Consider the following 461373-nt stretch of genomic DNA (forward strand, 5'->3'; position numbering starts at 1 on the left):
TAACGGAGTATTCTTGTATTGAGCAGTGAGAACATGAGTAAGTGAATTGCCTAAGGCGTCCAACCCTGACTTTTTGATTTGGCACATAACATCAGATCCGCAAGGCGTATGGCGCGGTCTAAGAAATACCGTGTTGAGATGCAGATCCAGCCCCGTCCACTCCACCTCTGCCGTAAAGGCGTCCGGATATTCTCTCAAACCGAGCAAGGAGGTCGCCCGATATCTATCCCGACTTCCAGTGATACTTGGATTCTTGACGGTCAAGGTAGGAGCAGACTGTGTTAAATGGATCGCATAGGTTTCTCCTGCCAGGTACTGGGCAAAAATGGTATTGGCGACAGTGTGAGGAATGGCAATAATGGCATTCGTTCCGGTCGGCTGCTTGTCGGTAATATTTCCCAAAAACTTTGGAACATATTGTACAGGTGGCGTCTCCACGACCAATCCGTTTAAGACGAATGCGTTGCTGGTCGCTGCAAGGGCGACATGCACCGGCACTGCCTTCCCATCGCCTACTGCTATGTTCATTGGAGATGTCTGGTAGAGCCGGCTAGCGCCGCGGGGCAGATCAAAACTGATTTTGGGATGCTGAGACTTGGAGAGGCCATGAAGCTTGATGGGAGTGAATTCCACTTGCCAGGGAGTCCACCGTACTTTTAAGTCGACTAATCCGACCCACTGCGGCGACCGATCATTCGCGATGACTCGCTTCAGAATCGTTAAAGGCACACCGTTGCAATCATCCTCTGCTAATCCTCGCGTGACTCTATCGTTCCTGACCTCGCCTGGATAGAGAATGCCGATGAACTTCGCAGTGCCGTCTGCCTCCTTGCCCCCACAGTACATGGTATCGACCAATGAGAGGGATGCTGCCTGACTCCCTTCAGAGCTCATTCCTGTAAACACGATAGGGAGCATATGAGAGACGAGGTCCTGTGCGAACGTATGAAACATCACCGCTTCTATTGCAAGACGTTCTCGCGCTTCTACATCCCGACATGGAGTAAGAAGCGCCAGAGTGATTGTCAGGACCATGCAGAAGAGTCTCAGGTTATCAAACAGGTGTTTCATCGATTCTCATGCAGGCCACGGCCTGATTTCCTCTGACAGAATGGCATGTTCACCTGACCCCGGGAGACCGCGCTTAACTTTGACGTTCTCCTGTCTGCAGCATATCCCAATCTCTGAATGAGCTGTGAAAGGTAACCAAGATGACGACGTTGGTCAATGTGCACATTGATCTAGGGGATGGCTAAACCGGACCCGGTTTCTTTGGACAGTCATTTGGATCACAATACTGTCCAAGGAGGCTGGGAATGGATCGATCGAAATCTTCAAAAGAGCCAGTACCGTTTCGCGAGGACTCTGAGCCGCCTGAACGGTGGAGTGCCCAACGGAAGACGGAACTGGTCCTTCGGCTCCTGCGGGGCGAACCGCTAGACAGCGTGTCGCGAGAGAGCCAAGTCCCGGCCCATGAGCTCGAGAGCTGGAAACGGGCATTCCTGGAAGCGGGGGCCCGGGGGTTGAAACGCCACACCGATCCGGAAGACCGGGAGCTGATCCGGACACGCGCCAAGTTAGGGGAAGTGATGATGCGCCTGGAGCTCGCCGAAGATCTGCTCGAAAAAAAAGGGTACGGGGAGGAATTGAAGAAGCGCAGGCCATGAGGACTCACATCAGTCCCAGTACCGGTCGCCGATATCCCCTCGCCCTGATCTGCCGGGTGTATGGCTTGGCGCGGTCGACCGTCTATGCTGACCGGCCGGCGCCGACCCCGGCCGCGACACGCAAGCGCGGACCGAAAACGCCGGTCAGTGATCAGAAGCTGGTCACCGCTATTCGGCAGGTCCTGACGACAAGTCCGTTCCATGGGGAGGGCTATCGCAAGGTGCGCGCCCGCCTAAGCCACGCGGGCATCCGCGTCGGCGGCAAGCGCGTCTTGCGCCTGATGCGGCAGCATCAGCTCTTGGCCCCGCGCCGGCTTGGACCGCCCAATGGCAATCCCGCGCACGATGGCCGCATCATCACAGATCGGCCCAACGTGATGTGGGGGACCGATGCCACGCGCTTCTATACCAAGCAGGAGGGCTGGTGCTGGTTCTTTGGCGCTGTGGATCACCATACCGATGAGGTGGTCGGCTGGCATGTGGCCAAGCGCGGCGATCGCTGGGCCGCCCTCCAACCGCTGCGCGATGGGGTGCAGACGATGTTTGGCCTCTTCGCCAAAGAGGTTGCCCGCGGCCTGCAGATTCGCTGTGACTGGGGCCCGCAATATATCGCCGCGGCCTGGATCCAGGAAGTCCACTGGCTCGGGATGACCATCTGCCCCAGTTTTGTTGGCGAGCCACAATGCAATGGCGTGGCCGAACGGTTTATGCGCACGCTCAAAGAACACTGTCTCTACCTGCATCAGTTTGAGAGCCTCGAGCAGGCCAGGCAGATCATCGGAGAATTCATCCACCGGTATAACCACCAGTGGCTGATCGAGCGCCTGGGCCACCGTACCCCAGTACAAGCACGCTTGGATGCTCAGCAGCCAGAGGCCGCCTAATGCGAGGCAGCCAGTTCATGGCGGGATCCACCTGAAAAATGACGCACACAGTTGACTCAGGATCCAGGATCGCCGGTCGACCCAATACTCACCATAGGGGCAAAATCGGTCCAATGAACGCTCAGACCGCGATCATTGAAAATGGGACCACCCTATTTAAGAGGAACACTGTCCAGAAAACCGGGTGCGGTACATGGCTGCCCAGCGATACACGCCTCGAAACAGCTGCACTGCTATGCGAGACTCGTGTATCTCGGCATGGGTATAGCCGCCATGCCGCGACTACAATAACAGTACGTTACGGAGCCGAAAAATTGATCGGTGAGGACTTCTTGCTCACAGGCAGCTATGGTGACCGGCAAAGTGCCTTGAGGAGCACGGTCTATTTTGGCCTTTATTGCGACTGGGATTGTTCTCCGCCATGATAGACAGAGTCCCGCACAGATGAGCTTCGCGCGCGTCCGCAGAGCTAGACCGCCTGTACTGTATCCTGGAAGTACGCGAGTGAGTGGAAACCTGCGCACGGGATGGTATTGAATCTACTGAGTGCTAACTCTCTGCTTTGCCACCTTGAGTGTATGCCTGCCGCGTGGCAACGAGTCATTCATAATCTGCGGATTGAGAAGTCTTAGTTCCAGGTAGTACGTGCCGAGGTCATTGGCAATCGCGGCCAGATGCCGCTTTGGTTCCGTCACCAGTACAGTGACGGTTTCGGTCTCCACCGGTGCATAAAGATCTTCTTTGTTCAGACCCAAATAGCGATCGGGGTGAGAGTAAATCTCTTTCGCAGCAATCAGACGCGGCACGTACCGCATGACATCGCGGTTATCAGACAGTTTCCAATACTCCCGGACTTTCTGCTCGGATAATGCCCTCTCTACATGATCCTCGCCGGCTAGGTAGGCCGCCATTGCCAGAAACCAGTCTCCCGTTTTGGTCTTCGCGGCGCTCAACCGTGCCATCGTGGCGCCAATAGATAGTTCCAGTTGCCTTCGATTCACGGGCGGGGAACTCCCCCGACTCCGCTTTCGTTGACTCGTCCCTTGTTGGCGTTGATAGGGAACCGACACCGTATGGGGACATTGACTATCGAGCAGCAGGAGGTACTTCAAATCGTCCGGCAGCCCTGCGGCGGCCAATTGCTGTTCAAATTGCGGGAAACATCGCCCGCTTCGCTTGGCTAAAATGACGCTCTGTCCCTCATCGGCAAGAAATTGGTAGAACTCATATTCAATACGCTCGCGCACTTGCCAATTGTCCAGCGGCACCGATTGGCCCGCAAACGTTAAGCGTTCGGGCAACTGAAACGCACTCAAGAACCGCGTGCGCGGCTCGCGTTGAACCTCTGGAATCACAATTAACTGTTGTCCCTCCCCTGTCTCGGGGACGCCAAGAGATGGAGCGGCTTTTGCGACACTATGACCAAAGAAAGATCGTCCGCCGGCGAATGCCATAAGCTCCACACCAAGCAATAGGCCGAGTATGACCAGCAATGCGGAACGAACAGCCGGGTACTGAAGAATTCGACGGAAAGGTAGTAAGGTATAGTGCATCGGTACTAAATACTAGCAGGTGTCACCTGGCTCAGCAAGGTCGCTCGTTCGCGAACGGCTACTCACCGAATGTCGCATACAAGACGACTCACAGAAGGAGTGTGAGGGGTGCTGCTATCGCAGCTGCCATAGCGTATAGTAATGGGATGCAACACGTGATCCTGTCCGATTACCGTGAAGAACAACTCCGTCTTCTGCGAGCAGAACGGGAGCAGCGCTATCAGCAAGCTCGGGTCAACTACCAACAAGAATTGCGCGCCTATGATGAAGAGGTCTCGGCGCTCGCCGAGACCTCTCACACCGCATTCCGACGCCTGCGTCTTGTCCATGGGATCGGGGCATGGTGGCGCCACCGGACACTCTTCAAACGTGGTGACCCGCCTCCGCCCCTACTTGAAGGGCCGTCCGTCGAAGAGCAACGTCTGCAAACTGAAGCAGAGGCAGACCAGCGGCTGGCCGCGGATCTGCTCGCCGCACTGCCGGGTCGAGCATGGATGCTTTTGAAGGGGTATCAGAATCAAAAGGGAAACATCGACTATCTGTTAATCGGACCGGTGGGTGTTGTCGCCCTAGAGTGTCAACATCTCTCCGGAACGATCATTTGTGCTAAGGACCGCTGGATGCGACAGAAATACGATCCGAAGGGGGCACCCGCGACACAGGTGCCGATTCTTGATCGGAACGGAAGAACTCCGTCGCAGCAACTCAACGAACCCGTCGCAGAGCTCATAGAGCGGCTTTCACAAAAAGATGTGACCTGTGAGATCTCAAGAGCGATCATCCTCACACATCAGGATGTCCGTCTCAGCACCGCGGAACCTTCGACGGTACAGATTGTTTTACTCGCGAATGTACAGCCGTTCTTGTGGGAACTATGTCGTTCTGCCTCGTCTTTCGTTCCGACAGAACGTATCGTTGAATTCGTCAAAGAAGATCACCACTATTGGCATCAACGAAAAGGTCCGACACTTCAAGAGCAGCGCGGATGATGACGTATCGTAGATCGATGTGCAGGTCGATGTCATCCTCCATTGTGTTCCGTCGTGTCGCCCAGTGTCACACCATCCATCCAGCGGTCCAGCGCCGCAATTGCACACAGCCGTCCACAGAGGTACTGCACGCCTGCCGGAGCCCCCGCCTGCAGCAGCGCTGAAGGGGTAAATCCCATGGGCCGAACACAGGCTTCGTGGTCGTGACCGACCACCAGCGTGTACCAATGATTCGTTTCTTTCTTCACGGCTTGGCACCCATCACAGACGATTTGCGACATAATAGGCATGTCAGTCTCCCGTATTCGTGATTCACTATCCGGCATAGTACTCGCACCTCCTCCCTGAACCAATCCGGCAGGAGGCGTACGACTTTTGTCGAAGTCGTGATGGGAGCCGCCTGGACCATCGACGTAGAACCACAGAGCAATTGTTTCACCGATTCAATCTTGACATGCTGCAGGCATGAGAAATCTACGTGTACTGTTGATTGATGACCAGCCGACAATCTTGATGCTCGTACAAGCATTGCTTGAGCGAACGCTCCCGGGGGTTCACGTGATCACCGCCGACTCGGCAGCCAAGGCGCTTCACGTATTGCAGAAGGAGCCATGTGATGTCGTGCTCAGCGATGTCAGTATGCCGGGCGAGGATGGCTTCTTCGTTCTCAAACAGGTGAGACGGCAGTGGCCGGACCTTCCTGTCGTATTGATGTCCGGAGTCCCGCTCGCTCAGGAGGCGCGCACCGCTGGAGCGAACGGGTTTCTTCTCAAGCCGTTTAATCTCGATGAGTTCCATGCCACCCTCTCGGCCGTGGCGGCATTGCACCGTGACGCCATTGGCACCTATTGTAATTACCTCGCCTAAATCGACACTCTAATGAGTAGTCGTGGCCTTCTGAATTATCTCGGATCGAGAATATTTGGGCAGGCATGACCGGAATCCCATCTACCGGATGGTTGGTCCGCTAAATCTTCGGATCGTGCTGCTTCGCATTCCTCCTCAATCCCATACAAGGCCGTCCTTTGAACGGTGTCCCCTTCATGACTGGAGCCTTGCCGCCGGCCGAGTCCAGAGCATTTGGTGACTTAAGCGTTCACCCTCGAGGACACTTTGTTCACTTGACAGATATGCGGGGCAGCACGAATCAGCGGCAGTTCAAAACTTTTGCCGCCTTACGTTGAGGAACTTGGTGGCGCGGCACTTGCTATGCCTTCATCGGGACAGATGAAATGTGAGGTAGGCGTATGACAACCAAGGAAGTCGGCATCTCATGCTCACTGCTCGACACGATCTTTATATGGGAATGTGAAGACTGCCATCGCCGGTGGACCGACGATGTACGAGTCGACTGTCCATTCTGTACACCCCTTGATCAATCTGTACGCTGGGACGACTGGACGATCTGGGATAGCTGAAACAAGTTACGATCATCGCCAGTCGTTGATCGAGGTCCTGCCCCCCAAAAAAAGGAGAGGATGACGTTCCAATGCTGGAAGCCATGCTCTCCTTATCTGAAACACCTGCTTTCACCCCAGCATCATAGAATGCCGCCAGAATGTATGAAATCGTTACCTTACTTCTCTAATCGTTGCAACGTCGTGGCGTGCCCTTTTTCCGTAATGTACGCCTTCACCCGATCCCCTTTAACGACTTTGTCCATCTTCGTACTCGTATCAACATGAACGCGTACCTCTTTCCCATCATCGTCTTTGATCACATACTGTTCGCCATTGATTTGCATCAACGTGCCTTTGACCGCGTCCTTCATCAAGCGCTCTTTCAGATCAGGCTTGGCTTCCTTCTGCGACATTGGATCTTCGGCCCACGCTCCCGTCACACCGATGCACGTGGTCAACGCCACGAACAGAACTAATGCCACAATTTTATACATAACCTGGCCCCCTTGGTGAATGATTGTGAGAGTTGAGAGTTGCTGTAAGGCGACGTTTCGCCATTGAGCCCCTCCTGTCTTGCCAAGCCGCATGTTCATATAGTGAAAGAGCCTGCCCCAAGAGGTCGCGCATGCAGGCCGGCGTCATAGTTCGTCCTACCGGGAATGTACTGACTGAACTGCTACGAAACTTGGATCGAGAGCAAGGTGCTGCGGTTTAGAGGCTGTAGAGTAGAACCTAGGGACTGCGGGAAGGACGTGGCATCCGCGATAGAAGGTAATAGCGGGCCTGCTCGCACAAGACCCGAGGCTATGTCATTGAAGAACGAGTGACGTAATACTTGCACGGCATGGTTTTCCTCCCTTATCCGGCCGGATCCAGACACGTAAATTGGTAATGCCTTCTGCTCCCAGGCGCCATTTTTCGTGTTCGAATGTGGCCCCTGATGGACTAAAGTTAAATTCCTGGCGAAGCACTTCCTGGTATGTCTGCCCTCCATCGCGCGAAACGGCTAGGGTGAGTTCTTGCGTCCGACTGACTTCCCTTTCCTCGATCTCAAGACTGACGGTCTCAATGGTCCGCGCCGTATCGAAAGCCAGGACGATGGTTTGGTCGCCCGATTGCTCGGCGATCCATCGGGTGCTGCCGGGTCCCCGTTGGCCGTCACACATGTGGTCGATAGGATGATCGGACAGTTCAGATGTCACGAGAACCGTGGCTACATCTGCAATAGAAATTTCCTGGCCTGACGGATAGGATTCCACTGGCTGGAGGACTTGCTTTCTTAACATACCATCCTCCTCACTTCTCGTTCACGATGATGGCTTCTGCTCTCTCGTGCTTACTTATCAGCGAGGACCGGACATGCCTTCTTTGGTCAGCATCTGTTTGCCGGTTTCGACTGCGCCGCTCAATCCTTTCGCCACATCCCCCATTAGATGATCGACAACATTTCGTAGGCGCCCGCGCATTCCACTACCGGCGCCTGAACCCAGCAGCATTCCCGTCCCAATCCCCAGGAAAAATCCGGCTGCGAAGATAATAGTCGCAACCGCCACTGCTTCGCTTTCTTCTTCGGGTACTTGGTGGTTGATGACTTCTAGAGCCATAATCGTCCCGCTCCTTTCTTCACGTCGACAGGTGTTAATTAAAACTCATGCACGCGTCTTCACACCTATCCTGGTAGGATAACAGATATCTTGAGGATCGGCTGTAAGCATATAGATAGCCTCCCCTTCATGTTGTCATGGACGATAATTACACGTTTACTGACACCACATTACCGACTCGCATGATAATGGTTATTCATAAGCCCACGCGGTGAAGGACTTCAACTACCGACTCTCTCGCGTGTTGTTCTCACACGCTGGCGCACAGACACGGGCATACATGGCTCATGCACTTGTTTCACTCCTCCCATTTCCTCGACTCCTTCGCTTGCTATCAGTGTCCGCATTCCTTATGGGTGTCTTTTGGATCGATCTATCCATGCCCCTTGGCGTAGCCGTGCCCGTCCTTTATGTCATTCCAGTGGGCTGGATTGCCCTTTGGTCGGGGAGAAGAGAGACCATCGCCTTGATCATGACAGGCCTCTGTGCGACGGTCCTAATCGTACTTCGATATGCGTTAGCCACGACGGGACAGAGTGACCTAGCAGCCGTGAACCGGCTCCTTCCATCATGTGTCATATGGGCGACTATCTTATTTGCGCTCTTCAGAAAAGTGCAGGAAGAAGACCGGCAGATGCGAGAGACGTTCTCCCAGGTGTTACACAAACTGACCAGACGAGCGTGGCGAAATAACCGCCGATTGTGATGATCCCTTATTGATCCACAGTATTGTGCTTGTTGTATAGCCGTTCCCCTGCAACTTGTCACAGGCTTGTTCAAGGTGCGTTATAATAAACCTAGAAGGGTCTAAGTGAGGCGCACCATGAAACATTGCGGCATCACCCGTGTGAATCGAGTCCGACCAGTCTGGTGGGCAGCGCCCGTCAGTCTGTGCTTGTACCTACTAACAAGCGGCATCTCCCAGGCAGGAGGATTCACGTCGCCGCAGGAATGTCAGGCCTTTACGGGAGACGATCATCTCAATTGTCTCTACAGCTATATCGCGCGACAACAGACGCACAACGATGCGGTCAACGCGCAGAGGAAAGCTCACGAAGACACGCTCCAACAGTTCGATACACCGAACGCAGTCGAGGAACACGCTGCTGTCCTGGGTGAACGTCAAGGCGAGACGACCGACCGCAAGGATATGCCGCACAGTGCACCTGCTCCGCCGTCTTCAGCTGGAAGAGTGACGCCCGCGATGGGTTCGCCGGCGGAATGTCGGGCCTATTCAGGCGCCGCGCATTTGAATTGTCTGTACGCCTACATCGAAATACAGAACAGTAAGGCGGGGCATGTAGAAGAGGAATTGCAAGCACAGAAACAGATGTTGGGACAGCTTCGGGATCAGATGGACCGGCAGGCAGCGGCGAATCAAGATCTTCAGAGAAGACTGGCCGAACGGGACACCCCATCTTCTTCACCATCTCCAGGATATGTCGCGCCGCCGATCTTTTCGGGATATCCGTATCCCTACGGTTATCCTTGGTATGGGTATCCGGCACCCGGTCTGTCTTTGTACCTCGGAGTTCCTGGATATTACTGGGGCCGTCCATTTTACGGTCCCAGGTTTTTTGGCCCACGATTTTACGGTCACCATCATCGTCGATGATGGCCAAGCCAACATCATCACTACTCAAGACGCCGTATCTCGATTCTCCTTCGTTCAAATTTAAACTGGTCATACGGCAAACCCATCCTGTTTATACTTCATTTTTATACTTCCTTCCGGCCTAACCCAATACTGCCTACGCGAGTTCTCTTGTTTCACTGACAGAGGTCATCACCGAAGGGAATACAATTGGAATAGTTTCGCGCGCTTTTGCCAGGAGGTATGTCCATGCGTTGGGAAACACCATCCTTTGTCGAAATTAAGATGGATGCTGAAATTGGCGGCTATCAAGATGACTTCGGAGACCCACCGGACGTCGCACCTTTTCAGGATGCTCTCATACCGCTTGATCCCAAGGTTACAGACCCAGAAGCGATCCGCGGGACGTGATGCTGCTTCGAATACTCGGGTCGGCAGCGGGAGGTGGATTTCCGCAATGGAACTGTGCCTGCGGCAACTGCCATGGGGTTCGGACTGGCTCGATTCGGGCGATTCCCCGTTCACAGGAATCGGCATGTCTCACTGCAAATGGAACGGACTATGTCCTCATTAACGTCTCGCCCGATATTCGGACACAGATTGAGGCGTATTCCGCGCTCCATCCCCGTACGCGCCGCGATAGTCCGATTGCCGCCATTGTCCTGACCAATGGTGATGCGGATCATTGCGCCGGGCTGTTGTCGCTACGCGAATGGCAGCCATTAGTTGTCTACGCTACGGCATCGGTATGGCACGGGCTCATTGAGCGCAATGTCTTATTTCGCACCCTCGATCGTTTTGCCGGCCATCTCACATGGCGCGAGATCGTGGTGGAATCAGAACAGGAATTGCGATCGGCATCAGGCATACCATTGGGCCTCAGAATGCAGGCTATTGCGGCACTCGGAAAAGTGCCCCTTCACCTAGAGGGGATCGCTCCACCAGCGGCCAGTCAAAACATCGGACTCGTGCTGCGTGCCGATTCTTCGACCGCTAGGGTGGCCTATTTCCCGTCGGTCGGACAGATCACGAAAACCATTCATCAGACTCTGTCGCGGGCTGATGTCATCGTATGGGACGGAACCTTTTGGTCGAACGATGAATTGATGCGCCAGGGTCTCGCCGAGCGATCGGCGCGGCAGATGGCACATGTACCAATCAGCGGCGAGAACGGCACGCTTGCGCAGCTCTCGAACCTCACCGCGCGGCGTATGTTCACCCACATCAATAATACCAATCCCATCTTGCGCGACGATTCGCGTGAACATGACAGCGTCACGGCAGCCGGATGGGACGTCGCGTATGATGGCATGGAGGTCAAGCTATGACGGATACAGCACTCGATGCCCCTCGGACCGCTACGGCCTTTATCGCCCGCCTCCGTGCAGCCGGCGAGTCCCGCTATCACCATCGCCATCCCTTTCACCTCTTGATGCACCGCGGACAGTTGACCCCACATCAACTCCGACAATGGGTCGTCAACCGCTATTACTATCAGACCAGAATTCCCATCAAAGACGCGCTGATCCTGGCTAAATCAAATGACAGCGAGTTTCGTCGAGCGTGGATCCATCGACTCATGGAACAAGATGGGAGCGCCGCTGATCCCGGTGGCCTCGCGCTGTGGCTGAGGCTCGCCGAAGGAGTGGGACTGGATCCACAGACCGTCCGCGAGTGCCGGGATGTCCTGCCTGCGGTCCGGGAGGCGTGCGATCGGTATGTTGAACGTGTCCGCGAGTGGTCTCTCCTCGAAGCCGTCGCCTCCTCACTGACTGAATTGTTTGCGCCACCACTTATGTCTCAGCGCATTGTAGCGTGGGAGCACCATTATTCCTGGATCGCGCCAGGGAGCCTCGAGTATTTTCGGCGTCGAGTTCGTCAAGCCGATGCCGATGCCAATATGGCGCTCACGTATGTCTTGACGCACGCGGTCACTCCTCAAGACCAAGATAGGTGCCTGGAAGCCTGGACGGAAAAGGCCACTATTCTGTGGGACCTTCTCGATGCGGTGTACGCGGACTGCGTCTAGGCACACAACAGATATGATCCAACAAGCGCAGTTTTTAGGGATCCGGCCCAGACTCACCTCCAAGGTGATCGTCCGGGCCGACCGAAGGTCCGGCCGATGCCTGCTCATCTATCCAGAGCGTGGGTTGGAACTCAGTGATACCGCCGAAACGATTGTGCAGTATTGTACCGGCGCCTATGAGGTTCAGGAAATCATCGCACATCTCGTTGTTCGATACGGGCCCGAGCACGGCAATGTGATCGAGCAGGACGTGTGTAACTTTCTCCAGACCTTGATGGACCGAGGACTAATACATGTCGGCTGATTGCCGTCCCTACACCATGATCGCGGAACTGACGTACCGGTGCCCGCTGCAATGCCTGTACTGTTCCAACCCGGTTGACTACCGGGATTCTCACGATGAACTCGAGACGACTCAGTGGCTGACCGTCTTTCGCCAGGCCGAAGCATTGGGCATCGTGCACCTCAATCTCACGGGCGGAGAGCCGCTGTTGCGCGAGGATCTCGAATCGCTGATCGCTGAAGCGCACAGGCTCGAGTTGTATACGCATTTGGTGACGAGCGGCATTCCGCTGACTCACGATCGTCTCATACGTTTGGCGGCCGCCGGCCTTCGCAGTATTCAATTGTCCATTCAAAGCCTTCAAGCCGATGGCATGACACGGATGACCGGGGGACCTTGGCTTGAACACAAGTCCCAGGTGGCCGCATGGATCAAAGAGATCAACCTGCCGTTGACCATCAATATGGTGCTGCACCGAGACAATCTCTCCGAGATCGCCGACATGATTGTCTTCGCAGAGCGGCTGGGAGCCCACCGGCTCGAACTGGCCAATGTTCAATACCTTGGCTGGGCGCTCCGCAATCGGGATGTCCTCTTGCCTACAAAGTCACAGTTAGAGGCGGCACGCGTCGTCGCGCTCGACGCACGCGATCGTTTGCGAGGGTGCATGGACGTTGTGTTTGTATGGCCGGATTACTACCGCGAGTTTCCCAAGTCTTGCATGGATGGCTGGGGGCGCCGCTCCATCGTCATCGCGGCGGACGGTGTAGCACTTCCCTGCCATATGGCGAGAAGCCTCGATGGTGCTTACGGTCTTTCATTTCCCAATGTGAAGAACACCCGCCTCGATACGATTTGGCATGCCTCATCAGGGTTCAATCGCTTTCGCGGCGACGAATGGATGGGCGACCCCTGCCGAAGTTGCTCTAGGCGCTCCCTCGACCATGGTGGTTGCCGTTGTCAAGCGTTCCATCTGGCTGGCAATCCAGCCGACACAGACCCCGCCTGTCATCTGGCTCCATCGCATCATCTTATCGAGGCAGCTCGTGTGCGCGCGGAAACAATGGATCTGAAGCCAGTGACCTTGCACTATCGACGAGTCACGGCATGACCACATGAATCGCGTTCATGTCAGGCGGTCTGCAGAACAGATATGAGAAAGGCTAAGGAGACGATGATGATGCATTCTGTTGTGACGACACTTTGCTCACTGCTTGGCATGCTGGCTCTGCCTATTGTGTGCCCTGCATCGTGGCTGCCGCTGGATCAGATCAAATTGCCTCCCGGTTTCAGCATCGCGGTATACGCAGACAATGTTCCGAATGCGCGCGGGATGGCCCTCAGTGCAAAGGGCACTCTGTTTGTCGGAACGCGAAAAGCAGGGACGGTGTATGCCGTGATTGATCAAGATGGCGATCAACGCGCCGACCGCGTCCTCACCATCGCGCGCGGTCTCGACATGCCCATCGGAGTGGGTTTTTCTGAGGGGTCCTTATATGTCTCTGCGTTGAATCGCATTCTTCGCTTCGATGACATTGAACAACGGCTCCATGACCCGTCGGCACCGGTCGTGATTACTGACCGCCTTCCCAGCGACAAAGCCCATGGCTGGAAATACCTGGCGTTCGGCCCCGATCAGAAGCTGTATGTTTCCGTTGGAGCCCCCTGCAATATCTGTGCACCCGATCCCGACCGTTATGCCTTGCTGGCGCGGATGAATCGCGATGGCAGTGAATATGAGATCGTGGCACGGGGGATCCGCAATACCGTCGGATTCGATTGGGATCCGATCAGCCACGATCTATGGTTTACCGATAACGGTCGAGATTGGCTGGGGGATAATCAACCGCCGGATGAATTGAACCACGCGCCTTCCGCTGGACTTCACTTCGGATTTCCATATTGCCATGCCGGAACGATCCTCGACCCCGAGTACGGCCATACGCGCCAGTGTGACGAATTCCAGGCGCCGGCTATCAATCTCGCACCGCATGTGGCTGCCCTGGGCATGCGGTTCTATACCGGGCGCATGTTTCCACAGCCTTACCGCAACCAAATTTTTATTGCTGAGCATGGCTCGTGGAATCGGACTGAAAAAATCGGATACCGGGTCTCCCTCGTGACGCGAGATGGGAATGGTCCACCGAAATATACCGTCTTCAGTGAAGGGTGGCTGCAAGGCGACACGGCATGGGGACGGCCTGTCGACGTCCTGGTAATGCCCGACGGCGCCCTATTGGTATCGGATGATCTGGCCGGTGTCATCTATCGGATCACATATCAGGGGCCGTAGCTCTATGCGTGGGACACACCTTATTCCGCTGTAGGCGTCCGTCCTGCATACCGAAGTCGTAATATCTGCTACATAAGACCTAATAGTCCTCTTTACCTCGACGGGAGGCATGATGATACGAACGCTCGTGGCGGATGACCATGCAATCGTCCGACAAGGCCTCAAACAGATTTTGATGGACACACCTGACATTATCGTCTCGAGTGAGGCGGCGCATGGGGAGGAAGTCCTCGACCAGCTTGCCAAGCAGCCTGTGGACGTCGTGCTGCTTGATATTACGATGCCGGGACGAAGTGGTTTTGAAGTGTTGCAGGATATTCGACGCCGGCATAAGACTATGCCTGTGTTGATTCTTAGTGCGCATCCTGAGGAATTGTATGGAATACGGGCTCTGAAGGCAGGCGCGTCCGGTTACCTAATGAAGGAACGGGCCCCTGAAGAAATTGTATCGGCTGTCCGAAAAGTGGCGACAGGCGGCAAATATATCAACGCCTCGCTGGCAGAAACCCTGGTGGGACGGCTCGACGGCGGATATGACGCACCCATTCACCATTCCCTCTCCACCCGCGAATATGAAGTGATGTGCCATATTGCCCAGGGCTCCAGCATGAAGGAGATCGCAGAAAAGATCGGTCTCAGCATTAAAACGATCAGCACGTATCGATCCCGCATTTTGGAAAAGTTGAAGATGAAAACGAATGCGCAATTGGTGCATTACGCCATTCATGAAAACTTATTGGGCTAACCGCGGGTCGACTCCTGCCTCAGTTCACAATCATCCATTTCCGGCCTGCCTACAGAAAACGGCTTTTTATTTGGTCGCCGATCCTTTCAATCCATGGTAGACGGCGTAACGAAGTAAATCCGAGCTCGATTTAAGCTGCAGCTTTTCAAGTATGCGGGCGCGATGCGTGGCGACGGTTTTAGGACTCAAGGCCAAAGATTCGGCAATATCTCGCATCGGTTTGCCGGCTCCGATCAGGTGCATGATCTGCTCTTCGCGTGGCGACAAGCGCTTGATCGCCGGTCGAGGCTCGCTGATCTCGTGTTCGTCAAAAGGCCGGCTGAGATAGCTGTGTCCGGCCAGGACTTGCCGAATCGCATCACGCAACTCTTGCATAGACGCGGTTTTGAGCACATAACCGGCCGCCCCCGCCTCCAATGCATGCCGCGCATATTCCGGTTCGCTGAACATGGAGAAGACAATAATCCGCACACGCGGATAGAGTGCTTTAATCTTGGGAATGAGACGAACACCGCTCTCACCAGGTAACGCCAAGTCGAGGAGGAGCACGTCACAAAGATGCTTAGGCAAGCCTTTGAGCAACTCTTCCGCCGTACTGGCTTCGCCGACCACCGTCATATCTGTCAGCGCCCGTTTAATACCTTGACGAATAATGGCGTGGTCGTCAGCAAGAAACAGCCTAAACATACGACTCCTCCAAATGTTACGTCCATTCTCGACAAGCGGGACGAACGCGGCGTCAGTACCGGATTCTCATCGCACTGAGCTCGGCGTCATCCCCGTCAAACACAATATCGACCGGACAGTCAATGCCGACCTTTTTCCCAGTTTGTTCGACCAAGAGTTCGCACGCTTCGTCAAGCGTATCCAGATGTAGGGAACACTCCTCTTGTCCCCCGACCGTCGCGCATTGCAAATGCTTAATCTGGACGTCACACCGCAATTGCCAGGTGCAGTTCACGCTCGCCGTGGCCATGGGTAACTCTGGACCGAAGCTGACACGCCAGCCTTCATACGTGAGCGTCTGTTGTCTGCTTAGAACATTCCGATGCCCCGTCACCAGTGCATTGACTTGAAGTGGAAGCGTCGCCTCGTCTAATTTCTTCCAGATCGGATTTGGGTCGGCGCAACCGGACACGAACAGCGCGGCTACACAGAGAGCCAGTGCCGCTATTCTGAAACGTGCCCATGCTACTGCAGGACTCGCTACCGGGATATGTACAACACGAGGAGTTAGACGAAGCACAATGTCCTCCTTTGTGGGGACGCCTACCAGGGGATCGCAGGAGACAATCTATATAGTTTCACCTAATACAAAAATAGGTCATCGACGCACCGCCTCGTAGGACGGCGTTACCATGGGGACGACGGAGCATGGTGAGTTCGGATCAGCGAAAAAAGATCAGCAATGGTAAGGTGGAGGCTATCGTGCTTTTGCCTCTCTTTCAAAACCCGGCAGGATGGCCTTAAAGAAGGCGTTTTGGATCAGCTTGGTCACCACTTGCCATGTGCTCATCGTAGGACTTGTGACCGGCCCTGAGAGTTCCCCTGTCGTTGCCACTTCACTGCGTAGCCTATTTTCAAGCACCGTCATGGTACCGCCGACGACGCCCTCATAAAGTTGTTGAACAAGGGCTTTATCCTGATCCTGCTCGGTGTCATACACATCGACCTCTTTAAACAAAGGCTTGGCGTACCCATGGATCGTTCCATTTTTGACGCTCAACTCCGTGAAGAACGAGAATACGCCCTCGACGACGTCGAAGTTTCCATATGCCCGAAAGACATCGTTGAGGGATCGCATCTTGGTCTTCACCATGCGGATCTTCAGATTGAAATCCGGGAAGTCTCTCTCCGGCCTGAATGTGCCACTCATTTGGGTGAGGCCTGATCCCATGAACTTTCCGGTTACTTTGACGTACGCCGTTCCCTGCGTAAGTTGATTGCTGAAGTTCTCCAAACCGATATTGGCCTCAGTCAAGTACACGCGATAGTGCGGGGTGACGGCTTCATTGACGAAGCCCAGCTCGCTATCGAGGATTTTCGCCTGATCAACACGAAGCAGCCATTCCGAGTGATTGCTCAGCTTTTGTGCCGTTTCGGCAGTGGTCTTCGCCATATTCTTTTCCGCTTCCTTGGTTTGAGCGGAATGAACATAATCCACGCGGACGCCCTCTAATAGGAGATTGCTCAGTATCGCCTGCTTGATCATGGCTGAATATTCGACATGCCCTTTAGTTGAAAGCACACCTTGTCTTAATTGGACATTCACGCGACCGGTAATCGGCAGGACATCTTCCAGTCGAATTTGGTCAAGGGCGAGATCCACGTTCAATCCAAGATGCGGCTCAGCCAAAAAATTCGCCGCCCCGTCCATCGTGATACGACCCGAATCGAAGAGTCGGCCATCAAGATGAATCGTCGAAGGATAGGTGCGATCATTGAATTGAACATTACGAATGTTTTCCGCTTGCACGTTCAGTTTGTCGAGATGCAATGGTTTAGATCGAGGATTGTCCCAATAGGTGATATCGGCGTCACTCATCGTGAAGATGTTCAGTTTGAACGGGTAGACTGCCAGCACGGCCTCCTGCCAGCCGCGATTCTCCAAACGCATCTCATCCTCTGCCTCGGTTTTCATCTGTGGACGAGTGATCTTCATCACCGGGTGCTCGAATCGATGATCGCTGACCAGATGCCCATGGAGCAATGCGCCCCAATGAATACTGGCATGCCATCGTGGTAGGTCGACCACGGGCTGGTCGGGATGCTCGTTCTGAATTAACCGGACATTCTTGAAATCAACCGAGAGCCCAAGAGGGTGAAAATCTAACTCTCCGATGGTTAGCGTATACCCGTTCACGCGTTGATTGAACGCACGTTCGGCGTAGATGCGGAGGGGTTCATCGAGAAATGCGACGACGACACCGAGGACCACACCAAAGACGATCAGGATGCCGATCGTCCTCCGTAAGGTCGTGTACATGCCGATACTCTTCTTTCATCCGCCGAGGGAGAGAAGCACGGGCGCTCAACGGCGGCCCCTATAACATTCTACAGCAGAGCGAGAGATTGTCGTCCGGACGGAAATTCAAATGTAGGATTATGCGGCAAAACGCCCCTTACTAGGATCCCCGGACGATTAAGACTTATGACGAGAAGTCCACTCAGCTCTATCCTTCTTCAAGCACCGGTGCGATCCTGTCGCGCCCGTCCGACATCAAAAAAAAGAAAATGAGCTACACTGTGGCAAGCTGAACGCGTTACTCACGGCAGGTTTGCAGTATGGCACACGGTCCAACGGATCCCGTTATCTTGATTGTCGAAAATGATGAGGAGACACGTGAATTGTATGTCGATGCACTGTCGCCTGTCGGTGCCGTTCTTATTGTGGCCGGGAATCCTTACGAAGCGTTCGAGGAATTGGGCAAACGCTCATTTTCTCTCATTCTCACCGATCTCCACATGCCGGGGGGTGGCATTGAGTTTGTGGCCAATCTTCGCGGGGCAGACGTGCTCTGTCCTATTATTGTTATCACCGGTCTAGGCGGGCACTCTGTCCGCGACGCTACGATCGCGGCAGGCGCGACGCTCTTCCTTGAAAAACCTATCCGAACTAAACAGCTCCGCGAGGTCGTCAATCGATTCCTCAGTTCAACACCAACCATCGCCTAAATCGCCTACCCTACTCACTTGCTGACGACCCCGATATCATTATAATTCTTAGTGATAACTCTACCTTCGTCTCATTGCATTTGAACTGGTAATTTTCTACACTGTCGGCTGTTTACGTACTGATAGGCACGAGGTGTCGCGACATGAAAGCCGCGGTAATCCGCTGGATCAAAGGCCTGCGTCGGCCCAGCTTGCTGAGTGCACTCATTCTGTGCTTTGGTCTTGTTCCTCTGTTCTACGAAGAAGCGCTCCTTGGCCGGAAACTACCTGCCTCATTTGAAATGCTGTACACGCTGGTCATCATTCACATCAGTTTATTTCTGATCCGCGCCAAATAGAATCTGCGGGACGAGAATTTCCGTCCAGCCTGATCCACGGTACACACTTCACTGGCGGAGAGGGGACGATTCGAACGTCCGGTCCGGTTTCCCGGACAGCGGAGATGACTCCCCACTCGATTCAGCCACTCTCGCACCTCTCCACAGTGTTCGGACACTTACCCTATGAATGAGCCGGCGTCATCGTTCGTTGTGGGTACGACTTAGGGAGATATTTGAGGACCAGGGCCTGGCGGATTAGTTGAGCGACATTGCGCACTTCAAGCCGTCGCATGAGATTAAAGCGATGGACTTCCACCGTTTGAACGCTAATCTTCAACTGCTTGCCGATTTCGCGGCTGGTATATCCGTCAGTGATCAATTTCAAGATTTGTTGCTGCCTTGGTGTCAGCGCCGGACCGGAACGCTGATTCCCGACTTTTCCTTTGACGATCCGACTCATACGATCCTCCTCCTTGAGTGTGATAGCGGTACTTAGGTTTAGTAACGTAGCGAATGCGCGTTGGGTTGCCTGTCCGCAAGACACTGAATCTGATGTAGGACCAACGGGGTATGACGACAAACCATGAGGCGGGACAGAACCGGCAGGCGGGCAATGAAGCCCGGACTGCTTCGCCGCTGATGCCATTACTTCTTTCGAGCGGCTTTTGTGCTCCTATTTCGCGGACTCTTCGGCGCCGTGTAATGGACTAAGGACGCGCGTTCCGCTTCCGAATAGACTCGGACTCCATACGATGCCATCAGCTCGGCTTGGGCTTTCCCATCGCCGTTCCGCGCTTTCTTCAACAACTTGCGCCGGAGTTCTTCTTCTTCTTCCTGCGTTAAATCCACATGCCCCTTCGCATGGCGCTTGAGCTGCTTCATGCCATCCTCCTTCATCGAAATAGTCGTGCATCCTACCGAATGGACGCCCGTAACACAAGCATATTCATCGGGGCAAGCCGCTACCTGCCTGATAAAGAACCGGACCGACAGGTAGGAATCCAATTGGCTGATGCCGTGTCCCTCAACTGACGGCCAGGATAAGAAACTGGAAGAACCCGAGCCAACAAGATGTCTCTCAGAGTTCTTTGCCGCCGACCGGGACACCGAAGCCGATTCTGCGATGATCCCTGAGGATGGAAGAAGGCCCTTCCCAACCCCGAGCACTCGACCCAGTCGATAGTATGAACGCCGAGGGCGACGGCTGTCACCGATTCTGCCTGTGGCATGAAGATTAATTCTCCTATGCAACTGATCAAGCGTGGAATACCCGTACCATGTTTGTGCCCCGATCTGCAGACTTCCGTTCGATTAAGCCCGTGAGTAATAGTCGATCAGACTGTCGGAAACCGCGGATCTGAAGGTTTGCCGATCTCCTGCTGCCCCCATCGGCAAGTCACAAGCCGACGGATGACAAACAGATCGGACGAGAGGGTATGGCACAGTCGTCACTTATCTAGCGTACCGAATCCGGCAAACAACTGACCAGTCAAATATCCCGTCGACAGCGGATCTGCGAGTTTCTTTCGGCGCAAGTAATCGTTCAGCAGCCGGCCATCGGAGGCGCGCGTCACATTCGGCGCTCGCAGATTCATCCGGTAGCGTTCAATCGCATTCGATACACGACTAATAAACACAACCGTGCCATCCTGTTCCACGGCTTCCACGATGCCGACATGGGTTAGAGGATCATTCAGGATACCGTCACCATTGAAGTCCCACGTATTATCGAAAAACACCAGATCGCCTGGACGAACAGTCGGACCATGATGGATCCGTCCATACGCTCGTACGCGCTCATAGATTAACCGGACGCCGTTAGCATATGCCTTCAGGTTGCCCCCCTCGTAGAGGTCGATCCCCTGAGTGAGGTAGATGGCTCGGGTCACTCCCGCACAGTCATAAGAAATGAACCGGTTTCCTGCTTGAATCGTTCGGGCCCCCACCAGCCGGGACGCCGTGTGCGCGATGGCCTGTTGTTTCTCAGTGCCTGGCTGCAGGCGGCAACAATTGAATGAGACAGTGTGGTCTCGTGGGGTAATTCCATAATCGCGTCCCGCACACCCGGCCATCAGAGCGACTACCAGCGCCATCGAGAGCGAGAGAACGTTGCGTGCCTTCATCCCAGTCTATTATAGACGAACAATGGTAAAGCAAAAGGGGATCATTTCAGTAGAGACAGGGCTTTGAACCCTCGCCCACGCTGGCAAGTCCTGCTGAGTTCAAGCGCATTGTCCACCAGATGTAAAGACCCGTCTCTCAATGAAACAGACCGAGTTGGGCCATATCCTGCGGATCTTTCCCGACCCGGATCTTCAGGTACCCCAAAAAGGCCCACTCTGTTGTCTTCCGACGATCTGCTTGCGAATTTTATTAAACGACATCGCGTTCAGCACAGAGAGCAACTCATTCCATCTCCTTGTCGAGCCTGCACGCCAATTTTGAAGATCTGTTGAAAGTTTGACCTCTGGTTCATCCCGACGATCTGAAGCCATACGTCCAGGCGCCTTCAAGGCTCTATACGTAAGCGCAAGCCATTCCGCGTCTCACCCGAAAGGGTTATAGAAGTTCCTCCGTTCGGGGAGTTTCCGTTTCAGCACGACTTGCCTTACTTTGTCGGAGCCGAGATCACTGGCTCACTTCCCTTGTGCGACGGCAGGAACAATCACGGCAGCACGAATAAGAGGTGCCTTATGCGTCATCAGTGGTACTCCAGCACGTTGTCGGCATGCGCGAGCGTTCTTTTCCTAGTGGTCGGGGCTGGCGCACATGAGCCGGATCAGGCCGGGCCTACCACGCATAAAGAGCTGACGACGGTTGTGTCGAGAATCCAGTCCGGTCTGATATTTTTACAGCCCGCTGCCGGGTTGCAGCATCGAGCCATAAGCCTCCAGAAGGCTGAACGGATGGGACTAGAGGATCCACACGTAGGGGATAAGGTCACGGTAACAGTCGATGAAAGCAACATCCTGTTGGATATCCACAAAACAGGCATGATGCCGGCAGGACATAGTCTCATGACCGGTAATCTGAGCTATGCGGACCCCTTTTGGGGCGTGATTGAGCTGTCGACTAATGAAGGGACGAAGAGTTTCGCCGTAGATAGTCTGGCGGGAAGCAAATTGTCGGTCCTCAAAGAAGGCAAGCCGGTCCGGGTAGAGCTCGATGAAGACAACATGGTTATCGATATCCATCCATACCACTGACGTAGCTCTCGGCACTTCATTCGCCCATCTGAAAGCCAGCGCAACCTGTGACGCCAAGCCTGCGGTTAAGACAATGCTTACTGCGTAGGCGGGCTCAATCCCACGCCTTCCGTGATGGAATATTTACTCCGGGATCCGACGAACAGCAGCGGGTGCTGTTGGTATGTGAGGACCTGTTGGCAATGGTAAGTGAGGTCAGTGGGCATTCCTCACCTTAAGCCTGGGCGGGTTCCCTCTTCGAGGCATTCCTCAATGCGAGCTCCCTCTCATTGACGTAAGTTGAGACAGGAAAGTGCAGGATAAACGTCGTGCCGGCATCTTCAGAACTTCTCACATCAATCGTGCCTCGATGCTCTTTCACAATGCCGTATGTGATGGAGAGCCCCAGACCCGTCCCGTACCCGACTGGTTTCGTCGTAAAGAATGGATCAAAAATACGCGGCAATACTGATGGAGCAATGCCCGAACCTGTATCGCTGATTTCTACGCGTACCGTCCGGTCGTCAACCATGCGAGTAGCGATCGTGACAACTCTCTTGTCGCGCGATTGCATCGCATCACGCGCATTGGCCAACAGATTCACGAAGATCTGCTCCAGTTGGATCTTATTTCCCTGCACGAGCGGCTGCCTCTCGTCAAAGTGGAACACGACGCTAACATTGTGCAGCCGTAACTGCTCCATCATTAGCGATACAGATTGATGGAGCACGTCATTAATAGAGAGGTCTTCATGGCTGAGGGGAGCCGTCCGGGCAAAGGTTCGGATATGGTTTATAATGCCGGCCGCCCGGCGCACCTGGTCTTGAATGTGGACAAGGCTATCCCTCAGCCGTGTGGGGTTGACTTGTCCGCTGGTCAGAGACTCTTCTGCATTCCCGGCAAATAATCCGATATTGTTCAGTGGATTATTGAGCTCATGCGCAATGCCGGAGGCCAGCTCACCCAAACTGGCCAATTTGGCACTTTGGACCAGTTGCGCTTGTTTCGCTTCAAGTTCGACCGTGCGCTCCTGGACTCGTTGTTCCAACTCCGACTGCGCCCGACGAAGCGCTTCATCGCTTTCACGCAGCTTCATGTGTTCTCTTTGAAGCCTCAGGGTCGTCCAAAATAAAAATGTCAATGCCGGTAGCACGATAGCGAGGCCTGCGAGGGCTATCTTGCCGGTGATCTTGGTGATGGGCGCGAGGACATCTTCCTTATTGACTCGAACCAACACTCCCCATGAGAGTCCGGTGAACGAGCCGTAGCCTTTCGTTGGGGCATATCCTGTAATCACCTCTCGATGCCGCGGCAGGGTCCGTTCTTCAACGTAACCCGAATTCTCCGTCTCCCTGAGCCGCACGACGGAAACCAATGCGGATAGGTCCCTCATGTTGCCTTCACGTAAGGAGGGATCAATGAGTGCCTCTCCCTCCTGTGTCACAACGAGGTATTCCGGCTGCGTGAACGGTCCGACCTGCATCTGGAACACCTGTTGCGCTTGTTGAAACAGGTCGGCCAGCACAGGCAGCCTGACTAATGAGGTTACGACGCCCTGAAATTTTTCATCGGCATCTATGAGGGGCGCCGAAAAAGAAACGGCTTGAAGGCCACCCGTTTCCGCATACGATTGTGCCCCTTGAACTATAATACTGCGCTGAGCGCGGACAGTCTCGAACCACTTGCTGGAGGCTTGGGATCGGCCGACCCACCTGGAGTCGGTGGAAGCAATGATATTGCCTTCAGCATCTGTCACCGCAAGCCAGATATAGAGTGGATAGACTTGCCGCATACGAGTCAGGTACGTGGAGACATATGTGCGATTCTGTGTTTCCGATGCCATGGCATGCGCCATCATTTGGATATCGCCATACCGCTCGAACATGAGCCGATCCAATTTATCGGCCGCGTCTGCGGCCGCCAATTCGAGCGTATGGCCTGCCCTCTCGATGAAGGCGCCTTTAACGAATTGCAAGACCAGCATTCCAATCACGCCGGCGCTGATCACGAGCCCAATTAAAAGAAGGGAGATGCGGCGAAAGGGATCAGCGAAGAGACTGATAAAGGGGCGATGCACAATGAACGTGCAGCACCGGCGCGCCAAGGAAACCAAGTGAAGCTTCTCCATACGAATCACCACTGTCATGTAGGAAAACAAAGTGTAAGACAGTTGGTTGAAGCAATCCAGCAATAAAATGGCCCCATCGCCGTTGTAGTCCTACGCTATGCGGTCTATTCGCGTAGGATTAGAGCGGATTGGGACGGCAACCCCGGAATGCTGAACGGTCGCCTTTCACTATCATTCAGGCAGGTCATGTGGCAGTGCGCTCAAATAAAATGTGGCAATGGCAGCCGCTGCTGCGACATTTAACGATTCCGTCTCCTGACATATCGGGATATGGAATCTGAGCCAGGCATGTTGAAGCGTGGAGGTCGAGAGGCCACGACCTTCATTGCCGAATGCGACCACTGTGCGACGCGGGAGCGTTGAAATGTCTTGGACGCGACACGATCGCCGACTTGGAACTTCAGCCGCGAGGATCGCACAATCGACCGACCCGAATAGCGCCACGTCCGAAATATAAAAGATCGGCAACTTAAGCAGCGCTCCAGCGCTTGCCCTTACAACTTTTGGATTGAAGACATCGACGGAGTCGGATGAAAGCCAGACGGCGTTGAGCCCGAAGGCGACCGCCGTGCGAATGATAGGACCCACATTGGCAGGATCCTGCAAGCACTCGCCATACAATCCGAGGAGCTGCGAGTGCCGAAAGACCGCCTGCGGATCCCAAACTGGTTGTCGGACAACCGCAAGCATTCCCGACGGCGTCGTGAGATCCGACAGCGTGGCTAAAACCCGTTCCTGACACACATAGACCGGACAGCCACTTTGCTGGATAGCGTCTACCAATGACCGATCCGCCGTGGCCAAACTCGTCTCAGTCACCACGAGAGCCTGAAAATAAGCAGCGTGAGTTGTAAGCAGCTCTTCAATAGGCTTGGGGCCTTCTACAATAAAGAGGCGCTCTGCATCTCTGCTTTTCTTGTGCCGGACAAGATCGCGGATCAAGGCCGCCTTCGCGGCCACTAATTTATGCATAATCCACCGTTATCCACAGCTTAACCTCTACTGACATAATGTTGACGTTATATTCATCGAAATGACATTACCGTCGCAATCAACAGATATCCACAAGGAGTATTGCCCGCCTGGGATCTTAAAAACCGTAGCCACACTGGGCGACGGTGCATTTTTCGGCCGTGCCGCTATTTTGTGTGGTATTGCCAAGGTCGGTTATTTTACGGCATAGTTGCGTCAGGATGAGCAAACCTCAAGGGACCTTCAAGCTTAGGGTGAAGATTGACGGACAAGAATTTGAGGCCGAGGGTCAGTCGGACCTTGTGAGCCGACAGTTTGAGGCGTTTCGCCTCATGATACAAGGGGCTGGTCCGGCATCTGAGCGACACGTCGATCACCCGGACCCCGAGCGTCATCTTCGCCAGGTTGCGCCGCAAGCCATGCATACTGAAGCTGGTGGCCACAGAGAGGATCTGGCCAAGCTATTTGAGGTTTCTCCTCACACTCAACTTCTATCGCTACGCCAACCTCCCCGCGGCGAGTATCCGGAAGCTGACGCGGTGCTCCTCCTGCTCCTCGGGCATAAACGATTGCGGAATGAGGAGGATGTTCCCGTCACAGTATTAACGGAAGCACTGAAGCAGTCCGGATGCCCGGTGAAGCGGTTGGACAGAATCCTGACGATCTATACCAAGGATTACTCCGTCCTTCGATCCGGGAGGGGCAAGGGTGGTAGATATCGGCTTACGAACCTCGGTTTGAAAAAAGTCGATGCGATTGCCGGTAGGCTTTGCTCGGGAGCATACCCCTCCTCCTAGACAACGCACCGTGTCTACGTTTCCCGCTTGTCACTCCGCCTGACAGGATTGCCTCTGATACCCGGATTCGCTATCATCGGTTCATGCCGATTGGTTCGAATATCCAGGCTTGGCGCATATCCCGCGGGCACTCCATCACAGCATTAGCGACAAAGGCCGGACTGGCAGTTGACTCGCTGGAAGCCATTGAAACAGGGCAATTGGACATTACGCTTTCGACGATGGAAGCGGTGGCATCCGCACTCGGCGTGCCGTCCTCATGGTTGCACGGCGATCCGAAACAGCTGGAATTACTGGCTGCCGATCCTGACGGAGAGGCATCCGACCCCCCCTCGCTCGAAAGCATCGATCCTGTCATTGAGCGTATTCTGGTCTCGGCTCATCATGATCGTGAACTCTACGTGCTGTTAACCAGACTTCTACAAGCCGGTGATCCCAAACTCATTCGAGCCGCGGAAGTCAGTCTTCGAAGCTTGGTCAAGCAAGCTAGACAGGCCACGGTGCCATGGCAGAGTCGGCCGCCGGGTCATTTCGAACCACCCAGCGACTGACGCGCTGTTGAAAAACGTCGCCACCTCGTTCTCACCTCGAACAAATCATCAACGTAGCCCAGAGGCTACGCCTTCAGTTTTCTCTCGGCTGCGGCCTCGCTGGAAGACCTTTTGAACAGTCGTGGCCCTTAGGCGCGAGATGAGTTGGAGGATGCGGTTCGATAAAGCATCGCAGCAACAATCGCAACGACAATCAGGCCCGGCCAGCCTGCGACCGGTGGAGTCTCGAACACCTTGAATGGGTCTGCCTTCATTGAAGGCCACAGGCCGCTGAGCGCGATGGGGAGGGCAAGGAGAATTCCCATAAGCGCCTCCCCCGTGATCAATCCCGCTGCACATAAGAGTCCACGGCGTGGAAGCTGATCCCCTTGCAACCTCTTTCGTTGAACCAGGGCGGCGATGAGTCCGCCGATAAATATCGCAGCAGACAGTTTCAGTGGCAAATAGATGCCGAGCGCGACGCCGAGCACTGGCACACGAAATGCGGCGCCTCGCGCCTCCTGCCGGCGGTCCAGGAGAATCACGACGATGCCAATCACGACACCAAGCGCGACTAACGTCCACGGCAATCCAGCCCCGAACACGCTTTGCGTGAGACTCGCCATGAGCGTCGCTTGCGGGGCGCTCATCGGGTGAGGATGCGCAGCCGACACCTCTCCGATACCATACTTCGCTTGTAAGAGGGTCAGGACCGGTACAATGACGACCGCGCCGGTCAGTACACCAATGACCTGCATGACTTGCTGCTTCCATGGAGTGGAGCCTACGAGATGGCCCGTCTTCAAGTCCTGTAAGTTATCCCCGCCCATTGCGGCGGCACAACAGACGACGGCGCCGATGATAAGTGCCGCAGCCGGTCCCCTCGGATGCCCTTGGCCGACAAGCAGTACCAGCAGCAACGAGGCGAGCATGATCGTCGCAATCGTGACGCCCGAGATGGGATTGCTGGAACTCCCGACGAGTCCTGCCATATAGGCGGCAACGGACGAGAAGAGAAAGGCCGCGACGACCATAATGCCCGTCATGATCAGGCCGACACTCAAGCTCTGCACAACGGTCACATAGATCCATGCCATAGGCACAAGCGAGACAACGAAGGGCACCACCAGCCACACGATCGACGCATCGCGTTCCGTGCGCACTGCATGATCGACCCCGGAAGCCGATGAGGCTCGGTAACTGTGTTTCAACGCGAGCACACTGTCTACCACGGGCCGGCTGAGTTTGGTCAAGGTCCACAGCCCTCCGGTCAGCATGGCTCCAATACCGATATACCGAATTTGGTTGCTCCAGATACTTTTGGCGGCGGCAAGGGCCGTCACACTGTCCGGGACGCTATTGATCATGGCGTAGATCGGCAAAAGGACGATCCAGCCCAACACGCCACCCAGGAAGACGACCATGGAGGTAGGCAGTCCAATAATGCATCCGACCGCGAGAAGCGCCGGTGAGAGATTGAGACCGCCGTAGATAATGGATCGTCCTATCTGGCCTGCGCCTTCTATGGATTCGGACCAGAGCCGCATCCCGCTCTCGCCGAACTTCACCGCTGCTCCCACGAAGGCTCCCAGGATCAATGTCCGAAAATCGCCCGTTGTGTCGGCACCATGGGATCCTGCCTGGGTCCCCCATTGTCCGCTTTCTGACCCTACTTTCAACACCTCCGCAGTCGCCACACCTTCGGGAAATCGCAATGCGGCCGTCACAATCAAGGCGCGCCGCAATGGGATTGTGAAGAGCACGCCGAGCAGTCCGCCGATGGCGGCAATGACAGTCGTCTGCCAATAATGAAACTCAGACCAATATCCGACGAGGAGAAGCGCTGGAATGGTGAAGATGACTCCGGCCGCCAGCGCTTCCCCCGAGGAGGCCGCCGTCTGGACGATATTATTTTCCAGAATATTGGAGCGTCGAAAGAGGCGTAGAATCGCCATCGAGGCGACCGCTGCTGGAATAGAAGCAGACACGGTCATGCCGGCAAAGAGGCCAAGATAGGCGTTCGCTGCGGCGAGGATTCCGGCCAGAACGATGGACAGGATGACGGCTTTGACGGTGATTTCCGGCAGGGTCACGCCGGCGGGGACAACAGGACCACGGTTATCCTTCATCGACGCCGATCACAATGTTGAACCAGTCGGTGACCATGCCGGATTCTCATCTCGCGTGGCGCGCATACTATGCATGGATAGTGCACCAAAATCATCCCTTTTCTCTCACCTGGACTTTCACCCAGGCTCAGGATACAGTTTTTCTCGAGGAGGGGCGAAGCGGTATGGAGACAATCGGATCAACGTTACTGGACAGGTTGTATAAACTCGGCCTGCGCCACATTTTCGGCATCCCCGGTGATTACGTCCTCAGCCTGTACCAACTCATCGAGCAGTCGCCCATTCAACACGTCGGCACGACCAGAGAAGATTGTGCCGGCTATGCGGCGGACGCCTACGCGCGGATCAACGGAATCGGCGGCGCGTGCGTGACCTATTGTGTCGGCGGCCTGAATGTCGTCAATGCAGTGGCGTGCGCCTATGCCGAGCGCTCCCCCGTAGTGCTCCTGTCGGGCTCGCCCGGCCTTTCTGAACGCGTACGCAATCCCCTCCTGCACCATATGGTCCGCGACTTCACGACACAACAGGAAGTCTTTGAAAAGGTCACGGTGGCCTCCGTTATCTTGGACGATCCATTGACGGCCGAACGGGAGATGGATCGTGCCTTAGCGGCGCTGCTCCACTACAAGCGTCCCATCTATCTGGAAATCCCTCGCGATCTTGTCCATGCGCCCATTCATAGGGCAGCGTCACGGCCTTTGTTGACGCCGGACAAAAGCGACCCGGCCGCCCTATCTGAAGCAGTGGCCGAAGTGCGCGAAATGCTCGCGACTGTGGAACGGCCCGTTCTTTTGGTAGGTGCTGAAGTGCATCGTTTCCAGATGCAGGAGGATCTCGGACAATTCATTGAGCGTATGAACATCCCCGTCGCCTCGACGCTCCTGGGGAAATCGGTGATTCGGGAGGATCACCCGTTGTTTGTCGGCGTCTATGGCGGATTGATCGGACACGATGAGGTTCAGCACTTCGTCAACGAGGCCGATTGTCTCGTCATGCTGGGCTCGATCCTCACCGATCTCGAAGATCTCGATCCGCGGTCACCCGTGATGCGCGCCGGTCGGACCGTCCATGCTACAGCGGATGCCGTGACGATTAAACACCATCGGTATGAGGGGGTTTATTTCGAGGATTTTGTACGCGCATTGATCGCCGCACCGATGCCGCGCTTTCCTTCACGACCACTGCCGATGTTCGACACCGCCTTGCCGGAAGTCCCGGCAGCTCATGCCCCGGCCACCCTTCGTGGACTATTCAGTCAGCTCGAAATAATGTTGGACGAGAAGACCCTGGTTATCGCTGATATCGGCGAGTCCTTGTTCGCAGGCGCCGATTTACGCGTGCGCCGACGGAGCGAATTCATGTCGCCTGCGTACTATACCTCGATGGGATTTGCCGTGCCGGCTGCGGTCGGAGCCGGATTTGCGGATCCTGCCGTACGCCCGGTCGTTCTCGTCGGAGACGGCGCGTTCCAAATGACCGGTTCGGAATTGAGCACCTGCGTGCGCTACAGCCAAATCCCAATCGTGATTATTTTGAATAACCGCGGTTATTCAACCGAGCGTGAGATTCTCGACGGGCCATTTAATGATGTGCACGAATGGCACTATGAAAGGATCTGCGATCTGGTTGGAGGCGGCGTGCCTCATCGGGTCACGACGCATGAAGATTTAATCCACGCTCTGAAGACTGCGTTTTCAGACCAGACGCGGATGCATGTGCTGAATGTTATGTTGGATCCTGCCGACCGGTCCGCTGCCATGATGCGTCTGGCCCATCGTCTCGCTAAACGAGTCGCTACTCAGGGTCCGTAAGGTCGCTGCTGAAGTTGTGCTCGCAGCCAGCCTTGAAATATTTCAACCTATTCGCCTGCTTTCAGAATTTGGTTCTCAGTTCTGTCCGCCGCTCCTTGTAGCGTTCCTTCCACGGCTTTCGCCTTCCCAATGGCAGTATGAATAGTTCCTTCGATAGCTGCGGCGGCTTTATCGGTCGGCCGTTCAACTTTCTCGCTCGGAGTTTCTCGCTGGCAGCCCATGGCAACACAGCAAGAGAAAGCAAAGCCGATGAAGATCCTCTCGGCAGCATGCCGCATCTATCACCCATACATTGGTTGAAAAGTTCGCGCGGTCGAACCAAGTATACCTGAAGTGTGAACGACTTCGGGTCCGATGGCAGTGCGCGGGCGGCCGCGGTCATACCGCCGGCCGCCGCATCTTTTGGAGGGGGGATTGAGAAAGGAACGGACGTTGGCTAGGCTTCCATGCCCGGCCCAAGTCCCATCGTTGCCCGAAGCAAATCGTGCCGGGTAATGGAATAGCTCACCTGTCCCGCTTGCTGGACAGGAAGATTCAGCAGATGACAGCTATCCATCACGTCAATGGCATCGGCAATGGATGCACTTTCATCGACCGAAATGGGGCATCGTGTCATGATATCTTCCGCGCGCAGCTTCCGCAGATCATGACCGCCTCGCACGGCTCTCAGCAGGTCGATCTCGCTGATGAAGCCGACGATCCGTCCGGCCCCATCGACAACCGGAGCGCCGGTCGTATGGTCTCTCACCAGGTCAGCTCCGATGGCGGCTGCATCTTGATCGAACCGGAACCGGACGCCATTGGTCGGGGTAATCTGACCGATTCTTTTCAGTCCCTCTGCGGGGACCCCTGGCATTCCCATAGTGCCTCCTCCACTGGTTAAAAACTAAACAACCAAACAAAAGAAATGTGACACTCACGGTACCTTGCCGCAGCCATATTTGCCATCAGCGTGCCACAGCACCTCATGTCGTCATCCGGAGGACGTGAGCATCCTTGAAGCCAAAGCATTACTAAAGGCGTCCGAAGGGAAGGGGGCGTTAAGTATAAGAAAAGCTCGACGTCGTTTCAATAATGATGGAGTAGTTGAGTCCCGTAGGAAAGGAGCCTACAATCACCGGTTTCGTATGGCAAATGTCTTGGCAGTCAAGGAAGAGGCGGTCGAACGACCTGGAATGCAAAAATGGCAACAAGCGAAGCTGTGGGCCGTGGTGCTGCTAAGTCTGCTCGTCAGCGGATGCTCCTCGGCGATGCGATGGGCCCAGGATCCTCCGAATGTGCCGAGCTGTGTGCCGGATCGCCTTCTGACATGGGAAGACTTCCGTCCCAAAGCCGAGGTAGGACGTCGCGCAGCGGAAACCGCGGTTCGGTTTCACCTGGAGGCGCATTCCCCGCCCCGCATTCTCGCCGTGTTCGATCCGAAGTTGTCCTGGGTCCGCGCTGATTTTGCCTATACGTTGAATCCATTGAAGGTGCGCTCCTCGCAGCAACTGCTCCGTCATGAGCAACTGCATTACACCATTAGTTGCATGCTGGCTCGTGAAGCCAATCTTTCCCTCATGAACGGAGGCGATCCGAAAGCGATGTTGATCCTGTTGAACGCCGTGGCCACACGCATGAACGTACAATACGATGCCGAGAGCAATCACGGGCTTAATCGTGAGAAGCAGCAAGAATGGGAAGACGCGATTCAGGAAAGCTTACTGGCTGGCCCGTTAACGAAGCCGTTGACCAAAACGCTCAGCGAGGACCTTCGCTCGAATTCGAATTAACCGTTGTGCTGGTTTCTGCACTCGCCCTTGTCCAAAATATAAAATTTCCCGGCAATCCCGAGCGACCGCCCGACAGTTCGAACCGCACTATTGCCTTCGCAGTAATCGAACTCCGTTGAATAAACGGAGAACATCCCGTAGTTCGCCCGTCTGGTACGGTCCGTCAGGACCGTCAAGACGCTGGGTGCCGGGTCACTTGTACCGCCAGAAGAGCTGGGAATCGAAATTGATTGCAGAATGGAGGTCAACATGGCATCGGACGCGCTTGGCCGTTCTTCTGCGACAGGCGCCAGCACCTGCTTTTGATAATCCTGAAGTTCCGGGTTTGATGCCACGAGGCCAATGAATGCCCCGGCGGAGATCACAAGCCCAGCGGTGCTCCACGTGCTCCACCGGCTTCTCATGGTCGCCCTCCATACGTAGAACTCACCAATAGGGGGAGCAACTTACATGCCTGGCGGCTTTTACACCTTGAATCGGGAAGTAATGGGAATAAGAAGGAAAGACGACCGGCAGGAAATTCTTAGCGACCAAGCACAGCGTACAGAATTGCACGTCCCGGCCGAAGAACGGCTAACGGGCGGTCTGCTCTAACCTTTTCAGTGCACGCATCATGAGGGGGTCATTGAGCGCGACCTCGCTGAGCGCGTCCATCAAATGGAGTTGCTTCGTCGCAACAAGATCCTTCGCCTTGGCATAGTGTGACCGGCTGAATCGTGCCACCGATGGCTGGCCATTGACAATTTGACATGCCAGGATTTCCCCACCGTTCACTTCTAAGGTGCCGCCCTGTTCAATCAGGCTTCGGGCTTGTGCGACGGTAATGCCGTGAACACTGGCGAAATCCGCCGGTCCACCGGTTTCGACCAGTCGTCCGTCCGGCATAATGCACAGGCGTTTGAAATGCGGTGACCAATCCTTTCGGAAGTCGATGTATCGAATGTCTCCGCGTCGTACACTCCCCCGACCCGGCTTCTGATCGTCCATGCCCAGCTTGTTGTGAGTGAGTTTCTCCTGAAGTTCGGAAGCCAACGTGCGGTAAAAGACTCTCGCACTCGCCTCTTCCAGCGAGATCCCATACGACCGGACGAGCTGTTCCGCCTCCGTATATTGCATGACGTCCAGGACCCACGTTTGTTTAGGGCTCACGCCGGCAGGGTCCACCTTGCACGTGAACAAGCCTTGCGTCACCAGGAGACCTGTCTGAGGATAGATATAGATCCCCCCGTCCGTGAGGAGCCGGGTCATCACATCCAAGGGAATCTCATAGCTCTCGGAGAGGATTCGCGCGTGTGCGGAGATATCCTCTGGCTCCGTCATGGCGCACACCGTGACATTCCCCGGAGGATCGGACTCGGTATAGTCTTCGATCACGTTGTACAGAACCGGAGACTTCTCAGTCTTTGTAGGCTTCTTTTTGATTTTATACATGGTGCAAAATGTATCCTAAGTGTATAGCGCTCAGCAATCACCTATCACGGTTCAGCTTTGCTCGGATCAAGCTGAGCGCTGAAACTGATGACTGACGCTATTCCCCATATGCCGGCAACGTCGTTAGTCGAGGATCATCCACAGGGCCGCCGACCGTGAAATGATAGATGGATTGAAACCGCATATCCTGAAGGCCAAATACCTGGTGCACCGGATCATCGAAAAAACATCCGATGCCGGTCGCCCGTACCCCGGCCGCCTCGGCTTCAATGTAAAGCACCTGGCCAATAAGGCCCGTCTCCCAAAAAAGGCGACGGTAAAACCAGGAGCCATATTGTTCGATCGTCGGTTCAAATTCGGCAATCATACCCATCGAAAAAGCCCCGGCGCCGGCAATCTCTTGATGGCAGCTCACCTGACTTGCCAGTTGTCGGGCATCGCCCTCCTCTAAGAGATAGAGAGGAAGATCGTCAGGACACCCCGGCGGCCGCGTCCATACGAAATGTTGATGCATCGCTTCTCGCACCTCGGCTAGTTTGGCGGGATCCCGAACCAGGACGTAGAGGCCTTGAGGCAAGCCATCGACGCGATGCACGAACAGCGCGATATGGACCGCCGCCTCCCAGGGAACAACATCCCAGGGCATGGGACGATGTGCGAGCGCACGTTCTCGGCGAGGCATTACGCGAGACAACATTAGAAAAAACCGAGCCGCGTCGATCGATGTCTGACCATCGAACGCGAGTGCGCTGCGACGCTGTCGAATCATACGACCGGCCGACAGTCGCTCCGCACTTGGCGCATCAGGTTCAAGCAATGCTCGATCGGAAGACGCCTTAGTGATCTTGTCGAGCTCAATCGTACGAGGGTCGGTTCGCGGCTTCCAGGACGCTGCGGCCACGACGTCGATAATCTCCCATGGATCGGGTTTGTCCCGGCTCAGGCGATTCGCGGTGCCATGCCACGTCACGCGATCGATTCGTGGAATGGCGTCGGATTCAATCACAAGTGGCAGCTTCCCTGTGGCATCAACATCCCCTGGCCAGACGACAGCCAGGCAATCGGGATGTTCGCGTTCCGCCTGTCCATAGTCCCCGTCCCGCCCAATTCCTAATAAGGCGACGATATCATCATCGCCGACATCCTCAAGCAGCACCATCTTCCATCCTAAGGTGGCCGCGGCAATGCGCGCCGAGCCGATCGCATGACCCACATCATGTTGGCAGTACCGAAAGGCGCGCTCACCGTATTTCCACGACTCGCGCCAATGTACGGATGTCAGTCCCAGGAGAAACGCTCCTGGTGGAAATGGCCGCATCAGTGCCGCGAACAAATCGGAGGGCCAATCGGCTCGTCGTTCAAGCCCGTGCTCCTTGGGGGCGTAATGATACAGACCAGGTCCCAGACTTAGGCCGGAGATACCATTGAGCAGGAGATAGCCCTCGGTGGGATGCAAGTTACCGCTAGAGGGATTCGTGCGAAGCGCCCACCGTGTATCGCCGGCCTGCTTCCAGGCAGAGAGAGCAAGGGCATATTCCAAAAAGCGGGATAGCGTGACGACCGTCACAGGCTGTACCGGCACGCTGTTCGGGCGGTAGAGAGCATCATAGGCCGGCGAGACGGGCTGCTCATCAGACTCTAAGAGAGGCAACCGAATGAGCATCGCCTCCTCATACCGCCGGAACGGATTCGGTTGATTCGCCCAGTCCATGTACCCGAGGGCGCGCGCATAGCGATAGAAATGATGCTTCGTCGTCTGGTGATAGCCCAACACTTGCAACATGAGCTCATTTGCTTGCCGGTCTGTGGTGGTCTGCTCCTGCGTCATACGTGGAGTCTACCCGTCGATTGAGCGCGAAGTAAACCGCGTGCCGGATTGACCCATCGGGTTCGATATCGTTATGCTCATGGCATTATGACTTTTGATGCATCCATTGCCGCACAACAGGCATTGCAACGCGTGGCGAGTTCCGGTGAGTTGGGCGAGGATCTCGACGCCGTCCTCGAGGCCGAAAGCATCTTTTCCGCGAGCGTCGGTGACGAGGCGCTCGCAGCTTATGAGACGCTCCAAGCTCTGAGCGAGCCGTACGCCCACGTCAAATCCTTCCAGGCGTTTCTGATTTTCATCACGTGGCAACAGTTCGTCGAAGAAACGTCGGCAACGCACGTTCACACCGGCCTCACTCTGTGCGATCGATATCTGGCGCAATGGGATGATGGGAGCCCGGAGGCCAAACAAATTGTCGAGCTGTGCACCTCATATAAAGCGGCACTTGGCGAGAGTGAAGAGGAAGAGGACGAGTGCGACCAAGATGTGTTTAAAGGTGGAGATTGACGGGCAAGCATGCTTTCGTGATCCCTTAAGCCTAACGTGAGACTCGCGCTTCAAGAGCTGGATCTTCCGATTCTTTCGATGTCTGAGAACGATAAACACCGCGGCCGCATTTTGTTACATCGTGGCGATGTCGCTCAGGCGAAGATATGCTACGAACAGGCCGTGCACGATGACCGACTCACAGCAGACGCGCCAGCTCTTGCCGACTCGCTCGGAAATCTCGGGAATGTCTGCTCGATGATGGGAGACTATGAAACGGCCAACCGGTGTTATCGTGAAGTGTTGGCGATACAGCGCGAGCAGCACAATCTGCAGGGCGTCGGTCAGACCCTCGTGAATCTCGGCAATGTGCATGGGGAAGCCGGCCATCCTGAACAGGCACGCGCCTATTACCTCGAGGCACTGGATCTACTGGAATCGTTGAACGATCACCGCGCCCTGGGGAGTCTCTATGCCAACTTAGCCCTCCAGCATGCCGCAGACGGCCAGACCGAGCCCGCGATCTCCAGGTTTCAGCAAGCACTGGCGTCGCACCGGCGCGTGGGGAATGAAGAAGGTTTGGCGACCACCTATGGTCAGCTGGGGAAAACATTTTTGCTGGCCGGCCAAACCTCTCAGGCTGAAAAATGTTTGAACAATGCCTCCGAGCATTTCATTAAGCTCGGCAATGAACCGGCCGAAGCGGCTGCACTGCGGTTGCTGGCCGATATGTATGAACAGCGGGGCGATGCGATATCGGCTATCCGATGTCTGGAGCGTATCGTCCTCATCGGCCAACACTACGGGTTGGCTCAATGGCAGGAAGATGCGCTACGCTTGAATCGCGTGCAGGCCGAATGGCAGCATCGAGGATGACCGGGATGTCAGCATCCGGTTGCTATGCCTTGACAGGACAGTCACCGCTCACGGAGGAACCATGACAGAAGACGATGCCCGCCAACGCATCCAAAGCGCGATCGATCAGTATGGGCAGCACGCCGGTATGGCGATCGACTTGGTGATCAACGAAACGCGATCCGATCTGGGAGTCAAGACCGCCAATGATTTGATCGAAGAGTTTGACCTGGAATTGCTTTACAACATCGCCCCCAGCGAATCGTATGGATCAGGCGACTGAGTGACCTTGCCAAACGTACAAGGTAACGTCAAAAAGACGAGGGGGATAAGCTTTGGCCGGAACACCTAAAGTTTTACTTTACATCTTGTCCCTGACTTCAGCATGCCGCTGATCTGGTGTTCCGTCTCGGGACATGGGTTCGGCCATGCTGCGCAAGTCGTTCCAGTCCTCAATGAACTGGGACGCCGCATCCCCTCTTTAAAGGTCCTTCTCAGAACAACCGTCCCCTCCTGGTTTTTTCAAGACCAGTTACAAGTCCCCTGGGACATCAGTGCCTGCGAACAAGACATCGGATGTGTTCAGCAGGGGCCGCTCCATATTGACGTAAAGGAAACCTGGTCGGCCTATGATCGATTTCACTCGAGCTGGACCGACCGTTTCGCTCAAGAAGCAGACGCCATCAACCGCCATTCGCCGAATTTGCTGCTCTCCGATATTTCTTACCTCGCCATCGAAGCGGGGGCGCGTGCCAATATCCCTGTCGTTGGCTTGAGCTCACTGTGCTGGGACCAAGTGCTGAGTCATCTTCAAAATGAGACGCCGTCAGCTTCTGCACCCTTGATCGAAGAAATTCAACACGCCTACTCCCTCGCAAACGTGATCATTCGGGTAGCACCTTCGATAGCCATGCCGGCATTTCACCGGATAGTTGATGTCGGACCCATTGCCACGCGACTCACGCCCGACCGTGAAGGGCTTCGTCAGGTTATAGGAGCGTCCCCGGATGAGCGGTTGGTCGCGATCGCCTTCGGAGGGATCCCACTCACGTCACTGCCCTGGGATCAGATCGAAGCCATGACCGGCTATCGCTTTATTATGCCGGGGCCGGTGCCACCTCGCACGCAGCGCATCGTCTCATCTGACGGACTTCCCTTGAGCTTTCGGACGATCATGGCCTCCTGTGACATGTTACTGACGAAGCCAGGCTATGGAACCATCGTCGAGGCGGTGGCAACGGGAATCCCCGTGATCTATGTCCGGCGATATAATTTCGTCGATGAAGAGAGTTTGGTCTCTTATCTGCACCACTATGGTCGCGGACTTGAACTATCGGTTGAGGATTTCCTGCAGGGTCGATGGGAGCCAACGATGGAAGCCGCCATGGTGATTCCCGCTCCTGTGGCGTCGCCTCCGCCTGCTACGGGAGTGGCGGAAGCGGCGGGTATTCTGAAAACCTATCTGTAGCGGGAGGGAGGCGACTGCTCCCTCCACGCCGCTCCGTTACATTGTTGTGACAACATCTTTGCGGACCGGCCCTAGGGCGCCCAACAGCTCCTTCTTTTCCCGCTCAGGCACGTGAAATTTGTTCAGCGTAGTTACCAAGTCGCCGACCAGCGCATCAAACTGCTCATTGGTGATCGCCATGCCGGCATGCGTTGTTTTCATATCGCGGCCGGTATAGGTGCAAGGCCCACCCGACGCAGCGCAGATCTGCTCGACCAACATCGCTTTGAGCCGCGGAATATTGGCATTGGCAAACTTCCCGTTGATTCGGCCATCACTGGCGACCCGTCCGACAAAATCGTCGACCACCGCAGTGATCGCCTCCTTCTTGCCTAACCGTTCATAGAGCGAGGGCTGCATCGGCTGTTTCATCTCACTCTCTGGTTTCATCGCCGTGCCGGAGATCTCGCTTGCGCATCCGGCCCCCATCATAAGCAACCCGACCACCGCGAATCCCGTCATATAATCACTGCGTCCTCATACAACCCCCCTTATGTTGTTGTAGCTCCCTATGGCTACGGGTGATAGATAGCAACGACTGACAGCAAATCCGCGCTATAAAAGCCATCCCCGTCATTGCCTTCACATCGCACTACGAAGCGAACGACGATTTGGATGTTCAAGTCAGACAGTTTTGTCTTTTTCGCTTTCCCTCTAAACTTGGCGCGCTGGTCCTCTGACAGTGCACACTATTTCTACCTGCTCTCCCCGGGCGTCATCTCAGTGGCCCTCTCCGCGTCTGTGTAGAACAAGTCTTTCCCGGCATCACGTTCCAGGTGTGCGTGGTGCCCGAGTAGACCATCTTCTCTTCTCCACCTCCGAGGGGCGGCCTGGGTATCTCCGTCACTGCGCATCCATTCTCCACCCGCCCGGCCCGACGCCAAGACGCGCCCATTCCCGAGGCGCACGTTCCGAAGTACGCGACCACCATCCTTTCCTCCACCCAAGAGGGCGACCTGGCTCTTCCCGTCACTGCGCGCGTTCACCAAGGACCTTCAGAGTGTGCGCGGTGCACGAGCACCAAGGGGAGAGCCAGGCCGCCCTCTCCCTCATACATCCTTTTGCCTTCATTTTCCGTAGTGTATGGTATGATGCGCGGCCGGCGAAGCGGACTGCTCTATTCAGGATAAGACAACGCGCATGGACTCCCGGAACTCGACCTCCATCGATGCTGACCTGTTGACATTGATCGCGAAGGGGGATCGGCGGGCCTTCGGGCAATTATACGATCGTTCCTCACCGGTGCTCTTCACCCTGTCGCTCAAGATGCTGGGCGACCGGGAAGAGGCCGAAGACCTGCTGCAGGAGGTCTATACCGAGGTCTGGCGCAAAAGTGTGCGGTACGATGAGCGTCGCGGGTCACCCATGGCCTGGCTCATCACACTGACCAGAAGTCGCGGCATCGATCGTATCCGCGCGCGAGCGTCACGCGGACACAGGATGACCGAATCCATCGAGGATGCGCCAATTGCCGACACTCAAGGGCACAATCCGACGCCGTTCGATCAGCAAGCCGATGCGGAGGTGCGGGCTTTCGTGATGAGAGCATTGGTCGAATTACCGGCAGCCCAACGTCAGGCGCTCGAACTCGCCTATTATCAAGGCTTGTCACATTCGGAGATCGCGGAACGACTCAAGGAACCTGTGGGCACGATCAAAACACGCATCAAGCTGGGCATGAGCAAACTTAAAACCGCCCTGCAACCCTGTTGGAATATCGAGTAGCCATGACGCATGAGGAAATTGAAGACGCAATCGCCCTCTATGCGATAGGTGCGTTGGATCGCGCGGAGCGGACGGCCGTGGAATCCCATCTCCTAACGGGATGCGACACATGCCACGTTCTCGCAAAGGAGTACCAGGCAGCCGCCGGACTTATGCCGTTTGCCCTGCAACCGGTACAGCCACCAGCGAAGTCGACCATGTTAGCGGCGGTCTTTCAGGGCGCCACCAAAGACGAACGCACCGGGTCGAGCTTCGTTGCATGGATCAATAACCTGATGTCCTCGTTCATGAGACCGTCCCTGCAACCGGTCGTGTCGATGGCTTTGCTGCTTCTGCTTGCCGGAACGGGATGGTACGCCTGGACGATACACAGGCAGGTCGCCGGCGAGGCAGCTCAGCGCGAGCAGATCGAAGCGGCCCTGCATGACGCTACAACGCGAACGGCGGCCCTTCAAAAGGACCTCACACAACAGGAGCAGGCCCTTGCGTCGCTCAAGGAAGAAATCGAGCACCGCATCGGGACCGTCAGCGACACGCGTAGCAAACTCATCGAGAAGGAGGCCGAACTCGATGTCGTGCGTGAGGAGCTGTCAAAACGCGAACAGGAAACATCAGCACTGCGCAAGACTCTGGCCCAGCGCGACGACATGCTTACGTTTCTTCGATCGGCACACGTGAAGGTCGTGTCATTGACCGGAGTCGAATCCGCCAGGTCGGCCGGCGCCTTTCTCTTATATGACAAGGAGACCCAAAAGGCTTTCTTCTATGCCTTTAACATGCCGCCATTACCGGCAGGCAAAACCTATCAGCTGTGGGCGATTGTCGATAAGCCGATGAGCGCCGGAACATTTAGAACCGACAGCGGTCAGAAAAGCCGGGTCGTTCTCAAAGACCTGCCGGATCTCTCCCGCATTTCTAAATTCGCCGTCAGCCTGGAACCCGAGGGCGGACGCCCCCAACCAACGGGTGCCATATATCTCGCCGGGCAAACATAATAGCCGGCAGGCAGCTATCAGGCGTCAGCGCTCAGCCTTAGAACCTCTACCCGAGCCCGAAAGCTGATAGCTGATTGCTGAAACCGACTGTGGTAAGATACCGCCCGTTTGCGTAAGGTCCGCGTCGATTACTTAGAGGAGCTATGTCGTTCATCACAGACCGAGACTTAGAATTCATGCAGATGGCATTGGACCAGGCGAGACTCGCTCCCGCGTTAGGCGAAGTACCCATTGCTGCCGTGATCGTGATGGACGGGCAACTGCTCTCCCAGGTACACAATTTTCGCGAAGTCTGGCAGGACCCGACCGCGCATGCAGAAGTAGTCGCCATCCGGGAAGCCGCGACCCGACTCAAGACCTGGCGCCTCACCGGAACCACCATGTACGTCACCATCGAACCGTGTTCCATGTGTGCCGGCGCGATTATCCAGGCACGCATATCGCGTCTTGTATTTGGGGCTCGAGATCCGAAGGCCGGCGCCTGCGGCTCGGTATTCAATCTGCCGAGTGAACGTCGATTGAATCATCGCGTCGAAGTTTGCGGCGGCGTGTTGGAGCTGGAGAGCCAGGAACTGATGCAAACCTTCTTTCGGCGTCTGCGACAAGATGTGAGCGAGCGTATTCCGCTAGAGAACGTCTAACCAACCAGCGAAGTCGTGCGGAGAGGTGCGAGAGTGGCCGAATCGGGCAGTCTCGAAAACTGCTGTCTGGGCAACTGGACCGTGGGTTCGAATCCCACCCTCTCCGCCACGTAAAACAATTTATTATCCCTCGCCGCTGGTGCCGTACCGCTCACTCTAACAACACATGAAGCGTGGGATTCGAACGGAAGTGTCATGCTCTCATCCCTTCTGTACCTGAGCCGATGTCTGCCGTTCTGAGCGAGAGATAGTCTCAACTTATCGGGCGCCAAGTCGGCCTCGAATACAGGTATGCCTATGCGTTACTAACATTCGGTGGTCTCAACTGGGGTTCGGCAGCTAGATTTCCGACGAGCTGACGAGAGAGCGCCTGTAGCAAAGTGGTACTTACAATCTGGTGCGAGGCATGTTTTGTACATTCGGATGATGGCGTGCAAGCAGCCGAATACCTACAGACTTCGCGCAAACGTCCAGTGGCACACTGATTGAACAATGCCGAACGGAGGCGGCCTGTCTCCTTGCAGGGAAGCGGACGCGATTATTCATGCTCAAAGGTGAGAGGTTCACCGTACGCGGCGCTCGTGAAGGCCTCGATTGCCTGACGCAAGTTTAGGCCCGGGAAACTCATGTGTTTCGTGTCCAATTCGCCCAGCCCGAGCTGTGCCGCTTCCCATAAATGCCGCACCGCCTGGGGCTCAAATCCCAACAACCGTGCACCGACCACATCGGCGGCCACGGCATCCGTGCTTGCAATGACGAGGCCGGTCTCGACGGCATGGCCTCCAAGCGGTCCTGTCGCGATCATGGCTGGATGCCCCACCGTGACGGCGAGATCGATCGGAAAGCGCTTCGCCATGGCCGCGATAAAGGAATGCATGTCGGCAAAGAAGTCGTTCTTATGACGTTGCGTGGAGCGAGGGTGTCCGTAATAGTCAGCCGCTGGAAAGGACATGGCGATGTTCTTGAGCGCGAGTGTAACCGTTGCCGTCTCATGCAATTTGAGCTGGTTGATGGCGATCAATGTCTCGTATTCTAAGACGCGGGGATTGACCATGACCGATCGTTGCGGCCCTTGTACATCGTGGTTGGGCGCATAGGACAACGGCACCGAGACGAATGGAGGACGGTTATGATCGAAGAATGCCGCTCCTTCCTCCGTCACGACGTCCATCAGGCCCGCAATGCGAAACACCTGATCTGTTTCTGCCGCTCCGGCTCCTCCCGTGACTATAAGTTCCCCTGGCTGATGTCGTTTGATGACGCGCAAGACGCCACGTAACGTATCGGGCTGGGTCACTCCCGTCTTGTCGGATGGCGATGCCCACGTATCGTTTGGCTTGACGGCGACACGCTTGCCTCGGACCAACGAATCCAAGCTTAGGCGATTGAGTGCACCAGTAATCGCCAGTTCAATCTCGGCATCTTGTGCAATAGCTACGGCAACCATGTCGCTGATTCCTTGCTGGACGACGCTCGTTGCCAAAAAGAGCGTTCAGGTGATTCGAGCCATATGGCTTAGGAAGCATGTTCTGCTTTTTGCTCATAATAGCCACCGATGTGTTCATACACCTCAGGTGGGAACTTCAGATCTTTGTACACGTTACAGGCATCCGGGTTTTCAGGATTGGGACAGATCGGAAATTCCTGCTCTCGCTGCCACTCTATGATCCGTTCGCGCCGTGGAGGACTATAATCTTTGCCCTGCACTTGCAGATGGAGTGCCCGAGCGTCCTGTTCCGTCACACCCGGGTTCTTCATCAGATAGGCAACGACCTCCTCGGACTGGAGAAAATGGCGCGCAACCATGGCAAATACCAGTCGCCCATAGTGGCCAATATCTTTCCCCGAGGCTAGCGCGTCCAGTAGATGCGCCATCATGCCATTGCGCCGTAGCTCTTCAACAGCCATAACCTTCCCTCCTGATCTACTGGTTGCTGTGTTGCAGGTTTCCTGGCAGGCGTACGGCTCGGTAAGGCTGGTGTGGCCTTTCGACGAGGCGGATCGCGCAGAACCTCGCGCTCCGTACACGAAATAATCTCTGAAGATCATCATGAGCTCCCACCACCGGCCGATACCGATACGTCATCAGAATACGAACCATCCTCAGATGAGGTCATCGCATAGAAAGTGCCGCACCGTTACGTCACAGATCCTTTGTCGGCATAGTACTCCGTCGCTGATGCGACAGGATTCACGGTAGTCGCCTGTGGTCCATTCTCCCCGGCTTCCACATTCAATCTCACTTCCATCCCGTCCTCGAGGTCCGCAAATGACATGTCGTGGACCGCGTTCCGATGAAAATAGACGTCTGTGCCATCTTCGATCGTAATGAATCCATACCCGTCGTCACGGAACAGCTTACTAATCACACCTTTTTCCGGCGGTGCCGTCATGCGGACTTCAGCCGAGCCGCGCTTCTCCCGTATCTTCTCCAGCTCTGTCTCCATGGCGGCAAAGGCATCCCGAATCGCTTCTTCAAAGCTGTTCTGCTGCTTTCGTGCCGTGATCGTATGCCCAGGAATCTGTACGACGATCACGGCCTCGTAGGAGTCCTCGGCTTTTCGATGCTCGTGTTTAGTCAACGTGACACGGGTATGTTTGATATCATGCCCGGGATGCAGATCGACCACCCGTGATTGAATGTCGGCTGTCCATTCAGGCCTCACATCGGTGTGCCGCCCTTCAATTTGTAGATCCATGAGTGGCCTCCTCGTAGCTAATCCATGACTGGTAGGCGGTGGACTGGGAACACATCGTGAGCCCGGAAAATCGCCAAGCCGTCGGCCTGGTGTCTCCAAAAGGCCGCATCATCGATGAGAGCCGACACAGGTTCTAGCAGTTCTCGCGCGTCCGTAGGTCGAGTCTCTTCCTTTACTAATTGCGTTTCTGCTTGTTTCAGGAGATTCTTGAGACGAATGCGATCTTGCTGTGTTTCAGGCCCTGCCCGATGGGTAGGAAGAAAAATCGACACCGCCGGGCTATGTGACTCTGCAATGACCATTTTCAGGTCTTCTTGTGACAACAATGGCATCTGCTCTCCCCAACGATGAAGTCGGCTACTGAATTCATTTAGATCATCGGAGACCGGAGTTCTTGAGAGAAAGTCGCTAATCAAGAAGTACGGCGTCAGCTGAATTCACCTATCGAGTACGGCTTTACCGCCCGCTTGAGCACATTCGAACGTTAGCCATATAGAGCGAGACAAGCGGTTCCACGCTATGGAAGACCCGAATGCGTGCCGTGTACCGCGCCGTCTACAGTTGCTCCATGTCACTTGAATAAACGAACTGGTCAAAATCGATAGCGAGCGGGCCCAATTGCCATATCCGAGGACCGCACGGCGTAAACCTTCAAGGGAGCCGATGCGACGTTTCAATTCATAGGCGTCAGTTGGCCTACACTACCTTGACGAAGTCCACAACGATGATTACTACAAAGAAGGAAGGAGGTGACCCTCATGCTTGTCGTAGAAATGATGCTGGCATTGATGCTCTTCACTTGGGGGGCGGCGATTTGGGCCTCGTTCCCTGACGAGGAGATAGAAGAGCACGCTCCGCAAGGACAACATCGGCGAAGAGCCGCTTAGTGCAGCTAACTTTCGGATGCCCAACCGGCTGAGAGCTCATGAAGGTTATTCCCCCTGTGCCTGCTATGACGGGTAGCGTTTCGGGCCAGGTTCAACGGACGGTCCCGCGGAACGGCTCAGATGATTGCGACATAAAGCCTGACCCGTTTAAAGCGTCCTCATTTTGAACGGATCATGGTAGTAATGGGTTAGGAGATCCGTGCTTCTGCTGGCCACGCAAGGCGGACGAGGTTGAACCAATCTGGCTCCGGCAGTCCGGAGAAACAACGGAAAACTCGAGTAGTATTTGAGAACAGCATAGGTACCCGAATCAACGAAAGGAGGACACAATGGCGACCGAGAAGCAGCAACAGGCGAACTCCCAGCAGCAGTCTCGCGATGTCAGCGTACAACGGTCGGGAGGGGCGGCGGCAACAGGGACTCGAACGCCGAGTCTCTGGTCAGTTAGCCCCCGCGAACTCTTGATGTCGAGTCCCTTCGAACTCATGCGCCGGATGTCAGAGGACATGGAGCGGCTGTTCGGGTCCATGAGTCCCTGGCCGATGTCGTCGCCGAGTCAAGGCAGCCTGTGGTCCCCCGCCGTGGAAGTGGCGGAGAAAGACGGATCGGTAGTCGTGCGTGCGGAGTTACCCGGCATGAGCAAAGACGATGTCAAAGTAGAACTGACACCTGAAGGACTGCTCATCGAAGGAGAACGGAAACAGACGCACGAAGAGCGCGGCGAGAGAGGCATGGTACGGTCGGAATGGCGGTATGGACGATTCTCTCGCCTCATACCGCTGCCCGATGAGGCGAACGTTGAGCAAGCGAAAGCACAATTCCGAGATGGGATCCTTGAGGTCACCGTGCCAATTCCTGAAGAGAAACGGCGCCGCCGCGAGATTCCGATTGAGTCTGGAGGAGGGCAGAGTTCACAGGCGGCGTGAACCGCCATCGTAAAGAACACGAGAAGGTCTGTTCCTGATGCTCGCAATCCAGACCAGCAGGGGGTCAATAAACAGCCATAACGGCCGATCGCGACATTGAGGTGCGGGTGAAGCCAGTGGCATATGCCTCGAGGATATAGACAATGCGGGCTGCCGCATTGCCCCGCACCTCCCCTGCCGTTAAGAGAGCGATGGAAGAGACAGTAAAGGGTGTTCACCCGTCGGAATCGGCAGGTTGACGTCTCGGCAAGTCAGGAGAAAGCGATACGACGATCACCCCCGTTCTGCACATCTCCACAAAGCAGCATGGTCGAAATAAAGTAAACCCATTCAATGCCGGAACGGCTTCACGTCGGTTAATGCCCGCCCATAAGTTGCTCATGAAGGGACTAGGATTTTAGTCCGCTGGCCAGCATTTTGCTCGTCCTAGCTGAGAAAGCAGTCACCCCGGATAGATCCGGTTCAATGCTCATATGCTTTCCCCTTCTTCGTCCTGATGCAGCCCTATATGCACGTAACGGGGCCTTTCGCGCCATTCATGCCCTCATGTCGGTCTGCCCTCTCTTGTGCCATCTTTGGCACCGCGGTCCTTGAGATTTACTGCAGTTCAGCCATGAGTTGCTGGGCAGCCTTGAGGTGGGCCTTTAGAATGGGCCGCCCACCTGCAATCATTTGCGTGAGCTGCGGATCTCGGGTTTGCCCGGCAAGTGAGTCGACCGTTTTCAAAACCTGCTTGTGCATCTCAATCTCATGTGACAAATACGATTGGTCAAAATCTGTGCCGGATGCTCTCTGCAACTTTTGCAAGACCTTCTCATGTTCCTGAACGAGGGCCTGTGTCTCGGGCGCCATGGCCGGCAGCACGCCGAGGCGTAGCGCCGCACCTCTGCATGTGGTCCACTTCCATCTGCCGACCATAGGTCTTGACCGCTATACTTTCTCGCCGCTCCTGTGCCGGACGACCGCCCTCCAAATCAGCCTTATTGGCGAAATTGAGAAATCCCAGCAGCCGGACCTCTGGCGATCCTTGTTGTGCCTTCATCTGACTGCCGCTATGGCTCTCCTCGCTGGTTCCCGATTTCTGCTACGACATCCCGTCAGTCGATGCCCCCGTCATGGCACACGCTCCGAGAGCCACAGCTCCTAGCATCATGATAGTATCTCGATATGTCTTTATCATGTTTGCCTCCTTTGTCCGTTCATCCTGGCCACCCGTTGCTAGACGCGCAAATCCGCGAGCTTGGGTCTGATCGAAGGCTCATGGCCGAGGCGAGCGTCGGCGAACATCATGATGATGAGAATCAATGCGCGCTCGCTGATTCATTGGAGTATGCCGTCGATGCGAACATAGCAGGCAGTCGGAGCTATATTGCGATGGGAAGGACCGACCCACGACTGTGTCGGAGTAGATCCTAGGTACCAGCAGTACGGATCCTTTGGATGATTGATGTTATGTTATCCCGGGTACCATGCAGTTCAGTCGTTCATCAGCTCGGCCTGCTTTTAGAGCACAAATGCTCGCGCTTGGATTAGCGCCGGCGCTGAACCGCAATTGAGGTGTCAATGCCGTCCGTTATGCCGACTTCTCTATTCGATTTCAGCGAGCACCTTGTACGCATCTTTGACGGCTTGCACACCGGCGTCGGAGCGACCATACCGGGCGTGATGGATACCTTCTTTCAACAGACGTATCGCGTCTTGTAGACGACCATCGTTCTTCTTATTCCGTTCTGCAAGCCGTACGTAACGAAGTGCGACGGTGGCTTGTTCCGCAAGCGCATTGTTATCCCTTCGCTGACCGTTGGAGACGGCCTGATCTGCATGCTCCAGCGCTTCAGCGATGTACCGATCATCTTGGGCACACCCGGCAAGAAGAATTCCCAAGGTCATGAGGACTCTCATCGCATGGTGAAAGAACCGCGTATAGCAGTGCGTCAGTGGAATATGCGGAAACATTGGACGATCCCGGGCCCTCACGAATGAATTTTGACCTTGGAGCGGCTCTGACCATGACGCCCTGCGCCATTGTCGTTCCGACCACCCCGGCTGACAGCTTAAAGAATTGTCGTCGCGATGGACCCATGGCGGCCGTTCCCTGCCTGGTCTCGTGTGTGTTGACCCACGACTAAATAGTGACACACGTTACGCTGTGCTGGGATCAGCGCAGCAATGGAAGGACTGTCGAGTTTCTTGTTGAACTGGTGTCCGGTAAGTTCGTACGCGGTCCACGAGACTTCTTGGACGCCCCACTCGGATGGGCCTGCTCAGGGAACCTCAGTAAGGCCACCAATAAGTCAGAAGCGCCGTTCCGTTCGTCACCTCGCATGGCTCCGTGAGGTGGATGTTTGCACGGTAACGTCGGACACGCCGCTTTTTTAGCACGTGGCTCACTTGCAGCGGGAGCCGTCGATGCCATGCCACCGGTCTACGAACCGCAACCGCAACATGCTCGCACAGACGATCCTCGGATTAGTAATCCGTGGCGGAAGATGTCGGATACAGTCTGACATTCTTCAATGCGCAGTATCGCATGGCGCAATTATAGGCGTCGGACCGCGGTACCCCCGCATTGATCTGTGAGCATTGCTATCAGGTTGGACGACAATCCACCTTGCATAATCGCATCGAAGAACCATGATTCTCCTGTATGAGTAGAGAATGACCCCACAGCTATGGACAAACACGCCTGTATTGCACGGCTCGGTACTCAGAATTTCAATATGACTCTTGCCATGTATCTATACTTCCGCCTTTTAAATGAATCTGGAGCCGTGCTAAATTGAGGCCGACGTCATGAAACATCGCGCTATCAGTCATAACTATTATTTTACGGGAGGCATCATACTGCTTTGCATCTCTATAGGGATGGTGGCGTTGGGTGCACCGGTTACGCTATGGAATCTTGAAACCGAGGGCGATACGTTTACAGAGTCCCTCATCGAAGGCTTTTCCATCGTCCCGAGCGCCTTCACGCTCACCGATCCACTGCGCTTTACGGTACAAGGCAACTCATCCGATCCTCTTCCGTCTCTCACACTCACTGAGTCATTATTTCGCCCTCCTCGCTTTTCCTAATCGTCAAGCTAAAAGCCTGAGAGTACCCTAGGGTCGGCCGCTCATGTACGTTCAGACCCATGGCGCTCAGCATTTGGCTTGAGTCATCACGGGTGAAATAAACACATCCACGGGTGGCGAAAAGCCTGCTGTCTTCCCGACCATGTGACGTAGGGCTCTGGTTACGAGCCCTTTACTCTTATGGATAGGACCTGATGCATGAGTAATCCTGCTTCCCAGCGAGAAGATCATCGTATCCTCATCATTGATGATGATCCGGACACGCTGCTCGCCCTTCCTGCTCTCCTTAAATCCCAGTTTCCTCATGCCGTCGTCCAAACCGCTATCAATGGTGATGCGGCCAGGACCTGGATTCGTAATTATCGCTATGATCTGATCCTTCTTGATATCCGGATGCCGCGAATTGATGGACTGACACTGTTGAAGCAATTACGCCATGAATTAGGAGGAGCTCGGGTCTTGGTGATGACCGCAAGCCGTGAAGATCTCAAAATACAAGCCCTGGAGGCCGGGGCCTATGCGTTCCATCAGAAGCCCATTCTGCCGGATGTTCTCATTGCTACGATTAGAGCAGCCCTCAGGGACAGAGCCTCATAAACGTGGGATATGCTGACTGACGCCTATCGCAGTGTGGCCATAAGAAAAGCTTCTCGGACGACTATGGTAATCTCGGTTCAAAAGATTTTATAACCGTTACTTGCGCGATCAACCTTCACCAATCAGCCGCGAAGAATGTGTGGCAGAGGATACAATACCAGCATTACGTTTCGACCCCTTTGCGGATCGCGATCAGAAGGAGTAATTTAACAACACGTCGGCTGGCCCCCTCCTTCTCGCTCTCCGAATTCTCCTGAGAGATCAGACAATGAGGGGGTAGTCGCCCTGTCACCTCATCTGGATTGACCATGTCTCCTGGAGAGACGAAGGTCGACGACTATGCCGCCTGGCGAGATCGGTTTGCCAGGGAACGGCTGCGCACGTTGTATTACCTCGGGCTTGTCGCTAATCCGGTCTTTTTCCTTTCAGATTTCCTTTTTTATCGCCCGCACCTTTCCGTCCTATTAAGCCTCCGAGTCGTCCTCGAAGCCGGATTTCTTCTCGCGTTTGTGCAATATGTTTATCGACCATCGCGCGTGAACCCGAAGATCCCACTCATTCTCTGGATCGTCATTGGTAATCTGTGCATCGCCCAGATGACGGTGTTTCTGGGGGGATTCACGTCGCCGTACTATAATGGGCTAAATCTCGTCTTTCTGGCCGCCGCCGTCATTGTACCGATTTCTTGGCGTGCGCATCTTACCGCACAACTGATATCGCTCGCGTACTACTATGGCCTCAACCTCCTGTCCCCCCTGGGGCCGGGGGCACAGGAAGCCGCCATTCAAAATTCCTTTTTTCTGCTGTGGACCTGTGTGGCGTGCCTCTTCTCAGTCAATCTTTATGAAGAGCTCCAAACCGCAGAATTCCAATCACGCGAGAGAGAACGGTGCGCCCGTGAAGAATTGGAAGTCTCGCATCGAAAACTACTCGAATTAGATCGTCTCAAGGATCAGTTTTTTGCCAACATCAGCCATGAATTGCGCACACCGTTGACCCTCAGTCTTGGGGCGTTCAAGACGCTGCTAAAACAACCGTTGTCGCCGGGCAGCTACGGCGTCGTGCAGTCAGGACTGCGCAATACGGCTCGTCTACTGTTTCTGATTAACGAACTATTAGAGTTAGCCCGGTTTGAGAGTGGACGAGTCGACATGCGGAAGGTTTGCGTGGATCTGGTCGCGCTCGTGAAAAATGTCGCGGCTAATTTTCAATCATCGGGACGACAACGGATTTTCCTCGAAGGGACAGACGAACCGCTTCCCCTTGAAGTGGATGTACGGAAGATGATGAAGGTGATCTACAACCTTCTCGCCAACGCGTTTAAATTTAGTGACTCCGATCAAGCAACCGTCTGGATTCGACTACGGAGCGAAAGCAACCATGTTGCCATCGAGATTGAGGATACTGGAATCGGGATTCCCGAAGACCAGTGGGGTCGCATCTTCGAGCGCTTCACGCAAGTCGAAGGCGACACGATGCGGCGGTTTGAGGGAAGCGGCATTGGATTAGCCCTCGCGAAGGAAATCGTGACGCTTCACGACGGCCACATCACGGTGCAAAGCGTCCCGGGGAAAGGATCGACCTTTACCGTGACGCTGCCACGCGGCACTTCGCGGGATATAGTCCCTCTTGAAGACGATGAGACATTCGTGCTGCCGTCCGTCCGTTCAGAGGAAGGATCGGCTGGATCGGAACAAGGCGCAGTGGAGTCACAGAATATGAAGTCCGATCGACCTCTGGTATTGATAGTGGACGACAATGCGGACATGCGGGCCTATTTGGCTCGTCTACTCACGGATGAATACGGTGTAATGACCGCATCGAATGGTATCGAGGGCCTCGCATACGCCCGGCAACATGGACCTGCACTGGTCGTAACGGACATCATGATGCCTGTGATGAGTGGATATGATTTGTTGTGCGCCATGCGAAACAATGAGGCGCTGTCCAAAATTCCGGTGATTCTCCTGACGGCCAGAGCGGGCACGGAAGCGCCGGTCGAAAGTTTGGAAGCGGGGGCCGATGATTATGTGAGCAAACCGTTTCATGAAGAGGAACTCCTTGCCCGGATCAAGAATCAATTGCGCATTCATCGCCAGGAGCGTGAGTTAGAATCCAGAGCCAAGGAATTGGAAGACCTCTACGCCAAGCTGGAACTGGCCAATGCGGAACTGCGGGACCTCAACCTGCGAAAGTCGGAATTTGTGTCCATAGTATCCCATGATTTGCGCACCCCGTTGACTGCGATCGACGGCTTTGTTGATAACCTCCTGTCCGAGCTCGGCGGTCCCCTGAGTCCAAAACAACGGCAGTACCTCGAGCGCATTCAGGTAAACATAGGACGTTTGGTGCGCATGATTAACGATCTCTTAGACCTGACGAAAATTGAAGCCGGTACGATAGAGTTTCGCCCAAAGCCGATCAGAATTAGCACGGTGCTCGACTCGCTCATGGAGACGCTGGGACCGGTGGCCCGGCAGAAGGACATTCACTTGCGATCTGAAGCAAGTCCTACGGAGTGGCTCGTGCATGCCGATCCAGACAAGCTTACGCAGATCCTCACGAACCTTATCCACAATGCGTGCAAATTTACGCCCGCGGGTGGGGAGGTGCGGATCCAGTTGAGTAGGGATGCTGACGGCTGTGTCCAGATCTGCGTTGTGGATACAGGGTGCGGGATTGCTGCCGAAGAAATTGGCCAGGTCTTTGAAAAATTCTACAGCGGCCGATCTTTGGGTTCGGAGCGGCGGGGTACTGGATTAGGCTTGGCCATCGCAAAGCATTTTGTCGACCTGCATCACGGTCGGATCTGGGTGGAGAGCACACCTCAGCACGGAAGCCGATTTTATTTCACGATCCCGGTCCACCCAGAGACAAGCACAAGACCTTCCGTGTCGGAAGGCATTTCGAGCGACTCTCAATCCGCCTCCCTCAGCTGAACGAATAACGATTCTTGGAGAAGTCGCGATCGAGAGAGCTTTAAAAGAGACGAAGAGGGACCAGTTCAGCCTAATCCATCCGATAACGCGAAGCGAGTCACACTCAATTCGGACGGGAGGATGAAATCTCCCGTCCGAATCATCCCTTACCGTTCCGAGCTGGACTGCTGTCTGCGTATGTCCTCGGCGGTGGTGTCCGGTACCGAAGCAGTCGGTCGCTTTGGAAGGTCATCCATCTTGACCACCGCTTCGGCTTCTCCGGTAGAAGTCACTTGGGCCGCGATCTTATCGCCCTTCTTGAGAGGTGCGTTCATTTTGGTATCATCCGTCACCTTCAGTCTGGTTTCCAAGCCAGTCGGGGTCTTGATCCAATAGGCCTCTTCAACCTTGATGACTTCACCCGTCACATTTTGGCAAGGTGAGGATTTGGTACAGGCTCGCGAAGGCGGAAAAGCCGGAGCCGGTGCCTGTGGGTTACTGATCACCGGATCCTGTTCCTCAGCGGCACCGAACGAAGGAGCTGCACCGAACATGACGGTAGTGATCAGTAATGCTGAAAAGATGCCTCGCTGTGCCATGAGTTCCTCCTTAACAGTTTGTGATTCCAAACTGTATAGACTGTATAGATTGGATCGCCATTGGCTCAATCAGTGACGATGCGCTACTAATGTAGTTCATTCGACTTACCGGTGTCGGACCGCTTCTGGACCATCGGTCGGTGCAACATTTCACTGAGCGAAGGACTAACGGCAATCGGCAGCTCATCACCGTGCGCTTGAAAACTGCCCCCCGCGTCTATGCCTGCCTGCAGAAGGCTTTCGATTTCGAAATATTTGTGGGCACCGTGCGGTCTGCCTTTGCAAGTCCCTCGTATTCGCGTCCCTCACGCTGCTTTGACCTTCGTCACCGCGTCCAAATAATCGTTCTTCGTTCTGATTCCCGTCGCGTTTCACGTTTTGCCCGTTGCCTTGTCCGCCTGCCTCGACTAAAGTCTCGTTGCAGTCTCCGGCATGAAGGTGTAGACATACATCATGAATTCAACGCGTCGAATCGGGATGGGCAAGAGTACAATCCGTCTTCCTCTACCTCTACTTGGAATGGCTTGCCTTATGCTGACGGCCTGCACGCATCCTCCTGTGCCGTCATCTCTTCCAGTCGGTACTTCGCCCGACCTCTCCTCCCCTGTCGTCCTGGACATGCGGGCCATGGTCGTCGGCCGCCATCCTGCCGCCGTGGCTCAGGCGAGCAATGATTTACAGCAGTTGGGATTTACATTGGTTCAACGAGATCGAGTACTGCAGATTCTCGATGAGCAGGACCCTCACTTGAACTCTCCCCAGGCGGCGGAGGCCTATTTCGTTCGCAATGGCTTCTTGCAGGCGCAGAAGTGCTCGTGCTGGTCGACGTGGATGGTGCTAAAGACGCGCCGAGTGTCATCGTGAAAGGCATCGACGTGGAGACCGGGAACATCCTGTGGAGCGGAGGAATTGTGTCTACAAGCGGGCTGATGGAAGAAGACTATAATCGAGTCGTCATCAATCTCACTCACCGTGCCGTCATGGACGGCTTCACGAAGCCTCAAGGTGGCAGTACGGCCGTGCTCTTTTCCCACCCCTGACCCTGTGGCGTTGAATCTCGATTTGCCCGGCGCCTCCCAAAACGCAGAGCCATTCACGCTCTATCCCGTTTAGGATCAAGCCGCAGGGGCTATGCAGGATATTCAAAAAGGTCGTCTATTCCACCCGCTCACCTCAGGCGAGCCAAGACGCTCTCCCTTTCCGGAGCAAGGCGGCAGGTGAAGCGAACACCACAGACGTACCCTAAGCCGAGAACGGCAGCTAGGGAACGGGCGCGTCTTGGCGCGACTCAGGCAGGGTGGTGTAACCCGGTCTTTTTCAACATCCCCCTACGGCTTTGCGGTAGAGCGCTCGCCGCAGTTCGAGCATAGCCAATGTATCCCGCTTGCAGTAATGCAGAAGGGCTTCCTTGAGGCGGACTTTTTCTATCAAGTCCATCTCATCGAACACCATCTGATAATAGATCTGCGCGGCCATCCCGCCTTCTTGAATGTCGAGATCACCATAGCCTAATGACGGCACGACCGCCGGTAGCACCGCTTTGATCGAATACGAACCTTCGAAGGCCGGATGATAATAGTGGTCACGGATCACAGGGAATAAATCCCAAAGGCGGGCCATGACACGTTGCAGATCCGCTCGCAGCGTGGGAAGCCAATCGGCCAGCCGTTCGAGAATGGCACGTTCGTAGCCCGAGTAGACGCAGATACTTCCCTCCTGCCCCAATGACGCTAACAGCTCCACGACGAGTTCCTCGCGCGGATCTTTGGGATCCAGGCACAAGTATTCCGCGTGCGTGATGTTCCCATTGTCCCATTCGATATGATTGGACCATTGGGTCGGGATCGTTTGGTAGGGTCGTGTCTGTTGAAATTTTGGGATGGCCGGCATGAAGGTCTCGAAATCTAAATGATGGACGGGATAGCGCACCGTTTCCAGAACGGCCTTCAACCGGGAGCTGACCCATTCGACATTGTCCCGCATGCGGCGTTGATTGATGGAGAGATGAAATCCAGCCGGAATATCGTCGATCGTTGTGACGCCGAGCTTAGCAAGTGATTGAAATGTCTGGCTGCCGCCCGGTAGATGGAAAATCCATCTGGACGGTTTCTCCTTCGTGCAAAAATCCCAGAACGGGCACTCATAAGGGGTCTGGCAATGGCCGCTCGGCTCAACCATCGGAGGCACAGGCAGGGCGAGCATCGCTTTCATCTCGGTGAGACGGGTCACAACCTTGGTCCGGTGGGATGCGACATGTTCACTGAGGTCGTGTACCGCAAAAAGGTGATCGAGATCGAGCCTCTTCCCGTCGTAGACGTACTGAGTATTGATATGCATCAGACACGTCCCGACCAATTTGAGCCCTGCCCCGCCCAGCACATAGGCCTGCACGGCAAGGTCATCGATATGAACCTCTTTGACACGCGTCGATGATTTCACTTCAATCAGCCGCCATGACACCGAGCCGTCTTGAACCGAACAGACTCGTTCGAGGACGTCGACGCGGATAAACACCTGTTCGTGGACAAAAGCCGCCTCAAAAATAGCGGGGACGGTGGGATCGTTCAGAAGCTCTTGTGTGCGTTTCAACGCTTCAGCTCCATGCCGATGATCGACGTCGACCAGGATACCGCCGGGGAAGCGTTGCCGGGCCAGCTCGCCGATCTCCGTTCCCATGTCGAGGATCGCCTGCGTCACCCCATCCGGCTGAGTTGCCAACGTGGGATCATGGATTTCCAGATACAGTCGCTTATGACATTGCAGTCCGGAAAGGAACTTCGACTTCGAAAGGCGGATGGCAGTCGTCAGGGACGGAGCAGGGCGTTCAGAAGAAATCAGCATGTGGCCGAAGGCTACACAAGCGTGGCGGAAATGTCCAGGATTAAAGAGGCCTTAAATGATCGGCCCTCGACTGACCGCGCAATGCAGATAAAGGTAACGGACGGATTGTTGTTGATGGTTGACCGCTGAAAGCTGACGGCTTGTCGGGTTAGGAGGGAGAGGACTCGGTCACACGAATGATCTCCATGATCGAATGCATCAGATCTTTGGTAATCAAAGGCGTGACATAGTTCCGACCTTCGAGGACTTCCTGAATCGCACAGAGCAGCTCGGACGTCGCTGATCGCTTGAGCAGATACCCAGAGGCGCCGGCTTTGAAGGCTTCCGTAACATACGTCGGGTCGGTATGCATCGTAAGGAAAATAAATTTGACGGTCGGGAGGACCTTTCGAATCTGGCGTGCCGCCTCAATCCCATTGAGCAGCGGCATGGAGATGTCCAGGAGAATGAGATCAGGTTTTGTTTGCTGCGCCGCCTTGACGAGTGCCTCGCCGTCTTCGACTGCGCCGACCAGTTCATAGTCCGGTTCCAGTAGTCGACGAAATCCTTCGAGGACCATGGTGTGATCGTCGGCCAAGAGCAGTCGAGGCTTCCTCATAACGCATCCCCGGTGAGCGGCACGCGTATAAACAGATAGGTTCCCTGATTTGGACGAGAGCGGATCGACATTCGGCCCCCGACCAGGCGGACGCGCTCTTGCATGCTGACGAAGCCAAGACCTTGGAGTTCCTTTCCTTTCGGAGGCGTGAACCCCACGCCGGCATCAAAAATCGACATGTGCAAGGAGTGATCGCATTGGGCCAGTCTGACAACGACGCGGGATGCCTTGGCATGTTTCGCCACATTTCGAAGGGCCTCTTGCGCCACTCGATACAAACACGTCGCCACGGGTTGCGGCATGGTCTCAGGGAGATTCCGTTGCGTGAAGATCGCCTCGATTTCCTCTCGTTTGCCGAATTCCTCGACATGGGATTGTAAGGCAATGGCCAGACCTAAATGATCCAGGATGGAGGGATGGAGTCTGTAGGCTAATTTACGGACATCATCGGAGAGTTCCGCGATCTCATTGCGGATGGCACGCAACCGCTCTCGATTCACCTCGTCTTGCGGCGACCAGCGCCGTTCCGCCGCTTCTGCGTTCATCACCGATACCGCCAGCTTCTGGTTCAGATCGTCATGCAACTCGCAAGAAATGCGGCGACGTTCCTCTTCCTGCACGGTCATGAGGCGGGCCGCGAGCGCCCGGAGCTCTTCCCGATTCTTGTGCAGTTCCACCTCGGCTTGCTTCCGCTCGGCAATCTCACGCACTAATTCAGCATTCAACTTGGTGAGTTCACGTGTCCGTTCGATGACCCGTTGCTCCAGCTGCTCATTCAGTCGATGCAACGCCTCTTCGGCTTGGGTTCGCTGGAGAATTTCTCCCTGGGCGCGGGACAGAGCCGCATCTTTTGCGGCATTGGCTTCGAGCAATTCACGCGTGCGCATTTGGACTTCATGTTCGAGATCCTCGGCGTGCCGAGCAAGTGTGCGGCGTTGCTCCTCCACTTGGCGTCTGAGCTGATAGACCTGTACCGCGCGGCTGAGCGACGCGAGGAAATAGTCCCGATCGATGGGTTTTTGAATGAAATCGTAGGCACCGCCACGCAGAGCTTGCACGGCCAGATCATGTTCTCCATGACCCGTAATCAGTAACGTCGGTGTGTACGGCCGAAGCGACCGGATTTCGTTGAGGAGCGCCAAGCCGTCCATGCCCGGCATTTTGAGATCGGTGATGATGGCATCATAGTCCGTTTCGGCGATGCGCTTGAGCGCATCTCGGGCCGTGTCCGTCGTTTCGACAAGCACGTCCCGCATGCGGGTCCGGACCGCTTCCGGCAAGGCGTGGAGCAAGGCGGGATCATCATCAACGATCAACACCTGCATGCTCATATGTTCACACTTCTGATCATTTCCAAGGACTACAGTCAGCGCCGCCTCCCCCCGTCAGCATAGCGGGAGCTGCCTAGGATCGCCTGTCACCTTCCGGATGGTCCTCCTCGCCGGCAAGCGGCAACTCCAGGACAAATCTGGCGCCCTGACCGTTGGGGCTCTGGACGGAAATGGATCCATGATGATCTTTCAGAATTCCATAGGTAATCGATAAGCCGAGCCCCGTCCCGGCCCCGACGTCCTTGGTGCTGAAGAATGGATCGAAGATACGTTGCTCAAGCCCCGGCGGGATGCCCGGACCGCTATCCTGCACCATCATGGTCACGTGATGATTTTCCACGGTCGATTGCACAAAAATCTGCTTCGCCGGCGCTTTAGAGACGGCGTCGCGGGCATTCGTGAGGAGATTGATAAAGACCTGCTCGAGCTGGATGGCGCTGCCGCACACCATGGGATTGGACGGCGCCAGCTTGAGCTGTACCTCAATCTGATGGAGACGCAATTGTTCCTGAACCAGCGAAACCGCCTGCCTGATGACATCGTTGATCGAGAGCGGTTCACGGCTGACGGGCGCAGCGCGCCCGAATGTTCGAAGATGACTGATAATCGTCGTCGCTTTACGAACTTGCTGCATGGCATTGCGCAGGTCGCGAAGAATCCGCTCAGGCTCGACCTGATTCGCTTCCACGTGGTCCATGATATTTCCGAGGAACAAGCCGATGTTGTTCAACGGGTTATTCAATTCGTGAGCAACCCCCGTCGTGAGTTCGCCGAGCGTGGCCAGCTTGCCGGCATGGACTAACTGCTCCTGTTTTTCACGCAGTTCGTGCTCACGGCGTTGAACCTGTTCCGTAGTGTCACGCAAACTTCCCATAATATGGATCATCGCCTTGCGGCTTTTCTCTAACCGCTCATTGGAATGATGCACATCCTGGAGAATATGAAGGAGGGCACGGCGGGAGTTGTCGAGTCGCACCGCTTGACGGGCTAGCCGACTTCGGTCTTGTTCATGGTCGGCGAGGATATGCAGCATTGCCGCCCGCTGGTCATTCATGCGGCGAGCCACGCCCTGCATGTCATTCAAAATACGAATAAGGGCGCGGCGGCGTTTCTCGCTCTTTTGGAGCCGAGTCTCCAGAGTCTTGACGAGGCATGCGAGTCGACGGTTCTCTTCTTCCAACTCGGAAGTCGCTACTTGCGGGCACTCCATTTACCGCCTCGCATCCTTCCTGAGAGCAGCGCCGCCTTCGAATAAGACCAGGACCATAGGTTACCGCAATCAAGGACGACAATGTGCTGAAAGGTCAATATCTTGGCAGTTTAGACCAAGTGAATTTCACGCTCAATCAGTCGGACACCTACGTATTGTTGGACTACAGCCCTGGAATACTATGTTTCCCTTAACGCTTACGTGCTCGCCGAAGAAGGCCGTGTATCTTTTCCCGGGCCGCATCCCAATTCTATCCGCGACACGCCTTTGACATTGGCACACAAATCTCCAAGCCCCGGGGTTATCAAACGAAAAGGACCGCCTTTACTTGCCGGCACGGGGTCCCCGTCTAGTTGATACACGAGAATGCCGTGCTCTCTGGCCTGTGACAAGGTTAGACATGCGGCAAAGCGGCCATCATGCGCGTGGAATGTAACATGGTCGGCGCCGATGGCGAGTGCGGGAATATCCAAGAGACCGTGCACCCGAATTCCCTGCCCTTTCATGCCGGGATGAAAGGCTCCGACATCGGGAATTTGATAGTCAGCCGGCAATTGCGCGAGAGCATGTCGGTCAAGCATGACGGGTTGAATGACCGCCCCATCGATACGCAATGTTTCCGGTCCACTCTCAACACGCACGGTGATAGCCTTGATGAATCCTGTTAACGCCGAGTTGACCGGCGTCGGAATTCCTAGCTCACGGCCCTTCCGAACGATATAGCCGTTCAGTGAATCGATTTCAGTGGGTCGACCGGCCTTCCAATCATCATACATCGACGTATGGATATCCCGGATTTCTTGCGTCCAGCGCAACACTCTATCCGCGATGTCAGGCGGTAATGGCACATTAAGTCCTGCCGACACGGCGGCGACCTCTTCAACAATCTGATGGATCGTGTCCAAGAGCTCAGGATGCGCGAGTGCAGCCGACACGCGGTCATTGATCACGACCGTCAGCGGATTGAATACACAATTCCAGCACATTTTCTCCCATTTGGTGCGCCGGATATTCTCGGAAAGCTGGCATGGGATCCCTGCTTGCTTGAAGAGATCGGCAATCAGCGGCACGCGGGAACCTGGGTCTCTGTTGAGTTCTCCCACGGCAATGGACCCACGCTTGTAGTGCTCGATGATGCCCGGTTCGAGTATTTTCGAATAGATGTATGCCACGCCGCCTACAATCGACTCAGACTTGAATCGAGCGGCGATACGATCTTCGATATCGATCCCGTTTTGCAGGGTGAGGAGCACGGTCTCTTCGGCCACCACGGGCGCAAGCTGATCCAAAGCGCCATCGAGGTCGTAGGCTTTCATCGTGAGAATAATGAGATCGGGCTTCGGGAGGTCGCCAGGGTCCGATGCTGCGAGAGGATGCACCGTGAAGGTCTCCTTCGCGCTTCGGATCGTCAGGCCACGTGCCTGTACCGCCTTAAGCGTTTTTGGCCTGAGGAGAAATGACACGCGAGAAGGATACTGCTTCGCCAGATGCGCTCCAAAAAACCCGCCGACCGAACCCGCTCCCACCATCATGATCTGCTGCATGCGTTGCTCCTTCGATAGAAACCGAGTATAGCGTGATGGAAATGGTGGCGACAACCTGGCGTATAATGCTCCAATGCGTGGGAATCAGCCGCTCGATGACGTGAAGGATCGGTTAGCGCAGGCCCGCACAGTGACGGTCCTGACCGGATCGGGCATTTCTGCGGATAGCGGCGTTCCCACATTCCGTGGATCCGATGGTCTATGGAAAACCTTCCGAGCAGAAGATCTCGCCACTCCCGAGGCTTTCGATCGCGATCCTCGCCTCGTGTGGGAATGGTACAACTGGCGACGTGAGTTGATTGCCACGAAGCATCCGAATGCGGCTCACGACGCGCTCGTCGAGTTGGAAGGACGGCTTGAGTCACGCTCCGGCCGGTTCCACCTCATTACTCAAAATGTCGACGGCCTGCATCGGGCGGCCGGTTCCCGACGTGTGACAGAGATCCACGGCAACATTTGGCGCGTGCGCTGCACGGGGTGCGGACGCGTGGACGACAATCGTGAGGTCCCCATTCCCATCCTTCCCGCGTGCAATCAATGCCATGCGGTGCTTCGCCCGCACATTGTCTGGTTTGGAGAGGCCTTAGCGGAAGAGGATCTTCGAGAGGCGTCTGAAGCGCTGGAGTCCTGCGACGTCTTCCTGGTCATCGGCACGTCGGGAATGGTCTATCCGGCCGCCTCGTTCGCCCCCGTGGCGAAAGCCGCCGGTGCTTATGTCGTCGAACTGAATCTTGAAACGACTCCGTACAGGAATGTCGTGGATTGCTCATTTCAAGGCCGTGCAAAAGATCTCGTCCCCGCCCTGCTTACATAGCCTCTAACGACGGCGGAGGACTTCTGAGGGTCGGTGATCGCTTTACAAACCAGCGAGCCGGTGAGGGAGGTCTTCCAGGCTGCAGAGGATCAGTGCCTGTTCAGCTTTGGGCGTCTGCAAGAGGGCATGCTCCTCTTCTCGATGGATGAGCGCGGCATGTAGACCGGCCCGGCGGGCGCCTTCCAGGTCGTCCCTCACACTGTCCCCTACATGAATCGCCTCCTGTGGATCGACTGCATGCTTTTCCAGGGCCAGTTGAAAGATTCGCGACGAGGGCTTCGCCACATGTGACAGCGTGGAGATCGTGACGGTATCAAACAATTCAGCCAAGCCGAGTCCGCGCAAGACGGTAAAGAGACGCGAGTCGAAATTCGAGATGACGCCGAGTTCCATGCCCTGCTCTTTCAATCTCTTCAGGACGGACAGGGTTTCCGGATAGAGGGCCCAGTACGCCGGACCTTCGAAGGCGTGAAAGACCTCATCAAAGTATTCATCGAATCCTTCAAACATCCCGACTCGGTAAAAGACATTATGGACGATATCGAACCACCAAAGCCGTTCGCAGCGTTTGATGTCCGTTGGATTGGTGACCGCAAACGCCGGAGGGGGCGCTTCATGGAACGCCCGCTTAAACGCGGCACTCACGGCATTCAGCATGGCGGGAGAAGATGCCACACCGTATTTTTCGGCGTGTCGAAGGTAAATCTCGGCGACCGTGCCCTTCACATGGAAGAGCGTGCCGGCGGCATCAAAGAACACGACTTGAATTCGGCTCATATCAGTTATTTTCTTTCGGTCCGTTCACTGGAGTTGTCTGGACACTCCCCTGAAGTACGCAGACGTTCAATGCCGTCGTGGCAATATCCGAGCGAAAGCCATCGACATTGCCCACAAATATGAGTCAGACTTGCTCCTGTGAGGGATGCCCGGATGCGGTAGAGAATGTCCCCCCATGGCACGCGGTCGCCGACACGTAACCCTAATCGCTCAAGGACGTCGTGATCTTGCGCCTGCATATGTTCCTCTGACTCTTTCCCGTGTAATGAGCAGCCCGTCGGCAACAGATGGGGACAGTCGCCACAGATGGCATCAGGCGCATCCATGATTTCCACCCATTGCAAAGGATCATCATCCAGTCGCTGATGGATGGCCGCCATGTTCTCTACAAACCCCCGACTATATCCCTCCCCGCGAAACCCTTGCAGGCACAGCAGAGTGTGCGCCCTAATTCGAATGGGATCGTTGTGGCGGGGCGACGAGTGCCTCTGGACGACCGGCAGGCTCTTCATATGAACAGAATTGTGGCACTATGACGGGAGCGGGAGCAAGCCTTCAACATTCAGCAGGACAGCATGAAAGATCAGGGGATGAAGCGAGGGAAGGAGCAGACGGCGTTTGGGTTATTTTCGCTTGGTCTTTGTGGCCGCGGCGCGTCGCGTTTTGATGCGGGCCTTCAAGCGCTTAATGTTCTTTGTGTGTTTCCGACGGATCTTCCTGTCTTTCTCACGTCCTCGAGGCATCACATTCCTCCGATCTGAAGATTTCTACACATGAGCCGCGCCTATATAGCACACCTACCTTGCACACACAAGCATGAGGTGCTACACGTCTTTAAGAAACCTTCTGAGAAAGTTAAGTATTAAGGTGAGCAACCGTAAGTACGCACCCACTGTCTAGGATGTTCAAAACGTCCTCGCGGCGCGGCCGCAGCCGAAAGCAACACCGAAGGCGTACCCTTTGGGTACGTTGAGGATGTTGACGAGCCGAGAACAAAGCCGGAGGGGTTTTCAACATCCTGAGCGAATGGTTGAGATGTTCCCCCAATGTCTGGCATATTCACCGCATGGCACTCCGTCAGTTAGAGAAAACATATGATCCCAAGCAGGTGGAAGAGCGATGGTACCAGTTTTGGATCGACAAGAAGTACTTCCACGCCCCGCTTGATCACCCCGGCGAACCGTACACCATTGTTATTCCGCCACCGAATATTACCGGGTCGCTCCATATCGGCCATGCGCTCAACAATACGCTCCAGGATATTCTGATTCGCTGGAGACGCATGCAAGGGAGGAACGCCCTGTGGGTTCCTGGCACGGATCACGCCGGCATCGCCACGCAAAATGTCGTGGAGCGCCAACTCATGGCGGAAGGATCATCCCGTGAAGCCCTGGGTCGCGAGGCGTTCATTACCCGCGTCTGGGATTGGAAAGCGCAATCAGGCGGGACAATCTTACAGCAGCTCAAGCGGCTCGGGGCATCCTGCGACTGGGATCGTTTACGCTTCACCATGGATGAAGGCCTGTCCAAGGCGGTACGCGAGGTCTTCGTTCGTCTCTATGAAGAAGGCCTGATCTATCGTGGAGAACGACTGATCAATTGGTGCCCGCGTTGCCTGACGGCGCTCTCCGATATCGAGGTGGAGCATGACGAGACAAAAGGGAAGCTCTATCACATTCGCTATCCCCTGGCCGACGATCCATCGACATCCTTGACCGTGGCGACCACGCGCCCGGAGACGATCCTCGGTGACACGGCTGTCGCAGTCCATCCTGAAGATCCTCGCTATCACCACTTGATCGGCAAGCGTGTTCGCGTGCCCTTGACGACCCGCGAGATCCCGATTGTCGGTGATTCCCTATTGGTCGATCGCGAATTCGGGACCGGCGCGGTGAAGATCACACCGGCACACGACTTCAACGACTTTCTGGCTGGAGAGCGACATCACTTGCCTCGATTGGCCATTCTAGACGCCCATGCCCGGCTTGATCCGGAGGGTCTGCAGAAGGCGTTGGTTGAGCCGGCCGTTCGTGAGAGCGTGCAAGGATTGCCGGTCAGTAAAGCGCGACCCAAGATCGAGGAGCAACTCCAAACACGGGGGTTTCTCATCAAGGTCGAGGATCACAAGATGGCGTTGGGCAAATGCTATCGGTGCAAAACCGTCGTGGAACCGTATTTGTCCCCGCAATGGTTCGTCAAGATTCAGCCTTTGGCCGATCCGGCCATCAAAGCCGTGGAAGACGGGCGCATTCGGATTATTCCGGAAGGCTGGATGAACAACTATCTTGGCTGGATGCGGGACATCAAGGATTGGTGCATTTCGCGTCAAATCTGGTGGGGCCATCGGATCCCGGCCTGGTACTGCCGTCAGTGCAACGAGGACAGTACCATTCAGACCGCCTCGTCCAGTGGCGGCAAACGATCGTACACTTTCTCCGCCAAGGCCCAACCGATTGTCGCGTTGCGAGCCCCGACGCACTGCCCCGATTGCGGCCAGCATGATTTTATTCAAGAGTCCGACGTGCTGGACACCTGGTTTTCCTCCGCGCTCTGGCCGTTCTCAACGCTTGGGTGGCCGGATCACACTCCTGAGCTCAAGAAGTTTTACCCGACCTCGGCACTGGTCACCGGACTCGACATTCTGTTCTTTTGGGTCGCCCGCATGATCATGATGGGGTTGAAATTCATGGGCGATGTGCCATTCCGAGACGTGTATATTCACGCGCTCGTCCGCGATGCGGAAGGCCAGAAGATGAGCAAGTCGAAGGGTAACGTGATCGACCCGCTCAGCATCATGGGTACATATGGCACCGATGCGTTGCGCTTTACGCTGGCCTCCATGGCGTCGCCGGGACGGGATATCAAGCTGGCGGAAGAGCGCATCGAAGGCTACCGAAATTTTGCCAACAAAATCTGGAACGCGGCGCGTTTCATTCTGATGCATGCCGAGGGAACCCGGGAACCCGGGAGACTGAACGATCGATCGTTTGCGGATCGATGGATCCTCAGTCGTCTGAATCGGACGATACAGGACACCACGGCATCGTTGGAGCAATATCGCTTCGATCACGCTGCCGGCCATCTCTACCAATTCATTTGGCACGAGTACTGTGACTGGTATCTTGAATTGGCGAAACCCGCGCTGCAGGACACAGAGTCTGCCGAGGCACGTCGCACGCGTGCGACACTGATTGAGTCATTCGAAGTCATGCTGCGACTGCTGCACCCATTTATGCCCTTTTTGACTGAAGAGATCTGGCAGGCTCTGCCGCATCAGTCCGGTTCGGACAGCATTATGATTTGCCCCTATCCCTCATCGCAATCCGGGTGGAATGCGAAAGAGATCGAAGAGCAGTTTGCGACTTTTGAACGATTTGTGACCGTGGCGCGAGCCGGGCGCGCCCTCCTCGCCTATCCGCCAGGCGCACGCCTGACGCTATTCGGAACGGCAAAAAATCCACACGAACGCACAAGCCTGGCAGCCTTACTGCCGCATCTCGAGCAGTTGACCCGTGCCACTGTGCAGATCATTCCCCAAGAGAGATGGCCTTCTGAAAAGGTCCTGCGTCTGGTGACCGAAGGATTGACGATTGGAATAGGTGTGGAAGGCGATGTGGACTTGCAGAAAGTGCTCGATCGAATCGTGAAGCAGTCCGCCGAGGCCCTCAAAGAAGTCACGCGACTCGAGGGCAAACTTGCGAATGTTGAATTTGTCGCGAAAGCCCCAGCCGAGGTTGTTGCCGAGCATCGACAACGGATCATCACCCTGACCCACGAGCAATCCATGCTCGCAAGCAGCGAGCAACAGCTTCGAAGTATGCTCTAACCGGCTATGCCCCTGCCACCGATTCAGGAGATTCGCGCCGCCGTTCGTCTTGCGATTGCGGAAGACCTCGCCTTGGGCGATGCGACGACGACCGCCCTCTTTTCCAAATCGATCCGCGGGAAGGGCACGATCGTCGCGCACCAACCTCTAGTGGTCGCCGGTATCGCGGTGGCCCGTGAAGTATTTGCTGCTCTTGATCCAGTGATCAGAATGATCCGAGCCGTTGATGACGGCAATCACGTCGAGACCAATGGCATTGTGCTCGTGGTTGATGGCGATGCACGCAGCCTCTTGATGGCAGAACGGGTTACCCTGAATTTCCTTCAGCGCCTGTCCGGCATCGCAACCTTGACGGCTCGGTTCTGTCAGGCCACCAAAGGATATCCCACTTGCATACTGGACACACGAAAAACGACCCCCGGCCTTCGCGCGCTGGAAAAATGGGCGGTCCGGCTGGGTGGAGGGATGAATCATCGGCATTCGCTTGGCGATGGAATGTTAATCAAAGATAATCATCTGGCACTGTTACGCGCTCGCGGCCAGAGTGTCACGGATGCCTGTCGGCTGGCACGTGAGCGTGGTCGACACGGGCTTCGCATCATTGTGGAGGCGCAATCGCTCGCCGAGGTCCGCGAAGCGCTCAAAGGCACTGCCGACGTCATCCTACTGGACAATATGACTCCGGCTCAGGTCCGCGAAGCGGTCGCCGTGATCAAAGGTCGTGCGCTGATCGAAGTGTCGGGAGGAATTACGCTCGATGTCGCGGGCGAAATGGCGGCGTCCGGTGCCGATTATCTCTCCATCGGTGCCTTAACGCACTCAGCCCCTGCAGCCAATTTGAGTATGGACATTGTGGCCGCCGGCCGATCCCGCAAGGCCGCGAGGCGCTAGATGTCATCGGTCAACGCCTTCGAGCCCGTAACGTCCCATGCTCTCACAAAGGCGCTCTGCACCAACACACTGGGGCGTTCCCTACATATTCTCGAGCACACGTCGTCGACGAACAGTACCGCCTTGACCCTGGCTCAGGACGGTGCACCGGATGGAACGGTGGTCGTCGCAGAAACCCAAACGTTAGGAAGAGGCCGCCTGGGACGTCCATGGTATTCACCACCGGGCAAGAATCTCTATTGCTCTATTGTGCTCAAGCGTTCGATGTCGCCGAAGCTCATCTCACAATGGCTGTCCTGGGTCCCGCTTCTGTCGGCTGTCGCGGTGGCGCGCGCAATTCAAGTCATCTCGGCGTTACGGCCTTCATTGAAATGGCCGAATGACATTCTGTTGGAGCACCGCAAAGTGGGAGGACTGCTCTGTGAGAGCAGCGGGACAGGAACGGCAAACGCCTGTGTCATCGTGGGAATCGGCCTGAACGTCAATATGTGGCGCGACACCTTTCCAGAAGATTTGCGCGATCTCGCCACCTCGCTTGCGGCGGAAGCCGGACGACCATTCGATCGCGCAGTCCTCTTGGCGACGCTGCTTTCTGAACTTGAGCTCCGTTATGATGCCTTTTCGTCGGGCGCCGGTTTGGATATTAAGCGCGAATATGAACTGCGGTGTGCGAGCATCGGACAGCGTGTGCGCGTCGACATGGCGAATGGAGAATGTCTCGAGGGACAGGCTGATTCGATCGGCGACGACGGTTCCCTTCGAGTGCTGGTCGAACGTTCCCGAGACGAATCGCAATGCGGGACCCTCGTCGCCATTCGGGCCGGCGACGTGACGCATCTTCGGCCGATCCGGGAGTCCGCCTAGGGGGACCGATCATGCTCATTGCGGTCGATATCGGAAATTCAAATATTGTCTGGGGTCTCTACGAGCACCAGGTGCTGAAAGGGCACTGGCGTCTTGCGACGGACGCCTTCAAAACGTCTGACGAATATGGCCTGCTGTTTCGCGGGCTGCTGGAAACGGAAGGCCTCCAAACCTCTCATATCACCGGAGCGATTGTATCGAGCGTCGTGCCTTCGCTGACGCATACCTTCGAAGAAATGATCGAAGCCTATTTTCATCACTTGCCCTTGGTTGTGTCGACCGAACTCGATCTTGGGCTAAAAGTCCTGTATCCCAATCCCCATGAAATCGGCAGCGACCGGCTCGTGAACGCGGTGGCGGCTTATGCGCATTATCGCACCAGCCTCATCATCGTTGATTTCGGTACCGCCACCACCTTTTGTGCCGTCACACAGGGAGGAGAGTATTTGGGTGGTGCGATCGCACCAGGACTCGGGATTGCCGCCGATGCTCTCTTCTCTCGGACAGCGAAGCTCCCTAAGATTGAACTGGCTCGTCCCAAGACTGTTATTGGAAAAGATACAGTGGGGAGCATGCAATCGGGCCTCATCTTCGGTTATGCAGGCCTTGTCGACGAGGTCGTGTCGCGTATGCAGACAGAACTGGCCCAAAAAGCCAAAGTCATAGCGACCGGTGGTCTCGTTGGCCTTATTGCGCCGGAATCACGAACAATTCAGGAAGTCCGACCCTATCTGACGCTGGAAGGGCTTGAACTGCTCTATCGCCGCACTCGGGGCGAGGCCTGAGGATAGCGCACCATAACTAATATTGTGGATTTTCCAAACAAAAAACAATGATGCGGGTTGACTTTAGTATGCCGGTGGCTATCTGCGGTCGGTAGGAAGGGAGTCCCGTGAACGAAGAAGATAAAAACATGCAATCAAACAGCGACTTAGAAGACGGCACGGCCGGACTGTCGGACTGCAGCGACCTCGAGAAGACATTAGCAGCGAAGGACGAGGAAGTGAAGAGTCTCAATGAGCGGTACTTGCGTCTCGCCGCTGAATTTGAAAATTATAAGCGTCTGGCCCAGCGTGATCAACGTGACCAAGCGAAGTTTGCCAACGAGACCCTGCTGAAAGACCTAATTCCTATTTTGGACAACCTTCAACGCGCGGTCGATTTTTCAAAGTCATCGGCAGGCTCTGATCAGCTCACCCAAGGCGTTCAACTGACACTGAAACAATTTCTCGAAACCCTGTCAAAATTCGGTGTCAAGCAGGTTACCAGTGTAGGGCAACCATTCGATCCCGCTCGGCATGAAGCTGTCGCGACAATAGAGTCCGGCGAACAACCGGAAAACACTGTGATACAAGAACATCAACCAGGCTACCTGCTGCACGACCGCATCGTGCGACCAGCAATGGTCACCGTTGCTGCTGCCCCGAGAGAGGAAGGAGAGCACCATGGGTAAAGTGATCGGAATCGATTTAGGAACCACCAATTCGTGCGTCGCAGTCATGAGCGGAGGAGAGCCCGTCGTCATTGCCAATGCCGAAGGGAGCCGGACGACACCGTCCGTCGTCGCTATTACCGATAAGGGAGAGCGCCTCGTCGGTCAAATTGCCAAACGGCAGGCCATTACCAATCCTGAAAATACGATTTTTTCCGTGAAGCGGCTGATGGGCCGGAAGTTTAACAGCAAACAGGTCCAAGACGCGATCAAGCGCCTCCCATACAAGATTGTCGAGGCCCCGAACGGTGATGCGCACGTCGAGATCCGCGGCAAGCACTATAGTCCTCCCGAAGTCTCGGCGATGATTTTGCAAAAAATGAGGCAAACAGCCGAGGATTATCTCGGCGAAAAAGTCACGGAAGCTGTCATCACCGTCCCGGCATATTTCGACGACAGCCAACGGCAAGCCACGAAGGATGCCGGGCAAATTGCCGGCCTGAACGTTTTGCGCATTATCAATGAACCCACAGCCGCGTCACTGGCGTATGGGTTGGATAAGAAAAAAGACGAGCGGATCGCCGTGTATGACCTTGGCGGAGGAACGTTCGACGTGTCGGTCCTCGAAATCGGCGAAGGCGTCTTCGAAGTCAAATCAACCAACGGAGATACGTTCCTGGGCGGCGATGACTTCGACCAGCGTGTGATGGATTGGTTGGTGGACGAATTTAAGAAGGATCAGGGCATCGATCTGCGCAAGGATCGTATGGCCCTGCAGCGGTTGAAGGAAGCGGCCGAGCGGGCAAAAATTGAATTGTCTTCCGCACAGGAAAGCGAAATTAACCTGCCCTTTATCACGGCCGATGCCAGCGGCCCCAAGCACTTGGTCATCAAGCTCACCCGAGCGAAGCTGGAACAGTTGGTCGACGACCTGGTGCAGCGCACCATCGACCCATGCAAAAAAGCCCTGTCCGATGCCAGCGTCAATGCGCGCGACATCCATGAAGTCGTGCTGGTCGGCGGGATGACTCGGATGCCCAAAGTCATTCAGGCGGTCCGCGACTTCTTCGGAAAGGACCCCCATAAGGGCGTGAATCCCGATGAAGTAGTGGCGATCGGCGCGGCCGTTCAAGGCGGCGTTCTGAAGGGCGACGTGAAGGACGTCCTGCTCTTGGACGTCACGCCCCTGACACTCGGCATCGAGACCTTAGGCGGAGTGTTCACTCATCTCATCGAACGCAACACAACGGTCCCCACGAAGAAGAGCCAGATCTTCTCGACCGCCGCCGACAATCAAACCGCGGTCACGATCCGGGTCTTTCAAGGCGAGCGAGAGATGGCCAATGATAATAAACTACTCGGCCAGTTTGATCTGGTTGGCATTCCACCGGCGCCCCGCGGCATGCCTCAGGTCGAGGTCACCTTCGACATCGATGCCAACGGGATCGTGCACGTGTCGGCAAAGGATCTCGGAACGCAGAAAGAGCAATCGATCAAGATCACGGCATCCAGCGGGCTCAGCAAAGATGAAATCGACAAGATGGTGAAGGATGCACAGGCCCACACCGACGAAGATAAAAAGCGACGTCGGTTGGCTGAAGCTCGCAATCAGGCCGACACCATGATTTATACGACCGAGAAAAACCTTGGTGAGCATGGCGACAAGATCGGAGAGGACGAGAAGGCGAAAATCACCGAAGCGATCGCCGCGACCCGCAAGGCGATGGAAGGTGACGACCCCGCGGCCGTCGAATCCGCCGTGCAAGCCCTCACCACGGCATCGCATAAATTGGCTGAAGAAATGTACAAGAAGGCGTCAGGTGCAGGCGGCGCCGAGGCTTCAGCGGGACCTGGCGCGGGCTCGGATAGCGGTCAGGGCAATGGCGGAGGAAAATCAGACGACAAAGTCGTCGATGCGGAATTTGAAGAAGTAGACAAAGACAAAAAGTAATGTACAATAGCGGACACAACGCCGGGTCATGTCAACGCATGATCCGGCGTTTGTGCACCTTCACTTCACTATGGCTCACGTGACAAAACGAGATTACTACGAAACACTCGGAGTAGAACGGAACGCCTCCGAGGACGAGATCAAGAAGGCGTTTCGCAAGTTGGCGCGCCAACACCACCCTGACTTGCACACCGGAGATCAGCAGAAGAAAGTCTCCGAAGAAAAGTTCAAGGAGATCAACGAAGCGTATGAAGTCCTGAGCGATCAGGACAAGCGCCGACGCTACGATACGTTCGGCCATGCCGGCGGTGGGCAAGGGTTCGGTGGCGAAGGCTTCGACCCACGGGGCGGATTTGGAGATATTTTCAACGACATTTTCGATGATTTCTTCGGTCAAGGCACCCGCGGCGGTCAGCGGCCGGAGCGCGGATCCGATCTCCAATACAACCTAGAATTGTCCTTCGAAGAGGCGGTCTACGGTAAAGAGGCGAAGCTCAAGATCCCGCGATGGGAAGTCTGTGACGACTGTCATGGCACGGGAGCGAAGACCGCGTCGGCGCTCAAGGTGTGCCCGACATGCAAGGGGGCCGGGCAACTGCGTTTCCAGCAGGGCTTTTTCAGCATCAGCCGTCCGTGTAGTCAATGTGAAGGCGCGGGTCAGATTATTTCGGATCCGTGCCCGACATGCCGCGGCCGCAAGCGGGTCTATCGCGAACGAACCCTGTCCGTGAACATTCCTGCCGGGATCGAAACCGGCATGCGCCTTCGGCTGTCCAACGAAGGTGAACATGGTCTTAACGGCGGCCCTCCCGGAGATCTGTTCGTGGCGGTCACAACAAAGCCCCATCCCATCTTCACGCGAAAAAATACAGACCTGTTGTGCGAAATACAGGTGCCATTCGTGACCGCGACGCTTGGTGGAAAAGTCGAGATTCCGACGTTGCAAGGCAACACCATCATCAAGATTCCCGCGGGAACGCAGCCGGATAAGAGTCTTCGACTGAAAGGGCTTGGTGTGCCGAGTCTCAAGGGGCAGCAAACGGGCGATCAAGTCATCAAAGTTAAAATCCAGATCCCCACCAAGCTGTCGGCCAAACAAAAAGAGCTTCTCACCGAATTTGCCAAGGAGAGCGGTGTCTCACTCGACACCGAGGGGGACGGGTTTTTTGATAAGATGAAGACATTTTTCGAGTAGTCCCCTGCCCTTCACTTCCCACTCCTTATGCCGGTCTTCTTTATTGCCGAACCCCATATCGTCCAAGACACACTGACGATCACCGGCCCGCTCCTGGACCATTTACGAAAAAGCCTTCGTGTCACTGTCGGGGAAAAGCTCTGGGTCGGCGATCATCATCGAAGGCGCTATTTCATTCAAGTCACGACGATGACCCCACGAGAATTGCAGGGGCACGTCCTCGAAGAGCGAGAAGGCCCCCCGCTTCGGCATCCAAAGATCATACTCGCGCAGGCGATTTTGAAGGGCGACCGAATGGATTGGGCGATTCAAAAGGCGACAGAGTTGGGTGTCGCGTCGCTTGTGCCCATCATCTCGGAACGTGTGATCGCCCGTCCTCGTACCGAGCGACTTGGTCCGCAACGGGAGCGATGGCAACGAATCGCCTTTGAGGCCGCTCAACAGGCGGAGCGGTGGGAAGTGCCGGAGGTACAGGCACCCACTGAGTTAATACCGTGGCTACGTTCGGCGTCTGGAGCGGTGAAAGTGATCTTAAGCGAACGTTCGGAAGGCGGCAGTCTCGATTCGGTCAATTGGCCTAAAGATGCGGACAGCCTTATTCTCTTGTTGATCGGGCCGGAAGGCGGCTGGAGTGCCGCTGAGCGGGAGGTGGCATATGGGTCTGGGTTTACATCGGCCAGCTTAGGCGTACGGATTCTTCGGGCCGAGACGGCAGCGCTGGCTGCAGTGGCGATCATTCAAAGTCGGCTCGGGGAATTGGGGTAAGGGTAAAAAGCCTTCAGCGGTCAGCCATCAGCTGAACAATCAAGGCAAGAAGGGGTTATTTTCTCCAAGCTTGAAAAGGCTGAGAGCTGAATGCCGGTGGCTGATCGCTTCCTTTATGGCGTCGCGATATGCATGATCGTTCCGCGTTCCCCGCTTGCCCATCCATGAGCGGGATCCGGAAACGTAAGCCCGTAGAGGGATTGTGTGGTCTTCTTGTCTTCCGCAAACCAGGAAAATCCTGCATCCGTCGTCCGATAAATCGCCCCATGTTCGCCCACGACCCATCCTGATTTTGGATCGGTAAAGCGCACACGAAGCAAATCCGTCAATCGTGAACATGTACGAAGACACGGCAGTGTTCGGTCGATCCATCGACCGCCCCCGTCCTGAGTCTGAAACATGGCACCGGCGTTCCCAACGGCCCACGCATCAGATGGGCTCGTAAAGACAATGTCGAAAAACGTGCCTGAGCTGCGGATGTCCTGGGGCGTCCACGCTTTGCCACCGTCCTCCGTCAGTAAAATTGTACCGAGCGCTCCAGCCACTCCTCCATGGTCCTGGTCGACGAAGTGGACGGCATAGAGAATGGCATTCGTTCCGCTTGGCTGATCGTTCCAATGTGCGCCGCCATCCTCGGTGTGCAGGATCGTGCCACCGCCGCCCACGACCCAGCCGACGGATCCATTCAAGAAATAGACGCCATAGAGGGGTGATTGAGTCCCACTGACTTGCGGGACCCACTTCTCGCCTCCATCTTTGGAATGCAGAATTGTCCCATTCGATCCCACGACCCAGCCGTGCTTCGCGTCGGCAAAAAATACGCTCGTCATCAGCATGCGTGTGCCACTTTGCACGGGTTTCCATCGTTTGCCGCCATCGGTTGTTTTCAAAATGGCCCCGCCGGAACCCACTGCCCAACCTAGGTGAACGTCCTTAAAGTGTATGCCCATCAGAGTGACTTCGGTGCCGCTCTTCTGAACTACTTGCGTGAGGTGAGGTTCAGCGGCATGGACTGTAGATGATATCGCGAAGACCACCGCCAACAGAAAGATCGATTTCTTCAGGGCTGTCATCATAATTGCCACATAGCCTATTGCGACCCGCCTGCTTCCTGGCGCATATCCTTGAAAAATCGCTGATCCGGCAATCCTGTCTGCTGAACCGTGAAGGTCCCAGCTTCGGCCGTCACCCACCGCTTCGGCGTACAGCAAGATCCGTCGGCCAGGAGATCCCATGATCCACGGCGAACGATCAATGGGCCGGTCGAAACGTCCGTATTGAATTCCCCGGCTCTGCCGATCCCGAACGCGAGGCGATGCGGCACTTGGACTTTGATTTCCGTATCGGACCACGAGACGACAATCGCAGCTACACTATTAAAGAGCACTTCGGTCCGCGAGACATTCTCACCGAGTTCATATGGCAGATAATCGTGGCCCTTTTCGTTCAATCCAGGCTGGGTCGCTTCCGTCGTTTTTAGGAAATTCCCGAACCCCGATCCTTTAATCGTCACAATGTCATCCAGCCCGGCGGCAGTCGGGCTATACGACTCGACTTTGGGGGTGACAAGCGTGAAAGTTCCCGCCTCCGTCGTGACCAGTCCCTTTTCGGCACAACAGGATCCGTCAGGCTTCGGGGTGTTTCCTCCCCGCTTCACCACCACCGGTCCATCTTTCGCGCTGAAGGGCACCCACACGTCAATCTTGTCGTGATGCCATCGGTAAATGATTCCCGGCACGCCACCGAATTCCACGGCATTGTCGCCTTTGTTGAAGTCGGAAAAGGCAAACGGGGTTGAGCCGCTCTCTGAATAGAAACCAAAATTCTCGCCGGTTATCCGCACGAGGCTGCCGATAGGCGCGCTCACGGGTGTGAGTCCGGTGGCTTTCGGAACCGTGACGGTGAAATTGCCCAGTTCCCGAGCTTTATCTTTGAGTTTCAAGGTCAGGGGACCGGTTGTCGCATGCAGCGGCACGTGCGTCACGATCATGCCATCGGTCCACTGCGCGATCGTCCCAGGCTGGCCGTTAAATTCTACGGCACTCTCCGGGGTCTTCGTAGCGCCAAACCCCTTACCGAATAGGACGACTTTCGTTCCTACCGGTCCGATGGGTGGATCGACGCGAATGGAGGGGATGACGTTCAGGGCGATGGTATTACTAGTGCTATATTCGACTGGAGCACAGCAGGACCCGTCAGGCAACGGATCGGAAGAGGCCAGTCTGACAACGACGTCGCCGGACGATGCATTACCGGGCACTTCGACCTCGATCTTGTCGTTGCGCCACTTGCGCACTTTTGCCGGGACTCCGCTGATGAGGACATCATTCACCCCAAACATTGTATTAGGATCTTTCGAGCCCGCTGTATTGGTAAAGTTAGTGCCTGTGATCTGTAGAAGCGCGCCGGGTTCCACCTCTGTCGGCGCAACGGCTTGAACAGTCGGCTTCTGAACGGTGAAGGTCCCAACGGTCGTTTTTTTCTTGCCCCGAACAACTTCAACGGGACCGTTCGACGCTCGTAGTGGTACCTTCACCACAATAAGATCAGGATCCCATCGTTGGATCAACGCGGGGGTGCCGCGGAACAGCACCCGGTTCTCCTGCGCGGAACGGAACTGCCCGAATCCCTTTCCCGCAATGCTGACAACGGCACCTGGCGGGGCAGCATCAGGGACGACACTGCTCTCAGCCCAAGCGGACGTCGTAACGCCGGTGAGCGGAGCAAGAACTGCACAGAACAATATGAACCACATGAAGCCACTCCTCAGATCGCGTTGTGCACCACTATTCATGATGACCAGGCGTGAAAATCCTTTGCCCGGCGGAGGCGCAATAGAGCGGGCAATCAGCAGATTGTAGGACGCCGTGCACTATAACAAGCAGGTTTTTTGGCTGTCAAGGCGAAGTCGCCGGAGGATTCAGGAGTCACGTATATTGAAGTGATCAAATTCACGGCCCGAGTAGCCTGTCCGACGGCGGTGGCATCCTTCGATTAGGGCCCACGGTCTGGGCGACGTGTCGCCAAAGCGCCTTGATCTGATGTGAGCGAAGTCGTTTCCATACACACACAATCCGATCTCACGACCACAAAAAGCACCTTCGGCATTCCATGCACGATGAGGTTTGTGTTTCGCATAAAGATATCGAAGCCATGCATGTACTCGAGCCCAGGCCAACATAGGGGACAATGTGCAGTCCTGGTCGATCTCCTCCTCGCCGATACGGCTCGGACACGGAGGGCGCCTCGTCCACTGCGCCTAATCAATACCGCCATGAACACGCCGGTTTTGGGAACCATTCGGGCGGCAACAAACTCTTTTGTCACGTCGTCGACGTATAACGACGCGTACAGCCTTCAGATGTATGAGGATCATGGCATTGCGACCATACGTGCGGAGGGATCCAAATCAGAGGACGGAAATCAGGGCAGGAATGTCCTCTGGATAAACACGCTGTTCGCAAACCCGTATGGGCAAGAATGACACTGCGATGGACCTGCGCCGCCTGACACACCCATACACATGTATGGGCCGACCAGATGATGTTTTAAGGTGCAAGAGCAGTACTGAGGGGGCGGCTGTCACCCCGCTCTTCGGCTTGAACTCAATACAGCGGACGCCTGATGCATACCACTCGCATTGGTAGATACAATCGCCTCGGAATCTCTCGTCAAACAAGAGAGCAACGGCCGAAATTGACTAGCAAAGTTCGGATGGATGAAACGATAGGACACACGTGAAGTATAAGCCGCGCCATTCCTCCGGGCCCATGCGTCCCATTGATTGAGTCACCAACACCATCATTCTCTGCTCATCCACCACTGGCTTGGCGAGGCTCCGGCTCCCGTTCTAATGCCAATTGGCGGCAACAATCGTTTGGACATCCTGTGGCCGCTGCGTAAGACCTTGCTCCCACGTCAAGCCCGTCTGCGTGGTAAACGCTGCCATGGCTTGAATCAGTTGCTGTACCTGGTTGTTCAAGAGATGCTGGTCGTTGCCGGCTTGAATGGTCTCAACCTGATTGGCGGTCCCGAGATACCAGTTCTGAACCGTGACCTGATCTGTCGTCCCGTGGACCGAGAGGCGCAAATCGTTCGCTTGCCGGCTGAGCACGAGATCAATAGGATTAATACCGGAGCCATAGAGCAGCGTATCGGCATTGCCCGGTGTCGCATCATTCTCAGAAATCTTGTCTTGGCCATCGCCGTGGTTGATCACATAGGTATCGTTGCCCGTGCCGCCTTTCAGCGTGTCGTTGCCGAGGCCGCCGATGAGCGTATCGTTGCCGGCTCCGGCATCCAAAACATTATTGCCGTTATTGCCGGTCAGGATATTATTCTGAGCATTGCCCGTGCCGGTGAGGCCGCCGTTCCCCGTCAGCGTAAGGTTCTCCAGATTGGCCCCGAGGGTGTAGCTAATGGAGCTTTGCACGACGTCGGTGCCTTCGTTGGCGTTCTCAACGACCACATCGCCCGCATTGTCGACAACGTAGGTGTCATTGCCGCTGCCGCCGATTAACCTATCGGCTCCCGCTCCGCCATTGAGCGTGTCGTTGCCGGCGTTGCCGGTCAAAAGATTCGCGACCGCATTGCCGGTTAAGACATTGTCCAACCCATTGCCGACCCCATTGACCGCCACACTGCCCGTCAGCGTGAGATTTTCCACGTTGTCGCCTAAGGTCAAGTCGACCGAACTCTGGACCGTATCGATCCCTTCATTCGCTTGCTCAATCACGCTGTCGCCCGTGCCTACGATATACGTGTCATCGCCCGCGCCACCGGTCAGCACATTGCTCGCGCTGTTGCCGATCAAGACATTGTTCAAACTATTGCCGGTGCCATTGATGGCGTCGCTACCGGTCAGCGTCAGGTTCTCGACATTGGCGCTCAACATCCAATTAACGGCGCTTTTGACCGTATCCATACCCTCATTGGCAAGCTCGATGACGGTATCGCCGGCGCCGATAATATAGGTGTCGTCACCTGTACCACCGATGAGCACATTGGCCGCGCTGTTGCCGGTCAGCACATTGTTCAACTCATTCCCTGTGCCGTTGATCGTAGCGCTGCCCGTCAAGGTCAGATTCTCGAGATTCGCGACCAAGACCCAGCTTACCGCACTCTGCACGGTATCCGTCCCTTCGTTGGCATGCTCGATCACCGTATCGGCTTCGCCGACAACATACGTGTCATTGCCCAAACCGCCGGCCAACACATTTGCGGCGCTGTTGCCGGTCAAAGTGTTATTCAGCGCATTACCCGTGCCGTTGATGGCCGCATTTCCGGTTAGAGTAAGATTTTCGACATTGAGGCCTAACGTATAACTGATGCTGCTTTTGACGGTGTCCGTACCCTCATTGGGATTTTCAATCACGACATCGCCGCTATCATCTACCAGATATGTGTCATGACCTGCACCGCCAATCAGTTGATCCGCTCCCTCGCCGCCATCCAACGTATCGTTGCCATCATTCCCGAAAAGTTGATCGTTCCCTACTCCGCCATACAGGTTGTCGTTTCCGGCGCCGCCCAGCAGCAAATCGTTGCCGGCGTTCGCCCACAGCACATCATCGCCATTGCCGCCATCGAGCGTGACATCTCCGTAGGAATAGACAGCGCTGGTCAGATCGACCGTGTCATTTCCATCGCCCACTTGGATATATTCAATGCCGGTTAAGCGCGGCATCGATGTGCCGGGAAAGACACTCAATGGATCATCGAGGGCGATCGCATCATCACCGGCGGTCCCGATCAGCGTATCGCTCCCTGCGCCGCCGTCGAAAACATCGAAGGACCGATTTTTCCCGTTCAACGCCACGGTCTGTGCGGTGCCGACATGGCCGGGGCTGCCGACATTCTTATTCACGAAGCCGCTCGTCCAGACGCCATCGATTGACAAGTACAGTCTGTCGTCGCCCGTGCCGCCCTGTAAGAGATCCGCATCGAGACCGCCATCAAGAGTGTCATTCCCAGACCCGCCGATCAGCGCATCGCTACCCGCGCCGCCATTGATCGTGTCGTTGCCGTCGGCGCCATCGAGCCGATTAGCCGCGCTGTTACCACTTAAGAGGTTATCCAATCCATTGCCTGATCCGTTTAGGGCAGCGGTTTCCGCGAGGATAAGGTTTTCCACATTCGCTGCGAGCGTATAGCTAACTGCGCTTTGCACCGTGTCCACACCTTCATCGGCCTGCTCGATCACGACATCGCCGATATTGTCGACCGTGTACATATCATCCCCAGCACCGCCCGCCAGCGTGTCGGCTCCCGATCCGCCATCCAACACATTGGCGCGACTGTTCCCCGTAAGCACGTTGTTGAGGACATTGCCATTGCCGTTGATTGCATTGGTTCCTGTCAGCGTGAGATTTTCGACATGAGCCGGCAAAGCGTAGCTGATGCTGCTCTGTACGGTATCGACGCCTTCATTGGCCGCTTCGATGACCACATCACTGGCATCGTCCACTATGTACGTATCGTTCACTGTTCCACCGGCCATCGTATCGGCGCCGGTCCCGCCGTCGAGCAGATCGTCGCCTGCGCCGGCTTGCAACAGATCGTTCCCAGCAAATTTGGTCATCCGATCGATAGCATTCGTGGCGACAATTGTATCGCCGCCCGATGTCCCGGTGAGATCAAAGCCGCGATCGATCAGCTGGGCATAAGTAAGCGTCGTGCCATCGGCGAAACGGTATGTGTCGATGGCATGCGGGCCGTACGGATCGACCGGATCGAAATTGGAGAGATGAATTGCATCGCCGGCTGTGCCGACCCGAAGCAGGAGCCCAGTCGGATCGAATCCAAGACTCAGCAAGGCCGGCGTAATCCCTGGCCCAAACGAAAGGACATTGCCTTCGCCGGACGCCGCCGTATCCTGGATCGTATCGCTTCCATCGCCGAGTCTATAAATGTACGTGTCATCGCCCGAGCCGCCGATTAGCGTATCGTTCCCGGTTCCGCCTGTGATGGTGTCGTTCCCTGCATTGGTCGAGGCCCAATCATTGCCGCCTTTGGCATCGATGACATCATCAGCCGCGCCGGTCGTAATTGCATCATCGCCATCAGTAATGACGGGCCCCAGTAAACTGCTCAAACTCATCGTGCTGCCGTCTGCAAACGCCAGCGTCTCGACCACAAGGGAACCATTGATACCGTTCAGTGCGAAGCCATGTAAGTGCAGCGCATCGCCTCCCGACCCTACATGGATCGTCACCGTACTACCGGCCTGCGTAAAGGTCAGGTCTTCACGCCGAATCCCGGTCCCGAATTGTAATCGGTTGCCTTCCCCTGTCGCTGCAACTTCTTCAATCGTATCGATCCCATCGCCGATGTTGAAGACATAAGTATCGTCACCGCTCCCGCCGATGAGCAGATCGTTGCCCGCGCCACCATTCAATACATCGTTGCCGGCTCCACTGTTCAACGTGTCATTCCCAGCGAAGCCGTTGAGTCGATCTGTCGCGCTCGTGCCGAGCACCACATCATCCTCGAAAGTGCCGGCAAGGTCGAATCCGAGGTTAACAAAGTCCGTATAGGTAAACGTCCGGTCGGTGAATGTAAAGGTATCGATCCCGGGATTATGATAGGCGTCGTTCGGATCGAAATTCTCGATGTGGACCTGATCACCGGCATCGCCATACTGGATCAAAAGCGATCCAAGACCGAGAGTCGGTCGATAGGTACTATACCCTCCTCCGAACACAACTGAATTAGAGCCCGATACGTTGGCAACCGGAAGGCTGATCCGGTCAATGCCGCCCCCTACCGTAAACATAAATGTGTTGCCGCCGTTGCCTCCGACCAACAGATCATTGCCGAACCCGCCATAAAAGGTCGTGTGGCCGCCACCACCGATCAGCATATCGTTCCCACGGCCCCCGACGAGAATCCCGGCACCGCTACCGGCAACTAAGGTATCGTCTCCGACGGCCCCTACTAGAACCATGGCGCCTGAACTGTCGATATAGGTTTGAGCCGTTTCGCTTATGAAGGTATCGATCAACGAGTTCAATGGCACGCTGAACCCGTCTGAGAATTCCAATGTCTGCACGCTAGGAGTAAAGCCGGACCAGCCCAAATCAATGCCGTCTCCATCAGCGCCGACACGGAGAAAGAAATCGCCGGATGTTCGTATCGTTAACTCAATATCACCGATCGTCAGACCAGGACCGAACACAATCCGATCTTCATTGCTCTGAGATTGATTGACAATGGTATCGACGCCGTCCCCCTGATTAAAGATGAAGGTATTGGCTCCGTTTCCTCCCATCAGTGTATCGTCGCCTAGACCGCCCTCTAACGTGTCGTCGCCCGATCGCCCATCGAGAATATCGTTTCCACTCCCACCGATAATATGGTCATTCAAAAAAGTCCCCTGAAGATCATCCTCGCTTGCGGTTCCCCGTATCTCTGGTTGAAAATCATCCAACGCTTTGACAACCCCATCGGCAAACTCAAATCTCCTGACGGGAAAGAAGCTCTCAGCGCCGGCCATAGACACCACGCCAAAGTCGATGGCATCGCCTCCCGTATTGATCTGAAGCTGCAAATCACCACGGCTCGGCGCGCCGCTATAGAACAATTTCACTGAATCGAAAATAATTCCGGAACCGAACACAACTCTGTTTTCCTCGCCTGGAGTATCCAGGTCAATAATTCGATCCAAGCCGTCGCCAAGTTCAAAGAAATAGGTGTCGCTGCCGCGTCCCCCGGTCAGCACGTCATCTCCAATTCCGCCAATCAGAGAGTCATCTCCCTCCGCACCGTTGAGTACATCGTTGCCGGCACCACCGCTCAGCACATCTGTGCCAAGGCCACCGTACAGACGGTCATCGCCCGCTTCCCCGTTCAACGTGTCGTCACCCGAGGCGCCGATCAGTGTGTCATTGCCGCTATCGCCGGACACCACGTCATTTCCATCTTTGGCATTGATCAAATCGTTCCCAGGACCGCCGATGATGACATCGTTCCCTTCAGTCCCTAGCGATTGACCCCACTGCTGAAGCAGGGTTCGCAGAGAGTCCTGTGTTCCATCAGCATACCGTAGATTCTCCACCACCATCGAGCCGAAGGCTCCACTAGAGTCAAAATCCGTGAGTGAGACCGTGTCACCTTGATTCCCCACCGAGATGAGCAACGTGGACGCACCCGTGAGAAAATCGAGCTCGCCCAAGGTAATGTCCGGACCGAACTGGACCACGTTTCCCGCCTCTGGCACAGCAGTATCTTCAATCGTATCGGCGCCATCACCTAAATTAAAGAAATACGTGTCGTTCCCACCGCCACCTTGTAACGTATCGTTGCCCCGGCCGCCGGATATTCGATCGACAAGGTTTGTTCCGTTAAGAACGTCATTCTGATCGGTCCCCACGATATCGAATCCGCGGTCGATCAATTGTTGGATCGTGAAGACTTTCCCGTCTGCGAATTCCATCGTGTCGATCCCAAGCGGATTAGCGGCGTTGTTGCGATCAAACCCGCCAAGGGTAATCATATCGCGATAGATGGTGTGATCGTAGAGACTCATCTCCATGTGGTAGGTGATATTCAAATTACTTTGATAGGGAGCGAGCGTCACATCTTCCGGTGAAATGCCATCGCCGAACTGAATCCGATTCTCTTCCCCTGGCATATCTTCGATTGTATCTTGCTCATCGCCGAGGCGAAAAATGTACGTATCGGCGCCGGCGCCGCCCCGCAAATAATCCACGCCCTTTCCGCCTTCAAGCGTATCGTGACCGTCCTTCCCGTCCAGTACCTCATCCTGATAAAAGAATGTGTAACCGCTTAGGAAATCGTTTCCGTCCGTGCCCGTGATCGTCCGTGACTTATCCCGAAGCGTCGACGCATCCCAAATCGTGCCGTCTGCAAATGTCATCTGCATATTTAACAGTCGTTCGCTGCCGAAAAAATAGAAGTATGGAAGATTCATCGTCTCCCCGGTGCTATTGAGGCTCAGAATCAGATCGATGTAACCGCGGCTGACTGCCACATCGCTCGGGGAAACGTCATCCTTCATTTCGATGGTATCAAGCTCATCCTCATAAAACCCAATATCCCACAGCCTGTCATGACCTGAGCCATAGCCAAAGAGAAACGTGTCATTGTCCGATAGGGTGGTATCGCTGGTCCCTCTTCCGTACAAATCATCATTTCCGGGTCCGCCATCGATCACATCATCGCCGCCGCCACCAATCAGATAATCATCGCCCTTGCCTCCATCGATAATATCGTTCCCCGCTAAGGGGTAACGGTTATCGTCCCCATTGATATAATCATCGCCATCTCCACCCGCGAGGATATCATTGCCGCCGTCGCCGTAAATTTCATCATCCCCGCCGAATCCATTGAGCTGCTCGTCTCGAGCGGAGCCTTGCAGGTAATCGTTCCGTTCCGTACCTGTAATGAGGCGCACGTTCTCTGCCATCATTGCTGCGTCCCATACCGTGCCATCCGCAAATTGCAACCGGTTGAGCTGATTCAGTGAATTCTGAAAGAACGACTGCACCGTTATGCGGTCGGCGGTGCCGTTCATGTGCAGAATCAAATTGTTCGCGTTGCGCTCGAGCATCACATCGCTGGAAAGGCCATCACTCAATTGAAGGATATCTTCCGTACCGGCATCTTCGATCGTATCTTCCCCATCGCCCTTTCTAAACTGAAAGATATCGCGGCCGGCGCCGCCGTTCAGCGTATCGTTGCCGAGGCCGCCATCGAGAAGATCGTCGTCCTCATCGCCAATCAGCAGATCGTCGCCGTCCCCGCCAAGGAGGGTATCCATCCCTGCTCCACCTCGAAGTGTGTCGTTGCCCTCCTCCCCATTCAAAAAGTCATTGCCTCCCGACAAACTTCCTTGCGAAGGACTATTCATATAATCGCCGTACAGGGCGTCATCGCCACTGCCGCCGAGGAGAATATCGTCGCCATCGCCGCCATAGAGTGCATCGTTCTCACTTTCACCATCTAAGATATCGTTGCCTTGGTCGCCATAAAGCCTGTCCAGGCCAGCTCCGCCAAGCAGCATGTCATTTCCCGTGTAGGCGAGAATTAAATCATCGCCCGTGCCGCCATCTTCGATATCATCGCCCTCTTCGCCCGATAAAAAGTCATTACCGGCCCCGCCATACAGCACATCATTTCCAACGAGCCCATGAAGCTCATCGTCCCCCTCGCCGCCATCGAGCACATCATCGGCCGAAGAACCGCCCTGCGCCTTGCCCATCGTATCGCCGTAGAGCACATCGCGGCCGGCCCCGCCATAGAGCAGGTCGTTCCCCCAGCCCCCGACTAGCGAATCGTCCCCGTCGCCGCCCTCCAGCAGATCGTTGCCGTCGATAACCGCCGCATCGTCATTGTCGCCTACCAACACATCGTTCCCGCCTCCGCCATACAGCCGATCGTCGGCGCTATTGCCGAATAGCGTGTCGTTGCCTGCCTCCCCGAAGAGTTGATCGTTGTGACGGCCCGCGAGCACGTAGTCGTCACCCCCGCCCATGTGCACGATGAGATTCCCTGCTCCTCCACCGGAGGCAAACGTGTCAGGATTGTCACCAAAGGTGAACGGCAGGTCCGTCAATCCATTCGCATACGAAGTCTCATCGATCAGTCGAATCCCGAACTGCCCGCTTTGAAAGTTCTCATTGAGTGTCAGTAGACCATCGTTCACAAGCAGATCGCCATTGAAAAGCCGGTAGGTCACCCGCCCATCGAGACTGGTATACGTATTCGACAGATCCCCGTCCCGATGCACACCGGTCTGCAGCGCCGAACCGTTAAAGAGAATGACATTCTGCCCATACGCATCCTCAATCCGATCGTTCCCATCGCCACTGTTATAGATATAGGTGTCGAACCCCGCCCCGCCTTTCAGCACATCATCGCCTATCCCACCGATTAGAATATCGTTCCCTTGATCGCCTTCTAGATAGTCATCGCCGGCATTACCGGTGAGAACATCGTGTCCGGCTCCGCCATAGACACGATCGTCGCCATTGTTTCCCTCAATCGCCTCACTGGCGTCGCCGCCAAAGATATACTCGGAACCGCTGAATGTTGGAGCGATCTCATATCCACTGGCAAGGTCTTGGTAATGAATCCCAATTGTCCCGGCATCGGTATCGGCTAGATTCAGTTCTGTCTTCTTCGCCAGAAAAAGCGATCGGTCCAACAGATATTCATGCGTGAGGGAGCCGGTACCATCAACAACATTGAATTTGTCGAGCTCTCCCTGGCCATTATGACGTGTATAGTCGACGCCGAGCACGGCGAACGGATTCAACTCCTTCAAGGCATATCGGTAGGCAATGTCGCTCTCCGCCTGATTCGCCACATCCAGCAACGGCATCTCGACCAAGCTGATGACTTGTCCACTGTTCGATACCACTTGCGCATTCAACTGCTTAAGATGGTCGTAGAATTCGTTCCGGAACGTGAGCTGCCCAAAATCGCCCGTCTGGCGTCCGAAGTTCGTCGGTGTGTAGGTCGGAATATAGAACTTGCCCAAGGCATCGAGCGCGTTTTCTAACGAATTACCTTCGGCGATGCCGGATGTGCCCACAAAGCCTGACGCCGATTGATTGGAGGAAGCCGCAAGGACCTGGTCGAGATCGAATGTAGTCAGACTCGGATCAATGGTTTGAAATGCCTCCTGCAACGCGAGGGAGTCGACAATGAGCGTGATGCTGTGCGTCGTTCCAAAATCGCCGTTGAGTGCAAAGAAGCCGCCGAAGCCGTCAAGATTCGGTTGATCTTCAATGAAGACCCGAGTCTCTGCGGCGTGATTGCCCGTATTGGCCACGAGCTCTTGATCGCCATGTGAGGCATGGCCCACCAGTTGGGTGATCAAACTAAAGGCACCATCCGTGCGTGGAATATTTGATAACGCGCGGGAGACGGGTGAAAACTCGTCTTGGACCACTTGCTTGGCCCACTGGTACCGCGTATCACTGTACACATTTCCCAACGAGCCACTTTGAAATGGATTCCACGTCGGATCTAGATCATGGGCGATCTGCGCGGATCGGTACGCGGCCGGCTGGTTCTCCTCAGGAATCCCGGGAACGAGCCCCACGCTTGGGTCGCGGAGGACTTGACCGAGGCGTATGAGCATGGCACGGATTCGTTCGGCTTCCTGGCCTTCAGCTTGCGCTCCCTCTGCAAATTCCCCACGTCCTGTGCCATTAAATGTATAGGTGTGCTGAATCTCTGTGGCATGCAGTTCAGTAAAAACGGTGGCCAAATGGGCGCCTAACGAATACCCAGTGATATTCAGTCTGTGTCCCGGGGTTGCCAGGAAGGCTTGCAAGCCGGGATCGACAGCTCCGTTCGTCAATTTGCCTTGCTTTAAATTGTTGAAGTAGTCCTCCATCGCAGCCAACTGCCCAAATGCAAATCCCTTGGTGAGAATCTCTCCATCCGCGCCGGCAAAGAACGGCGCATTCGCCCCGTCCCGCTCATAGTCCCCGCCATCAGATTGATCACGATATTCGGTACTACGGAAAGACAACGTATATTCTCTGGTCGTCCTATCACGCATCAACGTGGCGCTAAACCCAGTGGCGTCGCTGGCGTGATGATCAATGATGTCATAACGTGCAAGAAATCGATCGGCGAGAACATTTGTGAAGCGGGTCTTGCCGGGAAGCTCGCCGGTAGCCGGATCAGGGTGAACTAGTCGGGTATCGTTATTGCCATCACTTAAGCGGAGACGGACCTGATCTTCATTCTGCAAGTTGATCCCATCAAGGTAAGATTCTGCCGCCATCTGTTGTAAAGCAAACTTCAGCCAGGTTGTGATGTTAGTTGGCATTGGTTAGCTCCTTGAAGCTCTGTTCATAGTTGATTGGTTTCAGCACCTTGCCTACAAACCAATAGGAAAAATCAAAATCCTTGTTTCGATGACGATAGTTATATTGAGGGCAAGTCCTTCCCGTGAGCCACCCGATGCCTGTTAAGTTTTTCACGTCCCCACTGCGAATATATCCTCGACGCACTCCCAAAACCTCGTTGGTTTGCAGATCCATGACAATGAGTTCACCACCAGCAATCCCCAATTCCCTGTCATGAGGTCTAATGATGCCACGCCACGTGAAGCCAAAACGACTTCGGAGACTCGTATCGAACTCTTTGATCATCGTCTGTGTTTTGCGGGCGTTGTAGCCGAAATACCTTTCGTATCTTGCTTTAGCTTCAGGCATCTTGAGATATGACGAATCGAGAAACTGGTTCCCCATGCGAAGCTTTCTGTCCTTCATTACGGCCATCTCGAAAAATTGATACCGATTCGGCTCAACGAAGAGAAACTCGCTTCCGGTTGCCTCACCATTCGTGTACCCATACGGGTCTTCAAGTGCATAGAGGTGCTGCAACTGGTCGTCTGTGGCCTCTTTGCGCGGCCGCATCATGTAGAGCCCGTCAACATTCTCCACCGCCTTGAAGATGAACTCCCCTGCTTCGGTCTTGCACAGATGATCAAAATACTCCTGTGGCGTCATCCCAGGCTTATAGCCGCTGTCCTCTGGCACCGGATTCGGAATCTTAATTGAATGCGCAAAGCGCCCCTCTTCCGTGGCCAACGGATCCGCGGGCTTGAGCTTCGTCACTTTCCCGCAGACTTCATTCTTTTCAAGCTTGTGCTTTGCACAATTGCCTTCGATTTCTTTGAGCGCGTTCCGAAATCGTTCACCGGGCGTCTGGGCCAAAGAGGTTACGCATCCGGCTAAAATGATGAGGCACGCCATCAGAGCAGTACGTTGAATCCACATAATAGGCATACTACGTATACAAGACCGCGCAGGGTAGTCCCCGTGCTACAGCTCATGTCAACAGGCCTCTTTTGCCTTAGACCGGTGTCAAAAAAATGGGTTGCGTGTGGAAGCATCATTGCCTGCACCGCCATACAAGTTCATCAGCGTCGTCTCCTCCATCGAGCACATCATCGGCCGAATAACGTATCGCCATAGATTACATCTCGCCCCGATGCCCCCATGTTGGAAGTGCTCCACTGTCCTTCGGCGACTGATAATAATTTTCCAGCTGCCAACTGCCCGAAGGCGAACCCATCCAAAGCGATCTCGCCGCCGGCGCCGGCGAGACCATCTCTTTCCCAATCTCCTCCATCAATTTGATCATGAAACTCCGTGCTGCGAAAGGAGAGTGTAAAATTATTGGTACCTTTCTCCTGGATCAGCGTGGCACTGAATCCAGTTGCGTCATCGGCGTGATGGTCAATAATATCTCATGTGGCAAGGAAGCGGTCCGCGAGAATATTAGTGAAGCGCGTCTTGCCACTTAGGTTAGGATCAGTAGGGCTGGCCCCAGGAACATTATTATTACCCAGAAGCAACACCTCACCAAGCGTTAATTCTCCCGAAATGGCTTTGTGAATATATGATTCCGCGGCCATCTGCTGAATGGCAAAATCAAGCCATGTACTAATAAGCGAGTTCTGAGGCATCTTATTTTCCCCTTGCGACAGAATGTTCAGACATCGGTTTGAGCACTTCCTTTATGAAGAGATGATCTCTTTTGCTTCCAGTTCCAGAGCACACTTGTCCCGTTAACCACCAGACTCCAGTCAAATTGTTCCGGACGCTTCCACTGCGAATGAAGCCCCGTCGCACCGCAAGAACCTCGTTTGTGTTCATATCGAGAATAATGAGTTCTCCTCCAGCTATGCCTAGCTGCCGTTCGTGAGGCCGAGTAAGTCCCCGCCAGGTAAACCCATAGCGGCTAATGAGACTATCAGTACTCCCACTAGCGACTATGTATGGAACTCGGACAAAACGACCATCGATAGCAGTCTGATAATCTTTCCCTGGATGAGCATTAGGATCTCGATAGAACCGGTGATACTTTCTGCTAGCGGCTGGTATCGTGCTTGACACAGTTGATAACTCCAGGAAGTCATACTTACCTATAGACGGCTGAACAAAATACTCCTCAGGATGGTTCCATACGCCTAGAACCTGCCCATATGGATCTTCCAGCGCATAGAGATGCTCCAGCTCATAGTCCGTCGCTTCTTTCCTCGGACGCATCATGTACAAGCCCTGGACATTTTCTACCGTCTTGTAGATGAACTCACCCGCTTCAGTTCTGCAGAGATGATCAAAGTACTCCTGCGGCGTCATCCCGGGCCTATAGCCGCTGTCTTCCGGAACCGGATTGGGAATCTTGATGGAATGCGCAAACCGGCCTTCTTCCGTCGCGAGAGGATCAGCCGGCTTCAGTTTGAGAATGTCGCAGGCCGTGTCATTTGGCTTGAGCTGCGCTTTGGCACAGTTCTCAGCAAGCTCCTTCATCACCCGGTCAAAACGGTGCCCAGGCGTCTCCTCTGTTGCCATGATGGAGTCTGTACAGCCGGCACTAAGTAGCACCACTATCCCCATGAGAGCGGATCGAAAACCGCTTTCAGGCCGCTTCATCATCCACTCTCCATCTCTTGTTCACAGTCACCACCAAACTGCCTTCCTCGATGAGCAGCATACCGAAATACCTGTATTATTAGGTATGCTACATATAAATGGTCGCGCACTATACATCTTCGAAGGTCCGTTCACGATACTGGCGACGGACCAAGTTTGCATGGCCAAGCAACCGGAGGCGTAGTGCGGTCGAGTGGCGGCGCCAGTCGGGAGCCTGGGCTCTCCGTCTCAAGCCATGCTTCAACGAATGAGACTGGGCCGCCATAGGCGGCAACGGCTGTGGGCGAAGTCTTAGTGAGGGATCAAGAGCTTACGTCTTTCATCGAATATCCGTCTGCCGGATCACTTCCGCAACTGTCATTGAATATGATTCTTATATGTGCAGAGCTGTGGGAAAAAGTGTCGCCTGAGGATCGGGCACGGAGAGAAGTCTTGAACTCGGCAGCTTTAGACCATTTAAAACAAGAAAGATGGGCAGTAGGCGCTGGGTTAAGTTATTTTGTCTGAATGACCAAAAACTCCCCGAGCGCGATCAATTGGTCGCCCAATTAAACTATTGGCAGGGCATGAAATGGCAGGAAGTCTCAGATCTTATGCCGGCTCCGCCGACAATAGAATCTCGGAACACGACTTTACCGCCTGGCTTCAGAAACACCTAAAGTGAAGAAGTACATGTTGATAGATCGAGGAGGAACGGAAAACGTGTGACGTGTAGTGGCATGTCGCCACAAGATTGGAAGGGTTAAGCGTCTGATACCTGCACGATTAGTTCGATTTCAACCGGCGCATTGAGAGGCAGTGCGGCCGCCCCGACGGCCACTCGCGCATGTCGACCGGCATCACCGAAAATCTTCACTAAGAGATCGGACGCGCCATTGATGACGGCCGGCTGTTGAACGAATCCCTCCGCCGACGCGACATATCCCACCAGTTTCACGACCTGCTTCACGTGGTCAAGCGTTCCGAGGTGTTGCCGAATGACCGCCACCGCGTTCAGCAAGCAGATTCTCGCCGCTTCATAGCCTTGCTCGACGGAGATGTCTTTGCCTAGTTTGCCAGTCATCGTTAACGTGCCGTCCCGAAGAGGAATCATGCCGCTGAGAAATAGCAAATTACCAGTTCGCACAACGGGGATATACGTGGCGACCGGCTTGGGTGGTGCCGGCAAGACAAGTCCCAATGCAGTCACTTGTGCCTCAAATGATGTCGTCATGATTCTATCCTGTTCTCACGGCCGCCAAAAAACTTTGTCCGGCGGTCAGCATGGGCGTCCTCAACGCCTCGGCGATGGTTTGCCCGAGGTCGGCAAAAGTATGCCTCGTTCCGACGTTGACACCCCGCGCGAGACGCCGGCCATACAGCAGAACCGGCACATATTCGCGCGAATGATCGGTACTCGGCGTCGTCGGATCGTTTCCATGGTCGCCGGTCAGGCATAACATGTCATCAACACGGAGCGCCTGAAGCAGTTTAGGCAACTTCCCATCCAATGTCTCTAACGCCTTGGCCCACCCGACTGCGTCGTTTCGATGGCCGTATACAGTATCAAACTCCACGAGATTTATGAAAATGAGCCCGCGTGGCACAGTATGGAGTAGCTTGACCGCTTCATCGAAATTGTCGGCATCGGAGGTCATGTGGATCGACCGAGTCAGCCCCTGACCGGCGAACAGGTCTTCGATCTTTCCAATGCCGACCACCGGCTGTCCGGCGGCTTTCACTCGATCCAATAACGTCTGGTCGATTGGTGCCACCGAAAAATCACGCCGTCCGGCGGTGCGTACGAACCTTCCGAGTTCTCCCGCAAACGGTCGAGCGATGACGCGGCCGACGAGGTGTGGCGCTCTCAGCATCCTTCTTGCGATACGACACCATTCGTAGAGTTCCTCCAGGGACACGACCCGCTCGTGTGCCGCAATTTGAAACACACTGTCTGCACTGGTGTAGACAATGGGGAACTTCGTCCTCAAATGCTCGTCGCCAAGCTCGTTGATGATCTCTGTTCCGGACGCTGCGCGATTGCCCAGCACCTTTCGTCCGATGGCTTGCTCGAAGTTCTTGATCACGTCAATCGGAAAACCATTGGGATATGTGGGAAAGGGTTGCTCGACGACCACACCCGCGATCTCCCAATGTCCCGTAATCGAATCTTTGCCTTTGGAGGCCGAAGCCATTTTGCCAAAGCATCCATCGGGATCGCCCGATCGCCGCACACCACGGAACTCTCCGATGCACCCTAGCCCGAGCGACTCAAGGATGGGAAGATTCAATCCACCGACGGCGTCGGCGACGTGCGCCAGGGTATTCGCACCCTCATCCCCATACTCGGCCGCATCAGGAAGGGCGCCTACGCCGCACCCGTCCACGATGATTAAGATGACCCGATTGATCACGGCGGCATGATAACAGATGCCACGGGATCCATCTAGCTAAGGGCACAGATGCGGATCCCGGAGCGGCAGGCGTCGCCCCCCTTCGAATCTACAGGGCACCTGCTAACGAGAGCGCGGGGAAGAGGATTGCATCATCCATTCTTCGATGATCTTGATGCTGGCACTGGTGCCGATCCGGTCGGCGCCGGCTTCCAGCATCGCCATGGTCGTCGCCCAATTTCTGATTCCACCTGATGCCTTCACCTTCGCCCGGCCGGCGACCGCCTGTTTGAGCAATGCGACATCTTCTAGTGTCGCCCCGGCGGCACCAAAACCTGTCGAGGTCTTCACATAGTCCGCCCCCGCCTCGACAATTAATCTGCAGGCCGTCAGCTTTTCCTGTTGTGTCAAATAGCACGTCTCTAGAATGACCTTGTGTTCAGCCTTCGGGGTTGCCTGCACCACTTCGGCAATGTCGATTCTCACGGCGTCATGATCGCCGGATTTCAGTCGACTGACATTGATGACCATGTCGACGATCGCCGCCCCGTTCCGGATGCCATCGATTGCCTCGTGGACCTTCATGGACGTTGTATGGCCACCCAACGGAAACCCCACAGGAATCCCAACCAGGATGGCTGTCCCCGCCAGTACCTCCACCGCTTCGGCGGCATAACAAGGCGGTACGAACACGACATGGAAGTCATGGCGCTTCGCCTCCTGGCATAAGCGTTGGACGTCGGCCCTGGTGGCCTCTGGTCGGAGAATTGTATGATCAATGCGTGCGGGTAGATCGGACCAGGGTTGCAGCATGTCGTCCCTTCCTTAGGATGCGCGTTTCGACGGCCGCCGCTGATACCGGTCGACGGCAAGATTGTGCTCGGTCAACGTTGATGAGAATTGGTGTGTGCCGTTATTTTTCGACACAAAATATAAATAGGTTGTCGACGCCGGATAGAGCGCCGCGCGGATAGCATGAGTCCCTGGATTGGCAATCGGGCCTGGAGGGAGGCCGATCATGCGATAGGTATTATACGGTGTGGTCTTCTCCAAATCGCGTCGTCGTAGATTTCCATCAAATGACGTCATGCCGTAGATGACGGTGGGATCGCTTTGCAGGGGAATACGTTTCTGCAGACGATTGTGAAAGACGGACGCAATCAGCTCGCGCTCCCCATCGGCTCCCGTTTCCTTCTCAATGATCGAGGCCAGCGTAACCACTTGATGCACGGTCATATGGATGTCCTGTGCACGTCCTCGCCAATCCGGCGTAAAGGTTTGCCAGAATCGGTCGATCATGGTCGTAATCATCTCTTTCGCCTTGGCATGCCGCGAGAAGTGATAGGTATCGGGAAACAGGTATCCTTCGAGGTTCGGTAGATCGAGATCGAGCGTACTCAGGATAAACTCGCGGTCCTGCGCACGCGTGAGAAACTCCTTGGCATTCGTCAATCCCTTCTCTTCCAGCATCGCCGCGATTTGAGCGACCGTATACCCTTCAGGGATTGTGACGGGGTGGAGGACCACTTGGCCGGCGAGCAGTTTAGCCAGGATTTCACGTGGCGCCATGCCGCCATGCAAGGCATACTCGCCCGGAATAATACGGCGATCAGCCAGCGTCAGGCGGCCTAACAGCAGAAAACCCACTCGGCTTGGAATCAGACGCTCTCTTTCCAGGAGCGCCGCGACTTGGCGAAAGGTCGACCCGTCGGGAATCTCAACGAGATGGATAGCGGGGACAGTTGCGGAACGGTCAACGGGACTCGTCATCCACAACATGACGAGGAATCCTGACAAGATGACGACGGTGAGCGACGCGATGATGATCCATGGCCACGGGGGTCGCGTCACGGGCCGTCCCACTCTGCCTCGTCTTGCGAATGTTCTCCATCGGATGAGCCCGACTGTCGTTCGACAGAAAGTGATTCCAGGTAGCTCTGCAAAAGAATGGCGGCCGCCACTCGATCCACCGCGCCCTTTCGCTTCTTTCGGCTCACATTCGCCTCGATGAGCATCGCCTCGGCTGACTTCGAGGTCAGCCGTTCGTCCCATGGGATCACCGGAACCGTCAACGCGCCTTCCAGCATCGTCTTAAACTGTTCGACCTGTTGAGCAGCCGGCCCGACGCTGCCATCCAATCGAAACGGCATACCCATAATGACGCGGTCCACTTCATGGTCCTGAACGAGTTGCTGAATGTGCTGAAGATCCGCGGTCATCGATCGTCGTTCAAATGTCTCAAGCGGTTGTGCAATCCATCCCATCTCGTCGCTTAAGGCCACACCAATGCGCTTCGTACCGGGATCAAGGGCCAGGATTCGCTTCGTGACTTTCACGACACTACTCACAGACAATGGTCGAGTCGGGCATAGGCGCGTTCTTATTTCGACAGTGCGCGCTCGACTAACTCAAAGACCTTTGTCACCGCGGCATCGAGCCGTTCCGGATTTTTGCCTCCGGCCTGCGCCAACTCGGGTCGCCCCCCACCCGTTCCGCCAATTTCCATGGCCATATCCTTAATAAGGTCGCCTGCACGCACCCGACCTACTAAATCCTTCGTCACGGCCACCAGTAAAGCTACTTTCCCATCCTGTACCGCCCCCAAGGCAATGACACCACTCTGCAGCTTATCACGCAGTTGATCGATAAGGGTGCGAAGCTCTGTCATCGCCAGTCCATCTGCCCGCTGCGCATGAACCCGAATGCCCTGTATCGTTCGAACATCGGCTTCATCCTTCGCGCCGCTGGCCAGTTTCAATTTCACTTGCTCCAGCTCGCGCTCTTTGTCCTTTAATTGCGTGATCAGCTTGCGCGTTTTTGCCACCAGTTCGGATGGACCCACTTTCAGCAAATCCGTCAACTCGCGCACTTCAGCCTCAAGTTGTTTCACGTGCGCCATCGCCCCACTCCCCGTCAGCGCTTCCATCCGACGGACGCCGGCCGCCACGCCCGTTTCCGAAATAATCCGGAAGGATCCAATTTCTCCCGTCTGAAGGCAATGGGTGCCGCCGCACAATTCCTTGCTGAAGGTATCAATGGCCACCACTCGCACCTTGTCGCCATACTTATCACCGAAGAAGGCCAATGCGCCCCCGGACACGGCTTCTTGAATGCCCATCACATTGGTCTGCACCTGCGCGTTCCGGCGCACCTGCTCATTGACCAGGGCCTCCGCTTCATCGATATCGCGGGAGGACAACGGTTTAAAATGGGCAAAGTCAAACCGCAGCCGGTTCGGGGCGACCAATGAGCCGTATTGCTTGACGTGCGGACCGAGAATTTCGCGCAGTGCGGCATGCACGAGGTGGGTCGCCGTATGATTTCTGGCAGCATCCATCCGCGTCGTGGAATTGACCGATGCGTGAACGCGCTCCCATTCGCGCAGGCGCCCGGCACGGACCACTCCCTTATGCAGAACCAGACCGGGGGCCGCGCGTGTCGTTTCCCGAATCTCCACGCGACCCTCGGGCCCGTTGATCAATCCCTGATCGCCTACCTGGCCTCCACCTTCAGGGTAAAAGGGCGTGACATCCAACACCAACTCGATTTCGTCGCCTTCCACCGCTTCCTTCACCAGCTGGTCGTTCTTCAGGATGGCTTGGACCAGCCCGTCGGCCTCTCGATGCTCATAGCCGACAAACTCGGTGGCGACGTACTTGAGGATACGAGGCTTGTCCTCCTGCAGATGGACCGAAATCGCCTCCGCAGATTTTATCTTGCCGATCAAATCTTCGATCACCGGCTTGGCAGCGACAACTTCAAAACCGGCCGATTTCCTGGCACGCTCACGCTGCTCCTCGAGCGCACGCTGGAAACCCGCCTCGTCCAACACAAGGCCGTGCTCGCGCGCCGCTTCAGTAATGAGATCGATGGGAAAGCCATAGGTGTCGTAGAGTTTGAAGACCTCCTCGCCGGCGAGAGCGGTCCGCGCCGCAGCCTTCGCTTTAGAGACGAGATCATTCAAAATCGGCAACCCTTGGTCCAGCGTCGCAATGAAGCGCTCTTCCTCGCCCTGGGTTACTTCGGCAATCGTCGCGGCAGCGCCCCGTAGCTCGGGATAGGGTTCCCCCATCATGTCGACGACGGGCCGCGTCAATTCATACAGAAACGGCTCGGCGACTCCTAACAACCGTCCGTGTCGAGCCGCCCGCCGAAGAATGCGGCGCAGCACATATCCACGGCCTTCATTCGACGGGAGCACCCCGTCTGCGATCAAGAAGGATGTTGCGCGCAAGTGATCGGCGATGACGCGCATCGAACGATCCGCCGACGCCTCATGCCCGTAGCGGTGGCCCGTTCGTGTGGCAATCGCCTCAAGAATCGGCGTGAATAGGTCCGTGTCGTAGTTACTGGTGACGCCCTGCACCACCGCGGCGAGGCGCTCGAGGCCCATACCGGTATCGATGCTGGGCTTCGGCAACGGTGTCAGCGTGCCGTTCCCGTCACGGTTGTATTGCATGAACACCAAATTCCAGATTTCCATGACCCGATCGCCGGCACCGTTCGGAATATCGTCTCCCGGCACGCCCGGTCCTTGATCGTAATGAATCTCCGAACACGGCCCACAGGGGCCCGTCTCTCCCATCTGCCAGAAATTATCCTTCTCATTGCAGCGCATAATGCGGGACGGCGAGACACCAATCTCGTGCTCCCAGATTCGAGCGGCTTCGTCGTCGTCGCGAAAAATGGTGACCCACAATTTCTCCTTCGGCAGGCCGACGATCTGCGTCAGAAATTCCCAGCCAAACTGAATCGCCTCCTTCTTGAAATAGTCCCCAAAGGAGAAATTGCCGAGCATTTCGAAGAATGTATGATGGCGGCCCGTGTAGCCGACATTTTCCAAATCATTATGCTTGCCGCCGGCTCGCATGCATTTCTGCACGGTCACGGCGCGCTTGTACGGGCGGCTGTCCTCGCCGAGAAAGACTCCTTTGAACTGATTCATGCCGGCATTCGTGAAGAGGATGGTCGGATCGGCCTGCGGGATCAGTGGAGAGCTGGGAACAGCTTGGTGTCCCCGTTCAGCGAAATACCGGATAAAGGCGTGTCGAAGCTGTTGTGCAGTCTGCTTCATAAGGCTCCTGATTATGCTTTCAGCTTTCAGCTTTCAGTTTCCCTTTTCCGATTGAAGACTGACCACGGAAAGCTGATGGCTCACTAGTCATCTCGCTACATACCGCTTCAATCGTGTCTTCGCTGAAGCCGCGACGTCGTAAGAATGCAGGCGTCACGGATCGGCCATGCATTAAGAGCAATGCGAGCTGTCGCTCGCTAGTCCCCGCATAGATCTCTTCAACGGTGTCGGCGATGGTTCGCTCGTCCAACCCTTGCGCCTGGAGCTCAGCCTCCAGTCGTAGACGCCCCATCGGTTTCCGCGTCATCCGGTCGCGAGCCCATCGTTGGGCAAATGCCTGATCGTCGACATATCCTAAGGCTCGAAGCCTGGCGAGGACTGTCCGTATCCGGGCCGGCGATGCGCCAAGTTTGCCGAGATACGCTTTCATGTGGGCCACCGATCGATCGCGGCGGGCCAGATACCGAAGCGCGGCTTGCGCGACGGCATCAGAACCAGACAAAAGCGACCGGCGTGTTAGGTGCGACGGCACGGTGCGTTAAGACAGCTCTCCGCATCTGCTGCACCGCCTGCTGAAGCCGAGAGCTGACGATTGATGGCTATTTTCCCACGCTGCGCGCCACATCACGTCGCGGCGGCTCTGGGAGATGGCGTTTGCTCTCCGCGGCCTTTTCTTCGGGGCGAGTCTCTTTCGGTTCGATGGCCTTATCACCCTGCCGCATCGGCACGCCGGCGGCTTCCCGCACGCGCCCTTCAATTTCCTTTGCCAGCGACACATTCGTTTTAAGAAAATCCCGCACGGCCTCACGACCTTGCCCCAACCGGTCCCCTTTATACGAGTACCACGCTCCGGATTTGTCGATTACTTTCTTGTCGACTCCCAGATCGACCAACTCCCCCGGCTTCGAAATGCCCTCGGCAAACATGATGTCGAACTCCGCCTGTTTGAACGGGGGCGCCATTTTATTTTTTACCACTTTGACGCGGGCGCGGCTGCCGGTCACGTCCTGGCCTTCTTTAATCGATTCGATGCGGCGAATGTCTAGGCGGACCGAGGCATAAAACTTCAAGGCATTCCCGCCGGTCGTCGTTTCCGGATTGCCGAACATCACGCCGAGTTTCATCCGAATCTGATTGATAAAGATGACGGTTGTTTGGCTCTTTGCAATCGCCGCCGTCAGTTTGCGGAGGGCTTGGGACATGAGCCGTGCCTGCAGGCCCATGTGCGCATCGCCCATTTCGCCTTCGATCTCCGCGCGGGGTACCAGGGCAGCCACCGAATCCACCACAATGATGTCAATAGCGCCGCTGCGCACCAACGTCTCTGCAATTTCCAACGCCTGTTCGCCGGTATCCGGTTGCGAGACCAGCAAATCGTCCGTCTGTACGCCGAGTTTTTTAGCGTATCCGAGATCCAAGGCATGCTCAGCATCGATAAATGCTGCAATGCCGCCCATCTTTTGGGCCTCGGCGATGACATGTAAAGTCAACGTTGTTTTGCCCGACGCCTCCGGCCCAAAAATCTCGATGACACGCCCACGCGGCAGCCCCCCGACGCCGAGGGCGATGTCCAAACCTAGGGAGCCGGTTGGAATGGCAGGAACATCGGCCGCAGCTTCCGCCGTCCCGAGTTTCATGATCGCCCCTTTCCCATACTGCTTTTCAATTTGGGAAAGCGCCAAATCAAGCGCACGTTTCTTTTCTGTCGTTTCGGCGGATCGGTCGGCCATGCGCCCTCCTTCGGCTTCAGCGGTTGCAGAGTTCGCCAATTATACTCAATTGATCACCGTAAACCTAGGCTAGACTTTGTCGTGCCCAAGCGGAACCAGACCCAGGCGGGAGTAAATCGAACCGGATGGAGTCGGCTCACTTCTCATCAATGTGACGGCCTGGACCGACAACGTTCCAAAAGCCGAAGGGTCTCGCATGACGCCACTGTCGACTAAGGCTTTTCCTATAGTGTGAGACTGTTCTTTGACGCGAGCGAGTGTGAGATGCGGGGTGTAGGGCTTCTGTTCAACGGGAAATCCTAGCTGCGTCAGCGCCGCATCAATGGATCCAGCCAAGCGAATCAGCCGATCGGTATGATCCGACAGCCCCAGCCACAAAACACGTGGTCCCCGAAGGTCTGGAAACACTCCGAATCCTTTCGCGTCCACCGAGAACGGCGCCTGGTCGCGTTCGGCGTTTCCCAGTGCCTGTAGAATGCCCCCGACTTGGCTCTCATCGATATCTCCCAGGAATTTGAGCGTCAGGTGAATGGACTCTGGTCGCGTCCATTGCACACGAACTCCCCGCGTGAGGTGGTGCAATTCGCGCTTTAAGGTATCTTGAACAGCGGCAATGGCTCGCTTAAGAATGGGATCGAGTTCCACCGCGATAAAGGTTCTGATCATTTGCGTGCGCGTGAGTCCATATCCGCCACCCACAGCCGCACCATATTGAGAGCGGCTTGGGACGCTCGGATCTTAATCGTCTGGCGGTCGCCATGAAAACGGAACTCCTCGGTGATTGTCGATTGACGGGATCGCCGGGCACTCCCGGCATTCAACCCTATATAGACGAGGCCGACGGGCTTGTGCTCCGTCCCGCCACCGGGACCTGCAATGCCGGTCACGCTGAGTCCAATGTCCGCACCGCTTTTCAGCCGGACGCCTTTGGCCATCGCCGCTGCGACGTGATGGCTGACGGCTCCATACTGCTTGAGCAGCGAGAGCGGTACATTGAGGATATCCCGTTTCGCTTGATTGCTGTAGCTGATGATCCCTCGCTCGAAATAGGTCGAACTGCCCGGCACCTGGGTGAGACGATGACCGATCAGACCGCCCGTGCAGGACTCCGCGACAGACAGTCTCAAGCCGTGTTTCGATAATTGTCGGCCGACTACCTCCTCCATCGTCTCGTCACCCTCGGCATAGATATGGTGATGCAGCCGTCGCTTCACGACAGCGACCATGCGATTCAACAGCGGTGTGGTGCGAAAGAGAATGCCGCGTGCGGTCAACGAGATAGTGACGCCAAGCGCAGAGGCCAGAAGACCGAGTTGAATCGATCGCTGCGCCTTCACCAGATCGCGGAGCCGTTGATCGATGTCGGATTCCAACAACCCAAAAGTCTGTAAGACTCGCCGGTCAACCCTGGCCGCAGACCCCTTCAATTGCGGGACGACCGCTGCGTCGAACATGGCTTGCGCTTCTCGTGGAACTCCAGGCAAGGCCGCAATGAACGATCCGTTCCATTGGAGCGCAAACCCGGGGGCAGATCCTACGGGATTCGCCAAGACGGCTGCACCGGAGGGAATCAAGGTTTGTTTGAGTTGGGCTGTCGTGACTGTTCGGCCCCACTCTGCGAGTCGGGAGGACATGCCGGCGAAAGCTTCGGCTCGTGGCCGCAAGGGACGGCCCACGGTTCGGGCCACCGCCTGCCGAGTACAGTCATCGCTGGTTGATCCTAATCCGCCGGTCAGCACTACGACGTCGGCACGGGACGTGGCGGTCTTAAGAACGGCCACGATATCGTTTTCCGTATCGCCGACAACGGACTTGAATCTGACATCGATTCCCATGGCGCCGAGTCGATCGGCCAGGAACACCGAATTCGAGTCCAGTCGCCCGCCAATGAGCAACTCCGATCCGACCGCGATAATTTCTCCCCGCTTCATCGCGCGGATGCTAGCATCGGCTGTGGAGACGGTCAATTGTTGAGTGAATTACTCAATCGTGGAAAAATCGACCTCGAACGTCACCTCACCACCGGCAGATGGAAACACGGAAATGCGGGTTTTGGCGCGGGGGTCGATCTCGGCATAAGGAAATGAAGCGACGATTTTTGCCCGGTAGCGCGGGGCAGTGGGCCACATCCGAGTGCGGGCCGCCCTGCCATCGAAACGCACCTTACTCGGTTTGATCATTCGGTCCTGCTGTTTCAACAGCATGTAGCTATCCACGGCAAACGTCGGGTTATCTCCAAAAAGCGTCACGCTGAGTAACAAGGATGGCTCATCCAAAATGCTCTGGATCTCCGATTCAGAGGGGTGCTCGCCTCGCAGGGCAAAATGGGCGGCCATGACGCGGAGTCCCACGACCTTGGTCATGAGGAAGCCGCGGGGCTCAAGATCATCGACTGGACCGAACCATGCATACAGGCGATCAGGGGGGATGCGTTGAAGGGCGGCCGTCTTACCCTGTTCCAACGCCGTCTCGATGTGCACGCGGCTCGGATCGATCTCAATGGCAAAGCCCTGGCCGAAAGGCATGAGACCCATAAAGATGGCGGGACAAACCCATCGCCGCCATCGCCTCGTGCTTAAATGTACGCGCACGTCACTCATCCTCAACGGGTACCAAAGAGCGCGGGGACCTGTCAACGCCGATGGAGATTTCAATTTCAGATGGCAAGGACCCAAGAGGTGCTGATCCGGTGAGATAGAGAAGAAGGCCGGCAGCGCACTCAGTTCATTTTCCACTGCATGAGCAAGAGTGCCGCGCCCACAGTCAGGAGAACTACCGAGATGAAGCTGAGCATCGATAAGCTGGTACTTAAGGCCAAGAGGATCATGACAACCACCGTATCTTCGATTTCACTTGCACGTCAGTATCCTGAATTCGGCGCACTGAATCCATCAGCCTGAAGTCCTAATCCTTTGGCCTTCTGCACGCGGCGAGGTATTTTCCGGCACAGACATCCTGGATGTCACCACGTTTGTTTGATTGACAAAGCGGACAGTGAAGTGCTAAGTACCTCAATCCTTTCAACGAGTCGTAAGGAGGACGCGTCGATGGCCAGCGGTGAGCAACAACCTGTCAAGCGCCAGTTTGTCAATTTTGCCTTCTATAAAATCGATCCTGCCTGGCGCAGACTCCCGGAGGACGAACGGAGTCGTGGCAAGCAAGAGTTCGTTCGGGTGGTGGAAGAGTATACGTCTCGTGTGATTGTGATCCCTTATACAATGGTCGGCATTCGTGGCGATTCAGATATCATGCTGTGGCGCATCAGCTATGAGCTGGAACTGTTCCAGGAAATGACATCCAAACTCCTGGCAACCAGCCTTGGAAAATATCTTTCCACGCCCTATTCCTATCTCGCGATGACGAAGCGATCCATTTATGTGGATCATCATGTGCACGAAAATCAGGAAAGTAAGCGACTCACGATCGTTCCGGGCAAGAGCAAGTACATCTTCGTCTACCCGTTCGTGAAGACCCGCGAATGGTTTTTGCTGACGAAGGCAGCCCGTCAGGGCATGATGGACGAGCACATCGAAGTCGGGCATCGGTTCCCGTCCGTTAAGCTCAACACGACCTATTCCTTCGGGTTGGACGACCAAGAATGGGTTGTTGCATTTGAAACCGATAAGCCGGAAGATTTCCTCGATCTGGTCATGGCCCTGCGCGAAACCGAAGGCAGTCGGTACACCTTGCGGGATACGCCCATCTTCACCTGCATTCATAAGAGTCTAAAGGAAGCACTCGACACACTCGGTGGATGAGTGCACGCACGAGAGTCACCTTGGCGGCCTTCCGAATCGATTCGGAAGGCCGCCGTTGTTTGAGCGCCGGCAGTAGTTGTGTCTGGCGCTTTGGACACGGATGACGCCAGCCTTGCACAGTGCCCCCTCTTTGCCGCTCGCAGCCTTCTTATCGACGGTCTTTCCGGGATTGGGCCAAGCGCTCAAGCATCAATTCAAGCGAGCGGCTGCACTGGCTTTTGTCGCGTGTTGTCTTTTAGGCGCGCTGTGGGCCACATGGCGAGCAGCCGGCCCCGGCGCGGCGATCTTCATGTTCCTTCTAATCGTCCTGCCGTGGTGGGTTATTCAAGCCTATGATGCCTTCCTGCCTTCAAGCGGCTCCGCCCCGTCGCTCCGGAACACAATTCGGATTGTGCTGGAACGGGCCCACGATATCCGCTTTCTCGGGTGCCTCTTCTTGCTCACAGCCGCCATGGATTTGTACATCATTGTAGTCAATCCAGAGTATGCCCTTATGGTCTTTTGCGCCAAGCCCGGAGGCGTCCTAGGCCTTGTGGCAAAAGCCCAATCTCCCACATTGCACGTCCTCATCGGATCTGGATTCCTCCGCATCCGGCGTTGGTCGCTTTTGCTGTATCTGGCCTATGCCGCCTTTGGCCTTCTCAATGCCACCGCCAATTTTGCCTGTTTTGGCTACGGCCGCGTGAGAACGGTTTTTCTGCTCTCGCTGCTGGCATTTACCGGTTATGTCTGGTGGCGCCGGACAGCGTTCCATGACGACCACGGTGCAGGGTCATCGCTTTGACACTACGGGGCACCGTGTGTTAATTGATTCGGATACAGTCGACGATGTAGATGATTGGAGATCAGGGGCGAGGTCATGGAAGAATCGCATGCACTGTACGCCATCAGGCACCCTGACGGATCGGTAAGTTTATACGTGGATGAGGCGTACGCGATAGAGCGAGGCGTCGACCCTGCTCAACTGCACTGCGTGGAGGTCCCGCGGGCGCTCTACGCCACCGGCACGGTTCAACAAATCCGAGAATACGTGGCTTCCTACCTCGAAGCTCAAGCAACAGGAACCGCTTAGTCTCATGGCTGCCGTTCTCACAAAACAGCATATCGATTCTGCCGTCCAGTCCCTGCCGATCCAAGGCCGGATCATGCTGCATCTGTTGATGCTCGGGTATTTCGAGGTGCCGCAGGAGGAAATTGAATACATGGCGGCCGACAGGCCTGACCCCCGTATGGCCGCCGGTATGAAACGAATTGTCTCGGTCATTTCTCGCGAAGCGCTCCAAGGTATTGCCGATCGTGTGGCGCAATACCAATCGCAGGCGCGGCTGAAGCGCGAGCGCCTGTGGCTGCAAAGCGAATGTCTGGGACGCCAGATTGCCCGTTTTGAGGCATTTATCGTCGCCGCCGAACGTCTTCTGACCACGCGGTTCGGAATGACGACCGACACGTTGAAGGATATTCGGACCCATGCCCGTAGCGCCATTTTGAAACCGGTCGTTCGCGATCTGAATGCTCAGTGGGAACGGAATGAGGTTTCGGAAGACGACTATCGCGAGCGCCGCTTGGTGGCGGAGTATCAGACGCTGCTTCGCAAGATTGATCGCGACCGAAAGCGATATGACGTCGCGAAGCGCGAGTTCCAGCGCGCCAGTGCCCTCCCGCTTCAGGATCACGAAGTTGCGCATATCTGGGGGATCCCGGCGGGAAGCCTTGCCGCGCGAAAAGTAAAATATCTCAAGCAATATGTGGACAACCTGCAGGCCGAGGTCCTTCGCGGCTCATCGGCGGCCGAATCGGAATCCGTTGCGAGAGATCTGTGGAAAGAGTCCTTCATCGTTCTTGCGCAGGGACCCGTGGAGCGGTCGGTGGCGCCGTATGATGGATTGGAACATACCGAGCAAGCCTTATTGGAAAAATTGTCGATACTCGCCTCCGGCACGTTGCCCGAAGAACTGGAAGGTCGCTTCTGGCTTCCTGTATCCCTTTCCCTCTTCACGCTGCAGCGGTTGACTGCCATCCAGAGCGAGTGGGATCTTTCGCCCGCTGCCGTGGAACAGGAACTACTTGACCGCATCGCACCGACACCGAAAGTGCCGGAGCTTTCCGAGGAAGAGAAAGCTCAGGTACAATTGGGCGAAATGGGTGCGCACGTCCTTCGAAGCATGTTAGGTGAAGAAAAGCGATAATACCAACGCCGAGAGGATGCCACGATGCTGATACCGACCATGCCTCGCCGCCTGTCCTTCCTGATGATCGTAGGTCTGCTGTCCTTGATACCGCTCGCTCCATGTCCCGCCGGTGCCGGCATGGTGGAAGTCGCCGATCTTGTCACGCACCCGGATCAGTATGACAAGCAGATGGTGATCGTGGTCGGTCGGGTGACGAGCATTCAAACCGCCGAGAATCGACAGGGCCAATCCGCGTATGGCTTTCTCTTGAAAGACGCAAACGGGACCGTCAAGGTGATCGGGTTAGGCAAAACGGATATTCACGAGGGGGAGCAGGTCATTGTCGAGGGCGTATTCACTCGGTTGCGCCAAGCCGGCCGAGCCATCGTCTACAACGAAATCAAAGCTAATACGATCCGGCCCATTGATCGGCTCCATCCCGACTTCGTCGGTTAACGCCGCTGATGATTAGAGCGGATGATCGGAGTCGTTCATCAGCACCAATATTTCCACCCGCCTGTTCTTTGCCCGAGCTTCCGGCGTCAGATTGTCCGTCAGCGGCTGAAACTCCGCATGGCCCACCGCAGAGACCTGTTCCGGGTGAATACGATAGAGTTCGGTGAGCACCCGCGTAACCATCACTGCACGCACGGCCGATAGTTCCCAATTGGAGGGAAACAAGGCGGAGCGAATGGGCACGTTATCCGTGTGTCCCTGCACTCGAATTTCCTTCACCGACGTGTTCACCGTCAGGACCTCCGCGAGTCCTTCCAGAAGCGGCAGCGCTTCCTTGCGAATATCCGCTTGGCCGCTTTCGAAGACCAGGCTATCTGCAATAGTAATGAGCACGCCTTGATCGGTGTCCCGTACCGTCACTTTATCCTGAATCTTCACGTCCGTATTGTTCATCTTGTTCAGGATGTCTACGATTTGCCTGACAAATTGTATTTTTTGCCCGATCGTCGGAACGAGCGAGGATTTATAATCGCCTAGATCGAAACGAATGCGTGCCGCAGGCGGGCTAGTGACCGGCCGTAGCGCCGCCTGGATGGATTCGCTGACGGTGCGAAATTTTCCCTCATTCACCGACGAGATGGAATACATCACGACAAAGAAGGCGAAGAGGAGCGTGATGAAATCGGCATAGGAGACCAGCCACCGTTCATGGTTTTCATGCTCTTCATGCTTCTGTTTTTTGGCCATTACCGACCATCCGGCTTGGACCGTTGCGATTCAGGAAGATAGCTTTCCAGTTTTTCCTGCAAGATGCGAGGATTATCTCCCTGAGCGACTCCCACAAGCCCGGCGATGACCACGGCACGAGCCGCTGATTCATGCTTGAGCTTCAATTTGATCTTGTTGCCAAGCGGCAAAAAGAACAGATTCGCCGCCCCGACGCCATACACCGTTGCCACGAAAGCTACGGCAATTCCGCTTCCTAACTTCGAGGGATCAGCCAGATTCTCCATGACATGAATCAACCCGAGCACCGCCCCGAGAATACCCACGGTCGGTGAATAGCCGCCGGCGGCGTCCCATATCTTCGCTGCGGTAATCCCCTCTTCCTCATGCCGCTCAACCTCAGTTTCCAAAATCTCTTGCATCATCTTTGGGTCAGTGCCGTCAACGATAAATTGGACACCCTTTTTAAAAAACGGGTCAGAAATATCCTTCAACGTGCCCTCGAGCGCAAGGAGGCCCTGTTTACGTGAAAGATTAGCCAAATCGATAATCCTCGTAATATCCCGTTTGACGTCGATCTTCGGATCAAACAGCGCCAACGACAGCAACGAAACTCCCTTCAGCACCACCGAAAGGGGAGTTTGAATGCAGACTGCGCCAAGAGTCCCGCCCAACACGATCACGAAGGCGGTCAGCTGAAGAATAGACCCGACATGGCCGCCTTCCAAGACTTGGCCGCCGAGAATTGAGCCGACCGCGACAATGGCTCCGAAAATGGTCAGAAAATCCATGGATTGTTCCCCGTTGAGCGCATGATCCAACAAGAACGATGCACAACGAAGCCGATCAGATCCTTCCTCCAGCCCATCTTGAACCACGCCACAGACTCTGCTAGCGTGGCGCCACTATGCCTGAGAACGGATATACGCTGATGAGCGCAAATAACCTGATCTTGGATGCCAAAAAAGCGATTCTTGAAGAACAACATCGCCGCCTGCAGGTTCTCCGTGAAGAAGGACGGTGGGAAGAAGTGTTGCAGCAGGTCCCAGCTACGCTGAGCTGCGCTGCCGATGTGCTTCAACACTCATTAGGCATGCTCCAAGCAATAGCCGGCGAGCAGCCAGAGCGCCGTCATTCCGACCAATCTGAGCCGCCCGTATGATTCTCTCTTAAGGCAACGCGGACTGTCCGGCCGGCGTCAACAGCCGATCCAGATCCAAGACCGTCAGCAATCGGTCCTTGATCCGACCCACCCCCTGAATAAATTCAGCTCCTATTGCCGTCTCGAGTGACGGCGGCGGCTCGATCGCTTGCTTGGGAAGGCGGAGTACCTCGGAAACGGAGTCGACGATCAGGCCGACGACGCGGGTCCGCACATTCACGACTACAATGCGAGATCTCGCCGTTCGCTGACCCTCGCCCGATATTCCGAACCGACAGCGCAAGTTCAAGACCGGGATGATCCGTCCCCGCAGATTGATCACTCCTTCGACAAAGACAGGCGCTTTCGGAACACGAGTGATATCGACCATGCGGTTGATCTCTTGGACACTAAGAATATCGACCGCGAACTCCTCATGGCCGACACAACATGTCACCAGCTGACAGCTTTCATCAGCCCCATCGCTGTCCCGATGGCCGTCAGCCGGTGATGCATCGACGACGTTGCCTTCCCGCCCTTGTATCATCATGACCTGCCTTTTTAGCGTCGTTTGTCGGTGGTAACTCGAAAACTCCCCACGATGGCCTGTAGTTCGCTGGCCAACAGACTCAGGTCGTGGCTGGCTTTAGCCGATTCGCTCGCGCCCCCCGCCGACTCTTTGCTGACCTTGGCGACATTCTCTAGATCGCCCGCAATGTGCTGCGTCGCCACCGATTGCTCCTCAGCTGCGACGGCAATCTGTCGAATCATGTCCGAAGTCTGCGTGACCATCTCGGCAATTTTGCCGAGGGTTTCGCCGGTCTTGTTCACCAGCGTCACGCCGCTGGAGACCTTTTGAGTCCCGTCCTCCATCGATGTCACGGCGCCCTTGGTGTCATGTTGTATTTGGCGAATCATATCGCCGATTTCCTTGGTCGCCTTGGTGGTACGTTCGGCCAACTTTCGAACTTCGTCTGCGACCACTGCAAACCCGCGGCCCTGTTCTCCCGCTCGGGCTGCTTCAATTGCGGCATTGAGGGCCAGCAAATTGGTCTGATCGGCAATGTCTTCGATGACGCGGACAATCTCGCCGATCTGATCCGAGGATTTTCCGAGTGCGGCGATGATCGAGGCCGATTGCGTGACGGCGTCCGAGATCTGTTGCATACCGTCGATCGTTTCGGTGACGACCTGGCGCCCGCTCTTAGCCGTTTGCACCGTTTCTTGTGCCATCCCGGCGGCTTTTCCGGAATTCTGTGCCACTTCGGCGACTGTGGCATTCATTTCCTCAACCGCCGTGGCGGTCTGGGCAGTTCGAGAGGTCAAGCCCTCCGAGCCCCTCGACATTTCTTCGGCGGTGGCTGACAATTGAACGGATGCCGACGCCACTTTATCGGTCACGTGGGCCACTTTCCCAATCATCCCCTGCAATTTCTCGATAAAGACGTTGAACCACTGTCCAAGCTCGGCGATTTCGTCTTTCCCGTTGACCGGTACACGCTTGGTCAGATCGCCCTCGCCTTCGGCAATATCCCGCGAAATGTGGGTCATCGCGACTAAGGGACGAATGACCACGATACGCAGCAGAAAATACATGGTCATCACAATGGCCAACGTCATGACGACAAGTGTCGCGGCGCTTCGCTGCATGGACTCATTCGAGGCCACTTTGATTTGCTCCATTGGAATGCTGACGGAGAGTATGCCCAGCAGGTCCCCGACCTGCTTTCCCGCGTGGCATCCGATACAGGCTGTGGTCGTGGCTTTATCTGCGCTGGCCCTCCGAAACGTCGTTGTTGTCCCTGTCTCCTCCACTCGCGAATAGGTTTCCGCGCCGCCCATAATGGCTTTCAATGCCTCTTCCTCGAATCGATCCTTCGTCCCGTTGGCCGGATTGAGGGGCTGCCCGCTGATGAGCCGTGCGTTGAACAAGCCGGTCTTGGATAACTCCTCGCTCATTTCCCGAGTGGCGGTCGCCGGCAAGGGAATCGCCTGCGGATTTTCCACATGGTCTTTGGAAACCTGCACGCCTTCAGCGCCCTTCATGCCCTTCACCTTGGACACATAGTTCTTCGCAATATACGCGCGTGTCACCTGCGTCTGCGTCTCAATGATCTTGCCGCGGCCCTCGAGCATCCACATCATTTTGCTCTGCTCTTGCTGGTATACGAAATAGAGGCCGATCCCGGTCACCACGATTGCGACAACGGCGATCAGTAGTACGAATTTTTGAGCGATATGCATTTGACTGAACCGATTCATCTGACCCTCCTCCTCTCAGGCGCCTTCCCGGTCGCCATACGAGCCATGGGTTATCTATCCTTGGGATGCCGTGCCGTCAGATCATGTTCATGATTTCACCCGCAATCTGGGACAGCGGTACCACCTTGTCCGCACAGCCGTTTTCAACTACGGCGCGCGGCATCCCGTAAACGGTACAGCTGGCCTCGTTCTGTGCCACCGTCCGTCCCTTTCCGGCTTTAATGGCTCGCATGCCTTCCAAGCCATCCTGCCCCATGCCGGTGAGAATGACTCCCACTGCGCGTTCAGCGTAGAGTTGCGCGACCGACTGCATCATCACATCCACGGAGGGCGCATGCAGAAAGTTTTCTGTGTTGGGTTTCAATTCGATCCCGATTCGTGTGGTCTTCTTGCGCGCGAGCCGCAATTGCAGACCGCCTGGCGCCAGCAAGGCGACTCCCGGTGTTACTTCATCGGATTCACCCGCTTCCCGCACATCGATCTCGCATTGAGCATTCATACGATCGGCGAAAGGCTTGGTAAAACATTTGGGCATGTGCTGCACGATGACGATGCCGGCCGGGAAATCCTTCGGGAACATCGGCAAGAGCTCGGACAGCGCCTGTGGCCCTCCCGTGGAACACCCAATGGCGACAATCTTGCTGCCCCGTGTCGCGCTCGTCGACTGAGAACTCAGGTTGACGGACGGACGGCTGAGAACTGATTGAGACCCTGCCTGGCGCCGGGGTCTCATCCTACCGCCCGTCCCTGCTGCCGCGATCACCTTTGCAACCAGTTCATGATGGACGCTCGCAATGTTCGTCACCACTCCATCCAACTGTTTCGGAATGAAATCTACGGCGCCCAGTTCCAGCGCCTGCAGCGTCTGTTCTGCACCCTTCGTCGTCAAGGAACTGACCATCAACACCGGCAGAGGATGGGATTCCATGATTTTGCGCAAGGCATCCAATCCATTCATCACCGGCATTTCGATGTCCAGGGTGACCACATCGGGCTTCCATGCGGAGATCTTCTGCAACGCCTCTTCGCCATTGCGCGCCGTCTCCACCTCGCCAATATGCGCGTCCCCCGCAAGCATCCCGCATAAGGCTTTTCGCATGAACGACGAGTCGTCCACGACAAGGACCCGAATCGGAGCAGTACCCATGGCCTGTCTCACCCTTCCAGTGTGCATCGGACGATTATGATCGTTTCAACGGTCAAGGCCGCTAACAGTGACGCGCGATAATCTCCCCTAATACTTTCGGGTCGAACTTGGTCACATAATCCGTAGCCCCCACGGCTTTTCCCTTTTCCTTGTTGCAATTCCCGGTCAAACTGGAATGCAAAATCACGGGGATATCCATAAAACGAGGGTCTTCCCGAATGTGCTTGGTCAACGCGAAGCCGTCCATGTCTGGCATTTCAATATCGCTCAGCACGATCTGGATCTCATCACGGACCGTTTGGCCTGCTGCGGCAGCTTTCTCCGCAATCTCCAGTAAACGTTCCCAGGCTTCCTGTCCGGTGGTCGTCTGAACATAGGAGATCCCGAGGCGTTCCAACGTCTTTCGGATTTGTGTGCGGGCTACGGCGGAATCGTCTGCATAGAGCACGCGTTTAGCCTTGGTCTGCGGCCTGACTTCGAGTCCCGCAAATACTTCTTCATCGGATTTCGGTGACATTTCCGCAAGAATCTTTTCGACATCAAGAATTAAGACCATGCGGCCGTCATCGAGCATGGCAACCGCCGTCACTGCTCCTTTGGTATTGTTCCGGACAAGCGGCGGAGGCGATTTGATTTGGGTCCATGAAAGCCGGAGGATACGGTCGACCCCGGCCACATGGAATGCCTGCAGGCTTCCGTTGTATTCGGTGACGATGAGTTTGCCATCGGATAATTGGCTGCCCTGCTCCTCTGCCAGCCCCACAATGATTTTCGTCAGGCCGATGACCGGAACGGTCGTGCCACGAATATTGGCCATTCCCTCAACTCGCGGATCCGCTTCCGGAAGACGGGTCAGCGCGGGAAACTTCATGACCTCTCGAACTTTGAAGACATTGATTCCGAAGACTTCCCGCGTCCCCACGTGGAACAACAGCAATTCCATTTGATTGGTACCGGCAAGACCGGTGCGGGCATCGACTTCTTTAATTAACGACGACATGGCCTTCTCCCTCTCCCGTGTCACTGAACGATGGGTTAGGACAGGGCCAATGCCTGCCGACCACCGCGGAGACTTTGTACCAATTCGGGAATATCCAAGATCAACACGACTTTGCCTTCACCGGTAATCGTGGCGCCGGCCACGCCCTTGATTTCGGACAGGTAATCGCCCATCGATTTAATGACGACTTCTTCCTGGGACCGGAGCCGATCGACAATCACGCCGACGTGCCGTTCACCCATTCCGACCACGACGACATAGAACTTTTCGCAGGTGGTATCTCGCGGAATTTCGAACTCCTCCGACAGCCTGAGCAATGGCAAGACCCGCTCCCGCAAGGTCAGCACTTCCCGTCCATTGATCGTCTTGACGTCGTCCTTGGTAATCTTGACCGCTTCAATGACCGATCCCAAGGGAATGGCAAAGGTGGCCTGTTCGACTTCCACCAATAGCGCTTGGATAATCGCGATCGTCAGCGGTAGCTTGATCGTGATCACACTGCCTTTCCCGACCTGTGAATCGATCTCGACACTCCCGTTGATCCGGCGGATGTTGGTCCGCACGACATCCATGCCGACGCCACGGCCTGACACATCGGTCACCTTCTCAGCCGTGCTGAATCCCGGCAAAAACACCATATTGAGCACATCCCGCGGATCCATGCTCGCAAGTTCCGCTTCACTGACAATGCCACGCGATAAGGCTTTGGCTTTAATACGGTCGACTTGTAACCCTTTCCCATCGTCCTGAATGCGAATGACGATGCTGTTGCCCTCTTGGGACGCCGCGATGCGCACCAAGCCTTCCAATGCCTTTCCGGATGCCTGGCGTTCGGCCGGTAGTTCGATCCCATGGTCGATGGCATTGCGGACGATATGTACGAGTGGATCGCCCACTTCATCGGCGACAGACTTGTCAAGTTCGGTTTCCTCCCCGTGCAGTTCCAGCCGTACTTGTTTGCCCAGCTTCTGAGAGAGATCGCGGACCATGCGGGGGAATTTGGCTAAGACTTTCCGGATGGGCAGCATGCGTGTTTTCATGACCGCCAGTTGCAGATCGGTGGTGACGAGATTCAATTGTGCAAGCGTTTCGGTGAGGCCCCGAACCAAGGGTTCATTCTCATAGGACTGCTCTAATCCGCCGCCCAGCTTCATCAGCCGATTGCGGCCCAGCACCAGTTCGCCCACGAGGTTCATCACACTATCCAGCCGACTGGTTTCCACGCGAATCGTTTGATCGTCTTCTCCGCCCTTACTCGGCTTGGCCTGTTTCTGTAAGGCCGTTTCCAAAGTTTTTTCGGTGATGACTCCGGATTGGACAAGGATTTCACCTAATGGTAGCTTTCGATCCTGCTGCTCGAGCGCTTCCAATACCTGTTCCTTTGAGGCCGATCCCTCCTGAATGAGAATTTCGCCAAGCTTCGTGGGTGCGGTTGCGTCATTCGTCGGCTCGGTCGAAACAGCGGGATCCGCAGCGGAGATGGATGGTGTCACGGAAGTCTCGACCTGTCCGGGCTGTTGGCCGGCAAGTATATTGTCCAGCTTTGCGGAGATGGCGACGACCTCCACATGCGTATCGGTGCCCGACTCTCGAATATCGGCCATCAGCAGTTTGACGACATCCACCGCCTCCAAGACCACGTTGATGACCGCGGGGGTGACCGCCATGTCGCCTTGCCTGAGCTTATTCAGAATGTTTTCTGCACGGTGGGCTACGTCGACGAGTCGTGTAAATCCGAGAAAACCTCCGGATCCCTTCATGCTATGCATGGCCCTGAAAATTTCATCCAGCATCGCGCGATTGGTGGGATCGGCCTCAAGGCTGATGAACCGTTGATCCAACAGTTCGATCATCTCTTCCGCTTCCACGAGAAACTCGCTGAGGATTTCCTTCAGTTCATCGTCCATACTGCCTCCACCATCGTCTGTCTGGCGCCTCGCGTGCCACGATCGATTTAATTGAACCCGAATTGCCCCAAGATATCGTCCACCAGATCCTGCTTCAGTGCCGTACTTCGTGAAGCTTCCAGCTCCTTGAGCATTTGATCGGCTTTTCCATTCGCGTCCGGTGCCCCGTTTTGCTTCGCTCCGAACACCACCACCATTTGCAGCAGTTTATGCTCGACATCATCCAAGATCGTGATGATCTTCTTAATCCGTTGTGCGACCAGATCTTGAAAGGACAGGGCCGTCATAATGTCCATAAGCCGCTTGTCATCGGAGAACAACAGATCTGTAATGGCGGCGATGCGTTGATCCTGTGTGCCACATGCCCTGCTTGCCAGAGACGCCGACAATTCACCGACTAAATTCACGATCCGTGCGCGGTTGTCTTGTAGTTCCTCGGTGAGCTCCATCACCCGATGGGTCCCCTCTTCCGTCAGCTTGGCGAGATCGGACAGGTGCGCAGAGGCTTGAGGAAGTTGTGCCGTCGTTTCCTCAACCGGCGCTTCCACGCACCGAAGCTGACGCATCGTATTCTCGATATATCGAGTCAGCTCGCCTAATTCGCCGTACAGCTTTCGATTTGGATCGTTCACGTTGCCTCCCCGCATCGAGAACCCTCAGCCATCAGCTTCCAGCAGTCAGCTCCGGGCTGACTGCTGACGGTTGAGCACTGACAGCTATTTAAAGATTTTTGCCATCTTTTCTTGCAGAGTTTCAGCCGTAAAGGGTTTGACGACGTAATTGCTGACGCCGGCTTGCACCGCCTCAATAATATTTTCCTTCTGCGCTTCCGCCGTCACCATCAGGACAGGAATCGCCTTCAACCCCTCATCGGCTCGGATCGCTCTAAGCAACTCGATACCGCTCATCACAGGCATGTTCCAATCCGAGACGACAAACCCGAACTTGTCGCTCCGCAATTTGATCAGGGCCTCCTGGCCATTTTCGGCCTCGTCCACGTTCGCAAACCCCAACTGTTTGAGGAGATTCTTGACGATCCGGCGCATCGTGGACATGTCATCTACGACCATGATTTTCATGCTGGGATCCGCGGGCATCTCCGTAACCTCCTTGATGAAACGATTCGTACGCGCTAGAGCTTCTGATACACGACCGTCCGATTCGCGTGCAGGGGCTTAAAGCCATCCGTGATTCCATGCAGCGATTCGGAAAATCCGATGACCAAATATCCCTGCGGGCGCAGGCATTCGGCCAGATTATTGACGATTTTCTGCTTCGCCTTGTCATCAAAATAGATGAGACAATTTCGGCAAAAAATCACGTCCATCCCCCTGATGATTTTTAACCGACTCCCGTCATAGAGATTCATATGCGCAAACTTGACGAGTTGCTTCACCTTGTCGGACAGCACGTATTGACCCGATTCACGTTGAAAATATTTATTCATCACTGCCGGGGGGACGTTGCGTACCGCATACGATCCGTACACGGCCGTACGCGCGGCGGCCAAGGCGGTCTCGCTGATGTCGGTGCCGAGGATATCGATCGCCCAATTCGCAAGAGCAGGATGTTCCAGCAGCATCATCGCTAAGGTATAGGGTTCATCGCCGCTGGAACAGGCGGCGCTCCAGACCCGGATGCGCGATGTGGACGCGTTCGCTTTGACCACGGCTGGCACAATCGTGTTCCCGAACTCTTGCAACTGAGGAAGGTCACGATAAAAAAACGTTTCATTCGTTGTCACGAGGTTGTAGACGGCATTCAGCTCTTGATCGCGCCAGGCATCGTACTTCAACAATTGAAAGTATTCTTCGTACGATCGACATTTTCTTTCTTTGAGCCTGGCCTGAAGCCGGCTTTCCAAGACGTATTTTTTGTTGTCCGGAAAAAAGATTCCTGTACGCTCGTAAATTAGGTTGCGCAGATCTGTAAAAGTCGACGGACTCAACTGCATCGATAGTGTCCTTCCACGGCGATCGGCGTCGTTGAACCGACTCTTGCAGAGGGCACAGCCAACCGAGGACGGCTATTGACCGTTCGATCGGTGTTGCATCCAAGCTTGAAGATCCTTGCGGAGAAAGCGCCAGTGCTTGCCGATCTTCGACGCTGGAATTTGTCCCAGCCTTGCAAGCTTGTACACCGTCGATTTCGGGACCCGCAAAAAATGAGCCACTTCTCCTACGGTGAGAATCTGGCCATCCAAGCCGGTTTCGGCATCTGCTGATTTGTTCGTTGCTGCCAAGAAAGCATGGTTCATATCGAATGCCGTATCGGCCCTATTTCGAAAAAACTTAAGCTCATGGTCTCCTGATCGCAGCCGGCGGGGCTTACGCGATCTTCCAGTCGATGGGGAGCATGGGCACGAAAGCTGCTTTACTGTTGAGGCTGCACAAGGAAACCGCCAATGCTGATCGGCTCATTGGAGGCCTCGCAATGGTGGATAGGGATTATGGCGACCATTATTTCCATCGCATCCGGCAAAGGTGGCGTCGGCAAAAGCATCGTGGCAGGCAATCTTGGCCTAGTGCTGGCGGGCATGGGGAAACGTGTCGTCCTCGTCGATCTGGATGTCGGCGGAGCCGATTTGCACATCATGTTCGGCCTCCTCCATCCTGCCGCCACGCTCAGCGATTTCCTCAGCCGACGCGTGAATTCCCTCGACGCCATTGCCTACCCTGTGTCCACACAGCGAGGGCTTCGTCTGATCGCAGGAACCGGCGACACACTCGCCACTGCCAACATGCCGTATGCCAAGAAGAAACGGTTAATTCGTCATCTGCGCCAGATGGAAGCCGACATCATGATTGTCGATGTCGGCGCCGGCACCGGGTATCATGCCTTGGATTTCTTCCTCTTGGCGGATCTGCATCTGGTAGTCGCCACGCCTGATCCCACGTCGGTCCTGGATCTCTATCGATTCATGAAGCTGGCAGCGATTCGACGCGTGCTCTCGAACTTTCTGAGCAATGATCCCATCAATACAGCACTGGCGGAACGTGATTTTGGGAGTGTGGAGGAGATCGTCCTGGCATCGGGACAGAGCGATCATGCCGCACAAGCCGTCGCTAGACAGGCCTTGGAGTCCTTTCGTCCTCTGTTGGTCCTCAATCGTACGACCGCCCGGTCGAAGGTCAATACACTGCAACTTCAAAAACTTTTGCGAGACTATGTGGGCGGTGACCTGGTCTTATTAGGCGAGATTCCCGACGACCGGGCTGTCGAGCGTTCCGTGCGGACGTATCTCCCTGTCGTCGAGTCGGCCCCGGACTCCCCCGCCGGGCAAGCGTTTCTGAGAATCGCGAGACAGTTGATGCCGGCTTGTGTGATTGAGACGGCCCAACAAGGGGTGAGTGGAGGAGAGCTAGCCCGCTTATTCCAATGAGTAGCTACTCCAGCGGCCGATCGTGTCGCCCCGCTCGGCTTTTCTTGTTCGGTCTCCTCGACCGAACGCAAGTCCGCCTGTGTCGATCTCACATGCGAGAAGCCTACCGGAAGGGAAGCGTCTTGGCGCGTCTCGGGTGGGCGGGTGAAATGACGGGCGTCGGTCTCGGCCGCTTCGCGACACATCCATGAATAATCCGAGCTAATCAGTCCTCATGCTGAGTCGCATGACGGGCACGTAACCGCTCCGCTTGGAGGTGAAGAATGTGGCGGATCAAGCATTCGTGGTCGTCTTGACCGATCTGTACATATCGGGTTCCCGTACGCCAACCCACTCTTTCAGCTTCTCCTTCGATTGGGGCGACACGCGTAATCACGACTCTCGTCTGAATCGGCGTAAAAGGAGGCAGAATGAGGCGTAGATCGAGCTGATCTCCCTCCTGAAATTGTCGAGAGGAGACGAAGCTGATCCCGCCCCCGCTGATATTCACTGCCGTGAGCCTGGGAAGGGCGATCCCTTCCTTGCTGATATGGATTAGCCGTTGAAGAATGGCTTCCAGCACCCAGTCGATTTTCTTGAGCCACGGAACCATGAGGGATCCTGCGGCATCAAGATGCGCGGCAGCCAACAAGTCCTCCGTCGGTTTGCTGATAAACGTCGTAATTAATTCTTCAGCGGCACGATCGGCGGGAATGGCGACCGGACAACTCATTTCGCCAACCAGCTGGTATTCCAAGAACAGGCAATCATCGATACGAAGCCACTCCCTTCGATCGTCGATCACGGCCGCCCTCTTAGGCTCCTGCATACCGCCTCCAATACTTATTCGTTTACAGTTCCGCTTACGCGCGTATGGGCAGATCGGCCGGGGCGGCCAGCCCGTGGATTTCCACGCGATTGCGACCGCCTGATTTCGCCAGGTACAACGCTTGATCGACCGCATGGATCATATCTTCTCTTGTCCTCACCGAGGGTGGGGAAAAGCCAGCTACACCCAAGCTGAGCGTCAGACGAATCGTGAATCGCTCGATGATGAATACATGCCGTTCGATTCGCTCCCGGATGCGATTGGCCAGAATCGACCCTGATGCCACATCAGTCCGTGGCAGAATAATAGCGAACTCCTCTCCTCCGTATCGCGCCACAATATCGACTTCACGCAATGATTCCGTCAGCAATGTCGCCACTTCTTTCAGCAGGGCATCTCCGACGGGATGCCCGAAACGATCGTTCACGGCTTTAAAATGATCGACATCGCCCAATAAGAGACAGAGAGGAGATTGATATCGTTCGGCTGCCTTGATTTCCTGTCCGAGAAGTTGGTCAAACGCTCGTCGGTTAAACAGATCCGTCAATCCATCTTTCATGGCCATCTGTTCCAACGAGCGATGCGCATGCGCATTTGTCAGCGAAAGCGCTAAGGATGTGGCCACCGTCATCACCAACTCGCGGTCGGCTGGTCCAAATAGGCTTCCTTGCCTACGTTCCAAACGAAAGCTGCCGACATCCTCATTCCTCGACAGAAGTGGGACTTCGATGGCGTCCACGGCTGCCCCTATGGCGTGAGACTTCCCGGCCCGGCTTGGGCCGTCGAGATGCGTAACAGGCGTCCGGGGGACAGGCTGACTATCGTTCTTCTGTTTGGCCGGGCGTGAGGTCATTTCATCGGCGCGATACACCCAGGTGCGCTTCGGTTCCCGCCATGTCACCGTGAGGACATCATAGGGCATGATGGCCGGCACATGTTGAGCCATGATGCGGACAATCTCGTCTGCCTCATGGCTTGCCGACATGGCCTGTCCAAGTTGATTCAAGAGGACAAGACTCCGGTTCAAGCGCTTCAACCGGTCTCTCTCACGGCCCAATGCTTCATTGACGGTGCTCAATTGCCCGGAGAGGCCTTGGACCTTGCGAAACGACTGACGAATATCCAATCCTTGCCGAAGTGATTCCTCCAGGCGCCCAGGCGGAACCGGCTCCGCGAGATAATCGAAGGCGCCATTTCGCAGACACTCGGAAACGCATTCGGCCCCCAGTTCCGGTCCTATCAAAATGACGCAGAGATCGCTTTCACGATTCCGAAGTTGATCGAGGAGTTGTATCGCATCATTCTTCGGCTCCTCAATCGCCCAGACAAGGGCTTCGACAGGCGGCTGTTCATCGAGACATTCAAGAACCTCCATCGGTGTACTTACCCGTCTAGCCTTGTAGCCAATCTTACTCAATCGCTGGTGCAACACCTCTTGCATCGACACTCCGTAAGCCTTGATTAAGACTGTTGGGCAAACTACGCGTCTATGCGCCACGTGCTAGTCCTCTCCCCACTTGGCCCGATCCATTTGACCCGTCAGCATACAAAGCAACAACGATGCCACTTCAGTTAATACGTAAGTTACCGTATGTACAGTTGTCCACGGTCGTGTCGCAATGAATGGGTAATTTTTGCCGGGTGCCGGTTGGCCTCTGCCGATGAATCGTTAGGCGCCGGCTGAACCCGATGAATCGGCCTCGGGATCAGCGCCAGGATGCAGTTCCCATTGCCGACGCTCATCTCGTGCCTCGTCCGAGATGGACACGCGATCGTCTAATTCGTCGTGGGGCGGCTCGGTCGAAGCCTTACTCAATTCACTCAGATGCAATGATCGTTGATACGTCCTGACAAGATTATGAAGGTGGGTAAATTCAATGGGCATGGCCTAATCCGTGTAGGGTCGCCCACTACATCCGACGGCTGATGCGTCGAAAGCGGTCCTGCGAGGTAGTCGATTGAGGCTCTACATCAAATCGTCCAAGCAATCGTCGCTTTAAGGACACGGCCGTCAATAGATGTTGGATTGACATCGTGGCCATGCGCAGTCTCCCGAGTATGAAACCATCCAGAAGATGCAACCGCCGGGCGAACGACCGACAGACGTCATTCGCTAGAAGGAGCTCACCCCGTCGCTGATAACACAGAGTGACCGTATTCCATCGACCTTCTTCCGCTGCCTGCACAGCTTCTAATGTCAGTTTCTCAGCCGTGTCTTCCCATGAAGAATGCATCGGCTTCAACCCGCCAGTGCCGCACTAGCCATCGCGCCCTGCTGTGCAATGGTGTGCCAGCCCTCTCGAAGCGTGCTCAGACAGCGGATAGGGCCGTCGAGATGACGGACATTGTGCCGAAGATTGGCCTGGGTAAACTCGTCCAACATATAATCGTACAGTCGACGAAGTGACAGCGAGATCTCTTTCCCCTTCTCCATATCAAGCACATTTGATAACTCACTGACAATCGCCACTGCACGCCCTAAGAAACGTGCCTTATCGGCATAATTGTTGTTTAGGATGCCTTCGCGTGCCAACTCTAATGACTGTAAGGCCCCGTCGTAAAGGAGCACAATGACTTGAATCTCTGATGCCGTCAGAACCTCCGTCCGGCGATATTGGTGAATCCCGTCATGCATATCCCCATCCTTGGTTACAGTCGCGATTTGAGAAAGTCCATCTGACTCTGCATTTGTCGAAGCAATCCGTCCAATTGCGCATATTGCAGCCGGAGTTGTTCTTCATAGAGGTCCAGGCTGTTTTGCTTCTGGGTGATACGATCCGATAAGCTGTCGATGTCCTTTGTCAGCCCATTCTGCCGTAATGTCAACGTGCCGGAATCCACGGCATCGAGCCCGTCAATCACATCGGAAAGTCGCTGTGCCACCCCGGTCGAGGATGCTTGGCCAATGAACAGATTTTTCACCCCGGAATAATTGGTGCTGAGCGCAGTATCAAGCGTACTTTCGTTGATGGTAATGGTGCCGTCTCGTTCTGTTTTAAATCCCAGTTCTCCAACCGCCGTCAGTCCCGTCAGCCCACCGACATCGTCCGACAAGGCCTGCCGAAGTCGGCTCAAAACCGTTCTGGTAGCTCCCTCGGCGTAAAATACCCCGCCCTGCTTCTTCTCTGTGTCATAGGTATTTCGGTCATTGATGAACTTCACAATGTCGTTGTAGGCACTAACAATAGCTTTCACATCCGTTTTGACGGCTGTGGCATCCCGGCTCACGGCCACATTCACCGTGGCAGCGGGGGCGGTTATCGATTTGAGAGTCAAGGTCACTCCGGCAATCGCATCGGTGACTGTGTTCGTGCTGCGATCAATGCTGACGGGATTCCCGGTGGGATCCCCAAGGACAATCGTAGCGTTCTGCGCCGCCTGAAGCGTGTCGATCCCCCCGGTCCCTGATGCGTTGAGAAGATCAAGACTCGTGTCATCGGCGGTAATGGTCACGGCGTTGGCAGAACCCGTTGCCGTAGCGGTGAGGACCAGTCGATACGACGGGGTTGCTTCTGTTCCCGTATTGAGCAGGGACGCCGTCACGCCGGCGCTCAAATCGTTAATCGCTGTTTTCAAATCATCCAGACTAGCCCCCGTGCCTAACGTAATCGTTTGTGCGGCTCCTCCGGCCACTGTGAAGCTGAAGGTAGCGGATGCGCCAGCCACTATACTGGTCGACGTGGTTGCGACAGCCTTGGTTGCCTTATTCGTAATCTGATGCGCGGCGGCTAACTGTGTGACGCTGAGCGTGTAATTCCCCGGCGTGGCGCCGCTTGAAGCGCTGACACTCAGCACATCGGCATCACCGGACGATGCGGTGAAGCGATCAAACCCGCTGGATAATTTCAAGGCCGCCGCACTGCTTTGCAACTTCAGGAGGTTCGATCCCAAGGTTCCATAATCTGTCAGCTTGCTCCGGAGCGCCAATTGGTCCGATGTCAGTTGATCGATAGGGGCGCGCTGAAGCGATACGAGTTGCGTGACGACCTGCTGGAAATCAAATCCATTCCCGAGTCCGCCGAAGCTGATTCCTGTGGCCATAATTATGTCCGTTTGGTGACGAAAATGCCTTGCATGGCGTCCAACCGCTTCGCGATCTCGATCATTTCCTGTGAGGGGATTTGACGGATAACTTCGCCGGACTTATCGTCCAAGATTTTGACGATGATCCGGTCGGTGTCCCCGTCGATCTCAATCTTCAAACTGGAATTCACCGGTCCTATAGACTCTCGAATCTTTGCGATGGAGTCCTCAACGGCCTTTCGATCCGCCGGTGACGACTCGGGTGTCGCATCGCTCGGTGTACCGTGCATGGGACGCTGAGACACCTGCGCCTCCCCGCTTTTAACGGCTTCCCCTCTCACAAGCGCGGCGGGAATCGCATCTCGTCCTGCTATTTCGTCGATCATGGCCGCCTCCATGAAATATGGCCTTCACCCGGACCCTCCCCTTTTCGGGGAGGGTGGGTGAACACCGCACGTTACCTGAGCAGCGTCAGCGCTTGCTGTGGAAGTGCGTTGGCCTGTGCCAGAATCGCGATGCCCGACTGCACCAGAATTTGGTTTTTCGTGAATACCGACGTCTCATAGGCCACGTCCGCATCCCGAATGCGAGACTCGGCAGCCGAGAAGTTCTGACTCGTGACCTGCAGGCTCGCAATCGTCGCTTCGAACCGATTCTGGTAGGAACCGTAATCGGCTCGGGCCGTTGCCACGGCACTGATTGCGCTGTCGATATTGGCCAGCGCGCTCTGCGCGTTCGCAGACGTCGACACATTGACTGATGTGAGGCCCACTGACGAGACGTCCAAATCTCTCAAGGTCAAGGTCAAACTATTGTTCGCTCCGCTCTTGTATCCCACTTGAATGGTGAAGGAATTTGCGGATCCACTCAGCAACGCAGTGCCGTTAAATTCGGTGACCGAAGCGATTCGATCTATTTCCGACCGTAATGCGACAAATTCCTGGTCCAGATAGGAACGCTCGGTGGAGCCTACCGTTCCGTTGGCGGATTGGGACGCCAATTCACGGAGCCGGGACAGGAGATTTCCGATCGTTTGGGCGGCACCGTCCGCAATCTGCGTCAAACTGATGCCGTCGTTCGAGTTACGAACGGCCTGATTGATGCTGCGGATATGTGCACGCAACGTTTCAGACACACCGAGGCCGGCCGCATCATCTGCAGCGCGGGTGATACGAAGACCGGACGACAACCGTTCCACCGACCGCTCCAACTGATTGGTGCTGGCGGTGAGATTGTTCTGGGCGGCCAGTGATGCAACGTTGGTATTGACTACGAGCGACATGATCTATTCCTCCATGAACCTGAATGACTACGTTCACCCCCTCAGCATCCATGCCGAAGAGTTCAGCGAGTCGGCATCTTCCTTTCTCCACCCCCTTTTCGACCCCGAGTCACTGTGACGGTATCTTTATCGGCATCCTGCCGTAGAGACTTGAGGAAAGGCCAAGTACTGAAACGAGTTAGGGAGACACGACTGAATCGGACGCAACCGAGAACAAGGAGCATCGACGGCTATCCCGGCAGACGAGTGACAATTTCGTACTCCACCAGATCAGCCAATGCCACCCAATCTTCCGCGATTCGTGCCTCCAGTAGACGAGACACCCAGGGCACCAGCGCCTCAGCCGAATCGCTTACACGTTGACTCCGCTTCGTTTCCACGCATTCAAGGTAGTCCGCAAGGCGTCCCAACCATGCGTCCAACGCAGCTGCTGTGATTTCGCCGGTGCGGAACGCATGCACGAGACCGACTCCGTCCGCTTTGAGGAGACCGGCGAAGCGCGCCATAGTTCCGTCAGCGCCCTTCATCACTTGGTCTACCGAGAGCGTGCAGGCACGAACAGGTCCCATGCCGGCTCCGGCTTGAGCGAGCATGGCCGCTGTGAGATCCCGGTCCGTCAACGGTCGAGACCCGAGTTGCAACGACGTGACAACGCGATGCTTCGCATGCGCCTTATCACTGACCTGTGCCAAGATTTCCATCAGAGACATGTCGTCCTTCACGGTCCATTGTTCATCATCCAACATGACTTGCATGATCGACTCCCGGTTAAGGCCGTTAAGGCATGAGAAGCGCTCTGCGCATTGAAGTTGGCGGCACTCTCCTGCGAGAAGAGATTGATTGATGCGCGTCGAGTTGTTCCATGACAGCGCGGAGTCGACTGCCCCAAATACGGAAGGCCGTGGCTTGTTGCTCAGCCATAACCGGTAATTCCATCCCGTCGCCATTTTGCAATTCTCGAAGCAGGGCCACGGTGATCGGGCCGAAGGCGGGTGACGGCACGGCCATTTCAAGAACGCATCGTCTCGCACCAGCCACCTCGGTCTGCGCAGACTGGAGGGTTTGCACCGGTAAGGGACGGCGCTTGCACAGGTGGACGAGGTCGGCCGTCCGCTTGATCAGCCGCGTGACCAGAGGATTGAGTTTTGTAAACAGTACTTTCTGAACGGCTAAATCGGGCGGTGGCTCATCGATGCGCACCTTGCTAAGATGCCCAGCAAATGTGTCATACCAATACTTTCGCCAGAACTTTCCGTACCAATCCGATGTGGGATCCATTTGGCCCGCGCGCAACCGGTAACACGCGAGGCCATCCTCATCGATGTCGGATTCGTAAAGCCGAACCCCCGTCACCGGATGCGGAAACGCTGCGGCTCCCAAGGCATGCAGGCAGAGCGCCGCAACCTGGTCGGGAATGAGACGGTCCTGACAGGCATGGTGCGCACACACCTGCTCGAACCCGCATGGCGCGCATCCGAGATCCGGTTGCACAGCCCAATGTCCCCTCCCATACGGTCCCGTCTCGTTGAAGTTGACATGGCCTACGGAGAGGTCGATCACCGGTGTCCCCACGCCGACCGCAACATGCATCGGTCCGGTATCGTTGGTCAGCAGCAGACGGCATTGCGCCAAGAGTGCAGCCAGCTTCGGCAAGTCTGTTTGCCCCGCTGCATCGTGGATCGTTGCGACACCGCCCGCGCCGCGATAGGCCGTCACCGCCTGCTGCACAGCGTCCGCTTCACTTTTCGATCCGATCAGAACGAACCTTGTCTTCACCTGCCGGCTGAGGGTCGCCATCGTGCGACCGAAATATTCCGGTCGCCATGCTTTCATGGCGTCGCTCGCTCCGATTTGTACGGCGATAGCAAGTGCCCGAGTGCCGGTCGGAAGGAGAAAGCGCTCGGCCCACTCTCTTGCATCCGGCGTGATGGAGAGGGTCAGTGGAGCATGCGGTCCTGGACCGCTCCCGCCAAGTGCATACAGATCGACCAAATTGAACCGATTGAAGCGGCGGTGCCGGTGCATGTCGGCAAAATATTTCATCCAAGGATTGTGAACGATCGACACGCCGTCAGGTGTGGTCGTGACACCCCGTATATCGGAAGCACCGATATGGGCTGCGAACAGGCCGCTGCGCCGAGTGAACGTTAGATTGATCACGCGGTCATACTTGGTACCAATCAGAGGCCGTGTCCACTCAGAGACTTCCCGGACAAGGGCCACCACATCCTTGGCCATGGTACGGCATTGATCCATCAGCCTTTGAAAATCGTACGCCAGCACATGGCGAATGCCTGGGAGTAAGGCTGCCATCGGGGCGAAGGTCGTATCGACGATCAGATCGATCGCGACTCCGGGCCATTCGTGATGAAGGCGCCCCAGCAATGGAATCGTCTGAACCAGATCCCCCATCCGTGTCACGTTAATGATCAGCACTTGCTTGCTCATAGCAAATCTCGGGTTTCCATCCGATACTCATCCAGCATCAGGATGAGCAGCTCTTCTCGCGCGAGCACGGCGGACGTGCCGCGTGCACGAATGCGGGCTGCGACGTCCTTGAGTTCGACTCGCTCTTGCCTCGCAAATTGAGCAAGGACCGGAATCAGCTCAGGGACCGACTGACTCCTGTCCATGAGGGCGCCGGCCTGGCGCTCGCCTTGCAGGATCGCGCCGATTCGATCAGGCTGACTGACGCCGATATGGGCTAAGAGTTGTCGCATGCGATGGACATAGGTATGGTGGGCCAGCACACGCTCTCGGGCCGCGTCAGCCATCTGTTTCCGCCCTGCCGCATCATGCAGCCAGTGACGGACATGCGGCACGAGATCATCGGGACGACCGACAGTCACGAGTTGCTCGCTCGTGAAGAGCTCCGGGAGCAGCGTGCGCTGATCGACAATCTGAAAGGCGCCGCATGCGGCGAGTTCGAACGTGCGCGGATTAACAAAATCACCATCGGGGTCCAATCCCTCACCGCTCCACGAGTGCAGATTAATATTGACCGTTGTCCCATTGAAGACCTTCACGCATGTGTCGGTATCGATCCGCGCTCCGGCTCGTTGCAAGACATTGGTGAGTGACGGGACCCCGTCCCACTCGTTCCCCCACAGCTTGAACGTCCATTCCTTTGTAACGAGGCGAGGAAGCATCTGGCGGCGATTCGCATAGCCGGCCCCTACAAATGACACGTCGGCGCCAAGCGCGGTGTGTTCTTCAGCGGTCAATGTGAAGGGGCGATGGATGGAGGGCTCCGCCGCCATCGGCAAATAGCTGACCTGCTTGGCGCCGGCATAACGCAAGGCCTCGTGGCATGCCTGCTTCTGAATGACGAACCAATGATCATAGCCGGCTGCCACCTGCTGCCAATAGCTGAGGTGGCGATAATTTTCTACGAACCACATCGCCGTGAGAAAGTTCTTTTTCCGCAAATGCTCGAGCAGCGGCAAGGTCATCGGTGCTTGGGCCAGAGCGAGGACCACGTCAGGTGGATCTTCAGCAAGACGCGCAATGGTCAATTGGCCCAACACATCGGCCAATCGGCTTTGCAACATCAGGCGATGGCGCCGCTCTTTCAACCCGCTCATCATGTCATAACTGGCTTGGTGCAGGCTGTGATCGATCCACGTCACCCGGTGCCCCAATTGCTCAAGGGCCGAGGCCGTATACCTCGCAATGGGAAGCGAGCCTCCATAGATTGGACCGACGACCGCCACATGAACTTGCCCTCCGGCCCGTGCCGCGACCTGTTGACGAATGATCCGTTCGAGATCGGCGTGGACGCTCGCATGAAGCGCCGCCGCAGGCGCATAGGTCACGATGCGCAACGGACGGGCAGCGCTGCTCAACTGCGTCGCCATGCGCTCGACTGAGCCCCATAGCCACTCGACCCCATTCATCCATTGATCGAACCGCCGCACCTGACAGGCATCGCGTACCTCGTTCACATCGGGGACGATAATGCCGATGGTGGTGTCTGGCGATATGGACGCTCGCAAAGCTTCGGCGTGATACAGGAGGCCCACACCAAGGACGAGAACGATGTCGCCAGGGCGACAGGCTTTTGCGTGCGCCTTGGCCCACGCCTCGGCTTGACGGAAGGGGTCGTAGGCACTATGGATTGAGCGCCCGCATGCCGTGGCCGTCGGCAGACCGGTTTTGGCAGATGTGACCTGTAGCACGCCGCCCGGCGCATCCCGAATGGCTGCCGCAAGCGCGGCATCCTTCACTGCTATGGCTGCGAGATTCGCCTCAAACGTATTCATGAGAGTGTGCCTTCGATGGCATCGGCCGATGTAACCGGCGCCACACATCTTCCCGCCGCTCTCCGAAATCTGTGGCGTTTCCTTCCGCCACATGGCGAACGCCCCATTCATCTAGCCGACTAGACCACAGGGTCCATCCCTCGCATGCCTTCAACGGTTCATTCAAAATGAGTTGTATGCTCTGGGCGATCGGCCACTGATGTATCTCTTCCACCCGTATTTCTTGCGCGTACGCTTTGCTTCGTATCTCTGACTCAATCGGAGGTTCTGCTTGCCATGTCCAATGCCCTTGGCCATAGGGACCTGTCTCGTGGACTCGCGCACGCGCAAAGTAGAACCCCATGGCACGGGCTCCGACTGCCGTGCCTACATGGAGCGGACCGGTATCGCTGCCGACGACCCATTGGCAACGCGCAAGGATCGCCGCCGTCTGAACAATCGTTGTCCGTCCACTACTATCCCAGACACGCCCAAGATGAAGGGACGACAAACCATCTTGAATTGCATTTGCCCGCTCACGATCCACCCCGCTCCCGATCAATACAACCTGCCCCGCCGGACTTGCGGCGAGGAAGACGCGAATCCAGTCACGCCAGACCACCGGCGGGATGCATCGAGCTGCATCGCCGGCGCCGACGACGATGGCGATCCAAGGACCATCACTCTCCCCCACTGAGGCTAAATCCTCCGGCAGATCAATGGCTGGAATCTCAAGTTTGGGCGCTTCCCCGGGCGGGGTCACCCCGCACATGCCGCAGAACATGTCAGCCAAATGGACCCGATTGTGCTCGCGCGCCCGCGCGACGCCCCGTAGATAGTCCGCCCATGGGGGAAGCTCTGTGCTCAGTGGGCCCTGTTCTCCCGGGCCAACGACCCGTTCGCCAAACAGGCTGGCGGCGAGTATAGCTCGGCTGTGCTGGTTGAGATTGAATGCCTTCCCATAGGGTTTCGACATGATCATCTTCAGATACGCCTCGATGTCGGTCAGTGTCGCCTGCTGAGCTGTGGACCAGCCATCCGCCCAGGCCCGCCACCGCTCAACTTCCCAGGGAAGGACTCGAGCAATGCCCGGCACGCACGAACCGATTGCTGCCAATGAGGCCGCACACAACAGATCCATCTCGGCACTCGGTCGACGTCTGCGCAAAGCTGTGATCGCAGGCAACGACTGGACCAGATCGCCAAGACGCGCCAACTGAACGACGAGCGCCCGGTTCGGTCGATCCTCAGCGGTCATGCGGGACCACGCAGGCATTACGGTCGTCCAGCGCTTGGGCCAGCTCCGGCAATCCCTCATAGGACGAGTCGAGCAATCTCACGGTGTCATACTGGGCGCGGGCAAGATCGTAACGCCCCAAGCGCAGAGAAACACCGGCCAGCGCATAGCGTACCGCGAGATCGGCGGGATTGCGCTGCACAAAGGCGTGAAGGACCTCGGCGAGATCATGCCATCGCTGGAGAGCGGTGCCGGCTTGAAGCAGCCAATTCATCGCCTCGGCGTCGTCCGGATCGGTTTCTAATACTTGAGTGAAGCATTTCCAGGCATAATCAAGACGACGATCGCCGATCGCCGCCATGCCGCACCCCATGCGGGCTTTGCGTTGATCCCCACCGAACTGCAGGGCCGTTTCGAATGCTGTGATTGCTTGTCGATAGGCCACCCGCTGGATTTCCAATACACCCCGTAACAGCCATCCTTCCCCGCGATCGCCTGCCGAATTCATTAACATGGCAATGTGAGATTCTGCCTCTGAGAGATTCCCCTGTTCGATGGTGCGACGAGCAAGGGCAGCACGTACGTCGGGAGCGTCCTCACGATTCAGTAAGCGCCGCCAGAACATCTCCTCATGCCGAGGCACACCGATATGCCGGCAGACATATGCCCCCCAGCGGAGGGCCTGTCCATCATTTGGCCATGCCTCCACCTGAGCGAGTCTCTGTATCAACTCTGCCATTGCCACAGGGTCTCGCTGGTGCGTCAGGCGCTGAACCGCTGCAACATATTCCCATTGAGCCCGTTCCACCTCGTTGACGAAGGGTGCCACCCGGTATGTCCACGTTCCGTTCTCGTTGAGGGCGTGGCATGCCAGGCCGTCCTCCGCGTAGACGGCGTATTCGTCCGGCAGCCACCAGCGGGAACTCCACCGAGTCAGGAAGCGCTTGGCGTTCTCACGTTCATGGGCCTTCCGGCCGGGCGTTTGGCTCTCAAGGTGGTAGAGCATGCTCTTCGGCTGATAGACAATGCGGCTTCCCTGCTCGCGAATCTTCAGGCACAGATCCACATCTTCAAATCCGTTCTGAAAGCCTTCATCGAGCCCACTCACACGTTCAAATGCTTCCCGCCGAATCAACATGCACGCTGCCGTCACCGCTTGCAGCTCTCGCCGACGATTCACCACCGGCGCATCAGCCGGCATGCGCGCATAAAGGTGATACCCCGTTCCATACAACCATGAAAACGCCACTCCGCCATGTTGTATGGTCCCGTCTTGATACAGTAATTTGCTGCCGACTACCGCAACTTCAGGAGAGCCCTCCGCTTCCTGAACCAGTGCCGTCAGCCACCCTTCTAGGGGAATGGTATCGTTGTTGAGAAAGAGCAGATACCGACCCTGCGCGAGCTTCGCCCCTTGATTACAGGCCACTGCGAAGCCGAGATTCTCTTCGTTGCGAATGATCCGGACATCGCCTGACAATGTCGCTAGAAATTTGGGAGTGCTATCAGTAGACCCATTATCGACGATGATCACTTCGTACTCACACCCGTGCGTGCTCTCGGCTAACTTCACGAGGCACTGCTGCGTCAAATCGACCCGATTCCAGACAGGAATAATGATCGAACAGACAACGGGCTTGCGACGCAATTCGCGTTGACGAATAGCCATCTCCCCGCGCTGTGCCTCCAGGACTCCGGGCAAGCGCTCGGCATGCGGGCGATATTTCCTGTAAATAATCTCGGTTGTCCGTAGATACGTCTCCCTCGTGCCGCTCGTCATGGAAGACCCATCGGTCCGCCAGGAGAACTCGGCCGTCGTGCGCGGGATATGTAGGAACGGATATTTGGTTGCCATGCGAATCCAGAGGTCCCAGTCTTCGTGCGCAAACAGGGTTTCGTCGAAGAGACCAATATCGTCGAGGCACCCGCGCTCGTGCATCATGCATAAGACCGGAAAGTAATTCGTGACAAGCAAGCGCGCGGGGTTGAAATCGTACGAATATGGGAGATCGCGCTGCGTCACTCTTCTCTCGGGGCCGTCACAGACTTCACTCGCACGGTAGGCATCGGTATACGCGGCCTTGAACGGACCTTGTTTGAGGGCCTGCACGAGGACTTCCAGATGGTCCGGGTAATACCGGTCGTCATCGTCGAGATACGCGATATAGGTTCCGCGCGAGAGTCGCACCCCCGTATTGCGGGATGCGGCGAGGCCCTTGTTGACGGGATGCTTCACGTAGATAATGCGCCCGCCATGTGGGAGCGCATCAATAACGGGAGACATGTCCGTGTCGCCGTCATTCACCACGATAATTTCGAAATCTTGAAACGTCTGCGCCAGGACACTCTGCAGGGCCTCGCGCAGCCGCTCAGGACGGTTGTATGTCGGCACGATGACCGAGACGGTCGGCGGTATATTGAATCGGGACACCATGACCTCGGATCGATCCCCCGGCCACTGACAGGCCCAGATCTGATAGATCGGCAGCAAATTCAGCGTGCGGTGCTCATCGGGCGTGGGCGCCGGGACAAACCGTAAGGTCGGCACTTCCACATGGACGCGTTCCAGACCCACGCACTGCAGCCCCTCGGCTTCCCACAACGTGCGCAATTGGTGTTCGCTCAGCCAGTCTTCAATCGGCTGATTCGGTGGGGCGATGCGCTGCCACTGCTCCCGGACGTCGCCCCGCGGCGTCGTCAGTACGATATAGCCCCCTGGCTTAAGCAGAGCGCGCAGGCTGTGTACGAACTCGGCTTGTTCGCCGTGCGGCACATGCTCGATCACTTCAGAGGAAATCACGACATCATAGGGTTGGAAATCCGGTTGCTCGAGCAGTGTGGCGGCCGTGCCCGCCGTAAAGCGAAGGGATGGGAACAGCGCCTTCGCTCTGGCGATAACCCCGGCCACCGGTTCCACGCCTTCGCAAGTTCCGTAATAGGACGAAGCCAGATTCGTGAGCCAACCTCGACCGCAGCCGACTTCCGCCATGCGAAGCGGGGCGTTGCCGTTGCGCCTGCGAATCACCTCCAGGAAACCGGCAATTTTCGACCACCGAGCCGCTTCATCCGGATTGGGCTGAGGCGCCGACCAGTGCGGGGTATGAATAAACAGTTGCTCATAGAACTGATCGGTATGCGCGGCGCCAGTCGGTCTTTCCGGTGACACATTGGTCAGAGCCCGTGTCGCAGATCGGCTTGGAGACATACCGGCCGTTTCGGATGCTACCGTATACGCCAACGGGTGCAGTCCATAATTCGGTTCTACTCCGGTGCCGATCCATTGCAGCGTCTCATGAAGACGCCGTTCGGCCGTGTGGAAACGTCTCAGCCGGTCTTGGGCACGCGACACAATCGAGTGGCGAAGGCCTTCATCAGCAAGAAGCCGCTCGAGGTGGCGAGCCAGGCTCTCGGGATGATCCTTGTCGAACAGGGTGATCTCCAGACCTTCTTCAAACAGCGCACGATTTTTCGGACGGTCGGGAATGGCCCAGGAGACGACCGGGCGGCCTGCGGCCATGCCTTCAAAGACACGCCCTCCGTAAAATTTCGCCAGGCTTGGAAGATTCACGATTGCGGCCCACTGAGAAAGTCCCGTCATCCATTCGGCAAATTCGCCGGCACGAATACCCTGCAACGCCGTGACGTATTCCTGAAGCCTTTCCTCCGTCACGTCTTGTCCGTTGCGGAGAAACCGAGTGGCAGCATCCTGCAACCGATCAAATAAAGTCTGGTAGTACGTCGGCGGATCGACGGGACCTTGAAACGCCATGACATCACGAAGGGACGGATCGCTGAGCCATTGTTGCCGAGCCCCATAGGGAGTCCCGTGAAAGACACCCCGCTGGGAGGCGGGCATCGCCGGCGTGGTGATGGTCCTGACCGGCACCATGCACGGCCACCAAAGGGCGCGCGCGATCCGGCCAGTATTGAGCAATTCCGCATCCAGCTCATCCGGTGCGAGCACATGGGTCATGTAGCGGATCTGGCGTTCGACCAGGGCTTGCCGTCCCTTCAGTTGAGGCACATGCCGGTAATCCTCGTCATCGTATTGCAGAGATTCCATCAACACGCCGACTCTGATCGGCGCCAGCGTCGAGATCCAGTCCAGGCAGGCCTCATCCAGAGGCGAATGCACGAGCCACACCCACACCTGGTCGAACCGCCGTCCGTCAAGCAGCTTCCTCGCTTGATACAGCCAGGACTGCGGCGACGAACTGGGTGTGTTCGCGATGGCCGGGACCGTGACACACTCGATTCCGTTCGCCGTGAGCCCTTCTTGGACGGCGTAGCCGGCCGAATAGGTCCAGGCACGGGCCGCCGCCCATGTCTGAAATTCCAGTTGAATCAAGAGAGCAGTGGGCTTGGCGTTGGTCATCGTGGTCGCCTCATCCTCGCTGCAGACACTCGCACACCTCCCCGGCCTAGAGATTCGGGCTTGCCGGGCTCCCATAGTGGCCCGCCGGCATTTTTGCGGTTTTTATGGATCCGATGCCGATCAATCCGCCGCCTTGAATGGCGCTGGTCATAGCTGGGGCGCCGCCCGCCGTGGGCAGCATTGGGCCATGAACGCTATCGAATCCTCCATCACCCAGGCTTACAAAATTGTCGGCTGTCTTCCGTTGTGCGTTGAACAGCTTGTTCATGAGAAGACGGGCGAGTCTGAACAGCATCAAACTGCCCCCCAGCATGCCATGCTTCTGCAACATGGGAATCCAACGCCACGGTGCAGAGTAAATGCTGACGAACCCCTCGTTCTGCAGTTCGATCAGGTCGTGTGGCGTCAACTCCCCGACTGTGGTGACGGCCGATCCATACCGTCGATATTCCGAAAAGTCATCGGTCATGAGCTGAACGTGATTCTCCCCTTTGATCGCCATCTCATGGAATTCAGTCCCCGGATAGGGAACGGCGATTGCGAAGTTCGCCTGTTTCACTTCCCGGGCCTTGCCGAGGAACGTGAGCGTGGCACGGACCGTTTCGCGGGTTTCACCCGGAAGGCCGATCATGACCGAATTCATCGCCTCCACCCCGTGCTCATTGCAGATCCGGTTGGCCCGCGTATAGTGATCGAGCGGTACCTGCTTCTTCATGGTCTTGCGCATCTCGGGGTCCACCGTCTCGAGGCCGAACGACAGGCGGATGAGTCCACTGCGTACCAGGCGCGCGATCACCTCTACCTCAACGAGGTTTGCCCGCGTACTTCCTTCAAACGTAATGTCCAATCCCTCCTGGTCGATCAAGTCGCAGATTTCGATAATGTGCTCTTTCCACAACGTCATGACGTCGTCGACAATGTAAAAGTGGCGCGTGCCGAACGTCGATACGACTGCTTTCATCTCATCGACGACGCCCCGCGGCGAGCGCACCCGCATGTTGGTCGTCTTCAGGGCTTCGGAGGCGCAAAAGATACATTTCCATGGGCAGCCGCGCATGGTCTGGATGGAGGTGAACGGCAACCGTCCCCGCAGTGTGCCCAGCTTATAAAGCGGCATCTTCAAGAGGTGCCTCGCCGGAATAGGAAGCGGATTCAGGTCCGTGATATCGACCGCCGGTCCGGTCGATACCACTTGGCCGTTGCGGCGGTAGATCAGGCCGGCCACGTGTGATACAGACTTTCCCTGCTCGCATGCATTGAGAAACTGCGGCCAAGACTCTTCCGCTTCCCCGATGAACGCGTAATCGAAGGCCGGCAGGAGCGCCTTCTCCTTCATGATCGTGATATGCGGGCCTCCGACGGCAATGGGAATATGTGGAGCGTGTTGCTTGATCCCTTCCGCGACCGCTTTTGAGAGATGAAAAAATGGGCTCGTGGCGGTAAATCCAATGACATCCGGATTGGAGGCGACGGCCGCTTTGACCATCTCATCAAGCGACATCCGTTGCGCCTCTCCGTCCAGGATGGTCACCTCATGCCCGTGCTGTTCAGCTATGGCGCCCAGAAGAGCGAGGTTCAGAGGGGGCCACGTTGAATTGCGGCGGGCAAAATGACCGAAGAGCCCGTAGGCACCCGTCCAGGTTGGGTAAAGCAACAGGACTTTCATCGTTCATCCTTTCTTGATCGTACGGCCGCCTCATTCTCGGACGATGTGGGGACCTGACCGGATGGCGGTCGAACCACGTCCGGATATTCGGGATTCATCCATCCCTCAGTCGGTTCAATGAGCATGTTGGACCGGAACTCCTTCCGCGGCAGGTAGGGATACATATCCTCGATCGGCGTCTTCCATCCAAAGATGCGTGGTTCATAGGTATGGTACTCGTGCATGTTCACATCGCAGACGACAGGGCCCTCATGGTTCAGAACGTTCTCAATCGTGGCATCCATCTCCGACTGCTTCTCGAGCAGGACCGCTTTCATGCCAAAGGCCTGCACCACCTTGATGAAATCGGGAGGGCGGTATCCTTTCGGTCCGCAGGCTTCCGCACGGCCTTGGAAATTCGTTTCTTGATAGGCCTTCGTGATGCCATAGATATGGTTGTTCAGGATGAAGGTCTTCACGTTGACGCCATAATTCATAAAGGTCTGGAGTTCTTGCGGGTTCATGTTGAACCCCCCATCGCCGATCGTGCAGACGACGCGGCGGCTCGGATCGGCAAACCAGGCTCCCATGGCCCCGGCGAAGGAAAACCCCATCGGTGAGTTCCCGTTATTCGTGAGATTGCGTTGCCCATACTTGGTTTCGAAGGCATGATTGCTCACGACAATGTTGCCCCCACAGTCACCGACCAAAATATCGCGGTCCGACATCTTTTCTGAGAGGCGGCGCATGAACGCGTACGGATGCACATGATTCCGGTTGGCAAAGAATTCCGGTAGGACGGGGTCATATTGCCGCTTCCATTCCATGACACGATTCGTCCACGGCGCATAATTCGGCAGGCAAGGCGGCTCTCGATCGAGCAGTGCGAGGAATCGATTCAAGAAGAGTTTTGCATCGCTCAAAATATTGACATCGAACGGCACCTGCTGCAGCTTGCGCTGCACCATGGCAGGATCGACCTCGACCAGATATTTCCTGGCTCCGCGGGCAAAGCTCCCAACGTTGCCGCCCGTGATCCGGCCCGATATCCGGCTGCCGATGGCCAAAAGAAGATCGCTATTCTGAATGCCGAAGTTGCGCCCGGCGCCGCCATACGTGCCGATACGCCCGCCATAGTACGGATAGTCCGAGGTGATCACGTCGAGGGCGTTCCAGGTGGGAAAACAGGGAATCTGTAACCGCCGGCCCAATGCGAGCATCTCGTCGTGCGCGCCCGCGAGGCGAACGCCGCCGCCCACCATGATGACCGGCCGCTCCGCACACATGAGATCGCGGACATAGGCCCGAATCTGTTGATCGATGACATCGATGTTGTACGGCATGCTAGAAGGGGGGTCGAACCCGATGAGCGCTTTCTCGTCGATCTTGGCTTTCTGGATATCGAGAGGGAGGTCGAGAAGCACCGGACCCGGCCGGCCGTTCTGACAGAGCCATAACGCCTTTTCGAGCTCGTACTTGATGTCTTCCGGCCTGGTGACCATCTTGGCGTATTTTGTGACAGGCGCAGCCATGGCCACGATGTCGGTTTCTTGAAAACCGACCTGGCGAATCGAAGGATCCGGACGGAGAAATCGCGAGTTGATCTGTCCGGTCAAAAATATGCAGGGTACGGAATCGTAAAAACAGTTACCCATCGAGGTCAGAAGATTCATCCCGCCCGGTCCACTCGTCGCAATCGCGACACCGGGCTTCCCTTTGATCTTGGCGTATCCTTCCGCCGCGAACCCCCCGGCTTGTTCATGCATGACGGCGACATACTCGGTCGATGGCACACGCGTAAACGCATCGATCAAATCACCGTTCGCGGCGCCGTACACGACGAACATTTTGTCGATGCCCTGCTCAGCCAGCGTTCGAATGACGAAATCGGCGACTTTGATCATCGGTGTTCCTCTCGGCGATCATCCGGTCTCATTGTTAGCTCACGACGTGGGAGGGGACCGGCTGTCCCTCATGGTGCCGCCTTTTCACGGTGTGTTTGCACATTGTCTGCACATGCTCGACAATATGCTGGCCAAACTTCCCTTTTATCATAGATAGATACGATGGATTCATGAAGTACTCATTGAAGGCACGATCGCGAAAATCGAGGACCTCAGTGGCCGCCAAGACGTCAGTTGGCAACGGCGACGTCTCATAGGCATGCTGCGAGTAACCAATCCAGCCGGGCCCACCTTCTTCATCCGGCAGCGGCCATTGTTTCTGTTTCGCCAGTCCGTACAGAGAAGAGCCGGGATAGGCCATCGCACAGTAAAAATTTGCCCATTCGGTGTTGAGGTCCATTGCAAGATCTAACGTGGCTTGCATACTTGGCAGCGTGTCGTCAGGCAGGCCGAAGATATAGTTGGCCGCGACATGAATGCCGTGCGACCGCACTTTGTTCACCGCCGATATGATCTCCCGTTCGCCGAATCGGCCCTTCTCCACGCCATCGCGCACATGCTGACTCCCCGATTCAATCCCGACCCCAAGCCAGTTGAACCCCGCTAGTTTGAGCTTGGCGAGGACTTCGTCCTGCACCGTGTCGATTCTCGCGTAGGCCCACATGTTGAGGTCATAGCCTCGCTGGATAATCCGATCGCAAATTCCGATGACGTGTCGCCGATTCAGGACGAACATCTCGTCCGGGACCTTGATGTTCTTCACGCCATACTCGCCGACAAGGCGATCAATCTGCGTAATCACGTGATCGGCGCTCCAAAGGCGCAGTGCCGGGGTCCCGAACGGAGCGTTGATGCAGCAGAACGTGCACGCGAACGGACATCCAAGGCTGGTTTGCAACGACGCATAGCCGGACCGACCGTCCAAGTTATGAAAGCAATGCCAGTTGTGAGCTCGATACCGAGTCATGTCGAGCAGATCCCAGGCTTGCCCCGGGAGTTCGCCATCCAGATCGGCGATCACAGGAGCGCGAGCGTTCGACTGCGGCTGTCCGTTCGCTACATACCAGAGGCCGGGAACGTCACGAACACTTCCCCCCTTGCCCTTCAACAGTTCGACGAGCCGCAGCACTGTGTAAGGACCTTCGCCTTGACAGACATACCGATAGGGCTCTTCAAGCAACGTGCGTCTCGGCAGCGCGGAGGGATGCGTGCCCATGACTAGCGATGGCACAGTGGCCATTGCATTGAGCCGCGTACAAACCTCCCGGCCTCCCGGCATGCATTGCGTCGAGGCCGACGGTTGCTGTCCATACATGACGAAGACCGCAAGCACCGGGTCGGCGGCCACAATGGCTTCTGCGGTCTGCTGGTGGTTCAGGCCGCTTGCTTCGGCATCGAGAATCTGCACCGAGTACCCGTGCCGGCGCATGAAGGTGGCGATCAGCCCGCTCCACACCGGCGGCTCAATCGCCGCCAAGTTGTGGCTCAAGGCCTGATACACATGAGCACGGCTCGGCGGCGTCACGAATAAGACATCAACCTGCGCCATGAGCTCCTTTCAGTTCTACGGCTAGATCTAGGACCCGGTGAAGCCCTTCGAGCACATCGGCTTCCTCACCACACATGGCCACCCTCACGAACGAGCGGCATGTTTCTCCAAAACTTCGGCCGGGCGTGACCGCGGTGTGACGTTCCTCAAGCAGATATTTGCAAAAGCTTAGGTCGTCGACCCCGGTCTGACTAATATCAAGAAACAGATAGAATCCCGATTCCGGTGTCCCGCAGTGGACGGCCCCCGACGCATTGACGAGATCGACGCATTGCCGCGCCATGTGCACGCAGTGTCGCCGCACACGTCCGACATACTCCTCCAGCACGGACAGGCCTGCCACGCAGCCGAGTTGGGTAAAGGCCGGGAGGCACGAAATCAGGGTCGAGCAGGAAAGGGCCAACTTCTCGGATACGGATGGATGTGCGACCGCATAGCCGACTCGGAACCCGGGGATCGAGAAAATTTTGGAGAACGATGACATCGTCACGATCTGCCTAGAATCGACGGCCGCGAGGCTGAAAAAGGGCCAGCCAAAGGACAGATCACCGTACGTTTCATCACTCAGTAGCCATATCCGCTCTTGCTCGCACCGGTGGGCAAGCAATTCGAGCATCGGCTGCGTGTAGACGGCCCCCGTAGGATTATTCGCCGAGTTGACAATAATGGCTTTCGGACGTGCCGATATGGCGGCATCGATGTGACGCTCTGTCAGGTGAAATCCGGTCTGCTGATTCAAGGGAATGGCCGTGACGTGAAGGCCGATATGCTCGATCGCCGCCCAATATGATGGAAAGGCGGGCGTAAAGACCGCCACCGTATCACCGGGGTCGCACGTCAGATCGAGGAATTGGCTGATGAGGAGATTGGCCGGGCTGATGACGACATGGTCCTGTCCCACCTGCTGCCCTGTGACCCCGACATACCGTTTGGCCACCGCTTCCCGTAGTTCTGGAAGTCCGGCCATCGGTGTATAGCCGAGCTGCTTCTCATGGATGGCGGCGATGGTGGCATCGATGATGGCACCGGGCGGCGGCATACGCGGGTTTCCGAGCTCCAGGTGGTAGACGTAGTGCCCTTGTCGCTCGAGAGACTGCGCGCGCTCCATCACCTTGAACATTTCTTGTCCCATTAGGTGTTCACCGCGTGTTGAGAACGGCAATGTCGCCAGGGGATGAGTAGACGTGGACGGCATAGCTCTCCTATCCTCGCGTCTCGTGGAGCGGCCTGATGTCACGCCGAAGATCCGATACTCGCGGCATCGATCCGACACGCGCCGGCCAAACATCAGGTTGACTCGGTGGTTTGGATCGGCCGTAGAAATCGGTAAAGGTGCGCAACCCATCCGGTGTGCCGATGTCGTAAAGCGGCGCCTCCATGTGAAAGCCATACAGATGCGGTTTCAGTGACGGCAGCACATCCATTTCGAGCGAACAGGCTTTGGCCTCCGGGATCGCGTCGAATGCCCGCCTCTCAAAGACATAGATGCCGGCATTAAAATGCCCGCTGACGTCCGGCGCAGGCTTTTCGACAAACTCCGTCACCCGATCATGCTCGTCGACCGTCACGACACCTCCCGCACGTCGCTCTGGAGAGGGTACTAGGGCGAGTGTTCCTATGGCCTTCTTCCGGCGGTGAAAATCGATCAGTGCGGCAAGGTCGATCGGACAATACGAATCGCCATTCAACACGAGCACCGTCGCTGTCTTAAGAAGGGGTATGGACAGCCTCAGCGCGCCAGCCGTTCCCAATGGCGTCGGCTCTTCCGACAAGAGAATCCGGCAGTCGGTTCGCGAAGCAAAGTGAGCCTTGATGGAATCCGCACGATAGCCCACACAGAGAATCACTCGCCGGAAGCCATCGGCAACGATCTGATCAACGAGCAGCTCGAGAAATGGACGACCGTGGATCAGCGCCATTGGCTTCGGTCGATCGCTGACGAGGGGGCGCAATCGTGTGCCGAGTCCGCCACACAAAATCACGACATCGGAAGCCGGCACCGTCGTCATAAAAGATTCTTTCCTGCGTGAATGCCCACAAGCGCCTCTGCCTCTTTGGTTTTCGCCCAGCCTCTGTCATTGTTGAGCGGCGATTCCCGTTCGTAGAAGACGATTTGGCTCCCCATTGTTTCGAACCGGAAGGGGACTTGAAGTAGGCCCGGCAGCGAGGCTTTAATGCCCGCGTGGCGTTCCGGTGGCGCAAAGAGTAACATGAACCCGCCGCCACCGGCCCCAAGCAGCTTGCCGCCCGTCGCGCCCGCCTGTCGTGCCGCTTCGTAAATCTGATCAATTACCGGCGTCGAAATCTTTGACGTGAGTCCTCGCTTAATCATCCACGCCTCGTGCAATAACTCGCCGAACTCGCTGAGGTCCCGCTCGCCGGTCAAGATGGAAAGCCCTTCCTGAACCATCTGAAGCATCGCAAACAGTTCGACACGGCGCTCACGCGTCCGATCGATCTGTTCTTTGGCGATCTCGGAAGCCATCCGCGAGAATCCGGTAAAGTACAGCAAGAGTTGGTTTTGAAACTCCTCCAACCGCTCGGGCCTCATGACAACGGGCGTGTACCCGATCTCGCCATTTTGAAAAAAATTAATGCGGCACAGACCGCCATGGGCGGCGAGCACCTGGTCCTGACATCCCACGGATTCTTGAAGGAGATGTTGCTCGACATGGATGGCCGCATGAGCCAGCTCGGCCTTGCTCGGCATGATGTGCTGAAGCGTATAGAGCGTGTGAAGCAGCCCGACCGTAAAGGCCGAACTGGAGCCCAATCCCGTGCGCGCCGGCAGATCGCCATCGTGGTGAATCTCCAGGCCTTCGCTCATGTTGAGGTACTGGAGCACACCGCGTACGGCCGGATGCTGCACCTCATCATTGGCTTTGGCGAGTTCGATCTTGGAATAGGCCACGCGTGTACGATGTTCGAAGAATGGCGGTAGATAACGGCAGGTGATATAGCTGTACTTATCGATGGTCGTGGCAAGGACCGCGCCGCCATGATCGCGGAACCAGGCCGGATAGTCGGTGCCGCCGCCCAGAAACGACACCCGAAAGGGAGTCCGGCTGATAATCATCTGTGGGCTCCTGCCAACATGGCTTGCATGATGTCACACGTTCGCATACTGTCCCGCCCTGAGGATCGTGTAGGTCTTCATCAGTTCATAAATCCCTCGCTCCACGGACCAATCGGGTCGATAGCCGGTGCCGAGAATCCGTGCATTGGAGACGATGTAGTTCCGCTTGTCGGGATCTTCCCCGATCGGCGATTCAAAATAGACAAACCCGGGGATACTCCGCTGAATCAGCTGACACAACTCGATTTTCGTCAGATTGGCGTCATCCAATCCCACGTTGTAGGGTCGCCCCTTCATCTTCTCGAAGTGCGCCATGGCGTGTACAAAGGCTTTCGCCACATCTCGAACATGGATGAAATTCCGCTTAAACCGTCCCTCAAAAACCACGACGGCACGATCCCTGATTGCTCGCCAGACAAAGTCGTTCACTAACAGATCCATCCGCATTCGTGGCGAAGAGCCGAACACCGTCGCCAGCCGAAGCGTGAGACCGTTCCCGCGATCCAACACGACCTTCTCTGCTTCGACCTTGCTTTCGCCGTACAGACTGATAGGCCTGAGCGGAGATTCTTCGGTACACGGCACGCCCGGCTGCCCGATGCCGTATCCGCTGTTTGTGACCGGAAAGATCACGGCTTGATGAGGAGACGCCAGCGCGCACAGCATCCGAACGGCGTCTACATTGGTAGTCACGGCGCCGGTTTTGTCACGGTCACACAGGGGTGCGCCGACAAGGGCGGCCAGCGGGATGACGATGTCCGGCGTCTTGAGCAGATCCTTCATGACGGCTTCATCACGGCAATCCCCGCGCACAACGTTGAAATGGTCGTGCGCGCAACAATCCAGCAGGCTATTTTGCCGGTAGAGAAAATTGTCGAGCACGGTGACGTGATAGCCTTCCTCCAGCAAGCACCGCGAGAGGACGGACCCAATGTAGCCGGCCCCGCCGGTCATCAGCACGCGAAGACCTCGACCAGTCATCACTATCGCCTCTTCTTAAATTAGGCCCCAGCCGACGTCTGGGCCACCAGACTCGTCCTATCAGCCTTGCACTGCATTGACATGAACCAGCGGGCCGTCTCCTGCAAACCGTGCTCGAGCCTCGTGAAGGCAAAGGTCGGAAAGGCTTTCTGGAAGCGCTCGCTTTGAAGCCGCTTGACCCGTACTCCCTCAGGTTGGCTGGCGTCGTAATGAATCGGTCCTTCATACTGCATGGCCCGAGCAACGGCTTCGGCAAGCGCTCGGATCGTCATGCCCCTATCGGGCGCCACAATGACCGTGTCGGAGATCGACTCGTGAGCCAGCATCACGACGAGCAATCGAGCGATGTCGTTCACAAATACAAATTGCCGGACGGCATCTCCACTGCCCCACACCGTCAACGCCCGGCCGGTCTGTTTCGCTTGCCAGCATCGCTGAAACAGCGCGCCAACGACGTGGCCTGCCTCGGGATCGAAATGATCGTGTGGTCCATACATTGTGACCGGCGCAATCGAGGTCCACAGCAGACCCTTGTCCTGGGCCACCAGGCGGATATGAACATCCAACAGCCGCTTTGCAAATCCATACCCGAGGTTGCCTCGATACGGTAGTTCAGCGTGGAGATCCGGTTCGGTCGATGGTCGCCGGTCATACAGGGGAAATGCGCAACTGGAAAGAACGGCAATCAGCCGACGCACGCGACATTCGCGTGCGACGCTGAGCACGGCGGCATTGATCGCCGCATTTGACTCAAGCAGCTCGACATTCCGCTCCGCATTGGCTTTGACGCCTCCCAGGCGAGCCGCCAGATGAACGACCTGTGACGGTCGAACGTCTCGAAAGAGCTTGACGACTTCGCCACGTTCGCGAAGATCGCACTCGTGACTGGACACGAACACGGCATCAGGGCACAGCGGGCGAAGCGCGTGTCCCAGTAGCCCCGTGCCTCCTGTCACGAGCAACGGACCGTCGGTCATGTTGCCTCTCGAACAACCCGTGCAATGAAGGTGAGATCGTCATCGCTCAGCGCCGGATGATTGGGGAGAAAGAATCCGCAATGATGGATGCGATCCGCCATCGGAAAGCTGGCCCTCCCGTAGCGCTTCATCCAAAATGGGTGCAGCCCCAGGTTACCGGCCGAGAACAGGCGTGTTTCGATGCCGTGTTCTGCCAAGGCCTTCACGATCGCCCGTCGATGTTCGACATCGTCGGCCAGTAAGCCGAATGAGATACTCGAGACACGGACGTCCTGAGTGACCCGCTGAACAGAGAAACGATCGGCTAAGAGCTGCAGATAGCGGCGATGATTGATGTGACGGCGCTCCGCCATCCGGTCGAGCTTTTGCAATTGCCCGAGTCCGATGAACGCATTCAGATCGGTCGAGCGCAAATTGAATCCAGGTTCGTAGAAGACAAACGGCGTGTGAAAATCATCTATCTCGTGTGCCCCCACCAATCCAGCGTGCGTCGATTGATCGAGATCGCGGCTCCAGCCATGCGAACGAAGCATGAACAGGAGATCGGCAAATTCCTTGTCGTTGGTCGACACCATGCCGCCTTCGATCGTCGACATTTGATGGCCGAAATAGAATGAAAAACTCGCCATGTCGCCGTACGTCCCTACATTCCGCGGCCCCAGCTTCGAACCGAACGCCGCGCAGGCGTCCTCGAGAAGGACGAATCCGTACCGCTCTTTCAGCTTCAGGAGCGCATCCATCTTGTGCGGAACGCCCAAGACCTGGACGAGCAGGACCGCACTCGGCTGATGGCGTACGAGAATCTCTTCAAGATGATTCAGATCGAGGCCAAACGTGTCCGGGTCCGCCTCGCACATGATGGGCTCAAATCCAAATTGGATCGCTGGGGCAATGGAGGTGACCCATCCGACACTCGGCACCACCACTTTCTTGTTCTTTAAACGGCCTGAGAGCAACAGGGCATAGAACATCAAGAGATTCGCGGAAGAACCGGAATTGCAAAACACCGAGTGCAATGACCCGAGCCACTCGCTCCAGCCGCGTTCAAACTCAAGAGTGAGGGCGCCTTTCGTGAGCCGGGGGTAGGTCTGCAGCCATTGGACCAGACGATCGATGTCGCCATGATCGATTGTGTCGTAAGCCAGACACCAGCGTGGCTCAAGTGGCCGTGGCTTTGTCAGCAATGTCATCCATCTCTCCTTTACACAAGAGCGTGCCGGAGGGGTTTCAATCAAGAACGATGCCAGTGCCGACTAAAGGCTAACTCTGTACAGAATTAGACGAATAGCAAAAACTCTGGATGGACATGGGCAAGATCTGCCGCGTGGAGAGGCAAAGGCTGCCCTCGTAAAAAGCGGCTTTCTTGCAGTGAAAAACTCTATGCCGGTCAGGATCGAGCAGATTTGAAGTGCATGAAGGATGTGGTAGGCACTCTTCTGGTTCAACACCCATTTAAGGTTACGTCAACATAGTCAAAAGTGCGCTCGGAATGTGATGGAGAGGAACGATCTTGTCGACGGCTCCTGCCTTGATGGCTTCTTTCGGCATCCCGAATACCACGCACGTCGCTTCGTCTTGTGCTACTGTCACGGCGCCGGCCTGTCTCATAGCCAACAGCCCCTGCGCTCCATCGGCACCCATACCGGTCAAGATCACGCCAAGGGCATTTGAGCCGGCGGTCTTGGCGATGGAATGAAACATGATGTCCACCGACGGCCTGTGTCGGTTGACAGGAGGTCCCTGCGTGATGTGGACCTGATATCGGGCGCCGCTTCGTATCAGCTCCATGTGATAGTTCCCCGGCGCCACAAGCGCTTGTCCCGGCAGGACGCTATCCCCATCGCACGCTTCCTTCACCAGGATCTCGCACAGCGAATTGAGGCGATCGGCAAACGCCTTGGTGAACCGTTCAGGCATGTGCTGCGTAATGAGAATAGGCGGCGCATCGGCAGGCATGTGCTGGAGTACTGAACGAATGGCTTCGGTTCCCCCGGTCGACGCTCCAATGGCGAGGATTTTATCCGTCGTCTTGAGCATCGCGGTCCGCGATATTGGATTGGCGCCCTTCGCGTCTTCTACCCGGCTCTGCCCCAACGGCCTGACGCGAGCGTGCATCGCCATTTTGATCTTGGCGACCAATTCCGTCGCGCGTTCCGTAATCTCGTCCCGCAAATCGATCTTCGGTTTTGTAAAGAAATCGACGGCGCCCAGTTCGAGCGCTTTTAACGTCGTTTGACACCCCGCCTCCGTCAAGGAACTGACCATGACCACCGGCATCGGATGGCCGGTCATGAGTTTTTCCAAAAACGTCAAGCCGTCCATTTTCGGCATTTCTACATCCAACGTCAGGACGTCGGGGTGCAACTCTTTGATACGCTGGCGCGCGGCGTACGGATCGGAGGCCGTGCCGACGACCTCAATATCAGCGTCGGTGCTGAGCAGTTCTGTCAGCAATTGGCGAATGAGGGCGGAATCGTCGACAATGAGCACACGAATCTTACGCATACGATTTTCCGCCTCCTTATGGCAGGCTCCCCGTCTGACCTTCCGGTCGCACCCGCCGAAGCAATACCCGTCCGCTCCGCGTGAAATAGTAAATGCCGCGAGCATGGGTACGCCCTAGATCGGATATTAGCGGCTTCAAATGAGACCGCTCACAAAATTCCAGGATCCACTCGATGTTTCGCCGGCCCACATCGCTCATCCTTTCGTGCAGGCGCGCTCCGCCAAAGAGCTTGACCTCCAAGCGGTCACGTGATCCACCATGCCGAATCAGCCACTCGATCAGCTGCTCCATGGCATAGCATCCATACCGAGAAGGCGAGCCTACATCCGTCTCACACGGGGGATGCCCGGGCTCTGGAAGCAAAAAGTGATTCATTCCGCCAATACCGGCGAGCGGATCGCGAATGCACGCCGAAACACAGGAGCCGAGCATTGTATACATCACCATCGGCTCTCGGCTGGCACAATAATCTCCGGGTAGCAGGATGGCCACATCATGCCCAAAGCGATCATCGCGCTTGCGTTGAATATGGGCAAACTCATCGCCCTCTCCCACCATCAGCCTTTTCGATAGATAGTAGGCGCCACATAGGTAAAGGGATTCGGCACCCATTGGAGAGATTCAGAATGCCCGACAAAGAGATGCCCACCAACCTTCAGATAGCGAAAAAACTTTTTTAGGAGGGACTCTTGTGTCGGCCGATCAAAATAAATCATCACATTGCGACAGAAGATGACGTCAAGCTGCGTCTTGATGGGGTACACCTCATCCATCAGGTTAATCCGTCGAAACGCGATGTGATCGGTCAGCGCAGGTTTCACTTTGACGGTTCCCTTCGCACAGCCGGTTCCCTTCAGGAAATGGCGATGCAGGGCCTCCGGCGGCAATCGCTCAACGCGCTCCATCTCATACTTGCCGGTCTTGGCCTGCGCCAGCACACGGGTGGAGATATCGGATGCGAGAATCCGCCAATCCCATCGATCGACCTGATCAATCGTTTCCGTAATCGTCATGGCGATAGAATACGGTTCTTCGCCGGAGGAACAGGCCGCCGACCAGACGTTCAGCCGTCGTTCGGTTCGGACGGAAGGGAGCACAACGTCGCGCAGAAAGGTGAAATGAACAGGTTCCCGGAAGAAATCCGTTTTGTTGGTCGTCATGCAATCAAGCATCTGCAGGAATTCTTCTCCTCCTCCCGTCTGGGTGACGACGTCGTAATATTCTTGAAAATTCTGGCAGCCGCGCTCTTTCGCGCGTTTGGCGAGGCGAGAGACCAGCAGAGACTTCTTCGATGAACCCAGCGCAATACCGGCCTTCGTATAGACAAGGGCTCGAAAACGGTCGAAGACCGGTCCCGTCAGTGTATCTTCAAGTGCCATGGCGGGCCTTATCTTTCGATGTCAGATCATGAGGCGCACCGAAATGGTCGGCGCTCCGGCGGTGAAAGCACCCGCCGGAGCGCGGCCTCAGGTTTTAAAACTCCTCGAATTGCTCGGCACTGGGCGTCAGTTTGCCATGCCCATTGCGCTCCGCGCCTTTTCCGGCTCCCACAGTCGCGAGCGAGTCAGGGTTGCTGTCCGAAGTTTTAGCCGCTGCATGAACGGATGGCGACGAGGCAGCTGTCGCCGTCTTGACAGAAGGCGCGGTGGCAGCAGCCTTCGACGTTTGGTTACCCAAACTTTTCGGGGCCTCCAACTGGAAAAACTGCACTTGCTCCAGAAGGTATTCGGACTGTTTCTTCATCGATTCGCTGGCAGCCGTCGCTTCTTCCACCAGCGCAGCGTTCTGTTGCGTGGTCTTGTCCATCTCGAGAATGGCTTTGTTGACCTGATCGATTCCCGTCGCCTGCTCTTGGCTGGCCGCGGTAATTTCCCCGACAATATCGGAGACACGCTTGACCGACGTGACGATCTCGTCCAGAACTTTTCCGGATTGATTCACGAGCTCCGTCCCGTCCTGCACGCGCTGAACGCTTTCCTGGATCAGCGTCTTGATCTCCTTGGCCGCAGTGGCCGACCGTTGGGCGAGATTACGCACTTCCCCGGCAACTACAGCAAACCCGCGGCCCTGCTCCCCTGCACGCGCGGCTTCTACTGCGGCATTGAGGGCCAACAAATTCGTCTGAAAGGCTATCTCATCTATTACATTAATAATATCTGATATCTTCTTACTGCTACGGTTAATTTCACCCATCGCAGTCACGGCTTCGGTCGTAACCTTGCTGCCTTTTTCGGCCGTCTGCCGCGCCGAGATGGCCAGCTGGTTCGCCTGCTTCGAATTGTCGGCGTTCTGCTTCACCGTGGAGGTCATTTCCTCCATGGCCGAGCTGGTTTCTTGTAGGGCCGACGCTTGCTGCGATGTGCGCTGGGACAGGTCGGCATTGCCCATACTAATCTGGGCCGCGCCCGTGCTCACCGTCGAGGCACCGGCCTTGACTTGATTGAGGACTTCGGCCACACGCGTGAACATTTGGTTGAACGCATCGCCCGTCTTCCCGATCTCGTCCTGACTATGGATATCGACGCGCACCGATAAGTCGCCTTCCTTCGCACGTTCCGCCACCGCGCGTAACGCCTCAGCCGGCGCAATGACCTGCTTGCGAACAAGGACAAACAGGACGCCGAGGAGCACCGCCGCCACTCCTCCGATACCCGCGTAGAGCATGCGAACATTGCCGTTCACCCGCTCCATGGGCTTCTCCATGGGAATGGTGAGCATGAGTGCGCCGACCATTTGATTGAGTTGCGTGCCTGCATGGCAGCCAACGCACGCCTGAGTCGATGCGCGATCGACGGTGGCGCGGCGGAACATGAGCTTGCCGCCGACAGGTTCCACGCGAACCAGTTCATCCTTGCCCGCCTCCAAAGCTTTCAGCGCTTCTTCTTCAAATGAATCCTTCGCGCTGTTATTGGGATTGAGCGGCTTGCGACTAATCATTCGCGCGCTATAAATCCCGTCCTTGGCGAGTTCTTCCGAAATTTCCCGGATGGCGGTTGCCGGCAACGGGACCGATTTGGGCGTCGAATGATCGGTGGTAATTTGGAAGCCATTCTCTTTGGCCTTGGCGACGTACTGGCTGGAAATATAGGCTCGCGTCACCTCGACCTGCTTCTGAATGACTTGGGCTCGACCGGTGAGTAATTCGACAAGGTCTTCCTGCATCTTTTGGCCCAGGAAGTAGGCCCCGGCCCCGAGCAGCACGCCCACCGTCAGCACGGTTACGCCCATGACTTTCGTGCCGATTGTTAAGTTCCGCCAATTCACCATGACACCCATCCTCCTTTATAAAGTAAGCATGCGAAGCGCTTTCAGGCCTGCACGGTTTCGATTTCTTCGGAGGTCGATCCGACGTGCAGCAATTCTTCCAGAGAGAGTACGTGATCAATATTGAGAATCGTAATGAGTCGTTCGCCGCATCGACCCAGGCCGCTGATAAAGCTCACGTCGACATTGGTGCCCAACATGGGAGGCGGTTGAATATCTGCGCTGGCGATGTCCATCACCTCGGAAACGGCGTCGACAATCAGTCCCATGATACGGTCCTTGACCACGACGACGATCACGACGGTGAACATCGTCGCCTCGACGGGAGGCAGGTTGAATTTGGCGCGAAGATCGACGATCGGAACGATGGTGCCGCGCAAGTTGAGCACCCCTTTGATGAAGACCGGCGTATTGGGAATGGGCGTGCATTTTTGATAGCCCTTGATTTCTTGCACGCGGAGGATGTCGACGCCATACAATTCATCCCCCAACATGAACGTCAGGTATTGATTGGCTTCCGACAGTGTTTTCGACACGTTTCTCGAGCTGCCGCCGTCATCTACTTTCATCCGCTGTTTCCTTTCTCTTAGGCCGCGACCGGCACACCGCGTGACAGAGCGAGCATGCCGCGGACATCCACAATGAAGCCGACGGTACCATCGCCTAGAATCGTCGCCCCGGCAATCCCATCGACTTTATGAAAATTCTGCTCAAGATTTTTAATGACCACCTGCTGCTGTCCCAATAATTCATCCACCATGAGGGCGACCCGCTCGCTCTCGGTTTCGACAATAATGAGAATCGCATCCATGGGATCGGAATGGTCGGCCTCAAGATGGAACGCCTCGTACAATCGCACGATGGGGATGTACACCCCTCGCACGTTGATCACCTGTCCTTTGCCGACTATCGTTTTGACGGCCCCGGCCGGTGGTTGAAGCGATTCAATAATCGAGAGGAGCGGCACCAGATACGTCTCCGACCCGACCCGCACCGCCATGCCTTCAACGATCGCGAGGGTCAATGGCAGCTTGAGAAGAAAGGTTGTTCCCTGTCCCGCCGCCGTTTTGATGGCGATGGTCCCTCCCAGCGCTTCGATGTTCCGCCGCACGACGTCCATTCCAACGCCGCGTCCTGAGACTTCCGTGACCTGGTCCGCGGTGCTAAAGCCCGCGCGAAAAATGAGCAGCCAGACCTGGTCATCGGAAAGCTGTTCGTCGGGCCCGATGATTCCACCGGCCCGCGCCTTGGCCACAATCTTGTCTCGATTCAGTCCCCGGCCGTCGTCTTGTACGCTGATGTAGATGTTGCCGCCTTCTTGATAGGCGCTCAATCGAACCGTGCCTTGGGCGGGCTTTCCCAACGCGATCCGTTCGTCCGGGGGCTCCAGCGCATGATCCGCGGCATTGCGAATCAAGTGCGTCAACGGATCCCCGATCGATTCGATGACCGTCTTATCGAGTTCGGTTTCTTCCCCTGTCAACACCAGTTGGATGTCTTTGCCGCTCTTGGCCGCAAGATCCCGTACGACGCGTGGGAATTTGTTGAACACCATGGCGACGGGCAACATACGAATCGACATGACGCGTTCTTGGATCTCGCGAGTGTTGCGCTCCAGTTGGGCCAGGCGTTCCTGGAGCACCGGCAAGTCCTGGCTTTCGAAATGATTGCCCAGTTGGGAGAGCATCGATTGCGTGATCACCAGTTCCCCGACCAAATTGATCAACTTGTCGATTTTCTCGGTGTCGACACGAATTGACCCGGCATCACTTTTTTTCGGCACCGTGCTCGTCGCGCCGACGCCTGTGGCGCCCGGAGGGTCGCTCGTTGCATGGGATAGAGCCGGAGAATCTTTTGAGTCGGGAAGAGACACATCGAAAGAGCCGCAAGAAGCAGATGAACAAGGACTAGAGGGACGGGTCTCTATCGTCATCTGACTGTCCTCGCGCACGAATTCGAACACATCGGCGATCGCCTGATCGGATGCCGCCGTGTCCAGAATGAACGTCCAGGCGAGATAGCAGCGCTCAGGGTCCAGATCGACAAGAGAAGGGAGGCCCTGGAGCCCGCGCAGGATCGTCTGCACGCGACCCAGCGGCTCAAGTTCCTTGACGATCTGCACCGGGTCCAGTCCGCGTTGAAACAACGTCGGGCCCGGAGTCCACTCGATGGTGACGCGACGAAGCGGCGCCTGATCGATGTGAACGGGAACCGCATGGGCCACCTCGTGGTGTTCGGCCCCGCCTGTCAGTCGTTGCTGAAGAGCCGCGATACGGTTCTGGTCATGCGCCTCGCCCGTTTTAGCTGTCTCGATCAAATGCTTCAGGCCGTCGGTTGATTCGAGGAGCAGATCGATGACGGGCTTTGTGAGATATCGCTTGCCGGTGCGGAGTTGATCGAGCAGATTCTCCAGAAGATGCGTGAACTCGGTGATGGCGGTGAGTTGAAACATGCCGCTATTGCCTTTGATCGAATGCGCGGCGCGAAAGATGCGATTGATCAGGTCGAGATCGTCAGGCCGACGCTCCAGTTGGAGGAGACCTTCTTCCATCGTCGTCAGATGTTCCGCGGACTCTTCGAAAAAGGCCGCTTGAAATCGCGAGAGATCGATTTTCATGGTTACCCCTTGGCTGGACCTGCTAGCTTGGGAGTACTTTTGCAATGACCTTCAGCATCTGCTCCGGATTAAACGGCTTGACGATCCAGCCGGTCGCGCCAGCAGCTTGACCTTCTTTTTTCTTATCATCCGTCGATTCGGTGGTGAGCATGAGAATCGGCGTGAATTTCAAGGTTCCCATTTTTCTGATTTCTTTAATCAAAGAGATCCCGTCCATATTCGGCATATTCAGATCTGTAATGACCAGATGAGGCTTGGTTCCCGCGGTGAGTTTCTTTACGGCGTCCGCTCCGTCCCCGGCCTCGACCACCGTGAAGCCGGCTCCCGTTAACGTAAAATTCACCATCTGACGCATCGTGGCACTGTCGTCCACTATCAAGACTGTTTTCGACATCCTGACCCTCCTCCACCTGATCCTGTCGAGCTAAAAGAGCGTGACGTTGTCTTCGGCATCGGCTGTGCCGGTTCCCACGAGCACAGCCCCCACCTCTCCCGTGAGGACGGACCTGGCCAATTCTCGTTCGCTTTCCATCGTATAACTTGTTTCCAGCTTTTGAAGTTCCTTGACGATCTCCTCGCTGACGCCTCCATTCAGCAGGTCGTTGAAGGCGCCCCCCATCAACTCTAGGGGATTCGCGACGTGCTGAAGCTTTTGCCTGGTGATATCTTGAAACTGCATCGTCATCACCACTTGCCCGATCGTCTTCGACAATTCACTGCCCCTCGACTGTGCTTGCCCAATGAGCGCATGAAGGTTTTGGTTGGATGCCGCCAGCCCATGCGTCATACTGCTGACCCGGGAGCGGGCCGCTTCGCTATTGGGCACATCTACGCGCGCGAGTTGTGCAACATGCCCCATGGCTCGCGTCATTGCGGTTTGGACCGCATTGACCAGTTCTTGGATGCTTACCGCCGCACGGCTTGACCGGCCGGCCAGTTTGGAAACTTCTTCTGCCACGACGGCAAATCCGCGGCCATGCTCGCCGACACGAGCCGCCTCGATCGCGGCGTTCAAGGCGAGTAACTGCGTTTGATCGGCGATAAAATCGATTTCAGTAATGCTTTCTGCAATCGATTTCGTCGCCGTGGATGCCTGTTCCATTGCCGTACTGACGTCCTGTGCGATTCTCGCCGCCGAGATCACCTCCTGGACAAATGCCGCCAACATCGTATCCACATCCTTGAGCGCGGCCTCGCTCTGCACCGAGTCACGACCGAAGAGGGACGTCGTCTCCTCCACCTGCTCTTTCGCTTGATTCGAAATAAACTGGAACCGCTCCGATAGTTGGATAACGGCCTGATCGGTCTCGGTAATCACGGATTGCACCTGAGCCACCAAGACGGGCAGCGTTTTGTGCACGCATTCTGTGACCTGACGCCAATGTTCGAGTTTCTCGCAAGTCGCCTGCTGCTCCATCTCGTGCGCCATTCGTTCCTGTCGCCACTGTTCGCATGCCGGCCGGTAGAGGAGGACGTACATACCTCCTCCCGAGAGGATGGCTCCCAGAATCATTCCCCACCAAAACATAACAAGCTCCCTTGTCGTCGATTGGGCATACTACGAGACTGTGGCGAGTCCTCTCGTTCTCAAGAGAGAACGCAATTTAATCGGGCGAGGTGCCGGTCTACCTCCGGTGTCACGCCGGTGACTTCAAATGACTTCCCGGCATCGCTCTGCAGCCGCGCTGCCAGCAGGAGTTGCAGACAGCTCGTATCGATGTAGTCGACATCGCTCAAATCGACCCGCCAGGGAGGCGGTGTCCGCAACAATTCGATGAGACGACGGTGTAGCTCCGCCGCCTCAAAGACGGTTTGCGATCCTTCCAGCTTGAGACACTGGCCTTCGGACTTTCGTCGTGTCATCGGTTCCCTCCGTCTGGACTATATCGGACGAGAGGTGTTGTATCTTGAGTCGCACATCGACGTCGTTCATCGTTAGCACAGCGTATGGTCATGGGAGGAAGCAGAAGTACATGCGGATGACAGGAGCGTCGTCTCGACATTTATGTGTTCACCGCGCCCCTAAATACATTTCGACGTCGATGGACAGTTTCTTGGAATCCAGGACGGCAATGATCTTGCGAGCCGGCGTTGGGGTCTGCTCCTTGAGGTCAATGGCCTTGGGTGCAATCGTGCAGAGATTTGCGTCTCTGACCAGAATGAGTTTCGGCGAGACGGGTTGGTCCTGGTGCAATTCGCTGACGATGCCTGCCTCGCCGGTATTCAATAAGACGCATGACCCCACGGGATACACGCCGACACACTGGATAAACTGCTGCACAAATTTGGAATCGAGATGGCCGTCTTGACCAAGGCTATAGAGGTGCTGGAGCACCCGATGAGCCGGCATGCCCTTGTGATAACAGCGGTCGCTTGTCATCGCATCGTAAATATCCACGACGCTTGCGATGAGCCCGAAGGGCGTCAACTCGGATCGGTTGCGCCCAAATGGATACCCGGTTCCATCAACCCGTTCATGGTGCTCTAATGCGGGTCGGACGACTTCCTCTTGGAACCCGGTGGTCGCAGAGAGTACCTCCACTCCGCGTAAGGCGTGCTGCTTCATAATTTCGAACTCATGAGGCTCGAAACGTCCCGGCTTGTTCAAAATATCCAACGGGATCTTCGTCTTGCCGATATCGTGCAATAAGGTTCCTGACCCGAGGAGATGCAGCGCCTCAGGCGAGAACCCAAGTCTTCGTCCAAGGGCGAGAGCCAAAATCGATGTATTGACGGAATGAAAGAAGGTGTATTCGTCGAAGCTCTTCAGTCTGGACAAACTGACCAAGGCATCAGCGTTGCGAAGGATGCTGTCGACCATGGCGGCGACGAGGCGACTGACACCTTCGCTGTTGATGGCGCGACCAAGACGGACGTCATGCATCGCCGTTTCGACGAGCCCCTTGGCATTCCGGTAGACTTCATGCGCAATCGGTAGTTCTTCCTCGAATGTCGTCGTCCGCTCGATGTGCCGGCCGTCTGAAGGCTCATCCATCAGGCTGGAGACAGCAGGGTCAGGAGTGTCACCAATCGGAGGAGGAACAACCGGTGGGTCGGGACATGGCTCGCACTCGACTTCAACGAACCGTACCCCCGCTTTCTTCAATTTGTCGATCTGATCCGTTCGCGTGATCAGCACTCGATGGCGCAAAAACGGCGTATCGAGCCAGGACCGGTCCATCCCGACAACCGACATGCCGATCATCACTTGATCAAGAGGGATAGTTTTACGCATGGCAAGGCATAGGCGATGAGATATCGGCGGTCATACGGCTACGTCGAAGTCTGATAGTACTGTTCGTATCCATCATGAGACGGCGCCAAAGCCTTCGCACGGCAGGATGCGTGGTGAGCTGTCAGTGCTCCCCATGACCTGTCCGCCTATAGGTCCTTATCGGAAAAGTTCGGCACGCACTTAAAACACATTTGCTAGCCAAGCCCGTTGATCCATTAAAGAAGAGGCGCATCCGCACCGATAAGAGGTCATGCCGATACTGACCGGCTTGGGAGCCTTTATGCTTGCCGCACATGTCTCATCCGACGGAACGACCTTAACGATTACGCCCCGTGGTCGCTTTGACTTCACCATCCAACGTGAATTTCGTCTTGCATACGCCACAACAACCGGTACCCGATATTACGTCATCGATCTCGGCCAGACCGACTATCTGGACAGCTCGGCGTTGGGCATGCTGCTCCTGTTGCGCGAGTATGCAGGTGGCGACAAGGCTGATATCCGCATTCTCAATTGCAAACCCGAAGTGCGGACCATCTTCGCGATCGCGAATTTCCAAAAGTTGTTTACCCTTACATGAACATCCTCGTCGTCGACGATACGGAGACGAACCGCATGGTCTTGTCCGCCATGCTGCGCAATGACGGCCATTGCGTCTCGGAGGCCACTACCGGGGAGGAAAGCCTCAGCGTCTTCGACCGTGAACAGCCGGAGCTCGTCATTATGGATATCATGATGCCGCTCATGAGCGGCTATGAAGCAACGGCGTTGATCAAGCAGCGCGCCGGCGATCGCTTCGTACCGGTCATCTTTCTAACCGGCATTAGCGACGAGGCGGGCCTCGCGAAATGCATTGCTCATGGGGGCGACGACTTTCTGACGAAGCCGTATAGCCAGGTCCTCTTGCGCGCGAAACTTCAAGCCCTCTCGCGCATCCGAGAATTGCATGCGGTGGTCAAAATGCAAAACGACGCCTTACTGGCGGCCCGGAAGAAGGATGAAGGCGAACAGGATGTCGCGCGGGCCATCTTTCAAAAGATCTTTCGTGAAGGCTGCCTTCATCATCCGAATCTCGCGTGGCGGCTCTCACCCGCCGAACTCTTAAGCGGCGATGTGTTGCTCGCCGCGCCGACTCCGCATGGGTTCCTGCACGTGATGATCGGTGATTTTACCGGTCACGGCCTCGCGGCGGCCGTCGGTGCCGTGCCGGTCGCCGAGGCCTTTTACAGCATGACCCAAAGCGGGTATGCCATCGGCCGCATTGCCGCGGAAATTAATCATAAGCTCCGCCAGATCCTGCCGACACACCTGTTTTGCGCAGCGTGTCTGCTCGAATGGGATCCGTCAGGACGCCGCATTACGATCTGGAACGGCGGGATGCCCGATGGGCTCGTCATTCGAACGGGGATGGGAATTATCCGCCGGTTCCACTCACGACACCTTCCGTTAAGCCTGTTGACCGATGAACAATTCGACGCGAGCACCGACACGATTGAAGTGCAGACCGGCGATCGGATTTTTCTGTACTCCGACGGTCTGCTCGATGCCAGAAGCGCCCACGGAGACATGTTTGGACAAACACGGCTGGAACAGGAGGTTCTGCATGCGGAGCGGAGCGGCGCCCGCCTGTGCGACCGGATTCAAGAGGCAGTAACCCGATTTCGCGACGGGCAAGCGGCGCACGACGATATCGCACTGGTCCAATTAACATGCGATCCGGCTCTCTCGCCTCCGGGCACCGATCTACACGCGCCAGAGCCCCACTGCGAGACCGCCTCCGGAAATTGGCATATTCAACTCGCTCTCGAAGCCGATGCCTTGCAGCGCGTGGACCCTTTGCCGACTCTCATGCGAACGCTTACCGATATTCAGGACCTTGCGCAGCATAAGCAGACGATCTTCACCATTTTGGCCGAACTCGTCGCGAACGCCATCGACCATGGATTATTAGGCCTCCACTCATCACTGAAGAAGACGCCGCGTGGGTTCTCCGACTACTACGAACGGCGTGAACGACTATTGGCTAAACTACGCCATGGTCACTTGCGGATTCGGCTTGAACATGACCGGAAAGATACGGGAGGACGACTGGTCATTCAGATACATGACAGCGGGCCGGGATTCGATGTTCATGGACTCCTTCCAGCCGTCTGCACGAATCAAGGGCATAGCGGACGCGGCATTGCTCTCGTTCGTGCACTGTGTGACACACTGACGTATCAAGGCAACGGCAATACGGTTGAAGCCGTGTACGTGTGGTCATGACGCGGTGAGCCGCAGTCCGAATAGCAAATGGCAGCAAACACCATTTGAAATGAATTTGAAACCAAAGGGCAGGATGCGGTGATGTCACAGATGGTGCGCAATGAGTGACACGACAAGAACTATTCCGATTGAAGCGCTGAAGCTCGGCATGTTCGTCGAACGGCTGGACCGATCCTGGTTAACGACGCCTTTTTTCAGGCACCGGTTTATCCTCCGCAATGCGGAGGATATTGCCCTCATGAAGCGATACGGCATTAAGCAAGTCGTCATTGACCCTACGAAGGGCGTTGATCTTGAGGACGGCACGCCCGGCGGTCATCCACACACACCGGAAACCAGTCAGCGGCAGGCTACCGCATTGCCATCGGGAATGCCCGTGCCGCTTCAGGCGGCGGTTAGTTCGACGAATCGTCCCAAATCCATTCCGTCCCGGGAGGAACTCGCCGTCGCCCGGCTTGTGCATACCGAATCCGTGGCGGCGATTCAGCGCATTTTGGAGGGAATTACCTCGGCCGTCCGCCTCGACAGTCCGGCATTGCAGACGATGGTGGCGCGTATTCACGGTCGGCTGATAGAAAACCGGTCCGCTATGATGACGATCACCCGTCTGCAACAATTGCAGCACTTCAACGCGCATATTTTCTCCCATGCGGTGAATGTCAGTGTCTTGACCATGGCCATTGGCATCGAACAAGGTGTGGATGCGCAGACTCTCGAAGAGCTCGCCTTCGGGGCACTTTTGCATGATGTTGGAGAAATGCGCCTCCCTCTCAATCTGTTCCGAAAAGGAGATGCCTTGTCGGCTCCTGAGCGAGCACTGCTTCATCAGCACCCAGCGCTTGGCCTGAGCATGTTGGGCGACTCACGTGAGATCACGGAGACGATACGCCGGATCATTCACGAACACCATGAACGGTATGACGGATCGGGCTATCCGTCCCGCTTGCGCGGCGAGGCGATTGCTCCGTTGAGCCAACTCGTCGGACTCGTGGATGTCTACGATGCATTGGTGACCAGCCGGTATGGAAAGCCCGCGATGACGCCTGCGCAGGCAATCCGCCAGATCTACAAGCTTGGCCTCGCGGGGCAATTCCACAAAACCCAGGTGGAGCACATGATCCAATGCTTGGGCGTCTATCCGATCGGGAGCCTCGTCGAACTGAGTACCGGCGAGCGCGCCGTCGTCGTCTCGACCAGGCCGGAACTTTCGGTGAAGCCTTCTCTGAAGATTATCTCCGATGCGAAGGGGCGGCACTATGCTGACCCCTTACTTATAGACCTGTCCGAATCGGATGAGGGCGGCCCCGCGCGCTCCATTCTTCGCGATCTCGACCCTCAGCAGGAGGCATGCCGGATCGAAACCTTTCTCGAAGCATCGTAGACGCATAGATATGGACATCGTAGGACGCGGCATCACCGACCCACAGGATGACTTCAACGGCACGACCTTCAACAAAGCACTGTTCGATGCCCTTGCCATCGGCATCTTTGTGCTCGACGCCAAGGGACGTATTCTATCGGTGAATCACGAGGCCGCCCGCCTGCTGGGATGGAGTGACGCCTCGTGTGATGGCCTCTTTCTGCACGATTTGATCGACTGTACCTATGTCGAACCCTCCACCGATGAGACGTTGTGTCCGATCAGCTACGTGCTGGAAACCAGCAGACCGGCGTGGACCTCACAAGCCATCCTCCAAGATCGTAGCGGCCGGTTAAAATCAGTCGAATACAAATGCATCCGCTTCGATTTGCCGTCGCAGACCGGCCTGCTGTTTAGTTTCCGAGATCTCACTCATGAATTACAGCTCGAGCGCGATCACGATCGTCTCGCATCGATACCCGAGGAAAGCCCGTTCCCGATTGTCGAATTGGACGGTCAAGGCAATCTCCTGTATGCCAACCCGGTCCTGATGAACCTTCTGGCCTCATCCGGCTTCCTCTCGTCAGGGTTCCCTGCCGTGTTACCGGCAAACGTGCTCGAAATCGCATCTCAGTGCATCGGAGCTCACAGCGCGATAAAAGACCGTGAAGTGCTGGTCAATGGACAATGGTATTCCTGGACATTCTGCCCTATTCCCAACTCAGGGCACATCCGAGGCTATGGGGTCGACATTACGGCTATCAAAAATGCGGAGAGCGCCATCCACGAATTCGCGAGGACACTAGAACACAAGAACGAGGAGTTGAATCAGGCCGTGAGAAGAGCTGAGGAAGCTAACCGCGCCAAATCATCTTTTCTCGCAACCGTCAGCCATGAGGTACGGACGCCGATGAACGGCGTGATCGGCATGGCCGGGCTGCTGCTCGACACGGACTTATCGCAAGAACAACGAGAATACGCGGAGGCCGTGCGCCATTCCGGAGAAAACCTACTTCAGATCATCAACGATATTCTTGACTTCTCCAAAACAGAGGCCGGGAAGCTGCGCCTCGAGATTATCGACTTCGACCTGCGTGCAGCGGTCGAGGATGCGGTCGGTCTTCTCGCTGAACAGGTTCAGGCTAAGAACTTGGAACTGACGGCCTTCATTCACCCGGACGTGCCTACGGCACTTCGTGGGGATCCGGGTCGACTACGCCAAGTGCTCATTAATCTCATTGGTAACGCGGTTAAGTTTACAGAGCACGGCGAGGTGGCGGTTGAAGTCGTTCCGGAGCCCTCATCAGCTGGCAGCGTGACCATTCGTTTCAACATCTCGGACACCGGAATCGGAATCTTGCCCGAGGCCTGCACCCGGCTCTTCCAGCCCTTCTCTCAAGCTGATGACTCGACGACGAGAAAGTATGGCGGGACCGGATTGGGTTTAGCCATTTGCAGACTCCTGGCCGATATGATGGGCGGACAGATCGGTGTGGAATCTCATCCCGGACAGGGAAGTACGTTCTGGTTCACAGCCCGTTTTCCTAAACAGGCCTCACCGCCCGGTTGCCTGTCACCGCCTCCGCAGCTTTGCAACCGGAGGGTCTTGATCGTCAATGGGCATGCTAGGCAGCGGACGCTCCTGGCGCGCCAGATGACGGCATGGGGCGCCGTGGTGGCGGAAGCGGCGACGGCACAGCTCGCCATGGAACTACTCCACTCAGCGGCCGCAGGCGGCGAGGGATTCTATCTCGCCCTTCTGAACTCGGTCTTGCCGGATGTCGATAGCAACGATTTGATTGCTCGTATCAAAGCCGATCAGACCATCGCCGGCACACAGCTGATCCTGTGTACGCCGTTTGGAAAGTGGGGCGCGGCAGAACACCGCCAACTGGCGGGACGAGCCGAATGCGTCAGCAAGCCTCTTCGACCATCATACTTGTCGGAGTGCGTCCAGAACATCTTGGCAAGTGGTGATCGTGGGCAATCGAACGGCCCTTCACAATCGGGCGTCCGTATCATTCGTCATTCGTCTCAGAACCTGGGCCGTATTCTTGTCGTTGAAGACAATTCGGTGAATCAGCGAGTGGCGATTCGCATGCTCGAACGACTGGGCTACCGGGCGGATGCCGTCGGGAACGGATTCGAAGCCGTAGACGCGATCACACACATTCCCTATGCGGCCATTTTTATGGATTGTCAGATGCCTGAAATGGACGGTTTTGAAGCGACTCGCCGCATTAGACAGCTGGAAGCCGGCTCAGGACCAAGAAATGAGGAGTCCGGCCTCAATCCTCAACCGTCAGCATCTCATCCCCGGCTTCGCCATATCCCGATCATTGCCATGACGGCGAACGCGTTGGAGGGCGATCGAGAACGATGTCTTGCCGCGGGGATGAACGACTATCTCGCTAAGCCTGTCAAGAGTGAAGATCTGCGAGCAGTCCTGCAACGGGTTTTTCAGCGCAGCCGTCCTTAATACCATCCAAGGTAGTAAGGCCGTGAGCTGTTACCGATCTTGCTTCGCTGGGCCTCAGCGATGGCACTCTACTAAAGAGATTGGACGACGTACCGGTGGCGCAATTGTACGTAGTTCCTGGTGTAGCACGGCCGCGCGAGTGGGATACTCGTCGCGAAGAATTAATTGTTTGGCCGTGCGAGTTGCGGCATTCACGACGACGGGACCCCGCAAATTGGCGGTCATGCTGCTGGGATCGTCGGCGGGTATCGTCAGAATGACGAACATCACCAGATCGCCTTCATTCACGCGTCCCAATTCACTGATTTCATCAACGGCAATCGTCACACGATAATCCGGCTTAAACCAGACAGGATCCATAATGACAAAGGCCAATTCTGATTGATCCAGCGATTGCATCCACTTAAAGGGCATATCACGATCGTGATCAAGAATGAGATAGCGCGTGGAAGCGGGAAACCCGATAATGCCGGACGGAATCTTCAGAACTTTGTCTTCCGGACAATCGAGCTCACCGAAGCGGGTGGTGTGGATCATCATGCCTTTTTCTTCACCAAGTCTTTTAATTGCGTCAAGGGCGGGAGCCTGGTGGCGTCGGTGAGAGCGGCCTGCTTATTCTCCTCCAGAATTCTCGCGTAGACTTCGTCGCGATGGACCTGCACCGTATGAGGCGCTTCGATGCCGAGACGGACCTGTCCCCCCTTTATCTCCAATACGATGACCCGTATATTCGGGCCAATCGTAATCCCTTCCGTGGTTTTTCGAGTCAGGACCAGCATGCCGTCCCTGGCGAGGCCCTCGCTCTATTCCGGACCCATAACGTTCACTCTAGCGAAACTTACACTTCCACTGGCTTGATGCGACTCTTATTTGAGGAAGTTCAGCAAGGAATTGTTGAAAATCGCATTAGCACTGCGGGCGGCCGCTTCCAGCGCAGTCTGTTGACGGGTCAAATTCGTAATGGCTTCCGCAAGATCGATATCTTGATTGTGGGAGAGTGCCGTCTGGACAAGATCGACGGTTCCCTGAAGCGCAGACTTCGTGGTGGTCAACCGGTTATCCAGAGCACCAACTTGTCCTCTGGCGTCAGATACCTGGGTAATGGCCCGATCGAGCTCGCCGATGCCTGTCTCAATCCCGGTCCCATTGTTCGTTTCCAAGGCGGCCAACAGATCCTTGACCGACGTGAAGACATTGGTCGTTGCACCGGTAAAGACCTGGCTCCCGGCCAGGGTCACCTGAATCGTTTGGTTCTGGCCGACGGCGATCGATTGGGTTTCATCGTTGCCGACATATGTCACCGTATCGCCGGCTCCAAGGACGAACGGATCGACATCGGTCTTCGTACCGGAGAAAATCCGCTGGCCATTGATTTCGGTATTCGAGAGCTGTAAGAGTTCCCGATGCAGTGATCGCACCTCTTTGGCAATCACATTCCGATCATTAGCGGTGTTCGTATCGCTCCTTGCATCGACGGCCAGTTCTTTGAGCCGACTCAAGATTGTGCCAACCTGTCCTAACGCCCCGTCGGCGGCCGCCAGCCGTGTCGAACCGCTATCGATATTTCGAAGCCATTGACCGTATTGGGCCAAGTCCGCCTTCCCAAGGACAATGCGCCCGAAGGCAACGGGGTCATCGGAGGGTTTCGAGACTCGCTTCCCGGAAGAGACCTGCTGTTGCGCCTCGAGGGTCTTTTGGCTGATGGACTGAAACTGATTGAGGACCAGCCCGAATATCTGTTGGTCAGTAACACGCATATTAATAGCGCTCACCTTTCAGCGATCAGCCTAGATGACTGCACCCTTTGCTACGGCTGAACGCAGATGACTGAACGGTACGCCTTTTCTATCGTTTCAGGTTCAAAATGGTCTGCATCAATTCATCCGCCATCACCACGATCCGAGACGAGGCTTCAAAAGCTCGTTGGTAGGTCATCATGTTGACCAATTCCTCATCCAACGAGACCCCTGAGACCTCAGACCAATGCGCCTCCAGTTGATTCTGCAGCATCTGTTGCGAAGTGAGGTCTTGTGAGGCTTGTTGAGCCTGGGATCCGACGCCGGACGCGGTCGCTTGGTAATACCCGTTCAGCGTGGCATTGCCCAGCGCTGTAATCGATTTATGCTCAAGATTAGCCAATGCCAAGGCGTTCACATTGTTGCCTGGAAGACCGGCAGCAGTGTCCGAAGCGGAGATCTGACGGCCATCAGTTAAGGCGACGGAGATGGTTCTGGCGGTCACGCCGGTAGAGGCAAAGAAGTTTAAGCCGGTGGACCCATCGAGCCCGACTCCCAGCTGGTGCTGTGTATTGACCTCTGTGACCAGATTAGAAGTTAAGGTGTCCAGCTTTGTCCGAACGTCAGGAATGGTGACATCCCGAGCATCCAACAATCCCTTCAGGCGACCGTTAGAAATAACGGATGTCAGAGTCACGGACGCGCTGGCAGTGATTTGATAGTCAACGTCGAGTAAGCCGCTATTTGCGGCATTCGCCCTGCCTGTTAACTGGTGCGTGACGTTTTTGTCCACGAGTACTTGGCCTTGACCGACAAAGAGCGTTACTTGACCACTGTCATCTTCCAGAGACGTCACGTTGATCTGCTCACCGATATCATGGATGAGCCTCTGGCGCTGATCCCGCAGGTCATTGGCATGTTGCCCCGATAGCTCTGCCTGACCAATCTTGTCATTGAGGTCGGCTACTTGTTGCGCGAGGTTGTTAATTGTGCTGATAGTCTGGCCAATTTCCTGATCCAGCGACTGCCGTTGGATGCTGAGGGTATTATCAGCCTGGTTCAAGCGATCGGCCACCGTTTTGGCTTTAGACAAGAGGACCATACGGGCCGTGACATTGGAAGGATCTGTCGCGACATCTTGGAAGGCCTTGAAGAGATTGTTGAGGTCCGTTCCCAGACTCTGATCATTCGAATCACCAAAGAGCCGTTCGATATCGGACAAGGCGCTGTTGGAGGCATCATGCTGACCTAATTGCTGACGAGAGGCCAGCAATTGGCTGTTAATAAACGCATCGACATTGCGTTGGACGGCAGTGACTTGGACGCCCGTGCCGATTTGACCGGGTCGACCGTTTATCGGTAAGGCCTCGGCAAGAACAGCGTCCTGCTTGGAATACCCCTTCGTGTTCACATTGGCCATATTATGGCCCGTCACCGACAGCGCTTGCTGAAATGCAAAGAGACCCGATGATCCAATATTGAACAGATTCGAAATTCCTGACATGCTTATCCCCTTCGCTCCAGCATCCCACCTGCCGGGGCCGAGGCTTGCATCGATCCTGACTCTGAATAGAGCGCAAGGTGAACGTGAAATGAAGCCTGCATCATGCCGACGGCTTCATGGAGAAATGCCAGCGATTTCTGGAGCAAGGAGCCGGTGACCTGATTGCTGCCTCTTGCGGCAAGGATCAGATGATTGAGCTGTGCTTGTTGCTCCTTCAACTGGCTGGCAAACGGGCCGCCGACATACTCAGCGATCCGTCCGATCGTCATCGCCTCCGCCGGAATGCTCCAGATAATCGCCAACTGTCCAATGAGGTCTTTTCGCACGTCCTCGTACGTGGCCAACTCTTTGAGCACTTGAAGCTTCGCCTGGTTGACAGAGGTCAATTGATCCATCGCCAACACCGTAATGGCTTGCCGTTCACGCGCCAGCAGATCGACAAGCGATTGCATTCGCTGCCGAAGTGCCCCTAGCGTCTCTGCGAGCCGAGCAATAAGATCGCGGCCCGGCAAGTCAGTTTGGCGCATCGTTTTCGCCATTTCAGTTCACCTTGGTCAGGCCCGGTGTGTTACAACACCGCGTCGGTTAAGACATGTCGAATCAACGCATCGGCTGCTGTTCGACCGCTGACGTTGTAGGTGCCTCCATCGACGGCCTGTCGAATCTTCTCCACCCGTTCGGCTTGGGCAGGATCTGATTCTTTGGCGAGCGCTTTAATCCGCGCCATTTCCTTCGCATGTTCTGAAATATCGACTTGATCCTGTCGCGATCCAGGAGCCTTGGCTTGAGATGGAGACGGGCGCTCGACGTCCTTCACTCCGAGCAGGAGACTCGCCAATTCATGAGCGCGCCCATGTCCTGAGATCTGCATCATTTACCTCTCTTTGCCGGCCAAACCGAGATGGTGTTTTCCCACTCGTGCGTCTTATCGGCGAAATGGAGGAGAAACTTGAGTGGGCACCGACTCGTGCGCCTGAACGGATGGCTGAGGCCCTCGCACAAGTGACTGCTCCAACATACGGCTGAGGCCGATGCCTCCGTTCTGAGCCGCTAACCTCCCAATTTCTTGGTCATAAAAGGAATAGAACTGCTGACCTTCCTTGTTTTTGACCAGGCCGGGGTGAACTGTATTGCGCATCTCCTTCAAAAGATAAGCAATAAAATACCCCTCAAATTCTTTGGCTGCCTTCTTAACCTCGGCCGGATCGCGTTTGACTTCTGCGTGATTCGACAATGCGAGGGCCGCGTTTTCAGCATCTTGCGCCTTGGAATCCGGTATCCCCGCTATCGGGCTATATAATGGTAGCGACTTGATGTCCATTTAGACGACACTCAGATTAGTTAAAGTGAGCTGTTTCAATTAATTGCCTAAATAATCTCAAGGTTAGCTTGAAGCGCTCCGGCGGCCTTCAATGCCGAAAGAATCGCCACGAGATCACGAGGGGTCACTCCCACTGCGTTGAGCGCCTGAACCACTTCTCCCAGGGTCACCGTCTCATCCACGACCAGTAAACGTGAGGGCTCTTCTTTGATTTCGGTCTGAACATCCGGCGTCACGACGGTTTGTCCGGCACTCGACCCAATAACCGGTGCGGTCGGCTGGGACACGTTTAAGGTCGACTTGACCGAAATACTCAGATTGCCATGGGAAATGGCACAGGTGGATAAGCGCACATGCTCGCCGAGCACAACCGTTCCCGTCCGTTCATTGACCACGACCTTTGCCGGCACATCGACAGACACGTCCAGGGCTTCCAATGTGGCCAGATATTGCACGACCTTCCCTTGAAAATTGGCCGGAATTGCCGAGCGAATCTGTCCGGAGTTCACCGGAACGGCAGTCCCCGCCCCAAATACACCATCAATCGCTTCGCTCACGCGCAGTGAAGTGGTAAAGTCGGCCTGCCGCAACATCACGTTCACGGATTCCCAGGCATCAATGTTCACCGCAATTTCTTTTTCCACGATAGCCCCACCCGGCACGATTCCAGCCGCTTGATGATTCTTCGTAACCGTGCTCCCCCCGGCTCCTCCGGTGCCACCCAAAAAACCTCCGATCGAGATGGGTCCCTGAGCTACCGCGAAAACCTGTTGATTGGGGGCTTTTAACGGGGTCAGCAAAAGCGTGCCGCCTTGCAGACTTTTGGCATTGGCCATCGACGACACAACCGCGTCCAACGTCATACCCGGCTTGGCGAAGGGCGGCAACTTTGCCGTGACCATCACGGATGCGATATTTCTCGTCAGCAACTGGATCGGATCGATGACGAGATTGATACCCATCTTGTTCAACATGGACATCATCGCCTGAACCGTGAACTGACCACCGATGACCTGATCGCCCGTGCGATCCAACCCCACGACCAAGCCATACCCGATCAATTGGTTCTCACGAACTCCTTCGATCATCGCGACATCTTTGATCCGTGCCGCATCGGCAGTGCCTGACGCTATCAGCCCAATTGCAAGTACAGTCGCAATCAGAGGATGGCGTTTCAGCAGGCGCTCGCGAAGAGTGAGTTCGCTTTCCTTCTGCACTTGGCTCGCCGACCCATTTGTAGACTTTTCATGGTTCATTGGTTTCATCATTCCCGTTCACTCAGAAGGGATTCACCCAATCCAAAATCCGAACAAGCCAACCAGGCCGCTGCACGTCGTCCACGACACCGAGGCCGGCATATTCGATCTTCGCATCCGCGATCACGGTTGAAAGCACGGTATTGCGAGTATCGACATCGACGCGGCGCACCACGCCGGTTAATGTCATCACCTGTTTTTCACTATTCACCACCACTTCCCGCCGCCCTTCTACTCGAAGGTCCCCGTTCGGCAGCACTTCAGTGACCATAGCGGAGAGGGTTCCTGTCAAGGTATCCGCGCGACTGGTCGCGCCTTTTCCCGTAAACTTGTTTTTCGAACTCGCGTCAACGCCAAGACTACGTTGCAAACCGGCGCCTAGGCGAAATCCGGGGATCCCGATCGTCCCGGTGGCACCGCCATCTACGCTATTCGTCAGCGTCGACTCACGCTGTGCGGTCGTATCCGCGCTCTTGGACCCTTTGTGTTGTTCCTGAATCTTAATAGTGATGATGTCGCCGACACGCATGGCGCGCATGTCCTCGTACAAATAGGCCCGACCGTTTTCTTCTTGCCAGAGGGACCCGACGGTTTTCGGCGGTGGAAGCGACGGCACGACCAGCTTTGAACTGATCGGTGCATGACTGCAGCCAAGAGCTAGTTCGGCAACGATCATATATGCGGCGATTCCTTTCAGCACGCAGCCCTCAGAAGTCTACCCTCACCAATCCCGGTCCAATGACTTTCGCCCGAAGATCTTTTCCGGAATCTTGATTGGTGACTGTGACCGTCTGCCCCACCTTCCCCACGACCTTCATGATCCCGATGGTCTGGATCTGCAATCCGCCACGTTTCGCTTCGATGGTGACGCGGTCGCCTTTGCGGACTAGATAGGGTTGGGCCAACGTTGAAACGTGAATGGGAACATGCGGCGCGATCGGTCTGACTGCCCGCTTCCCGATGACCTCATCAAGATTCATCGCATACTGTTGCGGCGCCGTCGTCATAGGAGTCCGCGCGATCGCCACATCATCGACCTCGATGGTTTGGTCGATCTTGATGAGTCTTGTCGCCACGGCCACGTCGACGAGCGCGATAATGTCCGCCGATGCCCTCGCCGTGTGGATGACTTTCCCATTGGTGGACAGCGCCACATCAAACTCCCGCCGACCATACCGTTCCGCTGAGGGGATTGGGAGCACTCGGATGTCGACGGCTGCGCCAGGAAGCGACAGGGGCTGCTCCGGCTCGAGGAGCCGCACCTGAACGTCGGCCACCGTCTCCTCTTTTTGCGACCGCACATAATCCAAAACAGCGTTCTGCACGTGTTGCGGCGTGACGTGTTGCATCCGGATACGCCCCTCGCTCTTGACCAGGGAATGCGCGTGTACCGCGGTTATCATGAAGAACGTCAGCGCGGCAGCGAGATACAAACAACGGGTGTAACTCATCGACGATTCATCCTCTCCATGTCGTTATCGTCGGAGGTTATTTGCCATGGCCATCATCTCATCGGCGGCCTGGATGGCCTTGGAGTTAATTTCGTAACTCCGTTGCGCGATGATCATATTAACCATTTCCTCGGCGAGGTTGACATTGGAACTTTCCAAGAAGCCTTGCTGAATTGAGCCGAACCCCGTTGAGAATCCCGGGATGCCCTGAGTCGGCGGCCCCGACGCAAAGCTATCCAAGAATAGATTATTTCCCATGGCGACCAACCCCGAGGGATTATCGAAGCGGGTGAGCTGAATTTGCCCGATCTGAGAGGCTTGCGTGACACCGGGTAACAGGACCGAGACGGTTCCGTCTTGGCCGATGTCGATTTTGAGCGCGCCCGATGGAACCGTAATCACGGGATTCAGCACATCGCCATCGCCGGTGACCAAATTGCCGACATTGTCCCGTTTAAAAGAGCCGTTGCGCGTGTACATGATTGTGCCGTCTGGGCGTGCCACTTGGAAGAATCCGGGCCCGTCAATCGACACATCCAATTCATTACCGGTTTGGCGAAGATTACCTTGTACCCATTCCTTGGCGACGGTCACGGGCCGTACCCCTGCGCCGACCTGGACGCCGACCGGAAAGACGCCGATATTGGATGCATTCGATCCCGGCATGCGCTGAATCTGATAGAGCAGGTCCGCAAACTCTGCGCGGCTGCGTTTAAAGGCATTGGTGTTAACGTTCGCCAGATTATGCGCAATCGTATCGACGTTGAGCTGCTGCGCCGTCATGCCTGTCGCTGCCGTCCACATCGCTCGAACCATCGTGACCTCCTAAGCCTTACGCGCTGAACAGTCTCTTACCCTAACTTTCCGACGTCTTGCACGGCCATTTCCGTCATCCGATCGAACGTCTGGATGAGTTTCTGAGCCGACTCATACATACGCATGCCTTGGATGAGTTTCACCATTTCAGTCAAGGCATTCACGTTCGATTCTTCGACATAGCCGGCTTCGATGACGGCATCTTTGGAACTCTTTGCATTGTCTCCTGAAAAGAGGCCATTTTCGCTCTTTTGCGGCGGCTTATTGTCCGGAAATTCCATGACCTTCATCTTGGCCGCTTCTTGCCCATTCACTTGGATGGCGCCTCCCGGACTTATGTGAACGTCTCCCGGCGCCAATTTAATTTCGCCCCGCTGCCCCATCACCGGATCGCCTGCTTCAGTCACAAGCCTCCGGTGGCCATCTAAATGAAAGACTCCATTGCGGGTATAACGGATACCCTGAGCCGTTTTAACTTCAAAAAACCCGGGGCCTCGGATGGCCATGTCATACGGATTCCCGGTTTTGCGGAGGCGTCCGCTTTCCAAAACCGTTTTGAGGCCTTGGGAGGATACGAAGACCCGCTCCGATGAACCGGCAGGAATGCCATTCCCTAAAGATCGTGACACGAGCGAGCGAAATAACGATTCGTCCTGCTTGAAGCCCGCCGTATTCACATTGGCCACGTTATTCGAGAACACCTGCATCTGGCGCTCCTGAGCCAGAGCTCCCGACAAAATGGGATAGATTCCCCTGTTCATCGTCTTGCCTCACATCCATATGGGTGCGTCATGATCAGCAACATAAGCAACGCGGATGCCACGCGGCATGTCACATATGATGAGTAAAACCGCTGAGACATCAACGCCCCACGACTCTCGTTGTGTGTCATGTCTGTACGCACTTCAACGACGACAGGCAGCTTCTTCTCGGCAGGCACAATTTACCTAGGCGCCTATTCCGATTCGTGCAGCATGGATTTCAAGGACAGAATGGCTTTCGTATGCAATTGGCAGACGCGTGATTCGGTGACAGTAAGAATCTTTCCGATCTCCTTCATGGTGAGTTCTTCGCAGTAGTACAGAATCAGCACCAGACGTTCCTTCTTGGGCAATCGATCGATGGCTTTCGTCAATTGCGCGCGACGATGTTCGGTCACGACGGTTGCCAGCGGATCCGGATGATTCGTGTCGACGAGCAGACGGAGGATTTTCCGCCCGTCCGTCTCTTGTACTCCCAGATCATCCAAACTGATCAACACCGCCCCTTGCGCCCGTGATAGATAGTCGGAGAGTTCGGATACCGAGACGTTCAAAGCGCGCGCCATCTCCTCGTCGGTTGGGGGCCGTCCGAGTTTACTGAGGAGGTCCGCATTGGCTTTTTCATACGCCGAGAGACGGTCGTGTACGGACCGGGGAATCCAATCCATCGAGCGCATCTCATCCAGCATCGCGCCGCGGATACGAAACTCGGCGTACGTCTTGAACTTCGCCTCGCGCGTCGGATCATAGCGGGTCATGGCATCCATCAATCCGATGATTCCGACCGACATCAGATCATCGGCATCCAAGTGTGCCGGCAGCCGAAAGGCCAGGCGATGAGCAATCGTCTTGATCACCGGAGCAAATTCCCGAATCACCCGCTCTCGATCCGCCTCGTGTAGCTTGACGCGGTCCGCACTCACATCAACCGCCTGATTCATTATGCGCTCCTTCTGAATCCGAACCTGACTCGTCTTCATGACAGGACCGACCGCTGCCATAAGAATTGAACGCCGCCTTTTGGAGCTCGTGTAACGGGCCATCGTTCCACGATGCCGGCCAATCGTTGAAACTCGAGACTCGCGGGCGCCTGAGGATACAGGTCGATCACCGGGCGTTGTCGACAGACCGAGAGGGACACATAGTCGTCGTCGGGAATAAAACCGACATAGTCAATGGAGATGTTCAGAAAGCGATCGGCCACGAGACCGATTTTTCGGAAGACGTCGAGCCCTTCACGCTGATTTCGCGCCATATTGACCAATAGCCGAAAATGGGTTTCGTGGTATCGATGAGACAAGACTTTCATCAAGGCGTAAGCGTCCGTGATCGACGTCGGTTCCGGGGACGCCACCACGAGAATCTCGTGTGCGGCGGCGGCAAAGAACAGGACATTGGAGGAAATGCCCGCCCCAGTGTCGATCAATAAAAGATCGATTGATGATGCGAGATGATCCAACTCTTGCTGGAGAAGAATCTGCTGCGGCTGAGTTAGGTGGGTCAGATCCTGCACGCCCGAACTCGCCGGCAGAATACGAATGCCACTCGGACCGGTGATCGCGATGTCCGACAGGCGTTTCTCTCCCGCCAACACATGTTCCAGCGTATACCGTGGGATCAATCCGAGCAGCACGTCGAGATTGCCGAGTCCAAGATCGGCATCCAGGACCAGGACGCGCTTTCCGAGTCGCGCCAATGCGACGGCTAAATTGGCCACCACATTGGTCTTGCCCACGCCGCCTTTTCCGCTGGTCACCGCAATCACGGGGATTCCCCGCGAACGTCGTTCCGGCTCGATGCATGCGGCTTGTCGCAAAGTCATTGCCTGATCCATAACTCGTCCTATCCCTTCTCTATGGCATCATTCCGTTCGGGTCGATGTTTCCAGCATACGTCTTGATCCCCCGAGCAAGAGGTCGGCGAATCGCTCGGGGCGGACGAGTTCGAGATCTTCCGGCACGCGCTGTCCTACGGTGAAATACGAGAGCGGCACGCCCGTCATTCTCATCAGATCAAAGGCCCCACCGATACCGGTCGTCTCATCTAATTTCGTAAACAGTAACCGGTTGAACGGAATCCCCCGATAGTGGGTCGTATACTGCTTGAGGTCCCGCTCCCGTGTAGTCGCCGAGAGCACAAGATGCACGTCCACCGGATGGTCCAGCGAAAGAATATCGCGCACCTCCGTCATCCCGACACCGTCCCCGGGACTTCGTCCAGCCGTGTCGACCAAGATGAGATCCGCATCATTCCGCCTCGCGATGCACCGCAGGGCATCGCCCCGCGTCAGCGCGACATCCAACGTCACGCCGATCAAGTCCGCGTACATCCGAAGTTGATCCACGGCAGCGATGCGATAGGTATCGAGCGTGACCAGCGCAACAGACCGCCGTTCCTGCTGGCGATAGTAGGCCGCCAACTTCGCAATCGAGGTGGTTTTGCCGACGCCCGTAGGGCCAATCAGAATGACGGTCTTTTTGCGATCCTCCTTGTTCATCAAGGGGCCGCTTGTCTTGACCTGACCGGCAATCGCAGTCTGCAATGCCTGGTGAATATGATATGCGGAGGGCCCAGCGGGGAGCCCGAGGCGCACGTCATGGAGAAGCGCCTGTACGGTCTTCGCCTCAAGACCGCGCTCAATCAAACCCTCATAATACGGCATGCATTCGGGTGGACATGGCCTGTGCTCACTCGGCCCGCTCTCACGAGCGTCGAGTCTTGCTTGGACCCGTTTTAGTTCCTCGTGCAAGGATTGCCAATCCGGATCGCGCCGATTGATCTCTGTACCGGAGAGCTGAGTGCCTTGCCGGGGCGGCACTGCGTGAGGGCCGCCGCTCAAAGAGGCGCGCAAGAAGTCACCAAATGGCATCGTGACGCCGGTCTTGGGCTCATCGTGCCACGTCCGATCCGGCATGATGGGCGATTGCTGTGAAACATGGCGATTGGAACGAACATGGACACGCGGCGCCTCGATATCGATGGCAGCCGTCACTTCGACGAGTTTGTATCCCAGTCGTGTCTTGCCTTGCGGATGTTGCTTGGTGGAGAGGATGACGGCGTCGGCTCCTAGCTCGGCTTTAATCGCCTGCAATGCGTCCTGCATCGTTGCGGCTTGATAGGTTTTGATTTTCATGTCGCCTCGTTATGCCGCCTCGTCCCCAATACGAATGGTTTCCGCCGACTTAATCGTGGCGATGCCATCAATTTCATGCGGCGCCAGCACGGGAACGGTTGAAAGCACGCGGTCGGTCAATCGCCGGATATGGCGCCGCAACACCGGCGAGCACAGAATGATGGGTTGCTGCCCGCGCGCCGCCACACGCTCAGCCGCCAGCTTCAATGCCCCGATCAAACGATGAGACACATTCGGATCGACCGCCCAATAGCTGCCTTGCCCGCTCGCCGTCACCTGTTCCACCAAGGCACGGTCCAATCGAGGGTCCAAGCTGATCACGGGGAGGATGCCGTCCGGTGAAAGATATTGTTTGGTGATGGTGCGGGCGAGGGCTTGGCGGGCCGCTTCGGTAAGGCTATCGGGATCCTTACTGACTGTGGCATGGTCGGCCACCGCTTCTAAAATAGTTCTGAGATCGCGAATCGGCACCCCTTCTCGGAGGAGGTTGGAAAGAATCCGCACGATCGCCCCCAAAGGCAGAAGAGCCGGAACCAATTCCTCTACCAATTTCGGATGGGCCTTCCCGAGTTCTTCAAGAAGGACCTGCACTTCTTGGCGGCCCAATAATTCATACGCATGCCGTTTGATAATTTCAGACAGATGCGTGGCAATGGCCGAACTTCCATCAACGACGGTATAGCCCCCGATTTGGGCCTGCTCCCGGCCCGCTTCTGGGATCCACAGCGCCGGCAATCCGAACGCCGGTTCTTTTGTCGGAATGCCCTGCACGGTACCTTTCCGTGCGGTTCCCGGATCGATCGCCAACACGTGGCCGGGCAGTATCTCTCCCCGAACCAATTCGACCCCCTTCAGCACAACCGCATAGTCGTTCGGCCTCAGTTGCAGGTTGTCACGGATATGAATGGGCGGGACGACGAACCCCATGTCTGCCGCAATCTGACGCCGGAGCCCCTTGATGCGATCCAAGAGTGCGCCGCCACGGTCTCCATCGACGAGGCCGATCAGCCCATATCCCACTTGCACCTCCATCAGATCCAACGGGGCGACCGAGGGCGTCGGCTCGATGGGCTTGGCTACAGCCGCCTGCTGACTCTCAACCGTTGGCTGCAACGCCTGCTGGTTGAGCTCATACGCCAACCAGCCGGACAGGCCGCCCAGCAACAGAAACGCGACATGAGGAAGGCCAGGAACCACACCTAAGCCGAGCAGGATGGCAGAGGCCGTACCCAGCACCTTGGGGGAGAAAAACACCTGACTCGCGATCTCGTGTCCTAAGTTCCCGTCCGATGCCGCCCGGGTCACCACGATACCGGCCGCGGTCGAGATGATCAGCGCAGGCACTTGGGCAACCAAACCTTCTCCCACCGTGAGTAGGGTGTAATTCTGGGCTGCGGCCGCGAGACTCATGCCCTGTTGCAAAATCCCGATCGTCAGGCCCCCAATAATATTCACCAGAATGATGATGACCGCGGCGACCGCATCGCCTCGCACGAACTTGCTGGCGCCATCCATGGCCCCGTAAAAATCGGCTTCTTCCGAGACCTCTTTCCGACGCCGTCGGGCGTCCGTTTCATTGATGAGCCCGGCATTCAGGTCCGCATCGATGCTCATTTGCTTACCCGGCATCGCATCCAGGGTAAATCGCGCGGCGACCTCCGCAATGCGGCCCGCGCCTTTGGTCACCACGACAAAGTTAATGACGACCAAAATAACGAAGATGACGAGCCCGACGGTGTAACTTCCGCCAACGACGAAGTTCCCGAATGCCCGGATGACCTCGCCCGCGGCCGCCGGTCCTTCATTGCCATGGAGCAGGATCAGGCGGGTCGACGCAATGTTGAGTGACAGGCGAAACAGTGTGACCATCAAGAGCACGGACGGAAACACCGAAAACTCGAGCGGCTTGCGCACCTGCATGCCGACCAGCAGAACGACGATCGCAAGCGTGATGTTGAAGGCAAGGAGTATATCCAGCGCGAATCGTGGTAACGGCAGCAGCATGATCATCAAGACGCCGACGACTCCCAACGACATGAGAATATCCGGCTGTCGGAACACATTTATCTGCATGCCCGATAGGCCTTCCCGACCCGGCACGGTCTCTTCAGATCTCTGGCGCTGAGCCACTATGAAGTCCTTCCGTTACGTCGCTAGATCAGCGTGTGCCACGGGCACGAAAGACCAATGCCAGGATTTCCGCCACAGCACGGTACAGTTCTTCGGGGACCGCCCGGCCGATGTCGACTAACTGATACAGCGTGCGCGCCACGATCTTATTTTCAACGATCATGACGCCATGCTCGGCCGCCACTTCCTTAATCCGTTCGGCAATGAACCCCGCTCCCTTGGCGACCACGATGGGCGCCGCCATGCGATGCTGGTCATAGCGGAGAGCGACAGCCAAGTGGGTCGGATTCGTGATCACGACATCGGCCTTCGGCACGTCCGCAATCATCCGATTTCGCGCCATTTCCTTTTGCAAGCTGCGCACACGCGACCGCAGCACCGGATCACCTTCCGCATCGCGGTGCTCCTGCTTGAGCTCTTGCCGGGACATTCTGAGACTTCGTTCCCATTCGAATCGCTGATACCCATAGTCGGCCAGTGCGATCAGGCCAATGGTAAACGCGATGATCATGGTGAGCCGAAACGCCAGCAGGCCCATGACCTGGAGCATCACCGGCAGTTCTTGATGCACCAACTCGGGAAGGAGCGAGACATTGTTCCGCACGGCGAAGGCGACCACGCTTCCGATGACGCTGAGCTTGATCACCGCCTTGAACAATTCTCCTGCGGATCGAAACGACAGGAGTTTTCCGAGTCCTGCAACCGGGTTAATGCGAGATCCCTCCATGCGCAGGCCTTCGCTGCTCCAGAGTGCCCCGGTCTGGACTAGGTAGGCGACAGTCCCCACGACACCGACAGTCAGCGCGAAGGGCAGGACCAATTCCAGTGTTTCCCACCCAAACCGACCGATGATGTCGTGCACCCCATCGATATGAAGCCCTATCAGCGCCTTCGTATCGGTTGCTCGCGTGAACCATTCCCGCATGAGGCTCACGATCCTGGCTACGGCGGTTCCCGACAGCAGATATAAACATCCGACCGCGCCAAAGAGCATGGCCGCCGTTGGCACGTCCCGACTCAGGGCGACCTGCCCTTGGCGGCGCGCGTCCGCTTTTCTCCGCGCACTTGCCTGCTCTGTGCGATTTTCGTTTTGCTCAGCCATGGCGCAGGAGCCTCATCAGGTCGTAGACGGTCTCATACAGGCGACCGTATTCGAATTCCAACAAGCCGGCTCCATACGGTAGCGCGGCGCCCATCACCAAGAATCCGGCTGCAATGGTGACGGGAAAACTGGTGACAAACACATTGAGCTGCGGAACGCTGCGACCCATGATCGCAAGCCCCACGTTGACTAACAAGACAACGGCGAGAATAGGAGCGGCCAGTTTCATCGCAATGACAAAGAGGCCTTGCGAGAGGCGAAGCACATCCTCTACCAGAGCGGTAGACAAATGCGCACCAAAGGGCGGTATGAGATCAAAACTGTCGGCAATCACGCGTACCACGGTGGCCTGGACGTTCAACGCCAGAAAAATCAATGAGGCCAAGACGGTTTGAAACTGGCTGACCAGCGGCACCTGATGTGCACTCATCGGATCGAACAGTTGAATCATGCTCAATCCCATTTGACTTCCGATCAGGTCTCCAGCCAGTTCAATACCGGCAAAGACAAATCGAACCGCGAGACCGATGACCAAGCCCACAAGAAATTCGCTCGTCATGCCGGCGCTCAGTTGGAGCGGGTCCGACGGCAGTGCCGGCAGATGAATGATGGGAAACAAGACCATGGTGAGCGTCACCACCAGGCCGGTCTTGATGTGCAGTGGGATCACCCGGCTGCCGAGAATCGGCCATGCCGCCAGGATGCCGCCGACCCGAATGAGGATCACCATAAACACCTGAAAGTGGGGCAAGGCGATTTGGAGCGTGTGACTCATGGATCCCGCCATGTTAACGCGCGTATTCCGGAATACTGAGCAAGAGAGTGGTCATGAAACTCACCAGAGTTCCCATCATCCAGGGGAAGAACAGGAGCGTGGCGACGAAGATTGCGATCAGCTTGGGCACAAAGCTTAAGGTGGCCTCATGTATCTGGGTCATGGCTTGGAAGGCGCTGACCGCGAGCCCAATCAGCAAGCTGAGCGCCAGCATTGGCGCTGAGACGAACAGCATGGTCTCAATAGCCCGCCGGCCGATTTCCATGACTGCATCCGTGTTCATCTCATTCCTCCCCATCGATCAGTCATCTCTTCAAGTCTTGCCCCTTCCCCGCCTCTTCGCCCGTGTTAGAAACTATGCAGAACGTTCACAACAGTCGTGAGCGAGGCCGCAGGAAGTACGGAGCCGAGGCGTATGCATTTCACCCTCCCTACCCGGGGGCGTGTCGAGACAGACTCCTTTCCCGGAGCGGTAAGTTGAGGCGTTGTATGAACGAGAACGAGGCTGACGGCCATTTTTCAACATCCTGCTAATGAAAGCTCTTCACCATCGATCCCACGACCAGATACCATCCGTCGGCCAAGACGAAGAGAATCAGTTTGAACGGCAGCGAGATCACCACCGGAGGCAGTAACATCATGCCCATCGACATCAAAATGCTGGCGACCACCATATCTACGATTAGAAAGGGGATATAAATCAGGAATCCAATCTGGAAGGCGATTCGCAACTCGCTCAAAATGAATGCGGGGATGACCACATGGATGGGAAGATCCGCTGGGGACGACGGTTTCCCCATCTTCGCCAGATCCACGAACAGTTCCAGGTCTTTCTCCCTGACTTGCTTGAGCATAAACGCTCGGATCGGCACGATGCCTTTTGCCCACGCTTGCTCATAGCTGATCTGCTCATTGAGCACGGGCTGGATTGCATCCGCGTACACGGTTTGTCCGACCGGAGCCATGACGAACAGCGTCAAGAACAACGCCAAGCTGATAAGAACCTGATTCGGAGGGACTTGCTGCGTCCCTAATGCCTGACGGAGAAATGACAGCACGATCACAATACGGGTGAAGGAAGTCACCATGATGAACAAGGCCGGTGCCAACGAAAGCACCGTGAGCAGCGCGAGGATCTGGATGACGACCGCCGTCTGCCCTCGGCCGCTGTTTCCCAGGTCGATCGTGATCGACGCGCCTTCCGCCCACGCATTACTTCCCACGCCCAGCAGTATGGCTAACGTGACAGCCGCCATCATGCTGACATGCGGCCGGATCACGGCATCCATATTCCGGCCTCCGCTGTACTTACCGATTCGCCGGAGGCGATGGAGGGAGGCACGGGATGACCAAGGCGTTCCGAGTGGCGGACACGTCCTAGCGGGATGAGGTCCGTCGCTGTCGCGCCGATGATCAGCAATTCGCCTGCGACGGAAACGACAGAAATCGTTTTTCGAGGACCGAGATAGCCGGTACTGAGGACTCGCACGAACGGCGCATCGGCGGGGGCGCAGAAACGAGCGCCCATGATCCGGCGAGCGATGGCGACGACGATCATCATGAGCGCCAGCACCACGGCCAATGCAGAGAGCATGCGGAAGACGCTATCCCAAAAGTCCATGTGCCCACTCATGACAGGGATGAATGCTGAGTGATGAGGAAATGAAAAAGCCGTCAGCTACGTGTCGTTCTTCGCTCATCATCGTGCTATGTCAGGTGCTGGATCCGCTCGACGGCGCTGACCACATCAGTGAGGCGGATGCCGAACTTCTCATTAACCACGACGACTTCCCCGCGAGCTACCAGTTGATGATTGACCAGGACTTCCAGCGGCTCGCCGGCCAGCTTCTCTAGTTCGACGACGGACCCTTGTCCTAATTGCAGCAGATCACGAATGAGCATCTTGGTCGATCCGAGTTGCACTGACACCTGCATCGGAATGTCTAAGATAAAATCGAGATTCTTGATTGACCCCTCGCCATTCTTTGTTTCCAGTGGTGGAAAGGTGGCCGGCTTCGGATCGGTCACCACTCCGGTCGGGGCTTCCCCTACCTGAGGCTGGGCTGCATCGTCATTGGCCATACGCCTTCTCCTTCGTGCGAAAGCTAGTTCGTGGGCAGCACCTTCGTAATGCGATAGGCGCGATTGCCCTTGAGGACACCTGCGTGCCCATGGAATTTTGGAAGACCTTCGACTGACGCGAGCATCGCGTCGCCGGGACTCTGGTCGAGTACCAAGACGTCACCGGGCCGGAAGTTCAAGACATCTTTCACCCGGATTGTCGTCGTGCCCAGCTGGACAGACATATCGATCGGACACTCTTGAAGACTGTCCCGGAATCGATTGGCCCATCCGGAATCTTGATCCATATGATCGGCAAAAAATCCGGCATAGAGCTTTTCCTTGATCGGCTCGATCATGGCGTACGGGTAGACAATGAACAAATCATGCCCCGACTCGCCGACATCCACACGCAACAGGACGGTCATGACGATTTCGGGAATCGATACGATCATCGCGAACTGCGGGTTGCTTTCGGAACGGAGATACTGCACCTTCACCGGGATGACGGCCTGCCAGGCCTTCTGCAAATCAACCATCGCCTGGTCCACGATGGTCTTGATGATGCGCTGCTGAATCGAAGTGAAATCCCGCCCCTCAGGCTTCACATGCGTCTGACAGTTGCCGCCAAAGAAATGATCCACGAGCAGGTACACCAGCACTGCGTTCATCGTGATCAAGCCATGCCCTCTAAGCGGGTCGATGCGAAAGACGCTTAAAGAAGATGGGATGGGAATCTTTTTCAGAAAATCGCCGAACTTGATGACCTGCGTCGACACAATGCTGACTTCAACTTGCTTGCGAAGAGCGGCAGACCAGGAGACGGATTGGAGACGGCTGAATCGATCGTTGATCATGTCGAAGGTCGGCATGCGACCACGAATGATGCGCTCCTGCGATCCAAGGTCGAACGGCCTGGTCCCGCCCGTGTCCTCCTCTTTCGGTTCGGTGTCGACTTCACCGGACACCACGCCACGAAGGAGTGCGTCAACTTCTTCTTGTGAAAGAATATTTTCAGCCATCGGTTCCTCAGTTTCGACTTTCAGGCGTCAGTTTTCAGCTCAGAGCTGATTGCTGAGCGCCGATCGCCGGCCGCTCGTGATCACTGCACCACAAATTCGGTGAAGTACGCAGATCGGATACCGCCTTTCGGTAGGAGCGCGTTCACTCGCTGGGTTAGTTCGTCACGGAGTTGAAATTTGCCCTGAGGGGTTCGGAGACTGGCGGCATCCTTGCTGGACAGCAAAATCAAGATCGTATCTCGCAGTTGCGGCACACGGGCACCCAAATCTGCTGAGACGTCGGCCCGATCCAGTTCCAGTTTCACGGTCAGCTTGAGATATCGCGCTTCCGGCACATCGGCCAGATTGACGATGAAGGGATCGACATCGTAAATCGCTCCAGGCGTATTCGCGCTCTGGATTTTCGCCACCGACTCTTCCTGCTTGCCCGAGGCCGGCTCTTGAGGCGATTGAGACGCATCGGTACGGACCTCTTCTTTGTGCCCTGCGAACTTCATAAAAGCGATAGTCCCGCCCAATCCCAGCAACAACGTGCCGCCTACGATGAGAATGACAAGTTTGATGGGGATGCCGGCGCCACGTGCGGGCGCTTTATCCTCTTCCGCTGTGACGACTGCTTCGGCCATGATTCACCTTTGAAGATGGTTGTGCATGGCAGTTGTGCAATGGGTGTGCCACTTATACTTAGAGAACGACGAGGGGTAACTGCGCAGGAAACCGTATAGTTACGAATTACGGCCGACACGGTTTTGGAAATATGACAGTAAGGCGGTTGACGGCGTCAGAATCGTGACGGGGTCAACACGATGAGTGTCAGTGCCCACTTTAGGTAGTGTTGAGATGAATAAGAGACGGGCCTATCTCTACCGGCTTTTCGAGCCTAGCCACTGCAGTGACATTTGAATTTGAACCACAGTTCTTACCATACGGGGGCAAGTGAACTGAAAACGGTTAAACTCATCTCCTCTTCTAGGATTAGTACACAGACAGGTCTGTCTCGTGATGCAGTGTTCAGGTGATCCCTGACGCTTGTAGGACTACTTCACTGATGTCCTGGTCGTACTTAGGTGTCCCTCCCCGCTACGGCCGCCATGCCTTTGTGAGGTAATGTCACACCGTGGGAATCAGCTCTGCTGGACGAAACAAACTGGAACATCACATTTAAGGACATCATGGTGAACTTGTTGGCGGCTCTCGGCGCTGCTGCAGGTTGGTGAACAAATCGCCCAACGGGCCATACTGGCGTGCATATCACTGTGAGACACAGATCAACGCTGGGCGAGGTCGTCCGATGACCGACACAGCCGGCACTCTTTATTGAACATGTGACGTACTGAAAGAGTCAGAGAGCAAAGAATCCATATCCGTCCGCCATGCCGATCTTTGTGATGATGTCCGGAGGGTTTGATGAAACAGAGGACGAAGCGCATTGAACGTCGCCGCGATGGCTGAGCCATTGCTGATGAGTGTTGCCCCAACCGGTCCGATGATCCCGAGCACAGATAAGGCAATGGCCGTGGAATTCGGATAGGCGATGACCCGCCAATTCTGCTCGATCAATCGGACCGCCTGACGAGCAATGTCGATCGCTTCCGGAATTTTGCAGAGATTGCCTTCTAGTAAGGTAATACCAGCCGTTTCTCTGGCCACATCCGCTCCACCCCGAACGGCGATGCCGGCATCGGCCTGTGCCAGGGCCGGTGAATCATTGATGCCGTCACCAATTACGGCCACCGTGTGGCCTTTGGCTTGAAGCGATTTGACATAATCCAGTTTCTGATGGAGCCATCGATACCCTGTACACGCAATCGGACACGACCCCGAATTGCGTGCACTACTTCATACTGTAGAGACATTGTCGTAAAGGCGTCGTCGGCATTGTTGAGTGCCGCGATCTACTCTGCGGCTGGTCGCACTCGTGTTCTTTCAAATGGTGAGATGGGGAAAAGCTTCATCATACTACTGCAACCACTGGACCCTCCAAATAGGATGAATCGAGATGGCGTGACGGTTGCAGGCTTACATGTTTGTTCCGTCTCGACTTTTGCCTTCGCAGCCTTCATCATAAGCACACAACATAAGTACACAACACCTAGCTTATCATCCAGGGAGGCCGCGATGAGTCTCTTTGAAGACCTGCCCAAATCCTGGTTCTCGTCGAGCATTGTTGCCGTCGGCGCTATCCTCATGGCTCCCACGGTCATTCCCGCCCTGGGCTCTGCGTTGCGACCACTGGCCAAAGTCTTGGTCAAAAACGGTATCACGGTCTACGATTCTGCTAAAGAATTGATCGCGGAAGCAGGGGAAGAATTGAATGATATGGTGGCTGAAGCCCGTGCAGAAATGGAGCAGGAGTCACAACTTGAGACAAGCAGGGCCACCGAAACACCCACGTCCGGGCGTGCTGAAGAGGCGAGCCGAGAAAGTGGCGGCCGTGCCTCAACCGGGCGTCGTGAAGGACAGAAGGCATGAATGCCGTGCCTATGCGGGGACTTCGCCTTGTCCACACAGTGCCGGGGCGCACTCGTCTAAGATTTTCCGAACTAAAGACCCATCCGCATCGACATCCTCATCTTCGGCAGAAGCTCGCGTCAATTCACGGCGTCCATCACGTGGAGACGAATCCAAACACAGGCAGTGTAGTGCTCTACCATGATCGAGCGATCACACGCTCCACGGCCTTCCTCACGGCCATAGCTGCCGCCTTTGGGTTGGCGGCGTTCACACCTACTGACATCGACGAATGGCTTGAACTATTGGATGATGGCTCAGCAAATGAAGCGGCTGACTTGCGCACAGCGATTGAAGGGATCGCCTCGACCATTGACCGAACAGTCGTGGACCTGACGCATGGGCGCTTGGATGGCAAAATGCTTTTGCCTGCGGTCCTGGTAGTCCTTGGTCTGCGAGGGCTTTTGGCAGGCGAGACCCTCGTGGCGCCAAAATGGTATGAGTTTTTTTGGTTTGCGTTTAGTGCATACGTCGCCCTGAATACCGCGAATAAACCGACAAGTCAAGATGAGACGGTATCGTAACGACAGCGGTACTCAATCGGCGTGACATGAAGGCCCGTGGAGCCTCAACGCCTTACGCCATACGCCTGTTGAGAGCCTCAAAGCAACTCCCCCACTCACCACAGGGGGGTGCCCCTTCTCTTGAGGCTGGGCATATGGGTATTACCCCTACTACCGGCGGCCCTACTATCCCTTAATCTTTGCCATCCCACACCGACTCCTTCGAGACCACCGCCGCCATCCATTCCCCCACAATTTAGGAAACACCCCCTAGGTTTATGGATGGCCCTGCAGGCATGGATCACTCCAGATCATTCCTCCGGAAGTACCAGTTAGCTTGGCTGAATTAACAAAGATGACGCCGAAGCTACTCGCTTAAAGTCAAGGTCTAATGCCTGGGACGCCGGGCAGCGAACTGGGCTGTGAAAGATCGCAACAAGGTAAGGACCTTCCTTCGGTCCTCAGAATCTGGCGCCAAGGACTCGGCGAGCGTGATAGGACTAGCAAGGTACCAATGATTTGGCTGGTCCATCTGTGCGCCCCGCTCCAGCAACAATTGAACGACCTCGGCATGTCCCCCGTATATCGCCGCATGAAGTGGCGTCCAGCCTGTATGATCCGTCGCATTGATGTGGGCACCATGGTCCAAGAGCAAACGGACAACCTCCGAGTGACCTTTAGCCGAGGCGAGAATCAATGGACTGCTACCGAGAATCGGAAATTGTGTATTGGCATCTATTGCCTGATCGAGGAGCGATGACACGCCGGACGAGTCGCCACTGTCCGCGGCATGCATCAACCCAAGACTACAACCCTGTAGCAGTATTGGAATGAGCGCGATGAAGAACACTTGAAAGCGGGGGCAGCACATGAGCCAGGACCTATAGCACAACCATTCATCAAGTTCCACACGTGAGTGCGTCAGCGTACAACCACCAGGAGAATCATGACAGAAACGAAGTCCGCGTGTATTGGTCTCCGGTCAACCCAGGGAAGTGTCGCTCTCCTCGACATGGTCACAAGAACACGCCTAGATGTTGGCTCCCATTCACAGGTTGCTGCCGAGTTTGGTCCATGACCACATTTGATTGTGTTCGATGAGCAGATTGGTCGTGAGATAGAGCGCCACCATCTCATGATAGTGCAGTGCCGCCTGGCTTTCATCGAGTGATATGTGATCGCGGTGATGTAATCCTAGATCGGCCCGACTGATCATTTGGTCGCGAAATGAGAATAGCCACAGGCCCGAAGGATCGGCGATCCCAATGAGATCATCATAGACGCTCGAAACATAGGCACGATTGTCATAAAGACATTGAGTAATCAAAAGACAACTGAGGTCCTGCCCCATGAATGGAGCGAGACGAGGAGTCAGCCCGTTCATCGCAAGGATAGTGGGGGCCACATCGACCTGGCTGGCGATTCGATCCACTGTATGAGGGCGGTAGATATCATCCCTGCGAAGTGAAGGATCAAGCCAAATAAACAGGGGCGCGAGAAAGTGGCCGGCCTGCCGTTCTATATCGGTACTTCCGATCGGTTCGTGTCGACCGTGGTCGCCGAGTACCAGGATCATTGTGTTGTTGAGCAGGCCTTGTTGTTGAAGACCGGTAAAGAATCGTTCGAACTCCAGGTCAAAATAGCGAAGTGCGGCCAGATATGGGTCCCGCTCTTCCCGGAGGGCGCGAACGTCGGCATGTTGTAATGGAACGGTAAAAGGATGATGGGTGCCAGAGGTCATCGTAGCAAGGAAGAACGGGGCCTTGCCGGCCTGCAGGCTCTCGATCCGCCCGCGGAGAAAATCAAACAACGCGCCATCGGTCAAGCCGACCCCAAGCCGCCGGGCGTTGGGAGGAAAATCCCGTTCGCTGTAAAAACGCTCCATCCCGTTGCGTTCCAAGAATGGCCGAAGCCCGGGCAGGTCACTGTCCAAGCTCACCACCATTTCGGTTTGAAACCCAGCCTGACGCAGAAGGGAAGGTAAACAGAGATAGTCCTGGCCGTTCCGTGTTTTGATCACAGCCGTCCCTTGGCGTGGAAAGGCCGAGCACAACGTCGCATAAAGGCCTCGTGTCGTCTGCACGCCATTGCTAAAGAAATGCTCAAAGTAGACACTGTCCTCTTTGAAGCGATCGAGAAAGGGGGTGAGGCGAACCGTCGGGGACAGATCCGGTCGATCAGGCTCCGCATGGCTCACATGAATCTCTTGCCCCACATATCTTCTGTCCAAGCCTTCGACAAAGATCAAGACGATATTAGCGGGCCGGTTAAATGCAACCCCGTTATATCGATGGTGTTCTTTCACCAGAGGATATTGGTCGACGGGAAACGATGTTCCTCCCATGTACGCTTGGGTGATCTGAACCGCCTGGTTTAAGTCCATAGCGACGGGAAGCATGGCCGGAGTCCAACCCCATTGGGAGAGGAAGACATCTCGAACCGGTTGCCGGGCAAAGAGAATGGGATTTTGTGAAAGACTGCGGTAGGGTTCACTTTCAATCTGGAGAACATGGGCGAAAGACGGTCCAAGAGGACCGATCCCATAGGCGCTTCCTCCAAGCATGATTGCGAGTACCAACGTCGTGATATATGGAGATCGTCCTTCCCACTGTGGAACACGACGCGCATGACACCGCCAGAATCCCCCGCTCCAAATCAAGATGAGGAGCATTTCCAACACTACAAATCCCCCGACATAGAACATCCATTGCCGAGCATCGTCGAGTTCGGCGGTCGTCTGCTGGCCGGCTTGGGACGGCGCCTCTTCTTGAACGGAATGTAACAGTTCATCGACATATTCAAAAAAGACAAAGTCAAGGTGTTGATGATTGTATCGGTAATACCCAATATCTGCCGTTGATACGACGAAGAGACTCAGCGCCATGAGGATAAACGCGAACACGAGCCCCCGGTCATATCGAAAGGCGAATCGTCCCTTCCCATTTCGTTTGAATAGGGCGAATGGAAGACTAAATAGCACGGCCAGAACGAACGCCAGCGCTAATGCCCAGAAAGTCGTCACGGCATCTGCCAGCAGTCCAATCACCAACGTCTTTGCAAGCAAACCGGCCGATGGAGGATCCCGCAAGACGACGTTCCCTAAAAGAAAAAGACGCTCACCCTGCTGAATAAGCAGGAACACAACGCCCCAAAACAACAGGAGTCGTAGAGTGGAGCCAACATGGCTAGGCGATGGAGTGATTTCAGGACCTCTGAGACAAGAACATTTCAGCCAGGCTTACACAGTGGAGCAACCTCCTGATTGTCTTCTGCGTAGCGTAGGTATTCAATGGGCTGCGAAATCACCAACCGGCTGGCACGTCTATCCGGCTCAACTCATCCGGAAAGAGTTTCTCATGCCCATTTTTGACGAAACCACTCGACGGTCCGTTTCAGCCCGTCCTCGAAGGAGACCGTCGGATACCAGTTCAGCTCAAGACGAGCTTTGGTGGCGGTGACTTCTTTGCCGCCGAAGTCACCTGGCCGAGCCGGAACGAAATCAAGTTTGACATCGTCTCCGAGAATTTTCTTGATGCCTTCGGCGACCTCCAGGACCGTGACCTTCCTCGTCCCTTCTAAATTGTAAGTCTGGTTCGCGGCGTTCTCCTGCATGGCCAGCACGTGCGCTTCAGCCATATCCCTCACGTACACGAAATTTCGGTATTGTTCACCTTTGCCGGAGATCGTGAGAGGTTCACCATTTAAGGCCTTTTTGATGAAGATGGGGATGAGCAGTTCTTCGCGCATCCTGGGACCGTACGGAATTCCATACCGCAAGATTGTAAAGGGCACTTTATACAGCTGCGAATAGTTATGACAGACCATTTCCGCGGCCATCTTCGTAGATGTGTAGATGTGCCCGGCTCCCTCCAGATAGAAAGGCACCGTCTCGTCAGCGGGTTTACCGTTCGGCGCGCCATTGTAAACCCACACGGTGGAGGCCAGATGAACGCGCTGTGCCCCATTGATCCGTGCCGCTTCGAGAATGTGGGCTGTGCCCATGATGTTCAGCGCGGTGCAATACACGGGATACTTGTACGCATAATTCACATTGCTGACGGCGCCCAAATGAAAAATGTGCTCAGCCCCCTTCGTGGCCACGAGAACGGAGGAGAGATCCATGAGATCCACGTCCTCAAAGGCCACATCGTCCCGATGCGGGCGGACGCGATGATCGACCACGGTTACCTGATGTCCCGCATCAGCTAAGGCGTCCACGACGTGCGACCCGATAAACCCACTTCCTCCCGTGACAACAACCTTTGCCATGATCCTGACTCCTTTCGTTATCCGATGACGGCTTTCAACGCGCTCAACACGTGATGCGCCTCGGTTTCTTCCATGCCGGAGAATATGGGGAGGCAGAGGTGTCGCGCACAATAGTCCTCAGACACGGGAAGCGGCCCTGTCACATACGATTCAAAAACAGGCTGTGTATGGAGCGGCTCTTCGTAGACTTCACCGGCCAGCGAGACCCCATACTTCTCGCGGAGCAATGTTTTTAATGCTTTCCGGTCCTGTTGCTGTTTCAGCACGACGAGATACTTGTAATAGTTGCACGTCCCTCCCGGTGGGATCACCACAGGCGCCGGCCCTCGGAACTCGGTGAGCCCGCGGTCATACACCGTCGCAATCTTTTGCCGATCGGCAATCATGGAGGGCAGACGTTCGAGATGTTTCAAGCCGATGATGGCGTGCGGTTCCGACATGCGCCAGTTGTGTCCCATCCGGATATGGGAATTCTGCGTGAAGCTGGCCTTGCCTTGATCGCGATAGATGCGCGCTTCCACCGCAAGACGGCTATCATTGGTCACGATCATGCCGCCCTCGCCGCTTGTCATAACCTTGGTGGGATAAAAACTAAACGAGCTCGCGATGCCGAATGCGCCAGCCCTCATCCCGTTATAGGACGACCCATGCGCATGAGAGGCATCCTCCACCAACCACAGCCCCTTCTTACGTGACCATTCCAGAAGCTCAGGCATACGGCGCGACACAACGCCACCGATATGGACAACGATCAGTCCAACCGTCTTCGTGGTCACCTTCTTCTCGAGATCTTCTGGCCGCACGGCAAACGACTCCGGATCCATGTCGACGAATATGGGACGACCTCCCGCATGGACCACCGCCGCAGCCGTCGCGAAAAACGTGTTAGTCGGAACGAGCACGTCTTTGCCTTCGACGCCCAACCCACGAAGAATGATCTCGAGGGAACTGGTGCCGCTGTTCACGGCGATGGCATGGTCGGTACCACAAAACTTGGCGAACTTCTGTTCGAACTCCATGCCATATTTACCCAGCGTCAACTGGCCCGTACTCAGAACTTCCTGGATGCGCTCCGCAATCCAGGCCCGGTCTTCCGGTAAGAATTGAATCTTGGCCGCCGGGACTTTTCGGATAGGTTCTTGCCCTACGGCCTGTACATGCCCAGTCCACATGGGTGGCTCCTCTCGTCAGAATTCACACAGTTTCCCGTTAGACGGTTTCGTGTCCTGCCATGGTGATTAACACCACACCCACAATGACCAATATGATCCCAGCCCAGCGCAACGTGGGCACCGCCTCTTTGAGGATCATCACAGCCAAGATGGCGGCCATCCCGAATTCAAGGGCTGTCATCGGGAGAACGACGGTCACATCTGTCCATGACAAGGCCGCCAGGAAGAGAAAATAAAATATTCCATTCAATGCCGTGCCGATGAGCACCCAAGGGTTGCTCAAGGCCTGACTGAAATAGGTCAGGAGCGCCAGAGGTCCGTACTCGTCCAGGGACCCCACCTGTTGCATGCCGTGTCGGACAAAAATCTGACCGACCGCGGCGGCGGCGGTGGCGATCGTCATGGCGACTAACACTCGTAACATCATTCTTCTCCTTGGCTGATCTTTGACAGATAGTCCACACAACATGGAGCGTCGCTGCTTCACAATTCGCTGAAGGACAGCGGACGGATGCCGTGCGTTCCCAGCGCCTCTTTGACGCGAGGATTAATGAGTGCCTCGAACTCTCGCTCATGCTCGTAGTCGGGCATCGTATGGTCAATTTCTGGACAGCGCCGCGTCGCAGGATGAAAATAGATTTCAGTCACGCCCTCCGGCAGATGGGCAAGGAACCGCAGGACCAGACGGCTGTCCACATGGCCGCTGTCGTGCAATCCAAAGACACAATCGTTCGAACGAATACGAGCGAGCTTCAGCCGTAGTTTTAGAAGCTTCATCCAGGGGAATAACAGGGCCCATGATGCGAACTTGGACACAAAGCCCGTGCGCGAAGCACGCCAAGACGGCAAAAATGGTTCATACGGCAGACGCATCGCAGACAGTCCATGTTCTTTCCCTATTTTCAGAATTAAGCCTAGGATTGTTGGATGCAGATGCATGTGGTTGTGGGCATTCACATGATCGAGCGTAAGGCCGGTTTTGCGGAACGCCAGAAACTGCGCGGTAATTTCCGATTCAAGTTGTCGTCTGATGCCGGGCTTAAAAAAAAACTTGACACCGGATGCCACAAGACGTGATGAGAATTCACCGTGCTCATTCACAAGATCGGGAATGAGCGCTGAGGAAAGAATGGAGACCCCTTCAACGAGCACCAGGTGGAGGCCGACCTTGAGTGAGGGGAGCCGTTGCGCGCGAGCCACCGCATCTTCTGTAGCATCGGCGCCGACCATCAGGCTGGCGGTAGTGAGAATGCCCCTACGGTGCGCGGCTTCAATGGCTTCGTTCACCGGGACGGCGAGGCCGAAGTCGTCCCCTGTGATAATGAGTTGTCGCATGCTGTGGTGTTCTGTCTGACCAGTTTTCCGTCTCGCGTGAGAATGAATGCCTCTCCCCGCCAGATCGTGGTCCGTTTCGTAAACGCCAGGAACCACGACGCTAAGGCCGCGAGATCTCGAAAAGGGAGGAGTGCCACACTTCTCAGGCCGTCTGCATCTTTCAAACCCCATCCCATCACTGCTGTAGCGGTCACAAGCCGGATGGAAAGCGCCGCGCCTAAGATCGCCAACCCAAGAGTCGATCCAAGCGTGGAGAGGGCGAAGAGACACGCAAACGGTACGGGTCGGATGATAAGGGTAGAAAACAGGGCTCCGGGTCTGGCCGCGCGATTGTTCTGATCCCAATAGACCAAATGGTTCCACCATTGTGACGGCGTCTTGAGGTCCACGACTGTATCGACCAGGTATGGCAGAATGACTGGCTTCTGCCCCATGGACCATATGCGTTGTCCCATCTCGAAATCCTCGACGAGATAATCCGCCAAACTCTCGAGTCCCCCAATCTGCTGAAGCGTGGTCCGTCGCACAGCGGTGGACGCCCCGAGACAGAACTGTGCCGCTCCTGTCACAAGGGCAAATGCCATATTCGGGGTCAACTCAGCATTGATGGTCAGGAGTTCCATTTTTTCGAACCAGGTCTCGGCTCCAATTGCTTTGTACAGTGTGCACACATACCCGACTTGAGGGTCAGCAAGAGGCGCGACGATGGTCTTCAAATAGTCCGGTCTCAATTGAACATCGCTGTCGCTGATCACCAAGATCTCGTGCCGCGCGTGCTTGAATCCTCCAATGAGATTGTTGATTTTCCCATTGGGGCCAGCATCGTACGCTTCGATCGCTACCGTAACCCGCTCGCACCCAAACTCTTGCTGAATCTCTCTCAGCAAAGGAATTGCGGGGTCATCAGGACGCTGGACGGAGAACACGACTTGAAAGGCGGGATACTCCTGAATACAGGTACTTCTCAGATTCGTCCGCAAATCCTTTTCGAGTCCGCATACGGGTTTCAGAATGGTCACGGGAGGCCATTCACTAAATGGAGCGATAGCCATAGCGCGTGTCGCCGAACGGAATTGAAACACAGTCCACATGCACAACAGCGCATAGACAGAGCCACAGACGACCGGAATCAATAAGATGACTTGGATGACTGACACGAGTTCTCCCAAGAGAGCAACAAAGCTAAGGCGACAAAAGCATGAATCAGACCAGAACGCGTTGAGCCAGGCTCGCGTGGACTCCCAAGCAGTTAGCGGATGGTCACAGGAATCGGCAGATGAGAAGCTTGCGCGGGACGTTAAAGAATTTGAATCATAATCAAATTTTTTTGACGACGAAACAGCTGACTACCCTATCCCATTGCCCGGCCTGCGCGACAAGCCTGAATAGCCGATCTTCAGAGTCTCGATGTGTCAGCGGTGAGATCATTTCGTCTATAGAGGACCAGGCAGAGAACCGGAAGCACGACCAAAATAAGAACGGGGGATGTCAGCATGCCGCCGACCACGACCCGCGCCAGCGGTTGTTGGGACTGTGCGCCGATTCCCGTGGCAATGGCGGCCGGCAGGAGCCCAATGGCTGCTGCGAGCGACGTCATCATCACGGGCCGCATGCGGGCCTCGGCGCCTTTGATAACGGCGGTCCGGACATCATGCCCTTCATTGATCAGCGTACGGATTCGACTAATGAGAAGCAGGCCGCCTTGAATGGCCACACCGAACAGAGAAATAAACCCGACGGCGGCCGAAATGCTAAACGGTGTCCCCGTGACTGCCAAGGCCAAGATGCCGCCGACAAGGGCAAAGGGGACCGAGCATAACACTAAGAGTGCCTCCCGCAGGCTATTTAACGCCATGTATAGAAGCAGGAGAATAATGAGCAGAGTGACGGGAAGGATCCGATTCAGTCGCTCTTTCTCATCTTGCAATTGATCAAATTCCCCATGCCATTCCATCCGGTAGCCTTCCGGCAACACGACCTCTTTCTGGAGACGCGCTTGGGCCTCTTTGACGGTCCCCTCTAAGTCGCGTCCCCGGACGCTGAACTTGATGGGGATATACCGTTCGTTGTTCTCTCGGTAAATGATAAAGGCGCCGGTTTGCATCGACAGGGAGGCCAATTGTTTCAATGGGATTCTCGCTCCATCCGGCGTGCTGACTAAAATTCTCCCAATGCTCTCAAGATCCTGTCGATACTCGGGGAGAAACCGCACCACTAAATCAAACCATCGTTCCCCTTCATACACTTGCGTCAGAGCTTGTCCTCCAATGGCCGCCTGGACCACCGCGTTCACATCGGCAACCTGCAACCCGTAACGGGCACAGGCCTGTCGGTCCACTTCAACGATGAGGCTTGGCTGGCCCAGCAGTCGCAAGACGCCCAGATCCTTGACCCCTGGGACTTGTTTCATCACGTGTTCGATCTCGAGCGCCTTGGCTTCTAGGGTATGTAGATCTTTCCCAAACAGCTTGATCGCATTCTCCCCTTTCACGCCGGACATGGCCTCTTGCACGTTATCTTGGATGGCTTGAGAAAAGTTGAAGGTCACTCCCGGAAACTCCCGTAACTCCCGTTCGATCGCCTCGACTAAATCGGCCTTTTTCCGCAACTGTGGACGCCACTCTTTTTGACTTTTGAGATTGACGAGAAATTCTGCGTTGAAGAAGCTGGTGGGATCCGTCCCATCATCTGGACGGCCGAGTTGGGATGCAACGGTCGTCACTTCCGGATAGTGTCGAAACACATTGCGGATGTCCGTGGCGAGTCGGCTCGCTTGCTCAAATGAAATGTCCACCGGCATAGTCGCCCGCACCCATAGATTCCCCTCTTCCAAGGCGGGCATGAACTCACCTCCCAACAATGGCACGACCGCCAGCGCGACAGCGAATAGAGCAAGAGCAAACCCGATGACGAGAACAGGGCGTGTGAGGGCCCAAGCGAGAACTCTGCTATGGAAATACTTGATGGTACGAACAATGACAGTCTCTTTTTCTTTGAGAGGACCGGTTAGTAAAAACGAACACAGCACCGGGGCCAGCGTGAAGGCCATGAGCAAGGCACCACTCAGAGCAAACCCATAGGTCAATGACATAGGGGCAAAAATCTTCCCCGGCACGCCTGTCATGGTAAACAGCGGGATGAAGGCCACGACAATAATTGTGGTGGCGAAGAAGATGGAACTCCCTACTTCTCGGCCTGCGCGCGCAATATACATCGGCACCGTCACCCCCTGCTGATCCTTCCGGTTCAGGTGCGTAAAAATGCTTTCCACCATAATGAGCGTCGAATCAACAATAATGCCGAAATCGACCGCGCCCAGAGAAATCAAATTGGCGGATTCCCCGACGAGCACCATCATGCAGAACGTGAAGAGCAAGGCGAAGGGGACGGTGAGCGCCACGATCATAGCGGTCCGAAAATGACCTAAAAAGATGAACAAAATGATGAGGACCAGGACTACCCCCGTGATCACAATGTCCATTACGGTTTCAATCGTCGTGTGAATTAAGGTAGTTCGATCATAGAACGTCTTGATCTTAACCCCGCCGGTAAGCGTGCGTGTGTTGAGGTCCTCGGCCTTTTTAAGGACCTCTTTGAGGACCGGGAGCGCCTGTGCTCCACGCTGCAGTAAGACCACCCCTTCCACGACATCATCTCGATCGTCGATTCCGACTTTCCCGAGACGCACCCGATGCCCGATGCTCACCTGTCCCATGTTTTTCGTAAAGATGGGCGTCCCATCCTTCTCAGCCACGACGGCATTCTCGATATCATCCAAATCACGAATGAGGCCCAAGCCCCGAACGTTAAAACTCTGCGAGCCAATCGTGAGGTAATTGCCCCCGACATCCGTATTGCTTTTGGTGAGCGCGTTCATCACTTGATCGAGACCCACGTTGTAATTCAGCAGTGCGATGGGATTAAGATCCACGTGATATTCTTTCGTGGTTCCACCAAACGTGGTGACATCGATGACGCCCGGCACGCGTTTGAATTCTCGTCGGATTTGCCAGTCCTCAATGGTCTTGAGCTCGGTCAAGCTTTTCTCCGGTCCCACCACTTCGTATCGATAGATCTCGGCAATGGCGGACCAGGGCGAGATGGCCGGCTGCACGTTCTGAGGCAGCGTGATCAGTTGTAAACGATTAAGCACTTCTTGCCGGTCCCGGAAGTACTCGGTACCAAAGTTGAAATAGACCTTGATGTCACTCAGCCCAAAAATCGAGAGGGACCTGATATCAGCCAGCCCGGGCATGGCTTGCAAGGCGATTTCGATCGGGATGCCAATGGCGCGCTCAATCTGCTCCGCGGACCACCCCGGATACTGCGTAATGACTTCAATCATGGGTGGAGAGGGATCGGGGTAGGCCACGATGTCAAGGCGATGAAACGCATAGAGTCCGCCGAACATCAGCAACACGCCGAGTACGCACACCAAGACCCGCTGGCGCAATGCCGCGTCAACAATTGTACCGATCATGTCGCGGTCGCTCCGTGTAATGAACTTATTATTGACCCGTGCGCCACTGTCAGAACGGTACCTGCGCCTAAGTCATGTCTATTGACACGCTCGACGCTGACAGCGCGCTTATCATTTGCGCTTGTAAAAGACTAGAGGATTGGCGGAGGTCGCACCGTGAGGGAGATTAGAGTGAAACACTGGGGGGAACACGCCTCTTCAGCGAGAGATAGAAAACGGACGACCTCAATAGGAACGCACGCCGTGGTGAACGCCACTTGCTGATGCGAGAGAATGGGACCGTCCAGGGAATCGGAGGCATCGTCCTCTTCGACGTCGAGTGCATTGTGAGGATCCAAGATGATGAACGACGCTCCTGCAGAAGAGACGTCATAGAACGTGGGCAAAAGAACGAGCAGAATGGCAAAGAATAAAGACAGGCTTGGGGAGATCTGTCGTGGCTGAGTCAGCAGATCCAGCTTCATTGAAGCCCACATGAAGTAGGAAGAACCCTACCTTTCTGCCGAGTTTTTGTCAATGAGGACTGTCGGCCTAAGGACTATATATGTGAGTTGAACCACAATAAAGACTTAGTGGTAAGGCTTGACGCGCCCACCTCGCCCCTTTAGACTGTGCCGCCCGGTTACAGCCGTTTCCTTTTCCGATTCCTCTGCCCTTCGTAAGCATGCTCTTACTCGTGAGATGCTCTCTCGTCCTTGGCCTGCTGCTCGGTGCGTGGGCAGGTCCACTGAGTGCCCAGCCGAGTGGAACCCGGGAAGACGATGAGCAACCAATTGCTCCATTAATGCCAAAGACTGAGCCGGGCCCTTTGAAACCGGAAGAGAAGAAAGCCATTGAAGGCTTCTTCCAGAAAGGCTCTTACACCTTCATTCCCCTCCCCGCGTTTAGCTATGCGCGCAATGAGCGCTATTGGATCGGTGCCTTCATGCCTATTGTCAAGGAGGACCAGAAGGGCGAATTAAGCACGATCATCGCCCCGCAGTACCTCTTTAATCCCTTGGTTGGACAAACCGGCACGCTCAATGTGATCCGCTATCCATCCGATACGGCGCAATATGAAATCACGGCGTCCTTATCCGAGCGGATCGCTCGTGATATCGACTTCCGGTACAAGGATGTGGGCGCAGGCGGAGGCCGCTATATCCTTGGCGTCCAGGCCACCTGGTTTAAAAATCCTTTTGAACGGTTTTTTGGGTTCGGCAATAAAGCTCACGAGTCGAACGAAACAAACTACACATTGCGGGAAGGGCGGGTGCATCTCACGGCCGGCATCAATTTCAATGCCGACCTCGCACTTACGCTGACCGAACGGTACCGGGAGGTACGTATCGAGGACGGTGTCGTCACCAGCCTCCCGCAAACCAAAGACGTGTTTGGCCACGTCGCAGGCATCGAGGGAGCGAAGATCGTCGGGCATCGATTGGCACTGATCTATGACACCCGTGACCATCAACGCACGCCGACGAAAGGAAGCTATGTGACGCTGTCCGGCGAATTCAATCAGAACCTCTCGCATGAAGAAGAGAACCAATGGTTTCGCTATACATTGGACGCCCGTACCCTGCTGCCCCATGGCGACGGTCGATATGTGTTTGTTTCTCGGCTGTTGTTGGACGGGGTCGTCGGAAACCAGTTGCAGAGCCTGCCGTCGGGGACGAGTCAGAATCGCGGCATCCCGTTCTATGAGCGGCCTACGTTAGGCGGTGAGAATACGCTCCGGGCGTTTGGTCAAAATCGGTATATCAGTAATACGGCGATGTTGGTCAATCTGGAAGAGCGCATCCGGTTAAAAGAAGTGCATATCATGGATTATGCACTCGACGTTCAGGTGGCGCCGTTTCTTGATGTAGGCCGCGTCCAACAGCAATCACCGGGCGACAAATTCAACCTGAAAAATTGGCAAATCAATCCAGGGGCGGGGCTGCGCGTGATCGCCAAACCCCACATTGTCGGCCGGGCGGACCTTGCCGTTGGCCGGGACGGGTTCAATGTCTTTGTAGGCATCGATTACCCATTCTGACCCTGTCTGTTGATCATGGATTGGAATGGCGGCTTAGGTAGGTTCTATGACAGCGTAAAAGGAGAGCGGAACTAGATGCCGATAGATCGAGGATGCGAGGCGTACTCCCGGACCGGTGGCGAATCGGTCTCTTCGGAAGACACCTCGCGCGATGCATGAATGGCAAAAAACTCGGCCAGGGCATTGACCACTCTGTGCTTTTGCTTGTCCACGGTCATTACGTGATAGCAGTCATCCAATAATATGAGCCGTTTTTGCTTCGAGGCAATAGTTTCGTAAACTAACGTCGCATTGCGGGGGCTGGTCATATCATCTTCTTCCGCCTGGAGAATCACCGTGGGGGCCGTGACCGTACTCAAACGTGACCGGACTCGGCTGATGAGTCGGTCGAGCTCGGTGAGGGTCCTCAACGGAAACATCGGATAGCCGTTGGAAGCCGCGCAGCGCACAGCCGCGCCATGCGCAGCGTCGAGGCGTCCACTCCCCCTTGCACTTCGGAGCCATGCTCGGAGAATGGCAACAGGGCTATATGCGGCGCGAACTCGAGCTTGCAGTATGGGATCTTTAATTCCAAACGGAGGACCATCGATGTGAAAAAGCAAATGCTGCATGGAAAGCGGGATAAATTTCATGGTGAACGGGAGGAGGGCATGGGACCAGGGCGTGTTCCACCCATCGTACACAAAGGTCGGTGAGATGACGCCGACCCCATCTACGTCCACGACTGTGGACGCCTCCAAAGCCAGCAAAGCCCCTGCACTAAGACCTGCGACAAAAACCGATCTGTACTGTTCCCCGGCATAGGCAAGCTGAGCCTGTACGTGCGCACGCCAGTCCACTTCGGTGGTGCGCACGAGATCCCGGAGGCTGGTGCAATGTCCCGGAAGGGTCGTGACATAGACATCCCATCCGTGCCGGGCCAGGCCTTTCGCCAGATACCGCATTTCTATGGGAGCGCCGGTGACCCCATGGATCAGATAGACGAGCACATCGGACCCTGTGTGCAACGCATAATCCGTCCCATGTCGGGCGACCATGTAATCCAACACGCCGGCCCGTTTTGGTCGTCGAGAGATCATCAGCCTTGAGCGCACGTCGTAAATAATTGGTCCAGCAATTCGATGCCGAGGTCAATGTCCGCTTTGGAGATATCCAAGGCAGGGGCTAGGGTGAAGACATTCTTGTAGTGGCCGCCGATGTCCAACACTAACCCCATGGCACCTCGAGATGAGGGAATGCCGCCGGCAAGTCCGGCTTCAAAAATGCGGTCGGCTAATACTTTATCCGGAGTGAAGCGATCCGGCTTCGTGACTTCGATGCGAAGGGCAAGGCCTAACCCGGAGACATCTCCGATCGTAGCATGACGTGCCTTGAGGTCCCGAAGTTGCTCCAGAAAATAGGCACCCGATGAGGCGACCTTCTCCTCATAGTTCTGTTGGGCAATCCACTGCAGTGTCGCCAACGCGGCAGTGGTCCCCAGTGGATTGGAGGCAAAGGTGGAATGGGTGGACCCCGGTGGGAACTTCGTGGGTGAAATGAGTGACTCCTGCGCCCACAAGCCTGAGATAGGATTCATGCCATTCGTCATCGCCTTGCCGAAGACAATAATATGAGGTCTGACGCCAAAGTGTTCGATAGCCCAAAAGGTCCCGGTTCGGAAGAATCCCATCTGGATTTCGTCATCGACCAGAAGAATATTGCGATCATTTAGGATCTTTTGGAGGCGGGAAAAGTACTCAGGCGGAGGAATGATATACCCGCCGGTCGCCTGAACGGGCTCCACATAGAAGGCAACAAATTCCGGCTCATTCGCCCTCGAATCCCAGAAGGAATTGTATTCCGTTTCAAAGAGCCGCTCGACCTGCTTGACGCAGTAATAGTCACAGCTATCCAGGTTCTTGCCGTAAGGGCAGCGGTAACAATAGGGGAAGGGCACAAAGTGTGCGCGATTCGAGAAATGTCCGAATCGGCGCCGGTACCGATAGCTCGAGGTGATCTCGGACGCGGCGAGTGTTCTGCCATGGTAGCCTCCCATGAAGGCCATGAAGAGACTCTTCCCCGTCTCGTTGCGAACGAGTTTCATAGAGTCCTCGATCGCCTGCGCCCCGCCGACGTTGAACTGTACGCGCCCCTCTACGCCAAAGGCACGCACACATTCCATGGCAAGTTTCTCTGCGACTAAGACCTTTTCTTCATGGAGATATTGGCAGGCCAGTTGAGGTAACCGATCGAGCTGTGCCTTGAGGGCATTGATGATGGCTTCGTTCCGGTAGCCAAAGTTGACTGCCGAATACCACATCTGTAAGTCAAGGTAGGGTTTGTCCTCCCGATCGTACAGAAAGCTCCCTTCACAGCCTTGAAAGAATTTAGGCATGGGAGAATAGTGCACGGTATCGCCGTGCGAGCAAAACTTCGCCTCCTTCTCGCGGAGCGCCTCTTCGCTGAGCTGAATCATCGATAACGCTTTCATAGGCTATGAATCTCCTGGGGGAACAGATGTTCCGCCACCTCGGTCAGGGTTTGAAACGGTTTGTACGGGATGTTCTGGCGGGCACACCATCCTTGGAGAGCACCCTTGGCAAATACCGTGTGGACCTTCGGGGACACGCAGTGATCAGACCTGCCGTCCCCGATATATATCGTTTCACTCGAGCGCCGGTCCTGAGGGAGAGCGATTGCGCATTTGCATGTCCCCGCCCGACTTTCACACCCTTCGGCCGCAAACGGAAAGCTGAGCGATGGTATGCCGGTCTCATCCCAGCGGAGATGGTTCGAAAAAACGGGCAGGTGCAACAGGCCATGACGACGCAAGACCCCTTCAATGAGCAGATCAATCCCGTCACTCACGATAGTAAGCGGGATGTCGCATTCGGCACACCGGCGAGCGAGAGTGACAATCCCCGTGTCGACCGGCAAATCAGCCGCAAAGCTGACAAGCCTTTCCCGGTCGACTTGAATCAAGGCCACCTGGCGAGCAAGACATTCCTGGCTCGAAATTTCGCCGCGGACCCAGCGGTTCTCCCACTCTCGCCATGCAGGACACGCGAATGCCTCCAACATGGCGTCGGTGCCGTCCACGCCGGTAATCGTTCCATCGAAATCGCAAAAAATCTCCGTCGCTCTTACGCGCCGTAAGAGACGACCCTCACGTTCCTGCGCAGCGTGTTTCTTTGGAAGCGTCTCATTCAAACGTAAGGACAGGCTGAAACCTCCGAGACAGATGCGTCGCTTGGGCTCCGTCACGACGACTTAATCCCCAGCAACCTTTCGAGACGGACTGATGCCGCTTCCCATCCCGATTTATCATCAGATTCAAGACCGTCAGTCGAAGGGCTCCGCCATCGCCCCTGATAACATAGCTCCTGAGAACTGGCCGTATACACTCGATAAGGATGTGTTTGAGGCCCAGGTGCAATGGATCGCTGCGCAGCGGATGTGCACGGTGACCATTGAAGACCTGGTCGTTGGACTGAGCAGAGACCTGTCGATGGCAGCAACGCCCGCGCGCCCCATCTGCCTCACATTCGATGATGGATCGATCAGTGACTATGAAATCGTCTATCCAATCCTCTGCTCCTATGGAATGCGAGGGACATTTTTTGTGATTACAGATCTCATTGGCGAGCGGGGGTACGTCAACTGGTCACATTTACGTGAGATGGTTGCACATAACATGTCGATCCAATCACATAGCTGCTCTCATGCCTCTCTCGGGGACCTACCGTTGCGCCAGGTGCGGGACGAGCTGCGGCGGTCAAAGGAGCGCGTAGAGCAAGCCCTCGGGCGCCGCGCCGTCGCATTTGCCGCGCCGGGAGGCAGTTGGCGCGTACAGCTATCTGGCTTAGCACAGGAATGCGGCTATCAGATCGTCTGCACGTCCCAACAGGGTGTGAATTCTGAACCGTTTGACTTGCTAGCCCTCAAACGTCTCTCTATCCGACGGGCATACTTACCGGACCGGTTTCAATCCCTGGTGATGGGGCAAGGTTCGGGACTGCTCAAGCAGCGGATTGAAGGATTTTGCTTTGACACCGCGAAAAGGCTGTTGGGATTGGATCGCTACAATAAGATTCGTCACCATCTTCTCGAGCGAGCCAGCAGCCGCGCGAGGCGAGTGTCCGGTAGTTAGCTGTTCCCAAAACGGGCATGTGGTTGTGGGCCATCCGCAAGGGATCAGGGTGCCGAGAGTCGAAATCAGATGAAAGACAAATGCGGGGTGATCACGGAACGTGTACAACTCGAAGAGGTACTTCAAGAGGCGGGGCTGACCGCAACTACGAGGCCGTTCCGCTTCAACACCCGATGGTGATCGAAGAGTCTGCTCTTCACTATCCGCAAGATCTAAATCATCTACTTCTTTTAAACAGCGCCACGGGCTGCGACTGTGGTGAGAAGCTTTTCGCGAATGCCCTCTGCCGCGCGCCAGCAAAAACATTTCCATTCCAGCCCCACGATCTTGAACGACGTGGTCATTTCCCCTATCTTGAAGAACCAGAGACGTTTCCGCGGACGGTACGAGATTGGGTCATGGAACGACCATTACAAAATCGGCTTGGCCTGATGACGCGTTGAGGCCGGAACTCGGCCGACTCCGACGATTCGCATGATCAGGGCGCTCTGAAAATCGCCCATCAGTATCGTGTCCGTACGGCCCCCGGAATTTGGCGATCACCGAAGCCTTCAGCAGGAAAGGAAAAGCCGGCAGAGGCTTTCTGCCGGCTTCCCACGCTCAATACCGGGGCTGATAGCTGACGGCTATTCGCTACCTCTTCAGGTTCACCAGTTCCTGCAACATTTCGTCGCTGGTGGTAATGGCGCGTGAATTGGCTTGGAAGGCTCGTTGCGTCACGATCATATCGACAAATTCTTTGCCGAGATCTACATTCGACTGCTCGAGTGCCCCCGATACCACGCGGCCCAACCCGTTATTACCCGGCGCGCCGACCACAGGGGAACCGGACCCATTCGACTGGATAAAGAGGTTATCGCCGCTCCGCACTAACCCTTGTGGGTTGGCAAATCGATTGAGCACGACTTGCGCTAACGTCCGGGTCTGCCCGTTGGTGAATTGCGCGACGACTTCCCCTTGCGTGTCGACGGTGACCCGTTGCAGCGATCCCGACGCGTATCCATCTTGGGTTTGATCCAAGACAGCAGATCTCGCCCCGTACTGCGTCATATTCGTAAAATCCACAGTGACCGTCTGAGGAGTCGCCGCTCCGCCCCCAATCGTAAGCGACAACGCTTGGCTTCCACCCGTACTCAGCGCCCCGGCTGTCGTAAAGACCAGATCCGTGGCCGCCGTCGCCGCTCCTCCGTCGATCTGTCTGTACAGATTCCATGTATTCGCAGTGGAGGTTTTCACAAAATAAAAGGTCAAATCATGAGCGGTGCCGAGGGAGTCGTATATCGTCTGGCTGGTCGAAAAGTTATAGGACGTGGGATCCGTAATACTAAACGCCGGCGTGGGAGCGGTTGCGGAGGCGTCCAGATTCGCTTTGATCATGGAGACCGTTGTAGCTTGCGGCGCACTATTTGTGCTCGCGAGCGTGATGTTGCCGATGGCGCCCGTAATCACTCCACTGGCCGTAGCTTGGTAGCCCTGCAACAATGCCCCGTTTGGATCGGTCACCTGTCCGAGTCGATCGACTTGGAATTGCCCGGCCCTGGAATAAAACGTGGCGCCGCTCGTGTTGGCAAGTTGGAAAAATCCGTCCCCATCCACCGCAAGATCCAGCGTATTCCCGGTCGTATTGAGGGAGCCCTGCGTGAAGTTGCCTTGCACGGCGTTCAGGTGAACGCCCAGCCCTACTTGTAGGTTCGCGCTCGAGAGACTAGCCGAGACGAGTTCCGCAAACGCCGCGCGGCTCGATTTGAATCCAACCGTGCCCACATTGGCGACATTGTTTCCGATGACCGCAAGCGCATTTCCATAGGCATTTAATCCACTGACGGCAGTGAACATGGAACTCAGGATTCCCATCGTTTCTCCTCCTTTATCTCATGATATGAACAGGCTGTGTCGGCGCTATGCGCTCGTGGTGCCCTTTGTTCCATCAGTGGGAACAGCTGAAGGTGTAGTCTGTTTATCCAGCAACTGTTGCACCAACGAGACCAACTTTGTCAGTTGCTCCACCTGGCTAAAGGCGGCCGACTGCATAATAAAGGCGTCATTGTCCGTCGGCTTCAGTGGATCCTGATTTTGCAATTGTGTAACCAGCAGTTTCAGAAAATCATCCTTGCCGAGTGCGGCATTCTCAATCGGCGTCGAGGCCTCTGACGTCGTTCGACTTGCCGCCAGCACATTGGCAATCGTTGACATGGCTCGCTCCTCCTCTTCTAACCGTCTCCGTCCCTATGCGAAGACGTTGATCATTCGATGCATCGAATCCGACTCTCTATTGCCGGCATGCCGCTGAACCACCGCCGGCTCCGATGATTGGGGATTGCGGCGAGGAAAATCATCGTGAGACCACCCCGTTCCGCCACGATCGGCATGCTGCCTGGCTTGGCCCTGCACATCGACCTGAAATCGCCCGACATCCAGGCCGTGCGCGGCGAGTCCAGCCTCAAATCGTTCCGTACCTCTGACAAGAAAATCGTGCGCCTCTACCCGTTCCGTCATCACATTCGTGTACACCGTATGATCCACGACAGATAGATGGACGCGAATGCGGCCCATATCGCCCGGCTGTACTTCAAATCGGACAGACGCCGGCAATGGTGATTCCGACGGCGCCGTCACCCTTGGGGTCTCAACGACGGCGGGGGCTGCTGCCGCTCGGCCTGGAGCCGATGGCCCTTGTGCACTGAACGAAGACGCCACCGATGACGACGTGGATTGGGTTCCATGTGTCTCAACCGACGTGAATCGCTCTTTCCCCCCCTCGTGCTCTGACCAGGCAGATTGGTTATCTGCACCGCCTTGCTGATGATCAGAGGATTCCATGACGACGCTCGATACCAGGGACGATGGTGCCGCTGTCGTTTGTTTAGCGGGCGTGTCCGGACTATTCGTCGGTTGGATTGCGACAGTGGGTCGGTACCCGCTCGATTCCGGTGATACGGCCGACGCCGGCTCAGGAGGCGCCTGTGCTGCATGAGAAACAGTGGGATCCATCAATCTCGTCGTTGGAACTGCCTGTGCCTGATCCATCGTAGTCCTGGCCTGAGCGAGGCTTTCAGGTGGTCCTTTGGCATCCGGCAGCGCCGTCACCGGCAAGGGAGGTTTGCCATGAGCCGCCATGGGCTGATCCTTGGCCGACACATCCTTCTCGCTTGTTGCCAAGGCCTCCGATACAGTCCCGGCAGGATCACTCGCATTGTTCCCGGGCGACGCGATGATGCGCGTCGCCGCTGCTTGCACCTGTGTTCCAAGCGGCACTGCCTCGGTATTTGCCTTCCCAGCCGTCGTCATCTGTTCCTGGGCCGCGGTCAGAGTCGATACACAGGCCAAGCCACTTCGTACAACATCCGGCGAGTCTCCTTGAGCCACTATTTCATCATTCGACGTTGCACTTGCCTGGGCATCGACAGGAAGAGGCGGCGTGAGATTGAGACTGGCTAAGAGCTGTAAAAAAGCCGACTCAGATGCCGGTAAGGTGCTTAGGTGCGCCTTACCTTCAGTTGGTTCAACGGACGGTTTGATTGTCGAAATATCCATGCAGCACTCCACCAGTAGGAGACGTCACTCAAGTCTCGTGCCACATGGCGGTCAACTTATTCTTTAAAGAATTAACGCTTTACAAGCAGGGCCGATCCACGCGATTCGGACGAGATGGTAATTGTTGCCGAGTCGCTGGGTAAAAGGAGGAAATCTCAACAAGCGAGTGGCGAGAAGGGAATCAAGCTGTTTAGCGAACGGGCTTTGGTTTTTTCACCGGCGTGCCGGCCAAAAACAGTTCGGTTAATTTCGCGGCCTTATCCGGCCTGACCGACGCTAAAATCGTTCCGGCGGCTTTCCCCTTCAACAAACGAAGCACTTCCAACGCCATGTCGGTGGGCAATTTTTCCAGACGGACTGCCGCTTCTTCCGGCGGCATCGTTTCATACATTTTGACCACCTGATCCACGGTCGCCTTCGCAGCCGATTCAGCATCGGGCTTCTTGGAGCTCGGTCCGGTCTTGGACAGCAGTTGCTGACGCGCCAGCAACTGCTCGATGTCCTTCTTTAACGACAGCAATCGTGTTTCTTCGGTCCGCATGGCCTCCTCCCGACGCTCGACCGCGCGTTGCCGTTGGTTGAGCATGTCGAGTATTTCCTGGGGCAGGTCGAGTGCCGGCCCTTGAAGCCTGAGAGGATTGTCCTGCCGTTCTAGGGATCCTTGAGCGTCTGAAGCCTCGAGCGTCTCAGTTTTCGGCGTAGCCTTGGAGGAGTCTGATGGAGCCGCGCCGGCTGGCGCGAACGCGACATTGATCGACAACATCAGCATGAGCCCCGCCCAGATCCCAATGAGCGTCCTAGGAGACATGATGAGCTCCCTCACGCGCGTTCCTGAGGAACCGAATATGAGCCGCCTCATCAAGACTCTGTTGCTCCAGCCGCCTGAGCCGTATTACCCGTTGATGCCGTCGACGTTCCTCAAGAACATCCAACGTCTTACGCGCACGCGCCGCTTCCAGAACGTCGGCACGCTTTTGTTCCCAGCGGGCTCGCGCTTCCCCGACCATCGCCAGAGCGTGCCGTGCCGCTACGGTCGCACGTTCGATTTCGAGGGTCCAGTCGATCATCTCGTCACCGGAAAGACCGCGGCACAGTGCGTCTTGAAATGCGTCGGCGGTTTGATCGACAGCCTGATCTAGGGCACGACCGTGCGCAGCTGCCATTTCGAGTGCTCGTTCCAACACGGACAGCTCGGCACGCAGCATGTCCTCAAGCTGGCGGCGGTAGTGCCTGAGGGCAGCCAGATTCATGATTGGGCATCCGCTACATGGACAAGTGCCTCGACGGAGGCGGACAGCGGCGCGGCCTCCGAAGGTGCTTGCTGTAGATACGTATTAATCGCGTCAATGCTTTTCATGGCGCGATCGACACGTGTGTTGCTTCCGGGTTTGTACGCGCCAAGTGTGATGACATCTTCCGCACGCTGGTAGGTTGAAAGCGATTCAATGATGGCCCGCGCCGCGGCACGGTGACGTGGCGTCGTGATGTCCATCATGACCCGGCTCGTGCTCTGCAAAATATCGATGGCCGGGAAATGATGCCGTGCCACGAGGTCACGCGACAGCACGATATGCCCATCCAAGATGGCCCGCGCAGAATCTGCGATCGGGTCAGAGAGATCGTCTCCTTCAACGAGAATCGTATAGATACCGGTGATCGAGCCGGCCCCCTCGCATGTCCCCACCCGCTCGAGCAGCTTCGGCAGCAGCGCAAACACGGACGGTGTGTACCCCTTGGTCGTCGGCGGTTCACCAACCGCCAGACCGACTTCACGCTGCCCATGAGCGAAGCGCGTCAAAGAATCCATCAGAAGAAGAACTTGTTTACCACAATCTCGAAAATATTCGGCAATGGCCGTAGCAACAAAGGCGCCTCGAATGCGAACCAGTGGCGGCTGATCCGAAGTCGCGGCGACCACCACCGAATTCGCCCGCGCCTCAGGTGTGAGATCCCGTTCCAAAAATTCCTGTACCTCTCGGCCTCGTTCTCCAATGAGTGCAATCACTTTGATATCAGCGACGGTATTCCGGCTGATCATGCCGAGGAGAATGCTCTTCCCAACTCCCGAGCCCGCAAAGACGCCGACTTTCTGCCCTACGCCACACGTCAGTAAGCCATTAATGGCGCGAATGCCCACATCGAACGGCTCCTGAATCCGGCGCCGCCGTAGCGGATTGATTGGGTCGGCATACAGAGGATACTGACTGTCGGATTGAATCGGACCACCGCCGTCGATCGGTCGACCGAGGCCGTCCAGCACACGACCTAAGAGCCCCGCTCCAACGGGCACAGATGCCTGGCGGCCGGTCATCATCAACCGACTCGTGGGCCCAATCCCACGCATGTCTCCCAGCGGCATTAACAACAGGCGCTCGCCCCGAAAGCCCACCACCTCCGCGAGGACGCGACCATCTCCATCCTCACGGATGACCTCACCCATTTCGCCGATCGACGTGACCGGACCATAACCTTCGATCACGGTGCCGACCGCCTGGGCGACACGGCCATACACGGCAAGGGAATCGACGTTGTCCAGGACATCAAGACGTTTCATAGGTCGCGCTTCAGCGCCTCCCCAAGGCGAGCGAGCTGCGCGTCGATCGTCGCATCAATCAATCTCGTCTGGGTTTCGAGCAGACATCCGCCCCTGGCCACGTCGAGATCACCCTCGATTTTCATCGTGACTGGACCTTCGAACAACGAGACGAGTGTCGCGCGTAAAGCCTCGATGAAGGTACGGTCGTCGGGGTGCACGCGAATCAACACCTCACGGCTGTCTCGAACCCTCGCAATGGCCTCGCGGACCTGCCGTTGCACGAAGTCGCGTTTCTCATCGATGCACTCGCGCACGATCTTCGACGCGATCGCCAATGCCAGATCAGTCACCTCTTCCTCGGCCTTTTTGATCGTCGTGGCGCGCGCCCGTTCAAACTCTGTGACGGCTGATGCCAGCAGGGCCCGTTGACGTTCATGTACCGGTCCGGCCTGTTCACGGGCACGCCGCTCGCCCTCCACGATCCCACGCTGATAGGCCGCCGCATCCTCCGACGCTCCTGTCACGCCGCTAGACAATCCGGACGTGGCGCCATTCCCATTTGAGCCCATCTCTTCCAGTTGAAAACTATGGAGACGGACATTCGCGCCGCGCACCACGGCCTGCTTCAGTAAGCCGTTCTCATGCCGCAGTCGCTGTATTTCTCGCACTCTCTTCAGGAGCAGAACAACCTGATCCGGCTCAAACGGCTTCACAAGAATATCGGTCGCGCCAAGCTTCATGGCTTTTACTGCCAGATCGATCGTGCCGAATCCCGTCATGATAATCCCGATGATGTTCGCATCGTCTCGCATCACAAGCTCGAGGAGCGAGAGACCGTCCCGATCGGGCAGTTTAAAATCGGTGAGAAGAATGTCCGCCGAACGTTGCTTGAGGGCATCCAGGGCAGCCAGGGCACACGGAACAGCGGACACTTGAAAGCCTTCCACCTTCACGAGCTCGACCAAGAGCCGGCTGATCGCCGGATCGTCCTCGACGATCATGACGTGCGGGGGCGGCATCGAGGTCACATCGAGCCAGCCTTCCGCCATGTCTACCTCGCCGGTGCTCCAGTCGGGACGCGCTGTATCGACGCGGCTCATACCATGGTCTCCCCTGCACCACCGATGACGACTCGCCCTTCCTCTTCCAGCTTTCGGCAGATTTTCAGGATATTCTGTTGGGCCTTTTCGGCTTCGCTCAATTTCACGGGCCCACGCGCTTCCATATCTTCCCTTAGCATCGTCGCCGCTCGGCTGGACATGTTGCGCAAGACTTTCTCCACGACATCCGGTGCAGCCGCTTTGAGCGCCAGCGGCAATTCCTCTTTGCTGACCTCTTTGAGCAATTCCTGCATGCCCCGGTCGTCGATTTTGACCAGATCATCGAAGACAAACATCAGCGAGCGGATCGTCTCAGCGAGTGTGGCGTCCCGCTCCGTGAGTTTCGACATAATCGTGCCTTCCGTGGTCTTATCGAGACGGGTCATGATTTCGGCCATCATTTTGGCACCCCCGATGGTCAGCGCCCGCGGCCCGCTACTCCCTTTCAATGCTTCCTGTAAAGAATCGCTGAGATGCTGCAAGATGTCCGGCTGCACTTCTTCCATGGTCGCCAGGCGCTGGGCCACATCGGCTCGTAAATGATCAGGCAATGACGACAACACCTGCCCCGCTTGCTCCGGATCTAAATGCGCCAAGACCACGGCAATTGTTTGCGGGTGTTCCACCTTGACCAACTGAGACACCATACGAGCATCCAGCCATTTGAGTGTTTCCAAGCCCGGGTAACTCGCGGAGGTGAACGAATCCATAATATGGGCGGCCTTCTCGTTTCCCAGGGCTTTGCTTAAAATGGTTTTAATGTACTCTCTCCCCTCGAATCCAATCGTACCCTGACCGGCGGTCGTCTGAAAATCCTGAAGCACTTCATTCTCTTGCTCTTGTGAAATATTCGACAATTCCGCCATGTAGATCCCGACCTTCCGAATATCCTTTGGCTCTAAATGTCGCATCACCTGCGCCGCCGCATCTTCTCCAATCGCGCGCAGCAAGATTGCCGCCTTTTCTTCGCCGCTTAATTTACTCACCATCACGAGCCGCCCTTAGGTCCCCGCCTTCAACCACTGCTTCACGACCACCGCCGTGGTTTCGGGATTATTTCTGGCATGATCAAGCGCGTGCGTCTGAGTAATCCCGGGCGCCTCGCCTGATGGGAGTACCGTTGCGGTCCCTGCCGTCCGCTCTTGACCTAGTGAGACCGGCGACGACGAGGTCAACGCTGTGACCAGCGGCCGGACGACAAACACGAGAATTAGGAGGAATAGAGCCGCACCGACCCCGTATCGAATGTAAGGTGCGTACGTCTTGAGAAGATTTGGCGCGTCTTCGGCCATCGTTCCCGACACGCCTGTGGCGTCTGCCTCCAATCCGAACTGGACATTGACGACTTCTACCTGGTCCTGCCGCTCGGCCGAATATCCCATCGCCTTTTTGACGATTTCCTCGATCTGCTTCATCTCGGGTTCGGAGCGCGGCACATACTTGCGTCCGTCCTCTCCCTGCCCGCCTTTCACGGATTCATAATTGCCATCGACCAGCACGGCAACGGAGAGTTGCTTGATCGTTCCGGTCGGTTCGATGATCTTGGCCACGGTCCGGCTGATCTCATAATTGATGACTTCATTCTTATTGGCCGTGTTAGTGCTGCTCGTCTGGGCCGCCTCTTGCACTTGACCCGGCGGCACATTCGACGCTACACCAGGCACTCCGCCGGTCACACCGTTGGTTCCGTTGGCCTTCTCTTGCGTCCGCTGTTCGCTTCTCGCCACTTGTCCATTCGGATCGTATCGCTCCTCCGTCATCTCGACTTGCCGGAGATCCAACACGCTGGAGACCCGCACCACCGCTTTATTGTGTCCGACAATGCGCTCCAACATCGTTTGAATCCGTGTTTCGATATCTTTTTCAAGCGTCCGCTGATAATCCAGTTGTGAGCCGGTCAGACGGGTGGGCCCGTCCCCGCCGCCATTTCCCTCCGATAAGAGACGGCCGTTGCCGTCTACGACGGTCACATCACGCGTTTGCAATCCCTCCACACTACTGGCGACCAAATGAACGATGCCCTGGATCTGTGCGCGGCTCAGGCCGTTGCTGCCGCGGAGCGACAAGACCACCGACGCGCGGGGGCGATCGTGGTCTCCGCTGAAGAGCCGGCGTTCGGGAACGGCGAGGTGAACGCGCGCCCGTCCGACGTCGGGCATTTGTGCGATCGTACGCGCTAACTCGCCCTGCAAGGCACGGCGGTAATTCAACTTTTGCACGAATTCAGACATTCCCAGTGTCGATCGGTCAAAAATCTCGAATCCTACGCCGCCGCCATGTGGCAGCCCCTGGCCGGCCATCTGCAGACGCAAATCGTGCACTTGCACGCTCGGCACGAGAATTGAGGCGCCGCCCGCACCGATTTCATAGGGCACTTTAGCCTCTTTCAATTTTTCCACGATGGCCCCGGCGTCTTCCGGCGCCAGATTGGCAAACAGCACCTGCATGTCCGGCTGCTGTGTCCACAGCGTTACCGACACCAACGCCGCCACTCCTGCGGCCAAGGCTACGAGAATGCCCAATCGTTTCGCAATCGGCAGACTATTGAATTTCATGAGCATGGGTAGGTGTACCGCCCTCTTTCATTATTTGATACATTCATTCCTAGACGTCGTCTTTGCAGGCTGCTCAAAAAGCCCATCCAACAAGGCCGCAGGGAGTTCGCACGCCGAGGCGTACTGTTCAGTACGTTGAGGCGTTCGAACGATTGAGAACACAGTTGGCGGGCTTTTTCAGCAGCCTGCTACATCTGCATCCGTTGGATGTCTTCGTACGCCGACACCAGTTTGTTGCGCACCTGCATCATCAATTGAAACGAGACGTCCGCCTTTTGAAGCGCCATCATCATCTGATGGACATTGTCACTTTCGCCGCTGACAAACTTGTCGACGGCCTGGCTGGCATCCAATTGCACTTCGTTGACCTGCGCAATCGCGTCCTTCAGCGACCCGAGAAACCCGCCGCCGGCATGGTGTCCTTCCGCAGGGCTCACCCCTGAGAATGCTTCCGTGGGGCCACCGATGCTCGACAGTCCCGCGGCTTTAATCGTCATATCATCCATGGCATCACCCCTATGATCGTCCGATCTCCAACGCACGATTCCACATGGCACGCGTCGCGCCAATCGCCTGCACGTTCGCTTCGTACGCCCGCGATGCCGAAATCATATTCACCATTTCCTCCATGACGTTGACATTCGGCATCACTACATAACCCTTGGCATCAGCATCCGGATGTTTCGGGTCATACACGGCTTGCCCGGGTTTGTGGTCCATCACCACGCGCGCCACTTTCACGCCTTCAAGATTGGGACCGTCCATTCTCATCGACGATACGCGAAGCGCGCGCTGAAAGGGCGTCTGCACGGGAGCCGACTGAAACACCACATCGCGCCGGCGGTACGGGCCCCCTTCCGGTGAATGCGTGGATTGCGCATTGGCCAGATTACTGGCAATCACATTCAGCCGGCGGCGCTGCGCATCCAAGGCCGAGACGGAAATCGCCAAACTATCGGTTATATCCATGTGCCTGTTCTCCTTTCATGGCCGCCGAGAAACCCGTTGCTCTCGACGTGGCGTCATACTCCTATCGGATGTCGCGTATCGCGCTGAGCAATTGCCGAATCCTCATGGAGGTCACGGTGGCGGCGGTGTTATAGTGCATGGCGTTATCGCTCAGCTTGGCCATTTCCGTATCCAGACTCACTGAATTGGCATCAAGCGGAAGGTCGGCCGCAGGCACTTCAGTAATTCGACCCCCTGCGTGTCCACGTGTTCCACCGATCACGATATGCCCAGGATGCGTGCTCCGCAGGTGAACGATGGTGGCGCCTTTTGCGGCTTGCGCCAAAGCATCTTTAAACTGAAGATCTTTGGCCCGATATCCCGGGGTCTCTTCATTCGCCACGTTCGACGCAATGACGCGTTGCCGAGCGCCTCTGAGATCCATCGCGCGTTCCAAGAGCCCTATGGTCCGGTCAAATATCGTCATCGCATCAGACCTCCCTTGCATGGACAACGACCCTACGCGGCAAATCTTGCCGATCCCTTTTCGACCCCCGTTGCCCGGGGTCTGTAGTTCAGCATTCGGCTTGAGGCCCCGGCGAGAATACGGCGGGCTGATGTGCCAACTGCCTGTATTCGCGTAGTTTGTTGCGCAGGGTCCGTATACTGATCCCCAGAACCTTGGCGGCATGCGTCCGATTGCCCTTGACCCGATCCAGCGTGTGCATAATCAAGTCCCGTTCCATCTCCCACAGTGAGCCGTTGGCGGGCAAACTCGGAGTGTGCGTCGGCGCCGACGGCGCAAGCCCCCTCGACGGCTCTTCCACGGTCACGTGCTCCGGACCGATACCGCCATCGCCCGCGAGTAACACGGCCCGCTCGACGGCATTTTCGAGTTCGCGGACATTCCCCTTCCAGAGGCGTCCGAGCATGACCGTGAGTGCCGCCTCCGAAATGCGCGGCACCGCGAGCCCGTTTCGTGACGCAGTCGCTCGAACAAAGTGACGCGCCAGCACCGGAATATCACTGGGGCGTTCCCGCAGAGGAGGCAGGGTGATGGGAAATACATTGAGACGGTAGTACAAATCTTCTCGAAAGCGGCCTTGCTCGACTTCCTGCCGTAACGAGCGATTCGTTGTGGCGATGACGCGAATGTTGACCTGCACCGGCTCTCGCCCGCCGATGCGATCCACCTCGCGTTCCTGCAGCACGCGCAATAACTTGGCCTGCAGTCCGAGATTCATTTCGCTGATCTCGTCCAGTAGGATTGTCCCTTGATGAGCCATCTCGAACTTCCCGATTTTTCTCATGAGCGCTCCGGTAAAAGCGCCGCGTTCGTGCCCGAACAGTTCGCTCTCCAGCAATCCATCGGGAAGCGCCGCGCAATTCACGGCGATGAAGGGTCGATGACCCCGGGGACTCCGGCTGTGAATAAAGCGCGCCAGCAACTCTTTCCCGGTCCCGCTCTCCCCCTGGATAAGCACGGTAGCCTGGCTTATCGCGACACCTTCCGCCAACGACAAGACCTTCGCCATGGCCGGATCTTCTCCCAGCATGGGACGATTCAAAGGGGATATGCCACTGCCGTCCGACCCTGCACTTAACCCCGCTTCAAGCTGGACGAGGACCTGCTCAAGTTGCTCCGTCGCAAATGGTTTAAGCAGATAGTCGACTGCGCCACATTTCATGGCTTCCACGGCGGTTTCCACCGTTCCATACGCAGTCATGACGACCACGTGTGTATTGGGACACCGCCGTTTGACTTCCTTGACGACCTCGAGGCCTCCGGACCGAGGCATCTTCAGATCGGTCAAGACGAGCCATGGCTTGGAAGTGGCGATCCGGTCCATCGCCTCCTGGCCATTGGCGGCCTGGGCGACGGTATACCCATTGCGCCGAAGAGATTCAGTCACAGCCAATCGCATGGACGGCTCATCATCCACAACGAGCACGCAACGCGCTTCGGAGACGGTGCTGTCAGCAGATCCAGTGGACAAGGCGGCATTCATAGTTCCTCCTCAGCGGCTCAATGACCCTTTGTGACGAACGTGGGCGCCTGATGCGATGGCTCAACGCTTTCTCCCGCAGGTAACACGAACGTAAATGTGCTGCCTCGACCCGCCTGCGTCTCGATTTCGACACGGCCGTGGTGTGCCTCGACAATGGCATGCACAATGGCAAGGCCCAAGCCGGTCCCTTCGTCGCGCGTCGTGAAAAACGGATCGAACACCCGCGACACATGTGCCGAATCGATGCCTGAACCCGTATCCGATACGGAAATTCTAAGTGGACACGGCTCACCCATTCCTGACTCGCCATTACACTCGCGACGGGCGTCAAGGGTGAGCCGGCCGCCGGTCGGCATGGCTTGAGCTGCATTGACACAGACATTCAACAGCGCCTGCTTCAATTGGCCTGCATCACACCAGACGGAGTCGGCAGAGGTGGCGATGTCCAAGGTCGTATCGATCCCGCGTCTTGAAATTTCGTGCGCCGCCAGCATCAGAACTTCTTCGAGCAAAGGACGTAAGGCGTGCCGGCCGGCCTGAGAGCAATCGGGCTTCGTATAGGTCAGCAGATTGGCCAGAAGCCGGTCCATGGCTTTCACCGCTACCGAGATATGTTCGGCGTATTGGCGTCTCGCCGGATCGTCGGCCAAATCCTTTCGCAGCATGGAGGCAAAGAGTTCGACACTCCCGAGCGGATTGCGTATTTCATGCGCGATCCGGCCCACCATTTCTCCCATGGCCGCTAAACGATCGCGGCGCTGCACCCGCTCCTCCAAGCGGCGCACGTCGGAAATATCCTGGAGCAGGATCAGGTTGCCAGCCGGAAGACCGTTCGCATCGCGAAGCACGGTTCGGAGAATCGCGAGGAGCGCACCGGTGGGCGAGACGATGGGATAACATCCGGTCGTCAAATGTTTCTCATCGAGGAATTGCTTCAGGAAGTACCCGAGCATCTGGTCGCGCGAAACACCGAGCAGGCTTTCTGCGGCCTGGTTGCATCGAATGATGATGCCATCGACTCCCGCCACAATGACGCCCGTGGTGAGGGATTCCAAAATCGCAGTCAGATGCGCCTTGATATCCTCGTTATCTTTTAAATTGACGCGCAACGCTTCATTGCTGGCGGCCAGCTCGAGGTCCAACCGTTCCACGCGGGCCATCAGCATCCGGTAGGCTTCCTGCAACGACCCGGCCGCCTGATCGAAACTGCGAAACGCATCATGGAGTATCTCAAAGTTGTGCCCGTCTGCGATGGACTGTCCCATGTTCATCATCCTGCCGGCCGCGTCTGGGGAAGATCGGCCAACAAGGCGGCCGAGATGCGCGTGAGAAGTTCGTCGATCGTCGTCGACTGCACTTCTTCGAGTAATGTCCGGGCATCCCCGTACCGCTTCTGCGCACGTCTGATTTTGGCGAGTTGCAAGCGAGCCCAATCGGCATCTGCCGGCGAGGGCGGAGTCTGAATGACTTGTCGATAGCGCACCGCGGCCTCCTCATACCGTCCCGCGTCCAACAGTTGATCCGCATAGGGAAGCGATGTCCTATGTGCGTTCGCACTCGCAGGCCCGATCGTACGTGCGAGCGTGCTGAGCGCCTCGAGAGGATGCCCGATTTTCACCTGCGCATCGGCCATGAGGTGCAGCATCCGACGCCCCTCGGAGGACTGATCGTTCGCATGGCGCAACCAGAGGCGGCACACTCGAATCAGACCGTTCCAATCCCCCTGCCGATGAAGCGTGTCGGCAAGATGAGCCAAGACCATGGACCGGCTCTGCCCCGATGGGTACTGAAGCAGCGTGCGTTCAAAGACCCGTTTGGCCGCCGGCAGATCTTGCTGGTCAAGATAGGCAAGGCCCAATCCAATGAACGCCTTTTCACGAATGGCGTCGGACACCGTCTCACGCACCAGCGTCCGATACAGCTTTATGGCCTGCGGTGTGAATCCAAGTCGGTAGTGTGCTTCGGCCAACAGCAGCAAGATGACATGGCCGGCATACACATCCTCTCCGAACGCGCCATGCCGATAAAAGAAGTTCACTGCGGTTAAATCATCGTGGGATTGTAAGGCTGCGAGCATCCACGGGCCTAAGATTTCAACCAAGCGCCACCCCGCCGCTTCAGGCCACGGGTCGCCTTCAATGAGTCCCTTCCGGTCACTCAACCTGCGGTAGACGTCGACCGACTCCAGCCGGCGATCCCGCGCCTCCAAATGCTCGCCCAGATGGAACAAGGCCTCGCTTCCGAGTTCAACGCTCGCATACACTTCGGCGATCTGCTCAAACATCTCTTCTTGTTCTCGTGAATCATTATCCCCTGCTGGTCGGCCTTCCAGGATGGTATCGATCCCCAACTCCGGCCCAGACTTCCTGGCTTGCAGAAACGTGTCACGGGCGAGTTCTGCCAAGCGCATCCGGGCGATTGATTCCTGATACGTCCCTGAATGCTTCTGAATCACTGCGGCATACAACGTCTTCGCGTGGTCGATGCGGGCGCTCTGCCGCCAGCTGTCGCCGATCCTGATGAGCGCTGTCGGCGCCTCGACATGGGTGGGATACAAATTATAAAACTGCTCCAGCAGGGCACGGGCTTCCGCCTGTTTCTGTAAGCGTAGTTTGACATCGGCGAACAACAGGATGGATTCGGCGCGCCATTTGAATGCGTGCGGCCATCGTCGGATTCCGGTTTCGTACGCGGACTGCGCCCTGTCCCATTGTTTGGCCCTGGCCAGCGCCTCGGCTAACGCAAACGTCGCGGGCACGATCAGCCGTTCATCATCGGTTCGCTTCTTCACCTGTTGAAACGCATGTTCGGCATCTTTCCATTGGCCGGCCTCCAAAAAGACCAAGCCCAAACCGAATAAGGCTCGAGGCGCTTCCAGCGGTGATTCTGCCAGAGACTGCTCATACGAGGCCTTCGCCTCTATCAGCCATCGACCTTGCGCATACAAATCGCCGATGCGCCACCGGGCTCGTGACGCATTGGCCGAGGAGGGCTCTTCGCGAATCAGCGCTCGATAGGCCTCGATGGCCTGACGTCGTTGATGATCTGTTCCTCTTTTGGCGATCAGATCCGCCACGAAGGCCAGAGAAGTGCCCTTCAGCGGGCTGGTTGGATAATCGTTCACCAAACTTATGAAGGCGTGCTCTGCGTCCTCATAGCGCTCTTGGGCAATTGCGGTGATACCTTCAGAGAGGCGTGCGCCATCCGGGCCGGTCAGAGGCCTCACATACCGGGGACCATCATCGGGAAGAGAGAAACTATGCAGTTGATCGGCACATGCAGGCGCAGAAAGTTGTGAGGAGAGGATAAGAACAACGATTGCCGATATAGGCACTCTCTTATGCATGAAGAGAGGACACAGCAAGTCTTATGCCTTTATTAAATCGACTCCCTTGCCCGAGAAACTGTTAGATTTTACGAGAGTTGAAGGCAGAGTTCGCGGCACGAACGGCGTCAATGGAACGACGATGCATCCGGTTACAGTCAATTCCTTGACGATACTGAAAAGGATCCCGAGCAATTCAAGAGGTGATCACCAGCGGAATTCCAGGCCCGATCAAGAGGAATACAACTCCCCTTGAACTTTTGGATCCATGCCCTTCCGCTTTAATTTTTCGACAAGCGTGGTTCGATTCACATGCAGCAGTTGCGCCGCCTTGCTCGTCACGCCATTCGCCCGACGCATCGCTTCGATAATGAGGCGGTTCTCATGCCGCTCCAACTCCCTCACCAGATCAATGCCGGCCCCGTTCAAGGACAGTGGCTCTTCAAGGCGTGCGGCTGGAGGTGGAAGCGATCGCAGCACCTTGTCGGGAAGATCCCCCGGCATGATCATGCCGGTTTTCTTCAAGACAATAAGGCGCTCGATCAGATTTTCAAGTTCACGAATGTTGCCGGGCCACTGGTAGTGCAACATATATTCCATGGCTTCTGGATCGACACCCCGAACCGAGGCCTGTTTCATCTCATTAAATCGTGCCATGAAATGTTCAATGAGTAAGGGAATATCGGTGAGTCGATCACGAAGCGGCGGGATCGTGACAGGGATCACACTCAAGCGATAGAACAAGTCCTTACGAAAACGCTTTTCCTGGACAGCGACCTCGAGATCCTGATTGGTGGCTGCCAGAATGCGCACATCGACACCAATAGTTTTTGTGCCGCCGACACGTTCGAAACACCGTTCCTGAATAACGCGCAACAGCTTGACCTGAACGGCCAAACTCATCTCCCCCACTTCATCGAGAAACAGGGTGCCGCCATGCGCCAGTTCGAACCGTCCCATGCGCGCATTCACGGCGCCTGTGAACGCCCCCTTTTCATGCCCAAACAGCTCCGACTCCAAGAGGTTCTCGGGGATGGCGCCACAATTCACCGGCACGAGCGGTTGATCGCGACGTGCGCTATTGTAGTGAATGGTCCTGGCGATCAGTTCTTTGCCGGTTCCACTTTCGCCTAAAATAAGGATGGTGCTGTCGCTGTCGGCGACCTTGTCGATAAAGTCCAACAGCCGGCGCATCGCATCGCTCGTCCCGATCAAATGTTCCGTGCGATACTGGTCCCGAACCGTTTTCCGCAACAGGACATTTTCCTGACGTAGCCGCTGAAACTCCAGCGCCTTATTGACGACGATAGAGACGGCGTCGGCATCGAATGGCTTCGTGATGAAATCAAAGGCGCCGGCCTTCATCGCTTTGACTGCGGCATCAATCGTGCCATACCCGGTCATCACGATGCCTACAATCTTCGCATCCAGTTGAGTCACTTGCTCCAGCACCCGGAGGCCGTCCATGCCGGGCAGCCGCAAATCGGCGATGACGACTTGGACGACCGTGTCCTTCACCGTTTGGATAGCGGACGGTCCATCAGCGACGACCGTGACTTGATAGCCATCTTGGGTCAATAGGTCATGGAGAACCTCTCGAACGCCATGATCGTCATCGACGACCACAATGTGAGCCTGTCCCATTTCTCACCCATGGTTTGATGTAACCGAATGGTCCAGATAATACCCTATTTGGACAAAATAGCTAGACCTATTGTCTTATGAAGTTCAACTTTTTGGCCTTATTCAGCTCAAGTCCGATAGGAGTATTGGTGAGACGCGACGCTCATGAAATGGTACACATGGAATGATGGAGTTTGGTCTGCAGCGTCGTGATGTGGCTCTGCAGGGTATACGGTTTCTGGAGGTGACGGCAGGCGAACCTGTTCACCGATGGAAGGAAGTACGACTCACTGTATGAATGTTAGCCGCGCTTTTTAGGCCGGCGAAAGACCAGTACTCACGATCTCAACACGAGCCAGGTACAGCGACAAGGCGTTAACGCAGGTACGAATCGCCACCGCATCGCCGTGCTTCGCGGCTGCTTCGATTTCACCGCCGATGTCCGTAATCCCATTAAAACCGTACCCGCCTCCTGAGCCCTTCATACTGTGACCGAGAATGCGGGCGGTCTCGAAGTCACCTCTATGAAGCGCGTCCAATAACGACTTCACATCTCGCCGCCGATTCTCTAAAAATCCTGGAATAAGAGATGCAAGGTCGGGGTCGACACGAATACGAATCGGTTTGTGAATATCGTCGTTGGAGTCACTCATTGTGTGACCTCATGGTCGGCATACTCGGCCAATGCCGAGAGCAAGGTTGGCTTCTTAATCGGTTTCGTGAGGTGAGCCGTGCACCCCGCCGCCTGACTATTTTCGACATCCTCGCGACGTGCATGTGCGGTTAATGCAATGATCGGGACCGGCGGGCAGCCGCGTGTGCGCTCCGTTTCTCGAATGGCTCGCGTCGCAGCATAGCCATCCATGACCGGCATTTGGACATCCATAAGCACGAGATCAAATCGCTCGGCTTTCCATTTCTCCACGGCAATGGACCCGTTTTCGGCCACCTCCACGCTGTGCGGCGTCTCCTTCAGATAAGCCAGGATCAGCGTTCGGTTGTCAGGCGAATCCTCGGCCAAGAGGATACGCAAAGATGGGTGGAGAGCCGAGGACCAACCAAGAAGCTTCCCTATCGGCTTGTCGGTGGAAGAGATGTCCGCCAGCGCAGATCGGATCGCATGTAACAAATCTTTATACTGAGGCGGTTTACATAGATATCCTCCCAGACCGAGGTCGTGACATCTGGCAATATCCCCGCTACGACCATTGCTCTGGAGCAGCATAATGATCTGTTGTGGTCTTAGAGGGACCTTCACTAACGCCTCTGCAACTGAAAATCCTCCGGTCCCTGACAGACGTGCGCTGAGCAATACCACATCATAGGGCCGCCCGGTTTGATGAGCCCGGGTCATATGATCCAGTGCTGCGTCGCCGGTTGTAAGCAGCTCGACCATCGCTCCCCATCCCGTTAACAGACTTCCCAGTGCGCGGGAAGCGGACGGATCATCATCGATCACGATGATACGCTTCCCCTGCAACGCAATGGTCGGTGAGAGTTCACCGCCCGGGGCCTGCCGAGGCAAATCCACTCGAGCGGTAAAAGAGAAGACGCTCCCTTGATTGAGTTCACTCTGCAGCCACATCGAGCCCCCCATCAGATCGGCCAGGCGCTTCGCAATGGCCAATCCCAGCCCGCTGCCTCCATATTTCCGCGTCGTCGAAGAGTCCGCTTGTGCAAAGCTCTCAAACACCAAGTCGTGCTTCTCAGCAGGAATCCCGATCCCTGTGTCACGCACTGAAAACCGCAACAGACACTCTGAGGCCTTCCTGCCGTTCGCGGCTTCCGTCACCTTATCTGTCGCGTGACTGTCTCTGTCGACCTCCACCAGAACATCGATCTCTCCGCGCTCCGTAAACTTGATCGCATTGCCGACCAAATTGATAAGAATCTGCCGAAGACGGTGGGGATCACCGACGACGTTCATCGGCACATCCGGAGTCATCCGATACCGAAGGTCAATGCCTTTATCGCGAGCGCGTTTGGCAAAGAGATCGATCGAAGTCGAGAGGAATTCATGCATATTAAACGGAATCGCCTCCAGCGTGAATTGGCCCGCTTCCACTTTGGATAGATCCAAGATATCGTTAATCAATATAAGCAGTGCCGCGCCGGCCCGTCGTATGGTGTCCAGATAGTCAGACTGCGTCGGCTCCAGAGGGGTTTCCGCAAGAAGGTCCGCCATCCCCAGGATGGAGTTCATAGGCGTGCGAATTTCGTGGCTCATATTGGCTAAGAACTCGGTTTTGGCGCGATTGGCAGCCTCTGCCGACTCCTTGGCCAACCGCAAATCTCCCAGAGCCAGGCTGGCGCGCAACATGTACCGCACACGATGGCTTAATACCACGGCATTGATCGGTTTGGTGACAAAATCGGTGGCGCCGACTTCATAGGCACGCGTAATAGAATCTAAATCATCCAGGCCGGTCACCATAATGATCGGCGTGCGATCCCCTTCCGGCATTCCGCGAAGATGCTTACAGGCTTCAAAGCCGTCCATCAGAGGCATCATGACGTCCATGAGTACGATATCCGGCCTGGCCTTCTCATAAGCCCACAGGGCTTCCTTTCCATCTTCCGCCTCATCGACAAGGAGACCGCATTGCTCTAATGCCTCTTTTACGAGCATGCGCATAACGGGATCATCGTCGACCAACAGTGCACGTGCCTGAGCCGAATCTTTGATCCCATCCGTGGCGTTCACGTTCTCACCTGGTTAAGTTCGGCCGTCAAGGCTTCTTGCACCACTGTATATTCGGCCTCCAGTAGCTCCCACAGCGATGTCATGCCTTCGAACGTGTTCGTGCGCCCCATCGCCTCCGCTTCCTTACACAGTGCTGCCAGCCGCAGCGCCCCTAAGGTGGCGCTGCTTGACTTCAGACTGTGCGCCGTTCTGTGCAAGGCCGCCGCATCCTGCCGCGGCACGGCGCCCCGCATGGTCTTGATCAACTCCCGGCTCGAAGCCAGATATTTTTCGATCACTCTCCTGAGCATGTCGGGATGCCCCGGTCGTTGAAGCGATCGAATGCTTTCCCACGCCCGACGATCGATCGACGGTACTTCGACGTATGGCCCGGCCAAATAGTCGGCGCTCCAGACATTTGAATAGCCTGTCGATACGGCCTCATGGCTGGCTAGAAGAGCACCGGACTCATGGGATGACATCACGTCCCGCACTGCAGTTGCATTCGAAGCCGTCTGCACCACCTGGTTCGCCCCATTCACCCCCGCCTCGGCCACCGACGATGGCATCCACCGTCGCAGCAAAACCTGCAGTTGATGTTGCATAAAGGGCTTGCTGAGATAATCGTCCATGCCGGCCGCTAGGCAGCGTTCACGATCCCCTGTAATGGCATGAGCGGTGACGGCCACGATCGGGATTCGGCGAACGCGTCCGGAAGTGAGTGCAGAGGCCTCAGAGGACTCAGTGGCGGATCTCACACTCACATCACCTGTCCTAAGTCCAGAGCCGGCTTCAATCTCCCTGATACGTCTTGTGGCTTCAAACCCATCCATCTCGGGCATCTGGCAATCCATCAGAACGACGTCATACGTCTTCCGCTTGAGCGCGTCGAGAACCTCCCGTCCATTCGAGGCCAAGTCGGCACGGCAGCCGAGCGCTTCGAGCATGCCCAGCGCAACTTCCTGGTTCACGGGGTTATCTTCCGCCAACAGTATCCGGCCATGGCTGAATGTCGGGACTTCTAGTTGTTGAGGATCGAAACGACACAACGCGGCTTGCTCTTCCGGTGACCCTCCCATGAGGGTGGCCAGGCAATCGTAAAGTCGAGACTGACGAAACGGCTTCGTGAGAACAGCTTGGATGCCTACTTGTTGAAGAACCTCGACATCCTCACTCCGCGTTATCGCCGTCAGCGTCAGAAGACGTAATCCACTGGAATGTGCTTGACCCTTCATAGCGCGAGCCAGCGCCACGGCATCCATATCCGGCAAGTGCGCATCCAGAATGGCGAGATCATAAGGTGTGCCGCGGCCCGTTTTATATTGCAAGAACGACAGCGCCTCCGCCCCCGACTCGGCTGAGCCATAGTGCATGCGCCAAGCTTTAAGCTGATTCTCCAAAATTGTTCGGGTCGTCGGATTGCTGTCCACGATCAATACGCGAAGGCCTTCGAGGTCATACTTCCGGCGGCCTTCCGATGAGGACTCCGTCGACATGTCGAACTGAGCGGTAAACGAAAAGGTCGATCCGCGGCCAGGGATGCTTTCCACGGCCACAGTGCCGTTCATCATTTCAGCCAGTTGTTTGACAATGGCAAGGCCGAGCCCGGTGCCACCATATTTCCGGGTGGTGGAACCGTCACCCTGAGCGAACGGCTCGAAAATGTTCGCTAGCGCATGTGTTGGGATACCGATTCCTGTATCCGTGACTGAGACACGCAGACAACACAGCGGAACCGCCGGAAGCGGATCGGGTGCCATCTCGTCCTCGCTCGGAGAAAACTCGCGATCGAAAGACTGTGCTGTTTTCTGGGGGTCGGCTTTGACCTGGACGACGACTTCACCGTGTTCCGTAAATTTGATGGCATTCCCGATCAGATTAATGAGAATTTGCCGGAGCCGGCCGGGATCCCCCTTCAGCATGACGGGCACACGCTCATCGATCTCGCAGGCCAATGTCAGCCCCTTAATCTGGGCCCGTTCTGCCACCAAATCGATGACCTCCTCGATGGTTTCATACACATCGAAGTCAACGCGCTCGAGTGACAGTCGTCCGGCCTCCACTTTGGCAAAATCGAGAATCTCATTGACGATTCGTAAGAGGTTCTGTCCGGATTGACGCACGGTCTCGGCAAAGCGTTTCTGCTTCGCGTTTAAGGTGGTCGCCAGCATCAGTTCAATCATGCCCAAGACCCCGTTCATCGGTGTGCGGATCTCGTGACTCATGTTGGCAAGGAATTGCGACTTGGCCCGATTGGCTGCTTCCGCTGACTCTTTGGCACTCCTGAGTTCTTCTTCGGCCTGCTTGCGTTCGCTGATGTCCTGCACAAACGCATTGAACTCATAACCCGTTGCTGTCTTCAGGGGACTGATCGCGAGCTCAATAGGGAATTCCATTCCATCTCGGCGCAGGCCGGTGATCTCGATCCGTCTATTGAGGACGGGCCCTTCCCCTGATCGTAAGAACTGTTGAAGCCCCCGTCGGTGCGCCTCTCGATGGTGCGGCGGGATAATCGTGTCTGCCAGGTCACGCCCGATCGCTTCTTCACGCGTCCATTGAAAAATGGTTTCAGCGCGGCGATTCCAATCGAGAATGTATCCACGGTGATCCATACCGATCACGGCATCCAGCGCGGTGTCGATAATACTGCGTACGCGCTCTTCGCTCTTCCGTAAGGCGATTTCCGCCTGAAGGCGGTCGGTGGACTCTAATGCCAAGGAGACCAGGTTCGCCATAGAATTGGCAAATTGTTGCTCTTCCAGGCTCCATTCATGGGGGATACCGACATGGGCATGGCTCATGACTCCAACCATCCGGCCTCCACTCTGGATGGGAGCATGCAATAACGCGGTAATCCCTAAGGGGATGAGATAGTCGCGGGAAAATTCATTTGTCCGAGGATCGTTTTTTGCGTCGCTCGCAGCAATCACGCGTTCCGAACTCAGCTCGTCAAAATACACAGGGAATTTCATCGCACTCAGCTCAAGGCCGGCTGAATGGCGATTCGCACTTCGTTCAAACAGGTCTTGGCATCGCAAGCATGATTTATCGTCGCTGAACAACCATACGCTGGCCCGCTCGACCTCCAGGGTATGCGCAGCTGCCTCCGTCACCTCCCGTACGGCCTCTTCAAAGACGCCGCTATGGATGTACGTACTCTTGGTTAAACGCCAGAGCGCCGCTTGTTGCTTGCGGAGAAACGATTCGCTTTCTGTCAATCCACGGTGTCTCGACGCTACTGGGAATATCTTTGTGAAGTGCGTAACGGCCACACCGCCGACAAGGATTCCACAGAAGAGAAGGAAGGGCAGGCGCAAACCAAATCCGACTTCAGGCTGGGGATCGTGAATGATGGAGGCAGCAGAAAGACACATCACGGCGAGCATCGCCGCAATGATCGTCAGTCTCACTCGACTCGCCCCTACGGAACGTGGCGAGGCCGCACCCGATTCGGGAGTCTGTTTTAACCTCGATCTGTGCATGGTCCCACACGAGAACTATCGGCAGTTATTGACCTATTCTTTAGAATGACAGATCCGAAGGCTTAGCTGATGCTGGACAGAACTAGGGGGAAGAAAGGATGATTTAGCCACGTCTGCAGTATGTGAGGTGTGATGCACTGCTTGGCACTATCGCCCTAACAACTCTGAGGCGAATGGCCGAAGGCAAAAGACTCTATCGTAGAGTCTATCGTAATGTATTCCAGTTAGTCGGTAGAGTGAGACATGCAGTCAGAAGGGGCTCAACTGGCGGGAAGCAAAATGTCGCGGACCTTCTGCTCTAAAGATTCGGGCGTAAACGGCTTGGCAAGAAAGGCCATCCCATCTCGGGACAGCACCTCACGCAGACTCGCATCATCAATATACCCCGACATAAAAAGGACTTTCATCTTGGGATAGCGTCCACGGAGTTGTTCGGCTAACTGACGCCCACCAAGGTGAGGCATCACGACATCCGTCAACAACAGATCGATCGGCCCGTCGTGCTGGTGACAGCATGCCATTGCCTCTTCACCATGGGTCGCTTCCAACACCCGATATCCTCCGAGGTTGAGTACTTCGTAAATAATCCCTCGCACGACCCGATCGTCTTCAACAACGAGAATGGTCTGAGGAACGAGAGTCGTTAAGGGGGTGCGATTGGAGGTTGAAAGAAGGCGGCCAGACGCATCCATTGTGGGAAAAAAGAGTCGAAACGTAGACCCCTTCCCTATAACGCTGTCGACTTCGATACACCCGCCACTCTGCTGTACGATGCCATAGACCGTCGACAGGCCGAGTCCCGTCCCTTTCCCTAACTCTTTCGTCGTGAAGAAAGGTTCGAAAATGCGGGTGATCGTCTGCTCGTCCATTCCTGTACCGGTGTCCTGCACACTTAGGCAAAGATACACCCCGGGATAGATGCCGCGATGGGCGACTGCCGACTGGTCCAAGACGACGACGTCCGTCTGAATCGTTAACACGCCCCCGCCCGGCATGGCGTCCCGAGCATTGATCGACAAATTCAAGACGATCTGCTCGAGTTGAGAGGGATCGACACGCGCATAGGTCGGAGCCGGGTCAATCTGCATGCGAAGAATGACGTCATCGCCGATTAAGGGACGCAGCATGTTGTCCATGCCCGAGAGCGCACGAGTGATATCCAATACTTTCGGCTGGAGGACCTGGTTGCGGCTGAACGCCAATAATTGACTGGTGAGGGCCGCGCAACGCTTGCACGACTGCTTGATTTCTTCGGCATGCCGCCGCAAGGGACTGTCCGCGGGCAATTGGCGGAGCAGAAGGTCGCCGTGTCCCGAAATGCCGGTCAGCATGTTATTGAAGTCATGTGCTACGCCCCCGGCCAATCGGCCCACAGCTTCCATCTTGAGTGCCTGCTGAAGCTGCGCCTCCATTTTTCTGGATTCGGTGACGTCTCTTGCCACAATCAGCACCGACATCGCCTCTCGCCGATCTTCACCGAAGGGTACGACATACGCTTCAATCCACCGAATCGCCCCCTGCGGGGTGACGATACGACATGGAAACGTCTGGGAAGTGCCTGTCAACGCGTCCCGGTGTTTGTTGGAAAACGTGTCTCGCTCTTCGGCATGGATGAACGGCATAAGCGGATGACCAATCGCCTCTGCCTCGGATTCGGCCCCGACCATCGTCAGTCCGGCGGGATTGATTTCCTCGATCAGTCCGCTACGATCGACGATCATGACACATGCGGGCTCACTATCGAGGATAGTCCGGAGCCAGTGTTCGCTTCGCCGCAGGGCTTCTTCGGACTGCTTACGCTCCGTACTATCGCGTGACACCATGACCACATTGACCACGGCGCCCGTCACATCGCGAATCACGTTGCCTTGCGATTCGATGAGCCTCACTCGTCCATCAGGAAGCACTAGACGATACTCAGCCCGCTTCCCGATGCCCGTTCGAACGATCTCGAAAAAGAGGGCTCGGATCGCCGCTTGGTCGTCTGGATGAATCTCTCGAAAAGCATCGGTGCCCCTGAGCGATTCGTCTGTTCCCAGAAGTGTTTGATACGCACGGTTGTTGTACACTCGTTTCCCCGTCACGTCTAAGACCGCGATGAGATCGGTCGTATTCTCCATAATCAGCCGGAACAACTGTTCGCGTTCACGTAAGATGTCTTCCGTCCGTTTTCGTTTATTGCGTTCTTCCGCTTCATATAAGGCCCGCCTCACGGATGGAACGAGGCGTGAAAGACGCTGCTTGAGGACATAATCCCGGGCGCCACTCTTCAACGTCTCGATCGCCCTTTCCTCCCCCACCGTCCCGGTGACAAAAATAAATGGAATCTGCGGGCAGGTATTACGTACGATCGCCAACGCCTCCATGCCGTTGAACGTCGGCAACGACACATCGCTGAGTATCAAGTCCACATGCTCTTGCTCCAGCGCTTTGAGGAAGCTCATCCGCGTCGCCACGCGTTGAATGCGGCACGGGATGCCCTCCCGGACAAGCAAAGACTCGATCAACTCCGAATCCAGCGGATTATTGTCAAGGTGCACGGCGTGCAACGGAATTCTCATGTTGTAGGTTCTCGTAGAGCGCGGCTTCGCACATACATTGCCTGGCGGTCGAACCCGTCATCTCGTTGCCCAAAAGTTGGAAGAAGAACGTGCACGTCAGCCTCCTAGAACCCCTATTTAAACTCTACCGCCTGGGGGATAAACGGCGCTGTGTGTATGTTCCTGACCGCTGCATGAGCTTCAACCGCTTCGCGCTCGGATGATTCGGCTAACGCGCAATTCGGTGACGTTCGAACAGGACAGCGGCTTGGGATCGACGCGACACCTGCATCTTTTCAAAAATATTGCTGAGATAGTTCTTGACGGTCTTTTCACTTAATCCCATATCAAGGCCGATTTCCTTGTTTGTTTTCCCTTCCACGACCAAAGCCATGACACGTTCTTCTTGTGGCGACAGCCTGCCGCTCGCATTGTCATGATCGCGGACGGAAAACGATCGCATGCGTTGAAGGAGGGCGTGCGTGACGGCGGGGTCCATAATGGACTGTCCGTTGGCGACCGTCTCGACGGCATGGATCAGCCCCTTTTCATCCGCCTGCTTCAGCAAGAATCCCGCCGCGCCGGCTAACACAGTCCCAACTACGGCATCGTCGTCAGCAAACGAAGTCAAGAAAAGGATCTCTGTGCCCGGGCATGTTGCACGAATCTCCCGGCACGCGTCGATGCCGCTGCCGTCCGGCAAACGCACGTCCATCAGCACGACATCAGGCTTCAACTGCCGCGCGTGCATAATGGCCTCCGCCATAGTCCCGACCTCGCCGACAATCTGCACGCCGGGCTGTCGGCTAAACATTGTCATTAAGCCGAGACGAACGACCTTGTGGTCGTCCACAATCATCAGTCGGATACGGTCGGGGTTCGGTTTAGGCATCCCTCGGCCCCTTTGGAAAAGCACCGATCAAAGGGAGGCCTTCCTCTTGCGCAACCACAGCGCCCCGCCGTACCGCATAATCCACAGAGCGGTATTCGGTTTCACCCATACCAGGAGGCCAGAATGCTGTTGCTGTAATGGCCTCAAAGATCCATGTCCCTCGCTTGAAGGAACACCCGCCAATATGCACGGCGACCCAACGGATGCTCTTTGAGACGAACTTGATGTGGAAGGTGCTGATGCGGGGCCGCGTCAACGTCATGATTCAGAGAGCGGCCGGACGATCAATGGCAGACGAAACATGATCATAGACGGTCAACCTCTCGGTAGACGGCTTGAGAAGTCGGGAGCGGCCCGATTGTATCTCAATAGAAAGGAAAAGTGTATGGCGACCGCATCAGATTCGTTCGGGTCCGTAACCGTACGCCTGTGAGGACAAAGCATTGCTGCGTGCACACGGTTCAGTGCAGAAGCAGTCAGTGGACTATGGCAGGCCGGGACTAGAACGTAACGGCATGAGGGGATGGGCAAGAGCGCGGGGACCGACAAGATTCAGGGCCGGCACATCCTGGTGTAATTGGAATTGGACACGCACTTTCAATCCTGCCACCGGCAGACCACTCGGATCGGCCCCTCGGCTCGGCACGGCTGCAGTCGGTGACGGCGATTCAGATCCTCGCAAGGCAAGCCACTGTTGCAACCCGGTACGAACGGCCGCAAGTGCAGTCTGGTCAAAGGTCAGGTCTCCGGACGCGAGCACAAGTCGTGGCTCTTCGCGAACTCGCAGTTTTGCCGGATCAAGTGTCAAGGTAATGACGACGGTCCGGTCATTACCCGGCCTATATCCCCGGCTCCAGGGTCGCGCTGTCACTGGGGGAAACCACGCCGCTTCCATGAGCGCTCGCAACGGCAACACCCCATCCAACATCGACGCCTCCTGCTCCGTGACACGCTTGTACCGTTCGGACCGGCTCTCAGGCGGCAGCGCCACCGTCTCTTTGGCGTTCGGCTGGTCGTTCACGATTTGCACGTCGAGTCGGACCGTGGCTCGCTCTTGCGGCACACGATCGATTGTGACCCGTACAGACGTAATGGTGGTCCCCTGTTCCGGCGTCAACTCATCAAACCGGGCTTGAGACTGTAACACATGGGCGCGCCGAATCCGCAGGGTAGAACCATCTACAGCGATCCAGTTGGACAGGGCCCAGGCCCGAAAATCCGAATAGACGGCGATGGTAAGGCCCTCTGCGGACAGCAGTCGCACACAGACGCGCCGAGCCAGACTCTTATCTCGAGCGAGCCTCTCCATCCATTCAGGATGGTCATCAAACCGGACTATCCTGGTGTCGTCCTGTTCCGACTCACGTACCGACACGCCGCCGATCTCCTTGAACGCCTCTAGAACTTCATCAACTATGACGGGCGATAGTCGAATCCGGACAGGCATCCGCAAGCCGCTTCGGGCTGCACCCACAGCATCGACCGAAGGCGGACCAATCTCTGTTTCAAGCCCAAGAACCAATCTTTCCATAATACGACTCAGGCCGTGCTGATCCGGGTCGGTATGGCCGGCCTTCACCCAGGAATCAACCGGGAGATGCTGCAGCGTTTGGGTAAGACGGCTCTGTGCGACGGCATTATTCGGATTCAAGGCCAGCGCCCGCTCGTATTCGGCTAGGGCTTCGAAAAGTCTCCCCTCCCTCGATAACTGCTCACCATCATGGTTGGCTTTTGCCGTCTGCAGCATGTCCATTCCAGCCGCCGAGACTGCCGACACATTCGCCGCCGTTGGAAAGAGTGCGCCAAGCCTCTCTACGAGCAGTCGGGCCACCGTCGACACTTCGTGAAGACGGCCTTCAGCTGCAACGGCGCCCAGCACAGTCCCTTGTTCCACACCGACTAATTGTGCGTCCAGGCGAAGGACGCCGTCCGCCACAATCATGCGTCCGGTGACGAATACGTTGGCCCCGATGAGCCGACCGATTTTTACGGTCGATTCGTCCGTGACCCGACCGGACAATTGAAACGCTTGCTCGCGAATAATCTCGTCCACACGTTCCCGTTGCACAATAATCAGTGAGGGATTATTGGCCAATTCGGCGATCAGCATGTCAACCAGCCCGGTGCGTAGCCACGCCAGTTCAGCCATCTGAGTTCGATCTTCAAAGGAAAAAATTGACAGGACGGTCGGCGTGGGAAGTGGCACGTGCGAATGGTCGGCAACCACCGGTCGATTCGCTGGTACAGAGACAGGAACGCTGGAGGGATGGCTGCAGCCGGGATTGAACGCCATCAGACAGGCGACCAAGGGGCCGCTATACCGAAAGGGGCCGTTCACCGTTCTCCGGGGCGGTTGGATGCTCCCCGGCAAAGCATCTCCCATGTCGATATGTCCGGACTGAGTCCGCACGCACGGAGATATGCCTGATCCGCGACAATCGGTGACCCATCCATGCCTGCTGCCTGTTCTTGCTCTTCAAGAACATTCGCGATGTGCACGGCCGTTAACGGACTCAATGTATGCCCCGACGAGTGCGTGGGATCGTGGTGGAATGCCACGGCCTCCACAATTGTATCACTCAGGCCCCAGGTTCCCAGCAAGTATCCTCCAACCTCTGCATGCGTCGCGCCGAGGACTTGGCGTTCAGCCTCCCACTCAGCCATGCCCTGATTCTGCATCAGGGCCAACGTCTCGGTATATTGATCCGGCACGTTGGTGGCTAACACCAGCAATCCAACATCATGCAGCAGACCAGCTGTAAAGGCATCCTCCATCACGCGGGTGTCTGTCCCTTGATCTTTGGCGACCGTGCGCGCATAGCGGCCGGTGGTCATCCCGTGGTTCCAGAGAACATCAAGCGAAAAAAAGGTCTGGGTTGAGGATTCAAACTGCGAAAAGACCTTCATCGACAGCACAAGGGACTTGATTGCGTCCAGACCCAATAAGGCCACCGCTTGCGTCGCGCTGGAGATACGCCTTGGCAGTCCGTAAAACGGCGAATTCACAACCTGGAGCAGCTTCGTGAGCATGCCCAGATCTTTTGAGATAACTTGTCCGATTTTGTCGATCGAAGCATCCGGCGACTGCAACTCCTGCATGACTTCGCGGTACAGCGTGGGCAGACTGGGCAGTGTCTGCATCCCCCTAACCAACTTCAGGAGTGTGCCGTTCGTCAGCAACCCTTGAATCGCACAGGCACGCGTCACCGTCGACTCGAAAACTTCCAGGGGACTGGACTTCGGGAGACACTGATGCGCCAGACCCGCTGACCGCAACATGCCTTCCTGATCGGATTGGTCCATCAGCAGGACGCGTACCATATGCGGATATCCGGTTCGAACTTCCTCTAATAGCTGGGCTCCGGTCTTCCCCGGCATCCGCATGTCAGTCATAATGACGTCACACCGTTCCGCGGCTAATGTGTCGAGTGCAGCCTGGCCGCTGTCGACACTGACCATTTTCCAGTCCCCCTCCAACGGCTTTAGGAGACGGCGCAGGCGTTCGCCCATTACCGGGTCATCATCAACGAGCATAATTGTCTTCATAGGAGACCTGTGCAATCGGGTGTTCTGAGGTCGTGTGAACGCGAGGCGCTGCACTGGACTGAATCGGTCACAGATCCTTATCGGCACAGGTTCGAAGAGACTTTACCATAGAACCGGGCATTTCCCGTAAGTACACCTCCGGTGGCTCTGACTGACCCTACCTCACACCATAATGCTCTTTTTACTGATACTCCCAAGCGGCACAGAATTGTACAAGCAACTATGCGACGCCAAGACACAGCAGGGGGACGCACTGCATCACGCCGCCGCCCGGAAGACCTCACGCCCCGCGAGCAACAAATATTAGGCCTCATTTGGTCGGGGCTGAAGAACCGTGAGATTGCGGTCCGTCTCAAGATCAGCGTGAAAACCGTCGAAGCACATCGCGCGACCATGATGAAAAAAGTCCGTGTCAGCAATACCGCTCAACTCTTAAAAGCGGCCATCCAGGACCGCCTCATCCCCCTCGGGTAGTTTCCGCGCTCTTCCACGGTTCCCCATTTCTTCGTCCCTTCATCAATAGGCGATGCATTTCGTTCACGAGGTGACGATGCTACCGTTCTTGTCTGCGAAACGTAACAAATAGCAAGGCTCCCAATCCGATAAGGACAAGTGCCATGAGACCAAGCGCTGATGGCGGCCGCACACTTGCCATGAGTTGTACACGCCGTATATCCATCTGCTTGGCTAGCCTGCGGAGCGGCAGACGATCTTCCGCCATCGGAAAAAGCGCTTCTTCCCGCTCAGCGTGTGCGAGTACTCGTTCTTCCAGCGTCCTCAGTTGCATGCCAAAATCTGAACCCTGCACATCCGTCTGCATGACCTCATTCATCCGATTTTTGATCTCTTGATGCTCGCGAGTGGCCTGCTCCACGAATTGACGACCCTCTTGTCCTCCGAATTGTTCCAGCGCAGGGTAAAACAATTCTTCTTCCAACGTGGCATGGATCATGAGATTGTCGCAAATTTCCTGAACCAGCAGACGGCGCGCGGTCAAAGAGTCCGTGGCCAGACATCTAGAAAAAGCCTGCTTCACATACGCATGATCCGCTCTCAGCATCGTCAATGGATCGATCAGTTTTTGCATCAGAGTCGCCATAGAGTACTCCTTCCTTTTGAATTGTCCCCGAAGGGTTGCTCGTCCTGCCTTCGCATGCATTCGGCGAGCTGTGGCGTACTTTTGTTACACAATCTTCGCCTCTCTTCTGTCCCCTGACATCTCCCCGAGCCGGAAGGGTCAACGATCCGCTCAATGAATAGTGACGGTTACTTGCTGAGTCGAACAGCAGTCCTGATGTTGCTTGCAATAACTGCCACCTAGCATACTAAACAACCGCCAATCGTTGCCGTCGGTAAAAACCGCGGCAGCGCCACTGATAAAAGCTTACATATGCACCCGGCTGACTCAAAAGGGTAACAGTCCGTCCGGTGGAATAGTGAGCGGAAGGCGGCAGAATCATGCTGACATAGCAGCAGCAATGCAGCTTAATGAGACGCCACGGGATCTCAACAAGCAGGGCTTTCACGAGTGCGGATTCGCGAATCGTGTCCCGCCGGTCATGCGATGCGATGCCGACAACATGGCTGTGACGCGATGAGTAAGATGACGTTGACGATCCTGTCAGGCGTTTCCGCCGCTATTCAACACAACGGTGGCTAGCGCTCGCGGCGGAGCTTCCTGAATCGCCTCGCCGGTGTAGAGCACGAACGACTGAAGGACGCATCCATCTCAACTAGAACAATCTGCCCTGTATGTGAATTCCGCAAAGGGATAGTGCAGAACCGTGCTTGGTCTCGTACCAAGTTTAGGAAGCAGTGATTGAAGCGGCAGGTGTACCGTAATGGGATAGCCTCGACCGGCGTAGTCTTCCTCATCAGGGACAGGTTAAAGGTTGCACGAGAAGGACGGTTTTCTGTCACGCTCCAGGCTAGCGATCGCGCAAACGTATGGATGGCATTCGGTCCTTCTTTGCCATTGCAGGGCCGCTTGTAATCCTCAGGAGAAGTTCGCATCACGCGGAATCGTACGATAGGGGCAAACAACAAGGAGGGTGATTCGGACGGGTGAAGCACACTACACCTGTTCAGTACCGAGCCAAGATGTTTCTGTCTTTCACGTAACGTTCGTTTCAGACAAGAGCATGTGTTTTGAATTTCAGATTGAATAGAGGAGGACTAGTCGACGCCAAGGACAGCCGTGTTGCCTCCCGGACGTACCGGCCGCTCGAATCGCGGCAAGACCACTTGAAAAAACGCATTCTTGATCAAATTCGACGCAGCTTGCCAGGTGTCGACGTTCGCCTGACGCACCTCGCCGCTCACCTCGACGATCGTACCCGCCTCGTCTCGCCGGTTTTCCAGAACCGATGTCGCCGCATCAAGCGTACCCTCGTACAACTTGTGAAACACGCTCTTCCCCCGCTCTTGATCGGTGTCATATACATTGAGCCGGCGGATTAACGGCTTCACATAGCCACGAATGCCGCCGTTTTGGACCTTGAACTGTGCATAGACCGACAACTCGCCATCGACCACATCGATGTTGCCATGGGCACGTAACACATCATTGAGCATCTTGGCCTGAACGTCTGTTAGCCGAACACTCAGATCGAAATCCGGAACAGTCGTTTCTGGGCGAAACATCCCACGCGCTTCAAGAGTGCCGGTGCCCATGAATGCCCCCTTCATCGTCACTTCAGCGGGTTTGTCCTTCAGCCGATTGCTGAAGTCGTTTATCTCCATCGAAAGCCGGTTGAAGAAGACGCGGTATGGCGGATCGACGCCGGCATGGACAATTCCAAACTCACTGTCGACCACGGTCACGTGCTCAATCCGGATGATAGTTTCCGGTTTACGTGCAACCTCGACTGCCTTTTCGGCACTTTTCTTGGCGATCTGTTTCTCGGGCTTCGGCGCGGGCCGCTCATAGATGTAGTTGATAAAGGCTTTCTCTAATCTCAGGTCACGTAACTCAAACACCTTGGCCCATGGGGCGTATTCTACTGTCCCCTCCGTTGTCAAACGACCTTGATACAATCGCCCATGATACCGGCTCGTTACAGGGAGCAACCGGCCAAGATCAGCGTTTTGGAGAGATAGCTCGACCTTCCCGGCAAGATGCGGCTTCGCAAACAGATCGACATGGCCCTGGACGGTAACCTGTCCATCCTCATTGACTTCAGCGTCCATCTTCACAGGCGTCGGATATTGCGCCTGTTCTGATCTCATATTTCGAATTGGCCCTGCAGAGAGGTTCAGATGGGTGAGATGCAACGGCACCTTTCCTTTACGCTCAACGTAGGTCACCTCTGCATCCCGGAGCGCTAGCGACAGGATCATAGGAAACATGGCCAGGACCTTGTCTTGCCACATCTCCTGCTCTTCCGCACTTGGAACTTTGTCTTGAACGCCCTCGATGACTCGACGAATTTGTGACCGTGTCACACGAATGGCAGGATGGTCGATGGCAAGTGAACCGCTAAATGTCCCTTTCAGCAGTCCCCAGCCACTGAGTTTTGCTTCGGCCCGTGGTATGGCAACCACGGGACGATCTGGATAATCTTTCAGACGCACGATAACGTCAGCCATATCGACTGCTAGTGCGATAGGCCGGATGGCCAATGTCCCGATGTCCACCTCGTAATGCCCCAGCCGATCATTCAACTCCCCTTCAATATAGCTGCGCAACTCATCTTCGAAAATCGTCACCCCAAGCAGCACAAATAAGACGATAGCGACGACCGCCGCTATGATCGTCACCCCTAATCCAAAGAAAAGACGTTTGCCACTCATCCGTGCATCCCGACATGCGGCTGGACATGTAATGTCGTGGCTAGGATGGAGCGCCCTACGGCTCCAAAGCTGAATCGGCATATCCAGCCGGTGCTGCTGCCCCTATCGGAACATGCAGGCTTTCATGCGTATCGAACAGTTTCCGATTCGAATCGAAGTGTCTTTAGGAGAAGACCGCAGTACGCACTGCAGAATAACCCTCTTATTGCTCATACTTCTCGACCACTTCGGGTAGGCCTGCACGGGGGTCTCAAGGGGTTCTGACCGCCCCGGCGCATCCGAGACCCACGACGTCCCAGCATTGACCCAGTTTTACCTCTCGTGCCTCATCTCCAGGATCCATGCCCTTTCTCGCCTTGCTCATACAACGGGTGCTTGTAGCTCCTGAATATGGCCTAGAGTGCATGAGTCGTTGTCCATATGAATCCCATCCATGTGAAAGATGGTCACTCTTATGATGAGGGCTGCAAGCGTTCCAAGCGTAGCTATTTCTCGTGAACCAGATAATCAGCGGCGAGCGCTCAATCCTGTGGAACGTTCAGCTGATCATCCCCCAGACATTGGCAAGAAGCTTATCCTTTCATAACGAAATTTCAACTAGGAAAAGGAAGACATCAAAGGACATCCTTTTTCCTTCAGGAATAATTAATCCGTTTGCATTCGAAACTATTTTAGTTGCCTGCTTAGAGCTTCGAATTTACAGAATGATCAGGTTTCATGCGTCTCGGCATTGCAGATGTTTGTGTCCGCCTAATACGGGGTATGCGATGCGGGATCTTGTTTCCTATGACAGCTGCTCTCCTTTATAGAGACGTCGCTCTCCATCATGTCCATGCTCGGTGGATCGATGAGCATGGGGCAGCCGTCAGTGTGATGATCAGCATGATGCAATATGCATGGATGATCTTTACGCGACGCTTTTCAGAATGGTATAAGAATGTCTCTGCAAGAGTCGCAGTGTGGCGGTGTAGCTCAGTTGGTAGAGCAGCGGACTCATAAGCCGCGGGTCCCCCGTTCAATCCGGGGCACCGCCACCAATACTTCCAGTGTCTGACTCCCCCTTCTAGGGGCTTCAGCACATGTGGCGGTTCATTGGCCTCATCATCCGACTCATCAATCCATCCTTTTTCGCGGCTTACCGAATGGTCTTTCGGCAAGGCTGACCTTAATGTACCGCTGATTTATGGTTTGTCCTGCTTCAAAGCTGCGGCATCTTCCTGCAAAGCCGTGGTGTATTCCAATCGCATGACAATGGCCCTCAAATCATTAGGCTATCCCTGATCTTCCCCCGATTTCATGGACATGGGGTTAAGGACTCATTGCCATCGCTTCGAAGTCAACAGGCTCGCCGCCCACGGCCTGACGGCGAGCATGAGTCGGCGTGCCGAACCGGTGTGTGAAGTTTTCTATCCACTCACGAGCTCTGTCTGTTTGCGGTCATCTACGCTGAAGTCGTACCACCGCATGTGGCCACCCTCGTCATTACTAGTTTCTAAGTCTCGCGAAATCTCGACTTCAAAAGCGGCCCCAAGCAGTTCCTTCAATTCCCTATACGCTGCTATAACGGCATAGCTTACATAGTGCCGTACCGGCTCATGCTCTGGCTGGATGCTCTTATTAGTCACGGAACCAACTTCATGAACGAACATTAACTCGTTTACTGGTCGTTCCCATCCATACGGCACCGCGTCAAAAACCCGCCAGTCGGTTACAGGGCCGTCTTTTGCCTCATATTCTCGTGGACACCATTTCGCTGATAGATTCCCGTGAGTGGTAATTTCGACAGACAACTCTATGCGAGGTTTTGGCCATCCTTTGTGGCTAGACTTTCTCTTTAAAATAGCGTCAGCATTATAATTCTTAAAATCGACCAAGTAGGCCAGTGCCTGTTTGTTGAAATGGTGCCCTGAGATGATCTCCTTCAAGGGGACGGTCAAATACTTCGGTAGGTCGCCCAGTGCCCCATGCCGCTCATACCCATCGAACGATGCAGTTCTGCTATCCATTCTACTTGAGGTGCGATGTGCATAATACTGGGGAATAGCTAATGTCATCGCCGGGCTCCGTTATAGTGCTTGATGAACTGACAATGCCGCCGAAGTCATGACGCAACCCCTACTAAAACATACGTGGGCACAAGGTGTTTCTTCCTGAACATTAGACTTTTGTCTAGTCAATCGGTTCTCACCTGCTTTACGGGATAAGAGCAGTAAATAATTTGTGTCAGCTGGATTTCTTAAGTTGTCCTGCTCATGGATCACTTCATTTCTTGCTACTTTTGATGTAAACGTTCGCCCTCCTCCGAGCACTGATAGCGCCGCCGAAGGCTCACTATATCGCCCGTTTATTTGACATCTTCCTTTCATGAAAACTTCATGAAGAGTCAGTGACAAAGAATTCTCCCACCTTATAAATTGGTCCCGTACTTGCTGGCCGTATAGCGCGTAGAACAATTCGTTACACGGAGGCACTTATGTGCACACGCTTATGCGTCCTATTCGTCCTGCTTGCAATCGCACACACCGCACACGCCGTTCCAATGTCCTTTCTGACCACCACCCCATCCTTCACAGACGGCACGTTCACGTACTCGAATTGGACCGCGCATTGGAGCCTTGAAGAGAACCCGCCCGACATCCGCCCTGGCTACTTTGCTGACTTTGGCTCGCTAAACGATATTGAGGCGCAGTCAACCAACGGCGCTTTGACGCTGACTGGCCTTACCGTTAGAGGGAGCAATTCAAATCCCGTGACTGAAGGGTTCCTTAATTACTCGTACAGGGTAAGCGTACCGGATGGGATGCAGTTAGTAGCTGCGGACATCCTGCCGACAATGGCGGATAATGTAAACTTCACAGCTGGTCGTGCTTTGATCGACGGGGTGAACCTTGTTTGCGCCACGGAACCACATGTGGGCTGCACTCATACGCACGCCGCCCTCAGTAGGCAGTCTGTCGAGGTAACGGCCAACGCCTACTTTAACATCTACAACGGATGCAGCCTTGGCCCGGCCACACCCCCAGGACAGCCACCAGGAGGTGGATGTATATTCGGCTTCAGTAACATGGTGATCGAAACGCGCTTCACCGCTGCCGCTACTTCCATGGTACTGGCCCCTGAGACAGCCACCGTGCCTGAACCATCAACGATTATTCTCGTCACGACGGGCTTGTTGGCGTTGACCTGGTGGCGACGCTTCGTACTTGCCGGAAGCCGTGTAACACGCAAAGCAACCCGTTATGTGCAAGCCTGTATCCGTGTAGACCTATTTCTGGCAGTGTTCGTTCTGCTCATAACCACGCACCCCGCCCATGCCATACCGCTGTCCGATCTAGTGGACGGTGGGACGCTGACAACTGGTAGCCTAACCTTCTCGAACTGGCAAGCCACGCTTACATACGGTGAAGCCTTCCCCGGTGCGGTAGAGGGTCTTGTCACCACACACCAGGCCACTCTAGCCGATCTACAGGTCACACCCCTCCCGCCACCCTCATACTCTGCCTATGCAGGCTTTCAAGTGAATGGCTTTGCGTGGGAGGGCACCGTCGCACAATCGACCGAGCTTCTGAGTCCCCGGCACCCGCCGTACCAGATGAGCCTCGTACTTGAGTATACGGTGACGGGCCTTGGGGATAGCGGCGCGAATGGTTCTACCTTTTCCATAACTATACCGCAGAGGATAAGCGCCGATGCCCTCCACTCGATAGACGCCACAGCACCCACAGGCGAACAAGGGCGTGCGCTTGTGTGCCACCTTAGTGCGTGCCGCCCACCTGTCGGTGTGCTCCCTCCCGGTACGACACAGGCCGCGGTACGGGACACCTTGACCATAAACCCCTTCCAGTTTTGCGGACCACCCTACGTCAACTGCGCGTTTGAAATCGGACAGGACGCAACGTTTGGGAATAGTCTCGTGCTCTTTCACGGTGCATCGACCGGTAACATAACCACCCTGCCCGAGCCATCCGCATTGGTGCTCGTGTTAACAGGGTTGATGGGGTTCGGTATGGCGAGACGGAAAAAGTAGTAGAAATAAAAAAGGCCAGGACGGCGCATGACACGCTATCCCGGCCATCGAAGGAAGGGAGGCAGTCGCAGACGGCTCTACTCAGCATCCTCCCAAATCGAATGCTTCAAACCATTAACGCTCAACGACCATCTAAAAGTTTAAAAACCGTCCAAAACTAGTTTGCTAACTGAACCGCTTCCCACGCGCCGAGGCGAGCGCATTTCAAAATAGCGATGTGACGCCTTGGCCTTCTTATCGCGTCTCGATAGTTGTTTCGCATCGCCTGTCGTCATACTAAAAGATACAGACAGTATCGCTCTTGATACGCGCCGATTCCCCTATAACCGAACAACGGCCCACTGCTAGAGGCTCAATGCAACTCGGTTGGGTGAAACGATATCCCCCATGCAGGTGAAAACTTCTGGTTGTGCTCGCATTGCGCTCTCTTTTGACCATTGGCACGCAAGTTGAGTCTGGTGAGTAGCAATGGAACACGAAAAGAGGTTTCCACTTCTCACACAATAAATGGAGGTGTTTATGAAAAGGCATGCGAAGGCAACGTTGGTGGCTCTGACGATCGCATCAGTGATAGGAATTGGCGTGATCATGGCGGACGCGCAGGAACAGAAACCTGAAGGGAACGGAATTGTTGCGCAGAATGGCACACCGGCATATCACGCGCAGCTTGATCGGGTTCGCACCGCCGTCGGCCACGGAGACCAAGCAAGGGTCAATGATGAGATGGTCACCTTGCTTGGCATTCTTGAAGAGCAACCGATGAGCACGCCGGACCATTCGAACCATGTGGCGAGCAATGGCTCATCATTGACCAAGGAGATGATGGACGTTTTGCGCATTCAAGACAACCGTGCCGGAAACTCCTTCTAAAGCGGGCTCTGGGGAGGTGTATCTTCGTCGGACACACCTCCCCTGCCTGGCCCGGCACAGCGTGGGCTTGCGTCCGGCTCCTGGAAACCACCAGTGAGTTCGGGGGAAGAGCACTACGCTTTCCTACTCAACTGAACTCTCCGGCACAATTCTAAAAACGTCTAAAAAGTGGTGCGCTAACCAGATCGCTTCCCACGTGTTGTGCTGAACGTGATTTTTTGGGGGATGGGGGGCGATGGGACCCATTTTGAGGGTGCGCCTGGGGTGCAGAGGGTGCGGACAGGTGGCCTCATTTGGGCTATTCCTGTCCGCTCGATCTCTTGTGTTTATGGGAACTTGCTTGTTATCCAGTAACGACTTATATAACTCATAAGCCGCGGGTCCCCCGTTCAATCCGGGGGCACCGCCACCAATGCTTCCAGTGACTATCTCCCCCCTTCTGAGGGGGACTTCAGCCACACGAGGCGCTTCATTCGCCTCATCATCCAACTCATCGATCCATCCTTTTCGCGACTTACCGAATGGTCTTTGGGCAAGGCTGACCTTAATGTCCCGTCGATTTATGGTTTGTCCTGCTTCAAAGCTGCGGCGTGAAAGAACTTATTGCATTTTCGAGAGGTTGAGCCAAGAGCAATTTGGCTCATACCTTGCTACAACTATCCAATACAAGGTTTAGAACCCGGGAGACCCTGAAGAGAAGAAAATAATGGACGTCGATGTGACTGAAGGCGTCAAAGTCATTTACCAGTGCAGCCAGCATTCATATTACTGTCGCCCACTTTCCGAAAGGACACCATACCATCACGCTAGAGATCACGGATGAACGAGGACGCATGACATCTAAACCCGTGACGATGGACGTGCAGTGAAAATTAAGCCCAAAGCGGAAACGAGGGATACTGTTGTATCGTGATGATACTTGGAGAAGCACCGAACCATGCCTTCCTTGCTGCTGGTTGATGATGACCGAGATTGCTTAACGGCGCTGTCCAATCGCTTGCGGTTCGCATTCAGAGATCAGCGCGTTGAAGTGGATGTGGCTGATTCTGCCGCCACTGGTTTGATTTTGGCTCATACGGGTAACTACGATGCCCTTATCGTAGATGTCCTGATGCCAAGCATCAATGGACTCAAGTTCGTGGAACAACTGCGGCGCACACAGCCACATGTTCCGATTATCATGATGAGCGGGTGGGACCTGAAAAGCTGTGAAGAGCAGACTGGACGGCTCGGACTGATGGCGTGTCTTCCTAAACCGATTGACTTCTCTAGACTAGGAGCACTGATACACGAAGTTTTGAACGACGAGAGGCAAGGTCAGTTAATGCATGGAGTTGCTCATCAGGCGCCGCACCAACCACGGTCGTTTCAACCACACAGGACTCACCATCGCTAGATACCGGTTGTCGGAGGCCATTCTTAGTTGATCGCCTTCTGCCTCCATTCACGGATCTTCAGTCGATGCGCGGCTTAGCCTATTCATCTCTCTTCTAAACCGGAATCAGCCATAGACTACACGCTCCCCGAGCATCAGCAATTCGCGTCGAAAAGGTAAGTGCAGACGCCTAACAAGTGCCAAGCAACAGCAGTCCAAAAACTTACAGCAAATGTGGTGTTCAAAAGTACATCAAGGTAAGTTTGGTCGCTGCCTGCCTAGGCTTCTTTCCAGACCGTCGATACATTGTTGACTGTATGGTCGTCTATGGCAAGCGGATGTATAGTATCTATGGCCATTTGCTTGGCTTGTCCTGTCCTACGTAGCCGAATGCTGAGGAATGAGGTCATTAAGATTCTCAATGAATGACCATTTCAGCGACTCGGTACGTCTCGAACCTCACGTTAACCAACGGGGGTACCGCGTAAGACCACGGCTGTCAAACCGTTCGCCACTGCCCTAGACGCTCGGTCGCTTTGATTGTCCCGCCGCTCAACGTCAAACAGCCACGGGTCCCATGCCCATTGCGATAGCCGCTCCCCGCCTCGGCGGCGCCGCGCCGCTGGGATTTCTGCCGTCCCAAGAACGTCGTGAGTTCCTCCTCTAAGACCTGCTGGATAAATTCTTTGACACGCGTTCGCCCCCACGTGTCGCGGCTCTGCCAGCTCACGCTTGGCATCTCTGTCACTATGCTCTTCGGCTTCATGGCAGTGTCCTCCGTTGCGTAGCTTGGTTTACCGGCTCATTGGGTTTCGTCGCCCGTGAGGATACTGCTTAGGCGGTTGCCTTCATTAAATGCAATTCTGTATACTTCTTACAGGCTGCGGATCCTGTTCAATCCGAGGCACCGCCACCGTTTCTCCAATGACTGATGACTTTTCTGCTTTAACCTTCTTCCCTCCAAGCATCACCGGTGCTAATTCACCGCCTAAACGTATATCCACTGTATCTGGTAGTCCCATGCACTCACCCATGCCGTTTTAGGATCTGATGGCGAGGCAGGAGAAGCGACACAACCGCCGCATCCAAGTCACGCTGCCTATTTCTTTTATAGGGAAGGAAAAGGGAATGGGAATTGTTCGCAATCTCTCACGCGGCGGGTGCCAGATGGAATCTATGGCCGACATTGTCGTTCAGGACTCGCTGATCATGCACCTGATGCTCTCACCAGACGAAGCTCCAGTGATCATTGAGGCAGCGAGCGTGCGGCGATGTGGTGAACACCTGTTCAGCGTGGCGTTTCTAGTCATGGACACGAAAGAGCAGGAAAGACTGCGGCGGTATCTCTCTAATTTTGATGAACCGCAACGGCCCCAGGGCACAGCGTAGGCTGTGCAAACGCGACGGATTGGAATATTCTGGGAGGACCGATGGCGCGAGAAACACCAAAACCTGTGAGCAGCAATGGAGACTCGAAGCGAAAGTGCCCCTTGTGTAGCCGTCCCATGAAAGTGCTTCACACCAGCATAGGATTTGATCCATCGCAACACATTGCGAAGCAGTGGCAGTGTGATGCCTGCGGAAAGCAGTTCAGCTTCGGTTAGGGTGGCTGAGCAGCAGTCAAGGCTCACAATAAACGATTTGGTGGAGATATCCGAGACTGACTAGAGTGGCTCTGTTTTAAAAGAGCCGGTCCGATCAATTGTGAAAGCTAGAACTTAATCTGCTATGTCAAAGGTCAAGGTCCCTGAGAAGCCCTCCCAATCTGCTATTCGTGATCGGAACGCCGACCACAGGTCATCAATTCGAGGGATATCGATGAGAAGAAGGAGCATACTGACAGACGCCCCGTCACTGCCGACGAGGCAGATAAAGTCACGCTCCTTCCGTCCTCTGAATCCACAGTTGGCTTCTCGGCGCCATGGACTTACGCAGGGTACGGCTGCCGGAGGATCACCACGCGTCTGGCGTGCAGGAGCAGACGACGGGCCACAGCGACCACAGCGCGCTTCGCACCTGTTCGTAGTTTCAATCGGTCATAAATGGATCGCATCCCGGGATCTTTTGTGAGAAACCGCCACGCGGCTTCTATGAGCGTCCCGCGGAGCGCATTTTTGCCGGACCGGGTAATGCGGCCCATACGGACCTTGTCCGCACTGGAGTGCTGTGAGGGCGTCAGCCCAACATACGCCGCCAATTGATCGCCGTGCCTGAATCGGTGCAGGTCGCCTAATTCTAACAGCAACTCCATCGCCGCAATGAGACCAATGCCCGGAATGGTTCGGAGCCATTGAACCTGCGATCGATAGCGGTCCGTTTCTGCGAGTGATCGGAGCAATTTGGTCTGCTTGACGATCTGACCCGTGAGGAATTCGTACTCCTCTAAGAGCCGTTGAAAACTGTCCTGCAACCACGCGGTAGAGAACCGGAGACGCTGTAAGTTCTGTAGGTAAATACGGGTCCATGGCCCTGTGGGCTCAGGAAGCTCAATGCCGTAGAATCGGAGTTCCGCTTTAATGCGATTTTGCGTGCGAACACGATCGCCAATGAGCTGGCGGCGCCGCCGAATGACCTGTCGGTGCATCCGACCCTCTTCGTCTGGTACCCAGACCTGCTTCAGCAGCCCCTTCGCTAACAGCAGGGCCAGTTTTCGGCTATCCTTCCGATCGGTTTTCACTCGATTGCCCGCCTCCTGAGGAATCAAGCTGGGCGGCGTGACGATACAGGTGGCGCCCACCGCCACCAGCCGATCGTGAAGCCAGTACCCAAAATATCCCGCCTCGTAGACGACGTGCAGCACGGCACGGCGGTAACGACTGAGGAGGGCCTGCAACGCATCCCATCGACCGGGAATCGTGCCGTGGAAGAGTTCTACCTCCGTTGTTCTGACCGTGACATGCCAATTCTTTCGGTGAAGATCAATGCCAACAAAGAGCACTTGCCCCACGTCCTGCTGCTTTTTCTTGGTCGCCATAGAAGCCTCCATCATAATGAGTAGAACGAAGACTTCCAGGAAGTACTGATCCTTCTCACTGCAGGCAATACTCTCTCCAGAGCATAGTGACTGACAGTCAGATAGAGTCCTCGCCTTCAAGAAAGGAGCGAGGACGATGACCACGGAGCAGAAGATCATCAAGACCAAGGTGGGTGTATTGGAACTGGCGAAGCAACTGGGCAACGTCTCCAAGGCCTGCCAGCTGATGGGGTATAGCCGAGATAGCTTCTACCGGTTCAAAGAACTGTACGAGACGGGCGGTGAGGCGGCGTTACAAGAGATCTCCCGGCAGAAACCGCTACTCAAGAATCGCGTCGCCCCGGAGGTGGAGCAGGCCATCGTCCAGATAGCAATTGACCAACCCGCGTGGGGCCAAGTCCGCGTCGCGAACGAACTGCGCCAGCAGGCCCTGACGATTTCACCGGCCGGCGTCCGGGGTATCTGGCTGCGGCATGACCTGGAGACCACGCGGAAACGCCTGAAGGCGTTGGAGGCCAAGGTCGCCCAAGACGGGCGGGTGCTGACGGAAGCCCAGGTGGTGGCCTTGGAGAGGGCAAAGGCGGACAAAGAAGCCCATGGGGAATTTGAGAGCGAATGTCCCGGCTACTGTGGCGCGCAAGACACGTTCTATGTCGGGACCCTCAAGGGCGTGGGCCGGATCTATCAACAGACCTTCATCGACACGTACAGCAAGGTGGGCTTTGCGAAGCTGTACGACCGCAAGACACCGGTGATGGCGGCGGAACTGCTAAATGACCGGGTCTTGCCGTTCTTTGAGCAGCACGACATTCCGCTGAATCGGGTCCTTACCGATCGCGGCACGGAGTATTGTGGCGCACCCGAACGCCATGAGTATGAACTGTACCTGGCCGTGGAGAACATCGATCATACGCGGACTAAGACCCGGCATCCTCAGACCAACGGGATCTGCGAACGGTTCCACAAGACCATGTTGAACGAGTTCTACCGTGTGGTGTTCCGGAAGAAGATCTATCGGACGCTCGACGAACTCCAGGCAGATTTGGACGTGTGGCTGCGGGAGTATAACGAACAGCGGTCCCATCAAGGCCGCTGGTGCTACGGCAAAACGCCGATGCAAACGTTTGGGGACAGTGTGCCGCTGGCGAAGGAGAAAATGTTAGCAGCCTAAACCCGGTGAGGACTTGCTGTCTGTCCGATGAAGTCTTGAGCTATACAGATCAATGATCGCTGGATGGGACACAGCACCCCGCATATATCCCCCTTCTTTTGCCTTCTTAGTTATTCGCCACAGCATCCCGGAGGCATATGCTGCCGCTGAATAAATGCCGGCACGCAGTTCGGGCAGAGACTCACTGTTGAAGACGTGTGCTGATCGACGCATCGACTCAGTTTAAGTGCCATTTTGCCGCAGTCAGAGCAAGGGCCGACTTGGTTCGCGACATATTTACGTTGAATGGATAGCATGGCTAAGTTTCCTCCTATTTTCACGGACCGGCCGCCCCGTGGGCTGAACGCGCCATCCGGCCAGCCGTTGCCAGATCGTAATAGCGCTCGAGGATTTCGGTATGCGAGCGATGCCGCGGGACTTGACAAGTTGTGACTGCAGATCGTTGACATGCCGGCTCAGCCGTTCAACGGTCCGCTGAAGATCGAGAAGACGCGCTGTAATGATCTGCGAATCTGGAGCTGACATGGACACCTCCTCTCTGTTAATCGCCTTGTATGCAATGTCGTATGACACCGATGACTACGCCTTCGATGGCAAATTCATCCTCAGGTCCTACTAGGATCGGCTGCATCGTAGCATTCGCCGGATGTAGTTCGATTCGATTTTCCTTCTCGTAATACTTTTTAATGGTCGCCTCACGATTCACCAGAGCCACCACCGTTTGACCGTTGCATGCCGTGGCCTTTTTTTGCACAACCACGAGATCCCCCGGCAGGATGCCATCCTCGCGCATGGACTCCCCTTTCACACGGAGTACGAACGTTTGCCCTTTCCTAATCATCGAGGACGGCACCTCCACTGACTCCGACTGAGGCACCGGCTCGATTGGTTTGCCGGCAGCGACAAATCCTAACATCGGCAGCTGTTGAGTCGTACCTAGTTGCTTAAGCAAGAGATCGACCATGCCTGGAATGCGACGGGTCCCGCCTTCGTAACGAGTCACAGTCATGCGGGTGGTTCGTAGCTTCTGGGCCAGTTCTTCCTGTGTGAGGCCCAGTGCTTGACGTGCTTCTTTCAGGTCACGTGGCGTCATGTATCCAATGGTTACATTAAGTCGGCCGCACTGTCAATAGTTTATTTTCCTTCTTGATGTGACGTCGGGAATTAACTCGCTGGCAGTCCAAGAAAGAGCAATTCTTACTGTGAATTTATAAACGTCTGATTTGTAATAGTTTAATAATTGTTGACATTCTTTATAAATATCTGCTACACATAGTACATCATCTTTATCGGAATTGTCGTGATACGGCGTTTCGCATGCATGTACTGCAAAACTTTCAACCGTTCCGTACCAGCGCCGCCGTCTTCTACCACGTATGCGTAATGAGTTGAGGGGGAGATAACTATGAACAACGTACATGCAGATAGCTATGAGACCAGTTCCGCTATTGCAAGCAAACTGCTTGAAGCGATCGAAGGTATTCGTTATGGCTCCGTGGAAATTATCATCCACGATCGCAAGATCGTTCAGATCGAGCGCAAGGAAAAGGTCCGATTTAATGTGACGCTACCCCCGCGATACTAGAACTGAGCCGACCGGGTCACCGGAGGCCTACCAATCGTTTTTCCCAATTCAGTGATCCGACCGGACACACCGGAGGTTCCCATGCAGAAAAGGAACGACTCGCATGAGACATCTCCGGTTGCTCATTATGGGCCTGACGTTGTTCATCCTCCCCCCAGGATTGGCCCCTCATACGTGGGCGCTTGAAGAAGGACAGCTCATAAAAAAAGAGGGACGTTGGGAATATCTCTCGATCGAAGATCCCGGGCTAAAATATCTGCTCCTGAAGGGAATCATTTCACAAGAGGAATATGAACGGGGACTCAAGGTCGTGGAGTCGAAACAGCGCCTCTCCACTCCCGGGTACACCATTGACGTGAACAATGGTTTGAACATTCGCGTTGGCTCAAAGTTTCTCTTAAAGATGCGGCTCATGACCCAGGTCCGCTACTCATACCACGATTACAATAAGGCCTGGGGTACGATTGGAGATTCCAGAAATCCGGAGGTCCTTGGAGGGCAGGTCGAGTTTAGAGCCGTTAGGAATCAGAGCGATACGAGCGACTTCAGCGTCCCGCGGACCAGATTGCAATTCCTCGGCTATGCCTTCGACCCTGATCTCCGCTACAACGTCTCGCTGGCAATGGATCAGAGAGAAGCGGACCAAGAAGGCGGAAACGGCAGAGCGACCTTGCTCGACGCTTACGTCTCCTCCTGGCATATTCCGTGGGCCACCGTTCAAGTCGGCCAACAGCGGGTGTGGTTCAATCGTGCGCTCATCACCTCCATTGCCACGACGTCCTTTGCCGATAACATGATCGTACAGAATGCCTTTGCTGCGAACCTCGTCAATCGGCGCGATATCGGGATCAATATTCTAAGCGATGAGGATAAGTATCGCTTCAACTATGCGATCGGCATTTATAATGGCACCGGTACCAACTTGACTCGCGAAGGCACGTCGGTGAGCCAGGCGCTCGACAACAACAACAGTCTTCCATCCGCCCAACGCCGGACGTTCAATTATGATACGCGGTTCATGACGGGCGAATTGATGTACACCATTCGCCTCTTGTACAAACTCTCGGGAAATCCAGGATACGGTCAGGGCGACATTCTCAACTCACGTGTGCCTCAAGTCGCCATCGGTGCGGGCTATGCCTACGATCCCGCCCAAAATTATCTGAGTTCAATTCGGTCGGATATTGTCGACCGCGCGTATCGACAAAATGTCGCGAAAAACTTCAACGGCAGATTGCTCGGGGGCGGGATTTACGATTTTCAGACCTACGAAGTCGACTTCGTGGCCAAGTATCAAGGGTGGTCGCTACAGGCCGAAGGATATTACCGGCATCAGCGGGTGCGGAACCATGATAGCGGCACCATCGCGTTTGACCCTACGACACAACCGTTCGGCCCTCAGGTGGAACTAGGCCAAGCGTACGGCTGGTACGTTCAGGTTGGAAAGTACATCATCCCCAGGAAGCTGGAGATTGCAACCCGATATGGAGTCTTTGACCCCTCTACTCTGCAAACCCATGACCTCATCAAAGAATTCGGTGCGGCCCTGAGTTACAGTTTCGATGGCACGTACAATAACCGGCTGATCATAGATTTCTCCAACATCACCATGGGCAGCGGCGGGGCCGCACCGGATCGGGCGCCGTTTGCCAGCTTGTCAGGATTTGGCAGCGATCTCGTTGAAAATCGAATCAACGTGCAATACCAGTTCTTTTTCTAACACAACTGGATCACAAGGAGGAACGATGATGAACCGACAGAGTGTTCCCCTATTGATGTTCTCTCTCGCCGCGATGATCTCCTTGTGGACGGCGCAGCCGGCCCATGCCGAGCATCCACAAACGTTCACTATCGCGGCGGCAAACAGCTTGAAGGACGCCTTGCGAACAATCTTGCCCATCTTTGAAAAAGAACAGGGCAATGTCGAGGTCAGGGTCGTGTGGGGACCGTCACAAACACTCCGCGACCAGATTCAGCAAGGCGCACCGATCGATGTCTTTCTCCCCTCCTCTATCGAAGAGATCAATGTACTCGAAGCAAAAGGGCTGACCTTGCCGGGGACAAAACACGTTTATGCCAAGACCACCCTGGCACTGATTACACAATCGGCTCTTCCAACGAAAGTCGCCACATTAGAGGACTTGTCGAAGGCGGAGGTGCGACGCATCGCACTAGGAAATCCGAAAACGTCCTCCGTCGGAAAGTTCGCGGCCGAAGCCTTAAAAAAAACCGGCCTCGATGATCGTCTTAAATCGCGGTATGTCTATGGTGAACATTCAGGCGCAGTGTTGGATCTGGTTGCGGCGGGTGAAGCCGAAGTGGGGCTGGTGTATCGGACCGATGCGATCCGCAATAAGAAAATTGCGATTCTCGCCGAGCTCTCTCCTGAGTCCCACGCTCCTATTCTGTACGGATTGGGCACGGTCTGGACGTCGAAGCATCCCTTATTGGCCCGGCGCTTTCACGAATTCATCATGTCTTCCGCTATACAGGACATCTTAAAAACATACGGATTCGACCGGGCATCGCCCCAGTCGCATACCGCGAAACGCTAGGAGGCGAGCATCATGCCATTGACGCATTCCGCGAAACACGCCACTCTCTTTCTTCCCGGACTCCTCATTCTCCTGGCATCCTTCACGACATTGGTCAACACAGGTTGCGCCGGGAAAACCACCCAACAGGTCAGGACCGTCGCTGAAGAAGGATTAAACGTCGTGCGGCTCGAGCAGAGTCAAGACTCTCAGCCCAATACGCACCCTGTCGCTCTGTCACCAAGTGAGGTTGCCACGATCCTCCGCGGGGTCCGGGTATGGGAACGGCGCAACGTCATCCATCGTCTCATCTCAGGAGTGGCGCCTAAAACACGAGCCTTCCGGGACGATGACCTGTCGTTTTTGGCACCTGCCATTTCACGAGCCGTGGCCCAAGCCAGTCCGTCCGAACAAGTCTACTTTCACCTGAGCCATGTCACACCAACCGGTGAGGAAGAAACGACCACAGGGTGGCTCTTCGTTCGAGACCCGATCCTGCACCTGATGTTAAGCGAAGTCCATGATCGCCATGGTCCAGGACCCGATATCAGCCGATACGATCGTCAGATGCCCGATATCCCTGAGACGTCCGGCTTATTTAATGCGACGTTCGAGCCGGAAGAGTATCTGGTGAAGGTCCGCTCAGGTGGCAGCTGGTTCAGCGCCGATCAGCGAGAGGAACTCCTCATCCGTTATCGGGATGCACTGCCATCACTTCCGGTACACCCGCTCAGTGAAAAGGCCGTGCCGTCACAGCCTTCTCAATAAACAACGGCGAGGCGACGTAACATCGACGCAGTGGAGGAACCATGACAGCCCCCATCATCCATGTGGACACCTTTGTCGAAAAGGGCCTTCTAGGCAACGCGGCAGCGCTGTGCGTCCTGCCTGGGCCAGCGGAAGCATCGTGGATGCAATCCATCGCGCACAAGATGAACGTGTCGGAAACGGCATTCTTCTATCGGGAATCCGGCGGCTTCAACCTCCGATGGTTTAGCCCGTTGATGGAGGTCGACCTGTGCGGCCACGGGACATTAGCGGCCGCCCATGTCCTGCGTGAGGACGGTTACTTTCGGCGCCGACAGACGGCTCGGTTTTTTACACGAAGCGGGCTACTGACGGCACGCGTGCAGGGCGACTGGATCGAGTTGAACTTTCCAGCTCTTCACCACCACAAGGTCACACCTCCCGTTGGGTTGAGACAGGGATTGGGTGTCCCGCTGAAGTATGTGGGGACAGATGGGCATGACTATCTGGTTGAAGTGGAGTCAGAAGACATTGTGAGGTCGCTGAAGCCAGACTTCTTCTTACTCTCAGCCATCCCGGCACGAGCCATTGTCGTGACGAGCCGTACCTCCTCACCGAGGTACGATATGGTATCGCGTGTCTTTGCGCCGCGCCTTGGCATCAATGAAGACCCGGTCACCGGATCGGCACACTGCAGTTTGGGTCCATTCTGGAAGGCCAGACTCAACAAGAAACAGCTTGTGGCCTATCAAGCGTCGGCGCGCGGAGGCGTGTTACGTCTTCGCATAGAAGACGATCGCGTCTATCTCACGGGAAAAGCAGCGATACAGGCAGGAGATCAATGGTCATAGGAAGGCATCGAGGAGCCTGCTTGAGGCTTCTCGAACCGGTTATGAATGGATGATGGCAGAACAACGATCTCTCAGAGTCTTGACCGTAGCCGACCCTCAGTCATTGGCGCTCTCCATCCGGGCCAGTTGCTTCGTCTTGGAAGACCCGCGTTCCAAAGCCATCGAACACAGGCACGGAAGATTGCACCGAGTGATGCGACGGCGCTCATCATCGGCGAAACAGGCACCGGGAAGGAAGTGATTGCCCGCCACATTCACAGCCTCAGCCATCGTCACCAGGGTCCATTCGTCGGTGTTAGCTGTGCGGCATTCAGTGAGTCCTTAGCGGAAAGTGAACTCTTCGGTCATGAGCGGGGTGCGTTCACAGGAGCGCTAAACGACAAGGCAGGGTGGTTCGAAACCGCACACGGTGGCACCTTGTTTCTGGATGAGATCGGCGACCTTCCCCACATCATCCAGGTCAAACTACTTCGGGTCATCCAAGAGCGCGAGGTGGTTCGCGTCGGCTCACGTCGATCGATTCCGATCGATGTCCGGCTGCTCGCCGCGACTCACGTCAATCTCGAAGAAGCCGTCGCCGCGGGGCGGTTCCGAGAAGATCTGTACTACCGGCTCAATGTCGCGATGCTTCGTCTCCCTCCTCTGCGTGAAAGAGCAGGCGAGATCCTTCCACTGGCACATCGCTTTCTGGAAATCTACGGGCCGCGGCTCGGATATACAACCGTCACGCTTGCGGAGGAAGCGGTTCGTCAGTTGCTCGCCTACCCGTGGCCGGGCAACATTCGTGAACTTGAAAATGTGATTCACCATGCCCTGCTGGTATGCCGTGACACGATCGTTCGCCCTGAAGATCTCCGGCTCCTTGCGCCCCGCCCTCATAAGACCGCATGGTCGGCCAATAAACCGGAATCACCTGCCCATTTAAAAACTGCCTTACAGGCTCTCTTTGAAGAAGATCGTTCGGATCTTTATCAGCACATTGATGCGACCGTCATCCGCTCAGCCTTCGAATATTGCGAACGTAATCAAGTTCGCACGGCGCGTCTGCTGGGAATCAGCCGGAATATCGTACGAGATCGCCTGTTCCGATATGGACTGCTGAAGACACCGACATAAGGGTGAAAGATAGGAATTCAGGATACGGTCTACGGGTGAGGAGAGTTGGGCACTCGGTCAGACCCCCCCGGTGTTCACCTCCATGCGAGCCTCAACGGAGCCATGACTGGTTCTCTGCCGTGCGACTGTTCAATGCGCAACGCGCCATGGGAGTGATGGCATAGTCGCACGTCCTGCACGCCCGATAGGCTCCATTGGAAGCCCTACTGTACCGATAGCACCGTGGACACTGATAGAGTTTCATGCCAGTGCCGGGGCCGCATGTTGATAGGTTCGGAGGACCCCAGTTAAGACATCTCTTCCCCAATCATTGATGCTATGGGCCAAATATAAGCGAAACAAACCATCCGGATCGATGAGAAAGGTCTGGCAACGGCTTGGAGGCAAGACGATAGGCCCGCCATACAGACGCTGTAGACGGCCCAGTGGGTCTCCCACGATGATAAAGTGTGCGTGATCCGCATAGACGGGCTGAAAGGCATGCAACGATTTGGTGCCGACGGGCACGACAAGTAGGATTCCGCCTGCTTTCTCAAAAGCTTTTCCTTGGTAATCCAGGACAGTGGCCTCGATCAGTCCAAGCCGTGACACAAAGCAAAGTGCGACCCACCTGCCCCTCAACTGTTGTGGATTCAGGTAGTCGAGATCTCCATTGATGACCGCAGGTATGTTAAATGGAAAGGCTTCTTCCCCAATCCGTATCATAGATCACCCCCTCACACAGCGCCGAGGCCGCATCTGAATCAACATTGAAGACCGAGCGTAACGACGCAGATAAATAACTACGGCTGGTTAGTGAGGGGCAAGACAAGCAGACGGATCGGACGAAAGGGAAATAAGATAATCGCCCTGTTGAGGCAGCGAGATGGCAATCCGGCCGGCTCGACTCAAGCGGTCGATCGCGAGAAACAGCCTTGGCCAATTCACGTTCGGCAGCGACTGACCTAAATGGTCGAGCGTTTGCGCACCCTTCTCGCGTAAGAGCCCAACAAGATATTCATCAACAGATCGTCCCTCCTGCGCGGCTACGGGATCGGCTAACACATGAGATATCATGGTCATCCTCCTTCCTGATCTCTTACACATTGACCTGCGTTTCGAAGTGAGGTGGATGGACCGCCCGAAATATGGTGGTCCACCCCATCTTCACGCACTCGCGCTAACTAGGCGCGTGCGCCGGCCAACTGTCGCGGACCGATCAGCACCTCGAAGAGTTCATTAAAGTCTGCTTCCTCGTCTTCACGAACACTCCGTGCCGTCCACCCACGGCAATTGTCAGATCGCCTCCCGAATAGGCCCATCCCTGATCGGACACCCAGTTGAAGCCACTGATCTTGGTATGGGCGGCGGCGAGCGCCCTGAAAAGCTGACTCACCGCCGCCGCGAATTGCGCGGTGAACTGCGCAACGTCCTGAGGTAAGCGATTATCCTTTCCTCGAAACTCGATCAGTTTGCCATCGACTGAGAATTCACCGGACGCAATGACTCCCTTGACACCCTCAGTAACTCATCTAATGATTTCGCCATCGTGGTTCTCCTTCCTACGTGATGAAGTAAATGTTGGGTGACACTGCAGAAAGGTTGCAGGATGGGTGCCATGCAAATATGTGAAGATTTGACATGTCAGCGCACCCGGCTGTGGCTAGGGCAACAGGAAATGTTGATGAGCTGCTTCTATAGCGACACTATGGGGCCAAGATAAATAGGAAGAGAGCGGATCGAGTTGAAATTTTCCGCCTCTCGACTAGTGCGAGACCGTGCCTCCCCCGGGAACTGCACCAGGCGTTAAGTGTCAGGATGAAGTATGTCGGAACGGATGGACACGACTATCTGGTGGGGGTGGATTCAGGAGACCGTACGAACACTCCGTCCTGATTTCGACCCTAGTTTTAACAATCCAGGCGCGGGCGATCATTGTTACAGGTCAGGCATCATCTACATACTATGACGTCGTCTCCCGGGCGGCTCGGCATCTGCGAGGACCCCGTGACCGGTTCCACACATTGCTGCCTTGCCCATTCTGGAAGGCCAGCCTCAAAAACGAGCTTGTCGTCTATCAAGCGTCCGCGCGCGGCGGCGTCTTGCGTCTTCGCCTGGAAGGCGACCGGGTCTATCTGACTGGAAAGGCCGTCATCACGGCAAGAACTCATTATGAGACATGAATCTATCGACACAGTTCTTGATGCGAATCAATCCTAGCTTGATGAGGCGTGCGGCTAACCAACGAGCTTTGACAAGCTGAAGATTGTAACGCCTAGACATCGCGTGCATAAGAGTGGCCCATCAGTAATGTTTCCTGATAAGTTACGTCCGGTCGAGTCCTAGAAATTCCAGCCCTCCTCCATGCGCTAGTACAAAATACTTGTCGGTGTGAGTACATTCAACCTCTAGTAAATATGAAAGTAATCTGCACTATTAGACTGCCTTAGTAGATGAAGCATCAATGATCCAACTGTCGAGGATAAGCTGGGGGGACAAATGGTTGAAGAGCGACTGACTCCGCATTCACACCTGTTGCAAATCACGCACTATGACGTGGAACTGCGCCGAAAGTTTGTGGATCTCCAGCCCGATGATTATCCTCGCATCGTGGCTCTGAAGAAGCTTGTGATACCGCATGTAGAAGAACACGTGACTATCTTTTTTGACTACCTCGCCAAGTTTAAAGAGGCAGCGGCACTCTTTAGCAAACGGGACCTGTTGGAGGAGGCCAAACGCCTCAAGCGTGACCACCTTCTCGCCATGGTGGATGGTGACTATGAAAAGCCCTACGTCGAGCAGCGCATCAAGTTAGGCGCCCTCTATAGCAGGGCCGGACTCGACGTGCGGATCTTTCTTGGCGCATTTCACAGCTTGATGCAATCGATCGGCGCCAGGATTGCGAAGAAGTTTGCGCACGATGCTGAAGCGGCCTTTGAACATTTCATGTCCCTGAAGAAAGTCGGCTTCTTCGATATCGGGATCATCGTCGACGTCCTCATCGCTGAGCGCGAGCGCACCATCAGTCTGCAGCAAGACGCGATCCGCGAACTCTCGACACCGGCGCTCCAACTTCGTGACCGACTCCTCATGCTGCCGATCATCGGGGTGCTCGATTCCCATCGTGCCAAGCAACTCACGGATGGTCTCTTGTGCGCCATCCGTGCGAATCGCGCCAAGGTCGTTGTCATGGATGTCACCGGCGTCGCCGGGGTCGATTCAAAGGTGGCGAACCATCTCATTCAGACAGTCGCGGCGGCCCGACTGATGGGCGCAACCGTGATCGTCACCGGACTATCGGCTGACGTGGCTCAGACCCTCGTGACGCTGGGCGTCGAGATGGGGAAAATTCCTACCGTTGGCGATCTTCAAGGAGGCATTGAAGAGGCTGAGCGTCTGCTTGGTTACAAGGTGACAGCCCTCAAGGAGGGATCGAACCATCATGCAGTGGTGTAAGGGGCGCTGGCAATGTCTGTTCCAATCCTGAAGCAAGACGGTATCCTGATCGCTTCTATCCAAGCGGCGATGACTGATCGTGAATGGATGGAATTGAAGGATGAGCTCGCCAACAAAGTCGGGTCGTTTCGGTCGCAGGCAGTCATTATCGATGTCAGCGCCGTGGATGTGATGGATTCATTCGCCACTCGGACGCTCCGCAATGTCGCTGAGATGACCAAACTGCGCGGCGCGGCGACGGTTATCGTCGGGATTCAGCCTGAAGTGGCATTTGCCATGGTACAACTTGGCCTGGCACTCGACGGCATCGCCACTGCACTGGACCTCGAAGAGGGACTCGAACTGCTGGGCCCAGGCTCGAGGAGGAAGCGCCGTGATCGTGGAGAATGAGACGCAGATCCTCATCGGCCGCGACACCGATATTGTCACGGCGCGTCAGAAGGGTCGTGATCTGGCGCTTCAGGTCGGGTTTTCGGGCAGCGATCTGGCGCTCATCGCCACAGCTATTTCAGAGGTGGCCCGGAACATCATCATCTATGCCGAACGTGGTGAAGTCGTGCTGAGCCTGGCGCAGGAGAACGATAAACGGGGGATCGTCGTCGTTGCACGTGATTATGGCCCGGGCATTGCCAACATCGAACAGGCCATGCGTGACGGCTATTCGACGGGAAACAGTCTCGGGCTTGGTCTGCCGGGCGCACGGCGTCTGATGGATGAATTCGAGATCGGATCCGAGGTCGGGAAAGGCACAACCGTGACCATGAAGAAATGGGTTCGCTGAACTCCAATCCGACAGCGATGCGTTCCGTGATTGAGTGGGGCGTCGACACGCGCGCGTTCGAAGGCGAAGTGGAGTCAGGGGATGGACACGTCGTCGCCTTCTTTGACCACGGCGTCCTGATCGCCGCCATTGACGGGCTGGGGCATGGGTGCGAGGCAGCTGCCGCTGCGAAAGCCGCCGCCACAGTGCTGCACGGCCATGCAGCGGAACCACTCGAGGTACTCTTCAAACGGTGTCATGAGGCGTTGCGACGCACGAGGGGCGCAGTACTCAGCGCGGCCTCTTTCGACATTCTCAACGGCACAATCAGCTGGCTCGGGGTCGGAAACGTCACGGCGACTCTGTTCCGAGCAGACAAATCGAGCCGGCCACCATATGAATCGATACTGCTCCGCGGCGGCGTCGTCGGCTATCAGTTGCCGCCGCTTCGTGTCGCCGTCCTTCCAATCGTTCCTGGCGACACGCTGGTTTTGGCGACCGACGGCATTCGGGACAATTTCAGCCTCGACGTGTCTTTTGACCGTCATCCGCGAGATGTTGCGCAGGACATCGTCAGACGATTCGGAACTGAAACCGATGATGCTCTCGTCCTCGTCACACGCTATTTAGGTACGTCGCAGTGATCGATCTACTGGACAGCCTCAAGCATCAATATACCGCGGCTCTGGAAAGCCATCTGGTGGATGTTGGTGAAGCCGGGTTCCATCAGGCCTATGAGCTTGGGCGTAAAGCCTTGAGCGATGGTCTCAGTGTTCTTGATGTCACCATGCTACATCACGAGTCGCTATACGGCATCGTCGCGTGGGGGGCGTCTGCCGACGAACGCTCCCGTATGCAAAAAGCTGCCCAGTTCCTGGCGGAGGCACTGTCGCCGTTCGAGATGGCCCTTCGAGGATATCGAGAAGCGAACGCGCGCTTGACGATGCTGAACGAGACATTAAAGCAAGCTCACGCCACAGCCGAAGCGGCGAACAGTGAACTTGAAGCCTTCAGTTATTCCGTCGCACACGATCTCCGCGCCCCGGTTCGGCACATCGACGGGTTTGCAGAACTCCTCCAAAACTACACGAGTTCGCAACTCGATGAGAAAGCGCAGCGCTATGTCTCAACCATCGCTCAATCAGCGAAACAAATGGGCAGCTTGATCGATGATCTCTTGGCATTCTCCCGAATGGCGCGCACCGAGATGTCCATGACACGGGTCAACCTGGATGAGCTGGTCAAGGATGTGCTTGCACGGCTTCAACCGGATCTCCAACAACGAACCGTTATCTGGAATATTCATCCGTTGCCGGAGGTCTACGGCGATCGCCCGATGCTGCGCCAAGTCTTCACGAACCTGATCAGCAATGCGGTGAAATACACCAGATGCCGCGCAGAAGCGACGATTGAAGTCGGCTCGAGACAAGAGCGCGAGGGGACAGAGCAGGTGGTCGTATTCGTTCGTGACAACGGCGCGGGGTTCGATATGCAATATGCGCACAAGCTCTTTGGCGTCTTTCAGCGGCTGCACACGGCAAGCGAATACGATGGTACGGGGGTTGGATTGGCCAACGTGCGGCGCATTATTCACCGCCACGGAGGAAAGACGTGGGCTCAAGGTGCGGTGAACGAAGGAGCGACGTTTTACTTTTCGTTACCATGGAAAGAGACCCATTAGCGCGGCCTGGGAATGCCGGCAAAACCATCATCCATGTTTGCTCGGCGGTCTCTCCGGAGCCACACACCCTAGACGCGGATCTGGCTCATCACTCAGCGCGGCGGTGAGATTGCCTGTCAAGGGCACCTCGCGCTCATAGATCGTAAACCAATACGGATCGTTCCCCGTTAATCCGTACTTTTTGACGAGCATTTCATGCTGCCGCTCCGATTGGATGTGATAGCGGACTCGCGCCTTGAGCGTGAGACCATCGGTCTCTTTTGGAAGACGATACGTAAAGGTGTAGTCCCGGCTGGCCAGCGGCATCAACCGATTGTCATACAGTTCCACAATCGCCGGTTGCCACATGATCCAGCGTCCCATCGTGTCCTTCTTGCTTTCCAGCGTCTGCTGATGTCGATCTTCCACCATGAATTCCACGCTGAAATGTCGATCCGGATCGCCGGTCGGCAACTTATGGCCTGCGCCGGCATTGATCAAGGTTAGCGTTAGCTGCACTTGCTCGCCGGGCTTAGGCTCGGCGGGATTGGCAACGACCTGAATCGCAACCGCCCGCTTGATCATCTCGGGATCATGCCCGCCTCGCCAAAGGTGTTGCCTTCCTTGCCGGATTGGGCCATCCGTCGCCACAGGCCGTTGTATTTCAGGCATGTGACAACTTTGGCAGATGAAGCCGCGTTGCTTCATAAAGAACTTACCTTCGTATTCCGCATACGTCCCGCACGGTCCGACATTATAAAATTGCGCCGGTCCCGAAATTACATTGTGGCATCGATAGCAGACTTGAGCCGTCCGGAAATTCGGGTCGAACTTCGTGGGATGGGGCGCGGCCGAATCTTCGAACGGCCCGAGAATGACCCCATCACGCACATGGCATGCCGCACACGTAACGCCTTCCTTCTGATACTCCGGGTCAAACTGGGGATTGGGCTCTTGATGCGCCTTTTCCACCCTATCACGAGGTATGTTCTTAATCAGCGTCGCCTGCTGGTTCTCCAGCGGCGCATGACAGTTCAGACAGACCCAGGTGTGTTTATCCTTCGTCCAGTAGGCATGGAAGAAGGGATCTTGGTAGGCCTTCGAGTGGATACTCGTCTTCCATTCCTCATAGATCGCTTGATGACATTGCCCGCAGGACTCCGCCTTCAGACTGTCGAGCCCGGCCGGAATCTTCTGAAAGGGAATTGCATACGCATAGTCAGAGCGCAGCCCAAAAATAACGACGGGTTTCACTTCCGTATAGTATAAATAGACCAGACCAGCCACGACGGCGAGTCCAATCAACGCTTTCATGACAATACGCATCGATCTCCTACGAGTCTTTCATGGTAAATCGGTGGTAATACCTGCGAGTGAATCATTGTACCAAGCGGACGACATGCAAAGGTAGAAGAAACCGTTGATGAATGAGCAAGAGGAAAGGCCAATGGTGCAAATTCTTTCGATACCGAAATCGAAAGGCCTGCTGAGTTCCAAGAACCCGCCTGCCCTACTCGAAGGAATGTGTCCTATCTTGAAGCAGAGAGCATCAGCCGGACCCGGCTGCTCTTCTCCGTTCAATCTATGATATTTGACCCGTTGTAGGTCGATGAATCAGATGGACCGAGCCGGCCTTGATCGCCGCGACCACTTTGACTCCGGGGGCTAGATGGAGGTCTTGGAGGGCAGAGCGTGTCACGATGGCGGACAGCGGGAATCCCGATTCGAGATCGACTCGGACGAGAGCTCCCATCGAGATGACATCTTGAACAACAGTGGGCAAGTGGTTTCTGGCGCTGGTTGCACCGGTGCCGACCGGCTCGAGCACGACATCCTCTGCGCGTATGCACACGAATACGTCAGATCCGACGGTTTCCTGGCTCACGCTGAGAAGTTTCATCCCCTTCGCCTCAACCGTCACCAGTCCATCGGCTGCGTGCGCAATCCGACCGGGAATGACGGTCTCCATGCCGACGATCTTCGCCACCTCCACGTCTTTCGGGAGATTGAAGATTTGCTGCGGTGTGCCTTGCTGCAACACTTTTCCGTCTTTTAGCACGACCATCTCATCGCCGAGCGCCAGCGCCTCTTCCCAGTCATGCGTGACGACGATGGAGGGAATCGCGAGACGTCGGAGGAGGTCGCGCAGTTCGCCTCGCAATTTGACACGCGTCGGCACATCGAGTGCCGACAGCGGTTCATCGAGCAGTAGCAGCGACGGCTGGCGGGCAATGGCGCGGGCCAAGGCGACACGCTGCTGCTGTCCGCCTGACAGGCGGTTCGGCTTCGATTCTTCCATGCCCTCAAGCTGAAGGAGGCGGATCACTTCATCGACCCTGCGCTTGCGTTCCGTGGCAGAGAGCGCCCCGAGTCCATATCCGATATTGCCCGCCACCGTGTGGGTCGGGAACAAGGCATATTCCTGAAACGTGTAGCCGACCTGTCGCCGTTGTGGCTCGACACACTGCTTCGATGAGGCATCAAACCATGTGTGCTCACCAAAGATAATCCTGCCGCGTTCCGCTGATTCCAATCCGGCCAGGCATCGCAGGAGCGTTGTTTTTCCCGATCCCGAGGGGCCAAAGAGAATCAGCACCGGCGCCGGTTTTAACCCCATGCGAAACTTGGCGTTGAGCATGAACCGCTCACCAAGCGTCTTCTGGACCTCGACGATCATTTCTGCGGCCATACCGCCCAGGCCTTTCGGTTCATCGCGTATACAACGAGCAGAACCGTGTACGAAATCACAAGGAGAAACAAAGCCGTCTTTGCCGCGCCGGCGTAATTGAGCGACTGCACTTCATCGTAGATGTCGATCGACACGGTCCTCGTTTCGCCTTCGATGTTACCTCCCACCATCAGCACCACGCCGAACTCTCCAAGCGTATGAGCAAAACTCAGTACGATGCCGGTCACCATCCCCGCCATCGACAAGGGCAGCACCAATTTGAAAAAAGTGGCAAGCCGCGACACGCCAAGCGTCCATGAGGCTTCGAGCAGACGGCGATCCACCTGATCGAACCCCGCCGAGAACGGCTGCACCGCGAACGGGAGACTATACAGAATGGAGGCGATTAACAGGCCTTCAAACGTAAAGGGCAGCGGATGACCGACGAGGCGCGTATACAGTTGTCCGACAGGACTGTGAGGGCCGATGGCAACCAGGATGTAAAAACCTAAGACCGTCGGTGGCAGCACCAGAGGCAGTGCCACCACCGACTCGACGAGGAACTTCCACCGCCAGCGCGAGAAGGTCAGCCAGTAAGCGATTGGAAGGCCGACCACGAGTAAGATAAGGGCCGTTAAGGTCGCAAGCTGAAAGGTGACGCTAATTGCAATCCAATTCACGACCTAGTGCTCCCTGCCTCCCCCGATGCGCGGTCATGTTAGGGAAGCAGGAATTGAAATGCAATGTCTCACTATTTCCCGACCATCACGTCGGTGGCCTTGATCGCCACGGTGACCGTATCATTCACTTTCAGACCCATATTCTTCACAGAACCTTCGGTAATCGCCGACACGAACTCGAGGTTGCCGATCTTGACGGTGACTTCCGCCATGGCCTGCCCCTGAGTAATATTTGTGACCGTTCCCTCAAATTGATTGCGCGCGCTCAGTTTCATGTATAACCTCCTTGTTAGTGATGCGGACGATTAGGTTCTGGGTTCTCCTTCTGCGGTCTGTCGTCAGCACGTTTGCAGCTGCCTTCCTTGAATTGATCAAAGCCGATCATGAATCCTTCCGGACCGTTCACTTCCAGTCGTGTGGCGCGACAGTTGTTTCGAGACACATCTGATTTGAGCCGAAGTCGAACAACCTTAGCCCGCTCCGCCTCATCACGCTTTGCCACATCCGAATCTCGCAACGCCTGTTCAATCTGTTTCTGCACGTCGCCGACATCGACAACAGAGAAATTCACTTGAACCCAGCCGGTCGGTCGCGGCGTCTTCACATCTTGCCGAACGACGATAAGCACGTCCCGATAACAATAGCTCCGAATAAAGTCGACTTGCGGATGATCGATGCGTTGCACTTCGTCGGCCTGCAGGACCTGCGAAAAGAACAATTCATGCAATCCAATATCACTGGTCTCGATCTGAATCCCTTCCAGTTCGCTGCGCGATGATGCCGATGGTAGTGAAGGTGCGCACTTCAAATAACTCGGTGAGCCACCTAACTGTGGTGTTCCCTCCTCCGCAAGTGCGATCGTTCCACTAGCGGGAAGAGCAACTATCACCATGACAATCCACCCGCATATCACATACTGATATAGTGTGGTGCAATGTGTATTCATCACGTTTTACACCGAAACTGAAACGCCCATCGCCGGCTCACCTGATCTTCGGCCCCTTCGATGCTCGACACTCCGCTCAATCCCCGCGTCTCCCCTTCCTTCACCACCATATAGCCTTGCGGGCATCTCAACTTCATGATCTCGATCGCGTCCTTTCGATAACGTGAGCCCATGGGACCACCCCGCTCATCTTTATAGAGATAGGTCACGATGCCACCGTCGTCGGTGTCTTGGACGAGCTGTGCACCGCCGTGAGCGCAGCCGAGGAGCCCCATGAATCCGACACTCAGGCACAGCGACATGATGATTGAACGGGGTCTCATGGCGCGATTAGCCGGGCAACAGGAATCCATACCGACGCATAATCTCTTGACCTTCATCCCCTTGTAAAAATTTTAAGAATTGTCGGGCTTGGTCTTGATTGGTGGATCGCTTCAAAATCACGCAGCCTTGCTCGATCGGGGGATGCGCGTCAGCCGGGACTTCCCAGTATTTCCCCGCCGCTTTCATCGTGGGCGCCATCGCAAGGGACAGCGCAATGATGCCGGCATCGCTGGCTCCCGACTCAACGAATTGTGCGGCTTGGGAAATGTTTTCGCCCATGACCAGCTTGTCCTTCGTCGCATCATATAACTTGAAGTGCTCCAGCGCCGCGACGGCGGCACGTCCGTACGGAGCGTGTTTGGGATTCGCAATCGAGATTTTTCTTACGGAGGGAGTAGCCAAGGACCCGAACCCCTTGTCGATCGGCACGGCCGATCCCGTCGGCACCCAGAGGACAATTCGGCCCACAGCGTACTTATAGAGAGAATCGGCAACGCCATGGCCACCCTCAATCAATTTTTGGGGATAACGAATGTCTGCAGAGAAATACAGGTCGAAAGGGGCGCCGTTTTCGATTTGGGAATAAAAATTCCCGGACGAACCAAGGGTGAGTTTGACCTGCTCACCGGTCTTCTTTTCATACACCGCGACGAGATCCTTGAACGCAAAATTGAGATCGGAGGCCGCGGCAATCTTCAGCTCTGCTGCCAATGCGGCAGGTAACTGAAACATCCCACTTAACAGGATCGAGACCAGTATGATCCCCACATTTACTTGTATGCTTCTCAGTCTGATTTTCATCATGACCCTTTCTCAGCTTCAATGACCATTAGCATGAATAGAAAAGCCTCCATATCGGAATCTGATACGTTCCTTGTCAGAATGGCCGCCAAACGCGTGTTCGGGGAGGATCATTGCACGACGACCCTCCCCTCATTCAGAGGACACAGAGAACAGGAGGATACAGCTTCTCTGAATGAACCGCTTCCTTTCATAAGCTCGTGTCATACGTCAATTTGCACATGATAGCATCCGGGCCAGCTCCCGTCGGCCGCAACCACGCGTCCCATTGATCGACATGCATCTCCACCGGCAACCCAGGCACCCATTCACAGAGCACATCTTGGTCTCCACAAACCAGCGCGGAGACGTGGGCGCCTCCAACATCCAACGACACGAGCCAGCCGGTTCCTGCCCTTCGAACCGTCTCGACACGAGCCTTCAGCCAAACTCGGGGGTGCTGGTATGTACTCGCCCTTGTGGCAGTCCATCTGCTTCGTCTTGCGTTCTGTTGAGGCATCAGGGCCACCTTCTCAGGATCAATCACAATATTCACCGGATCCCAGGCTTCAGGTCGAAAGGACTGCCCCACGACAGGGCCAGTAGATTGGAGCGTGCGACTCACTCCTTGAAGCTTCACAGTAATCAATGGACGCTCGGCACCAGGCTCGACAAGTACGATCCGACCGGGCCAGCGATTCCATCGATCCCCTCCTGGCCAAATCCCACCCATTCCCAAGAGCACGTCGTTCACATGAATCTGTGCCACCACCTGTTGACCAATGTGTAGACTCCTCTCTTCCACACGTTCCGGTGAACAACGAATTCTGAAGATCGCATCATCGTCAGTCATCACTTTAATGGTCGTGCGTGTTAGGCCATGAAGGGTAGACACCACGCGACCAGAGAGAAGATTCCACGTATCAGACGATATTTCAGGCGGTCCCTGCCGTTGATTCCCGTTTTGCATACACACCTCCTCTGAGGACGACGCACATCCTCATTAAAAGAAGACCTGGTACTGAATGCGAATTGCGTTCTCGATGAGTGTCTGCTGACCTTGATCCAACGGCACATTGCCCGACGGGTATGAAGCCGCAAGAGCTGGATTCCCCACAGCGGGCAAGGGGGCGCTGCGCCCGATCGCAAACCCGCCCATGCCCATGGCGACATTACTGTAGGTCACCATGATCTGATGATCATATGTGCCGAACAGGAACCAGTTGAGTGAGACGTCCACCTCCTTGATCAGGTCACCTCCTGAATGAGTATCAGGGTCCCAGTAGCTATAGCGTGCGGCCAACTCGAGGCGTCGTGGAATAATGTAATAGCCGGTTTGCGCATACCATCCGTACATATTGCCATACTGCCCCGGGGCGAAGACTGTGCAGGCCCCTCCCTGAGTCAAGGTCTGAAGGCACGGCAACCCCTTGTTATGTCGAATCACGTTCCGGAACCAGTATTCCGTCTGAAAAGAGAACCCACGATATTTGAAGGCGTAGTCAAGAGTCCACGTGGAAAAATCAACCACGCCCTGCCCCAAAATTCGTGCATTCCCCAGAGTCGCGAGCTGCCTACGGAAGTTGAGATTGGCCAGATCGATCCCAACAAACGCATTGTCGGTAGAGGTATTAATGGCCGGGTTATAGACGTACCCTCCACCGACCACCATCTGCGGAGCTTCCGAATAGGCAATATCGCCCTCGCCATAGCCTGCCCGCCCCATGATATTCCATTGCAGACGTGCCGCGTACATCAGTTGATTAACTCCGGACCGGAAATTCGCGTTGAGGTTCCGTTGATTCACGGCACAGCCGGTAGCCGGAGACGGAAACGGATTGCCGCTTGTTTGCCCCCCAGGGCATCCGACAGTCGGCTCTTCACTTGAAAATTGGGCAAATCGATTGACGAGGGGGCCGGCTCCGTTAAACACCCCAAAGTAATAGTTTACGGGGTACACTTCTTCATCGTTCATGATGGTGATTCCGACATCGCGTCGGTTGAGGCCGCTTGCCGTAAAGGCTTCCATAGCTAAAGACCTGTCGGTAAACTGCATTGCAGCCGTGGAATTAATCTGTGATCGGTTGAAGTAGACCTTGTACTGACCTAATTGCACATTCAGCCAGGGGATGTGCGTGCTCTGAACATTGGCATCAAGCACGGTCAATGACCCAGGATTTTGCGCATTTTCTGCTGTCTCGCCGGCGAGCTGGATGTAGTATTTGAAATCCGGACTCAGCAGGTGCCCCATGAAATAAAGGCGCATGCGCTTCAGATTGAACGTGGACGCCTCATCGACTGAGCGATTCGCACGGTAGTCGCCAAAGACCCCGAGGAGTTCAGGATAGTTTTTTGAATCGCCCACTCGCCAGGCGCTGTTCCGCTCGCGCTGTGTAAATCGGGTAGCAATCCGTGCGCGGATCTTAAGAAAAAATGCATTGTCATTCATAGAAAAATTGAAACCGCGGTCGTACCAGGCTTTGAAGCTCGGCTGCAAAAGATAGTTCCTCATCTCGGATTCTCTTGTTACGCGATCGTAATCCTCTTGGGTGATTAGGCCGCTTTTCAGCGAACGATCGAGCATGAGCTTGAGGGCTGGATCCATGCTTTCCACAAACACATACTTGCCGTCTTTCTCCACGAGCTTCCCGGACTCCACCGCCATTCCAGGAATAGTCTGCAAGAGTGCCAAGACAACACCGACGATAAAGACGAGGCGAACCGACAGTAAAGCGCGACCGCCGGTAACAGATGGGCATTCAAGAGTTCCCGCCAAGCGTGTCATACCGATCTCAGCCTCCATGAATGAATAATTACGAATAAGTAAGGGTTACGGCGCACCGGCCGGGGCGCTTGGCGCCGCTGTACCTGCGCCGCTGTGTGACGGAGCGGATTTCAAAAACGATCGATACTCCACGGCTCGCCGGCCATTCTGATCCGTGACCCAAAACCTTCCGGGCTCGAAATACAGGAGATAATTTTTCGGTAGCGGGGCTGGGGTGGGATAGTTATAGTCGTACGGATCAGAACTTCGTGTCGGAACTTGGATGTGAAAGTATTCCAACGTGAAATACAAATACGGGTCTCGAACAGCGACCCATCCGCTCACTGCATCCTTTTCCATGCTCGGATTAAATCCAGGCCCAATCAGGTCAAAATGCACGCGCTCATTCGGACCTACCTTCGTCAAGGCGTCCGCGAGATAGGGTGCTAACGCTTCTATTTCATCCGCTCGAAAGACGGCTTTCGGAGGCACCTCTTCAGCGAACCAGCGAAGCGGCAAGCGCTGTTGCTCGCGCACTGAGAGTCCTCGAAGAATGCTTGCCACTTCTGCCGCACTTAGCTGCATCGGATGCGTGTACCCAGGGCGATCCAGTTCTTCCTGCGCATTGATCACCACTCGACGATCCTGGTGCAGCACTTTTGTCGTATACGGCAGTCGTGCGCACCCTCCCAGGGCGATATACGCGACGAGCAGCCCAAGAAGAGCCATGCCTCCACTCGCTCGTCTCTGTGCCGTGATGTCCCGCCATCCCATGAGTGCCTCCTGTGATGAAATCGACCAATGCGTGTTGCATAAAAAAGCGAGCAGATTTGTACTCTATACTTTACTTAAATGTCAAGTATACATTTCAACGGACAAAAGGGTGACTGGCCTCACCTCGGTCAACGGCGAGTGCTTCGCATCATTTATCGATTGCGTCGGAAATTAGGCGGACATTACTGGAGAGGAAGAATTAATCGCAGAGATTGCGCATGACGCGGGATGGTGACTAGCTCGGATTATTCATGAATGCCGTCGCGAAGCGGTTGAGACCGAAGCCTCTCATTTCACCCGCCCGCCCCAGACGCGCCAAGACGCGTCCCTTCCCGTAGGCTTCTCGCACGTGAGGTCGACACAGGCGGACTTGGGGTCCGTCGAGGAGACCAAACGAGAAAAGCCGCGCCGGGCGAGAGGATCGGCCGCTGTAGCAGGTACTCATAAATAATTCGGGCTAGCAGGAGTTCTATTTTTTAAAAGGCGACCCGTAGCCCAATCGCTTCAGAACCGACTGAGCTTCAGCCGTCTGAATAAAGTTGAGGAATTCGTTACACAGATCTCTGTTCGGACAGTAACGTTCCATGGCCATGGAATGAAGAGTCGGCTTGTACAACCGTTCGTCCGAGACGGCAACAACCCGCACGCGTTCACCTTCCTCAACCGCATCAGGCCCAAAGACGATACCCACGTCCGCATTACCATTGAGCAAATGACTCAGGACTCCCCGGGCGTCCGCCGCCACATCAAGACGCCCCTTGACCGAATCGGCAATTCCTGCCCGATTCAAGAGTTCACTCGACTTTTGACCAAGACTCGTCAGTGCGGGATCCGCGATTGCCACGCGTATCTGAGGATTATTGGCCAGCGCCTCGAATGACTCCGGAGCATCTGCCAAGGATTCCGGAACTACCAGAACCAGCGGCTCGGTCGCATAGGGCTTGCGGCCATTCGGAAGGACATAGTATCTCTGCTCGAGGCGGGTAATCAGCTCATCACCCCCAGGCGCGATGATATGGATGGGACCTTTCTCAATGAAGTATTGCCCGATTGTCGAGTTCTGCATGGCGGCGATCGTTTGCCGCATTTCGAGGCCGGAATTAAAATGGAGCCTGACCATGACGTCCGGATGGGTTGCTTCAAAGGCACGGCCAAGCGCTTCCAGAGGGGCCGCGAGACTCGGCGAAGCCGCAATGACGAGAGGCTCCTTGGCTGATGCACATACGCCGATCCCCAGTCCTAAGAGGATTGATCCGACGAACGACACAACTTTTGCTCTCATCATCAATATGCGCCACATCTCGCATCCCCCATTCATCCGAATAAGCGTCTCATGTTTTGACCCATAAGTCCCGCATCTTTCCGGTTTGCCGTGTGTCGTAGCCGCCCAAGGCCTCGATTTCTGTCCGGAACGGACGGCTGACGATCGCGTCGAGAAAGCTCGAGAGGGCCGGATGTGTTGTGAGATAGACCGTCGGAATCACCAGATCGTAGCGCTCTTCCTGAAGGGGAATAAAATCGAGCCCCAGGAGCCTTGCAGCGGATCCCGCTCCCATCCCCACGTCAACGAGACCGCTAGCAATACCCTGCGCCACATCGAGATGCGATGCCACCTCTCGTTGATAGCCTTTGATCTTCGCGGGATGGATGCCCGCTGCCGCCAGCCTGTGATCCAATAACAGCCTCGCTCCTGCACCCGCCTCCCGATTGACCATCTCGATGTCCTTACGAGCAAGATCGGCCACTTCCCGAATCCCCTTGGGATTGCCATGCCGAACAATCAATCCTTGTTCCCATGATGCAAAGGTGACGACGGTATATCCATCACCTTTCAGGTGCCGGCGAAGATATGGGAGATTCGACTCGCCGGATTTCACATCGACAATGTGGAGACCGGCGACATGGACCTCTCCCCGCTTCAAGGCTTCAAGTGCGGCCCCGCTTCCCATTGTCCACCCCACGACGGATGCTCGCTCTTGTCGTCTGCGTAGATACTCGCCCGCCAAAAAAATAGCCGGGTCGCACCCGGCGACGACCACTTCTTCTTCAATCAGACGGCGATCCCTGATCAACTCTACCCGAACATGACTATGACGCCTTGATCGTGCGGGACCCAACATGAGGCCGTCCGCCGGGACGGTGAAGTTCAACACATCCCCCAGTTGCGCCACCGGGCGAACGAACACTCGCTCCCCCACTCTGGCAACCTTGACACGGGTTCGCATAGCTTCTGTCGGAAGCGCACCAAGGAACTCACCCTCTATGACTTCTCCGCTCGAGACCAGACTGAAGACATCTTCAACTCGGCAGCCCAGCGCGCCGGCCAAACGAAGAGCCACGGCAGTCGTCGGCAAATATTGATTCGCCTCAATGGCATAAATGGCCTGTCGGGTTACTCCCGCCATGCCGGCTAGATCGCTCTGCGAGAGGCCCTTCGCCGAGCGCAAGCTCCTCAAACGATTCTCGATATTGCTGGCCGGCTCGGCCTTATTCTTTTCACCCATGCTTGACCCGTGTACCAGGATGTCGTACAAGATGTCAAGTATTATGTCCTCGACGGTCACGCTAAAAGCACCGGCTCCCGCACACGCTTCATCTGGCTCGGCCTGTGAGCGTGTGATACTGTACGCCATGATCGACGGTCCGCTCGCCTGGTTCCAACGACTGACGCTTGCCCAAAAATTTTTCGTCTCATTCGGTTCCCTACTCCTTTTGCTGGGACTCAGCCTTGCGGCCATTTTGTTTTATTTGAGCAAGATCAACAGTTACGTCGAACGCCATAATCGCATCACCGTGCCGGCCGTCGTGACCGCCGCCAATATGCGGCAGACCGCCTTTCAAATGAATCTGTCCCTGACATCCCTTGAGCGCGACTCGTCACGGCAAGCCCAGAACGCGGTGTTCACGCGTCTGAAAGAGGATGAGTCCGGCGTTCGGCAGACCTTGGCCTTCTACCGGGCGACTCATGCGGCACGGACCCATCCCGTTCTGTTCGGCATGCTGACCCGGCACAATCAGGTAGCGCTGGCCGACCAGGAAGATCGGCTCCTGGATCGGATGTCGTCTCTCCTGGACGCCATCGCTTCTCACCGAGAAACACTGGCCGCCTCATCCCAGGGAGGCCTCGAATCTGAATCATCGATCGCCACCTTCACATGGGCACAAGCACTCTACGAGCAGCTCACGGGAGCGCTCACAGCCCTCATCGACGTTCATACCAAGATCGACACCGAGATGAAACTCGAAGGCGACGTCCTATTATCACAGGCCCGCCTGGTCATTCTGGCCCTGGTAATCGTACTGATGATTGTGATTGCAGCCACGTATCGCGTGGTCAGCACCCAGATCGCCACGCCTCTTCGCCGATTGGCCCGAGCTGCCGATCGTGTGGCGCATGGAGAACTGCAGGCAGGGTTCGACATCTGGCCGGCCAGGGATGAAGTGGGAGACCTGTCCGTCTCGCTCGCCTTGATGTTGACCACGCTTCGCGAACGGACCATCGCCCTGGAGCAGAAAACTCGTGAGCTGGAGGCGTTTAGTTATTCTGTGGCGCACGACCTGAAAGGACCACTGCGCGAGATCGAGGGATTTTCCTCGCTGATTGAAGAGAAATACTCGGGCGTCCTTGATTCAACTCCACGCCAGTACCTCGGTCAAATCCGCGGATCGGCCCTTCGCATGACGGCGCTGATCGACGCGCTGCTGAAGTACTCCCAGCTCGAGCAGGAAACCCTGCCGAAGTCGCAGGTCAATCTTGCTGCCTTGGCCGAGCATGTCGTGGCGTCACGGCAGATCGCCGCATTGAGCCAAGGCGCTCGAATCACCATTGATGTGCCGACTATCGACATATGGGGCGAGCCAACCAGCATTCAGCAAGCCCTGGGGAATTTACTGGACAATGCATTAAAATTTTCAGGGCATGAAGCGGCTGACATATCGATCGGCGGCATGAGAAGACAAGGAGAGTCGATCCTCTGGGTCAAAGACAATGGCATCGGATTCGACCCTCAGCATTGCACGAAGCTGTTCGGTCTTTTTGAACGGCTACACTCATCCGACCGCTACGAAGGCACCGGGGTGGGACTCGCGATCGTCAAGCTCGTTATGGACAAGCACGAGGGGCGAGTGTGGGCCGACTCCTCTCTTGGCAAAGGCAGCACCTTTTATCTAGCCTTTCCCGATTCACCCGCGCGGGCCACGGGACACTGACATGGCGATTGAGATGCGCATCCTTGTGATCGATGATGAACCGTTCATACGGACGGTGCTGGAAAACACGCTCCAACGGGAAGGCTGCGACGTGGTGGTGGTCTCCAACGGGAAGGAAGGGTTCGACAAGCTGAATGCCAGTTCATTTGACTGCGTCATCACCGATCTCAAAATGCCGGAGACGGATGGCCGGGACGTACTTCGGTGGATTCGCGAGCATCAGCCTGATGTGGACGTCATAATGCTGACCGGTCATGGCGAGGTCCATGCCGCTGTCGAGGCGATGCGAGCCGGGGCATCCGACTTCCTTGTGAAGGACATACCGTTTGACGGATCGAACGTGTTGCCCGCATTGGAACGCATCGTAAAAGTTCGGAGCCTTCGACAGGATAATCTTGCCTTGCGACACGGCGCGGGCATCGCGCGCCTGGATCAAACCATTGACTGTATCAGCGCGGCGTGGCGGCAGCTGATGGAGACCGTCACCAAAATTGCCCCGTCGAATGCGCCGGTGCTCATTCAAGGAGAAACGGGCTCCGGGAAGGAAATCGTCGCCAGAGCCTTACACGCCGCGAGCCCTCGGTGCGATCATCCGTTCCTTGCCGTGAATTGTGGAGCCATCAAAGGAGACCTGCTGGAAAGCGAACTCTTTGGATACGAAAAAGGCGCCTTTACCGGAGCGACGCAGAGTAAAAGTGGTCTCCTAGCGGCGGCAGAGTGCGGGACATTGTTCCTCGACGAGATCGGAGAAATGAGCGGCGCCATGCAGGTCAGTCTGCTACGCGTTCTCGATCGACGTGAATACCGCCAAGTGGGCGGTACGAGGACGTTGCATGCGAACGTGCGTTTCATCGGCGCAACGAATCGGGAATTGCAAGACCTCGTCTTAGCGGGACGATTCCGCGACGATCTGCTCTATCGGATTAATACCGTCGGCTTGCGCGTTCCGCCCCTTCGAGAACGACCCGACGACATTCCGCTCCTCGCACAACATTTTCTGCGGTCGCTCCGGCTTGCGCGCGGACGCGCCCGTAGTTTTTCGCCACCGGCACTCCAGACCCTTATGCGGTATTCGTGGCCCGGTAATGTTCGGGAACTGAGCAATGTGGTTGAGCGGCTGCTGTTGCTGTCACCGCAGGACAGTACGGATCCAATCGGACCGGAAGAGGTCGGTTCGATGCTGGACCAGAATCACCGCCGCTCCTCGATTGAGACACCGGTCCTCGGCTCACTCGAGGAAGCCGAGAAGGGACATATCTTGCGCGTGATGGACGCGCATGGCGGCAATAAGACCCAGGCGGCCCGCACCCTGAACATTGACTATAAAACCCTCCTTGCAAAGTTGAAAACATATAACCTCCCCGGATGAGAGAGACCATCCGTGGAAATTTTCCATAGCACTCTGGAATATTTCCACAGTGTACCTGCAAGCCCCTTGTCGGGTTCCTGAACAGCTCTTCTCATGACCAATGTTTTGGCTAGTTGCCTTAGGGATAGCCTGTTGTCTTAATAGTCTATTGGGCACCGGGTTTGCACAACGAGTTTTGCACTAGCTGATCAGCAGACAGGGAGTGGAGAGTGATCGGACATACCATCACAATGTCGCCATCGATCCTTGTGGTCGAAGATAGCTTGGCCCAGTCTGAGCTATTAAGCCAAGCGATGACTCAGCATGGATTTGAAACGGCTATTCACATCGAGCATGGAATGGCGCCCGCACTCAGCTATTTGAACCATCAACTGAAAGACCATCGCGCACCACCTCGATTGATTGTCGTTGACCTGAAACTCCTCAATGGGAGCGGTCTCGACATCGTACGCTATATTCGCAGCCATGAACGGCTTCATCACGTCCCAGTGGTCATCCTGACGACTTCGGACGCTCAACACGATATTGAAGCGTCTTACGCGGCCGGGGCGAACGGGTATGCCGTCAAGCCCGGCACCTATGCGGAGTTCGTCAAGCTCACGGGCGATCTCTGCCGTTTCTGGCTTCGCTGGAATAGGACTGTCTTATGTTGACCAAAGCCGCGCTCAAAAATCCGTATGCCGTTCTCGCGATCTGTCTGATCGTCATTATCCTGGGCAGCGTGTCATTTCAAAAGATGAAAGTCGACATCTTTCCGGACATCAATATTCCGGTCATCCTGGTTTCGACCTTTTATCGCGGATTGAGCCCCACAGAGATGGAAGGCGCGATCACACTGCGATTCGAACAACAGTTTCTCCAAGCCAGCTATATCGAGCATATCGAATCCCAATCACTCGCCGGCATCAGTTATATCAAAGTATTTTTTCAACCCGAGTACAGCATCGAAGCGGCCCAGTCCGAGCTTACGAGCCTGGCGTATAGCATCATTCGCGTGCTTCCCCCCGGTGTCTTTCCCCCCTCCGTCTACAAATTTGGTGTGGCCAGCCTTCCGATCGGTCTCTTGACGGTCAGCAGCGACACGTTGAGCGAAAAGGAGATGAGGGATCTGGCTTATTTCACTGTCCGCCCTCAGATGGCCTCGATTCCCGGCATTTCAACGCCTCCGGTATTGGGCGGGAAGGTCCGGCAAATTACCGTCTTTCTCGATCAGCAGAGGATGCTGGCACGCGGGGTCTCGCCGTCTGAAGTCGTGAAGGCGATCAATGCACAGAGTGCCATCCTCCCGGCTGGTGATGTGAAGCTTGGCGATCTTGACTACTACGTCTATTCGAACAGTCTGGTACGCGTGGTGGATCAGATTAATGAGCTTCCGATCAAGGTCGTCAATGGCAGCCCCATCCTTGTGCGCGATATCGGCACGGCGGCCGACTCAGCGGCCGTGCAAACGTCGATCGTGCGAGTCAACGGACGGGAATCGGTCTATATCCCGGTGACCAAACAAGAAGGCGCGAACACCGTCAATGTCGCGGACGGCGTACGCTCCCGGATTCCAAATTTGACGGAGATCCCAGCCGGCGCCTCCGTCAAATTTATTTACGATCAATCGCTCTATATCCGAGAGGCGATCTCAAATTTGCAGAAGGAGGGGCTTCTCGGCGCCGGATTAGCCGGCTTGATGATTTATCTTTTCCTGCGCAGCGCAAAGGCTGCGCTGGTCGTCAGCCTGGCAATCCCGCTCTCCCTTACGTCGGCGCTGGTCCTGCTCTACATCAACGGACAGAGCGTCAACATCATGACGTTAGGAGGCCTTGCCCTTGTGATTGGAACGCTGCTCGATAACAACATCGTCGTCCAGGAGAACCTGCACCGCCATTTGGAAATGGGGAAAGACGGACGAAGAGCGGCAGAAGACAGTGCCGCCGAGCTGACCCTGCCCATTCTCGTCGCCACGATTTGTATTCTGATCGTCTATCTACCGATCATGTTTTTCAGCGGCATCATCAAATTTCTCTTTGTTCCTTTGGCCCTGACGGTCGCGTTTGCCATGATGGCCGATTATGCGGTGTCGATGTCCGTAACCCCCGTCATTCTCGCTCGACTCTATCGACGCGGGCATGAAAAGGGAGATGAGGCGCATGATGATGAGGGGTGGTTCGGCCGCCTTCAACATGCCTACGGACGCGCCCTTCTGCTCGGACTTCGCTTCAAGGCCTTCGTGTTGGGTCTCGCTCTTCTGACATTGGTCGTCGTCGCCGTTCTACTCGTGCCGCGTCTCCATACCGAATTCTTCCCTAAAATCGATGCCGGCAATTTCACGATGTTGGTATCAGCGCCTGAGGGAACTCGCATTGAAAAGACCAGCGCCATCGTTGGAGAAGTAGAACACATCGTGCGGCAGGTCGTCCCCAAGGAGGATCTCGATGAAGTGGTAGCCAACATCGGAATGTATTACGGAGATGCAGGCCGCTTCGCGCCCAATACCGGATCGCATACGGCGTTCGTGCTGGTCAACCTTGTGACGGGTCACAAAGGTCATTCCGACGATTACATCATGGAGCTTCGTCAACGATTGCGCCGGGACTTGCCGGGCATCGATATCGCCTTTCAAACGGGTGGGATCGTCAGCGATGTGCTGAATTTCGGCTTACGGGCTCCGGTGGACATTCAAGTGAGAGGTCCGCGTATCGACGTGATCAGGCCGGTCGCCGAGGCGATCCGTGACCGAGTCGCCCAAATCCCGAACACGACCGACGTGCGGATCAAACAGGGCAAGAATTATCCCGAACTGCATCTCAATGTGGATCGCACCAAGGCGGCCTATTACGGAATTACTCAAGACCGAGTGATTGTGGATGTCATCACCGGGCTCAGTTCGAACATTGCCCTCAGCCCGAACTACTGGCTCGATCCCAAAACTGCGAACGGCTACTTTTTGTTGGCTCAGTATCCGGAACAGTCCCTCATAACAACGGAGGACCTGCTCAACATCCCGCTCGTCGGCGCTGGGGTGCCGCTTCCCCCGGCCGCCAGTGTGGCGATCCCCGGCAGTTCAGGGTCGACGCTGGCTCTTGCGAATACGCCGTTCGCCGGACGTACGATGGGGATGAATGGCGGCTTCTTCGGGTCCGACGATCGCCGCGGTCCGGATGTCCGTTTGCGGGATGTTGCCGAACTAATACACAAGACCGGGCCGGACTCCGTCGACCACTATGATTTGTCACGCTTGATCAATGTCCTCGTGACGCCGGTCGGGAATGATCTGGGACGTGTCGCGACGGATATTGAAGAGGCGTTGAAGGGGATCGCCCTGCCGAAGGATGTCGTGGTCAGTGTGAAGGGCGAAGTCGCCAATATGCGAAGCGCCTTTCAAAATTTTGCATTGGCGCTGCCGCTTGCCGTGGTCTTGATTTACCTTGTGATGGTGGGACTCTTCCGCTCGTTGATCGACCCGCTGATCATTCTGCTGGCCGTGCCTCTCGGCTGGATCGGAACCGTCGCCATGCTGTATATGACCGGCACATCGGCAAATGTGGAATCCATGATCGGCACCCTGATGATGATGGGCATCGTCGTCTCGAACAGCATCTTGTTGGTGGATTATGCCAACCGCATGGCTCGTTCGGGCCTGTCGCCAGAAGAAGCCGTCCTTGAAGCCGGCAGACGAAGACTTCGTCCCATCATCATGACCGCCCTGGCAACTATTCTTGGGCTCTTACCGCTCGCCCTCGGATTTGGGGAGGGCAATGAAACCATGGTGCCGTTAGCGCGCGCCGTCGTGGGCGGCCTGATGGTCTCCACGCTGATGACCTTGCTTGTTGTGCCGGTGCTCCATAGCATAGTGCTGGCGCGGGAACCGGCCCAGCCGGCGGAGATCTCGACGCAGTGAACGAAGGAATCCTTTCTATGACAGACAATCTCTCTCATTCCCTGCGCAGCGTGCTCATGAACCGGCGCGTACTGGTATGTATCACTCTCCTCGCCGTTACGCTCATTGGAGCAGGCATCGTCCTGCTTCAGCATAGCGAAGGCGTGCCGGTCGGATCCAAAGCCGAGCCGAAGGCTGCACCGCCGTCGTCCGTCGCCCCATCTCCTGCCTCAGAATTGCAGGCTGAGGCTCACGTGATTGATGTCCAAGTCGTGAAACCGACTCGCCGCGATGTAACGTACTCGATCACCCTGCCTGCGAACGTGTCGCCCCTCTATCAAACGACGCTCTATGCCAAGGTCTCCGGATACTTGAAATCAATTGGTCCCGACAAGGGCGATCGCGTGAAGAAAAATGACATCCTAGCCGTGATCGACGCGCCGGAGGTGGAAGAGCAGTATCAACAGGCGGTAGCCGACTATCAGATCAAAAAGATTACCTATCACCGATTATCCAATGTATGGAAAGAGACGCCGGATGTGATTGCTAAACAAGATGTCGATATGGCGCAAGCTGCCCTGGAGGGTGCCCGCCATCTTATGGAGCAGCGTGTCGCGCTACGCGATTACACTAAAGTGAGAGCGCCCTATGATGGAACGATCACCGCGCGATTTGCCGACCCCGGGGCGCTGATTCAGGTGGCGACGAGTTCATCGTCCGGTGCCATTCCGCTCTTTACGATCATGAATCTTGAAACCGTACGGGTCTATGCCAACGTGCCGCAGGAAGACACGCCGTGGGCAAAGACCGGTGTGCCGGCCGCGCTGACGGTGAAGGAATTGCCCGGTCAGATATTCACCGGTACGGTGACGCGAACGACGCGTGCACTGGATCCGTCCACACGCAGCTTGCTCATCGAAGTGGATTTACCGAATTCAGACCACGCCCTCCATCCGGGTACGTTCGGCGAATTGACCCTGCAACTGCGGACGAGCCCCAATGCCTTGGTTGTCCCGGCCGGATCACTCATTGTGCAAGGCAACAACACCGTGGTCTTTATCGCCGATCAAGGAAAGGCTGTTCAGCGGAAGATTAAGACCGGTCTGAGCGACGGACGATGGGTCGAAGTCCTTGACGGGCTCAACGGTATGGAAGATGTGGTGGTCGTCGGGAAAAGCAAACTAGTCGAAGGTACCTCCGTCCGGCCTTCGCCTTATAATTTGCCGGAAGGCAAGCCGTCGGTCCAGAAATTCAGCTCGCTTAGGCCACAAACATAAAGGAGAACATGATGTTGTTCTTAGCCAGAGCGATTACTATCGGCTCCATTCTATTGCTCGTGACCATCACCACGAGCTATGCACAGGCTCCGGTCAACCACTCTGCATCAGAGCCTGTGGCCCGTGGAAGCTTCCTTGGACTGAGGCAGGCGCTGGAGATTGCATTGCAGAAGCATCCTATTCTTGAAGAAGCGTCGGCATCGATGAAGGCCGCTACTGCCAGGACCGAACAGACCAAGTCCCTGTACTACCCCCAGGTCTACGCCAACGTGGACAGTTCGGCCGGCTCTGGACGTATCAACCCACGGTTTCTGATCGGCGGTGGATTGCTGCAGTCCAATCTCAGCGCCTACGCTGCCGGAGTCATTGCCAACCAGCGTCTGTATGACTTCGGATATACGCGAAGCCTCGTGGAATCCTCGAAGCTCGCCGAGCGCGCCCAGGAACAGGACATTCAGGCGCGGCGGGCCTTCATCGCCCTCAATGTCCAGCGACTGTACTACAACAGCCTGAAGCGCCGGAAGCTCGTTCAGATTGCGGAAGAGACCGTCCGGGAACGCGGCATCATCAAAAGCCAGATTGAAGCCCTCTACCGGCAACAGCTGAAATCCAAACTAGACCTAGATCTGGTTCAGGTGGAACTAACCAATGCGGAATCTTTGCTCCTGAAAGCACGAAACGATATCAAAGCCAGCTATGCCGACCTCAATCGCGCGATGGGCATTGCCGGGTCGGATGATTATGTGTTGGAGGACCTGCCCATTGAGGTGCGCCCGCAACGCGCGCTGGAAACCCTCATCGGCGAGAGCCTGGCACATCCAGAGGTTCGTAAGGCCAAAGAGCTCATTGCGAGTTCGGAAGCCCGGGTAAAAGCCCTGAAGCGCCAATATCTTCCCACGATATCGGCTCTGGCCAGCGGCGGTGATTACGAAACCTTCGACACGAGCCGGAATCTTGCCACCGGCGGCTGGTGGACGGCCGGGGCCTTTGTGTCTATGCCGCTGTTCACGGGATTTCTCATCGAGAATCAGGTGCGGGAAGCCGCTGCGCAGCAGAATGCGGCGCAAGCCGGCAGTGTCAGCATTGAGCAGGCGCTGACGCAACAGGTCACGACGTCCTATTTGGATACCATTACCCTGACGCAACAAATCAAGTTGGCAGAGGAGCAAGTGAAAACCGCCCAGGAAGCGTTGCAATTGGCGAAGCAGCGCTATCGCTTAGGGCTGGGGTCTGTCGTGGAAGTGACACAGGCTGAAGTGGCGGTCACGAGCGCGCAAACTCGATTGGCCGATGCCCAGTACGATTACAAGATCGCCGAAGTGACGCTCGCCTACGCCTCGGGCATGACGGCGAGCCTTGAGACAGTCGCTCCCTAAGGCGGCCCCCTAATGATGGGCGTTGGTCGGGAGCGCCAGCGTGAAGTACTTGCCTCGTTCCGTATACAGAATACGTCTGCTGACGAGTTCGGTCAGGATTTTCTCAATCATCGATGGATCATCGGCTTCGGCCAGACCTCTCTCTTTCGACTGTTCGCGGATGTGCTCCGGAGATTTGGGTGCCTCGTTGCACGCCTCAATGGCCACGGCAGCCATTCCGTCATAGCGCTGTCGTGACGGGGCGCCTGGTATCCGCCCGTCGTATACGGTCACATAGCCCATTGCTTTCACGTAATACAAGTAGGGTTTGTCTGAGGAGGCTTGGCGCCGCTGCCACTCACCAGCCGCTTCGACCAACTCTCGAAAAAGATCGGGGTCCACGCCCTGGTCGACTTCATACTCAAAGTCGTAGGCCACCTTCATGAGATCGACCTTCTCGGGATCGTAGACATACTCGTACGCCATGCCGGGGCCGGTAATGCGCACTCCATATTCGTGCGGACGTGTGAAGTACGGGCTGAACCGCTCTAACCAGAGTTTGCCCACGCTCTCGGGCGCCTGCAGATGCACGAGCGAGGGTATCAAGTCGATCTGCCGGCGATAGTCCTCATCCGTTTCTTTGGGGAAACCCAGCAGAATATTCCAGCTCAAATTCACATTGTAATAGCGGCTCCATTTCAGCACGACGACATTTTGCATCGGGCTCACGCCCTTATCCATTTCCTTCAGCTGCGTCGCACTCAAGCTTTCCAGACCGGGCTGCATGGACGTGACACCGCCCTTCGCTAAGGTATGGATTTGCTGTTTGTTCAAATTACTTTTGGTTTCAATAAAGACATCCAAGTCATAGTGGCCTTCGCCCAATGCACCAAAGACCTGGTCGATATATTTCATATCGATGATATTATCGACGAGACGGAATCGCGTGGTATCATAGCGACTGGACAGCCAGCGTAACTCCTCCATCACCTGCTCATGCGATTTCGAACGGAATTTCATGCTCTGAGCATTGAGCCCGCAGAACGTACAATGGTGCTTCTCTCCCCACCAACACCCTCGGGCCGACTCGTACAGCAAGATGCGATTCATGCCCTTAAATGACGACGGATCCACCTCGTCGAGCTGCGCAAAATACTCGTCGTAATCGGGCGGGCCGGTGTGGGCAAAATCAACAAAGAGTTTCTGATTCGGCTTGTACACGACCGTCCCGTCTTTGCGAGCAACCACTCCGGCTGGAGGTTCGGTTTCCTCGCCATTCTGAACCTGTCGGACAAGCGCAGGAAACGGATCTTCACCCTCCCCCACCACGGCATAGTCGATCCACGGAAACGCCCTGAAGTACTCGAGGCCCATGTCGCCGTCATAATGTGCGCCACCCAATACAATTTTGACATCCGGATAAAGGTCCTTGATCAATTTGGCCAAGGTGACGCTGGCGACATTCTGATGAAACATGGAGGTAAACCCGATCAGGCGATATTGCCCCCAATCCACGGAGGTCAATGCCCAGGTCAGGAACTGCGGCGCAAGCATGGCCTCGATCTCTTCCAGATACGAGCTGGGGCAACCTGCCTTTCGGGAGATCTCTTCAATCAACGGCTTGAAATCACGCAGGTACTGATGATGCTTCGGGTTGTCCTTGAATAGAAGACGCGAAAACAGCCACTCTCCGATGAGAAGCTGGCTTTCACACAGCACATCATAAACCGGAAACCCGATACGCTGGGCAAAATACAGGTTGAGGTAGTGGTTCTTGACACCGATGCCCTGCGATTTCAGAAGCGCGGACAATGTTCCCAGTTGAATGGAGGGAAACTTGGAATGCCCGAACGGCATGTTGACGAGAGCGACGGATTCCATGCTCAGACGGGCCTCACACCCAAAGTTGAAACGTCTTCACATCGAATATCCCACACATGATGACTTTTAGACCTGAATGGCTGGGGAATTCAATGCCACTTTACCATAATGGACGAACGTGTCGTACCAACTGCAACCGAGATCGGGCAGGATTACGCAGCCGCTTTCTCCGTCTTGATAGGGGGAAGTTTATGCAAATTAATGACGACCTCATCTTTCTTTCGGCCTGACAACATCTCCCACCATGTGGCCTTCTGCTTCTCGACCGCCTCGGCCGGGCTAAAAAACAGATTGAATCCTTTCGCCGCTGTCGGAGATACCGGATAGCGGCGATCATAGACCATACCATAAGCCGGGATGCCATACACAATCCGATAATTGCCCAAAATGAAATGGAGGCGACCGTTATGGACGTACAGACCACCTGAGGTAATCTCGCGTTTGCTCGACGTTTGAGGGTAGCTGATATAAAATGCCGTGCGCTCATCCGGACGCGCAGCGGCGAGCGCTTGGGACAGGCGTGGAGCAAGCCACGCAATTTCTTCATCGCGAAACACTGGCTCCAGCTGCGCCTTGCCTCCAAATAACTGTTGCAGGACATTGCGGTACTCTTGAACAGAAAATCCCTTCAGCAATCTGGCCATCTCCTCCACCTCGATGTCGGCCGGATGACTGTGCAAGGTTTGTGTTATTTCATGGAAGGCATAGGGGTCGGCTTCGAGACGGACGAAATCGGTTGGATTTTCATAAACGATGCGCGCGGGAATCGTCGGGATCGCGCACGCGCCGAGCGCAAGCGCCAATGCCAAAGTAAAAAGGCACAGGTAAAAAGTAGAGAAGTTACCCCGGATCAATGTTGCATTTTGAATTTTGAATTTTGCCTTGCCCGACTTCATTCCGAGACGGTCACCGTCATCTCCACGCGTTCGAGGGGATTATCCCGTCCATCCCGTTTCACGTTGACAATCTTGTCGGCAATCTCCATCCCGTTGACCACCTCGCCAAAGGCGGTGTACTTCCAGTCCAAAAAATTGGCATCCGCCACGCAAATAAAAAATTGGGAACCGGCGCTGTTCGGGTCGTTGGACCGTGCCATAGACAAGACGCCCCGCTTGTGTGGTTTACTATTGAACTCGGCTGCGACCTGATGGCCGGGCCCTCCCATGCCATGCAGCGAACGATCCGGCTTCTTGCTGTTGGGGTCACCGCCCTGAATCATGAATCCGGGGATCACGCGATGAAACGTGCAGCCATCATAAAACTTGTCTTTCGCCAGCGTGACAAAATTCTTGACATGATTAGGCGCCACATCCGGATAAAATCGCAACACGATGTCGCCCAGTGGTTCACCCTTCACCGACACCTTAATTGTCGCTCGTGTCTGAGTTGCATCCGCCATTATGACTCCTTTGTTGTAACAGAGAGCTGTGAGCTTGCAGCCGTCGGCTCTCAGCATTCGGAAGAGATCTCGTTCAGGCTGACAGCGCAGAGCCGACCGCTTCCATGTCGTGCTCATTGCTGAACCCTGCACCTTTCATTAATTCAGCTTTCAGCCCTCAGCGCTCGGCTCCCCGCATTGCTGAAGGATGACCGCTGAAGGCTGACACCTTTCCATGCTGATCTGATACGTTTAACATTACTTCTGTTCTGCTTGAAACCCATCGCTAATGCTGACCCATGTGGTGCCACCGTCCTCACTGCGAAACGCGCCGGCATTCGTGCCGGCGTACAGGACACCGCTTTCACCGGCAATCAGCGATTGAATCGACATTTCCGTTAACCCTTTATTGAGGGGAGTCCACAATCCGCCTTGATTCATTGTCTTGAAAATCCCTCGCCCCGTGCCGACATACAGGTTATTGTCATGTAAGACGATGCCGCGAATGGAGTCGTTGGGCAGGGCGCGACTAATGGATCGCCATGTCTCCCCGCCATCTGCGCTCCTGAACACGCCCCCATCGAACGTCCCCGCATATAGGGCCTGGTCCTTATCGATAGCCAGAACCCGAATGAAATTTTCTCGCAGTCCTTCATGATCCATTAAGCCGTGCGTCATGCGCTGCCATTCCTGCGTATGTGGCGCATAGCGCAAGATACCCTTGCCTGACGTGCCGACATAGAGGGTATGGTCAGGCGCCATCGCGATGGCATGCACCAGTACGTCATCCAGCCCCTTTGTCACAACGGTCCATTCAGACATCCCTTCCGATGAGCGACTATAGAGGCCATCCCCGGTCCCGGCATACAGCACCCCTTGTTTTACCAGCAGGGCTTTGATCTCCAAGCGCTTGAGGCCGGTATTAAATGTTTCCCACGTCTTCCCGCCATCTTTCGTACGAAAGACACCGCCCCGGAACGTTCCCGCATAGATCATTCCATTCGGCCCTACCGCCAAAGAGAGAATGAAAGGATCGGTCAACCCGGCATTCGCCGCGGTCCAAGATTGCCCCCGGTCTTCACTTCGAAAGACGCCCATCCCGAAGGACCCGGCATACACCGTTTGAGGACCCACCGATGCTAAGGCCTGAATGCTGGGAGCCATCATCGGGCCAGGGAAGTTTTGCGGAACTTCACTGCTAAAAGGGCCAGAGGCGTTCGCCGGCGAGGCGAATGAAACCATCAGAAGGCAAAGGGCAACAGTGGGGATGCTCTGTTGACGGTTGAAGTGTTGAGTGGGTTTTTCCATGGCTTAACTCGTACGGCGTCCGGCGTTTGTCCCTGCCTGGCCCGTCATCGTACCCGATGCCCAGCGGTCCCAACCGGCGTCACACCTTCGAGATTCATTCCCGGCTCTATAGAACCTTTTCGTCGACCAAACAGCCGTGCGCCCCAGATCCCTATTTCATACAGAATAATGAGCGGCACGGCCATCAGCAACATCGTAAAGAGTGTCGCATCCGGAGTGACGATAGCCGAGAGAATCAAGGCAACCATCACGGCATGTTTGCGATAGTGCGCGAGCATCTGGCTGGTCACTAGCCCGATTCTTGCCAGCAGAGTCAAAACCAGGGGCAGTTCAAAGGCGAACCCAAATACCAGGAGAAATTTTACGTTGAAATCGATATAAGTGCCCACGGCAAGTTGCGGAGTTAACTCGCGGTCCATGCCAAAGCTGACGAAGAACTGAATGACAAGCGGGAGGATGACGAGATTGCAGAATGCGAGACCCAACGCGAAAAAGCTAGCGGCCAAGCCGAGCAAAGGAATCGCCCAGCGCTGTTCTTTGGGCAACAGCGCCGGCTCGATGAATTTCCAGCCCTGATAGAGAATCACCGGCATCGTGAGAATTACGCCGGCCAGCAGCGAGACTTTTAAGGAGGCGAACAGCGCCTCGGTCGGACCGTAAAAGATCAGATCGTCGTTAAATGGCCGTTTGAGCCAGGCCACGATATCAGGGGCATAGGCGAACGTCAGCACAAACGACGCCAGCAGCGCGATTCCAATCACGATGAGGCGTCGCTTGACGGCAGAAATGTGACGTGCGAGCGGTGGAAGGATGGCGGCCATGATGTCACTACGCGCAGTCGTTAATGCGAGGGCGAATGCTCCTGCTCTTCCCGATAGAGCCGAATCAGTTCGGCGAGTTTATCTTTTTTGACCAATTTTTCTTTTTGCATCTGCTTCTTCAACAGTTCTTCCTGGGGCGTTAACACGTGTCGTTTCTGAAGTTCGCTCAGTTCGGCATCCAGTCGGTGGTGAGTTTCCTCCAGTTGCCTGAATTCCAGGCTGGAGGCCCGCAGCAACTCGGCAATCCGATCGACGGTCATCATAGGTTTCCTCCTAGATGAGCGACAGGCCGCGAAGAACCAGTCAATTCCCGCGATCCCATCACTGGGTTATGTATACCGTCCTCCCCCTGTACGACTCTGACACATCCGCTCACACATCGATCAGTGGGTCCGGCGAAGCACCCACTGCGCGCCCCAGTTGACCCCGCCCGCCTGCGAGGCGCCAAGACGCCTTCTTTCAGATGCAGCATATTCCAATCCTGCGCGGTGCGCGAGCATAGCCGTTTGTCTGACCGGTGCATCTACAACTCTAATTCCATCAGCACCGCATCTTCAACCGGGTTCGTGTAATACTTCGTGCGGACTCCAGACCGAGAGAATCTTGCCTGTTCATAGAGTGCGAGAGCCCGGTTATTTGAAGCACGCACTTCCAGCAATGCCCGCCGCGCGCCCTGCTCCAGGCCCATTGTCACCGCTTGTTGCAACAGCCACCGGCCGATACCACGATGACGGAGATGCGGGGCCACTGCCAGATTCATCATTCTCAATTCTTCGAACACGACCCAAAAGCAGACATACCCCACCAACTCGAGCGAACCCTCAGGTGCCTGACCAGCGCTTGGAATGTGAGCCGTCAAGAAACGCGAGAATGGATTGTCGGTGAGTTCAACCTCGAACATTTTCCGCGTCCATGGAGCGGAAAACGAGGATTCTTCGATGCGCATGACGGCGTCCAAATGTCGGACCGTCCCAGGCTCTAAGAGAAGAAATCCGAGTTCTTGATGGTGCGTGGAAACCATAGGTCTTACCGGACACCAGCTCCACGACGATCCATCATGATTTCCGCCTCTGCGCGTTGGATGTATCGCGGAGAGATGCCGTATCCCGCGATATCGTTCGTTCGAATTTGTTCCACTCCTGCCAAACCCACACTGACGGCAGACGCCGCCATGCATTCGGCCGGCCCTTCCTGTATCGATACGTGCATCGAGTCGAAAAGGCGACACAGCTTGTCACGATTCGCCTGCCACCCTTCTCCATAGATAACTGTCGGTTGGTTCATCGCGCGCGCTAATTTCTCCAACGGTCCGACCTGTTCCTCGCCGATCCTTACCAATCCCGTATCCTGCCACCGATAGAATGCCCAGTACACTTCTCCGGTACGGCATTTTAAGACCGGGCAGAGCAGGTCTTTTGAACCGGACAGATTCCAGGCCATGGCTTCCAACGTGGGTACCGCCGCCAGCGGCACCTTAGCCACCATCCGGAATCCCATCATAGTCGCCAGTCCAACCCGCAGTCCAGTAAAAGAACCCGGGCCTATTGAGACCGCGAGCGCTTCGACATCGGAGAGCCGGCACCCTGCCGCCTCGAACACGTCATCGATGGTCGGCACCAGATACTTCGCATGATGGCCGGCGGCCTCGCGATCACATCGCGCCAGGATCTTCGGTCCATCTAACAGTGCCACGCTTTGACATTGCGTGGCCGTCTCAACAGCCAGCAGTTTCATCCCATCATACCACTATCTGGGAGGGTATCTATCTCGGCTTCCGTCATTTGAAGTTCTTCGGCCGTCAGGGGCATATTGGGCGCCATTTCGCGAAAAGTCAGCTGAAGAGTGCTTGGACCTTGACTCTCCTCTGCTCGAATAACAAACGGCATCAAGACGCTCTTCCCCGAAGCCGTGCCACCCGGAGCGATGGCACCATCCGGGATGAGATTCACTGGTCGGAAATCGTCAAAATGCACCGTGGCTTCAATGTCCCCGTTCGGCGACAGCCGATCTTCCTGGACCACCTGAAGGGATCGACGATCGAACCAGATCCGTCGATAGGGAATGTCCGAGCCATTGATTCCATTTCGTGGAGCAAAGACATCGACACGATAGCGCTCCGGCTCTTGGGTCAGTGCCGCTCGTTCATCCTTCGCAACAGGCGGCGTGCCGGTAATCCCGCTCATAGCCAGGAGGCTCAATCGAAACGGCCGCGCAATTTTTTCAACTCGATGCAGATCAGTCACAGTGCCCGTTAATACTTTCCCATTGATGAGCCGCAAGGTATAGCGATCTTCGCCTACGGCCAACTCAAACAGTCTCATGCCGAGACGATTGAATCCACGAAGCCGCAGAGCATCCGGCCGATGATAGACGACGGCACCTTCGACCCGCTGCGTTCCAGGAATGCCAGGCCCTTGGATCTGTGCCCCAAACAGTCCTTTCAAGGTCTCAATCTCCGCCTCGCGCTCTTGCAGCAATCCCATCAATCGCTCGAGCGTCGCCTCTTGAAGCGGAGTCTCAAGCACAGGTCCACCGGGCTTCGTCCAAATTGCACAGCTTGGCAGCAGCAAGAGGCAAGGCAAAACTAACAATGAAAAATGCCGGACTTCTTTCGCAATCTTCCATTTTACATTTTGCATTTTGCCTTACCCCAACACCACATCAAGCGCCTCCCCGACGTCGTGAACGCCGATGAGCTCTATTCCCTCAATCGCATCAAGCTTCGCGAGATTACGATGCGGCAAGATGCATCGGCAGAATCCCATCTTCGCCGCTTCCCGCACACGCAATTCAGCCTGACTGATGGCACGCACTTCTCCGCCAAGGCCCATCTCGCCCAATATGACCGTGCCATGATCGATCGGACACTCACGGAGACTCGAGGTGACCGCGGCGACAATCCCCAGATCAATCGCAGGTTCATCCACCTGCATGCCACCAATCACATTTACATACACATCTTGTCCGGACAGATGAAGACCCAGGCGTTTCTCCATCACGGCGAGCAGAAGCGACACCCGGTTGATCTCGACTCCATTGGCCATTCGTTTTGGCATGGCATAGCCCGTCGAAGAGACGAGCGCCTGAAGTTCCACTAAAATGGGACGTGTTCCCTCCACACTCGAGACGACGACCGAGCCCGTACTTTTGGCCGGACGCTCGGCTAAGAAGAGTTCGGACGGATTCGTGACCTCCTCCAAGCCGACATCTTTCATTTCGAACACACCGATTTCATTCGTTGAACCGAACCGATTTTTCACCGCGCGCAGGATACGGTAGCTATGACCCTTATCGCCCTCAAAGTACAATACCGTATCGACAATATGCTCCAGCAGCCGCGGCCCGGCAATGGCGCCTTCCTTGGTCACATGCCCGATAATAAACACCGGGACACCGCTCCGTTTAGCCAATCCCATGAGTTGGCCGGCCACTTCCTGGACTTGGCTGATACTTCCCGGCGCCGACGTGATCTGATCCGTGTAGACGGTTTGTATCGAATCGACCACCACGGCGACAGGCCGGAGTTCTTGAATGGTCTTGAGAATCTCTTCAAGTGCAGTTTCTGCGAGAATATACAGCAAGGGTGCATCGACCCCTAGCCGCTCGCCGCGCATTTTAATCTGCTGCGGAGATTCCTCGCCGGAAATGTACAGCACACTTTCGGTATGTGAAATGAGTCGTGGCAGGGCCTGCAGGAGGAGAGTTGTCTTGCCGATGCCGGGATCTCCGCCGATGAGAATGACGGACCCCGGAATGACACCGCCGCCGAGGACCCGATCGAATTCGCCGATGCCGGTTCGCCGACGATGTTCGCCGATAACTTCGATTTCACCAATCGGAGTGGCCTGCGCGGCTCCCAGCTTGAACACTGGCGCTCGCCCGCGGCCCGTCGAAGCAGTTAGGCGCTCCTCTTTCATGCTGTTCCAGCCTCCACAGTCGGGACAACGCCCAAGCCACCGGGGAGACTGATGACCGCATGCCTGACAAAGAAAACTGGTCTTGGCCCGCATCAGCCGGAGCCCTTCCTTAGAACCTCGTCGCAGTTATCTTAAAGGAGTCGCTCTTGGAATACAAAAGAAAGTGCGCCACCAAGATAGACCGTCGCCCAATTCAGCCGACTAAAGTCGTTTCTTGCGCACATCTTTCCAACTCATTGCAACCTGAGCTTTTTTAGGCAGTTGTTCGCGCTCAGGTTCCGGGACTATCACCACATCCAACCGTTGCGCAACGAAGTCTTCTGCAAAATCGCTTGTTCGACCGATACCGGCTTTCACGTTATCCCACCCATCGGCCCGCAAACGTTCGATCATCGTCGTGAGCGCCCCCTTGCCGGTCACAATGGGAACGATAGGTCCAGGTGGAAATCTATGTGTGTGAAGCCATCGCCGCATGTCATCCGATTCGCCCATGCTGGAATGGCTTGTCACATAGATGACATTAAAATAAAAATCCGTTAGCCGCTTAAGTTCCTCCGCGGCGTCGGGGGCCGGCGTTGGCGATATGGAAGCAGTCTTGCCGCCAGGCAACGGGGGAAGCGGGATGAATGGCACTATCGGGGTCTTCGGCTCTTCCATCAGCGATGCGACTTCCACAAGAAGAATCGGCCGGCGGCGTTCCCAGGAAAATAACGTTCCCGTGCCTTCTGTAGAAGCCACACGCGCACTCTCGACCACCCGGACGGTCATAGTCAGATTTCCACGCATGTGCGGCGTATATTCGAAAAATGCGCGACCGTCTCCACCTGTCATCGCGGTACCGACCTTCTTCCCTCCCACCACGTATTCAACCTGTTCTCCTCCAAGACCGGCTCGTGCCAACAGGCCCTGCTGGGTCAGCCGAGCCTCCAACTTCACCGGGCGATTGAGGAGCGTCAACGCATCGGGTACAGAAAGTTGAGCTGTCACTTTGTCGGCAGCCAAGACGGCAATGGGTGCAAGGAGCACACTGAACAGGAGAACAACACACGTATACAGGAGAGAACGCCGTGGAGCGCTAGGGACGTCTGCGTTCAACGTCCGAAAAGACGGCATCGAGGATTTCCAGGGCGACATCTGCGTCACGTTTTGTAATGATCAGCGGGGGAACGAGTCGGACCACATTCTGTCCGCATCCTAACAGCAGCAGCCCTTTTTTAAAACAGCGTTGAATGATCGCATTGCGCTCCGAAACAGCCATCTCCTTGGTGTCCCGATCGCGGACGCATTCGATCCCTATCATCAATCCCTTGCCGCGGACGTCCCCGATGAGCCGGTGGCGGGCCATTAACTGTTTCAGCTCCGTCAAGAGATACGTCCCTAGCTGGGCCGCATTTCTGATCAGGTGCTGTTGCAAGAGTTCAATGGTGACCAGTGCCGCTTCGCAGGCGACCGGGTTGCCACCGAATGTATTCGCGTGCGAGCCTGCCCCCCAGCTCATCACTCGGTCGGATGCTACGGTGGCCCCCATCGGCAGCCCTGACGCAATGCCCTTGCCGATCGTCAGGATATCGGGCTTCACTCGCGAGTGTTCGACTGCAAACATTTTTCCCGTCCGTCCCATTCCGGTTTGTACTTCATCGGCTACTAACAGGATGCCAAACTCCTTCGCGAGCGCCGCGAGCTTCGGAAGAAACTCCGGTGGCGGAACGACGACCCCGCCTTCGCCTTGAATCGGTTCGACAACGATGGCCGCCACGTCTTCCGGTGGGACCGTGCTTTTAAAATACACATTTCGGATCGCTTCGACGCATTCCATTTCACAGGACGGATAGGTGCGGCCATAGGGACAACGGTAGCAATTCGGGTACGGCACATGCGTGACGCCGGGAACCAATGGGGCGAAATGCCGCCGCTGCACCGCTTTACTGCCCGTCAGCGACAAGGCTCCCATGGTCCGTCCGTGAAACGCCCCCTGAAAGGCGATCATCAACGGACGTCTTGTATGGTAGCGGGCTAACTTGAAGGCCGCTTCCACCGCTTCCGTGCCGGAATTGCTCAAGAAAGTGCGCGCGGGCCCCGGTACAGGAGCAATTGCCGCCATCGTCTCCGCCAGTTTGATTTGCGAGGGATAATAAAAATCCGTCCCGGACATATGAATGAACCGGGCGACTTGCTCCCGAATCGCTCGCAATACTTTTGGATGGGAATGCCCGGTCGCCACGACGGCAATCCCAGCCGTGAAATCCAGATAGCAGTTGCCATCCACGTCTTCGACCACCGCCCCACTTGCCCTTTCAACAACAAGCGGATAGATCCGGGTGGCCGATTGAGACAGCGTGCGCGCATCACGACGGACCCATGCCTTGGCCTCTGGTCCCGGCGGAGGCGTGATGATGATCGGCACATTCTTCCCGTGCTCTTTCCGGTGGACTCTTTTGCTCACAACCGATCGCTTCGTCACACTGGCACCTCTTTGCAAAAGCCGCCGTTCGAGCTACGCGGCTTGCCCTCATGCCGGTTCATGATCGTAAGACGGCCGTCATCAAGTTAAGCAGTGCTGGAGATACCGGCTCATCGAGGAACAATTCACCTGTAACCACATGCGGGGCAAGAGTCGCAAGGCAGAATAGGAGGGAGTAACGATACAAGAGGTCTGGCCGGCCTGGAGGTATCGTGTCGGCTTATCCTTTATCCTTCAAAGCCGCTAAAATTTCATCGGCATGACCGTCGACTTTGACCTTACGAAAGGCCGCCTTGATGAAACCGGTCTCGTCGATCACAAATGTGCTGCGTTCGATGCCCCAGTACTTCCTGCCGTACATGTTCTTCAGCTTGTACACACCATACGCTTTCGAAACCGTCGCCTCTTCGTCGCTTAGCAACGAGAACGGCAAGCCGTATTTTTCAATGAATTTGCGGTGTGATTCCGCGCCATCCAGACTGACGCCCAACACGACCGCGCCGGCTTTGGTAATCTTCGTATGGGCATCACGAAGATCGCAGGACTCTTTGGTACAGCCCGGGGTATCGTCCTTCGGATAAAAATACAGCACGACCGGCTTTCCTTTGAGACTTTTTAAAGTCACGACTTTTTCAGATTGGTCGGGTAAGGAAAAATCCGGCGCCTTCGTCCCCACGGTCACTTCATCAGCCATTCATAAGTCCTCTTAGGAAGTAGTTGAGGCCAAGACCCAGATTCAGTAAAGACTCTGGATAAAGCTAATTCCGGACTATCTAAACTTCAACCTAAGTCTCAGCTTTGCCTTCTATGTTACCGTCTCGGAGCGCCGCCAAAGCCAGGTCGTTGATTGGAATAGCTTGGATCTTTGGGCTGCTTCTGAATATTCGCGTCGGGAGACCCGTATTGGCGTAAGGCCGGCGAATCCCAGATCACTTTGTCTCCCGGCGCCAGATTGGCCGCTTCAATGAAATGCTCCCGAGCCTGGTCGCTGTCACCCAATGCAAAGAGCGCGAGACCCAGATTGTAATGGGCTTCTGCGGCTGTCGGAGCTCCGGTTAACACTTGCTGAAAATGTGCTTTGGCTTGATCAAATTGTCGCCCCTGATATTCCTCTATCCCTTGGGAATTAATTTGCACTAATTCTGGCGCAACATTTGGCTTGAGAGGGAGCGGCACGCGCGGCTTGGGCTTAGAAGCACAGCCTGAAATCCACACCGCTACGAGCAGGACAAGAATGAGACTGGCGGTTTTCATGATGTCCTCATACCTTCTTATGCCGGCGTTGTTCTTCGTCCCTGAATTTTCGGTAGAGCACGTCCCATTCTGGCGTGCCTTCGACCAACGGACGTGCATAGGAGCTTAAACGGGTGCGGACCACTCGGTCGATGGTATCCTCTTCAGCCAGCTCTGTGGCAAGGACGCGTTTAATTTCGCGGAGCGCCTGTACATCGTCTCCGTTGAAGCTGGCGGCTTGGCTCTTTTTGACACACGTCAGAATCACATGTGCCAAATGGCTGATCTTGTCATCGCTCAGTAACATTCACAGCTTCATGCACGGGTATCGTTTACGGCGATCATTCGTACTAAAGAATAAGCCCCCGTTCCCGTACGAGCTTCGTCTTGATCATCGTAAACATTTTCTGATAGTCGACCCCTCCACGCTCAATCTCGGCATCATACTGTTTCATGAGCGTGCGAACTTCGGCATTGAGACGATCTTCAATGGACAGTTCATCGGTAATTCCCACTTCTAAGGCGTCCACCAAGGCTTGCTTCGTCCCACTGAATTGTACGAACCCTTTCTCATGGAGGTTAGACGCCACTGATTGAGCCAGGTGATGAATCCGTTCCTTAGTCAGTTTCATCTCGCCGTCCTACTATACTTTTTCGATCCGAATGCGTGTGGCGTCCATGACGTGCCGCAATTGCGTGGCATCGCCAAGGATACGACCGATTACATTGACGCGATCGGCGGGGACCGGATCGGGTCCCATGCTCATTGGCGTCCGGCCGAAAAATACCGCGACGACCTGTCCGACGCCCCACACGGCAATGTCCCCGACCTTCACCTGCGTGGTCGCCATTTCGCGAAAATCTTTCATGCCGGAGAATTTAAAATAGAACTCCTCGCCCCATGTATTCACCGGGGCCTCGATGGGCAAAGCCGCGTAGATCTCATCCGCAGTCTTATTCGATTTGATTTCCGCCTCAAGAGTGATACCCGATACCGACAATCGAATCTTCCGCAGAGGCATTCCGGTCATGTGCTCTCTCGTTGATAGTTTCTCGGGCACGGAATTTAACTTGTTTCTCATTTGAAAGCAAGACTACAATCTCCTCGCACTCGCCACCAGCATGCGCAAACCAGCGTCATTAGGCACCGAAGGCACTCATGCCACTTGGCCACTTCATCGAGGTGCTCCATGCAACGTCGTCAACACAAGATTGTGCGGGCTCAATGCCGAGTCATGTTGAGATGACGACACACGGGCTGCCACATGCCAACGACGTGTGGTACGGAGTAGGAGTTACCGATCAAGGACGAGTCCGCACCTCGAATCAAGACGCCTTCGCCATCCTCAATGAATCAGGGGTGTGGATCGTGGCCGACGGCATGGGCGGTCGTGCGGGCGGCGATATCGCGAGTCGCATCACCGTCAATCGTGTGGCGAATGAATTATCTCGGCGCCTGGGCGCCCGCCTCTCCGACTCCACGGATATTCAATCGCGAAGTGAGCTCTTGCACGAGGTCGTACACCGGTCGAACCAAGCGGTTCGCGAGGAAGCGTCTCGGCACCCTGAACTCCTCGGCATGGGCACGACGCTCGTCATCCTCATGATCTTGCCGCATCCACAGCCAACGGCGCTCATTGCGCATGTCGGCGATAGTCGCGCCTACTGTTTGAGATCGGGACTGTTGAGCCAGGTCACGCGGGATCATTCGTTTGTCGAAGAATCTCTTCGAAACGGCCTCTTGACGCAAGCCGAGGCCGTGGACCATCCGATGCGTCACGTACTCACGCGAGCGGTCGGCGCTGAAGTGGAAATCGAGACAGAAATCAGCGTCCATGCGCTTGGACCGCAAGACATCCTGTTGCTTTGCACCGACGGGTTGACAAAGATGCTGCCTGATCGAATCATCTGCGACATCCTATCCCGACCGGCCGCCTCGCTCGAGCAGATGTGTCAGGCTCTAGTGGACAAAGCTAATGCGCGGGGCGGCGATGATAATACAACCGTCGTACTAGTGAGAAACGAATTGACAAAATCACACCAAGAACGATAGCGTCCTCTCTGGCCGCTCTCCCAGGAATCATAAACCATGGCCATTTTTCGTCGGATTGCATTATTGTGTCTTGTCTTAGGCGCAGCACCGAACCTGCTACTTCCTTGGCTCGTCCACGCAGCCGACCCTTCTGGTCAGTACTCTGCAACTCCCGACCTAACTGGGAAGTGGGAGATCCAAGAGGAAGATAAATCTTACACGGCGAACCTGGATAAGGATGGAAATGGCCCCTACTCCTGGCAAGGCGGTCACATTACAACACTGGGGGTTGCTGACCGACACTGGAATGGAACCTGGAAACAGCCGGGGAATGACAGAGAAGGAGCCTTCGAACTCCTTCTCTCCGAAGATGGAATGGAAGCCAAAGGGGTGTGGTGGTATACGCGCGTGGGAGATCGAAAGAATATTCCCGCTCGCCAATGGGGCGGCAGCTATCTATGGAAACGCCTTAGCGATGATCCGTCTACTCCGGCACGCAACCCTTAATGAACGTCGATAGACTGGCTTTCTGGAGTTTCTCTGATAGTATATAGCCAAAAACGCCTACAGCCGCAGCACCTATTACCGTTTACCATAGCGTCTTACCTCTTCAACGTTCGCTATACAGAGGAGTGACGATCGAATCTCCTAGGAGGAACTATGCGCTGTCTTATGACTTTCATGCTCGTAACGGCTTTGGCTGCACCAGCGTCTGGTGCCGGAAACCATGATCACCATGCCGTTCCGACCTTGCAAGGTCAAACTACCACGGCGGTGACGGTCCAAGGAAATACTGTCACGTTAACGTTCGGCCCGATCGACCTCCCAGCCGATCATGACGGTGATCTGGCCGCCAGTATGCCAAAACACATTTTTGAGCTCCCTAAAGATATGTACCTGGTCGGCTACAAATCGGCCGTCTTCACAAAAGAAGGAAAGCCACTCCCCCAGAACTACCTTCATCATATCTTGATGCTTAACAACGACAAGGAAAGTGTCTCCTGCCCTGGGGAACCCTTGTTCTTCGCCGGCGCAGGACTAGAGATGACCGAAGCACGCTTCCCGAAGGGATATGGAGTAAAACTGGAGAAAGGGAAGAAACTTATGTCGGTCGTTGCCTTCTACCATAAGGCTCCTCCGACCAAAGATGTAATGGCTACCTTCACCATGGAGATGGCTCCTGAAGGCACTCCCATTAAAGAAATGGATGTCTACCAGGTCGGTGTGAACATCGTCTGCTACAGTAAGTTCGGTGAACGCGGCAAGGACCAGACGGATGAAGGCATCGAGATTAAACCGGGTGTGCATGTGGTCTCTGCACCGGTCAAGTTCCGAATGGACGGTTGCGTGAAGTTTGCCTATCCGCATGGTCACGACGAATTGCTGTTAATTGCTCTTGAAGATAAAACGTTGAACAGAACGCTGCTCCGCACGGTACCCGATGTCGCACAAGATGGAAGATTTTTGGCCTTTCAGCCTCATCAAGTGTATCGAGATTCCCATGGGTTTTCTGTGAATACACATGACAATTATGAGATGACGATGGTCTATCACCATCTGCTACATGTTTCAGATATCCAGCATGGCATGGGGAATTATCTTCTCTACATGACTCCCGGTTCCTGCGATTCTGAAGCACAAACTGCAGCAAAATAGCCTGTCGTCTGTGAAAACAGCACAACGTTGAACGCCTACGTACAACATGTTATCGCCTCACGAACGTAACCATCGAATTACCTCACCATAACAAGCACTTCGAATATCACAGCCACGCGGCGTTAGGTCCAAAGTCTAATTGACTGCCATGGTCAGGTATGGCAGCTTACGTACCAAAGCCCCTCTAACATTGATAATTTGGCCGGACAATAGGGCTGGGCCTTAACGCTCTATCGCTGGGAGGGCCGTTTGGCACTATGTCTAAGCGCTCACCGGCATTGGTTGGTCGAGATGAGTCGTGTGGAACTCGAACACCATGGCATCTCAATCCCCCGGCTACGGAACTGTCCCTTTGACAGTGCTCTGCCGGTTTGCACGATCCATTCTTATGTCTCCTTCCGGGTAATGACTCAACCTTCTGCTCAGGTGACGTGCCGGGATGGTGCCGATGTCCGGTGATGCCATCACGGTTCTGCTTGCGAGCGAACAGGCTGAAGACGTCAAAGTCATCACAAAAAGCCTACGTTCATTTTATCCAGGCTGTCGCGTAGAGGTTGTCTACTCATCTGAAGAAGCGTTGGAATGGGCCTCGAAACAGGATTGGCATATTGTTATCCTTGATGAGGCAATTCTTACCCCTCACATTTTCGACACGCTTCAGGAGATGCGACGGCGAGCCGCACGATCGGCCCTGATCGTGGCTGCTGGCCGCCAGGATACCATAGTCGCACTCGACCTCATCCGACAAGGTGCCGACTATGCGTTGTTCAAAAACACACCGGCTTTTTTAACCGAATTGCCTCTCGTCACCCGTGAGGTACTCGAGAAACGCGACATACGTGCACGTCTCGATCTTTCGCAAGATCGTTATCTGCGCCTGATCGATACCGTCACCGACATGGCTTATGAGTTGGACGCGGAAGGTCGCTTCCTGTACGTGAGCCATGAGGTGCGGTCTCTGCTGCATTACGATCCTCAAGCGTTAATCGGGCTCCACTACTCCACGCTCATTCCACCCGAGGATCTGACATTAGCGGATCGGCGCTTTAACGAACGTCGCTCGAAAAGCCGAGCCACGCGCCGATTCAAACTTCGACTGCTGGATAAGGATCCCGGCCTCGCGCCCGTCATGGTTGAGATTAACGCCACGGCGTTGTACGATCGACATCGGCAATTTATAGGAACGGTAGGTATCGTCAGCCCCACAGCCGGCCAGCAATATCTGCAGGCGCTTCAGCGGCTGACCGACCTTCCTTCCTCGCTGACTCACATTCTCGCCAATGTGGAGCAGTTGCTTCAGACCGTTCGAGGTCTGTGTGAGCAAGCCGGCCCCTCTGCTCTCCCGCTTCCCACTCGCGCTTCACTTTACGAAACCGCTGCGGGAGAGGTCGTTGCAGGGCCACCAACAGAGCCCTCTGAGCAACCTGCGCACGGCACTCGAGAAGTCTCGCCACCGTTTGAAGAACGGCGACGATCGTCCCGCATTGTCATCGATATGGATGCGCGCGTGGCGTCCAACGGCACGAGTTGGGAAGGCACAGCCCTCAATATTAGCCTCGGTGGAATTTTCATCCTCGTAAAGGGCGAGGTCCGGGCAAGGGAAGCTCAAGTGACGCGGCTCGGTTTCGCAAGCGACGTTGGTGTGTTGGAGATTGCCGCGACCATACGAGATATTCGCGCGATGCCAGGTAAATCATCTGCCTCTAAGAGGCCGGTGAGCGGTCTGGCGATTCAGTTTTCATCGCTCAAAGAGGTGGAGGCAAGAATTCTCCATTCACTGATAGAAGGTCTTCGCGCCGGATCGATCTCGATAAGGTGTACGGTCTTACTCATTCGACACCCGCCCGATTCAGAAGACACTCCAAATCCCAAGATTGAGGGAACGGCTGAGCCAGCAGACATCAGCGGCGACCAGCCTACCGACCGGCGCCAGGCGACTCGTGTGAATCTAGCGCTTCCAGTGCAGGTTGAAGTTTCGCCTTCTACTGCTTCGACTCCGAGCGACACTTCGATCACGAATCTGAGTGTCGGGGGGGCCTGTCTTCGACTTGAATCTTCACTCGATATTGTTGGTCAACAGCTGACCGTACGTTTTTCAACTCCGGCTGAGGCTTCTCCTCAGTCGGCCATGCCCACTGAAACGACTGAATATCGCTTGACCGGTGAAGTCATGTGGGCCACTCCTGCTCCCGGCGCTGCACGTCGAGTCGATTCTTCCGGCCGGAATCCTCTCCGCGTAGGCGTTCGCTTTCTTCACGAACCAAAGATTCAGCCCGGCTTAACTGCACTAGTCGGCCGGTATTTGATCGCGGACCGCATACCGCGTTCGGACAACAATCCGGCCATAGCCACGGAGTTCCTTGAATGCACGAACGAGCACGGACAGCGCATCGCCATCTCCTATGATGCCCTGCCCGAACATCTTCCGAACACTGCTCCCGTCATCGTTATAGCGCCCGGATACGGACGAACGAAACGAGAGTACATTGAACTCGCGTATTATTTAGCCTCGAACGGCTGTCGGGTCCTGCGTTACGACCACGGTCGCCACGTAGGAGAAAGCCATGGCGGGATGGTACTGACGAGGCTGACCGGCATGCAGGATGACCTCCATGCCGTCCTTGATTACGCCGTTCATCGGTGGCCGACAAGTCCCATTGCACTCATTGCAAGTGATGTGACTGCACGGGTCGCGATTAAAACCGCGAGGAGCCGCGCTTTCATGAAGTTGCTCGTCTTGCTGGCTCCGGTCGTAGACTTACAATATACGCTGATGGCGGTCCATCAGGAGGATCTCATCTCCGCATCGTTACAAGGTGTGAAGCGGGGCATCAGTAACATCCTGGGATTCAATGTCGATGCCGATGCATGGTTGAGTGATGCCATCGATGGAGGCTATGCCGACTTCGACTCGACCCTGGAGGATTTGGCGACCCTTCGAATGCCGGTGCTTGTCTTTTCATCTGAACAAGACCTCTGGATTCGTCCGAACTCATTGCCTCGGATAAAAGCGACATTGGCCGACACGCGCCTTTACTGGCATGCCATACCAGAAGCGCGCCATGGCGTCGTTGATCAGCCCAATCAGGCCCGGCGTCTCTTTCGAGAAATGGTCGCACAGTGCCGTATCCTGCTATCTGCCGTGCCTCCTGGGGAACTGAAAGAGCCTTCGAGGCACAACATTGGTCATCAGGGTCAATTGGAGCTTGAACGGGCACGCGGACACCATCAGATGGATCAAGCGACCGCTATACAGTTCTGGCACGATTACCTGGACCGATCGCACTCTCTGGTCAATTTCTCAGAATATTGGCATTTATTGGATCACATTCACCGCCTTCTGGGACCGATTCGCAACAATGCTCGTGTGCTGGATGCAGGCTGCGGCAATGGGAATTTCGGCATGTTCCTTTTAATAGCCGGATCGTTCCGTTCAGGACAGCTCTTTGGTGAAGAGACCCGGCTCCATTATATTGGTATGGATCTCGTCCCAAGCGGTCTCCGGCAAGCCAAGACGAACCTCATTCGCGTGGCGGCTGAGTTACGAGGCAAATTTGCATCGGCCGTGCGCCCTCAGTCCATCATGAAGGCCAGCTTGGCGTGTATGGACCTCAATGCGCCCCTTCCTTTTCATGATGCACACTTTGATCATATTGTGTGCAATCTGGTGCTCGGATACCTCCGTGATCCATTGTTTACTCTTCGCGAACTTGTTCGTGTTCTTGTTCCAGGGGGGAAACTGATACTCACCCATTTCAAACCCCAAGCCGACTTGACTCAGATTTATCGTAAATTTGTGGGGCTGGCTAAGCGGGATAGTGAACGGCAACAAGCAACAGAAGCCGCCGAAGCTTCCGGCACAATCACTCAATATCCGTGTGAAGGTGCGTTTCGTTTCTTTGATCGTCAGGAACTGGCGATGCTCTTGATGTCCAGCGGAGCCTCCCAACCTCGGATTTATTCAACCTTCAGCAATCAAGCCTATCTGGCTCTCGCTGAGAAATCGCCCTTTATTACTCCCTCTGAATAGTCCCTCGTCTCAGCATTTGTCGGCTTCTCTCCGCGCCAATCAGCCCTACTCTGCGGTTTGGCGCTATGTTATAGGAAACCTATGATGCCGAGTCCTCGGCAGGCGCGGTTCGCCATCGAAGATTTTATCACTATGTGATGTGCCGGCTTCAGATACGGCGTGAACCCCTTGTTATATATATGTTCTATTTCTGACGACAGCGGCTATACTTAAGTGACGCAGTTCCCACTTAAGGTAAGGTGCGTGTGCTCCTCGCGACTGACAGATCGTTCAATCTGAGGTCCCTGATAACCAAAGCCCTAGCCCTTTTCCTCGTATTGTTGTTTTATATCGTGATGCTCCTGGTCATCCAGGGGTTCACTGGAACGCTGGACTATCAGTTTGCAGCAATCCTCCTTGCCAGCAGCATGATTTTCGCCGGTTTATTGGCAACGGTACAAAAGCACATGGAGGCGATGGTGCGGAAGGCCTTGTTCAATGAAAAGCACGAGGCATATGAAACGCTGACCGAATTTAGCCATGCGATGGCATCCATCTTAGACCTTCCCGCTCTGACCGAGACTATTCTAACCACCTTGAAAAGAGTGCTAAACATTCAGGCCGTCTCCATCTTTCTCCTGGAGAATGAGAAGGATGTCTATACGCTATCCTCGCCAGCCGGTGCCGGCATCGAGGCGTTAGCGTCGATACGGCTTTCAGCCGCAGATGAATTTCCTCACTATCTGCGATGCTCCCGAGCGGCCTTGGTTCGATCCCAACTCAGCGAGTCGGCCAGCGTGAGCCCGTCGATTCTTCACATGCTCGACGCCATGGAATGTGAAGTCTGCCTTCCACTGACCAATAAAGATCGCCTGATCGGCTTTATTAACCTCGGACCTCGTGCCGATGCTCGGCCGTACTCGCAACACGAGCTGCATCTGCTGACCACCTTGGCTCAAAATGCTGCCGTTGCTGTCGATAACGCCATGTTATATACGGACCTCAAACGATCGCAAACTTTGATGCGCCGCACCGACCGCCTTCGGTCATTGGAGACCATAGCCGGCGGCTTTGCGCATGAAATCAGAAATCCATTGACTTCCATCAAGACGTTCGTGCAACTCGCTCCGGGTCGAAGGCACGATGCCGAATTCATCGAACGATTCAGCGAAGTCGTGATTGAAGATGTCTATCGCATTGAACGATTGATTCACGAAATTCTTGATTATGCCCGCTACCGGGAACCGAAGTTTGTCGAGGAAAATCTGAATGACATCATTGCCTCCTGTCTCTATTTCATCGAAGTGAAAGCCCACAGTAAGGTCATCACCATCGAAAAACATTTGGCGCCGGACTTGCCCCCCGTCATGTTGGATCGCCAGCAAATCAAACAAGTCCTCCTCAACTTATTCCTGAATAGCATGGATGCCATGAACGATCGGGGTGGGCACTTATCGGTCACAACGCATCGCTTGCATAAATCCGACGGGACATGGATTCAAATTGAAATCATGGATACCGGCATAGGCATCTCCGCGAGCAACTTAGAGCATATTTTCGACCCCTTCTATACCACCAAGCATGAAAGCGTCGAACGGGAAGGAACCGGCCTGGGACTTACCATTGTCCACCAGATCATCCAAGAACACCACGGCTACATCGAAGTGGAAAGTACGGTTGGCGCGGGCACCACGTTCTATATCAATCTGAGGACACAGCCACTAGGGATCGACTTGCCAAAGGAAGCCAAGGAACATGAAAAAACGAGTACTGCTCATCGATGATGAAATCGGCATCCGGACCTCGCTAAAGATGGTTCTGGAACCGACCTATGAAGTTCTAGCCGCCGGTGATGGGGAAGAAGGTCTCGCTCTGTTTCGGAGCAGCTCCCCTGACTTGATTCTTCTCGACATTCTGCTCCCGGGTGTCGACGGGTTAGCCGTATTAAAAACCATACGATCCGAAGATCCTCGCATTGCGGTCATTATGCTCACTGCAAGCACCACGGTGAAAACCGCCGTGGACGCAATGAAAATGGGCGCCGCAGACTACATCACCAAGCCATTTGAGGTCGAAGAGTTACGCCTCAATGTGGCGAAAACGCTGGAACATAGCGAGTTGAAACGCGAGGTGACATATCTACGGGCCCAAGTGGTCAATCGCTATGGGTTCCACAACCTGGTCGGCAAAAGCCCCGGCATGCGCGAAATCTACTCAAAAATTGAACAGGTCGCAGACACGCGCACGACCGTTCTCATTACCGGAGAAAGCGGAACCGGGAAAGAATTGGTCGCCCGTGCTCTTCACTATAACAGCGGCAGGCGCGATCGCCCGTTCATTGCTATTAATTGTGCCGCCTTGCCGGAAACGTTGATTGAAAGCGAATTGTTCGGGCATGAGAAGGGATCTTTTACCGATGCTCAAGCGCGCAAGCCCGGCCAATTTGAATTAGCCCATGGGGGCAGTCTCTTTCTCGACGAAATCGGGGACCTCAGTTTGCCGACACAAGCCAAACTTCTTCGGGTCGTGCAGGAGCGTGAATTTACGCGCATTGGAGGCACGCATCCAATCAAAGTCGACGTTCGAATTATGGCCGCGACGAATAAAAACCTGGAAGATCTGCTACGCCGAAAGGAATTCCGAGAGGACCTCTATTATCGAATCAATGTCGTCTCCCTGTATTTACCGCCGCTTCGTGAACGGCGCGAGGATATACCCTATCTGGCCAAGCACTTCTTGTCTCAGCGTCGCCAGGAAGACAAGCGCTCCCGCCAAGAATTTTCGAAAGAAAGCCTGGAAGTATTGTCCAAATACAATTGGCCCGGCAACGTTCGTGAGCTCGAGAACGTCATCGAACAAGCGATTGTGTGGTCAGGTGATGCCACAATCCTCCCCGAGCATCTTCCCATCGGTCTGCGTACCGATATCCATGCGGATGTTTTGCGAGGGGAGACCCTCTCCGGTCGCTTGTCGCTCGACAAAGCCGTCATGGAATTTGAACGAGAGATTATCTTGGACGCGCTTCGTAAAACTGATTACGTGCAGACACATGCGTCAGCACTATTAGGCATCAGTCGCAGGATGCTGAAGTACCGGATGGATATGTTAAGCATCAGGAGAGAGGACCCGACAACCAACAATGATTACCCCACGGAACGAGCCGATCTGGTGCACTAAGGGTCGGCTTCACCGCAAGACATGGATTTGGTCCTACGCAGAAAAGAGAGGAATTGCTTGACAAACTCCACCTTCAATAGTACACCTTAATGCAGTACGTACTTTTATCCATATGATTCCTCCCGGCTCAAAACGCACTATTCTGATCGTTGAGGATGAAGTGGGGCCTCGGAATGCACTGCAGATCATTCTTCGCCCCTTTTATAATCTCCACACTGCCGACAACGGCCATACGGCCCTCCGAATCCTCCAAGAACATACAATCGACCTCATCACGCTCGACGTCAAGCTTCCGGACCAAAGCGGTTTAGAGGTGCTCCAACAAGTTAAAGCTCGATATCATGAAGTCGAGGCTGTTATCATCACCGGATATGGAAGCCTGCGATCCGCGATGGACGCCACACGATTTGGAGCTGCCGCCTACCTTTTAAAACCCTTCAATGTCACCGAGCTATTGGCCATTATCGAGCAAACGCTAGCGAAGAAGCAGCGGCTGGAAAATTTACGACACTGGCTAAGCATGAGTCGGGGGCGGTGGGGGTCGGAAGCCGAAAGTGCCGCCGCATGGACACAAGTCACCGAGCAATACCAGGAACTTTGCCCTAAAACAAAGCATGAGTCACCCACAGTGGGCTATTCGGAGTTCGCGCCTCTGCTCTCCGATCTTCTAGAATCTTACAGCCGCCCACTCTTTAATCACGCCAATCGCACAAGTTTTTATGCCAGTCTGATCGGCAAACACTTACCTCTCACCGAAGTGGAATGCAAAGCACTTGCTCTAGGAGCATTCCTGCATGACATCGGCCGACTCGCGTTTGAAAAATCGCCTCATCGCGGACAATTACAGCAACGTGACGTGTATAAACACCATCCAGAGATAGGCGCTCGGATGATCCTTCCTCTCAGGCTTCCTGCCGACGTGGCGCAAATCATCCTTTACCATCATGAACGGTACGACGGGTCAGGCCATCCCTATGGACTGCAAGGGGAAGGGATTCCCCTCCTCGCGCGCATTGTTGCGATTGCCGAAACCTTCGACCATCTGACCGCCGAGCATGAGGCTCGGCCTGCCATGTCAGTAGAGGACGCCGTCTCACACATTCAAGGTGAGGCATCGGCGCATTTCGATCCTGTACTAACCAAACTCCTTGGCCGCGTCGCCGCTGAGTGCGCGCCTTCGCTCCCAGAATTAGCCGCTTCTTCCAGGCAAGTCATGCCCAATCGTTAAACAATCGGAGTTTGCCCCACCGCTTCCGCTGCTCTCGTCTCCTTCATTGCACTCAGGATCACACCTATAGATCTCTATGTTCGGGCTCTATTGAGGGATCAGCCGTCTGACGAAATATTTGACAGCTTTTCCTTGGCAAATTTCCATCCGCCATCGCTTCAAAACGGGCTAACGACTGGATCTCAAAGCATTCCTTGGTGTTGCACTGATTCCTTCCATGATCGTAGCCGCAAGATCAGCTGACACTTTCCTGCCATGGTGAGGCGATCAGCACCGCATAGTTACCTATTCTCATATACTTATAACACTGGCATGCCGCATGCTTTTCGTATGAGAGAGACGATGGCGCATCATGGTCGATGAATTACACAAGGAGGTTCAATAATGTTGAGAGCACTCTTACGAGGAAGCCTGCTGACGGGAGGATTCGCCCTGTCCGTCATGAGCGCAGTGGCTTCAGCGGACACGTTTACCGTGAACCCGGGGGCGATAGGAGTTACCGGGCCGACCGTGCAGGCCAACTTCGCCGACTTTAGCTATGTGGCTTTGGTCAATCAGACGGCGACCAATGGCACGGGCACTTTTAATGAGCAGGGGGCCGGGTTTTTTAGCTCCTACCGCTTTCCGACCCTGTCGGATGTGGTGCCGAACTCAGGGATTAACACGAACTATAAGCTCTATGCCGTTTTCACTGGAGACGGAACGGTCGCGCCCACAACCGGCATACCAGGAGGCATCACCGCCACGTTCAACAACTTTTCACTAAGACTGTTCGTGGATCCCAATCTCAATAGCACCATTACGGCCTCACCGGTCGGCACTGTTGGAGGCACAGTAAGTGTTAGCGGGACAGCTGACGATATTCTCGTCGGTCAATCGTCCGGTTTCATTGCCGGTCAAGCGCACGCGTTTCCGGGGTTGGCAAACGGAGACTTTGCCGTTCAAGTCCGACTGTCACCCGTCGGTGGATTCCTAAGCGGACCATTCGTATTGAACCTTTCTATTGCCGATTTTAACGGCGTGAATACGTCATTGCAGGGCTTCAGCCAGAATAGTTTCACGTCCGGTCGGATCGACGGGTCTGGAAATCTCAGCCTCGCCGCAATACCCGAACCTTCGACACTCTTGTTGCTGGGCTCGGGGATGGCTGCACTGGGATGGTTCCGTAGAAAGGTACAAGACTAGCTGCCTTGAAAGCCCTTCTCTCCCTAATCGGCGGGAAGGGCTTTTTCTATTCAATCAAGAAATCTATCCATGGGGAGTCGCACCGACTGGCCCCTCATTGGCCATCCCCATCCCAACCGAAAGAGCATCGCACCCATCCCTGCAGGAATAAGACTTTCAATCCGACTTCTCAACCGGCGTAAGAGATCATCGTGCGCCGGAAGAAAGTTGTTCAGACCTTCGCTGCAATAACGCTGATCGAGATAGAGCGCCACCGGCATCGGATGCGTCTGAAGACCGAGCTCTTGAGCTTTGATCCACAAACGTTGGACTTGCTCACCTGCTCTCACCCAATTTGCAGAACCGGTGTGGCCTGTCATGACTAGCACAAGAGCCCCGCTGAATCGAGCAAGAAAGCCAGACTGACGAGCGAGAAGAGACACCAACCCCCAGCGAGAAAGTCGTTGCATTCGAGGCCAGGGGCGCAGCCCGCGTAGGAGCGCGCCACCAAGCGGTCCCACCCCCAAGCGATCGATTTCAAGCCCCATTCTAACATCTTGCGCCATCTGTCGATTGATGAGGAGTTTGGAGAAGAGCTCTTCGTGAATCGCCGGATGCGAATACCGTATCCGATCCCCGATCTCGATGACTTCAGCCCATCGGGAAATGGCAGGACGCTCAGAAACCATTTGGACCATCACGCCATCAACCGGCTCTTCTAACAATTGAGCACGTAAGGAAGGAGCAATCGCGACAGGGAGAAACGGTCGCCGGTTGACGGTTCTCTGAAATAAGGCCGCTACTGGCGCCTGGGACATGCGCATAGCCTCATTGCGTAAGAAGGTCAGCGTGGCGTAGTTCTGCCCGTGGTCCTCAGCGGCATATGCCAACTCAGTGACGAACCCCTCACTTGCCGCCTGCACCCGCATGTTTTCAATTGATGCGCCGATCGAGAGTGCTGTCGCGCGATGTTCGAAATCAAAGAAGCTTTTGGCCCGCTTGAAATCGGCGGAGACGCTCACCACACGTTCAGCCTCAAAATGAAAACGCCATGGCTGGCAATTATCCCCGGAAGGGGCTCGTATTGCTGCGGCCAGGATTCGACGCTGAAAGTCTGTCAGGCCATGGCAGGACGTGAGACGCGAGCGTTCCGTGACATCATGTAATTCATTCGCCGGCTTACTCATATGGCCATCCGCTGTCGAACTTTAGTTACCAATATCCTCGTCAATTAGGCAGGCAAGTTCTTCACACGTGCGCCCCTTCAATAGTTGATCCCTGGATGGTCTTGATGGTGAGTTACACGCCCTACACTGACTAAGGGGAAATGTTGACGCCATCGAGGGTGCCCGTTTGCTTTCGGCCGGTTTATAACCATTCGCGGTGAGACACTCTGTTATGGTCGTGATACACCAAAAAGGAAGTGACGCAAGTATGAAAATGACGTGAGCCCGCCTTGCAGGGGTGCTGGCTAGATCGCCTTGCCGGCCCTTGCTGATTGCATTAGAATGAGTCAAGCGAAATGTGTTTGACCGCCAACTTGACTGACCCCTTGGAGGTTTAACTCGCCATGGACCCATGGAAGGCAGGTCCTTCTCCTACAATCGAATTCAATTCATGAGCCGCCAAGCCGTCATCCGACGCGGTTCCAGTGAGACACCGTTCCACTGGGCATCCTGAGGCGGAGGCAATGGTGATATTCGTGTCCGGATGAAGAAACAGCCGCAGATGGCACATTCGTCTTCCTCTTCAGGATGTCCCTGCAAGAGGGGGACGGGTCGCTCCCGCCTTGAGCAGTAACCGCTTCAGATACCAACGCCTGAACCGCTGCCGAAGTTGACGATTCCCACGACGCAACCTGCCTTCGACATATCGATGCCGATATGGATCAAACTGACAATAATGTGGAACAACATGTGGGGCCGCTCTATCAAGTAGAATACGAAGACTTTCGGTTCCGATGAGCGTACTCGCGAGCTGGCACGCGATAATTGAAGACGGACCGGTTTCCGCCTGAAAATCGACTCGAGTCAGGTCAAGATAAGGCAAATGAAGTCCGCGCGGCGCTAAGCCCACGGCAAAAGCAATGAGTTGGTCGAGCCGCGCCATGCCGTCATGCAGGTCAAAATATTCATCGAAACTCATGCCGGTCGGCGAAACGATATGGAGGGTTGCGCCAAACCCTAATGGGGCAGCGGTGAGCGCGTAGAGGCCCGCCTCGCGAGCCGCTTGAAAGAGAATCCGCCGCGCTTCAATTGCGAAAAAATCGATACCGTCCAGCACCAGATTCGTTCCACTGACGAACTCACGGCAATTATCTTTTGTCAGTCCGGTCGGGAAGCATGTGACCTTCACGTCCGGATTGATCTGTTTGACAATGTCCGCCATCACATCGATCTTGGGCTGTTTCAGTGTGCCGACGGTCGCCCCATACTGACGATTAAAGTTTGCCACCTCATAGCGATCCAAATCCGCGAGATGAAAAGCTCCGACTCCCTGCCTGGCCAATGTGACAAGGTGTACGCCCCCCACGCCTCCCATCCCGGCGATCGCCACACAGGTTCGGCGAAGATGCTCCTGTTCGTCAGCCGTAATGAGGCCGAGATTGCGCGAAAAGGCGGTACGATAATTCCAACCGTCCATTACACGGTTCTCATCCAGCGCCGCGCTTCCTTGGGTCACGGGCTGGACGGTCCAGGAGGAAAGTCGGTGGTGGGACATAACCGGGACACGACGATTCGTGCAATGTTTCGGAATACTTTGGCCGCCACTTTGGGGGCGCTGATGACCAGCCGATCCATGGCTCGAGCGTTTAATACCAACAGCGTCGAATGATCGGCTGCTACAACAGAGGCATAACGGATCTCTTCCGTAAGGAACCGGATTTCTCCGAACACATCCCCGGCAGTGAGCGTCTTGCTGACATGGATTTCATCGTCCGGCGAATGTCGAATTCTCCCGCTCACTTGAAAACGACCGTCAAGAATTAAAAAAATGTCCCGGCCCGGATCTCCAGCCCGCAGCACGGCATCTCCCGCACGGCAGGTCACATAATGGCCTAACGATGCGAGCATCGTCACATCTTCCAAGGTCAATCCATCGAGCATGTTTGACGGGCCTGAGACGCCCCCTTGAAGCAATCGCTCCAACATCAGCTCTCTGGAACGCGCCGCCTTATTCCCCGTCTGGACAAGCGGATGAACCGCGTCCGGAAACTGTCTCAGCAAGAGGTTGCGCCCCTGAACAGAGGAGGCGTAGTTTTTGGCAATGGGGACAAAGGGAGATTTCACCTGTTCGAGATGCTCCAGGTCATCCACCACAAGCACCAACGGGACGACATAGGTATACTGTGCATGATTGAAGCCCGGGCGGTACGCTCGAAATCCAAGCCGCGAATACAACGGCAAGAGACGGGTGTGGCAATCGATAAAATTGAAGTGAACCTCTTCCTCACGCAAAAACTGATAGATCGCACAGGTCAGTTGTTTGAGCAAATGGCTCCCGCGATGTTCAGGATGGAGTGCGAGACGGGATGTCATCGCGATATGCATAGGGTACGAAGGATTGAAGCGCTCAAGATCGAAATGCTCTTCGCATTCCAGGGGACCATCGCGACGCATAATGACGCGTGCGCATGCCACAACCGAGTCCTGCTGCATCGCATAGAAGTGATAGGCCTGGTCATCCCATGCATCCCGCAGTCGCTGAGCATGCGCGTCGGCTTCGTGATGCCGGTCGGCCCCATTCATTTCTTCAATGTAGACTTGGTAACGTAAACGATAGATGGCTTCCCGCTCCTCCTCGGTGATCGCTCTCCGCACGGTCACATCGGCAGTGCGAGAGCAGATCGGAGCACGGTCTGCAGGCCGAGCAGAACTGCTCCGCCGATGCAGGCTAGTTAGGGTTTTAACCGAAGTATTTTGACCTATTTTAGCGGCTGAAGATTGAAGGGATGATTGAAGGGGGCCTTGAACAGATGTGACATGCCTGTTCATGAATACACGTGAAAATGAAACAAATCTCTACTTTTGTAACGGGGCAATTGAGGTTTGTCAAGTTATGAGCGGTATAATTGTCTGCAACGTCGAGTAGTGGACAGAACTCGCATCCCAATGTCACGTTTCGTCGAATAGCCCGCTACTGCAATTCGGGAATCCCCTTACTTTTGTCGAGACCATACTTGTGCATCGATTCATGGAGTGCCTGCCGGGAGATGCCCAATTCTTCTGCCGCGCGGGTCACATTCCCGTTGGTTCGCGCCAGCGCCTGGCGAATAAGGTTCTTTTCGAATTGCGAGCGCGCTTCTCGCAACGTGAGATAGGCGGCCGGTGCCGGCACGGCGGACAACTCCAAATCCACCGGCTGCAAGGTCGTGCCATGGGCCATGACCACGGCCCGCTTAATCCGATTCTCCAATTCCCGCACGTTGCCGGGCCAGGCATAGGCCCGAATCGCCTCGCGCGCTTCATCGGACAGGCCCGTGACCCGCGCGTTTAACTGCTCCCGCGACTTGAGCACAAAGGCCTGCGCCAGCAGCACCGGATCTTCTTCCCGCTCCCGCAACGGCGGCACCGCAATCTGTACCACACTGAGCCGATAGAACAGATCCTTGCGAAAGGTCCCCAGCTCCAAGGCCGCCGTCAGATTCATATTGGTGGCCGCCACGATGCGCGTATCCACCGCGATCGATTCGCGCCCCCCCACCCGTTCAATCTGTTGCTCTTGCAAAAAGCGCAAGAGCTTCACCTGCAACGCCAGCGGCAACTCGCCGATTTCATCGAGGAACAAGGTGCCCCCTTGCGCCAGCTCAATGCGCCCCTTGCGCTGCAGATGCGCGCCCGTAAAGGCCCCCTTTTCATGCCCGAACAGTTCGCTCTCCAATAAATTCTCCGGAATGGCGCCGCAGTTAATGGCAATGAAGGGCCCCTCTCGCCGCGGACTCTCACCGTGAACGGCCCGCGCCACCAATTCTTTGCCGGTCCCGCTTTCGCCGACGATCAGCACGGCTAAGTCCGAGGCCGCCACGCGCCGGACGGTCTCAAAGAGCTGCTGCATCGGCAGACTGGTCCCCAGGAGCCCTTGAAACCCTTCTTGCAGGGCCTGTTGCTGCAAGCGCCGATTGTCCTGCTCCAATTGGTAGACATACGCGGCCCGTGCCAAGATTAACTTGAGGGTTTCCAGATGCACCGGCTTCTGCATGAAATCGTAGGCGCCCCGTTGGATCGCCTGCAGAGCGTTCGCGCGCTCGCTATTGCCCGTCAGCACGATGACCTTCGTCAGACGATCCACCGCCAAAATCGCGTCCAGTAACGCCAGCCCCTCCACCGCGTCATCCGGCCGCGGCGGCAACCCCAAGTCCAGCGTCACCAGCGGCGGACGATCACGTTTCATATGGGCCAAGGCTTCGCGCGGAGTTCCAACGGGATGTACTGAGTAAACGTCCTCCAACGCCCACCGCAACTGTCCTCGGATTTCCTCTTCATCATCCACGATCATCAACCCTGGCTTTGTCATATCGCCTGTCTCCCCCCCGCTTCATGAGCACGAAGGCGTACCACAAATCTTGTGCCCTTCCCTTGCTCGCTCTCGACGGTCAATGTGCCACCATGGGCCTGTAATATTTTTCGGCACTGATAGAGGCCGATTCCTAGCCCTTTGCCTTTCGTACTCCGAAAAGGTCGGAATAATCCCGCCATGGTGGCATGATCCATCCCACACCCGTTGTCTTCCACGACCAACTGAGGAGCTTGCGCGGCGGTTTCCGTGCGCAGAATAATCCGGCCATTGGGCCCGACCGCGTCTTGCGCGTTTAGAATGAGATTCAGCACAACTTGTTGGAGTTGGTCGGGATCGGCTTCCACAAGAGGAACGGGTTGTGCTTGGCGAATCAGGGTGGCGCCGACCGCTCCATTGAATCCTTTCAACACCTCATCCACGAGAGTATTCATATCCAAGACATGCAATTTTGGTTTCGGATCACGAGACAAGGCCGCCACGGTTCCCATCAGCGCCGTCATTTTTCTCACCGTTGATCCCACCGTCACCATGGCCGCACGCTGAAAATCTTGTTTTTCACCATGCCGCTCGGCGTTCTGCACCACCAGTGATAGGGTTGCAATGAAATTCTTCAGGTCGTGGAGAAAAAACGTAGAGTACTGATAGAACGCCTCCATCTCTCGAGCCATGAGCAAACGTTCCGCCAACATCACGTGTTGGAGTCGGTCCGCCAGTTGGGTGGCGATACAGCGCAACAGATCTCGATCTTGAAACGAGTAACCGGTCCCGTCCGCATGCGATCCCAGTGCGACCCATCCGATTGCATGAGACGAGGCTTTCAATGGAATAAGAAGTACAGCCGTCGTCCGCTGAAGCTCATCCTCTAATAAACCAGGCAGGGTACCGTCATGCTGTCCGACCTCGAAAGGTTCCTGTTGCCGCTCCAGCCAAGCTTTGATTTCGCCCGAGTCATTCAGCCGTCCGGATGTCCCGGCGACGTGGTGCGCCGCCACCCTGCACCAGTGTCCTTCCCCCAAATCGCTAGCCATCCAGATGGCGAGCGTTTTGGAACCAAAAATGCCCTTAAACAAATCAACACTTCGCCAGGCAATCTGGTCCGGCGTCTGCCCCGAACCGACCGCTTCTGTAACCTCTAACCACCGAGTCCGGTAATCGTACTTGTGAGGAAAGAAATGCCGCTCGACAAAGCGACTCATGCCATGGCGAACATGTGCTGACAACAGTACGAAAATCAATCCGGTCACGGCGAGCAACACAAAAAGTGCGCTCAACACCATGCTGCCGGACAAACCGGACGCTCGAATAAATGAGGCAATCAGCCCGGTCCCGATCAAGACGCCACCGACCAGGAGAAAACTGAGTGAACCGGCGATTACTTTTCTAGAGATGTAAATCTGAACGTCGGGAATGGGCCGATAGAAAAGCCCATAGCCTATGAGCAGGCAGGCTGCTCCCGTGACGATGCCGCTCAACCACGCCAATTCCGGATGCCACACGGAGAAAAGGAGCAGGTCAGACATTTGATAGAGAAAATACATGCTGAGCAGGCCTAAGCCTACCACCGGAAATTTGATGTACCAACGGGCCTGATCATCGGCATGGCGAAGGGTTTGTTCGAGATTGGCAAGGATCACCGCTTGCACCATTAAGTACAAGGCAGCATAGATGTGGCCGGTTGGACCGAGCCTCACGGTCATTGAGTCCGGTACGGCGAGTCCAAACAGTCGGTCCGACCCCACGAACCCTAGAAAGAGTAACGTCAGAAGGCCCGAGGCGAAGAAGGTCGGCTTCCACTCCTCTAAAAGTTCAGAGGCATTGGACCGGGCAAAGGCGACGCTGAACGCCAGCCATCCGAGGGGCATCAATATTTCGCCGACCAGCGCCACCCGTCTCCAGTACAAGAGGTCTTGCCCGGATTCCGACAGCAGACTCATTCCATTTCCGAATTGGGTGACGGCCAAAGCGATCAAGGCTGTCGTAAGAGCCCAGTGTACGGTCAATCGCTGCGCACGAGCCATCACGAGCAGGCCCAATGCGACACACAGGGCGGCTGCTCCTAACGACAACACCACCGGCAAGAATGACTCGTGCATCAATGTTCGACTCTCTCTTATTTCAACGCCGACGAATGGGTAGCGGCATCGTCAATTCCATATCGCACAGACGACAGGCCATGCTCGTATACCGTTCTGTATGCGTTCACCGTGCGGTGAAAATGATAGTGCTCGCGCACGAACGCCTGCCCGCGTCTGCCCAGATATGTTCGTTCACGGCCATCTTCTACTAAAGAGGCTAGGGCACATTCCAATGCCTGAGCATCTGCCGGTGAGACGAGCAGACCGGTCTCTCGGTGACTGACAATGTCGGGGATTGAGCCCACTGCGCTGGCCACAACCGCCTTGCCGGCCGCCATGGCCTCTAGAATCGATAATGGAACCCCTTCTTTGAGCGAGGGCAACACGAACACGTCGCACGTGCCGAGTAGCGCAGCGATATCGTCTCGCGCACCTAGGAACTCAACCGCTCCATCAATCCCCAAGGCCTGTGCCTGCGCCCTTAAAGCGGTTCCAAGGCTGCCAGCTCCCACAATCAACAGTTTCGCATGTGGATACCGGCGGTGTAGTTGATGAAAAGCCGCGAGGAGAATGTCATGCCCCTTTTCGGCCTCCAATCGCGCGACACAACCGATGACAACATCCTCGTCGCTCCAACCGAACTGTTCACGTGCGACACCCGCAGCGTTCTGGAATGCCTCGACGAGGACGCCGTTTCGTATGGTTTGAAGTTTGACGGAAGGAATGCCGATCCGATCGCGTAAGAATTGGGTGACCGGATCGGACACCGTCGTAATATGGTCGGCGAACCGACCGAGGAGGCGAAAGAGATGCTGCGTTCTGGGCTTCATCAAGCTGTGAGAATCATGCTCGGTGTGTACCACTTTCGCTCCGGCCAGTTTCGCCGCCAGTCCACCGCACAATAATTGCCCCAAATGGTGGGTATGGACGACCTGCACGCCGTTCCGACGCAGTTGCCAGGCCAGCCTAACAATGAGGGGCAGATCTATCGCCCTCCGACGTACATACGCATAGGAAGCGATGCCGTCGGCAGCGAGCAATTCAGCAAGCGGGCCACCCCGTGCAATTCCATAGAGTGAGCAGGCATAACGACCGGTCGCGTTAAGAGCGCGAGCAAGCCGCCAGGCTAACACTTCCGACCCGCCAAGACAGAGCGCATACACGATTTGTGCTATTTTGATCGGCGGGTCCGTGCGATTCATGTGTAGATGACCGTTTCGCGATCGGGAGCGGTGAGATACTTCACCACCCGCGCGGGGTTTCCCGCTACGACTGCCCATGGCGGCACATGCCCCGTTACCACAGAGCCGGCGCCGACGACGGCATGCGCCCCAATGGACACGCCTTTCAAGACCATGGCACCGGCGCCTATCCATACATCAGGACCAATCATGACTGGTTTTGTGACTCCTTCGGTCTGCCATCGATGTCGGCCCGCACTCTCCACGGCATGAAAGTCGGTATCGAACACCCGCGCATCGGCCAGTAGACAATTTTCCGCCACCTCGATCCGTTGGCAACACCCTAACCGCGTCCCGTGTAATACCACACGATGGCCGATCTGAATGACGGCCTGCGGAGAATGCGTATAGGGTGTCACCGGGGCAAGTCGAGTCGCCACAATCGTACAGTCATCGCCGAACACGACGGTTCCCGGTCCTCGAATATCCAATCGCCCGGCGACCCGGAAATTTTTTCCGAAGCGTACGCGTTGTCCACGGAGACGACATTGCAGACGGTAGTACCATCCCCTGGCTAACATGCCGGCGGCACTCAGCGCTCCTAACGGGTTCCGCCAGCTCTGAGTGATGGCCTTACTCCACCTCATCCAACTACACCCATGCCATGGGCCACTTCAGAGGGCCGGGCGACCGGTGTCCGCGACTCGTCCAACTGCTTGACGACCTTTGCCGGATTCCCCGCCACTACCGTGTACGGTGGAACATCCTTCGTGACCACGGCCTGTGCGGCAACAACAGCCCCATACCCCACACGCACACCCTTCAGAATAGTCGAGCCTTCCCCAAGCCAAGCTCCATCCTCAATCCATACCGACTTGACCTCCTCAATAGGAGGCGGCGCATGGCGCATGCGGGCCGCGGGGTCGATAGGATGACTATCATCGCCCGCGATAAAGACCCGATTGGCGATCAAGACATGCTGTCCAATATGAATCCCGCGACCTGACACCATCGTCACCTGGTATCCGAGGTAACTGTCGTTTCCAATTTCCACGACCGGATTCACGACCAGCTTTGACCCGACAATAGTCATCACGCCGCAGAGGGTCACATTATTGCCTACGCGCAACCGCACGGGATTTCCCATCAGCAGCGGCAGACCGCCACTGATGCGCAGATTTCTTCCCACCCGCTCGCATCGGGTCTTAAATAAGGGTTCGTAGTAAGCGACTCGCAAACACGTCTGCCAGAACGAACGGCGCAGGCGACGCTCTTCATACAGAACGTGATGAAGACCAGGAATGACCGGCATGTGGATCGCCCGCAGTCGTTTAGCCCATTCGTACAATCGCGCATACACCGGGGTTTCCCGACGGCGCACTTTTGCCATGAAATGCTCAAGCCATTGCATCGAACCGCTTACCGCTGCACCTTATGCCATGTCACGGATTGTCGACCAAGCAGGTAGCGCCACAGGCCAAAAGCCGCGGCCATATTCACCGCACAAAAATAATACGGCACATATACGGGCATCCAGCTTCGTAAAGTCTGACTCAACCATCCACACAGGGCGAGACCATAGAACGCAACCTGAACGGCTAACACGAGCGCCATCATGGGACTCTGCCGAGCCGCAAACGCCGATCCCAGGGCCACAAGAAGGAACACCGGCGCCCACCAGCGGAGCAATTTATGAGAAAAGAGTTGCCAAGCGACAGTGGGTCGAGTGAAAGGATTGACCTGCCGACGGTACCGCCACAGCGTTTGATAGCCTCCGGCTATCATTCTAATCTTCCGACGAAACTCTGCCCGCACATCGGGAATGACGATCTCGACACCAACGGCGGTCGGTTCATACACGACCCGCTGACCTTTGGCCACCACGCCCAACGCCAGCGCAAAATCGTCCGTAATGGCATCGGAAGGAAGCGGAGCGAAGAGCGCACGACGAATGGAAAACAGTGCGCCATCTGGTGCGACCATGGTCAGCGCGTGGCTTTCGCGTTCATAGAGCCACCGCTCATATTTCATGTAGAGGCCCTCGCCCAACGGCTCCTGGCTGCCTTCAGCCTGTAAGGCGACATTGCCACAGACAGCACCGACAGATACGTCAGCATAGCGCTGCACCAAGGTGCGCAAGGCATCGGGCTGTGGAAACACGTTGGCATCGGTGAAGACCAGAATATCGCCGGTCGCTTGCGCTACTCCACGATTGATCGCCGTCGGTTTCCCTTGACGTGAAGAGTAGGCGATGACCGTGATGCGGTTTTGATACCGATGTAGTAGATCGGCGGTCTGATCAGTGGATCCATCGGATACGGCAATGATTTGGACACGGTCGGCCGGATACTTCCATGCGAGTGTATTTTCAATTTTGCGAATAACCCATCGCTCCTCGTTGTGGAAAGGAACAATCACAGATACCATCGGCAAAGCTGACGGTGACTGACCAGGGTCACGCCTCTTCCGAATCAGCAACAATAGAGCCGGGTAAATGACATACGTGTAGGACAAGCCTGAAACTGCCACCGCAAAAAGAAGAATGCTAAGAGACATCGTGCACGTCTGGCCAATCTAACGCACTAAGCAGAGAATTCCGGCCGCATCTTTACAAACAAGTCCTCATGCCACCATCAGAAAAAATCCCGATCTCGTGAAGGGCGTTGTGAACGGCTGATGTCGCAAACGTCCGACAGGAGCGACGCGCAACTCGGCGATAGGAATGACGTCAGGGTACAACGGACTGGAGCCGGTCGCAGTCACTGCCCAGTCCTCATCCATCAGATCGTCAGCAAGCCCTCACGCTGTACCTAGTCTCTGCATGGACGTCTGGAGTAGAAAGAACAATGCTCCCACGATCATGGCGATAGGCCACCATTATCGAGATCAGTCAGTATCGTTGAGAATTACTTCAAGACAATTGCAGCCTCAGCATTTCTCAGTCGGAGTCTGTTTGTCGGTTCACCCACAGTCCCGTTCGATCGAAGCACGCGCATTGGGCTAGGGAGGGTCACTATGACGGCGGCGCCTTCTTCAAAGTCGATACAATCCCAAAAGTCTTTGGGCCGCACAAGCACGAGCGCGTTCGTGTACTCCCGGCCATAGATTTTATAATCACACCGGCGACCATCACTGTTGGAAGTACCCGCCTTTCCTTCCTGAAAGAGCGTCGTCTCGTTCACTGGTTGACCAACATCCACTTGATAGGCGGGCAACCATTCTTGCGGATCCTCTGAAGGTCGAAGGTTTGAGTTACTGCATAGTGAGAGGTTGAAGTAGACCTTGCCTGATGATCCAACCCGTTCTTTGATTTGATAATAGGCGGCGAGCCGCCACACACTCCAGCGATCCCGCTCCAAGTTTCCGGTGTAGCACCAGTGACCCTCCGCGTCGATTACGGCTCCCGCATCCAGCAGTTGTTTTGTAAAAGCAAGATACTCGGCATACTGATACCACCCCGCCCACGCCAATGGTTGATGCATGAATTCCGTGCCGGTCCCTTGAGCTGCGAGCTGCTGTTGTTTGGCTAATGGATCGAGCATGTAGCTAGCCTGATTGAGGAGCAGAAATTTCCCCTTGGCTTTAGCACTTGCTGCCAGCTCCGCCAGCCATGTCACCATGTCGTTCTGATATTCCTGAATGAGGAAAGGATCCGTTGGAGCGCGCCCTTCATATTCTACAATTCCTCCTCCCCCTACGATCTTCGTTTGGCCATTCGTCATGCCTACCACCGTGGGGAAATCAGGCGCATGCGCATCGAGAAAGAGACCCTGTACACCATCCAGATCATTCATCAGTCGCTGGATGTTCCATTGACGCGTCTCGGGATCTTTTAGATTGAAGGCAAAATAGCGGTCGTTCCAGACAAGAAATTCGAACCGATGACCTGCCGTTATGGTGAGCCCTTGTTCCCCCATGTCCCGACTCTTTAACTTCAGCGTCGTCGGCGCGCTGACATGTAGGACCCGCGACTCGGGCAAGGCACGCGACTGCTCGTTCACAAAGTCATAGTGGTCCAGACGATACTGAAATACAGCCAGTGTCGGGTTACACCGGCGCATATCCTCGATATAGGGATCCTTGGCACTTTTCCCCTCGATTAAGTCAACTCGTCCTGCCAACCATTGGCGGTCCCTATCCTTTGTGAATTCATTCGACCAATAATACCCACGGGCAAAGTCGCTGATGGCAATGTGATCCCAATGAGGCGACTCGGCTCGCGGAGAAAGAATAGATGGAGTGGGATGGCCGGCCCCATATGTCAAGGTGCTGTTATTGTGTCCGGGCGGCTGATTCGTAGTGCCCTGGAGGCCTGGCTGCGGTGCCCCTACTCTAACGGAAGGCTCTCTAGAACATCCTTCCGTTGAATAAAGGCTGGCGCAGGAAATTAGTCCGGCCGAGACGGTAAGCGCGGACGCTAGGATGAAAATCACACGAGACACCATGAGACTGACTGGTATGGATGACATCTTCTAAGTACTTCTACGTTAAGGGATGCCACCAAATAGTAGCCGGCAAGCTAAATGCTCGATACGTTCCGCTCTTCGGGAAAGAAAGCTATATCATGCGCGTTAACAAGTGTGCGCATTGAGAGACCATAAAAAGTCCTACACCATAACGGCGCGTACGAAGGTTTCCGGAATAACGTATGAGATAGCACAATCGTGACTACGAGGAATGCGCCCGGTTATACATGGCGGAATTCGCTTCTTGCTTATCGTGTTTCATCGACAATCGACAGAACTAGTGGAAATACACATCTTATTTACGATTTTCTTTCGAAAGAGACTATAAGATGCACGTATATCGACGGTGTAGGCCAAATAGTATGCCTGCGTACCCGCAACATGTGCTGCATCCTTCCAGGCGTATTAGGTTCAAGGCGTCAACCTCATCTCTCTGGAAACATGGATCATCTGGGAAATCTTTACGAGCGCGCCTGCTTTTGCTGAGGTATTTCGGGCCCGCGCGGATCAATTAAGCTTGAACGTTCCCCTCGCAGACAATGGCTCGCAGGTAAGGTAAAACCCGACGTAGGTTTTCGTTTATGATGACTTATTTACTTCAGCATTTATGAAAGAGTCGTCCGCCAAAGGTGGGGAGGTCCAAATGAGCGCCGATATGTCGAGCTGTTTCGTAAAGGAGCTGCCGGTCTTTTGCAGTCGAGCCGACAAGCCGACAGAACATGAACGGCCATTGGTGTCCACACTATTGATTTATCATAAAGGCCAAGCCTACCCGGAGGCACGGTGGATACCAATCCCTTCTATAAGAAGGCTACTGACCAAACTGGGCGGATACCACCAGTATAGAGGAAACCCACGGTCCCTGGCCTATATGAACGAGCTCATTCGCTGCCAAATGGGAACTGTCGATCTTGTGCCTAGGCACGATCTCTCGCTTCTTTCACAGGTATCCACCTTTGAACAAATCGTTCTGCTTTGGCCTGATGCCAATGGAATGGGATGGTTCGACATTGAGCGCCGAGTATTTAATGGAAGGAAAGCTGGCAGCCGTGTGTATGTTTTAAACGGACGCAGACGGTTTTTTGAGCTTCCGAGGAAACAATGGAGACTGTTTAGATTCAAGCGGTTCATGGAAAAGACATTTTTACTTGAGTTTGTTGTCCTCTTCTTGTTTCTACTGACCGCTCCCGTAATGGCGCTCTGGGATAGCGTGTCCGCACGAATGGGAGAGCTGTATGACTGAGGTAAAAGAGAAGCGACACATTAAGGACTGGTGGGCAAACCGCCCCATGACATATGGACAATTGCATGGTGAGCCCGTTTACCAGACAGAGACGGGCGAGTGTATAGCAGTAGAGATGGGGAGCCGTGAGTTTTTTGAGCAGGTCGATAAGACGTTTTATAGTTGGACCCAGGGATTTCACACTTCGGAAGGCCATTTCGCCGGCCTGTTTCCCTATGAGCGTTATCGCAACAAAAAAGTGCTGGAGATCGGTTGTGGTATGGGAACCATGATCATGAACTGGGCAAGGCAAGGAGCTGAGGTGACCGCGGTCGATCTCAACCCGGTGTCGATCACGCAAACAAAACGCCGTTTTGAGATTCTCGGGTTGACAGGCGATATACTGGAAATGGATGCCAATTCCCTTCAGTTTCCCGATTCATCCTTTGATTATGTATATTCTTGGGGAGTGTTGCATCATTCTCCGGATCTTTCTCGATCTATTGCCGAACTTGTACGTGTTCTCAAACCCAACGGTGAATATGGCATCATGCTCTATAATCGGGCGTCAGTTTACTACTGGTACCTGGTCAGATACCTCGAAGGATTTCTCCATGGCGAGTCGAAGTTTGTTGATTCGTTAGAACTTGTCAGCCGTTATACCGATGGCGCGGAGCAGGAAGGAAATCCTCATACCTGGCCAGTCACAAAGCGAGAGATGAAAGCACTTTTGGCCCCATCATCTTCGAAACTTCAAATCTATGCGATGGGGCCGGTGGAATATGCCTTTCCACCGAAAATAGCATCCTATCTTCCCTCACGCTTCATTCGAGCCTGGGCAAAGAGATGGGCCTGGAGCCTTTACATGAAAGGGGCTAAACGAGGTCCGTACTAAAATCCCAATAAGGCTCGCAATAAGTGGATTAAGCAGAGTTTGCAACACTTTTCCATCAGAGGGGCCATCGCGGTCGAATACGTCGGTAACGTCTCGTCTACGTCCTGCTCTGCTTGATTATCCCCACCCTAAGCTCTGAAAGATGGAATAACTCTTTTGCCCGTTGGCTTCTCTTTTAACATTCCGAGCGCCAGATTGTGAATGAATGTGCAGATTTGTACGTGATGGTCCTACATGAGGTGGCGTTCAAACCCGTGTTTGAAATTCCTGCCGTATTCCGTCAAGCCTTTCACCCATAAGCCTTCAGCAAAAAAATTATCCGCTATACTAGTTAGGTACATGCACGTACTACATAAGTGGTGGTCCATCTCTTGCTCAATCCTACATAGTCGTAGCGCAACCGGAATCGATTCAGACGTGTCGATTCACAAAAGGAGCGAGCAATGGAAATGAGACCAGCTATTCATCGGACCTTACCGCCGGCATTCAAGGCAACGCTGTTTACTCTACTGATCAGTGTGGTGTTCATGTCATCGGGGGTTTCTGAGTCCATCGGGCAAAGTACGATCGCCAGCCCCGCATCGCAAAGCTCGCATTGGAGCCATATCAACATTGCCGACTTCGGGCGAGCCCTTCCGTACCAGGGGGACGCGTCGATCCGAGCAGCGGCCTATCAGTGGTTTGGGCAACACGTCGATCTGGCAGAAGTCACCGGCAATGCCACCGATCTCCGTTCAACAAATCCAACCATGCGACTTTTTATTTACCAACTGGATCTCTCCACCTTTGCCAACACCGATTCCGCCAACTTGCCGGAAGAATACTTTCTACACTTTTCTGAAGACACCGAAATGCAATTTCGTGGGCTTGATGGAAGCGCCATTTCAACGGCCACTATTACCGGGTGCCCGGTCACACAGCCCGTCAATCGCAATTGTCGCGTCCAAACTTACATCTGGGCGGATCGACGATACGTCTTCAATTTAAAAAGCGCCGCATTCCAGGATTGGAAAGCCACACAATTGCTGAACAGCATGGGCCGTACGCTGAACGGGGTCTTCCTTGATGAACATGGCCCCGGATTTGTGCAGCCGCTGAGTTGGGGCAGTCAGGCGGTGGTCCTCAGCGGCGGAAGGATTCGTGAGTTGAATGACCTTAGGCCGGGGTCCTCAGGAGATGCACTGGATCAAGACTACAATACAGCCATGGTGGCGTGGCTCAACTATCTCCGCACACGTTTCCAGCAGGCAGGAAAATTCGTCATGCTGAACCCGGCGACCTATATGCTTGACCCGATGGTCATTGATCAGATTAAAGCCCTGCAAGGCGTGAGCACGGAATTCATGCATCGGCCGGATTCATGGGCTGGTGCGTATCAATACCAAGACTTTATCAATGTCGTGAAGGACGTCTCATCAAGCGGAGGAACCGTGGACCTCCACGGAACCTGGTGCTATACGGGACCGTCCGGCTATACGAGCGGTAACTACGCCTCTGCAGAAGCACGATATCGAATGTGGCGATTAGCCAGTTACTATCTACTGAAAGAGGCGGTCGGAAGTACGGGCATTGTGTATTTCGATCTGGCGTTATGCTCGAATTCCACCGTGAGACCCTTAGAAGACGCGAACGAATGGATGGCTGCCTATCAGGTAAACATTGGGCAACCTGTGGGCGACAGTTATGTGCACCAACAAGGTACAGCAGGAATCGCATCCTCTGACCGGCGTCAGTGCGAATATAAGATCTTTGGACGCACGTATACCAATGCGCTGGTGCTTGTCAGGCCCAAGGACATGTGGGATTGCACCGATTACGGCAACGGAAGCGCGGCGGTCGTCACACTACCTGCACCGGGATACGTGCTGAGGGAAGACGGGTCTCTTTCGGCTCCGAGCACCACGGTTACGGTGCGGAATGCAGAGGCCGTGATCGTATACGGAAATTCAACCGCTCCGTCGAATACCGGTTCAACAGCATCTAACGTCGTGGATACACCTATGCAGAGCCTCGCACCGGCCACCACGACGCCGACTACCACCATCACTCCTACGTCTTCCACGTCGAAGTCCCAGTCGTCGACGAAGCCGTCCAAAGAAAAATCAACCGGCTTGCTAGGCAAGCTCAAGGATCTCATGCAGCGGGTCAAGTAGCAATGGATGTCAAACAGGTGACTACATGAAGTGTTTCCTACGCTTGTCTGCTGTCCTTTTGGCCGCCCTGATTCCGTCCACTGGCTGGACAGCCTCTATTGACGATCGGGGAACTAAATCGTCACCTCGCACACTGACACACGTTGAGCTCCAACAGGGAACAAAGGATGCAACGGTCCTGATTCAAGGGGATGGCCTATTTTCGTACCGCATCCGCCCCCTCACTACCGACCGGGTGATTGTAGATCTGACCAATGTTTCTACAAAGCTCGGCCATGCCTTCGAATTTAACGACCCGATCGTGAAACAGATTCGCATCGGTCAACATCCCAATGCGCTTCGCCTCGTGATCGATCTTCGACAACCGGCACTATATTCAGTTCACGAAGGGAAAAACACACTATCGGTCGTACTTACTCCGAGGGTCGACTCCAAGCAACCGCTTGAGGCCGCAGTTGCTGCTGCGCCGCCCCTGGATCTTCCTGGATCATCGTCACCAGTCAATCCAGCAAACTTTTCAGGCCAGTCATTAGGGCAAGAGCAGGTTAATCACCAGAGGATTGCGGCCTCTGAGGTAGACCGCAACGTGATCGATCCACGTCCACGCCAAGACGTACGGAACCGAGCAGCCGACCGTAGGATCGTGGATCAGGCACCAATCTCGTCGCCCACGGAGCGTTATGTCGCTGCATTTGGCGGTTTTTCTTTGGCACAACGGTTCACGAATGTTCATGGGCTCGGCGAGAACGCGTCGGTGAAATTAAGCGAGCTTGCCTTAAAGGGAACCGGCATTGGTGGACTAAAATTAGGCTTCTCCCCTGGCGGCGCCAAGTGGATTGCCCTGGAGACAGAAGTCTTCTACGCCTCTCCACACATTAAGCAGCAAAGCATTACAGCGACTGGAAGTAGTGGCCCAGCGCCGCCCGAAGACTTTCCCGGTTCTCGTGTTCGGATGGCTACCTGGGCGTTCAATTGGATACTCCGATATCCTGGTGAATGGATTCAACCGTATGCGGGCGCAGGGCTCGGTATATTTTGGGGGCGCGTGGCTGACCCAGGGGGAACATCATCCGCCGACACGAGTCCTGGGCTGAACGCGCTCGCCGGCCTACGGCTCAAAGTGGGACAGCATCTCGTCTTGTTCAGCGAATACAAATACAATCGAGCGAGTTTTGATTTCAGCAACGCTGACTTACATGTGCTCTACCAGGCGCACTATGTCACCGGAGGGTTGGGCTGGTCGTTTTGATGCAGTAGCGCACGATGTCGCCAAGGTCGTTTTACTGGCTCCCTTGCATCACAGGTCCATTCACTTTGGCGTGGTTTATCTCCGCTGATGTGCTTCTAGCGGCGCTCTATTCACAGCATACGTTTTTCGATTGCACAGACGTTGTGCTCGGCGAAGATGGCATCGTGACCTGTTGATAGACCGCTAACATGTGCTCCGCACGACGCCGTGAAGAGAACTCTTGAGAGACATGACGAGCTCCGACCTCACCGAACTCCATTCGAAGCGCGTGATTCCTCAGCGCTTCCACTTGCGCCGCCGCCAGAGCATCACCGTTTCCAGGCCGTACTAACCAGCGGGCGAGTTCACCGGTAAGCACTTCAGGAATGCCACCCGCCCGGGTCGCCACAACAGGCTTGCGATGGAGCAAAGCCTCCAGAAGCACGAGTGGTATGCCTTCACTCAGTGATGGAATAACCACAAGGTCAAGCGCCGTAAACACAGGCGACATGGCGCAATGATAACCTCCAAAATGGACGCGCTTTTCCAGGCCTTCGGCACACACTAGCTTCCGTAGCGACGCCTCTTCCGGGCCTTCGCCCACCAAGACCGCATGTGCGTTCGGCACTTCTTTTAGCACGCGTTTAAAAGATTGGATGAACACTGCGTGGCCTTTTTCCGGACTGAAGCGTCCGATCACCCCCACGAGCACATCATCCGGATCGATGTGCCAGACCTTCCGTAATGTGTCCCGATCCGCATTGAGCTGATAGTCATGTGCATCGACGGTATTGGCAATCACGGTCATCCGTTCAGCGGGAATGCCATGGGCCTGAAGAAATTCCGCCGTAGCACGCGACACCGCGACAATCCGGTCCGCGCGGCGCAGAAGCCATCGGTCTAAGCGGTTGTAGAGTGCCATCCGGCGGTTCTCACTCGTATAGCCCTCTGCTAAAGCCACCCATGGAATACCCTTGAGTCGACGCAGACACCATGCGATGAGCGCCGACTTATAACCGTGGGATTGCAGAAGGGAGACCCGATGGCGGCTGATGATGCTCGAGACCCGCCGAAGAAGAGCCGGATCGTACCGCCCTCGTTGAGACAGGACTTCCACGCAATGCCCCCTTCGCTTCGCTTCATCAATCGCAAGCGACGAGCGGTATTCGGCAAGAAGAAACATCCCGAGCACAAACTCAACCCCCCACGGCTTCGTGTGCTCCACCAATTGAAACAAACTTCGGCAGGGCCCGGTGAGTTCACTGGATGCGGTTAAAGCCAGAACTTTCATACAGTAGGATTTGACTTGATGAGTGATGCGCGTACGATGGACGTAAATATTTCCCGGCCCCAGCGGTTGCGTCCCAACAGTTTCGTGCCTCGAATGGGAATCAACTGTAACTTGTCCACCTGAAACCCAGAGGCTCGTACGAGTCGTTCAAATCGCGCGATAGTCATCCGATTGAGGCCCCCTTCCACGTCCTCAAATCGTCTCGCCCCATCCGGACGATATCGTGCCCGTAGAGCTAGAATTGTCTCTTCTTTGAAGAGCACATGGCTCCACGGCGGCACGCCCATGAACGTCAAATGAGAGCCATAGGGATGCCACCACGGTGGACCGAACGAAATGTGCGCCGTTCCACCAGGCCGCAGCAGGGACCGGATTTGACCGAGCACCGCTTCAGGGTCAGCATAATGCTCAAATCCATCGATGGAGACAACTACGTCGATCCGTTCCTTCAATGATGCCATGGCAGCCGCATCCGTGGCATTGATAAACACGCAGCGTTCCCCAACCTCTTCTTGCCGAGCCAGCGTACGGGCGGCCAGCAAGACCGATTCCCGAATATCCAGCCCAATCGCGGTACCGACACCGGACTTCGCGAGTGATACCACAGTCTGGCCATATCCACAGCCGTAATCGACAACGGTGCATCCTTTCACTGATCCGCTGAATCCTGTGCCGAAAAGAGAATGGAGTCGTGGAGTATCATCGACACGTATCCCTGCCGATTCAGGTGCGGGCGTATCTGTTTCAGCCGGCGGACTCGCACATCGTTCGAGAAGCCAGCTTCCCAGTTTCCCGCCGAGCAGCCCTTGAAACGGCATGGTCGAAGCCTCAGACATCGGCATCGATTACCCCACGCACTGCACGGTCCTTATCGACGGCTGTTCCATGTCCAAACACTGTTCATAGAGAGTTTCGAGATTCTTCACAATGTACTCCCAGTTGTATTTGCTCTCTACCAACCGGCGTCCCGCGTCCCCAAGCGCCGCACCCTTTGCCGGGTGACTCAGTAAGGAGACGACCTCGTCTGCAAATGCTTCAGCATGATCGGCGATGACGAGATCGCGATCAGGCACCGCCTCGATGCCTTCGGCGCCAACCGTCGTGCTGACCAACGGTTTGCTCAGAGCCAACGCCTCTAGAATTTTGAGCCGGGTCCCCCCACCCACACGCAGCGGAACGACTACGACTGAAGCATCCTTGACATAAGGTCGTACATTTCTGACGAATCCAGTCACCTCAATCTCTCCGGCGCGCGCTAAACGGGAGATAGCTGGCACAGGATAGCCGCCGACGATTTGAAAGATCGCGCCCGGCCGACGCGCTCGAATCCGAGGCCACACATCGCGACTGAACCATCGCACGCCTTCGACATTGGCGTGATAATCCATTCGACCGACGAAGACAATGCGCTCGCCGCTTAGATGCCCGGATCCATAACCCACATCGGTCTCCTCTGGTGTATGGGCATCGATATCTACGCCATTGGGAATGACAGTAATGTGATCCACTCCGCAACGGGTCTGAAGCAGCACACGTTCTTCGTCTGAACAAGTCAGACAGTGGCTAAAACGCCCGCACGTCTCACGCTCATAAGCCGCCAATTTTCGCCACGTCACTTCGGCATACGCGCGCTTCAGCGGATTGCTTTCCTGGCGCGCATAGCGCCTCATCAGCAGCGACTCGATATTATGCAAGTCCAGTATGGTCGTCTGGCGCAGCCCCAGACAGTATTGCGCCATGTGGATGCTCTCGACCTGCACGATGTCGAACGTGTCGGAGCGCAACACCTGTTGCAGTAAGTGCGTCATTCTGTCGTCGCGGTAATTCAAGATGGGAAATGCCGTCCGTCCGAGAAGGCCTTGAACGAGTTTCGACGGAGCATACCGATGATCTCGGCGGACCACATGCACGTCGATTCCCTGATCTCGCAGGCGCTCCACGGCGAGCGCATCATCGATACGCCGCACAAACGAGACGACAGAAACGGAATGACGTTGCGCGAGTCCCCGCAATAAGGCAAATACACGAATTTTCCAGCCGTCCGTCGGCGGATAAGGGAGTGTACCGGTGACAAATAACAGTTTCATGATTCCTCTAAACCGTGTCGACCCGTTGTCGGCGCCATCGGAGGACCGGCATGCGGAACTTTCGGACGCCATCGATGAAGTAGCTGATTCGGCCATTCGATGAACAGACGTTCTCCATAAGGAAGCTGCTGCTCGATGATGCGAAAGGCGCGATATGCTACGGGACGGAACACATAGTCGGCATAGCCATACCACCTGACGATTTGAGCACCAAAGCTATGCTTGAACTGATAGACGCCATAGCCCTTATCGGTTTCCTGAGGGGGATAACTCGTGCCCGTCCCGCCAAAATCATAGGTGCTGCACCCCTGCGCGATCGCCCATCGCAGCATCTCCCATTGGACCGCCCATCCGGCCCGTTGCATCGAATAGTCATTGCTTAGATAGAGCAATGTCGCCAGAGATCCATACCGAACGCTAAGACCTCCTGCCACAGGAGTGGAATCCTTACGAGCCAAAAATAGCCGAGCCATGCCGGATTTGATGAGGGTTTGATAGAGCGCGTGAAAATAATCCAATCCTCGTACGGGAATCCGTTTCTTTGTTCCCGTGTTCTTCAACAGCCGATAAAAACTTTCAATATCCTGCTCCCCACAGCCTTCGTCGATGACGACCCCGCGTTTGGCGGCATGCCTGATTTTCGTACGAATTTTACTGCCCAGCCTGGCAAAGACGGCCGTTTCTCCCCCTGCAATGTCTAATTGCATCTCGTATTTGGGCCGATTCCAGTAAGACCACTCCTGCAACACGGGGGTGAATCCGGCATGGGTCAGTTGACTCGTGAAAAAGGATTCCCCATCTTGAACCGGCGGCTCGACACGCCAGAACAGCGCACGGGACGTTCGCGCCACACCGCCTACCGCCTCGACCAACATCTGCACGACGCCTTCGCAGTCTGTGACGATGGGGCCTCTCGGGGAGTACAGTATCGTTCCAAGGCGGCCAGGGAGTCGCTTCGTCAGGATCAGTGCGGCCGCAACCCATTCTCCCCCTCGTTCAAGTGCAAGATAGTGCGGATCCCAACCATGAGCCCGTCTAATTTCTCCCCACTCATACGCTTGGTAAATCGTCGCACCGGGCTGAGCGCTGACAAATCTATTCCACTCGTCCCGGGTCGGACTGGAAACACGATCAACCTTCATACCGAGTGAACCTCGCTTAAGGAGCGGGTAAACACGGCGGGACGTCCATAGGCCACCACACCCGATGGAACGTCTTTGGTCACTAGCGACCCGGCACCGATTACGACCTCATTCCCGATCACGACTCCCCCCAGCACCAGCGTTTGGGCGCCGATCCATACATGGTCGCCGATCCGAATTGGTGAGATCGTGCGTGGATAAAGCGCGCACAACCGGTTGCCGATCCGCGAACCGGGGTCGCTGTGGGTCATGAACATACATCCAGGGGCAACCGCAGTATGGCTGCCTATTTCTACACGCCCGGTCAAATCGATCATCGTCCCCGTGCCAATCACCGTGTCCTCTCCCACACTCAAGTTTGCAAATCCGGCAAACGGATTAATCAGCATAATTTCATAGATTCTGACTCGTGCGCCGATGCGAGCGCCCAAAATACGTAAACAACGCGCACGCAGACGCGGGTGAATACACCACCGAAGTAATTTTTCCACCAACATCCACCCACCCACTTTGAGCGGCTCAAACAGCTTCACACAGAAAATCCATGGGAGATGGATGACATGAATCGGCTGCATGGATGGACAGGCGGAGAAACAAGGCACCTGTGTCCAGGCGCCACTGTATACGGATTTCCGGCTGAAGACCTATCGGCATTGCTCGGCGGTTAGTGTAGGAAACTCTGTTCTTCGTCCGCTCCTCTTCCACTTACGGAGATAACCTTGAACGATCACGCACCCATGGGCGCTTTGTACGCGACCACAACCATCTTATTTCGCAGCAGCGGTACAATACTCACCGCTTCTAGAGCAGCATGCGACAATCTGTGTGAAAAAGAGGGAGTGGCATGATAGTGGCGACGTTTACGAGCCGCCAGTTCGCCTACCGTTCGCTCTCGATAGAAAGAGATATGTGCAAATCCGGTACGGGCAAGAGCCAATCGCATGGCATTTCGGGTGTAATACCATTTGTGTGCCGGATAATAGAGGTATGGCAGAGCATTGATGCGGCCCCGGGTGAGCGTATAGGCCCCGCGGATGAGCCGCCGCGGTAAGCATCCTTCGTCGGGCGTTTCAAGCAGGACAAAACCTCCCGGAGTGAGAATCCGCGCGACGGCTTTCAACAACGTTTCCGGCGATTGGACATGTTCAATCACATCCCACAGCACCACTCCATTAACACTCTGGGCGGGATAGTCAGCTGCATCAATAGTCCCACAAAATAGATCGGCCTTGGGACAGGCCTCCTGGCACAAAGCAATCGCGTGCGAACTTATGTCGAGCCCCCGCATATTCCATCCTTGCGACGCAGCCCATGCCAGGAACAGCCCCGCACCACACCCGACTTCCAATAATGTGCCGCCAGGAGCAGGCAGTACAGACCGATACCGTTCGAACTTTTTCGTAAAGGCACGCTTCACCGCGGGATCGCGGTACACCGTCACATTGACGTCGTCTTCCGTCCAATAACTCAACTCCTCATCGCGCGCGTCTGTATAGACGCCCCCTCCGCAGCCGCGGCACTTCAACGGGTGCCCACCGTGCCATAATGGAGGGCACACGGCGCGCAGCCTATGTTTGAAGCAATATGGACAGGCGCCTTCCATGATGGTCCCGTGTTCGGCGGTCTAGCCTACGGACCTCACGCCTTCGCTTCGTCGCCCAATAACCGACTCCTGCTATGCCAACGATCCACCCTTTACATTATTGTATGCGTAACCCCGGCGAGAGGGTCGTCCTAGGGGTGCGCCGCCGGAACGCGCTGGGGGCAAAGGTTCTCAGTTGTGCCAGCCGAGCCAGCACGAGGCTTAACGCCAGCATGATGTAAAGCATTGCGCTGTAGGCTTGCGAAAGGAAAAATCCGCCCACAATGAATCCCCAGAGCGTGATCTCTACTGCTTCGGCGAGCTGAAAGAGATGCCCTTGCTCATCAAGCTCCTCATTCCCATTGATGGGCTGCCTCAAAGCCGGTTTTTTCGCGAATACAGTCGGTGCGCGAGGACGAATACTCATTTTGATTTGATGAAGGGTCTTCATAACGCCTCGAAGAAGACGGATAAAGATCACCAATCCAACGATTCCTAGTTCGACCGCAATTTCCAGAAACGAATTATGTGAGGCGCTCCATTTACCCGTGCCACCGTGAGAAAGTCCTTCAGCCGTGACAAAGTTATCGATGCCCACTCCCCATGGGTGAGTGGCAAGCAGCAGCAGACTCGCTTTCCAGACTTCGGTACGGCCACCGGCGGTCTGGTCGTACTCGCTTTGCGGATCCCACATCGTTCGGATGCGATCTTTCCAGGCCGTCCCGGCGAGCACGCCGAATACCACAATTCCCAGCGCCACAATGCTTACTTTCGCAGAACGGCTCATGCTGCTTCGCGAGAGTATCAGACTTCCAGCCACGACTAAGGCCAGAAATCCACCACGCGATTGGGTCAGAACGACCCCATAGAGGCAGAGCAACGCCATGACGGCCAACACAGCTCTGAGACGTCGCCCCGAGGTGGAATACAAATAGACAATCAACGGGAGGGCCATCACCTGCAGCAGCGCAATATCGTTCGGATCGTAGCTTAGCGACTCTACGGAATATCGTTCCTGTCCCGCGTGACCCGAAAGGACTCCCGGAAGCACGACGGCCACTGAAGCAATACAATACACCCACAGCAGCCGGCGGACATCCTGCACGGACCGACACCAATAGATGACTAATAGAAACAGAAGAACAGTCTTCAGAAAGACATTGAACAAGAAGAGCAGACTATGAGCCGGCCAGACGCTAATCGGCACAGTTACCATCGCCACGCCGACGAGAATCATCACATCTCGCACAACAGGTACTTCAATTGGAACTTTTTCTGACAACCAACCCGGGGCCCGAAGCCATGCTAATAGAGCCAAGCCGCCCGTGACGAGACCAAGCCTCAAGACAACCAGAGCGGAGACAATTTCCTGAGGACGGCCCACGCACACCCACGCATAAAGCAGAAAGAGCACCATTCCCATGGGAAGCAGCGCCTTGCTCTTTGGTTTGATTTTAAAGGATGGTTTCGGCGTATCCGTCATAGCGTGCATTGAGCCACCACGTCTGTCATTTCCTCAATATCTTGATCGGCCACCCAGACATGGGTGGGAAGTGTAATCAAGCGTCGGCTGACCGCATCCGCGACCGGATAGGCCTGATCCGCTTCCGAGAGAAACATACGAAGCATCGAAACCTTCGAGAGCGGCAGAGGATAGCCTTCCGTCGCCCCCAGTCCTCGACGGTGCAATTCGCTCAGGAGTCGTCGCTTCACATCGAGCGTTGGAACAAGGATAGGCAGCCGCAGATAGGCGCCTTTATCCATTTCACGAGGCCAGAGCACTTCCACCTTTGTTCCTTTCAGCGCCTGTCTTAGACGGACCGCTCTCTGGTATCTTCCCTCCTGTAAGATCCGGGCATTCGGCAGAAGCTGGGCGAGCAAGGCCTGTTGAAACCGGGTCATAGGTGACACTGAAAACGCGGGCTCAAACCGCGATGCACCCAATTGAAGAAAAGCAAGCGAGGCCGGTAACCAGTACCATGATGGCCGTATAAACCAGGCCATCAACAAGGCTTCAACGGCTCCCTTCATGCCAGTAGCCTGGTCCACGTCTCCCGCTTCAGTGTGGAGCACGGCCCGACACGCATCCATCAACCCTTCTTCATGGACGCCAATAAGCCCTCCACCTGCGCCCGGGATATTCTTACCTCTGCTGACGCTAAAGATTGACGCCTGTCCGTACATTCCCCCCTTTCGACCTTCACATGAAATGCCCAAACCTTGAGCCGCATCCTCAATTACAGGGACACGCCCGGCAGCCGCAACGTCGCAAATTTCCCGAATTCGTGACGGCAGACCAAACAGATGATGCGGGACGACGCAGAGAGTACGCGTCGTGATGGTTTGTGTTAATGCCTCCGGATCAATCCCTAATGTGCGAGGTTCGATGTCGCACAATCTCACCCGAAGGCCGGCTCTGACGACGGCTGCCGGTACTGAATAGGAGGTATAGGCGGGGATAATGACCTCATCGCACTGAGTCCGACGACTGCGCAAGGCCATCAGCACAAGGCTCAAAGCCGATCGGCCTGAATTGGTTAAAATCCAGCGCTCAGGCCCGATGCATGCCGTCAATTGCCGCACAAGGGTGTCACCGTAAGATCGCAGGGCCGATGACCGCAGAGCCTGCCGAATGCTCGATAGGATCGCACCATAAGGAATAGGACCGCCGGCCGGTGGAAGCACCCGCAGCCGTCTTCTTGGAAATCCTGCTGTAACAACCTCCCTGGGCTCGATCGAAACTTCACCGGTCGCCACACTGGCGAGGAGCTTGGATTTCGGCATCACGTTTTGACGCTTCATAATTACAGCGTTTCCAGAAAACCGGCGAGACGGCCGGTTAGACGGCTGAAATGAAATTCTTGGATCGCCGGATCTTCCCACGGTCTGGTAGACCACGCGGTAACGGCCGAACGCGCATGTGTCACACATTCCAAAATCCCTGCCCGTATATCGGCTGGACGCTCGTAACTGACCGACACACCTCGCCCGGTTCGCCGTAGCACATCGGCGGCGGCCCCACCGCTCCCAACGTTGAATACGGTGACGCCGGCCGCCATGGCATCGTAGAGTTTCAACGGGATCTGAACTGGATGCCGTTCATCCAGCACCAGGACAACGTGCGACTCCAACGTTTGCTTCAATGCCTCACGACGGGGAACGGGAGTATGCAGGCTGACGAGGCTTTCCACGCCGAGCGATCGGAGCATCTCGGCCACCGGCTGTCCATCGGCAAGACCCACTTGCCCTACGAACCGTACGCGAATGTCTCTCGGCTTCAAGGAACCATCGTCGAGCAAACTCTTCAGGGCGCCAAGAAACGGCTCCGGCGTACGCCCATGATAGAAGGTACCGAAATAGGAAAAGATGACAGGGTCGGGGTATGGTCGAGCCCACTTGATGCCGGAAAAGTCCTCAGGATCGAAGCCACTCATGAGCGTGTGGAATCGTTCCCTTGGCACGCCGCTATGTTCGTGCTTCGCCTCCTCCGTCATCGCGTCCGTCACCGAGAGGATGACATCGGCATGCCGCATAACGGCTGCAATGAGCCCTGATTCGACCTTATCTGTCACGCCGTTGCGAAACACGGGAAATTTATGGCGTAAGGACCAGGGGTCGCGAAAATCAGCGATCCATCGCACCCCGGTCAGGCGTTTGAGTGCCAGCCCCACGAGGTGACAGGTGAACGGCGGGCCGGTGGTAATGATGTGTCGCGTACCGGTCTTTCGGATCTCGCGCAAACCGCGGAGCACCGCAGGCACAAGCCAGGCGGTTTCACGGTCGGGTAGCGATAGAAAGGCGAGCAGCCAACGCTTCATCCCCCAGCGAGTTGAGTCGTAACACTGTGCGTACGGCAGAATCACCTTGGCCGCATGCTCCTGGGCCCTGCCTCGCTTGGCAGCCGCTCTCTCTCGAACTCGTTCGTAAGCCTTCAACGGATGCGGCCATTCTGTCTCGTGACAGACGGCGGGACGCACCTCCTCATGCCCGACACTCTTTTGTTGAGGACTCTTCGGCAACGTTGACGGAGGCGAAGCCGTCACGACCGTCGGCTGCCATCCAAACGCAGGGAGATACTCGGCGAATTTACTGGGCCGCACCGCGCCCACGGCCGGACTAGGTGGATAGTAATAGCTGATGATTAAGACACGCTTCATATCCGGCCTGTTGCAGGAGGAGCCCTGCTTTACGTCACGTGGTGATATTCCTGTTGCCAAATCGCAAACACCAGCAACGGCCACAGCCACCACCAATGGCCTCCCTTGTCGTCGGGGTGCTCTCTTAACAATCGCGCTATGCCTTCTACGTCAAATAGCCCTGTCTCGGTAAATGAGCGCGAACGAAATAAGTCCCACGCCATTGTTCTTAAGTCCGTATGGAACAGCGTCCACACGGGCACAAAAAATCCGACCTTCTCCCGATTAAGGACGGCATCTGGGATCAACCCTTCTACCGCCTTCCGGAGAATGTACTTCTCGCTGTACCTATTCCGGCCGGTCTGGCGCAGCTTCATGTTGGAAGGCAAGCTGGCCGCGAACTCGACAAAAGAATGATCAAGGAACGGCACTCGCAATTCGATGGAATGAGCCATCGTCATCTTATCCGCCTTGAGAAGCAGATCCTCTGGAAGCCATTGTTTGGAATAGGCATAGAGCATTTGATCGAGTGGCTCAAATGAGGCGGCTCGCTCGTACGCCCCACGAATGACGCCATCTGACGATGAGAGGCTTAACCCGTCCCATGCCGGTCCATATATGGCTCGTTTCATCTCTTCAGAAAAGACATAGGTCATCTGAGCCGGAGTGGTTTGAAAATAGTCAGAGAGGGGTCGCTCTCCCAACTTGAGATACCGGGCGACCCGAGGCGATCGTAGAAGCAGATCGTTCAACGGTTTGATACCCCACCTACGAAGAGGCCGTGGAATGGCATGATACCATTCTGCTCGCCGGTATCCCTTTAAGGGCTGCCAAAAGCTATAGCCTGCCAGCAATTCATCACTGCCTTCGCCCGATAACATAATCGTGACTGATTGCTTGGCCAATCGAGAAAGGTAGTACAAGGGCACCGAAGAGGGATCCGCCATCGGCTCTTCCATGTAGTGCACAAAATCTTGCAAGCCGTCCGCGTACTGCTGCCCTGTCATCAGGATCTCATGATGATCCGTCTTGAAATACTCCGCGGCGACTCGCGCATACGGCAACTCATCATGCCGATCTCCCGTGGCCGTAGCGAAACCGACCGAATACGTCTTGACCTGTTTGCCCGACAACTCCGACACCAACCCCGTAATCACGGTCGAATCCAGCCCTCCACTGAGGAACACTCCATGGGGCACCTCACCGACCAGATGGCTCTTCGTGCTGGCACGAAGGCGCCGCTTGCACTCCTCGATCATGTCCTCTTCGGAGGCAACCAGCTTTTTGCTGAAATCCAAATCCCAGTATGCTTTCTTCGACGTCTGCCCGTCCTTGACAATCATCAGATAGCCGGGCTCCAGCTTCCTAATGTCCTGCCACATGGTTGCGGGGGCAGTCGTATAGCGATGGGTCAGATAATCATGTAACGCTTGGTGATTCAGCGATGTCTGAATCTCATCGATCGTCAGGAGCGGTTTGACCTCCGAGGCAAAGGCGAACACAGCGGAGGTGGCGGCATAGTACAGCGGCTTGATACCCATTCGATCCCGCGCCAGCAGCAACGTCTCCGTGCGGCGATCCCAAATGGCGAAGGCAAACATACCGTGCAGTCGTTGGACACAGCCTTCACCCAGGTCCTCATACAAATGGACGATGACCTCCGTATCGCTCCGTGTCCGAAAGGTATGCCCATTCGCCAGCAGTTCCTCTCGGATCTCCTGGAAGTTATAGATCTCCCCGTTGAAGGTAATCCAGACGCTCTCGTCTTCATTGCACAGAGGTTGATGACCGGTCGCTCGATCGATGATGCTGAGCCGCCGATGCCCCAATCCGATCGTGCGATCAAGCCATACTCCTTCGTCGTCTGGCCCACGATGGACCATGGCCCGCACCATCCGTTCAAGCGTCACCCGTTCGACCGGACTCCGGTCATGTCGGAGCGTCCCTGCTATGCCGCACATCGCAATTTCTCCAATGGTCTCACGGCGCCGACACGCCTCCGCGCGAAACCAGCGTGGAGAGTCCCGCTCCTGGCTTCGGTCGGATCACCCATCCCACCACTTCGCACACCTCATCCACGAGTGAGCGCCTCATGATCACTACGGCCGCCACATATACGATGCTTCCAAGGCTCGCCGAAGCGATCAGTCTGGCGAGATGCGGGCCAAAGCCATTTGCAGGAAGGCCCCATTGCACACCCACCACCGCAATGGCCATGACTAGCGTGGGAATCGCGACAGGGGCGAACTGGCGGAACAATTCTTTGGGGCTCAGATGTAATTCTTTCAGCGCCTCGCGAGCCATCCATCCCATGGCGATGGGATAGATAAGCACTAAGGCAAGCGCGACGCCCATCGCACCATGCCATTGCGCTCCTATCACGAAAGGGGCCGGCATCGCGACCAGTAACCCCAGGGTCCATTTCAACATGAACCCTGACCGGTACCGGGCAAACAGCACCGGGGGTAACAGCACTTCGACTGAATGAGTCAATGCATAGACGCAGAACACTTGAAAGAGCGGCACGACAGGCGCCCATTTTTCGCCCAGGGCTACCAGTACCAAATCATTGGCGATGAGTCCTAGGCCCACACAAAGGGGCATCGTCACGCAGGTCACCAGTCGAACGAGTCTGAGAAAAGAGGCGCGCAAACGCTCCTGGTCCTGTTGCAACCGTGCCATCATCGGCGACGCCAATTGATTGACCACCGCGGAAATTTTGGTGACCGGCATGATGGCCAACTGCTTCGCCATGGCATAGATACCTAACGTTTGTTCATTCGTCAGTTTCCCAACGATCAGGCTGTCTAACTGCGAATACACCGACCAACCGAGGTTCGCCCCAATGGCCGACACGCTGAATCGCAACATGGCCGGGAGGCGCCCGCCCTTGAATTGCCACCGCGGCCACCACGGTGAGAATGCAATCACCGCACTGGACGCGGTAATGGCTTGGACAATACTTCCGAAGACCAGGGCCCAGACCCCGGCGCCGTTCCATGCCAGCAGGAGCATGACGGGAATTGATGCGAGGGCCGACAGAATTTCCGCCTTGGCGATCTTGTCCAACTCCAATCGCTTCCTCAGCAGCGCGTCCGGCACCAGACGAAAAGCGAATAACAAAATCGTGGCGCTGGTGACCCGCAAGACGTCCGTGAACTGGGGGCTCGCAAACCACCCTGCGATAGTCGGCGCGAGCGCATACAGCGACAGATAGACCACGCACGTCGTCATCAGCGTGAGCCAAAAACAACTCTGCAGTTCTCCCTCCTGGACATCGTCAAATTGAACGATTGCCCATCCCAGGCCCATATCCGCCACCATGACAATGGTGCCCGTCCAGATTCCAACGAGCGCCATCAGCCCGTAATCACCGGGACTGAGCCAGCGGGCGACGAGTAAGGTGCTGATAAAGGACAGCACTTGCACGCCGCCGCGTGACCACACGAGCCAAAAGACTGATTTCGCAATCCGTTCCTTCATGAAGTATGTGGCCTTTCGAAACGGAACAGCATCCTGGATACCTTGCCTTCGATGAGATGGAACAGACCGTGCGGATACCACCTCATGAGCACGGCCGCCACCTGCACGGCTTTGCTCCAGTCGCCCTTTCGCATATGATTGACCATTTGCCAGACCGCTTTTTCGCCATAATGCGCCCGAACTTGCGAGAGGCCTTGCCGGTAGGCCTCCTCATAGACGGCGTGCCCCTGCACATGACTCCACTGCGCTCGATACGTCTGGGTCGCAAATTTAAGCATGATGTCCCATTGCTGCGACATTTGCTGACCATTTCGCCGATATTCCGCGATCGTGTGATGATGACAGTGCAACGGAAACCGACGGGCGAGCCGCAAAAACAGATCGTGATCTTCATTGGCGCGCCGCCGCTCATTGAACCCGCCAACCGCCTCGAGCGCATGACGGCGAAACATGACGGTATGAATGGCGGCGATAAAATTCATTCGGAGGAGTGTGGCAAAGTCATCATGAAACCGGTCACATCGGTGCACGTGCCGCCATGTCGGATCGGAGCCGAGAAAACGAAAGTTTCCACAGACCCACCCCGCCTGCGGATGGGATCGAAATGCGTCCAGGCTGAGCGCGAAGTGCTCCGGAAGAAGCCGGTCGTCAGCATCCAGGAAGACGAGATACTCGCCGCGGCTCTCATGGACCCCGCTATTGCGAGCCGCAGGCAAACCGCGATTCTCTTGTCGCACATAACGAACACCGGGATAGGTTGCGAGCACCTCTGCCGTCCGATCGGTTGAACCGTCATCCACGACAATGATTTCATGATGCGGATACGTCTGAGCCAAAACCGAGTCGATGGCTTCGCCAACGACAGAGCTATGGTTGTAGCTTGGAATGACGACGCTTACGACCGGCAACGCCTTCGCCTTCATCTCTCGCGCCATATCATCGGACATGAATTGGTTCATTTGCCATGCTCACTGACCTGCCGTTCGGGCCCGACAAGGCGCCTCAGCTTTGCCGTCGCCAGTTCCCGGAAGCCCTGCGGATAATACCGCAGCAGGATCCAGAACGATTTGAGGGCGGCACGGTAGCGTCCGCCCCGTACGTCGGCGATCATGTGCCAGACAAGAGGAGGCCCGCACGCTCTCTGGTACTGCCGCACTCCACTGAGCAAAGCCGCTGCATAAACCGGGTTGTCCTGTACGAATGGCTGCTGGTCACGCATCACCGATACGCCGGTCTCAAGCATGACCCCCCATCTCTGGGTCAATTGATCGGGATGGCGTCGATACTCGGCCACGACCTGATGATGGCATTGGATAGGATAGCGCCGCGTCACCCGTAGCCACAGATCCCGGTCTTCGTTAAAACGCAGGTCCTCCCGAAAGGCCCCGACGGCCGTCACCGCCTCGCGGGTGACCATGGCTGTGCACGGCGGCGCAATGAAACCAAAACGGAGCAGGGCTGCATAATGATCCGGTTGATCGGAACACGTGTGCCTATGCCATGTGCTTTCCGATCCAAACCACTGAAAATCCCCGCAGACGAGGGCGAGGTCAGGGTGTCGGTGGAAGACGGCCAATGCCATGGTGAAATGGTGTGGCAGAAGACGGTCATCGGCATCTAAAAACACGAGATAGCGACCGCTGCTATGCTTGATACCTGTATTCCGGGTCGCAGAAGGACCGGCATTGCGCGCATGCCGAATATAACGCACCGCGGGATAGCGCTCGGCAACGTCGGCCGCCTGGTCCGGCGAACAGTCATCGACCACGATGATTTCATAATGGGGATGCGTCTGGCTCAGCACGCTTTCAATCGCCTCTCCCAGCAGTTGGGCCTGTTGATAGCAGGGAATGACCACGCTGACGCATTCGGGGTGAATGACCGGGGTAACTGCATTTGTCTCGGATGAGTTATGCGGCATTGACATTGAAACGCTCTGCCTTCTGTCGAATCAATCCGATGAGGCCGAGGGGGTGCCACCGAAGTAGTACATAGAACAATCTGGCGGCTCGTTTCCACTCGCCCGACCGCGCAGCATGGACCATGGCCCAGGCCAAGGGCGCTCCATACAAACGTCGCCGATGGTCGAGACCGATGCGCCACGCCTCTTCATAGTCCGGACGACCTGTCACAGCGCTCCGCTGCCACGCCAGCATGCGCATAGCGTTCTGCAGCATGAGGTCCCATCGTTGGGACGATTGTTGTCCATGCCGCCGATACTCAGCGATAACGTGATGATGACAATGAATCGGATGACGACGGGCAATGCGTAAATACAGTTCCTGATCCTCGCACATGGTCAAGTCGCGCAGGAATCCGCCGATATTTATCAGGACGTCCCGCCGAAACATCACGGCGTGAAGTGCCCCAATGAAATTCGTTCGCAACAAGCTGGCATAATGGTCCGGCCGCGGGCGGCAATCGTGCACGTGCCAGGTGCTCACCCCCCCAAACCAACGATAATCGCCGCAAACCAATGCCAGGTTTGGATTCTGATGAAAGGCCTCAAGACAGGAGGTAAAATGATTCGGTAACAATCGGTCGTCTGCATCCAGGAAGACAACAAACTCACCGCGGCATTCCTCCAGTCCTCGATTTCTTGCCGCCGAACGCTCTTGCCGGCGCTGCCGAATACAACGGACGTTGGAATACCCGGCCGCCACCGCTCCCGGATTATCCGGAGACTCATCGTCAATCACGACAATTTCGTGCCGAGCATGGTGCTGAGCCAGCACGCTCTCAATGGCTTCACCTAGAAGATCAGCCTGTTTGTAACAGGGAATCACGACGCTGACGAGTTCTAATGACGACTCTTTGGTCATGATCGCAGATGTCCAGCGGGCATCGACTCAGTGACCGATGGGATCTCCTGGTGGCCGCCATAGACGGCGTTGTTTACGCGCGTCTGCCCGGAGCCGTCGCTGAGCCGGGAGACCAATCCTGCAATGCACACCCGGATCGTCTCGTAGCAATGCCGCACCTCATCAAGATCCCCATGGTATGGATCCTGGATATCGAGACAGGATTTCATGGATGCATGGCAGAGGCTGAGGCAAAACACTTTATGGCGAGCATGGGGATAGCGAGCCAGAAGCTCCGCCTCGTTGAATTGGTCCATGACGAAAATGACGTCCGCATGCCCAACCATGTCACGCGTGAGCAGATCGGCCCGATGATCTGATAAGTCGATGCCGAGCTCTTGCGCGGCCTCCACGCCTCGCGGATCGGCCTGATGGAATGGCTTCGCGTGTAATCCACATGAGCGCACATCGATCGCGCGATCACATACGCCCGAAGCTCGGTTAAAGAGAGCGGCAGCCATAGGACTCCGCAGAATATTGCCATGGCATACAAACAGCACCGATTGGATTCGCTGCAAACTTTCCGGTAAACGATCGCGTCTGAGCTTCAGCCCCCGTGTGATGGCCATCCAGATGTACATGCGTCGGGCTCGCGTGCCCAGCACGCGACTTCGACGCCGGAGGCTCAGCACAGCTTCTGGGATCACGGGCGTCACCAGACGCTTCACTACGCCTCGGGCGAGCGTACGAACCGCCGCCATGGCTTCATGCCAGCCGGGACGCGGGTCGCTGGCTGACCACAGAAGATCGCGCGTTGGAGGCAGGCAATCATGGGCGAATCCAATCAGCTCCCTGCTAAGGCCCAACACTGTCCGGGGCTCCCGTTCATATTCGCTTGTTGCGGCCATCCGCTGAATAGCCCCACTGGTCCATCGTGCCGACACGCCAATGCGGTAGTGTGCGTTCACGTCGGGATATTGTCCGTGTGCGAGCTGCCATTCGTACCAGGGGAAATCCACCCCGGCCATGATTGACAGGCCCAACGAGCCCCAATAACGGCCGTTGACTTCCATGAGTGCCACCTGACGCGTGCGTCTATCGACGCGAAACTCCACCATCGCCACACCTTCCCAGTTCATCGCACGCAACAGCCTCAACGCATGGTCCTCTAAGACCGGATCCACCATCTCTGAAATCGCCAGTACGCTCACGCCGCCGGTGGCCGGCAATTCTTTGAGCCGACGATGCTGAAATAGCGCGACGGGCCGGTTGCCGCGCATCAAAACTTCAATCCCGATGCCCTCACCTGGGCAGTACTCTTGAATCAGATTATGGATCCCAAACTTCGGATTTTCCCTGAAGGCTTCGTGCAATTCTTCTATCGTCTCGAAACGGCGTGTCTTGAATGTCCCTGCTGCTTGATGCCCTTTGTTGCAGGGCTTCGCAATGACAGGGAAGACAAGGCTCTGATGACGTTCTGCGAGTTCCTTTAGTGAACAGATCCTGGACGCTTTTGGGATGGGCACATCACAGTCTTCCGCCAACCGCAATGTCTCCGCTTTATTCAACACTCGCCTTACAACATCAGGCGGAGGACAGCTGACGGACAGCAGGTCAGACAATTGTGCATAGTGGTCGGCCACGAAGGCAAGCGCCGTGTCACTGGCTGGAATAAGCTGATCATAGTGGTGCGATTCGATGTATTCGAGAAGGACGGCATGGGCGAGGGACCGCTCCTCTGTCGAAGCGGGAAGCATGAGGCACTGTCGAACGGCTTTTGAACGCAATGCTGGATGGTCGGACGAGTTCACTGCCACATCCACCGGCACGCCGTGCCGGTGGAGCGATCGTGCAATATTGACGACGATACGCGGCTCGTCGCCGACAATGAGGACGGGATTCATCGTACGGATCCTGCAGTCGCCACATGGCGAAGCATACTGGCCCCGGCCCCAAGCCAACGCCTTACTCGGGTGGCCGTCGAACACTGCACGGCTTGCAGGTTAATAGGACGTGTACCAAACCCTCGTTTGAACTGCTCCAGCCCCGAGCCTGCCTCACTTACGCCTCCGAGATTAAATTGCCGGTGCCCCTCGGTTTGTAACGTGGCCGCAATGTCGTGGACAAGCAGATGCGAAGCGCCACACTCCATTCCCTCGGGACTCGTGCCGGCCGAATGGTAATACCCGCCTCGCTCGGCTTGCAGCACGAGAATCGATGAGAGGACCTGTCCATTGGCTACCGCCTGGAATATGTTCCCTGCCCCGCTCTGAACAAGAGCCGCCACTTCAGCAAGCTGATTGGTCATGTCGTGCGACACTTGTTCACCTCGCACACGGCGGCGGGTCAATGATAAGGCCATCAAGTCGACGTGAATCCGACAGGCGGAAACCTCCCTCGATCGCTGCACGGTGACATGTCCTTTTCGAGCCCGCTTGACATTCCGCAGATGATTGGATGATAGCCGTGCCCACAATTTCTCTTCAGAAAGATCAAGTACAAATTCGCAACGGTCGCGGCGATGATATTCTCCGTCTAAGAGGGGAACGCATGCCTGTTCAGCGTTGAAGCTGTTGACGTCTACATGCGACACATGCTTCTGCCGACACCATGTCTGGAGACCTCGCCAAAATACGTCAGGATCAGGCAACAACGGTAAGGAGATGATTTCGAGCGACCGAGTGAGATAGCCGGAACGCAATACTGCCGGACACGCAGCCTCCATCCGGTCTACCTCCTCAACCGACAGGATGTACGCTTCTCCTCCCAATGCCATGCGCGCGTTCAGATACGCCGCCGTCATGAATGGATTGGCGGGAGACATGACCGCCATGCGTTCGCATCGTTCTTTGGAAGGATGCCTGTGAACCCGGAATTCCAGCATCACGTCAGCGCGCTCGTATCGCGCGTTCCAGTAAATTGGCATCGATCATAAACTTGCAGGCCCAGTTGAGATATTGATAGGCATTGTAGCCGCCATCGATCGGGAACGATCCTTTCACACCTCCCCGGACATCCAGCGGGCCGTCTACACTGACCGTTCGGCGTACATACCGGTTCGCCAGAGACGCCGCTTCCAGATATTCTTGACGGCCGGTTTCCGCATACAGCAGCAGCCAGCAGATCGCAATTTGGGCGGTCCCGGTCAGACAAGCCCACGAAACCGCCGGCCGCCAATCCGCCTGGAGCCGCCCCGGCAGAAATCCGTTGTTGTCCAAGGCCGACAATAGCGAATCGGCCGTACGCCGACACGCGTCGAGCAGGTACGCCTCACGAGTAAAGCGGTAGGCTTCCAAGACGCCCCGTAACACATATCCCACTGTATGGGTCAACGCCTGCGAAGGATCCGTCAGACAGCAACCGTCAAACCATCCATTGGATCGTTGCAGAGACAGCGCCCATCGTACATTCGCCATGGCCGCCTCGGCATAACGCCGACCGGGTTCAACGCGCGCCGCCTCGAACAATCCCCAGGCGACATGGGTGTCATACGCTTTATCTCCCGCTTTCGCGAACGGCGATGCGTGCCGCCGCCAGCATCCGTCGGCATCCTGCACGCTGACCAACCAATCCGCCGCTCGAATCATCGAGTCATGATAGGGTTCACCAAATGACCGGACCCCTGCGGCAAGTCCGATGAGTATCTGTCCGGTATTGAACACCACGGGAACAACGGGCTGCTCAAGAATCATTCCCCCTTGAAATCCACCCTCACGGAACTGTATGGATCCCAGCCACTCCAACATGCGTGCCGCGCGAGTACGAACCTCGTCGTCATGTCGCCACTCGGCGTAGGTCAACAAGGTGGGCACGATATACCCGGTCGTTTCCGGATACGATGGGCTCCATCCTGTGCTTAAACTGAAGTGACGAGCCACTCCGCCGTCGTGCGATGCAGAATGGTCCTGAGCGCGCGTGAGCCAGGCGATGCCCGCGTCCACACACTCTTCAATTCCAGGGTCTTCTGTCGGCAGCCCATGGCGGTCATACCGGCTTGCCTGCCGCGCCGCCATCGGCAGTTGCCAATACTGCCGAGCGGCTCGAAGAGGTCGTAAGAGACTCTCTGGAGCAAGAACCATAAATCCTCTCCTCTATTGCAAATGTGACTGCGCTGCCCAGGTGCTTGAGCGGGCGGTCGTAGCTGTATGCGTCCGTTCCGCCACTGAGGCTATTGGATGGAACCGTCGCTCCAAGACGTCGACAATCCGCTCGGCCGCATGGCCGTCCCACAAGTCCGGCGGCCGCCGAGGCGGGTTCTGCCGGCACAGGACGGCGCGACCGGCTTCGATAATACGCTCGGTATTCGTCCCCGCCAGCGTATTGGTCCCGTGTTCGATCGTGACAGGACGCTCGGTATTGTGACGCAACGTCACACAGGGGACACCTAATACAGTCGTTTCCTCTTGAATACCCCCGGAATCGGTTAGCACCAGACGCGCCTCACACATCAGCGAGAGAAACTCGAGATATCCAAGAGGCTCGAGAAGAACAATGCCGCGCCGACCGGCTTCTACCGGAAGCAGGTCTGGCATGGCCGTCAAGCGTTCCCGCGTCCGGACATGACACGGAAAAAGAATGGGCAGGTCCGTGGCAAGTTCGTTGATGGCGGCTATGATTCCCTTGAACGTGTCGGCGTGGTCTACATTACTCGGACGATGTAACGTCAACAGACCGTAACCTTGTCTTGAAAGCCCCAGTGTCCGCCTCGTCTGTAAATGCCGCGCCTGCTCCACATGTTTCAACAAAGTATCTACCATGACATTGCCCACAAAACAGATTTTGTCCTCCGGCAGTCCCTCCCGCAGCAAATTCTCCCGGCCGCTGCGTTCTGTCGTAAAGAGGAAGTCGGAGAGATGATCCGTCACGATCCGGTTCAGTTCTTCAGGCATAGTTCGGTCAAAGCTTCGCAGCCCGGCCTCGACGTGTGCGACAGGAATACCCATCTTGGCCGCACAGAGGGCGGCCCCGACTGTCGAATTGACATCCCCGAACACAATGACGAGATCCGGCCGTCGCTGCTCGAGTAGCGGCTCTAATCGGATCATGACCTGTCCCGTCTGCTCGCCGTGAGGGCCGGACCCGACTTGTAGATCGACCTGCGGAGTGGGCAGGCCGAGCGCGTCGAAAAACAGATTCGACATCTCTCGACTGTAATGCTGACCGGTGTGGACGAGGGTGACCGTCGCCCATTTTCGACGCTCCAGCGCCTCAATCACCGGCGCCGCCTTCATAAAATTCGGTCGTGCACCGACAATGCACATGACCGTGACGGGGGAATGAGTCACCGTACATCTCCGGTCATGGAATATTGCGCACGATCCACGGACCTACCGTATTGGCCACCTTCAGCGGCAACTTCTTCCACATCTGAACTGCGAAGGCGTAGCGCGGATTTTGCGGGGTCAGGTTCGGCAACGACCCTGTGGCCGTCCAGTATTCCCAGAACTGTGGAACCTCCGCAGCGCCCCACTGCTCTTTGAATTTATACGGGCCCGACCCCGGACTACTGCGGCCAAAGTCGAACTTGCTAAACCCGGCTTTGATGGCATGCTGAATCAGCTCCCAATAGAGTCGGTGGTTAGGACACCGAGGCAAGGCATCGCGTCGAGAAGCCGCCCATGGCACCTCCAGTGTCCCACGATGTGCGATGGCAATCGCTGCGGCAACGACGGTTTCTTGGTCGCGCACGGTGAATACCCGGCAGGCCTCGGGAAACACCTCGAAGAGCTTTGTGAACCATGCGCGGGCATAGACCGGTGTGCCGAGATCGCGCATATTTCTCGCAAAGACCTCATAAAAGGCACCGACTTCCGCCGCCCCGCCGACTCGAATAGACAAACCCGACAGTTCTGATTTCCGAATTTGATTGCGCAACTTTGCATTGAATGCTTTCCACTGCGCCTCAATGGTTGGAGCGAGCGTGAGCGTCATACCGACCTTGTGTTGTTTCGCCTGTTCGATAAATCCATGCGAGTTCAGGTGCCGTGCCTCGAGAGAAGTTACACCATGCTCCCGCGCCGTCTGAATGGCCGCATCCCACAGGGCTTCTTCGATGTCAGCCGAGTCGCCTAATAAACCGCCGTAATTCACAAAAGGCATCGACACAAGGACACGGCCGAAGAGCGTTGACTGCATATGGACCAAAGGAAAGACACCGAGGATCTGATCCCCCGATACCATCGCCAGGGGAAGAACGCGATGGCCGAACACGCGGGCAATCAGCGGCAACCACTCGAAGCGATGGTAAAACGTCGCGCGCGGATGTGAACTCACATACGCGTTCCAGGCCGCTGGATGATCGAATAGCACAACCTCTAGCGCCGCCGAGGCCACCCTGTGCACGGTCTTTCGTTGAAGATCGAACCGCATCAGGCGACCCGTTCACGAGTCAACTGCAGGATCGGTGCAATGGTCTCGCAGATGGAGCCGAATCTAAAATCGCGCAATAATCGACTGAGTCGGGCTTCAGTTTTGTGAAGGTTCAGGTAATGCCGGTACCGAGACAATGCCGACACCTGGAATCTAGGCTGTCCCGGATCGATTTCCCATGGATGCAGGTAGACCACCAGCGGATGCCCGGCAGATTCGATGGTCCGCAACCACCGTCTCAACAGGCGATATGGCCATAACCGGAAATAGCCGCCACCGGCTACCGGCAGCCGCATATTCCTGATCGGAAGGGTCGAAGGTGGAATTTCCCAGATAGGCCCTGCGGCCGTCATGAGGCGATGGCAATGGGGATTCGCGCCATGAAGTCCATAGCGATCATGCCACACAGGAAAAATGCTCGAGTCGTACAGGTAGCCTTCCTCCACCAAGATCCGTAAAGCCCACACCGTGTCTTCCATAATCGTGAAGCTTGGCGCGCGATAGCCGAAGATCGGCTCGCCGAGAATCTGTTCCAGGATCTGCTTTGCTCGCCGGATATCGGCTCGAAACTGGGACGGCGTGAGGGCGGTCAATACCTGGTGAGCATACCCATGCGAAGCAACTTCATGTCCCTGTGTCCGGATCGTTCGTATCAGGCCCGGGTGACGTTCCGCCACCCAGCCAAGCACAAAGAAAGTGGCTTTTGCACCGGTTTCTGAGAAGTGCTCCAACAATCGATGGGTAGTCTGCTCGACACGGCTCTCGTATGCCGGCCAGTCCTGAGCCGTGATAAACCCCTCAAAGGCTGACACGTGGAAATATTCCTCGACATCGATGGTTAATGCATTCATAAGTGAGGTCCTGACGGTCGGCCTAGCGGGCCCCGGATTGAGAGAGAACGGTGCGGATCGTTTTCAACGCAATCAACCCATCCAAACGTACGGACATATGTTTAATGTAGTAGAGGTCGTATTGCAGCTTCTCTGCAGCATCCTGAACGGTCGCGCCATAGCGGAACTTGACTTGAGCCCATCCTGTGATGCCCGGCTTGACTGCAAGCCGATAGGCGTAATACGGCACGTCTCTTGTCAACCGCCCGATAAATTCCGGCCGCTCCGGCCGCGGACCCACCATGCTCATGTCCCCTCGCAGCACATTGATGAGTTGAGGCAATTCATCAATACGATATCGGCGCATGAATCGTCCGACGGCAGTGACACGTGGATCGTGTTCCTCCGCCCAAATCGCCGCGCCATTCTCCTCGGCATTCGTCCGCATCGAGCGAAACTTCAGGATGGTGAATCGACGTCCTTGCCACCCGACTCGCTGCTGCCGGTAAAATACCGGTCCTGGCGAACTGAGCTTGACGAGAATGGGCAGCAGAACAAAGAGTGGAATGGTCACGAGCAGGGCCAGGACGGCCAGAAGCACGTCTATTGCACGCTTCACCGTCCGTGATGGCCATCGAAAGCCACCGTGAAATACGAGGTAACTGGGAGTAAGTCCCTCTAGGGCAATTTTTTGGTTCAACCGTTCGTAAAACTCTACGGCGTCCTCAACGACCATGCCATGAAACCGGCAGGCTAACAGCTGATTCATCGGAAGCCCCCTCCGCTCGGTCATGGTCACGACGATTCGGTGGATCCCGTCTCGCACGGCAATATGCTCGAGTCGCGCTAAAGATTCGGCGGCATGATTCGCACCATCAATAACATCAGGCGTCTCCGCGACACACTGCTTGTAAAGATGTCCGACCAGTTCATAAGATGGATGGCGGTCGAGCGCAGCGACGATTCGGTCTCCCAGTGGGCCATCGCCGAGCACCAGAACACGTTTTCGGCGCACGCGGGTGTTCCGGTCCTCCGGTGCCAGCGCTCCGTCATTCGCAGTCGCTGAACTCTTCCGGTACTTCCATACCCAGCGCGCCGTAAAGGGGGATACATCGGACGCCTGTGTACTCCATACAGCGTCTTCCAGTGAGGGGATACAATGCTCACCGGATCCAAATGCCTTCCAGTCCAACGGGTGATGCATTGGCACGTTGTCCAATTCAGATGAGCCGAATCGGACTACATCTGAAAAAGTTTCCTCCGTCTCGGCCATAGCCAACCACCTTCGCTTTGTTCTCTGATCCTCAGACTGACTGCTGCGTGCATCCTAATTGGCTCTGGGGGTGCACAACATCAGAAAAGCACTGGAAGCAATGTAGGAATTCTCACGATCACCTGTTAGTAGTATTCTTACAAACAGTAGGTGGTACGTACTTGTACATTGAGCCTACGCTGCCCCTAGCTGGACACTCCATTGAAGTGACTAACGGGGAGTGTGTACGTAATCGAGGCCTTTCACGACCTTTTGTTCGGCGCAATGCACTGAAGATCCTGGCACTCTTGCTCCGGGGAAGACGCTCTTCTGCTACCTGATACTCGAACTTGGGATGTGATCGGCCGCAGGGGATATCGCATGGACGTCAAATGTGTCCGATGGGATCGCCACCTGCGCGACGACTCGATTGAACTACAAACTGCTACCTAAGATTTATTGACTTGAGGCGGGGCTACCGAATGCTGCGAGATGAACGGACGCGGGATTAGTCGATTAAGCCTTCACGGATGACATAATGCGTCAATTCAGCATTATTCTTCATCTTCATTTTTTCCAGTATGCGGGCGCGATAGGTGCTAATGGTTTTGACGCTTAAGGACAATTTATCTGCGATCTCTTTAACTGTCTTGCCCAGGGCGATCATACAGAGGACTTCATACTCGCGATCTGAAAGCGTCTCGTGCAGAGGTTTACCGGAATCAGATTCTAAGTCGAATGCTAGCTTTTCTGCGAGCGAGGGGCTCACATACTTGCCGCCGGTCACGACCTTACGAATGGCCGATACAAGCTGATCGGGCGCGCTGTCTTTCGTGAGATATCCGTATGCGCCGGCTTTGAGCACACGGACGGCATATTGATCTTCGGGATGGACGCTCAGGACCAAGACGGGAAGACTGGGCCGCTCCCGTTTAATGTGCATCAGGGTATCGAGTCCGCTTCGTCCAGGCATGGCAATATCGAGCACGACCACATCGACATTGTTGGACCGGATCTTGTCCAACACTTCCTGCCCGTTCGTCGCCTGGGCCGAGACGATAATGTCCGGCGTCTCCGATAAAATCTGCTTCAGCCCTTCCAAGACGACGGCATGGTCATCGGCAATCAATACTTTTATCATAGTCCGCTCCGTCAACATCGTTTCACTGTGATGAGTGTACACTCAACGTGGTGAGTTTGAGTGCAATCGATTCACGGAAAATCCAAATCCGGCCATCACACCGATCGCCCTCTTTTCGTGGTTTCGATAACCGTTCTACCATTCGCCCATCTTGGAGTTCCAGAATATCATAGCTCTCCGCATCAGGTTCGTTGCCCAGCTCACTCATCGTTCTCAGCAGTACATCGGGAGTTTTCAGCTGCCGCATCATCCAACCCATCAGCTCTTCCGTCAGCCTGGATTCTGTCACGGCATCCGGCATATTCCACATCGCCACCAGACGTTGATTGAAGTTCACCAGGTTCCCTTCGCCATCGACAACGAGAATGCCATCCGCGGTCGACTCTAAGACCGTATCAATTATCGCCAACAGGCGCTCAAGATGCTCCTCCCCGGCTGCCTGTTGAATCACTGTTTCGAGAAGTTCAACCATGGCGCGTAACCCCTGTTCCTCAGAACCCGACCACACTCGTTCTGTAAAGCAGTGGTCGAACTCGATGAACCCCCACCACTCGCCGCGGATACGGAGCGGCACAACCAAGACGGTGTGGATGCCGCATGACATTAACGCAGCCGCCTCAGCAGCGGGGAAGGTGGCCACGGCGCCGCTGATGACCTGTCCCTGCGCCAGCGTATGCTCCCATCGGGAAAAGCCTTTTGCTCTGAGCGACCAACTGAACCATTGGGACCACTCCGTCCTGGCCACCTCTCCCAATCCAATCCATTCATAACGCCGGCTGGCCCACAGTTCGCCGTCTTCTCGATGGTTTTTAAAAAGACACACACGGTTGACCTCAGCCAGCCGTACCCATCGCCGCAGTTCTTCCAATCGTGCCGGATCCACCGTAAGGGGCTCGACCGGTATGAGACGTTGATTATCCGCACGCGACGGCTCAGGCTTACGAAGCCGAGAGCCGGGTTCCTTATTTTTTCGACCTGCCGGCTGCAACCGAGATGTCACGTGAGGTGCTACCACCGTGGTCGCCGCTGCGATTCCTGCTCGCGGCGCCGAGGCCTTCTTGAGTCGGCCGATAATCCACAGCAGAATCGCAATGAACGCCAGGAGTCCCATGCCACCCCATATCATGGTAGTAGCTACCAACCGATGGAACGGCGTGAGAATCGCTTCCCGATCCGTCCTGACGAGAAGTGTCCATTGCCATCCGGGGACTTGACCGTATCGATTCACCGGCGAGTATCCCGTTATGACAGACACATGCCGTTCGGGGTCGAGTTCTTCCCGGTACCCTGCCTTTCCTAACCCATTCGACGTTGCTTGCGCGGCATGCTGACCCGAGAGCTTTTCATGAAGACTCGAATCGTACAGAACCACACCGTCGTTCGTCATGAGCTGGTAATCGAGTCTCGCATCCGGTGATCTCAGCGCCGGCGAACGCCGGGCTCCCTCCAGAATAAAGTCCAGACTCCGTAAGCCTACCTCCAACACGACGATACCGAGCACCTGGCCTTCGTCCCCCATAATCCGTGAAGGGAACAGCATCGTCCGATGAGTATGATCAAAGAGATCCTCACCGCCCAGGTTTAAACGTCCGTCATCCACTAACCTCTTGTACCGAGCATGTCGGTCAGGGTTCTCCCTATTCGGTAAGGAACCTGTCGAGGCGATCACTGCCCCATTGCCATCCAGTACGTGAAGATTCATGTACTCCGGCCATGTCGATTTGAGACTACCGAGGTAGGTCGCGAGGGCATCGGGATCTGAGTGGCGTAAAACGGGGCTTTGCGCAATCGTCCGACTCTGTAAATCGTGTTCGAACAGCAGACGGTTCAAGGATTCTGCAAGTGCCGTCGCAGATTGAACGAGCCCGCGTCCTGCGGACTCCACCAACAATCCTTCGATATGGTGCCCGGCTGCCTGGAGTCCAAAACCAATTCCTAGACTGAGCGCGAGCAAAATCGCTAAGAGGCCGACGGAGTATATCCAATAAGCCCTGGGAAGCTTATGCATAGAATCAGCTTTGGTCACCTTCTTGACCCACTTCCCGAACGGACATGCTACTTACACACTGTCAGTACCGGCATAAGAACATTGCAGTATCATAAGAACATCGAGGGCGCCAATGCAACTGATGCGAGAACTGTGGGAATGCGGGCCCTCACAGTACAGGAGGCGGTTCGGCAATCGCATACCGACCGTAATACTGATGCCGCGGCGTCACCAAATCGTTCAACACCACGCCTTCAATGCTTCCTCCCGACAGAAATCGCAGAGCCTCGGCGACCACACCCTGTGGTGTCTGCTCTGCCCGGACAACCAACACAATCCCATCGACGACTTCGGAAAACAGGTTCATATCGGCCATCGGTAAAATAGGCGGCGCATCGAGAATCACAATGACGCCCCGACTTCGCAAATCAGCCAACAGTTCCTGCATTCCCACTCGTGTCGCGGTCAGCCCTCGGCTTCCATGCTCCACCGTACCGGCAGACAGGATGCGAAGATTGGGGTGGGTGTGCTGATACAGCGCCTCATTCAAGAGACACTCGCCGGCTAGAACATTAATCAAGCCGCGCTCGTCTTGCAATCCCATACGAGTCGACACCTCAGGATTGCGTATGTCGCCGTCAATCAGAATCGTTTCTTCAAGATAGTCCCGAGCAAGCGTAATCGCGAGCCCTAACGCCACCGTCGTTTTTCCTTCGCCGGCCAGGGAGCTGGTCACCGCAAGTATTTTGGCACCCTTTTTCTCACGGACCTGCACAATTCGGCCGGCTAAGACACGAAACTGTTCAGCGCCCAGCGCATTCATATGCGCTTGCAGCACGCGTTGCGATTTACCGCCTGTGGGCAGTTTATGCATCAAGGCTCTGTTCCCGTTTTCTGCACTCCCGGACACCAGTTTTAGCCGCTCAAACCATTGTCGCCATCCGGTGACTGCAGGCGTACCGTTTCGGCCGTTGCTATGGTCGTGTCCTCCTACCATGAACATATGAGGAATCGTGGCCAGCATCGGTAACCCAAGAGAGCTTTCGATTTCTTCTGGACGACGGAACGGTAGATTCCTGAAATCCAGCCACCAGATCGTCCCGCCGCCTAGGACCAACCCGGCCGTGATGCCCGCGAGAAAGACACGCAGAGGATCCGGTTTGACTGGCTTGATAGGCAGATTCGCAGGGTCGAGCACACGGAATTGTTCGCCTTTCTGCCGCTTCTCCATTTGTTCCGTGATTTTTGCCGATTCTTTATTGGCGAGCAAGGCCTGGTAGCGCTTATTAGTCGTCTCGTAGTCTCGCAGAAGCGTGCTCAGTTCCTGTTCGCGGATCGGCATCTGCTCCATCCGTTGTTCCAAGGACTTGATTTGTGCCTGAACCTCGCTTGCGCGATGGCGCCGAACCTTGATTTCTGCATCAATCGTGCGCAACTGGGAATCCATGTCCGAGCCGCTGACCACTACATCTTCTTCCAAATCGTCCGACGACGGTCCCCGCGCGACCCTGGCTTCCAGATCCTTGATTTCCCGTTTGACACGCAGGACATCGGGATAGCTCTCTTTGTACTCGGATAACAGTTGCGCCAGTTGTTCCCTGAGTTGGCGGAGACGTCCCTTGGGAGAGAGATGAATGACGCCACCCGGCGTACCGGCCGACGTTTCGAGGGCGTCACGCATGATCTCCTTTCGTTCAACGAGCATCCGCAACATATCGTTCTGCGTTTGCAACTCCATGGTGAGCCGATCGAGTGTTCGGAACATTGCCTCCTCTTGTTGCGGCAGCTGCCCGATATGCTTTTGCTTGTATTGACTTATCGCCTCCTCCTGTCGATCCAGCTTTTCTTTGAGCCGAAAGAGCTCCTGCTCCAGAAACTCCGACGTTCCTTCCACTAATTGCTCCCGTACCTTCAAGTTTTCTCCGATAAAGAGTGCAGCCAACTTATTCGTGACCTGCATCGCCAATGCAGGGACATCGCTATCGTAAGAAATGGTGAAGGCCTGTATGTTCCGATGGAACCGATCGTCCACCATCGTGATCTTGATATCCCGACGCATCAAATCAATCACGTCCTCGAGCGGCTGGCGCTTCAATTCGTCGTCATAGACGTGAAACTCCTCGATGATTTTCTGCAACAGCGTTCGACTCAGGATCTGTTGCTGGATTGCGATCAGACGTTCTTCAATCGTATCCACCGCCATCGGTTTAATATAATCGGTGGGGACTTTCTGGGATTCTACAAGGATCAGCGTGCTGGACCGATACACTTTCGGCAACAAGAGAAACGCGACTCCAGCCCCTACCAAGCCCACGACAATCCAGACCAGAAACACCCATTTGCGTTTTTTTAACACATCGAAATAATCAGCAAATTCGAGCATGGTAGTCCCACCGCACCTTATTGGGGTTGGAAGAAATTGGGCCATTCCTTACGGAGCGTCACACTGAAGACATCGCGGTCGAAGTTGAAATCGGTCCCGCTAAACGAATTTTTGGTGACCATATGCATATAGTTCGCACTCACGAACCACGTCTTGCTGAAGGCATAACTGATGCCGGCACTGCCGCCATAACTGTCGAAATGTAGAGGAACGTTCCCGATCGCTTCATTCTTCGCATAATTCAGGGCACCGTTCACCGATAAGCGTTCGGTGAACTGATGGATGAACGACGCCGATACGACCTGGCTGAGGAGAGGGGTCGCGGCGATGAAAAAGCTGGGAAATATCGAACGGGAGTATGAAGCGATAAACGTCGTGTTACGCTCCTGATAGGTAATTTGACCCGACGCGAGATATTGGAGGTTGCTGTTACCGGTGAAGACCGTAAAACCGCCTGTCGCATTGGCGCTTAATTTTGGAGAAAATTTGCGCGTCCACCCGACCGTTCCTCCTTCTGTATTGAACATGCTTGAAAATCCACTAGGCTGGCTAAACGACATATGGGAATAATTAAAGTTGACGTTGATCGTGTCGCGCGGCGTGACTTGAAACTGCGGTCCGGCGCCGAGCGTCAGATAATTAGTCGTGAAAAATCCTTGTCCGGGCGTCGGCGCGAAGGTGGTCCCAAATTGCATGTATTGATGTTGAATGGAGCCCGTCAGTGACGTCACCGGTGTCAATATGTACTGACTCTTGATGCCCGCCACGTTGATCAGTGAGTTGGCACGCACGGCTTGCACGCCACGTATGAAATTTGCCGGCGCACTGAGCTCGGTCGTCGACGCCGTCCCGCTACCTACGGCTGGCACCGGAGAGAAGAACGCCGGCGGTTGCGGCGTATACGTCACATAATCGGTAACCGCCAACTTCCACCTCTTATCAACCAGCGCAGTTAATTGATCTAGGCCCACATTAATGGACGTGTTGACTGCCACGTAATTCAGTCCCGGGTTCCTTACGTACAGTGACGCCGGAAGACTGATCTGCCCCCCGCCATCGAAGAACCGACTCTTGTGCTCGGCTCGGATCTGCGGGGTGAAGGTTGTGACATAATCTTGCAAATGAGCGCCGGAGGTGATGAAAAATACATTGGTATCGTACGCTTCGGTTACGGACAGCGCCGGAATGAACCGCGTTTGGCCGTAAGCCGAAGATGCGATTGCTGCAAGGCCCAGGATGGCCCCATACGCTACCCCCGTTAAAAAGCGCATGCCCCGACGCGACATCTCCGGCCTTCATGAGAGGCTGCCGGGATGCCCTGCCGGCTTACACTCAATCGACGCTGCCTCGTTTCTTCAGTGTGACCGAATTTCATTGCTCACCCACTAGGGAACCACTAAGGTATCGCCAGGGATGAGAATGGCATTGTGGGTCGAATCCTCCCCGGACACGATTTCATCATAGTCAATGGGAATGCGAACCTCGCTGTCCTTGTCCGGCAACTTTCGCAGAAGAAACATTTTGCTCTTGGCAGCATACGGTGTGAACCCACCCGCCAGCGATACAGCTTGCAAGACACTTGTAAACGACTTCAGCTGGTACTTTCCCGGATGCGCGACCTCTCCCAAGACAAACACGCCATAACTATTCACTTGCTGAACCACGACCGACACATTGGGATTTTCTTTGTATTCCTTCAACCGGTTGACAATTTCTTTGGTCAATTGATCCGGTGTCAGCCCCACGGCTTGGACATCGCCGATCAACGGCAAGGAAATTTTTCCGTCTGGCCTGACTGTAATAGTTTTCGACAAATCCTGATTGCGCCAGACAATGATCTCCAAGACGTCCTCGGGCCCGATTTTATAGTCACCGGTCGCGTAGGTCGCATTGGCGATGGCAGCCGGCTCCGGTTTGGGATCGAATGGATTGCAGGCGGCCATCGAGAAGGCCACGACACAGCAAACCAAGACGTTTGCGCGCAGACTCTTCATACTCATTGAGTGAGAACCATGGTTTCTGCCGGCACGACAATCGTATCCCCGGGCTTCAGGATGAAATTCTGATTGTTGCCGTCTCGCAGGACGATATCATCATAGCTGGCTTTCAATTTGATTTCATTTTTTCCTTCGCCCCACCGAAAGATGACGATTTTATTGCGCGCCGCGATCGGTGTGAAACCACCGGCCATGGTAATCGCCTGCAGGAGCGTCGTCTTACTCTTGAGATAGTAGCGTCCCGGCTTTTGCGTCTCCCCTAATACATAAATCCCGTAACTGTTCACTTGCTGAAGAATGACGGATACGGTCGGAGTTTCCTTAAACTGTTTCAGTCTATTTACGATGTTCGCGGTCAATTCAGACGGCGTCAGACCGGTCGCTTCAATATCGCCCAACAAGGGAAGCGAAATTCGGCCATCCGGTCGAACGGTGACAACCTTCGATAGGTCTTGATTCCGCCAGACAATGATCTCGAGTACGTCCTCGGGCCCAATGTAATATTCGGATGTCACGACCAAAGAGTCCTTCTCGAACTTTTCCGAGGCATGCCCATCCGCGCCCGCCGCAGCTGGGCGCTTGATTTGGGGAGGACTTCCCTGAGGTCCGAGGGTCTGCGCAAACGTGGGGACCCCGGAGGCACCGAGCAAAGTACCCATGGTTATGATTACAGTCATTTGCTTTCGCCATTGATACACGACTGTCACCTCCTCCTCACGCTAGAACGTGCCATATAACTGTCGGTGAATGAGATCAGCCAATGACATCTTCAGAGGGTTTATACCCCCATGAAGAGATCGACGTGGTCCTGGTTGGGCGCGAGCACGACTCCGTTGTGTATTCGTCTGACGTAGGAATGTTCGAGTCTCTGTCTCAGAGATGAAAGTCACGCATCCAGGACTGTTGGGATGGGATCATACGCAGCATATGGCAATCGCCATATCGGAAAACAGCCTTTTTTCCTGTAGGGGTAAACCAACTGAAAAGTCAGGATTAACTTACATGGAACTCCCCACGGTTAACGCCGAGCTTTGATTACAATGGATCCGCTTCGCTCATCATTTGCGCTGCGGCCTCGCGTACGGCCTTCGTCACCGTAAGCCCACCCACCATACGGGCAATTTCGCCTTGGCGCGCTGCCCGGTCCAACGGCGTCACCCGGGTTAGGATTCGCTTTTTCTCGATTGTCTTTTCCACAAGATAATGCGACGTGGCATGTGACGCAATTTGAGGGAGATGGGTGATGCACAGGACTTGATGATACTTGGCAAGAGCCCGAAGACGTTGTCCCATGACGGTCGCCACGGCGCCCCCGATCCCTGTGTCGATCTCATCGAAGACCAACACCGGAACCGTGTCGGTGTCCGCCAGGACCGTCTTGATTGCCAGCATCATTCGAGACAGTTCTCCTCCGGACGCCACCTTCGCTATGGGCATCAACGGCTCGCCCGGATTCGCCGAGAACAGCAACTCGATACGATCTCGTCCCATTGGACCATACACCCCATCTTCGGTAGGAAGAACTTTAATGTGTAGGCGTGTCTGATCCATTCGGAGCGCCCGCAGTTCCTTGGTGATACGCTTTTCTAACTGCTCCGCGGCATGTCGGCGGCCTTGCGTCAATTGTTCCGACAACTTGGACAACTCTCGTAGGTCACGTGCGACTAAGTCACGCAACTCAGCACAATGAGTTTCTGAGAAGGAAAAGGTGTCAAGCTGCTGCTTCAGCTCGTCTGCTTTCGTCAAGAGCCCATCGAGCGTCGTGCCATACTTTCTCTTGAGCCGCTGAATGAGATCCAGTCGCTCTTCGATCTGCATGAGCCGATCGGGGTCCTGCTCTAATTGCTGCTGGTACGCATGCAGCCGGTGCGATAATTCACGCAACTGCGCGCCCGCACCTTCGCACAATGCCGACCATTCTGACTGCGCAGAATCAATGTTGACGAGCTCCTTCAACCGTTCTCCGACAATGGCCAATCCGGACAGGACTGATTGCTCGCTTCCATACAAGACGTCATAGGTTTCCTGTCCGAGTTCCACCAACCGTCTGGCATGTGCGAGGCGTTGTTGCTCCGCGGTCAGCAACTCATCCTCGCCTACCGTAAGTGCAGCCTCCAACAATTCTCCATATTGGAATCGTATGAGATCTTCGCGCGCGCGCCCTTCATGAAAGACGCGCTCTGCTTCGCTCAGTTCATGCTGTGTGTGACGCCAGACATCGTACTGTCGTGTCACACGTTGGCGCAGGTCGACCAAATCGCCGAACGCATCCAGCAATTCCATCTGCATTTTGGGAGAGAGTAAGGACTGCTGGTCGTGTTGCCCATGAATATCGACCAATGTGCCCCCAAGCCGTTGAAGCGTATGAAGCGGGACGAGATTTCCATTCAGATAAATCCGATGGCGCCCTGAGCGTGACAGAATCCGGCGAACGATCACGTCAGTCTCAGCAGCGCCCAACAGCTGTTGTCCACGAAGCTCATCAAGCAAGATATGAGAGGCGGGAACAGCAAAGGACGCTTCAAGAACGGCTTCTTCAGCATCCGATCGAATCTGATCCGTCGCGGCGCGGCCACCCATCAATAAGGCAAGGGCGTCGACCAGTATCGATTTACCGGCGCCGGTTTCACCGGTCAGGACGTGAAAGCCCGTGGAAAACTGTAGGTTCAGGCGATCGATCAGCGCGAAATTTGAAATGCGCAACTCGGTGAGCATTACAAGCAGTGATGACGGCGGTACGGACAACAACGAGGGCAGGACGGAAGCGATGAGCGAAGAATGCGGACTAACGAGAGGGGCACGGTCAGGGATGTGTGCGCTCTATCCCCCATTCATCACTCCTCAATCCTCGTTCATGTGACATTTAGGCCGGTGAAGCGGACTGGGCGAGTAGCTGGTCAATAATGTCTTTGAATTGCTTCTTCGGGCGCGCTCCGATGAGCTTTTCGACTGGCTGACCGTCCTTGAAGAAGAGAATCGTTGGGATACTCATAATCTGGTATCGGCCCGCAACCTCAGGATTTTCGTCAGTATTCAGCTTCATCACTTTCAGTTTACCGGCATATTCACTCGCCAACTCATCGACGATAGGGGCCACCATTTGGCACGGCCCGCACCACACCGCCCAAAAATCCACCATCACCACACCCGGCGACTTGATCACTTCCGTATCCCATGCTGCATCGTCAACTTTCAACGCATTCGTTCCCACGGTTCCTCCTTCTTCAACTGATGTCGCTACGAGAGGTCATCGTAACGTACCCCCATTTTCGCTGTCAACCGGCCTAAAAACTCTGTAAACGGACTGAGGAAGGTATGCTGGGGCGTGCGGGTTCAGGGCAAAGGAAGCTCCGAGGCAACGCCACAAGATCTGCTACCCCTGAGGCAATTTGCACCCACGTAGAGAGAAGAGCACTAAATTCGTACGTGGCCTGCGCTTTCGCATCCTCTATCGTGCGATGCCAGTCCAACGAGCACCGTCTTCGTGTGCGCGTTGCGCGGGCAATAAGGCCCTCATGGCGGTCCCCCTTCTCCCTCCACTCACCAGTTCCATTCCGGCGGCACGCCGGCCCACCACTTTTCGGGCTTGGCGGCACGCCAAGCTTTTTGCTGTTTCCAGAGCTTGGCCACCGCAGCCTCATCCAATCGAGCCGCCATAGCCGCGGTCACATCGGATTGACGCTGTACACTACCTTGAATGACTTCTTTCGCAATACGGGCAAGCACCTCAGGTGGATCCACAAGATCTTGCGGGCCTTGGAACGTAAGATTAACGTAAAGCTGCTCGATCCCAACCCATCGATCAGTATTCGCCAAATGGTCGATGTACGCATCAATGGCATGATAGACGTATGTGACGTAGACATAGCTTTCCACCGAGGGTGAGTCGACGAGTTGCTGTAAGCACGCCTCCAGCGCATGCCGGTAATCTGCGGCTGCCAAAAATACTTTCGCGCGACGTAAATGATCGCGCGGCTGTTCTCCAGCGACCGCTCCAATCGCGCCGCTTGCCCATGCCCATATCAAGCAAAGCAGCACGATACGCCTGGCACTCCGATGCATAGTCACGTGATAGACCCAGAGGATGATAGCTAGACTCGCGGACTCACTGAACGGCTGGGCATCTGTCCCGCCCCTAACTTTTCGATGATGATCTGGCCATCCATACGAAGCACACGAATGCTGACGTCCTGAGGGTGACGTTCGAGTAGGAGATCGACTGTCGCCTTGCCGACTCGAAGATTTTCAATCCGGACTTCTTGCAAGAACTCCGGTAACGTCGGACCCGAAAAACGAATGCGCTCCTCAGCACCATGAATCGACAAACCGAGACAGGCCTGAAGCAAGAGAAACACCGACCCGGCAGCCCAGGCTTGCGGGGCACAGGCGACTGGATAAAGTGTTGGACCTTCTCCCGGCCGGCGAACAAACCCGCAAAACAATTCCGGGAGACGGTGCAACTCGACAAACAGCGACGCATCAAAGAGCCCCGTTAAAATGTCGTGCACCGGCTCCTTAAATCCGTAACGGGCCATCCCCCAGGCAATCAATGCATTGTCGTGTGGCCATACCGAGCCATTGTGGTAAGACATCGGATTATAGCGCACTTCGGACGCGGCTAATGTCCGAACCCCCCACCCTGAGAAAAGATCTTTTGACAAGAGCGTGTGGGCCGTCCTGGCCGCACGCTCGGGACCGGCGATGCCGGTCAACAAACAATGCCCGGCATTGGAAGCGCGAACATGGCACGGACGTTTCTGTCCATCCAGCGCCAATACATAGGTCGCTAATTTTTCTGACCAGAAAGCGGCCTCGAACCGCTGTTGCAGACCTTCGGCTTGCCGCCATAGTTCAGCGGCCTCCGTAGGATGCCCAAGGGCCATAGCCAATTGAGCAGCCATCCGCTTGGCTGCAAAGACGTAGCCCTGTACCTCACACAGGGCAATGGGAGGTTCTGCCAACACGCCATCGTCATAAAACACCGAATCGGCCGAATCCTTCCACCCCTGTTGAACAAGGCCCTTCGTCGAATGTCGGGTATATTCGACGAATCCGTCGCCGTCCACGTCGCCATACGTATCGATCCACCGTAAGCCCAATTGCACATGGGGCCAAATGGATCGGATAAACGCGAGATCTCCGGTGCGCTCGTAATAGGCCCCCGCCAACATCACAAACAGTGGGGTTGAATCCACGCTGCCGTAATAGCGCCCAAATGGAATTTCGCCCAACGCAGCCATTTCGCCGCTTCGTGCTTCATGAAGGATTTTTCCCGGCTCGGCATCTTGTTCCGGAATCACGGACGTGGCCTGTGTCGAAGCCAAATACGCGAGCACGCCTCTGGCCATGTCGGGCTTTGTCCACAAACACTCCAACGCCGTGATCAAGCCGTCGCGGCCGAACGGAGTGCTGAACCAGGGTACCCCGGCATAGGGATAGGGACCATTGGGCGTCTCAGTGCTCATCATCTGAAGGTCCGCAAATGACCGATTCAACCAATCGTTGAACCCTTCGTTCGACGTGAAAATGTGGCAGCCCTGCCGTTTCGCCTCGGCCAACACGTGAGTCGCTTCTGCGAGCGCCGACTGATAGACCACACGACGGGCAGCCGAGGAATGAGTTTCGCAGCTGATCGTCAGAAGAAATGTGATCTCTCCTTTGGATTCAAGTGGCGTCTCAAAATAGGCTTCGGACCCGACGATGCGCGTGGGGCTTGGAGTGCACTCCAACCGTGTGCGGCGAACGATTTTGTCGAGTCCTTCGTAGGTCATCACAATGGTGCCGCCGTGAATTGTATTGTCTAGCCGCCGTCCGCGATGCGGACGTTTTGCCCCGCGCACTTCAAAGATATCTGCAAAATCCGCGTCAAATTTCAGTGAAAAGGAAAAGTCGATAGGTACAAGGCCATAATTGAGCAGCCTCAAGCGCTCGAAGCATTTGCCTTGCCACAAAAACATCACACGTGAAATATGAAGCATGCCGCGTGGGACCGCGACCTCACCGTTGATGTAGGAATCCGGATTCGTCAGATCAACCGCCAGCAACCCATTATCCTCTCTCACCGTGGAACTCAGCAGCATGGGTCGATCTTTGCCCAATCGCAACTCGAGACGAGACAAATATCGCGTCCCCTCGTGGTAGAGACCCTGCACCCCTTGTCCGACGGGACGGATATCGCCGTGGCGGTCAAACACGATGAACGTATCATCCTGCTTGAGAACTCGTGTCCGGTCATCAGCCATGGACGACGTCGACAAAATATAAAACTGATCATTCACTCGAATGACATCGTCCGCGGTCATCTCTTGTTTGTGCTCCTGCATCATGGGACAACCTCGCCGTATGATGACATAGCGCTGCTCGGAGAAATCATAGTAAGCCAAGTACTGCTATTAAGACAGTAGGGGGCGTTCGGCATCTTGTCAAGGCAGCATCCCAGAAGGCGCTGCGGAGGCGGTCGAGCGCTTGCCGTAAGGAGACGGCCAAGGCAATGCGCGCTCACCCATGAGGAGCGGTTGGAGAAGGTATTTCATAATTTGAGTCCCGAAATTTTCCGTAGTTCCAACACCCGTCAGTGTCAGCATAAAATTATACTGGACCCGATCCGGGAATTGAATATAGTACAACCCTAACGACCAACACTCACAGGGATTCCGATACAGAGCGACGATATCTGTTTCCGGACTTCCGCCCCCCTGAAGGTTGTAGTACGTCCTGGCCCCGAAGGCCAATCCAAATGGGCCGCGCACCCCGGCGGCCAATGTCAAGAAGTTCAATTCATGGGTGGGCGCAAAGACTTCATTAAACGAAATCGGATTCCAGATATCGCCGCGCCGTGGCCGGAGTCCCTCGCGCGTGTGTCGTTGCCCGACTTCTAGGTACCACTCTCGCTCATACTGAAAGCGTAGATCGGTATTAAACTGGCTGAACATGTTCCGATAAGGATCATAAAAAGCATCGACCGTGAGCACATGGTCCACCATGCGAATCGCTCCGACCGGATTGCCGATGACAGCCCGGGTCCATAGATCGGAAAACTTATTCGTATGGATAGGGACCGTTGGCGGCTGAAGCGGTTGCGTCAGAGATCCGAAAGGCGGCGTGCCGGTGAAGAAAAAGTCACGCGCAGTATTTGGGGTTCCGCCGACATGATAACTTTGTGCAATGAGCAGATCCAACCAACTCGTTGTGCCACGTGACGTCTGTTTGAGCAACCGACTATTGATGGAATAGGTCACCAGATTTTTCTTGGGGAGATCATCGACCTGATCTATCTGCACGATATCCCCTTGTGGCGTACTGGGAACAAATTCGTAGATAACGTTCGGTTCAATCGTGTGCAAGAGGCTGCCTCCGTCTTCATAACGGAACCGGCGGCTCAGCTTCGACGATCCTTCCAGCGCTGCCCAGAACGTTTCACGGTGCGTCGTGCTCGTATCCGTCACGTTACGGCTGTAGTACACCTCTCGGAAACGCACTTGGGGCTTTAGGCCGATGACATGCCCGATATCCAACATGGGAGTGGAAATCGAGGGGACGATGTCGGCCCGATTTTGCGTAAATCCCTCGTTGCGATAGAAATTCGTCAAGGCCGACTCCAGACCGAAAAGGATGGGGCCGTCAAAAGGCGCAATGTTGACGAAATTCGTGCCGACTTCAGGCAATCGTTGAAACGTATCCTTACCGCCGCCCTGTAACGGTTGAAGATATTGGCCGGTGAAATAGAGATTGCCCACATCGAAGCGTTGGCTCACATAAAGCATGGAGTCGCCACTCGCTAAGGCTCGCTGGACGCCTGAATTACTCAATTGACTTAAATATTGTGGATCGCTGACGAGGAACACTTGCCCGTTAATGACCAGATCGGAATTCACATGTTGGCGATGCAGCCCTGAGAGAAGCGCCCGCGACTTATCGACCGTGGTGTCCTGTAGAAAGCTCATCAGCCACTGCCCGCGATTCACCGTATTGGGAACGACGCTGTTCATCGCATAGCGATACTCCAAATCCGTGCCATAGCCTCGATTGCTGAGGTAATTTGGCGCAATAATCACATCCTGACTCGGTGTCAGTGCCCAGAAGAAACTTTGCTGATAGGTCAACCCAAATAGCGTGTTGTACCCGATTTGCGGAATCAGAAACCCGCTTTTTCTGTTCGTCTGAATGGGATACAGAATTGAGGGCAGTGGAACGACGGGGACGTCATTGACACAAACCCGGACGGACCGCGCGTACACCCCTTCTCCAATATTTAGGTCAAGATCTTTGAAGGTAAACCGCCATGCCGGGACCTGTCCTTCCCTGGCATCGCAATTGGTAAACGACCCGTCTTTGGCTCGATAGTGGCTCTCTGAAAACCGTTGTAGCAACCGTCCCGTGATTAAGGTATCAGACTGTTTTAAAAACACTGTGCCATTCGTTAAGACACCGGCTTGGGTGTTGACATCGAGTTCCAGCCGTTCTGCTTCGACATCCGAATTCGGATCGGTCAGATGCACGGCGCCCTCGGCAATCATTGTTCCCGACAGAGTCATCAATGTGATGCGATCGGCCGTGAGCCGGAGTTGGCCCTGCGCGGCGACCGCATGTCCTTCCGCCTCGTACACCTCCAGATTTTGAAGGTACTGAATCTGATCCGCCGTGATCTCGATCGGTGAGCCGGAAGTCGGCTTGACGGCTACGGGTGAAGACGGTTCGGCAGAAGCCACCAGGGAGTCGGCACATAAGCCCAGTAGAAGGAGGACCAGCAGGCAGACGGAGGGACCATTCAACAACCCGAGTCGAAGGTCCATCTCACCCACGAAGTAGGGACACTTCGCATCCGCGCAAAAGGGCTTTGACTTCGCCGACAAGCATCAGCGAACCGGTGACACAGATGAGGTCCTGAGGCTCCGCGATCCGCCGGGCAATGGCTAGGGCCTCACCCGACGTGGAAGCGGAACGGACTAAACCAGGCCAGCCATCTAGCGTCTTTTGGATTTCTTGGAGAGTTGCGGCGCGAGCCATCTGGACCTGCGTCATGATCACTTCGTTCACCACCGGCAAGATGGCGTTGAAAAACCCGCCGCGGTCTTTGTCCCGCATAAAGCCAACGATGATAATAATTCGAGCGGCTGGATGGTGCGTACGATAGTGGCCGAGATAATCGGCAAGCGCTGCGCCGGCAGCCGGATTATGGCCGCCATCCAGCACCAGATCCGGACCATGCTCAATAAGTTCAAGGCGGCCTTCCCACGAGACACTTCGAAGTCCCGAACGCACCGCCGCCTCGCTCAACGAGAACCCTCGCTCCGATGCGAGTTCAATGAGCGCCAATGCACACCCCGCATTCTCCAATTGATGCTGCCCGGACAGCGGACAGGCGAGGTTGGTATAGGACACCTTCAGTCCGGCATAATCGAACCCTGCAGACGGATCGCCGGCCGTCCGGAACGCCCTCCCCCATTGATACGTGGATCCTGTGTGATGTGCTGCTACTTGCTCGATGACACCCCGCGCCTCGGAGTTCACGTTCCCCAGCACAACCGGCACGTGCGGCTTGATGATGCCGGCCTTTTCGAATGCAATGGCAGGAATGGTCCGGCCGAGGTAGGCTTCATGATCCAACGTGACATTCGTAATAACACAGACCAGCGGCGTCACTACATTCGTAGCATCGAATCGACCGCCCATCCCCACCTCGATCACCGCCACATCGACGTTCATCTCGGCGAAGTATCCGAACGCCATCGCGGTCGTGAATTCAAAAAAAGTCGGATCGAGCGTCTCACCCATGGCCGCACGAAGGCGTTCAGTCCAGTCGGCGACGGCGTCACGGGTCATCAATTCCCCATCAACACGAATCCGTTCCCGGAAATCGACCAAATGGGGTGACGTGTACAGCCCGACACGATACCCCTCGGCCTGCAACATGGACGCAACCATGGCCGCCGTCGAGCCTTTCCCGTTCGTCCCGCCGATGTGGAAGGTTGGATAGCTATGGTGGGGACGGCCTATCCGATCGAGCAGCGACTCAATAGTGTCCAGCCCCAGTTTAATACCGTGCATGTGAAGAGCGTACAGGAACTGAAGCGATGCGGCGTAGGTCATGGTCAAAGAGGGATATGGGGTAGAGGGGGATGAGGTATCGGAAGGATAAGAGCGTTGCGAGTCCGCCTCTTCAACTATTTCACCTTACCGCTTTATCCCTTTACCCCCTTCTCACAGATGGCTTAGCAACGTACTCAGAGATTCTTTCAAATATTTTCGTTCCACAATCATGTCCACCATACCATGATCGCGCAAAAACTCAGCCCGCTGAAATTCATCGGGTAGCTGCTGTTTGATGGTTTGCTCAATCACACGAGGACCGGCAAATCCGATAAGGGCCTTCGGCTCCGCAATGATGACATCGCCAAGCATAGCAATGCTGGCCGTGACGCCTCCGAACGTGGGATCGGCGAGAATACATACAAACGGGACACGGGCTTCGCCGAGTTTCGCGACCGCCGCAGAGGTCTTCGCCATCTGCATTAAGGAGAGAATCCCTTCCTGCATACGGGCCCCTCCGGACGTCGTGATCAACACCAACGGCAATTTCGCAGCTTGTGCCTTCTCGGCCGCGCGACAAAACTTCTCGCCTACGACAGATCCCATGCTCCCGCCCATGAATCCAAAATCAAACACGGCCAAGACGGCTCGCCGGCCGTTGATAGCGCCTTCGCCGATGACGAGCGCATCTTTGCGCCCCGTTTTCTCCTGCTGGGACTTCAGGCGATCGCGATACGATCGGCTGTCGCTAAACTGTAACGGATCGGAGGGTTCGACCTCCGCGTCCCACTCCTTAAATGTCCCCAGATCGGTGAGCAGCGTGATGCGCTCTGAGACCGATATTGGAAAGTGATATTCACACTTAGGACAGACCTTATTGTTCCGATCGACTTCCTTGCGGTATACGATCTCACGGCAGTGATTGCACTTCAACCACATGCCTTCGACGGATTTGGACCGAGGCGGTGTCTGCGGCGCAGCACCTTTTTGCTTCTTAAACCAAGCCATAGGGAACCCAACGATACGGGATGAGTGCTATGCGCCGACGGACACGATCATCTCGTCTTTCCGCATTGATGATGTTGCATTGCACCTTTAGCATTAGATAATGATCTCCTGGCCTTCGTTGAGAAAGCTGACGTCTTTGAGCCGGAGTTGCCGGACATCCCGCTCGATCTCTCCGCGCTGTCGCGGCTTCATATGATACAGATAGACAGGTACATCCGGACGGCCGAGCTTCAGCAATTCCTGCTCTAACAAAGCCGGCGTCAAATGCTTGCTGGCCAATGCAAGCTCCGCCATGTGATTTGGAAACGACGTTTCGATGAACGCGGCTTTCAATGTGGCTTCCCGGGCGGCCATTTTCCAAATCTCCTCGGTTGCGTAGGTATCACCGCTATACAGCATCGACGAGGCCCCTTCGCGGATGAGGAACCCGACAGCAGGTACGAGATGATTCACACGGATCGCGGTGACCTGTAAACCCGCTACCTGTATTGAATGTCCAGGTTCCACGACCCGGCATTCAAAGACCGGTTGCAGAGGGGTCGGTAATTTTAAGAAATTGGGATAGACGGTGTCATTGAAAATATGGGTCTGAAGACCATCGAGCACTTCCGCAATGCTAATCAGTGAGACAGGCCGGCTCGCGTGTTCACTGAGGTTGTCGCCAAAGGTCGGCAACCCTTGAATGTGGTCGAAATGCAGATGGCTCAGAAGAATATGCCGTACCGCCCGTTGTTCCTCGAAGGTCAGCACGGTGCCGATCGTGCCGGCATCCACCATCACCGTGTCGTTAATCAGAAACCCGCACGTCCTGCATTGGTGAAGTCCGCTCTTTTCCACTCCAAGTTGCTCAGACCCATGACAGCCCAGCACACGGATCTTCACGCACTCACCTCCTGCAGCCGTGTACGATTCGACAGACCGAGCCGTTCCTGCAGGGGGACAGGATAGCATAGGTCATTATCTTTTCCTATTCGATTAGGCAGGAAGGCTTAGCGGCTGGAACCTTTCAAGTCTTACCGTGCAGCGGCTGCACTCATATCAAAAATTGAAATGCGTAATCATCATCGTGAGACCGAGCCCGACACTTCCAAGACTGGCGAGTCCCTGAACCACATGCTGCACACGTCGTCCGAACGTGCCGGACAATACCAGCGGCGCACTGATAAGGAAGCCAAGGAAGACCATCCCGATGATGGAACCGGTCCCGAAGACTAAGATATAGGCGATGCCTTGCCACATCGTCTGCACTGTCGACAGCACCATGAGCATGAGAGCCGCCGAGCCCGCCAATCCATGAGCCATGCCTATGAGCAATGGACGCACAGACAGGTACATCCAGTGATGATGCCGATGGTCTTCGTCGTTCTGATGACTATGGAGATGCAGATGCCTTTCACCATCGTGCTCATGCGTATGAAGGTGCCACCGCTCCTGATAGATGGACCAGGCCAGGGAGCCGCCCAAGATGACCAACATGATTCCGATACCAAATTCCAACGTCCGGGCCACTGACTCCGGAATGGTGACTTTCAGAAAAATGACCACAACGCCGACGAGGAGGAGCATCAGCGTGTGGCCAAACCCCCAACACAACCCGATAAAACCCGATGTCTGTAAGCAGGGACGCTTGGAGAGAATCGTCGACACAGCCGCAAGATGATCGGCGTCGAGGGCATGCCGTGCCCCCAACAAGAGTCCAAATCCGAGGATAGTAAGGAATTCAAAATCCAGCATCAACCGTATCTACAGCGGAAGTGGCATGTCAAACCGTGATACGTTCCTACATAATGCATGCACGCTCATCCACCCCGCGCATGCATTTCCAGGTGCGGATCCTCGCGAAGCTTTTCAATACCGATGAGCCGCCCTCTGGCGCCGGTTAATTCCAATTCTTTTCGCTCTTCCGCCCCACGATCCGTTCGAGCTTCCCATATGGATCTGAGGCGCGAGACCATCTCCCCACGAGAGACACCGGCACGCAACGGCTGTCGCAAGTCAATTCCATGCTTGGCATAGAGACACAGATACCACATCCCGTCCGCGGTCAACCGGCTGCGATCGCATGTTGAGCAGAATGGAGTCGTCGTGGAGGGAATGATGCCGAATGTGGTTCCATCCGGTAGCCGGAAACGCTGAGCCGGAGCAGAGCTATGTTCCACGATCGGTTCAATGCGGCCGTATCGCTGCGAGAGACTCTTTAAGATCATCTCCCGTGAAAACACCTTGTCGGCCGACCAGTCGTTCGCCCCGCCCACATCCATATATTCGATAAAACGTACCTCCGCTCCAACACATGTGCCATATTCGATGAGGTGAGACAGTTCATCATCGTTGAACCCGCGGATCGCAACGGTGTCCAACTTAAGCTGTGGAAAGCCAATTCGAACAACCGTGTCGATACCGTCCAACACCTGCTGAAATGAATCGCGCCTGGTCAGTGCTCTGAAGCGGTCAGGGCGAAGCGTGTCTAAACTCACCGTCACGCGATGGAGGCCGGCATCGTACAGAGATTGAGCTTGGTCCCCTAGCAAAATGCCGTTTGTCGTCAACGCAATATCTTTCAGGCGACGGTTTTTCGTCAGTCGATGGATCAGCCGAGGCAAGTCCCGGCGCATCAGCGGTTCACCGCCTGTCAAACGAACTTTATCTATGCCGACGTCGGTGAAGAGATCCGTAAGTGTGGTGATTTCTTCAAATGTGAGAAGAGTTTCTCGAGGAAGCCAGGAATATTCCTCTTCCGGCATACAATACTGGCAGCGAAGATTGCATCGATCGGTGACGGAAATGCGAAGACTTTGGAGTGGTCGACTTAACGTGTCCCGAACGAGAGTGGAGTCGTCCCATCCAGCGGGCGGGTTCATGGATGTTCCTCGACCCAGACCTGCCCTTCCGGCGTCTGTTCGAGCTTCCAAATAGGGGTAATTTGCTTGAGCTCGTCAATACACCATTTGCAGGCTTTAAACGCTTCTGCGCGGTGCTCCGCACCGACGACGATCAAGACGATATTCTCCCCGATCGCGATCGTACCATGGCGATGCAGAATGAGGACTTCGATGACATCGAACTGCTTGAGGGCTCGTTCCCTAATCTCCCGCAACTTCTTTTGGGCCATCCCCTCGTAGTGCTCAAAGGTAATGCCGCTGACCGCATGGCCTTTTGACCAGTCTCGCGCCGTGCCCAAGAAGGTGGCGATACCGCCGATTCGCTTAGACCGGGCCCGCACCCGATCGATTTCCGCGTCGAGAGAGAAATTTTCGCGCTGCACCCGTACTAGCAAAGCCTCATCTCGGAGCGTATCCGTATCCTGTGAGCCTCCGGCAAATGGCGGCAAGAGCGCGACTTCATCACCTTCGTGAATTTCCGTCTCGTCATGCGCGATCTCTTGATTCACCGAGATCAGCACCCGCTTCGCGTGGACCAGTTCTCCGACTCGAGGATATATCGAATCAAGCATGGCAACGAGATCTTTGACTCGTCGGCTCCCATTGAGATGGATTGTCAGGTCCGCTTGGTTATTGGCAAGGGTTTTGATCAGGCCGAATAATTTGACGGTGATGTGTGACGACATCGTTACACTCTCGTATATGTCCCCGATTTCCCTCCGGACTTGGCCAAGAGGTAGACGTCCGTGACACCCATTCCTTTATCTACGGCCTTGCACATGTCGTAGATCGTCAGTGCCGCGACAGAAACCGCCGTAATTGCTTCCATTTCAACACCGGTTGGTCCGGTCGTCTTGGCAGTCGCGGTGATCGTAATGGAACAAAGGCCCTGCTGGTCAGGGTGAGGATCGTCTTCAAAAGCGATATCGACGCTTGCAAGCAGCACGGGATGACACATCGGGATCAGATCAGGTGTCCGTTTGGCTCCCATTACACCGGCCACCTGAGCCACTGCCAACACATCGCCCTTCGCAATCTTGCCCTGCTGGATCTTGGCAAGCGTGTCCGGCTTTAAACGGACACGCCCCTGTGCCGTCGCAATTCGCTCGGTTGACGCCTTGGCGGACACGTCGACCATGCGGGCTCGCCCGGATTCGTTGAAATGCGTCAGCTCAGCCATGTCCCTTTGAAATCAGCGACGTAGATCGATTAGACGCGCCCGATTATAAAAGTGGCGCAAAAATCAAGTCAACGCAAATGACCTCATCATTGTCGCTACTTGCGTTTTGATCCTTGGGATGCTCGAAGTCTTCTGGCACGACTCAGCGCTCGCTTCAGCTGGCTTAACTGCCGCTGAGCATGAACACTCTGCTGCTCGAGATCGGCCACCTGCTGTTTGGTTTTATCGATCTCTTGCTTGTGGAGCCGAGCCCAATCCGCTCGAGTCAAATCTTCCCCTTCACCAGTTTTCTGGCCGCGCTTGATTCGATGCTCAAGCGTTTCACGGAGACGCTTCTGACGCATAAGGAGAAGAGATTTCAATGCGCGCTGACGAAGCTGAATCTCGAGCTCTTCCTGTGAGCCTTCACGGTGGTTCTTGGGAAACATGGTAACTCCTCGTCTTCTTTAATATTGAGGAGCGTATTGTACTCTATTGAAGCGTCCGGTTCTAGGGGCCGTTTGGGAAGGAGCCGAAAACCCTTGACTCAACACGCGGCCGTCCACGACAATGCCGGTATGCGAGAGCAACTTATAGTACAAGGCATTGAATTTAATAGTTATATAGGCGTTACAGGTGACGAACGGCATTCACTTCAGCCCATGCGCGTCGACGTCGAGCTCGAGTACCCGAAGGGAGCCGCACCCTCCGTTGCCGATAGCGACAATATCTCGAAAGCTATTGATTATACACGAGCTGTGGAATGCATCATCCGAATTGGAACGCATGGGGAATATTGCCTGGTGGAGCGGATGGCCGAAAAGATGGTTCAAGCACTTTTTACCGAATTAACGGTTGCGGGCGTCATACTATGGGCCAGAAAACTCAAACCTCCGATAAAGGATGTTCATGGTTCCGTGGGGATCCGCATTGCTCGGACCAGGAAGGACATTATACCTGAACCAAAACCGGCTAGCTTCTTGCTTCAAGCCAGCCGATTCTTGAAAAAAGGAACGATATTAGATGTTGCCGCTGGCCGGGGAACGAATGCGCTATTTTTGGCCGGCTTGGGGTTTTCGATCGATGCCATCGACCGTGACGAGCAGGCATTGGGAGAACTGGCTGACCACGCCAAAGAACGCGGGCTCACCAACCTCCGCGTGCATCCTCTGGATCTTGAAAGCGAGAGCGTTGCCGAGTCAGTGCTCGAAAGCAAGCAGTATAACGACTGTTACGATGGCGTTATCGTTTTTTTCTATCTGTACCGTCCGCTGTTTCCTGTCATCATACGCGCACTGAAGCCAGGCGGCGTACTGGTGTATGAAACGTTTCTGATTGACAACCATTTGCATTACCAACACCCGCGAAGAAAAGAATTCTGTTTAGAACACAATGAACTCCTTCGTCTCACTCAAGGCCTCCGCGTCTTACATTATGAGGAAGGACGGCACGAGGAAGCCAAGGATAGCGACATGCCCTTTACCGCACGATTAGTTGCCCAGAAAGGATAGTATGAGTCGACTGGACCTTCATCTCCATACCACCTTTTCGGATGGCAGCCGAACGCCGACCGATGTTCTGACATTGGCGAGCCAAGTAAAGGTGACGGCCCTCGCCATCACCGATCATGACACAATCAATGGTTTACCTGAGGCGATTCAGGCCGGTCATTCTTTAGGCATCGAAGTCATTCCCGGTATCGAGCTCAGTTCACGCTGGGGAAATACCGAACTACACATCCTCGGATACTTTTTGGACTGGAACAACATCGAGCTGCACCGGCACCTCAGGCGTTTCCAAGATGCACGTCATGTGCGAAACCCGCGCATCATAGAAAAGCTGAACGCACTTGGCCTCGATATCACCTATGATGATGTGAAAACGCTCGCGGGAGAGGCTTCCGTCGGGCGTCCACATATTGCAAGAGTGTTGCTTAAAAAGGGCTACGTGACGTCGGCGAAGGAAGCTTTCGACCGCTATCTAGCCGACGGGGCCACCGCGCATGTCCCACGTGAGTTGCCTGACCCGGCGGAAGCCATTGCCATAATCAGGGCCGCACGAGGGGTGCCGGTGCTGGCACATCCATCCTGGCTAGACCGGTCAGAAGGCATTTATAAAATATGTGAGCAATTAAAAGCCGTCGGCCTCGGCGGCATCGAGGTCCATTACAGTACCCATCGACCAGAACAGACGGCGGCCTATCTCGACGTAGCCCGGCGCTTGGATCTACTGGTGACCGGCGGAAGCGACTTTCATGGCGTGACGAAACCGGATATTGAGGTCGGGATCGGCAGAGGACAACTGAAGGTTCCGGAAGCGCTCTTAGAGCCGCTCAGAAGAGCAGCCAATGCTTAAAACTCGCTCAGGCGCAAGACAGAAAGAAACATCAAACCTACTGGATCAGATCTGAATAATGTGATTCAGGATATCACCTTGAACGAGGGAGGTCGTGATGAAACTTCTTATGGCCTTAGTCTTCGCGCTTAGCGCATGTTCATTGATAGACCCACACACCTCCGGCGCGACCTGTTCAACCCGAGACCGCATCGATCTTGCTAAGGCCGGCTACACACACGCAGAGGTAAAGACTTTATGCGAGCAAGAGGCTCAGGCTGCTGCCCCTCCACGCGGCATGGAAATTCTGGCGGGAGAAGGCCAAGCGAGGTGGTCGCAGTGGTGCGTCACACCACAGGGAAGCTGCCCGCTGAATCCGGCGCTCGGCTACTATGCCATTGACGCCCCTTGCAACTGTTATATGCCTTGGGGATTCTCTTCGGGAACGGCAAAGTAGACAGCGGGCCTGTCATACAACCGTGCATCACGAAGCAACCTGATTAATTCTCAGGGGCCTCAACAATATGATTTTCGAATCGGGTGCAGCCTTCGGCTAGTAAGCGGTTCGTCAACATTTCGCCAGGCCACTCGATCGGGAGGTCGGCTGTAAAGACCCACACATCCGGGGATGTCCAGACGGGGCCATGATCTTCCGGGAGTTCCGGATCGAAGAGATCGGTCCAAATCGGCATGTAGACGCCGTTCCCACACTGCGTGTGCAAATGCACAATCGTGCGGCTACGAACTGACGGATCGAGATCGCGCCAGACTGCGACCGTTTCATCAGCCAATCGGTGGAGTCGCACCGCATTTTGCGCGTCGAACATGGCATAGGCGGCATAGACCGGGGCCTCAATCATATGCGAAGCGGGCGCCAACTCAGGACACTGCGCGACTAACCCTTTGAGTAACCCTTCACGATCTTCTTCCTCCAGCGAGTCCGGCATTCCTGAATCAGGCGAACCGATCAGTTCAAACATGAGATAGGCCGTTGATTCTACAGGTGGGTGAAGACGAGCGGCAATCGCCTGACGGCGTTGTGAATCGGCGAGGGAGGAGATATGTGTGTTCAACTCATGCAAGGTCAATAGATCGAGCGTCGCGTCAGTGAGCAGACGAGGTTCTACCGTTACAATCGTGCCGGCCGGTAAACGGAGGTGCCGGTGCAGCAAGTCGGCGGTGGCAACGGGGTCGATCTTCAATCGCAACGGCAGATTGAGATTCGCCTGCAGGGGCAATTCCAGCGCTGCCATGATCGCATAGTTCACCCGCTCATCTCCGCCGGTCTCTTCTTGATCGATGGCAACCGAACAAGCCGCTTCCGAAAGCAAGTCGAACATCCATTCCGCCATCTCTTCATCGAGCGCAGCCAGGACCGTCAACAGATCGTGTTCCCGATCCTGCTCCAAGAAAGCCTGAAGCGTTTCGACCGCGGAGTCAGCATCCCCATGGTCGTGACGGCGGGCATTGATGAGATGAATGAGATCGCGCGTCAAAGGATCGGGCCGGCACCAGTTGGACATGTTACCTTCCTCCAGGGCAACGCAGTGACGATGCATTGGTCACCGCTGATAACCCATGTTGCCAAACTCTTCCGAGCGAATGCAAGCGGCACGGCATCAGGGCGCAAGGAAAAGTTACACATGCAAAAGGCAGAATTGCGACGGCTTTTGTTTTGGATGTTTGGTTTTGCCTTGTGCACTGAGTTTACTCCCCGATCACTTTCACCAACACACGCTTTCGGCGACGGCCATCGAATTCGCCATAAAAAATCTGTTCCCATGGGCCGACATCCAATTGCCCTTTGGTAATCGCGACGACCACTTCTCGTCCCATGAATTGCCGCTTGATATGCGCATCGCCATTGTCTTCACCCGTGTCGTTGTGGCGATACGTGGCCTCTTGCGGCGCCATCTTTTCCAAAAATTCATCGTAATCAACGAGCAGCCCAGGCTCGTCATCATTGATATAGACGCTCGCGGTGATATGCATGGCATTCACGAGGACAAACCCTTCCGTCACACCACTCTTTCGGACGGCCGCTTCGACTTGAGACGTAATATTGATGTAAGCACGTCTGGTGCGTGTTTCGAACCAGAGTTCTTCGCGGTAGGACTTCATGCGACACTCATCGGCTGCCTGCATTCTGCGTCAGCCGAGTTCGGCAATGCAAGGCAGACCGGGCTCGACCAGTGATGGCAGACGTCGCACACCACCCATGGTCCCTTCGGTCTTCTATACCATATAATATAGCTCGGCTCGAAACGTTTGGGAGAACTATGGCAGGAATTGGCCCTGACAAGATTCGGCTTTCGCCCAACGCCATGACCGTCCTCCGTCGGCGGTATCTGGCGAAGCATGACGGGGGCAACAGGAAGGAGACGCCTGCGCAGATGTTCCGGCGCGTCGCGGAGAACGTGGCGCAGGCGGAACGCCTGTATCCGTGCAGCCGCCGCACGGTTCGCCAGCGCGCGCAGCAATTCTACGACATGATGAGCCGCCTGGACTTCCTGCCGAATTCTCCGACACTCATGAATGCCGGACGCGATTTGCAACAACTCTCCGCCTGTTTTGTTCTTCCCGTTGAGGACTCGCTGGAGTCTATTTTCGAGGCCGTGAAGGATCAGGCCCTCATTCATCAATCGGGCGGAGGCACCGGTTTTTCTTTCAGCCATCTACGTCCTGCGAATGACATCGTGGCATCCACCAATGGCATTGCCTCAGGACCCGCGTCCTTTATCCAGGTCTTCAACACTGCGACGGAGGTCATCAAACAGGGCGGCACGCGACGGGGCGCCAACATGGGCGTGTTGCGAGTCGATCATCCCGATGTTCTCGCATTCATCGACGTGAAACAACATCCCCGAGAACTGACGAATTTCAATGTATCGATTGCGATGACGGACGCCTTTATGCACGCCCTCGAACGGGACAAGGACTATGCCCTGATCAATCCGAGAACCAAGCGCGTCGTCACACGGCTCAAAGCCGCGCTCGTATTCGACCGGCTGACGGAAGCCGCTTGGAGGACGGGAGAACCCGGAGTCCTCTTTCTCGATACGATCAACGCCGCCAATCCCACCCCGCACATCGGCCTGATGGAAAGCACGAATCCGTGCGGCGAACAACCGCTTCTACCGCACGAATCGTGTAACTTGGGCTCAATCAATATGGCCCACTTCCTCACCGGCTCCACCAAACGCCCGCGCATCGATTACGAACGGCTGAGAGACACGATCCGACTGGCCGTCCGCTTTTTGGACGATGTCGTCGATATGACTCACTTTCCGTTACCAGAAATCGAAGCCATGACGAAGGGCAATCGCAAGATCGGGTTAGGCATCATGGGGTTCGCAGATCTCCTCATCCAGCTGAATGTTCCCTATGATTCCGCCGATGCCCTCGCTCTGGGCGAGCACATCATGCGCTTCCTGTGGGAAGTTGGACGAGGGGCATCAGCGGAACTGGCGGCAGAGCGCGGCGAGTTTCCAAACTTTAAAGGAAGTCGTCTTGAATCTGCCGGGCAGCAGTTGAGGAATGCCACGGTCACCACCATTGCGCCGACTGGAACCATCAGCATTATCGCCGACTGCTCACCGGGTATCGAACCACTCTATGGAATCAGCTTCGTCCGGACGGTCATGGATGACACTCGACTCATCAGCCTTCACCCGGCTTTTATTCGGCACGCGAAACGTGCCGGCATCTATTCGGAAGAGTTGATTCGGCAAGTGGCCGCAGCTGAATCGATCCAAAACTTGACGGACATTCCCGAAGCGATTCAGCGGTTGTTTGTCACGGCGCATGATATCGGTGCGGAACATCATGTTCGCATGCAGGCGGCGTTCCAGAAATACAGCGACAGCGGCGTATCAAAAACCATCAATCTCCCTCCGACAGCCACCAAGCAGGATGTCGCATCGGCTTTTCGATTAGCCTACCAGCTGCGATGCAAGGGCATTACTGTCTTCAGGTCGGGCAGTCGAGACAACCAGGTCATGGCATGTGTCAACCCTCACGCCTGCTAGGCGGGGCGCTGAAAAAAGCCAACATCACACCCAACCGACCCCAGGCACGCATGTTTACAGACATGTCTACCACCACTGAAGGGCTGTAGCGGGTCAAGCGGGGAACTGGTACGGCAAGACAGTTCTGAAATACACTCGGGCGCTACGGGTCTGTTTGACACAGTACACATATAGTGATATTTACTGGTCCGTTGCTCGTCGACGTCTGTGGAAGGAGGAAGGGATGGGAGGAGGATTCAATCACGCCGGGGCGCTCAGTAGTCTTCCTAGTTGGCAGCTGTTGTTTGCGAAAGAACCCGATCCCGATGTAGATTTGCAGCTGCAGGAACCGCGGACTCACAATCGACCGTCGCATGTCGGTGGCCCCGCTCCACAGAAACCGCCAAGGCTTCGGATTCTCATCTTGATCCTCCTGTTACTCGTTGTGGCAGGAGGAGCCTACTTCGCGATGGACCCTGAACTCGTCATGACACTCACAGGCCAGGAAGCGCCAATGCCCGCGCCTGCTACGCCACCCGTCACAGCTGTTCACCGCCCGGTCGTACCTCCGCCTCCATCCCCGCGCGCGTTGGATCCAGAGGGGTTGGACTCTGTCAGGCCGCCAGGCACAATTCCCACACCCTCGTTCGGAGAAGGGCAACGCGTGTCCATCGTTCCGAATTCCGCTTCACCCGGACTTCCTCTGTCATTGACTCAGGATGCCGCTGGAACGAAGTCTGGTCCGACTGTCGGCCCGGGACGCACACTCTTCGTATTGGATGCAGAGCTGCACAATGGTACGTGGGTCTATCTCGTGCGCACCGATGAAGGAGCTAAAGGCTGGATCGCCGAAAAACAGCTCGCTGCTAAGCCATAGGGCTGCCCGCCGTCATGCTCCTCTGCTATAATAACGCCGCTCTTCCGAGCTAGTCCGAACGTCATCAAGTCGATAAATCATCTAACAGTCATAACGTCAGAAAGTCATAAAGTCTATAAATCAGGATTTTGATGTGAAGACCTTACGACTAAATGACTTCACAACAGGTTGATCATGTCACGCGCCATTATCTTCGACTTCGACGGTGTGATTGCGGATAGTGAACCCATCCATCTAGCGGTGTTCCAGCGTGTGCTCGCAAAAAAGGGGTACGTGCTCACCCAAGAGGAATATTACGCGGATTATCTTGGCTACGACGACAGGGGGTGTTTCGAAGCCTTTCTGACCGCCCATGGCGAGCCGGTTTCACAGACCGTCATCGAGGACTTGGTCGAGCAAAAAGCTGAGGCCTATTTCAACTACATCAGAGAACGTTCTGTCATCTTTCCCGGTGTGCAAGCACTCATCCGTGAGGCCGCCACGCGACATCGTTTGGCCATCTGCTCCGGAGCTCTGAGGCATGAAATCGAGTTTATTCTAGAGCAGTCCGGCATTCGGAAAGAATTCCAGCACATTACAAGCGCGGAAGATGTAAGACGCGGCAAGCCCGATCCTGAAGGATTCCTCCATGCTTTGGCCGCACTGAATGGACAAGGCGCTGTCCCGGCCACGACACCACGTGAATGCCTCGTCATCGAAGATTCCCTGCCTGGCATTAGAGGCGCGCATGCCGCGGGCATGAAAGTGCTCGCGGTCGCCAACACGCACCGCATCGAGGACCTGCGAGAAGCCGACGCCATTACCACGTCGTTGGCCGACGTGAACCTGCAAGAGCTGACACATCGTCTATGGGGGTCATGATTGACCTCGCGCTTGAACACAAAGCTTCGATGCGTTACGCAATAGTTTCCTCAAAGGATATTTATGAGAATTTGTTCACTCTTGCCTGGAGCCACAGAAGTCGTCGCCGCACTAGGACTTGCCGACCAGCTTGTCGGCATCAGTCATGAATGCGACTTTCCTCCTGAGATCAGAAACGCCCCGGTAATGGTCCGTCCCGTGATCAATCACGAACGTATGGCAAGCCCGGACATCGATCGAGCGGTGACACGCGCGGTCGCCGAACATCGCCCGCTCTATACACTCGAAGAAAGCCTGTTCCGTGACGCGCAACCGGATCTTGTGATCACCCAGGACCTGTGTCATGTCTGCGCCGTGACCCCATCGGATGTGGAACGCGCCATGGCGTCTCTGCCTCAGCCGGCACGTATCCTTTCCTTGAATGCGGACAGCTTGGAAGACATGCTTCATGATGTCGAACGAATCGGAGAGGCAACGGATAAGGTGGCTGAATCGCGCGCGCTGACTTCCGCACTTCGCCGGCGCTTGCAGGCTCTTCGTGAGCAGCTCGCACTCGAAGAGTACATCCCGACCGTGGTTTGTCTGGAATGGCTTGATCCGCTCTACGTCGCGGGGCATTGGGTCCCCGAAATGGTCACGTGGGCCGGGGGAAGACATCTATTAAGTGGAAGCGGCGCTCCGTCGCAGCGGATCACGTGGGTGGGGTTGGTGGAAGCGGCGCCGGATGTGCTGATCGTCATGCCGTGCGGGTTTTCAATCGAGCGCACGCGCCAGGAATTGAAGCGGCTGACGACTCATCCCGATTGGCGTCGCCTTCCAGCTGTTCAGCACGGCCGCGTTTTTGCCGTCGACTCCGGAGCCTATTTTAGTCGTCCCAGCCCCCGGTTAATCGATGGCACCGAAATCCTCGCAGCCCTGTGTCATCCATCGCGATTCACACAGACCGTCCCGGTCGGCGCAGAGCGCATTGTGAATGAACCCACGATGCCATCTACAGATTCGGCAGGATAATGGTTCAACCTTTATGGCGATCATGATGACCGGTGCCGAAGCCCAGACCTATTGCGAGACCGTCACGAAGCGAAGTGGGAGTAATTTCGCCTATTCGTTCTTATTTCTCCCCCCGGCCCGACGGGCGGCGATGTATACGATCTACGCATTTTGCAAAGAAGTGGACAATGCCGTCGATGAGCCACCGCCTGGCAGCAATCCGCAGGACCAGCTGGCTCTCTGGCGACGGGAGCTGTCCGCCGCGTATCACGGCACGCCTTCCTTTCCTGTGGCGATCAGCCTTGCCCATCATGTGCGAGAGCTAGCCATTCCGGAGGAATATTTCGAAGATCTCATCGCCGGCGTCGAGATGGATTTGACGTTGAAACGATATCCGACGTTTGAGGCCCTCTCCCTCTATTGCTATCGGGTCGCTTCGGTCGTGGGGTTGATCTGCCTCCATGTCTTCGGGACGCGCTCGCCACGAGCACATGATTATGCAGTCAACCTCGGCTTGGCTTTTCAGTTGACGAATATTTTGCGGGACCTGCGGACGGATGGCGAGCAAGGCCGCATCTATCTACCTCAGGAGGATCTTGCACGGTTCGGCTATTCCGAAGACGATCTGCTGACACAGACTTATTCTCCCGCCTTTACTGAACTGATGCGCTTTCAATGCAACCGGGCGCGAGACTATTATCGCAAGGCAAGCCAAGCTGCCGGACAACTCCCGGTGGAGGATCGCAGAGCACTGACTGTCGCCGAAATCATGCGGGGCGTCTATGCTCGGATCCTGGAGCGCATCGAACGGTCCGACTACCGGGTCTACGATGCTCGCGTCGGACTGGCCCCTCCCTATCGTCTCGCGATCGCTACAGGCATTTGGCTTCGCTCCCTGCTTGCCGGATGAAACCAACGGCGTTGGTAGTAGGCAGTACCCTGGCTGGGCTGACCACTGCTCTTCGACTCGGACAGCGGGGGTATGCCGTCACGCTGATTGAACATGCCCTGCCGCCCGAGGCCATTGGCGGAAGACAGAATATCGATCCCCTTCCGTTTGTGCTGATGGGGGGCCATACTGCAACCCGTGCCCTATTGGAGACGCTTGGAACGTCGAAGCACGTGCAGCATGATGACAAGATTCGGTTCGAGCTCCTGTTGTCGGATCGTCGTCCGGTGCGCCTGCGGCGGCCACCGCTGCCGGCACCGCTTCACGCCTTGGCAGGGCTAGCGATATTCCCAGGAATGCCTGCACGGGACCGCTGGCGTTTTCTCATGTGGGTAGAACGCACATGGGAGCAGGATCCGGCCCTGCCGCCTGATCTGGATAGTCATACGGCGGAAGCCTGGCTTCGCGGGATCGGCCAATCCGACTATGCCCGTGTCCACGTCTGGTCGCCGCTCTCACGATTCTTGCTGGGCGACGACGTAAAAACGGTCTCCGCCGGGGCACTACTTACGACGCTAATGCGTCATTTTCTTTCCAGCCGGAGTCACTCCCAACTCGCCATTCCGCTGCTCACCATAGACCAACTGCTGCATCAGCCTCTGCGACAAGCCCTGCTCGGCATGGGAGTCACCATCAAAACAGAATATGTCGACCGCATTGAGTTCGATATGCAGAAGGTCACGGGTATACAGCCGAAGGCTGATAATCGGACCGTCGCCGATTGGTATATCCTCGCCTTGCCGCATCAGTGTGTGACCGCCCTGCTACCTGAACGACTGCTGACCCGCTTTTCATATTTCCAACACATTGGAGAGCTGGCCGATACACCGGCTGTAGCGGTTTATCTTCGGCTGGATGCGCCGATCCTGTCGCCGCGCGTGATTTTGTTGGCTGGCAGAACATTTCATTGGATGTGCTTGACACCGGCTGCGGATACCCCACAGACACACGTCTCTCTGGTGATAACCGGACCGTCCGGGTTGGAGCGGTCTGATGACGACTTGCTCAAGTCGGCAGGGGAAGACCTGCACCGCACGCTACCGGACATAGGGAAGACGCAGCCGATTGCACACCACATCGTCCGTTCTCCACGAGCCTGTTTGTCCATGAAACCAGGGATGACCACGCACCGGCCGCTCCAGCAAAGCCCGTTTCCCAATCTGTTTCTCAGCGGCGACTGGACCGACACGGGTGTCCCCGGGACAGTAGAAAGTGCAATCGTCAGTGGTGACCGTTGTGCCCAAATGATTCTGGACAAGTCTTAAGAGTAGGCGTGGTGAAGCGGGGCGCCGGTGAGAAAACCCCGCTTCACCGCCGACCGTCACCGGACTAGGAGGAATGGCAACTGACTTTCATCGATTCGATGTCATTCGACATATCCAGCTTGCCGAGGTTCGGCACACGCTGGTTAGAGGTAAACGCGATTTCCGTTCCCTTAAAATCTTTATCCTTGTAGGCTTTGACGGTGGCATTGGGGCCAATAATCACACTTTCGACATCATTATTCCAATCCCGGCCCTTCAGATCTTTCAATGAAGCAAACACTGCTGGGCCCTGAATCAGAAGATGGGGATCGTCCTTATCGTAGTTATCGTCTTCATAGATCTCCACCCAACAGCCCTTATCGACAACCTGAAGTTCCAAATCGGCTGCCTTCACTGAACTGCCAAACGCAAGCACGAGGAATGCGCTGAAAAGTATACGTAGCATCCTAGGCCTCCTTGGTTACCAACTTGTTTCATCCCAAGTTGGTAAGCTGCAAAGGTTGTACCCGTATCGCAAGAACATCTCTGGCCATAAGTTGTTGTCTGATAAGGGGCTGTGTTAGAACGCAGCCGACGGCGGAAAAAATATCTTAAGGATTCGACAGGACGAAGTGTCTATGAGCAGGAGAAGCTGTCTGCGCAGAACGGCGGGTCAGCAATGCGTGGGGTGACAGCTTCAAAGCATTACGGCCGGCGCCTCTCTCTTTCTTCCAGCGAAACAAGAAGCGTTCGACCTTCTGTTTGAAATCGATTTGCGACACCAAGGTGAGGTGCCGTGGTGCCTTCGACCAGGATCTGAAGTTCCAGTCGCGCCGCCGCCACATCGTTTCGTTTCAAGTAGGCTTTGGCCAAATCTAACCGAGCGTGTTCGTATCTGGGATCGGCCTCCACAGCTTGCTTGAGATATCTTAGCGCGGCCTCGACATCCCCGCCGAGTATCCAAGGGAGTTCGTCCAGCATTCGGCCCATCATGTGCAGAGCCGGAGCATGGTCCTTCCGTAACTCCAGCGCTCTGGCCACATGCACCTTCAGCTCTCGCACGGTCAGCGCGGAAGCCGTGAGACCCTTCAATTGAACGGCTCTCCCTAGATTGGCTGCATACAAGTAGTGCGCGTCCGCATTCGTTTCCTGTAGGTCAAGTGCGCGTTTTGCAATCCGGGCGCCTTCGTCAAATGCTGCTTGTTGCCGTGTCGCATCCGTATAGCCTTCCTGGCCCATATTGAGATAGAGCTCGGACAGTTTTACGAGGACAGCGGGATCGGAGGACTCGTGCGCTCGGGCCTTCACAAGACGGTCAAGATCCTCCATGGCTGACCGTGGCGGCGCAGCATGAACCGGCTGGGGAGCACAGGCCAAGACGATCAAGAGTGCGATCGGTATGAGATGACCCACGGGTCCACGCAAGCGATGCATCCGCCCCATCCTTCCTGAGTTCCGGAACGAAGACCTAGGGCTGGATGATGCCAGCCAAGTGTCAAGATCTGGTGAACAGCGAAATGCTTCTTATGGAACGTCATAAAAAACGGGCTGAGCCTGTGAGTGCGCTCGGATAAGATGCAAAGAGAAAACGGACAATGGCGAGTGACCTCAATCTATCAACTCACTGCTTCTTGAGCGCTTTGAGTTCCTTCTCCAACGCGATCATTCTCAGTTCTCGGCCAACCACCACCTCTTCAAACTTTTCGAGGTCCTTGATTTTATCTTGCAGCTCCTCCTTCGACCGTTTCAGATCGCGGAGGACCCGCTGGTACTCGCTCATGTCGCGCAGAATACCGATCGCGCCGATGATCTTTCCATCCGCGCCTCGCCATGCCGACGCGTTGAGAGTCATCGGCGTGACCTTGCCTAAGACGCTCCGCGGGTGCAAGTCGACATTTCTCGATAATCCCTTATTGGTCACGTCCCGTAGCACGCCCGTGAATTGTCCCACGTCATCCTCAGGCAAAAAACGTGAAAGGCAATCGTAGCCCAATCGGTCCGGTTCTAGACCCAGCAACTCACATGCAGCATTGTTCGCTAACAGAATGTTGGCGTCGAGATCCGTGACGAACACCGGATCGGGAGCATGTTTGATCAACGTCTCGGCCGCCTTGCTGCGGACTAACTCATGTTGGGCGCGCTCCAGCTCCAGATTTTTTCGCTCGAGGTCCCTGGTCTTCTTGTAGAGTTCGACGAACACGTTCACCTTGGAGGCAAGGATCTCCGGAACAATGGGTTTGAAAATATAGTCGACGGCTCCATAGGCATAGCCTTTGACTACATCCGCATCATCCTTGTTGTAACTGGTCAGAAAGATGATCGGCACATCGCGCGTTTTCTCGCGAGCGCGAATAAGGCGGGCCGTCTCATAGCCATCGATACCGGTCAGCTTGATATCCAGGAGGATGACGCTGTAGTCGCCATCCAAAAGATGTTTGAGCGCCTCTTCTCCGGATTGCGCCTTGATAACTACTCTATCGTCCCCCGCCAACAGGCTTTCCAAGGCTAAGAGACTTTGCGGGTTATCGTCCACAAGCAAAAGACTCGGCTTGCGTGTAGCGCCGCCATCGGTCTTCCGCGCCTGTTCCATGTTGGTTAACAGATTCGACCCGTCCATGGACGTGTTCATGCATTCCCTTCCCTGTGATCGACATGTGGCTTCATGCTCATCGCATGCTTCGAAGCCTTCCGGTACCATCCGCTGCCGATTTCCTCATATCGCTTTTCATCAGTCGCGAGCTTCGGAAATCGCTCACGTCCCACTCCCAACATGCCGAAGCGGTACAAACTTCGATAAAAGAGCGTCATCACACGGTCTTGAAGCCATGGATTGTACAGGTCCCAAACATGGCGGCACACAATCAATTGAAACTCGTTGAACCCTTCATCGACTGCAACGCTATGGTCGGTAAAAACAACATGCTCGCGAAGGGAGGGCACCATGGCGGCATACTGCCCATCAATCGTGTAATAGTCCGAAAATGTGGACGACCCACCCGCTTGCTGATAATTGGACGCATTCAACGCCATCATGCTGAGCGGGAACAAACCTTGTGCGGCTGTATGAAAGACGGCCTTGTGGATGTCGGTGGCATAGATGCGTGCGCGCGGGAAAAGACCTTCTTCATGCAAGAGGATCGCAAGGGCGTATACCTCCTCTCCTGTTGAACAGGCCGGCTGCCAAATTTGAATGGAGGGGTACGTTTTGAGAATCGGGATCACCGTCGTCCGAAATGCAGCATAAAAGCCGGGATCAGAAAACATGGGGGCCCGTGTGGTCGCCAGACCGACCAGCAGCTCTTCCAGACAACCCGACTGATGGAAGACCTTGTCTTGCAGCTGCGAAATCGTCTCCACGCCTTCCGCATGCACCCGCTCCCATATGCGCCGCTTCAGTGGTCCATCGACATAATCACGAAAATCATATCCGAATCCGTGAAACAGTCCGTCCAGAAGCAAACGCACCTCTGTGTCTTCCACTAACTGATTGGCGATAGCCATGCCTTGAATCCTGGATGCTCAGTCCTCAGTGCCGACAGAGACCGACTCAGTTCTGGAACCTTCGTCCTTCCCCTACCGGTACAACCACACACGCAACAGCGACAGCAACTGATCCGGATCGACCGGCTTGGATAAATAGTCCGAGGCGCCGGCATCGATACACTTTGCGCGGTCCACCTTCATGGCCTTTGCCGTGACGGCAATAATGGGGAGCGAAGCAAATTGAGGCATTTTCCGAATGGCGTGCATGGTTTCGTATCCGTCCATTTCGGGCATCATGATATCCATAAGCACAATATCGAAATCAGGCTCCTGCTTCAACTTTTCAATGCCATCGAATCCGTTTTCCGCATACACCGCCTGCATATGGTGCTGTTCTAGAATGCTCGTCAGCGCAAAGATATTCCGAATGTCGTCATCGACAATCAAGATTTTTTTGCCCGCCAAAATCGGATCCGACTGCCGCGACCGATCCAACAACTGCCGCTGTGAAGTTCCGAGCGTGTCGGGCGACCGGTGGAGAAATAGAGCCGTCTCATCTAACAGCCGCTCCGGCGATTTAACGTCCTTGATAATGATGGCCTCGGTCATCTTGACGAGTTCATTCTCTTCCTCGTGGGTCAACTCCTTTCCCGTATAGACGATAATGGGAAGATTCGCCAATCCAAGTTCTGTGTGAATTCGTTCGATCAAGTTCTTTCCATCCATATCAGGCAGCCGCAGGTCCAGAACCATGCAGTCGAATCGTGCCTGCTTGAGCGCATCGAGCGCCTCTTCACCACTCCCGACGGATGTGGCTTGTACATCACCGCCCCCGATCAGTTCCATCATGCTCTGTCGCTGGTCGGCATTATCTTCCACGATCAACAGGTTTTTGGCCGGACGCTCGATGAACGCAATCATCTCATCAAACGCTTTTTCTAACCATTCCCGGCTAACCGGTTTACTCAGGTATCCGAACGCGCCGAGTCGCAGACCCCGCTGCCGTGCTTCCTCGACGGAAATAATATGCACGGGAATGTGGCGGGTGATGGGGTCGTGCTTTAATCGATCCAGAATCGTCCACCCATCCTTGTCCGGCAAGCAAAGGTCCAGCGTGATGGCCGACGGCTTGAAACGACGCGCCAGCCCCAGGCCGGCTTCGCCGTTGCCTGCCACCAGGCCCTTAAATCCCTTCTCCCGCGCCAGTTCCAACAGGATGTTGGCAAAAGGCGCATCATCTTCCACGATGAGCAACACACGATCGTTGGCATGAATAGTCCCGCGATCGTCGGCAACCTCGGCCGGCACGTCCACATCCACGTATTCGAGTGCCGGCTCGACTGGGAGCGTGACAGTCCGCGGTTCTGCGCTGCGCGTGGCCAGGACTGGAGCCGACGGACGCGGCACCACCGTGCTCGAACTGTAGACTCTCGGCAGAAAGAACGTAAATGTACTCCCTTGCCCCGGGGTACTGCTTACCGTAATCTCACCGCCCAGCAGGCGCGCAATTTCCCGGCTGATAGACAGGCCCAACCCGGTCCCTCCATATTTCCGGCTGGTCGTCCCATCTGCCTGTTGGAAGGCCTCGAAGATAATCCGCTGCTTGTCCGGAGAGATCCCGATTCCCGTATCCGTGACGGAAAATGCGAGGACACAATCGGCCTGGTTCAGCCCGATGTGATCCCTGTTCCATCCCGTCACAACCTTTTCGATGTGCAAGACGACCTTCCCATGGTCGGTGAACTTGATCGCATTCGAGAGGAGATTCTTCAAGACCTGCTGCAAGCGCATGCCGTCGGTTTGGATCGCCGACGGCAAGCCGGCAACCCGCTCGATCTCGAATGACAACCCTTTATTTTGTGCCACTTCACGAAACGTGCGATCGACATAATCGGTCAACTCGGCGAATCCTACCGGGCTGATCGACACGCCCATGGTCCCGGATTCAATTTTCGCGAGATCCAGGATGTCATTGATGAGAGCTAAGAGGTCGCTGCCCGAGGCGTAAATGGTCTGGGCAAATTCCACCTGTTTAGGCGTCAGTGTCTCTTCACGGTTGTCCGACAAGAGTTTCGATAGAATCAACAGGCTATTTAACGGCGTGCGCAGCTCGTGCGACATGTTGGCCAAGAATTCCGACTTGTATTTGGACGATAGGGCCAATTGAGCAGCCTTTTCTTCCAGGGCCAATCGAGCTTCCTCCACTTCTCGATTCTTGGTTTCCACCTGGGTATTTTGGTTCGCCAGCAAATTAGCTTTTTCTTCCAACTGCTCGTTGGTCCGGCGCAACTCTTCTTGCTGTTGTCGCAACAGTTCTTCGGACTTCCGTAAGGTTTCCGCCTGACGTTCCAGGCGTTCATTCGTCGTTTTCAACTCGTGCTGCTGCGCTTGTAATTCCGCCGTCAGGGCTTGCGACTGTTTCAGAAGGTCTTCCGTTCTCATATTCGCCGCGATCGTGTTTAAGACGATTCCGATCGTTTGCTTGAGTTGGTCCAGGAACGTGACGTGAATATCGCTGTACCGATTGAACGAGGCCAACTCGATGACCGCCTTGACCTCTTCCTCGAAGAGAATCGGAAGCACCAAAATATTATATGGGGTCGCGGATCCGAGCCCCGAACTGATTTGAATGTACTCCGGTGGCACGTTGGTGACGACGATGCGCTCCTTTTCGAGCGCACATTGCCCGACAAGACCTTCCCCGGCCTTGAAGACATTCGACATGCCCTTGCGGGTGCGGAACGCATAGCCGCCGAGCAACTTCAAGACCGGCTCTCCTTCGACAGGATCATTGATGTAGAAGACGCCTTGTTGAGCATTCACGAGCGGGACTAATTCCGACAAGATCAGATTGGCCACCGTCGTCAAATTCTTCTGACCTTGCAGCTTGTTCGTGAACTCGGCCAGGTTCGTTTTCAACCAGTCCTGTTCCATGTTTTTCTGGGTCGTGTCTTTCAGATTGCGGATCATCTCATTGATGTTGTCCTTCAACGATGCGACCTCACCAAGCGCTTCCACGTTAATGGACCGCGTCAGGTCGCCCTTCGTCACGGCCGTCGCTACTTCCGCAATGGCGCGTACCTGATTGGTTAGGTTCGCCGCCAACTGGTTCACGTTATCCGTGAGATCCTTCCACAGTCCGGCTGCACCCGGCACGCTGGCCTGCCCGCCGAGTTTGCCTTCCGTTCCCACCTCGCGGGCGACGGTGGTTACCTGGTCGGCAAAGGTCGCCAGCGTATCAATCATTTCGTTAATCGTATCGGCGAGCGCCGCGATCTCACCTTTCGTTTCCACCGTCAGTTTGCGTTTCAAGTCGCCATTGGCCACCGCGGTCACGATTCTCGCGATACCTCGAACCTGGCTGGTCAGGTTACTCGCCATCGAGTTGACATTGTCCGTCAAATCCTTCCAGACACCGCCGACGCCTTTCACTTCCGCCTGCCCGCCGAGTTTCCCTTCCGTGCCGACCTCACGGGCGACACGTGTGACCTCCGAGGCGAATGAGTTCAATTGGTCCACCATCGTATTGATGGTGTTTTTCAACTCTAAGATTTCCCCCTTCACATCCACCGTGATTTTCTTCGACAGGTCGCCGTTCGCCACGGCCGTCGTCACCTGCGCGATGTTGCGCACCTGACTGGTTAAGTTACTCGCCATGAAATTCACGTTGTCGGTCAGATCTTTCCAGACTCCGCCGACGCCCCGTACGACGGCCTGCGCCCCCAGCTTCCCTTCCGTGCCGACGTCGCGGGCGACACGCGTGACTTCCGATGCGAAAGAATTTAATTGGTCCACCATGACGTTGAGCGTATTCTTCAACTCGAGAATTTCCCCCTTCACGTCCACCGTGATTTTCTTCGACAGGTCGCCGTTCGCCACTGCGGTCGCGACTTGTGCAATGTTGCGCACTTGGTTCGTCAGGTTGTTCGCCATCAAGTTCACATTGTCGGTGAGGTCCTTCCACGTTCCACCGACGCCTTTCACATCTGCCTGACCGCCGAGTTTCCCTTCCGTACCGACTTCGCGCGCGACACGCGTAACTTCCGACGCGAACGAGTTCAACTGATCGACCATGACGTTGATCGTGTTTTTTAACTCGAGAATCTCACCCTTCACGTCCACGGTGATTTTCTTCGAGAGGTCGCCGTTCGCCACCGCCGTCGTCACCTGCGCGATGTTGCGCACCTGACTGGTTAAGTTACTCGCCATCAAGTTGACGTTGTCGGTCAGGTCCTTCCAGGTCCCCGCCACACCTTTCACGTCGGCCTGGCCGCCGAGTTTACCTTCAGTGCCGACGTCGCGCGCGACGCGCGTGACTTCCGACGCGAACGAGTTTAATTGGTCCACCATCGTATTAATGGTGTTTTTCAACTCCAAAATTTCGCCCTTCACATCCACGGTGATTTTCTTCGACAAGTCGCCGTTCGCCACCGCCGTCGTCACCTGCGCGATGTTGCGCACTTGACTGGTCAAGTTACCGGCCATCCAGTTGACGTTGTCGGTGAGATCCTTCCACGTGCCGGCCACGCCTCGCACTTCCGCCTGACCACCCAACTTGCCTTCGGTACCGACCTCTCTGGCCACCCGGATCACTTCAGACGCGAAGGAGTTGAGCTGATCCACCATGATATTGATCGTATTCTTCAACTCGAGAATCTCACCTTTTACTTCGACGGTGATTTTCTTCGACAGGTCGCCGTTGGCCACCGCGGTCGCGACCTGCGCAATATTCCGGACCTGGCCCGTAAGATTGCTCGCCATATAGTTCACGCTGTCCGTCAAATCCTTCCAGGTACCACCGACGCCTCGCACATACGCCTGCGCACCGAGCTTCCCTTCTGTGCCCACTTCACGGGCGACACGCGTGACCTCCGAGGCAAAGGAGTTGAGCTGGTCCACCATCGTATTAATCGTGTTTTTTAGCTCTAAGATTTCGCCCCTGACTTCCACGGTGATCTTCTTTGAGAGGTCGCCGTTCGCCACCGCCGTGGTCACCTGCGCGATGTTTCGCACCTGGTTCGTCAGATTGTTTGCCATAAGATTGACGTTGTCGGTGAGATCTTTCCATACGCCGCCCACCCCTCGCACGACGGCCTGTGCGCCCAATTTTCCTTCCGTCCCGACGTCACGGGCCACGCGCGTAACCTCAGATGCAAACGAGTTCAACTGGTCCACCATGATATTGATCGTATTCTTCAGCTCGAGAATCTCACCGCGCACATCTACCGTGATTTTCTTCGACAGGTCGCCGTTCGCGACGGCGGTCGTCACCTGTGCAATGTTTCGCACCTGGTTCGTCAGGTTATTAGCCATGAGATTGACGTTGTCGGTGAGGTCTTTCCACGTTCCGGCGACGCCTTTCACCTCTGCTTGTCCGCCCAGCTTGCCTTCCGTACCCACTTCGCGGGCGACACGTGTCACCTCGGACGCAAACGAATTAAGCTGGTCCACCATTGTATTAACCAGCTTAGCAGTTCTCAAAAATTCGCCCTTAATGGGGCGTCCTTCGGTTTCCAACGGAATGGATTGTGTCAGATCGCCTTTTGCGACAGACCCGATCACGCGCGTCACCTCGGCAGTCGGCCGCACGAGGTCACTAATTAGAGAGTTCACGGAATCGACGCATGTCCCCCATGATCCCGTCACATTGCCGATTGAGGCGCGTGCGCCGATCTTCCCTTCCTTGCCGACGACCTTGCTGAGGCGCTGCAGATCTTTGGTGAGGCGCTCGTTCTGCTCGATGATTTCATTCAAGATGGAGGCGATTTCACCGGCGATCCCCGACCGATTGAGCCGCATACGGACACCGAACTCGCCCTTCCGAAAGGACTTCAGCGTACTGAGGAGAGTTTCGCTGAAGACCGATTCATCCGTACGTTCTTTGACCTGCATGCAAGCCTCCTTTAACCCTTTTGAGAATGTCTGATTCGGACACAGGTTGGGTAAGGCGATCTACTGAAAATCCAGGGTAGTAAAATAATCGAGGTAGGAGAAAATGGAAAGCAGAAAATAGGGCGTTGACGTGTAGTCGTAACACCTACATTTGCCTACAAACTCACAAAGACATGCCGTGGCGACCTACGCACATTTACAGTGGAAACCTGTAAAAGGTTACCTGAATGAGATGGTTAGGTTTTTCAGTTCCCATTGCTCGTTTTAAAACCCGCTTTCAGCGATTCGGATTTGCCTTCGCGATCACGGCGCTGTGTTTGGCCCTCACACTGGTATTGAGTAGTGTCACTCATCGCGGCGTGTTCCAAGTCGTCGTGGTAGCGGTGGCATTAAGTGCCTGGTACGGCGGGCTCTATCCCGGCCTCTTTTCAGCCGGACTCGCCGCAGCAGGTATCGCGTTTGCTGTCCTTGCGCCGCAATATTCACTGGTTGTCACGAAATGGGAAGATCTTCTGCAGCTCATTGTATTCGCGCTTGTGTCCGTCACTATCAGCAGCCTCAGTGAAGCTCGGCATCGCACTGAGCGCCTACTCCAAACCCGAACGACAGAATTGGAGGAGGCGAACCAAGAACTGGAAGCCTTCTCGTATTCAGTCTCGCACGATCTCCGGTGGCCCCTGCGGGCCATCGACGGCTACTCACGGATTCTGATCGATGAATACGAATCCCGTCTCGACCTCAAAGCCCAACGCTACCTGCATTTGATGCGCAGCAGCACACAGCACATGGATCGATTGGTGGAAGATTTGTTAGCGTTTTCCAAATTGGCACGTCAACCTCTCAGGAAGGAGTCTGTCGATCCCGCTGACCTCGCTCGACTCGCACTTGTGGAATTGGAGTCGCAGAGGGAAGGTCGGTCGGTGGACATTGCCATCGGAACGCTCCCATCGACCCCGGCCGATCCGGCGCTGCTCAAGCAGGTTTTCGTGAATCTCTTGCACAATGCACTGAAATTCACACGGACGCGCCCCCGCGCCGCCATTCATATCGGATATCAAGAGCAAGCCATCGGAGGCATCGGTGCATATTATGTCCAAGACAATGGTATCGGCTTCGATATGAAATATGTCGACAAGGCGTTCGGCGTCTTCCAACGGCTTCACCGACCTGAAGAATATGAGGGCACCGGAGTGGGACTCGCGATCGTCCAACGAATCATTTCACGCCACGGGGGAAAGGTATGGGCTCAAACGGATGTCGACAAGGGAGCCACGTTTTACTTCACCTTACAAGGAGACAAGCAGCATGACGCGGGAACCGATTGATATCCTCCTCATCGAAGACAATGCCTCAGATGCTGAGCTGACAGTGCACGCCTTTCAGAAACATAGCAAGGCAAAGCGGATTCATATTGTACGCGACGGGGCCGAGGCCCTCGATTTTTTTCACTGTACAGGCACGTATGCCGGCCGCAATGAACAGATTCTGCCAAAATTGATTCTCTTGGACTTAAAGTTGCCGCTTATCGAGGGACAGTATGTGTTGCGCCAAATTCGGGCCAATGCCACAGCACGCCATGTTCCCATCGTTGTGCTGACCTCCTCACGAGAAGCACGGGATATTTATCAGTGCTACCAGTTAGGCATCAGCAGCTACATCGTCAAGCCGGTCAACTTCGATGAATTTACGGAAGCCGCGAAAGTCATCGCCAAATATTGGCTGGAGCTCAATCAGCCGTTATCGAATTAGTGGGTCGAACGGACGCAAAGTAAGGCTTTGGCCTACTCACTATACCCTCCAAAGACTTTTCGTCCGTCAGGTCCGCCGACAGGAGACCGGAGCTTCATCCGATAGGATTTTCACACACAATCCCTTATTCAGGAAGCATAAGATTGGCCGCAAGATTCGCACAGGCATTGGGGCAATAGTGGATTGTCCTCTACAGGCATGACGGCCACCCTCTTGGCATGGTGGTTTCTCTTATGGTCGCCGGGCGGTGGAAGCCAACCGACGATCGTCGGACCGTTTGATTCGGCCGCGGGCTGTGAGTCGGTGCGGTCGTGGTCGGTCCAGGCCACTCATGTCACCTCTCAACCGGTAGCCGTGTCCCCCTGTTGGAGCGGTCCATTTAATGCCGCCCAAAAGCCCGAGGCGTTGAAATGATCGTTGACCACGGTTCATGAGCTACCGTGTTCAAGAGATGTATCGTGCGATCCAACCAGAGGAGGTCGTATGCGATCTACAGCTGTCCTGCTCATATTCGCGTTTGTAGCGTTGACCGCGTGCGCCAGTCAAGAAACGATGGCGAAGAATGCACGGATCTCGATGCAGCAAGCCGTACGAACCGCCGAAGCATCCGTTCCCGGTGCAAAGGCGAAAGAGACCCATCTTGAAACCGAAGGCGGGCGTACTGTGTACGAGGTTGAGTTGGTAGATAACAGCAATAACTCCAGAACCGTCTGGGTGGATGCGCAGAACGGACGCATCGTGAAAACTGACAAATAATTTAATGACAGGGGATACCGCGAGAGAGCGGCGGTGATCCTGCCCTCCTACTCATGTCATGAGCCGTTGACTTCTCTTTCCTCGTCCAGTGACCGCAGGCCTTTGTGTAGGGTGCAAAGGGAGCCGCGTCCGAACAGAACACCACTCCCTTTGAGGCATCAATCGCACGGCCCACACAAGCTGCCGGTGCCTTGGTACTAAGGTCGTATGACGAAGGTCCGATTGTGCTGAACATATAAACAATTGCATGATGTGCCACACGAGAGCAGTTACTAGATTGATCGGAGGGAGACAGAGTGAGGACATTAGGTCGGCAACGATTGAGGGTAAGCACGCTAGAAGAAGGACTCGTTGCCTTCGAACAGGTCCTCCCGTTGGCCGATGCCGGCGTCCGTACCCTCCTGCTCGGCATTCGCGATGCCGTCATCCGGACTAGGACCGAGTTGGATAGTATCCACATCTCATCCCTTCCCTTCGCGAACGGCGTTCAGCCCATCTGCTTCGACTGCGGTGACAAGAATCTTGAGGTCGTGTACACCTCGAAACGCGACCACTGCCAATTATGTACTCCATGTTTCAAGCGACGAGAAAAGCGGGGAGCAGCTCGTGTTGACAGCCGAACGGCGGAGGAAGCCGTCGTATCGTCCACGGGTCTAAGTACACTTCTATGAAACGCGTTCAAAATTGCAGTCAGCAGCTGACGGATGAAGACCTGGAGCAACTCCTTCCGACATTGCTGCTTCACTTAGTCGATCGATGCGGGGGAGAAGTCGTCTTCTCCTCGACGGACGTCCAATCTATACAATCATGCCTGAACCAGAAAATGATTCAGATGATGGTCGGCGACGATATCCGGCTGCGAATCATCACGCGCCCGCCGGAATTGCAGCCATAAATGGACTCACGCAGCCGATTAGAGAAGAAAATACAACACAGGCAGAAGTAGGCCAACCCATGCCAATAGACCGAACACCACACCGGTTATCATTCCGTAGGCAACTTCTAAATCCCGTGGAACGGGAGCAGGGGATTGAACAAACGTGGCCCCGCAAGTCCACTCACCGGCTGGCGACCCAGCTTCCGACCGGGTGTAAGTTCTGAGTAACGGCAGGACTCGGGTGGCAACATGAGCCATCGGAGACTCCTTTCCCCGGTCAAAGCCGGGGGCTCGGCGTTTATCTGATCCGCCCGTATCCAGAAAGACGACAGATAGTGGAACTGACTAGCATGGAGAGGGCTTGCATATAGACTCTCGTTCTAAAATGATTCATGTGTATTCCTTCAGACGATGCGTTGAACTAACAGGCGGAAGGCTGGTGTGGGACCGGCGCCGCTCTTGGCAAAGCGCTTGATGCGTGATCGCCAGCCAGCAATCCGAACACTGCCAAAAAACACCGGTATGTTGGAGACTCGATTGGCTACAGCGAGGGCACATAGTCGGCCTCACAGACATGTTGCTGTAAGATTTATCCTACTCCTTGAGTAGGATTTTGAATAGTTGATAGGACTAACTAGATATCGTAATGTAGGCATGCAGTACGAATGGAATATCGAAGACGGGGGAAAACAGTGGAGCCAGCTCTTACAGCTATCTCAGACCACTCAGAATCCCAACCAGTATCGCCTTTCGCTCTTTGAGATCTTCTCGAAACTCCTGATTCTCGGTATCGGCAATCTCAGCACCAAGATCCGACACCGTGCTCTGAAGTGCCCACGCCAGTATCTCTTGCTCATTTATTTCTAAGGCTAGTTGCATGACAAGCCGCCGTTGTGACCCCTTCGATCCCCTGCCGAAACGGGCGATTTATTGTACCGATGTACCGAATTTTTGGCCACGATGGTCACGCTGTGGTTGATCTGGCGCCATGGCAATCTGACGGAAACTGAAGGATTACCCTGATCATCACAAGGTATGAAGTCTTAATTCATCAGAGCCTATCGCGCCCCTGAGATCGCTCACGCACTTGGAAAGTGGATCTCTACCGACTTAGACACTTTTTTTTCACCAGGCATGTGCGATTACCACTAAAGAGAAGTTCAAAGATCTCTTCACGGACTCCGAGGTCGGCCCCAGACCACCATTTGTGAAATCTATATGGCCTGGATGTCTATGTGGATGGATCACTCAGCGAGAATGAACAGATCGTCCTTCAAGCGGGAACGCATTCTGAAGCGATCAGGATGGGATACGCTGACTTTGCACACCTCGTCCGTCCGAGGGTGGCAGAGTTCCATCAATCGCCTCTCAGTGGGTGGTGACACCTAGCAGAGCAAAAGTCTGCACGAGACCGTCTGAGGTGCAGCCTGGGGCTTGCGAAGCCGCGCCCTGTGGAACGTACCCGCAGATTGAGTAGCGCAGGACCCATACTTGTTGGCAGATGAGATCGAATGGCCACGCGGTCTGTCTTGTCGCTGCAATGGCGTCCTCGCTCCTGTTGTCTCTCATGACGTGATATATTTTTCGAGATGTCCAATCAGTTCCTCCTTCTCGTCTATCATGAGCGTGACCAAGTCACGGAGGGAAACGATTCCAAGGAACTCGTCGCCATCGAAGACTAGAAGATGTCGGCATCGATGCTCTTTCATGAGATTCAAACAATAGCCAGCGGTATCCCTAGGACTCACTTTGATAATGTCTTGTGACATCACGTCTTTTATCTTTGCCGTTTCGGGATCTTTCCTCTTTCCCACTACCCTCATCATCAGGTCCCGCTCTGTGAAAATTCCGCTAATCCTAGATGAACTGGTAACGACTACTGAGCCGACGAATTCCTGTGTCATTAATACGGCCGCCTCCAAACAAGATCGATTCTCATCGATCATTGCTACTTTTCGTACAATGTTCCATTCGATGTATCTCGCCATGGCTTCCTCCCTTCCCTTCGAATTGATACATTTTTATAACCTTCTCATGTGGCTCCTTGTCGTCAGGGAAAGCACCTTAAAATATACTCCTTCCTTGAAGCAGGCGGAGGTCCAGGGGACCATCCGTTACGGCCCACCGCACCGAAGCGGAGGAACTCACGCGTGGCACCCAAGGAGCAGGATTTTTACGACGTGCGGCGGCGTTCGTCGCGAAGACGTCCCGATGACATATCGCGCGATCCACGAGAACGACCGCCGCTATCCGATCCGGCTCCTGTGTCGCGCGCTCTCGGTCTCGTCCCTACGCCTGGCGTAATCGCCTGAGAGTCAGCGGAATGCCTCAATCGTCCGCTCGTCGCGGATATCCGAGCGATCCACCGGGAGAGTCGTCACACCCAGGGCAGCCCGCAAATCTGGCACACGTTCATGCAGCTGATGCATCGGATTAGTGAACATCGCGTGGCCCGGCTCATGATTGCGCACGGGCTGCGTGCCAGAATGGTGGGAAAATAGCGAGCCCCACCGAGTCGAGTCACCGATTCCCCGTCGCGCACCACACGCTCAATCGCCAATTCACCATCGAGCGCCCTAACCGGTCGCGGGCATGGGTTATTAGCTACATCTGGGCCGCGGAAGGCGGCTCTCTCTCACGGTACTGCTCGATCTTTCCTCACGGGCCGTGATCGGCTGGGCCATGGGCCCTCGGCTAACGGGCGCGCTACCCCAGCAGGCACCGACGATGGCCGTCCAACATCGCACCCCCCGGCCGGGGTCGTCCACTACTGCGATCGACAGCAGCTCCTCTCTCAGCCGGGCATGGTCGCCAGCATGTCGCGCCGGGAAATTGCTGGGACAACGCTGCGTCGAAAATTTCTTCGGCACGCTCAAACGTGAGTTACTCAATCATGGCCAGTATCGAACATAGGACGAAGCGAAACGTGAGGTCTTCGAGTACATCGAGGTGTTTTATAATCGGCTGCGCCGCACTCCACACTCGGCTACTATTCCCCCGCCCCCTTCGAGGCGAGGACGGCTGTGGTTTAACCAGGTGTCCACGGAATCGGGGAAAGCTCACTTGACCCGTCCAACCGCTTACAAGTGTCCACATTTGGAGTTCTCGGCACTGCTGGGAATGCGGCGGTTAACCGAGGTCATGAAAGCGGTCACCTTCACGAGGATAATGATTCCGGCTAACAAAGAGAAATACGGCACCAAGCGTTATAGCCGCCTAATAGAACAAGACCGGAAAGGAGCAGCAACCACGTCGAGGGCTCTGGGTTGGCAATGGACCGTTGCGATTCAAGATCGTTTATTCGCAAGTAATTTATGTTCGCTCGCCGGTCTCCAGTTAATACTAATGTCGCATTCGAACCAGAGGGAACTCCAATTCGATTAAAGCTAGGCTGATCTGTTGATAGGATCCATGCTGAAACATGGCCATCGACTTGAAGTCCAGCGAGAATCTGAATCTTGTCTTCGTCACTCGGGAAGCCTGTAATAGTTAGTGTGTCAAGTTCCGAATCTCTAAATCCATTCAGAAGAATACCCGTATTCACGCCTTCCAGCATTAATGTCAGCTTGCCAAAGTCCCGGTCGCCAACAGCGGAATCGCCATCTAAAAGCGTAAGCGTAATGGACACACGATCAACACTTCGGAGAGACCTGTAATCTTGCCCGACAAAATCGAAGCCTGGCTCATTGACCACTGCCAGTGGCGCATTCCCGATTGATTGATCAATACCACTTTGGGCCACTGAGCTGGCAATACTAAACGGAACTGCTTGAGCTGCTAGAGGAGACATTAGAGTGGTCCATACGGAAATGACGACGGTTAGTCGCCTAATTCCTAATCTCATGCTCATCTCCTTTCGTTGTACTTATGATGAGTTGGAGGAATACACCAGCAGGTTCAATGCCACCCGGCCTCCCCTGCCGGCTTCCTGTTTTTTGGGCCTAGGAGCTCTACTGGTTCGTGAAAAGCGCAGTCTTTCTATCTAGGCATGGTGCATCTGAATTTGTCACGCTGTCCCAACGGTCCCATAAAAGACTGTGCTGCAACCCTACGCGCTTACCCTTTGGCTCTATTTATCTGACTGTAATCATTCCCGTCACACCTCCCCCCCAAACCTCAGTGTCCCGTTCACTACGATCACGTTACGACTGCAAGGGGACGCTCTTTAGTAGACGTTCCTAAAACCAAGCCATGACAAGAAATCCAGCAAATTGAGAAGAGCAAACGATGCTTAGCCGTGAAAGGACTGATGTCCGACGAAAATGACGAACGCAGAGCGAGGGGGGTTGCTTCAGGACGCCGCTGGCTTTGAAGCCGGTCTGGCAAACTCGTCAATGGCAGTCAGCAGCGTGCTTTTCTTAATAGGCTTGGTGAGATGCGCCAGGCATCCGACCGCGATGCTTTTCTCGACATCGCCTGCGAGCGCGTTGGCAGACAGGGCGACAACGGGCGTCTCCTGTTCCTGCTGTGCCTGCTGCCACTCCAGGATGGCTTTGGTCGCCGTATACCCGTCCATCACCGGCATCTGAATATCCATCAGTATCAGATCGTATCGCGTCGCCTGACATTTCTGGACGGCGACAAGACCGTTCTCCGCGATCTCGACGTTATGTGCTGTGGAATTGAGATAGGCTTGAATCAGCCGACGATTGTCGGCGCTATCCTCGACGAGCAGGATCTTAAGCGCTGGCCCTGTCGCCGCCATGCTGGGGGCTGCGACCTCCCTGCGCCGTGTTCTGCCGATCGCAATTGAAATCGCCTTACGCAGCTCCGCGCGGCGGATCGGCTTGACCAGATATCCTCCCAGCCCTAGTTGGTAGGACCGTGCAATGTCGGTACTCCGCGGGTCTGACGTCAGCATCACAACCGTCATGTCGGCAAGGCTCGATTCTTCACAAAACTTTTCGATCACCCCGAAGCCGTCCAGATCCGGCATCCGACAGTCCAACAGGACCAAGTCATATGGGACACCTCTCTTCTTGCCAGATTGAAGTTCTGTGACGGCTGCAACACCGCCCGATGCTTCCACGACAATAGCCCCCCAAGCAGTCAGGGCTTCTCTCAGAAGTAAGCGATTGGTGGGACTATCATCGACCACCAGTGTCCTCATCCTTTGGATCTCGACTTTGGGAAGCACCTCCTGTTCTATGGGCTCGGCTTGGATCCCAAACCATGCCGTAAATGAAAACGTCGTCCCCCGCCCCACCTCACTTTCAACCCAGATATCCCCGCCCAACAGATGAACGAGATGTTTTGAGATCGCTAGGCCTAAGCCGGTGCCCCCGTATTGTCGGGTAATGGATGAATCTGCCTGCGTGAATTGCATGAAGATCACATCGAGCTTCTCCGGGGGAATACCGATCCCGGTGTCCGTGATGCTAAAACGCAGTTGTCCGATCCGAGGCGCTTCAGGATCATTAATGACACGCAGCGTCACCTCTCCCTGTTCTGTAAACTTGATGGCATTGCCGATCAGATTCAGCAATACCTGGCGAAGGCGGTTCGGGTCCCCCACAAGATTGGTGACGACGTCTGGTGCGATGAAGCAGGCCAGCTCTAAATTCTTTTCCTGCGCTCGGAGCGCCATCATTTCCAAGGTCTTGTCGACAGCGTCATGAAGATTGAACTTAATCTCTTCAAGCTGAAGACATCCTGCTTCGACCTTGGACAGATCCAGAATGTCATTAATGAGATTCAGCAGCGTGTTTCCCGCTCGTCGAAAAATGCCGACATATTCCTGTTGCTCGCGATTCAAGGGCGTCTCACACAGTAAATCCGCCATTCCAATGATGGCGTTCATAGGCGTCCGGATTTCATGGCTCATGTTGGCGAGAAATTCGCTTTTTGCCCGGCTCGCCGCCTCTGCCGTTTCCTTTGCACGGACGAGTTCAAGTTCTGCGCGCTTTCGCCCGGCGATGTCCTGTACCTGCACAATGAAATACCGTGGCGCGTAACCCGGCTCCCGGAAGAGTGATACACTCAAGAGCACCCAAATAATATATCCCTGTTTATGGATGTAGCGCTTCTCCATGTGATAGGTTCGGCGCTCGCCGGTGAGCATTTGGCGGACATGCGCCAGATCTGACTCCAGATCTTCTGGATGCGTAATGGCCTGAAAGTTCGTTTTCAGCAGCTCATCTTCTGGATATCCCAGCAGGTCACATAAGGCCTGATTCACCTGTAACCAGCCTCCGTCAAGACTTACGAGTGCCATTCCGATCGATGCGTCCCGGAAGGCGTTGCTGAATCGTTCCTGACTCTCACGCAAAGCGTCTTCCGTTTGGAGACGCTCACGGATTTGCGCCTCGAGCGCCCGGTTTGCCTCCGCCAACTCCGACGTCCTCGTTTGAACGCGCACTTCTAAGTCCTCGTGTCCCAGCCGCAGCGCTTCCTCGACCCGCTTGTATTCCGATCGGCTCGCTGCAAGAGTCAGAATCATAAGGGTCACCACCCCGAGAAACATTTGCAAAAACAAGAGTGAGTCATTCGGTGATTCCCTGATAAAGGGGCCGCCACCATGAAGCGTCCCCCAGATGGAGATTCCCGCCAGCAACAAGACGACGGTCACAGTATCGCGGGGGCCGAACCGTAAGGCCGCCCACACCAGGGTTGGCACGAGCAAAAAGGTGAACGGATACGATTTAATCTCAAAGGGCAGGATGCCTCCGAAAACAAGGTGAGCCATGATAAGGAGTGAAAAGAGGACACCGATAAGTTCGACTGCTTTCAACCGCCCCCATTCAAAGGCGGGATTGAGCCACCACAGTACGAGCACGGGCGTAATAATTAGTGCTCCTCCTGCATCTCCCAGCAACCACGTTAGCCATGTTTGGCTGGAGTCAGCCCAGTGTACGGAGCCGGTAAGCGACAAGCTGGCCACCCCTACCGTCGCGCTAACGGTGCTCATTAAACCCGTGACGAGCGCGAATTTGAAAATATCGCCGGGACGATCGAATGCCGACATTCCATTCGCAAATCGGTTGACGCAATAAGCGCCCAGCAGTCCTTCCAGCATATTGCCGGTTGCGATTCCGAGGGAAGATAGAACCGATCCGGTCGTGGTCACATTGACGAGGAAGGCCCCAACGAAGAGAGCCGGCCATACCCGTAAACCCCATATAAGTAACGCTGCAAGTGCGACTCCTGCAGGAGGCCAAACAGCACTAGCACTAGGATTAATGAAAGCAAAGCCGAGTCCAAGCTTGCCGACGAAGAAGTACACTGCAGTGACGGTCAGGAGCTGACTCAGATAGACCATTCAGCGGCAATCCTTTCGTTCATCCTGGCTATCTCCAATGTTACCTCTAATCACCGAAAGACGCCATTTATAGAGGGAGAACTATCGGATGCCTGCACCGTGATGATTTTAGACCCCGTGCATTTACGTAGACGACAAATGACCTTATGGCTGTTGGCCTTTCGACAACGGTCTACAGGCTTTCTCAGTCGCGATTGGTATAAATTCCGGCGTGTGCTCCGCTTTATGCTCGAGGATTAACCTAGGTGATGCGCGGTGACCGGGTCGAATCAAAGATGGAGAGAAACAGATAGAGGGTTCTGCAAGCCGAGATGCCTGCGTGGCCACGCACGGAGAATCGTCGCCGGGAAATGCAGGTGTTACGAAGCAGGTGTCACTGGGGGCGACAACATACGGGAGGCGGTGAATTCTGAAATCGTCGAGATCACAGGCCCTTCATGAAGCGTTCCCAGGTGAGATCGCGATCTTTTTTCTCCGCTACCTGATGTTCCGAACATTCGATACGAAGCAGGCGATCGCCAAAGGGTGCATTGACCAGGCTGCAATGATGTGGGCGTTCCTTATCAGCGTGTGCATGGGGAGAGAAGAACTGGCAGTTGACGCACATTTTGGCAATGGGGATGTCGCCCTGCTCCTGAAGCGTACGGATCATCTTAATTAAGGCGCGGAGCAACGACTCCTGTTCGGTGGGGGGAAGAACCTCGGCCGCCGCCGCTAGAAAATCAGGCCATCCCGCCGCCACATCCGCTTTGCGACGTCCCTTCGGGGTCAGGGTGACCATCACCGTTCGCGCATCCGCTCTGGATCGCTGTTTCTTGATGAGATCGCGTTGCTCAAGTACGCGGAGGACCTCAGAGGCCGTAGGAAGAGCAACAGCCAACTCTTCGCCGATTTCAGAAACAGTGGCCGTACACTTCGGCCGCAAACGCAAAATGGTGAGCGTCTGCGCCTGCAACGGGGTAATACGGCGCACTCCGGCTTCTTTCCATGCTCGACTTTTGATGGCCAGACCGATCTTGCCTAGCCCCGTGGCGACACGTCGTGTTAATGACTCGGTCTGGGTCTCAAGTACGTTCATGTCTTTCACCTCCTGTGAAGGTGTTATAGATACTACAAGTGCCGACACAATGTCAATCCTTATACTACGTATAATATCTTAGCCACTAGACGATTGAACTCGCTAGGCTGCTTCAATAGTTGACAATGTGGGAACGGATGCCTACGATGCCGCTCATCAGGTATCGAGATCATGGCATGACGCTCCAGGAACTGGCTCACTCGCTTCACAATTGTCAGCACTGCAAACTGGCCAAGCTGGGACGAACCCAGGTGGTGTTCGGCGTGGGTAATCCGAATGCTCAGGTGATGTTCATCGGCGAGGGGCCAGGATTTCACGAAGACAAGCAGGGCGAGCCCTTTGTTGGAGCGGCCGGCAAACTGTTGAACGAACTCCTGCAGTCAGCCGGATTGTCTCGGGCTGAGGTCTATATTGCAAATGTGGTGAAGTGCCGGCCGCCGAATAACCGCGACCCGGAACCGGATGAAGTGGAGACGTGCAAGCCGTTTCTCCTTCAGCAGGTCGATTTAATCAAGCCGAAACTGCTCTGCACGCTTGGACGGTGGTCAACGGAAACGATTCTTGAACGAAAGGTGAGTATTACAAAAATTCGCGGCCAGGTGATCCGCCATAAGAATCTCGTCGTGTTCCCACTTCTCCATCCCGCGGCAGCCTTGCACCAAGGCAACTTACTTCCGTCCCTGCGTGAGGACTTCGGCAAGCTCAAACAGTATCTCGACGAGGCAAACAAGAAGTCGCCCCCTACCCCTTTATCCTCTCCGCCTCAGTCGCAGACAACTGCCAAGGTACAGATGGATCTCTTTTAGCGTCGAGGGTCAGGGCCCTTGGGCGAAGTAGCGAGATGGCTGCCGGAACTACGCTTTGGCAGGGTTATTGTCCGGTTCACGCGATGTGGATGCTTGATCGGTGTTCGACTCCTCGGAGGTCGTTTCGTCCAGCGGTTCCTCGAACCAGGCTACGAGCATGTCGTCCCACCAGGTTTCATCTACGTCAGAGCCTGGATCTACACCAAGCATGGCGACATCATCGGCAGTCAGAGACGGGTCTACCAGAACAGGGTTAAATTTTGCTCGAGCAATGGTTTCCTGCGTGGCAAATCCCCCAACGATCCAAGAATCAGGATCCGCGCGATGTGACTTGTACGCCTTCAGGCCGTGCTTCAAATAGAGAAAAATCCGACGTTGGGTTTCGTCTCCGACTCCGCTTTGCGGCAAGCTGAGCGTCTTTTCAATTTTCTTGCGCCAATGCCGGTCATCGTAGCGCGACGTCACGAGCTGGAGCATCTTCTTACCTTGTTCGACATCAAGCGCCATGACATATCTCCGATTGTCCGTCCGTTTCTAACGTCACTATATTTTCATTCATTAATCTTATCGTGGGCTCGCCGAGAACGGCATGAGGGACGATTTTCAGCACCCTAGCCCAGGTGTTGCTTGAAAAATGCCACCGACCGGTTCCATGCATCGTTCGCTTCTGCAGGCTTGTGGACTTCCTTGCGCGTGTCATTAAAGAAGGCATGCGAGGCCCCCGGATACGTTTTGATCTCACCGGACTTATTGTATTTCTTCAGTGCATTCGCCAGCCGCTGCACGTCTGTCTTCGTAATCCAGCCGTCTTCCTCACCATATATATAGAGGATCGGGCATGCCAGTCTCTGGAGCGGCGTATCGGGGTTGGGGACCTGTCCATAAAATGGCACGGCCGCTTTCACGTCTTCACTGACACAGGGTAGCATCAGTGCATAGGATCCGCCCATGCAAAACCCCATGACACCAATCTTGGCGGCATCCACTTCGGGAGCTGTTTTTAAGAATGCAATCGACTCCTGCAAATCCTTTAATCCGTCCGTCTGTTGCAAAGCGTTCATCAACTTGCCCGCCTCATTCGCGTCCGTCGTGACGCGGTTACCGAGGCGCGAGAATAGATCGGGAACTAAGACGACATAGCCTTCTTTGGCGAGTCGCCGCGCCACATCCTTCATATGATCATTGAGCCCCCACCATTCTTGTACGAGGATGATGGCCGGACGCCGCTCCTTCACCGGAGGCGCCACCGCGAACGCCCGCATCGTGACACCCTCGCTCGGATACTGGACCATTTTTTCTTTGAGTTCACGATCGGTCAATGTGTCCGCCATGGCTCCTCTGAATACGGATTATTGATCAAGTGATAGGGCGATCGCAGTAGGGTCGACAACCAGAATAGACCTACATCGCGCAGCTACCACATTTTTCTCAATTTCCTGCAATCATCATTTCGCTGATTTTGATCGTCGGGCTGGCGATGCGTCCCCGAAATTCCAGGTCGCTGCCAACCATCTCGATGTGGGCAAACATTTCTTTCAAATTGCCTGCAATGGTAATCTCTTCCACCGGGTATGCCAGCTCGCCATTTTCAATCCAATAGCCCGCGGCTCCACGAGAGTAATCACCGGTGACCATATTGATCCCGAAGCCGATAAGTTCGGTCACGTACAGGCCTTGCTTCACGGAACGGATGATATCGGTCGGGCTGACGGCGCCCGGAGCGAGATAAAAATTTGTCGGGCCGACGGATGGGCTATCGCCCACTCCCCTCGAGGCATTGCCGGTGGACGGCATGCCTAACTTCCGTCCTGAATAACTATCCAGCAAATAATTCTTCAATACGCCGCGATCGATGATCGTCTGCGTCCGACTGGGCAAGCCCTCTCCATCAAACGGTCTGGAGCCAAACCCTCCCGGCATGAGCCCATCATCGTAAATCGTCACGAAGTCTGGAAACAGCGGCTTCCCCAGTTCACCGACCAGAAATGATGCGCCCTTGTAAAGCGAATACCCCGAGAGCGCGCTGCACAAATTGCCCAAGAGGCTTCCGGCCATTTCTTGATCGAAAATCACCGGTGCACGCTGCGTCGACACTTTCCGCGCCCCTAATCGCCCCACCGTCCGGCGCGTCGCTTCTTGGCCCACGGACTCGGGGCTGTCCAACCGCGCAAACTTACGTTGTGCTGCATACCAATAATCTCGCTGCATCCCTTCGGCTTCCGTCCCGGTGGCAATCGGCGAGACGGACACGGAGAAGCTCGAACTCCGATATTCGCCGACGAAGCCATGACTGTTGGCAAGCAACACCCGGCCGGCATAGGAGCTGAAATCGGCTCCTTCGGAATTCGTGATCCGTCGATCAGCCGCCAAAGCCGCCTCTTCCGCACGGCGCGCCAATGCAATTTGACTATCCGTGTCCAATTGCGTTGGATCGTAGAGATCCAGGTCCGGCAATGCATGTGCCATGAGGTCGGCTGAGGGAAGGCCGGAGACGGTGTCTTCAACGACGGCGGCGGCCAATGAACACGTATCGGAGACGACCTGCTCGAGGGATTCGAGTGAAAAATCCGACGTAGACGCGCTCGCCGAGCGCTTGCCGACAAAGACCCTCAGTCCGAGGCGTTTTTCACGCGCTTTCGTCAGTCGATCGACCGCCGACAATCGCACTTGCACATCGAAGGTATTGCCATCGGCCACGACCACATCAGCGTCCGTGGCGCCGCGCTTCTTCGCGCGATTCAACAGATCGACCGCCAGTTCCGCTAAATTGGATTCAGTTGCCATGGTCTTATCCTTGTGTGCCGCCGACAGTAATCTCGTCCACCTTAATGGTCGGTAATCCGACGCCGACCGGCACGGATTGTCCGTCCTTGCCGCAGGTCCCGATGCCTTCATCCAACTTCAGATCATGGCCGACCATGGAGACGCGAGTCAGAATCTCCGGCCCGTTGCCGATGAGCGTCGCCCCTTTAACCGGCCTGGTAATCTTTCCATCTTCGATGAGATAAGCTTCACTTGTGGAAAAAACGAACTTCCCGTTGGTGATATCCACCTGCCCGCCGCCAAACGAGACGGCATACAACCCGTTCCTGACCGACCGGAGGATCTCATCGGGGTCCGATTCGCCGGCCAGCATGAACGTATTCGTCATGCGAGGCAGCGGAATCGATTGAAAACTTTCTCGCCGACCGTTTCCCGTGAGCGGAATGCGCATGAGTTTGGCATTCAGCCGATCGGTGATATAGCCGCGCAAGATACCGCGCTCGATCAGGGTTGTCCGGCCCGTCGGCGTACCTTCGTCATCCATGTTGAGCGACCCACGACGAAACGGCAGGGTTCCGTCATCCACAATCGTACACACGTCCGAGGCCACCCGCTTCCCGATCAAACTGGAGAACGCCGACGTCTTCTTGCGATTAAAGTCCGCCTCCAAGCCATGGCCGATGGCTTCGTGTAGGAGGATTCCCGGCCATCCACCCGCCAACACGACGGGCATCACGCCGGCCGGTGCGTCGGTCGCGCTGAGATTGAGGATCGCTTGTCGCGCAGCCTCCCGGGCGTACCGTCGGTACCGATCCTGCTCCCGGTAATAGGAAAATCCAATCCGTCCCCCACCGCCAAACGTGCCGATCTGTCGATTGCCGTGTTCTTCAGCGATGCACGTGACGTTCAAGCGTGAAAGCGGCTGAATATCGTTCACCATTAAGCCGTCCGTCGTCACGACGATAATGCGCTTGTACTCGGTATTGAACGAAGCCATGACGTTTTTGATGCGAGGATCGTATCGGCGAGCTTCCGCATCGATCAGGTTCAACAGCTCCACTCGCTCGGAAGTCGCCACGTCAAGTTCAGCCGTTTTAAGAGGGTACAGATTCCGAGTCGGCGCCGGTCGATGCGTTACCGGGACGGGCTGGTTCCCCTGGGGAGAATTGGCAATATAGCGGGCCGTATCGGCGGCAATCTCTAAATCACGGCTCGTTAATTCATCGGAATAGGCAAACCCGGTTTTCTCTCCGGACGTGGCCCGGACCCCGACGCCTTGTGAAACGCTCTTGACCGCGCGTTTCACAAGACCTTCTTCCATCGAGACGGATTCCGACACATCCGATTCGAAATACAGATCGGCATAATCGACATCCCGGACCTTGACCTTGCCGAGCGCCTGCTGGATTTCCCGGTCCGTGAGACCGAATTGAGCCAGTTCGACCGATTCCTGGATGGCCATCCGCGTGCTCCTCCTCAATGAAGTCCTTGAGTATAGCCCATTCATTTTCGTGGGCGCAACGCGAATGCCCGCTCCACTCATGAGTTTTTGTAGGTTGCCGCCGCGCAGAGTGTTTGACATTTGGCACCCTGCTCATTAGACTAAGGCCACCTGCCGAACGTGTCTTCTTAAACTATAGAACGAAACGTGTAAGGTTTACCTCTCGCGAATGACCAAAGGAACAGCAACGGGCGTCGACCACCTCACCGAAGCGGAATTGCTTTCATTGTTGGACCTTGACCAGCTTCCGAAACATATCGCCATTATCATGGACGGCAATGGTCGTTGGGCGGAGATTCGCGGACTGCCTCGAATTGCCGGCCACCAAGAGGGTATTAAGTCCGTCCGAGAGATCATGACGCTCTGCGGCGAGCTAGGTATCGGCGCCCTGACGATCTACGCCTTTTCACAAGAAAATTGGAAGCGTCCTATCCCGGAAATCAACGCGCTCATGATGCTGCTGGAACACTATCTCCAAAGTGAGATGGATGCCCTTATCGAGAAGGGGGTTCGCTTCCGTGCCATCGGACGGGTGAACACGCTTCCCCCTTCGGCTCTCCAGTGGGTACGCCGAGCAGAACGTGAAACGCTGCATTTGGACAAGTTGATGCTGACAGTAGCCCTCAGCTATGGCGGGCGTTCAGAGATCGTGGATGCAGTTCGGCGGTTGGCGGAGGATTGCACGAAGGGACTCGTCCAGACCGATGCCATCGATGAGACACTGCTGGAAGGCTATCTGTCTACCCAAGGGCTCCCTGACCCCGATCTCCTGATTCGCACCAGTGGGGAAGCCCGAATCAGCAATTTCCTGCTCTGGCAGCTGGCGTATACGGAAATGTATTTTACGCCCACCCTGTGGCCGGACTTTCGGCGGCGCGATGCCCTCCTTGCGCTCGTGGATTTCCAACGACGTGAACGCCGCTTCGGTCGAGTGACGCCTCCCGCGACCTTTCCGCCGAGCGGGTTGTGATCAGAAACGCCGTGGCGGCTGATCTTCCTCGGACATCCAAGCGCTGGGACAGTCGTCGGCTCTATGCGGCACTGGTCTTCGTCCCGTTGTTTTATCTGCTGGTGCGCTACCTTCCGCCCTTCGCCTTCTTCGGCTTGGTCGTGGCAGCGTCCTGGCTGGCGCTCGTCGAACTGTACCGTCTACACTTTCACCCCCGGCTCGCCACAATGGCGACCATCCATGGACTGGCCATGACGACGCTCGTGCTCGCCCACCTGCAATGGCCTGATGCCTTTCCACTTCATCCCCTGCTCGTGTTCGTTATGACCGCCACGCTGCTCTGTTATCTCCTCTCCAAGCAGGATCTCAGTCAAAGCCTGGTCGATGTGTCCGTTCTCATCTTTGGCATGCTGTACATTGGTTTTTTGTTGGGACATCTCTTGCTCATTCGCTCGCTGCCCGATGGCATTTTTCTCGTTTTTTTCGTCATTCTGGTGACGTGGGCCGGCGACACCGGAGCTTACTATGCAGGTGTGAGCCTCGGTCGTACCGCGTTGGCTCCGCGGATCAGTCCGAAGAAAACGATCGAAGGTCTTGTGGGCGGTTGCCTACTCGCAGTAGTGATTGCGCTTGTCGCGCGCGCATGGTTTATCCCGTCGTTTACGATTGTCGACGCCCTCGTGCTGGGTGTATTGCTGACCGCAGCCGGTCTCATGGGAGATTTGTCGGAGTCCATGTTTAAGCGGGGCGCGGGCGTGAAAGACTCAGGAGGGGTAATTCCCGGACATGGGGGTATGTTGGATCGATTGGATAGCCTATTATTGACCGCGCCTACCTATTATTATTATGTGACCTTAGTGAAGGGTTAGCGATTGGCCACAGCGTTCATGAACGAGCATAACCGTATTGAAGTAGCGCTGAAGGCTGATAGCTGACAGCCGATAGCACCGTTGAAAGGACTGCCATGAAACGAATCGTCATTCTTGGATCAACCGGCTCGATCGGAACCAATACCCTGGACATCGTCTCGAAATTTCCCGGCGAATTCCAGATCGTAGGTTTAACCGCCGGCATGAATGACGCGAAACTAGAAGAGCAAGTTCGAACGTTCAAGCCACAGGCCGTGGCCCTCTCTGACCAGGCGGCTGCGGATCGTCTCCGAGCCCGCTGTCAGGATATCAAGGTGGACGTGTTCGGAGGGCCAGAAGGTGTCGCACGTGTAGCCGGCTTATCAGACAGCGAGCTCGTCGTGTCCGCCATCGTCGGCGGGGCCGGTCTCATGCCGACGCTCGCCGCCATACGAGCCGGAAAGCACGTGGCGTTAGCGAACAAAGAACCGATGGTCATGGCCGGCCGACTGATGCAAGAGGAGGCGCGTAAACAGGGCGTCCCTATCCTGCCGGTCGATAGCGAGCACAGTGCCATTTTTCAGTCGCTTCAGGGGCATCGCAAGGAAGACGTCCGTCGCCTGATCCTGACCGCCTCCGGAGGCCCACTCTGGGAGATGTCGCGTGAGGAGATGCGGCACGTCAAGCCGGAGCGCGCCTTACAGCACCCGAACTGGAAGATGGGGGCAAAGATCACCATCGACTCGGCGACGCTCATGAACAAAGGCTTGGAAGTGGTGGAAGCCCGATGGCTCTTCGATCTACCCGCCTCGCAGATCGATGTCCTAGTCCATCGAGAAAGCATCATCCATTCTCTGGTAGAATACACAGACGGATCAGTGATCGCTCAACTCGGCCTGCCCGATATGCGGACGCCGATCTCCTATGCGATGAAGTATCCGGCTCGCATGGCGCTGGATCTCCCGTCGTTGGATCTGGCCGCTATCGGCACACTGACGTTTCAACGCCCCGACCATGATCGTTTCCCGTGTTTGGGGCTAGGGTATGAGGCGTTACGTGTCGGAGGAACCATGCCCGCCACACTCAATGCTGCGAATGAGGAGGCCGTGGCCGCCTACTTACGGGAACAGATCACATTCCGTGATATTGCAGACGTCATCCGAGGGACGATGGAAGCGCATAGCTCACGAGAGGTTGACAGCATCGATGATGCGCTGGATGCCGACCACTGGGCCCGCGAAAAGGCCGGCATGCTCATACGTTCGCTGGCGCCTTCCACCGTCCGTTGAGCCGACACGCCCATTTTTGACAAGGAGTCCTTATCGTGTTGTCTGCATTCGCCCTATCCCCTGACGCCGTCTGGGTCTTAACTCAAAAGATCGGATGGTTTCTCCTGGTGCTGGGAGTGTTGGTCGCGTTCCACGAACTCGGTCACTTCCTAGCCGCGCGATGGGTCGGCGTCAGAGTGTTGAAGTTTTCTCTTGGATTTGGTCCGAAGCTGTTCGGCCGCCAAGTCGGTGAAACGGAATACCTCGTGTCCGCAGTCCCGCTCGGCGGCTATGTCAAATTGTTCGGCGAAGAAGAAACCGACGCGCTCACGCCGGAAGAAAAACGTCGATCGTTTTCCCATCAGCGTCTCGGCAGTAAGTTTCTGATCGTGGCGGCCGGTCCCGGTTTCAATTTTCTCCTGACGTTTCTGATCTTTACCGGATGGCTGGCGAGCGGTTCACCCCTGTTCATGCCCACATTCCGGGAATTGTCTCCCGAGGTCGAAGCGCTTCGTCCGGGTTCACCGGCCGAGATGGCGGGACTCCAAGTAGGCGATCGGATACTGCGAGTCAACGAGAAGGAGATTTCGGCTCGGAGCGAAGTACAAGAGGCCGTCGCCAAGAGCAATGGAAAATCCCTGACGCTGGATGTCCGTCGAGGCGATCAAATTAAAGCCATCATCGTGACGCCGGCCCCCCTTCCCGGTCAGGAGACGGCTAAAGAAGAACCAGCCTATTCGATCGGCATCGAAGAAAGCGCCCCAATCATCACGGCCATCATGAGCGGATCTGCTGCGATGGCGTCCGGCCTTGAAGAAGGAGATCGGGTCATCAGCATTGATGGCCAACCGGTTCACACCTGGTCGGAGATGGCGACGATCGTACGGAACAGTCCTCGTAAAGCGCTTCAATTCCAGATTCAACGGAATGGTCAAACCCTGAATTTACTGGCCACCCCCTCGGCGGAAAAAGTAGAGGTCGACGGCAAGACTATCGAGGTCGGACGGATCGGCATTTCCCGTCCCGGCGGCTTGATGATACGCGCCCACAATATTTTCGAGGCGCCCATCCGTGGGGTTGAAGCCACGTGGGCCCTCACGGAACTGACTGTCGTCGGTGTCTACAAAATGATCTCCGGAGAGATTTCCAGTAAAAATATCGGTGGACCACTGACGATTGCCAATATGGCAGGCGAAGTGGGGCAGCAGGGCTTGTCCAAAGTCATTTCGCTGATCGCCTTGCTCAGCATTAACCTTGGCGTGCTCAACCTCCTGCCGATCCCGATCCTTGATGGAGGACACTTGCTGTTTTTCACGATCGAAGGGATCTTGCGCAAACCGTTAGGCGAACGCCAACGGGAAATCGCCCAGCAAGTCGGCCTGTTCTTACTCGTCGGTATTATGGTGTTTGCTCTGTGGAATGACATCGAACGCCTCATTTCAAGGTAGTAGGATGGTGAAAAAGGCTCCCAACTGCTTTCTCGTCTCGTCGGCATCCTCAACGTACCCCAGAGGTACGCCTGCGACGCCGGCTTCGCCTGCGGCCTTGTTGGATAGCCTTTTTGACCATCCTTGAGTATAAGTTCTCAGCTTGCAGCTTTAAGAAGAGAGTCAAGCACGATATAATCCCCACCTCACATCAATTTCTTGGCATATTTCTACGCTCATCGCTCATAGCTAAAGGACATCCATGCGAACTTCTCAAATGCTGATTCCGACATTGCGCGAAGATCCAGGCGAGGCGGAAGTAGTCAGCCACCGGCTGATGTTGCGGGCCGGCATGATCCGGAAGACGGCTGCCGGAGTCTATACGTACCTGCCACTCGGATTACGCGTGATCCGCAAGATCGAGCGCATCGTGCGGGAAGAGATGAACCGAGCCGGCGCGCAGGAAGTGCTGATGCCGATCGCGTCTCCGGCAGAACTCTGGCGTGAGACCGGACGGTGGGATTTTTATGGCAAGGAATTGTTCCGCTTTAAGGATCGGCATGAGCGCGATTTCTGCCTGGGTCCGACCCATGAAGAAGTCATCACCGATTTGGTCCGCCGCGAAGTTCGCTCGTATCGGCAACTTCCGTTGAACTGCTATCAAATCCAGACGAAATTTCGCGATGAAATCCGGCCTCGCTTCGGTCTGATGAGGGGCCGCGAATTTATCATGAAGGACGCCTATAGTTTCGACAGGGATGAGGAAGGGGCCAAGCGCAGTTACCAAAGTATGTACGACGCGTATCATCGGATCTTCACACGCTGCGGACTGACCTTTCGCGCGGTTGAGGCGGATACCGGGCTCATCGGCGGCTCCTCGTCTCATGAGTTTATGGTGCTAGCTGATACGGGAGAGGAGACCGTCGTGTACACGGATGATGGCGCGTACGCCGCCAATGTGGAACGCGCCGAACTCTTGCCCTCTTCGGATACGGCGTTGGAACCTCCCCGACCGTTGAAGAAAGTCGCGACGCCCGGTGCGGGTACGGTTGAAGAGGTGACCACGTACTTGAAGGTGGAACCGCACCGCCTCGTGAAGACGCTCCTCTACAAGGCGGGGAAGGAGCTTGTCGCCATTTTGGTGCGTGGCGATCACACGGCAAACGAGATCAAGATTAAAAAGGTCCTCGGCGCGATGGACCTCGAACTGGCGGACGCCAACACAGTGACGGAGATTACCGGCGCGCCCGTTGGTTTTGCCGGCCCCATCGGATTACAGCGGGTTCGCATTCTGGCCGACTATGCGCTCAAAGCGCTCTCGAATTTTGTGGTCGGCGGCAATGAGGCCGATGCGCATTATCTCGATGCGAACTGGGAGCGCGACTTTACGGTGGAGCGGTTCGCCGATCTACGAAATGCTCAGTCTGGAGACGCGGCGCCTCGCGGGACCGGCGTGCTGAAAGTCGCGAAAGGGATCGAGGTCGGGCACGTCTTCATGCTTGGCACCAAGTATAGCCAATCCATGAAAGCGACATTTCTCGATCCGCAAGGGCAGGAACAGCTGGCCGTGATGGGATGCTATGGCATCGGAATCGGCCGAGCCGCGGCGTCCTCGATCGAGCAGAACCATGATGCGAAAGGGATCATCTGGCCGGTGCCCATTGCTCCATTTCATGTCCATCTGCTGCCCCTGAGTCAGTCGGCTCAGGTCACACAAGCCGCCCAATCGCTCTATGACTCGCTGGGGCAAGCCGGAATTGAAGTGCTATGGGATGACCGAGACGAACGTGCAGGCGTGAAGTTCAACGATGCCGATCTCATCGGGGCGCCCTACCACCTCGTGATCGGCGAGAAGGGCCTTGCACAGGGAACCGTCGAATTGAAAGAGAGAAAAACGGGAGAGGTCAAACGGGTTACGCCGGAGGGCGTACTATCCGCTGTCTCTGCGCTTCTTGGGAATTACGCCTGAGCGGCCTCAGGCAGGCCGCTTCGCCGGGGCAGCATGCTCCTTGAACTTCAGCGCATCTACCAATCCTTGACGGACTGCATAATGCGTCAGTTCGGCGTTCTTCTGCATCTTCATTTTTTCGAGAATGCGAGAACGGTATGTGCTGATCGTTTTAGGGCTCAATGAGAGTGACTCGGCAATTTCTCCCACCGTCTTTCCAATCGCGATCAAACCAAGCACTTGATATTCTCTCGCCGACAGCCGTTCATGAAGAGGAGTGTTCGGATCGGCCTCCAAATCAAAGGCGAGTTTCTCGGCCAGCGCGGGACTGATGTATTTTCCCCCTGTAATCACTTTTCTAATCGCCGCAATCAGCTGAGCCGGTGCGCTTTCCTTCGTCAGATAGCCCGACGCCCCGGCCTTTAAGACCAGTACGCCGTACTGCTCTTCGGAATGCATGCTCAAAATGACGACGGGCAAACTGGGACGCTCCCGTTTCAGAGTTCGCAACACATCCAACCCGTTGCCATCGGGCATCGCGATGTCCAGCACGACCACATCCACCGGCTTCGTCCGCACCCAATCCAATACTTGCTGTCCCGTGGTGGCCTCCGCGGCAACACTGATATCCGGCGTGTCGGACAGGACCTGCTTGAGTCCCTTGAGGACCACCGTGTGGTCGTCTGCGATCAGTACTCGAATCATGAGCCCCTCCCCATTAGGGTTGTGAATGAGGAGCATACCCTGTGGAGCGGCAGAAGATAAGTCGGAAAATGCCGTAGGCGTTATGTCAGTTAATGGAGTACGTATTAGTACGTCATGGGGATGAGATAACAGGAGGATCCCGGAGCCATTACGTACTGCGGCTATGCAGGTCTCAAGGCCCTACCAGATCAGTTCCCCGCACACGCGTTCTTGGCTTCGTTCTTCCTTAATGCATACGCGTGCAGCATTCGCTGCGGAGGGGGACATCATCTCGGAGCTTTCCCTCCCACCTGATTCACCACCGGGCCTGACGCTCGATGGAGAGATGGGAACAGCTGTTGGTGGGGAGGACTTGATGGAACCTCCTTTGACGAAGATCTGGTCCTTCATTTGATCATACGTCGCTTGGGGAAGAAGCTTTTGTTCCACGAGATCTTCCTTTGATTGAAACGGGCGCGCCCCGACGATCATCATGATATAGCCTTCCGTCATTCCCGGCAGATTCTTGAGTTGATCGGGAGTCGCAGAATTGAGATCGACCAATTCCCCGGCCGAACAAGGGCCGAACCAAACAGTCAGTATCAGTAGAAGAGCACTGAAACTCACTGTTCTCCGCGACAGTATCTGAAACGTCATGCTGGCCGCCCCTGGTGGCGTACAATGATGTGGTGGCTCTCTTGCGGGGCGCCACGTCCCCGCAAGAAGCTCCTTGAAACTATAGGGTATTCAGCATAACCAATTCAACCTATCACATCGAACTTCCCTCGTGTGCTCTCTCCAGATCATCCACATTTGGAAAATCCCCAGACGAATCAACGCGCGATCGTCGCATCGTGGACGCCTTCACGCGCGCCTTCTCGCGCTCCTTCACGGACGGCTGACGACGGCGGTGCCGTCTCATTGTGGATGACGGTAGGCGGATGCGCATCTTCCCTCTCATGCGTATGGGTCGTGCACCCCGCCGCCACACTTCCGATCACAATACAGCCTCCCAACAACACAATCGAGACAATCCTGTTCCGCATGCTATCCTCCTTAAGGGTGATCCAGTGGTCCTGCCTCACCATATCCCAGATCGATGAAACCCATCATCGGGCAAACAAGGAACACCGTGTGGGACACGGCCCTAATAGGTTATGCCTATTTGGACACTTGATTCCCTACCAAAGGCATGGAACGCATATCTTCACATGACCACTGGATGCACAGCTCCCCGCCCGCCGTTTAATATGCAGAGTGACAGTCGGTTTACGAAGCGCTACAACTGGGTTCACCGACATTGAGCTCAATGCCGTACTTGAGTATCGACTCATGCAGGCCCTGCCGGGAGATGCCCAATTCTTCTGCCGCGCGGGTCACATTCCCATTGGTTCGCGCCAGCGCCTGGCGAATAAGGTTCTTTTCGAATTGCGAGCGCGCTTCTCGCAACGTGAGATAGGCGGCCGGTGCCGGCACGGCAGACAACTCCAAATCCACCGGCTGCAAGGTCGTGCCATGGGCCATGACCACGGCCCGCTTGATCCGATTCTCCAATTCCCGCACGTTGCCGGGCCAGGCATAGGCCCGAATCGCCTCGCGCGCTTCATCGGACAGGCCCGTGACCCGCGCGTTTAACTGCTCCCGCGACTTGAGCACAAAGGCCTGCGCCAGCAGCACCGGATCTTCTTCCCGCTCCCGCAACGGCGGCACCGCAATCTGTACCACACTGAGCCGATAGAACAGATCCTTGCGAAAGGTCCCCAGCTCCAAGGCCGCCGTCAGATTCATATTGGTGGCCGCCACGATGCGCGTATCCACCGCGATCGATTCGCGCCCCCCCACCCGTTCAATCTGTTGCTCTTGCAAAAAGCGTAAGAGCTTCACCTGCAACGCCAGCGGCAACTCGCCGATTTCATCGAGGAACAAGGTGCCCCCTTGCGCCAGCTCAATGCGCCCCTTGCGCTGCAGATGCGCGCCCGTAAAGGCGCCCTTTTCATGCCCGAACAGTTCGCTCTCCAATAAATTCTCCGGAATGGCGCCGCAGTTAATGGCAATGAAGGGCCCCTCTCGCCGCGGACTCTCACCGTGAACGGCCCGCGCCACCAATTCTTTGCCGGTCCCGCTTTCACCGACGATCAGCACGGCTAAGTCCGAGGCCGCCACGCGCCGGACGGTCTCAAAGAGCTGCTGCATCGGCAGACTGGTCCCTAGGAGCCCTTGAAACCCTTCTTGCAGGGCCTGTTGCTGCAAGCGCCGATTGTCCTGCTCCAACTGGTAGACATACGCGGCCCGTGCCAAGATTAACTTGAGGGTTTCCAGATGCACCGGCTTCTGCATGAAATCGTAGGCGCCCCGTTGGATCGCCTGCAGAGCGTTCGCGCGCTCGCTATTGCCCGTCAGCACGATGACCTTCGTCAGGCGATCCACCGCCAAAATCGCGTCCAGTAACGCCAGCCCCTCCACCGCGTCATCCGGCCGCGGCGGCAACCCCAAGTCCAGTGTCACCAGCGGCGGACGCTGACGTTTGACGCACGCCAATGCTTCACGAGTATTGGCGGCAGGATGCACTGTATACGCGCCGGCCATGGCCCACCGTAATTGTTCGCGAATCTCCTCATCGTCCTCCACGATCAGCAATCCCGGCTTCATCATGCCCTCCTTCCTTGTCCTGACTGTTCTCTGCTGCCATTCCAGGTTCACGAGTCACCCGACGCCATGAATACTTGTAAACGAGCACACGGCGATCGTCGCTAGACAGTACGAGCACTAGCGTGTAGTTATAATCCCTACAATAGAAGACCTGAACCGTTGCCGACGTGCTTGCGATGGACTGGGACTTGGCGGTGGCTGTACGATGCTCCCTCATGCGCAGACAATCCTTGTGGTTGTCGCCGCTGTCCGACTTTCTCACCTTCTCCGAATGACCATTCCGGTGCTGGGACTAGAAGACAGACACAAGGTTGCAAGTCACGGCGGATAAACGCTTTCAGTTCACGCTGCAAACGACATGGTAATGTCATGGCGCCCTGTAGCCTCCCATGCCCTGAACCGGAATCAAGATCAGACTCCATATGACTGCGCTCCGCTAGTAACCCTATCCATCAAAAACAAATCATCAGAGGATGTGAAGCCGCAGAGCGTCTCGGCATTAGTCAATATTGCTGACATCTCGCTTCTTCTTCAGCCTATTTTACACTTAGGACATGTCAGCTACATCCGCGAACAAGCGGCGATAAACTGGGTGGCATAGACCAAGTCTTTGCCACCCGCCAGCAATATGGCGTTGCCACGGCTCTCTATCGACGCGTCATTCCGTCGTACGCGAAAGGAGGAGATAGGCTGTATGGGGAGTATGCGAGGCAGGCCCTTGCCGATATGGACTTTTGAGCAGGGCGCACGCCGTAGACGGCACACCAGGCGGCCCGGCCCGCCATGTCGGCGTTACCGAAAGGGCGCCATCCCTAAAGCGACCGGTGTCGAGTCTGGGCGATAGGGCATTCGTCGCGACCTTTTGGACCCTCAGATAAGGAGACAGGGATGCTGCTACAGATGCTGCACCTCAGTGCATACATCGTCGGGATGGTTGCTCTTGGATTGGCTTTTTTGTCTCTCTGTCTTCCGCGAGTGGCGGAGCCGAACCACACGAAAGACCGGCGCCAGCATCAGTTCAATGGTCATAAAAGTCAACCGGCGAGTAATGTATTGTTCATTGATTGCCTTCCATCTGGCTGTACTGATGCCGAACTGAAAGCCTTGCTCGCTCCCTTCGGCCTCGTCCTCACGTCCGCTGTAGCGAGAAGAACCGACACTGCGTATCTCCCATTCGGGTTCGTGGCGATGCAGCATGCGGCGGACGCGGAGGCAGCCCGACGGACACTACACGGTACCGTGATAGATCGGCTTCCTTTGCGAGTGGACAGCTGCCTCTCACCCGCTTTTGGGTGGAGCCTAGATCACACGTCCACATCCGTCGCAGGACATCCTCATGGCTCATTGTACGATCATGGACAACAGACAGTGGCCAACCACCCATCACACTGATGGTCTGCAGTCCGTTCTCTTCGCCATGACGGTCGCGTACTAATGGATCAGGACCATTACGACGGAAGTTCCCATGCCGATGGAAGCGGATACTCGCTGATTAACCGGTCATGTAGTTCGCGGTCGAAGTCTTCAATGGAGAGATCATCAGCATCCAGCACCTCGTCGCAATCGGCAGAAGAGAGACAATCAATGTAAGCTTGCGCCTTCGCCTTTGTTTCGAAACGACAGAGGCCGTATTCCGGCATACCGGACGAAGGGTACCAGCAGGCAAGTCCTACTGCGGTGCCCTGGAAAACCCCCAGACGACGATGAGTCAGTTGGTACCCTCCGGGCAATCGAGACAACCGCTCGAGCGACATCACGTCTCCCTTGGAGTTTCAATAATTATGACGAGTATACAGTGCGGAACCAATACGATAAAGTGGCCCCATGGCTTTCTCTGCTCTATTGTGCAATGCAGACGCAGAAACGCCGCGGGAACGACCGTACGGCTGAAGCGAGCGCTCTCCAGCGCCTATTCCCCCCTTCGAGGCCCACACGCTGATCTCGACCTTGAGCTTCATTGATCGACACGTTCAGGCGTCCGGCCAGCATAGTAAGAGTCCGGTGTGGAATGGAGTCCCGCATATCGACTGCCTGCACACTGTTGCATGCCTTAGTCAGCGATTACTGCCGCATCAAACTCCAGGGGGCACCGGCGACTTCAGCATGTTCAATGGAAGAGCCCGGTGAACTGGCAGGCTGACGATGTGATGTATCACGGCAATGCTCAGTCTTGAAAGGGGTACAGCACGGCAGCGGATTTCAGTCGGGCACTTCGTCCAGCCGACAATCTATAGGCAGCCCTCAAGTGACTTTGACCGGTCGATCCTGGGCCGAGATGCTGGGATCCGATACGGCGCGGTCTCCATTGAGCGGCCCTCGGTAATCCGACGAACCACCGCCGTTACCATCGGGCCGATTGGGGATGCGGGACTATGCAGAATAACGGTGCGGTCTAGTTAAGCGTTAAGCGGCGGAGAAGAATGGATGGAGATGAGGAGCTAAGTCTGAGACTGGTAGGTCAATGAGAATGCGCGCTTCGCATGGCTCACAGATCGTATGAGTCACGAGTTCTGTATCGGACGGGCCGGATTCAAGGACTCCACGGCACCATGCACATTCACGAATCATGCGATGACTGTAGCATTGGAGTAAATCTTAAGTAATAAGGCTATACTCCGTTCTCGTGTAGGGACGCTGCTTACATGCTTAACCCCTATTTCGTGTTCAGAACCCGCTACTTTAACTCTCAGCCGACAATAGAGGTACGCTCCGCACCCCGCATTGACACAACTACCATCCCCCGCGCATCGACTCGTCATGCAGAACTTTGAGACTCTTCGATGTACAAGAGTCGATAGAGATGAACACAAACCGAGATGAACGAGCCGCAATCGTAATGCCGCTTGTTATCTGCACGATACCCCTGAAGCAATGTATCGCGAAGGAGTCAAGCCAGGAGGGCCATCGACCGAGAAGAAAAGACGAACAACCCAATGGGAGGGCTGATGGACGACCAGGAATTAGTCACAAATCTCAATAGAGTTGCAAAGAATATCGAGACGGCGCTGAACAGGCTCAAGGAGAGCAAGGAACCGATGAATGCCAGTGCGGCGCAACTCCCGCTTGCGAAGCAGTATCTCGCCGATCTGAAACGGATGACGGAAGAAGGCACACATGTGGTGATGGATGTGACGGAAGCGTTACAGGAAGCGCAGCGACGTATGAGCGAGACCCTGGCAAACGTCAGCGGAGAGCGATCGGCGCAGGCCCTGCATGACATCTTCATGGAAAATGAAACACGATTCATTCAAATCTATACGGCGTTGTCTTTTCAAGATTTGGTGGCTCAACGCATTGCGAAACTCTGTACTATTCTGGATGACGTGGAACAGAAGCTCCTTACCACGATTGCGCTGTTCGGGGTGGAGGCGTCGGAAGCCGTCTCAGCGCTGGATAATAGCCGGGCGGGTGTGATGCTGAAACGTTTGGATTCCGCGCGCAACGCCCTTACGCAACTGGTCGCGGATGATGTGTTTGATCAGTATAAATATTCCAGTGAGCGCGATTGAGACTTGCGCCCCGTTGCGTCCATGATGGACTCCCCAACGAATAGGCAGACCGTGAATCGCCAATCAGTGGATCGCCTTTGCCCCTCGGTATTTCTCGCAACTCTGTGGGTCTTTACTCACTGGTGCCGCAAGATGGTGCCTGGATCATCGTACTCATCCAGGCATAGGGTCTATCCGGAAATCTTGGCTGCCAGAACGTCAACTTTCTCGATGCTGGGTGGCTGCACTAGGAGCTCACGCACTTTTTTTCATCAGTTCCGCCGCGACCTGGCCCGAAAGGTGAGCCTGCCGGGCCAGAGTCATCCGGGAACGCGTCGAAAATGCCGAAGGTCGACGGTCCCATACGGATCCCGAACCAGGCAATGGTAGACGACTCTTTGTTGACCAATGGCAGAGCACCCCGGAGAAAGTTTTCCACCTCTGCTTCTCTGCCGGCTCTCAGTCGAACGAACAAGGCTACGTTGACCACAGCGGGATTCCTTTCCTTCTTGACACCGCAACTCGCAGCAGCGCGGCCGCTGGCCTACAGCACGGGAAGCTCTCGCGGACGAGGACCGAGCGGGAAGGCCTCCTCGATCCGCGCAAGCTCAAGTTCAGTCAACTGAAGGTCTCCGGCTCTCGCATTTTCCTCAGCATGTTCCGGACTGGACGCCTTCGGGATGGTGAAGGTCAATGGACGCCGAATGAGAAATCGTAGGGCGACCTGACGAGGGGACGCGTTGTGCGCCTCGGCAATTTCCTGCAGCACTCGGCCGCCCTTTGTGCGAGGACCGGGAAAACGGCCATGCCCAAACGGCGCATAGCCGACGACGCCCACGCCATGCGTCTCGCACCACGGCATCACGGCATGCTCAATCGCACGCTCTTGCACATGATAGAGCACCTGATTACAGACGAGAGGGTCATCGCCGACGATCTGACGGGCCTCTTGGAGATCGGGCACATTGAAGTTGCTGACGCCCCAGGACAGAATCTTCCCGTCGCGTTGAAGCTGCTGGAACGCCTCGAATGTTTCCTCCAGCGGATAATCCCCGCGCCAATGCAAGAGATAGCAGTCCAGCCGATCGGTATTAAGGCGAGAGAGGGATCCGTTGCACGCCACTATTGTCCCATGCCGGGACGCATGGTGAGGAAGGACTTTGGAGACGAGAAACACCTCGTCGCGTCGCCCGGCAATCGCCTCGGCGACCAGTTCCTCTGCGGCGCCGTACATCTCGGCCGTATCAATATGCGTCATGCCAAGATCCAGGCCGCGGCGCAGCGCGGCGACCGCCGAGGCGCGGCCGCGGCCCTCAATGTACCAGGTCCCTTGACCGATGACCGCAACTTCGCGCTTCGTGGAACCAAACTGACGGCGTTCCATGGCGTCTCTTCATCCCCCAATTGTTTCCGTTAGAAATTCCTCATCTGCAACGCCGCGGTATCGCCGCCGCACGGCAAGTCTCACGCGATCACTTGTTGCAGCCGCCGTGCAACATCCGATTTGGATTGCACGCCCACGATACGGTCGACCTCGAGACCTTTCTTGAGCACCAACAGCGTCGGAATACTCCGGACATTAAACCGCCCGGCCGTGACCGGATTTTCATCGACATTGAGTTTCGCCACCCGCACACGACCGGCCAGCTCTGCCGCCAACTCGTCCAGCATGGGCGCCATCATCCGACATGGCCCGCACCACGGGGCCCATAGATCAAGCAGCACCGGCACCGGCCATCGCTCCACTTCAGCCGCAAACGTCGCATCCGTGACTGTCCCAGGCTTGCTAAGAACCGGCAACCCCGTCCGACACTGGCCGCACACGGGTCGCAGGCCCTGTCGAATCTTGTCCACCGGCACCCGATTGGTCATGTCGCACTTCGGGCACCGAATCAACGATGTCTGGGGCATACTGGCACTCCGACGACAGTCCACAGAATGAGGACGCAATGTCTAGCGAACGACCAACACCGGGACGTGACTTCACTGAACCAGTCGTGTGGCCACGCTGTCCAGCAGAAATGACGCTACGTTCGCCATCCCTTTGGCTTCAGCGATGATGAGATTCACATTTCGCCTCGCTCAGCTCACGAGCGTCCCGCACTGAGCGTCTTAACCAGGTTCTGTGGTGTGGCCCCCGTTACTTTGTCACTTCCAATTTCGTTTGTACAGCGGCGCCTTCCGGAACGTCCACATCGATTTCCACGCGACCCGCTAAGCGATGCCATGCCAATAACCTATGCTTGCCCGCCGGCACATCCTTGATCTCGAATGTCCGTCCTCCTTGACTACAGCGTAATGGGGATTCGAAACAGGAAGGAAGAAACGCTTGCATGAATTCATGTTGATCGCACTGCAGTCGAAACATCAAGCCCTGTTTGTCTTTCCGCAAGACCACCGGCTTGTCCAGCTTCGCCCCAAGCTCGGCCAATCCGATGTTGAAAACCGTCGTCGAGCTCGGCCCCAGCACTTCGAAGGCATGCGGATTGTGCAGCACGCCTTTCGCGGATTTGGGATGCTCAGGATCGGCATCGTGGTTTTCGACATGGAAGGTTTTCTGTTTCACGACGACGCCGGTATACGTCATCCACTCACAAAATGCGGAGACATAATCGTGTCCCTTAAAGCCGTTCATGAAAGCCTTATCCTCGATATCCCTGATGGCCACTACGGCATCCCGAAACCGGCTTGGTGGTGCGACCCGGATGGTAGGCAGGATACGCTTCTCACCCTTCACCAACTCCTTCTTCGGATTCTTCACCAAGGACGACGATTCCGGGTAGAAGATGACGTCTTTTTCGATTTCACCGCCAGGACGCGGTATCTCATATTGATGACATCCGCCAACCCGCGGATCTCTTTGGCCGCGTGCTCGGCCGCAAGGCTTTGCGCCAGTGTATCTACCGAGCCTTTGAGCGTCACGATTCCTTGGCTCACCTCCACCTGAACATGCTGCTTTTCCAGCGCCGGGCGTGGATCTCAAGGCTTCATCGTCCTTCGAAACCACAGGCCTGACCAGGAGGTTATCGACAACGGCCTTCACACCGTATGTGGTCTCGACGAGATGATCGGCCAGTGCTTGTTCGGTAATGGTTTCGGCGGTTCCACCAATGTCACCGTTCCATTGTTTTCCTTTACTCTATGCCCTTCGATTTGAGTCGGCCACCATCGGCCAGCCGTTCTTTGATCGCGATCCGATCGTTGAATCCGGTACAGTCGAGGACTGGCCTTTTAAACCCCGTCATGAACACGAGACACACCATCGCTGCTAAACAGGGCCGTTTTGGTCACGCTGTCCTCCTGACTTCAAGTTCGTAGCGCGTGATGTCGTTAAGCCGCCGCCCGAGAGGTTTGGCCTCCACCACCCTCGATCGGGATTTCACGACGTTGCTGTTTCTCTTCAGGTATGGGAATCGTGATTTCCAACACGCCGTCCGTAAATTGCGCTTTGGCCTGTTCCATGTTGGCCCCCTCAGGCAGCGGAATAAGGCGAGAAAATCGTCCGTACCGGCACTCGGATCGCACCATGTCCTTCTGCCGATCCTCGCGTTCTTCTTTTCGCTCTCCCTCGATCAGAAGACCATCGGACGTCAACTCGACCTTCACGTCATCTTTCCTGACGCCGGGAAGCTCTGCCTTTACGATGATTGACCCATCTCGCTCGGCGACTTCGATCGGCGGCGCCCAGATATCCGGTCTGACGGATCCGGAGGTCGCCGATGGATTGAAGGCTTCAAACATCCGATCCATGTCCTCCATCATCCGTCTCATCAGCTGAAACGGGCTGGTAGCTAAAAAGTCATAGGGAGTGACAGCCAAGATCGACGGCATGGAAGGCATGCGTGCCTGCGTCATCATCCCTGTCCGGGGTTGCTGTTGTGTGACAGCAGCCGATTCCTGGGAAGATCCCTGAGCTGACCCCTGCGTAGATCCAGTTTGTTTTGTTTTTTGCTGTTCAGCCATCATCGTCCTCCTTTAAGCTAAACCGAATGGTTGTGGTCTTCGGCACGTTACCTTGAGATGAGATGTCGTCCTCTAGCCTCTGTTTATGCTCAAGCTGGAGAACATTCTTACATCGCTGGTTCCGGCTTAATGGGAAGCGTCTACGCCTCGCTTTGTTCGAAATCCTTGACACTTCTCACCAACTGACGGTTGTTTCTCGAATCACATTACCCGGCCTGAGACCGTCTCGCTCCGCACGACTCACCGATTCAAGATCGCCCACGACGCGGGACTTCTTCCGTCGGAAGAACCACGCATGCTGAGGAGGAGGCGGCTTAACCGTGATGCCCGCACGCGCGTTTTCCCGTGGCCCGCGGCGTCCTCATGTACCCCGGCGCCTTGGCTTCGTCACTTCACTTGGGAGTCCACCAATCATCATCGTCACTTGCCGAGGCCGAACATCTTTCAAGACTATCAGATTCACCTGAGTACCGGGTCAGGCCTGGACCATGAGGCTGCGGAACTGAGCGGCGTCCGTGACCGCCTTCCTGATGAAGTCGAGAATAATGTCCCCGGGTTCCAGTTTGGCTTTGGACGCCGGACTTCCGTTCAGCGCCGCGGCCACCGACGCGCCCTTCGGCTCCGTGCGCCGACATTTTCACCAGGTCCATGATCAGCTTTGTGAACGCCTAGTGTTTTCAAGCAGGACTCTTTACGCCTGCCCTAATTGTTCGGCCGACACCGTCGGGATAGACGTTAGACTCAAGCGCCACACACACCCGCAACAAGTATTGCCTACATAAGAACCCGCCTTCGACCTGATAGATTAGTTGTGACAACATGGAGGGGAGTCTAAGAAGACTTCATGATCCCGACAATACAGCCCATGTTGTATTCTCGGCCGGAAAGACCTGTACCGTGTCGATGATGTCGCGAACACTGCGTATAAAACACCTCAGCGAACGACGTGTACGGAAGTGTCGGCATCAGAGGACCTCTATAGATTTACATTTCTAGATGTAGATTTCGTCGTGGCGTAAGCGTTAGCGCGCGCCCTCGTCCTGAATGACCGCCAGCAATGAGCCGAAGTCGGAGGACCCCTCATAGCGTACGCCATTGATGAAAAATGTCGGTGTGCCGTTGACTCCGCTTCGTACTCCCTCGGCGGCTTCCTCACGTATGCGGTCGGCATAGGTGTGCTCGGTGACGTCACGAACGAATTGGGTCATGTCGAGACCGAGATCATTCGCGTATTCCGTCAAATCGGTCACGGACAATGCATCCTGGTGTTCAAACAGGACATCATGCATGTCCCAGAACCTGCCTTGCCCTCCCGCCGACTCAGCAGTCTCTGCCGCCTGCAAGGCGTGCGGATGCACCATCGTTAGTGGGAAGTTGCGAAAGACCACGCGTAGCAAAGATGCTAATTCTTGCTCGAGCTCTTTCACGACGACATACGCTTGCCCGCAATACGGACATTCAAAGTCGCCGTATTCCACAAGCGTGACGGGCGCTTGTACCGGTCCCCGGATGTGATCCCGTTCGCTGACCGGAAGAACGAGTTTCGACGCTGTCTTACTGCTCATGAATCACCTGTTCCTGTGTAGGGCTTCGAGTACCGTGAGCAGAGTGCCTGAATACGAGCATCCCACTTCAGTTCCGCCAACACCTCGCGCTGAATCCGGCTCATCGGTTCTGATCTCGGATAACGGTGCGGCGGCCATGATTCCGTTTCTCCTTCTCGGATCGGGACAATACAACATGAATTGTATTTTAGTCTGAATCCACTGTAGATACGCAATGGTGGAGGCTGAAGCCAATCCACATGCCGGGCGGCGTAGGCGGTCAGCTCCATTGAAGCTCAACCCGCCGAGCAGGGGGCTCATTGCTCGTGCGGCAAGCGCTCGACTCGAAGCCACTCCAGCGGCGAGAAACCCGCAGGGATTCGGTGTGAAATAAGCAGGGAAGCTGTGCCGGCGTTCTATGATGTGCGCGCCCGCTTGTCGGCAATCTCCTTGCGCTTCCAAGCACCCGCACGACTTCCCCATCACGCAGCTTAATAATCCTGACCCGCTCGGGCTCGGCGGACAATACAGCGGATCGTGTATTGTGAATTTGAAAGGACTGTACAGGCCGCTAAGGCGCGACCATGTGGTTGCGGATCGCATAGCGGACGAGATCGACGACGGAGGCGCATTGAAGCTTTTGCATGATGCGATGTCGGTGTGTTTCCGCCGTCTTGATGCTGATGTGGAGAATGCCGGCCACGGCCTTATTGCTTTTCCCTTCGGCGAGGAGTTGCACGACTTCGCGCTCACGCGGCGACAGAGATGAGACCGTGCCCATTCCCTTATGGCGAGTTGATCTGAGAAATCCGTCGAGCACAAGAGACGACACCGTGGAGGTAAAAAACAGCTTCCCCAGCGAAAGCGATTCAATGGCCGACATGATGTCCCGACCGGCATCGGACTTGAGAACATACCCGCGTGCACCCGCCTCCAGGACCTCCTGAATCAGCTGTTCTGATTCATGGACGGTCAGGATGAGGACCTTCGCCGAGTGATCGTTCTTGAGAATCTGCCGGGTGGCCTCCAAGCCATTCATCAGAGGCATTGTATGATCGAGAACACACACGTCCGGATGAAGACGATTGGCGGCGTCGACGGCCTCGCGCCCATTGGCGGCTTCCCCGATGATTTCCCACTCCGGTCGTCGCTCGACGAGCGTCCGGATACCACAGCGTACGATATCGTGATCGTCGGCGATCAAAATACGAAGCGGCCTCATGCTACTCCTCTCACTGAAGGATACCGGCAATATCGTTTCCATACTGATTCTTTACTCGCTCCAATCGATATCTAAACAACCGTTTCGGCCGTCTGCTCCGTATCATCTATCATGCCTCGATTCGAGCATGCCGACTTGTGGCGGTATGCTAGACGCTAAGGCATGGCGACATGGGAATGGACCGCCACATCGAAAGATTTATTACCCGCGTGGTCGTGGGTTATGGGCCCCATGGCGGAGCATGGGCACAAAGGAACTGTAAGTGTCAGGCACAGACATGTTGCATGGACTTAAGGGGGGATGAAGTCAGCCATACTTAAAAGCCTTGTCAGGCAAACAGAAGTCACGCTGACCGTGCCTGACCTCGGCTGTTTCTCTCGACAGTCTGTCGGTAGACGAACCATCTTATGTCAAAGGAATCACCATAGCGGGAATCAGTTCAGCGTCACAGGACAGATCAGGACCACGAGACGCGCACTTTCATTCACTTGACACAACCATGCGGCGCTGCGCCAGCCAAGATCATTCGGCCACACGCACCAACACCTTTCCCATCGGACCTTGCGCCAATCGTGCGAATGCCGACTTCACCTCTTGGAATGGGAGGACGATGTCTATGACGGGCCGTCTCCCCATTGCATCCAATCGACCGACAACCTCTTTCCACACGCTCTGTGCTTCACCGGCCGTATAGTCGCCCACAGATACCCCGCCAATCCGAATTCTGCGAAAGAAGAGAGTGGCCGTGTTGAACTCCGGCACCGTCCCACCGCTCCTCCCGACCACGCTGATTCGGCCGCCATAGCCCAGCATCGCCACCACCTGGTGAAACAATGCCCCGCCGACATTGTCGACCGCCACGTCAGCGTGCTTCGGACTGATTGACGCCAACACCGCTTTGCTCAGGTTGCCATCGGCCGGATCGAATACGAAATCAGCGCCGAGCCTCGTCAATGTCACACGTTTATCCGCACGACGTGACAAGGCCACGACGGTGAGATCCATGGATTTCCCGAGAAGAACCGAGGCCACCCCGACGCCGCCCGACGCGCCGGTCACGAGCAGGACCGATCCAGGGCCGGGAGGCGCCGGCGGGTCGCTCCACTGCGTGAGAGCCTGCCAAGCAGTCAGAAAGACGAGTGGCGCGGCAGCCATCTCTTCCAATGACCAGCCGGAGGGCACCGGCGTCACGCTTTCCGCCGGTACGACGACTTTCTCGGCAAGCGTGCCCCAGCTTTCCACCCCGACGTGGCAGCGCAGAATGCCTACTGTCTCGCCGATTCGCACATGCTCGACGCCCGCTCCCACGGCCAACACCTCGCCGACGCCATCCCGTCCCAGAATATGTGGCAGCGGCGGCTTGGCCGGATACATCCCTCGGGCCAAAAAGGCGTCCGCCGGGTTCAACGCTGCAAACGTGACCCGCAGCAGCACTTCACCGGATCCGGGCAGAGGATCGGCAACTTCGGCAAGCCGAAGCCAATCGACGCCGTCATATGAGTCCATCACCCATGCGCGCATGATGATTCTTTCTCAGCCGTGCCTGATCTGCTCTGCGCAAACGCCTCCTTACAAACAGATTGCCGGGAGATGCATCGAGGCATGATTTCCGGCGCACTAATCCGCGTCCATCGTTCTTCCCAAAAGCGATCATGGCAAAAGAGAGCCTGTCTGCTCTGTATAGTCCCTATCACCATAGCACAAAGTGATTTCGAAGCCTCACTCCTTGAAGATCCTTCGACTTCTCATTGGACCTTCTCATCAATTTCCACATTTCCATCGCCATGAGCGGCAATGCGCCGAGCCCAAAAGCCAGCACCCAGTGTTGAAGATCAAGCGCCGCCACGCCGAAGATTGCGCGGCTCCATGGAGTGAGAACAATGGCGCCTTGCAGGGCCATCGATCCAGCCGTCGCTATGACCAATGAGCGATTGGTGAAGATCCCCAGCGAAAAGATGGAACGGCGCTCGCTTCGGCAATTGAACGCATGAAACAGTTGCGCGAGAACCAGCACGGTAAAGGCGACGGTTCTCGCTTGTGTCACATCGTCGTGCAGGACATTGAGACAATATACAAATGCCGCAATCGTGACGAGTGCCAGGAAAGACCCTTGTGCGACAAGGAGCAGGATATGCTCACGTTCCAGCAACCGGGCCATGGGGTGCCGAGGCGGGCGATGAAGAATATCCGGATCATTTGGATCCACGGCCAACGCCAGGGCCGGCAGACCGTCGGTAATGAGATTGATCCAAAGAATCTGGACCGGCAGCAGCGGCAGCGGAAGACCGACTACGGCGGCAACCAGCATGACAGCGATTTCACTGAAATTGCATGAAAGTAAAAAATGAACGGCCTTTCTGATGTTCTCATAGACGCCTCGGCCTTCTTCGACGGCTGCGGCGATGGACGCGAAGTTATCATCGGTGATGACCATGTCGGAGGCTTCTTTGGTGACGTCCGACCCGCTCAGTCCCATCGCGATGCCGATATCGGCTTCTTTAATGGCCGGCGCATCGTTCACGCCGTCGCCTGTCATGGCGACAATCGCACCCTTCCGCTTCCACGCCCTCACGATGCGTAACTTATGTTCGGCCGAGACCCGCGCATACACCGCAATCTTGTCCACACGCTCTGCTAGATCGTCATCACTGAGCCGGTCGATTTCCGCCCCGGATAGGGCAGCGGCCGGACCGTCGAGAATGCCCAGTTCGCGAGCGATGGCAATGGCCGTGTCCTTATGATCGCCGGTGATCATGACGGTTCGAATCCCTGCGCCCCGACAGACGTGCACGGCCTGTACCGCTTCAGGCCGCAATGGGTCCTTCATGGCGGCCAGGCCGAGCAACACAAGGTTCTGCTCCAACACGGCCGCGCCATACACCAGCGGCATCTGCGCGAGCGGGCGCCTGGCAATGGCCAACACCCGAAGCGCCTCACGCGCCAGGGCCGCGTTCGCCGAGAGGATATTCCGCCGGTCGGCTTCCTCCATGGGCGCGACACGCCCCTCGGCGGTGAGGCGCGCGGTACATCGTTGAAGCAACAGGTCGGGAGCGCCCTTGCTATAGGCCATGAAGCCGTTCTCGATCTTCCGCACGACCGTCATCATCTTCCGCTCCGGGTCGAACGGAATTTCAGTCACGAATGGGTGTCGGACTTCCAGATCGTCCTTCCAGAACTGTCGCTTCGCCGCCGCCACCAGCAGCGCCGCTTCGGTGGGGTCCCCGACGATCTGCCACACGCCATGCGTCTGACGGAGCGCCGCCCCATTACAGAGGACCGAGGCCGCCAGTGTCTCATCAACTGGATGACCCGCAGGCAGCGGACTCCCTCCGTCGAGAACGTCACCGACCGGCGTGTAGCCCTCTCCCGTGATCGCGAACCGTCTCCCGCCCACGGTGAGGCTTGTCACGGTCATCTCATTTTTAGTGAGTGTGCCGGTCTTGTCGGTACAGATCACCGTCGCCGATCCCAGTGTCTCCACGACCGGCAGTCGACGAATTAGTGCATGCCGGGCTACCATCCGTGTGACGCCGAGCGCGAGGGTGATGGTGACGATCGCCGGCAGTCCTTCCGGGATGGCTGCCACGGCGAGACTGACGGCGGTCAGGAACACGGCTCGCCGCGCCAGAGACCCAGGGCAAACACGACCGTAACGATGGCCAGCGACAGGTAGAGCAGCAGATGGCCCAGCTGGTCCAAGCGCTCTTGGAGCGGTGTCTTATGCTCGCCCGCTTCTTGGATGAGCGTGGCGATATGGCCCAATTCGGTGCGAAGCCCGGTAGAGACGACCACGCCGCGGCCTTTCCCGGAGGTCACGCTCGTGCCGAAGAACACCATGTTGTGCCGGTCGGCCAGCGCCACCGCGTCCATAGTCAGCGCGTGCGAGGTCTTGTCGACCGGTGTGGATTCGCCGGTGAGCGCGGCTTCCTGGGCACGCATGGCGGTCGCATAGATCAGACGGGCATCCGCGGGCACATGATCCCCGGCCTCCACCTGAATCAGATCGCCTGGAACCAGCTCGCGAGCCGGAATGGACCGTAATGCGCCCTCGCGTACGACACGAGCTTCCGCCACCGATAGTTGTTTGAGCGCGGCTAGCGATCGCTCTGCTTTATATTCCTGGACCACACCTAGAATCGCGTTCAGAAAGACGATCGCTAGGATCGCCGCCGTATCGATCCATTCCCCCAGAAGACCGGAGACGACGGCGGCGCCAATCAGCACCCAAATGATGATGTTGGGAACTGTGACCGGACGAGTGTCGACAGTGAGATGGGAGGCGCGGCGGGAAGTTCGTTAAAGCCGACTTCGGCGAGACGGCGGCGAGCTTCGTCCACGCGAAGGCCGTGATTCACGTCGGTGATCAGCTCAGCTGAGAGCGCGTCCGTCGAGACAGCATGCCATATAGGTGGGCATTCTTTGGCTTCCATGATCGTCACGACGTCTCATCGCTACGCCGGGACAGCATCAACCGAACATCCTTGGGTGATGAGATGTCACCGCACGACGAGGACCGAGGCGGTGCTGTGCTGAACCACTCTGGCGGAGACGCTTCCGAGGAAAAACCGGGCGATCGCCCCCATGCCTTTTGCGCCGACGACGAGTAGATCGCTTTTCTGCCGATCGGCCACTTTGATAATCTCCTCGGCCGGGTGTCCCAGCTTTAGAATTTTGTTGACGGTGTACCCGGCTTTGATCAGGCGCTCGGCATCGCGCTCGATGAGTGCCTGTCCGGCCTCTTTCACCTCCGGATAGCGCAGGAACGGGATAACATGCACCAGCACGACCTCGATGTTCTCGGGCCGAAGCTCCTCCATCACAAAGCGCATGGCCTTGGTCGAACTTTTCGAGCCATCAGTGGCCAAGAGGATGCGGCGGATGATCCGGGGAGCTTGCTTCACGACCAGGACGGAAGCCGGCGCATGCAGTGTGACCGTGTGTGAGACACTGCCCAACATGAACCGATCGAGCCCAGTGAGCCCGCGGCTGCCCAGCACGATGACATCCCCACGCCGTGCATGCTTCAAGATCGCCGGTGCCGGTGCACCCTTTTCTACGATAACCTTGCCGGCAACTTTTGCTGAATCCAGAAAGTCTTTGGTCTCCATGGACACCCGTTTGGCCTGCTGCTGGAGTCGGCTGACTTCCGCGCGGATGTACGGTACGTTCCCGGCCACCATCGGCTGCATTACGAATGGGGCTTTGGCCGCCGCCAGATCAATCGCGTGGACCGCGGTCACTTTCGGACAGGACACGAACGGAAGGTAAGGCACCCATCCTATAGACCATCGACCATGCTTGGAACCATCCACGGCTAGAACTATCCTCATTGAGAACATGCTCCTCTCAGTTAATGAGTCTCCACTGCGAATGGCTCACATGAGACTGCTCGCGTGTGACCCCAACATATCTCTCGACTCGCACGGCCGACACTTTGTACTCAGGACACTTGGAGCTCTCGTCCGCGCTTGACGACAAGAGCGCATTGACGTTCGTCGACGGAAAATGAAAGCTGGTAAACAACTCACCGGGCCGGACGCGCTCACTCACCACGACCGGCAGTGTGGCATCGCTGCGAGCGCTCACCAGTCGAACGGTTTCCCCGTCCTCGATCTGTAATCGCTTGGCATCGTCGACATGCATTTCTAGCACATCCGTGTCGACCATCTGAACGATGTCGGTCCGGCGTGTTTGCGCGCCACAATTATAATGCTGAAGAACTCGCCCGGTGATAAGAACAAACGGATAGGCCTCGTCGGGCGATTCACCGGGCGGCAAATAATCGACCGGAACAAAATTGGCTTTACCATTACACCCGCCCACCCCTGCCGTGCCAAGACGCGGCCCCTTCCGTAGTGGCAATACATCGCGGTGCATGATGAACGTTCCCGGGTGCTCGGCATCGGGGACCGGCCACTGCAGTCCTTCACAGTGTTCGAGGCGTGCATAGGACACGCCGGCGAACATCGGCGTAAGTTGGCTCATCTCATCCATGATCTCGGATGGATGGCCATAGTGCATCGGATACCCCATTGGTGTCGACACCCGGCTCACGACCTGCCAATCGGGCAACACGCCATCCGGCGGTTCCATCGCCTTGCGTATCCGTTGAATGCGCCGTTCTAGATTGGTAAACGTGCCGTCTTTTTCCAAAAACGAGGCCCCCGGAATGACGAGATGCGCCAACTTGGCCGTCTCGCTCATGAAGGGATCTTGGACGACCAGACACTCCAATCGGCCCAACGCCTCGCGGACTTTATGCAGATTTGGATCGGTCTGCGCGACATCGTACCCAATGATCCACAGGCCCTTCAACCGTCCCTCCAAGGCTGCGTCCCACATTTCCGGAATTTTCATGCCCCGAGTACGTGGCACTGAGCGTGAAGGTACTGTGTGCGCCAACGGCACCGTGAGCACCGGACACCCGGCCGTCCGGACGACTTTCTCAGCCGTGCTGCCGAAGAAAATTCTATTCACATCCCCAATCCCCCCGTAACTACCCATCACGACCAGCGCGACCTTTTCGGCCCGTACGGTACGGGCGATTTCGACGAAGGGCGAGCCCTCTAAGATGAGACGTTGGATCGACACGCCCTTGGCATCATCGAGAGAGAGTAAGCGCCGCGCATTTAATCGCGCATAATGCCGCAACCGTTTCTTTTGTTGCACCTCTTCTGATGGAAGAGCCAAACCAAGCGCATTTAACGCCTCTAAATGTTTAGTATCGACCACGTGAAGGACAATGACTTCTGACTGAAATACCCGCGCCATCGATATCGCCACACGAAATGCTTCTTCGGAGCAGGGGGAATAAGCGACCGGAACGAGAATTTTTTGAAACAGCGGAGCCGCCATACGGTCCTCACTCAACGATGCTGCAGCCAACGCATCGGTGTCGCTCTAGATCGAATCTGCCACACGCCGACCGTCGCCCAGCGTGTCTTTCATCCGGTTGATAAGCATGCCGGCTTCCTCTTCCGAGAGTAGGCCGTCCAGACATGCATAGAGTACTTTTTCTTCTCTTCGGTTATGTACGGTGAGAGCGTCGAACAATTGCGTATCAAGGCCGTCGGGGCTTGCTCCCGCGCTGAGCCGATCCTGAATGCGGTCGATAAGGATCTTGAAACAGCGATGCTCCGAGCGCATCACCGCGGTCGGCCCCACACCCGTCATACTGGACCGCTGCTCGAATTGAGGAAACAACAATTCTTCTTCCCACTCGATATGCCGCTCGAGCCCGTCAATAAATCGCGAAAACGTCTCCCTCGCAGAGACCGCCTCTTGTGCGAGCAGGCGCTGGAACTGGTTAAAGAGTCCATCGAGCCGCCGATGATCGTCGCTAAGGAAGCTGCTGATTATTTTCATGCGTCATCCCTTTGATCCATCACTGCCTGAGAAGAGGCGAGCAAGGGTAATGCCATCTCACAAATGCAAAATAAAAAATGAAAACAGCTAAATTGGCTTGAATTGTTTACGAACTCTGAATGGGACTGCCCAGGCAGGGGAATCCTGCTACAGATTCAAGCACCTCAATGTAGCGTAAGGCTACAATGTTCTCCTTCGCCTCAACGAGAGAACTTCTTCAAAGGGACTCGGCACACGAGAAAGGGTTTCCATCATGGCACATGGCTTGCTGCTTCCAGGCGACGCGGTGTACAGAGGACAAGGGAGGGGCTTGCATGGCGCAGTTGGTGATAAAATACAGCTGGCTCATTGTTGGGGCAGTCGTCGTTAGGAATCATCATTGTGATGTACCTTGTCCTTTTCTGCCCAACTGAATGCCGTTAGAGTGCGGACACCTGTATAATGCGACAGCTACATTGATGAGCCTTCATGCACATTTCACGTAGAGTTTGAATTCTTCACTATGCACACTCTCGTCGCGATCGATGGCAGCGAGCACTCCTTTGATGCGGCGCGAGCTTTGACTCATCTCGCAGTGCCCGAACGATTGGTCTTGCTCCATGCCTTGGAAGTTCCCAAGCCCGCCTATCCGATGATGATGCCCGAAGTGGCGAACGACCTTTATCACATCGTGGAGCACGACATGCGGGAAGATGGCGAACGGCTGCTGAGCAGAGCGGCGTCCATCTTGCCGGACGGATTAGGCCCGGTGGAGACGAAGATGGAGATTGGGACACCGGCGGACGTTATTGTCTCAACCGCCGAACGGGAGCGAAGTGACTTGATCGTCATGGGTACGCGCGGCCTGAGCCTAGTCAAAGAGATCCTCGTCGGAAGCGTATCCGATCGCGTTGTGACACATGCGTCCCGTGCAGTTCTGACCGTGCCATCACCCATGCTGGCGTTACGCAAAGTCCTACTCGCCGTTGAAGGGCAGGCGGATGCCGACAGGGCGATCGAGTTCTTCATGAAAAAGCCCTTTAGAGATCCGCTTGAAGTGGAACTGCTCACGGTTCTCTCCTTGCCGCACGAACGATGGACGCAGGAACGCGGGTTAGAATCATTCAAAGACATGAGCTTCCGGAGCGCGCAACGCTTTGCCGAAAATATTGCCGCCCGTTTGTCGACCGTTCACTGCTGTGCTATCCCGGTCACCAAGATCGGATCGCCGGCTGCGATCATTCTGCAGCGTGCCGAGGAGCTTCAGCCCGATCTGATCATGGTCGGGGCGCATACCGGAAAAGCAGCCACGCGCTTCCTGCTAGGCAGTGTCTCGCACAAAATACTCCACATGAGCCATCGTCCCGTCTTAACCATCCGTTAATTTCTTGGCGTCCCCCGATACAAACCCGCGGTCAGACAGAACGGCCAGAATACGATCGACGGCCACCTCCGTCGACGTGTGTGCACTATCGATGCGAACCTCCGGAGCCTGCGGCCGCTCATAGGGCGTCTGAAGACCCGGCACCGTCTTCGATTCGCCTGCGAGGCCTTTCCGATACGTGCCCTTCGTATCGCGCGCCATGCAGACGTCGAGGGGACACTCCACCGCCACTTCGACGAAACGATCGATCAGATCTCTCGCAAATGCGCGATACGCCTGTTTGGTGGCCGTCGCATCGAAAATAATCGTGATGCCATGGGCCACCAATCGACTGCCCGCAAATGCCATGGCTCGATAGAAGAGGTCCCGTTCATCAACCGAGTAGGAGGGCGACGGCGTCAGGATGCGACGCAGGACATCGGATTCCAGGATCTCCACCCGCTGTCCTGCGGCTTCCAATCGAGGCCGTAAGGCCGCTGTGATGGTGCTCTTCCCCGAGGCGGGCAGGCCGGTGATCCAGATGGCGAAGGCGGGCGGTTTACTCATTGGCATAACATCAGCTTTCAGCCTTCAGCTTCCACAACGATGTTCGGGCCGGATCCTCCGTCCTAAGCTCCTTGACCTTGCTCTTATGTAGGTGATGACTGAAAGCTGATGACTGAAAGCCGACGGCTGATGGCTTTTTATCCCTTACAATACCGATTCACATCGTGCGGATCGAACCGCTCTGTCGCGAGCACCTGCTCGATAAAATTAAAAATGCTCTGTCGCACCGATATCGGCAGATCCGGATACCAGACCGGACTGGCGATCACAAGCCCGCGAAACGCAAAGAATGGAGCCGCGGTTTCGAGGATCGCGTGATCGCCAGTTTCCGCCATGTATCGATCCCAAAACTCCCGAAACAGCACCTCGAACGGACCTCGAAGGTCGCCCCACCGGCGGAGCGACGCGAACAGGTAATTGATTGTCATCGACGTCACATCGTCGGCGGGTTCACCCCATTCGCCTCGCGACCGGTCTAAGACGCTAAAGTCGGTGCCTCGGCGAAACAGGACATTCCAGGGATGAAAATCACCGTGCACCTGGGACAAGCGACTGGTTCGGCTCCGTAACTGCCAGCGCCGGCGATTGCACGCATCCTCGATAGAGCGCAGGAGCTCCTCGGTCATGAAGTGGAAATGTGACGGATAGCTGTCGGTCAAACCCATGATGCACTCGCCATGGCCGATCAATTCTCTCAACCGCCGTCGGTAGAGATCCGGCTGCAGCCTTTTTTTCCGATGAATCCCTGCGAGATAGTGAACGAGGGCGTGCACGCGCTGTCGATCCCGAGAGGACAATCGCGCGGTGCGCGTCAGGCGAGCCAAGTCGTTGTAATAGCTGCGGCCCTCGACCCATTGAGTCAGGACAAAAAACTCGCGTGCCGGCGCCACGGAAAATAAGGCGCCTTCTTCAGTGAACGCGCCAACATCGAGCGCTTGCACGTGCCGAGGCAGCCTGCCGTACGATTCGTAATCCCAGAGCAGCGCCTGGGCTCGATCGGCATGATGCTCATGACCAAAGGGCCCGGGTTTCATCGTCACTAAGACCACTCGATGGAGGCGCCGCCCGATCTGTAGGGTCAGTCGAATCGGAGACCCATATCCATATCCTTTCACGGCAGAGGACGACGTCTCCTCCCCGATAGGCCCAAACGTGAGGAGCTTTGCCCTCGGCCCGAAGCGACCCTGTACATACGTTTCGAGGTGTCTTCTTTTCAACGTGCCCACGTGGCGTTATTTAAGCAAATGGCGTTCCCTGTCTTCATCTTCTCCAACCTCGTTCCCCTATGGGCGCTGCTGCATTTCTCTGCAGTATGAAGTCAGTTACTGAGGAAAAACGCGCCACTTCGATTGAGGCACGTATCCGCCATGAAACGTTGCCACTCTCACTTCCTTAAGAACCGCACACTTAATCCGTCTCTTCATCCCCGTTTATCAGGCGAGCAATGGCATGATACTTGCGGAGACATCGTGGTGCATCATGATGATGCTCGCGAGCCGGCGCCGTCGATGTATCGACGGCATTGGTGGCTGATCATCGTGGTGATATTGTCTGCGCTCTTCCTGATTGGTCTGGGCGTCATAGGCGACATTCGTATCATGTCGATCAAAGGCGCTCAGAAGGAGATCATGATCGAGGCGACTAACATCCACTCCCTCGTCGAATCGGTAAAGCATTACATCATGCCTATCAGGGGGATTGGACCTTCCACTATGGATAAGGGCGAGCAATTTTTCAGGCAAAATGGCACCGGCAAGAACGGTCATGACAAAACATTCAAAGGAGAATCATATGAATGTGAAAGACATCATGACGCAGCCTCTGCAAACCTGCACGCTCCACGACAATCTCGCCACGGTGGCGATGCGAATGTGGGAAAGCGACTGCGGTGCCTTGCCGGTGAAGAATCATGACGGGCGGGTCATCGGCATGATTACCGATCGCGACATTTGCATGGCGGCAGCGACGAAGCACCGTGAGATTTCCGACGTCCTGGTATGGGAAACCATCACAGGCGACATCGTGACGTGCCATCCCAAGGATGACATCATCACGGCACTTGATAGCATGGCCAAAAGTCAGGTACGCCGCTTGCCGGTGCTCGATGATGACGGCCTGCTCCAAGGTATACTCTCCATGAATGACGTCATTTTGAATGCAGACCACAGGGTATCCGAACATGATGTAGTGCACACGCTTAAAGCGATTTGCCAACATCGCAGGTTATTCGGTATTTAGCGAGAGAACCCTATGCGAATCGCCGTTGCCGTCGATTGGTCCGAGCAGGCCTTTGATACTGTCAAAAGTCTCGCTCACTAATATCAGCCAGCGAAGTCATCCTGATCCATGCGGTGGACCTTCATCCCTTAGAAAATCCTCTTCTCGGCGCCGGCCGTGGCCAAACAGGCCTTTGATGAATTTCGAGACGCGATGATGGACGGCCCGGCCAGGATCATTTTAGATCAGGGGAAGGCCTGCTGACTGAAGCGGCCTTGGGTAGTGTATCGCACCAAGTCTTGCTCCATGCGGGCTGTTCCACCTTGATCATGAAGCGACCCCTCGCTACGTTACAGCGGGTCCTGCTCGCGATAGAAGGATCAGACGACGCGGCTTACGTCCAAGATTGGCTCCTCGCCCATCCGTTCAAGCAGCCAGTCGAGCTGTCAATTCTCTGTGTCGTCCCGCATCTTCATCTGCTTGGCGCGGCGGCCATCCCGGCGTTCGACATATAGGAGAGTGGGAACATTCAAGCTGCACAGAATCTCGTCAAAGACGTGTCGATCGCTTTGAGTGATAGGTTTGGCAATCGGACGACAGGGAGAGTCCTCCGCGGAACCCCAAGCCGATGCGCGATTAGCATGCCAGCAAAACGTTCTTCACATACCACGGTATTAGCACTTAATAGACGGCGGGAATAGAGAGAAAGGCAACAGCGAGAGAAGAGCGGTGGCGCGAGACGCCACAGTCATTCGACGTCCATGTCGATTCGGTACGAGCGTTCGGACGATACCAAATGCCCTACTCGTCCGTGTCATCACCATCGGATGGCGGCAGGTCTTGAAGCGATCGCTTCACGCTGGCATATCGATAGATGGAAAATGCCGCCAGGGCGATTCCGACAACAATAGACATGACTCCCAACGCTTGAATGGCGAGTGTCTCGAACATAAAACTCGCTGGAATCCCGACCACGACAAACGCCAGCGCCGTCCGGACATAGGCCAGGAATGTCCGCTCGATGGCCAGCTTCGTTCGCTCGCGGGCTAACCGATCTCGAAGCTGACCTTCCGCTTCAATCTTCACGCTGCCAGCTTGTTGTGATGACAATTTGCGTTCATCCATCTTTCCTGCTTCCGATTACCCCGAGATTAATACCGACAGGAAACAGCGTCGTGAGCCGATAGCTCGGACTTTACTATTAGACGACATCCTCGCCCGAGTGAATGCCTGTGCGTCGGATGGACATGAAGCGGTCCAACGCCACTTGCGCAAACTGGACCAAGAATGGGCATCGAACATAGAGTCCGATTCGCGACGTTCTGTTATTTCGCCAGACTCCTGATGTATCGAACAAGCTGCCGCACATGATCGTCCGGCATCGAGGCAAACGGCATGCCGGTACCGGGCAATCCATCTGTGATGATCCAATAGAGCTGTCCGTCAGAAATGTTTTTCATCATCTCGCCACACGTAAAACCTCATAGAGGAGGACAAGGCCCGCCCCATCAGTCCATTCCCGTCTCCCTTCTCGCCCTGACATAAAGCGCACGCAGTCGGTTGAGCCGTCTTTAAGAAGAGCGTCTTCCCGGACTCAATCGTCTCCGGCGTTCAAACTCCGCTTCCATCCCGCTGAACGCCGAGAGATCGAAATCATCTTCTGCGCCCACCCATCCTCGCTTCGAACAGCACACGGGGAACGTCGCCGGAAGAACCACGAGTAATACTGCCGTGCCATGCTGTCATTGGCCTCCTCCTTAACAGACCACGTCAATGTGCAAGGCCAACTGTGAATATCCGCAATGTCTTGGCCGCTCAACCTCGGTCCCCAGGGTGGCATGCCGCCACGGCCATTTAAGACCGTTTCCCAGCAGCGCGCCGTATCCATCAGAACGTGGTTTCCAGCAAGCTTCGGCCCCACGCCACCGAGACCCTGTAGACCGTGACACGGCGGACAATTTTGCCCATACAAGTTCTGACCGCATTTCGCATTGCCCTGGGTCTTGCCGCTCGAGGGAACAGCCTTAGCACTTCTACTCCGCGAGGACAGGCGCGGCATCCGGATGATAGCGAGAGGCCAAATAGGCAACGAGGGCCTCCTGCTCCGATTCGGAAATCTGTGCTCCCCAGCTCGACATTTTTTTCACGATCGCACCCCAGTGCTCGTGGTCGAGACGCTGTTGAGCAATCAGGTCAATGCTGTGGCATACGGTACAGCGGGCGGCCAGCAGACGCTCTGCGTAATGAGCTGTTCCGCCGGTGTCCGGTAATCCCGGGTCATCGGCTTGCGCACCGACACTGAGTGTCGCAATCAGCAGGCTGCCGGCGAGCCACGCGAGCAACCGATTTGTCTTCATCACGCATCCACCCGCACGCGAACCCGATCCATGCCGTTCCAGAGAAACCCGCCGGGGTTCCATGGACTCGTTGGCGGTTGAACATGGCCTCCGTCATCCGTCGCTCGCGAGAGAATGGTATGAGGTCCGACCTCCTTGGCCTGCCATACGAGGCGCCACTGCCGCCAGGCATACGGGACATCCTCGCGGAGCAATGCGGCTTGTTGCCACGTGCGTCCTTCATCGGTCGACACGTCGACTCTGACAATGCGGCCCTCTCCAGTCCATGCCACGCCTTCAATGACCACCGGTCCACGGTGCACGATCATCTCGTCGGTCGGCTGTGCGATCACCGACTTCACCACCATGGCTTCCACCGGAAGCATACGAGTCTTATCGGCCGGCTTGCTGGGTACGATCGGTTCGCTCGGATAGCGATACGCCGTTTCCATGTAATAGCCCTTCGCCTCGTCCTCCTGCACAGTGAGATCTGTCAGCCACTTCATGCACGATTCCGCCATCCATCCGGGTGTGATCAAACGGAGAGGCGCCCCGTGCAGCAACGAGAGAGGCTCATCGTTCATCCGTATGGCCAGTAACGTGTTTGGATCTAGAGCTTTGGATAAGGGAATGCTCCGAATAAACTGCGGCGTGAGTTCTGAAACGGGCCGATCCGCTCCCTGCATCTGCACATGGCGCGCGGCCGGTTTAATGCCGGCTTGCTGGAGCACATCGCGCAACCGCACGCCGGTCCATCGCGCATTGCCGACGGCGCCTCGCTCCCATTGCACGCCCGGGGCATGAGGTCGGTAGAAGGCTCGTCCGTTGCCGCTGCATTGCAGCACAGCCGTGACCGCGACCTCTTCGAATTGTCGGAGATCGGCAAGGCGTAAGCTAAGTGCCCTATCGACGAGCCCGCGCACGCGCAGGCGCCACACGGACTCCTGTATGAAACCTGGTGCCGGCGGGCCGAAATGGCTGCGAACGAAGAAGCGATGGTTAGGGGTGCGCCACGAGTTGAACGCGTCGACCGGAGTCTCTGCGTCGAGCGGTCGAGGAACACGCACGATGAGGGACTTGTCCTTATCGCCGGTTTGAGCGCGGCTTGTGCCGATACCGACAATCCCGGCGAAACAGAGGCCGACGGTTCCGCCTATCGTCCGAGCGAGAAACGCTCGCCGCGACAGACTATCATACTGGTTGAGCGGCATCCTTCCCCGTCCCTCTGCGCCGGCAGGATTGAGAGGCACATCCTGCCTACTAAGTCGATTTTTTTAGGCTCAACATGTAACTCGTCAGGTCGTGAAGTTGCTGATCGTTTAAGGGCAATTTCGGCATGATCGAGCCCGGCGAGACCGATTGAGGATCACGAAAATGCCGGATATGCCACGCGCGATCCGGGCGCGTATCGCCTTCATACGAGAGGTCCGGGCCGACCGCTCCGCCTTGGCCATGAATCCGATGGCATCCGGCACAACCAAATTCAGCAAAGATCGCTTTCCCTCTCGCCACCGTCGGGTCGATATGCGGCACGGCATAGAGATCACGCAAAGACACCCCTAACAGGGTGAACACTACAGCGAGAAATAGTACGCCGGACGTGACCGCGGCAGGCCGCCGAATCGGATCGCGTGCGGGATTGCGATCGATGAACGGCCAGAACAACAGAAGCGAGAAAACCACCACAGGCAAGATCCACGTCGCCAACGGCTCCAGCGGGCCATGCACGTATTTGAGCAGCTGATAGTAAAACAAGAAATACCACTCCGGCACGGGGACAAATGTCGTATCGGATGGATCGGCCTTATCCGCCAGCGGAAATGGAACGAACCGCGCCAAGAGGGCGATCGTGAGAAAGACCCCTGCCATCACGACGGCGTCCATATAAACTTGGCGCGGATAGAAGGTTTCACTGCCCCGGGCGGCGCATTCCTCATTCCACGGTCCGGCCGGACCGACGCGCCGGAGGATGAACAGATGGAGCAGGACCAGCCCCATCAGGAGCGCCGGCAGGAACAGAATGTGTACGGCAAAGAAACGCGAGAGCGTCAGCGCGCCCAATGTTTCGCCGCCGCGCAGCACGCGCACAAGGGTATCGCCGATGAGCGGCACGGTGCCCACCATGTTGATGCCGATTTGAGTGGCCCAGTAGGCGTTCTGATCCCATGGAAGGAGATATCCTGTGAAGGCGAACGCCAGCGTGAGGAGAAACAGAACCACGCCCACCATCCACATCGCTTCACGCGGCGGCTTGTAGGCTCCATACAGGAACGTCTGCAACATGTGGAGGCCGATCGCCACCACCATACCCGAGGCGCCCCAGTGGTGAACGCCCCGAACGAAGGCTCCGAACGTAATTTGGCTTTCAATAAATTGGATGCTGTCGTAGGCATGATCTGGCGCCGGAACGTAATACACGACGAGGAACATGCCTGTGAGGGCCTGCATGAGGAACAAAAACAGCGTCGCGGAACCGAAGACGTAAATCCAGCTGGCCCCGCCTGGAATGGGCTCGTCCAGCAATGTTTCTTCGATCGGCTTCAGTCTGAGCCGGCTATCCAACCAACTATACAGTCGGGACGCCATACATTCGTTCGACGTTCGGACTAACCATGCGCTCGAGTCCGGCTTCGGAGTGATAAGGATTTGAAATTCGACGTGGAAATGTTGCGGTCATTGTGAACCTTCAACTTGGAACGCCATCGTTAGAGCTCCACCGACTTCGGAAGACCCGCCTTGAATTCCTTGTAAATGACGTAGAGTCGACCGTCGTCAATCTTCACGGGAAGACGATCGAGCGGCCGCGGAGCGGGACCGCCCAGCACGGCACCGTTGAGATCGAACACGCTTCCATGGCATGGACACTCAAACTTCCGATTTGAATCGTCCCATCGATAGCCACAGCCAAGATGCGTGCACTGCGGTGAAAAGGCGGTGACGTCGCTATTGTCCATCTTGACAGCCCACATCGCCTTATGGACCGAACTCTCCATATAGCCGTCCCGCACGGTCGCCACATAACTGAGCTGCGTCGGTTCCTGGACCGGCAGGTCCTCCACCTTTCCGATTTCCACCCAGGACTGCTCGCGCCGCTTGAACGCCGGCGAGATCACATAGCCGACCAATGGAATCCCGAGACCGAAACCGACAAGAGACATCGCGGCGGCGGTTACCCATTTGAAAAACCGCCGCCGCGTTCCGATCGGGGTACTGAGCCCTGTTTCGCCGTGCATGCCGTGCTGATTCGTCATGGTTCAGATATCCAGAAGGACGCGCCACGTGTTGCACGACATCCCGAGATGGCTCTATACGTACCATATTTCTTTCTAAATGTCAGACAGCGCAACCCCACATTCGACACTCCAAATGAGGAATGGAACGATGCATTATGCCGCCTTCTTCCTTGTAGTCCTGACCTCGCACGTATTGATGCCTATGAGTCTCCATGCGGGACAAAACCCGATCGCTCCGGTCACTAAAGCGACTGCCCCTATGACATAGAACGCAATCACCCACCCCAACGGCAACGCCGCAAAGGTCGCGATTGCCAAGACCGCCAGTCCGATGATCATCCTAATCGGTCGTTCAATTCCGCCAACGTTGCATGTCACGATACACCTCCGTTTCTTCAGTGGTGAACGCTACGTGCGAAGATTCAGTCTCAGTTGTTACATATTCCACCTCATTAGAGTGGTGTTTCAAGCGATGGATTCATCTTCAACAACCACGTCGAACACCGGATAGTCTGTGGCCACAGCGGCATCTGTCACGGACATCTTTTCGAGAACAATGACGATGTAATCCCACCGAGGTAGCGTAAGGACAGGCCTGTGCGAACGCCATGCCATATCAAGGCCGTGCATTCCTGGAAACTACAGATGGTTAGGGAATGAAGTGAACCTTCAGAGGTGAGGAGTGTAGACAAACGCCACAGCCCGGACTTGGCCGGTAGCGCGAGATGCTACAGCTGTGCCGAATCGACAGTCGGATTCATGGTGACCTGCGTCTTCACACTCACCGACATAATGAGTGGGGACCACCACCACCCCGGCGATGAGGACGTATTCCATGGCGACCTTCCACCGTGGAATGCGTTGCTGATTCGTCAGATGGATGCTCAAGGGGCCGGCAACAACAGGCCGCGCAGAATACTCACGACAATGGCGGTGGTCTGATGTAGCAGGAGAACCGGTACGACGAACGAGAGAGCCACGATGAACTTTGTCGCGAACGTCGCCAGGGTTGATTCCCAAATCTCTTTCGCGCGATGCGTGTTCCTCGACTCTTCGGATATGTGAATGCCCAGGGCATCCGAAAAGGCGTCGGCAATGGCAATGGTGAGAATCCTACCGATGGCGGCAAGCTGCGATTGGGTACCGGATTGCAATCCGACCATGAGACCGAGTGTCGTAATGATGCCTGACGTAACCCCGAAGGTAAATCCTGTTTTGACGGAATGTTTCATCGGAATCATGAGTCGCTTCGCTTGGCATAGCGCTGCCCAACGGATGGTACATCATGTGCACAAAAGGACACGAGGGCACCCATCCTCTCTTACCCAGAATTGTCATCTTAGTCAGGGCCTCTTTGATCATCACTCACCATATTTATTTGGCAAGGTGAAATTCGACTGGAGAAAGCCACAGACTGTTCTGATAGAATGCCGCGCTCTTCGACTGTGCCCGATGATCCTGCAGTCGTTCTTCGACGACACGGCACGGGGGCATGTCTGCCGCTTCTCGGAGACGATGCCTCAGTGGCTCCGGGTTGTTACTTCAGGGGGAACGCATGGACATACGACATCGAGCGGATGACGGAGAATTTCTGCGCCGGCTACACGAACGGCCGCACAAAGGCCTGGAAGAATGTCTCGACGCCCCGGCAACCCCCCTGTCGAACGCCCCAAGAGCCGAGAGGAGTTTGCACATATCCTGCGGTGCCTGGCTATTTCACCCGACGACTCCGTTTTGCATGATACTTTCGGGTATGGCCTCGGAACGGCAAATAATGGTGATCGACTGCTCCTCATTTGGGAAGCTCATACCGAGTACTACAGCTACCAAATCTGGCACATTCCCTCCGACAAAGCGAAACCGCTTTCTTTCGGTCCGCTGACGTTCCCCAGTTACCTGTTCCCGGTCTCCCCATTAGGCCTACGTGTCAATTCGCTCGACATCCTCATCACCCATGCACCTCAGCCGTCCGTTGAGGACGTCCGTCGTATGGTCCCGGGAACGGCTCTGTATGGAAGCCAAGTCTTTGACGAAGAAACAGCTGTCACCACCAGCTTTACGCCCGATGAACATGGGCGCGAACGCTATCTCATCACCGCGTCTTCCACAACCCCGATGGCTCATGTGAAGCAGATCGTCGAAACTATTGTGAAGATCGAAACCTACTACCATCTCATCTTGATGCAGAAGCCGATGTTTTCTTCTGCGGTAGATCAGGTCTATCGATTCGAACAACTGCACCTCAAGCAGCGGGAAATCATTACATCGCAGTTGGCCGCCGCCGAATCCATCATGCTGCAGCGTTGGCTCAATGGGCTCACGGAAGATTTGATGAAGGTGAACCGTTTGGCGGGACTGCTCCAATTCGAACTGTCGGCGGCGGTTCCTTATGACAAGATCGTGCACGCGTCGATCCGTTCGATCCAGGAAGAGCGGCTGCCGCCGTATCGTCCCATGTCTGATTATCTCCTCACCGGCGTCACCGGCGTGGCAGAAGGGTATCAGCAACTACTCAGGCGGATCGAAACCTTGAAAAGTGGATTCGAAGGCATCATCGGGATCATCCGCACTCGCATCGATCTGTTGGTCGAGGGACAGAATCTCGAGTTGCTGTCAAGCGTGGATCAGACGACCAAAAGCCAGGCCGTCCTGCAACACACGGTCGAAGGCCTCTCGATCATCGTCATCTCCTACTATCTCAGCGGCCTGGGGGGCTACGTCTTCAAAGGCTTGCACGAGATGGGATGGCTCCATCAGCCGGCCATTGCAACGGCGGTGTTCGTTCCGGTTGCCATCGCCTTGTCGTTTGTCCTGACGGCGCTGAGCCGAAAGCTGATCCACAAACGCTTGACTCAGAAGCGCCATCCCGACTCATGAGCCTGATGGTCGGCAAGAACGCCGTTACCCACCGTGAAGTTTGAGACAAGAAGGTCATCTCGCCACCCCCAGAGATAATCGCCTGCGACTTTCCACGTAGGGAGAGTGGGCCACGCTCACAGGACCGCTTTGAGCGGCGTGAGCCCATAGGGAATGAGACTCCGAATGGGATCACGACAGGGCCAATCGCTGCGGCTTCAGGCAGGTTTGCGGCGACTGATAGCTATGGGGCCTGTCCCGCAGCTGTGGCCATCGCTCGCGTATTTTCGGTGTGCGGTATCACGCGGGATCGTCTCTCGCTCCCGGCCGCCATGCGCTCCCTCTGCATCGGTAATCGAGCGCGCTGCGTTCGCGGGGCTCGTCCGGCCAACCGTCGCGCGCCGCTTCTCAAGTTAGAGCTCCCTAACATTTCTGCGTTCCATTAACAGCTTCATACCGTGTCCCAATAGGGTCAAGTAGATCTGCCATGTCTAATCACTCTCCTTCTTGACGCTTCCGGAGCGAGTGCTACGCTTTGAGCACGAGGAGCGCAGGTCATGCACACTCTCGAATCATCGGCCGCATCCCGACAGGAAGCCTTGCATCCCACATGGCTCAACAGAAGGGAAAAACCTGAATGTGTAGATGGAGCCGGCATCATCTATGGGTTGCTTCTCGGGAGCGTCCTCTGGCTTGTTGGCTTGACGCTCGTTCTTTTGATTTGGTAACCCCCCATTAAACCGTCCATCCTTCCTGTCTAGCGCAGTGCCCCTGAAAAGACTGTTTCTTACGACGGGCAATTCGCCTTGTCCCGTCGCTCATTAGCTTCGGCGGCTGCTTCCGATGGCGCCGTCACGCGCGCGGTCTGCTTGTCGCCACGTCATTCCACAGTGTTACGTTGTTCCCGATGTCAGCGTATGGTGGCGGCTGGTACATTGACATCGAGGCATCGTCCTTATTCCTCTACCTGTCCGATCGTTGCACCCCCTCGCTCTATGCTTGTTAAAGGCCGAGTCAGAGCCCTGCTCGGGCGGTTCAAGACATTTCACACCATCCCCATTCATTATCCACTATTCTAGGGGATACGCTGTGGATAATGGCCTTTTGCCGTTAGCAATGAACGGCCAATCAAGGCGCTTAGCTCCTTGCACATTATTTAGGCATTGGGGTCCTTCTTTAGTCACCACAAGATATGGGTCAATAAAATTTTTTACCCTACGACGGCAAACCCTTTACAGCACATACCAAGACCATGTTCCGCTCTGCTTAAGTAGAAGGGCTAGCATACGCACGTTTTCTACGCGATGGGAGGCGGATTCTATTAAGCCTTCGGCTCCGGCTTTCAGCGCGGACTCATTCTTACACTGCACTACGGAAGATGGCTCGGCGCAACACGATTACGGCGACAAGTCAGTCTTGAGGCTGAGCTGTGCAGGTGAGATGGCGGACCATTCTTGCGTGCTTGATCCCCACAAGCGCAAGGTAAGAGAGAGGGCGGTGTTAATACTTCCGGAAGGCTTTGGCTGCCGTCTGCTTCGTCATTCCTGGCGGGAGCCCGGATTTCCATTCAGTACCATTCTTTTCCCGATGCCAATAGTGCAGACCGCTTTTCTTAATGGACCAATGGCCGCCGTGATGCCAGACCTGTATCGCAATGTCGTCTGCCATAGAAATTAAGGTTCCTGCTTGCCGAAGAATCCCAAAGATTTAATATGCAGGCTTTTTGTCGCTTTCTCACGGTAAAGGTCTGGAAAGTGCTTTGGTCCGCAGTCGGGACACATACCGTGGCTGAAATCAGCGGCCGATCGAGCGGCGATGTACCGCTCCACCTGCTGCCAGTAGCCGCCATCGTCCCGGATTTTCTTGCAGTAGGAACAGATGGGCAATAATCCGCGCAGAACCTTGACTTCGGTCTCAGCCCGCTTTCTTATTAGGGACAGCATCACGGTCGTGCCGATGAGCCCGATGGCCAAGGAGCGATTTGCCACGGCATGCCAGATTGGGCCCGGGGGCGATAGAAGAAACCCTAGTCCTGTGACCATGGCAGAGAAAGCAGCGATGATGATTACCGGCGACGATTGGTTGGGAGTCGAATACATCGCAAGGAACATCAAGGGCGCAAGGTAGAGAAAGCAGATGCCGACGCCGAGTGGGACCATCATATCGACGCCGAATATGACCACGACCAGGAGGGCGGCGGCGACGACATGCGGAGCACTTAACGTTTCATGGGGAGCGGGCAGCCGGCCTTCTCGTCTGTCCGAAACACGGCGGTCCGTTCCGCATCGCCTATCTTTGTTGCCGGCGGAGTGTAACACTCCTACTATCTATAGCAGGCGCGCCACATTCCAGGTATAGGACGCTGTAGCAGTTCAAGCTACACAGATGGACCTAGCCCTAGAGGTCCCGCAGCGAATTTGCAAGAGTTCTAAGAGACCCTCGGCCTTTTTTGTGACGCCGGGACAGTTCGTTGGCCTGCACCCCATGGTCGCCGATTCCATGCCGATCTTCCGAGGCATCCCCGCATGCACTCGGCCACCGCACGGAAGAATCAAGAATACGGCATCATCATCAACGAGAAGAACGACATGCATACCATCATGTAATCTGCGTGACAGAAGCATGTAAGTCGATGAGATTCTTTCTCATTGCGACCGATGATCCTTACATCGGAGGTCGTAAACTCTGCGCTGCACCCGCCTCCATTTTCACTGAACCTCGCCAGCCCGACATAATTTACACTCGGTACACTCGCCGTCTCGAACCAACACCGAAGACACCTTTTAGCATCGGCCGCCCTATCGTCCAGTCCCCAGCGTGTGGAGGGCCACATAACGGCTAGAAACGGACCACTTAATCGCTTCGACAGAACCCCATGGCCCTACCGGAAACGAATATGTCGCGTATGGTCATGGAAGAAGATACGAACAGTTGCATCATCCATTCGTCATAGACAACGGATGGTGTACTACAAATGATGCCGAAGGAAAGGAGGCGCAGGATGGTGCACATGAAGTCGATGGTCCATGCGATACGCAGCATCTATCTCCCAATCTTATTGCTGGTTGTCATCCTTGTACTTCCAGCGCATGCAGTACCGCTTCTACCTGGTGGCACGGCACTCCTGTCAGGGGTCAATCTAGCGGACCGGCCCGACTTAGACGGCGATTTCATTGCGTCAAACACCATCCCCTTTCGTGGCACGAATGCATTGGGTCAGACTTTGTATACCGGTACACTGGTCACAGCAGTGATATTAGAACAGGGAACAGGCACGCTCGACTTTTACTATGGACTCTCGAATGACGAGAGTTCCACTGACGGGATCGAGCGCCTCTCCGTGACAAACTTTGCAGGCTTTGCTACTGACACCGACTGGGTACAGGACCTTGAGGGTTCAGGCGGCCCTATCACGGCAAATCGGCAACTCAGTGGGGGGACCATCAGCTTTAGTTTTGGAAGTCTCCTCCTGCCCGGACAGACTAGTAATCTGTTCCTTATCAAGACAAACGCGACAGATTTTCATCGCGGCAGTGCCGTGCTCAGCAATGGCGGTGTGGCGTCTATTCAAGCCTTCGCTCCCTCCGGGACTCCCGGTGTTCCTATCCCGGAATCGGGTTCCTTGCTTCTACTTGGTACCGGTCTAGTAGGGTGCGCTCTGTGGCGACGGAAGGCGACAAAGTTACCGGTTTGATTCCGTATGATGTTCCCTGCAGTTTTCCCGCACGTGTAGTGAATGCGAAGAGAGATAATATCGAAGACAGCTCACTGCCTGTTGCTGAAGAATCAGATGGGAGAGAAGAAAGCTGTTACGGAAGGCTCCCTTAGTGTAGAGAAGAGAGCCTTCCAACCGCGCGTCTGCGCTTTTCGTGGCAGTATAGAAGCTTACGCCCCATCAGGCTTCCACGAACGCCTGAACACCTCAGTTTGTAGCGGGCGCTTCTTGAATAGGTGTCGTGCCTATCGTGCCGAGAGCACATGCAAGAGCGCTCCCTCCGTGAGGAGACGGCGATGGAAGGTTACCCGATGAGGAAACACTTATTCGGTGGACTCAGGTCGTTCATCACTTCCCCTCCTGGTTACAGCGTTGCCGGGGAGAAAAGCTCTGACCGGCTCGACTGGCCCGCACGAGTGCGCGGCAATGATGACCAGAACTCCCCTCTTGAATAGACGTTTCTGATAGAGAGATCAAGCCGCCTAAAGTTCTTAGATAGTTCTCATAGTGTGTCTCAATGTCCCGACTGATGGAGGCGGCCGATAGGGTCTAGGCCTTTGAATCGAGAATGCGTCGAACCGTCTCTAGGAAAGTATCGGGAGGGAACGGTTTCTGAAGAAAGGCGCCGGGCGCCTTCTGAAGCTTTTCTTGCACGACTTCTATTGGGTTCCCCGATATATAGAGGATTTTCATCTTTCCAAGAAGCGCCTCTCGCTTCTGAGCGAACTCGGGCCCTGTTACGCCGGGCATCATGACGTCAGCAATCAGAAGATCGATAGGGCCTTTATACCGCCCGGAAATTAACAGCGCTTCGCTGCTCAATCGTGCATCCAACACACAATAGCCCTCTTGCTTAAGAATCGCACGCATCACGGTTCTCATCGCATCATCGTCGTCTACGACTAGAATAGTCTCTTTACACGTTGCCGGTCTCTTATCCGATGCCGGCGCCATGAACACATTTAAAACAGAGAGCGCCGAATCTAATTGGAGCATGGCATCGTAAATTTGACTCCGCGCGGTCTGCAACGAACTGCTATCCGGTGCATCAAGTTGCTGCAGCCCTCGCACGCCATGTTCCAGAAAGGTTTGTTTCCAGGTCCCAAGCTGATGGACCGGCACATGGTTGTCTTTTGCTACCGTCTCAAGTGAGTCGCCTCTGAAGAGACACAGCACGAGCTCGGCCTTTTGTTGAGGGCTTAACTCCTCGTACTCCTTCTCAGCCCCTGAGGCTGATGTGGTTCCCCGATGGTGCGCTGCCCTATTACTCGTGTCACTCATAACGCGTCAGGGGTACGTTCGATCATCTTGGTTCGGACCAATCACCTGCTGCAGCGTGATCAAAAGACTTTCAGCGGTGTATGGCTTCTGAAGAAAGGCGACCTGGGTCGTGCCGGCCACTTCGGCCACCTGCTCATTGCCCATCAGTCCGCTGACGACAAGAATCTTCACAGCGGGATTCAGTTTTTGAAGGGCCCTGATGGTATTCGACCCGTTCAGATACGGCATCATCATGTCGGTGATAACCACATCAATCTCTCTCTGATGTTCGGCATACAGCGCAACGGCTTCCGTCCCATCGCTCGCGGTGAACACCTTGTACTCATGGGCTTCGAGCGTCGCTTTAGTCATTTCTAAAATGGCCGCTTCGTCATCCACCAGCAGCACGACCTCTCCGTGTCCCATCGGCCATTCCTGGGGCTCATCCGTACCGGGGCCCATTACCTCGCTTCTCTGTGCCGGCAGATAGACCCGGAACTCACTTCCTTTGCCGACCTCACTATAGACGTCCAGAAACCCTCCATGGCTCTTCACGATGCCCAGTGCGGTCGACAGTCCAAGTCCGGTCCCTAAGCCCGCTGCCTTGGTTGTGAAGAAGGGATCAAATATTTTCTCGATCACTCCTGCGGGCATTCCGGTCCCGGTATCACTGATGGAGAGCAATACATACGGACCGGGCTGCGCATGGACCTGCATGTATGCATACTGCTGATCCAAAGTGACATTGTCCGCCTTCATGGTCAGACGCCCTCCGTGCGGCATGGCATCACGGGCATTCACACAGAGGTTGAGCAGGACCTGATACAGCTGGGTAAAGTCTCCAGAAACAGGCCACGGCTCCGCGCGTACCAAGCTCTGGAGTTGAATACCGCGAGGAAAGGTCTGCTTGGTGATGGTCTCAATTTCTGTCATCAGCCGTCTGATATCGACCAGCGAGCGCTCTCCTTCGGCGCCTCGGGCAAAAGAGAGAATCTGCCTCACTAAGCTGGCCCCTCGTTTAACGCTCAACTGCATGGCATCGATCAATTCCTGCTGCTTGTCACCGGCCCGGCCTGCGCTGAGCAATTGGACACCCATGAGAATCGGTCCAAGCACGTTGTTGAGGTCGTGAGCGATACCGCCGGCCAGTGTGCCAAGATTTTCGAGGCGTTGAGCGCGGAGGAATTGCTTCTCCAGTGATTTGCGCTCGGTGATATCGCTGTTGACCACGAGAATCGACTTGGCCTTTCCGTTGGAATCACGCACGAGGGTCCAACGACTTTCGATCGTAATCGCCTTTCCCGCGCGCGTAAACTGTTCCAATTCTCCGCGCCATTCGTCCTTTTGCAAGAGTTTGTCAATGGCTTCCTTCAGCAATGGCGGTGGCTCTTCATACAGCAGGGTCGAGAATCGTTTGCCCCGCGCTTCCGCGGAGGTCCATCCATAGACATGCTCCGCGCCCTTATTCCAATATAAAATGCTATCCTCCAGATCCGTCACGACAATGGCATCGTGGGCCACATCAAGAAGTGTTGCCTGTTCTCGAATGGTCTGCTCCCTTTGTTTCCGTTCTGTGATGTCGGCAATGAAGGCGTTAAAGCGATAGGCTCCTTCAATCTCGATGACGCTGATCGCCAATTCCACCGGAAACTCAGTACCATCACGCCGTAAAGCGGTCGTTTCGACGCGCCGATTTAGACCGGTCTCCTGACCAGTCCGCATGAAGTGGCGCAATCCATGGAGATGAGCCTCGCCTTGGTGAGGAGGGATAATGAGTGTGACGAACGGCTTTCCAAGAGCGTCACTCTCAGACCACCCGAAAATCTGTTCCGCTCGGCGATTCCAATCAGTTATCAGGCCGTTGCTATCCATCCCGACCACCGCGTCCAGCGCCGAATCGAGGACGGCCTGCAGGCGGAGCTGGTTGCGTGTCCGCGCCTCTTCTGCCTGCTTACGCTGAGCCCGTTCTTCTGCTTCCCGTAAGGCGCGCTGTATCGCCGGCTTGAGCCGTGAGAGTCGGCCTTTTAAGACGTAGTCAGTCGCGCCACATTGCATCGTCACGACGGCCGATTCTTCTCCAATCGTGCCTGAGACAAAAATGAATGGAATATGCGGACAGGCTTGATGGGCGATGGTTAATGCTTCTAAGCCATCAAAGCCGGGAACGGTATAATCCGACAGGATGACGTCAAAGGATTGCCCTTCAAGCGCTTCGACAAAGTCTTTGCGACCAGCAACGAGCACGATCTCGCATGCAACCCCTTCTTCAGAAAGACGCATCTGGATGAGTTCGGCATCCCTGGGATTATCTTCGAGGTGAAGGATACGAAGCATGGTATTCATAGATCCGGAGCCGAAGCACATGCCTTGCCAAGGGTGTTGGGCAGATCTAACAATACAACAGGCAGGATCATCTGGTTTCCGTTGTTGGAATTTGCTACGAGAGTACAGGTCATCCAACCTCTCGTCGCTCTCGAATATCACCATGCCCTCGGTTCAGGACATTCTGTTTCTTGAACACGGTCACACTTAGTCTAGCCAGGATTGGAAAGATGTCCAATGCTCACATCTCCAACGTGCCTGACCGCACATCGCCTCGGAAGGAGTATTTGGCCTGATGCTACCGTCCTTACGTTCGGCACTTTCTTTCGTACAGTCTTACAAGAGGCCTTATGGCAGACTGCCTCGCCGTAGGCTTGACGTTATTGAACACTCTTATGAAGGTCCTACTATCCATGGAGGATTCAGCTATCCAACTACCGCTTGCACAAGAAGGTGGCGCGTGGTCGAGAACGGGAGACAAACCGGAAAGTCGTGTTGAACGGTCTGAACTTGAACAAGCGACGGCTTCGCGGGTCCGTGTGGCGTGATGGTCGCGACGACCTCTTGACCGGGTAGCATGGCGAGCACAATGGCCGCGACACATGTCGCCGTTGTCACAACCGCTCTCCTATATCCCCTGATAACACTAACGGCTTCTGCAATCTTAATGGAATCCCACTGCAGTCAACCGCTCCAATGTTGTGCCTCACGGTAGACTAAGCAATTCTAGCGACGCTCAAGATATTCATCACGCGAGTAGTTGATCATCCCTTGTACCGCGTAGCGCATGCATTGTATAGGCGCTGATCGGATGAGGGGTTATGTTTTATGGGCTACCAATGCCTGGCCTGAAAGGCCCTAAGATAGGTCGCCCCCTACTAAAGCGGAGTGCGGAGGAGTGTCCAATGATGAAGGTCGCGTACGAAGGAATATTGAGCATCACAGCAGTGCCTGGTGAGCGGGGGCAATCGAAACTTTTCACCTTAGCGCAATGCATTAATGTGCATATCCTGGATGCCCCTCCCTTTGATGGCGTTGCCAGCGATGCCACGGCCATTATCGGTGATTTTCAGTCTTAGTCCGCCGACTGTCCGATCTACCCTAATGGTCGCGACTGCGGCGCGCGCATGCCAGACAATGTTGTTGAAGACCTCCTTCGGCTCTTCAACTGATGCCGGATTGGTTTCAAGCGTGACCGGCTCATATTAATACCCAATCTTGATGCCTCGCAAACAGACTATTCTTATATGGAGCGGACAAGGCAGGCGTCTCGGGGACATTGCTGATGAACTGAGAATCTCCGAACCCAGGGTCAAAATGCACCTAGAGGATATGAAAGAGATTGTATACAGATGATCTGTTCCATACGTTATGGATTGCAGGTGAGATAGAAATTTCGGGATAACTTTTTACATCGCTCGTGCCGATTATTCCTTGCCTTTCCATGTTGGGCTTCCACCTCTGTAAGCCACAACGATTGCTTTTCCTAGAAGTGGTACAGTCACTGTGTGACACAATAGAACCGAGCGCTTTCCGCAGGAGAAGGCTATGTGACTACTCACTAGGTAGGAACAGTCCTATTTGATGAATACAATTGGTCTAAAATCTGGATCACACCAGGCGTAAATGACGACAAGTGTTATCATGTAGTGATAACAAGAACCCGGTTCGCTCCATGCTCGGCACCACCTAGGATAACATCGCTCGATGCCACTTCATGTGCTCATTGTTGAAGACGACGACATGTTCCGTACTACTCTCACATTGGTGCTGCAGGCAGAGGGGTTCTCAGTAAGGGTCGGGACAAGCGCGGACGAGGCGATTCGTCTTGTCAGTCAATCGGTTCCGGACATCATTCTGTCCGACGTGGATTTAGTGGGCATAAACGGCGTCATGCTATGTCGGCACTTTAAACAAGATTCACGCACTCGACATATTCCGCTCATTATGATGTCCGGACGGCGGCTTGGAGAGCGGGATCAGCTGGATGGCCTCACAGAGGGGGCGGATGACTATCTGCTCAAACCATTTTCAAATAAAATTTTGGTTCAGAAGATCCGAAACCTTTTGGTTCGGAGCAGGGAACAGCCAACGGATGCAGATGACACAGTGTGCATCGGTCCCATTATCATCGATGCGGCAGGCCGAAGAGTGACGATCGAAGGCAAAGAAGTACGTCTGACGAAGAAGGAATTCGATCTACTCGAAATCCTAGTAAGGAAGCGCGGGCGTACACTGACACCGGCCATCTTGCTGGCCGAGGTGTGGGGTTATGCGCTCGACCGCTACGACGATCCGAGAACGGTGAAGGTCCACATCTCCTCACTGCGCACAAAGCTCGGTACTTTCGGCGAACATATCGTCAATGTGCCGGGCGTTGGCTATAGATTCGATCCTCAGATTTAATCCTTTACCCACTATTTCCCCTCTCCCAAATCTGTCGACCGATACGCTTCTCCGGTCACCATTCTTTCTACAGAAAGATCTTTCCGACCTGTAATGCGTTCTGCGCTTGCGCCACTGCTTGGATTGCGCCTTCCCAGCAATACGTACTCAACGCGTCCGGACATATAAGTCTTCCCGATAGGCCGACACCGAATAGTGAAGGATTCAGCATCGGCCGCTGCGGGAAGCTTATCGCGCCACTATGTGCCTCTGCCTACATGTTCACGCCGCATGTTTAACCATTATTTAACCGCATCCTGACTCTTTTGAGATTGCCAGGATCCACACTAAAGATGAGCGGTGATGAGACAACAAGATCGACCCTACGCCGCTCTCGTATCGAAAAAACATAAGCCATGGTCTCCCTAAGGAAAGGAGTACGCATATGCAACCAGTCGTAAAAATGGCAACCACGGAAGCCGAACGGGAGGCGATCTATCGACTTCGCTATGAAGTCTACATTGAAGAGATGAACGGACAATCCAGGCATTCCGAGGCCGATGTCGCAGCCCGTCAGTTGTACGACGAGTGGGACCCGCATTCGTACCATTTTTACGTGGAGCAAAACGGCCGCCCCGCAGCCTGTGCACGTTTAACACTCCGCCGGGATGGCCCATTTGAATGTGATAATGAATTCAATCTCGATCGATTCGGCCCCGCGTTTCCCAAACACGTCAGCATGAGCTCACGGCTTGCCTTACACCCGAAGCTGCGAGGCAGTCATCTGTTGAAGCAACTGACCTGCACGATGTTCCGTTTTGCCAAAGAACAGGGCATGCGATTCGACTTTATTGACTGCCATCCGAAGCTCCTGCCCTTGTATACCCGCCTGGGGTATCGCCTATATCAGCCTGGCTTCAATCATCCCAAGTACACCTATGTCATTCCCATGGTGTTGGTCTTCGACGATATCGAGCACTTTAAACGCGTGCATTCGCCGTTCGCGGAAATTGCTGAGCAATATCCGCGCTCAACCAATGACATTGAACTGCTGCGCGCAGAGTTTCCGCAGCTAGAGAAACAGGTCATGTCCGGAATGTGCGGCGATATCGACCAGTTTTGGGATGTTCTGCAACTGCACTTGAATGCCTCTGCCCCCATCGGTGAGGCTTGTGACATCTTCGCAGGACTCACGGGCGAAGAAATGAAAGTACTCTCATCCTTCGGTCATCTGCTGATGTGCCGTAAGGGCGATGTCGTGCTGACCAACAATGATACGGGACGTGAAGTCTTCCTCATTCTTTCCGGGCAGTTTCAGGTGGCGGGCCGGGCTAAAGGAAGTCGCCTGACGACCGACGCTAAGAGACGACTTGGACCGGGGGATAGCTTCGGCGAAATCCGCTTCCTCAGCAACCATACTGAATATCGCGCGGTGAAGGCTATCGACGATGCGACCGTATTAGTGCTTCATTCAAAAGCGTTGGATCGTCTTGTCGTCAGTTCACCAAAATTGGCGGCGAAGGTCTACCGCAACTTCGCTAAGATCGTAGCGCTCCGCCCCTACGAAATGGCAGCCTAGCATTAAAAACTTCTGCCTCGCACCTGCAGCAGTGCGAGCTTCCGTGTCAAAAATGGTCATGTGTGTACAAATTTGAACTCTGCATTACGAACCTTGAAAAAACCGTCATCTTTTACTCCTCGTACCAGGCTTGCTGATCCTGTTCCTTCCGGTTTATCCGCTACCAGGCATTCACCTTGCAGTTAAGGTACTGCAAGACTTTCATCACACCTTCCCCAACGGGAGTACGGTATGACGCTAGAAGCACTGATTGCTGCAGGTGTCTTCGGTTGGCTTGTGATTGGAATGGTCATGATGGGACTCGGTATTTGGTAGAGTCAGGGTAAGACGCTAATAACGTCGCAGGGCCGGGAGCGGGAGACCCCATAATAGTGCCCGAGCAGCCGCCCAAATCGACTCAAATACGGCATTGAGGTCCGGCGCCGATTTCGCCATGAGTTTGACGATACGGCCTCGCACCGCTGGCTCCGACACTCCTCCCAAGACCCGGCCCTGCCGATCTTCAAGGATCGACGCAATCTTGTCCTCCAACTTCTTCCAAACATCCTCTTCCACCGCTTCGTTCAAAATAAACAGCGACGCCACATAATCCCAAGGTTCCGCTAGTCCAGCCCCACTCATTGCGCTCTCGGAGATGAGCCCATACCGTTCCAGCACGGAAGCTCCCGGAGTTGTGACCCTGATCTCGTTATCCAAACTAGTAAACCTCCATCGCTCGCCTCTCGCGATGCGTCCCGCCGCCAACGCATCCCATAAGATAAGGGTCCCTGCGGACTCCAATGTCACGTGAAGCTTTTGACTGAATCGCGAGCCCAGGAAAGGAATGGTCGGCTCTGGCGCCCATTCGAGAATGGCACCCGCTCCAACGGTCAGTTGAATGTCTTGTCGAGATGGTTCTGCAATGGAACGATAGACACGGTTGGCCGAAGGTGTTGAGAACAGCACGTGTGATTCAGGGCCAAGGGTTGCACAAAGACTGAGATGATCGCCTCCGACCAGGCCACCGGACGGGTTGACCAGGAGCGTGTAGGCAGCGCCCGTCTCATCCAGCGCGATTGGTGGAAAAAAATGCCAGGGGCTTCGGCTGGTGGAGTGCCTAAGAATCGTCTC

At 55.6% G+C, this 461373-nt stretch carries 422 protein-coding genes, 2 tRNA genes and 2 pseudogenes (2 of these 426 running past the window's edge); 128 read left to right on the forward strand and 298 right to left on the reverse strand.

From position 1 onward, the window contains the following. Positions 1-1071, reverse strand: partial view of a hypothetical protein gene (locus ACWHYZ_RS14165; RefSeq protein ID WP_447983327.1) — the 5' portion only. The gene continues 138 nt to the left of window position 1, outside the view; only the first 1071 of its 1209 coding nucleotides appear in the window; it begins with the start codon at positions 1069-1071; its stop codon lies off the left edge, out of view. A 245-nt stretch (positions 1072-1316) separates the two neighbouring features. Between ACWHYZ_RS14165 and ACWHYZ_RS14170 the strand changes: the two genes are divergently transcribed. Both ACWHYZ_RS14170 and ACWHYZ_RS14175 read left to right on the forward strand, forming a co-directional pair. Further along, complete coding sequence (locus tag ACWHYZ_RS14170; protein ID WP_447983326.1) at positions 1317-1667, forward strand: IS3 family transposase; 351 nt, start codon at positions 1317-1319, stop codon at positions 1665-1667. Beyond that, entirely contained in the window at positions 1664-2551 is an 888-nt protein-coding gene (locus ACWHYZ_RS14175) for an IS3 family transposase (RefSeq protein WP_447983071.1), read from the forward strand. Before ACWHYZ_RS14170 ends, ACWHYZ_RS14175 begins: the two co-directional genes overlap by 4 nt. A 539-nt stretch (positions 2552-3090) precedes the next feature. Here ACWHYZ_RS14175 and ACWHYZ_RS14180 read toward each other — a convergent pair. Next, entirely contained in the window at positions 3091-4005 is a 915-nt protein-coding gene (locus tag ACWHYZ_RS14180) for a transglycosylase SLT domain-containing protein (RefSeq protein WP_447983328.1), read from the reverse strand. Positions 4006-4259: 254 nt separating this feature from the next. On the opposite strand from ACWHYZ_RS14180, the gene ACWHYZ_RS14185 reads away from it, so the two are divergent. Next, positions 4260-5093, forward strand: a complete 834-nt coding sequence (locus tag ACWHYZ_RS14185; RefSeq protein WP_447983329.1) for a nuclease-related domain-containing protein — start codon at positions 4260-4262, stop codon at positions 5091-5093. Between the two features lie 32 nt (positions 5094-5125). On the opposite strand, the gene ACWHYZ_RS14190 is transcribed toward ACWHYZ_RS14185, so the two are convergent. Further along, positions 5126-5383 carry a hypothetical protein gene (locus tag ACWHYZ_RS14190; protein ID WP_447983330.1) on the reverse strand — a complete coding sequence of 86 codons (258 nt, stop codon included), beginning with the start codon at positions 5381-5383 and terminating at the stop codon, positions 5126-5128. A 175-nt stretch (positions 5384-5558) separates the two neighbouring features. On the opposite strand from ACWHYZ_RS14190, the gene ACWHYZ_RS14195 reads away from it, so the two are divergent. Beyond that, positions 5559-5960 carry a response regulator gene (locus ACWHYZ_RS14195; protein WP_447983331.1) on the forward strand — a complete coding sequence of 134 codons (402 nt, stop codon included), beginning with the start codon at positions 5559-5561 and terminating at the stop codon, positions 5958-5960. A 709-nt stretch (positions 5961-6669) separates the two neighbouring features. Here ACWHYZ_RS14195 and ACWHYZ_RS14200 read toward each other — a convergent pair. From ACWHYZ_RS14200 to ACWHYZ_RS14210, 3 genes are all read right to left on the reverse strand, one after another. Further along, positions 6670-6987, reverse strand: coding sequence for a hypothetical protein (locus ACWHYZ_RS14200; protein ID WP_447983332.1), 318 nt, complete (start codon positions 6985-6987; stop codon positions 6670-6672). A 315-nt stretch (positions 6988-7302) separates the two neighbouring features. After that, the gene (locus tag ACWHYZ_RS14205; RefSeq protein ID WP_447983333.1) at positions 7303-7779 is read right to left on the reverse strand and encodes a discoidin domain-containing protein; all 477 of its coding nucleotides are present in this window, start codon (positions 7777-7779) and stop codon (positions 7303-7305) included. Between the two features lie 57 nt (positions 7780-7836). Beyond that, the gene (locus tag ACWHYZ_RS14210; protein ID WP_447983334.1) at positions 7837-8097 is read right to left on the reverse strand and encodes a hypothetical protein; all 261 of its coding nucleotides are present in this window, start codon (positions 8095-8097) and stop codon (positions 7837-7839) included. A gap of 280 nt (positions 8098-8377) precedes the next feature. On the opposite strand from ACWHYZ_RS14210, the gene ACWHYZ_RS14215 reads away from it, so the two are divergent. The 9 genes from ACWHYZ_RS14215 to ACWHYZ_RS14255 all read left to right on the forward strand — a co-directional run bounded on the left by ACWHYZ_RS14215 (position 8378) and on the right by ACWHYZ_RS14255 (position 15041). Further along, the gene (locus ACWHYZ_RS14215; RefSeq protein WP_447983335.1) at positions 8378-8803 is read left to right on the forward strand and encodes a hypothetical protein; all 426 of its coding nucleotides are present in this window, start codon (positions 8378-8380) and stop codon (positions 8801-8803) included. 117 nt (positions 8804-8920) lie between these two features. Continuing rightward, positions 8921-9712 (forward strand): hypothetical protein, encoded by a 792-nt coding sequence (locus tag ACWHYZ_RS14220; protein WP_447983336.1) that lies wholly within the window; start codon positions 8921-8923, stop codon positions 9710-9712. 228 nt (positions 9713-9940) lie between these two features. Then, the gene (locus ACWHYZ_RS14225) at positions 9941-10102 is read left to right on the forward strand and encodes a hypothetical protein (protein WP_447983337.1); all 162 of its coding nucleotides are present in this window, start codon (positions 9941-9943) and stop codon (positions 10100-10102) included. Further along, positions 10102-11019 carry a pyrroloquinoline quinone biosynthesis protein PqqB gene (gene pqqB, locus ACWHYZ_RS14230; RefSeq protein WP_447983338.1) on the forward strand — a complete coding sequence of 306 codons (918 nt, stop codon included), beginning with the start codon at positions 10102-10104 and terminating at the stop codon, positions 11017-11019. The genes ACWHYZ_RS14225 and pqqB overlap by 1 nt, the downstream gene beginning before the upstream one ends. Beyond that, positions 11016-11720 (forward strand): pyrroloquinoline-quinone synthase PqqC, encoded by a 705-nt coding sequence (pqqC, locus tag ACWHYZ_RS14235; protein ID WP_447983339.1) that lies wholly within the window; start codon positions 11016-11018, stop codon positions 11718-11720. The genes pqqB and pqqC overlap by 4 nt, the downstream gene beginning before the upstream one ends. Before the next feature lie 13 nt (positions 11721-11733). Continuing rightward, positions 11734-12024: a pyrroloquinoline quinone biosynthesis peptide chaperone PqqD gene (pqqD, locus tag ACWHYZ_RS14240; protein WP_447983340.1), complete on the forward strand. Its 291-nt coding sequence runs from the start codon at positions 11734-11736 to the stop codon at positions 12022-12024. Then, positions 12014-13114 (forward strand): pyrroloquinoline quinone biosynthesis protein PqqE, encoded by a 1101-nt coding sequence (gene pqqE / locus ACWHYZ_RS14245; RefSeq protein ID WP_447983341.1) that lies wholly within the window; start codon positions 12014-12016, stop codon positions 13112-13114. Before pqqD ends, pqqE begins: the two co-directional genes overlap by 11 nt. A gap of 69 nt (positions 13115-13183) precedes the next feature. Further along, on the forward strand, positions 13184-14296 hold the full coding sequence (locus ACWHYZ_RS14250; RefSeq protein ID WP_447987588.1) for a PQQ-dependent sugar dehydrogenase: 1113 nt from the start codon (positions 13184-13186) through the stop codon (positions 14294-14296). 112 nt (positions 14297-14408) lie between these two features. Further along, positions 14409-15041: a response regulator gene (locus tag ACWHYZ_RS14255; protein WP_447987589.1), complete on the forward strand. Its 633-nt coding sequence runs from the start codon at positions 14409-14411 to the stop codon at positions 15039-15041. 66 nt (positions 15042-15107) lie between these two features. On the opposite strand, the gene ACWHYZ_RS14260 is transcribed toward ACWHYZ_RS14255, so the two are convergent. The 3 genes from ACWHYZ_RS14260 to ACWHYZ_RS14270 form a co-directional block, all read right to left on the reverse strand. Then, positions 15108-15728 (reverse strand): response regulator, encoded by a 621-nt coding sequence (locus tag ACWHYZ_RS14260; protein ID WP_447983342.1) that lies wholly within the window; start codon positions 15726-15728, stop codon positions 15108-15110. Positions 15729-15780: 52 nt separating this feature from the next. Next, entirely contained in the window at positions 15781-16287 is a 507-nt protein-coding gene (locus ACWHYZ_RS14265) for a hypothetical protein (protein ID WP_447983343.1), read from the reverse strand. A 177-nt stretch (positions 16288-16464) separates the two neighbouring features. Then, positions 16465-18027: a DUF748 domain-containing protein gene (locus tag ACWHYZ_RS14270; protein ID WP_447983344.1), complete on the reverse strand. Its 1563-nt coding sequence runs from the start codon at positions 18025-18027 to the stop codon at positions 16465-16467. 299 nt (positions 18028-18326) lie between these two features. Here ACWHYZ_RS14270 and ACWHYZ_RS14275 point away from each other — a divergent pair, with 299 nt between their 5' ends. Together ACWHYZ_RS14275 and ACWHYZ_RS14280 are read left to right on the forward strand one after the other, a co-directional pair. Continuing rightward, positions 18327-18716, forward strand: a complete 390-nt coding sequence (locus tag ACWHYZ_RS14275) for a response regulator (protein WP_447983345.1) — start codon at positions 18327-18329, stop codon at positions 18714-18716. Between the two features lie 143 nt (positions 18717-18859). Beyond that, the gene (locus ACWHYZ_RS14280; RefSeq protein WP_447983346.1) at positions 18860-19054 is read left to right on the forward strand and encodes a hypothetical protein; all 195 of its coding nucleotides are present in this window, start codon (positions 18860-18862) and stop codon (positions 19052-19054) included. A gap of 163 nt (positions 19055-19217) precedes the next feature. Here the strand turns inward: ACWHYZ_RS14280 and ACWHYZ_RS14285 are convergent, their stop codons facing one another. The 3 genes from ACWHYZ_RS14285 to ACWHYZ_RS14295 form a co-directional block, all read right to left on the reverse strand. Beyond that, complete coding sequence (locus ACWHYZ_RS14285) at positions 19218-19496, reverse strand: LuxR C-terminal-related transcriptional regulator (protein WP_447983347.1); 279 nt, start codon at positions 19494-19496, stop codon at positions 19218-19220. Positions 19497-19681: 185 nt separating this feature from the next. After that, on the reverse strand, positions 19682-19918 hold the full coding sequence (locus tag ACWHYZ_RS14290; RefSeq protein WP_447983348.1) for a hypothetical protein: 237 nt from the start codon (positions 19916-19918) through the stop codon (positions 19682-19684). Positions 19919-20484: 566 nt separating this feature from the next. Next, complete coding sequence (locus ACWHYZ_RS14295) at positions 20485-21159, reverse strand: CHAP domain-containing protein (protein ID WP_447983349.1); 675 nt, start codon at positions 21157-21159, stop codon at positions 20485-20487. Positions 21160-21729: 570 nt separating this feature from the next. Here ACWHYZ_RS14295 and ACWHYZ_RS14300 point away from each other — a divergent pair. Further along, the gene (locus ACWHYZ_RS14300; protein WP_447983350.1) at positions 21730-22242 is read left to right on the forward strand and encodes a hypothetical protein; all 513 of its coding nucleotides are present in this window, start codon (positions 21730-21732) and stop codon (positions 22240-22242) included. Positions 22243-22456: 214 nt separating this feature from the next. Here ACWHYZ_RS14300 and ACWHYZ_RS14305 read toward each other — a convergent pair whose 3' ends face one another. Together ACWHYZ_RS14305 and ACWHYZ_RS14310 are read right to left on the reverse strand one after the other, a co-directional pair. Next, positions 22457-24349, reverse strand: a complete 1893-nt coding sequence (locus ACWHYZ_RS14305; RefSeq protein ID WP_447983351.1) for an ATP-binding protein — start codon at positions 24347-24349, stop codon at positions 22457-22459. Between the two features lie 171 nt (positions 24350-24520). Continuing rightward, positions 24521-25321, reverse strand: a complete 801-nt coding sequence (locus tag ACWHYZ_RS14310; protein ID WP_447983352.1) for a TrmH family RNA methyltransferase — start codon at positions 25319-25321, stop codon at positions 24521-24523. Positions 25322-25542: 221 nt separating this feature from the next. Between ACWHYZ_RS14310 and ACWHYZ_RS14315 the strand changes: the two genes are divergently transcribed. Both ACWHYZ_RS14315 and ACWHYZ_RS14320 read left to right on the forward strand, forming a co-directional pair. After that, positions 25543-26118 (forward strand): hypothetical protein, encoded by a 576-nt coding sequence (locus ACWHYZ_RS14315; protein ID WP_447983353.1) that lies wholly within the window; start codon positions 25543-25545, stop codon positions 26116-26118. Positions 26119-26201: 83 nt separating this feature from the next. Further along, positions 26202-26669 (forward strand): helix-turn-helix domain-containing protein, encoded by a 468-nt coding sequence (locus ACWHYZ_RS14320; RefSeq protein WP_447983354.1) that lies wholly within the window; start codon positions 26202-26204, stop codon positions 26667-26669. Between the two features lie 128 nt (positions 26670-26797). On the opposite strand, the gene ACWHYZ_RS14325 is transcribed toward ACWHYZ_RS14320, so the two are convergent. Further along, positions 26798-28777, reverse strand: a complete 1980-nt coding sequence (locus tag ACWHYZ_RS14325) for an OPT family oligopeptide transporter (protein ID WP_447983355.1) — start codon at positions 28775-28777, stop codon at positions 26798-26800. A gap of 164 nt (positions 28778-28941) precedes the next feature. Between ACWHYZ_RS14325 and ACWHYZ_RS14330 the strand changes: the two genes are divergently transcribed. Further along, positions 28942-30588 (forward strand): alpha-keto acid decarboxylase family protein, encoded by a 1647-nt coding sequence (locus ACWHYZ_RS14330; RefSeq protein WP_447983356.1) that lies wholly within the window; start codon positions 28942-28944, stop codon positions 30586-30588. A 436-nt stretch (positions 30589-31024) separates the two neighbouring features. Here ACWHYZ_RS14330 and ACWHYZ_RS14335 read toward each other — a convergent pair whose 3' ends face one another. Next, entirely contained in the window at positions 31025-31450 is a 426-nt protein-coding gene (locus ACWHYZ_RS14335) for a CBS domain-containing protein (RefSeq protein WP_447983357.1), read from the reverse strand. Positions 31451-31715: 265 nt separating this feature from the next. Between ACWHYZ_RS14335 and ACWHYZ_RS14340 the strand changes: the two genes are divergently transcribed. Continuing rightward, on the forward strand, positions 31716-32360 hold the full coding sequence (locus ACWHYZ_RS14340; RefSeq protein WP_447983358.1) for a hypothetical protein: 645 nt from the start codon (positions 31716-31718) through the stop codon (positions 32358-32360). On the opposite strand, the gene ACWHYZ_RS14345 is transcribed toward ACWHYZ_RS14340, so the two are convergent. The 3 genes from ACWHYZ_RS14345 to ACWHYZ_RS14355 form a co-directional block, all read right to left on the reverse strand. Further along, positions 32357-32764, reverse strand: a complete 408-nt coding sequence (locus ACWHYZ_RS14345; RefSeq protein ID WP_447983359.1) for a DUF4359 domain-containing protein — start codon at positions 32762-32764, stop codon at positions 32357-32359. The two genes, ACWHYZ_RS14340 and ACWHYZ_RS14345, sit on opposite strands and share 4 nt — an antisense overlap. A gap of 169 nt (positions 32765-32933) precedes the next feature. Further along, complete coding sequence (locus ACWHYZ_RS14350) at positions 32934-33791, reverse strand: hypothetical protein (RefSeq protein ID WP_447983360.1); 858 nt, start codon at positions 33789-33791, stop codon at positions 32934-32936. Between the two features lie 97 nt (positions 33792-33888). After that, the gene (locus tag ACWHYZ_RS14355) at positions 33889-35619 is read right to left on the reverse strand and encodes a SagB/ThcOx family dehydrogenase (protein ID WP_447983361.1); all 1731 of its coding nucleotides are present in this window, start codon (positions 35617-35619) and stop codon (positions 33889-33891) included. An 87-nt stretch (positions 35620-35706) separates the two neighbouring features. On the opposite strand from ACWHYZ_RS14355, the gene ACWHYZ_RS14360 reads away from it, so the two are divergent. The 4 genes from ACWHYZ_RS14360 to ACWHYZ_RS14375 all read left to right on the forward strand — a co-directional run bounded on the left by ACWHYZ_RS14360 (position 35707) and on the right by ACWHYZ_RS14375 (position 38428). Further along, a complete protein-coding gene (locus ACWHYZ_RS14360; RefSeq protein ID WP_447983362.1) occupies positions 35707-36126 on the forward strand; it encodes a hypothetical protein in 420 nt (139 codons plus the stop codon). A gap of 36 nt (positions 36127-36162) precedes the next feature. Then, complete coding sequence (locus ACWHYZ_RS14365; RefSeq protein WP_447983363.1) at positions 36163-36981, forward strand: tetratricopeptide repeat protein; 819 nt, start codon at positions 36163-36165, stop codon at positions 36979-36981. Between the two features lie 61 nt (positions 36982-37042). Then, positions 37043-37243, forward strand: coding sequence for a hypothetical protein (locus tag ACWHYZ_RS14370; RefSeq protein ID WP_447983364.1), 201 nt, complete (start codon positions 37043-37045; stop codon positions 37241-37243). A gap of 102 nt (positions 37244-37345) precedes the next feature. Next, entirely contained in the window at positions 37346-38428 is a 1083-nt protein-coding gene (locus tag ACWHYZ_RS14375) for a hypothetical protein (RefSeq protein WP_447983365.1), read from the forward strand. A gap of 36 nt (positions 38429-38464) precedes the next feature. Here the strand turns inward: ACWHYZ_RS14375 and ACWHYZ_RS14380 are convergent, their stop codons facing one another. Further along, a complete protein-coding gene (locus ACWHYZ_RS14380; RefSeq protein ID WP_447983366.1) occupies positions 38465-38929 on the reverse strand; it encodes a group I truncated hemoglobin in 465 nt (154 codons plus the stop codon). 678 nt (positions 38930-39607) lie between these two features. On the opposite strand from ACWHYZ_RS14380, the gene ACWHYZ_RS14385 reads away from it, so the two are divergent. The 4 genes from ACWHYZ_RS14385 to ACWHYZ_RS14400 all read left to right on the forward strand — a co-directional run bounded on the left by ACWHYZ_RS14385 (position 39608) and on the right by ACWHYZ_RS14400 (position 41937). Beyond that, on the forward strand, positions 39608-40192 hold the full coding sequence (locus ACWHYZ_RS14385; protein WP_447983367.1) for a sigma-70 family RNA polymerase sigma factor: 585 nt from the start codon (positions 39608-39610) through the stop codon (positions 40190-40192). A gap of 2 nt (positions 40193-40194) precedes the next feature. Next, positions 40195-41187, forward strand: coding sequence for an anti-sigma factor domain-containing protein (locus ACWHYZ_RS14390; RefSeq protein ID WP_447983368.1), 993 nt, complete (start codon positions 40195-40197; stop codon positions 41185-41187). Between the two features lie 143 nt (positions 41188-41330). Further along, complete coding sequence (tadA, locus tag ACWHYZ_RS14395; RefSeq protein WP_447983369.1) at positions 41331-41828, forward strand: tRNA adenosine(34) deaminase TadA; 498 nt, start codon at positions 41331-41333, stop codon at positions 41826-41828. 19 nt (positions 41829-41847) lie between these two features. Further along, positions 41848-41937: transfer RNA gene (locus ACWHYZ_RS14400), tRNA-Ser, on the forward strand. 429 nt (positions 41938-42366) lie between these two features. On the opposite strand, the gene ACWHYZ_RS14405 is transcribed toward ACWHYZ_RS14400, so the two are convergent. The 4 genes from ACWHYZ_RS14405 to ACWHYZ_RS14420 form a co-directional block, all read right to left on the reverse strand. Continuing rightward, positions 42367-43275, reverse strand: a complete 909-nt coding sequence (locus tag ACWHYZ_RS14405) for a DUF362 domain-containing protein (RefSeq protein WP_447983370.1) — start codon at positions 43273-43275, stop codon at positions 42367-42369. Positions 43276-43343: 68 nt separating this feature from the next. Then, positions 43344-43736, reverse strand: a complete 393-nt coding sequence (locus ACWHYZ_RS14410; RefSeq protein ID WP_447983371.1) for a hypothetical protein — start codon at positions 43734-43736, stop codon at positions 43344-43346. A gap of 230 nt (positions 43737-43966) precedes the next feature. After that, positions 43967-44527: a cold shock domain-containing protein gene (locus tag ACWHYZ_RS14415; protein WP_447983372.1), complete on the reverse strand. Its 561-nt coding sequence runs from the start codon at positions 44525-44527 to the stop codon at positions 43967-43969. A 17-nt stretch (positions 44528-44544) separates the two neighbouring features. Next, positions 44545-44859 carry a hypothetical protein gene (locus ACWHYZ_RS14420; RefSeq protein ID WP_447983373.1) on the reverse strand — a complete coding sequence of 105 codons (315 nt, stop codon included), beginning with the start codon at positions 44857-44859 and terminating at the stop codon, positions 44545-44547. A gap of 884 nt (positions 44860-45743) precedes the next feature. Between ACWHYZ_RS14420 and ACWHYZ_RS14425 the strand changes: the two genes are divergently transcribed. Continuing rightward, positions 45744-46340, forward strand: a complete 597-nt coding sequence (locus ACWHYZ_RS14425) for an Hsp20/alpha crystallin family protein (RefSeq protein WP_447983374.1) — start codon at positions 45744-45746, stop codon at positions 46338-46340. A gap of 597 nt (positions 46341-46937) precedes the next feature. Here ACWHYZ_RS14425 and ACWHYZ_RS14430 read toward each other — a convergent pair. Next, positions 46938-47192: a DUF4142 domain-containing protein gene (locus ACWHYZ_RS14430; protein WP_447983375.1), complete on the reverse strand. Its 255-nt coding sequence runs from the start codon at positions 47190-47192 to the stop codon at positions 46938-46940. A gap of 735 nt (positions 47193-47927) precedes the next feature. Then, a complete protein-coding gene (smbP, locus tag ACWHYZ_RS14435) occupies positions 47928-48230 on the reverse strand; it encodes a small metal-binding protein SmbP (RefSeq protein WP_447983376.1) in 303 nt (100 codons plus the stop codon). A gap of 903 nt (positions 48231-49133) precedes the next feature. Between smbP and ACWHYZ_RS14440 the strand changes: the two genes are divergently transcribed. The 3 genes from ACWHYZ_RS14440 (at position 49134) to ACWHYZ_RS14450 (ending at position 52951) form a co-directional block, all read left to right on the forward strand. Next, on the forward strand, positions 49134-49415 hold the full coding sequence (locus ACWHYZ_RS14440) for a hypothetical protein (RefSeq protein ID WP_447983377.1): 282 nt from the start codon (positions 49134-49136) through the stop codon (positions 49413-49415). 198 nt (positions 49416-49613) lie between these two features. Continuing rightward, the gene (locus ACWHYZ_RS14445) at positions 49614-50012 is read left to right on the forward strand and encodes a response regulator (RefSeq protein WP_447983378.1); all 399 of its coding nucleotides are present in this window, start codon (positions 49614-49616) and stop codon (positions 50010-50012) included. A 308-nt stretch (positions 50013-50320) separates the two neighbouring features. Next, positions 50321-52951 carry an ATP-binding response regulator gene (locus tag ACWHYZ_RS14450; protein WP_447983379.1) on the forward strand — a complete coding sequence of 877 codons (2631 nt, stop codon included), beginning with the start codon at positions 50321-50323 and terminating at the stop codon, positions 52949-52951. A 146-nt stretch (positions 52952-53097) separates the two neighbouring features. Here the strand turns inward: ACWHYZ_RS14450 and ACWHYZ_RS14455 are convergent, their stop codons facing one another. Then, positions 53098-53529, reverse strand: a complete 432-nt coding sequence (locus tag ACWHYZ_RS14455) for a hypothetical protein (RefSeq protein WP_447983380.1) — start codon at positions 53527-53529, stop codon at positions 53098-53100. 531 nt (positions 53530-54060) lie between these two features. On the opposite strand from ACWHYZ_RS14455, the gene ACWHYZ_RS14460 reads away from it, so the two are divergent. Then, positions 54061-54393, forward strand: a complete 333-nt coding sequence (locus ACWHYZ_RS14460) for a hypothetical protein (protein WP_447983381.1) — start codon at positions 54061-54063, stop codon at positions 54391-54393. Beyond that, a complete protein-coding gene (locus ACWHYZ_RS14465) occupies positions 54390-54569 on the forward strand; it encodes a hypothetical protein (protein ID WP_447983382.1) in 180 nt (59 codons plus the stop codon). Before ACWHYZ_RS14460 ends, ACWHYZ_RS14465 begins: the two co-directional genes overlap by 4 nt. Before the next feature lie 277 nt (positions 54570-54846). Here ACWHYZ_RS14465 and ACWHYZ_RS14470 read toward each other — a convergent pair whose 3' ends face one another. The 5 genes from ACWHYZ_RS14470 to ACWHYZ_RS14490 form a co-directional block, all read right to left on the reverse strand. Then, positions 54847-56370, reverse strand: a complete 1524-nt coding sequence (locus ACWHYZ_RS14470; RefSeq protein ID WP_447983383.1) for a DUF2779 domain-containing protein — start codon at positions 56368-56370, stop codon at positions 54847-54849. Positions 56371-56518: 148 nt separating this feature from the next. Next, on the reverse strand, positions 56519-56968 hold the full coding sequence (locus ACWHYZ_RS14475) for a response regulator (RefSeq protein ID WP_447983384.1): 450 nt from the start codon (positions 56966-56968) through the stop codon (positions 56519-56521). Then, the gene (locus ACWHYZ_RS14480; protein ID WP_447983385.1) at positions 56965-58299 is read right to left on the reverse strand and encodes a response regulator; all 1335 of its coding nucleotides are present in this window, start codon (positions 58297-58299) and stop codon (positions 56965-56967) included. Before ACWHYZ_RS14480 ends, ACWHYZ_RS14475 begins: the two co-directional genes overlap by 4 nt. A 73-nt stretch (positions 58300-58372) precedes the next feature. Beyond that, the gene (locus tag ACWHYZ_RS14485; RefSeq protein ID WP_447983386.1) at positions 58373-59509 is read right to left on the reverse strand and encodes a sensor histidine kinase; all 1137 of its coding nucleotides are present in this window, start codon (positions 59507-59509) and stop codon (positions 58373-58375) included. A gap of 197 nt (positions 59510-59706) precedes the next feature. Beyond that, positions 59707-61053, reverse strand: coding sequence for a 2-dehydropantoate 2-reductase (locus ACWHYZ_RS14490; RefSeq protein WP_447983387.1), 1347 nt, complete (start codon positions 61051-61053; stop codon positions 59707-59709). 73 nt (positions 61054-61126) lie between these two features. On the opposite strand from ACWHYZ_RS14490, the gene ACWHYZ_RS14495 reads away from it, so the two are divergent. After that, positions 61127-61867, forward strand: a complete 741-nt coding sequence (locus tag ACWHYZ_RS14495) for an SIR2 family NAD-dependent protein deacylase (protein ID WP_447983388.1) — start codon at positions 61127-61129, stop codon at positions 61865-61867. A 42-nt stretch (positions 61868-61909) separates the two neighbouring features. Here the strand turns inward: ACWHYZ_RS14495 and ACWHYZ_RS14500 are convergent, their stop codons facing one another. Together ACWHYZ_RS14500 and ACWHYZ_RS14505 are read right to left on the reverse strand one after the other, a co-directional pair. Next, entirely contained in the window at positions 61910-62644 is a 735-nt protein-coding gene (locus ACWHYZ_RS14500; RefSeq protein ID WP_447983389.1) for an HAD-IA family hydrolase, read from the reverse strand. A 5-nt stretch (positions 62645-62649) separates the two neighbouring features. Further along, positions 62650-63156, reverse strand: coding sequence for a DUF1284 domain-containing protein (locus ACWHYZ_RS14505; protein ID WP_447983390.1), 507 nt, complete (start codon positions 63154-63156; stop codon positions 62650-62652). Positions 63157-63219: 63 nt separating this feature from the next. Between ACWHYZ_RS14505 and ACWHYZ_RS14510 the strand changes: the two genes are divergently transcribed. The 9 genes from ACWHYZ_RS14510 to ACWHYZ_RS14550 all read left to right on the forward strand — a co-directional run bounded on the left by ACWHYZ_RS14510 (position 63220) and on the right by ACWHYZ_RS14550 (position 73568). Next, entirely contained in the window at positions 63220-63405 is a 186-nt protein-coding gene (locus ACWHYZ_RS14510) for a hypothetical protein (protein ID WP_447983391.1), read from the forward strand. A 305-nt stretch (positions 63406-63710) separates the two neighbouring features. Beyond that, positions 63711-66470 carry a valine--tRNA ligase gene (locus ACWHYZ_RS14515; RefSeq protein WP_447983392.1) on the forward strand — a complete coding sequence of 920 codons (2760 nt, stop codon included), beginning with the start codon at positions 63711-63713 and terminating at the stop codon, positions 66468-66470. Positions 66471-66476: 6 nt separating this feature from the next. Next, on the forward strand, positions 66477-67361 hold the full coding sequence (gene nadC / locus ACWHYZ_RS14520; RefSeq protein ID WP_447983393.1) for a carboxylating nicotinate-nucleotide diphosphorylase: 885 nt from the start codon (positions 66477-66479) through the stop codon (positions 67359-67361). Further along, on the forward strand, positions 67362-68225 hold the full coding sequence (locus tag ACWHYZ_RS14525) for a biotin--[acetyl-CoA-carboxylase] ligase (protein WP_447983394.1): 864 nt from the start codon (positions 67362-67364) through the stop codon (positions 68223-68225). An 11-nt stretch (positions 68226-68236) separates the two neighbouring features. Beyond that, positions 68237-69010, forward strand: a complete 774-nt coding sequence (locus ACWHYZ_RS14530; RefSeq protein WP_447983395.1) for a type III pantothenate kinase — start codon at positions 68237-68239, stop codon at positions 69008-69010. 107 nt (positions 69011-69117) lie between these two features. Continuing rightward, complete coding sequence (gene grpE, locus ACWHYZ_RS14535; RefSeq protein WP_447983396.1) at positions 69118-69678, forward strand: nucleotide exchange factor GrpE; 561 nt, start codon at positions 69118-69120, stop codon at positions 69676-69678. Next, positions 69671-71608 carry a molecular chaperone DnaK gene (dnaK, locus tag ACWHYZ_RS14540; protein WP_447983397.1) on the forward strand — a complete coding sequence of 646 codons (1938 nt, stop codon included), beginning with the start codon at positions 69671-69673 and terminating at the stop codon, positions 71606-71608. Before grpE ends, dnaK begins: the two co-directional genes overlap by 8 nt. A gap of 70 nt (positions 71609-71678) precedes the next feature. Further along, entirely contained in the window at positions 71679-72803 is a 1125-nt protein-coding gene (gene dnaJ, locus ACWHYZ_RS14545; protein WP_447983398.1) for a molecular chaperone DnaJ, read from the forward strand. A 27-nt stretch (positions 72804-72830) separates the two neighbouring features. Then, positions 72831-73568 (forward strand): RsmE family RNA methyltransferase, encoded by a 738-nt coding sequence (locus tag ACWHYZ_RS14550; RefSeq protein ID WP_447983399.1) that lies wholly within the window; start codon positions 72831-72833, stop codon positions 73566-73568. A gap of 113 nt (positions 73569-73681) precedes the next feature. Here the strand turns inward: ACWHYZ_RS14550 and ACWHYZ_RS14555 are convergent, their stop codons facing one another. The 17 genes from ACWHYZ_RS14555 to ACWHYZ_RS14635 form a co-directional block, all read right to left on the reverse strand. After that, a complete protein-coding gene (locus ACWHYZ_RS14555) occupies positions 73682-74644 on the reverse strand; it encodes a WD40/YVTN/BNR-like repeat-containing protein (protein WP_447983400.1) in 963 nt (320 codons plus the stop codon). Between the two features lie 14 nt (positions 74645-74658). Beyond that, a complete protein-coding gene (locus ACWHYZ_RS14560) occupies positions 74659-76323 on the reverse strand; it encodes an IPT/TIG domain-containing protein (RefSeq protein ID WP_447983401.1) in 1665 nt (554 codons plus the stop codon). A gap of 1095 nt (positions 76324-77418) precedes the next feature. After that, positions 77419-87375, reverse strand: coding sequence for a calcium-binding protein (locus tag ACWHYZ_RS14565; RefSeq protein ID WP_447983402.1), 9957 nt, complete (start codon positions 87373-87375; stop codon positions 77419-77421). Next, on the reverse strand, positions 87365-88330 hold the full coding sequence (locus ACWHYZ_RS14570; protein WP_447983403.1) for a hypothetical protein: 966 nt from the start codon (positions 88328-88330) through the stop codon (positions 87365-87367). The genes ACWHYZ_RS14565 and ACWHYZ_RS14570 overlap by 11 nt, the downstream gene beginning before the upstream one ends. A gap of 199 nt (positions 88331-88529) precedes the next feature. Continuing rightward, positions 88530-88697 (reverse strand): hypothetical protein, encoded by a 168-nt coding sequence (locus tag ACWHYZ_RS14575; protein WP_447983404.1) that lies wholly within the window; start codon positions 88695-88697, stop codon positions 88530-88532. A gap of 326 nt (positions 88698-89023) precedes the next feature. Continuing rightward, complete coding sequence (locus tag ACWHYZ_RS14580; RefSeq protein WP_447983405.1) at positions 89024-89995, reverse strand: hypothetical protein; 972 nt, start codon at positions 89993-89995, stop codon at positions 89024-89026. 739 nt (positions 89996-90734) lie between these two features. Beyond that, positions 90735-91205: a RidA family protein gene (locus ACWHYZ_RS14585; RefSeq protein WP_447983406.1), complete on the reverse strand. Its 471-nt coding sequence runs from the start codon at positions 91203-91205 to the stop codon at positions 90735-90737. 4 nt (positions 91206-91209) lie between these two features. Next, positions 91210-92385, reverse strand: a complete 1176-nt coding sequence (locus tag ACWHYZ_RS14590) for a phosphopentomutase (protein ID WP_447983407.1) — start codon at positions 92383-92385, stop codon at positions 91210-91212. Between the two features lie 102 nt (positions 92386-92487). Then, positions 92488-93177, reverse strand: a complete 690-nt coding sequence (gene deoC, locus ACWHYZ_RS14595) for a deoxyribose-phosphate aldolase (protein WP_447983408.1) — start codon at positions 93175-93177, stop codon at positions 92488-92490. A gap of 12 nt (positions 93178-93189) precedes the next feature. After that, positions 93190-94215: an endolytic transglycosylase MltG gene (gene mltG / locus ACWHYZ_RS14600; RefSeq protein WP_447983409.1), complete on the reverse strand. Its 1026-nt coding sequence runs from the start codon at positions 94213-94215 to the stop codon at positions 93190-93192. Next, positions 94212-94700 carry a Holliday junction resolvase RuvX gene (gene ruvX, locus ACWHYZ_RS14605; RefSeq protein WP_447983410.1) on the reverse strand — a complete coding sequence of 163 codons (489 nt, stop codon included), beginning with the start codon at positions 94698-94700 and terminating at the stop codon, positions 94212-94214. The genes mltG and ruvX overlap by 4 nt, the downstream gene beginning before the upstream one ends. Positions 94701-94744: 44 nt before the next feature. Continuing rightward, positions 94745-97438: an alanine--tRNA ligase gene (alaS, locus tag ACWHYZ_RS14610; protein WP_447983411.1), complete on the reverse strand. Its 2694-nt coding sequence runs from the start codon at positions 97436-97438 to the stop codon at positions 94745-94747. Between the two features lie 19 nt (positions 97439-97457). Beyond that, positions 97458-97940 (reverse strand): regulatory protein RecX, encoded by a 483-nt coding sequence (locus ACWHYZ_RS14615; RefSeq protein ID WP_447983412.1) that lies wholly within the window; start codon positions 97938-97940, stop codon positions 97458-97460. Between the two features lie 97 nt (positions 97941-98037). Further along, complete coding sequence (gene recA, locus ACWHYZ_RS14620) at positions 98038-99168, reverse strand: recombinase RecA (RefSeq protein WP_447983413.1); 1131 nt, start codon at positions 99166-99168, stop codon at positions 98038-98040. Between the two features lie 69 nt (positions 99169-99237). After that, complete coding sequence (gene thpR / locus ACWHYZ_RS14625) at positions 99238-99834, reverse strand: RNA 2',3'-cyclic phosphodiesterase (protein WP_447983414.1); 597 nt, start codon at positions 99832-99834, stop codon at positions 99238-99240. Beyond that, positions 99831-101099, reverse strand: coding sequence for a competence/damage-inducible protein A (locus tag ACWHYZ_RS14630; protein WP_447983415.1), 1269 nt, complete (start codon positions 101097-101099; stop codon positions 99831-99833). Before ACWHYZ_RS14630 ends, thpR begins: the two co-directional genes overlap by 4 nt. 48 nt (positions 101100-101147) lie before the next feature. Beyond that, the gene (locus tag ACWHYZ_RS14635) at positions 101148-101759 is read right to left on the reverse strand and encodes a hypothetical protein (protein ID WP_447983416.1); all 612 of its coding nucleotides are present in this window, start codon (positions 101757-101759) and stop codon (positions 101148-101150) included. A 456-nt stretch (positions 101760-102215) separates the two neighbouring features. Here ACWHYZ_RS14635 and ACWHYZ_RS14640 point away from each other — a divergent pair, with 456 nt between their 5' ends. From ACWHYZ_RS14640 to ACWHYZ_RS14660, 5 genes are all read left to right on the forward strand, one after another. Continuing rightward, on the forward strand, positions 102216-102926 hold the full coding sequence (locus tag ACWHYZ_RS14640; protein ID WP_447983417.1) for a chlorite dismutase family protein: 711 nt from the start codon (positions 102216-102218) through the stop codon (positions 102924-102926). Between the two features lie 100 nt (positions 102927-103026). Next, on the forward strand, positions 103027-103710 hold the full coding sequence (locus tag ACWHYZ_RS14645; RefSeq protein WP_447983418.1) for a hypothetical protein: 684 nt from the start codon (positions 103027-103029) through the stop codon (positions 103708-103710). 75 nt (positions 103711-103785) lie between these two features. Further along, positions 103786-103998: a hypothetical protein gene (locus ACWHYZ_RS14650; protein WP_447983419.1), complete on the forward strand. Its 213-nt coding sequence runs from the start codon at positions 103786-103788 to the stop codon at positions 103996-103998. A gap of 4 nt (positions 103999-104002) precedes the next feature. After that, positions 104003-105112, forward strand: a complete 1110-nt coding sequence (locus ACWHYZ_RS14655; protein ID WP_447983420.1) for a hypothetical protein — start codon at positions 104003-104005, stop codon at positions 105110-105112. A gap of 24 nt (positions 105113-105136) precedes the next feature. Then, positions 105137-105550, forward strand: coding sequence for a hypothetical protein (locus ACWHYZ_RS14660; protein WP_447983421.1), 414 nt, complete (start codon positions 105137-105139; stop codon positions 105548-105550). A 12-nt stretch (positions 105551-105562) separates the two neighbouring features. Here the strand turns inward: ACWHYZ_RS14660 and ACWHYZ_RS14665 are convergent, their stop codons facing one another. Together ACWHYZ_RS14665 and ACWHYZ_RS14670 are read right to left on the reverse strand one after the other, a co-directional pair. Continuing rightward, positions 105563-106297, reverse strand: coding sequence for a flagellar motor protein MotB (locus ACWHYZ_RS14665; RefSeq protein WP_447983422.1), 735 nt, complete (start codon positions 106295-106297; stop codon positions 105563-105565). Further along, positions 106297-107154, reverse strand: coding sequence for a flagellar motor protein (locus tag ACWHYZ_RS14670; RefSeq protein WP_447983423.1), 858 nt, complete (start codon positions 107152-107154; stop codon positions 106297-106299). The genes ACWHYZ_RS14665 and ACWHYZ_RS14670 overlap by 1 nt, the downstream gene beginning before the upstream one ends. A gap of 29 nt (positions 107155-107183) precedes the next feature. Here ACWHYZ_RS14670 and ACWHYZ_RS14675 point away from each other — a divergent pair, with 29 nt between their 5' ends. Next, positions 107184-107438, forward strand: coding sequence for a hypothetical protein (locus ACWHYZ_RS14675; RefSeq protein ID WP_447983424.1), 255 nt, complete (start codon positions 107184-107186; stop codon positions 107436-107438). Positions 107439-107445: 7 nt separating this feature from the next. Here ACWHYZ_RS14675 and ACWHYZ_RS14680 read toward each other — a convergent pair whose 3' ends face one another. The 9 genes from ACWHYZ_RS14680 to ACWHYZ_RS14720 all read right to left on the reverse strand — a co-directional run bounded on the left by ACWHYZ_RS14680 (position 107446) and on the right by ACWHYZ_RS14720 (position 115990). Further along, a complete protein-coding gene (locus ACWHYZ_RS14680) occupies positions 107446-107967 on the reverse strand; it encodes a chemotaxis protein CheW (RefSeq protein WP_447983425.1) in 522 nt (173 codons plus the stop codon). 11 nt (positions 107968-107978) lie between these two features. Continuing rightward, on the reverse strand, positions 107979-109679 hold the full coding sequence (locus ACWHYZ_RS14685; RefSeq protein ID WP_447983426.1) for a methyl-accepting chemotaxis protein: 1701 nt from the start codon (positions 109677-109679) through the stop codon (positions 107979-107981). A gap of 76 nt (positions 109680-109755) precedes the next feature. Then, positions 109756-110826: a protein-glutamate methylesterase/protein-glutamine glutaminase gene (locus ACWHYZ_RS14690; RefSeq protein ID WP_447983427.1), complete on the reverse strand. Its 1071-nt coding sequence runs from the start codon at positions 110824-110826 to the stop codon at positions 109756-109758. Positions 110827-110887: 61 nt separating this feature from the next. Next, the gene (locus tag ACWHYZ_RS14695) at positions 110888-111826 is read right to left on the reverse strand and encodes a chemotaxis protein (RefSeq protein ID WP_447983428.1); all 939 of its coding nucleotides are present in this window, start codon (positions 111824-111826) and stop codon (positions 110888-110890) included. A 35-nt stretch (positions 111827-111861) separates the two neighbouring features. Further along, positions 111862-113733, reverse strand: a complete 1872-nt coding sequence (locus ACWHYZ_RS14700; RefSeq protein ID WP_447983429.1) for a chemotaxis protein CheA — start codon at positions 113731-113733, stop codon at positions 111862-111864. Between the two features lie 47 nt (positions 113734-113780). Next, on the reverse strand, positions 113781-114365 hold the full coding sequence (locus ACWHYZ_RS14705; RefSeq protein ID WP_447983430.1) for a protein phosphatase CheZ: 585 nt from the start codon (positions 114363-114365) through the stop codon (positions 113781-113783). 84 nt (positions 114366-114449) lie between these two features. Further along, complete coding sequence (gene cheY / locus ACWHYZ_RS14710) at positions 114450-114812, reverse strand: chemotaxis response regulator CheY (RefSeq protein ID WP_447987590.1); 363 nt, start codon at positions 114810-114812, stop codon at positions 114450-114452. Between the two features lie 53 nt (positions 114813-114865). Continuing rightward, complete coding sequence (locus ACWHYZ_RS14715) at positions 114866-115687, reverse strand: CheR family methyltransferase (protein WP_447983431.1); 822 nt, start codon at positions 115685-115687, stop codon at positions 114866-114868. A gap of 72 nt (positions 115688-115759) precedes the next feature. Then, on the reverse strand, positions 115760-115990 hold the full coding sequence (locus ACWHYZ_RS14720; RefSeq protein ID WP_447983432.1) for a helix-turn-helix domain-containing protein: 231 nt from the start codon (positions 115988-115990) through the stop codon (positions 115760-115762). Positions 115991-116137: 147 nt separating this feature from the next. Between ACWHYZ_RS14720 and ACWHYZ_RS14725 the strand changes: the two genes are divergently transcribed. After that, a complete protein-coding gene (locus ACWHYZ_RS14725; protein WP_447983433.1) occupies positions 116138-117115 on the forward strand; it encodes a P-loop NTPase in 978 nt (325 codons plus the stop codon). A gap of 205 nt (positions 117116-117320) precedes the next feature. Here the strand turns inward: ACWHYZ_RS14725 and ACWHYZ_RS14730 are convergent, their stop codons facing one another. The 31 genes from ACWHYZ_RS14730 to ACWHYZ_RS14880 form a co-directional block, all read right to left on the reverse strand. Further along, a complete protein-coding gene (locus ACWHYZ_RS14730; RefSeq protein ID WP_447983434.1) occupies positions 117321-117923 on the reverse strand; it encodes a PilZ domain-containing protein in 603 nt (200 codons plus the stop codon). A 34-nt stretch (positions 117924-117957) separates the two neighbouring features. Further along, positions 117958-119364, reverse strand: a complete 1407-nt coding sequence (locus tag ACWHYZ_RS14735) for a diguanylate cyclase (RefSeq protein ID WP_447983435.1) — start codon at positions 119362-119364, stop codon at positions 117958-117960. 228 nt (positions 119365-119592) lie between these two features. After that, positions 119593-119808 carry a hypothetical protein gene (locus ACWHYZ_RS14740; protein WP_447983436.1) on the reverse strand — a complete coding sequence of 72 codons (216 nt, stop codon included), beginning with the start codon at positions 119806-119808 and terminating at the stop codon, positions 119593-119595. 354 nt (positions 119809-120162) lie between these two features. Next, complete coding sequence (gene fliS / locus ACWHYZ_RS14745) at positions 120163-120558, reverse strand: flagellar export chaperone FliS (protein ID WP_447983437.1); 396 nt, start codon at positions 120556-120558, stop codon at positions 120163-120165. Positions 120559-120572: 14 nt separating this feature from the next. Then, positions 120573-121964, reverse strand: coding sequence for a flagellar filament capping protein FliD (gene fliD / locus ACWHYZ_RS14750; RefSeq protein WP_447983438.1), 1392 nt, complete (start codon positions 121962-121964; stop codon positions 120573-120575). 2 nt (positions 121965-121966) lie between these two features. Next, complete coding sequence (locus tag ACWHYZ_RS14755; RefSeq protein WP_447983439.1) at positions 121967-122332, reverse strand: flagellar protein FlaG; 366 nt, start codon at positions 122330-122332, stop codon at positions 121967-121969. A 71-nt stretch (positions 122333-122403) separates the two neighbouring features. Further along, entirely contained in the window at positions 122404-123228 is an 825-nt protein-coding gene (locus ACWHYZ_RS14760) for a flagellin N-terminal helical domain-containing protein (protein WP_447983440.1), read from the reverse strand. Between the two features lie 230 nt (positions 123229-123458). Then, positions 123459-123983, reverse strand: coding sequence for a hypothetical protein (locus ACWHYZ_RS14765; protein WP_447983441.1), 525 nt, complete (start codon positions 123981-123983; stop codon positions 123459-123461). A 22-nt stretch (positions 123984-124005) separates the two neighbouring features. Continuing rightward, the gene (locus ACWHYZ_RS14770) at positions 124006-125676 is read right to left on the reverse strand and encodes a glycosyltransferase family 9 protein (protein ID WP_447983442.1); all 1671 of its coding nucleotides are present in this window, start codon (positions 125674-125676) and stop codon (positions 124006-124008) included. Further along, positions 125673-127490 carry a CgeB family protein gene (locus ACWHYZ_RS14775; protein WP_447983443.1) on the reverse strand — a complete coding sequence of 606 codons (1818 nt, stop codon included), beginning with the start codon at positions 127488-127490 and terminating at the stop codon, positions 125673-125675. Before ACWHYZ_RS14775 ends, ACWHYZ_RS14770 begins: the two co-directional genes overlap by 4 nt. After that, positions 127477-128745: a glycosyltransferase family 9 protein gene (locus ACWHYZ_RS14780; RefSeq protein WP_447983444.1), complete on the reverse strand. Its 1269-nt coding sequence runs from the start codon at positions 128743-128745 to the stop codon at positions 127477-127479. Before ACWHYZ_RS14780 ends, ACWHYZ_RS14775 begins: the two co-directional genes overlap by 14 nt. Further along, positions 128717-133081 carry a glycosyltransferase gene (locus tag ACWHYZ_RS14785; RefSeq protein WP_447983445.1) on the reverse strand — a complete coding sequence of 1455 codons (4365 nt, stop codon included), beginning with the start codon at positions 133079-133081 and terminating at the stop codon, positions 128717-128719. Before ACWHYZ_RS14785 ends, ACWHYZ_RS14780 begins: the two co-directional genes overlap by 29 nt. A gap of 46 nt (positions 133082-133127) precedes the next feature. Then, on the reverse strand, positions 133128-134747 hold the full coding sequence (locus ACWHYZ_RS14790) for a B12-binding domain-containing radical SAM protein (RefSeq protein WP_447983446.1): 1620 nt from the start codon (positions 134745-134747) through the stop codon (positions 133128-133130). Beyond that, complete coding sequence (locus ACWHYZ_RS14795) at positions 134744-136630, reverse strand: thiamine pyrophosphate-binding protein (protein ID WP_447983447.1); 1887 nt, start codon at positions 136628-136630, stop codon at positions 134744-134746. The genes ACWHYZ_RS14790 and ACWHYZ_RS14795 overlap by 4 nt, the downstream gene beginning before the upstream one ends. 34 nt (positions 136631-136664) lie before the next feature. After that, entirely contained in the window at positions 136665-138179 is a 1515-nt protein-coding gene (locus ACWHYZ_RS14800; RefSeq protein WP_447983448.1) for a B12-binding domain-containing radical SAM protein, read from the reverse strand. Then, entirely contained in the window at positions 138166-139374 is a 1209-nt protein-coding gene (locus tag ACWHYZ_RS14805) for a pyridoxal phosphate-dependent aminotransferase (RefSeq protein WP_447983449.1), read from the reverse strand. Before ACWHYZ_RS14805 ends, ACWHYZ_RS14800 begins: the two co-directional genes overlap by 14 nt. 7 nt (positions 139375-139381) lie before the next feature. Further along, a complete protein-coding gene (locus tag ACWHYZ_RS14810; RefSeq protein ID WP_447983450.1) occupies positions 139382-140188 on the reverse strand; it encodes a nucleotidyltransferase family protein in 807 nt (268 codons plus the stop codon). After that, entirely contained in the window at positions 140185-141255 is a 1071-nt protein-coding gene (locus ACWHYZ_RS14815; RefSeq protein ID WP_447983451.1) for a GHMP family kinase ATP-binding protein, read from the reverse strand. The genes ACWHYZ_RS14810 and ACWHYZ_RS14815 overlap by 4 nt, the downstream gene beginning before the upstream one ends. Before the next feature lie 33 nt (positions 141256-141288). Further along, complete coding sequence (locus ACWHYZ_RS14820) at positions 141289-142236, reverse strand: NAD-dependent epimerase/dehydratase family protein (RefSeq protein ID WP_447987591.1); 948 nt, start codon at positions 142234-142236, stop codon at positions 141289-141291. Positions 142237-142256: 20 nt separating this feature from the next. Then, positions 142257-143213: an NAD-dependent epimerase/dehydratase family protein gene (locus tag ACWHYZ_RS14825; protein ID WP_447983452.1), complete on the reverse strand. Its 957-nt coding sequence runs from the start codon at positions 143211-143213 to the stop codon at positions 142257-142259. After that, on the reverse strand, positions 143210-144403 hold the full coding sequence (locus ACWHYZ_RS14830; protein ID WP_447983453.1) for a DegT/DnrJ/EryC1/StrS family aminotransferase: 1194 nt from the start codon (positions 144401-144403) through the stop codon (positions 143210-143212). Before ACWHYZ_RS14830 ends, ACWHYZ_RS14825 begins: the two co-directional genes overlap by 4 nt. Positions 144404-144671: 268 nt before the next feature. After that, the gene (locus tag ACWHYZ_RS14835) at positions 144672-145718 is read right to left on the reverse strand and encodes a protein-glutamate methylesterase/protein-glutamine glutaminase (RefSeq protein ID WP_447983454.1); all 1047 of its coding nucleotides are present in this window, start codon (positions 145716-145718) and stop codon (positions 144672-144674) included. 16 nt (positions 145719-145734) lie between these two features. Beyond that, positions 145735-146277 carry a chemoreceptor glutamine deamidase CheD gene (locus ACWHYZ_RS14840; protein ID WP_447983455.1) on the reverse strand — a complete coding sequence of 181 codons (543 nt, stop codon included), beginning with the start codon at positions 146275-146277 and terminating at the stop codon, positions 145735-145737. Continuing rightward, on the reverse strand, positions 146277-147098 hold the full coding sequence (locus ACWHYZ_RS14845) for a CheR family methyltransferase (RefSeq protein ID WP_447983456.1): 822 nt from the start codon (positions 147096-147098) through the stop codon (positions 146277-146279). Before ACWHYZ_RS14845 ends, ACWHYZ_RS14840 begins: the two co-directional genes overlap by 1 nt. A 94-nt stretch (positions 147099-147192) precedes the next feature. Continuing rightward, positions 147193-148986, reverse strand: coding sequence for a methyl-accepting chemotaxis protein (locus ACWHYZ_RS14850; RefSeq protein ID WP_447983457.1), 1794 nt, complete (start codon positions 148984-148986; stop codon positions 147193-147195). Between the two features lie 41 nt (positions 148987-149027). Next, positions 149028-149552 carry a chemotaxis protein CheW gene (locus ACWHYZ_RS14855; protein WP_447983458.1) on the reverse strand — a complete coding sequence of 175 codons (525 nt, stop codon included), beginning with the start codon at positions 149550-149552 and terminating at the stop codon, positions 149028-149030. A gap of 17 nt (positions 149553-149569) precedes the next feature. Beyond that, positions 149570-151600 carry a chemotaxis protein CheA gene (locus ACWHYZ_RS14860; RefSeq protein WP_447983459.1) on the reverse strand — a complete coding sequence of 677 codons (2031 nt, stop codon included), beginning with the start codon at positions 151598-151600 and terminating at the stop codon, positions 149570-149572. Between the two features lie 22 nt (positions 151601-151622). Next, a complete protein-coding gene (locus tag ACWHYZ_RS14865) occupies positions 151623-151994 on the reverse strand; it encodes a response regulator (RefSeq protein WP_447983460.1) in 372 nt (123 codons plus the stop codon). A 30-nt stretch (positions 151995-152024) separates the two neighbouring features. Then, positions 152025-153128: a methyl-accepting chemotaxis protein gene (locus tag ACWHYZ_RS14870; protein ID WP_447983461.1), complete on the reverse strand. Its 1104-nt coding sequence runs from the start codon at positions 153126-153128 to the stop codon at positions 152025-152027. 59 nt (positions 153129-153187) lie between these two features. Further along, complete coding sequence (locus tag ACWHYZ_RS14875) at positions 153188-153463, reverse strand: STAS domain-containing protein (RefSeq protein WP_447983462.1); 276 nt, start codon at positions 153461-153463, stop codon at positions 153188-153190. Between the two features lie 148 nt (positions 153464-153611). Continuing rightward, positions 153612-154835 (reverse strand): HD-GYP domain-containing protein, encoded by a 1224-nt coding sequence (locus ACWHYZ_RS14880; RefSeq protein WP_447983463.1) that lies wholly within the window; start codon positions 154833-154835, stop codon positions 153612-153614. Positions 154836-155085: 250 nt separating this feature from the next. Between ACWHYZ_RS14880 and ACWHYZ_RS14885 the strand changes: the two genes are divergently transcribed. The 4 genes from ACWHYZ_RS14885 (at position 155086) to ACWHYZ_RS14900 (ending at position 160939) form a co-directional block, all read left to right on the forward strand. After that, positions 155086-155415: an STAS domain-containing protein gene (locus ACWHYZ_RS14885; RefSeq protein WP_447983464.1), complete on the forward strand. Its 330-nt coding sequence runs from the start codon at positions 155086-155088 to the stop codon at positions 155413-155415. After that, positions 155412-157100 carry an ATP-binding SpoIIE family protein phosphatase gene (locus tag ACWHYZ_RS14890; RefSeq protein WP_447983465.1) on the forward strand — a complete coding sequence of 563 codons (1689 nt, stop codon included), beginning with the start codon at positions 155412-155414 and terminating at the stop codon, positions 157098-157100. Before ACWHYZ_RS14885 ends, ACWHYZ_RS14890 begins: the two co-directional genes overlap by 4 nt. A 100-nt stretch (positions 157101-157200) precedes the next feature. Then, the gene (locus ACWHYZ_RS14895; protein WP_447983466.1) at positions 157201-158481 is read left to right on the forward strand and encodes an HD-GYP domain-containing protein; all 1281 of its coding nucleotides are present in this window, start codon (positions 157201-157203) and stop codon (positions 158479-158481) included. Positions 158482-158491: 10 nt separating this feature from the next. Then, on the forward strand, positions 158492-160939 hold the full coding sequence (locus ACWHYZ_RS14900; protein WP_447983467.1) for a response regulator: 2448 nt from the start codon (positions 158492-158494) through the stop codon (positions 160937-160939). Between the two features lie 54 nt (positions 160940-160993). Here the strand turns inward: ACWHYZ_RS14900 and fliW are convergent, their stop codons facing one another. The 25 genes from fliW to ACWHYZ_RS15025 all read right to left on the reverse strand — a co-directional run bounded on the left by fliW (position 160994) and on the right by ACWHYZ_RS15025 (position 181816). Further along, positions 160994-161479, reverse strand: a complete 486-nt coding sequence (gene fliW / locus ACWHYZ_RS14905; protein WP_447983468.1) for a flagellar assembly protein FliW — start codon at positions 161477-161479, stop codon at positions 160994-160996. Next, positions 161476-161718, reverse strand: a complete 243-nt coding sequence (gene csrA / locus ACWHYZ_RS14910; RefSeq protein WP_447983469.1) for a carbon storage regulator CsrA — start codon at positions 161716-161718, stop codon at positions 161476-161478. The genes fliW and csrA overlap by 4 nt, the downstream gene beginning before the upstream one ends. Positions 161719-161805: 87 nt before the next feature. Next, positions 161806-162696: a flagellar hook-associated protein FlgL gene (flgL, locus tag ACWHYZ_RS14915; protein ID WP_447983470.1), complete on the reverse strand. Its 891-nt coding sequence runs from the start codon at positions 162694-162696 to the stop codon at positions 161806-161808. A gap of 88 nt (positions 162697-162784) precedes the next feature. Further along, on the reverse strand, positions 162785-164179 hold the full coding sequence (gene flgK / locus ACWHYZ_RS14920; RefSeq protein WP_447983471.1) for a flagellar hook-associated protein FlgK: 1395 nt from the start codon (positions 164177-164179) through the stop codon (positions 162785-162787). 2 nt (positions 164180-164181) lie between these two features. Beyond that, positions 164182-164718, reverse strand: a complete 537-nt coding sequence (locus ACWHYZ_RS14925) for a flagellar protein FlgN (protein ID WP_447983472.1) — start codon at positions 164716-164718, stop codon at positions 164182-164184. A gap of 29 nt (positions 164719-164747) precedes the next feature. Continuing rightward, positions 164748-165053 carry a flagellar biosynthesis anti-sigma factor FlgM gene (gene flgM, locus ACWHYZ_RS14930; protein ID WP_447983473.1) on the reverse strand — a complete coding sequence of 102 codons (306 nt, stop codon included), beginning with the start codon at positions 165051-165053 and terminating at the stop codon, positions 164748-164750. Positions 165054-165104: 51 nt separating this feature from the next. Beyond that, positions 165105-165500 (reverse strand): rod-binding protein, encoded by a 396-nt coding sequence (locus ACWHYZ_RS14935; protein ID WP_447983474.1) that lies wholly within the window; start codon positions 165498-165500, stop codon positions 165105-165107. Positions 165501-165547: 47 nt separating this feature from the next. After that, entirely contained in the window at positions 165548-166756 is a 1209-nt protein-coding gene (locus ACWHYZ_RS14940; RefSeq protein WP_447983475.1) for a flagellar basal body P-ring protein FlgI, read from the reverse strand. Between the two features lie 22 nt (positions 166757-166778). Beyond that, a complete protein-coding gene (locus ACWHYZ_RS14945; protein ID WP_447983476.1) occupies positions 166779-167456 on the reverse strand; it encodes a flagellar basal body L-ring protein FlgH in 678 nt (225 codons plus the stop codon). A 7-nt stretch (positions 167457-167463) separates the two neighbouring features. Beyond that, complete coding sequence (gene flgA / locus ACWHYZ_RS14950; RefSeq protein ID WP_447983477.1) at positions 167464-168207, reverse strand: flagellar basal body P-ring formation chaperone FlgA; 744 nt, start codon at positions 168205-168207, stop codon at positions 167464-167466. Positions 168208-168231: 24 nt separating this feature from the next. Then, a complete protein-coding gene (gene flgG / locus ACWHYZ_RS14955; RefSeq protein WP_447983478.1) occupies positions 168232-169023 on the reverse strand; it encodes a flagellar basal-body rod protein FlgG in 792 nt (263 codons plus the stop codon). 35 nt (positions 169024-169058) lie between these two features. After that, positions 169059-169784, reverse strand: a complete 726-nt coding sequence (locus ACWHYZ_RS14960) for a flagellar hook-basal body protein (RefSeq protein ID WP_447983479.1) — start codon at positions 169782-169784, stop codon at positions 169059-169061. A 194-nt stretch (positions 169785-169978) separates the two neighbouring features. Further along, the gene (locus tag ACWHYZ_RS14965) at positions 169979-170725 is read right to left on the reverse strand and encodes a FliA/WhiG family RNA polymerase sigma factor (protein WP_447983480.1); all 747 of its coding nucleotides are present in this window, start codon (positions 170723-170725) and stop codon (positions 169979-169981) included. Positions 170726-170760: 35 nt separating this feature from the next. Then, complete coding sequence (locus ACWHYZ_RS14970) at positions 170761-171618, reverse strand: MinD/ParA family protein (RefSeq protein ID WP_447983481.1); 858 nt, start codon at positions 171616-171618, stop codon at positions 170761-170763. Between the two features lie 27 nt (positions 171619-171645). Then, a complete protein-coding gene (gene flhF / locus ACWHYZ_RS14975) occupies positions 171646-172917 on the reverse strand; it encodes a flagellar biosynthesis protein FlhF (protein WP_447983482.1) in 1272 nt (423 codons plus the stop codon). A gap of 9 nt (positions 172918-172926) precedes the next feature. Continuing rightward, entirely contained in the window at positions 172927-174990 is a 2064-nt protein-coding gene (gene flhA, locus ACWHYZ_RS14980; RefSeq protein WP_447987592.1) for a flagellar biosynthesis protein FlhA, read from the reverse strand. Positions 174991-175075: 85 nt separating this feature from the next. Continuing rightward, a complete protein-coding gene (locus ACWHYZ_RS14985) occupies positions 175076-176149 on the reverse strand; it encodes an EscU/YscU/HrcU family type III secretion system export apparatus switch protein (protein ID WP_447983483.1) in 1074 nt (357 codons plus the stop codon). Next, the gene (gene fliR / locus ACWHYZ_RS14990) at positions 176142-176924 is read right to left on the reverse strand and encodes a flagellar biosynthetic protein FliR (RefSeq protein WP_447983484.1); all 783 of its coding nucleotides are present in this window, start codon (positions 176922-176924) and stop codon (positions 176142-176144) included. Before fliR ends, ACWHYZ_RS14985 begins: the two co-directional genes overlap by 8 nt. Before the next feature lie 13 nt (positions 176925-176937). Continuing rightward, entirely contained in the window at positions 176938-177207 is a 270-nt protein-coding gene (gene fliQ / locus ACWHYZ_RS14995; RefSeq protein ID WP_447983485.1) for a flagellar biosynthesis protein FliQ, read from the reverse strand. Between the two features lie 247 nt (positions 177208-177454). Beyond that, positions 177455-178213 carry a flagellar type III secretion system pore protein FliP gene (gene fliP, locus ACWHYZ_RS15000; protein ID WP_447983486.1) on the reverse strand — a complete coding sequence of 253 codons (759 nt, stop codon included), beginning with the start codon at positions 178211-178213 and terminating at the stop codon, positions 177455-177457. Continuing rightward, positions 178201-178545 (reverse strand): FliO/MopB family protein, encoded by a 345-nt coding sequence (locus ACWHYZ_RS15005; protein WP_447983487.1) that lies wholly within the window; start codon positions 178543-178545, stop codon positions 178201-178203. Before ACWHYZ_RS15005 ends, fliP begins: the two co-directional genes overlap by 13 nt. An 86-nt stretch (positions 178546-178631) precedes the next feature. After that, on the reverse strand, positions 178632-179006 hold the full coding sequence (gene fliN / locus ACWHYZ_RS15010) for a flagellar motor switch protein FliN (RefSeq protein ID WP_447983488.1): 375 nt from the start codon (positions 179004-179006) through the stop codon (positions 178632-178634). A 23-nt stretch (positions 179007-179029) separates the two neighbouring features. Further along, positions 179030-180007: a flagellar motor switch protein FliM gene (fliM, locus tag ACWHYZ_RS15015; protein WP_447983489.1), complete on the reverse strand. Its 978-nt coding sequence runs from the start codon at positions 180005-180007 to the stop codon at positions 179030-179032. An 80-nt stretch (positions 180008-180087) separates the two neighbouring features. After that, a complete protein-coding gene (locus tag ACWHYZ_RS15020) occupies positions 180088-180633 on the reverse strand; it encodes a flagellar basal body-associated FliL family protein (RefSeq protein WP_447983490.1) in 546 nt (181 codons plus the stop codon). 688 nt (positions 180634-181321) lie between these two features. Beyond that, complete coding sequence (locus tag ACWHYZ_RS15025) at positions 181322-181816, reverse strand: HAD-IC family P-type ATPase (protein WP_447987593.1); 495 nt, start codon at positions 181814-181816, stop codon at positions 181322-181324. 309 nt (positions 181817-182125) lie between these two features. Between ACWHYZ_RS15025 and ACWHYZ_RS15030 the strand changes: the two genes are divergently transcribed. Further along, a complete protein-coding gene (locus ACWHYZ_RS15030) occupies positions 182126-182479 on the forward strand; it encodes a DUF5132 domain-containing protein (RefSeq protein WP_447983491.1) in 354 nt (117 codons plus the stop codon). Further along, positions 182476-183042, forward strand: a complete 567-nt coding sequence (locus ACWHYZ_RS15035) for an HMA2 domain-containing protein (protein WP_447983492.1) — start codon at positions 182476-182478, stop codon at positions 183040-183042. Before ACWHYZ_RS15030 ends, ACWHYZ_RS15035 begins: the two co-directional genes overlap by 4 nt. 367 nt (positions 183043-183409) lie before the next feature. Here ACWHYZ_RS15035 and ACWHYZ_RS15040 read toward each other — a convergent pair whose 3' ends face one another. From ACWHYZ_RS15040 to ACWHYZ_RS15080, 9 genes are all read right to left on the reverse strand, one after another. Then, positions 183410-183892 carry an ankyrin repeat domain-containing protein gene (locus ACWHYZ_RS15040; RefSeq protein ID WP_447983493.1) on the reverse strand — a complete coding sequence of 161 codons (483 nt, stop codon included), beginning with the start codon at positions 183890-183892 and terminating at the stop codon, positions 183410-183412. 177 nt (positions 183893-184069) lie between these two features. Continuing rightward, a complete protein-coding gene (locus ACWHYZ_RS15045; protein ID WP_447983494.1) occupies positions 184070-186163 on the reverse strand; it encodes an LTA synthase family protein in 2094 nt (697 codons plus the stop codon). A 212-nt stretch (positions 186164-186375) separates the two neighbouring features. Further along, a complete protein-coding gene (locus ACWHYZ_RS15050) occupies positions 186376-187290 on the reverse strand; it encodes an NAD-dependent epimerase/dehydratase family protein (protein WP_447983495.1) in 915 nt (304 codons plus the stop codon). 17 nt (positions 187291-187307) lie between these two features. Then, the gene (locus tag ACWHYZ_RS15055) at positions 187308-188462 is read right to left on the reverse strand and encodes a DegT/DnrJ/EryC1/StrS family aminotransferase (RefSeq protein ID WP_447983496.1); all 1155 of its coding nucleotides are present in this window, start codon (positions 188460-188462) and stop codon (positions 187308-187310) included. A gap of 37 nt (positions 188463-188499) precedes the next feature. Then, positions 188500-188889, reverse strand: coding sequence for an EamA family transporter (locus tag ACWHYZ_RS15060; protein ID WP_447983497.1), 390 nt, complete (start codon positions 188887-188889; stop codon positions 188500-188502). 56 nt (positions 188890-188945) lie between these two features. Continuing rightward, positions 188946-189797 carry a hopanoid biosynthesis-associated protein HpnK gene (gene hpnK, locus ACWHYZ_RS15065; protein WP_447983498.1) on the reverse strand — a complete coding sequence of 284 codons (852 nt, stop codon included), beginning with the start codon at positions 189795-189797 and terminating at the stop codon, positions 188946-188948. Next, entirely contained in the window at positions 189746-190954 is a 1209-nt protein-coding gene (hpnI, locus tag ACWHYZ_RS15070; RefSeq protein WP_447983499.1) for a bacteriohopanetetrol glucosamine biosynthesis glycosyltransferase HpnI, read from the reverse strand. The genes hpnK and hpnI overlap by 52 nt, the downstream gene beginning before the upstream one ends. Before the next feature lie 239 nt (positions 190955-191193). Then, complete coding sequence (locus ACWHYZ_RS15075) at positions 191194-194277, reverse strand: efflux RND transporter permease subunit (protein WP_447983500.1); 3084 nt, start codon at positions 194275-194277, stop codon at positions 191194-191196. A gap of 131 nt (positions 194278-194408) precedes the next feature. After that, positions 194409-194741, reverse strand: a complete 333-nt coding sequence (locus ACWHYZ_RS15080) for a hypothetical protein (RefSeq protein ID WP_447983501.1) — start codon at positions 194739-194741, stop codon at positions 194409-194411. A 212-nt stretch (positions 194742-194953) separates the two neighbouring features. Here ACWHYZ_RS15080 and ACWHYZ_RS15085 point away from each other — a divergent pair, with 212 nt between their 5' ends. After that, complete coding sequence (locus ACWHYZ_RS15085; protein WP_447983502.1) at positions 194954-196297, forward strand: BamA/TamA family outer membrane protein; 1344 nt, start codon at positions 194954-194956, stop codon at positions 196295-196297. Between the two features lie 71 nt (positions 196298-196368). On the opposite strand, the gene ACWHYZ_RS15090 is transcribed toward ACWHYZ_RS15085, so the two are convergent. Genes ACWHYZ_RS15090 through ACWHYZ_RS15100 form a run of 3 tightly spaced genes read right to left on the reverse strand, consistent with a single transcriptional unit; the run spans position 196369 to position 199540 of the window. Further along, positions 196369-197376 (reverse strand): alpha/beta hydrolase, encoded by a 1008-nt coding sequence (locus tag ACWHYZ_RS15090; RefSeq protein WP_447983503.1) that lies wholly within the window; start codon positions 197374-197376, stop codon positions 196369-196371. Next, positions 197376-198767, reverse strand: coding sequence for an aspartate aminotransferase family protein (locus ACWHYZ_RS15095; RefSeq protein WP_447983504.1), 1392 nt, complete (start codon positions 198765-198767; stop codon positions 197376-197378). Before ACWHYZ_RS15095 ends, ACWHYZ_RS15090 begins: the two co-directional genes overlap by 1 nt. After that, positions 198764-199540 (reverse strand): MtnX-like HAD-IB family phosphatase, encoded by a 777-nt coding sequence (locus ACWHYZ_RS15100; RefSeq protein ID WP_447983505.1) that lies wholly within the window; start codon positions 199538-199540, stop codon positions 198764-198766. Before ACWHYZ_RS15100 ends, ACWHYZ_RS15095 begins: the two co-directional genes overlap by 4 nt. Positions 199541-199577: 37 nt before the next feature. On the opposite strand from ACWHYZ_RS15100, the gene ACWHYZ_RS15105 reads away from it, so the two are divergent. Next, positions 199578-200426 (forward strand): polysaccharide deacetylase family protein, encoded by an 849-nt coding sequence (locus ACWHYZ_RS15105; protein WP_447983506.1) that lies wholly within the window; start codon positions 199578-199580, stop codon positions 200424-200426. A gap of 633 nt (positions 200427-201059) precedes the next feature. On the opposite strand, the gene flgE is transcribed toward ACWHYZ_RS15105, so the two are convergent. The 23 genes from flgE to ACWHYZ_RS15220 all read right to left on the reverse strand — a co-directional run bounded on the left by flgE (position 201060) and on the right by ACWHYZ_RS15220 (position 231187). Continuing rightward, a complete protein-coding gene (gene flgE / locus ACWHYZ_RS15110; protein WP_447983507.1) occupies positions 201060-202280 on the reverse strand; it encodes a flagellar hook protein FlgE in 1221 nt (406 codons plus the stop codon). Positions 202281-202325: 45 nt separating this feature from the next. Continuing rightward, entirely contained in the window at positions 202326-202619 is a 294-nt protein-coding gene (locus ACWHYZ_RS15115) for a flagellar hook assembly protein FlgD (protein ID WP_447983508.1), read from the reverse strand. Positions 202620-202652: 33 nt separating this feature from the next. After that, positions 202653-203960: a flagellar hook-length control protein FliK gene (locus ACWHYZ_RS15120; protein ID WP_447983509.1), complete on the reverse strand. Its 1308-nt coding sequence runs from the start codon at positions 203958-203960 to the stop codon at positions 202653-202655. A 190-nt stretch (positions 203961-204150) separates the two neighbouring features. Next, positions 204151-204768 carry a MotE family protein gene (locus tag ACWHYZ_RS15125; RefSeq protein WP_447983510.1) on the reverse strand — a complete coding sequence of 206 codons (618 nt, stop codon included), beginning with the start codon at positions 204766-204768 and terminating at the stop codon, positions 204151-204153. Next, on the reverse strand, positions 204758-205210 hold the full coding sequence (locus ACWHYZ_RS15130; RefSeq protein WP_447983511.1) for a flagellar export protein FliJ: 453 nt from the start codon (positions 205208-205210) through the stop codon (positions 204758-204760). The genes ACWHYZ_RS15125 and ACWHYZ_RS15130 overlap by 11 nt, the downstream gene beginning before the upstream one ends. After that, positions 205207-206514 carry a FliI/YscN family ATPase gene (locus ACWHYZ_RS15135; protein WP_447983512.1) on the reverse strand — a complete coding sequence of 436 codons (1308 nt, stop codon included), beginning with the start codon at positions 206512-206514 and terminating at the stop codon, positions 205207-205209. The genes ACWHYZ_RS15130 and ACWHYZ_RS15135 overlap by 4 nt, the downstream gene beginning before the upstream one ends. Further along, on the reverse strand, positions 206511-207596 hold the full coding sequence (locus ACWHYZ_RS15140; protein WP_447983513.1) for a response regulator: 1086 nt from the start codon (positions 207594-207596) through the stop codon (positions 206511-206513). The genes ACWHYZ_RS15135 and ACWHYZ_RS15140 overlap by 4 nt, the downstream gene beginning before the upstream one ends. After that, positions 207593-208585: a flagellar motor switch protein FliG gene (fliG, locus tag ACWHYZ_RS15145; protein ID WP_447983514.1), complete on the reverse strand. Its 993-nt coding sequence runs from the start codon at positions 208583-208585 to the stop codon at positions 207593-207595. The genes ACWHYZ_RS15140 and fliG overlap by 4 nt, the downstream gene beginning before the upstream one ends. A 12-nt stretch (positions 208586-208597) precedes the next feature. Continuing rightward, on the reverse strand, positions 208598-210157 hold the full coding sequence (gene fliF / locus ACWHYZ_RS15150; RefSeq protein ID WP_447983515.1) for a flagellar basal-body MS-ring/collar protein FliF: 1560 nt from the start codon (positions 210155-210157) through the stop codon (positions 208598-208600). A gap of 182 nt (positions 210158-210339) precedes the next feature. Then, positions 210340-210657, reverse strand: coding sequence for a flagellar hook-basal body complex protein FliE (fliE, locus tag ACWHYZ_RS15155; RefSeq protein WP_447983516.1), 318 nt, complete (start codon positions 210655-210657; stop codon positions 210340-210342). A gap of 10 nt (positions 210658-210667) precedes the next feature. Then, positions 210668-211120, reverse strand: a complete 453-nt coding sequence (gene flgC, locus ACWHYZ_RS15160; protein WP_447983517.1) for a flagellar basal body rod protein FlgC — start codon at positions 211118-211120, stop codon at positions 210668-210670. 61 nt (positions 211121-211181) lie between these two features. Next, the gene (flgB, locus tag ACWHYZ_RS15165) at positions 211182-211586 is read right to left on the reverse strand and encodes a flagellar basal body rod protein FlgB (protein WP_447983518.1); all 405 of its coding nucleotides are present in this window, start codon (positions 211584-211586) and stop codon (positions 211182-211184) included. Positions 211587-211674: 88 nt separating this feature from the next. Further along, positions 211675-213108: a sigma-54-dependent transcriptional regulator gene (locus ACWHYZ_RS15170; protein ID WP_447983519.1), complete on the reverse strand. Its 1434-nt coding sequence runs from the start codon at positions 213106-213108 to the stop codon at positions 211675-211677. A gap of 17 nt (positions 213109-213125) precedes the next feature. After that, positions 213126-214373, reverse strand: coding sequence for a two-component system sensor histidine kinase NtrB (locus tag ACWHYZ_RS15175; protein ID WP_447983520.1), 1248 nt, complete (start codon positions 214371-214373; stop codon positions 213126-213128). A 5-nt stretch (positions 214374-214378) separates the two neighbouring features. Beyond that, complete coding sequence (locus ACWHYZ_RS15180; protein ID WP_447983521.1) at positions 214379-216334, reverse strand: tetratricopeptide repeat protein; 1956 nt, start codon at positions 216332-216334, stop codon at positions 214379-214381. Between the two features lie 330 nt (positions 216335-216664). After that, complete coding sequence (locus ACWHYZ_RS15185) at positions 216665-218077, reverse strand: sigma-54-dependent transcriptional regulator (protein ID WP_447983522.1); 1413 nt, start codon at positions 218075-218077, stop codon at positions 216665-216667. 293 nt (positions 218078-218370) lie between these two features. Then, complete coding sequence (locus tag ACWHYZ_RS15190; RefSeq protein ID WP_447983523.1) at positions 218371-218709, reverse strand: Hpt domain-containing protein; 339 nt, start codon at positions 218707-218709, stop codon at positions 218371-218373. Continuing rightward, a complete protein-coding gene (locus tag ACWHYZ_RS15195) occupies positions 218706-220760 on the reverse strand; it encodes a response regulator (RefSeq protein ID WP_447983524.1) in 2055 nt (684 codons plus the stop codon). Before ACWHYZ_RS15195 ends, ACWHYZ_RS15190 begins: the two co-directional genes overlap by 4 nt. After that, positions 220757-224149, reverse strand: a complete 3393-nt coding sequence (locus ACWHYZ_RS15200; RefSeq protein WP_447983525.1) for a response regulator — start codon at positions 224147-224149, stop codon at positions 220757-220759. The genes ACWHYZ_RS15195 and ACWHYZ_RS15200 overlap by 4 nt, the downstream gene beginning before the upstream one ends. Before the next feature lie 332 nt (positions 224150-224481). Continuing rightward, the gene (locus tag ACWHYZ_RS15205; protein ID WP_447983526.1) at positions 224482-226782 is read right to left on the reverse strand and encodes a response regulator; all 2301 of its coding nucleotides are present in this window, start codon (positions 226780-226782) and stop codon (positions 224482-224484) included. Positions 226783-226990: 208 nt separating this feature from the next. Further along, positions 226991-227653 (reverse strand): response regulator transcription factor, encoded by a 663-nt coding sequence (locus ACWHYZ_RS15210; protein ID WP_447983527.1) that lies wholly within the window; start codon positions 227651-227653, stop codon positions 226991-226993. 484 nt (positions 227654-228137) lie between these two features. Then, entirely contained in the window at positions 228138-229991 is a 1854-nt protein-coding gene (locus ACWHYZ_RS15215) for a CsgG/HfaB family protein (RefSeq protein ID WP_447983528.1), read from the reverse strand. Next, positions 229988-231187, reverse strand: a complete 1200-nt coding sequence (locus ACWHYZ_RS15220; RefSeq protein ID WP_447983529.1) for an HDOD domain-containing protein — start codon at positions 231185-231187, stop codon at positions 229988-229990. The genes ACWHYZ_RS15215 and ACWHYZ_RS15220 overlap by 4 nt, the downstream gene beginning before the upstream one ends. A gap of 234 nt (positions 231188-231421) precedes the next feature. Here ACWHYZ_RS15220 and ACWHYZ_RS15225 point away from each other — a divergent pair, with 234 nt between their 5' ends. Continuing rightward, on the forward strand, positions 231422-231673 hold the full coding sequence (locus ACWHYZ_RS15225) for a LuxR C-terminal-related transcriptional regulator (RefSeq protein ID WP_447983530.1): 252 nt from the start codon (positions 231422-231424) through the stop codon (positions 231671-231673). A gap of 79 nt (positions 231674-231752) precedes the next feature. Here the strand turns inward: ACWHYZ_RS15225 and ACWHYZ_RS15230 are convergent, their stop codons facing one another. Beyond that, the gene (locus ACWHYZ_RS15230; protein WP_447983531.1) at positions 231753-232298 is read right to left on the reverse strand and encodes a hemerythrin domain-containing protein; all 546 of its coding nucleotides are present in this window, start codon (positions 232296-232298) and stop codon (positions 231753-231755) included. Positions 232299-233374: 1076 nt separating this feature from the next. After that, a complete protein-coding gene (locus ACWHYZ_RS15235) occupies positions 233375-234991 on the reverse strand; it encodes a DUF748 domain-containing protein (RefSeq protein WP_447983532.1) in 1617 nt (538 codons plus the stop codon). A gap of 961 nt (positions 234992-235952) precedes the next feature. Here ACWHYZ_RS15235 and ACWHYZ_RS15240 point away from each other — a divergent pair. Then, positions 235953-236028: transfer RNA gene (locus ACWHYZ_RS15240), tRNA-Met, on the forward strand. Between the two features lie 369 nt (positions 236029-236397). Here ACWHYZ_RS15240 and ACWHYZ_RS15245 read toward each other — a convergent pair. Beyond that, the gene (locus tag ACWHYZ_RS15245; protein ID WP_447983533.1) at positions 236398-237045 is read right to left on the reverse strand and encodes a hypothetical protein; all 648 of its coding nucleotides are present in this window, start codon (positions 237043-237045) and stop codon (positions 236398-236400) included. A 419-nt stretch (positions 237046-237464) separates the two neighbouring features. Between ACWHYZ_RS15245 and ACWHYZ_RS15250 the strand changes: the two genes are divergently transcribed. The 3 genes from ACWHYZ_RS15250 (at position 237465) to ACWHYZ_RS15260 (ending at position 241284) form a co-directional block, all read left to right on the forward strand. Further along, positions 237465-239018, forward strand: a complete 1554-nt coding sequence (locus ACWHYZ_RS15250) for a PEP-CTERM sorting domain-containing protein (protein WP_447983534.1) — start codon at positions 237465-237467, stop codon at positions 239016-239018. A gap of 519 nt (positions 239019-239537) precedes the next feature. Next, complete coding sequence (locus tag ACWHYZ_RS15255) at positions 239538-239888, forward strand: hypothetical protein (protein WP_447983535.1); 351 nt, start codon at positions 239538-239540, stop codon at positions 239886-239888. Positions 239889-240825: 937 nt separating this feature from the next. Next, positions 240826-241284, forward strand: a complete 459-nt coding sequence (locus ACWHYZ_RS15260; protein ID WP_447983536.1) for a response regulator — start codon at positions 240826-240828, stop codon at positions 241282-241284. Between the two features lie 478 nt (positions 241285-241762). Here the strand turns inward: ACWHYZ_RS15260 and ACWHYZ_RS15265 are convergent, their stop codons facing one another. Then, the gene (locus tag ACWHYZ_RS15265) at positions 241763-242029 is read right to left on the reverse strand and encodes a hypothetical protein (protein ID WP_447983537.1); all 267 of its coding nucleotides are present in this window, start codon (positions 242027-242029) and stop codon (positions 241763-241765) included. Between the two features lie 284 nt (positions 242030-242313). Between ACWHYZ_RS15265 and ACWHYZ_RS15270 the strand changes: the two genes are divergently transcribed. After that, on the forward strand, positions 242314-242652 hold the full coding sequence (locus tag ACWHYZ_RS15270; RefSeq protein WP_447983538.1) for a PilZ domain-containing protein: 339 nt from the start codon (positions 242314-242316) through the stop codon (positions 242650-242652). Positions 242653-243190: 538 nt separating this feature from the next. Here ACWHYZ_RS15270 and ACWHYZ_RS15275 read toward each other — a convergent pair. After that, entirely contained in the window at positions 243191-244237 is a 1047-nt protein-coding gene (locus tag ACWHYZ_RS15275; RefSeq protein WP_447982971.1) for an IS110 family transposase, read from the reverse strand. 136 nt (positions 244238-244373) lie between these two features. Here ACWHYZ_RS15275 and ACWHYZ_RS15280 point away from each other — a divergent pair, with 136 nt between their 5' ends. Then, the gene (locus ACWHYZ_RS15280; RefSeq protein ID WP_447982970.1) at positions 244374-245408 is read left to right on the forward strand and encodes an IS481 family transposase; all 1035 of its coding nucleotides are present in this window, start codon (positions 244374-244376) and stop codon (positions 245406-245408) included. A 276-nt stretch (positions 245409-245684) separates the two neighbouring features. On the opposite strand, the gene ACWHYZ_RS15285 is transcribed toward ACWHYZ_RS15280, so the two are convergent. Both ACWHYZ_RS15285 and lexA read right to left on the reverse strand, forming a co-directional pair. Continuing rightward, positions 245685-245933: a hypothetical protein gene (locus tag ACWHYZ_RS15285; protein WP_447983539.1), complete on the reverse strand. Its 249-nt coding sequence runs from the start codon at positions 245931-245933 to the stop codon at positions 245685-245687. A 16-nt stretch (positions 245934-245949) separates the two neighbouring features. Then, positions 245950-246501, reverse strand: a complete 552-nt coding sequence (lexA, locus tag ACWHYZ_RS15290) for a transcriptional repressor LexA (RefSeq protein WP_447983540.1) — start codon at positions 246499-246501, stop codon at positions 245950-245952. Between the two features lie 312 nt (positions 246502-246813). Here lexA and ACWHYZ_RS15295 point away from each other — a divergent pair, with 312 nt between their 5' ends. From ACWHYZ_RS15295 to ACWHYZ_RS15320, 6 genes and pseudogenes are all read left to right on the forward strand, one after another. After that, positions 246814-246993 carry a YezD family protein gene (locus ACWHYZ_RS15295; protein ID WP_447983541.1) on the forward strand — a complete coding sequence of 60 codons (180 nt, stop codon included), beginning with the start codon at positions 246814-246816 and terminating at the stop codon, positions 246991-246993. Between the two features lie 103 nt (positions 246994-247096). Then, on the forward strand, positions 247097-248713 hold the full coding sequence (locus ACWHYZ_RS15300) for a hypothetical protein (RefSeq protein WP_447983542.1): 1617 nt from the start codon (positions 247097-247099) through the stop codon (positions 248711-248713). 25 nt (positions 248714-248738) lie between these two features. Beyond that, on the forward strand, positions 248739-249548 hold the full coding sequence (gene modA, locus ACWHYZ_RS15305; RefSeq protein ID WP_447983543.1) for a molybdate ABC transporter substrate-binding protein: 810 nt from the start codon (positions 248739-248741) through the stop codon (positions 249546-249548). 12 nt (positions 249549-249560) lie between these two features. Next, a complete protein-coding gene (locus tag ACWHYZ_RS15310) occupies positions 249561-250295 on the forward strand; it encodes a hypothetical protein (RefSeq protein ID WP_447983544.1) in 735 nt (244 codons plus the stop codon). Between the two features lie 41 nt (positions 250296-250336). After that, positions 250337-251125, forward strand: a complete 789-nt coding sequence (locus tag ACWHYZ_RS15315; RefSeq protein WP_447983545.1) for a PhzF family phenazine biosynthesis protein — start codon at positions 250337-250339, stop codon at positions 251123-251125. Positions 251126-251177: 52 nt separating this feature from the next. Continuing rightward, a pseudogene (locus ACWHYZ_RS15320) lies at positions 251178-252241 on the forward strand (sigma-54 interaction domain-containing protein). A 240-nt stretch (positions 252242-252481) separates the two neighbouring features. Here ACWHYZ_RS15320 and ACWHYZ_RS15325 read toward each other — a convergent pair. The 3 genes from ACWHYZ_RS15325 to ACWHYZ_RS15335 all read right to left on the reverse strand — a co-directional run bounded on the left by ACWHYZ_RS15325 (position 252482) and on the right by ACWHYZ_RS15335 (position 253724). After that, positions 252482-252946, reverse strand: coding sequence for a hypothetical protein (locus tag ACWHYZ_RS15325; protein WP_447983546.1), 465 nt, complete (start codon positions 252944-252946; stop codon positions 252482-252484). A gap of 87 nt (positions 252947-253033) precedes the next feature. After that, on the reverse strand, positions 253034-253297 hold the full coding sequence (locus ACWHYZ_RS15330) for a hypothetical protein (RefSeq protein WP_447983547.1): 264 nt from the start codon (positions 253295-253297) through the stop codon (positions 253034-253036). 142 nt (positions 253298-253439) lie between these two features. Beyond that, positions 253440-253724, reverse strand: a complete 285-nt coding sequence (locus ACWHYZ_RS15335; RefSeq protein WP_447987594.1) for a DUF2173 family protein — start codon at positions 253722-253724, stop codon at positions 253440-253442. 995 nt (positions 253725-254719) lie between these two features. Here ACWHYZ_RS15335 and ACWHYZ_RS15340 point away from each other — a divergent pair. From ACWHYZ_RS15340 to ACWHYZ_RS15360, 5 genes are read left to right on the forward strand one after another with little or no spacing between them, the layout of a single operon-like run. Further along, on the forward strand, positions 254720-255676 hold the full coding sequence (locus tag ACWHYZ_RS15340) for a protoglobin domain-containing protein (RefSeq protein WP_447983548.1): 957 nt from the start codon (positions 254720-254722) through the stop codon (positions 255674-255676). Between the two features lie 12 nt (positions 255677-255688). Beyond that, on the forward strand, positions 255689-256066 hold the full coding sequence (locus ACWHYZ_RS15345; RefSeq protein WP_447983549.1) for an STAS domain-containing protein: 378 nt from the start codon (positions 255689-255691) through the stop codon (positions 256064-256066). Next, on the forward strand, positions 256050-256457 hold the full coding sequence (locus ACWHYZ_RS15350) for an anti-sigma regulatory factor (protein ID WP_447983550.1): 408 nt from the start codon (positions 256050-256052) through the stop codon (positions 256455-256457). Before ACWHYZ_RS15345 ends, ACWHYZ_RS15350 begins: the two co-directional genes overlap by 17 nt. Next, complete coding sequence (locus tag ACWHYZ_RS15355; RefSeq protein ID WP_447983551.1) at positions 256445-257080, forward strand: SpoIIE family protein phosphatase; 636 nt, start codon at positions 256445-256447, stop codon at positions 257078-257080. Before ACWHYZ_RS15350 ends, ACWHYZ_RS15355 begins: the two co-directional genes overlap by 13 nt. Then, positions 257077-258117, forward strand: a complete 1041-nt coding sequence (locus ACWHYZ_RS15360) for an ATP-binding protein (RefSeq protein WP_447983552.1) — start codon at positions 257077-257079, stop codon at positions 258115-258117. Before ACWHYZ_RS15355 ends, ACWHYZ_RS15360 begins: the two co-directional genes overlap by 4 nt. 27 nt (positions 258118-258144) lie before the next feature. Here ACWHYZ_RS15360 and ACWHYZ_RS15365 read toward each other — a convergent pair whose 3' ends face one another. The 12 genes from ACWHYZ_RS15365 to ACWHYZ_RS15420 form a co-directional block, all read right to left on the reverse strand. Then, entirely contained in the window at positions 258145-259422 is a 1278-nt protein-coding gene (locus ACWHYZ_RS15365) for a hypothetical protein (protein ID WP_447983553.1), read from the reverse strand. A 256-nt stretch (positions 259423-259678) separates the two neighbouring features. Then, positions 259679-260785, reverse strand: a complete 1107-nt coding sequence (locus ACWHYZ_RS15370) for an ABC transporter ATP-binding protein (protein ID WP_447983554.1) — start codon at positions 260783-260785, stop codon at positions 259679-259681. Next, on the reverse strand, positions 260770-261444 hold the full coding sequence (modB, locus tag ACWHYZ_RS15375; protein WP_447983555.1) for a molybdate ABC transporter permease subunit: 675 nt from the start codon (positions 261442-261444) through the stop codon (positions 260770-260772). The genes ACWHYZ_RS15370 and modB overlap by 16 nt, the downstream gene beginning before the upstream one ends. A gap of 71 nt (positions 261445-261515) precedes the next feature. Then, positions 261516-261719: a TOBE domain-containing protein gene (locus ACWHYZ_RS15380; protein ID WP_447983556.1), complete on the reverse strand. Its 204-nt coding sequence runs from the start codon at positions 261717-261719 to the stop codon at positions 261516-261518. 14 nt (positions 261720-261733) lie between these two features. After that, complete coding sequence (locus ACWHYZ_RS15385; protein WP_447983557.1) at positions 261734-262336, reverse strand: hypothetical protein; 603 nt, start codon at positions 262334-262336, stop codon at positions 261734-261736. Between the two features lie 53 nt (positions 262337-262389). Next, positions 262390-262713, reverse strand: coding sequence for a hypothetical protein (locus tag ACWHYZ_RS15390; RefSeq protein WP_447983558.1), 324 nt, complete (start codon positions 262711-262713; stop codon positions 262390-262392). Between the two features lie 7 nt (positions 262714-262720). After that, the gene (gene modA / locus ACWHYZ_RS15395; RefSeq protein WP_447983559.1) at positions 262721-263518 is read right to left on the reverse strand and encodes a molybdate ABC transporter substrate-binding protein; all 798 of its coding nucleotides are present in this window, start codon (positions 263516-263518) and stop codon (positions 262721-262723) included. Positions 263519-263705: 187 nt separating this feature from the next. Next, entirely contained in the window at positions 263706-264464 is a 759-nt protein-coding gene (locus tag ACWHYZ_RS15400; RefSeq protein ID WP_447983560.1) for a hypothetical protein, read from the reverse strand. 33 nt (positions 264465-264497) lie between these two features. After that, on the reverse strand, positions 264498-266279 hold the full coding sequence (locus tag ACWHYZ_RS15405; protein WP_447983561.1) for a porin: 1782 nt from the start codon (positions 266277-266279) through the stop codon (positions 264498-264500). Positions 266280-266324: 45 nt separating this feature from the next. Next, positions 266325-267032 carry a hypothetical protein gene (locus tag ACWHYZ_RS15410; protein ID WP_447983562.1) on the reverse strand — a complete coding sequence of 236 codons (708 nt, stop codon included), beginning with the start codon at positions 267030-267032 and terminating at the stop codon, positions 266325-266327. 469 nt (positions 267033-267501) lie between these two features. Beyond that, positions 267502-268317, reverse strand: a complete 816-nt coding sequence (gene modA, locus ACWHYZ_RS15415; RefSeq protein WP_447983563.1) for a molybdate ABC transporter substrate-binding protein — start codon at positions 268315-268317, stop codon at positions 267502-267504. Between the two features lie 46 nt (positions 268318-268363). Further along, positions 268364-269536 (reverse strand): substrate-binding domain-containing protein, encoded by a 1173-nt coding sequence (locus ACWHYZ_RS15420; protein WP_447983564.1) that lies wholly within the window; start codon positions 269534-269536, stop codon positions 268364-268366. A gap of 31 nt (positions 269537-269567) precedes the next feature. On the opposite strand from ACWHYZ_RS15420, the gene ACWHYZ_RS15425 reads away from it, so the two are divergent. The 6 genes from ACWHYZ_RS15425 to ACWHYZ_RS15450 all read left to right on the forward strand — a co-directional run bounded on the left by ACWHYZ_RS15425 (position 269568) and on the right by ACWHYZ_RS15450 (position 279131). Beyond that, entirely contained in the window at positions 269568-271241 is a 1674-nt protein-coding gene (locus ACWHYZ_RS15425; RefSeq protein ID WP_447983565.1) for a sensor histidine kinase, read from the forward strand. Between the two features lies 1 nt (position 271242). Further along, the gene (locus ACWHYZ_RS15430) at positions 271243-272610 is read left to right on the forward strand and encodes a sigma-54-dependent transcriptional regulator (RefSeq protein WP_447983566.1); all 1368 of its coding nucleotides are present in this window, start codon (positions 271243-271245) and stop codon (positions 272608-272610) included. A gap of 209 nt (positions 272611-272819) precedes the next feature. Further along, positions 272820-273263, forward strand: a complete 444-nt coding sequence (locus ACWHYZ_RS15435) for a response regulator (RefSeq protein ID WP_447983567.1) — start codon at positions 272820-272822, stop codon at positions 273261-273263. Beyond that, complete coding sequence (locus ACWHYZ_RS15440) at positions 273257-276499, forward strand: efflux RND transporter permease subunit (protein WP_447983568.1); 3243 nt, start codon at positions 273257-273259, stop codon at positions 276497-276499. Before ACWHYZ_RS15435 ends, ACWHYZ_RS15440 begins: the two co-directional genes overlap by 7 nt. Positions 276500-276516: 17 nt before the next feature. Continuing rightward, positions 276517-277755: an efflux RND transporter periplasmic adaptor subunit gene (locus ACWHYZ_RS15445; protein WP_447983569.1), complete on the forward strand. Its 1239-nt coding sequence runs from the start codon at positions 276517-276519 to the stop codon at positions 277753-277755. A gap of 8 nt (positions 277756-277763) precedes the next feature. After that, entirely contained in the window at positions 277764-279131 is a 1368-nt protein-coding gene (locus ACWHYZ_RS15450; RefSeq protein WP_447983570.1) for a TolC family protein, read from the forward strand. A 9-nt stretch (positions 279132-279140) separates the two neighbouring features. On the opposite strand, the gene ACWHYZ_RS15455 is transcribed toward ACWHYZ_RS15450, so the two are convergent. The 17 genes from ACWHYZ_RS15455 to ACWHYZ_RS15535 form a co-directional block, all read right to left on the reverse strand. Continuing rightward, entirely contained in the window at positions 279141-280991 is a 1851-nt protein-coding gene (locus tag ACWHYZ_RS15455) for a RiPP maturation radical SAM C-methyltransferase (protein ID WP_447983571.1), read from the reverse strand. Positions 280992-281143: 152 nt separating this feature from the next. Next, the gene (locus ACWHYZ_RS15460) at positions 281144-281887 is read right to left on the reverse strand and encodes a hypothetical protein (RefSeq protein WP_447983572.1); all 744 of its coding nucleotides are present in this window, start codon (positions 281885-281887) and stop codon (positions 281144-281146) included. After that, a complete protein-coding gene (locus ACWHYZ_RS15465) occupies positions 281884-282390 on the reverse strand; it encodes a peptidylprolyl isomerase (protein ID WP_447983573.1) in 507 nt (168 codons plus the stop codon). Before ACWHYZ_RS15465 ends, ACWHYZ_RS15460 begins: the two co-directional genes overlap by 4 nt. Before the next feature lie 237 nt (positions 282391-282627). Continuing rightward, complete coding sequence (locus ACWHYZ_RS15470) at positions 282628-283677, reverse strand: ligand-binding sensor domain-containing protein (protein WP_447983574.1); 1050 nt, start codon at positions 283675-283677, stop codon at positions 282628-282630. Positions 283678-283721: 44 nt separating this feature from the next. Continuing rightward, positions 283722-284498, reverse strand: coding sequence for a twin-arginine translocase subunit TatC (gene tatC, locus ACWHYZ_RS15475; RefSeq protein WP_447983575.1), 777 nt, complete (start codon positions 284496-284498; stop codon positions 283722-283724). A 20-nt stretch (positions 284499-284518) separates the two neighbouring features. Further along, positions 284519-284761, reverse strand: a complete 243-nt coding sequence (locus tag ACWHYZ_RS15480) for a DUF465 domain-containing protein (protein ID WP_447983576.1) — start codon at positions 284759-284761, stop codon at positions 284519-284521. Between the two features lie 260 nt (positions 284762-285021). After that, complete coding sequence (gene rimI / locus ACWHYZ_RS15485; protein ID WP_447983577.1) at positions 285022-285519, reverse strand: ribosomal protein S18-alanine N-acetyltransferase; 498 nt, start codon at positions 285517-285519, stop codon at positions 285022-285024. A gap of 5 nt (positions 285520-285524) precedes the next feature. Next, positions 285525-286232, reverse strand: a complete 708-nt coding sequence (gene tsaB, locus ACWHYZ_RS15490) for a tRNA (adenosine(37)-N6)-threonylcarbamoyltransferase complex dimerization subunit type 1 TsaB (RefSeq protein ID WP_447983578.1) — start codon at positions 286230-286232, stop codon at positions 285525-285527. Further along, positions 286229-287137: a hypothetical protein gene (locus tag ACWHYZ_RS15495; RefSeq protein ID WP_447983579.1), complete on the reverse strand. Its 909-nt coding sequence runs from the start codon at positions 287135-287137 to the stop codon at positions 286229-286231. The genes tsaB and ACWHYZ_RS15495 overlap by 4 nt, the downstream gene beginning before the upstream one ends. Before the next feature lie 6 nt (positions 287138-287143). Continuing rightward, on the reverse strand, positions 287144-288511 hold the full coding sequence (radA, locus tag ACWHYZ_RS15500; protein WP_447987595.1) for a DNA repair protein RadA: 1368 nt from the start codon (positions 288509-288511) through the stop codon (positions 287144-287146). 105 nt (positions 288512-288616) lie between these two features. Further along, on the reverse strand, positions 288617-289528 hold the full coding sequence (locus tag ACWHYZ_RS15505; RefSeq protein WP_447983580.1) for a hypothetical protein: 912 nt from the start codon (positions 289526-289528) through the stop codon (positions 288617-288619). Continuing rightward, positions 289491-290876: an acetyl ornithine aminotransferase family protein gene (locus tag ACWHYZ_RS15510; RefSeq protein WP_447983581.1), complete on the reverse strand. Its 1386-nt coding sequence runs from the start codon at positions 290874-290876 to the stop codon at positions 289491-289493. Before ACWHYZ_RS15510 ends, ACWHYZ_RS15505 begins: the two co-directional genes overlap by 38 nt. A gap of 220 nt (positions 290877-291096) precedes the next feature. Next, positions 291097-291570 carry a thioredoxin-dependent thiol peroxidase gene (gene bcp / locus ACWHYZ_RS15515; protein ID WP_447983582.1) on the reverse strand — a complete coding sequence of 158 codons (474 nt, stop codon included), beginning with the start codon at positions 291568-291570 and terminating at the stop codon, positions 291097-291099. Positions 291571-291686: 116 nt separating this feature from the next. Then, positions 291687-292130, reverse strand: coding sequence for a tetratricopeptide repeat protein (locus ACWHYZ_RS15520; RefSeq protein ID WP_447983583.1), 444 nt, complete (start codon positions 292128-292130; stop codon positions 291687-291689). 7 nt (positions 292131-292137) lie between these two features. Further along, positions 292138-292416: a DUF507 family protein gene (locus ACWHYZ_RS15525; RefSeq protein ID WP_447983584.1), complete on the reverse strand. Its 279-nt coding sequence runs from the start codon at positions 292414-292416 to the stop codon at positions 292138-292140. 43 nt (positions 292417-292459) lie between these two features. Next, positions 292460-292741 carry a DUF507 family protein gene (locus tag ACWHYZ_RS15530; RefSeq protein ID WP_447983585.1) on the reverse strand — a complete coding sequence of 94 codons (282 nt, stop codon included), beginning with the start codon at positions 292739-292741 and terminating at the stop codon, positions 292460-292462. Between the two features lie 12 nt (positions 292742-292753). Then, positions 292754-293140, reverse strand: a complete 387-nt coding sequence (locus ACWHYZ_RS15535; protein WP_447983586.1) for a cyclophilin-like fold protein — start codon at positions 293138-293140, stop codon at positions 292754-292756. A 194-nt stretch (positions 293141-293334) separates the two neighbouring features. Between ACWHYZ_RS15535 and ACWHYZ_RS15540 the strand changes: the two genes are divergently transcribed. The 8 genes from ACWHYZ_RS15540 to pepA all read left to right on the forward strand — a co-directional run bounded on the left by ACWHYZ_RS15540 (position 293335) and on the right by pepA (position 305396). Further along, complete coding sequence (locus ACWHYZ_RS15540) at positions 293335-294162, forward strand: Stp1/IreP family PP2C-type Ser/Thr phosphatase (protein WP_447983587.1); 828 nt, start codon at positions 293335-293337, stop codon at positions 294160-294162. A 36-nt stretch (positions 294163-294198) separates the two neighbouring features. After that, positions 294199-294648 carry a hypothetical protein gene (locus ACWHYZ_RS15545; RefSeq protein ID WP_447983588.1) on the forward strand — a complete coding sequence of 150 codons (450 nt, stop codon included), beginning with the start codon at positions 294199-294201 and terminating at the stop codon, positions 294646-294648. Between the two features lie 153 nt (positions 294649-294801). Continuing rightward, positions 294802-295797 carry a hypothetical protein gene (locus ACWHYZ_RS15550; protein ID WP_447983589.1) on the forward strand — a complete coding sequence of 332 codons (996 nt, stop codon included), beginning with the start codon at positions 294802-294804 and terminating at the stop codon, positions 295795-295797. Between the two features lie 448 nt (positions 295798-296245). After that, on the forward strand, positions 296246-299827 hold the full coding sequence (locus ACWHYZ_RS15555; RefSeq protein ID WP_447983590.1) for a PilZ domain-containing protein: 3582 nt from the start codon (positions 296246-296248) through the stop codon (positions 299825-299827). Between the two features lie 239 nt (positions 299828-300066). After that, on the forward strand, positions 300067-301590 hold the full coding sequence (locus ACWHYZ_RS15560) for an ATP-binding protein (RefSeq protein WP_447983591.1): 1524 nt from the start codon (positions 300067-300069) through the stop codon (positions 301588-301590). Then, the gene (locus ACWHYZ_RS15565) at positions 301562-302983 is read left to right on the forward strand and encodes a sigma-54-dependent transcriptional regulator (protein WP_447983592.1); all 1422 of its coding nucleotides are present in this window, start codon (positions 301562-301564) and stop codon (positions 302981-302983) included. The genes ACWHYZ_RS15560 and ACWHYZ_RS15565 overlap by 29 nt, the downstream gene beginning before the upstream one ends. Before the next feature lie 112 nt (positions 302984-303095). Then, positions 303096-304211, forward strand: a complete 1116-nt coding sequence (locus tag ACWHYZ_RS15570; RefSeq protein WP_447983593.1) for an HD domain-containing phosphohydrolase — start codon at positions 303096-303098, stop codon at positions 304209-304211. A gap of 384 nt (positions 304212-304595) precedes the next feature. Then, positions 304596-305396, forward strand: coding sequence for a flocculation-associated PEP-CTERM protein PepA (gene pepA / locus ACWHYZ_RS15575; RefSeq protein WP_447983594.1), 801 nt, complete (start codon positions 304596-304598; stop codon positions 305394-305396). A 50-nt stretch (positions 305397-305446) separates the two neighbouring features. Here the strand turns inward: pepA and ACWHYZ_RS15580 are convergent, their stop codons facing one another. The 10 genes from ACWHYZ_RS15580 to ACWHYZ_RS15625 all read right to left on the reverse strand — a co-directional run bounded on the left by ACWHYZ_RS15580 (position 305447) and on the right by ACWHYZ_RS15625 (position 318413). Beyond that, entirely contained in the window at positions 305447-306562 is a 1116-nt protein-coding gene (locus tag ACWHYZ_RS15580) for a hypothetical protein (protein ID WP_447983595.1), read from the reverse strand. A 562-nt stretch (positions 306563-307124) separates the two neighbouring features. Then, positions 307125-308018 carry a ThiF family adenylyltransferase gene (locus ACWHYZ_RS15585; protein ID WP_447983596.1) on the reverse strand — a complete coding sequence of 298 codons (894 nt, stop codon included), beginning with the start codon at positions 308016-308018 and terminating at the stop codon, positions 307125-307127. A gap of 35 nt (positions 308019-308053) precedes the next feature. Then, the gene (locus ACWHYZ_RS15590; RefSeq protein WP_447983597.1) at positions 308054-309196 is read right to left on the reverse strand and encodes a GNAT family N-acetyltransferase; all 1143 of its coding nucleotides are present in this window, start codon (positions 309194-309196) and stop codon (positions 308054-308056) included. 316 nt (positions 309197-309512) lie between these two features. Next, a complete protein-coding gene (gene prsR / locus ACWHYZ_RS15595; RefSeq protein ID WP_447983598.1) occupies positions 309513-310889 on the reverse strand; it encodes a PEP-CTERM-box response regulator transcription factor in 1377 nt (458 codons plus the stop codon). Then, complete coding sequence (prsK, locus tag ACWHYZ_RS15600) at positions 310886-312985, reverse strand: XrtA/PEP-CTERM system histidine kinase PrsK (protein ID WP_447983599.1); 2100 nt, start codon at positions 312983-312985, stop codon at positions 310886-310888. The genes prsR (ACWHYZ_RS15595) and prsK overlap by 4 nt, the downstream gene beginning before the upstream one ends. 17 nt (positions 312986-313002) lie before the next feature. Then, positions 313003-314169, reverse strand: a complete 1167-nt coding sequence (locus tag ACWHYZ_RS15605; protein ID WP_447983600.1) for a glycosyltransferase — start codon at positions 314167-314169, stop codon at positions 313003-313005. After that, the gene (locus tag ACWHYZ_RS15610) at positions 314166-314795 is read right to left on the reverse strand and encodes an acyltransferase (RefSeq protein ID WP_447983601.1); all 630 of its coding nucleotides are present in this window, start codon (positions 314793-314795) and stop codon (positions 314166-314168) included. The genes ACWHYZ_RS15605 and ACWHYZ_RS15610 overlap by 4 nt, the downstream gene beginning before the upstream one ends. After that, positions 314792-315538, reverse strand: a complete 747-nt coding sequence (locus ACWHYZ_RS15615) for an acyltransferase (RefSeq protein ID WP_447983602.1) — start codon at positions 315536-315538, stop codon at positions 314792-314794. Before ACWHYZ_RS15615 ends, ACWHYZ_RS15610 begins: the two co-directional genes overlap by 4 nt. Positions 315539-315567: 29 nt before the next feature. Beyond that, a complete protein-coding gene (locus ACWHYZ_RS15620) occupies positions 315568-316704 on the reverse strand; it encodes a glycosyltransferase family 2 protein (protein WP_447983603.1) in 1137 nt (378 codons plus the stop codon). 350 nt (positions 316705-317054) lie between these two features. After that, positions 317055-318413 (reverse strand): hypothetical protein, encoded by a 1359-nt coding sequence (locus ACWHYZ_RS15625; protein WP_447983604.1) that lies wholly within the window; start codon positions 318411-318413, stop codon positions 317055-317057. Positions 318414-319257: 844 nt separating this feature from the next. Between ACWHYZ_RS15625 and ACWHYZ_RS15630 the strand changes: the two genes are divergently transcribed. From ACWHYZ_RS15630 to ACWHYZ_RS15645, 4 genes are all read left to right on the forward strand, one after another. After that, the gene (locus ACWHYZ_RS15630; RefSeq protein WP_447983605.1) at positions 319258-319857 is read left to right on the forward strand and encodes a hypothetical protein; all 600 of its coding nucleotides are present in this window, start codon (positions 319258-319260) and stop codon (positions 319855-319857) included. Beyond that, positions 319850-320731: a class I SAM-dependent methyltransferase gene (locus ACWHYZ_RS15635; protein WP_447983606.1), complete on the forward strand. Its 882-nt coding sequence runs from the start codon at positions 319850-319852 to the stop codon at positions 320729-320731. Before ACWHYZ_RS15630 ends, ACWHYZ_RS15635 begins: the two co-directional genes overlap by 8 nt. A 443-nt stretch (positions 320732-321174) precedes the next feature. Next, positions 321175-322884, forward strand: coding sequence for a hypothetical protein (locus ACWHYZ_RS15640; protein WP_447983607.1), 1710 nt, complete (start codon positions 321175-321177; stop codon positions 322882-322884). A gap of 25 nt (positions 322885-322909) precedes the next feature. Then, positions 322910-324133: an AMIN domain-containing protein gene (locus ACWHYZ_RS15645; RefSeq protein ID WP_447983608.1), complete on the forward strand. Its 1224-nt coding sequence runs from the start codon at positions 322910-322912 to the stop codon at positions 324131-324133. A gap of 106 nt (positions 324134-324239) precedes the next feature. Here ACWHYZ_RS15645 and ACWHYZ_RS15650 read toward each other — a convergent pair whose 3' ends face one another. The 40 genes from ACWHYZ_RS15650 to ACWHYZ_RS15845 all read right to left on the reverse strand — a co-directional run bounded on the left by ACWHYZ_RS15650 (position 324240) and on the right by ACWHYZ_RS15845 (position 372120). Next, complete coding sequence (locus ACWHYZ_RS15650; RefSeq protein ID WP_447983609.1) at positions 324240-325403, reverse strand: glycosyltransferase family 4 protein; 1164 nt, start codon at positions 325401-325403, stop codon at positions 324240-324242. After that, positions 325400-326245 carry a class I SAM-dependent methyltransferase gene (locus tag ACWHYZ_RS15655; RefSeq protein ID WP_447983610.1) on the reverse strand — a complete coding sequence of 282 codons (846 nt, stop codon included), beginning with the start codon at positions 326243-326245 and terminating at the stop codon, positions 325400-325402. The genes ACWHYZ_RS15650 and ACWHYZ_RS15655 overlap by 4 nt, the downstream gene beginning before the upstream one ends. A 3-nt stretch (positions 326246-326248) precedes the next feature. Beyond that, positions 326249-327490 carry a TIGR03087 family PEP-CTERM/XrtA system glycosyltransferase gene (locus ACWHYZ_RS15660; protein WP_447983611.1) on the reverse strand — a complete coding sequence of 414 codons (1242 nt, stop codon included), beginning with the start codon at positions 327488-327490 and terminating at the stop codon, positions 326249-326251. Further along, positions 327487-328632, reverse strand: a complete 1146-nt coding sequence (locus ACWHYZ_RS15665) for a lipid II:glycine glycyltransferase FemX (protein ID WP_447983612.1) — start codon at positions 328630-328632, stop codon at positions 327487-327489. Before ACWHYZ_RS15665 ends, ACWHYZ_RS15660 begins: the two co-directional genes overlap by 4 nt. Beyond that, positions 328629-329165: an acyltransferase gene (locus ACWHYZ_RS15670; RefSeq protein WP_447983613.1), complete on the reverse strand. Its 537-nt coding sequence runs from the start codon at positions 329163-329165 to the stop codon at positions 328629-328631. Before ACWHYZ_RS15670 ends, ACWHYZ_RS15665 begins: the two co-directional genes overlap by 4 nt. A gap of 194 nt (positions 329166-329359) precedes the next feature. After that, a complete protein-coding gene (locus tag ACWHYZ_RS15675) occupies positions 329360-330190 on the reverse strand; it encodes a class I SAM-dependent methyltransferase (RefSeq protein ID WP_447983614.1) in 831 nt (276 codons plus the stop codon). Positions 330191-330332: 142 nt separating this feature from the next. Continuing rightward, on the reverse strand, positions 330333-331706 hold the full coding sequence (locus ACWHYZ_RS15680) for an O-antigen ligase family protein (protein WP_447983615.1): 1374 nt from the start codon (positions 331704-331706) through the stop codon (positions 330333-330335). Further along, complete coding sequence (locus tag ACWHYZ_RS15685; protein ID WP_447983616.1) at positions 331694-333016, reverse strand: DegT/DnrJ/EryC1/StrS family aminotransferase; 1323 nt, start codon at positions 333014-333016, stop codon at positions 331694-331696. The genes ACWHYZ_RS15680 and ACWHYZ_RS15685 overlap by 13 nt, the downstream gene beginning before the upstream one ends. Positions 333017-333018: 2 nt before the next feature. After that, the gene (locus tag ACWHYZ_RS15690) at positions 333019-334371 is read right to left on the reverse strand and encodes a hypothetical protein (RefSeq protein ID WP_447983617.1); all 1353 of its coding nucleotides are present in this window, start codon (positions 334369-334371) and stop codon (positions 333019-333021) included. 29 nt (positions 334372-334400) lie between these two features. Further along, entirely contained in the window at positions 334401-336311 is a 1911-nt protein-coding gene (gene asnB / locus ACWHYZ_RS15695; RefSeq protein WP_447983618.1) for an asparagine synthase (glutamine-hydrolyzing), read from the reverse strand. A gap of 19 nt (positions 336312-336330) precedes the next feature. Beyond that, on the reverse strand, positions 336331-337833 hold the full coding sequence (locus tag ACWHYZ_RS15700; protein WP_447983619.1) for a lipopolysaccharide biosynthesis protein: 1503 nt from the start codon (positions 337831-337833) through the stop codon (positions 336331-336333). Then, entirely contained in the window at positions 337830-338792 is a 963-nt protein-coding gene (locus ACWHYZ_RS15705) for a glycosyltransferase family 2 protein (protein ID WP_447983620.1), read from the reverse strand. Before ACWHYZ_RS15705 ends, ACWHYZ_RS15700 begins: the two co-directional genes overlap by 4 nt. Beyond that, positions 338789-339760 (reverse strand): glycosyltransferase family 2 protein, encoded by a 972-nt coding sequence (locus tag ACWHYZ_RS15710; RefSeq protein ID WP_447983621.1) that lies wholly within the window; start codon positions 339758-339760, stop codon positions 338789-338791. Before ACWHYZ_RS15710 ends, ACWHYZ_RS15705 begins: the two co-directional genes overlap by 4 nt. After that, positions 339744-340655: a glycosyltransferase family 2 protein gene (locus ACWHYZ_RS15715; RefSeq protein ID WP_447983622.1), complete on the reverse strand. Its 912-nt coding sequence runs from the start codon at positions 340653-340655 to the stop codon at positions 339744-339746. The genes ACWHYZ_RS15710 and ACWHYZ_RS15715 overlap by 17 nt, the downstream gene beginning before the upstream one ends. Then, the gene (locus ACWHYZ_RS15720) at positions 340652-342538 is read right to left on the reverse strand and encodes an arsenate reductase/protein-tyrosine-phosphatase family protein (protein ID WP_447983623.1); all 1887 of its coding nucleotides are present in this window, start codon (positions 342536-342538) and stop codon (positions 340652-340654) included. The genes ACWHYZ_RS15715 and ACWHYZ_RS15720 overlap by 4 nt, the downstream gene beginning before the upstream one ends. Continuing rightward, entirely contained in the window at positions 342535-343467 is a 933-nt protein-coding gene (locus ACWHYZ_RS15725; RefSeq protein ID WP_447983624.1) for a GNAT family N-acetyltransferase, read from the reverse strand. Before ACWHYZ_RS15725 ends, ACWHYZ_RS15720 begins: the two co-directional genes overlap by 4 nt. A gap of 55 nt (positions 343468-343522) precedes the next feature. After that, positions 343523-344713, reverse strand: a complete 1191-nt coding sequence (locus tag ACWHYZ_RS15730; protein WP_447983625.1) for a hypothetical protein — start codon at positions 344711-344713, stop codon at positions 343523-343525. Between the two features lie 12 nt (positions 344714-344725). Continuing rightward, complete coding sequence (gene wecB, locus ACWHYZ_RS15735; RefSeq protein ID WP_447983626.1) at positions 344726-345919, reverse strand: non-hydrolyzing UDP-N-acetylglucosamine 2-epimerase; 1194 nt, start codon at positions 345917-345919, stop codon at positions 344726-344728. 13 nt (positions 345920-345932) lie between these two features. Continuing rightward, the gene (locus ACWHYZ_RS15740) at positions 345933-347003 is read right to left on the reverse strand and encodes a FemAB family XrtA/PEP-CTERM system-associated protein (RefSeq protein WP_447983627.1); all 1071 of its coding nucleotides are present in this window, start codon (positions 347001-347003) and stop codon (positions 345933-345935) included. Beyond that, complete coding sequence (locus ACWHYZ_RS15745) at positions 347003-347854, reverse strand: XrtA system polysaccharide deacetylase (RefSeq protein WP_447983628.1); 852 nt, start codon at positions 347852-347854, stop codon at positions 347003-347005. Before ACWHYZ_RS15745 ends, ACWHYZ_RS15740 begins: the two co-directional genes overlap by 1 nt. 22 nt (positions 347855-347876) lie before the next feature. Further along, the gene (locus tag ACWHYZ_RS15750) at positions 347877-349106 is read right to left on the reverse strand and encodes an exopolysaccharide biosynthesis polyprenyl glycosylphosphotransferase (RefSeq protein ID WP_447983629.1); all 1230 of its coding nucleotides are present in this window, start codon (positions 349104-349106) and stop codon (positions 347877-347879) included. Positions 349107-349593: 487 nt separating this feature from the next. Next, positions 349594-350226: a response regulator gene (locus ACWHYZ_RS15755; protein ID WP_447983630.1), complete on the reverse strand. Its 633-nt coding sequence runs from the start codon at positions 350224-350226 to the stop codon at positions 349594-349596. Positions 350227-350248: 22 nt separating this feature from the next. Continuing rightward, complete coding sequence (locus ACWHYZ_RS15760; protein WP_447983631.1) at positions 350249-352234, reverse strand: GAF domain-containing protein; 1986 nt, start codon at positions 352232-352234, stop codon at positions 350249-350251. Between the two features lie 148 nt (positions 352235-352382). Next, positions 352383-354596 (reverse strand): GumC family protein, encoded by a 2214-nt coding sequence (locus ACWHYZ_RS15765; RefSeq protein ID WP_447983632.1) that lies wholly within the window; start codon positions 354594-354596, stop codon positions 352383-352385. A gap of 17 nt (positions 354597-354613) precedes the next feature. After that, on the reverse strand, positions 354614-355882 hold the full coding sequence (locus ACWHYZ_RS15770) for a hypothetical protein (RefSeq protein ID WP_447983633.1): 1269 nt from the start codon (positions 355880-355882) through the stop codon (positions 354614-354616). A 99-nt stretch (positions 355883-355981) separates the two neighbouring features. Beyond that, positions 355982-356596 (reverse strand): polysaccharide biosynthesis/export family protein, encoded by a 615-nt coding sequence (locus tag ACWHYZ_RS15775; protein WP_447983634.1) that lies wholly within the window; start codon positions 356594-356596, stop codon positions 355982-355984. After that, entirely contained in the window at positions 356593-357270 is a 678-nt protein-coding gene (locus ACWHYZ_RS15780) for a polysaccharide biosynthesis/export family protein (protein ID WP_447983635.1), read from the reverse strand. Before ACWHYZ_RS15780 ends, ACWHYZ_RS15775 begins: the two co-directional genes overlap by 4 nt. Positions 357271-357628: 358 nt before the next feature. Further along, positions 357629-359308 carry a DNA repair protein RecN gene (recN, locus tag ACWHYZ_RS15785; protein ID WP_447983636.1) on the reverse strand — a complete coding sequence of 560 codons (1680 nt, stop codon included), beginning with the start codon at positions 359306-359308 and terminating at the stop codon, positions 357629-357631. Between the two features lie 148 nt (positions 359309-359456). Continuing rightward, entirely contained in the window at positions 359457-359804 is a 348-nt protein-coding gene (gene trxA, locus ACWHYZ_RS15790) for a thioredoxin (protein WP_447983637.1), read from the reverse strand. 329 nt (positions 359805-360133) lie between these two features. Then, positions 360134-360655 carry a hypothetical protein gene (locus ACWHYZ_RS15795; protein ID WP_447983638.1) on the reverse strand — a complete coding sequence of 174 codons (522 nt, stop codon included), beginning with the start codon at positions 360653-360655 and terminating at the stop codon, positions 360134-360136. Between the two features lie 29 nt (positions 360656-360684). Further along, positions 360685-362919, reverse strand: a complete 2235-nt coding sequence (locus ACWHYZ_RS15800) for an amylo-alpha-1,6-glucosidase (protein WP_447983639.1) — start codon at positions 362917-362919, stop codon at positions 360685-360687. 96 nt (positions 362920-363015) lie between these two features. Next, on the reverse strand, positions 363016-365385 hold the full coding sequence (locus ACWHYZ_RS15805) for an LPS-assembly protein LptD (RefSeq protein WP_447983640.1): 2370 nt from the start codon (positions 365383-365385) through the stop codon (positions 363016-363018). A 1-nt stretch (position 365386) separates the two neighbouring features. Further along, positions 365387-366640, reverse strand: a complete 1254-nt coding sequence (locus ACWHYZ_RS15810; RefSeq protein WP_447983641.1) for a bifunctional folylpolyglutamate synthase/dihydrofolate synthase — start codon at positions 366638-366640, stop codon at positions 365387-365389. 153 nt (positions 366641-366793) lie between these two features. Next, positions 366794-367630, reverse strand: a complete 837-nt coding sequence (gene accD, locus ACWHYZ_RS15815) for an acetyl-CoA carboxylase, carboxyltransferase subunit beta (protein WP_447983642.1) — start codon at positions 367628-367630, stop codon at positions 366794-366796. Between the two features lie 93 nt (positions 367631-367723). Further along, a complete protein-coding gene (locus ACWHYZ_RS15820; RefSeq protein WP_447983643.1) occupies positions 367724-368512 on the reverse strand; it encodes a 3',5'-cyclic-nucleotide phosphodiesterase in 789 nt (262 codons plus the stop codon). A gap of 156 nt (positions 368513-368668) precedes the next feature. Further along, on the reverse strand, positions 368669-369364 hold the full coding sequence (locus ACWHYZ_RS15825) for a HoxN/HupN/NixA family nickel/cobalt transporter (RefSeq protein WP_447983644.1): 696 nt from the start codon (positions 369362-369364) through the stop codon (positions 368669-368671). Between the two features lie 65 nt (positions 369365-369429). Continuing rightward, the gene (gene moaA / locus ACWHYZ_RS15830) at positions 369430-370491 is read right to left on the reverse strand and encodes a GTP 3',8-cyclase MoaA (RefSeq protein WP_447983645.1); all 1062 of its coding nucleotides are present in this window, start codon (positions 370489-370491) and stop codon (positions 369430-369432) included. After that, on the reverse strand, positions 370488-371198 hold the full coding sequence (locus ACWHYZ_RS15835; protein ID WP_447983646.1) for a molybdenum cofactor biosynthesis protein: 711 nt from the start codon (positions 371196-371198) through the stop codon (positions 370488-370490). Before ACWHYZ_RS15835 ends, moaA begins: the two co-directional genes overlap by 4 nt. Positions 371199-371200: 2 nt before the next feature. After that, positions 371201-371692, reverse strand: a complete 492-nt coding sequence (moaC, locus tag ACWHYZ_RS15840) for a cyclic pyranopterin monophosphate synthase MoaC (protein ID WP_447983647.1) — start codon at positions 371690-371692, stop codon at positions 371201-371203. A 95-nt stretch (positions 371693-371787) separates the two neighbouring features. Further along, positions 371788-372120, reverse strand: a complete 333-nt coding sequence (locus ACWHYZ_RS15845; RefSeq protein WP_447983648.1) for a hypothetical protein — start codon at positions 372118-372120, stop codon at positions 371788-371790. Between the two features lie 93 nt (positions 372121-372213). On the opposite strand from ACWHYZ_RS15845, the gene ACWHYZ_RS15850 reads away from it, so the two are divergent. The 3 genes from ACWHYZ_RS15850 (at position 372214) to ACWHYZ_RS15860 (ending at position 374462) form a co-directional block, all read left to right on the forward strand. Further along, complete coding sequence (locus tag ACWHYZ_RS15850; protein WP_447983649.1) at positions 372214-373182, forward strand: dihydroneopterin aldolase; 969 nt, start codon at positions 372214-372216, stop codon at positions 373180-373182. A 1-nt stretch (position 373183) separates the two neighbouring features. After that, positions 373184-374026, forward strand: a complete 843-nt coding sequence (locus ACWHYZ_RS15855; RefSeq protein WP_447983650.1) for a PHP domain-containing protein — start codon at positions 373184-373186, stop codon at positions 374024-374026. Positions 374027-374123: 97 nt separating this feature from the next. Then, entirely contained in the window at positions 374124-374462 is a 339-nt protein-coding gene (locus tag ACWHYZ_RS15860) for a hypothetical protein (protein ID WP_447983651.1), read from the forward strand. Between the two features lie 43 nt (positions 374463-374505). On the opposite strand, the gene ACWHYZ_RS15865 is transcribed toward ACWHYZ_RS15860, so the two are convergent. Both ACWHYZ_RS15865 and ACWHYZ_RS15870 read right to left on the reverse strand, forming a co-directional pair. Beyond that, entirely contained in the window at positions 374506-375528 is a 1023-nt protein-coding gene (locus ACWHYZ_RS15865; RefSeq protein ID WP_447983652.1) for a hypothetical protein, read from the reverse strand. A 184-nt stretch (positions 375529-375712) separates the two neighbouring features. Further along, positions 375713-376126 carry a secondary thiamine-phosphate synthase enzyme YjbQ gene (locus ACWHYZ_RS15870; RefSeq protein WP_447983653.1) on the reverse strand — a complete coding sequence of 138 codons (414 nt, stop codon included), beginning with the start codon at positions 376124-376126 and terminating at the stop codon, positions 375713-375715. 158 nt (positions 376127-376284) lie between these two features. On the opposite strand from ACWHYZ_RS15870, the gene ACWHYZ_RS15875 reads away from it, so the two are divergent. The 6 genes from ACWHYZ_RS15875 (at position 376285) to ACWHYZ_RS15900 (ending at position 382954) form a co-directional block, all read left to right on the forward strand. Further along, positions 376285-378033 carry an adenosylcobalamin-dependent ribonucleoside-diphosphate reductase gene (locus ACWHYZ_RS15875; protein ID WP_447983654.1) on the forward strand — a complete coding sequence of 583 codons (1749 nt, stop codon included), beginning with the start codon at positions 376285-376287 and terminating at the stop codon, positions 378031-378033. Positions 378034-378256: 223 nt separating this feature from the next. Then, a complete protein-coding gene (locus tag ACWHYZ_RS15880; protein ID WP_447983655.1) occupies positions 378257-378889 on the forward strand; it encodes a hypothetical protein in 633 nt (210 codons plus the stop codon). A gap of 174 nt (positions 378890-379063) precedes the next feature. Next, entirely contained in the window at positions 379064-379750 is a 687-nt protein-coding gene (locus ACWHYZ_RS15885; protein WP_447983656.1) for an HAD family hydrolase, read from the forward strand. A gap of 63 nt (positions 379751-379813) precedes the next feature. Then, positions 379814-380761 carry a cobalamin-binding protein gene (locus ACWHYZ_RS15890; protein WP_447983657.1) on the forward strand — a complete coding sequence of 316 codons (948 nt, stop codon included), beginning with the start codon at positions 379814-379816 and terminating at the stop codon, positions 380759-380761. Positions 380762-380774: 13 nt separating this feature from the next. After that, complete coding sequence (gene hpnD, locus ACWHYZ_RS15895; RefSeq protein ID WP_447983658.1) at positions 380775-381650, forward strand: presqualene diphosphate synthase HpnD; 876 nt, start codon at positions 380775-380777, stop codon at positions 381648-381650. Further along, the gene (locus ACWHYZ_RS15900; RefSeq protein WP_447983659.1) at positions 381647-382954 is read left to right on the forward strand and encodes a hydroxysqualene dehydroxylase; all 1308 of its coding nucleotides are present in this window, start codon (positions 381647-381649) and stop codon (positions 382952-382954) included. The genes hpnD and ACWHYZ_RS15900 overlap by 4 nt, the downstream gene beginning before the upstream one ends. 64 nt (positions 382955-383018) lie before the next feature. Here ACWHYZ_RS15900 and ACWHYZ_RS15905 read toward each other — a convergent pair whose 3' ends face one another. From ACWHYZ_RS15905 to ACWHYZ_RS15925, 5 genes are all read right to left on the reverse strand, one after another. Then, the gene (locus tag ACWHYZ_RS15905; protein WP_447983660.1) at positions 383019-383399 is read right to left on the reverse strand and encodes a beta/gamma crystallin domain-containing protein; all 381 of its coding nucleotides are present in this window, start codon (positions 383397-383399) and stop codon (positions 383019-383021) included. A gap of 239 nt (positions 383400-383638) precedes the next feature. Next, entirely contained in the window at positions 383639-384367 is a 729-nt protein-coding gene (locus ACWHYZ_RS15910) for a tetratricopeptide repeat protein (RefSeq protein ID WP_447983661.1), read from the reverse strand. Positions 384368-384554: 187 nt separating this feature from the next. Next, positions 384555-385562, reverse strand: coding sequence for a response regulator (locus tag ACWHYZ_RS15915; protein WP_447983662.1), 1008 nt, complete (start codon positions 385560-385562; stop codon positions 384555-384557). Beyond that, the gene (locus tag ACWHYZ_RS15920) at positions 385559-386434 is read right to left on the reverse strand and encodes a CheR family methyltransferase (protein WP_447983663.1); all 876 of its coding nucleotides are present in this window, start codon (positions 386432-386434) and stop codon (positions 385559-385561) included. Before ACWHYZ_RS15920 ends, ACWHYZ_RS15915 begins: the two co-directional genes overlap by 4 nt. Before the next feature lie 72 nt (positions 386435-386506). After that, complete coding sequence (locus ACWHYZ_RS15925; RefSeq protein WP_447983664.1) at positions 386507-392308, reverse strand: HAMP domain-containing protein; 5802 nt, start codon at positions 392306-392308, stop codon at positions 386507-386509. A 227-nt stretch (positions 392309-392535) separates the two neighbouring features. Here ACWHYZ_RS15925 and ACWHYZ_RS15930 point away from each other — a divergent pair, with 227 nt between their 5' ends. The 4 genes from ACWHYZ_RS15930 to ACWHYZ_RS15945 all read left to right on the forward strand — a co-directional run bounded on the left by ACWHYZ_RS15930 (position 392536) and on the right by ACWHYZ_RS15945 (position 394813). Continuing rightward, positions 392536-393633: an ATP-binding protein gene (locus tag ACWHYZ_RS15930; RefSeq protein ID WP_447983665.1), complete on the forward strand. Its 1098-nt coding sequence runs from the start codon at positions 392536-392538 to the stop codon at positions 393631-393633. Next, positions 393614-394057, forward strand: a complete 444-nt coding sequence (locus ACWHYZ_RS15935) for a response regulator (RefSeq protein WP_447983666.1) — start codon at positions 393614-393616, stop codon at positions 394055-394057. The genes ACWHYZ_RS15930 and ACWHYZ_RS15935 overlap by 20 nt, the downstream gene beginning before the upstream one ends. 198 nt (positions 394058-394255) lie before the next feature. Beyond that, complete coding sequence (locus ACWHYZ_RS15940) at positions 394256-394471, forward strand: hypothetical protein (protein ID WP_447983667.1); 216 nt, start codon at positions 394256-394258, stop codon at positions 394469-394471. A 69-nt stretch (positions 394472-394540) separates the two neighbouring features. After that, positions 394541-394813, forward strand: coding sequence for a PepSY domain-containing protein (locus ACWHYZ_RS15945; RefSeq protein WP_447983668.1), 273 nt, complete (start codon positions 394541-394543; stop codon positions 394811-394813). 335 nt (positions 394814-395148) lie between these two features. Here ACWHYZ_RS15945 and ACWHYZ_RS15950 read toward each other — a convergent pair whose 3' ends face one another. Continuing rightward, positions 395149-395271 (reverse strand): hypothetical protein, encoded by a 123-nt coding sequence (locus tag ACWHYZ_RS15950; protein ID WP_447983669.1) that lies wholly within the window; start codon positions 395269-395271, stop codon positions 395149-395151. 209 nt (positions 395272-395480) lie between these two features. Between ACWHYZ_RS15950 and ACWHYZ_RS15955 the strand changes: the two genes are divergently transcribed. Then, positions 395481-395708, forward strand: a complete 228-nt coding sequence (locus ACWHYZ_RS15955; RefSeq protein WP_447983670.1) for a hypothetical protein — start codon at positions 395481-395483, stop codon at positions 395706-395708. Between the two features lie 693 nt (positions 395709-396401). On the opposite strand, the gene ACWHYZ_RS15960 is transcribed toward ACWHYZ_RS15955, so the two are convergent. After that, positions 396402-396569: a hypothetical protein gene (locus ACWHYZ_RS15960; protein ID WP_447983671.1), complete on the reverse strand. Its 168-nt coding sequence runs from the start codon at positions 396567-396569 to the stop codon at positions 396402-396404. Positions 396570-397255: 686 nt separating this feature from the next. Beyond that, on the reverse strand, positions 397256-397678 hold the full coding sequence (locus tag ACWHYZ_RS15965; protein ID WP_447983672.1) for a CBS domain-containing protein: 423 nt from the start codon (positions 397676-397678) through the stop codon (positions 397256-397258). A 411-nt stretch (positions 397679-398089) separates the two neighbouring features. Here ACWHYZ_RS15965 and ACWHYZ_RS15970 point away from each other — a divergent pair, with 411 nt between their 5' ends. Next, positions 398090-398191 (forward strand): hypothetical protein, encoded by a 102-nt coding sequence (locus ACWHYZ_RS15970; protein WP_447987596.1) that lies wholly within the window; start codon positions 398090-398092, stop codon positions 398189-398191. A 677-nt stretch (positions 398192-398868) separates the two neighbouring features. On the opposite strand, the gene ACWHYZ_RS15975 is transcribed toward ACWHYZ_RS15970, so the two are convergent. The 3 genes from ACWHYZ_RS15975 to ACWHYZ_RS15985 form a co-directional block, all read right to left on the reverse strand. Then, positions 398869-399534 (reverse strand): PEP-CTERM sorting domain-containing protein, encoded by a 666-nt coding sequence (locus tag ACWHYZ_RS15975; RefSeq protein WP_447983673.1) that lies wholly within the window; start codon positions 399532-399534, stop codon positions 398869-398871. A 447-nt stretch (positions 399535-399981) separates the two neighbouring features. Then, positions 399982-402948, reverse strand: coding sequence for a response regulator (locus tag ACWHYZ_RS15980; protein WP_447983674.1), 2967 nt, complete (start codon positions 402946-402948; stop codon positions 399982-399984). A gap of 424 nt (positions 402949-403372) precedes the next feature. Further along, positions 403373-404026 (reverse strand): MarR family winged helix-turn-helix transcriptional regulator, encoded by a 654-nt coding sequence (locus ACWHYZ_RS15985; RefSeq protein WP_447983675.1) that lies wholly within the window; start codon positions 404024-404026, stop codon positions 403373-403375. Between the two features lie 146 nt (positions 404027-404172). Between ACWHYZ_RS15985 and ACWHYZ_RS15990 the strand changes: the two genes are divergently transcribed. Further along, positions 404173-404832, forward strand: coding sequence for a uracil-DNA glycosylase (locus ACWHYZ_RS15990; RefSeq protein ID WP_447983676.1), 660 nt, complete (start codon positions 404173-404175; stop codon positions 404830-404832). A gap of 48 nt (positions 404833-404880) precedes the next feature. Here the strand turns inward: ACWHYZ_RS15990 and ACWHYZ_RS15995 are convergent, their stop codons facing one another. From ACWHYZ_RS15995 to tldD, 4 genes are all read right to left on the reverse strand, one after another. Then, positions 404881-405339, reverse strand: coding sequence for a hypothetical protein (locus ACWHYZ_RS15995; protein ID WP_447983677.1), 459 nt, complete (start codon positions 405337-405339; stop codon positions 404881-404883). A gap of 104 nt (positions 405340-405443) precedes the next feature. Next, positions 405444-406163: a dienelactone hydrolase family protein gene (locus ACWHYZ_RS16000; protein ID WP_447983678.1), complete on the reverse strand. Its 720-nt coding sequence runs from the start codon at positions 406161-406163 to the stop codon at positions 405444-405446. A gap of 97 nt (positions 406164-406260) precedes the next feature. After that, the gene (locus ACWHYZ_RS16005) at positions 406261-407616 is read right to left on the reverse strand and encodes a TldD/PmbA family protein (protein ID WP_447983679.1); all 1356 of its coding nucleotides are present in this window, start codon (positions 407614-407616) and stop codon (positions 406261-406263) included. A 4-nt stretch (positions 407617-407620) separates the two neighbouring features. Continuing rightward, entirely contained in the window at positions 407621-409057 is a 1437-nt protein-coding gene (gene tldD / locus ACWHYZ_RS16010) for a metalloprotease TldD (protein WP_447983680.1), read from the reverse strand. 208 nt (positions 409058-409265) lie between these two features. On the opposite strand from tldD, the gene ACWHYZ_RS16015 reads away from it, so the two are divergent. The 5 genes from ACWHYZ_RS16015 (at position 409266) to ACWHYZ_RS16035 (ending at position 415557) form a co-directional block, all read left to right on the forward strand. Next, positions 409266-410066, forward strand: a complete 801-nt coding sequence (locus tag ACWHYZ_RS16015) for an isoprenyl transferase (RefSeq protein WP_447983681.1) — start codon at positions 409266-409268, stop codon at positions 410064-410066. Continuing rightward, positions 410063-410914, forward strand: coding sequence for a phosphatidate cytidylyltransferase (locus tag ACWHYZ_RS16020; protein WP_447983682.1), 852 nt, complete (start codon positions 410063-410065; stop codon positions 410912-410914). Before ACWHYZ_RS16015 ends, ACWHYZ_RS16020 begins: the two co-directional genes overlap by 4 nt. Positions 410915-411009: 95 nt before the next feature. Next, positions 411010-412182, forward strand: coding sequence for a 1-deoxy-D-xylulose-5-phosphate reductoisomerase (locus tag ACWHYZ_RS16025; protein WP_447983683.1), 1173 nt, complete (start codon positions 411010-411012; stop codon positions 412180-412182). A 35-nt stretch (positions 412183-412217) separates the two neighbouring features. Then, positions 412218-413609: an RIP metalloprotease RseP gene (rseP, locus tag ACWHYZ_RS16030; protein WP_447983684.1), complete on the forward strand. Its 1392-nt coding sequence runs from the start codon at positions 412218-412220 to the stop codon at positions 413607-413609. Between the two features lie 241 nt (positions 413610-413850). After that, on the forward strand, positions 413851-415557 hold the full coding sequence (locus ACWHYZ_RS16035) for a proline--tRNA ligase (RefSeq protein WP_447983685.1): 1707 nt from the start codon (positions 413851-413853) through the stop codon (positions 415555-415557). A 6-nt stretch (positions 415558-415563) separates the two neighbouring features. Here the strand turns inward: ACWHYZ_RS16035 and ACWHYZ_RS16040 are convergent, their stop codons facing one another. The 4 genes from ACWHYZ_RS16040 to prsR (ACWHYZ_RS16055) form a co-directional block, all read right to left on the reverse strand. After that, positions 415564-416241, reverse strand: a complete 678-nt coding sequence (locus ACWHYZ_RS16040; protein WP_447983686.1) for a response regulator — start codon at positions 416239-416241, stop codon at positions 415564-415566. Between the two features lie 180 nt (positions 416242-416421). Then, positions 416422-416877 (reverse strand): ComEA family DNA-binding protein, encoded by a 456-nt coding sequence (locus ACWHYZ_RS16045; RefSeq protein ID WP_447983687.1) that lies wholly within the window; start codon positions 416875-416877, stop codon positions 416422-416424. A 176-nt stretch (positions 416878-417053) separates the two neighbouring features. Beyond that, positions 417054-417266 (reverse strand): hypothetical protein, encoded by a 213-nt coding sequence (locus ACWHYZ_RS16050; RefSeq protein ID WP_447983688.1) that lies wholly within the window; start codon positions 417264-417266, stop codon positions 417054-417056. Between the two features lie 223 nt (positions 417267-417489). Further along, positions 417490-418872: a PEP-CTERM-box response regulator transcription factor gene (prsR, locus tag ACWHYZ_RS16055; protein WP_447983689.1), complete on the reverse strand. Its 1383-nt coding sequence runs from the start codon at positions 418870-418872 to the stop codon at positions 417490-417492. Between the two features lie 885 nt (positions 418873-419757). Between prsR (ACWHYZ_RS16055) and ACWHYZ_RS16060 the strand changes: the two genes are divergently transcribed. After that, complete coding sequence (locus ACWHYZ_RS16060) at positions 419758-420261, forward strand: RNA recognition motif domain-containing protein (RefSeq protein WP_447983690.1); 504 nt, start codon at positions 419758-419760, stop codon at positions 420259-420261. 56 nt (positions 420262-420317) lie between these two features. Here the strand turns inward: ACWHYZ_RS16060 and ACWHYZ_RS16065 are convergent, their stop codons facing one another. Then, positions 420318-420623: a hypothetical protein gene (locus ACWHYZ_RS16065; RefSeq protein WP_447983691.1), complete on the reverse strand. Its 306-nt coding sequence runs from the start codon at positions 420621-420623 to the stop codon at positions 420318-420320. 1191 nt (positions 420624-421814) lie between these two features. Between ACWHYZ_RS16065 and ACWHYZ_RS16070 the strand changes: the two genes are divergently transcribed. Next, entirely contained in the window at positions 421815-422378 is a 564-nt protein-coding gene (locus ACWHYZ_RS16070; protein ID WP_447983692.1) for a hypothetical protein, read from the forward strand. Between the two features lie 170 nt (positions 422379-422548). Here the strand turns inward: ACWHYZ_RS16070 and ACWHYZ_RS16075 are convergent. The 15 genes and pseudogenes from ACWHYZ_RS16075 to ACWHYZ_RS16145 form a co-directional block, all read right to left on the reverse strand. Next, positions 422549-422847: pseudogene (locus ACWHYZ_RS16075) on the reverse strand (antibiotic biosynthesis monooxygenase). Positions 422848-422901: 54 nt separating this feature from the next. Then, complete coding sequence (locus tag ACWHYZ_RS16080; protein WP_447983693.1) at positions 422902-423741, reverse strand: aldo/keto reductase; 840 nt, start codon at positions 423739-423741, stop codon at positions 422902-422904. An 80-nt stretch (positions 423742-423821) separates the two neighbouring features. Beyond that, on the reverse strand, positions 423822-424268 hold the full coding sequence (gene trxA / locus ACWHYZ_RS16085; protein ID WP_447983694.1) for a thioredoxin: 447 nt from the start codon (positions 424266-424268) through the stop codon (positions 423822-423824). Between the two features lie 229 nt (positions 424269-424497). Next, positions 424498-425094 carry a hypothetical protein gene (locus ACWHYZ_RS16090; protein ID WP_447983695.1) on the reverse strand — a complete coding sequence of 199 codons (597 nt, stop codon included), beginning with the start codon at positions 425092-425094 and terminating at the stop codon, positions 424498-424500. A gap of 20 nt (positions 425095-425114) precedes the next feature. After that, a complete protein-coding gene (locus ACWHYZ_RS16095) occupies positions 425115-425321 on the reverse strand; it encodes a BON domain-containing protein (RefSeq protein ID WP_447987597.1) in 207 nt (68 codons plus the stop codon). Positions 425322-425687: 366 nt separating this feature from the next. Continuing rightward, complete coding sequence (locus ACWHYZ_RS16100) at positions 425688-426323, reverse strand: Hsp20/alpha crystallin family protein (protein WP_447983696.1); 636 nt, start codon at positions 426321-426323, stop codon at positions 425688-425690. A 1019-nt stretch (positions 426324-427342) separates the two neighbouring features. Further along, entirely contained in the window at positions 427343-427885 is a 543-nt protein-coding gene (locus ACWHYZ_RS16105; protein ID WP_447983697.1) for a DsbA family protein, read from the reverse strand. Positions 427886-428435: 550 nt separating this feature from the next. Further along, positions 428436-429086 carry a response regulator gene (locus ACWHYZ_RS16110; protein WP_447983698.1) on the reverse strand — a complete coding sequence of 217 codons (651 nt, stop codon included), beginning with the start codon at positions 429084-429086 and terminating at the stop codon, positions 428436-428438. A gap of 522 nt (positions 429087-429608) precedes the next feature. Next, positions 429609-430607, reverse strand: coding sequence for a quinone oxidoreductase family protein (locus tag ACWHYZ_RS16115; RefSeq protein ID WP_447983699.1), 999 nt, complete (start codon positions 430605-430607; stop codon positions 429609-429611). A 169-nt stretch (positions 430608-430776) separates the two neighbouring features. Further along, complete coding sequence (locus ACWHYZ_RS16120; RefSeq protein ID WP_447983700.1) at positions 430777-432699, reverse strand: cation-translocating P-type ATPase; 1923 nt, start codon at positions 432697-432699, stop codon at positions 430777-430779. Continuing rightward, positions 432690-433310 carry an HAD-IC family P-type ATPase gene (locus ACWHYZ_RS16125; RefSeq protein ID WP_447983701.1) on the reverse strand — a complete coding sequence of 207 codons (621 nt, stop codon included), beginning with the start codon at positions 433308-433310 and terminating at the stop codon, positions 432690-432692. The genes ACWHYZ_RS16120 and ACWHYZ_RS16125 overlap by 10 nt, the downstream gene beginning before the upstream one ends. Next, positions 433304-433516 (reverse strand): cation-transporting P-type ATPase, encoded by a 213-nt coding sequence (locus ACWHYZ_RS16130; protein WP_447987598.1) that lies wholly within the window; start codon positions 433514-433516, stop codon positions 433304-433306. Before ACWHYZ_RS16130 ends, ACWHYZ_RS16125 begins: the two co-directional genes overlap by 7 nt. A gap of 66 nt (positions 433517-433582) precedes the next feature. After that, positions 433583-434416: a universal stress protein gene (locus ACWHYZ_RS16135; RefSeq protein ID WP_447983702.1), complete on the reverse strand. Its 834-nt coding sequence runs from the start codon at positions 434414-434416 to the stop codon at positions 433583-433585. Positions 434417-434432: 16 nt separating this feature from the next. Continuing rightward, entirely contained in the window at positions 434433-435941 is a 1509-nt protein-coding gene (locus tag ACWHYZ_RS16140; RefSeq protein WP_447983703.1) for a universal stress protein, read from the reverse strand. A gap of 45 nt (positions 435942-435986) precedes the next feature. Next, complete coding sequence (locus ACWHYZ_RS16145) at positions 435987-436451, reverse strand: hemerythrin domain-containing protein (RefSeq protein ID WP_447983704.1); 465 nt, start codon at positions 436449-436451, stop codon at positions 435987-435989. A gap of 502 nt (positions 436452-436953) precedes the next feature. Between ACWHYZ_RS16145 and ACWHYZ_RS16150 the strand changes: the two genes are divergently transcribed. Then, positions 436954-437814, forward strand: coding sequence for a universal stress protein (locus ACWHYZ_RS16150; RefSeq protein ID WP_447983705.1), 861 nt, complete (start codon positions 436954-436956; stop codon positions 437812-437814). On the opposite strand, the gene ACWHYZ_RS16155 is transcribed toward ACWHYZ_RS16150, so the two are convergent. The 3 genes from ACWHYZ_RS16155 to ACWHYZ_RS16165 form a co-directional block, all read right to left on the reverse strand. Continuing rightward, the gene (locus tag ACWHYZ_RS16155; protein WP_447983706.1) at positions 437800-438360 is read right to left on the reverse strand and encodes an adenylyl-sulfate kinase; all 561 of its coding nucleotides are present in this window, start codon (positions 438358-438360) and stop codon (positions 437800-437802) included. The genes ACWHYZ_RS16150 and ACWHYZ_RS16155 overlap by 15 nt on opposite strands. A 137-nt stretch (positions 438361-438497) precedes the next feature. Then, positions 438498-439577 (reverse strand): phosphotransferase family protein, encoded by a 1080-nt coding sequence (locus ACWHYZ_RS16160; protein WP_447983707.1) that lies wholly within the window; start codon positions 439575-439577, stop codon positions 438498-438500. Positions 439578-439793: 216 nt separating this feature from the next. Further along, the gene (locus ACWHYZ_RS16165) at positions 439794-440036 is read right to left on the reverse strand and encodes a hypothetical protein (RefSeq protein WP_447983708.1); all 243 of its coding nucleotides are present in this window, start codon (positions 440034-440036) and stop codon (positions 439794-439796) included. A 115-nt stretch (positions 440037-440151) separates the two neighbouring features. On the opposite strand from ACWHYZ_RS16165, the gene ACWHYZ_RS16170 reads away from it, so the two are divergent. Then, entirely contained in the window at positions 440152-440598 is a 447-nt protein-coding gene (locus tag ACWHYZ_RS16170; protein WP_447983709.1) for a CBS domain-containing protein, read from the forward strand. 308 nt (positions 440599-440906) lie between these two features. Then, complete coding sequence (locus tag ACWHYZ_RS16175; RefSeq protein WP_447983710.1) at positions 440907-441092, forward strand: hypothetical protein; 186 nt, start codon at positions 440907-440909, stop codon at positions 441090-441092. Between the two features lie 286 nt (positions 441093-441378). Here ACWHYZ_RS16175 and ACWHYZ_RS16180 read toward each other — a convergent pair whose 3' ends face one another. The 10 genes from ACWHYZ_RS16180 to ACWHYZ_RS16225 form a co-directional block, all read right to left on the reverse strand. Beyond that, complete coding sequence (locus ACWHYZ_RS16180; RefSeq protein WP_447983711.1) at positions 441379-441702, reverse strand: YidH family protein; 324 nt, start codon at positions 441700-441702, stop codon at positions 441379-441381. 200 nt (positions 441703-441902) lie between these two features. Beyond that, positions 441903-442040: a c-type cytochrome gene (locus ACWHYZ_RS16185; protein ID WP_447983712.1), complete on the reverse strand. Its 138-nt coding sequence runs from the start codon at positions 442038-442040 to the stop codon at positions 441903-441905. Positions 442041-442171: 131 nt separating this feature from the next. Then, a complete protein-coding gene (locus ACWHYZ_RS16190; protein ID WP_447987599.1) occupies positions 442172-442636 on the reverse strand; it encodes a c-type cytochrome in 465 nt (154 codons plus the stop codon). Next, complete coding sequence (locus ACWHYZ_RS16195; RefSeq protein WP_447983713.1) at positions 442611-442934, reverse strand: hypothetical protein; 324 nt, start codon at positions 442932-442934, stop codon at positions 442611-442613. Before ACWHYZ_RS16195 ends, ACWHYZ_RS16190 begins: the two co-directional genes overlap by 26 nt. Beyond that, positions 442934-444163 (reverse strand): sulfite oxidase, encoded by a 1230-nt coding sequence (locus tag ACWHYZ_RS16200; RefSeq protein ID WP_447983714.1) that lies wholly within the window; start codon positions 444161-444163, stop codon positions 442934-442936. Before ACWHYZ_RS16200 ends, ACWHYZ_RS16195 begins: the two co-directional genes overlap by 1 nt. A 10-nt stretch (positions 444164-444173) precedes the next feature. Then, entirely contained in the window at positions 444174-445499 is a 1326-nt protein-coding gene (locus ACWHYZ_RS16205; protein WP_447983715.1) for a cytochrome b N-terminal domain-containing protein, read from the reverse strand. Between the two features lie 119 nt (positions 445500-445618). Beyond that, complete coding sequence (locus ACWHYZ_RS16210) at positions 445619-446164, reverse strand: QcrA and Rieske domain-containing protein (RefSeq protein ID WP_447983716.1); 546 nt, start codon at positions 446162-446164, stop codon at positions 445619-445621. Positions 446165-446299: 135 nt separating this feature from the next. Continuing rightward, the gene (locus tag ACWHYZ_RS16215; RefSeq protein WP_447983717.1) at positions 446300-446524 is read right to left on the reverse strand and encodes a YgaP family membrane protein; all 225 of its coding nucleotides are present in this window, start codon (positions 446522-446524) and stop codon (positions 446300-446302) included. Positions 446525-446815: 291 nt separating this feature from the next. Next, the gene (locus tag ACWHYZ_RS16220; protein WP_447983718.1) at positions 446816-446983 is read right to left on the reverse strand and encodes a hypothetical protein; all 168 of its coding nucleotides are present in this window, start codon (positions 446981-446983) and stop codon (positions 446816-446818) included. Positions 446984-447030: 47 nt separating this feature from the next. Next, complete coding sequence (locus ACWHYZ_RS16225; RefSeq protein ID WP_447983719.1) at positions 447031-447387, reverse strand: hypothetical protein; 357 nt, start codon at positions 447385-447387, stop codon at positions 447031-447033. Between the two features lie 391 nt (positions 447388-447778). Between ACWHYZ_RS16225 and ACWHYZ_RS16230 the strand changes: the two genes are divergently transcribed. After that, positions 447779-449023 (forward strand): DUF3422 family protein, encoded by a 1245-nt coding sequence (locus ACWHYZ_RS16230; RefSeq protein ID WP_447983720.1) that lies wholly within the window; start codon positions 447779-447781, stop codon positions 449021-449023. A gap of 536 nt (positions 449024-449559) precedes the next feature. Beyond that, positions 449560-449730 (forward strand): hypothetical protein, encoded by a 171-nt coding sequence (locus ACWHYZ_RS16235; RefSeq protein WP_447983721.1) that lies wholly within the window; start codon positions 449560-449562, stop codon positions 449728-449730. A gap of 772 nt (positions 449731-450502) precedes the next feature. Here ACWHYZ_RS16235 and ACWHYZ_RS16240 read toward each other — a convergent pair. Together ACWHYZ_RS16240 and ACWHYZ_RS16245 are read right to left on the reverse strand one after the other, a co-directional pair. Beyond that, positions 450503-450670: a hypothetical protein gene (locus tag ACWHYZ_RS16240; protein ID WP_447983722.1), complete on the reverse strand. Its 168-nt coding sequence runs from the start codon at positions 450668-450670 to the stop codon at positions 450503-450505. Positions 450671-450675: 5 nt separating this feature from the next. Then, positions 450676-451320 carry a hypothetical protein gene (locus ACWHYZ_RS16245; protein WP_447983723.1) on the reverse strand — a complete coding sequence of 215 codons (645 nt, stop codon included), beginning with the start codon at positions 451318-451320 and terminating at the stop codon, positions 450676-450678. A gap of 692 nt (positions 451321-452012) precedes the next feature. On the opposite strand from ACWHYZ_RS16245, the gene ACWHYZ_RS16250 reads away from it, so the two are divergent. Beyond that, positions 452013-452696, forward strand: coding sequence for a PEP-CTERM sorting domain-containing protein (locus ACWHYZ_RS16250; protein ID WP_447983724.1), 684 nt, complete (start codon positions 452013-452015; stop codon positions 452694-452696). 570 nt (positions 452697-453266) lie between these two features. Here the strand turns inward: ACWHYZ_RS16250 and ACWHYZ_RS16255 are convergent. The 3 genes from ACWHYZ_RS16255 to ACWHYZ_RS16265 form a co-directional block, all read right to left on the reverse strand. Further along, a complete protein-coding gene (locus tag ACWHYZ_RS16255) occupies positions 453267-453998 on the reverse strand; it encodes a response regulator (protein ID WP_447983725.1) in 732 nt (243 codons plus the stop codon). 6 nt (positions 453999-454004) lie between these two features. Next, entirely contained in the window at positions 454005-456320 is a 2316-nt protein-coding gene (locus ACWHYZ_RS16260) for a PAS domain S-box protein (protein WP_447983726.1), read from the reverse strand. Positions 456321-456725: 405 nt separating this feature from the next. Beyond that, on the reverse strand, positions 456726-456917 hold the full coding sequence (locus ACWHYZ_RS16265) for a hypothetical protein (protein ID WP_447983727.1): 192 nt from the start codon (positions 456915-456917) through the stop codon (positions 456726-456728). Between the two features lie 287 nt (positions 456918-457204). Between ACWHYZ_RS16265 and ACWHYZ_RS16270 the strand changes: the two genes are divergently transcribed. From ACWHYZ_RS16270 to ACWHYZ_RS16285, 4 genes are all read left to right on the forward strand, one after another. After that, complete coding sequence (locus tag ACWHYZ_RS16270) at positions 457205-457378, forward strand: hypothetical protein (protein WP_447983728.1); 174 nt, start codon at positions 457205-457207, stop codon at positions 457376-457378. A gap of 142 nt (positions 457379-457520) precedes the next feature. Further along, positions 457521-457655 carry a hypothetical protein gene (locus ACWHYZ_RS16275; RefSeq protein WP_447987600.1) on the forward strand — a complete coding sequence of 45 codons (135 nt, stop codon included), beginning with the start codon at positions 457521-457523 and terminating at the stop codon, positions 457653-457655. Between the two features lie 351 nt (positions 457656-458006). Beyond that, complete coding sequence (locus ACWHYZ_RS16280; RefSeq protein WP_447983729.1) at positions 458007-458705, forward strand: response regulator transcription factor; 699 nt, start codon at positions 458007-458009, stop codon at positions 458703-458705. Between the two features lie 424 nt (positions 458706-459129). Then, positions 459130-460263, forward strand: a complete 1134-nt coding sequence (locus ACWHYZ_RS16285) for a GNAT family N-acetyltransferase (protein WP_447983730.1) — start codon at positions 459130-459132, stop codon at positions 460261-460263. A 330-nt stretch (positions 460264-460593) separates the two neighbouring features. Here ACWHYZ_RS16285 and ACWHYZ_RS16290 read toward each other — a convergent pair whose 3' ends face one another. Beyond that, on the reverse strand, positions 460594-461373 hold the 3' portion of the coding sequence (locus tag ACWHYZ_RS16290) for an urease accessory protein UreD (protein WP_447983731.1). It continues 93 nt past the right edge of the window; 780 of the gene's 873 nt are visible here — the last part of the coding sequence; its start codon lies beyond the right edge, outside the window — the gene reads right to left on this strand; the stop codon is at positions 460594-460596.

This window comes from Nitrospira sp. Nam74 (genome assembly GCF_965152615.1).

Coding starts and splice junctions, on each gene's coding strand:
- ACWHYZ_RS14170 (WP_447983326.1), top strand. CDS start 1,317: ATGGATCGATCGAAATCTTCAAAAGAGCCAGTACCGTTTCGCGAGGAC.
- ACWHYZ_RS14175 (WP_447983071.1), top strand. CDS start 1,664: ATGAGGACTCACATCAGTCCCAGTACCGGTCGCCGATATCCCCTCGCC.
- ACWHYZ_RS14180 (WP_447983328.1), bottom strand. CDS start 4,005: ATGGCATTCGCCGGCGGACGATCTTTCTTTGGTCATAGTGTCGCAAAA.
- ACWHYZ_RS14190 (WP_447983330.1), bottom strand. CDS start 5,383: ATGCCTATTATGTCGCAAATCGTCTGTGATGGGTGCCAAGCCGTGAAG.
- ACWHYZ_RS14195 (WP_447983331.1), top strand. CDS start 5,559: ATGAGAAATCTACGTGTACTGTTGATTGATGACCAGCCGACAATCTTG.
- ACWHYZ_RS14200 (WP_447983332.1), bottom strand. CDS start 6,987: ATGTATAAAATTGTGGCATTAGTTCTGTTCGTGGCGTTGACCACGTGC.
- ACWHYZ_RS14205 (WP_447983333.1), bottom strand. CDS start 7,779: ATGTTAAGAAAGCAAGTCCTCCAGCCAGTGGAATCCTATCCGTCAGGC.
- ACWHYZ_RS14210 (WP_447983334.1), bottom strand. CDS start 8,097: ATGGCTCTAGAAGTCATCAACCACCAAGTACCCGAAGAAGAAAGCGAA.
- ACWHYZ_RS14215 (WP_447983335.1), top strand. CDS start 8,378: ATGGCTCATGCACTTGTTTCACTCCTCCCATTTCCTCGACTCCTTCGC.
- ACWHYZ_RS14220 (WP_447983336.1), top strand. CDS start 8,921: ATGAAACATTGCGGCATCACCCGTGTGAATCGAGTCCGACCAGTCTGG.
- ACWHYZ_RS14225 (WP_447983337.1), top strand. CDS start 9,941: ATGCGTTGGGAAACACCATCCTTTGTCGAAATTAAGATGGATGCTGAA.
- pqqB (WP_447983338.1), top strand. CDS start 10,102: ATGCTGCTTCGAATACTCGGGTCGGCAGCGGGAGGTGGATTTCCGCAA.
- pqqC (WP_447983339.1), top strand. CDS start 11,016: ATGACGGATACAGCACTCGATGCCCCTCGGACCGCTACGGCCTTTATC.
- pqqD (WP_447983340.1), top strand. CDS start 11,734: ATGATCCAACAAGCGCAGTTTTTAGGGATCCGGCCCAGACTCACCTCC.
- pqqE (WP_447983341.1), top strand. CDS start 12,014: ATGTCGGCTGATTGCCGTCCCTACACCATGATCGCGGAACTGACGTAC.
- ACWHYZ_RS14250 (WP_447987588.1), top strand. CDS start 13,184: ATGCATTCTGTTGTGACGACACTTTGCTCACTGCTTGGCATGCTGGCT.
- ACWHYZ_RS14255 (WP_447987589.1), top strand. CDS start 14,409: ATGATACGAACGCTCGTGGCGGATGACCATGCAATCGTCCGACAAGGC.
- ACWHYZ_RS14260 (WP_447983342.1), bottom strand. CDS start 15,728: ATGTTTAGGCTGTTTCTTGCTGACGACCACGCCATTATTCGTCAAGGT.
- ACWHYZ_RS14270 (WP_447983344.1), bottom strand. CDS start 18,027: ATGTACACGACCTTACGGAGGACGATCGGCATCCTGATCGTCTTTGGT.
- ACWHYZ_RS14275 (WP_447983345.1), top strand. CDS start 18,327: ATGGCACACGGTCCAACGGATCCCGTTATCTTGATTGTCGAAAATGAT.
- ACWHYZ_RS14280 (WP_447983346.1), top strand. CDS start 18,860: ATGAAAGCCGCGGTAATCCGCTGGATCAAAGGCCTGCGTCGGCCCAGC.
- ACWHYZ_RS14285 (WP_447983347.1), bottom strand. CDS start 19,496: ATGAGTCGGATCGTCAAAGGAAAAGTCGGGAATCAGCGTTCCGGTCCG.
- ACWHYZ_RS14290 (WP_447983348.1), bottom strand. CDS start 19,918: ATGAAGCAGCTCAAGCGCCATGCGAAGGGGCATGTGGATTTAACGCAG.
- ACWHYZ_RS14295 (WP_447983349.1), bottom strand. CDS start 21,159: ATGAAGGCACGCAACGTTCTCTCGCTCTCGATGGCGCTGGTAGTCGCT.
- ACWHYZ_RS14300 (WP_447983350.1), top strand. CDS start 21,730: ATGCGTCATCAGTGGTACTCCAGCACGTTGTCGGCATGCGCGAGCGTT.
- ACWHYZ_RS14305 (WP_447983351.1), bottom strand. CDS start 24,349: ATGGAGAAGCTTCACTTGGTTTCCTTGGCGCGCCGGTGCTGCACGTTC.
- ACWHYZ_RS14310 (WP_447983352.1), bottom strand. CDS start 25,321: ATGCATAAATTAGTGGCCGCGAAGGCGGCCTTGATCCGCGATCTTGTC.
- ACWHYZ_RS14315 (WP_447983353.1), top strand. CDS start 25,543: ATGAGCAAACCTCAAGGGACCTTCAAGCTTAGGGTGAAGATTGACGGA.
- ACWHYZ_RS14320 (WP_447983354.1), top strand. CDS start 26,202: ATGCCGATTGGTTCGAATATCCAGGCTTGGCGCATATCCCGCGGGCAC.
- ACWHYZ_RS14325 (WP_447983355.1), bottom strand. CDS start 28,777: ATGAAGGATAACCGTGGTCCTGTTGTCCCCGCCGGCGTGACCCTGCCG.
- ACWHYZ_RS14330 (WP_447983356.1), top strand. CDS start 28,942: ATGGAGACAATCGGATCAACGTTACTGGACAGGTTGTATAAACTCGGC.
- ACWHYZ_RS14335 (WP_447983357.1), bottom strand. CDS start 31,450: ATGGGAATGCCAGGGGTCCCCGCAGAGGGACTGAAAAGAATCGGTCAG.
- ACWHYZ_RS14340 (WP_447983358.1), top strand. CDS start 31,716: ATGGCAAATGTCTTGGCAGTCAAGGAAGAGGCGGTCGAACGACCTGGA.
- ACWHYZ_RS14345 (WP_447983359.1), bottom strand. CDS start 32,764: ATGAGAAGCCGGTGGAGCACGTGGAGCACCGCTGGGCTTGTGATCTCC.
- ACWHYZ_RS14350 (WP_447983360.1), bottom strand. CDS start 33,791: ATGTATAAAATCAAAAAGAAGCCTACAAAGACTGAGAAGTCTCCGGTT.
- ACWHYZ_RS14355 (WP_447983361.1), bottom strand. CDS start 35,619: ATGACGCAGGAGCAGACCACCACAGACCGGCAAGCAAATGAGCTCATG.
- ACWHYZ_RS14360 (WP_447983362.1), top strand. CDS start 35,707: ATGACTTTTGATGCATCCATTGCCGCACAACAGGCATTGCAACGCGTG.
- ACWHYZ_RS14370 (WP_447983364.1), top strand. CDS start 37,043: ATGACAGAAGACGATGCCCGCCAACGCATCCAAAGCGCGATCGATCAG.
- ACWHYZ_RS14375 (WP_447983365.1), top strand. CDS start 37,346: ATGCCGCTGATCTGGTGTTCCGTCTCGGGACATGGGTTCGGCCATGCT.
- ACWHYZ_RS14380 (WP_447983366.1), bottom strand. CDS start 38,929: ATGACGGGATTCGCGGTGGTCGGGTTGCTTATGATGGGGGCCGGATGC.
- ACWHYZ_RS14385 (WP_447983367.1), top strand. CDS start 39,608: ATGGACTCCCGGAACTCGACCTCCATCGATGCTGACCTGTTGACATTG.
- ACWHYZ_RS14390 (WP_447983368.1), top strand. CDS start 40,195: ATGACGCATGAGGAAATTGAAGACGCAATCGCCCTCTATGCGATAGGT.
- tadA (WP_447983369.1), top strand. CDS start 41,331: ATGTCGTTCATCACAGACCGAGACTTAGAATTCATGCAGATGGCATTG.
- ACWHYZ_RS14405 (WP_447983370.1), bottom strand. CDS start 43,275: ATGGTTGCCGTAGCTATTGCACAAGATGCCGAGATTGAACTGGCGATT.
- ACWHYZ_RS14410 (WP_447983371.1), bottom strand. CDS start 43,736: ATGGCTGTTGAAGAGCTACGGCGCAATGGCATGATGGCGCATCTACTG.
- ACWHYZ_RS14415 (WP_447983372.1), bottom strand. CDS start 44,527: ATGGATCTACAAATTGAAGGGCGGCACACCGATGTGAGGCCTGAATGG.
- ACWHYZ_RS14420 (WP_447983373.1), bottom strand. CDS start 44,859: ATGCCATTGTTGTCACAAGAAGACCTGAAAATGGTCATTGCAGAGTCA.
- ACWHYZ_RS14425 (WP_447983374.1), top strand. CDS start 45,744: ATGGCGACCGAGAAGCAGCAACAGGCGAACTCCCAGCAGCAGTCTCGC.
- ACWHYZ_RS14430 (WP_447983375.1), bottom strand. CDS start 47,192: ATGGCGCCCGAGACACAGGCCCTCGTTCAGGAACATGAGAAGGTCTTG.
- smbP (WP_447983376.1), bottom strand. CDS start 48,230: ATGACCTTGGGAATTCTTCTTGCCGGGTGTGCCCAAGATGATCGGTAC.
- ACWHYZ_RS14440 (WP_447983377.1), top strand. CDS start 49,134: ATGAAACATCGCGCTATCAGTCATAACTATTATTTTACGGGAGGCATC.
- ACWHYZ_RS14445 (WP_447983378.1), top strand. CDS start 49,614: ATGAGTAATCCTGCTTCCCAGCGAGAAGATCATCGTATCCTCATCATT.
- ACWHYZ_RS14450 (WP_447983379.1), top strand. CDS start 50,321: ATGTCTCCTGGAGAGACGAAGGTCGACGACTATGCCGCCTGGCGAGAT.
- ACWHYZ_RS14455 (WP_447983380.1), bottom strand. CDS start 53,529: ATGGCACAGCGAGGCATCTTTTCAGCATTACTGATCACTACCGTCATG.
- ACWHYZ_RS14460 (WP_447983381.1), top strand. CDS start 54,061: ATGCTGACGGCCTGCACGCATCCTCCTGTGCCGTCATCTCTTCCAGTC.
- ACWHYZ_RS14470 (WP_447983383.1), bottom strand. CDS start 56,370: ATGCTGATTTCTTCTGAACGCCCTGCTCCGTCCCTGACGACTGCCATC.
- ACWHYZ_RS14475 (WP_447983384.1), bottom strand. CDS start 56,968: ATGAGGAAGCCTCGACTGCTCTTGGCCGACGATCACACCATGGTCCTC.
- ACWHYZ_RS14480 (WP_447983385.1), bottom strand. CDS start 58,299: ATGAGCATGCAGGTGTTGATCGTTGATGATGATCCCGCCTTGCTCCAC.
- ACWHYZ_RS14485 (WP_447983386.1), bottom strand. CDS start 59,509: ATGGAGTGCCCGCAAGTAGCGACTTCCGAGTTGGAAGAAGAGAACCGT.
- ACWHYZ_RS14490 (WP_447983387.1), bottom strand. CDS start 61,053: ATGCAGCAGATCATGATGGTGGGAGCGGGTTCGGTCGGCGGGTTTTTT.
- ACWHYZ_RS14495 (WP_447983388.1), top strand. CDS start 61,127: ATGCGTGGGAATCAGCCGCTCGATGACGTGAAGGATCGGTTAGCGCAG.
- ACWHYZ_RS14500 (WP_447983389.1), bottom strand. CDS start 62,644: ATGAGCCGAATTCAAGTCGTGTTCTTTGATGCCGCCGGCACGCTCTTC.
- ACWHYZ_RS14505 (WP_447983390.1), bottom strand. CDS start 63,156: ATGAAGAGCCTGCCGGTCGTCCAGAGGCACTCGTCGCCCCGCCACAAC.
- ACWHYZ_RS14510 (WP_447983391.1), top strand. CDS start 63,220: ATGAAAGATCAGGGGATGAAGCGAGGGAAGGAGCAGACGGCGTTTGGG.
- ACWHYZ_RS14515 (WP_447983392.1), top strand. CDS start 63,711: ATGGCACTCCGTCAGTTAGAGAAAACATATGATCCCAAGCAGGTGGAA.
- nadC (WP_447983393.1), top strand. CDS start 66,477: ATGCCCCTGCCACCGATTCAGGAGATTCGCGCCGCCGTTCGTCTTGCG.
- ACWHYZ_RS14525 (WP_447983394.1), top strand. CDS start 67,362: ATGTCATCGGTCAACGCCTTCGAGCCCGTAACGTCCCATGCTCTCACA.
- ACWHYZ_RS14530 (WP_447983395.1), top strand. CDS start 68,237: ATGCTCATTGCGGTCGATATCGGAAATTCAAATATTGTCTGGGGTCTC.
- dnaK (WP_447983397.1), top strand. CDS start 69,671: ATGGGTAAAGTGATCGGAATCGATTTAGGAACCACCAATTCGTGCGTC.
- dnaJ (WP_447983398.1), top strand. CDS start 71,679: ATGGCTCACGTGACAAAACGAGATTACTACGAAACACTCGGAGTAGAA.
- ACWHYZ_RS14550 (WP_447983399.1), top strand. CDS start 72,831: ATGCCGGTCTTCTTTATTGCCGAACCCCATATCGTCCAAGACACACTG.
- ACWHYZ_RS14555 (WP_447983400.1), bottom strand. CDS start 74,644: ATGATGACAGCCCTGAAGAAATCGATCTTTCTGTTGGCGGTGGTCTTC.
- ACWHYZ_RS14560 (WP_447983401.1), bottom strand. CDS start 76,323: ATGTGGTTCATATTGTTCTGTGCAGTTCTTGCTCCGCTCACCGGCGTT.
- ACWHYZ_RS14565 (WP_447983402.1), bottom strand. CDS start 87,375: ATGCCAACTAACATCACAACCTGGCTGAAGTTTGCTTTACAACAGATG.
- ACWHYZ_RS14570 (WP_447983403.1), bottom strand. CDS start 88,330: ATGTGGATTCAACGTACTGCTCTGATGGCGTGCCTCATCATTTTAGCC.
- ACWHYZ_RS14575 (WP_447983404.1), bottom strand. CDS start 88,697: ATGATCAAATTGATGGAGGAGATTGGGAAAGAGATGGTCTCGCCGGCG.
- ACWHYZ_RS14580 (WP_447983405.1), bottom strand. CDS start 89,995: ATGATGAAGCGGCCTGAAAGCGGTTTTCGATCCGCTCTCATGGGGATA.
- ACWHYZ_RS14585 (WP_447983406.1), bottom strand. CDS start 91,205: ATGACGACATCATTTGAGGCACAAGTGACTGCATTGGGACTTGTCTTG.
- deoC (WP_447983408.1), bottom strand. CDS start 93,177: ATGCTGCAACCCTGGTCCGATCTACCCGCACGCATTGATCATACAATT.
- alaS (WP_447983411.1), bottom strand. CDS start 97,438: ATGAAGCAGACTGCACAACAGCTTCGACACGCCTTTATCCGGTATTTC.
- recA (WP_447983413.1), bottom strand. CDS start 99,168: ATGGCCGACCGATCCGCCGAAACGACAGAAAAGAAACGTGCGCTTGAT.
- thpR (WP_447983414.1), bottom strand. CDS start 99,834: ATGATCAGAACCTTTATCGCGGTGGAACTCGATCCCATTCTTAAGCGA.
- ACWHYZ_RS14630 (WP_447983415.1), bottom strand. CDS start 101,099: ATGAAGCGGGGAGAAATTATCGCGGTCGGATCGGAGTTGCTCATTGGC.
- ACWHYZ_RS14640 (WP_447983417.1), top strand. CDS start 102,216: ATGGCCAGCGGTGAGCAACAACCTGTCAAGCGCCAGTTTGTCAATTTT.
- ACWHYZ_RS14645 (WP_447983418.1), top strand. CDS start 103,027: ATGACGCCAGCCTTGCACAGTGCCCCCTCTTTGCCGCTCGCAGCCTTC.
- ACWHYZ_RS14650 (WP_447983419.1), top strand. CDS start 103,786: ATGGAAGAATCGCATGCACTGTACGCCATCAGGCACCCTGACGGATCG.
- ACWHYZ_RS14655 (WP_447983420.1), top strand. CDS start 104,003: ATGGCTGCCGTTCTCACAAAACAGCATATCGATTCTGCCGTCCAGTCC.
- ACWHYZ_RS14660 (WP_447983421.1), top strand. CDS start 105,137: ATGCTGATACCGACCATGCCTCGCCGCCTGTCCTTCCTGATGATCGTA.
- ACWHYZ_RS14665 (WP_447983422.1), bottom strand. CDS start 106,297: ATGGCCAAAAAACAGAAGCATGAAGAGCATGAAAACCATGAACGGTGG.
- ACWHYZ_RS14675 (WP_447983424.1), top strand. CDS start 107,184: ATGCCTGAGAACGGATATACGCTGATGAGCGCAAATAACCTGATCTTG.
- ACWHYZ_RS14680 (WP_447983425.1), bottom strand. CDS start 107,967: ATGATGATACAAGGGCGGGAAGGCAACGTCGTCGATGCATCACCGGCT.
- ACWHYZ_RS14685 (WP_447983426.1), bottom strand. CDS start 109,679: ATGAATCGGTTCAGTCAAATGCATATCGCTCAAAAATTCGTACTACTG.
- ACWHYZ_RS14690 (WP_447983427.1), bottom strand. CDS start 110,826: ATGGGTACTGCTCCGATTCGGGTCCTTGTCGTGGACGACTCGTCGTTC.
- ACWHYZ_RS14695 (WP_447983428.1), bottom strand. CDS start 111,826: ATGTCGTCGTTAATTAAAGAAGTCGATGCCCGCACCGGTCTTGCCGGT.
- ACWHYZ_RS14700 (WP_447983429.1), bottom strand. CDS start 113,733: ATGGACGATGAACTGAAGGAAATCCTCAGCGAGTTTCTCGTGGAAGCG.
- cheY (WP_447987590.1), bottom strand. CDS start 114,812: ATGAAAATCATGGTCGTAGATGACATGTCCACGATGCGCCGGATCGTC.
- ACWHYZ_RS14715 (WP_447983431.1), bottom strand. CDS start 115,687: ATGCAGTTGAGTCCGTCGACTTTTACAGATCTGCGCAACCTAATTTAC.
- ACWHYZ_RS14720 (WP_447983432.1), bottom strand. CDS start 115,990: ATGAACCATGCTTTCTTGGCAGCAACGAACAAATCAGCAGATGCCGAA.
- ACWHYZ_RS14725 (WP_447983433.1), top strand. CDS start 116,138: ATGCTGATCGGCTCATTGGAGGCCTCGCAATGGTGGATAGGGATTATG.
- ACWHYZ_RS14730 (WP_447983434.1), bottom strand. CDS start 117,923: ATGCAGGAGCCTAAGAGGGCGGCCGTGATCGACGATCGAAGGGAGTGG.
- ACWHYZ_RS14735 (WP_447983435.1), bottom strand. CDS start 119,364: ATGCAAGAGGTGTTGCACCAGCGATTGAGTAAGATTGGCTACAAGGCT.
- ACWHYZ_RS14740 (WP_447983436.1), bottom strand. CDS start 119,808: ATGCCCATTGAATTTACCCACCTTCATAATCTTGTCAGGACGTATCAA.
- fliS (WP_447983437.1), bottom strand. CDS start 120,558: ATGCATGACGGGATTCACCAATATCGCCGGACGGAGGTTCTGACGGCA.
- fliD (WP_447983438.1), bottom strand. CDS start 121,964: ATGGCCACAGGAATCAGCTTCGGCGGACTCGGGAATGGATTTGATTTC.
- ACWHYZ_RS14755 (WP_447983439.1), bottom strand. CDS start 122,332: ATGATCGACGAAATAGCAGGACGAGATGCGATTCCCGCCGCGCTTGTG.
- ACWHYZ_RS14760 (WP_447983440.1), bottom strand. CDS start 123,228: ATGTCGCTCGTAGTCAATACCAACGTTGCATCACTGGCCGCCCAGAAC.
- ACWHYZ_RS14765 (WP_447983441.1), bottom strand. CDS start 123,983: ATGCAAGTCATGTTGGATGATGAACAATGGACCGTGAAGGACGACATG.
- ACWHYZ_RS14770 (WP_447983442.1), bottom strand. CDS start 125,676: ATGAGCAAGCAAGTGCTGATCATTAACGTGACACGGATGGGGGATCTG.
- ACWHYZ_RS14775 (WP_447983443.1), bottom strand. CDS start 127,490: ATGAATACGTTTGAGGCGAATCTCGCAGCCATAGCAGTGAAGGATGCC.
- ACWHYZ_RS14780 (WP_447983444.1), bottom strand. CDS start 128,745: ATGCCTGCGTGGTCCCGCATGACCGCTGAGGATCGACCGAACCGGGCG.
- ACWHYZ_RS14785 (WP_447983445.1), bottom strand. CDS start 133,081: ATGACCAACGCCAAGCCCACTGCTCTCTTGATTCAACTGGAATTTCAG.
- ACWHYZ_RS14790 (WP_447983446.1), bottom strand. CDS start 134,747: ATGAAAGTCCTGTTGCTTTACCCAACCTGGACGGGTGCCTACGGGCTC.
- ACWHYZ_RS14795 (WP_447983447.1), bottom strand. CDS start 136,630: ATGATCAAAGTCGCCGATTTCGTCATTCGAACGCTGGCTGAGCAGGGC.
- ACWHYZ_RS14800 (WP_447983448.1), bottom strand. CDS start 138,179: ATGGCGCAGGTTGATGTCTTATTCGTGACGCCGCCGAGCCGTGCTCAT.
- ACWHYZ_RS14805 (WP_447983449.1), bottom strand. CDS start 139,374: ATGCCGTCCACGTCTACTCATCCCCTGGCGACATTGCCGTTCTCAACA.
- ACWHYZ_RS14810 (WP_447983450.1), bottom strand. CDS start 140,188: ATGACGACGGTGCCGGCTTCCGATGTCGTGATTTTGTGTGGCGGACTC.
- ACWHYZ_RS14815 (WP_447983451.1), bottom strand. CDS start 141,255: ATGATTATCAGCCGGACTCCCTTTCGGGTGTCGTTTCTGGGCGGCGGC.
- ACWHYZ_RS14820 (WP_447987591.1), bottom strand. CDS start 142,236: ATGACTGGTCGAGGTCTTCGCGTGCTGATGACCGGCGGGGCCGGCTAC.
- ACWHYZ_RS14825 (WP_447983452.1), bottom strand. CDS start 143,213: ATGACCGACGGTCCGTTGCTCGTGACAGGAGGCACGGGGCTACTGGGA.
- ACWHYZ_RS14830 (WP_447983453.1), bottom strand. CDS start 144,403: ATGACATTGCTGACAAAGCCACGGCCACTTGAGCCACGCTGGTGTCTG.
- ACWHYZ_RS14835 (WP_447983454.1), bottom strand. CDS start 145,718: ATGCGTAAGATTCGTGTGCTCATTGTCGACGATTCCGCCCTCATTCGC.
- ACWHYZ_RS14840 (WP_447983455.1), bottom strand. CDS start 146,277: ATGGTGGGAGAGGGCGATGAGTTTGCCCATATTCAACGCAAGCGCGAT.
- ACWHYZ_RS14845 (WP_447983456.1), bottom strand. CDS start 147,098: ATGGCACTTGAAGATACACTGACGGGACCGGTCTTCGACCGTTTTCGA.
- ACWHYZ_RS14850 (WP_447983457.1), bottom strand. CDS start 148,986: ATGGTGAATTGGCGGAACTTAACAATCGGCACGAAAGTCATGGGCGTA.
- ACWHYZ_RS14855 (WP_447983458.1), bottom strand. CDS start 149,552: ATGAAAGTAGATGACGGCGGCAGCTCGAGAAACGTGTCGAAAACACTG.
- ACWHYZ_RS14860 (WP_447983459.1), bottom strand. CDS start 151,600: ATGAAAATCGATCTCTCGCGATTTCAAGCGGCCTTTTTCGAAGAGTCC.
- ACWHYZ_RS14865 (WP_447983460.1), bottom strand. CDS start 151,994: ATGTCGAAAACAGTCTTGATAGTGGACGACAGTGCCACGATGCGTCAG.
- ACWHYZ_RS14870 (WP_447983461.1), bottom strand. CDS start 153,128: ATGTTTTGGTGGGGAATGATTCTGGGAGCCATCCTCTCGGGAGGAGGT.
- ACWHYZ_RS14875 (WP_447983462.1), bottom strand. CDS start 153,463: ATGACACGACGAAAGTCCGAAGGCCAGTGTCTCAAGCTGGAAGGATCG.
- ACWHYZ_RS14880 (WP_447983463.1), bottom strand. CDS start 154,835: ATGCGTAAAACTATCCCTCTTGATCAAGTGATGATCGGCATGTCGGTT.
- ACWHYZ_RS14885 (WP_447983464.1), top strand. CDS start 155,086: ATGCCGATACTGACCGGCTTGGGAGCCTTTATGCTTGCCGCACATGTC.
- ACWHYZ_RS14890 (WP_447983465.1), top strand. CDS start 155,412: ATGAACATCCTCGTCGTCGACGATACGGAGACGAACCGCATGGTCTTG.
- ACWHYZ_RS14895 (WP_447983466.1), top strand. CDS start 157,201: ATGAGTGACACGACAAGAACTATTCCGATTGAAGCGCTGAAGCTCGGC.
- ACWHYZ_RS14900 (WP_447983467.1), top strand. CDS start 158,492: ATGGACATCGTAGGACGCGGCATCACCGACCCACAGGATGACTTCAAC.
- fliW (WP_447983468.1), bottom strand. CDS start 161,479: ATGATGATCCACACCACCCGCTTCGGTGAGCTCGATTGTCCGGAAGAC.
- csrA (WP_447983469.1), bottom strand. CDS start 161,718: ATGCTGGTCCTGACTCGAAAAACCACGGAAGGGATTACGATTGGCCCG.
- flgL (WP_447983470.1), bottom strand. CDS start 162,696: ATGCGTGTTACTGACCAACAGATATTCGGGCTGGTCCTCAATCAGTTT.
- flgK (WP_447983471.1), bottom strand. CDS start 164,179: ATGTCAGGAATTTCGAATCTGTTCAATATTGGATCATCGGGTCTCTTT.
- ACWHYZ_RS14925 (WP_447983472.1), bottom strand. CDS start 164,718: ATGGCGAAAACGATGCGCCAAACTGACTTGCCGGGCCGCGATCTTATT.
- flgM (WP_447983473.1), bottom strand. CDS start 165,053: ATGATGCAGATCTCAGGACATGGGCGCGCTCATGAATTGGCGAGTCTC.
- ACWHYZ_RS14935 (WP_447983474.1), bottom strand. CDS start 165,500: ATGGACATCAAGTCGCTACCATTATATAGCCCGATAGCGGGGATACCG.
- ACWHYZ_RS14940 (WP_447983475.1), bottom strand. CDS start 166,756: ATGAACCATGAAAAGTCTACAAATGGGTCGGCGAGCCAAGTGCAGAAG.
- flgA (WP_447983477.1), bottom strand. CDS start 168,207: ATGAGTTACACCCGTTGTTTGTATCTCGCTGCCGCGCTGACGTTCTTC.
- flgG (WP_447983478.1), bottom strand. CDS start 169,023: ATGGTTCGAGCGATGTGGACGGCAGCGACAGGCATGACGGCGCAGCAG.
- ACWHYZ_RS14960 (WP_447983479.1), bottom strand. CDS start 169,784: ATGAACAGGGGAATCTATCCCATTTTGTCGGGAGCTCTGGCTCAGGAG.
- ACWHYZ_RS14965 (WP_447983480.1), bottom strand. CDS start 170,725: ATGAATCAGGCGGTTGATGTGAGTGCGGACCGCGTCAAGCTACACGAG.
- ACWHYZ_RS14970 (WP_447983481.1), bottom strand. CDS start 171,618: ATGGATCAGGCAATGACTTTGCGACAAGCCGCATGCATCGAGCCGGAA.
- flhF (WP_447983482.1), bottom strand. CDS start 172,917: ATGAAAATCAAAACCTATCAAGCCGCAACGATGCAGGACGCATTGCAG.
- flhA (WP_447987592.1), bottom strand. CDS start 174,990: ATGCAGATAAATGTGTTCCGACAGCCGGATATTCTCATGTCGTTGGGA.
- ACWHYZ_RS14985 (WP_447983483.1), bottom strand. CDS start 176,149: ATGGCTGAGCAAAACGAAAATCGCACAGAGCAGGCAAGTGCGCGGAGA.
- fliR (WP_447983484.1), bottom strand. CDS start 176,924: ATGAGTCACACGCTCCAAATCGCCTTGCCCCACTTTCAGGTGTTTATG.
- fliQ (WP_447983485.1), bottom strand. CDS start 177,207: ATGAACACGGATGCAGTCATGGAAATCGGCCGGCGGGCTATTGAGACC.
- fliP (WP_447983486.1), bottom strand. CDS start 178,213: ATGGATGCCGTGATCCGGCCGCATGTCAGCATGATGGCGGCTGTCACG.
- ACWHYZ_RS15005 (WP_447983487.1), bottom strand. CDS start 178,545: ATGGACTTTTGGGATAGCGTCTTCCGCATGCTCTCTGCATTGGCCGTG.
- fliN (WP_447983488.1), bottom strand. CDS start 179,006: ATGGCCAATGACGATGCAGCCCAGCCTCAGGTAGGGGAAGCCCCGACC.
- fliM (WP_447983489.1), bottom strand. CDS start 180,007: ATGGCTGAAAATATTCTTTCACAAGAAGAAGTTGACGCACTCCTTCGT.
- ACWHYZ_RS15020 (WP_447983490.1), bottom strand. CDS start 180,633: ATGGCCGAAGCAGTCGTCACAGCGGAAGAGGATAAAGCGCCCGCACGT.
- ACWHYZ_RS15030 (WP_447983491.1), top strand. CDS start 182,126: ATGAGTCTCTTTGAAGACCTGCCCAAATCCTGGTTCTCGTCGAGCATT.
- ACWHYZ_RS15035 (WP_447983492.1), top strand. CDS start 182,476: ATGAATGCCGTGCCTATGCGGGGACTTCGCCTTGTCCACACAGTGCCG.
- ACWHYZ_RS15040 (WP_447983493.1), bottom strand. CDS start 183,892: ATGTGCTGCCCCCGCTTTCAAGTGTTCTTCATCGCGCTCATTCCAATA.
- ACWHYZ_RS15050 (WP_447983495.1), bottom strand. CDS start 187,290: ATGGCAAAGGTTGTTGTCACGGGAGGAAGTGGGTTTATCGGGTCGCAC.
- ACWHYZ_RS15055 (WP_447983496.1), bottom strand. CDS start 188,462: ATGTGGACTGGGCATGTACAGGCCGTAGGGCAAGAACCTATCCGAAAA.
- ACWHYZ_RS15060 (WP_447983497.1), bottom strand. CDS start 188,889: ATGATGTTACGAGTGTTAGTCGCCATGACGATCGCCACCGCCGCCGCC.
- hpnK (WP_447983498.1), bottom strand. CDS start 189,797: ATGCGACAACTCATTATCACAGGGGACGACTTCGGCCTCGCCGTCCCG.
- ACWHYZ_RS15075 (WP_447983500.1), bottom strand. CDS start 194,277: ATGATCGGTACAATTGTTGACGCGGCATTGCGCCAGCGGGTCTTGGTG.
- ACWHYZ_RS15080 (WP_447983501.1), bottom strand. CDS start 194,741: ATGAAGCTGGATCTGCTGACTCAGCCACGACAGATCTCCCCAAGCCTG.
- ACWHYZ_RS15090 (WP_447983503.1), bottom strand. CDS start 197,376: ATGATCTCTCGACGACCAAAACGGGCCGGCGTGTTGGATTACATGGTC.
- ACWHYZ_RS15095 (WP_447983504.1), bottom strand. CDS start 198,767: ATGAAAGCGTTATCGATGATTCAGCTCAGCGAAGAGGCGCTCCGCGAG.
- ACWHYZ_RS15105 (WP_447983506.1), top strand. CDS start 199,578: ATGCCGCTTCCCATCCCGATTTATCATCAGATTCAAGACCGTCAGTCG.
- flgE (WP_447983507.1), bottom strand. CDS start 202,280: ATGGGAATCCTGAGTTCCATGTTCACTGCCGTCAGTGGATTAAATGCC.
- ACWHYZ_RS15115 (WP_447983508.1), bottom strand. CDS start 202,619: ATGTCAACGATTGCCAATGTGCTGGCGGCAAGTCGAACGACGTCAGAG.
- ACWHYZ_RS15120 (WP_447983509.1), bottom strand. CDS start 203,960: ATGGATATTTCGACAATCAAACCGTCCGTTGAACCAACTGAAGGTAAG.
- ACWHYZ_RS15125 (WP_447983510.1), bottom strand. CDS start 204,768: ATGTCTCCTAGGACGCTCATTGGGATCTGGGCGGGGCTCATGCTGATG.
- ACWHYZ_RS15130 (WP_447983511.1), bottom strand. CDS start 205,210: ATGAATCTGGCTGCCCTCAGGCACTACCGCCGCCAGCTTGAGGACATG.
- ACWHYZ_RS15135 (WP_447983512.1), bottom strand. CDS start 206,514: ATGAAACGTCTTGATGTCCTGGACAACGTCGATTCCCTTGCCGTGTAT.
- ACWHYZ_RS15140 (WP_447983513.1), bottom strand. CDS start 207,596: ATGAGCCGCGTCGATACAGCGCGTCCCGACTGGAGCACCGGCGAGGTA.
- fliG (WP_447983514.1), bottom strand. CDS start 208,585: ATGGTGAGTAAATTAAGCGGCGAAGAAAAGGCGGCAATCTTGCTGCGC.
- fliF (WP_447983515.1), bottom strand. CDS start 210,157: ATGCTCATGAAATTCAATAGTCTGCCGATTGCGAAACGATTGGGCATT.
- fliE (WP_447983516.1), bottom strand. CDS start 210,657: ATGGATGATATGACGATTAAAGCCGCGGGACTGTCGAGCATCGGTGGC.
- flgC (WP_447983517.1), bottom strand. CDS start 211,120: ATGGATATAACCGATAGTTTGGCGATTTCCGTCTCGGCCTTGGATGCG.
- flgB (WP_447983518.1), bottom strand. CDS start 211,586: ATGACGATATTTGACCGGACCATAGGGCTCTTGGAACGCGCGATGGAT.
- ACWHYZ_RS15170 (WP_447983519.1), bottom strand. CDS start 213,108: ATGAATGCCGCCTTGTCCACTGGATCTGCTGACAGCACCGTCTCCGAA.
- ACWHYZ_RS15175 (WP_447983520.1), bottom strand. CDS start 214,373: ATGGGACAGTCCATCGCAGACGGGCACAACTTTGAGATACTCCATGAT.
- ACWHYZ_RS15185 (WP_447983522.1), bottom strand. CDS start 218,077: ATGGGACAGGCTCACATTGTGGTCGTCGATGACGATCATGGCGTTCGA.
- ACWHYZ_RS15190 (WP_447983523.1), bottom strand. CDS start 218,709: ATGAGTGACTCCAACGACGATATTCACAAACCGATTCGTATTCGTGTC.
- ACWHYZ_RS15205 (WP_447983526.1), bottom strand. CDS start 226,782: ATGAGAATTCCGTTGCACGCCGTGCACCTTGACAATAATCCGCTGGAT.
- ACWHYZ_RS15210 (WP_447983527.1), bottom strand. CDS start 227,653: ATGCCTAAACCGAACCCCGACCGTATCCGACTGATGATTGTGGACGAC.
- ACWHYZ_RS15220 (WP_447983529.1), bottom strand. CDS start 231,187: ATGCTCGTTGATGATGACCCGGTAATGGGCGAACGCCTGCGCCGTCTC.
- ACWHYZ_RS15225 (WP_447983530.1), top strand. CDS start 231,422: ATGCGACGCCAAGACACAGCAGGGGGACGCACTGCATCACGCCGCCGC.
- ACWHYZ_RS15230 (WP_447983531.1), bottom strand. CDS start 232,298: ATGGCGACTCTGATGCAAAAACTGATCGATCCATTGACGATGCTGAGA.
- ACWHYZ_RS15235 (WP_447983532.1), bottom strand. CDS start 234,991: ATGAGTGGCAAACGTCTTTTCTTTGGATTAGGGGTGACGATCATAGCG.
- ACWHYZ_RS15245 (WP_447983533.1), bottom strand. CDS start 237,045: ATGACATTAGCTATTCCCCAGTATTATGCACATCGCACCTCAAGTAGA.
- ACWHYZ_RS15250 (WP_447983534.1), top strand. CDS start 237,465: ATGTGCACACGCTTATGCGTCCTATTCGTCCTGCTTGCAATCGCACAC.
- ACWHYZ_RS15255 (WP_447983535.1), top strand. CDS start 239,538: ATGAAAAGGCATGCGAAGGCAACGTTGGTGGCTCTGACGATCGCATCA.
- ACWHYZ_RS15260 (WP_447983536.1), top strand. CDS start 240,826: ATGCCTTCCTTGCTGCTGGTTGATGATGACCGAGATTGCTTAACGGCG.
- ACWHYZ_RS15265 (WP_447983537.1), bottom strand. CDS start 242,029: ATGAAGCCGAAGAGCATAGTGACAGAGATGCCAAGCGTGAGCTGGCAG.
- ACWHYZ_RS15270 (WP_447983538.1), top strand. CDS start 242,314: ATGGCGAGGCAGGAGAAGCGACACAACCGCCGCATCCAAGTCACGCTG.
- ACWHYZ_RS15275 (WP_447982971.1), bottom strand. CDS start 244,237: ATGGCGACCAAGAAAAAGCAGCAGGACGTGGGGCAAGTGCTCTTTGTT.
- ACWHYZ_RS15280 (WP_447982970.1), top strand. CDS start 244,374: ATGACCACGGAGCAGAAGATCATCAAGACCAAGGTGGGTGTATTGGAA.
- ACWHYZ_RS15285 (WP_447983539.1), bottom strand. CDS start 245,933: ATGTCAGCTCCAGATTCGCAGATCATTACAGCGCGTCTTCTCGATCTT.
- lexA (WP_447983540.1), bottom strand. CDS start 246,501: ATGACGCCACGTGACCTGAAAGAAGCACGTCAAGCACTGGGCCTCACA.
- ACWHYZ_RS15295 (WP_447983541.1), top strand. CDS start 246,814: ATGAACAACGTACATGCAGATAGCTATGAGACCAGTTCCGCTATTGCA.
- ACWHYZ_RS15300 (WP_447983542.1), top strand. CDS start 247,097: ATGAGACATCTCCGGTTGCTCATTATGGGCCTGACGTTGTTCATCCTC.
- modA (WP_447983543.1), top strand. CDS start 248,739: ATGATGAACCGACAGAGTGTTCCCCTATTGATGTTCTCTCTCGCCGCG.
- ACWHYZ_RS15310 (WP_447983544.1), top strand. CDS start 249,561: ATGCCATTGACGCATTCCGCGAAACACGCCACTCTCTTTCTTCCCGGA.
- ACWHYZ_RS15315 (WP_447983545.1), top strand. CDS start 250,337: ATGACAGCCCCCATCATCCATGTGGACACCTTTGTCGAAAAGGGCCTT.
- ACWHYZ_RS15325 (WP_447983546.1), bottom strand. CDS start 252,946: ATGATACGGATTGGGGAAGAAGCCTTTCCATTTAACATACCTGCGGTC.
- ACWHYZ_RS15330 (WP_447983547.1), bottom strand. CDS start 253,297: ATGATATCTCATGTGTTAGCCGATCCCGTAGCCGCGCAGGAGGGACGA.
- ACWHYZ_RS15340 (WP_447983548.1), top strand. CDS start 254,720: ATGGTTGAAGAGCGACTGACTCCGCATTCACACCTGTTGCAAATCACG.
- ACWHYZ_RS15345 (WP_447983549.1), top strand. CDS start 255,689: ATGTCTGTTCCAATCCTGAAGCAAGACGGTATCCTGATCGCTTCTATC.
- ACWHYZ_RS15355 (WP_447983551.1), top strand. CDS start 256,445: ATGGGTTCGCTGAACTCCAATCCGACAGCGATGCGTTCCGTGATTGAG.
- ACWHYZ_RS15365 (WP_447983553.1), bottom strand. CDS start 259,422: ATGCGTATTGTCATGAAAGCGTTGATTGGACTCGCCGTCGTGGCTGGT.
- ACWHYZ_RS15370 (WP_447983554.1), bottom strand. CDS start 260,785: ATGGCCGCAGAAATGATCGTCGAGGTCCAGAAGACGCTTGGTGAGCGG.
- ACWHYZ_RS15380 (WP_447983556.1), bottom strand. CDS start 261,719: ATGAAACTGAGCGCGCGCAATCAATTTGAGGGAACGGTCACAAATATT.
- ACWHYZ_RS15385 (WP_447983557.1), bottom strand. CDS start 262,336: ATGGTGATAGTTGCTCTTCCCGCTAGTGGAACGATCGCACTTGCGGAG.
- ACWHYZ_RS15390 (WP_447983558.1), bottom strand. CDS start 262,713: ATGAGACCCCGTTCAATCATCATGTCGCTGTGCCTGAGTGTCGGATTC.
- modA (WP_447983559.1), bottom strand. CDS start 263,518: ATGATGAAAATCAGACTGAGAAGCATACAAGTAAATGTGGGGATCATA.
- ACWHYZ_RS15400 (WP_447983560.1), bottom strand. CDS start 264,464: ATGCAAAACGGGAATCAACGGCAGGGACCGCCTGAAATATCGTCTGAT.
- ACWHYZ_RS15405 (WP_447983561.1), bottom strand. CDS start 266,279: ATGACACGCTTGGCGGGAACTCTTGAATGCCCATCTGTTACCGGCGGT.
- ACWHYZ_RS15410 (WP_447983562.1), bottom strand. CDS start 267,032: ATGGGATGGCGGGACATCACGGCACAGAGACGAGCGAGTGGAGGCATG.
- modA (WP_447983563.1), bottom strand. CDS start 268,317: ATGATGAGAGCAAAAGTTGTGTCGTTCGTCGGATCAATCCTCTTAGGA.
- ACWHYZ_RS15420 (WP_447983564.1), bottom strand. CDS start 269,536: ATGGGTGAAAAGAATAAGGCCGAGCCGGCCAGCAATATCGAGAATCGT.
- ACWHYZ_RS15425 (WP_447983565.1), top strand. CDS start 269,568: ATGTCAAGTATTATGTCCTCGACGGTCACGCTAAAAGCACCGGCTCCC.
- ACWHYZ_RS15430 (WP_447983566.1), top strand. CDS start 271,243: ATGGCGATTGAGATGCGCATCCTTGTGATCGATGATGAACCGTTCATA.
- ACWHYZ_RS15440 (WP_447983568.1), top strand. CDS start 273,257: ATGTTGACCAAAGCCGCGCTCAAAAATCCGTATGCCGTTCTCGCGATC.
- ACWHYZ_RS15445 (WP_447983569.1), top strand. CDS start 276,517: ATGACAGACAATCTCTCTCATTCCCTGCGCAGCGTGCTCATGAACCGG.
- ACWHYZ_RS15450 (WP_447983570.1), top strand. CDS start 277,764: ATGATGTTGTTCTTAGCCAGAGCGATTACTATCGGCTCCATTCTATTG.
- ACWHYZ_RS15455 (WP_447983571.1), bottom strand. CDS start 280,991: ATGGAATCCGTCGCTCTCGTCAACATGCCGTTCGGGCATTCCAAGTTT.
- ACWHYZ_RS15460 (WP_447983572.1), bottom strand. CDS start 281,887: ATGAAGTCGGGCAAGGCAAAATTCAAAATTCAAAATGCAACATTGATC.
- ACWHYZ_RS15465 (WP_447983573.1), bottom strand. CDS start 282,390: ATGGCGGATGCAACTCAGACACGAGCGACAATTAAGGTGTCGGTGAAG.
- ACWHYZ_RS15470 (WP_447983574.1), bottom strand. CDS start 283,677: ATGGAAAAACCCACTCAACACTTCAACCGTCAACAGAGCATCCCCACT.
- tatC (WP_447983575.1), bottom strand. CDS start 284,498: ATGGCCGCCATCCTTCCACCGCTCGCACGTCACATTTCTGCCGTCAAG.
- ACWHYZ_RS15480 (WP_447983576.1), bottom strand. CDS start 284,761: ATGATGACCGTCGATCGGATTGCCGAGTTGCTGCGGGCCTCCAGCCTG.
- rimI (WP_447983577.1), bottom strand. CDS start 285,519: ATGGTTTCCACGCACCATCAAGAACTCGGATTTCTTCTCTTAGAGCCT.
- tsaB (WP_447983578.1), bottom strand. CDS start 286,232: ATGAAACTGCTGGCTGTTGAGACGGCCACGCAATGTCAAAGCGTGGCA.
- ACWHYZ_RS15495 (WP_447983579.1), bottom strand. CDS start 287,137: ATGCAAAATGTAAAATGGAAGATTGCGAAAGAAGTCCGGCATTTTTCA.
- ACWHYZ_RS15505 (WP_447983580.1), bottom strand. CDS start 289,528: ATGCCGTCTTTTCGGACGTTGAACGCAGACGTCCCTAGCGCTCCACGG.
- bcp (WP_447983582.1), bottom strand. CDS start 291,570: ATGGCTGATGAAGTGACCGTGGGGACGAAGGCGCCGGATTTTTCCTTA.
- ACWHYZ_RS15520 (WP_447983583.1), bottom strand. CDS start 292,130: ATGAAAACCGCCAGTCTCATTCTTGTCCTGCTCGTAGCGGTGTGGATT.
- ACWHYZ_RS15525 (WP_447983584.1), bottom strand. CDS start 292,416: ATGTTACTGAGCGATGACAAGATCAGCCATTTGGCACATGTGATTCTG.
- ACWHYZ_RS15530 (WP_447983585.1), bottom strand. CDS start 292,741: ATGAAACTGACTAAGGAACGGATTCATCACCTGGCTCAATCAGTGGCG.
- ACWHYZ_RS15535 (WP_447983586.1), bottom strand. CDS start 293,140: ATGACCGGAATGCCTCTGCGGAAGATTCGATTGTCGGTATCGGGTATC.
- ACWHYZ_RS15540 (WP_447983587.1), top strand. CDS start 293,335: ATGCCGAGTCATGTTGAGATGACGACACACGGGCTGCCACATGCCAAC.
- ACWHYZ_RS15545 (WP_447983588.1), top strand. CDS start 294,199: ATGGCCATTTTTCGTCGGATTGCATTATTGTGTCTTGTCTTAGGCGCA.
- ACWHYZ_RS15550 (WP_447983589.1), top strand. CDS start 294,802: ATGCGCTGTCTTATGACTTTCATGCTCGTAACGGCTTTGGCTGCACCA.
- ACWHYZ_RS15555 (WP_447983590.1), top strand. CDS start 296,246: ATGTCCGGTGATGCCATCACGGTTCTGCTTGCGAGCGAACAGGCTGAA.
- ACWHYZ_RS15565 (WP_447983592.1), top strand. CDS start 301,562: ATGAAAAAACGAGTACTGCTCATCGATGATGAAATCGGCATCCGGACC.
- ACWHYZ_RS15570 (WP_447983593.1), top strand. CDS start 303,096: ATGATTCCTCCCGGCTCAAAACGCACTATTCTGATCGTTGAGGATGAA.
- pepA (WP_447983594.1), top strand. CDS start 304,596: ATGTTGAGAGCACTCTTACGAGGAAGCCTGCTGACGGGAGGATTCGCC.
- ACWHYZ_RS15580 (WP_447983595.1), bottom strand. CDS start 306,562: ATGAGTAAGCCGGCGAATGAATTACATGATGTCACGGAACGCTCGCGT.
- ACWHYZ_RS15585 (WP_447983596.1), bottom strand. CDS start 308,018: ATGGACGGTTGGAATTATCGTACCGCCTTTTCGCGCAATCTCGGCCTC.
- prsR (WP_447983598.1), bottom strand. CDS start 310,889: ATGACAAAGCCAGGGTTGATGATCGTGGATGATGAAGAGGAAATCCGA.
- prsK (WP_447983599.1), bottom strand. CDS start 312,985: ATGCACGAGTCATTCTTGCCGGTGGTGTTGTCGTTAGGAGCAGCCGCC.
- ACWHYZ_RS15605 (WP_447983600.1), bottom strand. CDS start 314,169: ATGAATCGCACGGACCCGCCGATCAAAATAGCACAAATCGTGTATGCG.
- ACWHYZ_RS15610 (WP_447983601.1), bottom strand. CDS start 314,795: ATGAGGTGGAGTAAGGCCATCACTCAGAGCTGGCGGAACCCGTTAGGA.
- ACWHYZ_RS15615 (WP_447983602.1), bottom strand. CDS start 315,538: ATGGCAAAAGTGCGCCGTCGGGAAACCCCGGTGTATGCGCGATTGTAC.
- ACWHYZ_RS15620 (WP_447983603.1), bottom strand. CDS start 316,704: ATGTCTCTTAGCATTCTTCTTTTTGCGGTGGCAGTTTCAGGCTTGTCC.
- ACWHYZ_RS15630 (WP_447983605.1), top strand. CDS start 319,258: ATGAGCGCCGATATGTCGAGCTGTTTCGTAAAGGAGCTGCCGGTCTTT.
- ACWHYZ_RS15635 (WP_447983606.1), top strand. CDS start 319,850: ATGACTGAGGTAAAAGAGAAGCGACACATTAAGGACTGGTGGGCAAAC.
- ACWHYZ_RS15640 (WP_447983607.1), top strand. CDS start 321,175: ATGGAAATGAGACCAGCTATTCATCGGACCTTACCGCCGGCATTCAAG.
- ACWHYZ_RS15645 (WP_447983608.1), top strand. CDS start 322,910: ATGAAGTGTTTCCTACGCTTGTCTGCTGTCCTTTTGGCCGCCCTGATT.
- ACWHYZ_RS15650 (WP_447983609.1), bottom strand. CDS start 325,403: ATGAAAGTTCTGGCTTTAACCGCATCCAGTGAACTCACCGGGCCCTGC.
- ACWHYZ_RS15655 (WP_447983610.1), bottom strand. CDS start 326,245: ATGCCGATGTCTGAGGCTTCGACCATGCCGTTTCAAGGGCTGCTCGGC.
- ACWHYZ_RS15660 (WP_447983611.1), bottom strand. CDS start 327,490: ATGAAACTGTTATTTGTCACCGGTACACTCCCTTATCCGCCGACGGAC.
- ACWHYZ_RS15665 (WP_447983612.1), bottom strand. CDS start 328,632: ATGAAGGTTGATCGTGTTTCCAGTCCGACCCGGGACGAGTGGAATAGA.
- ACWHYZ_RS15680 (WP_447983615.1), bottom strand. CDS start 331,706: ATGCACGCTATGACGGATACGCCGAAACCATCCTTTAAAATCAAACCA.
- ACWHYZ_RS15685 (WP_447983616.1), bottom strand. CDS start 333,016: ATGAAGCGTCAAAACGTGATGCCGAAATCCAAGCTCCTCGCCAGTGTG.
- ACWHYZ_RS15690 (WP_447983617.1), bottom strand. CDS start 334,371: ATGAAGCGTGTCTTAATCATCAGCTATTACTATCCACCTAGTCCGGCC.
- asnB (WP_447983618.1), bottom strand. CDS start 336,311: ATGTGCGGCATAGCAGGGACGCTCCGACATGACCGGAGTCCGGTCGAA.
- ACWHYZ_RS15700 (WP_447983619.1), bottom strand. CDS start 337,833: ATGAAGGAACGGATTGCGAAATCAGTCTTTTGGCTCGTGTGGTCACGC.
- ACWHYZ_RS15705 (WP_447983620.1), bottom strand. CDS start 338,792: ATGAACCAATTCATGTCCGATGATATGGCGCGAGAGATGAAGGCGAAG.
- ACWHYZ_RS15710 (WP_447983621.1), bottom strand. CDS start 339,760: ATGTCAATGCCGCATAACTCATCCGAGACAAATGCAGTTACCCCGGTC.
- ACWHYZ_RS15715 (WP_447983622.1), bottom strand. CDS start 340,655: ATGACCAAAGAGTCGTCATTAGAACTCGTCAGCGTCGTGATTCCCTGT.
- ACWHYZ_RS15720 (WP_447983623.1), bottom strand. CDS start 342,538: ATGAATCCCGTCCTCATTGTCGGCGACGAGCCGCGTATCGTCGTCAAT.
- ACWHYZ_RS15725 (WP_447983624.1), bottom strand. CDS start 343,467: ATGGCGGTCATGTCTCCCGCCAATCCATTCATGACGGCGGCGTATCTG.
- ACWHYZ_RS15730 (WP_447983625.1), bottom strand. CDS start 344,713: ATGGTTCTTGCTCCAGAGAGTCTCTTACGACCTCTTCGAGCCGCTCGG.
- ACWHYZ_RS15740 (WP_447983627.1), bottom strand. CDS start 347,003: ATGCGGTTCGATCTTCAACGAAAGACCGTGCACAGGGTGGCCTCGGCG.
- ACWHYZ_RS15745 (WP_447983628.1), bottom strand. CDS start 347,854: ATGAATGCATTAACCATCGATGTCGAGGAATATTTCCACGTGTCAGCC.
- ACWHYZ_RS15750 (WP_447983629.1), bottom strand. CDS start 349,106: ATGGCCGAGACGGAGGAAACTTTTTCAGATGTAGTCCGATTCGGCTCA.
- ACWHYZ_RS15755 (WP_447983630.1), bottom strand. CDS start 350,226: ATGATAAAAGTATTGATTGCCGATGACCATGCCGTCGTCTTGGAAGGG.
- ACWHYZ_RS15760 (WP_447983631.1), bottom strand. CDS start 352,234: ATGCATAAGCTTCCCAGGGCTTATTGGATATACTCCGTCGGCCTCTTA.
- ACWHYZ_RS15765 (WP_447983632.1), bottom strand. CDS start 354,596: ATGCTCGAATTTGCTGATTATTTCGATGTGTTAAAAAAACGCAAATGG.
- ACWHYZ_RS15770 (WP_447983633.1), bottom strand. CDS start 355,882: ATGTCGCGTCGGGGCATGCGCTTTTTAACGGGGGTAGCGTATGGGGCC.
- ACWHYZ_RS15775 (WP_447983634.1), bottom strand. CDS start 356,596: ATGAGTATGAAGAGTCTGCGCGCAAACGTCTTGGTTTGCTGTGTCGTG.
- ACWHYZ_RS15780 (WP_447983635.1), bottom strand. CDS start 357,270: ATGACTGTAATCATAACCATGGGTACTTTGCTCGGTGCCTCCGGGGTC.
- recN (WP_447983636.1), bottom strand. CDS start 359,308: ATGCTCACCGAGTTGCGCATTTCAAATTTCGCGCTGATCGATCGCCTG.
- ACWHYZ_RS15795 (WP_447983638.1), bottom strand. CDS start 360,655: ATGCATCGGAGTGCCAGGCGTATCGTGCTGCTTTGCTTGATATGGGCA.
- ACWHYZ_RS15800 (WP_447983639.1), bottom strand. CDS start 362,919: ATGATGCAGGAGCACAAACAAGAGATGACCGCGGACGATGTCATTCGA.
- ACWHYZ_RS15805 (WP_447983640.1), bottom strand. CDS start 365,385: ATGGACCTTCGACTCGGGTTGTTGAATGGTCCCTCCGTCTGCCTGCTG.
- ACWHYZ_RS15810 (WP_447983641.1), bottom strand. CDS start 366,640: ATGCACGGTATTAAACTGGGGCTGGACACTATTGAGTCGCTGCTCGAT.
- accD (WP_447983642.1), bottom strand. CDS start 367,630: ATGGCTTGGTTTAAGAAGCAAAAAGGTGCTGCGCCGCAGACACCGCCT.
- ACWHYZ_RS15825 (WP_447983644.1), bottom strand. CDS start 369,364: ATGCTGGATTTTGAATTCCTTACTATCCTCGGATTTGGACTCTTGTTG.
- moaA (WP_447983645.1), bottom strand. CDS start 370,491: ATGAACCCGCCCGCTGGATGGGACGACTCCACTCTCGTTCGGGACACG.
- ACWHYZ_RS15835 (WP_447983646.1), bottom strand. CDS start 371,198: ATGTCGTCACACATCACCGTCAAATTATTCGGCCTGATCAAAACCCTT.
- moaC (WP_447983647.1), bottom strand. CDS start 371,692: ATGGCTGAGCTGACGCATTTCAACGAATCCGGGCGAGCCCGCATGGTC.
- ACWHYZ_RS15845 (WP_447983648.1), bottom strand. CDS start 372,120: ATGTTTCCCAAGAACCACCGTGAAGGCTCACAGGAAGAGCTCGAGATT.
- ACWHYZ_RS15855 (WP_447983650.1), top strand. CDS start 373,184: ATGAGTCGACTGGACCTTCATCTCCATACCACCTTTTCGGATGGCAGC.
- ACWHYZ_RS15860 (WP_447983651.1), top strand. CDS start 374,124: ATGAAACTTCTTATGGCCTTAGTCTTCGCGCTTAGCGCATGTTCATTG.
- ACWHYZ_RS15865 (WP_447983652.1), bottom strand. CDS start 375,528: ATGTCCAACTGGTGCCGGCCCGATCCTTTGACGCGCGATCTCATTCAT.
- ACWHYZ_RS15870 (WP_447983653.1), bottom strand. CDS start 376,126: ATGAAGTCCTACCGCGAAGAACTCTGGTTCGAAACACGCACCAGACGT.
- ACWHYZ_RS15875 (WP_447983654.1), top strand. CDS start 376,285: ATGGCAGGAATTGGCCCTGACAAGATTCGGCTTTCGCCCAACGCCATG.
- ACWHYZ_RS15880 (WP_447983655.1), top strand. CDS start 378,257: ATGGGAGGAGGATTCAATCACGCCGGGGCGCTCAGTAGTCTTCCTAGT.
- ACWHYZ_RS15885 (WP_447983656.1), top strand. CDS start 379,064: ATGTCACGCGCCATTATCTTCGACTTCGACGGTGTGATTGCGGATAGT.
- ACWHYZ_RS15890 (WP_447983657.1), top strand. CDS start 379,814: ATGAGAATTTGTTCACTCTTGCCTGGAGCCACAGAAGTCGTCGCCGCA.
- hpnD (WP_447983658.1), top strand. CDS start 380,775: ATGGCGATCATGATGACCGGTGCCGAAGCCCAGACCTATTGCGAGACC.
- ACWHYZ_RS15900 (WP_447983659.1), top strand. CDS start 381,647: ATGAAACCAACGGCGTTGGTAGTAGGCAGTACCCTGGCTGGGCTGACC.
- ACWHYZ_RS15905 (WP_447983660.1), bottom strand. CDS start 383,399: ATGCTACGTATACTTTTCAGCGCATTCCTCGTGCTTGCGTTTGGCAGT.
- ACWHYZ_RS15910 (WP_447983661.1), bottom strand. CDS start 384,367: ATGCATCGCTTGCGTGGACCCGTGGGTCATCTCATACCGATCGCACTC.
- ACWHYZ_RS15915 (WP_447983662.1), bottom strand. CDS start 385,562: ATGAACACGTCCATGGACGGGTCGAATCTGTTAACCAACATGGAACAG.
- ACWHYZ_RS15920 (WP_447983663.1), bottom strand. CDS start 386,434: ATGGCTATCGCCAATCAGTTAGTGGAAGACACAGAGGTGCGTTTGCTT.
- ACWHYZ_RS15925 (WP_447983664.1), bottom strand. CDS start 392,308: ATGCAGGTCAAAGAACGTACGGATGAATCGGTCTTCAGCGAAACTCTC.
- ACWHYZ_RS15930 (WP_447983665.1), top strand. CDS start 392,536: ATGAGATGGTTAGGTTTTTCAGTTCCCATTGCTCGTTTTAAAACCCGC.
- ACWHYZ_RS15935 (WP_447983666.1), top strand. CDS start 393,614: ATGACGCGGGAACCGATTGATATCCTCCTCATCGAAGACAATGCCTCA.
- ACWHYZ_RS15940 (WP_447983667.1), top strand. CDS start 394,256: ATGACGGCCACCCTCTTGGCATGGTGGTTTCTCTTATGGTCGCCGGGC.
- ACWHYZ_RS15945 (WP_447983668.1), top strand. CDS start 394,541: ATGCGATCTACAGCTGTCCTGCTCATATTCGCGTTTGTAGCGTTGACC.
- ACWHYZ_RS15955 (WP_447983670.1), top strand. CDS start 395,481: ATGAAACGCGTTCAAAATTGCAGTCAGCAGCTGACGGATGAAGACCTG.
- ACWHYZ_RS15960 (WP_447983671.1), bottom strand. CDS start 396,569: ATGCAACTAGCCTTAGAAATAAATGAGCAAGAGATACTGGCGTGGGCA.
- ACWHYZ_RS15965 (WP_447983672.1), bottom strand. CDS start 397,678: ATGGCGAGATACATCGAATGGAACATTGTACGAAAAGTAGCAATGATC.
- ACWHYZ_RS15975 (WP_447983673.1), bottom strand. CDS start 399,534: ATGAGATTAGGAATTAGGCGACTAACCGTCGTCATTTCCGTATGGACC.
- ACWHYZ_RS15980 (WP_447983674.1), bottom strand. CDS start 402,948: ATGGTCTATCTGAGTCAGCTCCTGACCGTCACTGCAGTGTACTTCTTC.
- ACWHYZ_RS15985 (WP_447983675.1), bottom strand. CDS start 404,026: ATGAACGTACTTGAGACCCAGACCGAGTCATTAACACGACGTGTCGCC.
- ACWHYZ_RS15990 (WP_447983676.1), top strand. CDS start 404,173: ATGCCGCTCATCAGGTATCGAGATCATGGCATGACGCTCCAGGAACTG.
- ACWHYZ_RS15995 (WP_447983677.1), bottom strand. CDS start 405,339: ATGGCGCTTGATGTCGAACAAGGTAAGAAGATGCTCCAGCTCGTGACG.
- ACWHYZ_RS16000 (WP_447983678.1), bottom strand. CDS start 406,163: ATGGCGGACACATTGACCGATCGTGAACTCAAAGAAAAAATGGTCCAG.
- ACWHYZ_RS16005 (WP_447983679.1), bottom strand. CDS start 407,616: ATGGCAACTGAATCCAATTTAGCGGAACTGGCGGTCGATCTGTTGAAT.
- tldD (WP_447983680.1), bottom strand. CDS start 409,057: ATGGCCATCCAGGAATCGGTCGAACTGGCTCAATTCGGTCTCACGGAC.
- ACWHYZ_RS16015 (WP_447983681.1), top strand. CDS start 409,266: ATGACCAAAGGAACAGCAACGGGCGTCGACCACCTCACCGAAGCGGAA.
- ACWHYZ_RS16025 (WP_447983683.1), top strand. CDS start 411,010: ATGAAACGAATCGTCATTCTTGGATCAACCGGCTCGATCGGAACCAAT.
- ACWHYZ_RS16035 (WP_447983685.1), top strand. CDS start 413,851: ATGCGAACTTCTCAAATGCTGATTCCGACATTGCGCGAAGATCCAGGC.
- ACWHYZ_RS16040 (WP_447983686.1), bottom strand. CDS start 416,241: ATGATTCGAGTACTGATCGCAGACGACCACACGGTGGTCCTCAAGGGA.
- ACWHYZ_RS16045 (WP_447983687.1), bottom strand. CDS start 416,877: ATGACGTTTCAGATACTGTCGCGGAGAACAGTGAGTTTCAGTGCTCTT.
- ACWHYZ_RS16050 (WP_447983688.1), bottom strand. CDS start 417,266: ATGCGGAACAGGATTGTCTCGATTGTGTTGTTGGGAGGCTGTATTGTG.
- prsR (WP_447983689.1), bottom strand. CDS start 418,872: ATGATGAAGCCGGGATTGCTGATCGTGGAGGACGATGAGGAGATTCGC.
- ACWHYZ_RS16060 (WP_447983690.1), top strand. CDS start 419,758: ATGCTGCTACAGATGCTGCACCTCAGTGCATACATCGTCGGGATGGTT.
- ACWHYZ_RS16065 (WP_447983691.1), bottom strand. CDS start 420,623: ATGTCGCTCGAGCGGTTGTCTCGATTGCCCGGAGGGTACCAACTGACT.
- ACWHYZ_RS16070 (WP_447983692.1), top strand. CDS start 421,815: ATGGACGACCAGGAATTAGTCACAAATCTCAATAGAGTTGCAAAGAAT.
- ACWHYZ_RS16080 (WP_447983693.1), bottom strand. CDS start 423,741: ATGGAACGCCGTCAGTTTGGTTCCACGAAGCGCGAAGTTGCGGTCATC.
- trxA (WP_447983694.1), bottom strand. CDS start 424,268: ATGCCCCAGACATCGTTGATTCGGTGCCCGAAGTGCGACATGACCAAT.
- ACWHYZ_RS16100 (WP_447983696.1), bottom strand. CDS start 426,323: ATGATGGCTGAACAGCAAAAAACAAAACAAACTGGATCTACGCAGGGG.
- ACWHYZ_RS16105 (WP_447983697.1), bottom strand. CDS start 427,885: ATGAGCAGTAAGACAGCGTCGAAACTCGTTCTTCCGGTCAGCGAACGG.
- ACWHYZ_RS16110 (WP_447983698.1), bottom strand. CDS start 429,086: ATGAGGCCGCTTCGTATTTTGATCGCCGACGATCACGATATCGTACGC.
- ACWHYZ_RS16115 (WP_447983699.1), bottom strand. CDS start 430,607: ATGCGCGCATGGGTGATGGACTCATATGACGGCGTCGATTGGCTTCGG.
- ACWHYZ_RS16130 (WP_447987598.1), bottom strand. CDS start 433,516: ATGGAAGCCAAAGAATGCCCACCTATATGGCATGCTGTCTCGACGGAC.
- ACWHYZ_RS16135 (WP_447983702.1), bottom strand. CDS start 434,416: ATGAGGATAGTTCTAGCCGTGGATGGTTCCAAGCATGGTCGATGGTCT.
- ACWHYZ_RS16140 (WP_447983703.1), bottom strand. CDS start 435,941: ATGGCGGCTCCGCTGTTTCAAAAAATTCTCGTTCCGGTCGCTTATTCC.
- ACWHYZ_RS16145 (WP_447983704.1), bottom strand. CDS start 436,451: ATGAAAATAATCAGCAGCTTCCTTAGCGACGATCATCGGCGGCTCGAT.
- ACWHYZ_RS16150 (WP_447983705.1), top strand. CDS start 436,954: ATGCACACTCTCGTCGCGATCGATGGCAGCGAGCACTCCTTTGATGCG.
- ACWHYZ_RS16155 (WP_447983706.1), bottom strand. CDS start 438,360: ATGAGTAAACCGCCCGCCTTCGCCATCTGGATCACCGGCCTGCCCGCC.
- ACWHYZ_RS16165 (WP_447983708.1), bottom strand. CDS start 440,036: ATGCTTTACCGATTCGACGAGGGAGTGGATGTTAGTCGCCTCGATCAT.
- ACWHYZ_RS16170 (WP_447983709.1), top strand. CDS start 440,152: ATGAATGTGAAAGACATCATGACGCAGCCTCTGCAAACCTGCACGCTC.
- ACWHYZ_RS16175 (WP_447983710.1), top strand. CDS start 440,907: ATGAAGCGACCCCTCGCTACGTTACAGCGGGTCCTGCTCGCGATAGAA.
- ACWHYZ_RS16180 (WP_447983711.1), bottom strand. CDS start 441,702: ATGGATGAACGCAAATTGTCATCACAACAAGCTGGCAGCGTGAAGATT.
- ACWHYZ_RS16185 (WP_447983712.1), bottom strand. CDS start 442,040: ATGATGAAAAACATTTCTGACGGACAGCTCTATTGGATCATCACAGAT.
- ACWHYZ_RS16190 (WP_447987599.1), bottom strand. CDS start 442,636: ATGCCGCGCCTGTCCTCGCGGAGTAGAAGTGCTAAGGCTGTTCCCTCG.
- ACWHYZ_RS16195 (WP_447983713.1), bottom strand. CDS start 442,934: ATGAAGACAAATCGGTTGCTCGCGTGGCTCGCCGGCAGCCTGCTGATT.
- ACWHYZ_RS16205 (WP_447983715.1), bottom strand. CDS start 445,499: ATGGCGTCCCGACTGTATAGTTGGTTGGATAGCCGGCTCAGACTGAAG.
- ACWHYZ_RS16210 (WP_447983716.1), bottom strand. CDS start 446,164: ATGACGAATCAGCACGGCATGCACGGCGAAACAGGGCTCAGTACCCCG.
- ACWHYZ_RS16220 (WP_447983718.1), bottom strand. CDS start 446,983: ATGGAATACGTCCTCATCGCCGGGGTGGTGGTGGTCCCCACTCATTAT.
- ACWHYZ_RS16225 (WP_447983719.1), bottom strand. CDS start 447,387: ATGATTCCGATGAAACATTCCGTCAAAACAGGATTTACCTTCGGGGTT.
- ACWHYZ_RS16230 (WP_447983720.1), top strand. CDS start 447,779: ATGTCTCGACGCCCCGGCAACCCCCCTGTCGAACGCCCCAAGAGCCGA.
- ACWHYZ_RS16235 (WP_447983721.1), top strand. CDS start 449,560: ATGCACACTCTCGAATCATCGGCCGCATCCCGACAGGAAGCCTTGCAT.
- ACWHYZ_RS16240 (WP_447983722.1), bottom strand. CDS start 450,670: ATGGCAGACGACATTGCGATACAGGTCTGGCATCACGGCGGCCATTGG.
- ACWHYZ_RS16250 (WP_447983724.1), top strand. CDS start 452,013: ATGAAGTCGATGGTCCATGCGATACGCAGCATCTATCTCCCAATCTTA.
- ACWHYZ_RS16255 (WP_447983725.1), bottom strand. CDS start 453,998: ATGAGTGACACGAGTAATAGGGCAGCGCACCATCGGGGAACCACATCA.
- ACWHYZ_RS16260 (WP_447983726.1), bottom strand. CDS start 456,320: ATGAATACCATGCTTCGTATCCTTCACCTCGAAGATAATCCCAGGGAT.
- ACWHYZ_RS16270 (WP_447983728.1), top strand. CDS start 457,205: ATGATGAAGGTCGCGTACGAAGGAATATTGAGCATCACAGCAGTGCCT.
- ACWHYZ_RS16275 (WP_447987600.1), top strand. CDS start 457,521: ATGCCTCGCAAACAGACTATTCTTATATGGAGCGGACAAGGCAGGCGT.
- ACWHYZ_RS16280 (WP_447983729.1), top strand. CDS start 458,007: ATGCCACTTCATGTGCTCATTGTTGAAGACGACGACATGTTCCGTACT.
- ACWHYZ_RS16285 (WP_447983730.1), top strand. CDS start 459,130: ATGCAACCAGTCGTAAAAATGGCAACCACGGAAGCCGAACGGGAGGCG.